417 protein-coding genes, 4 tRNA genes, 1 other RNA gene and 1 riboswitch (2 of these 423 cut by a window edge) are annotated in these 452207 nt (G+C 70.4%); of the genes, 274 read left to right on the top strand and 148 right to left on the bottom strand.

Going from position 1 to position 452207, the window contains the following annotated elements:
- On the bottom strand, positions 1–127 hold the 5' end (the start) of the coding sequence (locus tag BLW09_RS13925) for an ABC transporter substrate-binding protein (RefSeq protein WP_089913873.1). The gene continues 1157 nt to the left of window position 1, outside the view; only the first 127 of its 1284 coding nucleotides appear in the window; it begins with the start codon at positions 125–127; its stop codon lies beyond the left edge, outside the window.
- A 153-nt stretch (positions 128–280) separates the two neighbouring features.
- Here BLW09_RS13925 and BLW09_RS13920 point away from each other — a divergent pair, with 153 nt between their 5' ends.
- From BLW09_RS13920 to BLW09_RS13900, 5 genes are all read left to right on the top strand, one after another.
- On the top strand, positions 281–2167 hold the full coding sequence (locus tag BLW09_RS13920; RefSeq protein ID WP_231946861.1) for an ABC transporter ATP-binding protein: 1887 nt from the start codon (positions 281–283) through the stop codon (positions 2165–2167).
- Between the two features lie 32 nt (positions 2168–2199).
- Positions 2200–2550 carry a nuclear transport factor 2 family protein gene (locus tag BLW09_RS13915; protein ID WP_089913870.1) on the top strand — a complete coding sequence of 117 codons (351 nt, stop codon included), beginning with the start codon at positions 2200–2202 and terminating at the stop codon, positions 2548–2550.
- Between the two features lie 140 nt (positions 2551–2690).
- Positions 2691–3935: an Nramp family divalent metal transporter gene (locus tag BLW09_RS13910; RefSeq protein WP_089913867.1), complete on the top strand. Its 1245-nt coding sequence runs from the start codon at positions 2691–2693 to the stop codon at positions 3933–3935.
- 314 nt (positions 3936–4249) lie between these two features.
- On the top strand, positions 4250–5146 hold the full coding sequence (locus tag BLW09_RS13905; RefSeq protein ID WP_231946860.1) for an ABC transporter ATP-binding protein: 897 nt from the start codon (positions 4250–4252) through the stop codon (positions 5144–5146).
- Positions 5143–6342: an ABC transporter permease gene (locus tag BLW09_RS13900; RefSeq protein ID WP_089913865.1), complete on the top strand. Its 1200-nt coding sequence runs from the start codon at positions 5143–5145 to the stop codon at positions 6340–6342. The genes BLW09_RS13905 and BLW09_RS13900 overlap by 4 nt, the downstream gene beginning before the upstream one ends.
- Positions 6343–6628: 286 nt before the next feature.
- Here BLW09_RS13900 and BLW09_RS13895 read toward each other — a convergent pair whose 3' ends face one another.
- Positions 6629–7300: a metal-dependent transcriptional regulator gene (locus BLW09_RS13895; protein ID WP_089913863.1), complete on the bottom strand. Its 672-nt coding sequence runs from the start codon at positions 7298–7300 to the stop codon at positions 6629–6631.
- Positions 7301–7364: 64 nt separating this feature from the next.
- Here BLW09_RS13895 and BLW09_RS13890 point away from each other — a divergent pair, with 64 nt between their 5' ends.
- The 3 genes from BLW09_RS13890 (at position 7365) to BLW09_RS13880 (ending at position 10423) form a co-directional block, all read left to right on the top strand.
- A complete protein-coding gene (locus BLW09_RS13890) occupies positions 7365–8729 on the top strand; it encodes a cystathionine beta-synthase (protein WP_089913861.1) in 1365 nt (454 codons plus the stop codon).
- A gap of 36 nt (positions 8730–8765) precedes the next feature.
- On the top strand, positions 8766–9911 hold the full coding sequence (locus BLW09_RS13885) for a cystathionine gamma-synthase (RefSeq protein ID WP_089913859.1): 1146 nt from the start codon (positions 8766–8768) through the stop codon (positions 9909–9911).
- Positions 9912–10003: 92 nt separating this feature from the next.
- Positions 10004–10423, top strand: a complete 420-nt coding sequence (locus BLW09_RS13880; protein ID WP_089913856.1) for a VOC family protein — start codon at positions 10004–10006, stop codon at positions 10421–10423.
- Here BLW09_RS13880 and BLW09_RS13875 read toward each other — a convergent pair.
- Entirely contained in the window at positions 10410–11228 is an 819-nt protein-coding gene (locus BLW09_RS13875) for a hypothetical protein (RefSeq protein WP_089913853.1), read from the bottom strand. The two genes, BLW09_RS13880 and BLW09_RS13875, sit on opposite strands and share 14 nt — an antisense overlap.
- Positions 11229–11252: 24 nt before the next feature.
- Positions 11253–11534 carry a hypothetical protein gene (locus tag BLW09_RS13870; RefSeq protein WP_089913850.1) on the bottom strand — a complete coding sequence of 94 codons (282 nt, stop codon included), beginning with the start codon at positions 11532–11534 and terminating at the stop codon, positions 11253–11255.
- A gap of 250 nt (positions 11535–11784) precedes the next feature.
- Between BLW09_RS13870 and BLW09_RS13865 the strand changes: the two genes are divergently transcribed.
- Both BLW09_RS13865 and BLW09_RS13860 read left to right on the top strand, forming a co-directional pair.
- Positions 11785–12897: a glutamate--cysteine ligase gene (locus BLW09_RS13865; protein ID WP_231946857.1), complete on the top strand. Its 1113-nt coding sequence runs from the start codon at positions 11785–11787 to the stop codon at positions 12895–12897.
- 77 nt (positions 12898–12974) lie between these two features.
- Positions 12975–13244 carry a hypothetical protein gene (locus BLW09_RS13860; protein ID WP_089913842.1) on the top strand — a complete coding sequence of 90 codons (270 nt, stop codon included), beginning with the start codon at positions 12975–12977 and terminating at the stop codon, positions 13242–13244.
- A 36-nt stretch (positions 13245–13280) separates the two neighbouring features.
- On the opposite strand, the gene BLW09_RS13855 is transcribed toward BLW09_RS13860, so the two are convergent.
- The 3 genes from BLW09_RS13855 to BLW09_RS13850 form a co-directional block, all read right to left on the bottom strand.
- The gene (locus BLW09_RS13855; RefSeq protein WP_018189822.1) at positions 13281–13487 is read right to left on the bottom strand and encodes a hypothetical protein; all 207 of its coding nucleotides are present in this window, start codon (positions 13485–13487) and stop codon (positions 13281–13283) included.
- A gap of 81 nt (positions 13488–13568) precedes the next feature.
- Positions 13569–13730, bottom strand: a complete 162-nt coding sequence (locus tag BLW09_RS19085; protein WP_172824212.1) for a hypothetical protein — start codon at positions 13728–13730, stop codon at positions 13569–13571.
- An 82-nt stretch (positions 13731–13812) separates the two neighbouring features.
- Complete coding sequence (locus tag BLW09_RS13850; protein WP_089913839.1) at positions 13813–15399, bottom strand: Na+/H+ antiporter; 1587 nt, start codon at positions 15397–15399, stop codon at positions 13813–13815.
- Between the two features lie 154 nt (positions 15400–15553).
- On the opposite strand from BLW09_RS13850, the gene BLW09_RS13845 reads away from it, so the two are divergent.
- The 10 genes from BLW09_RS13845 (at position 15554) to BLW09_RS13800 (ending at position 28243) form a co-directional block, all read left to right on the top strand.
- A complete protein-coding gene (locus BLW09_RS13845) occupies positions 15554–16825 on the top strand; it encodes a bifunctional glycosyltransferase family 2/GtrA family protein (protein ID WP_089913836.1) in 1272 nt (423 codons plus the stop codon).
- 5 nt (positions 16826–16830) lie between these two features.
- Complete coding sequence (locus BLW09_RS13840) at positions 16831–18972, top strand: glycosyltransferase family 39 protein (protein WP_442911277.1); 2142 nt, start codon at positions 16831–16833, stop codon at positions 18970–18972.
- A 44-nt stretch (positions 18973–19016) separates the two neighbouring features.
- Positions 19017–20339: an APC family permease gene (locus tag BLW09_RS13835; protein ID WP_089913830.1), complete on the top strand. Its 1323-nt coding sequence runs from the start codon at positions 19017–19019 to the stop codon at positions 20337–20339.
- A gap of 218 nt (positions 20340–20557) precedes the next feature.
- On the top strand, positions 20558–21163 hold the full coding sequence (locus BLW09_RS13830; RefSeq protein WP_089913827.1) for a hypothetical protein: 606 nt from the start codon (positions 20558–20560) through the stop codon (positions 21161–21163).
- 269 nt (positions 21164–21432) lie between these two features.
- A complete protein-coding gene (locus BLW09_RS13825) occupies positions 21433–22203 on the top strand; it encodes a peptidoglycan-binding domain-containing protein (protein WP_157696944.1) in 771 nt (256 codons plus the stop codon).
- The gene (locus BLW09_RS13820; RefSeq protein ID WP_089913821.1) at positions 22194–22790 is read left to right on the top strand and encodes an ABC transporter ATP-binding protein; all 597 of its coding nucleotides are present in this window, start codon (positions 22194–22196) and stop codon (positions 22788–22790) included. Before BLW09_RS13825 ends, BLW09_RS13820 begins: the two co-directional genes overlap by 10 nt.
- A gap of 5 nt (positions 22791–22795) precedes the next feature.
- On the top strand, positions 22796–23863 hold the full coding sequence (locus BLW09_RS13815) for a hypothetical protein (protein ID WP_157696943.1): 1068 nt from the start codon (positions 22796–22798) through the stop codon (positions 23861–23863).
- A 64-nt stretch (positions 23864–23927) separates the two neighbouring features.
- On the top strand, positions 23928–24965 hold the full coding sequence (locus tag BLW09_RS13810) for a LacI family DNA-binding transcriptional regulator (RefSeq protein WP_089913815.1): 1038 nt from the start codon (positions 23928–23930) through the stop codon (positions 24963–24965).
- A gap of 61 nt (positions 24966–25026) precedes the next feature.
- The gene (locus tag BLW09_RS13805; protein WP_089913812.1) at positions 25027–26418 is read left to right on the top strand and encodes an MFS transporter; all 1392 of its coding nucleotides are present in this window, start codon (positions 25027–25029) and stop codon (positions 26416–26418) included.
- Between the two features lie 85 nt (positions 26419–26503).
- Complete coding sequence (locus BLW09_RS13800) at positions 26504–28243, top strand: cellulase N-terminal Ig-like domain-containing protein (protein WP_089913807.1); 1740 nt, start codon at positions 26504–26506, stop codon at positions 28241–28243.
- 48 nt (positions 28244–28291) lie between these two features.
- Here BLW09_RS13800 and BLW09_RS13795 read toward each other — a convergent pair whose 3' ends face one another.
- Together BLW09_RS13795 and BLW09_RS13790 are read right to left on the bottom strand one after the other, a co-directional pair.
- On the bottom strand, positions 28292–29683 hold the full coding sequence (locus BLW09_RS13795; RefSeq protein WP_089913804.1) for an APC family permease: 1392 nt from the start codon (positions 29681–29683) through the stop codon (positions 28292–28294).
- A gap of 95 nt (positions 29684–29778) precedes the next feature.
- A complete protein-coding gene (locus BLW09_RS13790; protein WP_089913801.1) occupies positions 29779–30750 on the bottom strand; it encodes a zinc-binding dehydrogenase in 972 nt (323 codons plus the stop codon).
- 221 nt (positions 30751–30971) lie between these two features.
- Between BLW09_RS13790 and BLW09_RS13785 the strand changes: the two genes are divergently transcribed.
- The 10 genes from BLW09_RS13785 (at position 30972) to BLW09_RS13740 (ending at position 42012) form a co-directional block, all read left to right on the top strand.
- Positions 30972–32051, top strand: a complete 1080-nt coding sequence (locus BLW09_RS13785) for a Gfo/Idh/MocA family protein (RefSeq protein ID WP_231946855.1) — start codon at positions 30972–30974, stop codon at positions 32049–32051.
- A gap of 5 nt (positions 32052–32056) precedes the next feature.
- Positions 32057–32755 carry a ThuA domain-containing protein gene (locus BLW09_RS13780; protein ID WP_218857130.1) on the top strand — a complete coding sequence of 233 codons (699 nt, stop codon included), beginning with the start codon at positions 32057–32059 and terminating at the stop codon, positions 32753–32755.
- Positions 32752–33726, top strand: coding sequence for an ABC transporter permease (locus tag BLW09_RS13775; protein WP_089913794.1), 975 nt, complete (start codon positions 32752–32754; stop codon positions 33724–33726). Before BLW09_RS13780 ends, BLW09_RS13775 begins: the two co-directional genes overlap by 4 nt.
- A 6-nt stretch (positions 33727–33732) precedes the next feature.
- Positions 33733–35802 (top strand): dipeptide/oligopeptide/nickel ABC transporter permease/ATP-binding protein, encoded by a 2070-nt coding sequence (locus tag BLW09_RS13770; protein WP_089913791.1) that lies wholly within the window; start codon positions 33733–33735, stop codon positions 35800–35802.
- On the top strand, positions 35799–37004 hold the full coding sequence (locus BLW09_RS13765) for an ABC transporter ATP-binding protein (RefSeq protein WP_089913788.1): 1206 nt from the start codon (positions 35799–35801) through the stop codon (positions 37002–37004). Before BLW09_RS13770 ends, BLW09_RS13765 begins: the two co-directional genes overlap by 4 nt.
- The gene (locus BLW09_RS13760) at positions 37001–38659 is read left to right on the top strand and encodes an ABC transporter substrate-binding protein (RefSeq protein ID WP_231946853.1); all 1659 of its coding nucleotides are present in this window, start codon (positions 37001–37003) and stop codon (positions 38657–38659) included. The genes BLW09_RS13765 and BLW09_RS13760 overlap by 4 nt, the downstream gene beginning before the upstream one ends.
- A gap of 70 nt (positions 38660–38729) precedes the next feature.
- Positions 38730–39398, top strand: a complete 669-nt coding sequence (locus BLW09_RS13755; protein ID WP_089913782.1) for a ThuA domain-containing protein — start codon at positions 38730–38732, stop codon at positions 39396–39398.
- On the top strand, positions 39395–40216 hold the full coding sequence (locus BLW09_RS13750) for a sugar phosphate isomerase/epimerase family protein (RefSeq protein ID WP_231946852.1): 822 nt from the start codon (positions 39395–39397) through the stop codon (positions 40214–40216). Before BLW09_RS13755 ends, BLW09_RS13750 begins: the two co-directional genes overlap by 4 nt.
- Entirely contained in the window at positions 40213–41190 is a 978-nt protein-coding gene (locus BLW09_RS13745) for an NAD-dependent epimerase/dehydratase family protein (RefSeq protein ID WP_089913780.1), read from the top strand. Before BLW09_RS13750 ends, BLW09_RS13745 begins: the two co-directional genes overlap by 4 nt.
- Positions 41191–41238: 48 nt before the next feature.
- Entirely contained in the window at positions 41239–42012 is a 774-nt protein-coding gene (locus tag BLW09_RS13740; RefSeq protein WP_089913777.1) for a GntR family transcriptional regulator, read from the top strand.
- A 239-nt stretch (positions 42013–42251) separates the two neighbouring features.
- Here BLW09_RS13740 and BLW09_RS13735 read toward each other — a convergent pair whose 3' ends face one another.
- The 5 genes from BLW09_RS13735 to BLW09_RS13715 form a co-directional block, all read right to left on the bottom strand.
- Positions 42252–43184, bottom strand: a complete 933-nt coding sequence (locus BLW09_RS13735; RefSeq protein WP_089913774.1) for an ABC transporter ATP-binding protein — start codon at positions 43182–43184, stop codon at positions 42252–42254.
- The gene (locus BLW09_RS13730; protein ID WP_089913771.1) at positions 43181–44044 is read right to left on the bottom strand and encodes an ABC transporter ATP-binding protein; all 864 of its coding nucleotides are present in this window, start codon (positions 44042–44044) and stop codon (positions 43181–43183) included. The genes BLW09_RS13735 and BLW09_RS13730 overlap by 4 nt, the downstream gene beginning before the upstream one ends.
- Positions 44041–45045, bottom strand: coding sequence for an ABC transporter permease (locus tag BLW09_RS13725; RefSeq protein WP_089913768.1), 1005 nt, complete (start codon positions 45043–45045; stop codon positions 44041–44043). The genes BLW09_RS13730 and BLW09_RS13725 overlap by 4 nt, the downstream gene beginning before the upstream one ends.
- Before the next feature lie 9 nt (positions 45046–45054).
- Positions 45055–46038 (bottom strand): ABC transporter permease, encoded by a 984-nt coding sequence (locus tag BLW09_RS13720; RefSeq protein ID WP_089913765.1) that lies wholly within the window; start codon positions 46036–46038, stop codon positions 45055–45057.
- A gap of 64 nt (positions 46039–46102) precedes the next feature.
- Positions 46103–47779, bottom strand: a complete 1677-nt coding sequence (locus BLW09_RS13715) for an ABC transporter substrate-binding protein (RefSeq protein ID WP_231946851.1) — start codon at positions 47777–47779, stop codon at positions 46103–46105.
- Between the two features lie 166 nt (positions 47780–47945).
- Between BLW09_RS13715 and BLW09_RS13710 the strand changes: the two genes are divergently transcribed.
- The 11 genes from BLW09_RS13710 (at position 47946) to BLW09_RS13660 (ending at position 59631) form a co-directional block, all read left to right on the top strand.
- Positions 47946–48986 carry a Gfo/Idh/MocA family protein gene (locus tag BLW09_RS13710; protein ID WP_089913759.1) on the top strand — a complete coding sequence of 347 codons (1041 nt, stop codon included), beginning with the start codon at positions 47946–47948 and terminating at the stop codon, positions 48984–48986.
- Complete coding sequence (locus tag BLW09_RS13705) at positions 48983–49756, top strand: GntR family transcriptional regulator (RefSeq protein WP_018189849.1); 774 nt, start codon at positions 48983–48985, stop codon at positions 49754–49756. The genes BLW09_RS13710 and BLW09_RS13705 overlap by 4 nt, the downstream gene beginning before the upstream one ends.
- A 1-nt stretch (position 49757) precedes the next feature.
- On the top strand, positions 49758–51776 hold the full coding sequence (locus BLW09_RS13700; RefSeq protein ID WP_089913756.1) for a primary-amine oxidase: 2019 nt from the start codon (positions 49758–49760) through the stop codon (positions 51774–51776).
- Positions 51773–52486 (top strand): sugar phosphate isomerase/epimerase family protein, encoded by a 714-nt coding sequence (locus BLW09_RS13695; RefSeq protein ID WP_089913753.1) that lies wholly within the window; start codon positions 51773–51775, stop codon positions 52484–52486. Before BLW09_RS13700 ends, BLW09_RS13695 begins: the two co-directional genes overlap by 4 nt.
- On the top strand, positions 52483–53613 hold the full coding sequence (locus tag BLW09_RS13690; RefSeq protein WP_089913750.1) for a Gfo/Idh/MocA family protein: 1131 nt from the start codon (positions 52483–52485) through the stop codon (positions 53611–53613). Before BLW09_RS13695 ends, BLW09_RS13690 begins: the two co-directional genes overlap by 4 nt.
- A complete protein-coding gene (locus tag BLW09_RS13685; RefSeq protein ID WP_089913747.1) occupies positions 53610–54629 on the top strand; it encodes an SIS domain-containing protein in 1020 nt (339 codons plus the stop codon). The genes BLW09_RS13690 and BLW09_RS13685 overlap by 4 nt, the downstream gene beginning before the upstream one ends.
- A complete protein-coding gene (locus BLW09_RS13680) occupies positions 54626–55528 on the top strand; it encodes a BadF/BadG/BcrA/BcrD ATPase family protein (protein WP_231946850.1) in 903 nt (300 codons plus the stop codon). The genes BLW09_RS13685 and BLW09_RS13680 overlap by 4 nt, the downstream gene beginning before the upstream one ends.
- A gap of 44 nt (positions 55529–55572) precedes the next feature.
- Positions 55573–56949 carry an aldehyde dehydrogenase AldH gene (gene aldh, locus BLW09_RS13675; RefSeq protein ID WP_089913744.1) on the top strand — a complete coding sequence of 459 codons (1377 nt, stop codon included), beginning with the start codon at positions 55573–55575 and terminating at the stop codon, positions 56947–56949.
- Positions 56946–57479 (top strand): hypothetical protein, encoded by a 534-nt coding sequence (locus tag BLW09_RS13670; protein ID WP_089913740.1) that lies wholly within the window; start codon positions 56946–56948, stop codon positions 57477–57479. Before aldh ends, BLW09_RS13670 begins: the two co-directional genes overlap by 4 nt.
- Positions 57480–57554: 75 nt before the next feature.
- Positions 57555–58583, top strand: coding sequence for a LacI family DNA-binding transcriptional regulator (locus tag BLW09_RS13665; RefSeq protein ID WP_089913737.1), 1029 nt, complete (start codon positions 57555–57557; stop codon positions 58581–58583).
- A gap of 31 nt (positions 58584–58614) precedes the next feature.
- Positions 58615–59631 carry a LacI family DNA-binding transcriptional regulator gene (locus BLW09_RS13660; RefSeq protein WP_089913734.1) on the top strand — a complete coding sequence of 339 codons (1017 nt, stop codon included), beginning with the start codon at positions 58615–58617 and terminating at the stop codon, positions 59629–59631.
- 12 nt (positions 59632–59643) lie between these two features.
- Here the strand turns inward: BLW09_RS13660 and BLW09_RS13655 are convergent, their stop codons facing one another.
- From BLW09_RS13655 to BLW09_RS13630, 6 genes are all read right to left on the bottom strand, one after another.
- The gene (locus tag BLW09_RS13655; RefSeq protein WP_089913732.1) at positions 59644–60567 is read right to left on the bottom strand and encodes a carbohydrate ABC transporter permease; all 924 of its coding nucleotides are present in this window, start codon (positions 60565–60567) and stop codon (positions 59644–59646) included.
- Positions 60564–61478 carry a carbohydrate ABC transporter permease gene (locus BLW09_RS13650; protein ID WP_089913729.1) on the bottom strand — a complete coding sequence of 305 codons (915 nt, stop codon included), beginning with the start codon at positions 61476–61478 and terminating at the stop codon, positions 60564–60566. The genes BLW09_RS13655 and BLW09_RS13650 overlap by 4 nt, the downstream gene beginning before the upstream one ends.
- Before the next feature lie 80 nt (positions 61479–61558).
- Positions 61559–62875, bottom strand: a complete 1317-nt coding sequence (locus BLW09_RS13645; protein ID WP_231946848.1) for an extracellular solute-binding protein — start codon at positions 62873–62875, stop codon at positions 61559–61561.
- Between the two features lie 55 nt (positions 62876–62930).
- Positions 62931–64352: an aldehyde dehydrogenase family protein gene (locus BLW09_RS13640; RefSeq protein ID WP_089913725.1), complete on the bottom strand. Its 1422-nt coding sequence runs from the start codon at positions 64350–64352 to the stop codon at positions 62931–62933.
- Between the two features lie 46 nt (positions 64353–64398).
- Positions 64399–65409 (bottom strand): hydroxyacid dehydrogenase, encoded by a 1011-nt coding sequence (locus BLW09_RS13635; RefSeq protein ID WP_089913722.1) that lies wholly within the window; start codon positions 65407–65409, stop codon positions 64399–64401.
- A 118-nt stretch (positions 65410–65527) separates the two neighbouring features.
- Positions 65528–66190 (bottom strand): ThuA domain-containing protein, encoded by a 663-nt coding sequence (locus tag BLW09_RS13630; RefSeq protein ID WP_089913718.1) that lies wholly within the window; start codon positions 66188–66190, stop codon positions 65528–65530.
- Between the two features lie 109 nt (positions 66191–66299).
- Between BLW09_RS13630 and BLW09_RS13625 the strand changes: the two genes are divergently transcribed.
- The 5 genes from BLW09_RS13625 (at position 66300) to BLW09_RS13605 (ending at position 72189) form a co-directional block, all read left to right on the top strand.
- Entirely contained in the window at positions 66300–67586 is a 1287-nt protein-coding gene (locus tag BLW09_RS13625) for an MFS transporter (RefSeq protein ID WP_089913714.1), read from the top strand.
- Between the two features lie 200 nt (positions 67587–67786).
- Complete coding sequence (locus BLW09_RS13620; RefSeq protein WP_089913710.1) at positions 67787–68980, top strand: Gfo/Idh/MocA family protein; 1194 nt, start codon at positions 67787–67789, stop codon at positions 68978–68980.
- The gene (locus BLW09_RS13615) at positions 68977–70164 is read left to right on the top strand and encodes a DUF993 family protein (protein WP_089913708.1); all 1188 of its coding nucleotides are present in this window, start codon (positions 68977–68979) and stop codon (positions 70162–70164) included. The genes BLW09_RS13620 and BLW09_RS13615 overlap by 4 nt, the downstream gene beginning before the upstream one ends.
- Positions 70161–71033, top strand: a complete 873-nt coding sequence (locus tag BLW09_RS13610; RefSeq protein WP_089913705.1) for a sugar phosphate isomerase/epimerase family protein — start codon at positions 70161–70163, stop codon at positions 71031–71033. Before BLW09_RS13615 ends, BLW09_RS13610 begins: the two co-directional genes overlap by 4 nt.
- Positions 71034–71085: 52 nt before the next feature.
- Positions 71086–72189: a glycerate kinase gene (locus BLW09_RS13605; RefSeq protein WP_089913702.1), complete on the top strand. Its 1104-nt coding sequence runs from the start codon at positions 71086–71088 to the stop codon at positions 72187–72189.
- 107 nt (positions 72190–72296) lie between these two features.
- On the opposite strand, the gene BLW09_RS13600 is transcribed toward BLW09_RS13605, so the two are convergent.
- Positions 72297–72986 (bottom strand): FadR/GntR family transcriptional regulator, encoded by a 690-nt coding sequence (locus BLW09_RS13600; protein WP_089913699.1) that lies wholly within the window; start codon positions 72984–72986, stop codon positions 72297–72299.
- Positions 72987–73129: 143 nt separating this feature from the next.
- Here BLW09_RS13600 and BLW09_RS13595 point away from each other — a divergent pair, with 143 nt between their 5' ends.
- Together BLW09_RS13595 and BLW09_RS13590 are read left to right on the top strand one after the other, a co-directional pair.
- Positions 73130–74569 carry a GntP family permease gene (locus BLW09_RS13595; RefSeq protein WP_089913696.1) on the top strand — a complete coding sequence of 480 codons (1440 nt, stop codon included), beginning with the start codon at positions 73130–73132 and terminating at the stop codon, positions 74567–74569.
- A complete protein-coding gene (locus tag BLW09_RS13590) occupies positions 74566–75060 on the top strand; it encodes a gluconokinase (RefSeq protein WP_089913694.1) in 495 nt (164 codons plus the stop codon). The genes BLW09_RS13595 and BLW09_RS13590 overlap by 4 nt, the downstream gene beginning before the upstream one ends.
- A gap of 80 nt (positions 75061–75140) precedes the next feature.
- Here BLW09_RS13590 and BLW09_RS13585 read toward each other — a convergent pair whose 3' ends face one another.
- The 6 genes from BLW09_RS13585 to BLW09_RS13560 all read right to left on the bottom strand — a co-directional run bounded on the left by BLW09_RS13585 (position 75141) and on the right by BLW09_RS13560 (position 83576).
- Positions 75141–76574, bottom strand: coding sequence for a xylulokinase (locus BLW09_RS13585; RefSeq protein ID WP_089913691.1), 1434 nt, complete (start codon positions 76572–76574; stop codon positions 75141–75143).
- A gap of 120 nt (positions 76575–76694) precedes the next feature.
- Positions 76695–77885, bottom strand: coding sequence for a xylose isomerase (gene xylA, locus BLW09_RS13580; RefSeq protein ID WP_089913688.1), 1191 nt, complete (start codon positions 77883–77885; stop codon positions 76695–76697).
- A gap of 107 nt (positions 77886–77992) precedes the next feature.
- Positions 77993–80317, bottom strand: coding sequence for a beta-glucosidase family protein (locus BLW09_RS13575; RefSeq protein ID WP_089913685.1), 2325 nt, complete (start codon positions 80315–80317; stop codon positions 77993–77995).
- A gap of 30 nt (positions 80318–80347) precedes the next feature.
- A complete protein-coding gene (locus BLW09_RS13570) occupies positions 80348–81244 on the bottom strand; it encodes a carbohydrate ABC transporter permease (protein WP_089913681.1) in 897 nt (298 codons plus the stop codon).
- Positions 81241–82278 carry a carbohydrate ABC transporter permease gene (locus BLW09_RS13565; RefSeq protein WP_089913678.1) on the bottom strand — a complete coding sequence of 346 codons (1038 nt, stop codon included), beginning with the start codon at positions 82276–82278 and terminating at the stop codon, positions 81241–81243. The genes BLW09_RS13570 and BLW09_RS13565 overlap by 4 nt, the downstream gene beginning before the upstream one ends.
- A gap of 11 nt (positions 82279–82289) precedes the next feature.
- Entirely contained in the window at positions 82290–83576 is a 1287-nt protein-coding gene (locus tag BLW09_RS13560; protein ID WP_089913674.1) for an ABC transporter substrate-binding protein, read from the bottom strand.
- 110 nt (positions 83577–83686) lie between these two features.
- Between BLW09_RS13560 and BLW09_RS13555 the strand changes: the two genes are divergently transcribed.
- Positions 83687–84688, top strand: coding sequence for a LacI family DNA-binding transcriptional regulator (locus tag BLW09_RS13555; RefSeq protein ID WP_089913671.1), 1002 nt, complete (start codon positions 83687–83689; stop codon positions 84686–84688).
- Between the two features lie 24 nt (positions 84689–84712).
- Here BLW09_RS13555 and BLW09_RS13550 read toward each other — a convergent pair whose 3' ends face one another.
- A complete protein-coding gene (locus tag BLW09_RS13550; RefSeq protein WP_089913668.1) occupies positions 84713–85684 on the bottom strand; it encodes an acetylxylan esterase in 972 nt (323 codons plus the stop codon).
- Positions 85685–85829: 145 nt separating this feature from the next.
- Between BLW09_RS13550 and BLW09_RS13545 the strand changes: the two genes are divergently transcribed.
- The 13 genes from BLW09_RS13545 to BLW09_RS13485 all read left to right on the top strand — a co-directional run bounded on the left by BLW09_RS13545 (position 85830) and on the right by BLW09_RS13485 (position 102493).
- Positions 85830–86834, top strand: a complete 1005-nt coding sequence (locus tag BLW09_RS13545; RefSeq protein ID WP_089913666.1) for a LacI family DNA-binding transcriptional regulator — start codon at positions 85830–85832, stop codon at positions 86832–86834.
- An 88-nt stretch (positions 86835–86922) separates the two neighbouring features.
- Entirely contained in the window at positions 86923–88110 is a 1188-nt protein-coding gene (locus BLW09_RS13540) for a Gfo/Idh/MocA family protein (RefSeq protein ID WP_089913663.1), read from the top strand.
- Between the two features lie 89 nt (positions 88111–88199).
- Positions 88200–88892 (top strand): ThuA domain-containing protein, encoded by a 693-nt coding sequence (locus tag BLW09_RS13535; RefSeq protein WP_089913660.1) that lies wholly within the window; start codon positions 88200–88202, stop codon positions 88890–88892.
- Positions 88877–89974 (top strand): Gfo/Idh/MocA family protein, encoded by a 1098-nt coding sequence (locus tag BLW09_RS13530; protein WP_089913657.1) that lies wholly within the window; start codon positions 88877–88879, stop codon positions 89972–89974. The genes BLW09_RS13535 and BLW09_RS13530 overlap by 16 nt, the downstream gene beginning before the upstream one ends.
- A gap of 52 nt (positions 89975–90026) precedes the next feature.
- Positions 90027–91229 (top strand): ROK family transcriptional regulator, encoded by a 1203-nt coding sequence (locus BLW09_RS13525; RefSeq protein ID WP_089913655.1) that lies wholly within the window; start codon positions 90027–90029, stop codon positions 91227–91229.
- 218 nt (positions 91230–91447) lie between these two features.
- On the top strand, positions 91448–92758 hold the full coding sequence (locus BLW09_RS13520; RefSeq protein WP_089913653.1) for an ABC transporter substrate-binding protein: 1311 nt from the start codon (positions 91448–91450) through the stop codon (positions 92756–92758).
- 112 nt (positions 92759–92870) lie between these two features.
- Entirely contained in the window at positions 92871–93836 is a 966-nt protein-coding gene (locus BLW09_RS13515; protein WP_089913649.1) for a carbohydrate ABC transporter permease, read from the top strand.
- Positions 93836–94732, top strand: coding sequence for a carbohydrate ABC transporter permease (locus BLW09_RS13510; protein ID WP_089913646.1), 897 nt, complete (start codon positions 93836–93838; stop codon positions 94730–94732). Before BLW09_RS13515 ends, BLW09_RS13510 begins: the two co-directional genes overlap by 1 nt.
- 16 nt (positions 94733–94748) lie before the next feature.
- On the top strand, positions 94749–96995 hold the full coding sequence (yicI, locus tag BLW09_RS13505; RefSeq protein ID WP_089913644.1) for an alpha-xylosidase: 2247 nt from the start codon (positions 94749–94751) through the stop codon (positions 96993–96995).
- 94 nt (positions 96996–97089) lie between these two features.
- Positions 97090–98268 (top strand): ROK family transcriptional regulator, encoded by a 1179-nt coding sequence (locus tag BLW09_RS13500; RefSeq protein WP_089913641.1) that lies wholly within the window; start codon positions 97090–97092, stop codon positions 98266–98268.
- A gap of 285 nt (positions 98269–98553) precedes the next feature.
- Complete coding sequence (locus BLW09_RS13495) at positions 98554–99783, top strand: multidrug effflux MFS transporter (RefSeq protein ID WP_089913639.1); 1230 nt, start codon at positions 98554–98556, stop codon at positions 99781–99783.
- 65 nt (positions 99784–99848) lie between these two features.
- Positions 99849–100571 carry a phosphatase PAP2 family protein gene (locus BLW09_RS13490; protein ID WP_231946846.1) on the top strand — a complete coding sequence of 241 codons (723 nt, stop codon included), beginning with the start codon at positions 99849–99851 and terminating at the stop codon, positions 100569–100571.
- Positions 100572–100576: 5 nt separating this feature from the next.
- On the top strand, positions 100577–102493 hold the full coding sequence (locus BLW09_RS13485; protein WP_089913636.1) for a helicase HerA-like domain-containing protein: 1917 nt from the start codon (positions 100577–100579) through the stop codon (positions 102491–102493).
- Positions 102494–102530: 37 nt separating this feature from the next.
- Here BLW09_RS13485 and BLW09_RS13480 read toward each other — a convergent pair whose 3' ends face one another.
- The 4 genes from BLW09_RS13480 to BLW09_RS13465 all read right to left on the bottom strand — a co-directional run bounded on the left by BLW09_RS13480 (position 102531) and on the right by BLW09_RS13465 (position 105356).
- Positions 102531–103361 (bottom strand): aminoglycoside phosphotransferase family protein, encoded by an 831-nt coding sequence (locus BLW09_RS13480; protein ID WP_089913633.1) that lies wholly within the window; start codon positions 103359–103361, stop codon positions 102531–102533.
- Positions 103358–104194 (bottom strand): helix-turn-helix domain-containing protein, encoded by an 837-nt coding sequence (locus BLW09_RS13475; protein WP_089913630.1) that lies wholly within the window; start codon positions 104192–104194, stop codon positions 103358–103360. The genes BLW09_RS13480 and BLW09_RS13475 overlap by 4 nt, the downstream gene beginning before the upstream one ends.
- Positions 104195–104253: 59 nt before the next feature.
- Complete coding sequence (locus BLW09_RS13470) at positions 104254–104820, bottom strand: hypothetical protein (RefSeq protein ID WP_231946845.1); 567 nt, start codon at positions 104818–104820, stop codon at positions 104254–104256.
- A gap of 86 nt (positions 104821–104906) precedes the next feature.
- Positions 104907–105356 (bottom strand): iron chaperone, encoded by a 450-nt coding sequence (locus BLW09_RS13465; RefSeq protein ID WP_089913628.1) that lies wholly within the window; start codon positions 105354–105356, stop codon positions 104907–104909.
- A gap of 180 nt (positions 105357–105536) precedes the next feature.
- On the opposite strand from BLW09_RS13465, the gene BLW09_RS13460 reads away from it, so the two are divergent.
- From BLW09_RS13460 to BLW09_RS13450, 3 genes are all read left to right on the top strand, one after another.
- Complete coding sequence (locus BLW09_RS13460; RefSeq protein WP_089913626.1) at positions 105537–106847, top strand: DUF445 domain-containing protein; 1311 nt, start codon at positions 105537–105539, stop codon at positions 106845–106847.
- Between the two features lie 94 nt (positions 106848–106941).
- Entirely contained in the window at positions 106942–107535 is a 594-nt protein-coding gene (locus tag BLW09_RS13455) for an RNA polymerase sigma factor (protein ID WP_089913624.1), read from the top strand.
- The gene (locus BLW09_RS13450) at positions 107532–109145 is read left to right on the top strand and encodes an outer membrane protein assembly factor BamB family protein (RefSeq protein WP_089913621.1); all 1614 of its coding nucleotides are present in this window, start codon (positions 107532–107534) and stop codon (positions 109143–109145) included. Before BLW09_RS13455 ends, BLW09_RS13450 begins: the two co-directional genes overlap by 4 nt.
- A 194-nt stretch (positions 109146–109339) precedes the next feature.
- Here BLW09_RS13450 and BLW09_RS13445 read toward each other — a convergent pair.
- Positions 109340–109427 (bottom strand) — tRNA-Ser (locus BLW09_RS13445).
- A gap of 103 nt (positions 109428–109530) precedes the next feature.
- Between BLW09_RS13445 and ffs the strand changes: the two genes are divergently transcribed.
- From ffs to msuE, 23 genes are all read left to right on the top strand, one after another.
- Positions 109531–109627: signal recognition particle sRNA small type (gene ffs, locus BLW09_RS13440), an RNA gene on the top strand.
- A gap of 114 nt (positions 109628–109741) precedes the next feature.
- Positions 109742–111076, top strand: coding sequence for a DUF1254 domain-containing protein (locus BLW09_RS13435; protein WP_089913618.1), 1335 nt, complete (start codon positions 109742–109744; stop codon positions 111074–111076).
- 1 nt (position 111077) lies between these two features.
- On the top strand, positions 111078–113213 hold the full coding sequence (gene pta / locus BLW09_RS13430; protein ID WP_089913615.1) for a phosphate acetyltransferase: 2136 nt from the start codon (positions 111078–111080) through the stop codon (positions 113211–113213).
- A complete protein-coding gene (locus BLW09_RS13425; RefSeq protein WP_089913612.1) occupies positions 113210–114412 on the top strand; it encodes an acetate/propionate family kinase in 1203 nt (400 codons plus the stop codon). The genes pta and BLW09_RS13425 overlap by 4 nt, the downstream gene beginning before the upstream one ends.
- 14 nt (positions 114413–114426) lie before the next feature.
- Complete coding sequence (locus BLW09_RS13420) at positions 114427–115788, top strand: acyl-CoA thioesterase/bile acid-CoA:amino acid N-acyltransferase family protein (RefSeq protein ID WP_089913609.1); 1362 nt, start codon at positions 114427–114429, stop codon at positions 115786–115788.
- Positions 115785–117086 (top strand): acyl-CoA thioesterase/bile acid-CoA:amino acid N-acyltransferase family protein, encoded by a 1302-nt coding sequence (locus tag BLW09_RS13415; protein ID WP_089913606.1) that lies wholly within the window; start codon positions 115785–115787, stop codon positions 117084–117086. The genes BLW09_RS13420 and BLW09_RS13415 overlap by 4 nt, the downstream gene beginning before the upstream one ends.
- A complete protein-coding gene (locus BLW09_RS13410; RefSeq protein WP_089913601.1) occupies positions 117083–118321 on the top strand; it encodes an acyl-CoA thioesterase/BAAT N-terminal domain-containing protein in 1239 nt (412 codons plus the stop codon). The genes BLW09_RS13415 and BLW09_RS13410 overlap by 4 nt, the downstream gene beginning before the upstream one ends.
- Before the next feature lie 48 nt (positions 118322–118369).
- A complete protein-coding gene (locus BLW09_RS13405; RefSeq protein ID WP_089913598.1) occupies positions 118370–120940 on the top strand; it encodes a DNA polymerase III subunit gamma and tau in 2571 nt (856 codons plus the stop codon).
- Positions 120941–120943: 3 nt separating this feature from the next.
- On the top strand, positions 120944–121540 hold the full coding sequence (gene recR / locus BLW09_RS13400) for a recombination mediator RecR (RefSeq protein WP_089913595.1): 597 nt from the start codon (positions 120944–120946) through the stop codon (positions 121538–121540).
- A 178-nt stretch (positions 121541–121718) separates the two neighbouring features.
- Positions 121719–123005 carry an aspartate kinase gene (locus BLW09_RS13395; protein WP_089913591.1) on the top strand — a complete coding sequence of 429 codons (1287 nt, stop codon included), beginning with the start codon at positions 121719–121721 and terminating at the stop codon, positions 123003–123005.
- A gap of 70 nt (positions 123006–123075) precedes the next feature.
- Positions 123076–124161 (top strand): aspartate-semialdehyde dehydrogenase, encoded by a 1086-nt coding sequence (locus BLW09_RS13390; RefSeq protein WP_089913589.1) that lies wholly within the window; start codon positions 123076–123078, stop codon positions 124159–124161.
- 124 nt (positions 124162–124285) lie between these two features.
- Complete coding sequence (locus BLW09_RS13385; protein ID WP_089913586.1) at positions 124286–125761, top strand: malate:quinone oxidoreductase; 1476 nt, start codon at positions 124286–124288, stop codon at positions 125759–125761.
- Positions 125762–125977: 216 nt separating this feature from the next.
- Positions 125978–127591: an ABC-F family ATP-binding cassette domain-containing protein gene (locus BLW09_RS13380; protein WP_089913585.1), complete on the top strand. Its 1614-nt coding sequence runs from the start codon at positions 125978–125980 to the stop codon at positions 127589–127591.
- Between the two features lie 27 nt (positions 127592–127618).
- Complete coding sequence (locus tag BLW09_RS13375) at positions 127619–128767, top strand: Rv2578c family radical SAM protein (RefSeq protein WP_089913582.1); 1149 nt, start codon at positions 127619–127621, stop codon at positions 128765–128767.
- A gap of 138 nt (positions 128768–128905) precedes the next feature.
- Entirely contained in the window at positions 128906–130123 is a 1218-nt protein-coding gene (locus BLW09_RS13370; protein ID WP_231946844.1) for a sensor histidine kinase, read from the top strand.
- Positions 130120–131364, top strand: a complete 1245-nt coding sequence (locus BLW09_RS13365) for a hypothetical protein (RefSeq protein WP_089913577.1) — start codon at positions 130120–130122, stop codon at positions 131362–131364. Before BLW09_RS13370 ends, BLW09_RS13365 begins: the two co-directional genes overlap by 4 nt.
- On the top strand, positions 131361–132068 hold the full coding sequence (locus BLW09_RS13360; RefSeq protein WP_231946843.1) for a response regulator transcription factor: 708 nt from the start codon (positions 131361–131363) through the stop codon (positions 132066–132068). Before BLW09_RS13365 ends, BLW09_RS13360 begins: the two co-directional genes overlap by 4 nt.
- A 44-nt stretch (positions 132069–132112) precedes the next feature.
- Positions 132113–132787 carry a thymidine kinase gene (locus tag BLW09_RS13355; protein WP_089913574.1) on the top strand — a complete coding sequence of 225 codons (675 nt, stop codon included), beginning with the start codon at positions 132113–132115 and terminating at the stop codon, positions 132785–132787.
- 45 nt (positions 132788–132832) lie between these two features.
- Positions 132833–134140 (top strand): UDP-glucose dehydrogenase family protein, encoded by a 1308-nt coding sequence (locus BLW09_RS13350; protein WP_089913572.1) that lies wholly within the window; start codon positions 132833–132835, stop codon positions 134138–134140.
- 67 nt (positions 134141–134207) lie between these two features.
- Positions 134208–136085, top strand: a complete 1878-nt coding sequence (locus tag BLW09_RS13345) for a DUF4012 domain-containing protein (RefSeq protein WP_089913568.1) — start codon at positions 134208–134210, stop codon at positions 136083–136085.
- A 53-nt stretch (positions 136086–136138) separates the two neighbouring features.
- The gene (locus BLW09_RS13340) at positions 136139–136702 is read left to right on the top strand and encodes a hypothetical protein (RefSeq protein ID WP_089913564.1); all 564 of its coding nucleotides are present in this window, start codon (positions 136139–136141) and stop codon (positions 136700–136702) included.
- A gap of 80 nt (positions 136703–136782) precedes the next feature.
- Positions 136783–137793: an LLM class flavin-dependent oxidoreductase gene (locus BLW09_RS13335; RefSeq protein ID WP_089916890.1), complete on the top strand. Its 1011-nt coding sequence runs from the start codon at positions 136783–136785 to the stop codon at positions 137791–137793.
- Between the two features lie 88 nt (positions 137794–137881).
- Entirely contained in the window at positions 137882–138472 is a 591-nt protein-coding gene (gene msuE, locus BLW09_RS13330; protein WP_089913561.1) for an FMN reductase, read from the top strand.
- Positions 138473–138676: 204 nt separating this feature from the next.
- Here the strand turns inward: msuE and BLW09_RS13325 are convergent.
- The 3 genes from BLW09_RS13325 to BLW09_RS13315 form a co-directional block, all read right to left on the bottom strand.
- A tRNA-Pro gene (locus tag BLW09_RS13325) sits at positions 138677–138750 on the bottom strand.
- A 101-nt stretch (positions 138751–138851) separates the two neighbouring features.
- Positions 138852–139832, bottom strand: a complete 981-nt coding sequence (locus BLW09_RS13320; RefSeq protein WP_089913557.1) for a metallophosphoesterase — start codon at positions 139830–139832, stop codon at positions 138852–138854.
- Positions 139832–142369 (bottom strand): transglycosylase domain-containing protein, encoded by a 2538-nt coding sequence (locus BLW09_RS13315; protein WP_089913554.1) that lies wholly within the window; start codon positions 142367–142369, stop codon positions 139832–139834. Before BLW09_RS13315 ends, BLW09_RS13320 begins: the two co-directional genes overlap by 1 nt.
- Positions 142370–142450: 81 nt before the next feature.
- On the opposite strand from BLW09_RS13315, the gene BLW09_RS18940 reads away from it, so the two are divergent.
- Positions 142451–142618, top strand: coding sequence for a DUF4177 domain-containing protein (locus BLW09_RS18940; RefSeq protein WP_157696942.1), 168 nt, complete (start codon positions 142451–142453; stop codon positions 142616–142618).
- On the top strand, positions 142618–143088 hold the full coding sequence (locus tag BLW09_RS13310) for a RidA family protein (protein WP_089913551.1): 471 nt from the start codon (positions 142618–142620) through the stop codon (positions 143086–143088). Before BLW09_RS18940 ends, BLW09_RS13310 begins: the two co-directional genes overlap by 1 nt.
- 55 nt (positions 143089–143143) lie before the next feature.
- Here the strand turns inward: BLW09_RS13310 and acs are convergent, their stop codons facing one another.
- Positions 143144–145093, bottom strand: a complete 1950-nt coding sequence (acs, locus tag BLW09_RS13305; RefSeq protein WP_089913548.1) for an acetate--CoA ligase — start codon at positions 145091–145093, stop codon at positions 143144–143146.
- A gap of 344 nt (positions 145094–145437) precedes the next feature.
- Here acs and BLW09_RS13300 point away from each other — a divergent pair, with 344 nt between their 5' ends.
- Genes BLW09_RS13300 through BLW09_RS13280 form a run of 5 tightly spaced genes read left to right on the top strand, consistent with a single transcriptional unit; the run spans position 145438 to position 148448 of the window.
- The gene (locus BLW09_RS13300; RefSeq protein ID WP_089913545.1) at positions 145438–146445 is read left to right on the top strand and encodes a TadA family conjugal transfer-associated ATPase; all 1008 of its coding nucleotides are present in this window, start codon (positions 145438–145440) and stop codon (positions 146443–146445) included.
- Between the two features lie 5 nt (positions 146446–146450).
- Positions 146451–147353, top strand: a complete 903-nt coding sequence (locus BLW09_RS13295; protein ID WP_089916887.1) for a type II secretion system F family protein — start codon at positions 146451–146453, stop codon at positions 147351–147353.
- 59 nt (positions 147354–147412) lie between these two features.
- Positions 147413–147685, top strand: coding sequence for a DUF4244 domain-containing protein (locus BLW09_RS19305; protein WP_089913542.1), 273 nt, complete (start codon positions 147413–147415; stop codon positions 147683–147685).
- A gap of 44 nt (positions 147686–147729) precedes the next feature.
- Complete coding sequence (locus tag BLW09_RS13285; protein ID WP_089916883.1) at positions 147730–148059, top strand: hypothetical protein; 330 nt, start codon at positions 147730–147732, stop codon at positions 148057–148059.
- A complete protein-coding gene (locus tag BLW09_RS13280; RefSeq protein WP_442911276.1) occupies positions 148056–148448 on the top strand; it encodes an Rv3654c family TadE-like protein in 393 nt (130 codons plus the stop codon). The genes BLW09_RS13285 and BLW09_RS13280 overlap by 4 nt, the downstream gene beginning before the upstream one ends.
- 55 nt (positions 148449–148503) lie before the next feature.
- Here the strand turns inward: BLW09_RS13280 and BLW09_RS13275 are convergent, their stop codons facing one another.
- On the bottom strand, positions 148504–148749 hold the full coding sequence (locus tag BLW09_RS13275) for a hypothetical protein (RefSeq protein WP_089913539.1): 246 nt from the start codon (positions 148747–148749) through the stop codon (positions 148504–148506).
- Between the two features lie 304 nt (positions 148750–149053).
- Between BLW09_RS13275 and topA the strand changes: the two genes are divergently transcribed.
- From topA to BLW09_RS13185, 18 genes are all read left to right on the top strand, one after another.
- Positions 149054–151816: a type I DNA topoisomerase gene (gene topA, locus BLW09_RS13270; protein WP_089913536.1), complete on the top strand. Its 2763-nt coding sequence runs from the start codon at positions 149054–149056 to the stop codon at positions 151814–151816.
- A complete protein-coding gene (gene tmk / locus BLW09_RS13265; protein WP_089913534.1) occupies positions 151813–152433 on the top strand; it encodes a dTMP kinase in 621 nt (206 codons plus the stop codon). Before topA ends, tmk begins: the two co-directional genes overlap by 4 nt.
- Positions 152434–152491: 58 nt before the next feature.
- Positions 152492–153682 carry a DNA polymerase III subunit delta' gene (locus BLW09_RS13260; RefSeq protein ID WP_089913531.1) on the top strand — a complete coding sequence of 397 codons (1191 nt, stop codon included), beginning with the start codon at positions 152492–152494 and terminating at the stop codon, positions 153680–153682.
- Positions 153679–155253 carry an alpha/beta hydrolase gene (locus BLW09_RS13255; RefSeq protein ID WP_089913528.1) on the top strand — a complete coding sequence of 525 codons (1575 nt, stop codon included), beginning with the start codon at positions 153679–153681 and terminating at the stop codon, positions 155251–155253. The genes BLW09_RS13260 and BLW09_RS13255 overlap by 4 nt, the downstream gene beginning before the upstream one ends.
- Positions 155254–155322: 69 nt before the next feature.
- Positions 155323–156009 (top strand): TetR family transcriptional regulator, encoded by a 687-nt coding sequence (locus tag BLW09_RS13250; protein ID WP_089913525.1) that lies wholly within the window; start codon positions 155323–155325, stop codon positions 156007–156009.
- An 80-nt stretch (positions 156010–156089) separates the two neighbouring features.
- Positions 156090–156165 (top strand) — tRNA-Thr (locus BLW09_RS13245).
- A gap of 105 nt (positions 156166–156270) precedes the next feature.
- Positions 156271–158823 (top strand): PKD domain-containing protein, encoded by a 2553-nt coding sequence (locus BLW09_RS13240; protein WP_089913522.1) that lies wholly within the window; start codon positions 156271–156273, stop codon positions 158821–158823.
- Positions 158824–158869: 46 nt separating this feature from the next.
- Positions 158870–160471 carry a D-alanyl-D-alanine carboxypeptidase/D-alanyl-D-alanine-endopeptidase gene (locus tag BLW09_RS13235; RefSeq protein WP_089913517.1) on the top strand — a complete coding sequence of 534 codons (1602 nt, stop codon included), beginning with the start codon at positions 158870–158872 and terminating at the stop codon, positions 160469–160471.
- A 39-nt stretch (positions 160472–160510) separates the two neighbouring features.
- On the top strand, positions 160511–161086 hold the full coding sequence (locus BLW09_RS13230) for an isochorismatase family protein (RefSeq protein WP_089913513.1): 576 nt from the start codon (positions 160511–160513) through the stop codon (positions 161084–161086).
- Between the two features lie 80 nt (positions 161087–161166).
- Positions 161167–163368: an MMPL family transporter gene (locus tag BLW09_RS13225; RefSeq protein ID WP_089913510.1), complete on the top strand. Its 2202-nt coding sequence runs from the start codon at positions 161167–161169 to the stop codon at positions 163366–163368.
- A gap of 67 nt (positions 163369–163435) precedes the next feature.
- Positions 163436–164467 (top strand): thiamine pyrophosphate-dependent enzyme, encoded by a 1032-nt coding sequence (locus BLW09_RS13220; RefSeq protein WP_089913507.1) that lies wholly within the window; start codon positions 163436–163438, stop codon positions 164465–164467.
- Positions 164468–164477: 10 nt separating this feature from the next.
- Positions 164478–165452, top strand: a complete 975-nt coding sequence (locus tag BLW09_RS13215) for an alpha-ketoacid dehydrogenase subunit beta (protein WP_089916877.1) — start codon at positions 164478–164480, stop codon at positions 165450–165452.
- Positions 165445–165768, top strand: coding sequence for a biotin/lipoyl-containing protein (locus tag BLW09_RS13210; protein ID WP_018189959.1), 324 nt, complete (start codon positions 165445–165447; stop codon positions 165766–165768). The genes BLW09_RS13215 and BLW09_RS13210 overlap by 8 nt, the downstream gene beginning before the upstream one ends.
- 6 nt (positions 165769–165774) lie before the next feature.
- The gene (locus tag BLW09_RS13205) at positions 165775–166503 is read left to right on the top strand and encodes an alpha/beta fold hydrolase (protein WP_089913501.1); all 729 of its coding nucleotides are present in this window, start codon (positions 165775–165777) and stop codon (positions 166501–166503) included.
- A 46-nt stretch (positions 166504–166549) separates the two neighbouring features.
- Positions 166550–167083: an Lrp/AsnC family transcriptional regulator gene (locus BLW09_RS13200; RefSeq protein ID WP_089913498.1), complete on the top strand. Its 534-nt coding sequence runs from the start codon at positions 166550–166552 to the stop codon at positions 167081–167083.
- Entirely contained in the window at positions 167083–168546 is a 1464-nt protein-coding gene (locus tag BLW09_RS13195; RefSeq protein WP_089913495.1) for an NAD-dependent succinate-semialdehyde dehydrogenase, read from the top strand. The genes BLW09_RS13200 and BLW09_RS13195 overlap by 1 nt, the downstream gene beginning before the upstream one ends.
- Position 168547: 1 nt before the next feature.
- Positions 168548–169738 (top strand): thiolase family protein, encoded by a 1191-nt coding sequence (locus tag BLW09_RS13190; protein WP_089913492.1) that lies wholly within the window; start codon positions 168548–168550, stop codon positions 169736–169738.
- A gap of 32 nt (positions 169739–169770) precedes the next feature.
- Positions 169771–170532 (top strand): 3-hydroxyacyl-CoA dehydrogenase, encoded by a 762-nt coding sequence (locus BLW09_RS13185; RefSeq protein ID WP_089913489.1) that lies wholly within the window; start codon positions 169771–169773, stop codon positions 170530–170532.
- A gap of 109 nt (positions 170533–170641) precedes the next feature.
- On the opposite strand, the gene BLW09_RS13180 is transcribed toward BLW09_RS13185, so the two are convergent.
- A complete protein-coding gene (locus BLW09_RS13180; protein WP_089913485.1) occupies positions 170642–172096 on the bottom strand; it encodes an XRE family transcriptional regulator in 1455 nt (484 codons plus the stop codon).
- A gap of 115 nt (positions 172097–172211) precedes the next feature.
- Here BLW09_RS13180 and BLW09_RS13175 point away from each other — a divergent pair, with 115 nt between their 5' ends.
- The gene (locus tag BLW09_RS13175) at positions 172212–174044 is read left to right on the top strand and encodes a phosphoenolpyruvate carboxykinase (GTP) (protein ID WP_089913481.1); all 1833 of its coding nucleotides are present in this window, start codon (positions 172212–172214) and stop codon (positions 174042–174044) included.
- 81 nt (positions 174045–174125) lie between these two features.
- On the opposite strand, the gene BLW09_RS13170 is transcribed toward BLW09_RS13175, so the two are convergent.
- Positions 174126–176108 (bottom strand): ABC transporter ATP-binding protein, encoded by a 1983-nt coding sequence (locus tag BLW09_RS13170; RefSeq protein WP_089913478.1) that lies wholly within the window; start codon positions 176106–176108, stop codon positions 174126–174128.
- Positions 176109–176258: 150 nt separating this feature from the next.
- Between BLW09_RS13170 and BLW09_RS13165 the strand changes: the two genes are divergently transcribed.
- The 3 genes from BLW09_RS13165 to BLW09_RS13155 are packed head-to-tail and all read left to right on the top strand — an operon-like array spanning position 176259 to position 178890.
- On the top strand, positions 176259–177185 hold the full coding sequence (locus BLW09_RS13165; RefSeq protein WP_089913475.1) for an ABC transporter ATP-binding protein: 927 nt from the start codon (positions 176259–176261) through the stop codon (positions 177183–177185).
- Positions 177182–178063: an ABC transporter permease gene (locus tag BLW09_RS13160; protein WP_089913472.1), complete on the top strand. Its 882-nt coding sequence runs from the start codon at positions 177182–177184 to the stop codon at positions 178061–178063. The genes BLW09_RS13165 and BLW09_RS13160 overlap by 4 nt, the downstream gene beginning before the upstream one ends.
- Positions 178060–178890: an ABC transporter permease gene (locus tag BLW09_RS13155; RefSeq protein WP_089913469.1), complete on the top strand. Its 831-nt coding sequence runs from the start codon at positions 178060–178062 to the stop codon at positions 178888–178890. Before BLW09_RS13160 ends, BLW09_RS13155 begins: the two co-directional genes overlap by 4 nt.
- Positions 178891–179000: 110 nt before the next feature.
- On the opposite strand, the gene BLW09_RS13150 is transcribed toward BLW09_RS13155, so the two are convergent.
- Entirely contained in the window at positions 179001–180395 is a 1395-nt protein-coding gene (locus BLW09_RS13150; protein WP_089913467.1) for an MFS transporter, read from the bottom strand.
- Positions 180396–180562: 167 nt separating this feature from the next.
- Here BLW09_RS13150 and BLW09_RS13145 point away from each other — a divergent pair, with 167 nt between their 5' ends.
- The 5 genes from BLW09_RS13145 to BLW09_RS13125 all read left to right on the top strand — a co-directional run bounded on the left by BLW09_RS13145 (position 180563) and on the right by BLW09_RS13125 (position 183003).
- Positions 180563–180991: a DUF2269 family protein gene (locus tag BLW09_RS13145; RefSeq protein ID WP_089913464.1), complete on the top strand. Its 429-nt coding sequence runs from the start codon at positions 180563–180565 to the stop codon at positions 180989–180991.
- A gap of 96 nt (positions 180992–181087) precedes the next feature.
- A complete protein-coding gene (locus BLW09_RS13140; protein WP_089913461.1) occupies positions 181088–181444 on the top strand; it encodes an ArsR/SmtB family transcription factor in 357 nt (118 codons plus the stop codon).
- On the top strand, positions 181441–181923 hold the full coding sequence (locus BLW09_RS13135) for an SRPBCC family protein (RefSeq protein ID WP_089913459.1): 483 nt from the start codon (positions 181441–181443) through the stop codon (positions 181921–181923). The genes BLW09_RS13140 and BLW09_RS13135 overlap by 4 nt, the downstream gene beginning before the upstream one ends.
- Before the next feature lie 37 nt (positions 181924–181960).
- A complete protein-coding gene (locus tag BLW09_RS13130) occupies positions 181961–182599 on the top strand; it encodes a dihydrofolate reductase family protein (RefSeq protein WP_089913456.1) in 639 nt (212 codons plus the stop codon).
- Positions 182596–183003, top strand: a complete 408-nt coding sequence (locus BLW09_RS13125; protein WP_089913453.1) for a VOC family protein — start codon at positions 182596–182598, stop codon at positions 183001–183003. Before BLW09_RS13130 ends, BLW09_RS13125 begins: the two co-directional genes overlap by 4 nt.
- A 37-nt stretch (positions 183004–183040) precedes the next feature.
- Here BLW09_RS13125 and ribH read toward each other — a convergent pair whose 3' ends face one another.
- From ribH to BLW09_RS13100, 5 genes are all read right to left on the bottom strand, one after another.
- A complete protein-coding gene (ribH, locus tag BLW09_RS13120) occupies positions 183041–183517 on the bottom strand; it encodes a 6,7-dimethyl-8-ribityllumazine synthase (protein ID WP_089913450.1) in 477 nt (158 codons plus the stop codon).
- Positions 183514–184815: a GTP cyclohydrolase II gene (ribA, locus tag BLW09_RS13115; protein ID WP_089913448.1), complete on the bottom strand. Its 1302-nt coding sequence runs from the start codon at positions 184813–184815 to the stop codon at positions 183514–183516. Before ribA ends, ribH begins: the two co-directional genes overlap by 4 nt.
- Positions 184812–185441, bottom strand: a complete 630-nt coding sequence (locus BLW09_RS13110; protein ID WP_089913445.1) for a riboflavin synthase — start codon at positions 185439–185441, stop codon at positions 184812–184814. Before BLW09_RS13110 ends, ribA begins: the two co-directional genes overlap by 4 nt.
- Before the next feature lie 5 nt (positions 185442–185446).
- Entirely contained in the window at positions 185447–186553 is a 1107-nt protein-coding gene (gene ribD, locus BLW09_RS13105) for a bifunctional diaminohydroxyphosphoribosylaminopyrimidine deaminase/5-amino-6-(5-phosphoribosylamino)uracil reductase RibD (protein WP_089913442.1), read from the bottom strand.
- A gap of 72 nt (positions 186554–186625) precedes the next feature.
- Positions 186626–186779: riboswitch (FMN riboswitch) on the bottom strand.
- 67 nt (positions 186780–186846) lie between these two features.
- Positions 186847–187872 carry a sugar-binding transcriptional regulator gene (locus tag BLW09_RS13100; RefSeq protein ID WP_089913439.1) on the bottom strand — a complete coding sequence of 342 codons (1026 nt, stop codon included), beginning with the start codon at positions 187870–187872 and terminating at the stop codon, positions 186847–186849.
- A gap of 144 nt (positions 187873–188016) precedes the next feature.
- Between BLW09_RS13100 and BLW09_RS13095 the strand changes: the two genes are divergently transcribed.
- The 3 genes from BLW09_RS13095 (at position 188017) to glpK (ending at position 192258) form a co-directional block, all read left to right on the top strand.
- Positions 188017–189756, top strand: a complete 1740-nt coding sequence (locus tag BLW09_RS13095) for a glycerol-3-phosphate dehydrogenase/oxidase (RefSeq protein ID WP_089913436.1) — start codon at positions 188017–188019, stop codon at positions 189754–189756.
- Positions 189757–189888: 132 nt separating this feature from the next.
- Entirely contained in the window at positions 189889–190665 is a 777-nt protein-coding gene (locus BLW09_RS13090) for an MIP/aquaporin family protein (RefSeq protein ID WP_089913434.1), read from the top strand.
- 72 nt (positions 190666–190737) lie between these two features.
- Positions 190738–192258, top strand: coding sequence for a glycerol kinase GlpK (glpK, locus tag BLW09_RS13085; protein ID WP_089913431.1), 1521 nt, complete (start codon positions 190738–190740; stop codon positions 192256–192258).
- Positions 192259–192371: 113 nt separating this feature from the next.
- Here glpK and BLW09_RS13080 read toward each other — a convergent pair whose 3' ends face one another.
- The 9 genes from BLW09_RS13080 to sdhC form a co-directional block, all read right to left on the bottom strand.
- On the bottom strand, positions 192372–193127 hold the full coding sequence (locus BLW09_RS13080; RefSeq protein ID WP_089913427.1) for an HAD family hydrolase: 756 nt from the start codon (positions 193125–193127) through the stop codon (positions 192372–192374).
- On the bottom strand, positions 193124–193717 hold the full coding sequence (locus tag BLW09_RS13075) for a GNAT family N-acetyltransferase (RefSeq protein ID WP_089913423.1): 594 nt from the start codon (positions 193715–193717) through the stop codon (positions 193124–193126). Before BLW09_RS13075 ends, BLW09_RS13080 begins: the two co-directional genes overlap by 4 nt.
- The gene (trpS, locus tag BLW09_RS13070) at positions 193717–194727 is read right to left on the bottom strand and encodes a tryptophan--tRNA ligase (RefSeq protein ID WP_089913421.1); all 1011 of its coding nucleotides are present in this window, start codon (positions 194725–194727) and stop codon (positions 193717–193719) included. The genes BLW09_RS13075 and trpS overlap by 1 nt, the downstream gene beginning before the upstream one ends.
- 44 nt (positions 194728–194771) lie before the next feature.
- Entirely contained in the window at positions 194772–195608 is an 837-nt protein-coding gene (locus BLW09_RS13065) for an exodeoxyribonuclease III (RefSeq protein WP_089913419.1), read from the bottom strand.
- 9 nt (positions 195609–195617) lie between these two features.
- The gene (locus BLW09_RS13060; protein ID WP_089913417.1) at positions 195618–196871 is read right to left on the bottom strand and encodes a YihY/virulence factor BrkB family protein; all 1254 of its coding nucleotides are present in this window, start codon (positions 196869–196871) and stop codon (positions 195618–195620) included.
- A 93-nt stretch (positions 196872–196964) separates the two neighbouring features.
- A complete protein-coding gene (locus BLW09_RS13055) occupies positions 196965–197726 on the bottom strand; it encodes a succinate dehydrogenase iron-sulfur subunit (protein ID WP_089913414.1) in 762 nt (253 codons plus the stop codon).
- Positions 197726–199528 carry a succinate dehydrogenase flavoprotein subunit gene (gene sdhA / locus BLW09_RS13050; RefSeq protein ID WP_089913411.1) on the bottom strand — a complete coding sequence of 601 codons (1803 nt, stop codon included), beginning with the start codon at positions 199526–199528 and terminating at the stop codon, positions 197726–197728. Before sdhA ends, BLW09_RS13055 begins: the two co-directional genes overlap by 1 nt.
- 21 nt (positions 199529–199549) lie before the next feature.
- Positions 199550–199993, bottom strand: a complete 444-nt coding sequence (locus BLW09_RS13045; protein ID WP_089913409.1) for a succinate dehydrogenase hydrophobic membrane anchor subunit — start codon at positions 199991–199993, stop codon at positions 199550–199552.
- A gap of 1 nt (position 199994) precedes the next feature.
- A complete protein-coding gene (gene sdhC / locus BLW09_RS13040; RefSeq protein ID WP_089913406.1) occupies positions 199995–200411 on the bottom strand; it encodes a succinate dehydrogenase, cytochrome b556 subunit in 417 nt (138 codons plus the stop codon).
- 161 nt (positions 200412–200572) lie between these two features.
- Here sdhC and BLW09_RS13035 point away from each other — a divergent pair, with 161 nt between their 5' ends.
- Positions 200573–200797: a hypothetical protein gene (locus tag BLW09_RS13035; protein WP_089913403.1), complete on the top strand. Its 225-nt coding sequence runs from the start codon at positions 200573–200575 to the stop codon at positions 200795–200797.
- Between the two features lie 24 nt (positions 200798–200821).
- On the opposite strand, the gene BLW09_RS13030 is transcribed toward BLW09_RS13035, so the two are convergent.
- Positions 200822–201961, bottom strand: a complete 1140-nt coding sequence (locus tag BLW09_RS13030; protein ID WP_089913400.1) for a mannose-1-phosphate guanylyltransferase — start codon at positions 201959–201961, stop codon at positions 200822–200824.
- Positions 201962–202035: 74 nt separating this feature from the next.
- Between BLW09_RS13030 and BLW09_RS13025 the strand changes: the two genes are divergently transcribed.
- From BLW09_RS13025 to BLW09_RS12975, 11 genes are all read left to right on the top strand, one after another.
- Positions 202036–203169 carry a glycosyltransferase family 4 protein gene (locus tag BLW09_RS13025; RefSeq protein ID WP_089913397.1) on the top strand — a complete coding sequence of 378 codons (1134 nt, stop codon included), beginning with the start codon at positions 202036–202038 and terminating at the stop codon, positions 203167–203169.
- Positions 203170–203284: 115 nt separating this feature from the next.
- A complete protein-coding gene (locus BLW09_RS13020) occupies positions 203285–204418 on the top strand; it encodes a magnesium and cobalt transport protein CorA (RefSeq protein WP_089913395.1) in 1134 nt (377 codons plus the stop codon).
- A 177-nt stretch (positions 204419–204595) separates the two neighbouring features.
- Entirely contained in the window at positions 204596–205678 is a 1083-nt protein-coding gene (locus BLW09_RS13015; protein WP_089913392.1) for a BMP family lipoprotein, read from the top strand.
- Between the two features lie 214 nt (positions 205679–205892).
- Positions 205893–207413, top strand: coding sequence for an ABC transporter ATP-binding protein (locus tag BLW09_RS13010; protein WP_089913388.1), 1521 nt, complete (start codon positions 205893–205895; stop codon positions 207411–207413).
- A complete protein-coding gene (locus BLW09_RS13005) occupies positions 207410–208708 on the top strand; it encodes an ABC transporter permease (protein ID WP_089913385.1) in 1299 nt (432 codons plus the stop codon). The genes BLW09_RS13010 and BLW09_RS13005 overlap by 4 nt, the downstream gene beginning before the upstream one ends.
- Complete coding sequence (locus BLW09_RS13000; RefSeq protein ID WP_089913383.1) at positions 208705–209997, top strand: ABC transporter permease; 1293 nt, start codon at positions 208705–208707, stop codon at positions 209995–209997. The genes BLW09_RS13005 and BLW09_RS13000 overlap by 4 nt, the downstream gene beginning before the upstream one ends.
- Positions 209994–210431 (top strand): cytidine deaminase, encoded by a 438-nt coding sequence (locus BLW09_RS12995; RefSeq protein WP_089913380.1) that lies wholly within the window; start codon positions 209994–209996, stop codon positions 210429–210431. The genes BLW09_RS13000 and BLW09_RS12995 overlap by 4 nt, the downstream gene beginning before the upstream one ends.
- A gap of 15 nt (positions 210432–210446) precedes the next feature.
- Entirely contained in the window at positions 210447–211754 is a 1308-nt protein-coding gene (locus tag BLW09_RS12990; RefSeq protein ID WP_089916874.1) for a thymidine phosphorylase, read from the top strand.
- Positions 211755–211764: 10 nt separating this feature from the next.
- Positions 211765–212883, top strand: coding sequence for an adenosine deaminase (locus tag BLW09_RS12985; RefSeq protein ID WP_089913378.1), 1119 nt, complete (start codon positions 211765–211767; stop codon positions 212881–212883).
- A 24-nt stretch (positions 212884–212907) separates the two neighbouring features.
- Positions 212908–213366, top strand: a complete 459-nt coding sequence (locus BLW09_RS12980; protein ID WP_089913375.1) for a PTS sugar transporter subunit IIA — start codon at positions 212908–212910, stop codon at positions 213364–213366.
- A complete protein-coding gene (locus BLW09_RS12975; protein WP_089913372.1) occupies positions 213363–213635 on the top strand; it encodes a PTS sugar transporter subunit IIB in 273 nt (90 codons plus the stop codon). The genes BLW09_RS12980 and BLW09_RS12975 overlap by 4 nt, the downstream gene beginning before the upstream one ends.
- 1 nt (position 213636) lies before the next feature.
- Here the strand turns inward: BLW09_RS12975 and BLW09_RS12970 are convergent, their stop codons facing one another.
- Positions 213637–213939, bottom strand: coding sequence for an ArsR/SmtB family transcription factor (locus tag BLW09_RS12970; RefSeq protein ID WP_089913369.1), 303 nt, complete (start codon positions 213937–213939; stop codon positions 213637–213639).
- A 50-nt stretch (positions 213940–213989) separates the two neighbouring features.
- Here BLW09_RS12970 and BLW09_RS12965 point away from each other — a divergent pair, with 50 nt between their 5' ends.
- Complete coding sequence (locus BLW09_RS12965; RefSeq protein WP_089913367.1) at positions 213990–215177, top strand: MFS transporter; 1188 nt, start codon at positions 213990–213992, stop codon at positions 215175–215177.
- Between the two features lie 98 nt (positions 215178–215275).
- On the opposite strand, the gene BLW09_RS12960 is transcribed toward BLW09_RS12965, so the two are convergent.
- Together BLW09_RS12960 and BLW09_RS12955 are read right to left on the bottom strand one after the other, a co-directional pair.
- Positions 215276–216994: a phospho-sugar mutase gene (locus BLW09_RS12960; protein ID WP_089913364.1), complete on the bottom strand. Its 1719-nt coding sequence runs from the start codon at positions 216992–216994 to the stop codon at positions 215276–215278.
- Complete coding sequence (locus BLW09_RS12955) at positions 216991–217824, bottom strand: purine-nucleoside phosphorylase (protein ID WP_089913361.1); 834 nt, start codon at positions 217822–217824, stop codon at positions 216991–216993. Before BLW09_RS12955 ends, BLW09_RS12960 begins: the two co-directional genes overlap by 4 nt.
- A gap of 84 nt (positions 217825–217908) precedes the next feature.
- Between BLW09_RS12955 and BLW09_RS12950 the strand changes: the two genes are divergently transcribed.
- From BLW09_RS12950 to BLW09_RS12940, 3 genes are all read left to right on the top strand, one after another.
- Complete coding sequence (locus BLW09_RS12950) at positions 217909–219342, top strand: NAD(P)H-quinone dehydrogenase (protein ID WP_089913358.1); 1434 nt, start codon at positions 217909–217911, stop codon at positions 219340–219342.
- A 14-nt stretch (positions 219343–219356) separates the two neighbouring features.
- On the top strand, positions 219357–221336 hold the full coding sequence (locus BLW09_RS12945) for a cation:proton antiporter (protein ID WP_089913355.1): 1980 nt from the start codon (positions 219357–219359) through the stop codon (positions 221334–221336).
- Positions 221337–221598: 262 nt separating this feature from the next.
- Positions 221599–222456, top strand: coding sequence for a type IV toxin-antitoxin system AbiEi family antitoxin domain-containing protein (locus tag BLW09_RS12940; RefSeq protein WP_089913352.1), 858 nt, complete (start codon positions 221599–221601; stop codon positions 222454–222456).
- 79 nt (positions 222457–222535) lie between these two features.
- Here the strand turns inward: BLW09_RS12940 and BLW09_RS12935 are convergent, their stop codons facing one another.
- Positions 222536–224299 (bottom strand): acetyl/propionyl/methylcrotonyl-CoA carboxylase subunit alpha, encoded by a 1764-nt coding sequence (locus tag BLW09_RS12935; RefSeq protein WP_089913350.1) that lies wholly within the window; start codon positions 224297–224299, stop codon positions 222536–222538.
- Between the two features lie 94 nt (positions 224300–224393).
- Positions 224394–225032 carry a Maf family protein gene (locus BLW09_RS12930; protein ID WP_172824350.1) on the bottom strand — a complete coding sequence of 213 codons (639 nt, stop codon included), beginning with the start codon at positions 225030–225032 and terminating at the stop codon, positions 224394–224396.
- Positions 225033–225056: 24 nt separating this feature from the next.
- Here BLW09_RS12930 and BLW09_RS12925 point away from each other — a divergent pair, with 24 nt between their 5' ends.
- From BLW09_RS12925 to BLW09_RS12910, 4 genes are read left to right on the top strand one after another with little or no spacing between them, the layout of a single operon-like run.
- Positions 225057–226349 (top strand): class I SAM-dependent RNA methyltransferase, encoded by a 1293-nt coding sequence (locus BLW09_RS12925; protein ID WP_089913344.1) that lies wholly within the window; start codon positions 225057–225059, stop codon positions 226347–226349.
- 46 nt (positions 226350–226395) lie between these two features.
- Positions 226396–227055 (top strand): response regulator transcription factor, encoded by a 660-nt coding sequence (locus BLW09_RS12920; RefSeq protein WP_018190023.1) that lies wholly within the window; start codon positions 226396–226398, stop codon positions 227053–227055.
- Positions 227042–228364, top strand: a complete 1323-nt coding sequence (locus tag BLW09_RS12915; protein WP_089913341.1) for a sensor histidine kinase — start codon at positions 227042–227044, stop codon at positions 228362–228364. Before BLW09_RS12920 ends, BLW09_RS12915 begins: the two co-directional genes overlap by 14 nt.
- Positions 228361–229383: a hypothetical protein gene (locus tag BLW09_RS12910; RefSeq protein WP_089913339.1), complete on the top strand. Its 1023-nt coding sequence runs from the start codon at positions 228361–228363 to the stop codon at positions 229381–229383. Before BLW09_RS12915 ends, BLW09_RS12910 begins: the two co-directional genes overlap by 4 nt.
- A gap of 334 nt (positions 229384–229717) precedes the next feature.
- Here the strand turns inward: BLW09_RS12910 and BLW09_RS12905 are convergent, their stop codons facing one another.
- Together BLW09_RS12905 and BLW09_RS12900 are read right to left on the bottom strand one after the other, a co-directional pair.
- Entirely contained in the window at positions 229718–229966 is a 249-nt protein-coding gene (locus BLW09_RS12905; protein ID WP_089913336.1) for an acyl-CoA carboxylase epsilon subunit, read from the bottom strand.
- Positions 229963–231585 carry an acyl-CoA carboxylase subunit beta gene (locus BLW09_RS12900; RefSeq protein ID WP_089913333.1) on the bottom strand — a complete coding sequence of 541 codons (1623 nt, stop codon included), beginning with the start codon at positions 231583–231585 and terminating at the stop codon, positions 229963–229965. Before BLW09_RS12900 ends, BLW09_RS12905 begins: the two co-directional genes overlap by 4 nt.
- Before the next feature lie 94 nt (positions 231586–231679).
- Between BLW09_RS12900 and BLW09_RS12895 the strand changes: the two genes are divergently transcribed.
- Both BLW09_RS12895 and BLW09_RS12890 read left to right on the top strand, forming a co-directional pair.
- Positions 231680–232441, top strand: a complete 762-nt coding sequence (locus tag BLW09_RS12895) for a biotin--[acetyl-CoA-carboxylase] ligase (RefSeq protein ID WP_089913331.1) — start codon at positions 231680–231682, stop codon at positions 232439–232441.
- Positions 232442–232447: 6 nt separating this feature from the next.
- Positions 232448–232996: a PH domain-containing protein gene (locus tag BLW09_RS12890; RefSeq protein WP_231946840.1), complete on the top strand. Its 549-nt coding sequence runs from the start codon at positions 232448–232450 to the stop codon at positions 232994–232996.
- Here the strand turns inward: BLW09_RS12890 and BLW09_RS12885 are convergent.
- Positions 232958–233536, bottom strand: a complete 579-nt coding sequence (locus tag BLW09_RS12885) for a GtrA family protein (protein ID WP_089913328.1) — start codon at positions 233534–233536, stop codon at positions 232958–232960. The genes BLW09_RS12890 and BLW09_RS12885 overlap by 39 nt on opposite strands.
- A 12-nt stretch (positions 233537–233548) precedes the next feature.
- On the opposite strand from BLW09_RS12885, the gene BLW09_RS12880 reads away from it, so the two are divergent.
- A complete protein-coding gene (locus tag BLW09_RS12880) occupies positions 233549–234796 on the top strand; it encodes a 5-(carboxyamino)imidazole ribonucleotide synthase (protein WP_269457891.1) in 1248 nt (415 codons plus the stop codon).
- Between the two features lie 47 nt (positions 234797–234843).
- Here BLW09_RS12880 and BLW09_RS12875 read toward each other — a convergent pair whose 3' ends face one another.
- Both BLW09_RS12875 and purE read right to left on the bottom strand, forming a co-directional pair.
- Positions 234844–236202 carry an LCP family protein gene (locus tag BLW09_RS12875; protein ID WP_089913322.1) on the bottom strand — a complete coding sequence of 453 codons (1359 nt, stop codon included), beginning with the start codon at positions 236200–236202 and terminating at the stop codon, positions 234844–234846.
- A 10-nt stretch (positions 236203–236212) separates the two neighbouring features.
- The gene (purE, locus tag BLW09_RS12870; RefSeq protein ID WP_089913319.1) at positions 236213–236716 is read right to left on the bottom strand and encodes a 5-(carboxyamino)imidazole ribonucleotide mutase; all 504 of its coding nucleotides are present in this window, start codon (positions 236714–236716) and stop codon (positions 236213–236215) included.
- Positions 236717–236875: 159 nt separating this feature from the next.
- Between purE and BLW09_RS12865 the strand changes: the two genes are divergently transcribed.
- The gene (locus BLW09_RS12865) at positions 236876–238135 is read left to right on the top strand and encodes an acyltransferase family protein (protein WP_231946839.1); all 1260 of its coding nucleotides are present in this window, start codon (positions 236876–236878) and stop codon (positions 238133–238135) included.
- On the opposite strand, the gene BLW09_RS12860 is transcribed toward BLW09_RS12865, so the two are convergent.
- The 4 genes from BLW09_RS12860 to rfbB are packed head-to-tail and all read right to left on the bottom strand — an operon-like array spanning position 238112 to position 242354.
- Positions 238112–239329, bottom strand: a complete 1218-nt coding sequence (locus BLW09_RS12860) for an acyltransferase family protein (protein ID WP_089913316.1) — start codon at positions 239327–239329, stop codon at positions 238112–238114. The genes BLW09_RS12865 and BLW09_RS12860 overlap by 24 nt on opposite strands.
- A 42-nt stretch (positions 239330–239371) precedes the next feature.
- A complete protein-coding gene (locus BLW09_RS12855; RefSeq protein ID WP_089913312.1) occupies positions 239372–240520 on the bottom strand; it encodes a glycosyltransferase family 4 protein in 1149 nt (382 codons plus the stop codon).
- The gene (rfbD, locus tag BLW09_RS12850) at positions 240517–241365 is read right to left on the bottom strand and encodes a dTDP-4-dehydrorhamnose reductase (RefSeq protein WP_089913309.1); all 849 of its coding nucleotides are present in this window, start codon (positions 241363–241365) and stop codon (positions 240517–240519) included. The genes BLW09_RS12855 and rfbD overlap by 4 nt, the downstream gene beginning before the upstream one ends.
- Positions 241365–242354 carry a dTDP-glucose 4,6-dehydratase gene (gene rfbB, locus BLW09_RS12845; protein ID WP_089913306.1) on the bottom strand — a complete coding sequence of 330 codons (990 nt, stop codon included), beginning with the start codon at positions 242352–242354 and terminating at the stop codon, positions 241365–241367. Before rfbB ends, rfbD begins: the two co-directional genes overlap by 1 nt.
- 72 nt (positions 242355–242426) lie before the next feature.
- Here rfbB and BLW09_RS12840 point away from each other — a divergent pair, with 72 nt between their 5' ends.
- Positions 242427–243032 carry a dTDP-4-dehydrorhamnose 3,5-epimerase family protein gene (locus BLW09_RS12840; RefSeq protein WP_089916869.1) on the top strand — a complete coding sequence of 202 codons (606 nt, stop codon included), beginning with the start codon at positions 242427–242429 and terminating at the stop codon, positions 243030–243032.
- A 15-nt stretch (positions 243033–243047) separates the two neighbouring features.
- Entirely contained in the window at positions 243048–243911 is an 864-nt protein-coding gene (gene rfbA / locus BLW09_RS12835; protein ID WP_089913303.1) for a glucose-1-phosphate thymidylyltransferase RfbA, read from the top strand.
- A 10-nt stretch (positions 243912–243921) separates the two neighbouring features.
- On the opposite strand, the gene BLW09_RS12830 is transcribed toward rfbA, so the two are convergent.
- The gene (locus BLW09_RS12830; protein WP_231946837.1) at positions 243922–244794 is read right to left on the bottom strand and encodes a glycosyltransferase family 2 protein; all 873 of its coding nucleotides are present in this window, start codon (positions 244792–244794) and stop codon (positions 243922–243924) included.
- A gap of 184 nt (positions 244795–244978) precedes the next feature.
- Here BLW09_RS12830 and BLW09_RS12825 point away from each other — a divergent pair, with 184 nt between their 5' ends.
- The 3 genes from BLW09_RS12825 to BLW09_RS12815 are packed head-to-tail and all read left to right on the top strand — an operon-like array spanning position 244979 to position 248101.
- Positions 244979–246178, top strand: coding sequence for a rhamnosyltransferase WsaF family glycosyltransferase (locus tag BLW09_RS12825; protein WP_089913297.1), 1200 nt, complete (start codon positions 244979–244981; stop codon positions 246176–246178).
- Positions 246171–247094, top strand: coding sequence for an NAD-dependent epimerase/dehydratase family protein (locus tag BLW09_RS12820; RefSeq protein WP_089913294.1), 924 nt, complete (start codon positions 246171–246173; stop codon positions 247092–247094). Before BLW09_RS12825 ends, BLW09_RS12820 begins: the two co-directional genes overlap by 8 nt.
- Positions 247091–248101, top strand: a complete 1011-nt coding sequence (locus BLW09_RS12815; protein WP_089913291.1) for a glycosyltransferase family A protein — start codon at positions 247091–247093, stop codon at positions 248099–248101. The genes BLW09_RS12820 and BLW09_RS12815 overlap by 4 nt, the downstream gene beginning before the upstream one ends.
- Before the next feature lie 15 nt (positions 248102–248116).
- On the opposite strand, the gene BLW09_RS12810 is transcribed toward BLW09_RS12815, so the two are convergent.
- The 3 genes from BLW09_RS12810 to BLW09_RS12800 are packed head-to-tail and all read right to left on the bottom strand — an operon-like array spanning position 248117 to position 251356.
- Positions 248117–249208, bottom strand: a complete 1092-nt coding sequence (locus tag BLW09_RS12810; protein WP_089913288.1) for a glycosyltransferase family 4 protein — start codon at positions 249206–249208, stop codon at positions 248117–248119.
- Positions 249208–250413, bottom strand: coding sequence for an ABC transporter ATP-binding protein (locus BLW09_RS12805; RefSeq protein ID WP_089913285.1), 1206 nt, complete (start codon positions 250411–250413; stop codon positions 249208–249210). Before BLW09_RS12805 ends, BLW09_RS12810 begins: the two co-directional genes overlap by 1 nt.
- Before the next feature lie 10 nt (positions 250414–250423).
- Positions 250424–251356, bottom strand: coding sequence for an ABC transporter permease (locus BLW09_RS12800; protein WP_089913283.1), 933 nt, complete (start codon positions 251354–251356; stop codon positions 250424–250426).
- Positions 251357–251521: 165 nt separating this feature from the next.
- Here BLW09_RS12800 and BLW09_RS12795 point away from each other — a divergent pair, with 165 nt between their 5' ends.
- From BLW09_RS12795 to BLW09_RS12780, 4 genes are all read left to right on the top strand, one after another.
- Positions 251522–251992, top strand: a complete 471-nt coding sequence (locus BLW09_RS12795; protein WP_157696940.1) for a hypothetical protein — start codon at positions 251522–251524, stop codon at positions 251990–251992.
- Positions 251989–254286, top strand: coding sequence for a hypothetical protein (locus tag BLW09_RS12790; RefSeq protein ID WP_157696939.1), 2298 nt, complete (start codon positions 251989–251991; stop codon positions 254284–254286). The genes BLW09_RS12795 and BLW09_RS12790 overlap by 4 nt, the downstream gene beginning before the upstream one ends.
- A gap of 87 nt (positions 254287–254373) precedes the next feature.
- Positions 254374–256902 carry a lysozyme gene (locus BLW09_RS12785; RefSeq protein WP_231946835.1) on the top strand — a complete coding sequence of 843 codons (2529 nt, stop codon included), beginning with the start codon at positions 254374–254376 and terminating at the stop codon, positions 256900–256902.
- A 73-nt stretch (positions 256903–256975) separates the two neighbouring features.
- Positions 256976–258271 (top strand): nucleotide sugar dehydrogenase, encoded by a 1296-nt coding sequence (locus BLW09_RS12780; protein WP_089913271.1) that lies wholly within the window; start codon positions 256976–256978, stop codon positions 258269–258271.
- On the opposite strand, the gene BLW09_RS12775 is transcribed toward BLW09_RS12780, so the two are convergent.
- Positions 258244–259773, bottom strand: coding sequence for a DUF2142 domain-containing protein (locus tag BLW09_RS12775; RefSeq protein ID WP_089913268.1), 1530 nt, complete (start codon positions 259771–259773; stop codon positions 258244–258246). The two genes, BLW09_RS12780 and BLW09_RS12775, sit on opposite strands and share 28 nt — an antisense overlap.
- 73 nt (positions 259774–259846) lie before the next feature.
- On the opposite strand from BLW09_RS12775, the gene wecB reads away from it, so the two are divergent.
- Complete coding sequence (wecB, locus tag BLW09_RS12770) at positions 259847–260902, top strand: non-hydrolyzing UDP-N-acetylglucosamine 2-epimerase (protein WP_089913265.1); 1056 nt, start codon at positions 259847–259849, stop codon at positions 260900–260902.
- Here the strand turns inward: wecB and BLW09_RS12765 are convergent.
- The 5 genes from BLW09_RS12765 to BLW09_RS12745 form a co-directional block, all read right to left on the bottom strand.
- Complete coding sequence (locus BLW09_RS12765) at positions 260886–262046, bottom strand: glycosyltransferase family 4 protein (RefSeq protein WP_269457911.1); 1161 nt, start codon at positions 262044–262046, stop codon at positions 260886–260888. The two genes, wecB and BLW09_RS12765, sit on opposite strands and share 17 nt — an antisense overlap.
- Before the next feature lie 14 nt (positions 262047–262060).
- Positions 262061–263056, bottom strand: coding sequence for a Gfo/Idh/MocA family protein (locus BLW09_RS12760; RefSeq protein ID WP_089913262.1), 996 nt, complete (start codon positions 263054–263056; stop codon positions 262061–262063).
- The gene (locus BLW09_RS12755) at positions 263053–264147 is read right to left on the bottom strand and encodes a DegT/DnrJ/EryC1/StrS family aminotransferase (RefSeq protein ID WP_089913259.1); all 1095 of its coding nucleotides are present in this window, start codon (positions 264145–264147) and stop codon (positions 263053–263055) included. Before BLW09_RS12755 ends, BLW09_RS12760 begins: the two co-directional genes overlap by 4 nt.
- The gene (locus tag BLW09_RS12750) at positions 264144–264707 is read right to left on the bottom strand and encodes an acyltransferase (protein ID WP_442911275.1); all 564 of its coding nucleotides are present in this window, start codon (positions 264705–264707) and stop codon (positions 264144–264146) included. Before BLW09_RS12750 ends, BLW09_RS12755 begins: the two co-directional genes overlap by 4 nt.
- Before the next feature lie 121 nt (positions 264708–264828).
- Complete coding sequence (locus BLW09_RS12745) at positions 264829–266268, bottom strand: lipopolysaccharide biosynthesis protein (RefSeq protein WP_157696938.1); 1440 nt, start codon at positions 266266–266268, stop codon at positions 264829–264831.
- An 82-nt stretch (positions 266269–266350) separates the two neighbouring features.
- Here BLW09_RS12745 and BLW09_RS12740 point away from each other — a divergent pair, with 82 nt between their 5' ends.
- Complete coding sequence (locus BLW09_RS12740; protein WP_197682057.1) at positions 266351–267031, top strand: glycosyltransferase family 2 protein; 681 nt, start codon at positions 266351–266353, stop codon at positions 267029–267031.
- An 11-nt stretch (positions 267032–267042) separates the two neighbouring features.
- Entirely contained in the window at positions 267043–267450 is a 408-nt protein-coding gene (locus BLW09_RS12735) for a DUF2304 domain-containing protein (RefSeq protein WP_089913246.1), read from the top strand.
- Here the strand turns inward: BLW09_RS12735 and BLW09_RS12730 are convergent.
- On the bottom strand, positions 267436–268833 hold the full coding sequence (locus tag BLW09_RS12730) for a glycosyltransferase family 39 protein (protein ID WP_089913243.1): 1398 nt from the start codon (positions 268831–268833) through the stop codon (positions 267436–267438). The genes BLW09_RS12735 and BLW09_RS12730 overlap by 15 nt on opposite strands.
- An 84-nt stretch (positions 268834–268917) precedes the next feature.
- Here BLW09_RS12730 and galE (BLW09_RS12725) point away from each other — a divergent pair, with 84 nt between their 5' ends.
- Positions 268918–269898 carry a UDP-glucose 4-epimerase GalE gene (gene galE, locus BLW09_RS12725; RefSeq protein WP_089913239.1) on the top strand — a complete coding sequence of 327 codons (981 nt, stop codon included), beginning with the start codon at positions 268918–268920 and terminating at the stop codon, positions 269896–269898.
- Positions 269891–270859, top strand: coding sequence for a glycosyltransferase family 2 protein (locus BLW09_RS12720; RefSeq protein ID WP_089916862.1), 969 nt, complete (start codon positions 269891–269893; stop codon positions 270857–270859). Before galE (BLW09_RS12725) ends, BLW09_RS12720 begins: the two co-directional genes overlap by 8 nt.
- 20 nt (positions 270860–270879) lie before the next feature.
- On the opposite strand, the gene BLW09_RS12715 is transcribed toward BLW09_RS12720, so the two are convergent.
- The gene (locus tag BLW09_RS12715; RefSeq protein WP_089913236.1) at positions 270880–271764 is read right to left on the bottom strand and encodes a glycosyltransferase family 2 protein; all 885 of its coding nucleotides are present in this window, start codon (positions 271762–271764) and stop codon (positions 270880–270882) included.
- A 209-nt stretch (positions 271765–271973) separates the two neighbouring features.
- Here BLW09_RS12715 and BLW09_RS12710 point away from each other — a divergent pair, with 209 nt between their 5' ends.
- The gene (locus BLW09_RS12710) at positions 271974–273158 is read left to right on the top strand and encodes a lipopolysaccharide biosynthesis protein (RefSeq protein ID WP_089916859.1); all 1185 of its coding nucleotides are present in this window, start codon (positions 271974–271976) and stop codon (positions 273156–273158) included.
- Between the two features lie 93 nt (positions 273159–273251).
- On the opposite strand, the gene BLW09_RS12705 is transcribed toward BLW09_RS12710, so the two are convergent.
- The 3 genes from BLW09_RS12705 to manA form a co-directional block, all read right to left on the bottom strand.
- Complete coding sequence (locus BLW09_RS12705; RefSeq protein WP_089913232.1) at positions 273252–274541, bottom strand: O-antigen ligase family protein; 1290 nt, start codon at positions 274539–274541, stop codon at positions 273252–273254.
- A 9-nt stretch (positions 274542–274550) separates the two neighbouring features.
- Complete coding sequence (locus BLW09_RS19340; RefSeq protein ID WP_442911293.1) at positions 274551–275300, bottom strand: O-antigen ligase family protein; 750 nt, start codon at positions 275298–275300, stop codon at positions 274551–274553.
- A 637-nt stretch (positions 275301–275937) separates the two neighbouring features.
- Positions 275938–277098, bottom strand: a complete 1161-nt coding sequence (gene manA / locus BLW09_RS12695) for a mannose-6-phosphate isomerase, class I (protein WP_089913226.1) — start codon at positions 277096–277098, stop codon at positions 275938–275940.
- A 115-nt stretch (positions 277099–277213) separates the two neighbouring features.
- Here manA and BLW09_RS12690 point away from each other — a divergent pair, with 115 nt between their 5' ends.
- The 5 genes from BLW09_RS12690 (at position 277214) to BLW09_RS12670 (ending at position 284969) form a co-directional block, all read left to right on the top strand.
- A complete protein-coding gene (locus BLW09_RS12690) occupies positions 277214–278392 on the top strand; it encodes an acyl-CoA dehydrogenase family protein (protein ID WP_089913223.1) in 1179 nt (392 codons plus the stop codon).
- A gap of 290 nt (positions 278393–278682) precedes the next feature.
- Positions 278683–279645, top strand: a complete 963-nt coding sequence (gene galE / locus BLW09_RS12685) for a UDP-glucose 4-epimerase GalE (protein ID WP_089913220.1) — start codon at positions 278683–278685, stop codon at positions 279643–279645.
- A gap of 186 nt (positions 279646–279831) precedes the next feature.
- Positions 279832–280155, top strand: a complete 324-nt coding sequence (locus tag BLW09_RS12680; RefSeq protein WP_089913217.1) for a WhiB family transcriptional regulator — start codon at positions 279832–279834, stop codon at positions 280153–280155.
- A 73-nt stretch (positions 280156–280228) separates the two neighbouring features.
- On the top strand, positions 280229–283540 hold the full coding sequence (locus BLW09_RS12675; protein ID WP_089913214.1) for a glycosyltransferase: 3312 nt from the start codon (positions 280229–280231) through the stop codon (positions 283538–283540).
- On the top strand, positions 283533–284969 hold the full coding sequence (locus BLW09_RS12670) for a DUF5719 family protein (protein WP_089913211.1): 1437 nt from the start codon (positions 283533–283535) through the stop codon (positions 284967–284969). Before BLW09_RS12675 ends, BLW09_RS12670 begins: the two co-directional genes overlap by 8 nt.
- Before the next feature lie 25 nt (positions 284970–284994).
- Here the strand turns inward: BLW09_RS12670 and BLW09_RS12665 are convergent, their stop codons facing one another.
- Positions 284995–285438, bottom strand: a complete 444-nt coding sequence (locus BLW09_RS12665) for a metallopeptidase family protein (RefSeq protein ID WP_089913207.1) — start codon at positions 285436–285438, stop codon at positions 284995–284997.
- Positions 285439–285480: 42 nt separating this feature from the next.
- Here BLW09_RS12665 and BLW09_RS12660 point away from each other — a divergent pair, with 42 nt between their 5' ends.
- The 4 genes from BLW09_RS12660 to BLW09_RS12645 are packed head-to-tail and all read left to right on the top strand — an operon-like array spanning position 285481 to position 289216.
- Entirely contained in the window at positions 285481–285690 is a 210-nt protein-coding gene (locus BLW09_RS12660) for a DUF3499 family protein (protein ID WP_089913204.1), read from the top strand.
- A gap of 27 nt (positions 285691–285717) precedes the next feature.
- A complete protein-coding gene (locus BLW09_RS12655) occupies positions 285718–287139 on the top strand; it encodes a phosphomannomutase/phosphoglucomutase (protein ID WP_089913201.1) in 1422 nt (473 codons plus the stop codon).
- Positions 287140–287186: 47 nt separating this feature from the next.
- On the top strand, positions 287187–288665 hold the full coding sequence (gene ahcY, locus BLW09_RS12650) for an adenosylhomocysteinase (protein WP_089913198.1): 1479 nt from the start codon (positions 287187–287189) through the stop codon (positions 288663–288665).
- Positions 288665–289216 carry a GNAT family N-acetyltransferase gene (locus BLW09_RS12645; RefSeq protein ID WP_089913195.1) on the top strand — a complete coding sequence of 184 codons (552 nt, stop codon included), beginning with the start codon at positions 288665–288667 and terminating at the stop codon, positions 289214–289216. The genes ahcY and BLW09_RS12645 overlap by 1 nt, the downstream gene beginning before the upstream one ends.
- Before the next feature lie 23 nt (positions 289217–289239).
- Here the strand turns inward: BLW09_RS12645 and BLW09_RS12640 are convergent, their stop codons facing one another.
- Complete coding sequence (locus tag BLW09_RS12640) at positions 289240–289920, bottom strand: cyclase family protein (protein WP_089913192.1); 681 nt, start codon at positions 289918–289920, stop codon at positions 289240–289242.
- Positions 289921–289973: 53 nt separating this feature from the next.
- Entirely contained in the window at positions 289974–290813 is an 840-nt protein-coding gene (locus tag BLW09_RS12635) for an RDD family protein (RefSeq protein WP_089913189.1), read from the bottom strand.
- Positions 290814–290830: 17 nt separating this feature from the next.
- Between BLW09_RS12635 and BLW09_RS12630 the strand changes: the two genes are divergently transcribed.
- On the top strand, positions 290831–291826 hold the full coding sequence (locus BLW09_RS12630) for a stage II sporulation protein M (protein WP_089913186.1): 996 nt from the start codon (positions 290831–290833) through the stop codon (positions 291824–291826).
- Positions 291827–291846: 20 nt separating this feature from the next.
- Here the strand turns inward: BLW09_RS12630 and BLW09_RS12625 are convergent, their stop codons facing one another.
- The 5 genes from BLW09_RS12625 to BLW09_RS12605 are packed head-to-tail and all read right to left on the bottom strand — an operon-like array spanning position 291847 to position 297393.
- Entirely contained in the window at positions 291847–293178 is a 1332-nt protein-coding gene (locus BLW09_RS12625; RefSeq protein ID WP_089913183.1) for a DUF58 domain-containing protein, read from the bottom strand.
- Between the two features lie 8 nt (positions 293179–293186).
- Positions 293187–294194, bottom strand: coding sequence for an AAA family ATPase (locus tag BLW09_RS12620; protein ID WP_089913179.1), 1008 nt, complete (start codon positions 294192–294194; stop codon positions 293187–293189).
- Positions 294195–295469 (bottom strand): DUF4350 domain-containing protein, encoded by a 1275-nt coding sequence (locus BLW09_RS12615; RefSeq protein WP_231946833.1) that lies wholly within the window; start codon positions 295467–295469, stop codon positions 294195–294197.
- Positions 295466–296125, bottom strand: a complete 660-nt coding sequence (locus BLW09_RS12610; RefSeq protein ID WP_089913174.1) for a DUF4129 domain-containing protein — start codon at positions 296123–296125, stop codon at positions 295466–295468. Before BLW09_RS12610 ends, BLW09_RS12615 begins: the two co-directional genes overlap by 4 nt.
- On the bottom strand, positions 296110–297393 hold the full coding sequence (locus BLW09_RS12605) for a hypothetical protein (protein ID WP_089913171.1): 1284 nt from the start codon (positions 297391–297393) through the stop codon (positions 296110–296112). The genes BLW09_RS12610 and BLW09_RS12605 overlap by 16 nt, the downstream gene beginning before the upstream one ends.
- A gap of 179 nt (positions 297394–297572) precedes the next feature.
- Here BLW09_RS12605 and mtrA point away from each other — a divergent pair, with 179 nt between their 5' ends.
- The 6 genes from mtrA to secA all read left to right on the top strand — a co-directional run bounded on the left by mtrA (position 297573) and on the right by secA (position 306298).
- A complete protein-coding gene (gene mtrA / locus BLW09_RS12600; RefSeq protein WP_089913168.1) occupies positions 297573–298256 on the top strand; it encodes an MtrAB system response regulator MtrA in 684 nt (227 codons plus the stop codon).
- 15 nt (positions 298257–298271) lie between these two features.
- Positions 298272–299906: an MtrAB system histidine kinase MtrB gene (gene mtrB / locus BLW09_RS12595; protein ID WP_089913165.1), complete on the top strand. Its 1635-nt coding sequence runs from the start codon at positions 298272–298274 to the stop codon at positions 299904–299906.
- Positions 299903–301612 carry an LpqB family beta-propeller domain-containing protein gene (locus BLW09_RS12590; protein WP_231946832.1) on the top strand — a complete coding sequence of 570 codons (1710 nt, stop codon included), beginning with the start codon at positions 299903–299905 and terminating at the stop codon, positions 301610–301612. The genes mtrB and BLW09_RS12590 overlap by 4 nt, the downstream gene beginning before the upstream one ends.
- A gap of 100 nt (positions 301613–301712) precedes the next feature.
- Positions 301713–302462, top strand: coding sequence for a ComF family protein (locus BLW09_RS12585; RefSeq protein WP_089913161.1), 750 nt, complete (start codon positions 301713–301715; stop codon positions 302460–302462).
- Between the two features lie 88 nt (positions 302463–302550).
- Positions 302551–303252 (top strand): ribosome hibernation-promoting factor, HPF/YfiA family, encoded by a 702-nt coding sequence (gene hpf / locus BLW09_RS12580; RefSeq protein WP_089913158.1) that lies wholly within the window; start codon positions 302551–302553, stop codon positions 303250–303252.
- Positions 303253–303493: 241 nt separating this feature from the next.
- Positions 303494–306298, top strand: a complete 2805-nt coding sequence (gene secA / locus BLW09_RS12575) for a preprotein translocase subunit SecA (RefSeq protein ID WP_089913156.1) — start codon at positions 303494–303496, stop codon at positions 306296–306298.
- Between the two features lie 59 nt (positions 306299–306357).
- Here secA and BLW09_RS12570 read toward each other — a convergent pair whose 3' ends face one another.
- On the bottom strand, positions 306358–306909 hold the full coding sequence (locus tag BLW09_RS12570) for an Rv3235 family protein (protein WP_231946831.1): 552 nt from the start codon (positions 306907–306909) through the stop codon (positions 306358–306360).
- Positions 306910–307067: 158 nt separating this feature from the next.
- Here BLW09_RS12570 and BLW09_RS12565 point away from each other — a divergent pair, with 158 nt between their 5' ends.
- The gene (locus BLW09_RS12565) at positions 307068–308561 is read left to right on the top strand and encodes a sensor histidine kinase (RefSeq protein ID WP_089913153.1); all 1494 of its coding nucleotides are present in this window, start codon (positions 307068–307070) and stop codon (positions 308559–308561) included.
- 130 nt (positions 308562–308691) lie between these two features.
- Here BLW09_RS12565 and BLW09_RS12560 read toward each other — a convergent pair whose 3' ends face one another.
- Complete coding sequence (locus BLW09_RS12560; protein ID WP_018190103.1) at positions 308692–308940, bottom strand: WhiB family transcriptional regulator; 249 nt, start codon at positions 308938–308940, stop codon at positions 308692–308694.
- A 225-nt stretch (positions 308941–309165) separates the two neighbouring features.
- Here BLW09_RS12560 and BLW09_RS12555 point away from each other — a divergent pair, with 225 nt between their 5' ends.
- From BLW09_RS12555 to BLW09_RS12525, 7 genes are all read left to right on the top strand, one after another.
- Positions 309166–309606: a hypothetical protein gene (locus BLW09_RS12555; protein ID WP_089913151.1), complete on the top strand. Its 441-nt coding sequence runs from the start codon at positions 309166–309168 to the stop codon at positions 309604–309606.
- Positions 309607–309641: 35 nt separating this feature from the next.
- Positions 309642–310415: a DUF1684 domain-containing protein gene (locus BLW09_RS12550; protein WP_089913149.1), complete on the top strand. Its 774-nt coding sequence runs from the start codon at positions 309642–309644 to the stop codon at positions 310413–310415.
- Positions 310416–310471: 56 nt separating this feature from the next.
- Positions 310472–311968: an ABC transporter substrate-binding protein gene (locus BLW09_RS12545; protein WP_231946829.1), complete on the top strand. Its 1497-nt coding sequence runs from the start codon at positions 310472–310474 to the stop codon at positions 311966–311968.
- Positions 311969–312051: 83 nt separating this feature from the next.
- On the top strand, positions 312052–313014 hold the full coding sequence (locus tag BLW09_RS12540) for an ABC transporter permease (protein ID WP_089913144.1): 963 nt from the start codon (positions 312052–312054) through the stop codon (positions 313012–313014).
- The gene (locus BLW09_RS12535) at positions 313011–313886 is read left to right on the top strand and encodes an ABC transporter permease (RefSeq protein ID WP_089913141.1); all 876 of its coding nucleotides are present in this window, start codon (positions 313011–313013) and stop codon (positions 313884–313886) included. The genes BLW09_RS12540 and BLW09_RS12535 overlap by 4 nt, the downstream gene beginning before the upstream one ends.
- Positions 313883–314713 (top strand): ATP-binding cassette domain-containing protein, encoded by an 831-nt coding sequence (locus BLW09_RS12530; protein WP_231946828.1) that lies wholly within the window; start codon positions 313883–313885, stop codon positions 314711–314713. The genes BLW09_RS12535 and BLW09_RS12530 overlap by 4 nt, the downstream gene beginning before the upstream one ends.
- On the top strand, positions 314710–315474 hold the full coding sequence (locus BLW09_RS12525) for an ABC transporter ATP-binding protein (protein ID WP_089913138.1): 765 nt from the start codon (positions 314710–314712) through the stop codon (positions 315472–315474). Before BLW09_RS12530 ends, BLW09_RS12525 begins: the two co-directional genes overlap by 4 nt.
- Here the strand turns inward: BLW09_RS12525 and bcp are convergent.
- The 3 genes from bcp to aroA are packed head-to-tail and all read right to left on the bottom strand — an operon-like array spanning position 315471 to position 318401.
- On the bottom strand, positions 315471–315947 hold the full coding sequence (gene bcp / locus BLW09_RS12520; protein WP_089913135.1) for a thioredoxin-dependent thiol peroxidase: 477 nt from the start codon (positions 315945–315947) through the stop codon (positions 315471–315473). The two genes, BLW09_RS12525 and bcp, sit on opposite strands and share 4 nt — an antisense overlap.
- 28 nt (positions 315948–315975) lie before the next feature.
- Complete coding sequence (gene rsgA, locus BLW09_RS12515) at positions 315976–317037, bottom strand: ribosome small subunit-dependent GTPase A (RefSeq protein ID WP_089913133.1); 1062 nt, start codon at positions 317035–317037, stop codon at positions 315976–315978.
- A complete protein-coding gene (gene aroA, locus BLW09_RS12510; protein ID WP_089913130.1) occupies positions 317034–318401 on the bottom strand; it encodes a 3-phosphoshikimate 1-carboxyvinyltransferase in 1368 nt (455 codons plus the stop codon). The genes rsgA and aroA overlap by 4 nt, the downstream gene beginning before the upstream one ends.
- A 154-nt stretch (positions 318402–318555) precedes the next feature.
- Between aroA and BLW09_RS12505 the strand changes: the two genes are divergently transcribed.
- Together BLW09_RS12505 and BLW09_RS12500 are read left to right on the top strand one after the other, a co-directional pair.
- A complete protein-coding gene (locus BLW09_RS12505; protein WP_172824349.1) occupies positions 318556–319167 on the top strand; it encodes a sigma-70 family RNA polymerase sigma factor in 612 nt (203 codons plus the stop codon).
- Complete coding sequence (locus BLW09_RS12500) at positions 319164–319409, top strand: zf-HC2 domain-containing protein (RefSeq protein WP_018190122.1); 246 nt, start codon at positions 319164–319166, stop codon at positions 319407–319409. The genes BLW09_RS12505 and BLW09_RS12500 overlap by 4 nt, the downstream gene beginning before the upstream one ends.
- Positions 319410–319679: 270 nt before the next feature.
- On the opposite strand, the gene BLW09_RS12495 is transcribed toward BLW09_RS12500, so the two are convergent.
- On the bottom strand, positions 319680–320462 hold the full coding sequence (locus tag BLW09_RS12495) for a VOC family protein (protein ID WP_089913126.1): 783 nt from the start codon (positions 320460–320462) through the stop codon (positions 319680–319682).
- An 87-nt stretch (positions 320463–320549) separates the two neighbouring features.
- Here BLW09_RS12495 and BLW09_RS12490 point away from each other — a divergent pair, with 87 nt between their 5' ends.
- On the top strand, positions 320550–321455 hold the full coding sequence (locus tag BLW09_RS12490; RefSeq protein ID WP_089913123.1) for a formylglycine-generating enzyme family protein: 906 nt from the start codon (positions 320550–320552) through the stop codon (positions 321453–321455).
- Positions 321456–321521: 66 nt separating this feature from the next.
- Here BLW09_RS12490 and BLW09_RS12485 read toward each other — a convergent pair whose 3' ends face one another.
- Entirely contained in the window at positions 321522–325388 is a 3867-nt protein-coding gene (locus tag BLW09_RS12485; protein ID WP_172824210.1) for a multifunctional oxoglutarate decarboxylase/oxoglutarate dehydrogenase thiamine pyrophosphate-binding subunit/dihydrolipoyllysine-residue succinyltransferase subunit, read from the bottom strand.
- 136 nt (positions 325389–325524) lie between these two features.
- On the opposite strand from BLW09_RS12485, the gene BLW09_RS12480 reads away from it, so the two are divergent.
- Complete coding sequence (locus BLW09_RS12480; protein ID WP_089913117.1) at positions 325525–326964, top strand: GuaB1 family IMP dehydrogenase-related protein; 1440 nt, start codon at positions 325525–325527, stop codon at positions 326962–326964.
- A 96-nt stretch (positions 326965–327060) separates the two neighbouring features.
- Here BLW09_RS12480 and BLW09_RS12475 read toward each other — a convergent pair whose 3' ends face one another.
- The 4 genes from BLW09_RS12475 to BLW09_RS12460 form a co-directional block, all read right to left on the bottom strand.
- Entirely contained in the window at positions 327061–328494 is a 1434-nt protein-coding gene (locus BLW09_RS12475; RefSeq protein WP_089913114.1) for a DHA2 family efflux MFS transporter permease subunit, read from the bottom strand.
- Positions 328495–328570: 76 nt separating this feature from the next.
- Positions 328571–329122, bottom strand: coding sequence for a TetR/AcrR family transcriptional regulator (locus tag BLW09_RS12470; protein ID WP_089913111.1), 552 nt, complete (start codon positions 329120–329122; stop codon positions 328571–328573).
- 60 nt (positions 329123–329182) lie between these two features.
- Entirely contained in the window at positions 329183–330220 is a 1038-nt protein-coding gene (locus BLW09_RS12465) for a hemolysin family protein (RefSeq protein ID WP_089913108.1), read from the bottom strand.
- Positions 330213–331535 carry a hemolysin family protein gene (locus BLW09_RS12460; protein WP_172824348.1) on the bottom strand — a complete coding sequence of 441 codons (1323 nt, stop codon included), beginning with the start codon at positions 331533–331535 and terminating at the stop codon, positions 330213–330215. The genes BLW09_RS12465 and BLW09_RS12460 overlap by 8 nt, the downstream gene beginning before the upstream one ends.
- Positions 331536–331764: 229 nt before the next feature.
- On the opposite strand from BLW09_RS12460, the gene BLW09_RS12455 reads away from it, so the two are divergent.
- Positions 331765–332142 carry a VOC family protein gene (locus tag BLW09_RS12455; RefSeq protein WP_089913102.1) on the top strand — a complete coding sequence of 126 codons (378 nt, stop codon included), beginning with the start codon at positions 331765–331767 and terminating at the stop codon, positions 332140–332142.
- A gap of 13 nt (positions 332143–332155) precedes the next feature.
- Here the strand turns inward: BLW09_RS12455 and BLW09_RS12450 are convergent, their stop codons facing one another.
- Both BLW09_RS12450 and BLW09_RS12445 read right to left on the bottom strand, forming a co-directional pair.
- Positions 332156–333235, bottom strand: coding sequence for an NADH:flavin oxidoreductase/NADH oxidase (locus BLW09_RS12450; protein ID WP_089913099.1), 1080 nt, complete (start codon positions 333233–333235; stop codon positions 332156–332158).
- A gap of 8 nt (positions 333236–333243) precedes the next feature.
- On the bottom strand, positions 333244–333861 hold the full coding sequence (locus BLW09_RS12445; protein WP_089916849.1) for an HAD family hydrolase: 618 nt from the start codon (positions 333859–333861) through the stop codon (positions 333244–333246).
- A gap of 86 nt (positions 333862–333947) precedes the next feature.
- On the opposite strand from BLW09_RS12445, the gene BLW09_RS12440 reads away from it, so the two are divergent.
- The 5 genes from BLW09_RS12440 to BLW09_RS12420 all read left to right on the top strand — a co-directional run bounded on the left by BLW09_RS12440 (position 333948) and on the right by BLW09_RS12420 (position 338178).
- Complete coding sequence (locus BLW09_RS12440) at positions 333948–334805, top strand: ADP-dependent NAD(P)H-hydrate dehydratase (RefSeq protein ID WP_089913095.1); 858 nt, start codon at positions 333948–333950, stop codon at positions 334803–334805.
- 44 nt (positions 334806–334849) lie between these two features.
- Positions 334850–336190, top strand: a complete 1341-nt coding sequence (locus BLW09_RS12435; RefSeq protein ID WP_089913092.1) for a glycosyltransferase 87 family protein — start codon at positions 334850–334852, stop codon at positions 336188–336190.
- 15 nt (positions 336191–336205) lie between these two features.
- Positions 336206–336514 carry a thiamine-binding protein gene (locus BLW09_RS12430; protein WP_089913090.1) on the top strand — a complete coding sequence of 103 codons (309 nt, stop codon included), beginning with the start codon at positions 336206–336208 and terminating at the stop codon, positions 336512–336514.
- 1 nt (position 336515) lies between these two features.
- Positions 336516–336755, top strand: coding sequence for a hypothetical protein (locus tag BLW09_RS12425; RefSeq protein WP_089913087.1), 240 nt, complete (start codon positions 336516–336518; stop codon positions 336753–336755).
- A 127-nt stretch (positions 336756–336882) separates the two neighbouring features.
- Positions 336883–338178 (top strand): MFS transporter, encoded by a 1296-nt coding sequence (locus BLW09_RS12420; protein ID WP_089913085.1) that lies wholly within the window; start codon positions 336883–336885, stop codon positions 338176–338178.
- A gap of 16 nt (positions 338179–338194) precedes the next feature.
- Here BLW09_RS12420 and BLW09_RS12415 read toward each other — a convergent pair whose 3' ends face one another.
- The 5 genes from BLW09_RS12415 to BLW09_RS12395 form a co-directional block, all read right to left on the bottom strand.
- On the bottom strand, positions 338195–338848 hold the full coding sequence (locus BLW09_RS12415; RefSeq protein WP_089913082.1) for a response regulator transcription factor: 654 nt from the start codon (positions 338846–338848) through the stop codon (positions 338195–338197).
- A 32-nt stretch (positions 338849–338880) separates the two neighbouring features.
- Positions 338881–340098 (bottom strand): hypothetical protein, encoded by a 1218-nt coding sequence (locus tag BLW09_RS12410; protein ID WP_089913079.1) that lies wholly within the window; start codon positions 340096–340098, stop codon positions 338881–338883.
- The gene (locus BLW09_RS12405) at positions 340095–341261 is read right to left on the bottom strand and encodes a sensor histidine kinase (RefSeq protein WP_089913076.1); all 1167 of its coding nucleotides are present in this window, start codon (positions 341259–341261) and stop codon (positions 340095–340097) included. Before BLW09_RS12405 ends, BLW09_RS12410 begins: the two co-directional genes overlap by 4 nt.
- Before the next feature lie 16 nt (positions 341262–341277).
- A complete protein-coding gene (metX, locus tag BLW09_RS12400) occupies positions 341278–342483 on the bottom strand; it encodes a homoserine O-acetyltransferase MetX (RefSeq protein WP_089913073.1) in 1206 nt (401 codons plus the stop codon).
- Positions 342484–342633: 150 nt separating this feature from the next.
- Positions 342634–343956 carry a bifunctional o-acetylhomoserine/o-acetylserine sulfhydrylase gene (locus tag BLW09_RS12395; RefSeq protein ID WP_089913070.1) on the bottom strand — a complete coding sequence of 441 codons (1323 nt, stop codon included), beginning with the start codon at positions 343954–343956 and terminating at the stop codon, positions 342634–342636.
- Positions 343957–344096: 140 nt separating this feature from the next.
- On the opposite strand from BLW09_RS12395, the gene BLW09_RS12390 reads away from it, so the two are divergent.
- Together BLW09_RS12390 and BLW09_RS12385 are read left to right on the top strand one after the other, a co-directional pair.
- A complete protein-coding gene (locus tag BLW09_RS12390) occupies positions 344097–344870 on the top strand; it encodes an SDR family oxidoreductase (RefSeq protein WP_172824209.1) in 774 nt (257 codons plus the stop codon).
- Position 344871: 1 nt separating this feature from the next.
- Positions 344872–345570, top strand: a complete 699-nt coding sequence (locus BLW09_RS12385) for a potassium channel family protein (RefSeq protein ID WP_089913064.1) — start codon at positions 344872–344874, stop codon at positions 345568–345570.
- 21 nt (positions 345571–345591) lie between these two features.
- Here BLW09_RS12385 and BLW09_RS12380 read toward each other — a convergent pair whose 3' ends face one another.
- Both BLW09_RS12380 and BLW09_RS12375 read right to left on the bottom strand, forming a co-directional pair.
- Positions 345592–346386: a nucleotidyltransferase domain-containing protein gene (locus BLW09_RS12380; RefSeq protein WP_089913061.1), complete on the bottom strand. Its 795-nt coding sequence runs from the start codon at positions 346384–346386 to the stop codon at positions 345592–345594.
- A gap of 2 nt (positions 346387–346388) precedes the next feature.
- A complete protein-coding gene (locus BLW09_RS12375) occupies positions 346389–347849 on the bottom strand; it encodes an MFS transporter (RefSeq protein WP_089913058.1) in 1461 nt (486 codons plus the stop codon).
- Positions 347850–347891: 42 nt separating this feature from the next.
- Here BLW09_RS12375 and BLW09_RS12370 point away from each other — a divergent pair, with 42 nt between their 5' ends.
- From BLW09_RS12370 to BLW09_RS12345, 6 genes are all read left to right on the top strand, one after another.
- Positions 347892–348413, top strand: a complete 522-nt coding sequence (locus BLW09_RS12370) for a phosphoribosyltransferase (protein WP_018190148.1) — start codon at positions 347892–347894, stop codon at positions 348411–348413.
- Between the two features lie 8 nt (positions 348414–348421).
- A complete protein-coding gene (locus tag BLW09_RS12365; RefSeq protein ID WP_172824208.1) occupies positions 348422–349114 on the top strand; it encodes a uracil-DNA glycosylase in 693 nt (230 codons plus the stop codon).
- Between the two features lie 34 nt (positions 349115–349148).
- Positions 349149–349727, top strand: a complete 579-nt coding sequence (locus tag BLW09_RS12360; protein WP_172824207.1) for a GNAT family N-acetyltransferase — start codon at positions 349149–349151, stop codon at positions 349725–349727.
- Positions 349728–349844: 117 nt separating this feature from the next.
- Complete coding sequence (locus BLW09_RS12355; RefSeq protein WP_231946827.1) at positions 349845–350867, top strand: hypothetical protein; 1023 nt, start codon at positions 349845–349847, stop codon at positions 350865–350867.
- Positions 350868–350886: 19 nt separating this feature from the next.
- Entirely contained in the window at positions 350887–351438 is a 552-nt protein-coding gene (locus BLW09_RS12350; RefSeq protein WP_089913046.1) for a DUF2781 domain-containing protein, read from the top strand.
- Positions 351438–351668, top strand: coding sequence for a hypothetical protein (locus BLW09_RS12345; protein ID WP_089913041.1), 231 nt, complete (start codon positions 351438–351440; stop codon positions 351666–351668). Before BLW09_RS12350 ends, BLW09_RS12345 begins: the two co-directional genes overlap by 1 nt.
- 7 nt (positions 351669–351675) lie before the next feature.
- On the opposite strand, the gene BLW09_RS12340 is transcribed toward BLW09_RS12345, so the two are convergent.
- The 4 genes from BLW09_RS12340 to BLW09_RS12325 form a co-directional block, all read right to left on the bottom strand.
- Positions 351676–352050: a DMT family transporter gene (locus BLW09_RS12340; protein WP_157696937.1), complete on the bottom strand. Its 375-nt coding sequence runs from the start codon at positions 352048–352050 to the stop codon at positions 351676–351678.
- Positions 352051–352277: 227 nt separating this feature from the next.
- Positions 352278–353051 carry a hypothetical protein gene (locus BLW09_RS12335; RefSeq protein ID WP_089913038.1) on the bottom strand — a complete coding sequence of 258 codons (774 nt, stop codon included), beginning with the start codon at positions 353049–353051 and terminating at the stop codon, positions 352278–352280.
- Positions 353048–353965, bottom strand: coding sequence for an ABC transporter ATP-binding protein (locus BLW09_RS12330; RefSeq protein WP_089913036.1), 918 nt, complete (start codon positions 353963–353965; stop codon positions 353048–353050). The genes BLW09_RS12335 and BLW09_RS12330 overlap by 4 nt, the downstream gene beginning before the upstream one ends.
- Positions 353962–354387, bottom strand: coding sequence for a GntR family transcriptional regulator (locus BLW09_RS12325; protein WP_089913034.1), 426 nt, complete (start codon positions 354385–354387; stop codon positions 353962–353964). The genes BLW09_RS12330 and BLW09_RS12325 overlap by 4 nt, the downstream gene beginning before the upstream one ends.
- 124 nt (positions 354388–354511) lie before the next feature.
- Between BLW09_RS12325 and BLW09_RS12320 the strand changes: the two genes are divergently transcribed.
- From BLW09_RS12320 to BLW09_RS12310, 3 genes are all read left to right on the top strand, one after another.
- Positions 354512–355645, top strand: a complete 1134-nt coding sequence (locus tag BLW09_RS12320; protein WP_231946826.1) for an alpha/beta hydrolase family protein — start codon at positions 354512–354514, stop codon at positions 355643–355645.
- 9 nt (positions 355646–355654) lie between these two features.
- Complete coding sequence (locus BLW09_RS12315; protein WP_089913028.1) at positions 355655–357082, top strand: amidase; 1428 nt, start codon at positions 355655–355657, stop codon at positions 357080–357082.
- Between the two features lie 78 nt (positions 357083–357160).
- Complete coding sequence (locus tag BLW09_RS12310) at positions 357161–358537, top strand: pyridoxal phosphate-dependent decarboxylase family protein (protein WP_089913024.1); 1377 nt, start codon at positions 357161–357163, stop codon at positions 358535–358537.
- 71 nt (positions 358538–358608) lie between these two features.
- On the opposite strand, the gene BLW09_RS12305 is transcribed toward BLW09_RS12310, so the two are convergent.
- The gene (locus tag BLW09_RS12305) at positions 358609–360405 is read right to left on the bottom strand and encodes a gamma-glutamyltransferase family protein (RefSeq protein ID WP_089913021.1); all 1797 of its coding nucleotides are present in this window, start codon (positions 360403–360405) and stop codon (positions 358609–358611) included.
- 2 nt (positions 360406–360407) lie between these two features.
- Positions 360408–360782 carry a DUF1844 domain-containing protein gene (locus BLW09_RS12300; protein WP_089913019.1) on the bottom strand — a complete coding sequence of 125 codons (375 nt, stop codon included), beginning with the start codon at positions 360780–360782 and terminating at the stop codon, positions 360408–360410.
- Between the two features lie 268 nt (positions 360783–361050).
- Here BLW09_RS12300 and infC point away from each other — a divergent pair, with 268 nt between their 5' ends.
- From infC to rplT, 3 genes are read left to right on the top strand one after another with little or no spacing between them, the layout of a single operon-like run.
- Positions 361051–361707 (top strand): translation initiation factor IF-3, encoded by a 657-nt coding sequence (infC, locus tag BLW09_RS12295; RefSeq protein WP_089913016.1) that lies wholly within the window; start codon positions 361051–361053, stop codon positions 361705–361707.
- Positions 361707–361901 carry a 50S ribosomal protein L35 gene (gene rpmI, locus BLW09_RS12290; protein WP_018190164.1) on the top strand — a complete coding sequence of 65 codons (195 nt, stop codon included), beginning with the start codon at positions 361707–361709 and terminating at the stop codon, positions 361899–361901. Before infC ends, rpmI begins: the two co-directional genes overlap by 1 nt.
- Before the next feature lie 43 nt (positions 361902–361944).
- On the top strand, positions 361945–362337 hold the full coding sequence (gene rplT, locus BLW09_RS12285) for a 50S ribosomal protein L20 (RefSeq protein WP_089913014.1): 393 nt from the start codon (positions 361945–361947) through the stop codon (positions 362335–362337).
- 65 nt (positions 362338–362402) lie between these two features.
- Here the strand turns inward: rplT and BLW09_RS12280 are convergent, their stop codons facing one another.
- Positions 362403–363290, bottom strand: a complete 888-nt coding sequence (locus tag BLW09_RS12280; RefSeq protein WP_089913011.1) for an aldo/keto reductase — start codon at positions 363288–363290, stop codon at positions 362403–362405.
- A gap of 78 nt (positions 363291–363368) precedes the next feature.
- On the opposite strand from BLW09_RS12280, the gene BLW09_RS12275 reads away from it, so the two are divergent.
- Positions 363369–363947, top strand: a complete 579-nt coding sequence (locus BLW09_RS12275; protein ID WP_089913008.1) for a TetR/AcrR family transcriptional regulator — start codon at positions 363369–363371, stop codon at positions 363945–363947.
- Between the two features lie 21 nt (positions 363948–363968).
- Here BLW09_RS12275 and BLW09_RS12270 read toward each other — a convergent pair whose 3' ends face one another.
- Positions 363969–364364, bottom strand: coding sequence for a hypothetical protein (locus BLW09_RS12270; protein ID WP_157696936.1), 396 nt, complete (start codon positions 364362–364364; stop codon positions 363969–363971).
- A gap of 75 nt (positions 364365–364439) precedes the next feature.
- On the opposite strand from BLW09_RS12270, the gene BLW09_RS12265 reads away from it, so the two are divergent.
- From BLW09_RS12265 to BLW09_RS12220, 11 genes are all read left to right on the top strand, one after another.
- Positions 364440–365240 carry a TrmH family RNA methyltransferase gene (locus BLW09_RS12265; protein ID WP_089913002.1) on the top strand — a complete coding sequence of 267 codons (801 nt, stop codon included), beginning with the start codon at positions 364440–364442 and terminating at the stop codon, positions 365238–365240.
- Positions 365241–365325: 85 nt separating this feature from the next.
- Positions 365326–366366: a phenylalanine--tRNA ligase subunit alpha gene (gene pheS, locus BLW09_RS12260; RefSeq protein ID WP_089916846.1), complete on the top strand. Its 1041-nt coding sequence runs from the start codon at positions 365326–365328 to the stop codon at positions 366364–366366.
- On the top strand, positions 366366–368909 hold the full coding sequence (gene pheT / locus BLW09_RS12255) for a phenylalanine--tRNA ligase subunit beta (RefSeq protein WP_089912999.1): 2544 nt from the start codon (positions 366366–366368) through the stop codon (positions 368907–368909). The genes pheS and pheT overlap by 1 nt, the downstream gene beginning before the upstream one ends.
- Positions 368910–369249: 340 nt before the next feature.
- Positions 369250–370302, top strand: a complete 1053-nt coding sequence (argC, locus tag BLW09_RS12250) for an N-acetyl-gamma-glutamyl-phosphate reductase (protein WP_089912997.1) — start codon at positions 369250–369252, stop codon at positions 370300–370302.
- A gap of 43 nt (positions 370303–370345) precedes the next feature.
- Positions 370346–371500 carry a bifunctional glutamate N-acetyltransferase/amino-acid acetyltransferase ArgJ gene (gene argJ / locus BLW09_RS12245; RefSeq protein WP_089912995.1) on the top strand — a complete coding sequence of 385 codons (1155 nt, stop codon included), beginning with the start codon at positions 370346–370348 and terminating at the stop codon, positions 371498–371500.
- 17 nt (positions 371501–371517) lie between these two features.
- Complete coding sequence (gene argB, locus BLW09_RS12240; RefSeq protein ID WP_172824347.1) at positions 371518–372447, top strand: acetylglutamate kinase; 930 nt, start codon at positions 371518–371520, stop codon at positions 372445–372447.
- 26 nt (positions 372448–372473) lie between these two features.
- The gene (locus BLW09_RS12235; RefSeq protein ID WP_172824206.1) at positions 372474–373700 is read left to right on the top strand and encodes an acetylornithine transaminase; all 1227 of its coding nucleotides are present in this window, start codon (positions 372474–372476) and stop codon (positions 373698–373700) included.
- Positions 373701–373749: 49 nt separating this feature from the next.
- Entirely contained in the window at positions 373750–374688 is a 939-nt protein-coding gene (gene argF, locus BLW09_RS12230) for an ornithine carbamoyltransferase (protein WP_089912990.1), read from the top strand.
- Positions 374685–376145 carry an argininosuccinate lyase gene (gene argH / locus BLW09_RS12225; RefSeq protein ID WP_089912988.1) on the top strand — a complete coding sequence of 487 codons (1461 nt, stop codon included), beginning with the start codon at positions 374685–374687 and terminating at the stop codon, positions 376143–376145. Before argF ends, argH begins: the two co-directional genes overlap by 4 nt.
- Positions 376145–376267, top strand: coding sequence for a hypothetical protein (locus BLW09_RS19280; RefSeq protein WP_018190175.1), 123 nt, complete (start codon positions 376145–376147; stop codon positions 376265–376267). Before argH ends, BLW09_RS19280 begins: the two co-directional genes overlap by 1 nt.
- A 1-nt stretch (position 376268) precedes the next feature.
- Entirely contained in the window at positions 376269–376898 is a 630-nt protein-coding gene (locus BLW09_RS12220) for a DNA-3-methyladenine glycosylase (protein ID WP_089912986.1), read from the top strand.
- Positions 376899–376920: 22 nt separating this feature from the next.
- Here the strand turns inward: BLW09_RS12220 and BLW09_RS12215 are convergent, their stop codons facing one another.
- Both BLW09_RS12215 and BLW09_RS12210 read right to left on the bottom strand, forming a co-directional pair.
- Complete coding sequence (locus BLW09_RS12215) at positions 376921–377523, bottom strand: hypothetical protein (protein WP_089912983.1); 603 nt, start codon at positions 377521–377523, stop codon at positions 376921–376923.
- Complete coding sequence (locus tag BLW09_RS12210) at positions 377520–378149, bottom strand: DNA-binding protein (protein ID WP_089912980.1); 630 nt, start codon at positions 378147–378149, stop codon at positions 377520–377522. The genes BLW09_RS12215 and BLW09_RS12210 overlap by 4 nt, the downstream gene beginning before the upstream one ends.
- A 155-nt stretch (positions 378150–378304) precedes the next feature.
- Here BLW09_RS12210 and tyrS point away from each other — a divergent pair, with 155 nt between their 5' ends.
- The 8 genes from tyrS to xerD all read left to right on the top strand — a co-directional run bounded on the left by tyrS (position 378305) and on the right by xerD (position 386701).
- Positions 378305–379654 (top strand): tyrosine--tRNA ligase, encoded by a 1350-nt coding sequence (tyrS, locus tag BLW09_RS12205; RefSeq protein WP_089912977.1) that lies wholly within the window; start codon positions 378305–378307, stop codon positions 379652–379654.
- A gap of 22 nt (positions 379655–379676) precedes the next feature.
- Positions 379677–379838, top strand: a complete 162-nt coding sequence (locus tag BLW09_RS19080) for a hypothetical protein (RefSeq protein WP_172824205.1) — start codon at positions 379677–379679, stop codon at positions 379836–379838.
- Positions 379825–380625, top strand: coding sequence for a TlyA family RNA methyltransferase (locus BLW09_RS12200; protein ID WP_089912974.1), 801 nt, complete (start codon positions 379825–379827; stop codon positions 380623–380625). The genes BLW09_RS19080 and BLW09_RS12200 overlap by 14 nt, the downstream gene beginning before the upstream one ends.
- Before the next feature lie 98 nt (positions 380626–380723).
- A complete protein-coding gene (locus BLW09_RS12195; protein WP_089912972.1) occupies positions 380724–381641 on the top strand; it encodes an NAD kinase in 918 nt (305 codons plus the stop codon).
- The gene (gene recN, locus BLW09_RS12190) at positions 381634–383376 is read left to right on the top strand and encodes a DNA repair protein RecN (protein ID WP_089912970.1); all 1743 of its coding nucleotides are present in this window, start codon (positions 381634–381636) and stop codon (positions 383374–383376) included. The genes BLW09_RS12195 and recN overlap by 8 nt, the downstream gene beginning before the upstream one ends.
- Positions 383377–383415: 39 nt before the next feature.
- Entirely contained in the window at positions 383416–385143 is a 1728-nt protein-coding gene (locus tag BLW09_RS12185; protein ID WP_269457890.1) for a CTP synthase, read from the top strand.
- Positions 385143–385799 (top strand): NUDIX domain-containing protein, encoded by a 657-nt coding sequence (locus tag BLW09_RS12180; protein ID WP_089912967.1) that lies wholly within the window; start codon positions 385143–385145, stop codon positions 385797–385799. The genes BLW09_RS12185 and BLW09_RS12180 overlap by 1 nt, the downstream gene beginning before the upstream one ends.
- Complete coding sequence (gene xerD, locus BLW09_RS12175; protein ID WP_089912964.1) at positions 385796–386701, top strand: site-specific tyrosine recombinase XerD; 906 nt, start codon at positions 385796–385798, stop codon at positions 386699–386701. The genes BLW09_RS12180 and xerD overlap by 4 nt, the downstream gene beginning before the upstream one ends.
- A gap of 204 nt (positions 386702–386905) precedes the next feature.
- Here the strand turns inward: xerD and BLW09_RS12170 are convergent, their stop codons facing one another.
- Positions 386906–387427 carry a GNAT family N-acetyltransferase gene (locus BLW09_RS12170; protein ID WP_218857180.1) on the bottom strand — a complete coding sequence of 174 codons (522 nt, stop codon included), beginning with the start codon at positions 387425–387427 and terminating at the stop codon, positions 386906–386908.
- Positions 387428–387542: 115 nt separating this feature from the next.
- On the opposite strand from BLW09_RS12170, the gene BLW09_RS12165 reads away from it, so the two are divergent.
- The 7 genes from BLW09_RS12165 (at position 387543) to der (ending at position 394159) form a co-directional block, all read left to right on the top strand.
- A complete protein-coding gene (locus BLW09_RS12165) occupies positions 387543–388442 on the top strand; it encodes a ParA family protein (RefSeq protein ID WP_089912958.1) in 900 nt (299 codons plus the stop codon).
- Positions 388426–389259: a segregation and condensation protein A gene (locus tag BLW09_RS12160; protein ID WP_089912955.1), complete on the top strand. Its 834-nt coding sequence runs from the start codon at positions 388426–388428 to the stop codon at positions 389257–389259. The genes BLW09_RS12165 and BLW09_RS12160 overlap by 17 nt, the downstream gene beginning before the upstream one ends.
- Positions 389249–389890 carry an SMC-Scp complex subunit ScpB gene (scpB, locus tag BLW09_RS12155; RefSeq protein WP_089912952.1) on the top strand — a complete coding sequence of 214 codons (642 nt, stop codon included), beginning with the start codon at positions 389249–389251 and terminating at the stop codon, positions 389888–389890. Before BLW09_RS12160 ends, scpB begins: the two co-directional genes overlap by 11 nt.
- On the top strand, positions 389880–390644 hold the full coding sequence (locus BLW09_RS12150; protein ID WP_089912950.1) for a pseudouridine synthase: 765 nt from the start codon (positions 389880–389882) through the stop codon (positions 390642–390644). Before scpB ends, BLW09_RS12150 begins: the two co-directional genes overlap by 11 nt.
- A 260-nt stretch (positions 390645–390904) precedes the next feature.
- Positions 390905–391993: a prephenate dehydrogenase gene (locus BLW09_RS12145; protein ID WP_089912947.1), complete on the top strand. Its 1089-nt coding sequence runs from the start codon at positions 390905–390907 to the stop codon at positions 391991–391993.
- Complete coding sequence (gene cmk / locus BLW09_RS12140; protein ID WP_089912945.1) at positions 391990–392661, top strand: (d)CMP kinase; 672 nt, start codon at positions 391990–391992, stop codon at positions 392659–392661. The genes BLW09_RS12145 and cmk overlap by 4 nt, the downstream gene beginning before the upstream one ends.
- Positions 392654–394159: a ribosome biogenesis GTPase Der gene (gene der / locus BLW09_RS12135; RefSeq protein ID WP_089912942.1), complete on the top strand. Its 1506-nt coding sequence runs from the start codon at positions 392654–392656 to the stop codon at positions 394157–394159. The genes cmk and der overlap by 8 nt, the downstream gene beginning before the upstream one ends.
- 96 nt (positions 394160–394255) lie before the next feature.
- On the opposite strand, the gene BLW09_RS12130 is transcribed toward der, so the two are convergent.
- Positions 394256–396181, bottom strand: a complete 1926-nt coding sequence (locus BLW09_RS12130) for a hypothetical protein (RefSeq protein ID WP_089912939.1) — start codon at positions 396179–396181, stop codon at positions 394256–394258.
- A 263-nt stretch (positions 396182–396444) separates the two neighbouring features.
- Between BLW09_RS12130 and BLW09_RS12125 the strand changes: the two genes are divergently transcribed.
- The 4 genes from BLW09_RS12125 to BLW09_RS12110 all read left to right on the top strand — a co-directional run bounded on the left by BLW09_RS12125 (position 396445) and on the right by BLW09_RS12110 (position 401380).
- Positions 396445–398910 (top strand): glycosyltransferase family 2 protein, encoded by a 2466-nt coding sequence (locus BLW09_RS12125; protein ID WP_089912936.1) that lies wholly within the window; start codon positions 396445–396447, stop codon positions 398908–398910.
- Positions 398910–400517, top strand: a complete 1608-nt coding sequence (locus BLW09_RS12120) for a chitinase (RefSeq protein WP_089912933.1) — start codon at positions 398910–398912, stop codon at positions 400515–400517. Before BLW09_RS12125 ends, BLW09_RS12120 begins: the two co-directional genes overlap by 1 nt.
- Before the next feature lie 283 nt (positions 400518–400800).
- Positions 400801–401223 (top strand): hypothetical protein, encoded by a 423-nt coding sequence (locus BLW09_RS12115; protein ID WP_157696935.1) that lies wholly within the window; start codon positions 400801–400803, stop codon positions 401221–401223.
- An 83-nt stretch (positions 401224–401306) separates the two neighbouring features.
- Positions 401307–401380, top strand: a tRNA-Pro gene (locus tag BLW09_RS12110).
- A 281-nt stretch (positions 401381–401661) separates the two neighbouring features.
- Here BLW09_RS12110 and BLW09_RS12105 read toward each other — a convergent pair.
- On the bottom strand, positions 401662–402558 hold the full coding sequence (locus BLW09_RS12105) for an AraC family transcriptional regulator (RefSeq protein WP_089912927.1): 897 nt from the start codon (positions 402556–402558) through the stop codon (positions 401662–401664).
- A gap of 122 nt (positions 402559–402680) precedes the next feature.
- Here BLW09_RS12105 and BLW09_RS12100 point away from each other — a divergent pair, with 122 nt between their 5' ends.
- The 3 genes from BLW09_RS12100 to BLW09_RS12090 are packed head-to-tail and all read left to right on the top strand — an operon-like array spanning position 402681 to position 405501.
- Positions 402681–403460, top strand: coding sequence for an SDR family NAD(P)-dependent oxidoreductase (locus BLW09_RS12100; protein WP_089912923.1), 780 nt, complete (start codon positions 402681–402683; stop codon positions 403458–403460).
- Positions 403457–404290 (top strand): SDR family NAD(P)-dependent oxidoreductase, encoded by an 834-nt coding sequence (locus tag BLW09_RS12095; protein WP_089912920.1) that lies wholly within the window; start codon positions 403457–403459, stop codon positions 404288–404290. Before BLW09_RS12100 ends, BLW09_RS12095 begins: the two co-directional genes overlap by 4 nt.
- The gene (locus BLW09_RS12090) at positions 404287–405501 is read left to right on the top strand and encodes a low temperature requirement protein A (RefSeq protein ID WP_089912919.1); all 1215 of its coding nucleotides are present in this window, start codon (positions 404287–404289) and stop codon (positions 405499–405501) included. The genes BLW09_RS12095 and BLW09_RS12090 overlap by 4 nt, the downstream gene beginning before the upstream one ends.
- Positions 405502–405556: 55 nt before the next feature.
- On the opposite strand, the gene BLW09_RS12085 is transcribed toward BLW09_RS12090, so the two are convergent.
- Positions 405557–407089, bottom strand: a complete 1533-nt coding sequence (locus tag BLW09_RS12085; RefSeq protein WP_089916839.1) for an MFS transporter — start codon at positions 407087–407089, stop codon at positions 405557–405559.
- A 71-nt stretch (positions 407090–407160) separates the two neighbouring features.
- Here BLW09_RS12085 and BLW09_RS12080 point away from each other — a divergent pair, with 71 nt between their 5' ends.
- Together BLW09_RS12080 and BLW09_RS12075 are read left to right on the top strand one after the other, a co-directional pair.
- Positions 407161–407790: a TetR/AcrR family transcriptional regulator gene (locus BLW09_RS12080; protein ID WP_089912916.1), complete on the top strand. Its 630-nt coding sequence runs from the start codon at positions 407161–407163 to the stop codon at positions 407788–407790.
- Between the two features lie 131 nt (positions 407791–407921).
- A complete protein-coding gene (locus tag BLW09_RS12075) occupies positions 407922–408146 on the top strand; it encodes a hypothetical protein (protein ID WP_089912912.1) in 225 nt (74 codons plus the stop codon).
- A gap of 23 nt (positions 408147–408169) precedes the next feature.
- Here BLW09_RS12075 and BLW09_RS12070 read toward each other — a convergent pair whose 3' ends face one another.
- Positions 408170–408388, bottom strand: coding sequence for a hypothetical protein (locus tag BLW09_RS12070; protein WP_089912909.1), 219 nt, complete (start codon positions 408386–408388; stop codon positions 408170–408172).
- 148 nt (positions 408389–408536) lie between these two features.
- On the opposite strand from BLW09_RS12070, the gene BLW09_RS12065 reads away from it, so the two are divergent.
- The 3 genes from BLW09_RS12065 to trxA are packed head-to-tail and all read left to right on the top strand — an operon-like array spanning position 408537 to position 411231.
- Positions 408537–409094: a PadR family transcriptional regulator gene (locus BLW09_RS12065; protein WP_089912906.1), complete on the top strand. Its 558-nt coding sequence runs from the start codon at positions 408537–408539 to the stop codon at positions 409092–409094.
- A gap of 5 nt (positions 409095–409099) precedes the next feature.
- The gene (locus tag BLW09_RS12060; protein WP_089912903.1) at positions 409100–410818 is read left to right on the top strand and encodes an ABC1 kinase family protein; all 1719 of its coding nucleotides are present in this window, start codon (positions 409100–409102) and stop codon (positions 410816–410818) included.
- A gap of 38 nt (positions 410819–410856) precedes the next feature.
- Positions 410857–411231: a thioredoxin gene (trxA, locus tag BLW09_RS12055; RefSeq protein WP_018190217.1), complete on the top strand. Its 375-nt coding sequence runs from the start codon at positions 410857–410859 to the stop codon at positions 411229–411231.
- A gap of 397 nt (positions 411232–411628) precedes the next feature.
- Here the strand turns inward: trxA and BLW09_RS19075 are convergent, their stop codons facing one another.
- From BLW09_RS19075 to BLW09_RS12045, 3 genes are all read right to left on the bottom strand, one after another.
- A complete protein-coding gene (locus BLW09_RS19075) occupies positions 411629–411784 on the bottom strand; it encodes a hypothetical protein (RefSeq protein ID WP_172824204.1) in 156 nt (51 codons plus the stop codon).
- Between the two features lies 1 nt (position 411785).
- Positions 411786–412094: a hypothetical protein gene (locus tag BLW09_RS12050; RefSeq protein WP_089912900.1), complete on the bottom strand. Its 309-nt coding sequence runs from the start codon at positions 412092–412094 to the stop codon at positions 411786–411788.
- Positions 412095–412173: 79 nt separating this feature from the next.
- Positions 412174–413193, bottom strand: a complete 1020-nt coding sequence (locus BLW09_RS12045; protein WP_089912897.1) for a LacI family DNA-binding transcriptional regulator — start codon at positions 413191–413193, stop codon at positions 412174–412176.
- A gap of 198 nt (positions 413194–413391) precedes the next feature.
- On the opposite strand from BLW09_RS12045, the gene BLW09_RS12040 reads away from it, so the two are divergent.
- The 8 genes from BLW09_RS12040 to BLW09_RS12005 all read left to right on the top strand — a co-directional run bounded on the left by BLW09_RS12040 (position 413392) and on the right by BLW09_RS12005 (position 424881).
- Entirely contained in the window at positions 413392–414705 is a 1314-nt protein-coding gene (locus tag BLW09_RS12040; RefSeq protein ID WP_089912894.1) for an ABC transporter substrate-binding protein, read from the top strand.
- A gap of 85 nt (positions 414706–414790) precedes the next feature.
- A complete protein-coding gene (locus BLW09_RS12035) occupies positions 414791–415750 on the top strand; it encodes a carbohydrate ABC transporter permease (RefSeq protein WP_089912890.1) in 960 nt (319 codons plus the stop codon).
- Positions 415747–416580, top strand: a complete 834-nt coding sequence (locus tag BLW09_RS12030; protein ID WP_089912888.1) for a carbohydrate ABC transporter permease — start codon at positions 415747–415749, stop codon at positions 416578–416580. Before BLW09_RS12035 ends, BLW09_RS12030 begins: the two co-directional genes overlap by 4 nt.
- A gap of 5 nt (positions 416581–416585) precedes the next feature.
- Positions 416586–418907 carry an alpha-L-rhamnosidase gene (locus BLW09_RS12025; RefSeq protein WP_231946825.1) on the top strand — a complete coding sequence of 774 codons (2322 nt, stop codon included), beginning with the start codon at positions 416586–416588 and terminating at the stop codon, positions 418905–418907.
- 67 nt (positions 418908–418974) lie between these two features.
- Entirely contained in the window at positions 418975–420138 is a 1164-nt protein-coding gene (rhaI, locus tag BLW09_RS12020; protein WP_089912885.1) for an L-rhamnose isomerase, read from the top strand.
- A gap of 2 nt (positions 420139–420140) precedes the next feature.
- Positions 420141–422177, top strand: coding sequence for a bifunctional aldolase/short-chain dehydrogenase (locus BLW09_RS12015; protein ID WP_172824203.1), 2037 nt, complete (start codon positions 420141–420143; stop codon positions 422175–422177).
- 11 nt (positions 422178–422188) lie between these two features.
- On the top strand, positions 422189–423625 hold the full coding sequence (locus BLW09_RS12010) for a rhamnulokinase (RefSeq protein WP_442911273.1): 1437 nt from the start codon (positions 422189–422191) through the stop codon (positions 423623–423625).
- An 8-nt stretch (positions 423626–423633) separates the two neighbouring features.
- Positions 423634–424881, top strand: a complete 1248-nt coding sequence (locus BLW09_RS12005) for an alpha-hydroxy acid oxidase (protein WP_089912876.1) — start codon at positions 423634–423636, stop codon at positions 424879–424881.
- Positions 424882–424943: 62 nt separating this feature from the next.
- Here BLW09_RS12005 and BLW09_RS12000 read toward each other — a convergent pair whose 3' ends face one another.
- Genes BLW09_RS12000 through BLW09_RS11990 form a run of 3 tightly spaced genes read right to left on the bottom strand, consistent with a single transcriptional unit; the run spans position 424944 to position 425891 of the window.
- Positions 424944–425138 carry a helix-turn-helix transcriptional regulator gene (locus tag BLW09_RS12000; RefSeq protein WP_089912873.1) on the bottom strand — a complete coding sequence of 65 codons (195 nt, stop codon included), beginning with the start codon at positions 425136–425138 and terminating at the stop codon, positions 424944–424946.
- A complete protein-coding gene (locus BLW09_RS11995; RefSeq protein WP_157696934.1) occupies positions 425135–425548 on the bottom strand; it encodes a hypothetical protein in 414 nt (137 codons plus the stop codon). Before BLW09_RS11995 ends, BLW09_RS12000 begins: the two co-directional genes overlap by 4 nt.
- A gap of 49 nt (positions 425549–425597) precedes the next feature.
- Positions 425598–425891, bottom strand: coding sequence for a hypothetical protein (locus BLW09_RS11990; RefSeq protein WP_089912865.1), 294 nt, complete (start codon positions 425889–425891; stop codon positions 425598–425600).
- Positions 425892–425996: 105 nt separating this feature from the next.
- Between BLW09_RS11990 and BLW09_RS11985 the strand changes: the two genes are divergently transcribed.
- The 4 genes from BLW09_RS11985 (at position 425997) to BLW09_RS11970 (ending at position 429093) form a co-directional block, all read left to right on the top strand.
- The gene (locus BLW09_RS11985; RefSeq protein ID WP_089912862.1) at positions 425997–426497 is read left to right on the top strand and encodes a MarR family winged helix-turn-helix transcriptional regulator; all 501 of its coding nucleotides are present in this window, start codon (positions 425997–425999) and stop codon (positions 426495–426497) included.
- Positions 426494–427180, top strand: a complete 687-nt coding sequence (locus tag BLW09_RS11980) for an NADPH-dependent F420 reductase (protein WP_089912860.1) — start codon at positions 426494–426496, stop codon at positions 427178–427180. The genes BLW09_RS11985 and BLW09_RS11980 overlap by 4 nt, the downstream gene beginning before the upstream one ends.
- A 72-nt stretch (positions 427181–427252) precedes the next feature.
- Positions 427253–428311 (top strand): LLM class flavin-dependent oxidoreductase, encoded by a 1059-nt coding sequence (locus BLW09_RS11975; RefSeq protein ID WP_089912857.1) that lies wholly within the window; start codon positions 427253–427255, stop codon positions 428309–428311.
- Between the two features lie 122 nt (positions 428312–428433).
- Entirely contained in the window at positions 428434–429093 is a 660-nt protein-coding gene (locus BLW09_RS11970) for a hypothetical protein (protein WP_089912854.1), read from the top strand.
- Positions 429094–429205: 112 nt separating this feature from the next.
- Here BLW09_RS11970 and treS read toward each other — a convergent pair whose 3' ends face one another.
- Positions 429206–431488: a maltose alpha-D-glucosyltransferase gene (gene treS / locus BLW09_RS11965; protein ID WP_089912851.1), complete on the bottom strand. Its 2283-nt coding sequence runs from the start codon at positions 431486–431488 to the stop codon at positions 429206–429208.
- Positions 431489–431593: 105 nt separating this feature from the next.
- On the opposite strand from treS, the gene nhaA reads away from it, so the two are divergent.
- From nhaA to BLW09_RS11950, 3 genes are all read left to right on the top strand, one after another.
- Positions 431594–433486 (top strand): Na+/H+ antiporter NhaA, encoded by a 1893-nt coding sequence (gene nhaA / locus BLW09_RS11960; protein ID WP_089912848.1) that lies wholly within the window; start codon positions 431594–431596, stop codon positions 433484–433486.
- Positions 433487–433588: 102 nt separating this feature from the next.
- Entirely contained in the window at positions 433589–434185 is a 597-nt protein-coding gene (locus tag BLW09_RS11955; protein WP_089912846.1) for a YdeI/OmpD-associated family protein, read from the top strand.
- A gap of 118 nt (positions 434186–434303) precedes the next feature.
- A complete protein-coding gene (locus BLW09_RS11950) occupies positions 434304–435347 on the top strand; it encodes a cupin domain-containing protein (protein WP_089912843.1) in 1044 nt (347 codons plus the stop codon).
- 40 nt (positions 435348–435387) lie between these two features.
- Here BLW09_RS11950 and BLW09_RS11945 read toward each other — a convergent pair whose 3' ends face one another.
- Positions 435388–436053 (bottom strand): TetR/AcrR family transcriptional regulator, encoded by a 666-nt coding sequence (locus BLW09_RS11945; protein ID WP_089912840.1) that lies wholly within the window; start codon positions 436051–436053, stop codon positions 435388–435390.
- Between the two features lie 59 nt (positions 436054–436112).
- Between BLW09_RS11945 and BLW09_RS11940 the strand changes: the two genes are divergently transcribed.
- The 4 genes from BLW09_RS11940 to BLW09_RS11925 all read left to right on the top strand — a co-directional run bounded on the left by BLW09_RS11940 (position 436113) and on the right by BLW09_RS11925 (position 439575).
- Positions 436113–436973, top strand: a complete 861-nt coding sequence (locus tag BLW09_RS11940; protein WP_089912837.1) for an SDR family NAD(P)-dependent oxidoreductase — start codon at positions 436113–436115, stop codon at positions 436971–436973.
- A gap of 121 nt (positions 436974–437094) precedes the next feature.
- Complete coding sequence (locus BLW09_RS11935) at positions 437095–438438, top strand: MFS transporter (protein ID WP_089912834.1); 1344 nt, start codon at positions 437095–437097, stop codon at positions 438436–438438.
- 88 nt (positions 438439–438526) lie between these two features.
- Positions 438527–438730 carry a hypothetical protein gene (locus tag BLW09_RS11930; RefSeq protein WP_089912832.1) on the top strand — a complete coding sequence of 68 codons (204 nt, stop codon included), beginning with the start codon at positions 438527–438529 and terminating at the stop codon, positions 438728–438730.
- Positions 438731–438813: 83 nt separating this feature from the next.
- The gene (locus tag BLW09_RS11925) at positions 438814–439575 is read left to right on the top strand and encodes an EAL domain-containing protein (protein WP_231946824.1); all 762 of its coding nucleotides are present in this window, start codon (positions 438814–438816) and stop codon (positions 439573–439575) included.
- A gap of 59 nt (positions 439576–439634) precedes the next feature.
- Here the strand turns inward: BLW09_RS11925 and BLW09_RS11920 are convergent, their stop codons facing one another.
- Positions 439635–439892, bottom strand: a complete 258-nt coding sequence (locus BLW09_RS11920) for a hypothetical protein (RefSeq protein ID WP_018190251.1) — start codon at positions 439890–439892, stop codon at positions 439635–439637.
- Between the two features lie 125 nt (positions 439893–440017).
- Here BLW09_RS11920 and BLW09_RS11915 point away from each other — a divergent pair, with 125 nt between their 5' ends.
- Both BLW09_RS11915 and BLW09_RS11910 read left to right on the top strand, forming a co-directional pair.
- A complete protein-coding gene (locus BLW09_RS11915; protein ID WP_089912826.1) occupies positions 440018–440332 on the top strand; it encodes a DUF7882 family protein in 315 nt (104 codons plus the stop codon).
- Positions 440333–440470: 138 nt separating this feature from the next.
- Positions 440471–440728 carry a hypothetical protein gene (locus BLW09_RS11910; protein ID WP_089912823.1) on the top strand — a complete coding sequence of 86 codons (258 nt, stop codon included), beginning with the start codon at positions 440471–440473 and terminating at the stop codon, positions 440726–440728.
- A 108-nt stretch (positions 440729–440836) separates the two neighbouring features.
- Here the strand turns inward: BLW09_RS11910 and BLW09_RS11905 are convergent, their stop codons facing one another.
- Positions 440837–443398 carry a DUF4062 domain-containing protein gene (locus BLW09_RS11905; RefSeq protein ID WP_089912821.1) on the bottom strand — a complete coding sequence of 854 codons (2562 nt, stop codon included), beginning with the start codon at positions 443396–443398 and terminating at the stop codon, positions 440837–440839.
- Positions 443399–443525: 127 nt separating this feature from the next.
- On the opposite strand from BLW09_RS11905, the gene BLW09_RS11900 reads away from it, so the two are divergent.
- Positions 443526–443801: a hypothetical protein gene (locus BLW09_RS11900; protein ID WP_089912819.1), complete on the top strand. Its 276-nt coding sequence runs from the start codon at positions 443526–443528 to the stop codon at positions 443799–443801.
- A gap of 64 nt (positions 443802–443865) precedes the next feature.
- Here the strand turns inward: BLW09_RS11900 and BLW09_RS11895 are convergent, their stop codons facing one another.
- From BLW09_RS11895 to BLW09_RS11860, 8 genes are all read right to left on the bottom strand, one after another.
- On the bottom strand, positions 443866–444501 hold the full coding sequence (locus tag BLW09_RS11895) for an NADPH-dependent F420 reductase (RefSeq protein WP_089912817.1): 636 nt from the start codon (positions 444499–444501) through the stop codon (positions 443866–443868).
- Between the two features lie 51 nt (positions 444502–444552).
- Positions 444553–445719 (bottom strand): OmpA family protein, encoded by a 1167-nt coding sequence (locus BLW09_RS11890; RefSeq protein WP_231946823.1) that lies wholly within the window; start codon positions 445717–445719, stop codon positions 444553–444555.
- 101 nt (positions 445720–445820) lie between these two features.
- Complete coding sequence (locus BLW09_RS11885; RefSeq protein ID WP_231946821.1) at positions 445821–446669, bottom strand: hypothetical protein; 849 nt, start codon at positions 446667–446669, stop codon at positions 445821–445823.
- 10 nt (positions 446670–446679) lie between these two features.
- On the bottom strand, positions 446680–447033 hold the full coding sequence (locus BLW09_RS11880; protein ID WP_089912815.1) for a hypothetical protein: 354 nt from the start codon (positions 447031–447033) through the stop codon (positions 446680–446682).
- Complete coding sequence (locus BLW09_RS11875) at positions 447020–447691, bottom strand: hypothetical protein (protein WP_089912812.1); 672 nt, start codon at positions 447689–447691, stop codon at positions 447020–447022. Before BLW09_RS11875 ends, BLW09_RS11880 begins: the two co-directional genes overlap by 14 nt.
- Before the next feature lie 35 nt (positions 447692–447726).
- Positions 447727–448461, bottom strand: a complete 735-nt coding sequence (locus BLW09_RS11870) for a glycosyltransferase (protein WP_089912809.1) — start codon at positions 448459–448461, stop codon at positions 447727–447729.
- Entirely contained in the window at positions 448458–449750 is a 1293-nt protein-coding gene (locus tag BLW09_RS11865; RefSeq protein WP_231946820.1) for a bifunctional PIG-L family deacetylase/class I SAM-dependent methyltransferase, read from the bottom strand. The genes BLW09_RS11870 and BLW09_RS11865 overlap by 4 nt, the downstream gene beginning before the upstream one ends.
- Positions 449747–450757 carry an acyl-CoA dehydrogenase family protein gene (locus BLW09_RS11860; RefSeq protein WP_231946818.1) on the bottom strand — a complete coding sequence of 337 codons (1011 nt, stop codon included), beginning with the start codon at positions 450755–450757 and terminating at the stop codon, positions 449747–449749. The genes BLW09_RS11865 and BLW09_RS11860 overlap by 4 nt, the downstream gene beginning before the upstream one ends.
- A gap of 98 nt (positions 450758–450855) precedes the next feature.
- Here BLW09_RS11860 and BLW09_RS11855 point away from each other — a divergent pair, with 98 nt between their 5' ends.
- Positions 450856–451680, top strand: a complete 825-nt coding sequence (locus tag BLW09_RS11855) for an ABC transporter ATP-binding protein (protein WP_089912800.1) — start codon at positions 450856–450858, stop codon at positions 451678–451680.
- On the opposite strand, the gene BLW09_RS11850 is transcribed toward BLW09_RS11855, so the two are convergent.
- Complete coding sequence (locus tag BLW09_RS11850; protein WP_089912799.1) at positions 451677–451880, bottom strand: hypothetical protein; 204 nt, start codon at positions 451878–451880, stop codon at positions 451677–451679. The genes BLW09_RS11855 and BLW09_RS11850 overlap by 4 nt on opposite strands.
- Before the next feature lie 120 nt (positions 451881–452000).
- Positions 452001–452207 carry the 3' end of a DUF2252 domain-containing protein gene (locus tag BLW09_RS11845; protein WP_089912796.1) on the bottom strand. The gene runs 1188 nt beyond the window's last position, so only the last 207 of its 1395 coding nucleotides appear in the window; the start codon falls outside the window, past its right edge; the stop codon is at positions 452001–452003.

Here is a 452207-nt window from a genome sequence, read left to right as displayed (position 1 = left end):
CCTTGCTGTCGAGATTCGAGTTGGCGTCGCCGCCACCGCTTCCCGACCCGCCGCCACCGGTGCATCCCGCCAGCGCGAGGCCTGCGAGGGCCACCCCGGCGATCACGGAGAGACGTGCTGCTTTCATTTCACTCCTCGTTGAGCTCTTGGTGCGGGCACAGGTGTGCGCCCGGCCATCACCGTACCCCCACGCTCTCGCGTGATGCAAGCGTTTACGTCAAGCGCTTGCATCACGGTTGCGTCACGCCGTGGGGTCCCCGGCGGGCGTTACGCTGAGACCATGAGCGGGATGCGCGGCATGGCTGCAGCCGGAGGCGGCGGCGGTCGTGGGCGCGTCAGCGGCGGGGACGCCGAGGCGCAGCGGGCGATCAACGCCGAGGCTCCGAAGATCCCGCACCTGTTCCGCCGGATCGTCTCGCTCTTCTCGGCGCACCGCATGGCGATCGTCTTCACGATGGTGCTCGTCCTGATCGGAGCCGCTCTCTCGGTCGTGCCCCCTCTGCTCACCGAGCGGGCCTTCGACGACGGCCTGTTCCCGCCGGGCGGCCCGAACATCCCCGTGCTCGTCGAGATCGTCGTCTTCATGCTGATCGTGTACATCGCGTCGGCGCTGCTGGGCGTCTGGCAGACCTACCTGACGGCGTCGGTCGGCAACAAGGTGATGGGGGCGCTGCGCGTCCGGCTGTTCTCGCACCTGCAGTCGATGGAGCTCAGCTTCTTCACACACACCAAGACCGGCATCATCCAGTCGCGGCTGCAGAACGACGTCGGCGGGGTCGCCAGCGTCCTGACCAACACGATCTCGAGCATCCTCGGCAACACCGTGACGGTGATCGCCGCCCTCGTCGCGATGCTGCTGCTGAACTGGCAGCTGACCATCGTCGCCGTCGTGCTCATGCCGATCCTGGTGATCGCCCAGCGCCGGGTCGGGCAGGTGCGTGCCCGCATCGCGACCAAGACGCAGGAGTCGCTGTCGGACATGACGGCGATCACGCAGGAGACGCTGAGCGTCAGCGGCATCCTGCTGTCGAAGAGCTTCAATCGCCAGACCACCGAGGTCGGCCGCTACTCCGCCGAGAACGAGAACCAGATCCGCCTCCAGGTGTCGCAGGCGATGAGCGGCCAATGGTTCTTCGCGATGGTCAACATCTTCCTGTCGTCGATCCCGGCGATCGTCTACCTGGTGTCCGGGTGGCTGATCGTCGGAGGGGCGACCGACATCTCGGCGGGCACGATCGTGGCGTTCACCACTGTGCAGGCGCGGCTGCTGTTCCCGCTGCTCGCGCTGATGCGGGTGGCGCTCGACCTGCAGACCTCCGGCGCGCTGTTCGCCCGCATCTTCGAGTACCTCGACCTCAAACCGGCGATCGCCGACCGCCCGGACGCCGTGCCGGTCGACCCGGCGGACGACCTGGGCAGGATCGAGTTCGACCACGTGGTGTTCCGCTACCCGGATGCCCGCGACGGCGAGCGCAACACCCTCGACGACGTGTCGTTCGTCATCGAGCCCGGCGAGTTCGCGGCGTTCGTCGGCCCGAGCGGGGCGGGGAAGACCACGGTGTCGTACCTGATCCCGCGGTTCTACGACGCGACGAGCGGCACGATCCGGTTCGGCGAGACGGACGTCCGTGCGCTGCAGCAGGACTCGCTGGTGTCGCACATCGGCGTGGTCAGCCAGGAGACGTACCTCTTCCACGCGACCATCGCGGAGAACCTGCGTTACGCGCGGCCGGACGCGACGCAGGAGGAACTGGAGGACGCGGCGAGGCGCGCGAACATCCACGACACGATCGCCGGATTCCCGGACGGCTATGCGACGATCGTGGGGGAGCGCGGCTACCGGCTCTCCGGCGGGGAGAAGCAGCGGATCGCGATCGCCCGCGTCCTGCTGAAGGACCCGGAGGTGCTCATCCTCGACGAGGCGACCAGCGCCCTCGACACCATCTCGGAGCGGGTCGTGCAGCAGGCGCTGGACACCGCATCCAGCGGCCGGACCACGATCGCCATCGCGCACCGCCTGTCGACGATCGTCGCGGCGGACGTGATCTTCGTGATCGACCACGGGCAGGTCGTCGAGCGCGGAACGCACCGCGAGCTGCTGGAGCTCGGCGGCGTGTACTCGCGGCTCTACCGCGAGCAGACCGAGAGCGCCGTGCTCGAGGAGTGACCTCCCCCATCCGACCGACGAAAGGGCGTCCCGTGCCGACGATCACCGAACTGCTGTCCGCCAACCTGCTCGAGGTCTTCGGCAACCGCGACCCCGCGTCCCGTCGTGCCGCCATCGAGCGCACGTACACGGAGGACGTCGTGTTCGCCGACCCCGAGGGCGAGGTGACGGGATGGGATGCGCTCGAGGCGAAGGCCGCCGGCCTCGTCGACGACGCCCCCGCGTCGTTCGTCTTCGCCGACGCCGGTCCGGTCTACCTGGGGCGGGACACCGGCGCGCTCGCCTGGACGTTCGGCCCGGAGGGCGCGCCCGTCGCCCGCGGCGTCGACGTGATCGAGGCGCGCGACGGCCGCATCGCCGTCCTCCGCACCCTCCTCGCCTGACGCCTCGGCCCTTTCGCCCCACCGTCGAGTCCGCGATCTTTGCACGTTTCGATGCCGCTAGGCGTGCAAGAATCGCGGACTCGACGGGGCGGAGAGCGCAGAGTTAGACTGGGCTAACTTTTGCGATAGGCGAGGTGAGGATGAGCGTTCGGCTCGAGGAGCGGGTGCCGCGGGCCGCACCCGCCCGCCTCCTGCTGCTGCTCGGACCGGCCTTCGTCGCGGCCATCGCATACGTCGATCCCGGCAACGTCGCGGCCAACCTGACCGCCGGCGCACGGTACGGCTACCTGCTCGTCTGGGTCCTCGTCGCCGCCAACGCCATCGCCGTCTTTGTGCAGTACCAGTCGGCGAAACTCGGCATCGTCACCGGCCGCAGCCTCCCGGAACTGCTGGGGGAGCGACTCGGCACCGGCACACGCCGCGCCTACTGGGTGCAGGCGGAGCTGGTCGCGGCGGCGACCGACATCGCCGAGGTGATCGGCGGCGCCATCGCCCTGAACCTGCTGTTCGGGCTGCCGCTCCCGCTCGGCGGGCTGATCGTCGGCATCGTTGCGATCGGCATCCTGGGCATCCAGTCGCGGCGCGGCCAGCGGCCGTTCGAGGCCGTCATCCTGGGGCTGCTCGCCGTGATCGCCGTCGGCTTCCTCGCCGGACTGTTCGTGAGCCCGGTCGACTGGGGTCAGGCCGTCGGCGGCCTGGTGCCGCGGTTCGACGGCGCTCAGACCGTGCTGCTGGCGGCGAGCATGCTCGGGGCGACGGTCATGCCGCATGCGATCTACCTGCACTCCGCCCTGGCCCGCGACCGGCACGGCAGCTCCGCCGACCCCGGCCGCATCCGCCGGCTGCTGCACGCGACCCGGGTGGATGTGGTGCTCGCGCTGGTGCTCGCCGGCGCCGTGAACATCGCCATGCTGCTCGTCGCGGCCTCCGCCCTCCGCGGCGTCGACGGGACGGACACCATCGAGGGAGCTCACCGCGCGATCACCTCCGCCCTCGGTCCGGCCGTCGGTGTCGTCTTCGCGATCGGCCTGCTCGCCTCGGGCCTCGCCTCCACCTCGGTCGGCAGCTACGCGGGGGCGACCATCATGGGCGGGCTGCTGAAGCTGCGCGTTCCTCTGCTCGTCCGCCGGATCGTCACGTTGATCCCCGCGCTGATCATCCTCGCCGTCGGCGTCGACCCCACGTGGGCGCTGGTGCTGTCGCAGGTCTTCCTCAGCCTGGGCATCCCGTTCGCCATGATCCCCCTGCTGCGGCTGACCGGCTCGCGGGCCGTGATGGGGGAGTCCGCCGACCGGCTGTGGGTGCGCATCCTGGGCGGCGTCGTCGCAGGGCTCGTCGTGCTCCTGAACCTCGCGCTGGTCGCCCTCACCGTCGCGGGCGCCTAGGCGCGATCCGCCGCTGGACTGGATCGAGCAGCGGGGATTCGTTCCACGTGCGTTGATGGTGTCGGGGTACGAGCGGGGCAGACCCGCGGCGGGTACGAAATCGGACTATCGAAGACCCTTGCCACGATGCCCGCTCCAGAACCAATCCGATCGGTGAATCGAGGCTGAGCGCGCCCGCATCGAGGGCAAAGAACTCTGCCTTCATCCGGGACTTCGTTGCACGGAATGCATGCGTAGTGGGGCCAGGGGCTGGCTCTCGCAATAAAGGGTGAGCTATTTTGGACGAAAGATTTGAGTTGTTGATGGGGATATTCATGCGCGTAGAGGTGAGCAATTTCCGGATGTGCTTCGGGGCGCGCACCGTCGTCGAGGACCTCAGTTTCACCGTCGAATCGGGGGAGACGTTCGGATTCTTGGGCAGCAACGGGTCAGGAAAGACAACGACCCTTCGAGTGCTGCTGGGCATGCTCCCGGCGACCGGTGGTCGACTCCTGGTAGATGGGCGGCCGTTCGTGGCTGGCGAGGGGGCCCTGGTGGGTTATCTCCCCGAGGAGCGCGGTCTCTATCGCAAGGATGTCGTGCTGGACGTCATGATCTACTTCGCAGAAATCAAGGGGATCAAGCGCAAGCTGGCGCGGACCTGGTCGACGGACTACCTCGAGCGTGTTGGTCTGGCGGATAAGGCCAACCACACGCTGGAGAAGCTCTCCGGAGGCCAGTTGCAGAAGATCCAACTCGGAATCGCAATGATGGGAGAGCCCGGTCTGCTCATTCTCGACGAACCGGCGAAAGGTCTCGATCCGGTCAATCGCCTGCTGCTCATGGAGTTGATCGCGGAACGACAGAGCGACGGTGCCACGGTCATCTTGGTCACGCACAACATGGACGAAGTGGAGCGTCTCTGTCACAGAGCATTGCTGCTCCGCAACGGCCGGGCCGCGGCCTACGGGACGATCGCGGCGATTCAAGCGCAGTATGGGTCCAGAACCGTCCTGGTCCGAACCGAGCATGCCGTTCCAGAGTCCGATCTCTACACGCTAGGGACCGTCATCGATGGTGAGCAGCAGCTGTATCCCATCGGAGGCGTCCTCGATGACACGATTCTCGCGCTGCTGGTGCACTCCGGCGTAGGGCTGAGCGGCTTTCGCTCCCGCCCGGTCTCCATGGATGAAGTCTTTGTCCGTGTTTACGACGAGAAGGTCCCGACGTGAGACGTACGCCTCTACATGTCGTCACAAGGTTCGAACTGGCTCGTACCCTGCGTAAGCCGCTGTTCTGGGTCTCTGCCCTTCTGCTCCCGGGCATCATGGCGGCGATGGTGATTGTTGTGGCATGGGCCGGCAATTCGCAGCCGGATAAGACCAAGCCGATCACCTTCGAGTATTCCGATCAGTCTGGCCTGATCTCCGAGACGGCGGCGTCACATCTTGGCGGAACTCCGGCCCGAGCTGATGCCGTTGAGCGGGTCAAGAGCGGCCAGCTCACGGCGTTCTTCGATTTCCCAGCCGACCCCATACGTCAACCCGTCACGATCGTGGCGGCGGACCGCGGAATCATGTCCAATCCCGAGTACAGCAAGCGCGCCATTGACTTGTTCGCTGCCAGCGTGGATGAGTCCCTGGGCTCAACTGAGGTCGTCCAGCTCGTTCGAACGATCCCCCTTACAGAAGTTCAGACCTATAGCGACGGCGAACCTGCAGCCGGTCTTGGTGCGATGATCCCACCGGGCTTGCTCGCCGTGCTGCTGTTGCTGATCGTGTCCTTGCTGGGGAACCAGATGCTCAACTCGACCGTCGAGGAGAAAGAGAACCGCGTCAGCGAGATGCTGCTGGTCTCCATGCCTGCTCGCGTCTTGATCAACGGTAAGGTCCTCGCGCTCGCGCTGGTCGGACTCATTCAGTTAGGCATCGTCGCGGTCGCCAGCATAATCCTCTACGCCATAGCGTCCTCATGGGCTGACCTCGACGCACTCGGAATCGGCGACCTCACCGTGGACCCGATCCGTATTGCCGTCGGCCTTCTGCTGCTCACCGGTGGAGCGCTCACGATGACGGCTCTGCTTGTGCTGATCGGGGCCGCCATGCCCACCGCCAAGGACGCGGCCCCGTACTACACCGGCGTTGTGATCCTCACGATGGCGCCGCTGTACTTGATCAGCACTATCTTGATCAACCCGTCGAGTCCGGTCGTACAGATGCTGACCTATTTCCCGTTTACCTCACCCATGACGTCGCTCCTGCTCAACGCAACAGGCGCCCTTCACCCCATGATCGGGGCCGTGATCGGCATCGGGCTTCTGTTGCTGGGGATTCTGATTCTCAAACTCGCAATCGCGGTCTTCCAGCGCGGAGTCATCCAGTACGACCAGCCACTACGACTCACAGACCTCAAGTCCACCCGCGCGTAGCGCACACAAACACTCGACACAACGCCTCGATGATCGGTCTATTCGGCATCGGTTTCGCGGTTGGGCAGGCGGCCAGGAGGTGACGAGCTCCACCCCCGAAGGGTGTCTTCGCGCCGATCAATGTCGATCGTCCTCACCGAACACGGCGCAGGCTGCCATGCGCAGGCTTGGGCCTCTTCCCATAAGCGCAGCACTGCTTGCTCGATCGCGGCACCGGGCTCATGGCTTGCGCAGCACGGGCCATCATCGCGGAACTCGGCGGTCGGAGTGTAGCCACCACGGCGGCTCAGCTCTGCTCGGCCACCCACACGGCCGATGCCGCCGTCGCGCCGAGGACGACGTGCTCCGACCCCACGGTCACCGTCACATCGCCCGCGAACGCGCGGTGCTCCTGGACGCTCAGCGCGGTGTCGAGCCCGATGCCCCGCTCAGCCAGGTAGCGGAGGACGGCCGGGTCGGCATCCGAGATGCGCACGACACTCAGGCGTGCACCGGACGGCGCATCCAGCAACGGCACGGCGTCGGGGCGCCGCGGCGTTCCGTCCGCGGTCGGGATGGGGTCGCCGTGCGGGTCGCGCGCGGGGGAGCCGAGACGCCGGTCCAGCCGCTCGACCAGCTCGTCCGAGACGGCGTGCTCCAGCACTTCGGCCTCGTCGTGCACCTCGTCCCAGCCGTAGCCGAGCTCCTCCACGAGGAACGTCTCGATCAGCCGGTGCCGCCGCACCATCGCGACGGCATGCCGTCGTCCTTCCTCGGTCAGCTCGACGCCGCCGTAGCGTTCGTGCGCGACCAGGCCCTGCTCCGCGAGTCGCCGCAGCCCGTCCGACACGGTCGCGGCGCGCACCCCCATGCGCTCGGACAACTGCTTCACGGTCACCGGGTCATCCGACCATTCGGTCGCCGACCAGATGATCTTCAGGTAGTCCTGCGCGACGGGCGACAGGTCGGACACGGGCATGAGCAGATTCTAGGGCGGCGTCACACTCTGCCGGCTGTGCACCCGCGCTGTTAAGGTGGGTCGGGTGAAGTACGCAGAGACCATCATCGACTTGGTCGGCGACACCCCGCTCGTGAAGCTCAACAGGCTGACCGAGGGGATCGCGGCGACGGTGCTCGTCAAACTCGAGTACCTGAACCCCGGAGGTTCGTCGAAGGACCGCATCGCCTCCCGCATCATCGACGCTGCGGAGCGCGACGGGCTTCTGAAGCCCGGCGGCACCATCGTGGAACCGACGAGCGGCAACACCGGAGTCGGGCTCGCCCTGGTCGCGCAGCAGCGCGGCTACCGGTGCGTGTTCGTGCTCCCCGACAAGGTGGGAGAGGACAAGATCAACGTCCTCACCGCCTACGGAGCGGAGGTGGTGGTGACGCCGACGTCCGTGCCTCCGGAGCATCCCGACTCCTACTACTCGGTGTCCGACCGCCTCGCGGCCGAGATCCCCGGCGCGTTCAAGCCCAACCAGTACTTCAACCCCAACGGGCCGCGCAGCCACTACGAGACCACCGGTCCCGAGATCTGGCGCGACACCGACGGCCGGATCACGCACCTCGTCGCCGGGGTGGGCACCGGCGGCACGATCACCGGCACCGGACGGTACCTCAAGGAGGTCTCCGAGGGGCGCGTCCGCATCGTCGGCGCCGACCCCGAGGGGTCCGTCTACTCCGGCGGCACCGGGCGCCCGTACCTCGTCGAGGGTGTCGGCGAGGACTTCTGGCCGGGCGCCTACGACCCCGGCGTCGTCGGCGAGGTGATCGCGGTGAGCGACGCCGACGCCTTCCGGATGACCCGGCGGCTGGCCCGCGAGGAGGGCATCCTCGTCGGCGGGTCGAGCGGCATGGCCGTCGAAGCGGCTCTTCGTGCCGCGAAGGACCTCGGCCCCGAGGACATCGTGGTCGTGATCCTGCCCGACGGCGGGCGCGGCTATCTGGCGAAGATCTTCAACGACCGGTGGATGCAGTCCTACGGCTTCAGCGAGGTGCCCGACGAGTCGACCGTCCACGACATCATCAAGACGAAGAGCGGCACGCTGCCCGACCTGGTGCACACGCACCCGACCGAGACGGTGCGCGACGCCATCCAGACGATGAACACCTACGGCGTCTCGCAGCTCGTGGTCCTGACAGCGGAGCCGCCGGTCGTCATGGGAGAGGTCGCCGGCGCGCTCGACGAGCGGTCGCTGGTGGATGCGGTCTTCAGCGGGCATGCAGAGATGACCGACTCGGTGGGACAACACCTGGGCGAACCGCTCGAGCTGATCGGCGTCAACGAGCCGGTGACGGCGGCCCGCGCCGCGCTCGCCACGACGAACGCTCTGCTGGTGACCGACGGCGGCAAGCCGGTCGCGGTGCTCACCCGCCAGGACCTCCTCAACTACTTCAGCGACTGACCCGCACCGGGCCGACCCACACAGGAAACAGGAACAATGACACACGGTTTCGCCACGCGCGCCATCCACGAGGGTCAGGAGTTCGACCCGACCACCGGCGCGATCATCCCGCCGATCTACCAGACCTCGACGTTCGTGCAGGACGGCATCGGCGGCCTCCGCAACGGCTACGAGTACGGGCGGGCGGGCAACCCGACGCGGAGCTCGCTCGAGACGCTCCTCGCGTCGCTGGAAGGCGGCGTCCGCGCGCTGTCGTTCGCGTCGGGCCTGGCGGCGGAGGACGCGCTCCTCCGCGCGGCGCTCCGCCCGGGCGATCACATCGTGCTCGGCAACGACGCCTACGGCGGTACCCATCGGCTGATCGATCGCATCCACCGTGCGTGGGGCATCCGCAACACCACCGTGGACCTCACCGACCTGGACGCGGTGCGCACCGCGCTCGGGACCGACGGCACGCGCATGCTGTGGATCGAGACGCCGAGCAACCCGCTGATGAAGATCAGCGACATCGCGGCGCTCGTGGAGCTCGGCCACGCGGTGGGGGCGGTCGTCGTCGTCGACAACACGTTCGCGTCACCGGCGCTGCAGCAGCCGCTGTCGTTCGGCGCCGACGTCGTCGTGCACTCGACCACCAAGTACCTGGGCGGCCACTCGGACGTCATCGGTGGCGCCCTGATCTTCGCCGACGAGGAGCTCGCCGAGAAGGCGAAGTTCATCCAGTTCGCCGCCGGTGCCGTCTCGTCGCCGATGGACGCGTGGCTCACCACACGCGGAATCAAGACGCTGCAGGTGCGCGTCCGCCAGCACAGCGCGAACGCGCAGGCGATCGCGGAGGCGCTGGTCGGCCGCGACGGCATCGAGACGGTCTACTACCCGGGCCTGCCGACGCACCCCGGCCACGAGCTGGCCGCACGGCAGATGAGCGGTTTCGGCGGGATGCTGTCCGTCGCCCTGTCCGACGGGGCCGCGGCCGCCCGCCGGTTCGCGGAGTCGACGCAGGTGTTCCAGCTGGCGGAGTCGCTCGGCGGCGTCGAGTCGCTGATCGGCTATCCGTCCGAGATGACGCATGCGTCGGTCCGCGGGACCGCGCTCGAGGTGCCGGACAACATCGTGCGCCTGTCCGTCGGCATCGAGGACGTGGACGACCTGCTGGCTGACGTGGAGCAGGCGCTCGGCCGCTAGCCCGCATCCGGTCGTCGGCCGGCGCGACAGGCCTCGGGACCCGGGCCCCGGCCCGGGGTTCGGGAGTCGGCGGTCGGGGCTAGCCTCGGGGCATGGACCAACGCATCAGTCTCGTGACGCTCGGGGTGGCCGACCTGGCGAGGAGCCGGGCCTTCTACGAGGAAGGACTCGGCTGGACGCCCGCCGACGCGCAGGACGGGGTGGTCTTCTATCAGCTGCCCGGGATGGCGTTCGCGTTGTTCGGGCGAGACGAGCTGGCGGAGGATGCGCGTCACCCGGTCGACGGGACGTTCAGCGGCATCACCCTGGCGTGCAACCAGCGGTCGGAGGAGGACGTCGACCGTGTGTTCGCCCAGGCGGAGGCCGCGGGCGCGAGCATCCTGAAGCCCGCCGAGCGCGTGTTCTGGGGCGGCTACTCCGGGTACTTCGCCGACCCCGACGGGCACGTGTGGGAGGTCGCGTTCAACCCGGGGTGGACGCTCGCGGAGGACGGCAACCTCACGGTCGGCTGAGGGCGTCGCGGGCGACGACGAGCCGGTCGGCGAGCGGCCGCAGCCGCGCCTTCGTGAGGTTCTCGCGGGCCACCCAGCGCGCATCCGCGTCGGTCGAGGTGGCGAGCCGTTCCAGGAGGGGTACTCCGGAATCGGGGTCGGCCGCCGCGATGACGCTGACCGCGTAGCCGAGCGCCTGGCGGAGCACCCGGACGTCCGGATCGCGGCGCGAGGCGGCCGGGACGGCGAGCAGGACATCGACCGCGCGCTCGACGACGGAGGCCGCTTCCGCGGCGTGGCGCGGGTCGCGCAGCAGGGCGGGCTCGGCGACGGCGGCCACGGCGGCACGAGTGGGAAGGGGGCCGGCGAGCAGCCACGCGTGCGCCTGGCGCAGGCCCCGATCCCACTCCACGGCGAGCACCCGCTGCAGGCCGGTCGCTGCGAGCTCGCGCACCCGCCAGCGCGGGTCGGCGGTCGCCTCATCGAGGAGCGCCGCCGCATCCGGGTCCGGCTCGGCGGCGATGATCGCTCCCACCGACAGCGCCGCCACCGCTGCGAGGTACTCACGGTGCGGCTCGGGAAGGTCCGGTTCGCCGGTCAGCCAGCGACGGAGGAGCTGGAGGGCATCGGCTCGCCGCTCGGGCGGTGTCCGCTGCGCGAGATCGGCCACGCGGTGGGCGAGCTCGAGGTTGGCGCGGGGACCGGGGAGCCGGCTGTCCGCCGCCAGCCGCCGCTCCCATCCGTCCGCGTCGCCGTCGAGCGCGCGCCGCCAGGAGCGCTCGAACTCGTCATCGGTCGCGGTGGTCTCGTCCACTGATTCGGCCATGCCCCGGAGTCTAGGGCGGCGCCGTCAGGACGGCGCACTCCCGTCGCCGGTCCCGTCGCACACCGGGAACACGCGGGTGTCGCGCTCGAAGAAGCGCGGCGGCGTGGTCGAGGTCCGGATGAGGCCGGCACGGTGGAAGGACCGCAGGTCGGCGAACAGGCCGGGCAGGTGCATCCCGTGCAGTTCATCCATGGTGATGCCCGGCTGCCGGACGAGCAGTGCCATCAGGCGGACCCGTGCCGCAGTGTCGCTGCGCTCGGTCAGCAGGGCCGGATCGAAGGGGATCCGTGTCGCCGTGTCCCACATGGAGGCTCCTCGATCTCGCATCACCGCGGCGGCGATTCGTTGCGTTGTTGGGTCAGTTATAGAGGCAGCGTGGCCGCGCTCGCAATGCAGGTACGCGATGATCGGCCGGATCGGGCACAGACACCGCAACGGATGTGCGAATGGGCGATGCTCCGCCGGCCCGACCGCCCGCCCGGCCCGAACGGATGCACGGCACATTCACGGCGGATCGGGTATTGTCCGTCCGCACGCGCTCGCCGATAGTGGTCTCGTGAGGACTTTCGGGGTGGAGGAGGAGCTCCTCCTGGTCGACGCGCGCGGGATGGCAACGCCGGTTGCCCCGTCCGTCCTCGCGGACGCGCCGCCGGTCGTCGACGGGCCGTCCGTGAGCGCGGAGTTCCAGCAGGAGATGATCGAGACGCAGACGCGTCCGCAGCTGCTGACCAGCGAGCTGCTGCTCGACATCGTCGGCGGCCGCGAGCTCGCCGACGGACTCGCCCAGCGGCATGGCGCCCGCGCGATCGCCGTCGCCATGTCCCCGATGCGGCTGCGCCCGCACGTGACCGACGACCCGCGGTACGCGAAGATGATCGAACGCTACGGGCTGACAGCGCGGGGCACCCTCGTCTGCGGCTTCCACGTGCACGTGGGGATCGGGTCGCGCGAAGAGGGCGTCGCGGTGCTCGACCGCATCCGCACCTGGCTGCCGACGCTGCTCGCCCTGAGTGCGAACTCGCCGTTCTTCGGCGGAGCGGACACCGGGCACGCCAGTTACCGGTTCGCCGCCTGGCACCAGTGGCAGAGCGCCGGACCGACCGACGTGTTCGGATCGGTGGAGGCGTACGACCGGTTCGAGAGCTTCCTGGTCGACACCGGCGTCATCCTCGACACGGGGATGCTGTACCTCGATGCGCGCGTCTCGCACAAGCAGCCGACGGTGGAGGTGCGCGTGGCGGACGTCTGCCTCGACGCGAGGGACGCCGCGGTCATCGCGGCCCTGGTCCGCGCTCTCGTCGACACCGCGGCGGCGGACTGGCAGGCCGGCGTCCCGCCCGCGGCGGTGCCGTCGGCGGCGCTCCGGCTCGCCGAGTGGCAGGCGGCGCTCACCGGCGTCCGCGGCCCGCTTCCGCATCCCGTCACCTGGCGGGAGGTGCCTGCGGTGGACGCCATCGATGCGCTGCTGTCGCACACCTCGGCCGCACTCGAGGCGAGCGGCGACCTGGTGCTCGTGCGGCGGGGACTCGCGCGCATCCTCGCGACCGGCGGAGGCGCCGGCCGTCAGCGTGTGGCCTTCGAGCGGCGAGGGCGGATGCGCGACGTCGTCGCGCTGGCCGTCTCGGCCACCCATGAGCAGTCGGAGGACGACGACCTGGTCGTGGCCTGAACGGTCCTGCGGGCACGTGCGTTCACGCACGGTCATGCGCCCTTCCGCCCGCGAGGGATCGCGCCTATCCTGCGGTCATGACGGAGAAGGAGCTCGCCCACCAGCACGCCGTCTACACGTACGGCTCGCTGCCGCTGACCCTCATGTACAGCCCGACGGCGACAGCGGCCTGGGAGGTCTACTACGGCGGCGAGTACCTGGGCCTGATCGAGGAGGTGCACGACACCGGCGAGCTGTGGCCGGCGTTCGTCGCGCGGCTCCCCGGCGAGGAGGAGGCCGGCGAGGGCATCCCCGCAGCGGACTGGCGGGTGGCCGTCGAGGTGCTGGCCGGGCAGGCCGGTCTCTAGACGCCGGTCAGGCGCAACCGACCCCGCGGTGATGCGTCAGAACGCGAACTGCGACCACTCGTCGCGGGCCAGCGACACCTGCTCGCCGCGCGAGTCGACGATCCAGGAGTCGGAGGTGCAGCCCAGATAGGTGCAGAGCAGGGTCTCGCTCGACCACCCGTCCGCCGAGCGCACCCACCGCACCAGATGCACATCCTGACCGGGCTTCGGAACGTTCCCGATCGGTGATTCGAAAGTCGTCACGCTGCACCCCTCCCCTCGGGCGGCCTGTCTGATGACGACCCTAGCGGGGTACACGACCGGGGGACAAGTGGCCCGGGTGGATCAGTTGCCGCTGTCGTCCTCGAGCGGGTCGAACTCGTCGTGCTCCGGCTCGAAGATGCCGTCGGCGTCGTACGGCCCCTCCCCGCCCCCTTCGGCGATGGCGTCGGTGTCGATCGGCTCGCCCGACGGGGTCTCCGGCCAGTTCTCCTTGGCGTCGCTCATGGCGTCCCTCCCGGCTCGCTATCGCATGGATGCTCTGAGCGCGATGGTAGACGGCTCCCCGCGTACGCGGTAGGGCCGCCCGTCACTCGCCGGGCTCACGCCCGGTGAGCCGCACCTCCTCGACGTCGAGCTTGCGCTGGATGTCCCGCAGCACGATGTCGTCGATCTCACCCTCGTCGCGCAGCCGGACCACCTCTTCCCGTTTGCAGTGCAGCAGGGCCAGCCGCAGCTCGGTGTCCTGCCTGCTCCGCTCGTTCGCCTCTTCGCCGTCGCGCGACTCGTCCTCCACCTCGAGCAGCTCGAGGTGCTCCTCGAACTCGCCCTGGATCCGCTCGCTCACCTCGGGGTCGACCCCGAGTCGCCGGGCGATCTCGGGGAGCTCGTCGAGCGCGGCCCGGGTGGCGCTCGTCTCGGCGAGCCGCAGTTCGTGGCCGACCGACTCGTCGGAGGGCAGACGCGCCCAGCGCACGACGGCCGGGAGGACGAGCCCCTGCCCGACGAGCGTCACGACGATCACGCCGGTGGTGACGAAGACGATGAAGTCGCGGCCGGGGAAGGGGTCGCCGTTCTCCAGCGTGGCCGGGACGGCGAGGGCGGCGGCGAGGGAGACGGCGCCGCGGAATCCGGCGAGCCCGCTCACGACGCGCGCCCGGTCGCTCATTCGCCGCTTCCTCTGTTGCGGCCGCCGGTCGATGAGCCGGATCAGGTACACGGTGCCGAACAGGTAGGCGAAACGGACGGCGACGATGACCGCCGTGACGGCGGCGATCGCGACCAGGCCCATCCCGACGTCCACCGCAGCCAGCTCCATCGTCGACCGCGGCAGTTCGATGCCGACGAGGACGAACAGGCTCGCGTTGAGGAGGAAGGTCGTGAAGGTCCAGAAGGCGTCGGACTGCCTCCTCCCCTCGGCGATGCCGATGCGCGGACCGGCCTGGCTGATGATCAGCCCGGCGACCACGACGGCGAGCACCCCGGACGCGTGGACGAGCTCGGCCAGCAGGTACGCCACGAACGGGGTCAGCAGCATGGCGATGTTCTGGGTGATCGCATCCCGCAGCCTTCGCCGGGCGAGGATGGCGACCCAGGCGACCAGTGCGCCGATGACGCCGGCTCCGACGTAGGCGATGAGTAGGGTCAGCGAGATCGCCCCGACGCTCACGTCGGTGTCGCCGACGGTGAACCCGACCGCGAGGGACCACAGCACCAGCGCCGTCCCGTCGTTCACCAGGCTCTCGGCGCGGAGGATGGTGACGTTGCGGCGGGGGAGGGACCGCGTGAACGAGGTCATCGCCGTCGCGTCCGTCGGCGCGATGGCGGCGCCGAGCGTCCAGGCCGCCCCCCAGGGCAGCCCCATCGCGTGCGCCAGCACGGCGACGGCGGCCGCGGTCACGACGACCAGCCCCGTGCTCATCAGGACGATGCCGCGCAGGTTGGAACGGATCTCCCGCAGCGACGTTGTCAGGCTCTCCCAGTAGAGAATCGCGGGGAGGAACAGGAACAGCACCACCTCGGGCGCCAGCTCGATGTCGCGGAACAGCGGGATGAACCCGATCAGCACCCCGATGCCCACGAGGAGGAGCGGCTGGGCGATCCCGGTCTTCCGAGCGAGCACCTTCGTCAGCAGGGTGGTGAAGCCGATGACGACGACCAGTTCGAGTCCGAGCACAGGACCTCCTCTGCCGCACATCCTCCCGCAGCACCGGGTGGACCGTAACCCTCGGGGAGCGGATGTGCAGCGCATAGCAGGTGCGCAGCAAAGACATTCACGACCCACAGGCATGCGAAAGGTCACAGGAATGTAACGACGGGAGGGTGTCGGCATGACGCACGAAACCCTCCCTCACCCGCCGGCCCCGCCGGCGCTCGACGTCGTCGTGCCCGTCTACAACGAGCAGGCGACGCTCGACACATCCATCCGCCGGCTGCACGCCTACCTGAGCGCGGATGTGCGCTACACCTGGCGCATCACCATCGCCGACAACGCGAGCACCGACGCGACGCCCGCGATCGCCGACGCTCTCGCGGCCGACCTGCCGCACGTCGTCGCCGTGCACCTGCCGCTGAAGGGGCGCGGTCGCGCCCTCAAAGCGGTGTGGGGCGCCTCTCCGGCCGAGGTGCTCGTCTACCTGGACGAGGACCTCTCGACCGACCTCGCCGCCCTTCCTCCGCTGGTCGCCCCGCTGCTCTCCGGCCACTCGGACCTCGCCATCGGCACCCGCCTCGGGCGCTCCGCGCGCGTGGCGCGCGGCGGCAAGCGCGAGTTCATCTCGCGCAGCTACAACCTCTTGCTGCGGCGCGCCATGTCCGTCGGGTTCAGCGACGCGCAGTGCGGGTTCAAGGCGATCCGCCGGGATGTCGCCCAGAGGCTGCTGCCGCTGGTGGAGGACGACGGGTGGTTCTTCGACACCGAGCTGCTCATCCTCGCCGAACGGGCCGGGCTGCGCATCCACGAGATCCCGGTGGACTGGGTCGACGACCCGGACAGCTCGGTCGACATCGTGCGGACCGCGACCGACGACCTCAAGGGGATGCTGCGCGTCGGCACGAATCTGGCCCGCGGCCGCATCCCGCTGGAGGCGGTCTATGCCGAACTCGGCCGCCGGCCCTTCGCGCCGCCGCGCCCGCCCGGGTTCTTCGGGCAGGTGCTGCGATTCGGGATCGTGGGCGTGCTGTCGACCGCTGCATACGCGGTGCTGTACCTGCTCCTGCAGAGCGTGCTGAGCGCGCAGGTCGCGAACCTGGCGGCGCTGCTCCTCACGGCGATCGCGAACACCTGGGCCAACCGGCGCTTCACGTTCGGCGTCGCCGGGCCCGGGATGGTGAAGCACCAGTTCCAAGGGCTCGTGGTGTTCGGCATCGCCTGGGCCCTCACCAGCGGATCGCTCGCCGTGCTCCACGCCGCCGCTCCGCACGCGTCCGCTCAGCTGCAGTTGCTCGTGCTCACCGCGGCCAACCTCGTCGCGACGCTGCTGCGGTTCGTGCTGCTGCGGTTGTGGGTGTTCCGGCGGCCCCGGGCCGTCCCCGCGGTCTCTGCGCCCGATCCTGCTGTGCCCGCCGCCCCCCTGACCCTCACCTCGACCGAAAGCGAGTGATCGCCATGTCCGTCACCGTCACCACCCCTCCGGCGTCAGTGTCCCCGACCACGGGAGCGGCGTCCGCGCCACGGCCCGGCGCGCGCATCCGTTCCGCTCTGCGGCGGGTCGTCCGCGGCCGGGAGGACGCCGCCCGCTGGGAGCGCCCCGCCCTGCTCGGCCTCCTCGCCCTCACCGCCCTGCTCTACCTGTGGGACCTCGCCGCGAGCGGGTACGCGAACTCCTTCTACTCCGCGGCCGTGCAGGCCGGGAGCGTGAACTGGGAGGCGTTCTTCTACGGCTCCAGCGACGCCGCCAACTCGATCACGGTCGACAAACCGCCCGCGAGCCTGTGGATCATGGCGCTGTCGGTCCGGCTGTTCGGGCTCAGCTCGTGGAGCATCCTCGTGCCGGAGGCGCTGATGGGCGTCGCGACGGTGGCCATCGTCTACGCGACCGTGCGCCGCCGCTTCAGCGCGCAGACCGCGCTCCTCGCCGGCGGCGTGCTGGCCATCACGCCCGTCGCCGCCCTCATATTCCGGTTCAACAATCCGGACGCGCTGCTGGTGCTGCTGCTCACCCTCTCCGCATGTCTTACTCTGCGCGGCATCGAGAGCGGCCGGTTGCGCTGGGTCGTGTGGGCGGGCGTCGCCGTGGGGTTCGCGTTCCTCACCAAACAGCTGCAGGCGTTCCTCATCCTCCCCGTGCTGGCCGGGGTCTATCTGGCGGCCGCGCCGCTGTCGTGGCGCAAGCGCTTCCTGCACCTGTTCGCCGCGCTCGGCGCCGTGATCGTCTCGGCGGGCTGGTGGGTCGCGATCGTCGAGCTCGTCCCCGCCTCGCTGCGGCCCTACATCGGCGGGTCGCAGAGCAACAGCTTCCTGGAGCTCACGTTCGGCTACAACGGCCTCGGCCGCCTCACCGGCGACGAGACAGGCTCGGTCACCGGCGGTGGCGGCGGACGAGCCGGAGGCGGGATGTGGGGGCAGACCGGCATTCTGCGCCTGTTCGAGAACGAGATCGGCGGCCAGATCGCCTGGCTGCTGCCCGCCGCGCTCGTGGTGTTCGTCATCGCGCTCGTGCTCGGCCGGCGGATGGCGCGGACCGACGGCCGCCGCGCGACCCTGCTCGTCTTCGGCGGCTGGCTCATCGTGACCGCGCTGGCGTTCAGCTTCATGGCGGGCATCTTCCACGCCTATTACACGGTCGCGCTCGCTCCGGCGCTCGCCGTCACCGTCGCCGTCGGTTCCTCGGCGCTCTGGCAGGCGCGCGAGCGGCTCTGGGTGCGCATCGTGTCGGCGGTCGTCGTGCTCGGGACAGGGGTCTGGGCCTGGGTGCTCCTCGACCGCGCGACCGACTGGCTGCCGTGGCTCAAGGTCGTCGTGCTGGCGGCGGCCATCGTCGCGGCGGTGCTGCTGACGCTGCCTCCGCGCCGCGCGCTCGCGGCGGCGACCATCGCCACGACCCTGGTGGCCGGGCTGCTGGCTCCGCTCGCGTACACGATCCAGACGGTGACGACGGCCCACACCGGGTCCATCGTCACCGCGGGGCCGACGGTCGCCGGCGGGATGGGCGGCCCGGGCGGTGCTCGCGGTACTCGCGGCTTCGGCGCTCCGGGCGGAGCGAACGGCGCGGCCGGCGGCTTCGGCGGTCAGGGGATGCCTCCCGGCGGTGCGGGGACGGCTCCCGGTGGGACGGGGACTGCGCCCGGCGCGACCGGCACGGTTCCTGGCGGCACGGGCACGGTTCCCGGCGGCACGGGCACGGTTCCCGGCGGCACCGGCACTGTTCCTGGCGGCACCGGCGGGATGGGCTCCCTCCTCGGCGCAGGCACCGTCGGCTCGCAGCTCGCCGCGCTCCTGAAGGCCGACGCCTCGTCGTACACCTGGGTGGCGGCGGCCGTCGGCTCCAATGCGGCCGCCGGATACCAGCTGGCCACTCAGCAGCCGGTCATGCCCATCGGCGGCTTCAACGGCTCCGACCCGTCGCCGACGCTCGCGCAGTTCAAGCGGTACGTGTCCGAAGGGCGCATCCACTACTTCATCGCAGGCGGCGTCGGCGGACAGGCCACCGGCGGGAGCAGCTCGTCGAGCGAGATCGCGGCGTGGGTGGCCGACACGTTCACCGCGCAGACGGTCGACGGGGTGACGGTGTACGACCTGACCCAGTGAGCCCCGCCTGGTCGCCTGTCGGGGGTCCGCGCCATCATGGACACATGACGGAACGCGGGCCCTCGACCACGCGCGCCCGCGGTCCGGAGCCCGAGCTCCCCGACCCGCGCGTGCCGGAACCGCCGCGCGGGCGGCTGGGGGTGGCGGGCGGCACCGCGCTGTACATCGCCGCGGTGCTCGGGACGGGCATCCTCGTGCTCCCGGCGCTCGCCGCGGCGGCCGCCGGCCCCGGCGCGATCCTGGCCGTCGCGGCGCTGGCACTCATCTCCATCCCTCTCGCGAGCACCTTCGCGGCGCTCGCGCGCCGGCACCCCGACGCCGGCGGTGTCGCCACCTTCGCGCGCAGAGCATTCGGTCCCGGCGCCGCCCGGGTGATCGGGTACTGGTTCTTCTTCGGCACCCCCATCGGTGCGCCGATCGCAGCGCTGATGACGGCCAGATACGTCGTCGCGGTGATCGGCGGCGACGCCGTCAGCACGACCCTCATCGCCATCGGGCTGATGGTGATCCCCGTCGTCGTCACCGCCTTCGGCGTCCGGTTCGCCGCGTCCGTGCAGCTCGTGCTCTCCGGCGCGCTCGTCGCCGTGCTGATCTTCGTGCTGGCGGCGGCCGCACCGCACGCCCGGCCCGAGAACCTCGATCCGCTGCTCCCGCACGGCTGGGCGGGCGTCGGGCTCGCGATGAGCCTCTACATCTGGGCGTTCGCCGGCTGGGAGGCCGTCGCCGGGATCGGCGGCGAGTTCCGCCACCCGCGGCGCGACATTCCGCGGGCGACCGCGCTGGCGCTCATCATCGTGTCCGTCGCCTATCTGGCCATCCAGGCCGTCACGGTCGTGGTGCTGGGCGAGAAGGCGGCCACGAGCGACGTGCCGCTGCTCGACCTGGTCCGGGTCGCGACCGGCGCCGGAGGCGGCGTCGTGGTGGCCGTGATCGCCGCGATCGTCGTGACCGGTGTCTTCAACGCCTACCTCGCGGCATTCAGCAAGCTCGGCGCGGCCATGGGCCGCGACGGCGACCTCCCGGCCTGGTTCGGCCGGGGCGTCGAGAACGGTGCCGTCGCTCGGCGCGGCCTGCTGCTCTCCGCCGTCGTCATGGCCGTGTACTCCGTCGTCGTGCTGGCGAGCGGCGACCTCCCGCCGTTCATCCTCGTCCACACCAGCATCGCGGCCGCGGTCTACGGCCTCGGTGTTGCGTCGGCGCTGCGGCTGCTCCCCGCGCGCTCCCTGGGCTGGTGGATGGCGCTCCTCTCCTGCGTGCTCGCGGCCGGGCTGCTCGTGCTCGCCGGGTGGCACCTCGTCTTCCCCGCCGGGGTGGCGCTCGTGGCGCTCGCCGTCGGTGCGGTGCAGCGACGGCGTCGGGCGCATTAGGCAGAATTTGCATTTATATTTTTGCAACCGTCATGGATGATCCCTAGAGTCGGCTCCGGAGAGATTCTCCGCGAACGGAGCGAATGGGAATGCGAAAGATCCTGGTCGGCGCGCCAGCAGTGGCGCTGGCGATGGTGGAAGTGGTGGCCGGGCAGTGGTCCCGGCAGGCGGCGTGCTGGCCCAATGTCGTCTCCTACGGTTACTCCCTCAGGTCGTAAATGCGTCCGAGGGTCACCGGCGCGATCGCCGTCGTCCTGGCTGGCATGGCGGTGCTTGGAGCCCTGGCCGGCTGTTCGTCGTCGACTCCGAAGACGGCGCAAACGATCTCTCTCGATGGTCCGTGGGCCAGCGAGTTTCAGAAGGGGTTCGCCGATGCGAAGAGCGAGTGGGAACGCGATGTTCTCCGCGACGGCGTCGTCACCGCGACGGAGTACGAGCAGAGCAGAGCACATGTGCGGTCCTGCCTCGGGGACGCCGGTCTGACGATCACCTGGAACGAATCGGGGGGATTCTCCCTCGGCTCGAAGTCGGGCTCGTATCCCGACGACTTCTTCGACCGCGCTGACCCGATCCTCCAGCAGTGCGAATCGCAGTGGGCCGGCTGGATCCCGGTCCTCTTCGAGCAGGTGCGCCGCAACCCCGAGAAGAAGGACGAAGGAACGATCCAGGTGGCGTGTCTCAAGGCCGCAGGTCTGGTGGACAGGACCTACAGCAAGCAGCGCTGGTCGCGCGACAACGAGAAGGGCGACTTCCCGTTCGATGCGATGTCCGGGAGCGCGCGCCGATGCGCCCTCGATCCGCTGTCGCTCTGGCTGACCGAATGACCCGCACGCGTGGGCCCTGGCGGCCTCTCGTCGGCATCGGCAGCATCGTCGCGGCGAGCGCCGCGGCTGCAGCCGCCGCTCTGCTGGCACACCCACCGGAGCCGGCGACGTTGGCGGAACCACGGCGGAATACGACCGTGGCCGTGACGGAGCGCGCCTTCGACGATCGGCATCAGACCGAGCTCATCATGGCGCCCGGTCCGCCTCGCGCTGTGACCTCACCCCGAAGCGGCCGGCTGACCGCATTCGACTGCGCGGTAGGTGCGCCGGTGAGATCCGGCTCGGCGCCGCTGGCGATCGACGGGCGGCGCCTGATCGCGTTGGCGACCGGCGCGCCCCTGTGGCGGTCGCTGGCGTCGGGTGACCGCGGGGACGACGTCCTCGCGGTGCAATCGGAACTCACCCGGCTGGGCTATCCGACCGAGCAGGACGGCGTCATGGGTCGTGCCACGTTCCGCGCTCTCGCGGCACTCCGAAGCGACCTGAAGCTGCCCGCTGCGGCCGATCCGATCTTGGACCTCTCCGACGTGGTCTGGCTGCCGCAGGCCGAGGTCGCGGTCGATCAGTGCGCCGGGGTGCTGGGGACGAATGTCGGCTCCGGCGACGAGCTCATCCGGCTTCCGGTCAGGGCCGTCTCCGCACGTCTTTCGACGGTCCCGGTCCCGCGGGTTCCCGGTCCGCGGAGCATCACGGTCGGGTCCGTGACCGTGCCGGTCGGTGACGATGGGGCCGTCACCAGTGAGGCGTCGCTCGACGGCCTCTCGTCCCTTCCCGAGTTCGCCGCGGCCGCCCAGAAGGGAGGAGCCGCATCGGTGCCGGCGAGCTGGGCACTATCGACGCCGGTCACCGTGCAGGTCGTGCCTCCGGTCGCCCTGTGGGATATGAAGGACGGCGCGGCCTGCATCCAGCCCGCGCGGGGAAGACCGGTACTCGTGCGAGTTCTGGGATCCGATCTGGGACAGTCGTTCGTCTCCGTCGGTGAGGGCGGCGAGCTCGGTGACGTGGTCGTCTCTCCCCGAAAGACGCGCACGTGCCGGTGACCCTGGTGGAGGTCAGCCACTCGTTCGGACGCCCGCTGTTCGATCCGATCTCGCACACGTTCGCACCGGGCCGCCTCACGGGGATCGTCGGACCCAGCGGATGCGGGAAGTCCACTCTGCTCGGCATCGTCGCCGGCATGATCAGGCCGACGACCGGGCGGGTCGAACGGACATCTGCCCGGTGCACCTGGGTCTTCCAGAACCCGCATGGAGTCGCCCAGCGACGTGTGCTCGATCACCTGAGCCTGCCCTCCCTCGCTCGCGGAGCGCCGCGCTGCGAGGCGGACGCCGAGGCGCGGGAGCTGTTGACCACGTTCGGCCTCGGGGACAGAGCCGACGTGACCTTCGGAGCGCTCTCGGGCGGGGAGGCGCAGCGGCTCATGCTCGCGCGCGCCGTCGCCTCCCGGCCGGACCTCCTCCTCGTGGACGAGCCGACAGCCCAACTCGACCGTGCGATGGCCGCCCACGTGAACGGCGTCATGGGGCATCTGGCCGGCAGCGGCGCGGCGGTCGTGATCGCGACGCACGACCCGGCGACGCGCGACGCGTGCGACGAGATCATCGACCTCGCCTCCTCGGGCCGGTGATCGGCATGCGGTGGACGGAAGCGCTGCGCGAGGCGGGTCGCGATATCGCGTCCGGGGCGGGGCGGACAGCCACCTTCGCCGTGCTGTTCCTCGTCCTGGTCGGAGGGGTCGCTCTGGCTGCGGAGCTGACGACTCTCCAGGCCATCACGGCGGCTCGCGCGTACGTGGAGTCCGGTTCGGCGACGTATGTGATGAAAACGCAGAAGCGCATCGACGGGCGGTCGTGCGATGCGCTCGAATCGCTGCCCAATGTCACCGCTGCCGGGGCGATCCGCGAGGACGCCGAGCTTCTTGTGCCGTCGACGCTCCCGCAGACTCCGATCGCGTCCTTCTCGATTTCACCCGGGTTCCGGGACCTCCTGGCCGCACGAGGCGACGCCACTCGGGCGGGCGTCGCGCTGTCGGAAGATGTGGCCGGGACTCTCGGCGCAGACGTCGGGGACGACGTGGCGACCGCTCACGGTTCGACGCCGGTGAATTCGGTCTTCGCGTACCCGGATGACGGCAGAGACTCGGTGCTGGCCTTCTCGGCTCTCGCCGTCATCCCTCTCGGAGAAGACCCCTTCGACGCGTGCTGGGCCACGATCTGGCCCCACGACGAATCGGCCGTCGCCGCCCTGGGACGGACCGTGCTCCCGAGAGCCGGGTCCAGTGCTGATCGGCCCGTCCTGTCGCAACTCAATCAGGCGCACGGCCTCGAGTTCACGTCTCCGCGCGCCTTCGGCAGCGACTCCGCGACCCTCCTCGCGGTGTTCGCCGGTGCGGTCCTGGGTGCGGCACACGTGTTCCGGCGACGGCTCGCGCTCGCCTCCGATCGTCATATCGGGGTCGGCCGTCTGCCGCAGGTCATCACCCAGACGGGGCAGTGCGTCATCTGGGCGTCGCTCGGCGCCGCCGGGGCGTTGAGCGCCGTGCTCGTCTCCCTTCCTCCGCAGGATGCGGACCGCGGACCTCTCCTGACGGCCTCTGTCCTGGTCCTCGCCGGAGGTGCAGGATCGGCGGTGACCGCCTGTGGCGTGACGACCTGCCTGATCCGGGAGTCATCTCTGTTCCGTTATTTCAAGAACCGGTGATCATCCGCCATCGCGCATAATGGGGGCACCCGCGCCCTGATCGCGGGCGCAGGGGAGGGGTGCGGTGACCGAACACCAGCGGGCCGCGAGCATGCGCGACGTCGCCGCCCTGGCGGGGGTCTCGCACCAGACGGTGTCGCGGGTGATCAACGGCCATCCGAGCATCCGGGAGTCGACGCGCCAGCGCGTGCTGGCCGCCATGGACCAGCTGCACTACCGGCCCAACCGGGCCGCCCGCGCACTCGTCACCGCCCGGTCGCGCACGATCGGCATCCTGTCGACCTCGGCGGCTGCACTGTACGGTCCGGTGTCGAGCATCAACGCCATCCAGGATGCGGGCAGAGCGGCGGGCTACTTCATCGCGGTCGCCCAGCTCTCCGACCTCCGGCCCGAGTCGATCGCCGCGGGTCTCGACCACCTGCTCGCGCAGTCCGTCGAGGGGCTCATCGTGATCGCCCCGCAGGAGGTCGTGCTGCAGCAGCTGGAGACGGCGCGCCTCGACGTCCCCTACGTGACCCTGCTCGGCGGTCCGGCGTCGGTGCGGCGCGAGCTGACCGTCGACCAGGTGGCCGGCGCCCGGGCGGCGACGCGCCATCTCCTCGACCTGGGGCACCGGCGGATCGTCCACCTGTCGGGTCCGCTGGAGTGGTTCGAGGCGCAGGCGCGGGTGCACGGCTACCGGTCGGAGCTCGCCGCCGCCGGTCTCGCGGCGCCGCCGTCTCCGGAGGGCGACTGGACCGCGGAGTCCGGCTACCGGCTCGGCCGGGAGGTGCTCGCCGATCCGGAGGTGACCGCCGTCTTCACCTCCAACGACCAAATGGCGCTCGGCGTCTACCACGCGGCGCACGAGCTGGGGCGCAGCATCCCCGGCGACGTGAGCGTCGTCGGCTTCGACGACATCGCCGAGGCGGCGCACTACTGGCCGCCGCTGACCACCGTCCTGCAGGACTTCACCCAGCTCGGTCGGCGCAGCGTCGAGAGCCTCGTGACGGAGATCGAGGGAGGCACGGAGCCGTCGCCGGTGACCCTGCGCCCCGACCTCGTAGTCCGCGCCTCGACGGCTCCTCCGGCACAGGTGCGTCCTCCCGCCACCGTGGCCTGAGGTCGGACCCCGCGCCCGCGCACCACCCCGGGCGTCGGCGGGTCGGCCTAGGCTGGAGCGCATGAGCTCGCGCGATCTGGACTCGGAGACCGCGGCCCCCGCCATTCCCGATGTCGCGCCGGCCGGAGGTGTGCTGAGCGCGCCGTTCCGCTGGACCAGTATCGGGATGTGCCTCCTGATCACCCTGGCGGCGTTCGAGGCTCTCGCGGTGACGACGATCATGCCGACGGTGAGCCGCGAGCTCGACGGCGCCTCCCTCTACGCCTTCGCGTTCGCCGGACCGCTCGCCGTCGGCGTCGTCGGCATGGTGGCCGCCGGCGCGTGGACCGACCGCGGCAACCCGCGCTCCGCCCTGATCGCCTCCGTCATGCTCTTCGCCGCCGGCCTGCTCACCGCGGGCCTAGCGCAGACGATGGGCGTGTTCGTCACCGGCCGGCTCGTGCACGGCCTCGGCGGCGGCGCTCTCACCGTGGTGCTCTACGTCATCGTGGCGCGTGTGTACCCGCCCCGGCTGCATCCCCGGATCTTCGCCGGCTTCGCCGCGGCGTGGGTCATCCCGTCGCTGATCGGGCCGTTCATCGCCGGAGTGCTGAGCGAGACGGTCGGCTGGCGGTGGGTGTTCCTCGGCGTCGTCGCCCTGACCGCTCTGGCCATGCTGATGGTGGTCCCGGTGATGCGTGGTGTGCTCCGCGCACCCGGAGAACCCGGCCCCTTCCCGGTCGGCCGGATCCTGTGGGCCCTGCTGCTCGCCGCGGCCGTGCTCGCCCTCACCCTCGCCGCCGAGGCCTCCGGCCCGGTGCAGTGGATCGTGCCGGTGGTCGCCGCCGCGGTCGCGGCCGTCGCGATCCGTCCCCTGGTGCCTCGTGGCACGCTGATCGCGCGCCGCGGGCTGCCGAGCGTCATCCTGATGCGCGCCATCGTCGCCGCGACCTTCTTCGCCTCCGAGGTCTACGTGCCGCTCCTCATGGCGACGCAGTACGGGCTCTCCGCCGCGATTGCGGGTCTCGCCCTGACGGCGGCCGGTCTCAGCTGGTCGGCGGCCTCGTGGATGCAGGGGCGCTTCTCCGGCATCGGCAACCGTCTCGCAGCACGTCTCGGCGCGACCGGACTCACGATCGCCCTCGCGTCGCTCATCGCCACGGCGGTCTGGCATCTGGACCCGTGGATCGTGGTGGTCGGCTGGGCATTCGCCGGCGCGGGGATGGGATTCGTGTACCCGCGCCTCGGTGTGCTCACGCTGCACTACTCGACGGCGACCGACCAGGGGTTCAACAGCTCCGCGCTCACGATCGCCGACTCCACCGGCTCGGCGGTCGCCCTGGCCGCCACTGCCGTCGTCTTCGCGGCCCTCCGAGGAGCAGGGGGCGGTGTGCCGTTCGTCGGGGCGTTCGCGGTGACCGCAGTGCTGTGCGTTCTGGCCTGGGCGGTCGGGTCGCGACTGGTGCGCCGCTGACCACTGCCCGCAGCACGGTGCGCTCGCGTGCCCTTGGCGGCTGGTATCGTGTGGTACGGCTTGGTATGCATTTCTGGGAGGCGATGTGGAGACGGTCGACGCGCCGGCGGTTCTCGTGAGCCACCTCGGCTACGACACGGGGGCTCGCAAGTCCGCTGTGCTGGTCGGGTTCGACGACGCTCCCGAGCTGCGCGTGGAACGACTCGACGCAAAGGCCGCGGGAGGCGGCGAGACGGCGGTCGCGGTCGGCGCACCGCAACATGTCGCCCGCTGGTCGTCACGGACCTACGCGCGCGCCGACTTCTCATCGCTCACGACCCCGGGACGCTACCGGCTCGTCGCCGGCGCGGGGGACGCGACGGTCGCCTCCGCCCCGTTCGTGATCGCGGCAGACCGGATCCCGAGCCTCGTCGTCTCCGACATCACGGCGATGTTCCGGGCGCAGCGCTCGAGCGGCGAGATCGACCGCGCGGATGCTGCCGCCCGGTTCTACGACGACGACTCCGGTCGCACCGTCGACGCGCGCGGCGGGTGGCTGGATGCGTCCGGCGACTACAGCAAATTCCTGAGCCACCTCACGTACACCCGCATGATGAGCCCGCAGCAGATCCCGCTCTGCGCCTGGGCGCTGCTCACGGCGGGGCGGGAACTCCGCGCCGCGCATCCTGGACTCGAGACCAGCCAGTACCCGCGTCTCCGCGACGAGGGCCTCTTCGGGGCGGACTTCCTCATCCGGTTCCAGGATCCGGCCGGTTTCTTCTACACGGCCATCTTCGACGCGCTTACGAAGCGGCTGGAGGAGCGCGTGATCACGGCGCCGCTGCAGGACAGCGTGCGCACGCAGCGGTGGCAGGCGGCGTACCGCCACGGCGGTGGTCTCGCCATCGCGTCGCTCGCGCTCGCCTCGCGCGCCGACGATGCGGGCGAGTTCACCCGCGAGCAGTACTTCTCCGCCGCCGTGCGCGGGTTCGACCACCTCGAAGCGCACAATCGCGAGTACCTCTTCGACGGCGAGGAGTCCGTCATCGACGACTACTGCGCGCTTCTCGCGGCCGCCGAGCTGCTGGGAGCGGCCGCCGAGAACGGAGCGGACGCGAGGGCCTTCGTCGAAGCGGGGACGCGGCGCGCAGATTCTCTCGCCGGACGGCTGCGCGATGGCGCGACGGGCGCGTGGCTCCTCGGCGACGTGGACGGGCGACCGTACTTCCACGCTGCCGAGCCGGGGCTGCCGGTCGTGGCTCTCCTGCGATGGGCCGAGGTGCTGAGGGCCGCTTCGCCGGCCGACCCTGGCGCCGATGCGGCCGAGCGCACGGCGCTCGCCATCCTCACGGGAGTGCTGCGGCGCACGGATGCCGTTGCCAACCCGTTCGGGTACCCGCGGCAGCGCATCCAGCCCGCCGGAGCTGCGCCCCGCGACGCCTTCTTCTTCCCGCACGAGAACGAGACCGGCTACTGGTGGCAGGGGGAGAACGCCGGGCTCGCGTCGCTCGCCTACGCTGCGGCCGTCGCGTCCCGGCTTCCCGGGGTCGATGAGGGGCTGCGCGCGCGGCTTCGTACGCTGCACGCCGATGTGGTCGCCTGGGTCGGGGGTCTCAATCCGTTCGATTCGTGCATGCTGCAGGGCCGGGGGAGGAACGGGGTGGAGTACTCCGCCGTGTACCAGAACACCCCGGGCGGCATCGTCAACGGGATCACCTCCGGCTGGGCGGATGAGGACGGCATCGCGTTCCTCCCTGCCGATGCGCCGGACGGCGAGGAGTGGCGCTGGGCCGAGCAGTGGATCCCGCACTCCGGCTGGTTCCTGCTCGCGGTCTGCGCCGGCTGAGCCCGCGCAGACCGGCTGTCCGGCCGGCCGTCAGGCACCCGGCCGCCGTCAGGACTCCAGCAGCGGAGCCGGGTCGTCCTCCGAGAAGTCCATCGCCGGCGGCTTCCGGCGGAACCCGCCGGTGAGGATCGCCAGCAGGACCACGCCGATCGCGACCCAGATCCCACCGGCGATGAAGGTCGTCGGAGAAAGGCTGGTCCACAGCCAGACGGTCAGGGCGAAGCCGATCAGCGGTGCGATCAGGTGGGTCAGCACGGCGCGTGCGCCGCGCTCGCGCTGGTCGATCAGGTAGTGCTTGATCACGGCCAGGTTCACGAAGCTGAAGGCGACGAGCGCGCCGAAGGAGATCACCGAGGCGGCGACGTCCAGCGGGAGCAGCAGGGCCCCGACGAGGCCGACGACGCCGACGATGAGGACCGCGAGCCACGGCGTCTTGAAGCGCGGGTGGATGGCGGCGAACACGCGCCGGGGCAGCTGGCCGTCCCGGCCCATGGCGAACAGGATGCGCGCGACGCTGGCCTGCGAGGTCATCGCCGAGGCGAAGCTGCCCGCGATGTAGGCGGCCGTGAAGAAGGTGAACAGCGCACCGCCTCCGATGCGCGTCATCACATCGAGCGGCGCCGAGTCGGTGTCGGTGAAGTTCGTGAAGTCGGGGAAGACGAGCCCGGCGACGTACGCCGTGACGATGAACAGGAGGCCGCCGACCAGCGTGCACAGGATGATCGCGCGCGGGATGCTCTTCCTGGCGTCCTTCGCCTCCTCGCTCAGTGTCGAGACGGCGTCGAATCCGAGGAAGGCGAGCGCCAGGATCGCAGCGCCGGCGGCGATCCCGCCCAGGGTCGCGTCGCCCGAGAAGAAGGGGTCGAGCAGGTTCGGCACGGTCGCTCCGCCCGAGAGGTAGGCGATCCCCGTGGCGACGAAGACGACGATGAAGACGATCTGGACTCCGACCAGCGCCAGGTTGGCGCTCGACACGAGCGTGATGCCGATCACGTTGAGCAGCGTGACCACGACCACCGACCCGACCACCCATACCCACGCGGGGACGGCGGGGAAGGCGGCGTTGAGGTAGATGCCGATCACGAGGTAGTTGAGGAGCGGGAGCGCGAGGTAGTCGAGGAGCAGGGTCCAGCCGGTCAGGAAGCCGAGGTGGCGCCCGAACGTCCGCTGCGTGTAGGTGTAGGCCGATCCCGCGACTGGATACGCCCGCACCATGCTGGCGTAGCTGCCGGCGGTGAACAGCATCGCGATGGTCGTCACGAAGTAGGCGCCGGCCAGGTGGCCGCCGGTCGTCTCGGTGACGAGTCCGTAGGTGGTGAAGACGGCAAGAGGGAGCATGTAGGCCAGGCCGAACAGCAGGAGGGACGGTGTCCCGAGGCTGCGCTTGAGTCGCGGACCGGCGGGAGCGGCGGTGCTCGAGGGTCGGGAGGTGGTGGTCACGGGGTGCCCTTCGTCAAAGCCGGAAAGCGGTTACCCGGGAATGTATAGCTTTGGTGCTCGATTGGTAAAGAGAAATTTTCCGACCGTGCCGGCGCTCAGGGCTCGACGACCGCTTTGACGAAGCCCGCTGCCCGCTGGGCCATGAGCTCGTACGCCTCATCGACTCCGTCGAGCGGGAAGCGGTGGGTGACCAGGGGCGCGAAGGTGAAGGCGCGGGAGGCGACCTGTCCGAGCGCATCGCTCATCGCCCGCATGACGCGCGGGTGGTCCGGGCAGAACCCGTTGACCACCGTCGCGCCTTTGTACCAGAGGTCCATGTCGAACGGCGCTGTGCCGGCGTGGTGGTACCCGACGACGCAGAGGGTGCCGAACGGGCGGACGAGCAGGGATGCGGTGGCCAGTCCCGGCGTCACTCCGGTGGCCTCCAGCACGACGTCGGCGCGGGGGTCCGCGCCGGCTGCCCCGGCGCCACCCGCACCGGCACCGCCCGCGCTGTCCGCGAAGCCGGCCACCTCGTCCGGGTGGAGCGCGACCGTGGCGCCGAGCGCGATGGCGCGTTCGCGCGCCTCCGGGTTCGGGTCGACGGCGATGATCGTGCGCGGCGCCCGGGCACGGGCGAGCTGCAGCAGCCCGAGCCCCATGAACCCCAGACCGACGATCGCCACCCGGGACCCCGGGGCGAGCGGTGTCCGTGAGATGGCCTCCTCGAGCGTCGCGATCGGCTCCCCGATCGCGTGCGCCGGTTCGATGCCCGCCGGGACCGGCAGCAGCAGATCGTCCTCCAGCAGCGCGTGCGTCGCGAAGCCGGGTCCGCCGAGCCCGGTGACGAGCTCCCCCTCCCGCCACCGGGAGGATGCCGACCCGGCGGCGATGACGCGGCCCGTGATTTCGTGGCCGAGCTCGATCGGGTCGTCGCCCTCGCCCGGTCCGCGGAGCCACGGCGAGAGGTCCGACGTGCAGACCCCGCTCGCGACGATCTCGACCAGCACCTGGCCGGGGCGCGGTTCGGGGGTGGGGGCCTCCTCGATGCGGGAGGTGCGGGCGGCGACGACTCGGCTGATCAGCATGCGAGCAGTGTAGCGCTGTGGTCCGTTGTGGTCTTACGTGGACGCGTTCTCACAGCGCTCCCATTTGGTCACGGATTGTTTCAAACGCGTAAACGACGAAACCATCTCTTGTTACCGCTCACATTCTGTCTTACTCTGGCATTGGGTGGTATCGATCTGGGATACAGTCCGGTCCAACCCCTCAGCCGTCTCGGCACCCGAGCAGTTCAATGGAGAAGCACATGCAGACATACTCTGCGGTCGTCGTCGCCGCCGGTGGGCAAGGCCGGGTCCATGCCGCCGCCTACCGCGCCGACGAGCGTGTGCGGCTCACGGCCGTCGCCGATGTCGACGCGTCCGCGGCGAACCTGTTGGCGGCCGAGCTCGACATCCCGCGGAGCTACGCGGACGTGACGGCGATGGTGCGCGAGGAGCGCCCCGAGATCGTCAGCGTCTGCACCCCTCCCGCGTTCCGCCGGCCCGTGGTCGAGGCGGCCATCGACGCCGGCGTCCGCGCCATCCATTGCGAGAAGCCCTTCGCCCTCAGCTACGGAGACGCGCTCGCCATGACCGAGCGGGCCGCCGAGGCAGGCGTCCAGCTGACCGTCAACCTGCAGCGCCGCTTCGAGCCGGTGCATCGGTTCGCGCGGGCGCAGCTCGACGAGGGCGTCATCGGAGAGCTGGTCACCATCGAGGGATACTGCCCGAACCTCTTCGACTGGGGAAGCCACATCATCGACCTGGCGCTCTTCTACCGGCACGACGCCCCCGCCGAGTGGGTGCTCGGGCAGATCGACGTCAGCACCAACCGCTATGTCTACGGTGCCTTCGTTGAGACCTCCTCCGTGACGCAGGTCTCCTGGAGCGACGGCGTCCGCGCGACGATCTCCACCGGCCGAGAGCCGGCCACGCCGCTCCTCAACCGCGAGAACAACCTGGGGCTGATCCTGCAGGGCACCCGGGGGCGGATCGTGGTGAACGGTCAGGAGTGCGTCGTCCAGCGCTTCGGAGCGGAGGGGATGCGCTTCGCCTCCCCGTACGCGAGCGATCCGTCGACGTGGGACCACGGGATCGACCCGGCCATCTTCGCCTGCACGCGCGCGGCCGTCGCGGATCTGGTGGACGGTCTGCAGACGGGGGAGGAGCCGGTGCTCGCCGCGCGTCACGCGCTCGCCGGCGCGGCCATCGTCTTCGCGACCTACGAGAGCAGCCGGTCGCGCGGCCGCGTCGCCCTCCCGCTCCAGGTGTACGACAACGCCCTGCTCAGCGGGCTCGACGAGGGACTGTGGTCGCCGGCCGGCGAACTGCGGTCGACGTGGTGACGCGGATGGCGACCGCGACGGTCATGCTCGTGGGCGACGACGTGTACGAGGACCTCTTCGCCGCGGGCGTCGAGCTCCAGGCACTGCTGGCCGACGACGGGCTCGCCACGCGCGTGCGGATCGGCGCCGGGTCGCTGCGCGAACAGGCGACCGCGTCGGACGAAGCGACCCCCGGTGACGACGTCATCGCGCTGTACCGCGCCGCGGGCGAACTCGACGACGACGCCCGCCGCGGGCTGGAACGCGCGGTGGCCGCGGGCGCCGGCCTCCTCGCCGTCCACTCCACCGCCTACCTGGAGGACGACGCGCTGGTTCCGGTGATCGGCGCCCGCTACCTCGACCATGGCCCGCTGCCGCACGAGTCCCGGTTCGCCGTCGCGCTCGCGCCGCACCCGGTGACCGCCGGCGTCGAGCCGTTCGAGCTGGAGCACGAGCACTACCGCCTCGCCGTCCAGCCCGGTGTGGAGGTGCTGGCCTGGCGCGACGCCCCGTACGGGCGCGAACCCCTGGTCACCGTGCACGCCTATGGTCGCGGGCGCGTCTGCTACCTGCAGTTCGGCCACGACCTCCGGGCCTGGGGCTCGACGGAGGTCCGCCGGCTCGTCACGAACGCGGCGCGCTGGCTCGCCCGGCCCGCCCGCACGGCCGAGGAGGCCGCGCTACCCACCCGCCCGATCGACGCGGAGGACACCGACCGCCCATGAGAGTGCTCCTGAGACGAGCCGTCTTCTATCTGATCACCGCCTGGGCGGCGATCAGCCTCAACTTCCTGCTCCCGCGCATCATGCCCGGCAGCCCGGCCGACGCGCTGATCGCCAAGTTCCACGGCAAGCTGTCGCCGGATGCCATCCAGGCACTGCGGGTGCTGTTCGGCCAGAGCGATGCGAGCCTCTGGCAGCAGTACCTGGACTACTGGAAGAACCTGTTCACGGGCAACTTCGGCACGTCGTACGCCTACTACCCGACGCCGGTGGCGGACGTGCTGGCGAGCAGCATCGGCTGGACCCTCGTCCTGATCACCGTGTGCACCGTTCTCGGCTTCCTGATCGGCACCGGCCTCGGGATGAGCGTCGGCTGGAAGCGGGGGTCGTGGCTGGACGGCCTCATCCCGTTCACGACGCTGCTGTCGAGCATCCCGTACTTCTGGTTCGCCATCTGCGTCGTGCTGATCTTCTCGATCGTGCTGCACTGGTTCCCGCTCTCCGGCGGCTACTCCGTGACCGAGACCATCGGCTGGAACCTCGGCTTCATCGGCAGCGCCACGTACTACGCCGTGCTCCCGGCCCTCACGATCGTCGTCGCCTCGATCGGCGGTTGGCTGATCGGGATGCGCAACATGATGGTGACGACGCTCAGCGAGGACTACGTCCGGCTGGCGGAGGCGAAAGGCCTCCCGAAGCGAAGGGTGATGTTCAGCTACGCGGCGCGCAACGCCATCCTCCCGTCGTTCTCGAGCTTCGCGATGTCGCTCGGCTTCGTGGTGGGCGGCTCCATCGTCACCGAGGTCGTCTTCAACTACCCCGGGATCGGCACCGTGCTGTTCAAGGCGGCGCAGGCCCAGGACTACCCGCTCATGCAGGGCATCTTCCTGGTGATCACGATCACCGTCCTGGTCGCGAACCTCCTCGCGGACCTCATGTACGTCTTCCTCGACCCCCGCACACGAGAGAGCTGAGCTGACATGGCCATCGCCGCCGCCACCGCCGTCGAAGCGGAGAACGCCGAGACGGACACCCCGACATCCCGGTTCGCGTGGATGCGCGCCTTCCGCCGTCCCTGGACCCTCACCGGCATCGTCATCACCGCCGTCTTCTGCATCTTCGGGATCATCGGACCCTGGGTGGCGCCGTACGACCCGTCCGCGGTCAGCAAAGCGACGCTGCAGCCGCCGAGCCCGGAGCACTGGCTCGGCACGACGCAGACCGGGCAGGACGTGCTGTCGCAGATGCTGTACGGCACGCAGATCTCGCTGCTCGTCGGGGTCGGCGCGGCGATCGTCGCGACCGTGCTGTCGGTGCTCGTCGGCCTCGCCGCCGGCTACCTGGGCGGCCTCTCGGACGAACTGCTGTCGCTGCTCGCCAACGTGTTCCTGGTCATTCCCGCCCTGCCCCTGACGGTCATCCTCGCCTCCTACCTGCCGAAGTCGGGATCGCTCGGCATCATCCTGGTCATCTCGATCACGGGATGGGCGTGGGGCGCCCGCGTGCTGCGCGCGCAGACCCTGTCGTTGCGCAAGCGCGACTTCGTCGAGGCGGCGCGGGCGACCGGCGAGCGCACGTCGAGCATCATCTTCCGCGACATCTTCCCCAACCAGATCGCCGTGATCGCCGCCAGCTTCCTCGGGACCGTGACCGGCGCGATCCTCACCCAGGCGAGCCTGGCGTTCCTCGGGCTGACGAACGTGACGGAATGGTCCTGGGGGACCATCCTCTACTGGGCGCAGGTGTCGAGCGCGATGCTGACCGGCTCGTGGTGGTGGTTCGTGCCCGCCGGTCTCGCCATCGCCCTGCTGGGCACCGGGCTCTCGCTGGTCAACTTCGGCATCGACGAGTTCATCAACCCGCGCCTGCGTCAGGCCGGCATCGGCACCAGGAAGGCGCAGAGGGCGCAGGTCCGCGCCCAGCGTGCGAAGGTCGTGCGCGGACCGGCCCGCGTGCGCGGGCAGCGCCCTCCCCACCAGCCGTACGACCCGGTCACCAGCGATGTGATCCTCCGGATCGAGAACCTGCACGTGGACTACGTCGGCGAGAACTCGGTGACGCCCGCGGTCAACGACGTGTCGCTGACGCTGCGCCGCGGCGAGGTGCTGGGCATCGCGGGGGAGTCCGGGTCGGGCAAATCGACCCTGGCCTACGCCATCACGCGGCTGCACAAGCCGCCCGCGCAGATCACAGGCGGCGGCATCTTCTACACGAACACCGACGGGTCGACCACCGACATCCTGCGGATGAGCGACAACGAGCTCCGCGACTTCCGGTGGGACGAGCTCTCGATCGTGTTCCAGTCGGCCATGCACGCGCTCAACCCGGTGCTGACGGTCGGCGCGCAGCTGGACGACGTGCTGCGGGCGCACCGGCCCGAGCTGTCCTCGGCCGATCGCGCGGCCCGCGTCGTCGAACTGCTGGGGCTCGTCGGCATCCAGACCGACCGCGTGAATGCCTACCCGCACGAGCTCTCGGGTGGGATGCGGCAGCGCGCCATGATCGCGGTCGGGCTCGCGCTCGACCCCGAGATCATCGTGATGGACGAGCCGACCACGGCGCTCGACGTCGTCATCCAGCGCCAGATCATCGAGAAGATCATCGAGCTGAAGGACCGCCTGGGGTTCGCGGTCGTCTTCATCACCCACGACCTGTCCCTGCTCATCGAGCTCTCGGACACCATCGCGGTGATGTACGCCGGCCGGGTCGTCGAGCTCGCCGACGCCGACGAGTTCTACCGCAACCCGCGGCACCCGTACAGCCAGGGACTGCTGGCGTCGTTCCCGACGCTGTCCGGGCCGAAGCGCGAGCTCGCCGGCATCCCGGGGTCGCCGCCCGACCTGCGGCAGCTGCCGACGGGATGCGCGTTCGCGCCACGCTGCCCGCTCGCCTTCGACCACTGCGTCGAGGTCGTGCCTCCGCTCATCCCTCTGGCCGGACCCGCCGAGTGGCGGCAGGCCGAGGCCGCCTGCCTCCTCTACGAAGGCGACGGATCGGCGGCCGCCCGGGTGCCGGATGGGATCGCAGAACGGATGGAGGACGCCCGATGACGACGATCGAGACTGCACCCCAGGCGGCATCGCCTTCCGGCGACGACGTGCCGGTGCTCGAGGCACGCCACGTCACCAAGCACTTCACCGTGCACAGCTCGCCGTTCCGTCGCGGTCCGCGCCGCGTCGTCCATGCCGCCGACGACGTGTCGCTCGCCCTCTACGCCGGGCGGATCATGGCGCTCGTCGGCGAGTCCGGATCGGGCAAGTCGACCTTCGCCCGGCTGCTCGCGCAGCTGCACCCGGTGACCTCCGGCGAGATCCTCTACCGCGGCACGCCGGTCCGGGTGAAGGGCGGGGCGTCGTTCCGGGCGCACGTCAGCAAGGTGCAGCTGATCCTGCAGGATCCGTTCGGGTCGTTCAATCCGGTGGCGACGATCGCGCGAACGCTGACCCGCGCGGTCCGCATCCACCATCCGAAAGCCGACGGACCCGCCCAGCGGCGCATCATCGACGACCTGCTGGCCCAGGTGAGCCTGCGGCCCGCACGCCAGTTCACCGAGAAGTACCCGCACGAGCTCTCCGGCGGTCAGCTGCAGCGCATCTCGATCGCGCGGGCGCTCGCCGCCGATCCCGACGTCTTCCTGGCCGACGAGCCGGTGTCGAGCCTGGATGTGTCCATCCGTCTCGGCGTGCTCAACCTGCTCCGCCGGCTGGTGGAGGAACGTGGGGTCGCCCTGCTGTACGTCACGCACGACATCGCCTCGGCCCGCTACTTCGCCGAGGACACCAGCGTGATGTACGCCGGGCAGCTCGTCGAGGCGGGCCCGAGCGAGACCGTGACGCAGAAGGCGGCGCACCCCTACACGCAGCTGCTCATCGCCTCCGCGCCCGACCCCTCCCGGCCCGACGAGGCGCGGCCGCGCGACATCGGTCAGCCGCCCAGCCTAATCGACCCGCCCTCCGGCTGCCGGTTCCACCCGCGCTGCCCGTTCGCGATGGAGCGCTGCCGCACCGACGCGCCGCCCGCCTTCGCCCTCGAGGACGGCCAGTGGGCGAAGTGCTGGCTGTACGCGGACGACGCGGAGGCGGCCGAGCGGAGGGCAGAGAACGCCGTCGCCTACGGGCTGGGCGCCGTGCGCCCGGCCGGCCGCCGCATCCCCACCGGGCCGGACGCCCCCACAGACCCTCGGAAGAGCACAGACGCTCGGACGAACCCAGACGCTCCAGAAACAACCGACACCAAGGGAGACCAGCAATGAATCGCAGAAGGTCCATACGTCGCGCCGCCATCGGCGCGGCTTTGGCCGCCTCGCTCGTCGTGCCGCTCGCCGCCTGCTCGTCGAACGGTTCGGGCTCGGGCGACGGACTGATCCTCAACGTGGCGAGTCAGTCCGACAGCCTCACGCAGTCCTTCAACCCGTACCTGCCGAACACCGCGCAGGGCGCCACCTACACCAACCAGGGTGCCGGCGGCTTCATCTACGAGCCGCTCGTGCAGATCAACAACGTCGACATCGGCCACGACATCCCGTGGCTGGCGAAGTCGTGGGAGTGGAGCGACGAGAACAAGACGCTCACCCTGCACCTGCAGTCGGGCGTGAAGTGGACGGACGGCAAGAAGTTCTCGGCCGACGACGTCGTGTTCACCTACGACCTGCTGAAGAAGTACCCGGCCCTCAACGTGGGCGGCGTCGACTTCGACACCATCACAGCCAAGGACCCCGACACCGTCGTGATGACCTTCGCAGCGCCGTCCGAGACGAAGTTCACCTCCCTGGTCTCGGCCGCGATCGTCTCCAAGCACATCTGGTCGAAGGTGGGCGACCCCACCAAGTACGTCGACAAGAACCCGGTCGGCACGGGGCCGTTCATCCTCGACACCTTCTCGCCGCAGAGCTTCGTGCTCAAGACGAACAAGGACTACTGGCAGACGCCGGCCACGATCGGCGGCATCCGGTTCATCCCCTACAAGGACAACCAGGGCCAGACGAACGCGCTCGTGCAGGGCCAGGCCGACTGGTCGGGCACCTACATCGCCGACGCCGAGAAGACGTACCTGTCGAAGAGCAAGGACAACCACTACTGGGCTCCGGTCGTCGGCTCGGACGGTCTCATCCCCAACCTGGAGAAGTGGCCGCTGAGCGACATCGCCGTGCGCCGCGCGATCAGCCTGGGCGTCGACCGGGCGCAGATCGGTGCGGCGACCGACTCGCCGCCCGCGACGAGCCAGACCGGACTCCCGATGCCCGCCTTCGAGAGCGAGGTCGCAGCCAAGTACAAGAACCTCGACTTCAAGCAGGACAAGCCGGCCGCCGAGAAGCAGCTGACCGACGCCGGCTACACGAAGGGATCGGACGGCTACTACGAGAAGGACGGCAAGAAGGTCGAGTTCTCGGTGAGCTTCCCGGCGTCGTACACCGACATCGCGGCACGCGCCCAGGTTCTCGTGTCGCAGCTGAAGGACCTCGGGATCAAGCTCGACATCGACACCACCTCGGTGAACGACATCAACAAGATCACCGCCGACGGAACCTTCCAGTCGACCATCGGCTACCCGGTCGGTCCTGCGCCCCGCGCGTTCAACATCTACGACTCGATGATGAACCCGAACAAGTACTACCCGCTGGGGCAGGCGACGCCGACGTTCGAGAACATCGAGCGTTTCAACGACCCGGTCGCGAAGGAGCTGTTCACCAAGTACCCGCTGGCGACCACGGACGCGGAGCGGGCACAGATCCTCGAGCAGCTCGAAGGCATCTGGATCGACCAGCTGCCGATGATCGTGATGTTCTACTGGGGCAACTACGGCGACTGGAGCAGCGCGAAGGTCACCGGCTGGCCGAGCGAGGACAACCCCTACTTCGCGCCGTACCCCAACCCGGTGGTGGCGCTGAAGCTGAAGCCGGTCTCCTGACCGGACGTGCACCGTCCGCGGGCGGGCCGGTCACCCGGTCCGCCCGCGGTCTCGCAAGAGAACGAGAGAGATGACGCACAACAAGAACGCACTGGTCGTCGTGAACGGCGACGACATCCACCACGACCTGCTGACGGCCTCCCTGGTGTACCAGCAGCTCGGCATCGAGGCGGGCCTCGTGACGCGACGCGGGATGGGCATGAACCGCTTCGTCGACGCCCGGCCGGAGACGGCCGACGCCGACACCTACCTGCTCTACACGTCCGGCGGCCTCTTCCCGACGGCGCAGCAGCAGGCGCTGTCCGATGCGGTGCGGGCCGGGAAGGGGCTCGTCGGCATCCACGGGGCGAACATCTTGGGCTGGGAGGGGGACGGGCTCGACCCGGCCGACCGGCCCATGTTCGAGCTGCTCGGCAATGGCTACCTCTCCCACGGGCCCGGCCACCACGAGGGCCGGCACACGATCGAGATCGTGGGAGAGCATCCCATCACCGAGGGTATCGCCGACTTCGAGCTGTTCGACGAGTACTACGAGTTCGAGCTCGCGGACGACGACGTGCAGGTGCTCGCGCGCAGGCACCGCGCGGACGGCGTCGAGATCCCTGTGATGTACGCGCGGGAGGCCGGCGCGGGCCGCGTGGTGTATCTGGCACTCGGTCACGACCTGCGCTCGTGGGGCGAACCGCCCGTGCGCGAACTCGTGCGGCGGGCTCTGCTGTGGACGGCGGGGGCGCTGTGAGCGCGCCGGAGACCATCGGCGACCCCGGCATCGGTGCCGCAGGCGCAGGCGCTCGGCCGCTCGCCGTCATGGGCTACACGATCCTGGAGCACGCGCTCGCCGATCTGGAGGGCGCCTTCGACCGGGTGGCCGCCATCGGCTATCTCGGCGTCGAGACCTACGGTCTCGTCGAAGCGTACGGCCCAGAGCGCGTGCGCGTCGCCGCCGCGGCGTCCGGCCTCGCCATCACGAGCGCGCACACGCCGTTCCCGGCGGGCGAGGCCGCAGAGCGGCTGCTGGATGCCGCGCAGGCCCTCGGCGCGCCGACCCTGGTGTGGTCGATGGAGCGCGAGGAGTTCGACTCGCCCGACCGCATCCGCGCGGGCGTGGAGCGGGTCAACGAAGCGGCGGAGAACGCCGCTGCCCGGGGTCTCACCATCGGCTACCACAACCACTTCGCCGAGTTCTCGCAGGTGTTCGACGGACGCCAGGCCTACGACCTCCTCCTCGACCTGCTCGATCCCCGGGTCGTTGTGGAGCTCGACGCCTACTGGGCACGGATGGGCGGCGCCGACCCCGCCGAGGTGCTGACCCGCCTGGGCGACCGCGCACGGCTGGTCCACATCAAGGACGGCCCGGCGGTGAGCTACGAGGACGACGTGATGGTTCCGATCGGCGACGGCGCGATGGACTGGGGACGCATCCTGAGCGCCCCGTCCGGCCTGCGCTGGCACATCGTCGAGCTCGAGCGGCTGAGCGTCGACACCTTCGACGCGCTGGAGCAGTCCTACCGCCACCTCGTCGGTCTCGGCGTCTCGCGCGGGAGCGTCGCCGCATGAGTGCGCGCGTGCTGTTCCTCGGAGGCAACGGGATGATCGGCTCGGCCGCTGCCCGCGAAGCCGTCGCCCGGGGTATCGACCTCACCATCGTCACCCGCTCGGAGCCGCGGCGCACGGTGCCGGAGGGCGTCCGCATCCTGACCGGCGATGTCCGGGACCCCGCCGCGCTGCCGGCGCTGCTCGGGGACGAGCGGTGGGACGCCGTCGTCAACTGGGTGGCCTTCACGCCGAAGGACCTGGACGGGCACGTGGAGTACTTCGGCGAGCGCACCGGCCAGTACGTCTTCATCTCCACGTGCTCCGTGTTCGCGCGTCCGGTGCCGTTGCTGCCGATCACCGAATCCTCCCCGCGGCGGCAGCCCGTCTTCGGGTACGCCAGGGACAAGATCGCATGCGAACTCCTGCTGGAGGACGCCTATCGTGAGCGGGGCTTCCCGCTCACGATCGTCCGCCCGTTCCACACGTACGACGAGACGACCGTGCCGGTGCTCGCCGGCTGGACGGCGATCGAGCGGATGCGCGCGGGCGAACCGGTCGTCGTCCACGGTGACGGCACGTCGCTCTGGACGCTGATGCACTCCAGCGACTTCGCCCGCGCGTTCGTGCCGCTGCTCGGCGAGGGGCACGCGATCGGCGAGAGCGTGAACGTCGTCAGCGGCGACATCCTCACCTGGGACCAGATCCACCTGGAGCTGGCCCGTGCCGCCGGTGTGCGCTCGCCGCTGCTGGTGCACCGCTCGAGTGAGACGATCGGCGAGGAGATCCCCGGGTGGGACGAGGTGCTCGAGCACGACTTCCGGCACACGATGCTGTTCGACACGACGAAGCTGCAGCGGCTGGTTCCCGGCTTCGCGCCGGCGGTGCCGTTCGCCGAGGGGGCACGCCGAGTGGTGCGCCACCACGACGAGCATGCGGGCGCACGCAGCGTCAACGCGGAACTCGCCGCGGCATTCGATCGTCTCGCGGCGCGGTAACGAGTGGTATGAATGAGGCGTGCTATCGGCAGGGAGAGGGTATCGACGTTGACGCAGCCGGAGACTCTCGGTCGGGATGCGGTCGCCGCCATCCGGCCTGACTACCCCGAGCCCCTGTGGATCCAGGTGATCAACCTGATCAACCACGAGATCGCGACCGGCGTGCTGAAGCCGGGCTCGCGCCTCCCTCCGGAGCGGGAGCTGTGCCAGCAGCTGTCGATCTCGCGGGTGACCCTGCGCAAGGCGCTCAGCCAGCTGGTCGAGGACGGCGTGCTCAGCGCCTCCCACGGTCGCGGCTGGTATGTCGCCCAGGCTCCCGCGCCGGGCAAGGACTTCCCGAACAACCTCGAGTCGTTCAGCGAGACCGCGCACCGGATGGGGCTCGCGGCGTCGTCCACCGTGCTGCGCGCTGAGACGAAGGCCGCGACCCTGGACGAGGCGGAGGAGCTGGGCGTCGCACCCGGCACGCCGCTGTTCCACCTGGAGCGGGTCCGCCTGCTGGACGATGTGCCGATCGCCGTCGACGTCACGCGGCTGCCCGCATCCATCGCGCCGTCGCTCGAGGCGGTCGACTTCGCCACCGCATCCTTCTACGAGGCGTTGGCGGATGCCGGCATCGAGCCCTTCCGCGCCGATGCGACGATCGAGGCGCGGGAGGCGACAGGGGCTGTCGCGGAGCACCTGGGCCTGGAGCTCGGCAAACCGGTCCTGGTCATGCGACAGGTTGCGGTCGACCAGTCCGAGCGCCCCCTCTTCGTGTCGACCATCACGTACGCCGGCGAGCGCTACCGCCTGCGCACGCACTTCGCGCGCACCCGCTAGCGCGCATCCCCTCCGCTCCTCTCCGCTGCGCAAACGGAGGAGATCCCGGACGATACGGCTCCGCGTGCCTCCGTTCGTGGCGAATCGCCGCGCCGTTCGCCGAGATCTCCTCCCTTTCGGACCGCGATGAAAACGGAGGAGTTCACCGGGCGGCACGCCGCAGGACGCGAGAAACGGAGGAGGTTCGAGGCCGGAAAGGTCCCGAGTACCTCCGTTTCCCGCATCGGGCGGGCGCGGAGTCAGGCGGTGGCGAGCAGCTCCGCGACGGCGGCGTCGTCCGTCCAGGCGCGCGCCCAGTGCCCCTGCTCGGCCGGGCCCGGGTCGTCGGGCGTCACGAGCACGTCGGGCGACCGCCGGTAGCGCTCGGGATCGAGCTCGAAGGCCTCCGAGTGCGGGTCGGGCGCCGCGCGCACCAGCAGCTGCGTGTACGGGTGGATCGGGTTGAGGATGACGTCGCCCGACGGCCCGCGCTCGACCACCCGGCCGTGGCGCATGACCACGATCTGCGTCGAGAAGTGCCGGGCGGTCGCCAGGTCGTGCGTGATATACAGCACCGCGAGATTCCGCTGCCTCTTGAGGTCGTCGAGCAGCTGCAGGATCTCCAGCCGGATGGAGACGTCCAGCATCGACACCGGCTCGTCTGCGATCAGCACCTCGGGCTGCGGGGCGAGCGCCCGCGCGATCGCGATGCGCTGACGCTGGCCGCCCGAGAGCTCGTGCGGGTACTTGGCCAGGATCTCGGCCGCCGGCCCCAGGTTGACCGAGTCGAGCAGCCGACGCAGCTCGCGCTCCTCCTCCGCGCGGGTGCGGACGATCCCGTGGATGCGCAGCGGCCGCACCAGCTGGTGGCGGATCGGCAGCGACGGATTGAGCGAGGAGAACGGGTCCTGGAACACCATCTGTACGCGCTTGCGGTACCGCTTGGTGGCGCGGTGGCCGGAGCCGATGCGCTCGCCGTCGAGTGTGATGTCGCCGGCGGTCGGGTCGACGAGCCGGATGAGCATCTTGGCGATGGTCGACTTGCCGCTGCCCGACTCGCCGACGAGCGCGACCGACTCCCCGGGACGCACGACGAGCGAGACGTCGTCGACCGCTTTCAGGATGTGCGGGCGCAGGCCGCTCCCGCGGATCTGGTAGTCCTTGGCCAGATGGAGCGCTTCGAGCGTCGTCATGCGAGCGCCTCCTCTCCTCGTTCGATGTCGACATAGCGCGTGCCCGTGAGCGGCACGTCGCCGCGGAGGCTGGGGAAGGACCGCAGCAGGTGCCGGGTGTACTCGTGGCCGGCGCCGTCGAGCAGAGCCTGCGGGGTGTTCTCCTCCACGAGCCGGCCGGACAGCATGACGCCGACCCGGTCGCTGATCTCGAGCAGGAGACCGAGGTCGTGGGTGATGAACAGCACGGCGAAGCCGAACTCGCTGCGCAGGCGGTCGATCTCCTCCAGGATGTTGCGCTGCACCACCACGTCGAGCGCGGTCGTAGGCTCGTCCATGATGATCAGCCGGGGCCGCAGGGCCAGCGCCATGGCGATCATGACGCGCTGACGCATCCCGCCGCTCAGCTCATGGGGGTAGCTCTTCAGCCGGTCGACCGGGATGCCGACGGTGCGGAGCAGCTCGGCGGCCCGCTCCCGGCGCTCCGAGCGGCTCAGCCCCGCGCGGTGGTCCACGAAGACGTCCTCGATCTGCGAGCCGATCCTGTGCACGGGGTTGAGCGCGTTCATGGCGCCCTGGAAGACCATCGAGATCTCCTGCCAGCGGAAGGCGCGCAGCTCGCGGCCGTCGAGGCCGAGGATGTCGGTCGTCCCGCCGTCCTCGCGGCGCCACTCGATGGAGCCGCCGCTGATCTGGGCGGGCGGTTGCAGCAGCCGCGTCACCGTGTAGGCGAGTGTCGACTTGCCGCAGCCCGATTCGCCTGCCAGGCCGACGATCTCGCCGGGGTGGATGTCGAGCGAGACGCCGTCGACGGCCCGCACCGGCCGGTCCGTGGCGTAGTCGACGGTCAGGTCGTGGATGCGCAGCAGCGGGTCGCTCATGCGGCGGCTCCCTTCGTTGCGGTGGAGCGGGAACGCGAGCGCTTGGCGATGGCCGCCGTCCGCAGGCGCGGGTTGATCCGCTCGTCGATCGAGAAGTTGATCAGGCCGAGGGCCGCGCCGAGGATGGCGATGCACAGCCCGGGCGGCACGAACCACCACCAGGCGCCGAGCGTGATCGCCTGGGCGTTCTGGGCGAAGAACAGGATGCTGCCCCAGCTCTTGCCGCCCGGCGCGCCGAGCCCGAGGAAGGAGAGCCCCGCTTCGGCGAGGATCGCGCCGAGGGCGCCGAAGACGAACTGGCTGGCGATGATCGGCATGAGGTTCGGGAGGATCTCGCGCAGCATGATGCGCCAGCTGGACTCGCTGGCGACGCGCGCAGCATCCACGTAGTCGCGGGAGCGCACCGAGAGCGTCTGCGCTCGGAGCACGCGGGCCGCGCCCGCCCACGACACCAGTGCGATCACGATGGCGATCACGACGATGTCGCGCGACTCCACGTAGTCGGTCACGATGATGAGGAGAGGCAGCCCGGGGATGACCAGGAAGACGTTGCTGATGAGCGACGACAGGTTGTCCCAGAACCCGCCGAGGAACGCGCCGCCGATGCCGAACAGCATCGAGAGCACGACCGTGATCGCTCCGGCGACGACGCCGATCACGACCGAGCCCGTCGTTCCCGCGTAGACCTGCGCGAAGACATCCTGGCCTATGTTGGTCGTGCCGAACCAGTGGTCCGCGCTGGGCGGCTGGAGCCCGACCGGGCTGGACTGATTGGGGTTCGGCACGAGGAACGGGGCGGTCAGGGCCACCAGCGCGAAGAAGGCGCAGATGGCGATCCCGACCCAGAACTTCCAGCCCCGCGAGGTGCGGCGGCGGTCGCCGCGGCGGGCGCGTCCCGCCGCGCGGAGGAAGCCGGTGCGCGCGGCGGCGGTGTCGTCGTCCGCGTCCGGCTCCGAGCCCGACAGCTCCGGGTCGGCGAGTTCTTGCTGTGTGAAGCTCATGGGGGACTCCTAGTTCGCCAGGCGGGTGCGCGGGTCGATGAAGCCGTAGACGAGGTCGACGACGAGGTTCGCGCCGAGCACGGCCAGGGTGATGATGAGGAACAGCGCCTGCATCAGCGGGTAGTCGTTGTTCTGCACGGCGGTCAGCAGGGTGAAGCCGACGCCCGGGTAGCCGAACACGCTCTCGGTGACCACGGAGCCGTTGACGATGAAGCCGAGCGACATGGCGAATCCGGCGACGCTGGGCAGCAGGGCGTTCCGCATCGCGTACGAGCCGAAGACCCGGCCGGGACGCAGGCCCTTGGCGCGTGCCGTGACCACGTAGTCCTCGGCCATGGTCGACACCATCATGTTGCGGGTGCCGAGCAGCTGGCCCGAGACGGACGCGAGGATGATCGTGATCGCGGGCAGGGCGCCGTAGACGATCACCGAGCCGATGAACTCCGGTGTGAACCCGGGCGCGATGTTCAGGTCGTAGCCGCCGCTCACCGGGAACCAGTGCAGGATCGAGCCGAACACGTAGACGAGCACGAGGGCGAGCCAGAAGTAGGGGATCGCCGAGAAGAACGTGGAGGCCGGCAGGATCGCGTCCGTCCAGGTCCCGCGTCGCCAGCCGAGCCACGAGCCGAAGACCACGCCGATCACGTAGCTGATGACGGTCGCGAGTCCGACCAGCGCGAGCGTCCACGGCAGAGCCTGCATGACGACGTCGATCGCGGGGGTGGGGTAGTAGCTGACGGAGAGGCCGAACTGGCCCGTGAAGATGTTGTGCAGGTACTGGCCGTACTGCACGATCAGCGGATCGTGCGAGACGCCGAACTGCAGTTCGAGGGCGTGCCGGGCTTCCGGCGGCATCGGGGCGACGCCCTGCGTCTTGGCGAGGATGACATCCACCGGGCTGCCCTTGACCAGCCGGGGGAGCAGGAAGTTGAGGGTGATCGCGATCCAGCCCGCGATCAGGTAGAAGCCGAGCTTGTTGAGGTAGTAGCGCATGAGGTGGTCCCGCCGGGTCGGGGCGCGGGGCGGCGGCCGGTCACCGCCGTCCCGCGCCGAGGGGTCACTTGACGGGCTTCAGCGACTTGGCGATGTAGCCGATGTTGCCGGAGAGCCAGTTGGACGGGGTCGCCCACAGGTTGTCCGGTGTGGGCATCCCGGTGAAGTACTGGTCGCGGTAGGTGGTCACCGCGCCGTTCTGGCTGAGGATGATGTACGGCTGGTTCTCGGCGAAGTAGGTGCCGAGCGCCTGGTAGGCGCTGGTCAGCTGCGCCGGGTCGTTGGTGCCGCCCGCCTCGGCGATCAGCTGGTCCACCTTCGGGTCCTGGAAGCGGACGAAGTTGGCGTTGGCCGGCTTGCCGACCGGCGCCGTCTTGGCCGAGTCCAGGCTGTCGCTGAACTGCTGGAAGGGATTCGGGCCGGTCGGGATGCGGTCGTCCAGCAGGTCGAACGAGCCGTTCTGGCGAGCGGTCGAGTAGGCGCCGAGCGACAGCTCCTCCGGGGTGGCCTGCACGCCGATCTTCTGGAAGTCCTGCACCAGCAGCTGGTTGGCGGTGATCGTGTCGGTGTAGCCGGTGACGGTCGTGATCTTCAACTTCACCGGCTGGCCGTCCTTGCCGATCAGGTTGCCGGAGCCGTCGTAGGAGTAGCCGGCGTCGGTGAGGATCTTCTTGGCCTTGTCCACATCCTGGTCGAGGGTCTTGCCCTTGTAGTCGGCCGGGATGTAGGCCTCGTCCCGCGGCTGCAGGAGGCTCGTCGGGTTGGCCGGGGTGTCGGTGCCGCCGAACGCCTGCTTGATGATGGCGTCGCGGTCGATGGACAGGCTCAGCGCCTGACGGAAGGCGAGGTCGTTGAACGGCGCCTTGCTGAGGTTCGGCATCAGCACCTTGATGTCGGCGGGGATCGACGTGTACTTGTTGTACTTCTTGTCCTTGTCGACGAACGACTTCTGGACGTCCTGCAGCGCGATGCCGGCCCAGTCGATCTGACCCGCGTTGAGCGAGTTGAGCGCTGCGGCGTTGCCGGTGGAGGTGACCAGCCGGATGCCGGGGATCGCCGGCTGCCCCTTCTGGTAGTAGTCCTTGTTGGCCGTGAGGGTCACCGACTGCGGCGTGAACTGGCCGAAGTCGAAGGCGCCGGTGCCGATCGGCTTCTGGTTGGTCGTCTTCGCCGGGTCGGAGATGGACGACCAGATGTGCTCCGGCACGATGAAGGTGAGGCCGAGCAGGCGGTACTCGTTGGGGTAGTCCGGCTGGCTGAGCGTGATGGTGACGTGGGTGTCGTCGACGGCCTTCGCCTCGGCGATCTTGAGGCCGTAGAGGTTGAGCTCCGGCTTCTCCTTGAGCAGGGTGTAGGTGTAGGCGACGTCGGCCGCGGTGAACGGCTTGCCGTCCTGCCACTTCACGCCGTCGCGCAGGGTCACGGTGTAGGTGAGGCCGTCGGGCGACACGGTGTACTCGGTGCCGAGCCAGGGCTGCGGCTTCTCGTTCTTGGCGGAGTTGAAGTAGAACAGCGGCTCGTAGACCGCGCCGAGGACGGCGCCGTTCGCACCGTAGGCGACGTCGGCGACGAACGGGTTGAAGTTGTTCGTCAGGTTGCCGGGGTTGCCGGAGTACACGTTCAGGAGGCGGGAGCTGCTGGAGACGCCGCTCCCGGCGCATCCCGTGATGATCAGCGTGGCGGCCGCCACCGTCGCGAGAGCCGCAGCCACTCGCATCTTCATCGACTTGCGTGGTCGCACTGCATTCTCCTCGGGTTCGGGGTGATGGATTGACCGCGAGCATACATAGCGGTCCATAGAGGTAGCAAGAGGTATTTTGTTTCTGGTCTATTACGGGTTTCGGTATAGACCAATGGCGTACCACATGGCTACTATGGCGATCACACCCGTTCCAGCAGGAGGAAATGTGATTCGAGTAGGACTCCTCGGTTCCGGCTTCATCGCCGACACGTACGCGGACGCCCTCCAAGACGTCCGCGGGGCCGAGCTCGTCGCCACCTACTCGCGCGACCTCGCCCGCGCTCAGGCCTTCGCCGAGAAGTGGGGCCCCATCCGGCGTCAGTACGACGACATGGCTGCCCTGTGCGCCGACCCGGAGATCGACCTCGTCGTCATCGCGCTCCCCAACGAGGTGCACGTCGAGGCGGTCCGCATCGCCGCGGCCGCGGGCAAGGGCATCGTGTGCACAAAGCCGCTCGCCCGCACCGGAGCAGAGGCTGCAGAGATCCTCCGCATCGTCCGCGACGCCGGTGTCTGGCACGGCTACGCCGAGAGCTCGGTCTTCTCGCCGAACATCGCGAAGGCCCACCAGATGGTCGTCGCCGGTGCGATCGGCGACCCCCTCACCATGCGGGCGCGGGAGGCGCACTCCGGTCCGCACGCCCCGCACTTCTGGGACGCCGAGACCGCCGGCGGGGGAGCCCTGCTCGATATGGGCTGCCACACGGTCGAGTCCGCACGCCACTTCTTCGGGAAGGACAACCCGGTCACCGAGGTCTTCGCGTGGGGCGCCACGATGGCTCACGCGGACAAGACCACCGGAGAGGACACGGCCATCGCCCTCCTCAAGTTCGCGGGCGGTCAGCTGGCGCAGATCGAGTCGTCGTGGATCGAGAAGGGCGGCATGCAGTTGCGGCACGAGCTCGTCGGCACCGCCGGCCGGCTCGTCACGGACACCTCTCACACGCCCGTCTGGGGATTCATCGAGAACCCCGCCGGCTACCTGGTCGAGAAGGCGGACGCCGAGACGGGATGGGTGTATCCGGTCCCGGAAGAGGCCAGGGCCTACGGCTTCAGCCAGGAGATGCGGCATTTCGTCGAGCGCTTCGCCGAGGGGCGGGAGCCGGATGAGACGTTCGACGACGGCTTCGTCGTCAACTGCATCCTCGACGCCTGCTACGCCTCGATGCGTTCGGGCGTCTGGGAGACGGTGAGCCTCGCGCGATGACGACGACACCGACCACGACGGGCGTCGTCCGGACCGACTACCCGGACCCGCTCTGGATGCAGGCGGCCGACTCGCTGCGCGAGCGGATCGCCTCCGGCTCGCTGCCCGCGGGCGCGCGCCTGCCACCCGAGCGCGAGCTCTGCCTGACGCTCGGGATCAGCCGGGTCACTCTCCGCAAGGCGCTGCAGGCTCTCGTCGAGGACGGCGCGCTCGCGCCGTCGCACGGCCGAGGCTGGTACGTGTCCGGCGAGAGCGATCAGCGCAACGAGTGGCCGAACAGCCTCGAGTCCTTCAGCGAAACGGCCGAGCGGATGGGGCTGGCGGCGAGCTCGCGCGTGCTGCAGGCGAGCGTCGCCCCGTCCACCATCGACGACGCCGAGCTGCTCGGCATCGCCCCGGGCCTCCCGATCTTCCGCCTGGGCCGCGTGCGGATGCTCGGCGGCGTGCCGATCGCCCTCGACTGGGCGCTCATCCCGGCAGCCCTGCTTCCGGACGCCGAGAGCTACGACTTCGAGACCTCCTCGCTGTACGAGGCGCTCACCGAGACCGGCAACGAGCTCGCCAACGCGGAGACGACCATCGAGGCCCGCGAGGCGAGCGCCGACGTCGCCGGCCAGCTCGGCGTCCAGCCCGGAACGCCGACCCTCGTGATGCACCAGGTGGTGCGCAACCGGTCGGAGCGGGCGGTGCTCGCCTCGACCGTGCAGTACGCGGGCGACCGCTATCGCCTGCGCACCTACTTCTCCCGCCACAACAGAACGGAGTCCTGACGTGACCGAAACCGCACCAGCGCCCACCTCGTCGCTCGCAGACGCGGAGACCGACGCCGCCATCGCCGCTGCTCTGGCGAGCCTCCGGCCGGAGGAGGTCGCCGCCTCCCGGGCGATCCTCGAGCGGGAGGGACTGCTCGGGCCCGACGGCCACGTGTCGTACTTCGGGCTGCTGGAGCAGGACAAGCGCACGCTGCTCGCTCCGGGATCGCGGCCCGACGCGCGCCGCTTCCGGGCCATGCTCGTCGACTTCGGCACCGGCGCCTCCCACGACGTCGTCGTCTGCCCGGCCGAGGACCGCCTGGTCTCGGCGGTCGAGCTCGACCCGGCCGACGGGCAGGTGCCCGTCGTGCTCGCCGAGTTCGGGCTGGTCGAGGAGATCGTGCACCAGGACGAGCGGTGGCTGGCGGCCATGGCCAAGCGCGGCCTCACCGACATCTCGACACTGCGCGTGAACCCGCTGTCGGCCGGCGCGCCGGCGACCGACGAGGCCGGCCGCCGCATCCAGCGCTGCTTCACCTTCGTGCAGAAGACGCCCGACGATCTCGGCTGGGCGCATCCCGTCGACGGCGTCACGGTCATGGTGGATGTCGTCACCCGTGAGGTGCTCGATGTCATCGACTACGTCGACCTGCCCGTTCCGCAGGAGGACGGCAACTTCCACCTCCGCGAGTGGGTCGGGAAGCCGGACCGGGCGGGCCTCAAGCCGATCGAGATCACCCAGCCGGAGGGGCCCAGCTTCACCATCGACGAGAACGGCGTGCTGTCCTGGCTCGGCTGGAAGCTGCAGGTGTCGTTCGACCAGCGCGAAGGGCTCGTCTTCCACAACGTCTCGATCGCGGACGACGGCGTTCAGCGCCCGGTGCTGTACCGCGCCTCCATCGCCGAGATGATGGTGCCGTACGGCGACCCGAGCCCCCAGCGCTGGTTCCAGAACTTCTTCGACTGCGGCGAGTACCTGCTCGGCGGCTTCGCGAACTCCCTGGAGCTGGGCTGCGACTGCGTCGGGGACATCACGTACCTGGACGCGACGCTCGCCGACAACGCGGGCAACGTCCGCGTCATCCCGCAGGCGATCTGCATCCACGAGGAGGACGCCGGGATCCTCTGGAAGCACTTCGACAACTGGAACGGTTCGAGCGACTCGCGCCGCAACCGCCGGCTGGTGGTCAGCTTCTTCGTGACCGTCGGCAACTACGACTACGGCTTCTACTGGTACTTCTCGCTCGACGGCAACATCGAGCTGGAGGTGAAGGCGACCGGCGTCGTGTTCACCTCGGCCTACCCCGGCCCCGGCTACGCGTACGCATCGGAGCTGGCACCCGGTCTGGGAGCGCCCTACCACCAGCACCTCTTCTCGGCCCGCCTCGACATGATGGTCGACGGCCTGGAGAACGCGGTCGACGAACTGGAGGCGGTGCTCGTGCCGCGCGGGCCGGAGAACCCCACCGGCACCGGGATCACCCAGACCGTCACGCGCCTGCGCACCGAGAAGGAGGCGCAGCGGATGGCCGACAACGCCAAGAACCGGGTGTGGCTCGTCTCGAACCCGGAAAGGCGGAACCGGCTCGGCGGGAACGTCGGCTACGTGCTGTACCCGGAGGGGAAGCCCGCGCTGCTCGCTGACGAGCTCTCCGACATCCACCAGCGCGCGACCTACTCGGCCAAGCACCTGTGGGTCACTCCCTACGAGCCCGGCGAGCTGTACCCGGCGGGCGACTTCGTCAACATGCACCCGGGAGGTGCCGGCCTGCCGAAGTGGACGGCCGCGGACCGGGACGTCGACGGGGCCGACATCGTGCTCTGGCACACCTTCGGGCTCACGCACTTCCCCCGCATCGAGGACTGGCCGGTGATGCCGGTCGACTCGGCCGGGTTCGCGCTCAAGCCGCACGGCTTCTTCGGCGCCAACCCGACTCTCGACATCCCCGAGTCGGTCGGCGACCACTGCGCGCCCGGCCATCACGGACACGGGGATGCGCACCAGCACGGGCACGAGCACGGAGGTCACGGCGCGTGAGTCTCGGCATCCAGCTGTACAGCGTCCGCGACGACATCGGACAGGACGCGCTCGGCGGCACGCTCGCGCGCCTCGCCGGATACGGCTTCACGCACGTGGAGCCGTACGACATCCTCAGCGACACGGCGGGGCTCCGGGCCGGGCTCGACGCGACGGGACTCACCGCCGCGACCGCGCACGCGAAGATCACCGAGCTCGACCGCGACGCCGTCCTCGACGCCGCGGAGAGCCTCGGGATCGGCACGGTCATCGTCCCCTTCGTGCCGCCGGCGAGCATCGCCGACCACGACGGCGTGCTCGCGCTCGCCGACGCGATCAACGCCGTGGTGCCGCTGGCCGCCGAGCGCGGCATCCGCATCGGCTACCACAACCACGACTTCGAGTTCTCGCAGCGCGTGGACGGGCGGACGGCCTACGACGTGCTGGTCGACGCGCTCGACCCCGCGGTCGTGCTGGAGCTCGACACCTACTGGGCGGCCGTCGGCGGCGAGGACGTGCTCGGCCTCATCCCGAGGCTCGGGGACCGGCTGCGGTTCCTCCACGTCAAGGAGGACGGCACCAACCCGTTCGACGTCACCGCGGCGATCGCCGCCAGCCGGTCGCTCGAACTGCCGGTGGTCGAGGTCGTCGTGCACGAGGGGGATGTGTTCCCGCTCGTCGAGCGCAACGCCGCGTTCTTCTCCGAGCGCCTTCCGGCGGTGGACGCATGACCGCCACGGGCGTCGGGATCGTCGGCGCCGGCAACATCTCGGACGAGTACCTGCGCTCGCTCGCGACGTATCCGGATGTGCGGGTGGTCGCCGTCGCGGACCTCGACGCCGGCCGGGCAGCCGCTCAGGCCGAGCGGTACGGCATCGATGCCGCTCCCTCGGTGGCCGACCTGCTCGCCCGCGACGACGTCGAGATCGTGGTCAACCTCACGATCCCGGCCGCGCACGCCGAGGTGGCCCTCGCGGCCATCGCCGCGGGCAAGCACGTCTGGGGCGAGAAGCCGCTCACGCTCGATCTCGCGTCGGCGCGCGCCGTGCTCGATGCAGCGGAGGCCGCGGGAGTCGTCGTCGCCAATGCGCCGGACACCATCCTGGGCGAGGGCATCCAGAACGCGCAGCGACTGCTGCTCGACGGTGCGATCGGCGAGCCCCGGACGCTCCTCACGCTGATGCAGGGCCCCGGCCCGGATGCGTGGCACCCGCGTCCGCAGTTCCTCTTCGCCCGGGGCGCCGGTCCGCTGTTCGACATCGGCCCGTACTACGTCAGCACGATGATCCAGCTGCTCGGTCCCATCGCGTCCGTGGAGGCGATGGGCCAGCGACCCAGAGCCGAGCGCGTGGTCGGGTCCGGCCCGGACGCCGGCCTGCGTTTCCCCGTCGAGGTCGACACGCACCTGAGCGTGCTCACGCGGTTCGCGTCGGGCGTCGTCGGGACGTCGGTGTACAGCTTCGACTCGCCGCGGCGGCGGCAGGCCTTCGAGATCACCGGATCCGAGGGCGTGCTCGAGGTGCCCGTCAGCGGCTTCGACGGCCCGACGCGACTGCTCGCCGGAGACGACCGGGATCACACGTGGAGCGAGGTCCCGCCGCCCGGGGCGCACCGCGAACGCGGTGTCGGCGTGCTGGAGCTGGCGCGCGCCCTGCGCGACGGCCGGGCTCCTCGCGCCTCCGGCCGGCTCGCGTTCCATGCGCTCGAGGTGATGCTCGCCATCGAGGAGTCGGCCCGCTCGGGTGCTCCCGTGACCGTCGAGAGCACCGCACCGCCCGTCGAACCGCTCCCGCCCGGATGGGACCCGAGTGCGACGACCACACCAACCAGCCCAGCACAGTCAGGGGGATCCCGATGAAGGGGTACATCACGTACGCGTCCGCACGCGCGACGCAGGCGGAGGAGCTCGGCCGGGCGATCCCGCTGATCGCCGACCAGGTCGCTGCCCGCTCCGCGCTCGGTCAGCTGGCCGGGCCCGGGCCGATCTTCGTGGGGATCGGAGCCAGCCTCGCCGCCGCGTGCGCGCCGGTGTGGGAGCTGCGGTCGCGGGGCATCCACTCGCTGCGTCTGGGGGCGGGCGACTACCCGGTGCCCTTCCCGCCGAGCGTGCATCCGATCGTCGGCATCTCGCAGAGCGGCCGCAGCGCGGAGACCCTCGCGGTGCTGGAGTCGGTGCCGCAGGAGCTGCGCTTCGCCGTCGTGAACAGCGAGCCGTCGCCGATCGGGCGCATCGCCTCGACGCTCTCGCTCGGGAACCTGGCCGACAGCTACGCGTCGACGCTCGGCTACACGGCCACCGTCGCCGCGCTCGGGCTGCTGGCGGACTCCTGGGACGGCGGGACCCCGGACGCCGGATGGTGGCGGCTGGCCGAGACGTTCGCCGAGGTGGAGGACCGTCTGACGGCTCCGGTCTCGGCGCTCGCCGAGCTCTTCGCCACCGTGTCGTCGAGCGATTTCGTCGGCGCGGGCCCGGCGGTGGGATCGGCCGAGGCGGGCGCGCTGCTGTTCCGCGAGGTCGCGCGCATCCCGGCGACCGGGATGAGCACCCGGCAGTACCTGCACGGCTCGATGGAGTCGGCGGGCGACGGGGTGCACGTGGTCTTCGGCGACAGCCGGGAGCTCGACCTCGCGACGACGCTGGCGGACGCCGGGCATCACGTGGTGCTTGTCTCGGCGGAGGCCGTCGATGCGTCCCCGACGCTGCACCCGGTGCTGCTGCCCAAACTGCCCGCCGCGCAGCGCGCGGTGCTCGAGGCGCTCGTCATGCAGATCCTCGTCGGAGCGGTCGCCGATGTGCGCGGAGTCGAGATCGAGGAGTTCGTATTCCACAACGCGGACACCAAGGTGTCGGTGGATGCGGGAGGCGCCGCGTGACGGCGTCCCCGCTTCCTGTGATCGTGGGCTTGGATGCCGGAGGCACCAAGCTCGGCGTGCGCGCTGAGACCCTCGACGGCTCTCGCGTCGCCGACGTCGCCCTGCCGGCGGATGAATGGAGCGCATCCCCGGCAGGCGGCGCCGCACGGTGGCTGGACGTGCGCATCCGTCATGTGCTCCCCGAGGGGGCGACCGTCGCAGCCCTGGGCGTCGGCGCCCAGGGACTCGACACGGTCGAGCACGCCCGCGAGCTCCGTGCCGCCCTCGGTGAGCTGGGCTACCGCGCGGCCGTCGTGAACGACGCCGAACTGCTCGTCCCCGCTGCGGGACTCCACGACGGGATCGGCGTGATCGCCGGGACCGGCTCCATCGCGGTCGGTGCCGACGCCTCGGGCCGGACGCTGTTCGCCGGCGGCTGGGGCTGGGTCATCGGCGACGAGGGCGGTGCGCCCGCGATCGTGCGCGAGGCCACCGTCGCCGCGCTCCGCGCCGACGATGAGGGCCTTCCGGACGACGGCCTCCTCGCCGCTCTGGAGCGCGCCTTCGGTGTGTCGTCCGCCCCCGCGCTCGCCCGCGCCGTCAACGACGACCCCACCCCCGAGAGCTGGGGCCCGCGCGCCGTCGCCGTCTTCGCGGCGGCCGATGGCGGCTCCGGTCTGGCCGTGTCCGTGATCGACGGGGCGGGTTCCGCGCTCGCCGCGCTGATCGACCGGCTGGTCTCCCGCGGCGCCACCGGCTCGCACATCGTCGTGGGCGGCAGTGTCTTCGCCCATCAGCCGCGCCTGCTCGCGGCCTTCTCGGGGGCGGTCGCGGCGACGCATCCCGGGTTCACCGTCGTGCCGCTCACGGACGCACCGGTCGCCGGCGCCGTCGAGCTGGCCAGGCGCATCGTGGCGTGAGCCGCGCGCGCATCCCATCGGCCGTCACAACAAAGGAGTCAGCAATGGCCATCGCCACCATCAACCCCACCACGGGCGAGACGCTCGAGACGTTCGAGCCGCACACGCCCGAGCAGCTGGAGGAGATCCTCGCCGGCGCCGAGGCCGCCTACCGCGGACTGGCCGACACCACCTTCGAGCAGCGGGGCGCATGGATGCGCGCCGCCGCCGACATCCTCGACGCCGAGCTCGACGAGGTCGCCGCGCTCGTCACCACCGAGATGGGCAAGACCATCGGGACGGCGAAGTACGAGGTGTCCAAGTCGGCGCGCGGAATGCGGTGGTACGCCGATCACGCTGCGGAGTACCTCGCCGAGGAGCACCCGGTCGCAGCGGGCGACGTCGGCGCCTCCGCCGTGAGCGTCCGCTACCAGCCGATCGGGACGGTGCTGGCGGTCATGCCGTGGAACTACCCGTTCTGGCAGGTGATCCGCTTCGCGGCTCCCGCGCTGATGGCGGGCAACACCGGCATCCTGAAGCACGCGTCGAGTGTGCCGCAGAGCGCGCTCTATCTCGGCTCGCTGTTCGAGCGTGCCGGGTTCCCGGCGGGCGCCTTCCAGACGGTCCTCGTCGAGGGCGGCGCGGTCGCCCCGCTCATCGACGACCGCCGCATCCGGGCCGTCACCCTCACCGGGTCGGTCGGTGCCGGGTCCTCCGTCGCCGAAGCGGCCGGCCGCAACATCAAGAAGTCGGTGCTGGAGCTCGGCGGCACGGATGTGTTCGTCGTCATGCCGTCCGCGGACATCGCGGCAGCGGCCGCCGCCGGGGTGAACGCCCGCGTGCAGAACTCGGGCCAGAGCTGCATCGCCGCCAAGCGGTACTACGTGCACACGGACGTCTACGACGCGTTCGAGGAGGCCTTCGTCGCAGGGATGCGCGCGCAGGTCGTCGGCGATCCGTTCGACGAGGCGACGTCGTTCGGTCCGCTCGCGACGGAGCAGGTGCGCCGCGACACGCACGAGCTGGTCGAGGATGCGGTGGCCAAAGGAGCGACCCTGCTCGCCGGAGGCGAGCTGCCGGAGGGTCCCGGGTGGTTCTACCCGGCGACGGTGCTGCGCGATGTCACCCCCGAGATGCGCATCTTCCGTGAGGAGTGCTTCGGTCCGGTGGCCTGCCTCTACCGCGTCGCGTCGGCCGAGGAGGCGGTCGAGCGCTCGAACGACTCCGACTTCGGCCTGAGCTCGAGCGTGTGGACCCGGGACGATGAGGAGGCCGCGTTCTTCCAGGATCGCATCGAGGCGGGAGGCGTCTTCGTCAACGGGCTCACGGCGTCCTTCCCCCAGCTGCCGTTCGGCGGCATCAAGGACTCCGGCTACGGACGCGAGCTGTCGGCGTTCGGCATCCGCGAGTTCACCAACGTGAAGACGGTCTGGCGGGCGTGACCACCGGGGCGGCCGCCGTGCCGGTGGTCCGTGCGGGCGCATCCGCACGGACTACGTCTACACCGGCACGCCCGCGCGGCGCGACGCACCGCACCGTCGGCACGCTCGTCCACGAGCTGCCGCCGTCCGCGGTGATGGCGCTCGCCTGCCTCGCCGGGGATGCCGCGGCCCTGTGCGCCGCCGCGGTCGCCCTCGCCCTGCTCGCCTGCGGCTACGGCCGCATGGCACGCAGCTCGGCCTTAGCCCGTGAGCACGTGGTCGATCTGTGGGCGATGCTGCTCGTGCTGGTGGGCATGGCGTTCTCGGGCGGCGAGGTCGCGGGCGGACCGGCCGTCGCTCCCGCGGTGGCGTCGCCGCACCGCCATCTGGCGGCGTCGATCGCGGGTCCGGTCGGGCCGGCGCTCATCGTGGTCGCCGTCGCAGGCTGGGCGGTCGGCCGCCTGCTTCTCGCGCGGCGCGTTCGGCGGCTGCACACCGCCGTCTCCGCCGTCGTGTGCGGCGGGATGCTCGTCGCGATGATCGCGATGTGACCGGGCGGGCGACGGCATCGCGCCGCGCCCGGTATGCGCATTCCCAGCGAGGGACGGAGCCGGTACTGTTGCGGTGTGGGTGAGGCGAAGAGCGAGGCGGCGCCCCGACGTCCCGTCACGCTGACCGATGTCGCGCGGCGGGCGGGCGTGTCGCAGCCCACCGCATCGCGGGTGCTCAACGGGAGCGCGCGGACCGTCGCCGACAGCTACCGGCGGCGCGTGCTCGACGCGGCCCGCGAACTGGGCTACACGCCCAACCTCGCCGCCCAGGTCATCGCGCGCGGCACCTCCCGGACCATCGCCCTCGTGATCAGCGGCATCTCGGACCCCTACTTCTCGGCCATGGCCTCCGAGTTGATGAAGCAGGCGGCCGAGTACGGGATGCGCGTCTCGATCGCCGTCACGGACCGGCGCGTCGACCGCGAGCTGGAGCTGGTACGGGAGCTGCGCGGACAGCAGCCGCAGGCGATCGTGCTGGCGGGCACCGGGTACGTCGACCCGCCCAACGGCGACGAGCTCGTGGCCGAGCTGCGCCGGTTCGAGGAGACGGGCGGGCGGGTCGTGCTGATCAGCCGCACGGACCTCCCTTTCGAGACGGTGACCTTCGACAACCGCGAAGGCGCCAGGGAGCTGGCGGCGGAGCTGTCCACCCTCGGCTATCGTCACGCGCTCGTTCTGGGCAGCGCCACACCGCTGCTCTCCATGCAGCAGCGCGTGGACGGCTTCGTCGAAGGCTTCGGCGGCGATGCGACCGTCGCCTACCCCGAGTTCTCCTGGGAGGGCGCGCGTGAGCACATCCGCGCCCTTCCGGACGACGTGCTCGGCCGTGTCGAGCTGGTCTTCGCGATCACCGACGACATGGCCCTCGGCGCGATCGCCGGCCTGCGCGACCGGGGTCGTCGTATCCCGCAGGATGTCGCGGTCGCCGGCTTCGATGACATCACCACGTTGCGCGACGTCGTTCCCGCGCTGACGACCGTCCACGTGCCGCTCGACCAGGTCGCCGACGAGACGGTCCGCCGTGCGCTCGGCGGCGAGGCGGGAGGCCGAACGGTGCCGGCGCATCCCGTGATCCGCGCGTCCACCCCGCCGGTCCGTCGGTAGGGCGCGGATGCGCGGCCGGTAGGTTGGGGCTGTGAGCGAGAACGCCCCCACTCTGTCCGACGTCGCGGCGCACGCCGGCGTCTCCCTGGCGACCGCGTCCCGCGCGCTCAACGGCAGCACGCGGACGGTCAACCCCGCGCTGCAGGAGCGGGTGCTCGCGTCGGCCAGTGCGCTCGGGTACAGCCCCAACATCCAGGCGCAGGCCGTCGCACGGGGCACCAGCAATGTCGTCGCTCTCGTCGTCGGCGATATCGCCGATCCCTACTTCGCCTCCATCGCGTCCGGTGTCATCCGCGTGGCGGACGAGCGCGGGCTCATCGTCACGATCACGGCGACGGGGCCGTACGCAGGCGAGGCGTCCGTCGCCCGCGAGCAGGCGGCGCTGACCGCGCTCCGCGGACAGCGCCCGCGCGCGGTCGTTCTCGCCGGAAGCCGCGTGGTCCGCCGTGTCGCCGGCGACGACGCCGTCCCGGGCGCCGCCGATCCGCTCGGGGGCGCCGGCGCGAACGTCGCCGTCATCGGCGGGGGAGCCCCCGAGCACCGGTCGATCGCCGTCGACAATCACGGCGGGGCGGCCGCGCTCGCTCGCGAGCTCCTGGCGCTGGGCTATGGCGACTTCGCCGTGGTGGCCGGCCCCGAGGAGCTCGTGACGGTCCGCGACCGTGTCGACGGTTTCCGGTCGGTCGTGCCATCGGCCACGATCGCCCACGCCGAGTTCTCCCGTGCGGGCGGGCACCGCGCGATGGCCGAGCTGCTCCGGTCCGGTGCGCGGCCCGAGTGCGTGTTCGCGGTGAGCGACGTGATGGCGATCGGCGCCATGGCCGCCCTCCGGGAGGCGGGGATCGCGCCGGGCGAGCAGATCGCGGTGGCGGGATTCGACGACATCCCGCTCGTCGCCGACGTCACCCCTGCCCTCACGTCGGTGTCGCTGCCGCTCGCCGAGATCGGAGCCCGCGCGCTCGAACTCGCGCTCGCGGAGGAGCCGGCCGCGGACCTGCCGCCGGTCTCCGCCGAGGTGCGCGTGCGCGCATCCACTCCGCGGCGCTGACGTCGCGGCGGCTCAGAGCTTGACGCCGCCCGAGATGAGGTCGATCTTCCAGTACCGCTGGAGCGACAGGAAGAGGACGGCCAGCGGCACGATCGACACCAGGACGCCCGCGATCACGATCGAGTACTGCGCTGCCTGACCGCCGGTGATGATCATGAGGCCGTACAGGCCCAGCGTCAGCGGGTAGAGCTGGTCGTTGTTGATCATCACGAAGGGCAGCAGGAAGTTGTTCCAGATCCCGATGAACTGCAGGAGGAAGACCGTCACCAGCGCCGGCATCATCAGCCGCGACCCGACCGACCAGAAGATGCGCCACTCGCTCCCGCCGTCGATCCGGGCGGCCTCCATGATCTCGTCGGGGACGGACGCCTCCGCATAGATCTTGCACAGGTAGATCGCGAACGGCGAGACCAGCTGCGGGAGGATGACGGAGGCGTAGGTGTTGGTCATCCCGAACTTCGCCAGCAGCAGGAACTGCGGGATGGCGAGCATGATCTGGGGGAGCAGCACGGCGGCGACGATCAGCCGGAAGATCCACTTCGACCCGGTGAACGCGTACTTGCCGAGGGCGTAGCCGGCCGCGCCGGCGATGACGGTGGACAGCACGCCGCCGCCGACCGCGTAGATCACCGAGTTCAGCGCCCACCGGCCGAAGATGCCGTTGTTGTACGTGAACAGGGCCTGCATGTTGGTCCAGAACCCGCCGGTGAACGAGGGCACGAAGGACGGCGTCGAGAACAACTCGTCGTTGGTCTTGGTGGAGGCGATCACGATCCAGAGCACCGGGAGCACGCAGTACAGCGCCCCGACGATGAGGATGAGGGTCGGGACGATGTGGAGACCCGACCGCGTGCGCAGCGGAGTCCGGGCGACGGTCTGCCGGGGCGCCTCGCCGGTCGGCGGCCCGTCGGGCGTTCGTACGGTCGCGGTGGTCATCGGGTCTCCCTCCGGGCGAAGCGCCGGCCGATCAGGTTGACGATCACCGTGGCGGCGACGGTCATGACGATGAGGATGAACGAGGTGGCGGCGCCCTCGTAGATGCTGTTGTTCACGAACGCGTCGGTGTAGACGCGCATCAGGGGCACCCAGGTGGAGGAGATGGCGTTCGCGAGCGGCTTCAGGGTCGTCGGCTCGTTGAACAGCTGCAAAGCGCCGATGACCGAGAACAGCGCGACCATGGTGATGGCCGGGGCGATCAGCGGCAGCTTGATGCGCAGCGCGATCTGCAGCTCGCTCGCGCCGTCGAGCTCAGCCGCCTCGAACAGCTCCTTGGGGAGGCTGCGGAGCGCGGTGTAGATGATCACCATGTTGAAGCCGACGACCCCCCAGACCGCCACGTTCGCGACGGAGAAGAAGATCCCGGTGCTGCCGAAGTAGTCGATGAACCGGCCGCCGATCGGGCTGGTCGCCGGGAGGTACATGAAGCCCCACAGCAACGACGCGACGACGCCGGGCACCGCGTATGGCAGGAAGATCGCCAGTCGGGTCACGCCGACCAGGCGGGCGCGCTTGGCGTCGAGACAGAGGGCGAAGGTCGTGGCCAGCACGACGGTCAGCGGCACGCCGATCAGGGCGATCAGCAGCATCCTCCCGAGGCTCGCCCAGAACTCCGGGTCGGTGAGCGTCGTCACGTAGTTGGCGAAGCCGGCGAAGACCTCGGTCGGATCGCCGCCGCCGAGAAGCCCGCCGCCCACCTTCAGCTGCAGGAAGCTGAGGATCACCGCGTACACGCCAGGCGCGACCGTGAACAGCAGCAGCAGGATGACGGCGGGGGCGACGAGGAACACGGGCAGCAGGGTGCGCCTGCGGCGGGGTCGACGGGCGGTGCCGGCTCCGATGACGGCCATGGGCGTTTCTCCTGTTCGGTGGATGCGGTCGGGGTCCGGCGGGGGCGACGCGGGGGTCGCCCCCGCCGGGGTGAGAACGGTCAGCCCGTGACCTTGAACCCGATCTTCTTCATGTCGGACACCGTGCTCGACTGCATCGTCTCGAGGGCTGCCGCGAGCGACGTCTTGTTCTGCAGGGCGTCCCCGAAGGCGTTCGAGTAGGAGTCGAACGTCACATTGGCGTTCGGTCCCCAGATGTCGAACGTGCGCACGCCCTTGGCGAGGGTGCCCATCAGCGAGTAGTAGTCCGGCTGGTTCGACATGAACGGCGGCGGGGTCTTCAGCTCGGGAGCCGACTGGTTCGACAGACTCGCCGGGAAGACCTGGACGTTCTTGATCAGCGACGCGACGCCTTCCTTGGAGGAGTTCATCCACTTCACGAACTTCGCGGCCTCGGCGGGGTGCTTCGAGTTGGCCGTCACGGCCTCGGTCTCGCCGCCCCAGATGCCGACGGTGTCGTCTCCGGCGGTCCAGGCGGGCAGGGGAGCCGCGACCCATTTGCCCGCGGTGTCCTTGGCGATCGACGGCAGCTGGTTGGGCGCCCACTGCGCGCTGACCCAGCCGACGAGGGTGCCGTTGTTCATGTCGGTGTTCCACTGGGCCGACCAGTTCGGCTCCGGGCTGACGACGCCCTGGTTGACGAGCCCGCTCCAGTAGTCGGCCACCTTCTTGGAAGCGGCGTCGTTGATCGCGACCGTCCACTCGTCACCGGAGGCCTTCCACCAGTCGGCGCCCGCCTGCTGGGCGAGGCCGGCGAACCAGCCGGGGTCGGCGGCGGTGAAGTTGCCGATGAACTTCGACGGGTCGGCGGCGTGGATCTTCGCCGCATCCGCCGCGTACTCGTCCCAGGTCTTGGGCGCCGTCAGGCCGAGCGAGTCCCAGATGTCCTTTCGGTAGAAGAACACCATCGGGCAGACGTTCTGCGGCACGCCGTACGTCTTGCCCTCGAACTGCACCTGCGCCAGCGTCGACTTCGAGAAGTCGCCGGAGAGATCCCCGACGTACGTGTCGATCGGAATGACGACCTTGTTGGCGATCAGGGCAGGGAGCGCCTGATACTCCACCTCGGTGACGTCCGGGTTCGTGCCGGCCTTGTTGTTGGTGATGAGCTTGTTGTACAGGGTGTACCCGGTGCCGGACGGCTTGGTCAGCTTGACCTGGATGTCCGGGTTGGCCTTGTTCCACTCGTCGACGACGGCCTGCATGCCGCCGTCCCAGTTGACGTAGGACAGGGTGACCGTGCCGCCGGAGGACGACGAGGTCCCTCCTCCGGAGCTCGAGCAGCCGGTCAGGACCGTGGCCGCGGCGGCGGCCACGCCGACCACCGCGCCGATGGTCCTCAGCGTTGACTTCCTCACTGTGTGCATCTCCTTCGATGATTCGTGGTGCGTTCTCGTGGTGCGTCGGGTGGGTTCAGCCCTCGGCCCATGCGGGGTAGCGCACGGGGGTGGTCTGGATGCCGATCCACTGCCGATGGGTGAAGCCGGCGAGCTGTCCCTCGCCGCCGTGGCGGGCGTACCCGTCGTTGACATGGACCTCGTTGCTCTTCACCTGTTCCGCGAACGCGAGTCCGCGCATCGGGTCGCCGGTGAAGACGGAGTTCATGAGCGTGCGGTGCCTGTTGACGAGGGCGAGTGCCTCCGCCTCACTGTCGACGACGGTGATCGGCATCACCGGGCCGAAGATCTCCTCCGTGAACACCGGCATGTCGGGGGTGACGCCGGTGAGGACGGTGGGCTGGTAGAAGAGGCCGTCGTGATCGCCGCCGACCGCCACCGTGGCGCCGGCCGCGATGGAGGGACGGACCAGGCCGTCCGCGAACCGGCGCAGCTGGGTCTCGCTGATGATCGGCCCGAGGTCGACGTCGTCGCGCAGCGGGTCGCCGACCCGGAGCGCGCGCACGCGCTCGACGACGGCGTCGGTGAACGCGGCGGCGACATCCCGGTGCACGATGTGGCGCCCGGCGGTGATGCAGGTCTGGCCCTGGTACCAGAGCGACGACCACACGGCGCAGCTCGCCGCCTGGTCGATGTCGGCGTCGTCGAGCACCACGAAGGCGTTGTCCCCGCCCAGCTCGGTGGCGACCGCGCGGAAGGAGCGCGCCGCGAAGTTGGCGATCTGGTGGCCGACCTCGAACGAGCCGGTGAAGTGGATGAGGTCGAGGTCCGGGTGCTCGCTGAGCGTGCGGCCCGTGGTCGGCCCGTCGCCCGGGACGACCGCGAAGACGCCGGCCGGGACGCCGGCGGCCTGCGCGGCCTCTGCGAGGATCTGGCCGCCGGCGATCGGGGTCAGCTCGGCGGGCTTCAGCACGACGGCGTTGCCGTACGCCAGCCCCGGGGCGAGCGCGCGCATGGCGAGGCTCATGGGGTAGTTCCAGGGAACGATCAGTCCGATGACGCCGAGGGGGACGGCGCGCGAGAGCGACAGCTTGCCCGACTTGTAGGGCGGCAGGATGCTCCCCGCGTTCTCGGTGAGCTGGGTCGCGGAGTTCTCGAGCTGCGTGATCGACTGCCCGAGCTCCTCCTCCGCCTTCTCGAGGGTGCCGCCGGTCTCGCGGATGAGCAGGGTGAGCAGCTCGTCACGCCGGTTCTCCAGCTCGGCGGCGAACCGGCGGATGATCGCGGAGCGCGTGTTGGCATCCACCTGCGCCCAGCCGGGCTGGGCGCGCCGAGCCGCTCCGACGGCCCGGTCGACCTGCGCGGGGGAGGCGTTGCCGTACGTGCCGAATGGCACGCCGGCCGATTTGTCGAGCACGGGGATGCCGTCGCCGGCCTCCGGCCGTTCGAACCGGCCGTCGATGAACACCTGGACGTCGTAGTCGCGGAGCTCGCGCATGGGGGATGCCTCCTGGATGGAAGGGGTGGTGGGTACGGTGACAGTCTCAGGCAACGGCGATCAGAGCTTCCTTCGTGACGGGATGTTCGGCCGGCTCGCCGGCGACGAATCGTTCGATCTCGTGCCGGGCGCACTCGCCCAGGCGACGGACCTCGGTGCCCAGCGCACCCGCGACGTGCGGGGTGAGCACGACGCCCGGCAGCGACCGCAGCGGGTGCCCGGCGGGGAGCGGTTCCGGCTCGGTCACGTCGAGGACGGCCCGCAGACCGCGGTCGCGGACCGCATCCATGAGGGCGTCCTGGTCGACGATCGGGGCGCGGGCGGTGTTGATCAGGGTGGCGCCGTCCGGCAGCAGGGCGAGCTGCGCTGCTCCGACCATCCCGACCGTCTCGGGCAGCAGCGGCGCGTGCACGCTGACGATGCTCGATCCGGCGAACAGGTCGTCGAGGCTCACGGCCCGTGCTCGATCGAGCACGGGGTCGCCCTGGCGCACCTGCGGGTCGTACAGCAGCACGTCGATGTCGAACGGCTCGAGCAGCTCGATCACCCGGCGGCCGACGCGGGAGGCGCCGATGATGCCGACGGTCCGGCGGAAGTTGCCGATCGCCGGGTCCGCCTCCCGCTCGTAGAGGGCCGGGTCGGTCGCGTATCCGCGGATGTAGTCCGGAACGCCCTTCCCGGCCAGCAGGATCATCGCGAGCGTGTACTCGGCGACGGGATAGGCGTTGGCGTTGGCCGCGCTGGTGACGAGCACTCCGCGATCCCACGCGGCGTCGTCGATGTGGCCCTTCACCGTGCCCGCGGCGTGGACGATGGCGCGCAGCCGGGGCATGCGGTCGAGCTCCGCCGGCCCGATGTGCGGCGCGCCCCATCCCGTGACGAGGATCTCCACGCTGTCGAGCAGCCCGGCGGGCGCGGAGGCGAAGTCGGTGACGGTGACGGTGGGGTCCAGCGCGACGATCGCCCGGAGGGCGGCGAGGTCGTCGGACGAGAACAGCAGAGCCGGCAGGTCCGGTCGCATGGCGAAGGCGGCGACGGGCGTGCTCGCTGCGGTCATCGTCGACTCCTCGGGTGGGGCGGTGGTCCGGATTGCGCATTCCCAGAATGCGCATTCCCAATAATGCGCATCCCGGGTCGCCGCGTCAAGCAGGAATTTCGGAGAGCCCCCCGGCGGCTCAGGACACGAGTCGGCGCACCGCCCGGCGGAGGATCTCGCGGTGGGTCTCGGCGTCGTAGGAGGCGGCGTCGTGGCCGAGGGCGTCATAGAAGATCGTCGCCGGGCCGTACTCGCGCTCCCACATCAGCGGGTGCTCGGCGCCGTCGTGCTCGTGGGACGCGAGCGGGACCACATCCGGCTGCACTCGCAGGTCCGTATACCGCTCGTCCGTCACCGTGAAGTCGTCGAGCCCCGCCACGATGGGGCTGCGGTCGGCGTGAACGTGGATGCGCGCCGGCCCGTAGTCGGGGTGGAACGTCGTGCCGCGCACCCAGACGCCGCCGAGGATCCCCTCCCACTCGGGGATGCCGCGCAGCGACGTCGATGTGACGTGCGACGCGAGCAACGGGTTCCCGGCGGCGAGGTACGCGAGCAGGCCGTCGCGGCCCCGGCGTTCGCCCTCCGGGTCCGGTGTCCCGGTGAGCGCCGGGTCGCCGATGTTGAGCACGAGCAGGTCGGGCGCATCGGTCGTCAGCGCGGCCATGCGCGCATCCACCTCTCCGGAGATCTCGACGTCGAGCCCTTCGTCGCGGAGGATCCCGGCCAGCCTCTCGGATGTCTCGGCGAAGGGATGCCACGGATCGGCATACCGGCCGGCGCCGCTCAGGATCAGTGCTCGCATCACAACCTCCGTCGGTGCGGGTTGACACCCGCGAAGCGGGGTCTATCGTAACGCGATGGTAAGCGCTTTCTCGCGCGCGTGCCGATCACCGTCGATCGGAAGGGAACCTGTGTCCGACACTGCTATCGTCTCCACCCGCCTGAACCCCGACCAGCGCAACGCGTTCATCGCGTCGCTTCTCGGCTGGATGATGGACGCCTTCGACTACTTCATCATCGTGCTCGTGTACGCCGAGATCGGCGCCGAGTTCCACGTCCCGCTCGAGCAGATGGCGTACCTCACCACCGTCACCCTGATCATGCGTCCCGTCGGCGCCTACCTGTTCGGGCTCTGGGCCGACCGGGTCGGCCGTCGCATCCCGCTCATGGTCGACGTGTGCTTCTACTCGGTGGTCGGATTCCTGTGCGCGTTCGCCCCCAACTTCACCGTGCTGTTCATCCTGCGCCTGCTGTACGGCATCGGGATGGGCGGCGAGTGGGGCCTCGGCGCCGCCCTGACGATGGAGAAGGTGCCGCGCACCCGCCGCGGCTTCTACTCCGGCATCCTGCAGGCGGGGTACTCCGCCGGCTACCTGCTGGCGTCGCTGGCCTTCCTGCTGGTGCACTCGGTGTTCGGGCTGAACTGGCGCTGGATGTTCGCGCTCAGCATCCTGCCCGCCCTGATCACGCTCATCATCCGCTCGCGCGTGAAGGAGTCGGAGGTGTGGGAGAACACCCGCGAGAAGATGCGGAAGGCCGACACCTCCATCCGCCGGGTGTTCTTCGACGGGAAGGTGCTGCGCCGGTTCGTCTACCTCGTGCTGCTGATGGCGGCCTTCAACTGGATGAGCCACGGCACGCAGGACATCTACCCGACCTTCCTGAAGTCCACCGAGAACGGAGGAGCGGGACTGGATGCGGCGACGGCCGGCTGGATCGCCGTCGTCTACAACATCGGTGCGATCGTCGGCTGCATCGTGCTCGGCTCGCTGTCGGACCGCTGGGGACGCAAGGCGACGATCATCCTCGGGGCGGCGCTGACCATCCCGATCATCCCGATCTTCGCCTTCTCGCCGACGGCGGGGCTGCTGTGCCTCGGCTCCGCGCTCATCCAGTTCACGACGCAGGGCGCCTGGGGTGCCATCCCGGCGCACCTGAACGAGATGTCGCCGAATGCCATCCGCGGCTTCTACCCGGGCGTGACGTACCAGCTGGGCAACGTGATCGCGGCATTCAATCTGCCCATCCAGCAGGCGCTCGCCCCACAGCTCGGCTACGGCTGGGCGATGGCGTCGACGGTCGGCATCGCGGCGATCGCGGTCATCCTGCTGACCGCCTTCGGCAAGCAGGCCCACGCGATCGACTTCGTCGCGGCGGACGCCGCCACCCCGGCCGCCGAGCCGGCCCCCCGCGGCTGACGTCGGGTCCGGTCCCGGTCCCGTCCCGGTCCCGCGCTTTCATCGGAGATCCGCCCCGATCCGGCCCGAATCTCCATCCGCACCGCGGTCCGTCGGAGATGAAGGCGCTTTCCACCGACGTTGACATCCCGGCGCCGGCCGGGCTAACGTCGGGTAAGCGCTTTCCGCACCCCACCGAGCACCGCTACGAAGGAGTACACGTGTCGTCGATCGGCATCATCATGAACGGCGTCTCCGGGCGCATGGGATACCGCCAGCACCTGGTCCGGTCGATCCTCGCCATCCGGGATCAGGGCGGCGTCGAGCTGTCCGACGGACGCCGCGTCCAGGTCGTTCCCCTCCTGGTCGGCCGCAGCGAGGAGAAGCTGGCCGAGCTAGCGAAGCGGCACGATATCGCCGACTACACGACCGACCTCGACGCCGCCCTCGCCGACGACCGCTGGCAGATCTACGCCGACTTCCTCGTCACCAAAGCGCGCTCGGCGGCGATCCGCAGGGCCATCGCCGCGGGCAAGGCGATCTACACCGAGAAGCCCACCGCCGAGAGCTTCGAGGAGGCCCTCGAACTTGCGCGCCTCGCCGCCGACGCGGGCGTCAAGAACGGCGTCGTCCACGACAAGCTCTACCTGCCCGGGATGCGCAAGCTCAAGCGGCTGATCGACTCCGGCTTCTTCGGCCGCATCCTGTCCGTCCGCGGCGAGTTCGGCTACTGGGTGTTCGAGGGCGACTGGCAGGCGGCGCAGCGGCCGAGCTGGAACTACCGCGCGGAGGACGGCGGCGGCATCGTCGTCGACATGTTCCCGCACTGGAGCTACGTGCTCGAGAACCTCTTCGGCCGCGTCGAGTCGGTGTACGCGCAGGCGGTCACCGAGATCCCGCAGCGGGTGGACGAAGGCGGGCAGGCGTACGCGGCGACTGCGGATGACGCGGCCTACGCGGTCTTCCGGCTGGAGGGCGGCGTCACCGCCCAGCTCAACTCGAGCTGGACGACCCGTGTCAACCGCGACGAGCTGGTCGAGTTCCAGGTCGACGGCACCCTCGGAAGCGCGGTCGTCGGGCTCTTCGGCTGCAAGATCCAGCCCCGGAACGCGACGCCGAAGCCGGTGTGGAACCCGGACCTCGCGGACGAGCACGACTACGCATCCGACTGGATCGAGTCCCCGGCCAACGAGGTGTTCGAGAACGGCTTCAAGACGCAGTGGGAGGAGTTCCTGCGCCACGTGCTGGAGGACGGCCCCCACGGGTTCGACTTCCTCGCAGGCGCGCGCGGCGTGCAGCTGGCCGAGCTCGGCCTGCGGTCGTCGCGAGAGGGACGGCGGATCGAGCTCCCGGATGTGACGCTCGACACCACTCCGGCGCCGACCGCCTCCGACCTGGAGGCGGCGGCCCGATGACGGCGACCACCGCGACCGGCACCGGCACCGCCGTGACGCTGCTCGGCCTCGACGGCGTCACGTCCACCGCCGAGCTCCGCGATGCGCCGGCGTTCACGCGCCCGGCCGCACCGCTGCGGTCGCGGGTCGCCTACGCGGCGGCCCACGTCATCCCGAAGCCCTGGGCGGAGAACGTCCCTGGCGCCCCCGCCGACATCGACTGGGATGCCACGCTCGCGTTCCGCCGGCACGTGTACTCCTGGGGCCTCGGCGTGGCCGATGCGATGGACACGGCGCAGAGGAACATGGGGCTCGACGCGGCCGCGACGCGTGAACTGATCGCGCGCAGTGCGGCCGACGCCCGCGACGCCGGCGGATCGGTCGTCGCCGGTGTCAACACCGACCACGTCGACGATCCGGCGATTCCGCTGGACGCGGTGATCGACGCGTACACGGAGCAGCTGCACTTCACCGAGGACGCCGGGGCCGGGGTCGTGCTCATGGCGAGCCGCCACCTGGCCAGAGCGGCGGAGTCGCCGGCCGACTACGAGCGCGTCTACGGCCGGGTGCTCGCCGAGGCGTCGGCGCCGGTCGTGCTGCACTGGCTCGGGCCGGCATTCGACCCCGCGCTCGCCGGCTACTTCGGGTCCGGCGACGTCGCCGCGGCGAGCGAGACCGTGCTGCGCATCATCGAGGCGGCAGACGGCCGGGTCTCCGGCATCAAGATGAGCCTCCTCGACGCGGACGCGGAGCGCTCGCTGCGCGCGCGTCTGCCGGAGGGGGTCCGCATGTTCACCGGGGACGACTTCAACTACGTCGAGCTGATCGAGGACGACGGCTCCGCCCATTCGGACGCGCTGCTCGGCGCCTTCGCGGCGCTGGCTCCGGCGGCCTCCGCCGCGATCCAGGCGCTCGACAGGGACGACGCGGAGCAGTACCGGAGCATCCTCGAGCCCACGCAGGAGTTGTCGCGGCAGGTCTTCGCGGCGCCGACGTTCCACTACAAGACCGGCGTGGCCTTCCTCTCCTGGCTCAACGGCCACCAGCAGTCGTTCTCGGTGGTCGGCGGTCTGCACTCCGCCCGCAGCCTGCCCCACCTGTCGGAGATCGTGCGGCTCGCCGGGGACTGCGGCGCCCTGGAGCGGCCCGGCCTCGCCGCCGAGCGCTGGACGTCGCTGCTCCGCCTGAACGGGATCGACGCATGACCCCCGACCCGCGCCTGTCGATCAACCAGGCGACCATCAAGTACGCCTCGCTCGCCGACGCGCTCGGCGTGGTCGCCGCAGCCGAGGTAGAGGCGATCGGGCTGTGGCGAGAGCCCGTGGCCGAGGTGGGGCTGGATGCGGCGGTGCGGATGCTCGCCGACTCCGGTCTGCGCGTGTCGAGTCTGTGCCGGGGAGGCTTCTTCACCGCTCCGGAGGGCGCCCAGCGGCGAGCGGCCCTGGACGAGAACCGGCGCGCGATCGAGGAGACGGCAGCGCTCGCCGCGGCCGGCGCCCCCGGGTCCGCTGCTGTGCTGGTGCTGGTCGCCGGCGGCCTGCCGGACGGCTCCCGAGACCTCGTCGGCGCACGCCGCCGGGTGGCCGATGCGATCGCCGAGCTGGAACCGGACGCCCGCGCGGCCGGCGTCACGCTCGCGATCGAGGCGCTGCACCCGATGTACGCCGCCGACCGCGCCGTCGTGTCGACGCTCGGCCAGGCGCTCGACCTCGCCGAGCCCTTTCCGTCGGAGTCGGTCGGCGTGGTCGTGGACACCTTCCACCTGTGGTGGGACCCCGACCTGTCGGCGCAGATCGCCCGGGCCGGCCGCGGAGGCCGCATCGCGTCCTACCAGGTCTGCGACTGGGTGACGCCGCTGCCCGCGGACGTGCTGCTGGCCCGCGGGATGATGGGGGACGGCCACATCGACTTCGCGCCGATCAGCGCGGCCGTCGCCGAGGCCGGCTACACCGGCGACGTGGAGGTCGAGATCTTCAACGAGGCGATCTGGGCGGCAGACCCCGCGGCGGTCGTCGCCCGCACGGTGCAGGCCTTCGACCGCGCGGTCGGACTGCGGTCTGCCGGCCGGGCGTGAAGCGGCGGCCGATGCCGGGTCGCTGCCACCGCATCCATGCGAAGGTGGAGGCATGAGCGTCATCGTCGTCGCGCCCGACTCGTTCAAGGGGTCGGCGTCCGCCGCGGAGGTCGCCGCCGCGCTGGCCGGGGGCTGGGCCGCCGAGCGGCCGGGCGACCGCGTCGTCCGTGCGCCCATGGCGGACGGCGGAGAGGGCACCCTCGACGCGTTCGAGGCGGCGATCCCCGGCGCCGTCCGTCATCCTGTGCGCGTCCTCGGCCCGGACGACGCGGAGGTGGACGCCTCCTGGCTGATGCTCCCTGACGGCACGGCGGTCATCGAGCTCGCGGAGACCAGCGGGCTCGGCCGGATGCCGCGGCTGGCCCCGTCCGCCGCGCACACGGTGGGGTTCGGGCAGGCGATCGCGGACGCGCTGGACGCGGGGGCGCGTTCGCTGCTCCTCGCGATCGGCGGCAGCGCGTCCACCGACGGAGGGGCCGGAGCGCTGACGGCGCTCGGCGCGCGGTTCCTGGACGCCGACGGTCGCGACATCCCGCGCGGCAATCTCGGGCTGGCCTCCGTGGTCCGTGCCGATCTCGGCGGGCTGGCCGCGCTGCCGCCGGGCGGGGCGCGGATCCTCGGCGATGTCACCAGTCCGCTGCTCGGGCCGCTGGGTGCAGCCGCCGTGTTCGGACCGCAGAAGGGCGCGACCGAGCGGGATGTGCCGGTGCTGGAGGAGGGCCTTCGTCGCCTCGCCGAGGCCCTGCGTACGGCCGGCGCCGAGACGGATCCCGCCGAGCCCGGCGCGGGTGCAGCGGGAGGGACCGGCTTCGGCCTGCTGGTGTGGGGCGCGCGGATGGCGCCGGGCGCGGCAGCGGTCGGCGACGCCCTGGGGCTGCCGTCGACGATCGCCGAGGCGGATGCGGTCATCACGGGGGAGGGGCGCTTCGACAGCCAGTCCGCGTCGGGGAAGGTGCCGACGTACGTCGCGGGGCTCGCGCACACGGCGGGCGCGTCCGTCCTGCTCGCCGCCGGCAGCATCCAGGCGCCGACCACGGGCTTCGCCGACGCCGTCGCGCTGGCAGACCTCGCCGGCTCGGCCGACGCCGCCATCGCCGACCCGGACCGCTGGGCCCGCGCCGCCGGCGCCGCCCTCGCCCGCCGCTTCCGCCCCTGACCCCTCCCCACCGTCGAGTACGCAAAAACTGCACGCCACACGCCGTGCGAGCGTGCAATTTTTGCGTACTCGACGGAGGGGCGGAGGGGGCGGAGGGGCGGAGGGGGTCAGCGGGGCGCGGTGAGGGCGGCGCTGGCCTCCTCGACGATGGCGCGCGTCGCCGCCTCGGCGGCGGCCGCGTCGCCGCGGCGGACCGCAGCAGCGACGTCCTCGTGCAACCGGATCGCCTCGGGGTTCGCGGTGTCGGGCATCAGCGCATGCACGGTTCGCCCGTTCAACGCCTCGGCGACGGCGGCGCTGAGCGCCGCGAACACCGGGTTGCCGGACGCCTCCAGCAGCACCCGGTGGAAGTCGCGGTCGTGCGCCAGGTACTCCTCGCGGTCCGCGGACCGCTGGGTCGCCGCCATGCCGACGATCGCGGCGGTCAGCTCTCCGCACTGGGCGGGGGTGGCCCGGGCGCTGGCCAGTCGCGCGGCCACCGGTTCGACGGCGAGGCGCAGCTCGCCCAGCTCCGCGAGCGCGGTCAGGCGGTCGGGGCCGGCGAGCCGCCAGCTGAGGATGCGCGGATCGAGCGCCTGCCAGGAGGACGCGGGGAGGACGACCGTCCCCCGACGGCGCCTGGCCTGCACGAGCCCCAGCGACTCGAGCACACGGATGCACTCGCGCAGCACGGTCCGGGAGAGGCCGAGTCCCTCCGGCGTCAGGACCGTTCCGACCGGGATGTCGCCCGCGACGATCCTGGCCCCGAGGGAGGCGATGGCCTGCTCGTGCTGGGAGGCGTGCGCTGCCGGGGTCACGCTCCATTATCGGCGCATCCGAGAGATCGGGTCAAAGCGGTTCGCAATGCTGATAAATCGGTCATTATCCACACCGATTAGACACAAATCAGGTTTATTCCTAGAGTGTTCGTGCCCATCCGGAATCACGACCGAGGACGTTCATGACCCCCACCCTGTTCGCGCACGCGGCGCCCGCGGCACTCGCCGTCGCCGCGGCGGCCCCCGCCCCCGCGCCCCACCCCAGCGCACCCGAGGGACAGCTCATCGTCGCCGCGCTGGCCGGCATCGCCGTCATCGTGGTGCTGATCACCTGGCTCAAGCTGCACCCGTTCCTCTCGCTCCTGCTCGGCTCGCTCGTCGCGGGACTGGCGGCGGGCCTGGCCGCGGATGCGGCGATCGGCAGCTTCATCACCGGCTTCGGCAACACCATGGGCAGCGTCGGCGTGCTCATCGGCCTCGGCGCGATGTACGGCAAGCTCCTCGCCGATTCCGGCGGCGCCGACCGCATCGTCGACACGCTGGTCTCGCGCACCAGCGCCCGTCTCCTGCCGTGGACGATGGGAGCCGTCGGCGCCATCATCGGCCTCCCGATGTTCTTCGAGGTCGGCCTCGTGCTGCTGATGCCGGTGATCATCCTGGTCACCCGGCGCTCGGGACTCCCGCTGATGCGCATCGCCCTCCCCACCATCGCGGGCCTCTCCGCCATGCACGGCCTGGTGCCCCCGCATCCCGGACCGCTGGTCGCGATCGGCGCGCTCGGCGCCAACCTCGGTCTGACGCTGGCCTTCGGCGTGATCGTCGCCATCCCGACGATCGCGGTCGCCGGCCCGCTGTTCAGCCGGCTGGCCGCGCGATGGGTGCCGGTCGGGGTCCCCGACCTGTTCGTCCCGGAGGAGGGAGATGGGCCGGTTCGTCGTCGGCCGTCGTTCGGCGCTGCGCTGATCAGCATCCTGCTGCCCGTCATCCTGATGCTCGGCAAGGCCGTCGCCGACATCGCCGCGCCCGATGCGGCGCCCGTCTGGAAGGTCGTCCTGGACTTCCTGGGCACGCCCGTCATCGCGCTCACCATCGCGGTGCTCGCGGGTCTTCTGCTGCTCGGCCTCGGCGGCGGGATGAACCGTGCGGCCATGCAGACCAGCCTCGCCGCCTCGCTTCCGCCGATCGCGGGCATCCTGCTCATCGTCGGCGCCGGCGGCGGGTTCAAGCAGGTGCTCGTCGACACCGGCATCGGCCAGGTCATCGCGGGATGGGCGACCGGCGCGAGCGGGATCGTCGTCCTGCTGCTCGCCTGGACCGTCGCCGCGCTGATCCGCATCGCGACCGGCTCGGCGACGGTCGCGACCGTCACCGCCGCCGGCATCCTGCTCCCGCTCACCGAGCACCTGTCGACCCCGATGGTGTCGCTGATGGTGCTGGCGATCGGCGCGGGCTCGGTGTTCCTGTCGCACGTCAACGACGCCGGATTCTGGCTGGTGAAGGAGTACCTGGGCCTCAGCATCCCGCAGACGCTGAAGAGCTGGACCGTGCTGGAGTGCCTGGTCTCGCTCGTCGGGCTGGCCGGTGTCCTGATCCTGAGCCTGTTCGTCGGCGGCCTCGGGTGACGCCGGTGCGTGCGGTCGTCGTCATGGGCGTCGCCGGATGCGGCAAGTCGACCGTCGCCGAACTCCTCGCCGAGCGCCTCGGCTGGGAGCTGCTGGAGGGCGACGGCCTGCATCCCGCGACGAACGTCGAGCGGATGAGCGCGGGCATCCCGCTCACCGACGACGACCGCGCGCCCTGGCTGGCCGCGATCGCCGAGTGGATGCGCGAGCGGCTCGACGCCGGACGTCCCGTCGTCGTCGCATGCTCCGCGCTGGCGCGGCGGTACCGCGACGTGCTGCGCCGGGACGACGTGCTGTTCCTGCACCTGAGCGGCACCCCGGAGCTCCTCGCGGAGCGCCTCTCGTCGCGCGAGCACCATTTCATGAAGTCGGGGATGCTGCAGAGTCAGCTCGCGACGCTCGAGCCGCCTGCCGGCGACGAACGCCACCTCACGCTCGACATCGCGGAGCCGCCGCTCATCCTCGTCGCCCGAGCCGCGTCCGCCCTCTGACCCACGCCGACAGCTCCTGAGTTTTTCGCCCCACCGACCGGCGTGTCGGGCGAAAAACTCAGGAGCTGTCGGCGTGGGGGCTAAGCGCGGGCGGCGGCGTACTGGGCGCGGATGACGGGACGCGTGTCGACGGGGAGCGCGGCGGAGGTCTCCACAGTCCAGGACGGACGGGTTCCGGTCAGCGCCCAGGCGGCCTGGACGGCGCCGCCGTCAGCGACGTACTCGCCGGGGGCCGGCACCTCGACCGGGGCGTCGAAGACCTGCGCGGCCACCTGCGTGACGGCCGGATTCTGCGCCGCACCGCCGATCAGCAGGATGCGGCGCTCGCGCACGCCGGCCGCGCGGACGGCGTCGAGTCCGTCGGCCAGCCCGCACAGCATCCCCTCGATCGCGGCCCGCGCGAGGTTCGCCGGCGTGGTCGAGGCGAGCGTGAGTCCGTGGATGCTGGCCTTCGCGTCCGGGAGGTTGGGGGTGCGCTCGCCCTCGAAGTACGGCACCAGCACGACGCCGCCCGATCCCGGCTCCGCCGAGAGGGCGAGGGCGGACAGCCCGTCGTGGTCGACCGACAGCAGTCCGGCGATGGAGCCGAGCACGCGCGCGGCGTTGAGGGTCGCGATCAGGGGGAGGGACAGGCCGGAGGCGTCCGCGAAGCCCGCGACGGTTCCCGAGGCGTCCGCGATGGGCGCGTCGGTCACGGCGAAGACCGTGCCGGAGGTGCCGATCGAGACGACGACGTCGCCGTCCGCGGCGCCGAGGCCGAGGGCGGCGCCCGCGTTGTCGCCGGCGCCCGGTCCGACGAGCACGCCGGACGGCGTGCGGCCGGCCGACTCCGACGGGCCGAGGACGCGGGGCAGGATCACGGCGTCGCCGCCCGCTCGCGAGCCCGCCTCACGGCCGGAACGCCCGAGCGCACGCGCGAACAGGTCGAAGTCGTACGCGCCGGAGGCCGCGCCCCAGTAGGCGGTGCCGCTCGCGTCGGAGCGGTCCGTCGTGAGCGCCTCGAGGTCGGGCCCGAGCTCGCTCTCGCCCTCCGGTCCGTAGCCGCGGAGGCGCCAGGTGAGCCAGTCGTGGGGGAGCGCGACGGCGGCGACGCGTGCGGCGTTGCCGGGCTCCGCATCCCGCAGCCAGCGCAGCTTGGTCGCGGTGAAGGATGCGACGGGCACCACGCCGACACGGGCCGCGTACTCCTCGGCCCCGACCTCGTCGATCAGATCGCGGGCGGCCTGCGCGGAACGGGTGTCGTTCCAGAGCAGGGCGTCGCGGATGACCCGGCCCTGCGCATCCAGCACCACCATGCCGTGCTGCTGCCCGGCCACGGAGATCGCGGCGACGTCGTCGAGCCCGCCGGCGGCCGCGATGGCCTCCTGCAGCGCGCTCCACCAGGCCGCCGGATCGACCTCGGTTCCGTCGGGATGCGCGGCGCGGCCCGACCGGACCAGCTCGCCGGTCCCGAGGTCGCGCACGACCACCTTGCAGCTCTGCGTCGAGGAGTCGACGCCGGCGACGAGAGTCACGGCTGTCCTTTCAGAAGAGATCCCACCCGCCGTCGAGTCCGCGAACTTTGCACGTTTTCGGAGCGAGAACGTGCAAAAAGTGCGGACTCGACGGCGGGCGGGAGAGGGCGGGGAAGGGGATCAGCGCGCGCCGAGCAGGTGCTCGAGGGCGAGCTGCTGCAGGCGGACGAAGCCGAAGCCCTTTCCGCCGAAGTACGCCGAGGGGTCGAAGTCCTCGTACGCGCTGCGGTCGGCGAGCAGGTCGTCGTACGACTCGCCCTCGCCGAGCGTCGGATGCGTCAGCTCGATGACGCGGGACGCCTCCAGCTGCTCCTGCACCTCGGGGTCGGCGCGGAACGCCTGCGCCCGCTCCTTGAGGAGCAGGTAGGTGCGCATGTTGGCCGCGGCCGACTCCCAGACACCGGTGATGTCCTCGGTGCGGGACGGCTTGTAGTCGAAGTGGCGCGGGCCGTCGTAGGCCGGTCCGCCGTTCGGGCCGCCGTTCTCGAGCAGGTCGACGAGCGCGAAGGCGTTCTGCAGGTCGCCGTGACCGAAGACGAGGTCCTGGTCGTACTTGATGCCGCGCTGGCCGTTGAGGTCGATGTGGTAGAGCTTGCCGTGGTACAGCGCCTGGGCGATCCCCGCGGCGAAGTTCAGGCCCGCCATCTGCTCGTGGCCGACCTCGGGGTTGAGGCCGACGAGCTCCGGGCGCTCCAGCGACTCGATGAAGGCGAGGGCGTGACCGAGGGTCGGCAGCAGGATGTCGCCGCGCGGCTCGTTCGGCTTCGGCTCGATGGCGAAGCGGATGTCGTAGCCCTTGTCGGTGACGTAGTCGCCGAGCAGGTTGACGGCCTCGCGGTAGCGCTCGAGGGCGGCGCGGATGTCCTTGGCCGAGTCGTACTCGGCGCCCTCGCGGCCGCCCCACATCACGAACGTCTTGGCGCCGAGCTCGGCGGCCAGGTCGAGGTTGCGCAGCACCTTGCGGAGAGCGAAGCGGCGGACGGCGCGGTCGTTGGAGGTGAAGCCGCCGTCCTTGAAGACGGGGGCGCTGAACAGGTTGGTGGTCACCATCGGCACGATGATGCCGGTGTCGGCGAGGGCCTGCTTCAGCCGGTCGATCTGCTTCTGGCGCTCGGCGTCGGTCGAGCCGAACGCGAACAGGTCGTCGTCGTGGAAGGTGAGGCCGTAGGCGCCGAGCTCGTCGAGCTTGTGCACCGCCTCCACCACGTCGAGCTGCGGGCGGGTCGGGCCGCCGAACGGGTCGGTGCCGTTGTAGCCGATGGTCCACAGTCCGAACGAGAACTTGTCGGCACGGGTGGGGGTGAGGCTCATGATGTTCCTTCAGCGTCGTCGGTGATTTGTTGTTTCAATAAACTTATACAGCACTGCGGCGACGAGCGCGAGTCCGCCAGGCGAACCCGCAGCCCGTCACGCGCCGGTCAGCGCGCGTCCGTGAAGACGGCACCCACGGTAGCCGTCTCGACGTCCGCCGTCACCAGGCGGGCGTCCGCGGGGGTGACCTCGTGCACCGGGCCGGTGATCGTCACGTCCGCCGTCGTCTCGCGGAGGTCGCACGACGGGCCGACCCAGAGCTCCACGGCGCCGGGCTCGACGATGCGTGTCAGCGAGCGGTCCGAGAAGGCGAGGCGGGTCGTCGGCACGGCGAACCGCACGACGGCCTCCTCGCCCGGCTGCAGCTCCACCCGCCGGTAGCCGAGCAGCTGCGCCACCGGCCGCGTGACGCTCGCCTGCACATCCCGGGCATACAGCTGCACCAGGTCCGTACCGGCGCGCTCGCCCGTGTTGCGGATGCGGACGGTCGCGGTGAACGTCCCTCCGGCGGCCACCTCTCCGTCGGCCACCAGGTCGCTGCGCTCGAACGTCGTGTACGAGAGTCCGTGACCGAACGGGAGCACCGGCGTGCTGTCGGCGCTCGTGATCTCGGTGGGGCCGCCCAGGACCGGGTGGAGGTACGAGTACGGCTGCGCGCCCGCCGAGCGGGGGAGCGAGACCGGGAGGTGGCCGGACGGCGAGATCCGCCCGGAGAGCACGGCGGCCAGGGCGCGGCCGCCCTCTTCGCCGGGGAAGAACGCCTGCAGCACGGCCGCGGGAGCCGTGACGCCCTCCACGGCCCAGGAGATCGCGTAGGGACGGCCGGAGAGCACGACGAGCACCACCGGGGTCCCGGTCGCGACGACCCGCTCGACCAGCTCGCGCTGGATGCCGGGGAGCTCCAGGCTCTCCACATCGTTGCCCTCGCCGACGGTCCCGCGGCCGAACAGCCCGGCGCGGTCGCCGACCACGACGACCGCGACGTCGGCCGCGCTCGCCGCGGCGACGGCGGCGGGGATGCCGGAGCGGTCGTCGCCCTCCACGTCGCAGCCGCGCTCGTACGCGACGGAGGTGGACGGGAACTCCGCCCGCACCGCGTCCAGAACGGAGGGCAGCTCGAACCCGAGCGGAACCTCGGGGTGGTGGGCGAGCACGTGGTTCGCGAACGAATAGCAGCCCATCAGCGCTTCGGGGGCGTCGGAGTTCGGGCCGAGCACCGCGATGCTCGCCGGGGCCGACGCGAGCGGCAGCGTGCCGTCGTTGGTCAGCAGCACGAGCGACTCCTCGGCCAGCCGCAGCGCAACATCCCGATGGGCGGGTGTGTCCAGGTCGATGGATGCGGGCGGCGCGTCGAAGGTCTCGTCCAGCAGACCCAGGTCCTCCTTCTGCGCGAGCACGCGCAGCACGGCCCGGTCGACCAGGGCCTCGTCGACCTCTCCCGAGCGGATGCGCGAGACCAGCGGCTCCAGGAACGCGTCGCCGGTCGGCAGCTCGACATCGATGCCGGCCGCGAGCGCGATCGCCGCGGCCTCGCCGAGATCGGAGGCGACCCCGTGCATGGTGTGTAGGAAGGCGACGGAGAAGTAGTCGGAGACCACGGTCCCGTCGAAGCCCCACTCGTCCCGGAGCACTCCGGTGAGGTACTCGGCGCTCGCCGCGACGGGGACGCCGTCGATCTCGGCGTACGAGTTCATGACCGACCGCACCCCGCCATCCCGCAGCGCCATCTCGAACGGGGGCAGCAGGGTGTCGCGCACCTCGCGGGGTCCCGCGTGCACCGGCGCGTGGTTGCGCCCGGCCTGCGAGGCGGAGTAGCCGACGAAGTGCTTCAGCGTCGCGTGGACGCCGGCGCCCTGCAGACCGCGGACGTAGGCGGTGCCGAGGGTCCCGACGACGTACGGGTCCTCGGCGATGCACTCGTCGACGCGGCCCCAGCGCGGGTCGCGGATGACATCCAGCACCGGAGCGAGCCCCTGGTGGATGCCCAGCTCGCGCATCGACATCCCGATCAGGCCGGCCATCTCCTCCACCAGCTCCGGGTCGAACGACGCCCCCCACGCCAGCGGCGTCGGGAACGTGGCCGCCTTCCAGGCCGCCAGACCCGTGAGGCACTCCTCGTGCACCAGCGCGGGGATGCCCAGGCGGGTCTCCTCCTTCAGCCGGCGCTGCTCCGCCCACAGCCAGGCCGCGCGCTCGACCGGATCGACCGGCCGCGTGCCGTAGACGCGGGTGAGCTGTCCGAGTCCGTGCACGGTGGCGTCCGCGTACGCACCCGGGTTGCCCATCTCGCCGGCCATCGGCGCCACGAGCTCGTCGCCCTTGTCGACCCAGAAGCCGACCAGCTGGGCGAGCTTCTCCTCCAGCGTCATGGAGGCGAGGAGGGTGCTCACGCGCTCGGAGGGCGCAGTCGAGCGCGGGAGGGATTCGGTCATGTCGATCTCACACTTCTTGACGGGCGGGCGTCAGCCCTTGACGGCGCCGGTCAGGCCGCCGACGATGCGGCGCTCGAACAGGCTGAAGAAGATCAGCGCCGGGATCATGGACAGCGACGTGAACGCCAGCACCTTGGCGGTGTCGACGGAGTACTGCGACGAGAACGCCTGCACTCCGAGGGGCAGCGTGAACGTCGCTTCGTTGTTGAGGAGGAAGAGGGGCAGCAGGTAGCTGTTCCAGCTCGCGATGAAGGCCAGGATGCCGACGGTGATGACCCCCGGCAGCGACAGGCGCAGCACCATCCGCCAGAAGAAGCCCAGTCGGCTGCAGCCGTCGATGAAGGCCGCCTCCTGGATCTCGTCCGGGATGGCGCGGAGGAACGGCACCAGGATGATGATCGTCGTCGGAAGGGCGAAGGCGATCTGCGGGAGGATGACGCCGCCGAGCGAGTTCATCAGGCCGAGATTGCGGACCACGATGTACAGCGGCGTGATCGCCACCGTGATCGGGAACATCAGGCCGGCGGCGAACAGCGCGTAGAGGGCGCCGCGGCCGCGGAACCGGTAGCGGGCGAGCACGTAGCTCGCCATCAGGCCGAGGATGATCACGCCGACCGTCGTCACGACGGCGACGATGGTCGAGTTGAGCACCTCCTGCCAGAAGACCCCGCCGGTGAGCACGCCGATGTAGTTCGCGGCGTTCCACGGGTTGGGGAATCCGGCCGGGTCGACCGTGATCTGCGAGTTCGTGCGGAACCCGCCGATGACGATGTAGGCGATCGGCGCCAGCATCAGCGCGATGACGACGAGGGCGACGAAGTAGACGGTCGGGGAGCCCCAGGGCAGCCCCTTGGCCTTCTTGCGGTCCGGCGCCTCCAGGACGCCCGGGGCGTCCGGGGCGTCGGGGATGACGGTGAAGGCGCTCATCGCTTCTTCCTTCCGGTGCGCCTGTCACCCGTGAGCGCGCCCTCGGTGTCGCGCCGCAGCACGAACCGCTGGTAGAAGAGGGCGACGATCAGGGAGATCAGGAAGATGACGACGGCGACGGCGTTTCCGTAGCCGAAGTTGCCGGCGTTGCGGCCGTTGGCGACCATGTAGGTCGCCATGGTCGACGTGCCGGCGGTCGAGGCGACGTACTGGCCCCAGATGATGTAGACGAGGTCGAACAGCTGGAGCGCTCCGATGATGGAGAGGAACGCCCAGATGCGCAGCGTCGGGCCGAGGAGGGGCAGGGAGATCCGTCGCTGGATCTGCCAGTACGACGCACCGTCGAGGGCGGCGGCCTCGTACAGCTCCTCGGGGATGCCCTGCAGGCCGGCCAGGAAGAGGATGACGGCGAAGCCGACGTACTTCCAGGTCAGGATGGCCAGCAGCGTCCAGATCGCCAGGCTCGGGTTCGACAGCCAGTCCTGCGCGAGGAAGCCGAGCCCGATGTTCTTCAGGAGCCCGTTGAGGGCGCCGTTGGTGGAGAGCATGAGGCTCCACCCGGTGCCGACGACGACCTCTGCGATGACGTACGGCACGAAGATCAGGACGCGGATCAGCGACTGTCCGCGCATCTTGCGGTTGAGCAGCAGCGCCAGCAGGATCGCCGCGGGACCCTGGAGCACCAGGGACCCGATCACGATGAGCCCGTTGTGCATGAGGGCCTGCTGGAACGCGGAGTCCTGGAGGATGGTGATGTAGTTCTGCAGGCCGACGAAGTCGGTGGCCGGCCCGTATCCCTGCCAGCGGAAGAAGCCGTAGTAGGCGGCGATCGCGACGGGGAAGATCACGAACGCCAGGAAGACGATGGCTGCGGGCCCGGCCAGCAGCGCGATCTCCAGGCGCATGGCCCAGCCGCTGCCCCTGCGGCGGCGCGGCTGCGGCGGGGACGACGCGGCTGCGCCGCCCCCGCCGTGCTGCGCGAGACCCGCTGTCGGCGTGACGCCGGGGGACGTGTTCTCGCGGATGTTCGTCACGAGGACCGTCCTCAGCCCTTCTTGGCGGCGTCGTTGGCCGCCTGGATGAGCTGCTTCGGGTCGCTCTTGCCCGCCAGCATGTCGACGACCGCCACGTTGAGCGCGTTGCCGACGTTCTGTCCGAGGACGGTGTCGAGCCACTGCGAGACGTACGGGGCCGCGTTGTAGGCCTTCAGCACATCCTTCAGGTACGGCTCGGTGACGACCTTCTGCGCCTCCGAGTTGACCGGCGGGGCGTTGAAGGCCTTGTAGTAGGCCTCCTGCTGCTCCGTCGACGCGACGAAATTGAGGAAGTCGGCGCACTCCTTCGGAGCCTTGACCGAGCACGAGTAGCCGTCGACGCCGCCCATGATCGAGCCGGGCTCGCCCTTACCGCCCGGAACCTCCGGGAAGGGGTAGAAGCCGAGGTCGGGGAGGGGCTTCTGGTCGGGGGTCAGGGACGCGATCACGCCCGGGTCCCACGCGCCCATCAGCTCCATCGCGGCCTTGTGATTGGCCACGAGGCCGGCCGAGCTGCCCGCGCCCTGCTGTGCGGAGGTCGTCAGGAAGCCGTCGTTGAACGGCTTGGTCTTGGCGAACGCGTCGAGGTCCTCCGCGGCCTTGAGCCAGCACGGGTCGTTGAACGACTTCGAGTCGGCGCTCTTCTCCATGGTCGACCCTGCGCACTCGCGCAGTGCGAACCAGTAGAACCAGTGCGCCGCCGGCCAGGCGTCCTTGGCGCCGAGGGCGATCGGGGCGACCCCGGTGGCCTTCAGCTTCGTGACGTCGGCGTTGAGGTCGTCGATCGTCTTGGGTGCCTCGGTGATGCCTGCTGCCGTGAACAGGTCCTGGCTGTAGAAGAGCCCGCCCGGCAGGACGGCGATGGGCATGGCCCACACCTTGTCCTGGTAGGTCTCGGCCTTGAACGAGCCTTCGGAGATGTTCTTCTTGGTCTCGGACGACACCTTGCCGGTGATGTCCATCAGCTGACCCGCGTTGACCATCGCCGCCATCTTGCCGCCGCCGCGCTGCAGGAAGATGTCGGGTGCGTCGCCGCTGTTGAGCGCGGTCTGCAGTTTTCCGTCGAGGTCCTCGTTCTGGATGGACTGGACCTTGATGGTGACCTTCGGGTTCGCCTTCTCGAATGCTGCGACGGCATTCTTCCAGAACGCCTGGCCGGGGCCGGTGGTGGAGTTCTGCCAGAGGGTCATGGAGACCTTGCCGTCGCTGGAGCTGTCGGAGCCGCCGCTGCACCCGGTGAGGGCGAGCGCGCCGGCCATCACGACGGCGGCCCCGGTGAGGAGCTTGGTGCCTTTCATGTGATTCCAACCTGTTCTCTTCGTTGAGGTGGGGACGACGGAAGTGTCGCAAGCGACGGGGGTGGTGTCAAACGTTTTCGAAAACCTTTTCTACGCTATGCTCTGACGCCATGGGACGGCGTCCGACGATCAGCGATGTGGCTGCTGCTGCCGGCGTCTCGGTCGCCACCGTGTCGAAGGCCGTGAACGGCCGGTACGGCGTGGCGACCTCGACGGTGGAGCGCGTGCTGCAGGTGGTGCAGGAGCTCGGCTACGAGTCGAGCCTGGTCGCCAGCAGCATGCGGTCGCGCCGCACCGGCGTGATCGGCGTGCTCGTCGCCGACTTCGAGCCGTTCTCCGCCGAGATCCTCAAAGGCGTCGGGACGGCCCTCCACGACTCCCGCTACGACCTGCTCGCGTACAGCGGATCGCGCCAGCCGTCGAGCGAGGGGTGGGAGCGGCGCTCTCTCAGCCGGCTCAGCGGCACGCTCATCGACGGCGTCATCATGGTCACGCCGACCGTCGTGAACGCGAACGTCGACGTCCCGATGGTGGCCATCGACCCGCACGCCGGCCGCGCCGACCTGCCGACCGTCGAATCGGACAGCTTCGGCGGCGCGCGCAACGCGACCGCGTTCCTGATCGGGCTGGGCCACCGCCGCATCGCCTTCGTGGCCGGACGTCCGGACCTCCGCTCGTCGAGCCTCCGCGACGCGGGATACCGCCGCGCGCTGGGCGAGGCGGGCATCCCCTTCGATCCGTCGCTGGTGGCAGTGGGCCGCTACGAGCACGACACCGTTCGCGAGGTGACCCTGCCGCTGCTGCGCAGGGCGGACCGGCCGACCGCGGTGTTCGCCGCGAACGACATCTCGGCGATCGCGGTCATCGAAGTCGCCGCCGAGCTCGGCCTCGACGTCCCGCGCGACCTCTCGGTGGTCGGCTTCGACGACATCCCCGAGGCGTCGCAGTTCAGCCCGCCGCTGACGACCGTGCGCCAGCCCATGCAGGGCCTGGGCGCGACGGCCGCCGACCTGCTGATCCGGCTGATGAACGGCGAGACGCCGGAGCGCATCCACGTGCGGCTCCCCACCCGCCTGGTCCGCCGAGCGACGACCGCCGCGCCCCCCTCCTGACCCTCCGTCCCTGCCGCGCCGCGGTCAGCGGAAGCGGGGGGCCAGCCACGCGGCCTGCGTGCGCCAGTGCGCGCCGCCTCCGCCCTCGTGGTCGTTGAACGGGTAGACCTCGATGGCGCGGTCGGCCGCCGCGAGGTGGTTGTACGCGGCGAAGGTGGTCGACGGCGGCACGATCGTGTCCATCAGCGCCACCGAGAACAACGACGGCGCGTGGATGCGGCGGGCGAAGTTGACCCCGTCGAAGTACGACAGGGTGCTGAACACGTCGGCCACCTCGTCGCGGTGCACAGACAGATAGGTCGCGAGCTCGATGAACGGTCCGCCGGCCGCGACCTCCGCGCCCCGGCGGAACGCGCAGAGGAACGCGACATCCGGCATCACCGCGGTGACGCCGCCCGCCAGCGCCCCGGCCGCGAGGGCGATCCCGCCGCCCTGGCTGCCGCCCGTCACGGCGATCCGGTCGGCGTCGACGAACGGCAGCGACCGGGCGGCATCGATGGCGCGCACCGCGTCGGTGAACACGCGCCGGTAGTAGTACGTCTCCGGCGAGTGGATGCCGCGGGTCATCACACCGGGAGTGGCCGGCCCCGAACCGTGCGGGTCGGGTGTGTCTCCGCCGCTGCCCCATCCGCTGCCCTGTCCGCGCGTGTCGACGAACACGTGCACGTACCCGGCCAGCGCCCACGCCACGTTCTCGCCGGGCAGCCCCCGCCCTCCTCCGTAGCCCTGGTACTGCGCGACCGCGGGCAGCGGCCCGTCGCCGTGGAGCGGTCGCGACACCCAGGCGCGCACGGGCTCCCCGCCGAAGCCCGGGAAGACCAGGTCGTCGATCCGCAGCTGCGTCACGGGCGAGTCGGCGGGCGTCAGCTCGGGGACGCCGCCCGCGGCGCGGGCCTCGGCGATCGTGCGCTCCCAGAAGGCGTCGAAGTCGGCGGGTTCCTCGACCTGCGGACGGAAGGCGAGCAGTTCGGAGTGGGTCAGGTCGGTGAGCGGCATCGGTCTCGCTTTCTGAACGGTTTTCGCAACGTGCGGCGGGAGGCTGGGCGTCATTGTGGCACAGCCCGCGGCCGAGCGTCGCAGCGGCCCGGTGTGCGACAGTCTGTGCGACAGTCTGTGCGACAGTCTGTGCGACAGTGGCTCCATGCCCGGTCAGACCCGCCCGACCCTGGAGGCCATCGCCCGTGAGGCGTCCGTGTCGCTGTCGACCGTGTCGAAGGTGCTCAACGGCCGCCCCGGCGTCTCCGCAGGCACCCGCCGCCGCGTCGAGGAGCTGCTGCACGACTCCGGTTACGCCCGCCGCGGTGTGGATGCCGAGCGCGGCGAGGCCGTCGAGCTGGTCATCGAGAACCTGGCGAGCGAGTGGTCCGTCGAGGTCATCCGCGGCGTGGAGCGCGTCACCCGAGAGAACGGCCTGGCGATGACCCTCTCCACCATCGGCGACTACCACGCCGTCGGAGACGAGCTGATCACCGGGGTGCTCCGCCGCAAGCCGATCGCCATCGTCCTGCAGTTCTCGAACCTGACGGCCGATCACCGGCGTCAGCTGCGCACCCGCAACATCCCCTTCGTCGTGGTCGACCCGGCGGGCGACCCTCCGCCGGACGTCCCGGCCATCGGCGCGACCAACTGGGCGGGAGGGGTCGCCGCGACCCGTCATCTGCTCGCGCTCGGCCACCGGCGCATCGCCGCCATCGCCGGTCCCGCCGACCTGATGTGCTCGCGCGCCCGCGTCGCCGGGTACCAGTCGGCGCTGCAGGAGGCGGGGCTCCCTGTGCCGTCGGAGATCGGCGGGGGCGGGTTCTCGCGTGCCGACGGCGAGCGGGAGGGCCGGCGGCTGCTCGCGTCGCCGGACCGGCCGACCGCGATCGTCTGCGGCAACGACATGCAGGCGCTCGGGGTCTACGACGCCGCTTTCGCGCTCGGACTGGATGTGCCGGGGGACGTGTCGGTCGTCGGCTTCGACGATGCGCCGTCCGCCGCGTGGGCGCGTCCGCCGTTGACGACCGTCCGGCAGCCGCTGCAGGAGATGGCGGAGGAGGCGACGCGGCTCGCGCTCCGCCTGAGGGCGGGTGAGGGCGAGAACAGCCGGCTGGAGCTCGCGACCGCCCTGGTCGAGCGCGCGTCGACGGCGCCGCCCGCGGACTGACGAAAGTTTTCCAACACTGGCGAGAAACTTGCTCCGCCCGGTGCGCCGAACTACCGTCGCACGGGTACCGCCAGACGAAGGGCCGACGATGACCGACGACAGACCGCAGCTCCGGGTCGCCATGATCGGGTACGGGTTCATGGGCGCAGCGCACTCGCAGGGGTGGCGCACCGCCCCGCGCTTCTTCGACCTCCCCGCCGAGCCGGTCATGTCCGTGATCGTCGGCCGGGATGCCGTCCGCGTCGAGGACGCCCGGCGCCGGTTCGGCTGGCAGCGGGCCGAGACGGACTGGCGCGCGGTGATCGACGACCCGGACATCGACGTCGTCGACATCTGCACGCCGGGCGACAGCCACGCGGAGATCGCGATCGCGGCCCTCGACGCCGGCAAGCACGTCCTGTGCGAGAAGCCGCTCGCCAACACCGTCGCCGAGGCCGAGGCGATGACCGCCGCCGCGGAGCGCGCCGCCGCCCGCGGCATCCGCTCGATGGTCGGCTTCAGCTACCGCCGCGTCCCCGCCATCGGTTTCGCCCGCCGGCTCGTGCAGGAGGGGCGCCTCGGCGCGATCCGCCAGGTGCGGGCCCTGTACCTGCAGGACTGGCTCCGCGACGAGGACGGCCCGATGACGTGGCGGCTCGACAAGACGCTCGCCGGCTCCGGCTCGCTCGGCGACATCGGGGCGCACGCCGTCGACCTCGTCGAGCACCTGACCGGCTCGCAGCTCGGCGCCGTCTCCGGCACGCTGACCACCTTCGTCGAGGAGCGCCCGCTGCTCGGCGAGGGCGTCGGTCTGTCGGGCACCGCATCCACCGAGCGCGGGACGGTCACCGTCGACGACGCCGCCTGGTTCACCGCCCGTCTCGCGGGCGGCGAGGCCGACGGCGCCATCGGCGCGTTCGAGGCGACGCGGTACGCGACCGGACGCAAGAACGCCCTGCGCATCGAGCTCAGCGGCTCCCGCGGCGCGATCGCGTTCGACCTCGAGGAGATGAACGAGCTCCAGTTCTACGACGCGACGGCCCCCGCCGGGGAGCAGGGGTTCACGCGGATCATCGTGACAGAGCCCGAGCATCCCTACATGGCCAACTGGTGGCCGACCGGACACGCCATCGGGTACGAGCACGCCTTCAGCCACGAGGTCGTCGACCTGGTCACGGCCATCGCGTCCGGAACCGACCCCGAGCCGTCGTTCGCCGACGGCCTCCACATCCAGCGCGTCCTGGACGCCGTCGAGCGCAGCGCCGCCGACGGCAGCGCCTGGACCCGGATCCCCTGACCAACGCCGACAACTCCTGAGTTTTTCGCCCGACACGCCGTGCTCGGGGCCGAAAAACTCAGGAGCAGGCGGCGACACCGGAAGGAAGCATGAGCAAGCAGGCACTGATCGTCCGCGGAGGATGGGATGGGCACATGCCCGTCGAGACCACGGAGCTGTTCCTCCCGTTCCTCCGCGAGAACGGCTTCGACACCCGGGTGGAGGAGGGCACGTCCGTCTACGCGGACGACGCCGTCATGGACACCGTCGACCTCGTCGTGCAGGTCAACACCATGAACACCATCGAGGACGCCGAGTTCCGCGGCCTCCAGCGCGCGATCCTCAACGGGACGGGGATGGCCGGCTGGCACGGCGGCATCGCCGACTCGTATCGCAACAACGCCGACTACCTGCACATGATCGGCGGGCAGTTCGCCCATCACGCGGGCAAGGACCCGGCCGAGCGGACCGGCGAGCAGTCGGACAACTACATCCCCTACACGGTGCACATCACCGAGTACGGCCGCACGCACCCCATCACGCAGGGCATCGAGGACTTCGACCTCGTCACCGAGCAGTACTGGGTGCTCAGCGACGAGTACAACGACGTCCTCGCCACCACGACGCAGAGCGTGCGCCCGTGGGACGCGTGGAACCGCCCGGTCACCGCGCCGGCCATCTGGACCCGGCAGTGGGGCGCCGGCCGCATCTTCGTCTCGGCGCCCGGCCACCGGCTGGAGATCGTGGAGAGCCAGCCCGTCCGCACCATCATCGAGAGGGGGATGCTGTGGGCGTCCCGTTGAATGTCGGCGTCGTCGGGGTCGGCGTCATCAGCCGCCAGTACTTCGAGCACTTCCCCCAGCTGCCGAACCTGCGCCTGACCGCCGTCGCAGACCTCGATGTCGCACGCGCCTCCGCCGTCGCCGCGGAGCAGGGCGTGCTCGGGCTCTCGGTCGACGAGCTGCTCGCGCATCCCGAGGTGGATGCGGTGCTCAACCTGACCATTCCGCAGGCCCACGCGGAGATCGCCCTGCGCGCTCTCGCCGCGGGGAAGCACGTCTACGGCGAGAAGCCGCTCGCCCTCTCGACCGCCGAGGCGGCGCCGGTGCTCGAACGGGCGGTTGCGCTGGGCCTGCGGATCGGCAGCGCGCCGGACACCGTGCTGGGGACCGGCATCCAGACCGCGCTCGCCCTGCTCGACGACGGACGGATCGGCGATCCGGTCGCCGCGGCCGTCGCGTGGAGCGCGCCGGGACACGAGCTCTGGCATCCCGCTCCCGCGTTCTACTACCAGCCGGGCGGCGGTCCGCTGTTCGACATGGGACCGTACTACCTGACCAGCCTGGTCAGCTTCTTCGGCCCGGTCGTGCGGGTGTCCGGCGCCACCGGACGCTCGACGCGCGAGCGCACGGTCGCGACCGGCCCGCTCGCCGGTTCGACCATCCCGGTGGATGTGGACACGCACGTCACCGCCGTCCTCGAGCACGCCTCCGGCGTCATCTCGACCGTGACCGTCTCCTTCGAGGTGTGGGCGACGCGCGCCCCGAAGTTCGAGGTCTACGGGACGGCCGGGACGATCGCCGTCCCCGACCCGAACATGTTCTCGGACCCGGTCGCCGTCGCGACCGCCGACGACCGCGAGTTCCGCGAGGTGCCGGTCGCCGCCGGCTACGCGGACGCCGGCCGCGGGTACGGCCTCGCCGACATGGCCAGGGCGATCGAGACGGGTCGCCCGCACCGGGCATCCGGCGAGCTCGCCTTCCACGTGCTGGAGATCATGGAGTCGGTGATCCGGGCGGGAGCGACGCACACGGTGGTGGAGCTCTCGTCCCGCGTCGAGCGCCCCGCTCCGGTGCCGCTCGGCGCGCGCCCCGAGAGCTGGTGAGCGAGCCGACCGGGTGAGCGGCGTCGCGCACGCCGCGCGTTATGGTCATTCCATGTCCGCATCCGAGCTGAGCACCGTCCGCCCGTCCTCGGGCGGCGCCACGGACGCGCTGCGCCGCAGCAACCTGGCGACCGTGCTCGGCCTGGTGCACCGCGACGGCGCCCTGTCGCGCAGCGACCTGACGCGCCTGACCGGGCTGAACCGCTCGACCGTCGGCGACCTGGTGGCCGAGCTGGCCGCCCTCGACCTGGTCGAGGTGGACGAGACGCCAGGAGGCGGGAGGGCCGGCCGGCCCAGCCCGGTCGTCCGGGTCTCGGGCAGCGTCGCCGCCGTCGCCGTGAACCCCGAGGTGGATGCGGTCATCGTCGGTCTCGTCGGCCTCGGCGGCCGGGTGCTCAAGCGCGTCCGCATCGAGACCGCGTCCGCGCGGTCGGCCGCGGAGACCGTCACGCTCGCCTCCGCCGGGATCGCCGGGATGCTGGCGGGGGAGTCGGGCATCCGCATCGCCGGGATCGGCGTCGCCGTCCCGGGCCAGGTGCGGCTGTCGGACGGCATGGTCCGGGAGGCGACGCACTTCGGCTGGGTGGACGAACCGCTCGCCGGGATGCTGTCCGCCGCGACCGGCCACCGGGTGTGGGCGGCGAACGCGGCCGTCCTGGGCCTGCGCGCGGAGAGCGCGTTCGGGGCCGGTCGCGGCATCGACGACCTCGTGTACATGATCGGCGGGGCGTCCGGCATCGGCGGAGGGGCCGTCGGCGGTGGCCGCCTGCTGACGGGCGCCGCCGGATACGCGGGGGAGTTCGGGCACACGTTCGTCCGGTCGGACGGCCGCTCCTGCTCGTGCGGCTCCCGCGGATGCCTGGAGGCCGAGGTGACGCAGGCGGAGCTGCTGGCGTCGGTGGGTCTCGCGTCGGCGGAGGCGGCATCCCTCGCCGATCGTCTGGTGGCCACGGAGGACCCAGTCGCGCTCGCCGTCATCGAACGGGATTACGCGTCGCTGTCGATCGCGGCCCGCAACGCCGTCAACGTCTTCAATCCCTCCCTGCTCGTCCTGGGCGGCTTCCTCGCCGCCCTCTACCGGGGCGCCCGTGCCCACGGCGCCCCCGACCTCCTCGACGACGTCGTGCACTCGGCGAGGGAGGGCGTCACGGTGGTCGAGGCGGAGCTGGGCACGGACCAGCTGCTCATCGGCGCGGCCGAGCTGGTGCTGGCGGATCTGATCGCGGACCCGGCGCGGGCGCTGGCCGCCGCGTAGCCCGAAACACCGCCCCGATCCAAGCATTCCCGGCAATCTGGGCCCGTATGTTGTTGCCGAGAACTAACCGGTCTGCCCTGTTTTCGCGCGGTTGAGAATCGAAACGTGAACTTGCTTTCCGAGCAGTCCGTCGCTTATGTTGTGTTCACCAACAAAATGCATCGGAGTGGCTGCGAGGCCTGCAGACGCGCGTCCACTCCACTACAAGGAGGTAACAGATGCGCAAGAGGCACCTCGCAATCGGCGCCGTTCTGGCCGCCGGCGCCCTGCTGCTCGCCGGCTGCTCCGGGACGTCCGGCTCGTCGTCCGACAGCACCGACGGGAAGGGCAAGACGCTCACCCTGTGGCACTTCGAGAGCGAAGACTCCGCCATGGGCAAGGCCTGGAACGAGGCCATCAAGGAGTTCGAGTCGGAGACCGGCGCCAAGGTCAAGTTCGAGGCGAAGGCCTTCGAGCAGATCCGCTCCACCGCGTCCCAGGTCCTGAACTCGGACCAGGCCCCCGACATCCTCGAGTACAACAAGGGCAACGCCACCGCCGGCCTCCTCGCCAGCCAGGGTCTGCTCAGCAACCTCGACGACGCCGTCAAGAAGTACGGCTGGGACAAGAAGCTCGCGCCGAGCCTGCAGACCACCGCTCGCTACGACGACAAGGGCATCATGGGCTCCGGCTCCTGGTACGGCGTCCCGAACTACGGCGAGTACGTCGAGGTCTACTACAACAAGGACATGTTCGCGAAGTACGGCATCGAGGTCCCGAAGACCCAGGACGAGTTCGTCGCCGCGCTGCAGAAGTTCAAGGACAACGGCGTCACCCCGCTCGCCGAGTCGGCCGCGGAGTACCCGCTCGGTCAGCTCTGGTACCAGCTCGCGCTGACCAAGGCCGACCGCTCCTTCGTCGACGACTACCAGCTCTACAAGGGCAAGGTGAACTGGCAGGGCAGCGAGCTCTCCTACGCCACCAAGACCGTCGACGACTGGGTGCAGAAGGGCTACATCTCCAAGGACGCCTCCGGCCTCAAGGCCGAGGACGCCGGCACGTCGTTCATCTCGGGCAAGTACCCGATCTTCTTCTCGGGCAGCTGGTGGTACGGCCGCTTCCAGACGGAGATCAAGGACTACCAGTGGGGCACGTTCCTCTTCCCCGGCACCAAGCTCTCGCCCGGATCCGCTGGCAACATGTGGGTGATCCCGGAGAAGGCGAAGAACAAGGGCCTCGCCGAGAAGTTCATCGACATCACGATGACGCCGAAGATCCAGGCGCTGATCGGCAACAACGGCGGTGTCCCCGTCGCCGCCAAGACGAGCGACATCACCGACGAGAAGTCGAAGGAGCTCATCGCGAACTTCAACACCCTCACCGGTGAGGACGGCATCGCGTACTACCCCGACTGGCCGACGCCGACGTTCTACGACCAGCTCAACGCCGGTCTGCAGGAGCTCATCAACGGCACGAAGGATCCGTCCGCGGTCAACAAGGAGCTCGGCTCCGAGTACCAGGACGGCGTCGACCAGATCGTCAACCAATAACACCCCCTCTCGCCCCCGCCGTCGAGTCCGCAGAGATTGCACGCGGAACACCGCTCCAGCGTGCAAAGTTCGCGGACTCGACGGTGGGGAGGGAACGCAAAGGAGAGAACGCATGGTCGACGTGACGGTGCGCGCGCCCGAGGGGCGCACGCAGAGAGCGCGCGGCGAATCCCTGGTGCCCGGCCACGGACACGGCCGGTTCTGGTGGTACCTGCTCCCGGGATTCGTCCTGCTGACGGTGATCGTCCTCGTGCCGCTGGTCTGGAACATCTACCTCAGCTTCACGAGCTACCGCGGCATCCGCCCGCCCAAGTTCATCGGACTGAACAACTGGGTCCGGCTGATGGGCGACGACAAGTTCTGGACGTCGTTCGGCAACTCCATCGCCATGATCGTCGCGATGGTCGTCATCCCGACCCTCGTCGGCCTCATCCTCGCCGCGATGCTGTTCGACCTGGTCGGCAAGAAGTTCGGCGGCAAGCTCGCCAGCTTCCTGCGGGCCACCTACTACCTCCCGCAGATCCTTCCGGTCGTCATCGCCGCGATCGTGATCGGCTGGATCCTCCGCCCGGACAACGGCGCGCTCAACACCATGCTGCAGGCCGTCGGCCTCGGCCAGTTCTCGCACAACTGGCTCGGCAGCCCGGACACGGCCCTCGCGTCGATCATGGCGGTGATGGTCTGGGTGCAGATCGGCTACCCGGTCGTCATCTTCATGGCCGCGCTGCAGCGCGTCGACCCCGAACTGTACGAGGCGGCGGAGCTCGACGGTGCGAACTGGTTCCAGCGGTTCCGCTCGATCACCGTGTCCATCATCCGGCCCGAGATCTTCGTCGTGACGCTGACCTGCACGATCGCGGCCCTCAAGGTCTTCGGCCCGGTCTACACCCTGACCCGCGGAGGCCCCGGCACCGCGACCATGGTGCCCAGCTACTACTCGTACAGCGAGTTCTTCCAGAGCCAGCAGGTGGGATACGGCGCAACGATCGCGACCGCGCTGACCGTGGTCATCATCGCCGTCTCCGTCCTCTTCATGCTCGCCCAGAACCGCGCGGAGCGCAGGGAGAACCAGATCTGATGTCGACCACCATCGAACGCCCCCGCACGGATGCGGCCCCCGCTGCTCCCCGGAAGCTGAAGCGCCAGAAGCCGCGCAAGACCGTGACCGACTGGGTCATCCTGGTCGTCGCGATCCTCATCGGGATCGGCATCGCGTTCCCGTTCCTGCTGATCCTGATCAACTCGTTCAAGAGCCCGGCCGACTACAACTCGGGCGGTCCGCTTCAGCTGCCGACGTCGTTCTACACCGACGGCATCGTGAACTTCTGGAACCGCGTCAACTTCCCCGAGAAGCTGTGGAACTCGATCTTCATCTCCGGGATGGTCGCCCTGCTCTCCGTCGTGCTGTCCGTGCTGAACGCGTACGCCCTCGGCATCGGCCGGGTGAAGGCCCGCACCTGGATCATCGTGCTCTTCCTGCTGGCCAACATGCTGCCGCAGGAGGCGCTGCTCTACCCGCTGTACTTCATGTTCAAGCAGGTCGGCCTGTACGACAATCCGTGGGCGGTCATCATCATCTTCACGGTGATCCAGAGCGCATTCGGCACGTACCTGCTGTCGAGCGTCTACGGCACCTTCCCGAAGGAGGTGCTGGAGGCCGCATCCCTCGACGGCGCCGGCCGCTGGCGCATCCTCTGGCGGGTCGTCGTCCCGATCTCGCGGCCCACGCTGAGCGTCCTGCTCATCTTCTTCTTCATCTGGACGTGGAACGAGTTCCTGATCCCGCTGACCTTCCTGGTGTCGAACGACAACCAGACGGTCCCGGTGGCGATCAGCGCCTTGCAGGGCGACCGGCTCATGGATGTGACGACCACGTCCGCCTCGGCGCTGCTCGGCCTCATCCCCACCCTCGTCTTCTTCCTCATCTTCCAGCGCACCCTGACCCGCGGCATCACCGCCGGCGCGGTCAAGTAACCGGAGCAGTCACCGCATGAAGTTCACCGATGGTTTCTGGATGCTGCGCGACGGCGTCACGCCCGTCTACGCCCAGGAGGCGTACGACGTGGTCGCCGGCGACGACAGCATCACGATCACCGCACCCGCCAAGGTCATCGAGCGCCGGGGCGACACCCTCAACCGTCCGACGCTGACCGTCACCCTCACCTCGCCGCTGCCGGGGGTGGTCGGCGTCCGCATCGACCACTGGCAGGGCACGCGACCGGAGCGGGGCTTCGACCTCCACGTCGAGGAGGGGCACGCGCAGGTGTCCGTCGACGACCAGGCGGGGGTGCTCACCACGGGCGGCCTCACGGCCACGGTGAAGCGGGGTGCTCCCTGGTCGCTGACCTTCTCGGCGGGCGACCGGGTTCTCACCTCGAGCGGCCACAAGTCGCTCGGCTACATGACCGTGGCCGGCGAGGGGACCTTCGTGCACGAGCAGCTGGCGCTCGGCGTCGGCGAACTCGTCTACGGCCTGGGCGAGCGCTTCGGGCCGCTGGTGAAGAACGGCCAGGTCGTCGACATCTGGAACGCCGACGGCGGCACCTCCAGTGAGCAGGCCTACAAGAACATTCCGTTCTATCTCACCAACCGCGGCTACGGCGTCCTCGTCAACCACCCCGGCCACGTCTCGTACGAGATCGGGTCGGAGTCGGTGGAGCGGGTCCAGTTCTCGGTGCCGGGGGAGAGCCTCGAGTACTACCTCGTGTACGGTCCCACCCCGAAGGAGATCCTGGAGCGCTACACCGCGCTGACCGGCCGGCCGGCAGCGGTGCCGGCGTGGTCGTACGGTCTGTGGCTGTCCACCAGCTTCACCACGGACTACGACGAGGCGACCGTCTCCTCCTTCATCGACGGCATGGCCGAGCGCGACCTCCCGCTGTCCGTGTTCCACTTCGACTGCTTCTGGATGCGCGAGTTCAACTGGTGCGACTTCGAGTGGGACCCGCGCACGTTCCCGGACCCGGAGGGGATGCTCGCGCGCCTGCACGACAAGGACCTCCGCGTCTGCGTGTGGATCAATCCGTACATCGGGCAGCGCTCCCCGCTGTTCGCCGAGGCCGCGGCGGCGGACTACCTCGTGAAGCGGCCGAACGGCGACGTCTGGCAGTGGGACCTGTGGCAGGCCGGGATGGGCCTCGTCGACTTCACGAACCCGGACGCGACCCGCTGGTTCCAGGACAAGCTGCGCGCGCTCGTCGCCCAGGGGGTCGACTGCTTCAAGACCGACTTCGGGGAGCGCATCCCGCTCGAGGTGGAGTACTTCGACGGCTCGTCGCCCGAGCGCATGCACAACCTCTACACGCAGCTCTACAACGAGGCCGTGTTCGAGGTGCTGCAGGAGGCGCGCGGCGAGGGCGACGCCGTGCTGTTCGCGCGATCGGCGACGGCCGGCGGTCAGCAGCTGCCCGTGCACTGGGGCGGGGACAACACCTCCAGCTACGAGTCGATGGCCGAGACGCTGCGCGGCGGGCTCTCGCTGGCCCTCAGCGGCTTCGGCTTCTGGAGCCACGATATCGGCGGCTTCGAGGGCACCCCGGACCCGGGCGTGTTCAAGCGCTGGACGGCGTTCGGCCTGCTGTCGAGCCACTCGCGGCTGCACGGCAGCGACTCGTACCGGGTGCCGTGGGCGTTCGACGAGGAGGCCGTGGAGGTCACCCGGCTGTTCACGAAGCTGAAGCTGCGGCTCATGCCGTACCTGTTCGCCGCAGGCCGGGAGGCGCACACCGCCGGGACGCCGGTCATGCGCCCGATGCAGCTGGAGTTCCCTGGCGACCCGGCGGTCGGCTACCTCGACCGGCAGTACATGCTCGGAGCCGACCTGCTGGTCGCACCCGTGTTCTCGCCGTCCGAGGTCGAGTTCTACCTGCCAGACGGGACGTGGACCGAGTACTTCTCCGGGCGACGGGTGGAGGGCGGACGCTGGCTGCGCGAGAGCCACGGGTTCGACAGCATCCCGCTGTTCGTGCGCGAGGGAGCGGTCCTGCCCCTCGGCGCCCGCGACGACCGCCCGGACTACGACTACCGCACCGGCCTCACCCTCGCCGTCTACCCGGGACCGGACGGAGTGCGCACCGTGACGGTGACGACGCCCGAGGGCGAGATCGCGGAGTACACGGTGACCCGCCGGGGCTCTGCGCTGACCGCGACCGGGCCAGGCGAGCATCCCTTCACGCTGCGGGACGCGGTCACCGGTCGCACTGCAGCCTCGGAGTCGGGGACGGCGACCCTCGACTGAGCCGGCGCATCCGGGCCGGCCGGCCGGTGACGTGGGCGCGCGCCTGGCGCCCACGTCACAGGACACCCGGCCCGACGGTACAGTTACGCGGAGTATGAACGGCAAGGCGACGGGGACGAACCTCGACACGGTGCGGCGGCACAATCTCGCGACCGTGCTCGGGCTCGTCCACCGCGAGGGTCCGCTGGCCCGGTCGGCGCTCACGCAGGCGACCGGGCTGAACCGGTCGACCGTCGGCGCCCTCGTCGCCGAACTGGCGGAGCTGGGGCTGGTGCAGGAGCGGGAGCCGGAGCTCAGCAACCGCGTCGGGCGGCCGTCTCCGGTCGTCGCTCCCGATGGCCGCGTGGTCGCCCTGGCGATCAATCCCGAGATCGACGCCGTCACCGTCGGCGTCGTCGGCCTCGACGGGACCGTGCGGCGGCGCGTGCGATACCCGACCGGACACATCCCCTCGGCGGCGGAGGCGGTGGCCATCGCCGCGGCGGTCGTCGACGGACTGCGTCCCGACCTCGCCGGGGCCTCGCGCGTCGTCGGGATCGGCGTTGCCGTGCCCGGACTCGTGCGGGAGGAGGACGGGGTCGTGCGGCTCGCTCCCCATCTGGAGTGGGCCGAGGAGCCGTTCGCCGCCGAACTCGCCGCGGCCACGGGGTACCCGGTGCTCGCCGCGAACGACGCGAGCCTCGGTGCCAACGCCGAGCGCCTGTTCGGCGCCGGCCGTGGCGCGAGCGACCTGGTGTACCTGAACGGCGGCGCCTCCGGCATCGGCGCCGGGGTCATCGTCAGCGGGTCGCCCCTGACCGGCATCAGCGGCTACGCGGGTGAGCTCGGGCACACCCTCGTCAACTCCGCGGGCGTCCGCTGTCACTGCGGAGCCATCGGCTGCCTGGAGACCGAGGTGAGCCAGAGCGCCCTGCTGCGCGTCCTCAGGATGGAAGCGGCCGACCCGGAGGAGCTCGACCGGGCGCTCTCGGCGGCCATCGACGCGGGCGACCCGGCCGTGGCGGCGGAGGTGGACCGGCAGGTGGGCTTCCTGGCGACGGCGCTCCGCAACGCCACCAACGTGTTCGACCCGCAGCTCATCGTGCTCGGCGGGTTCCTCGGCGCGCTGCACGCGCTCGACCCCGATCGGCTGCCGCGGCTGGTCGGCGAGCAGGCGCTCGCGGCGAGTGCGGAGCGGCTCTCGATCGTCCGTGCGGGGCTGGGCTCCGACATCCTGATGATCGGTGCGGCCGAGCTCGCCTTCGGCCCGCTGCTGGCCGCTCCCGCGTCCTGACCGCGTTCCGTCCGCATCCCGTCGCTCCCTGGGCGTCCGCCTGCTCGAGATTTGGCGCAAATGTGCGCCCTGGGAACGTCTGCAGGAGACTTGGCGCAAATCTCGGCGAGGAGAACGTGATGTGCACGTTCACATCGAGGGGCTGTACGGTATAGGATTTGTTGTAGTCGATCAATCGAATCGATTCGAACCACACTCCCGACAGCACCGCTTGCGCGCGGTGCTGTTCGTGCGTCCGACGGCGGGCGCGACCCGCATCCACCTCGACCTGCCAAGGACCCTTTCGTGACCACCGTCGTGCATCCCGGAGACTCGCTCTCCGGCCGCCAGCGCCTCGCCTACATCCTGATCCTCGGCGCGCTCACCGCACTGGGCCCGTTCACGATCGACACCTATCTGCCAGCGCTGCCGACCCTGCAGAACGACTTCGACGTCTCGACCGCGGCCATCCAGCTGACCCTCACGGCCACGACGATCGGCTTCGGCGTCGGGCAGCTGCTGGTCGGGCCGTGGTCGGACAAGATCGGCCGCCGCACGCCGCTCATGGCCGCGACCGCCGTGCACATCATCGCCTGCCTCGCGGCGGCCATCGCCCCGAACGTCGAGCTCCTCGGCGTCGCGCGGGCGCTGCAGGGCATCGGCGCCGCGGCGGGCGGCGTCGTCGCCATGGCCATGGTCCGCGACCTCTTCGGCGGCCGCCCCCTGGTCCGGATGCTGAGCCGCCTGGCGCTCGTCAACGGCCTCGCCCCGGTGCTCGCCCCCGTGCTCGGCTCCTGGCTGCTGCTGGTCATGCCGTGGCGCGGCATCTTCGTGGTGCTCGCCTGCTACGGCGCGTTCGTCATCATCTGCGTCGCCCTGTGGATCGTGGAGACGCTGCCCAAGGCGCGCCGCCAGGATGCGGGGCACTCGACCGTCGGCCAGCGCTACAAGGCGGTCCTCAGCGACCGCGTGTTCGTCGGCATCGCGATCGTCGGAGCCGCCAACTTCACCGGCCTGTTCTCCTACCTGTCGTCGAGCTCGTTCATCTTCCAGGAGATCTACCGGTTCAATGCGCAGGAGTACGGCCTGCTGTTCGCGATCAACTCCATCGGCATCATCATCGGCGTGCAGTCGGCGGCCCGCCTCACCAAGTACGTCGGGCCGCAGTGGATCCTGGCGTGCTCCACCATCGTGATGTTCCTGTCCTCGGTGACCATCGTTGTGCTCGACCAGTCGCACGTCGGACTGTGGGGAACGGTCATCCCGCTGTGGTTCTTCATCGCGGCGTGCGGGTTCGGCTTCCCGTGCGTCCAGGTTCTCGCGCTCAACGGCCACGGCCACGAGGCCGGGACCGCGGCCAGCCTGCTCGGCGCGCTGAACTTCGGCATCGCGGGAATCGTGTCGCCGGTCGTCGGCATCCTGGGCGTCGGCAGCGCCGCCCCGATGGGTGCGGTCATGGCCGTCTGCGCGCTGGTGTCGATCGCCTCGCTCTGGATCGTGGTGCGGCCGCGGTCGGTCCCGCAGCTGGCGCACTAGGTGCACTGACTCGGCGCCGGCCGAGCACCTAGGCGGCGCATGCCGCCGCGGGTACGTTTGACCGCATGACCGCACCGCACCCCGCCCCGCCGCCCGAGGACGCCGAAGGACACGACGTCGTCAAAGCGGCCCGCGTCGCGCGGAGGTGGCCCGTCATCGCCGGCTCGGTGGCCGTCGTCGTCGTGGTGGGCCTCGGGCTGATCATCGCCCTGCGGCCGCGCGAACCGTTCGCCATCGATGCCGAGTGGATGGGCGAGATCGTCGAGCACCGCTCCCCGCTCTGGCTGGGCCCGGCGCTGTTCTTCAACTACGCCGGGGGCAGCATCATCGGATCCGTCGTGATCCCGGTGCTGATCTTCCTGCTGCTGCTGGCGTTCCGCAGACCCTGGGGCGCCGCGTTCTTCGCGATCGCGAGCGTGCTGTCCGTCGTGTGCGTCCAGGTGCTCAAGCACACGGTCGACCGGGCGCGGCCGACGGAGATCCTCGTGCACGCCGACACGGGTTCATTCCCGTCCGGGCATACGGCGAACGCCGCCACGATGGTGGTCGTGCTCGGGATCCTGTTCCCGCGGGTCTGGGTGTGGTGCGCGGGCGTCGTGTGGGCCGTCCTCATGGCCGTCAGCCGCACGTACCTCGGCGCCCACTGGATCAGCGACACGATCGGCGGACTCCTGCTCGGCGCCGGCGTCGCCGTCATCGTCTGGGCGCCACTCGCTCATCGCCTCGCGATCGAGGCGACGCAGCCGCATCCGTTCTGGCTCGCCCGGCGGCACGCGCCAGTAGAGTGAGCCGCATGAGCGACGCGGACGCGCTGGCGAAGGCGCAGGCGGAAGCACGGGCGGCGGCGGACGAGGCCGAACGGCTGCAGGCGGAGGCCGCCGAGGCGGTGCGCCGGGCACAGGAAGCATCCGCCGCGGCGGAGGCTCAGGCCGCGTCGCTGCGCGAGGCGGCTGCGGCGGCGCAGGCGGCTGCCTCAGCGGCTGCAGCATCAGCAGCCGCAGCGGCACCCACTCCGACGGCCTCGGCGGACGCCACACCCGCGGCAGCGACCCCGGCATCCGGGCCGCTGGACACCGCATCCATCGAGGCCGTCCGCGCCGGCTACGCGTTCGACGGCGACGTGCTCGAGTTCGGCGCACTCGTCAACGGGGATCCACTTCCGGACGTGCCCATCCGCATCCCGATCGCCATGACCAACCGCCACGGGCTCATCGCCGGAGCGACAGGCACCGGCAAGACCAAGACGCTCCAGGTGCTCGCCGAGCAGCTCTCGGCCGCGGGCGTCCCGGTGTTCGCGGCCGACATCAAGGGCGACCTCTCCGGGGTCGCGACCCCGGGCGAACCGAACGAGAAGCTGCTCGAGCGCACGAGGGGGATCGGGCAGGACTGGACCCCGCACGCGGCGACGACCGAGTTCTTCTCGCTCGGCGGCGTCGGGCGCGGTGTCCCGATCCGCGCGACGGTCGCCGGATTCGGGCCGCTGCTGCTGTCGAAGGTGCTCGGCCTCAACGAGACGCAGGAGTCGAGTCTCGGCCTGGTGTTCCACTACGCCGAGCAGGCGGGCCTGCCGCTCCTCGACCTCGCCGACCTGCGCGCCGTCCTGACCTACCTGGCGAGCGACGACGGCAAGCAGGAGCTGTCGGGGCTGGGCGGTCTGTCCGGATCGACCGTCGGTGTCATCCTGCGCGAGCTGATCGCCTTCGCGGATCAGGGCGCGGACGCCTTCTTCGGCGAGCCGGAGATCGACACGGCCGAGTTCCTCCGCGTCGCGCCGGACGGCACCGGCGTGGTGAGCCTGCTGGAGGTGCCGGGCGTGCAGGACAAACCGGCGGTGTTCTCCACGTTCCTGATGTGGCTGCTCGCGGACCTGTTCAACGACCTGCCCGAGGTCGGCGACCTCGACAAGCCGAAGCTGGTGTTCTTCTTCGACGAGGCGCACCTGCTGTTCCGCGATGCGTCGAAGGACTTCCTCGCGGCGATCACGCAGACCGTCCGCCTGATCCGCTCGAAGGGCGTCGGCATCTTCTTCGTCACCCAGACGCCGAAGGACGTGCCGTCCGACGTGCTGGCTCAGCTGGGCTCGCGCGTCCAGCATCAGCTCCGCGCGTTCACGCCCGACGACGCGAAGGCGCTGAAGGCGACCGTGTCGACCTACCCGACCTCCGGCTACGACCTCGCCCAGGTGCTGCAGTCGCTGGGGACCGGCGAGGCCGTCATCACCGTGATGAACGAGAAGGGAGCGCCGACGCCCGTCGCGTGGACGCGCCTGCGCGCCCCGCGAGGCTCGATGTCTCCGGCGCCCGAGCAGCAGGTGGATGCGACGATCGCCGCATCGCCGCTGCAGGCGGCCTACGGAACTCCGCTCGACCGCGACTCCGCCCGCGAGATGCTCGGACGCAAGCTGGACGCCGCCGCGGCCGCCGCGGCCAAGGCGGACGCCGACGCCGCCGCCGCGAAGGCCGCCGCAGAAGCACAGAAGGCGGCGGAGGCGCAGGCGAAGGCCGACGCCAAGGCGCGGGAGGCGGCGGAGCGGGCCGCGCAGAAGGAGTACGACCGCATCCTGCGCCAGACCTCCCCGCGGTCCACGACCCGTCGCACGTCGTCCGGCTCGTCGAGGACGGTGCTGGAGCAGGTGCTCGGCTCGAAGGCGACCCGAGACATCCTGGGCGGTGTCGTCGAGGGCATCTTCGGCACGCGCCGTCGGCGCTGACGCGGGGGTCTGACACCCGTGGGCCGGATCGCCCGGGTCAGAGCCCGAGGAGCGCCCGCGCGCGCAGCGCCACACCGGCAGCAGCGGTCGCCTCCCCGCCGTCCTGCTCCGACCACACCGCCGAGAGCGCGCCCCAGGCCAGCGCCCAGCGCAGCACCCTGTCCTCCGTCAGCTGCGCCTCCGCGGCGATGACCGCGACCGTCCGCTCCAGGCGGCCCGGCGCGAGCGCGGTCGCGGCATCCGGATTGCAGAGGATGTTGGCGACGTCGAAACCGGGATCGCCGTGCAGCGGCTTGGGGTCGATCGCGAGCCATCCGCGCGGCCCGAAGTCCAGCACGTTGCCGTGGTGGAGGTCGCCGTGCAGCACGACGTCTCCGGCGGGATGCCGCAGCAGCTCGTCCGCGACCCGCGCGGCGACGGCGTCCAGCTCGTCGCCTGCGCCGGGTGCCTCCTCGCGGCGCAGCAGCTCCCGGAACCAGCGCCGGAGGTCGAACAGACCGTCCGGGCGCGTGCCCTTCCCCGCTGCGTGCAGACGACGACCGGCCCGGCAGAGGATGCGCGTCGCCTCGTCGTCGCCCTCCGGACCCGACCGCGACAGCTCCGCGAGGTCGCCCGGACCGGTCGCGCGCTCGAGGAGCACCGCGTCCGCATCCGCCTCGATGACGGCGGCGGCACCGTCTCCGCTCCACCAGGCGACCACCGCGCCGCCCGCCCGCTCTTCGCCGGACGCGGCCAGCTTGAGGAAGAGCGGGTCCGCATCGCGACGCACCGGCTGCACGACGCTCGACGGGGTGGCGAACGCCGCGCCGTCGGGTTCGAGGCGCCAGCGTTCGCGCCACGGCGCCAGCGCGGCGTCGGGCCCGGTCACCCGCGCCCCTCTGCGGCGGCGTACGCCCCCGGCGTCGACCCGACGACCGACGTGAAGTCGCGGCTGAAGTGCGCCTGGTCGGCATAGCCCAGCTCGGCGGCGAGGTCGGCGAGCGCAGGAGGTTCGCTCGATCGGAGTGCCGCGGCCGCCTCCTGCAATCGGTACCGCTGGATGAGCCACTTCGGGCCGAAGCCGATGTGCCCGGCGACCAGCCGCTGCAGGTGGCGGACGCCGAGCCCGAAGCGGTCGGCGAGCTGCTCGACCCGCAGCAGTTCACGGTCCTCCTCGACCGCCGCCACGATGCGGTCGACCAGGCGGGCGTCGTCATCCGGTTCGGGGAGGCGGTCCAGCCAGGCCTCGAACGCCGCGATCGCGCCGGAGTCGTCGTCGTCCGCCATGCGGTCGCGGACGGAGGCGACCATCCCGGCCGCTCCCTCCCGGACCGTCAGCCGGTCGAGCGGCAGGACCGGCGGCACGCTGCGCATCGACGCTCCGGCCCATGCCCGCGAGACGCCGGGCCGGAGCAGGACGCCGAGCGCCCATCCCGAGCCCTCCAGCGTGCGGGACCCCCGCCCCCGGCCGGCGCGGTACAGGGCGGCGGACCGCTCCTCGACGACGAAATTCGCCGTCGGGTACTCGAGCACGTCCTGCCGCACGGTCGCGCCGTCCGCGAGCTGCCAGCGGGGGAGCCAGTAGTGCCGGACGAACAGGGCCGAGCGGCCGTCCGCAGCGCGCCGTGCGATCGCCACCGGCGGCGCGGTCGCCGCCGGGGCGACGCGGCTCGGCGTGAGCAGGCCCTTGCTGCGCGGCTCGACCTCGGTGCGCGGCGTCACCCTGCCATCCTGGCATGCGCCCGCGGGCGTGGGGCTTCGGCCGGGCGCCGCCGACGGGTTCAGCGCCCGAGCGGGATGCGTTCGAACCAGTACAGCAGGCGCGGCCAGGCGCGGCGGAGCTGGCCGTGCGTCATCGGCTCCTCCGGCCGCGTGACGGGAACGTCGAGCTCTTCCGCGACGCGCTCCATGTCGTCCGCCGACCAGAACTGGCCGCGCATCCGGATGAGCAGCCGCCCCTCCTTCGACGCCACGAACAGCTGGGGCAGGACGTCGAGGGTGCTGCGTTCGTAGACCTGCACCATGATCACCGCGCCCGCCTCGCCGTGGCCCACCCGGACGGTCCGCCCGAAGAATCCGCGCTCGCGCACGCCGTCCGGCCCGTAGCCGATCGTCGTGTTGAGGAACGACGCGACCCCCACCACCGTCGCCGCGATGACGACGAGATGAGCGATGAGCACGAAGACCCAGGCGCCGGACGGGATGGTCAGCCAGTACAGGACGGCGAACACCGGAGTGGTGAGCGCCAGCACCGCGACGATGCCCCGGGTGAACAGGTGCCGGTGCGGGCGGAGGACGGTCTCACGGGTCGCTGCCACATCCGTCCCCACCTCGGCCTGCTCACTCACCAGACGAGCCTTTCTCAATCCGGGAGGCTCCGGTAGCGGCATTTTGGGGGACACCCGTTCGCGGGGCGGTCGGGTGTCCCGCGGGGTCACCCGGCTGCGGTGCGCACCAGGTCGCGGATGCGCTGTTCGTCCTCCGGGCCGAGGTCGAGGATGGCGAAGGCCGTCGCCCACATCGTGCCGTCGTCGAGCTTGGCCGGATCGTTGAACCCGAGCGTCGAGTAGCGGGTCTTGAACTTCGACGACGGCTGGAAGAAGCAGAACGTCTTGCCGCCGATGGCGTAGGCGGGCTGCCCGTACCAGAGCTTCGGCCAGACGTCCGGGACCGTCTCGGTGACGATCGCGTGGATGCGCTCGGCCAGCGCTCGGTCGTGGTCGGGCAGCTCGGCGATCTTGGCGAGCAGGTCGCGGGTGTCGTCCTCGCGCGTCGTCTTGCCCTTGCGCGCGGTCTTCACCTCTTTCGACCGCTCCTTCATGGCGGCGCGCTCCTCCTCGGTGAAAGCGGCGGAGCTGGATGAGGACTCGGTTGTGTTCGTCATGCCTCGACCGTAGAGCGGGACGGGTGCACAGCGCTTCTCCGAAACTGCTCACCTGGCGCTCCTGGCACTCGCCGTACCGTCGGAGATATCGCCCCACGCCGACCGTGAGTACGGTGGACACCGTCCGCAACATTGGCCGGGGAGGTACGAGGTGCGCATCCAGGACGCCATGGCCGCCGAATGCAGCGGCGGGCACAGGCGGAACACCGACCGCCCGCTGTGCAGCGCCGCGTGAGCGCTCTGCCCACCGACGCCGAACGCCGTCTGGCCCTGCGGCGGATGAAGGTGCTCGCGACGAGCTTGCTGGCCGTCGCCGCCGTGGTGTTCGCGGTCGCGTTCGCGCTCCAGGACCGCTATCCCTGGCTCGGGTACGTGCGCGCCGCCGCCGAGGGTGCGATGGTCGGAGCGCTCGCGGACTGGTTCGCCGTGACCGCGCTTTTCCGGCATCCGCTCGGCCTGCGCATCCCGCACACGGCGATCATCCCGACCCGCAAGGACGAGATCGGGGCCAGCCTCGGCGAGTTCGTCGAGACCAACTTCCTCTCCGACGCGGTCGTCGCCGGCAAGCTGGGCACCATCGACCTGGCCGGAGCGGTGGCCGACTGGCTCACCGAGCCGCAGAACTCGCGTCGCGTGGTGGCGGAGTCCTTCCGCGGCCTGACCGGGCTGGTCGCCCTGCTCGACGACGACCGGATGCGCGAGGCGCTGGAGGCGGTCGTGCGCACGCACGTCGTCGCACCGGTCTGGGGCCCGCCGCTCGGCCGGCTCGGCGCGCGGGTGCTCGACTCGGGCGGTCACCACGAGGCCGTGGATCTGCTGCTGGACCGGCTGGACGAGTGGCTCGCGGCGAACCCCGAGGCGTTCGGGCCGGTGGTGTCGCGTCGGCTCCCGTCATGGTTGCCGTCGTTCGTCGACCGCATGATCGACGAACGCCTCCACGCTGAGGCGCTCCGGTTCGTCCGCGAGATGCGCGACGACCCCGACCACCGCCTCCGGCGCTCGCTCGACGAGTACCTCGCCCAGCTCGCCGATCGGTTGCAGCACGACGAGGCGACCATCGACCGGCTCGAGCTGGCGAAGGGTCGCGCCTTCGACGATCCGCGCATCCGCGAGCTGGCGGCCTCCACGTGGACGGCGGCACGGTCCGCGGCGATGGATGCGCTCTCGGACGAGGACGGCGAGCTGCGGCGCCGCGCGGAGGCCGTCGTCGCCGATGTCGCCCGGCGCGTCCTCGCCGACGACGACCTGCGGGCATCCCTCAATCGGCGGCTGACGGACGCAGCGCTGCACCTGGTGACGAGCTACCGCAGCGACATCTCGCACGTCATCACCGAGACGGTGCAGTCGTGGGATGCGGCCGAGACCACCGAGAAGATCGAGACCCAGGTGGGACGCGACCTGCAGTTCATCCGCATCAACGGGACGGTCGTCGGCGCGCTCGCCGGTCTCGCGATCTACGCCGTGGCGACGGGGGTCTCGGCGCTGCTCTGATGCACTAGCCGGAGCGCTGGGGGGACTGGCGGAAACGGTGGGGACGGGACTGATACGTGATGGAACCTTTCCGGCCGATCGGACACTAGGGGATATGAGCAACGTTGGATCGGACGAGGCGGACGCCTGGTCCCGGGCGCGAGACGGGGATCCTGACGCGTTCACGTCCCTGTTCGACAAGCATCGCGACCGCGTCTTCGGTCACGCGCTGCGGCTGGTCCGTCGGCCGCACGACGCAGAGGACGTCACTGCCATGGTCTTCCTGGAGGCCTGGCGTCGCCGAGACGCCGTCCGCGTTGTCGACGGCTCGATCATCGCCTGGCTGCTGGTCGCCACGAATAACACCGTGCACAACCTCGAACGCGGTCGACGCCGTCACCGCGCGGCGCTCGCCCGCATGTCCGAACCGGGTCACGAGCCTGACCATGCTGACGGCGTCGCCGACAACCTCGACAACGAGGAACGGGACCGACGCGTCCGGGACGCGTTCGCCAGCCTGTCGACCGCCGATCAGAACGTGATCACGCTCTGCGTGCTGGAGGAGCTTCCGCTCGCCGAAGCGGCACGCACCCTCGGTGTCCCCGTCGGGACCATCAAATCCCGGCTCTCCCGCGCCAAGCGCCGCCTCGGCGACCTCACTCTCGCCTCCGAATCCATCCAGCCCGCCCTCGAAGGAGGTGCAGAATGACCGCCACCGGCCCCGTCTTCGATCCGGCGCGCAGCGCCATCCTCCGCGAAATCCTCCACGAGACCGTCGCCACAGCGCCGGCGCGACCATCGCGTGCCCGTTTCGCTCTCGTCGGCGGTCTCGTCGCAGCGGGCGTCGTCCTCGCGGGGGGAACCGCAGCGCTGGCACTCAGCGGCGCGCTGCACTTCGGACCGTCGGAGCCCGCGCCGGCCCCGACACCGAGCATCACCTCCACGCCGACCCCGACGCCGACGCCGACGGCCACGTCGACACCCTCTGGTCGGCCCCTCGCCGTTCAGACGACGCCGATCCAGCGGCACGACGTCAACCGATTGGGAGCTACTCCGTGGTCGCTGGACCTCCCCGGTACGGGACGGTCCTGCGAGCAGCACCACGTCTACGACATCGCCGACGGTCTCGCTCTTGTTCAGGTCGGGGCGCATGTCGTCGGCGACGACGCTCTGGATTGCAACGATGACCTGCAGCACGTCTCCCTGTCTTTGGTGGACACGCGACAGGGCACGGCCATCTGGACGCGCGAATGGTCCTGGCACGCTGCGCCTCTGTACGACGTCGACGTCCTGGTTCTGGGCACGTCGGGACGGATCCTCGTCTTCGAGGAGGCGTTGGGAGGCGGACCGCATGACGTCATCGACCTTGCCACCGGTCGGACTCTGGCGGACTTCGCCGGCGAGAAGACCGACATCCTGCTCAACGCGCAGGCCGTCCCGGGTGATTCGGGCGACATCGTCATGAGTACTCCCACGTCGATCATCCGGGTCGACCCCCGCGACGCGCAGAGTCCTCGGTGGTCGACGGACGTCCCAGGCAAGTCGGCGTGGGTCCACCCGATGGTGGGCGACACCGACTTCCTCCCCGTCGACATCCTGTTGGACGCTCCCGGTGCCGACGGGAGGCCCTACGAGTCCGCGCTCATCGACCTGCAGACCGGACGGCTCGACCCCGGGCCGAACGTCGGTGCGCTCATCCAGACCGACTCTCACCCAGCGGCGATCTCTCAATACGACAGCACGGGACAGCCCACCGAACTGACCGGTCTCGATCGGTCGGGTCAGCCGACATGGACTCGGCAGCTCCCACCGGGTTCCGACATCCAGGCCGTCAGCACATCGACCGGTGTCGCCGGTGCCGTGGCGGGCTATCCGGGCGCGTCCGATCTCATCGCCGTTGTATCCACCTCCGAGCTGACCATTCTGGATTCCGCCTCCGGAACGGAACGCTGGTCCGCGTCCGCGGCGCGATGCGGGTTGACGAACCGTGTCGCCGGGTTCTCGCCTTTCGTCGACGTCTTCCTCGATCCCGAGCATGACACCCTGACGGTCGTCCACGACGGCACCGGCACCTGTACCTTCACAGCGTCGACGGGAGCACCTCGCCCGCTGCCGGATCTGCCGAATGGGTCGGCGCTTTTCTTTGGCCCCGACAACGCCTACGTGTTCACGAACGAACCGAGTGGCGACCTCGCCGCATTCGACCGGCAGACGGGGACGAAGCTGTGGAGCTCGACCGCCGCGAACCCGGGCTCATGGTCTTTCGCGGGCGGCTACCTGGTGCGCCTGAAGGGCGACCAGCTGTCAGCGGTGGGCTGAGACGCTGGATCGGCGACGGCCTCCCGGGAACGTCAGCCCGCGAGCGAACGTCACGCCGTCCAACGGGTGCTCGGGCACAAGCCCGCAGCGATGGCGCCGGATACCTCCGGGCGCAGCGACCGGACGCGGGTGTGGCGTTGTGCGCGCACCCGGTGTGGTGCTATGCGCGCACCCGGCGGCGCATCCTGAACAGTTGGCGGAGAATGGGGGATTCGAACCCCCGAGGGCTTGCACCCAACACGCTTTCCAAGCGTGCGCCATAGGCCACTAGGCGAATTCTCCTGGTCGTCGCCTTCCGCTGTCGCGGCCGGCGGCTCCCAGTATCTTACCCGAACGCCGGAGGGCCTCGCGCACACGGCTCCCACCCGCACCCGCTACACTGGTTCCCGGCTCCCCACGTGGCGCCATCCAGGCCAACTCCCCCAGGGCGGAAACGCAGCAAGGGTAACCGGGCTCTGGCGGGTGCGTGGGGAGTCTTTCCGTGTCCAGCCGCGTGTCACCGCCGCCGCGTATATTGTGGCCAGCAATGCCGGAGCTTCTACGCCCTGTAGAATGATCCGTGTCTTCCGTGGAGCGCTGGATGGACGGGGTGCCGCATGACCGAGCAGCTGACCGAGCTGGCGACCGAGGCATACGTCGTGGGCTTCCCTCTCGTGTTCGACCTGGAGCAGGTCGCACGGTTCACCGAGGCGGGCATCGGGTCGGTCGGTCCCACTCCCTACAACTCCTTCGGGCACGCGCGCGAGCTGGCCGGGCCGGGCGACACGTTCGTCTCGATCAACAACGACACCGTGTATTCGATCGCCCAGGTCGATCTGGGCGTCGGGCCCGTGAAGCTCACCGTCCCCGCCACCGGTGACCGCTACTTCGTGCTGCAGTTCGTCGACGCCTGGACCGACAACTTCGCGTACATCGGCACGCGCTCGACCGGGGGAGGGGGCGGCGAGTTCCTGCTCCTGCCGCCCGATGCCGACGAGGGGGCCGACGACGCCGCAGGTCTCCCGACCGTCCGCTTCCCCACGCGCGTCGCCACGATCGTCGGGCGGTGGGCCGTCGACGGCGCCGACGACCTGCCCGCGGTGCACGCGCTGCAGGATGCGCTCACACTCACCCCGCTGCACGAGACCCTCGTCCCGCCGGAGGGAGTCCCGGCCGTGGACGGCGGCCAGGGCGAGGCGCTCGACTTCTTCGAGAAGCTGCGCGTCTGGTCGCAGGCCTTCCCGCCCGCGCCGCGCGACCGCGCCGCGCTCGACTCGTACGCGCCTCTCGGACTGGTGAGCCCGTATCCGATCGCCGAGCAGCCGGAGGGCGTCCGCCAGGCCCTCGTCGACGGGTACGCCCTGGGCAAGGAGGCTCTGGAGTCGGCGTTGCGCACCTCCGGCACGCTGATCGACCACTGGATGGTCAACCTCCACGTCTTCGACTACAACCTCGACTACTTCGAAGTGGGCGCGATCGACTCCCCGGAATGGAAGCTGACCGACCCGCGGACGCGATACGCGACCCGGGCCGGCGCGGCTCTGGGTGGCCTGTGGGGCAACCACGCCTACGAAGCGGCCTACATCATGACCTACGAGGACGCCGACGGCGAGCCGCTCAGCGGCGAGCACGTCTACCGGCTGCGGCTCAGCCCGACACCGCCGGTCGGCGCCTTCTGGTCACTGACCATGTACGACCTCCCGCACTACTACCTCGTCGCCAACCCGATCGACCGCTACTCGGTCGGCGACAGGACCCGCGGGCTCGTGTACGACGACGACGGAGGACTGACCATCACGATGAGCGCCACCCGACCGACCGACGAGAAGGCGGCGGCCAACTGGCTGCCTGCGCCTGCCGGACGCTTCCGGCCCATCCTCCGCCTGTACCTGCCGGGCGACGAGGTGCTGGACGGGCACTACCGGATCCCGGCGATCGAGCGGATCGGCTGACGTGGCGCGCTCCATCTACATCACCTCCGCCGAGGGGCACACCGGCAAGTCGACCGTCGCCCTCGGCGTTCTCGAGTCGCTGCGCCACTCCGTCGAGCGCGTCGGCGTGTTCCGGCCGATCGCCCGCTCCACCGACGAGCGCGACTACGTGCTGGAACTGCTGCTCCAGCGGATCACCGCGGACATCTCGTACGAGGACGCCCTGGGCGTGACGTACGAGGACGTCCACGCCGACGCCGATGCGGCGCTCGCCGAGATCGTCCAGCGCTTCCGCGCGGTGGAGGCGCTGTGCGACACGGTCGTCATCCTCGGCTCCGACTACACGGACGTCGGCAGCCCGACCGAGCTCGGCTACAACGCCCGGATCGCCGCGAACCTGGGCGCGCCCGTGCTGCTGGTGCTCGGCGGACGGATCGGACAGGGCTTTGGCGAGCGTCTCGGCCAGGCCGACCCGCGCTCGCCGGAGGAGCTCCGCCAGCTGGCGGAGATCGCCGTCGCCGAGCTGCGGGCCGAGCACGCCGGGCTTCTCGCCGTCATCGCGAACCGTGCGGACGCCGGGATGCTGGAGCCGATCGTCGCCGCCGTCGGCTCTGTGGTCGGCGCCGCGGCGGCCGCGGCGGGCAGCGCGGACCGGCCGCCGGTGTGGGCCATCCCGGAGGACCCGTTCCTGGTGGCGCCGAGCATCCGCTCCATCATGGAGGAGACCGGCGCGACGCTGATCGCCGGGGAGGAGGGCCTGCTCACCCGCGAGGCGCTCGGGGTCGTCGTCGCCGGCATGTCGATGAACAACGTGCTCCCGCGGCTGGTGGACGGCGCGGTCGTCGTCGTCCCCGGCGACCGCACGGAGGTGCTGCTGGCGGTGCTCATGGCGAACGCCTCCGGCACCTTCCCGTCCGTCGCCGGCATCGTCCTCAACGGCGGGTTCGACCTGCCGGAGCCGATCGAGCGGCTGCTGGCCGGCCTGCGCTCGCCGTTGCCGATCGTGCGGACGGGGCTCGACACCTACGACACCGTCGTGCGGATCACGCACGCGCGAGGGAGGCTCGCCGCGGACTCGCAGCGCAAGTACGACACGGCGCTCGCCCTGTTCGAGCGGCACGTCGACGCGAGCGCCCTGCTGGCCCGTCTCAACGTCTCCCGCCACGATGTCGTCACCCCGCTCATGTTCGAGTACGACCTGATCGAGCGCGCGCGGGCGGCGAAGAAGCACATCGTCCTGCCGGAGGGGGAGGACGACCGCATCCTGCGCGCCGCCCACACCCTGCTGGCGCGTGGAGTGGCCCGGCTGACCATCCTGGGCGAGCCGTTCGAGGTGAAGTCGCGCGCGATCGAGCTGGGACTCGACCTCTCCGGCGCCGAGGTGCTCAGCCCCTTCGACGACGTGCTGCGTCTGCGCTTCGCGACGGAGTACGCCCGGCTGCGCGCGCACAAGGGCATCACGGTCGAGCAGGCGTCGGACACGATCACGGACACGTCCTACTTCGGCACGATGATGGTGCACCTCGGACTCGCCGACGGGATGGTGTCCGGCGCCGCGCACACGACGGCGCACACCATCCGGCCGGCCTTCGAGATCATCAAGACGACGCCGGGGGTGTCGGTCGTCTCCAGCGTGTTCCTGATGGCCCTCGCCGACCGCGTTCTCGTCTACGGCGACTGCGCCGTCATCCCGGACCCGACCTCGGAGCAGCTCGCCGACATCGCCATCTCGTCCGCCCGCACGGCCGAGCAGTTCGGGATCGAGCCGCGCGTCGCGATGCTGTCGTACTCCACCGGGGACTCGGGCGCCGGGGCGGACGTGGAGAAGGTGCGGACCGCGACCGAGCTGGTGCGCGAGCGTGCGCCGCAGCTCGCGGTGGCCGGTCCCATCCAGTACGACGCCGCGGCGGATGCGGCCGTCGGGGCCGCGAAGATGCCCGGATCGGAGGTGGCCGGACGGGCGACCGTGTTCATCTTCCCCGACCTCAACACCGGCAACAACACGTACAAGGCGGTGCAGCGCAGCGCGGGCGCCGTCGCGATCGGCCCCGTGCTGCAGGGCCTGCGGAAGCCCATCAACGACCTGTCCCGTGGGGCGACGGTCGACGACATCGTCAACACCGTGGCGATCACCGCGATCCAGGCGGCGCTGTCATGAGCGCCGTCCTGGTCGTCAACAGCGGCTCGTCGTCGTTCAAGTACCAGCTGATCGACAGCGAGACCGAGGAGTCGCTGGCCTCCGGCCTGGTGGAGCGCATCGGCGAGTCGAGCGGGCATACGACGCACCGCGGCCCGAACGGCACGAGCGAGCGGTCGCTCGAGATCCCGGACCACACCGCGGGGTTCCGCGCGATGCTCGACGCTTTCGCGGCGGAGGGCCCGAGCCTCGACGAGAACCCGCTGGACGCGGTGGGCCATCGCGTCGTCCACGGCGGCAAGCGCTTCTTCGAGCCGACGATCGTGACGCCGCTCGTCGAGATCAACATCGAGGACCTCTCCGACCTCGCCCCGCTGCACAACCCGGCGAACCTGGAGGGCATCCGCGCCGCGAAGAAGGCGTTCCCCGACGTCCCGCACGTCGCCGTGTTCGACACCGCGTTCCACCAGACACTGGCGCCGGAGGCCTACACGTACGCGATCGACGCCGAGCTGGCGGACCGTCACCGCGTGAGGCGGTACGGCTTCCACGGCACGTCGCACAAGTACGTGTCCGAGACCGCTGCCGCATACCTCGGCCGCCCGCTCGGCGAGCTGCGCCAGATCGTCCTGCACCTGGGCAACGGGGCGTCCGCGTGCGCGGTCGACGGCGGGCGCTCGGTGGAGACCTCCATGGGGATGACGCCGCTGGAGGGCCTGGTCATGGGCACCCGGTCCGGCGACCTCGACCCTGCGGTGCTCATCCACCTCGCACGGCGCGCGCAGCTGTCGACGGACGACCTGGACGAGCTGCTGAACCGCCGGAGCGGGCTGCTCGGCCTCTCGGGGCGCGGCGACATGCGCGACGTGCGCCGAGCCGCCGGTCGCGGGGATGAGGCAGCCGCGCTGGCGCTGCAGGTGACGGTGCACCGCCTGAAGCACTACATCGGCGCATACACCGCCCTGCTCGGGCGACTCGACGTGCTCACCTTCACGGCCGGCGTCGGCGAGAACGACGCTGTGCTCCGCGCCGAGGTGCTGTCGGGGCTGGAGGTGCTCGGCATCCGGCTCGACCCCGAACGCAACGCGAGCACATCGCGGGAGGCCCGGGTCATCTCCGCGGACGACTCCGCCGTGACGGTGCTGGTCGTGCCGACGAACGAGGAGCTCGAGATCTCCCGGCAGTCACTCGAGGCGGTCCGGGGAGCGACCGGGGGCTGACGGGAGCGGAGGCCATGCGGCGACGGCGCGGCGAGGGCGAACGGCACGGGATGCCGCGACGCGTCTCCGCCGCGCGCCGCACGAGCCGGCCGGCCCGGATCGCGGCCGTGCTGGCCTCCGCCCTCCTCGCGGTGACCGTGCTCGCCGGATGCGGCGCCGCGGACCCGGGAGCGGGCGCGCGCTTCGTGACCTCTCCGCTCGTCCGCTACAGCGCCGTGCTGTGGCCGTTCCCGCTGCAGCTGGTCGGTGCCGAGCCGGGCGCGCGGCTGCGGCTGACCGCGCATCTCGCCACGGTGCACGGGACCTGGACGTCCGCCGCGACCTACACGGTCCCGGCCTCGGGAACCCTCGACCTGGCGGCGGCGCGGCCGCAGCTCGCCCCCTTCACCGAGCCGGACTCGGCCGGGCTGTTCTGGTCGCTCCGCGGTCCGCGGCTGTCGGGCGAGGAGGCGGCACGGCAGTGGATGCTCGACACCATCCACGTCACGGTCGCCGCTTCCGACGCAGGCAGGGTCATCGCCACCCGGGCGTTCGAGCTGGACGGACTGGCGTCGACCCTCCCAGTGCGGACGATCTACACGCGCGACCTGCGACCGGCCATCGATCCGCGCCTGCCGCGGCAGACGCACGAGGACGTCGCGCTCGCCACCTTCTACAGCGCGGCGAGCCTGGAGCACCCGCAGACCCCGGTCGTCCTGATGTTCGACGACGCGCGGCCGGGGGCGTCCGGGGACTACGTGGCACCGGTGATCGCGCAATTCGGCGCCTCGGTGCTGCTGGTGCCGGTCGCGGCCGCGGCGGACGGCGTCCGCTCGACCGGCATCATCGCGGACACCACGGTGCAGGCCGTGTTCGACTGGCTCGCGGATCGGCCCGACATCGAGCAGGACCGCGTCTATCTCTATGGCACCGGCGCGGCCGAGCAGGTGGCCGTCTGGGCGGCCACCCGGTTCCCGTCGCGCATCCACGGGCTGTTCGCCGCCGGGGGGACACCGGCGCTGCTGTGCCTGCCGGCCGCACGCGTCGCGCCGGTCTTCGAAGGCGAGTCCGGCTTGCCCTGTCTCTCCGACGCCGGCACGGTCGTCCCCTCCGCCGTCCCGTCCATCGACGTCGTCGACGGCCCGGTCGTCCTCGCGTGCGGTGTGCAGGATGCCACGCTCCCGTCGGCGTGCGGGTGGCAGCGCGCGCTCGCCGCCACCCGGGTGCCGCGCCCCGGCGACCGGATCATCTACGCGGACGGTGCGACGCATCCCGTCAGCGTGCCGCCCGGCCTGCCCATCGCGCTGCCGGCGACCGGTGGCCAGCCGACTGAGAAAGCCCGCATCGCGTTCTGGAACGCCGTCGGCCGCGATCTGCTTCGGGCGGTGCTGGGATGACGCGGCGCGGGAGGGTGGGGCGGCTGCTGCGCATCGCGGCCGCCGGAGCGGTGGCGGCCGTCGTCCTCTCCGGATGCGCGCCGGGCACGGGCGGCGGAGCCCGGTTCGTCTTCAGCCGGTTCGGGGACGGCATCACCCAGCCGGTCGGCATCCAGGTCAGCGGACTCGAACCGGGAGAACCCGTCGTGCTCACCGCGCGGGCGTACTCCTCCTCCGGCTCGTGGTCGTCGCGGGCGGTCTACGCGGTGCCGCCCAGCGGGAGCGTCCGGCTGTGGTCGCAGGAACCGGCGGCGGCGCCCTACCCGCGCCCCGACGGGTCCGGTCTGCTGTGGAGTCTGACCGGACCCTCGCTCAGCCAGCAGCAGCTGGAGGCGCAGTGGGCGTTCAGCCCGCTCGACATCCGGTTCTCTGCGGAGCAGGGAGGCCACCAGGTGGCGTTCGGCGAGCTCCACCGCGCCGCGCTCTCGGCGGGGACGATCAGCCGGGACGTGCTGGGGAGCGACCTGATCGACACGGGCGATCCGGAGGCGTCCGGTCTCGCGCCGACGGCCAGCATCGGGACGCTGGTCGACTCCGTGCCGACGCCGGTGAGTCTGCGGCCCGGCGTCATCATCATCGACGGCGACGACGGGGGAGCGTCCGGGGCGTTCGCCTCCCGCGTGATCGCGTCGGCGGGCTTCCCGGTCGTCATCCTCCCGGCCTTCGTCCCGGCCGGCCGCATCCCCGGCTCCGCCGCCCTGTCGGTGGAGACCTTCGACGCGGTGCTGACGTGGTTCTCCTCCCTCCCGGTCGTGGATGAGGGACGCGTCTTCGTGTACGGAACCGGCCGGGCGTCGTCGCTGGCCCTGTGGTTCGCCGCGAACGATCCGGAGCGGGTGCACGGCGCGTTCGCCGCCGCCGGCGCGACGGCGCTGCAGTGCACGTCGTCCGCGGGCAGCCCTCTGCTGATCGAGCACGGGAGGGCTCTGCCGTGCGCCAACCCCGAGCGCACGATCGCCGGAACCGACATCCTGCCGCTGCAGCGCATCAGCGGGCCGCTCGTGCTCGCGTGCGGCACCGCCGACCGGCTGCTCCCCACGGCCTGCGACTGGACGCGAGCGGGGGAGCAGGCACGCGGGGACGAGCCGGGGGACGCCTTCCTCTACTCCGAGGGCGCCGGGCACGACATCACCACCCCGCCCCTGCTGCCGATCGGGCTGAGCGATCTCTCCCCGGCGACGGCACAGGCGACCGAGGATGCGCGCACGGCGTTCTGGCAGGTCGTCATCGCGAAGCTGGCGGGGGCGATGCGGCCGTGAGGCGCGTACGGGCGGGGGTCGTGCTGTCGCTGCTGGTCGCGTCGCTCGCCGGATGCGTCGCCGCGCCGGGCGCTGCGGGGCCGCGCGTCGAGGTCAGCGAGGAGCCGAGCGGTGTCTGGGAGCCGGTGCACGTCCGTCTCGTCTCTCTGCCGCCCGGCGGCCGGGTGACGGTGCGCGCGACGGCGCGGTCCGGTGCGGCGGCGGGTGAACGGTGGAGCTCGCAGGCCGTCTACGGCGTTCCGTCCTCCGGGGTCGTCGACCTCGATCACGATGTTCCGGTGGAGGCGCCGTTCCGCGGCGCGGACGGGATGGGGCTGTTCTGGTCCCTGCAGAGCGATTCCGGCAGGGAGGCGACGTCTCCCCAGCTGTGGGGCGGGACGACCATGACGGTCGACCTGGAGGCCGTCGTCGACGGGCGCCGCGTCGCGCTCCGCCGGCTGCATCGCGTCGGCCTGTCGTCCGTCGCACCGTCGCGGGCGGTGTTCGACGACGGCATCACGGGCGACTACTTCGAGCCGGCCTCGGCCTCCGCAGCTCCCCGGCCCGCGGTGCTGGTCTTCGACGGCACGGAGCCCGACGTGCGGACCGGTGTGCTCTCGGCGGCCACCCTCTCGGCGATGGGATACCCGGCCCTCGCGTTCTCGACCTACGGCTCGGCGGGCCAGCTCGGGCCGGTCCGGACGCTGCCCGCCGAACGCGTCGTCGCCGCGCTGAACTGGCTGCGGTCTCAGCCCGGGGTGGATGCGCGGCGCGTGTTCGTGTTCGGGGCCTCGCGCGGTGCGCAGCTCGCGCTGTGGACGGCTGTCGCGCATCCCGAGCTGGTCTACGGCGCCATCGCCCCGGCCGGCACGACCGGATTGGTCTGCCCGTCCCCCGTTCCCGGCCCGGCGATCACGGTAGGCGGGTCGTGGGTGCCGTGCCTCAGCGGCACCCATGAGGTCACGGCGGCGGCGGTGCTCGACCTCGGTCGCATCCCCGGTCCGGTGGTCCTGGGATGCGCCGGGCAGGACGAGCAGCTCGACAACGGCTGCCGGTGGCTCGACGCGGCGGCCGATGTGCGGCCGGCGCGCGGGGGAGACGCGTACGTCCGCGCGCCGCGGGCGACGCACAGCTTCTCGCTGCCTCCGTACACGCCGCTCGACCTGCCCCCGGCACCGCAGGCGCAGCCCACGGAGGACGCCAGGGTCGCCCTGTGGTCGGCGATCGGGCGCGCGCTCGATGTCCGCGGGCCGTGATCTCCGCGGACCCAGCCGAATGTCGGCGGCGATGAGTAGCATGTGTGAGTGGTAACCGCCCTGTATCGCCGCTATCGGCCCGACACCTTCGCCGAGATGATCGGCCAGTCTCAGGTGACGGAGCCGCTGATGACGGCGCTGCGCACCAATCGGGTGAATCACGCCTATCTGTTCTCCGGTCCCCGCGGCTGCGGCAAGACCACGTCGGCCCGCATCCTCGCCCGCTGCCTGAACTGCGCGGAAGGTCCCACCGACACCCCGTGCGGGAAGTGCGCGAGCTGCATCGAGCTGAGCCGCGACGGCGGCGGCTCCCTCGACGTGGTCGAGATCGACGCGGCCAGCCACAACGGCGTCGACGACGCGCGCGACATCCGCGAGCGGGCCATCTTCGCCCCCGCCCGCGACCGCTACAAGATCTTCATCCTCGACGAGGCGCACATGGTCACCCCGCAGGGCTTCAACGCCCTGCTCAAGATCGTGGAGGAGCCGCCGGAGCACGTGAAGTTCATCTTCGCGACGACGGAGCCCGAGAAGGTGATCGGGACGATCCGCTCCCGCACCCACCACTATCCGTTCCGGCTCGTCCCTCCCGCGCAGATGCTGGAATACGTGCAGAGCCTGTGCGACAGCGAGGGCATGACGGTCGCACCGGGCGTCCTCCCGCTGGTGGTGCGCGCGGGCGGCGGTTCGCCGCGCGACACCCTCTCCCTGCTCGACCAGTTGATGGCCGGCTCCGAGGGCAGCGCCATCGACTACGAGCGGGCGGTCGCGCTCCTCGGCTACACGCACGCGGCGCTCCTGGACGACGTGATCGACGCGATCTCGGCGCGGGATGCCGCCGGCGCCTTCGCCGCGGTCGACCGCGTCATCCAGACCGGACAGGACCCGCGGCGGTTCGTCGAAGACCTTCTGGAGCGTCTGCGCGACCTGATCGTCGTCGCCGCGACGAGTGTCGAAGGGGCATCGGCGGTGCTGCGCGGCGTCCCGCAGGACGAGCTCGACCGGATGGGCGTGCAGGCGATGAAGTTCGGCGCGGCCGAGCTGAGCCGCGCCGCCGACATCGTGAACGCGGCGCTCACCGAGATGACCGGCGCGACCTCGCCGCGACTCCACCTGGAGCTCATGATCGCGCGCGTGCTCGTGCCGTCGAGCGACGAGAGCGAGCGGGGGGCGCTCGCCCGCGTCGAGCGTCTCGAGCGCCGCGTGGGCGTGAGCGACGCCATCGGATCCGAGCCCGGTCGTGCCGAGCCGCCTCGTGCCGAGCCGCCTCGTGCCGAGCCTGCTCGTGCCGAGCGGGCGGCGCCTCCCGCTGCGCCGAGCGCACCGGTCGCGCCGCAGGAGCCGGCCCGTGCCGCAGCCCCGCCGGCCCCGCCCCCTGCGCCGACGCCGACGGCTGCGTCGTCCGCCGACGCTCCCACGGCGGAGACGACGGCAGCCGGAGCGGCCCCGTCGCAGACCGCCGCGGCCGCGCGCGCCGTCGGCGAGCAGACAGCTGCGGAGCAGACTCCTGCCGCGGATGTCCCGGCCCCCGAGCAGACCCCCGCACCGGCGGCGGAGAAGCCGGCTCCGGCCGCGGCCCCGGTCGGCCCCGTCAGCACGCAGCAGGTGAAGGACGCCTGGCCGCAGATCCTCGACGCCGTCCAGCGTGCGAAGCGCAGCGCGTGGATGGTCGTCTTCACCGCACAGGTGCGCTCCCTGAACGGCGACGTCCTGTCGCTGTCGTTCCCGAGCGACAACGATGTGCAGAGCTTCCGGCAGCCCGACGCCGCCGGCGCCCCGGGCGTCAGCGAGTACCTCCGCCAGGCGATCGTCGACGTCCTCGGCATCCGCGTGAAGTTCATCGCGAAAGCCGACTCGGCTCCCGGTTCCGGCGGATCGCCCCGCCCCTCCGGCGGTGCGCCCGCCGCCCCGGCGGCCGAGACCTGGCCGGGTGCTGAGCCCGCCGCGGCGAGCACGGCGGCGCCGTCCGCCCGCCCAGCACCCACGCCGGCATCCGTCCCGACCGCTGCACCAGAGACGCGCGAAACCGCGCCCGCGCGGTCGGCCGCGACGGCCCCCTCTGATGCCGCGGCTCCCGCGTCGGTGGTCACCGAGTGGGCGACGGTCACCATCCCCTCGTCGAGCGAGACCGCCGAGGCTGCCGCAGCGGTGACGTCAGCGGTCGTGACCATGGAGCGTCCGGCCACGCCCGCCGCTGCCCCGCAGGCGGCGGCTGCACCGGCCGCGCCCGCTGCCCCGCCGAGCGATCCCGCTGCCCCGCCGAGCGCCCCCGCTGCCCCGCCGAGCGCCCCGGAGGAGCCGCCGTACGACGACGTCCCCCCGCCCGAGATCGAGCCGCCGTTCGAGCCGCCCGTGCCCGAGGAGCCCGCGGGCGACTGGGCCGCCGGCCCCTCTGCGACGGCGGTCACTGCGCCGTCCCCGGCGGCGTCCGCGCCGACCGGGGAGTCCGCGCCGTCCGCTGCCGGACGCCCCGCGCGCTCGTCCTCCGCCCCGGCGGCGGGCTCCCGCACCCCGACCTTCCAGCAGCCGCAGCGCTACGGCGAGGCGGTGGTGCGCGAGATCCTCGGAGCCACCTTTATCGAGGAGCAGCCAGCGCCTCCGACCCCGGGGATGAGGTAGCCGGTGTACGAAGGCATCGTCCAGGAGCTGATCGACGAGCTCGGGCGGCTGCCGGGCATCGGCCCGAAGTCCGCTCAGCGCATCGCGTTCCACATCCTGCAGACCGAGACGTTCGACGTCACGCGCCTCGCCGAGGTGCTGCTCGAGGTGCGCGACAAGGTGCGCTTCTGCGAGATCTGCGGCAACGTGTCGGAGGAGGTCACCTGCTCCATCTGCCGCGACCCCCGGCGCACGCCCACCCTGATCTGCGTGGTCGAGGAGGCGAAGGACGTCGTCGCGATCGAGCGCACGCGGGAGTTCCGCGGCCTGTACCACGTGCTCGGCGGCGCGATCAGCCCGATCGACGGCGTCGGCCCCGACGACCTGCGCATCCGTCAGCTGATGCAGCGGCTCGCGGACGGCACGGTCCAGGAGGTCATCATCGCCACCGACCCGAACCTCGAGGGCGAGGCGACCGCCACCTACCTCAGCCGGCTGCTCACCACCCTCGAGATCCGCGTCACGCGGCTCGCGTCCGGCCTGCCGGTCGGCGGCGACCTCGAGTACGCCGACGAGGTCACGCTCGGTCGCGCGTTCGAGGGCCGCCGCCAGGTCTCCTGACCCCCCGGCCCGCCGCACCGCGCGCCAGGCTCGCCGAGTCGTGAGTCGTGGCCGGAATTCCGCGCGAGTGGTGAGCAGATGCCGCAACTCGTGGAGGCCTGTCCACCGGTGTCGTCACATGAAGGAACGGTCATATCCCACTCGGTAGGATGGGAAGCCCGTGAGTTCAGGAGAGTCCGTGGCCCTCATCGTCCAGAAGTTCGGCGGTTCGTCCGTCGCGACAGCTGAGAGCATCAAGCGCGTCGCGAAGCGCATCGTCGAGACGCGCAAGGCGGGCAACGAGGTCGTCGTCGCCGTCTCCGCCATGGGCGACACGACGGACGAGCTCATCGATCTGGCGCACGAGGTCACCCCCATCCCCGCGCCACGGGAGCTCGACATGCTGCTCACGGCCGGCGAGCGCATCTCCATGGCGCTCCTCGCCATGGCGATCAAGAGCATGGGATACGACGCGCGGTCGTTCACCGGCAGCCAGGCCGGAATGATCACCGACGCGCAGCACGGGTCGGCCCGCATCGTCGACGTCACGCCCGGGCGCATCCAGGACGCCCTGACCGAGGGCGCCATCGCGATCGTCGCCGGCTTCCAGGGGTTCAGCCGCGAGTCGCGCGACATCACGACGCTCGGCCGCGGCGGCTCCGACACGACCGCCGTCGCCCTCGCCGCCGCCCTGGGCGCCGAGGTGTGCGAGATCTACACCGACGTCGACGGGGTCTTCACCTCCGACCCGCGGCAGGTGCCGCTCGCGCGCAAGATCGACCGCATCACCAGCGAGGAGATGCTGGAGCTCGCGGCCGCCGGGGCGAAGGTGCTGCACATCCGCGCCGTCGAGTACGCCCGGCGTCACAACGTGACGCTGCACGTGCGGTCGTCGTTCTCCAACAAGGAGGGCACCTATGTCCTCAACGAAGCAGCGGCCGCCGAGGCCGCCAAGAAGGATGGAACCGTGGAAGAGCCCATCATCTCCGGCGTGGCCACCGACCTGAGCGAGGCGAAGATCACCGTCGTCGGCGTGCCCGACGTGCCCGGAAAGGCCGCGCAGATCTTCAAGATCGTCGCGAAGGCCAATGCGAACGTCGACATGATCGTCCAGAACGTGTCCGCTGCGGCGACCAGCCTCACCGACATCTCCTTCACCCTTCCCAAGTCGGAGGGGCAGCGGGTGCTGACCGCCCTCACCGCCGAGCACGACGAGGTCGGCTTCCAGTCCCTGCAGTACGACGACCAGATCGGCAAGCTGGCGCTCGTCGGCGCGGGGATGCGCACCAACTCCGGCGTCTCCGCGAAGCTGTTCGAGGCGCTCTACGACGCGGGAATCAACATCGAGATGATCTCCACGAGCGAGATCCGCATCTCCGTCGTCACCCGCGCCGACACGGTCGCCGAGGCGGCCCGCGTCGTGCACACCGCCTTCGGCCTCGACGGCGACGAGAAGGCCGTCGTCTACGCCGGCACCGGCCGGTAGACCACACGGCCAACGGGAATGGCCGCGCGACCGGCGCGGTTGACCACACGAAACGACCCAAGGGGCTGACATGACCGAGTTCACCGATTTCGACAGCAACGGCGTCCGTCTGGCCGTCGTCGGCGCGACCGGCCAGGTGGGCGGCGTGATGCGCCGGCTGCTCGAGGAGCGCGCGTTCCCGGTGAAGAGCATCCGCTTCTTCGCCTCCTCCCGTTCGGCCGGCACGACGCTGCCGTTCAAGGGGCAGGAGATCGTGGTCGAGGATGTGGCGACCGCGGACGTCTCCGGCATCGACATCGCGCTGTTCTCCGCCGGCGCCACCGGGTCGAAGGCGCACGCCCCCCGGTTCGCCGAGGCGGGCGCCATCGTGATCGACAACTCGAGCGGCTGGCGCATGGACCCGGATGTGCCGCTCGTCGTCTCGGAGGTCAACCCCGACGCCATCGCCGGGGCGCGCAAGGGCATCATCGCCAACCCGAACTGCACGACCATGGCGGCCATGCCCGTCCTCAAGCCCCTGCACGACGAGGCCGGTCTCTCGCGTCTCGTGGTCAGCACCTACCAGGCCGTCTCGGGCTCCGGTCTGGCCGGCGCCGAGGAGCTCGCCGAGCAGGCGCGGGCCGCGGTCGCCGACGAGCACCTGCTCGACCTCGTGCACGACGGCTCGGCGGTGACCCTTCCCGAGCCGGTCAAGTACGTCCGCCCGATCGCCTTCGACGTCATCCCGCTGGCCGGTTCGATCGTCGACGACGGGCTGAACGAGACCGACGAGGAGAAGAAGCTGCGCAACGAGTCGCGCAAGATCCTCGACCTGCCCGGCCTCCTCGTCAGCGGCACCTGCGTCCGCGTCCCGGTCTTCACCGGCCACTCGCTCTCCATCAACGCGGAGTTCGAGAAGCCGATCAGCCCGGAGCGTGTCGCCGAGCTGCTGGCCGATGCGCCGGGCGTGCAGCTGACCGACGTCCCGACCCCGCTGCAGGCGGCCGGAAGCGACCCGAGCTTCGTCGGCCGGATCCGTGCCGACGAGGGCGCGCCGGAGGGCCGGGGAATCGCGCTGTTCATCAGCAACGACAACCTGCGGAAGGGCGCCGCGCTCAACGCGGTCCAGATCGCCGAGCTGGTCGCCGAGCGTCTGTCGAACCCCGTCACCGCCTGAGCGGCTCGCCGTCCCGTCGTTTCCGCGGGGAGGGAGTTGTCTCGACATCGAGACAACTCCTCGCCAGCGGGCGGTGTACGCGCTGTCGGGCGGTGTCGCGTCCGCCGCATCATAGGATTGACGGGTGAGCAATTCTCCCATCGACGTCGTCCTGATCGGCGGCGGCATCATGAGTGCCACGCTGGGGGCCATGATCCAGCGTGTCCAGCCCGACTGGAGCATCCGTATCTACGAGCGCCTGGGCGAAGTGGCCCAGGAGTCGTCGAACCCCTGGAACAACGCGGGCACCGGCCACGCGGCCCTGTGCGAGCTCAACTACATGCCCGAGGCGTCCGACGGCACCGTCGACCCGGCCAAGGCGATCAGCATCAACGAGCAGTTCCAGCTCAGCCGCCAGTTCTGGGCGAGCCTCGTCGCCGCCGGGGACCTGCCGGAGCCCAACACGTTCATCAACTCCACCCCGCACATGACCTTCGTGCGCGGCCGTGACAACGTGCGCTACCTCCGCAAGCGCTACGAGGCGCTGAAGGACCAGCCGCTGTTCGCCGGCATGGAGTACTCGGAAGACCCCGCGGTCATCGGCGAGTGGACGCCGCTCCTCACCAAGAAGCGCAACGCGCGCCAGCGCATCGCCGCCACCCGTCAGACCTCCGGCACCGACGTCGACTTCGGCGCTCTGACGCGTGCGCTCATCGACAACCTCATCGAGAACGGCGCCGAGCTCGCGCTCAACCACACCGTCCGCAGCATCAAGCGCACCAAGGACGGCCTCTGGCGGCTCTCCGTCCGTCACGAAGTGGGCAACACGCCGCACGTCGCGACGGCGCGCTTCGTCTTCGTCGGCGCGGGCGGCGGCGCGCTGCACCTGCTGCAGAAGTCCGGCATCCCCGAGATCAGGGGCTTCGGCGGTTTCCCGATCTCCGGCCAGTTCCTGCGCACCACCAACCCGAAGCTGGTCGCCCAGCATCAGGCGAAGGTCTACGGCAAAGCGGCCGTCGGCGCCCCGCCGATGTCGGTGCCGCACCTCGACACCCGCGTCGTCGACGGCCAGGCGTCGCTGCTGTTCGGTCCGTACGCCGGCTTCAGCCCGAAGTTCCTCAAGACCGGCTCCTGGTTCGACCTGCCCGGCTCCGTGCGGCCCGGCAACATCGGCCCGATGCTCGCGGTCGCCCGCGACAATTTCGACCTCATCAAGTACCTCGTCGGCGAGCTCCTCGCCAACCGCGCCAAGAAGCTGAAGGCGCTGCAGGAGTTCATGCCGACCGCCAAGATGGAGGACTGGGAGCTCATCACCGCGGGCCAGCGTGTGCAGGTGATGAAGAAGGATGCCAAGAAGGGCGGCGTCCTGCAGTTCGGCACCGAGGTGGTCGCCGCGGAGGACGGTTCGATCGCCGGTCTCCTCGGAGCGTCGCCGGGCGCATCCACCGCGGTCCCCATCATGGTCGACCTGCTGAAGCACTGCTTCCCCGACCGGTTCGGCGAGTGGCTTCCGACGCTGAAGGAGCTCATCCCGACCGTCGGCACGACGCTGAACGACCGGCCCGCCGAGGCCAAGCGCGTGCTCGAGACGACAGCGGAGACCCTGCAGCTGCAGCACTGATCGCTGGACAGCGGCGAGGACGACCTGTTATGGTCGTCCTCGCTATGAAGTGAGAACCTCCTGACGTCCCGCGCCTGAGGCGCCGTCGATGTGAGTGAGGACCCTTCGGTCGCTGCGCTGCCCGGTCAGGCACCTGGGCGCTCCGGCGCCCGCTCACGACGGAGATCGCCCGGCGGGAACCCGCTCCTCGTGGAGCGCCCGGAAAGGCGGTTCCCCATGTCAACGATCACGTTCACCCCGCTGCGCGCCGACGGCGTCTCGGTCAGCTACGGCGAGCGTCGCGTCCTCACCGACGTCTCCCTCACCGTCGGCCCCGGCGCCCGGGTCGGGCTCATCGGCGAGAACGGTGCCGGCAAGTCCACGCTGTTGCGTGTGCTCGCCGGCGCCGAGACGCCGGACTCCGGCGCGCTCACGCGACCGGAACACACCGGCTTCCTCTGGCAGGAGGTGCGGTTCGAGCCGGGAGACACGCTCGCGGCGCTCATCGAGCACGCCCTCACCGACGTGCGCGCGATCGAGCGGGAGCTCGAGGCGGCCGCCGCGGCGCTCGGCTCCGGAGACGCAGCGTCCGACGCGCGCTACGACGCCGCCCTCGCGGCGGCGGAACGCGCCGAGATCTGGAGCATCGAGGCGCGCAGGGACGAGGTGCTCGACGGACTCGGTGTCGGCGGCATCCCGCTCACCCGTCGGTTGAGCGAGGTGTCGGGGGGTCAGCGGAGCCGGTTCGCCCTGGCCGCGCTGCTCCTCGGCCGGCCGGACGCCCTGCTGCTCGACGAGCCGACGAATCACCTGGACGATGAGGCGGCCGCCTTCCTGGAGCGACAGCTGCGGGGATGGGCCGGCCCTGTCGTGTTCGCCAGCCACGACCGGGCGTTCCTCGACGCCGTCGCCACCGGGCTGCTCGATCTCGACCCTGCGCGGTCGGGCACCACGGCCTTCGGCGGGGGATACAGCGCGTATCTCGCCGAGAAGGAGGCGGAGAGGGCGCGGTGGGAGAAGCAGTACGCCGATGAGCAGCAGGAGCTCAGAGAGCTCACGCACTCCGTCGATGTCACCGCGCGGTCCATCGCCTGGTCGGGGAAGGTGCGCGACAACGACAAGTTCGTGAAGTCCGTGAAGGGCAACGCCCTCGATCGCCAGATCAGCCGACGCATCCGCAATGCGGAGGGGCGGCTGGAGGATCTGCGCGCCGCCCAGGTGGGCAAGCCTCCCGCGCGTCTCGGCTTCGCGGGCATCCCCTCGGGGTTCCAGAGCCTCGACGACGGGTCTGGGCTGCTGGTGCATGCGCGGCAGGTGCGCGTTCCCGGCCGTCTGCAGGTCGACGAGTTCGCCGTCGCGCCGACCAGCCGCATCCTGGTCACGGGTGCGAACGGTGCGGGCAAGTCGACCCTGCTGTCCGTGCTGGCCGGCCGCCTCGAACCCGGGAGCGGGGCGCTGCAGCGACGGCGCGGCCTCCGGGTCGGGCTGCTGGAGCAGGACGTGCGGTTCGCGGACCCGAGGCTATCGCCGCGCAGGATCTACGAGGCGGCGGTGGGGGAGCGACGGGCGGAGGCGGTGCCCCTCACCTCCCTCGGGCTGATCGCGCAGCGCGATGCCGACCGGCCGGTCGGCGCGCTGTCGGTCGGTCAGCAGCGACGGCTCGCCCTCGCGCTGATCCTCGCCCGGCCGCCGCACCTGTTCCTGCTCGACGAGCCGACCAACCATCTCTCGCTCGCCCTGGCGACGGAGCTGGAGGATGCGCTGGGCGCCTATCCCGGGGCGGTCGTGGTCGCCAGTCACGACCGCTGGCTTCGTTCCGGATGGGCGGGGGAGACGGTGCACCTTGCTTAACCTTCGAACATATGTTCGAATGGTGGCATGCGCTGGAGTGGTCAGGAGTTGTCGGTCGACGAGCCGTCCGCTCTGCCCGGGCTTGCGCGGCTGAACAATCTGGTGCGCTCCGTGCGCACCCCCGACTTCGCCGGCATCACGTTCCACGAGGTGCTGGCGAAGTCGGCGCTCAACCGCATCCCGGGCGGTGGAGGGCCGATGCCGTTCGGGTGGACGATCAATCCGTACCGGGGGTGCTCCCACGCGTGCGTGTACTGCTTCGCGCGACCGACGCACACCTACCTCGATCTCGACTCGGGGAAAGACTTCGACAACGAGATCATCGTCAAGGTGAACGTGGCCGATGTGCTGCGCAAAGAACTCGCCAAGCCCAGCTGGGGCCATCATCCGGTCGCGCTCGGCACGAACACCGATCCCTATCAGCGTGCGGAGGGGCGGTACGGGCTGATGCCGGGCATCATCGACGCGCTGGCCGAGTCGGGCACGCCGTTCAGCATCCTCACGAAGGGGTCACTGCTGCGACGCGACCTCGACCGGCTGGTCGAGGCCAACAAGCGGGTCCCGGTCGACCTCGCCATGTCGATCGCCGTCTACGACGACGACCTGCAGCAGTCCGTCGAGCCGGGCACCCCGACGACCAAAGCGCGTCTCGCCACCGTCACCGCGGTGCGCGAGCACGGTCTCGACTGCTCCGTCTTCCTGATGCCGATCATCCCGTACCTGACCGACACCCGTGCGCATCTCGACGAAGCCCTCCGCCAGGCCAAAGAGGCCGGGGCCACCTCCGTGCTCTACTCGGCCCTGCACCTGAAGCCGGGCGTCAAAGAGTGGTTCTACCTGTGGCTCGGGAGAGAGCACCCGGAGCTGCTGCCGCAATATCGGCGCATGTACGGCCGTGGCACGTATGCGCCCCAGGAGTATCGCCGGTGGCTGGCCGGTCGCATCAAGCCTCTGATCCGGGCGCACGGGCTGGAGCGCGGCCGCGAAGATCCGCTGACCGGCGGTGTGCGATCGAGCGCGCTCGGGATGCTGCGCGATGACGAGGGGGAGCGGCAGCTGGTGGGGTCGGCGGTGCGTGCGGTGTCGTCTACTCCGCCGCACGGAGAGGCGCCGGACGCGGCGTCGATCGTGAGCGCATCGCTGACCGGATTGGGGGTGCAGCCCACCCTGTTCTGACAGCGGTCCTCTCCCCACCGACTCCATAGCGTCGTCGCGGCGATCGGGGTACGAGCGGCCGGGGTACACAGACGCCGTCTCGGATGCCATAATCCGGGAGGGGACCGAGGAGTGCTCGGGCTCGGAAGGGACGGCGACGTGTCGCTCGGTCTGCCCAGCCATCTGGCACGACCTGCGAACTCGCGCGCTCTCGCCACGGCCGCCCGCTGGGCCGGCCTTATCTGCCTCGGCGCCGCCGTCGTGAACGTCGGCAGCGCCAGCCTGGCCGACGGCAACGTCACGTCGTGGGTGACCCTGCTCGTGCTGGTGCCGATGGTCGCGCTCCTCCTCGCGCTCGCGCGGGGCCGCACCGCGGGGCTCACGGTCGCCTACCTGCTCGTCGGCACGGTCTGCACCTACTTCTACGTCGTCGCCCTGTTCACCAGCACACCGGCGTACCGCGACACCAACCTGTTCGTTGTCGCGCTGCCTGTGGTCGCCATGACGCTCGTCGGCGGGACGGGCACGGGGGCTCTCGCGGGCATCCTCTGGGCGACTCTCGGCTTCGCGCTCGCGGAGGCGGCCGTGATGCTCGGCGCAGCGACGACCGGCCGCGCCTACATCCCGGATGCGATCTCGCTGGGCGCCTACCTGCTGCTGGTCGGCGTCCTCACCTTCGATGGACTGACCCGGGGCACCCGGTCGCGCGCTCAGGCCGCGTTGCATCGCGCCGTGCGCGACGCCCGGCTGATCGATCTGCGGCGCGAACTGCTGGCCGCATCCACCGCCGACCTGCACGACACGGTGCTCAGCGAGCTGGTGGCCGTCGCCGCCGCGCAGCCCGGCCCGCTGGACGAGCGCCTCGCCCGCCGCATCGACTCCGATCTCCGCGGTCTCGCCGCCGGGGTTCCGAGCGCGGACGGGGACGGGGCCATCACGACCGCCGAGGCCGACCCCTGGTACGACAGCGAACTCCATCGCGCGATCGAAGCGGCCCGCGACGAGGGCCTCACGGTCGATATCTCGGGCGATCGCACGGCCTACACGACCCTGGGCGACGACGCCCGCCGCGCTCTCGGCCTGGCCGTCCGGCAGTGCCTGGTGAACGTCGTCCGGCACTCCGGAAGCCCGAGCGCCGAGGTCGCCCTGTCCGCCGGAGGGGGATCCCTCTCCGTGATGGTGGTGGACGGCGGCAGCGGCTTCCCCGCATCGGCTCCCGCCGCCGACCGTCTCGGGCTCCGCCAGTCCGTCGGCGACCGGATCGCCCGCGTCGGAGGAACGGTCGACATCTACTCGAGCGCCGATGTCGGCACGACCGTCATCCTCACCGTTCCGATCGCGCCTGGCGCCTCGGTCGCCGAGGGGTGCGGCGGATGACCGCCCTGAACCCGCGCACCATCGTCCGGGCGCGATCGGTGACGCTCGAGCGCACGCCCCAGCGATTGGACCCCCTCGGAGCCCAGTCGGCCTGGCCGCTCGTGCCGCTGCTCGGGGGCGTCGCTCTCGCCTACGCCGTCTACTCCACCATCATCCACGCCGGCCAGATCCGGGACGCGTCACTCGCCATCGTCGCGATCGGCGTCCTCCTCCTCGCCGTGGTGATCGCGACGATCCGCACGCACCCCGGCTTCGCACCGTTCGGGCGGTGGTCGCACTTCTCGGTCGTCGCCTTCAGCGTCACCGCCGCCGCGCTCTTCGATTCGTCCGTGTGGGGACGCAACGAGCGCATCCAAGACGACTGGGGGCAGATCGCCGTCGCCCTCCTGCTCATCGCGATGCCGCTCTATCGGCCGATCGGCGAGGTCGCCGGGTCCGCCGTCGTCGCGGCCATCGTGCTCGGCGGCCTGGCGGCGGCCCAGCACTCGCTCGTCATCGCGAACATCCCCCTGGTGTACGCGACCGTCGCGGCGACGCCCATCCTCGCCCTCGCTGCCGGCGGTGCCGGATACGCGTGGACGCTCACCGGCGAGACGCTGCGCTGGAGGGAAGTCGCGCGCGAGGGGCAGCTCCGGCTCGAGGCCGAGTTGCGTCAGGCGGCCGAGCGGATGGTCGCCCAGGAGCGCATGACCGCGCTGAACGCCGAGGCGGTGCCGTTCCTCACGTCCCTCGCCCATCGCGGCACGGTGACGGCGGAGGACATCGACAGCGCCCGTTCCATCGCCGAGCGGTTGCGCAGGATGTCGGTGCGTGCCGTCTCCCGCACGTGGTTGGAGGACACCCTCGAGCTCGCCCTCGCTCCCCGGCTCGTGGAGGCGCCGGCGGCGGCGACCGACGAGCGAGACGGTCCGCGCGTCGACGACCCCGACCGGCTCGAGCGCGTGCTGACGGCCGACCAGCGCGCCATCGTCGGTGCCATGATCGCGACGGTGGCGGGGCGCCCGGGGCTCGACCCGTGCTCCGTCCTCCTCACGGCGAGAGAACCAGAACGGCCGTCCTTCGCGCTGCACGCGGCGATCGCGGAGCCCCGCCGCGACCTGCGCCGCGAACTCCTCCCGTTCGTCAGCTCCCTCAACTCCGTCGCCATGCGCGCGACGATGCGGTTGCGCGCAGGCGACGTCACCATCCGGTTCGCCTACCCCCACGGCGGATTCCCCGACAGCGAAGGCAGAAGACGATGAGAACCATCAGCCCGGACGACCCCGGAGCGACGGCGACCTCGACCGGTGCGCGGTCCATCGAGCCCCCGATCCGCCTGGCCATCCTCGACGATCACGAGATCCTGCTCGACAGCCTGTCCTCCTGGATCGAGAAGAACGCCCCCGAGTTCGATCTCGTCGTCCGGGCCGGGAGCTGGCTGGAGCTCGTCCACAGCGACGCCTTCCCCACCGACCTCGTCATCATGGACCTGCAGCTGAAGGAGTCGGTGTCGATCGGCGCCCGGGTGCGCACCTGCCGCGCGGCGGGTGCGAAGGTCGTCGTCCTCAGCGCCGTGGACACGCCGGAGGACCGGGATGCGGCGCTCGCCGCCGGCGCGGTCGCCTACGTCACGAAGTCGCAGCCGATGACCGAGCTCGTCGCCGCCGCACTGGCGGCTTCCGGCCGCGGCGCCGGCCGTGCCGCCGCCGCGCCGCCCGCCTGGCGGCCGAAGCCGCTCATCCCGGAGTCCGCCCGGCCGCGGCTGAGCGACGGGGAGCGCCAGGCGCTCGTCCTCTACGCCGACGGACGCACGACGTCCGAAGTGGCACGCGCCATGAACGTGCAGTACGAGACGGCCAAGACCTACTTGCGCCGGGTGCGCGAGAAGTACGGGAAGGCGGGTCGTCCGACGAGCTCCCGCGCCGACCTGATCCGCCGCGCCGCCGAGGACGGCTACCTCACCTGACGCGCCGTCGGCCTTCCGCCGCCCCCGCCCCGTAGGATCGGTGCGTGGCAAAACTGTATTTCCGCTACGGAGCGATGAACAGCGGCAAGAGCACGGCCATGCTTCAGGCCGCGTACAACTACGAGGAGCGCGGCCACCGCGTCCTGCTCACGAAGCCGTCGATCGACACCAAGGGCGATCTGGGCATCCTCTCCCGCCTGGGCGTGACGAGGGAGGTCGACTTCCTCATCGCCCCGGAGACCGACGCATACGGCTCCTTCCAGCGGCACCGCGAGCGCACCCTCAAGCGATTCGGCACCGACGTCAGCGCGCTCCTCGTGGACGAGGCGCAGTTCCTGACCGAGGCGCAGGTCGACGATCTCCTGCGCATCGCTCTGCTCGACAATGTCCCGGTGCTCGCCTACGGCATCCGCACCGACTTCCAGACCGTCGCCTTCCCGGGGAGCCGCCGGCTGCTCGAGGTCGCGCACAGCCTGGAGGAGTTGAAGACGATCTGCCGCTGCGGGCGGAAGGCGATCTTCAACGCCCGCAAGATCGACGGCGTGTTCGTCTTCGACGGAGACCAGGTCGCCATCGACGGAGCGTCGGTGTCGTACGAGTCGCTCTGCGGAAACTGCTACCTTCAGGAAAGTCGAGGTATCCTCAACAACGGTCGGAGGCACTGGCCCGTCGAGGCGGCTCCCGCCTACGTGGACGAACCGGACCCCGACTTCACCTGACCCGTATCGCGCTCGACGGCGACCCCACCGAAGGAACGGAACACCATGAGAATCTCCGTGATCGGCTGCGGCTACCTCGGAGCCGTGCACGCCGCCTCGATGGCCCACCTGGGTCACGACGTCGTGGGCATCGACGTCGACGAGGCCAAGATCGCCCTGCTCTCCGCGGGTCGGCCGCCGTTCTTCGAACCCGGACTGCCGGAGGTGCTCGAGTCCGCGACGCCGTCGGGGCGCCTGCGCTTCACCACCGACTTCTCCGCCGTCTCCGAGGCCGACGTGCACTTCGTCGCCGTCGGGACACCGCAGGTCGCCGACGGGGACGCCGCCGACATGCGCTTCGTCGACGCCGCCTTCGCCTCGCTCCTGGAGCATGTGAAGCCCGGCGACCTCATCGTGGGGAAGAGCACGGTCCCGGTCGGGACGGCCGCGCGCCTGGCGGACCTCGTCGCTTCGGCGCAGCCGGAGGTCACGCTCGCCTGGAATCCCGAGTTCCTCCGCGAGGGATTCGCGGTCAGCGACACGGTGAACCCCGACCGGTTGGTCTACGGAGTGCCGGAGGGGGAGCCGGGGGAGCGCGCCGTCGGACTGCTCAACGAGGTGTACGAGTCCGCCGTCGCCGCCGGCACGCCGGTGATCGTGACGGACTACGCGACGTCGGAACTCGTGAAGGTGTCCGCGAACGCCTTCCTCGCCACGAAGATCTCGTTCATCAACGCGATGGCCGAGATCGCCGAGGTGACCGGGGCGGATGTGACGAAGCTCGCGGATGCGATCGGGCACGATGCGCGCATCGGGCGCCGCTTCCTCAATGCCGGCGTCGGCTTCGGCGGCGGCTGCCTCCCCAAGGACATCCGGGCGTTCAGTGCTCGCGCGCGGGAGCTGGGGAAGGGCGATGCGGTCCGGTTCCTCGGCGAGGTCGACAAGATCAACCTCCGCCGCCGGACCCGGGTCGTCGAGCTGGTCCGCGAGGAGGCAGGCGGTCTCGCCGGCGTTCGTGTCGGCGTGCTGGGACTCGCGTTCAAGCCCCACTCGGACGACCTTCGCGACTCGCCGGCACTGGACATCGCCATGCGGCTCGCCGACGCGGGGGCGATCGTGACCGCGTCCGATCCCCAGGCGATCGAGAACGCCCGGCACCGCGCGCCCCAGCTGCTCTTCGCCGAGACGGCGGAGGATGCCGTGCGTGACGCCGATGTCGTGGTCCTGATCACCGAGTGGCCGGAGTTCACGGGACTGGATCCGGTCGCCGTCGGCGACCTCGTCGCACATCGCACGATCATCGACGGTCGCAACGCGCTCGATCCGGCCGCGTGGCGCGCGGCCGGCTGGACGTACCGCGGTTTGGGCCGCTGAGCACCTCTCGCGCGAATCGCCCCGTTTGGGGGCCGCCAAAAAAGTGAGGATTTGTTAGATTTGTCGCATGGCGACAGGTCTCACGGAGCCGGACGCGCCGCCGCGTCCCGCGGTCGGGCCGTCGGCCGCGCCACGACGGCGGCTCCGGCTGCGACACCCCGTCGTCGTCGGCATCCTCGTGGGGCTGGGCATCATCCTGCTCTTCACCGTCGTGTGGATCGGCGTGCGCGGCTTTCTGGCGCAGCGCTCGCTGACCGATGCGATCCCCGCCGCCGAGCGGGTCAAGTCCGCCATCGGGTCGGGCGACCTCGTGGCCGCGGGCCGCGCTGCGGACGAGCTCAGCCGGCACACGCGCGACGCCGCGGCGCTCACGTCCGACCCGGTGTGGGTCACGGTCGAGGCCGTCCCCTGGCTGGGCCCGAACCTCACCGCCGTCCGGACCGCCGCCGCCGCGTCCGACGATGTGGCCTCGCGCGTCGTCCGCCCGCTGGTCGCCGCGGGAGCGGGGGTGGACCTCCGTGCCCTGGCCATCACAGGCGGCCGGATCGATCTCGCGCCGATCACGGCGGCTCAACCCGCGGTGGCGAAGGCGCGGAGCGCGTTCGCCGACGCCCGCGCGAGCGTCGCCACGATCGAGACCGGGGCTCTCGTCAGCCCGGTCGCGGAGGGAGTGGATCGGCTGCACGACGTGCTCGACAAGGCCGCGCCCGACATGGATGCCCTGGGCAACGCCGTCCGCCTGCTTCCGGCGATGCTCGGCGCCGATGGGCCGCGCGACTACCTCCTCGCCGCGCAGAACCCCGCAGAGCTCCGGGCGACGGGCGGCCTCATCGGCGCTGTCGCCCTCGTCCACGCCGACAACGGCGCCGTGACGCTGCAGCGTCAGGAGGCGGGCACATCCATCGGGCCGTGGAAGGCGCCGGTCGCCGACATCCCGCTCAACACCGAGGGGCTCTACGGCCCGCTCGTGGGGCGCTACCTCCAGGATGCGAACCTCACGCCGGACTTCCCGCTCGCCGCGGCGACGGCGTCGCGGATGTGGACGACGACCTACGGCGGAACGGTCGACGGCGTCGTCGCCGTCGACCCGGTCGTCCTCAGCGGGCTCCTGAAGGCGACCGGACCGGTCACGCTCCCGACCGGGGATCGACTCACCTCCGCCAACGCCGTGCAGCTGCTGCTGAGCGATGTCTACCAGCGATATGCGGATCCCGCGCAGCAGGATGCCTTCTTCGCCTCCGCCGCGAGCGCCGTGTTCGACCGGATGTCCTCCGGCGACGTGGATGCGAAGAAGCTGCTCACCGCGCTGGCCGACGCGGGAGAGTCGCGTCGCGTGCTGATCTGGACGAACCACGCCGACGATCAGAAGGTGCTCAACGGCACCACCCTCGCGGGCGGTCTTCCCGCATCCGACCTCTCGACCGCCGGCATCGGCGTCTACTTCAACGATGCCACCGGCGCCAAGATGGACTACTACCTCCGTACCTCCGTCGCCGCCGGCTCCGCCGTGTGCCGAGCAGACGGCAAACCCTCGACCGTCGTGACGGTGACTCTCACCAACCGGGCTCCTGCCGACGCGGCGACCGCGCTTCCCCGCTACGTGACCGGTGGGGGCACATACGGGGTGACTCCCGGGAACATCCGCACCCGGGTAGCGGTATACGGGCCGACGGGGGGCCTTCTGGCAGCGACGCTCAGCGGCGGCGAGAACTACACGACCGTGGCGGGGGTGGACCGATCCCGGCCGGTCAGCCTCTACACGGTCGAGCTCGCGCCGGGCGAGTCGAAGACGGTCACCGTGCAGTTCCTCAACGACCAGCAGACATCGTCGGATCTCAGCGTCGTGACGACTCCGACGCTGCCGGGGGACGGGACGACCCCCGATATGGGGGCACGCAACGCCGTCGCGCCCATTGTCGTGCAGTGCTCATCCGTCGTAAAGTGAGGATTACTCATCCAATCCCGACCGTGAGCCGGGCCCCAACAGAAAGGCGGCCGATGTTCAAGAAGATCCTGGCGGCTGTCGCCGTGACCGCGGGGCTGCTGCTTGCGGCTCCGGCCGCGGCGAACGCCGTCAACTACACCGACGGCGCCCAGTGCAAGTTCGACGTCAGCGTCGCAGAAGCGGGCGGAACAGCCACCCTCATCTGCATCCCGGGCACGTGGTCGCCGGGCGAGGCGATCAACTGGACCGTGAGCGGCCAGGACGGCGCGGGCTTCAAGCTCGCTTCGCTCCGCACCGCAGACACCAGCCTCACCTTCACGAAGCACGCGAACGCGGACGGCAGCGACGTCCTCACCGTGACGCTTCCCGCGAGCGCCTCTGGCACCTACAGCGTCGTCGGACTCGGACAGAGCAGCGGCCACGAGTGCCCCGCCTCTCTGACCGTCCTTCCGGCCGACCAGGCGAGCACCGTCCTCGACCCGGGCAGCAGCGACGGACTGGCCCACACGGGCTCCGTCGTCGCCAGCTGGGCGGCATGGATGGGCGGCTCGCTCGTCGTCCTCGGCCTGATCGCCCTGGCGATCGTCGGCTGGGTGCGCAAGGTCAAAGCGTCCTGACGATCCACCCTCGGTGATTCCCGGTCCGGCCGTCTGGCCGGGCCGGGAATCGCTGCGTCCGGGGCTGCGTTGCAGCAGTGGTGAGCAGCATCCCCCTCAACGTCCTCGATCTCGCCAGCCGCCCCGCCGGGGGCACCAACGCCGATGCCGTCGCCGGCACCATCGCACTCGCGCAAGCGGCGGAGCGCCTCGGCTACGAGCGGTTCTGGGTGGCTGAGCACCACGGAATGCCCGCCATCGCCTCCAGCGCCCCGGCCGTCCTGATCGCCGGCATCGCCGCGGCGACCGACCGCATCCGGGTCGGCAGCGGCGGTGTGATGCTGCCCAACCACGCGCCGCTGGTGGTGGCGGAGCAGTTCGGCACCCTGCGCGCCCTGTACGGCGACCGCATCGACCTCGGCATCGGCCGTGCGCCGGGCACGGACGGAGCGACGGCGATGGCCTTGCGGCGCAGCCCGGAGGGGCTGGGCGTCGAGGACTTCCCGCAGCAGCTCCTCGACCTGTTCGGCTTCTTCTACGGCGGCATGAGCGACGCGAACCCGCTGCACGGCATCACCGCCATCCCGGGCCTCGGCGATGCCCCGCAGGTCTGGCTGCTCGGGTCGAGCGGATACAGCGCCCAGGTGGCGGCGGCGCTCGGCATCCCGTTCGCCTTCGCCCACCACTTCGCCGGTGAGAACACGGAGGCCGCGCTGAACCTCTACCGGTCTCGATTCGAGCCCAGCGACACTCTCGCCGAGCCGCACACGATGATCGCCGTCAACGTCATCGCGGATGAGGACCCGCAGACCGTGCGCGCCCTGTCGCTGCCCGGTCAGCTGTCCTTCCTGCGGATGCGGCAAGGACTCAAGCCGGAGCCGGTCAGTGTCGAGGAGGCCCTCGCCCACGAGTTCACGCCGCTGGAAGAGGAGTTCATCGCCGCCCGCAACGCGCGGCAGGCCATCGGCACCCCCGACGAGGTGAGGGCCCGCCTCGAGTCGCTGCTGGCCTCGACCCAGGTGGACGAGCTGATGGTGTCGTCCGGAGCCGCAACGCTCGAGGGGCGCATCCGTTCGCTGGAGATCGTCCGGGAGCTGTACCCCGCAGCATGACGGACCGTGACGCCGCCCCGCGCGATGCGGGGCGGCTCCGGGTACCGTTGGGCGAAATCCCGGTCCCCAGCCAGAAGGCGGTTCCCACATGTCGCATCCACTCAGCGTGGTCGGAGTGAGCGGAAGCCCGACCCACCCCTCGCGCACCACTGTGCTCGTCGACGAGGTCACCCGCGCGTACGCCGAGGCGTCCGGGGGCGTCGCCCGCACCATCCGGCTGGCGCCCCTTCTGCCCGAGCTCGGTGCCGGACCCTTCCGCAGCAGCCTCAGCCCGACGGTCACGGAGGCCCTGGAGGCTGTCGAGAACGCGGACATCCTGGTGGTCGGGTCGCCCGCCTACCGCGCCACCTACACGGGCTTGTTCAAGCTCTTCTTCGACCACGTCGGCCAGTACGCCCTGGTCGACAAGCCGGTCATCCTGACGGCGACAGGGGGCAGCGACCGGCACGCGCTTCTGGTCGAGCACCAGATGCGTCCGCTGTTCGGCTTCTTCCAGTCGCTGACCCTGCCTCTCGGCATCTACGCGAGCGAGAGCGATTTCGCCGACTACGAGATCCGGTCGCAGGACCTCCGCGACCGCATCGACACCGCGGTCGCGCGCACGCTCCCGCTCGTCCGCTCGGACGACACGGCGTCGCGTCTGGCCGAGCCGGAGTTCGCCCGGCCCGACGCGTTCTGAGGTCGAGCCGGGGCCCGTCAGCGGCTTCTCCACGGGTGTCACGTGGTGCGCCCCACCCGCTACCCCGAACGCCGGTCCTCGCTGGCGCTCGGAGCGGCGCCCGGGGCCCCTCGCGGGCGGGGACCCCAGGAGACACCAGCGAGCAATGGAAAAGAGGAAGCCCCGGCTCGCATCGCGAGCCGGGGCTTCCTCTTTTCCATTGCGTCGGGGTGACAGGATTTGAACCTGCGGCCTCTTCGTCCCGAACGAAGCGCGCTACCAAGCTGCGCCACACCCCGAAGGCCTCATCCAGGATACACGAGCGGGGGAGTGGTCATGACCACAGCGCCTCCGTCCGGCACCCGTCGGCTCGGCACCCGTCGGCTCGGCACCCGTCGGCTCAGGGCGCTGCGGTCAGGGTGACCAGGGTCGCCTCGGGGCGGCAGGCGAAGCGCACCGGCGCGAAGATGGATGTTCCGAGCCCTGCCGACACGTTGAGGTAGGCGGAGCGGAAGGCGTGACGCCAGATGCTCAATCCCTTCACCTGCGCGCGCGGGATGTCGCAGTTGGTGACCAGTGCTCCGAACCCGGGAACGCAGACCTGACCGCCGTGGGTGTGGCCGGCGAAGATCATCGAGGCGCCGTAGGTGACGAACGCATCCAGGATGCGGCGGTACGGAGAGTGCGTGACGCCGATGGTGACGGCCTGCCGCTGCGCGCTCGGGCCCTCGTCCGGCCACGTGTTGTCGTCCGAAAAGGGGTCGTCCTCGCGCAGCTCGTCCAGCGCGCCGGGGATGGCCTCCACGCGGTCGAAGCGGATGTGCGGGTCGTCCACCCCGAAGAACTCGAGATGCGTTCCCCGGATCTCCAGGCCGGCCGCACGATTGTCCAGATCGGTCCAGCCCAGCTCGCGGAAGTACGCGGTCAACCCAGCGGTGTCGAGCCGCGGCGCGGTCGACGTGCGCTTCTTCGACGGGCCCAGGAAGTACTTCAGCGGGTTCTTGGCCTGCGGCCCGAAGTAGTCGTTGGATCCGTGGACGAACACGCCGGGGACGCCGCGGAAGCCGTCGTACGCTGCGCGGACGCCCTCGAGCCCGCGGGCATGGCCGAGCACGTCGCCGGTCTCGACGATCAGATCCGGCTTCAGCCGGGCGAGGGAGCGGATCCACTCCTGCTTGTCGCGCTGCCAGGGCGCCATGTGCAGGTCGGAGAGGTGGAGGACCCGGATCGGCTGCGCACCGGCCGGAAGGACCGGAGCACTCACCTCACGCAGCGTGTACGCGCGACGCTCGACCAGTGAACCGTACGCGAACGCGGCGGCACCCGCACCGGCGAGGACCGCCAGCGCGGAAGCCGCAGGTCGGAGGACTCCGCGAGCCACTATCCGCCGGTGCCCTGGGTCGGCGGGGCGGCGGGTGCCGCCAGCGTCAGAGTCACCTCGGTGCCGGGTTTCGCCGGAGCGTTGCCCGCCGGATCCTGCGCCTGTACGGTCGCGGTAGGACTGTTGCCGCCGTTGGTCTTCACCTTGAAGCCCGCAGCCGTCAAGGCGGCGAGGGCGTCGCCGTACTTCTGCCCCACGACGTTCGGGACGGCGACGAGAGATCCGTTGCTGGTGAACAGCGTGATCACCGTTCCCTTGCTGACCTGGGTGCCGGCGGCCGGATCAGTGGCGGAGATGGTGCCTGCGGGAGCGACCGAGTCCTGCTGACCGCCATCGGCCGTGTCGAGGCCGACCCCGGTCAGGATGGACTTCGCCTCGTCCGGAGTCTTGCCCGTCAGATCCGGGACGGCGACTTGAACGCCGCGCATCTGACTGTCCGAAACGCTCGGGAAGTCGTCGCCGCCGTATTTCTTGGCTGCGGCCGTCATCATCGCCTCTTGGACGTTGTTACGAGCGGTGGCCACCGTCTTGCCGTGCGCGGGGCGGATCTGTCGCATCGAGGTCTTGCCCTCGATGTTCCCCGCCCAGTACGCTCCGGCGACCTTGGTCGTCGCCGCGACGAGCCACACGTGCAGAGCATCGTCGGACGTTCCCGTCTTGCCCAGCATGTCGTACGGAGTGTTGTTGATGCCCGCAGCGGTGCCGTTGGTCACCACCCGCTTCAGCGCGTACGCCATGGCGGCTGCGACGTTCGGATCGACGGCTTGTGAGCACTTCGACGCCGGTGCGGGGATCTCTTTGCCCTGACCGTCGACGATCTTGTCGATCGCGATGGGCGTGCAGACGGACCCCTTGTTCGCGATTCCCGCGAACGCCGTGGCCATGGTCAGCGGGGCGATCTCGTTCGTGCCGAGGATGCTCGCCGCCGTGGAGCCGAGCTCCTTGCCGGGTACCGCCGAATGGACCCCGAACGCCTCGGCATCCTTCTTGATGTTGCACAGATCCAGCTGCTTGGCCATACCGACGAAGGCGGTGTTCACAGAGCCCTGCGTCGCCGCGATCGCGTTCATCGTTCCCGGATTGCTGAAATCATCGTTGGTCGGCTTCCACGGTCCGGTCCCCGAGTCGCCGCACGAGTTCTTGAACGGCCAGTTGGAGCCGCCGTACGTCTGCACGCGGGCGTTCACGGTCTCGTTGAGCGAGTGGCCCTGCTTCAACCATTCGGCGAGGGTGAAGACCTTGTAGGTCGAACCGGGCTGGAAGCCGCTCGAGCCGCCGTAGTCGTAGTCGGTGCTGAAGTTGACGCTCGTATAACGCGTCGGGTCGCTGGCGACCACATCCGGGTCCTGCGAGTAGTCCTTGTTCTGCGCCATGTAGAGCACCCGGCCGGTTCCCGGCTGAACCCCGACCAGGGCGCCGCCGACGGTCTGGGAGAAGCCCTTGGGCATCCAGTCGTTCAGCGTCGACTCGGCGACCTGTTGGAGCTGGAGGTCGAGGCTGGTGTAGATCTTGTAGCCGCCGCGGTTGAAGTTGGAGGCTCGGGTGTCCTCGTCGGCGCCGAAGGTGGGGTCGTTGAGGATGATGCGCTGGACGTAGTCGCAGAAGTACGCGGACCCGCCGGCGGTCTGGCAGCCGCGTTCGGAGGGGGTGATCACCGGCTGGATCGGGGTCTTGACCGATTCGTCGTACTGCGCCTTGGTGATCCGCTTGTACTGGTACATCTTCTGCAGGATGTAGTCGCGGCGTTCTTTGTTCTTCGCGTACCCGTTCGCGGCGCCGTTGGTCTCCGAGTCCGGGTTGTCGATCTTCAGACTGGTCGGCTCGTTCACGATCGCGATCAGGCTCGCCGCTTGCGCCGGGGTGAGCGCGGCCGCGGTGGTGTTGTAGTAGTAATGCGCAGCAGCCTCGATGCCGTACACGGTCCCACCGAACCCGGCGATGTTCAGATACCCGACCAGGATCTGGTCCTTGGTGTACTTCTTCTCGATCCCGATCGCGTACTTCATCTCCTTGACCTTCCGGTCAGGAGAGACCCCGGTGGAATCATCCACACACTGCTGGTAGGTGGCCTTCTGCTCCTTGGTCTTCACCGGAAGCGCCTCGCACTTCTGCAGCAGCACGTTCTTCACATACTGCTGGGTGATCGAGGAACCACCCTGCACCCCACCACCGGCGACCGTGGAGAGCACACCACGCACCGTGCCCTGAATATCGACACCGCCGTGCGTATAGAACCGGGGATCCTCACCCGCGATCGCCGCATCCTTCGCCGCCTGCGAGATCTGATCGAACGCGACCGGGAGCCGGTTCTGGGAATAGAACGTCGCCAGAGGCACATCCTGGTCACCGTTCTTGGCATAGATGGTGGTCGGCTGAGCCAGCTGATCGACGTTCAGATACTCGGGAAGACCCTCGAACACGCCGATGCTGTTATTCGCCGCCATCCCCGTCACCGCGATCGCGGGCGTGACAGCAGCAGTGACCAGAAGACCGGCCACGACACTCATGCCGATGAACGCACCGGCGGCGCCGAGCACACCTCTAGCCTGTGGTTTTTGCGCAGACATAGGATCAGAGTAGGTGATGAACCTGCAAAATCCCCCGATCCGAGGAGCACGATGCCGCGCTGGGAATACCTGACCACCCCGCTGATGATCCACAACACCGCAGCGATCCTGAACAACTGGGGGTCGGAGGGCTGGGAGCTCGTGCAGATCGTCACCGGTCCGGAGGGCGGGCTGGTCGCGTATCTGAAGCGCCCCGTGACGGACGAGGAGCAGGCCTGATGGCGGATGTTGAGGCGCGTCTCGCGCAGCTCGGGATCACCCTGCCCGACGTCGTCCCGCCGGTCGCGGCCTATACGCCGGCGGTGCTCGACGGCAACCACGTCTACACCTCGGGCCAGCTGCCCATGGTGGCGGGCGCGCTCCCGGCGACAGGCAAGGTCGGCGAGGGTCCCGGGCTCGTCCCGCCCGCCGACGCCAAAGGCTACGCGCGGAACTGCGCCCTGAACGCGCTGGCCGCCGCGAAGAGCGTGCTCGGCTCCCTCGACCGCGTCTCCCGCGTCGTCAAGGTCGTCGGCTTCGTCTCGTCCGACCCCGCGTTCACCGGCCAGCCCGCGGTCATCAACGGCGCGTCGGAAGTGCTCGGCGAGATCTTCGGCGATACCGGCGTCCACGCCCGCTCCGCGGTCGGAGTCGCCGTGCTGCCGCTCGACGCGCCCGTCGAGGTGGAGCTCATCCTCGCGGTCGACTGACCCGATCCACGACGAAGGGGCGGCGCCGGTCGGCGCCGCCCCTTCGTCGTGAAGGTCAGGAGAGCTTGGCCTGGATGGAGCTCATCACGGCGGTGTCCGCCAGGGTGGTGGTGTCGCCGACCTCGCGGCCTTCCGCCACATCCCGCAGCAGACGCCGCATGATCTTGCCGGAGCGGGTCTTCGGCAGCTCCGTGACGATGAAGATGTCACGCGGACGCGCGATCGCACCGATCTGCTCGGAGACGTGCTTGCGCAGCTCGGCCGCCACATCCATCGCGCCGGCCTGCTCCAGCTGGTTCTGCTTGATGATCACGAACGCGACGACGGCCTGCCCGGTCGTCTCGTCGTTCGCGCCGACCACCGCCGCCTCCGCCGTGAAAGGATGCGCGACCAGGGCCGACTCGATCTCCGCCGTCGACAGGCGGTGACCTGACACGTTCATCACGTCGTCGACGCGGCCGAGCAGCCAGATGTCGCCGTCCATGTCGTACCGTGCGCCGTCGCCCGCGAAGTACTTGTCGCCGAACTTCGACCAGTACGTCTCCGTGAAGCGCTCCGGGTCGCCCCAGATGCCGCGCAGCATGCTCGGCCACGGCTCGGTGACGACGAGCAGACCGCCCTGATCCTTGCCGACGGGAGTTCCCGTCTCGTCGAGGATGTCGATCGAGATCCCCGGAAGAGGCACTTGGGCGCTACCCGGTTTCAGCGTCGTGACGCCGGGGAGTGCCGAGACCATGATGGCGCCGGTCTCGGTCTGCCACCAGGTGTCGACGATCGGGGTCGTGTCGCCTCCGATGACCTCGCGGTACCACATCCATGCCTCGGGGTTGATCGGCTCACCGACCGAGCCGAGGACACGCAGGCTCGACAGGTCGAACCGCTGCGGGTGCTGGCGGCCGAGCTTCATGAACGAGCGGATGGCCGTCGGCGCCGTGTAGAAGATCGAGACCTTGTACTTCTCGATGATCTCCCACCAGCGGCCGGGATGCGGCGTCTCGGGGGTGCCCTCGTACATCACCTGGGTGGCGCCGTTCGCGAGCGGGCCATACACGACGTACGTGTGGCCGGTGATCCATCCCACGTCGGCGCTGCACCAGTAGACGTCGGACTCGGGGTGCAGGTCGAAGACGAACTTGTGCGTGAACGAGGCCTGCGTGAGGTACCCGCCCGTCGTGTGCAGGATGCCCTTCGGCTTCCCGGTCGTTCCGGACGTGTAGAGGATGAAGAGCGGCTGCTCGGCGGGGAACGCCTTGGCGACGTGATCGGCGTCGACGAGCGCGAGCTCGTCGTGCCACCACAGGTCGCGACCCTCGGTCCAGGCCACCTCGTTCTCGCCGCGCTTCACGACGAGCACGTGCTCGACCGTGGTGGCGTCGCCGGTGAGTGCGGCATCGACCGCATCCTTCAACGGGAAGACCCGCCCCTTGCGCCAGCCGCCGTCCGCGGTGATGACGAGCTTCGCCTCGGCGTCGTCGATGCGCGAGCGCAGGCTCTCGGCGCTGAACCCGCCGAACACGACCGAGTGGACGGCGCCGATGCGCGCAACGGCGAGCATGGCGATGACGGCCTCCGGGATCATCGGGAGGTAGATCGCGACGCGGTCGCCAGCGCGGATGCCCAGGCTCGTGAGCAGGTTGGCCGCCTTCTTGACCTCTGCCGTCAGCTCGGCGTAGGTGATCGTGCGGGTGTCGCCCGGCTCGCCCTCCCAGTGGATCGCGACCCGATCGCCGTTGCCGGCGAGCACGTGGCGGTCGAGGCAGTTGTAGGCGACGTTCAGCTCGCCGTCGTCGAACCACTTCGCGAAGGGAGGCTCACTCCAGTCGAGGGTGCGCGTGAACGGCGTGTGCCAGTGCAGCAGCTCACGCGCCTGGTCCGCCCAGAAACCGAGCCGGTCGGCGGCAGCGCGCTCGTACAGCTCCGCGTCGGCGATCGCGTTCGCAGCGAACTCGTCGCTCGGCGGGAACCGGCGGGCTTCATGCAGCAGGTTGTCGATTGTGTTGCTCATGGGGAGTCTTTTCGCTCCTTTGCGATGCGGTCGATACGGGTCGTGGCGCGACAATGCCTGACTCTACAACCTGGTCGAGCGACCGCCCCAGGAGACTTGCGTTTGCATCGATTCTGCGTAAACTGGACCCCGGCCGAATGTAAATTCGTGCGTGCGGCGCAATCGATTCCCCCCAATCCTGCGCCGCAGTGGCCGCACCTGTTCCCCCCAATAGGTGCGGCCCCCCTTTTTTTAACCGGCCGGCCCGGCCTGCGGCCGTTGTGCACAGGCCGGCCGAGCTGCATTTCTCCACAGATCCGGTGGCGAGACCCCGGCTGGCCGGCCGGCATCCGTAGCGTCATCGCATGACGAATCCACAGCGCGGCGACGACCCACCCGGACTCTGGCGCACCTTCGGACCACTCGCTCCCTACCTCCTGCGTGCCGGGGTCACAGACCTCTTCGTCACGGCATCGGGGGAACTGTGGAGCGACGGACCTCCCGATGGACTGCGTCGGGAGGACGGCTGGCGCGCCGACCGGCAGACGGCACGAGAACTCGCGGTCCGGCTGATCGCCGCGGGCGGGCGTCACATCGACGAGGCGACTCCGTTCGTCGATGTGCGATTGACCGGGGGCGTGCGCGTCCACGCCGTCCTCCCACCGGTCTCCACCGGGGGTGCACTGCTGTCGATCCGGGTGCCTGCGCGCGACCAGCCCACGCTCGACGACCTCGTCGCGCACGATGGACTGGGTCCGTCCGAGCGCGATCGGCTGCTGGAGGCGGTCGAGGCGCGGACGAACCTGCTGATCACCGGCGCGGGCGGCGCCGGCAAGACGACGCTCCTCGCCGCTCTGCTGGGGAACGCCCCGCCGGACGAGCGGATCGTCGTGATCGAAGACGTCGCCGAGCTCCGCATCGACCATCCCCACGTCGTCGGACTCGAGGCCCGGCAGCCGAATCTCGAAGGCGCGGGAGGCATCGGCCTCCGTCGTCTGGTTCGAGAGGCCTTGCGGATGCGCCCGGACCGGCTGGTGCTCGGGGAGTGCCGGGGCGAAGAGGTGCGCGACCTCCTCGCGGCTCTCAACACCGGCCACGACGGCGGCGCAGGCACTCTGCACGCGAACTCGCTGGAGGACGTGCCCGCGCGGCTCGAGGCGCTCGGCGCCCTGGCGGGACTGGACGACCGAGCACTGGCGAGGCAGGCGGTCAGCGCCATCGGACTGGTGGTGCACCTGTCCCGGTTCGGCAGGACGAGAAGGGTCACGGGCTTCGGGCGGCTGCGGCGGGATGAAGCGGGACGACTGATGATCGCCCGGCTGGGGGACCGTGGAGACGGCGAGCGCGCCTCCGGCGTCGGCGGCGGGCCGTGAAGCGGATGCGCCGGGCGGCGGGGGCGGAGGCGGACGCCGCCGCAGCACTCGCCGAGTCGCTGGCCGTTCTGCTCGACGCGGGCCTGTCGCCGAGATCCACGTGGGAGGTCGTCGCCACCGATGGCGTCCACCCGCTGGCGGAACGTGTCGTGAGCGCGTTGCGGCAGCAACCGTCGTGTGCTGCTGCGCTCGTGAGGTCGGCGGATTCCGACGACCTCCGGATGATCGCGGTCGTGTGGCGGGTGGCGGAGCGGACGGGCGCTCCGCTGGGTCACACGTTGCGAGCGGCCGCGGAGATCCTGCGCGACGCGGCGGAGACGGAGCGCGAGGCGGAGGTCGCGTTGAGCGGGCCCCGCGCGACGGCGCGGCTGGTGTCGTGGCTGCCGGTCGTCGGCGCGCTGATGGCCGTCGCCCTCGGAGCGGATCTTCTCGGCGTGGTGGGGTCGGTCGCCGGTGCGACGGCCGTGGCTGTGGGCGGTGCGCTCCTGCTGGCGGGGCGGTGGTGGATGAGCACGCTGGTCAAGCATGCGACCGTCCGGGCGCCCCATGCCGGGCTCGCGGAGGAGCTCATCGCGGTCGGCCTCGCCGGTGGGGCGTCAGCCGACGCGGCTCGGGAGATCGCGAGAGGGGCCATCGCGGAATCGGGGCTCGCCCCGCTCGACGAGCGGCAGGCGTCCCGTGTGCTCCGGCTGGCATCGGCGGCGGGGGCGCCCGTGAACGAGCTGCTGACCGCCGCGGCTCGTCAGCAGCGGCGTGTGGCGCGCGCCGACGGGCGACGGCGGGCGACAACGCTCGGCGTCCGGTTGATGCTGCCCCTCGGCGTCTGCGTCCTCCCCAGCTTCCTGTCGCTGGCCGTTGCGCCGCTCGTGCTGTCGCTGTTGTCGTCCACAACGGCCGGGCTGCGCTGAGTCTCCACAGATCCGGCGCCCGTCTCCCGACCGCGAGCCGCAGAACGAAGGATGGAGTCATGAACAACACGACGAGCGAAGTGCGAGCGACGGAGGGGATGCGCCATCCTCTCGGCACCGAGAGGTGGCCGCGGTGGCAGTGGCGGTGGCGCAAGCTGGGCCGGCGATATCGCCGACGAGTGACCGACGACCGCGGCGCGGCGACCGCCGAGTACGCGATCACCATTCTGGCCGCGGTCGGGTTCGCCGGCCTGCTGGTCGCGCTGTTGAAGGGCGATGAAGTGAAGGCCATCCTCTCCGACCTGGTGCACCGTGCGCTGTCGGGCGGATGAGAGTCCCCGCGGGGTCCTGTGTCGCCGCCGGCGTGCCGGCTCGCATGACGGTGCACGACGACCGGGGCAGCGTGACGGCCGAGTTCGCGGTCGCGCTGCCTGCAGTGCTCGCCTGTCTTGCGCTCTGTCTCGGTGCTCTCCAGGGAGCGGCCCAGTACGGAGCCCTTGCGGCGGGCGCAGCCGCGGCAGCGCGCCTGGAAGGGCGCGGCGACGATCCTGCCGGGGTGGTGCCGTCGGGAGCGGTGGCGGAGATCGAGCGGGAGGGGAGAACGGTATGCGTTCGGCTGACGGCAGCGGGCGACACCGTCCTCGGCCGGATCGGCATCCGGCTCAGCGCCCGGGCGTGTGCGCTGGACGAGACGGCGGTCGGATGAACCGGGTGGTCCGCACGATGTCCGAGTCGCGAGCGCAACTCGCAGCAGCTCTTGCGTCCGACGATCGGGGGAGCGGCTCCGTGCTCGCTCTCGCGGTCGTGTGCGGGATGCTCACGGTCGCGGCGGGCGGGGCGGTGGTGGTCGGTGCCGCAGCGGCGCATGCGCGCGCAGCCGTTGCGGCCGACCTCGCGGCGCTGGCCGGTGCCGATGTCGCCGGCGGTCGCGTGGGTGGGGTGCCGTGCGACGTGGCTCGCGAGGTCGCCCTCGTCAACGGAGTGGAGCTGGCGGCCTGCGATCAGCTCGGAATGGTCGTGACCGTGACCGCATGCGAACGGTACCTGGGCCTCGACGCCGCAGCCTCAGCGCGCGCGGGACCGCCCGACGGGTGAAGTCGACGCCGGTGATGTCGACGTCGGGTGGCCAGCGGATGCCGAGCGGATCCGGTCAGTCGAAGACCGTCTCGAGGTAGCGGTACGAGACGGCGGTGGGGCGCTGCCCGCTGCCGTCGTCGGACGCGTACTCGAGCTCCGCTCCGGAGGCTCTCACATACAGGTAGTGTTTGGAGCCTGCGGGCGCCGAGATCTCCAAGCGGGGGCGGGCGTCTCCGGAGTCGAGGAAGCCGGTCGAGATCGTCTTGCCCTCCAAGGGTCCGTCGATCAATTTGGCGGTGTACATCATCGTCGTTGCCATACCGGCATTGTCCTCCAGAGGGCAACATCGGCATAGGGTCCTCGACAGTCCTGCGGCGGCCCTCCGGCCGCTCCCTCGGCCGCTCGGCCTTCGAAAGCGCGCTCTGCCGCTCCTGCGCCCAGGGCGAACGTCGAACATCCGATTAGGCGGACAAGCGGCGAAGGTGTGTATGGTTTGCCTGTCGGCCGCACGGACCATGCCAGGCGTGGACCGGCGTCTGCGGGGGGAGCGCGCCACGCCGGTCCGGTCGTGACGACACCGTGAGCTGTGGCGACACAGTGTGTGCATATATAAGAGGAGTCAGGTGCCTGACACGAAGAAGCTCGTCATCGTCGAGTCTCCGAACAAGGTGAAGTCGATCGCCCAGTATCTCGGCGACGGCTACGAGGTCATGGCCTCGGTCGGGCACATCCGCGACCTCATCGAGCCGAAGAACCTGCCCCCCGAGCTCAAGAAGGGGTCGCTCGGCAAGTTCTCCGTCGACGTCGAGAACGAGTTCGAGCCCTACTACGTGGTGTCGGACCAGAAGAAGAAGACGGTCGCCGACCTCAAGCGCGCGCTCAAGAACGCCGACGAGCTCCTGCTCGCGACGGATGAGGACCGCGAAGGAGAGGCCATCGCGTGGCACCTCGTCGAGGTGCTGAAGCCCAAGGTGCCCGTGAAGCGGATGGTCTTCCACGAGATCACCCGGGAAGCGATCGAGAAGGCCCGCGACAACACCCGCGAGATCGACACGGCGCTGGTCGATGCGCAGGAGACCCGCCGCATCCTCGACCGCCTCTACGGCTACGAGGTTTCCCCTGTCCTCTGGCGCAAGGTCGGACCGGGCCTGTCCGCCGGCCGAGTGCAGTCCGCCGCGACGCGGCTCGTTGTCGACCGCGAGCGCGAGCGGCTCGCGTTCGTGCCCGCCTCCTACTGGGGGCTCACCGCCCAGCTGGCGCCGGAGGACGCCAACGCCTTCGACGCACGTCTCGCCCGCGTTAACGGCGACCGCGTCGCCACCGGCCGCGACTTCGACGACCACGGTCGCCTCACCACCAACGCACGGATCCTCGACGAGGCGTCAGCGACGACCCTCGCGGCGGCCATCCGGCAGCCGAGCACGACGGTCGCCGTCTCGAAGGTCGACTCCAAGCCGTACTCGCGGCGACCGGCCGCCCCGTTCACGACCTCCACTCTCCAGCAGGAAGCAGCGCGCAAGCTCCGCTTCTCCGCGCGGCAGACGATGAGCGTCGCCCAGACCCTGTACGAGAACGGGTACATCACCTATATGCGCACCGACTCCGCGTCGCTGTCGCAGCAGGCGACCAACGCGGCGCGGACGCAGGCCGCAACGCTCTACGGCCCGGAGACGGTTCCCGACAAGCCGCGGACCTACGCATCCAAGAGCAAGAACGCGCAGGAGGCGCACGAGGCCATCCGTCCGTCGGGCGAGACGTTCCGCACGCCGGCCGAGCTGGAGCGCTCGCTGCGCGGACCGGAGCTGCGCCTCTACGAGCTCATCTGGAAGCGGACCGTCGCCTCCCAGATGGCCGACGCGAAGGGGCAGACCGCCTCCGTCACGGTCGAAGCGCGGATCTCGGAGGGACCGCTCGACGGAACCGTGGCCGAGTTCACGGCCAGCGGAACCGTCATCACCTTCCGCGGGTTCCTGAACGCCTACGAGGAGAGCCGCGACGAGGAGCGCAACGCGACCGACGCGGCCGAGGCCAAGCTCCCGCCGCTCACCGAGAAGCAGACGCTGAGCGTCCGCGACATCGCCGCGGACGGCCACGAGACCACCCCGCCGCCGCGCTACACGGAGGCGAGCCTCGTCAAGACGCTCGAAGAGCTCGGGATCGGTCGTCCCTCCACCTTCGCGAGCATCATCTCCACCATCATCGACCGCGGTTACGTGACCCAGCGCGGTCAGGCACTCGTCCCCAGCTGGGTCGCCTTCTCGGTCGTCCGCCTGCTCGAGGACTACTTCGGCGACCTGGTGCAGTACGACTTCACCGCCGAGATGGAGGACGACCTCGACCGCATCGCCGACGGCGAGGCGGAGCGCGTCGACTGGCTGAACAGCTTCTACTTCGGCAGCGACAAGCACAAAGGCCTCCGTCGTGTCATCGACAACCTCGGCGACATCGACGCGCGCAGCATCAACTCGATCGCCATCGACGACGGCGTCACTCTCCGCATCGGCAAGTACGGCCCCTACCTCGAGGTCGCAGACCCCGATGCCGGACCGGACGCTCCGCCCCGCCGGGTCAACATCCCGCCGGAGCTCGCTCCCGACGAGCTCACGCCCGCCAAGGCGCACGAACTCATCGAGGCGCCCGTCCAGACCGACCGCGTCCTCGGGACGAACCCCGAGAGCGGCAAGCTCGTCCTCGCCAAGGACGGCCGCTTCGGGCCCTACGTGACCGAGGCCGACCCCGAGGACGAAGCCGCCGTCGACCAGAAGACGGGCGAGGTGAAGGAGCCGGCGAAGACCACGAAGAAGGCCGCCGCCGCCAAGCCGCGCACCGCATCCCTCTTCAAGTCCATGGACCTCGCAACCCTCGACCTCGGCACCGCTCTGAAGCTGCTCGACCTGCCGCGCGTCGTCGGCGCCGACCCCGAGAGCGGCGAAGAGATCCAGGCGCAGAACGGCCGGTACGGCCCGTACCTGAAGAAGGGCGCCGAGACGCGTTCGCTGCCGAGCGAGGACGACATCTTCGACATCGACCTTCCCGGGGCCCTCGAACTCTTCGCCCAGCCGAAGTACGGCAATCGCCGGGCGTCCAGCGCGCTCAAGGAGTTCGACGCCGACCCGGTCAGCGGCAAGCCCATCCGTGTGAAAGACGGCCGCTTCGGCCCGTACGTCACGGACGGCGAGACCAACGCCACGATCCCGCGCGGGGAGACGGTGGACGAGGTCGACTTCGACCGCGCGGTCCAGCTGCTCGCCGACAAGCGGGCGAAGGGCCCGGCCAAGAAGCCGGCGCGGAAGGCTCCCGCGGCCAAGGCGACGGCCAAGAAGCCCGCCGCCAAGAAGACTCCGGCGAAGTCCACGACCGCCGCTGCGAAGAAGTCCGCCGAGTGAGCGAGGGCCTCTTCATCACGCTCGAGGGCGGGGACGGGGTCGGCAAGTCCACGCAGGCCGCGCTCCTGGAGGAGTGGCTCACCGGGCGCGGGCGCACCGTGGTGCGCACCCGCGAGCCCGGTGGGACGGACGCCGGCGTCGAGATCCGCGAGATCGTGCTCCACCACCGCGGAGACATCGCGCCGCGTGCCGAGGCGCTGCTCTACGCCGCCGACCGAGCGCACCACGTCGCCACCGTCGTCCGTCCGGCTCTCGCCCGAGGGGACGTGGTGGTTCAAGACCGCTACATCGACTCCTCGGTCGCCTACCAGGGAGCCGGCCGGATCCTCGACGCACAGCAGATCCGCGACCTCTCGCTCTGGGCGGCGGAGGGCCTGCTGCCGGACCTCACCATCCTGCTCGACCTCGACGAGGACACCGCCCGCACCCGGCTCGACTCCGCGCGCACCAGGTACGACCGGCTGGAGGCGGAGCGCTCCGACTTCCACGCCCGCGTCCGAGCCGCGTACCTCGCACTGGCCGCGGAGGAGCCCGAGCGCTTCCTCGTCGTGGATGCGGGCCGGCCGGTCGACGACATCGCCGCAGAGATCCGCGACCGGCTCGCCGCTCGCGTCTGAGGCCCGTCCGTGCAGAGAGCGGGCGGGGGTGTCCGTCGTGCCAGCTAGCCTGGAGACCATGACGGTGTGGGACGAACTGACGGGGCAGGACGAGGCGATCGAGATCGTCCGTGCCGCGGCGGTCGGCTCCGCCGCGGGCACGGGAGCCGGTGCGCCGGGCCGGGGCATGACGCACTCCTGGCTCATCACCGGCCCGCCCGGCTCCGGCCGCTCGAACCTCGCGTACGCGTTCGCGACCGCCCTGCTCAGCCCCGGCACTCCGGAGGGCGACCTCGCCACCCGCCGCCAGGTCGACGCCCGCACCCACCCAGACCTCGCCGTCCTCAGCACAGAGCGCGTGATCATCTCCATCGACGAGGTGCGCTCCCTGGTCGCCAGCTCCCAGTTCGCGCCGTCGGTCGGGCGCTACCGCGTGATGGTGATCGAAGACGCCGACCGCATGACGGAGCGCACGTCCAACGTGCTGCTGAAAGCACTCGAGGAGCCGCCGGAGCGCACGGTCTGGATCCTCTGCGCCCCGAGCGACGCCGACCTGCTTCCGACCATCCGCTCCCGCGTCCGCACCGTACGGTTGCGGGTGCCCGGCGTCGACGATGTCGCCCGCCTCATCCAGCGACGGGACGGCGTGGATGCGGAAACCGCCGAGCGCGCCGCCCGCCACGCCCAGAGCCACATCGGCATGGCGCACCGCCTCGCAACGCACGAGGAGGCCAGGCGCCGGCGCGAGCAGACGCTCCAGCTGGCCCTCGGCATCCGCTCCGTCTCCGATGCCGTCCTCGCGGCGGCGAAGCTGCTCGAGATCGCCGGAGCGGACGCGAAGGCGATCACCGAGGAGCGGGACGCCGAAGAGCGCGAGCACGCCCTGCGCTCGCTCGGCATCGAGCCGGGCGGCACCATCCCGCCCGCGCTGCGCGGCCAGTTGCGGCAGCTCGAAGAGGACCAGAAGCGCAGGGCGACGCGCAGCCTCCGCGACGGCATCGACCGCATCCTGGTCGACCTGCTCTCGCTGTATCGCGACGTGATGATGATCCAGCTCGGCAGCGCCAGCGAGCTGGTCAACCGTGAGCTGCGCGCCGAGCTGGATGCTCTCAGCGCCCACACGACTCCGGCCGCTACGCTCGCCGCGATGGACGCCGTCGCGACAGCACGCGAACGCATCGACGGCAACGTCGCTCCGGCCCTCGCGCTCGAGGCCATGCTGACCACAATCCTGCGCGGCACGACCGCTCGAAAGGGGACCGACCTGTGACCACCCGACCCGGCCGTGCCCCGGAACGCGACCAGGCCGCTTGGCGGCGCACCGCACGCACCGCGCTCGTCGCCGTCGCGGCCGTCGTCGCGCTGACCCTGAGCGGGTGCGTGACCTGGTTCCTGCCCGCCAAGACGGTGACCACCTCCACCCCGGCACCCGACGCGGTCTCCGCCGAGCTGCAGCCCTACTACAGTCAGGTGCTGCACTGGACGAACTGCAGCGGCGGAAAGCAGTGCGCGACCGCCAAGGCACCCCTCGACTGGGACCACCCCGGAAAGGGCGATGTCGAGCTCGCGCTGATCCGGCAGCAGGCGAAGGGCACCAAGCAGGGCTCGCTGCTGACGAACCCCGGCGGCCCGGGCGCATCCGGCTTCGACTTCGTCAAGGACTCTGTCGACTTCGTCGCCGACCGCACGCTGCAGGAGCATTTCGACATCGTCGGCTTCGACCCGCGAGGAGTCGGCCGTTCGACTGCGGTGAAGTGCTACGACGCCGAACAGATGGACCAGTACCTGTACGGGATCACTCCCGGCGAGCGGGGCTCCGATCAGTGGATCGCCGAGAACACCACCATCGCGAAGGACTTCGGCGAGGCCTGCAAGAAGAACACCGGCGCACCGCTCCCGAAGGTCGACACCGTCAGCGCCGCCCGCGACCTCGACCTGCTCCGGGCGACCCTCGGCGACACGAAGCTCAACTACCTCGGCTACTCATACGGCACCTACCTGGGCGCCGTCTACGCGGGGCTCTACCCGGGCAAGACCGGTCGGCTGGTGCTCGACGGCGCCCTCGATCCCGCCGCGACGAACTTCGACGTGACCGAGGTGCAGGCGAAGGGCTTCGAGAGCGCGCTGCGCGCCTACCTGACGGACTGCCTGACCCGGAAGGACTGCCCCTTCAGCGGCACGGTCGACGAGGCGATGGGCACGGTCGGGCAGCTGCTCGCGGCCGTGGAGAAGAGCCCGATCCGCAACTCCGACGGCCGGGAGCTCGGCGCCAACACCCTCGTCACCGCGATCATCACGCCGCTGTACGACGCCACCGCGTGGTCGTACCTCGACAAGCTGTTCGAGTCGGTCATGAAGGGCAGCGCGTCCGTGGCCTTCTCCTTGGCGGACACCTACAACAACCGTCAGGCCGACGGAACGTACTCCGACAACTCCACCGAGGCGTTCGTCGCCATCAACTGCCTCGACTACACGTACGACGCCGACCCGGCGCTGATGCGCCAGCAGGCGGCGGAACTCGCCAAGGCGGCCCCGGTCATCGGCCCGTACATGGCCTACGGCGACATCGGCTGCGCCAACTGGCCCTATAAGGCGACCGGTCAGCGGGGCCCGATCTCGGCGGACGGCTCCGCGCCCATCCTCGTCGTCGGCACCACGAACGACCCCGCGACCCCGTACGTCTGGGCGAAGAACCTCGCCTCCGAGCTGCAGAACGGGCACCTGCTCACCTACAAGGGCGAGGGGCACACCGCGTACAACAAGTCCAACTCGTGCGTGAACGACACGGTGGACGAATACCTCGTCAAGGGGACCGTGCCGGCGGAGGGGAAGACCTGCTGATCCGACAGGGTCCGATGTCCGGGTGAGTGGTGCAATTTTGCAGGGAATGAAATAATCGTAGGCGTGTCAGTGGCCCCCGATTCCACGGTGAACGAGCTCGGACTCCGCGAGCGGAAACGCATAGCGACCCGCCGCGCGATCCAGCTCGCCGCCGTCGAGCTCGCCAGCGAGCGCGGGTTCGACCGAGTCACCATCGACGAGATCAGTCACGTCGCCAACGTCTCACCGCGGACCTTCTTCAACTACTTCCCGTCGAAGGAGTCCGCGATCATCGGAGAGCTTCCGGAGCTCCCCGACGAGCAGACCGTCGAGGAGTTCGTCTCAGCCGGCCCGAGCCAGCCGATCCTCGACGGGATCAGCACCCTCCTCATCGCCGCGATCGACGTGGGCGAGCCCGTCGACGGCGAGGACGACGACGCTCAGCAGGCGCCGGAGAGCGTCCACCGGCTCCACACCCTGCGCCGTGCCCTGCTCAAGGACAACCCGGAGCTGTTCGCGCTGCGGATGGCCAGCATGCACAAGTTCGAGGATGCGCTGAGCGGTGTCGTGCAGCGCCGTCTCGCTCACGACGACCCGGCGCTCGCGGCCGATGAGGAGGCGCTGCACCAGCGCGCCCGGCTGGTGACGTACGTCGCGTTCGCCGGCATGCGGCACGCGTGGTCGTGCTGGGCCGACCGCGGAGGAGTCGAACCTCTCTCCGACCGCCTGCGCAGCTCGTTCGAGCAGCTCTCGGCGCTGGGCACGCAGGTCCGCTGACCCCGAGCCGGCATGGTCCGCAGCATGCCGCGCGATCGGGTAAGCTATCTTCCTGTGCGCCGGGCGGTAGTCCGGCCCACGCCGCCCTAGCTCAGTCGGCAGAGCATCTCACTCGTAATGAGAAGGTCAAGGGTTCGATTCCCTTGGGCGGCTCCATCGCATCCCTCTCCCGCATTCGAGGATTCTCTCGTGCGCCCGCGCCGTGCGCGGAGTAGCCTGAAGGCACAAACTGAGGATCGATCAAGTCTGCCCGAGGCTGTCATGGATGCAACATCGAAGTCCCGCCGGGCGCGTGCGCTCGGATTGCTCACCGCGGTGCTGAGCGCACTGCTGCTGGTCGGGGGAGGCGTCGCGGGCCCGGCCTCCGCGGACACGATGCCGCCCGATCCGAACAATCCCGCCTCGCCGCCCACGGTCGGGGCGACCGCGCTCCCGACCGTGCAGATCGACGGTGTGGCCTGGGCGCAGACGGTGGTCGGAGACACGGTCTACGTCGCGGGCAAATTCGGCACCGCGCGTCCGGCCGGTTCGCCCGCCGGCTCGAACACCACCCCGCGGAGCAACTTCCTCGCCTACAACATCACGACCGGCGCGCTCATCACGAGCATCAACGTGCCCCTCAACGGGCAGGCCCTCGCGATCGCCGCATCGCCGGACGGCTCCCGGGTCTACATCGGAGGGGACTTCACGAGCGCGGGCGGCGCCACCTACTACCGCATCGTGGCGATCAGCACCGCGACCGGCCAGCCCATCGGTTCCTTCCGGCCCGTCATGGAGAGCCAGGTCCGGGCCATCGCCGCGACGAACACGGCCGTCTACGCGGGCGGGACGTTCTCGAGCGTCAACGGCGTCTCCCGCGGGTACATCGCGAAGATCGACGCATCCAACGGATCGCTCGTCACCTCGTGGAGCGCGTCGGCCGACAACGTTGTCGATGCCATCGCGGTGAGCCCCGACGACAACCGCGTCTACGCGGGAGGCCGCTTCAAGAACGTCAACGGGGCGGCGCACTACGGGCTCGCGATGCTCAGCGGCTCGACCGGCTCGGCTCTGCCGTTCCCGGCGAACAGCGTCGTCAGAGACGCCGGGGCGAACGCCAGCATCACCTCCCTCCAGGCGACGAGCGACCGCGTCTACGGGTCCGGCTACGTGTTCGGCAGCGGCGGCAACCTCGAAGGCAGCTTCGCGGCGGACGGCGTGACCGGCGCCCTGATCTGGCTCGAGGACTGCCACGGCGACACGTACTCGATCGTCCCGCTCGGCAACGCGTTGTACGCGGCCGGTCACCCTCACGACTGCCGCAATGTCGGCGGCTTCCCCGAGACCAATCCGCGCACCTTCCACCACACGATCGCCTTCTCGAAGGCCCGCACCGGGACGCTGACCAACGACGGCAACGGCTCGTACGCGAACTTCCGGGGCCAGCCGTCGCCGACCCTCCTCAACTGGTTCCCCGACTATGTCACCGGTTCGTACACCGGGCAGGGTCAGGCCGCCTGGAGCGTCGCGGGGGACAGCCGCTACCTGGTCGTCGGCGGGGAGTTCCCGGCCGTCAACGGCACAGCTCAATACGGGCTCACCCGGTTCGCGGCCGACTCGGTCGTCCGCAGTACGACCGGCCCGAACAACAACACGGCGCTGACGCCGAACGCCACCTCGCCCGCCGCCGGACAGGCCAGGATCAGCTGGACGGCGACCTACGATCAGGACAACGTCGCGCTCACGTACGCGCTCGCTCGGGACGGCGACACCGCGCATCCCGTGTCGCAGGTGACGCGGACCTCCACCTTCTGGAACCGGCCGGCGATGTCGTTTACCGACACGGGCCTCGCCGGCGGCAGCGCGCACACGTACACGCTCACGGTGACGGACCCGGACGGCAACCGGATCGCCCGCACCGGCAACCGTGTCGTGATCGCCGGCGGGGGAGCGAACCAGCCGCCGACGGCGAGCTTCACGGCCGGGGCCAACGGCCTCGCGGTCGCCGTCGACGGCAGCGCGTCGAGCGACCCGGATGGAGCGATCGCGTCGTGGAGCTGGAACTTCGGGGACGGCGGAACGGCCGGCGGGTCCACCGCCGGACACACCTACGCGAACGCGGGCACCTACACGATCACCCTGACCGTGACGGACAACGTCGGCGCGACGGCGTCGACCACGCGCCAGGTGACCGTCGCCGCGACGAGCGGCAGCACCATCGCGAAGGACGGCTTCGAACGGACGGTCGCCAGCGGCTGGGGATCGGCGGAGACCGGGGGCGCCTGGACGGCGGCCGGCACCGCATCCTTCTACACCGTCGCCTCGGGCACGGGCCGCATGAACGTCCCGGCCGGCTCGACCCGGACGGAGACGCTGGGCGGCGTGTCGTCCAGCCGCACGGACACCACGGTCACCGTCACGACCGACCTCGGCCCCTCCGGCGGCGGGATCTTCATCTCGGCGATCGGCCGCCAGGTCGGCTCGGCGGCGTACGAGGGGCGCGCGTGGCTGAGTGCCAGCGGAAGCGTGCAGGTGCAGCTGCTCGCCAACGGCACGACCCTGCAGGCGGTTCCGGTGAGCGGGCTGACGTACAGCGCCGGACAGCAGCTGTCGCTTCGCGTGCAGGCGGTCGGCTCGTCCCCGACGACTCTGCGTGCCAAGCTCTGGCCGTCGACGCAGGCCGAGCCGGCCGCCTGGCAGGTCACCGCGACCGACTCCACGGCGGGTCTGCAGTCGGCGGGCGGCGTCGGCCTCCGCGCCTACCTGTCCGCCTCGGCGACGGCCACCCCGGTCACCGCGCGCTTCGACAACTTCCTCGTCACCGCGGTGCCCTGATCCCGGGCGCGTAGCAGCATTCAGAATCCCCAGGTAACATACCCGGATGCACGAATCGGATGAGCCGGTCACCGGACCCGACCCGTCGACACCCCCGACCTCTCCCACTCCGTCCGCCGACTCCGCAGCCGGCTCGGAGCCGCCCGCGACCACGGGCTCCGGACGTCGCGCCGCGGTGCGCCCGGCGAAGGCGTCCGGTTTCTCGGGCGTCGCCGCGGGCGTCCTCTCGGCGATCCGGAAGCACCCGAAGACGTGGATGGCCGCAGCGGCCGCCGTCGTCTTCCTGCTGCTCGGAACCGGCAGCGTCGCTCTCGGTGCCACGATCGGCTCGCCGGCCGCAGCGGCCGGGCGGACTTCCACGGCGACCCCGACGCCGACGCGCACCTCCACGCCGACCCCGACGCCGACCGTCGACCCCGCGCGTCCCGTTCCCGCGAACCAGGCGGCGGCGACGCGCATCCGCACCTGCTCGGTCGCCGGGCTCGCGGGCGACCGCCGGCTCGGCAACCTCGAGGCGCAGGTCGTCAACGCGAAGACGGGCCAGGCGTTGTTCGACCGCAACGGGACGAAGGCCGGACCGACGGCATCCGTGCTCAAGACGCTCACCTCGGCGGCCGCCCTGGCCACCCTCGGACCGGACTATCGGGTCTCCACCACCGTCGTGGCCGGCAGCACGCCCGGACAGGTCGTCATCGTCGGCGGCGGGGATGTGACGCTCTCGCGGCTTCCCGACGGCCAGGCGTCCTTCTACACCGGCGCGCCCAAGATCCAGGACCTCGCCAACCAGGTCAAGCAGGCGATGGGCGGCCAGCAGATCACCTCGATCGTGGTCGACGCCTCGCTCTTCGGCGCGCCGTTCTGGCAGCCGAGCTGGGACGAGCGCGAGGAGCGCGTCGTCGAGGGGTCGACTCCGTACATGACCGCCCTCATGGTCGACGGCGACCGCGACGACCCGACCGCGGTCGAGTCGCCGCGCAGCACCGATCCGGTGGGCCGGGCGGTGCAGTACTTCCAGCAGTACCTGGGCACCAACGTCGGCGTCAGTCAGGGCGTCGCGCCGGCCGGCGCCCGCCAGCTGGGCGTCGTCCAGTCGCAGCCGGTCACCACGCTGATCGACCAGGCGATGCGCGTCTCCGACAACACGATCATGGAGGAGCTCGCCCGGCTCGTGGCCATCAAGAACGGCGCGGGCAACACCTTCGACGCCCTCAACGCCGGTGTGCTCGCCGGGCTCAAGGGCTACGGGATCGACACCGCGGGCATCCACATCGCCGACGGCTCCGGACTCAGCGGGGACAACGCGGTTCCCCCGTCGTACCTGACGCAGCTGTTCATCAAGGTCCTGAACCGTCAGAACGGACTCGGCGTCGTCTACGACAGCCTGCCGGTGGCCGGTAAGTCGGGAACGCTCGGGCCGGGTTACAACCGGTTCACCGGCGCCAACTCGGCTGCCCGCGGCGCCGTCCTGGCGAAGACCGGCTGGATCGACAACGGGTACACGCTGTCCGGCATCATCAACGCGGCCGACGGCACGCCGTTGACGTTCGCCGTCTTCGCGCTCGGACCGGTCAGCGACAACGCGAAGCAGGCGATCGACACGCTCGTCACCGGGTTCTACAAGTGCGGTGACAACCTCTCCAACGGCTGAGCCGGCCGGCGCAGCGACCACGACCACCGGGAGGACGGGATGGGCAAGGCGCTCTTCATCGTCGACGTGCAGAACGACTTCACAGAGGGCGGGGCGCTCGGCGTCGCGGGAGGGGCGGCGGTCGCGGAAGGCGTGACGGCGTTCCTCCGCGAGCACGCCGACGACTACGCGGTGATCGTCGCCAGCCGCGACTGGCACGACGCCGACAACGACAACGGCGGCCACTTCGCGACGGACGACGAGCCGGACTTCGTGGAGAGCTGGCCGCCGCACTGCGTCGCGGGCACGCCCGGGGCCGACTACCACCCGGCGTTCGACACGTCGCGGGTCACGTTCCACGTCCACAAGGGGCAGGGCGTACCGGCGTACTCGCTGTTCGAGGGCAGGACGGAATCGGGCGCGACGGTGCACGAGATCCTGGACGAGCGGGGCATCCACACCATCGACGTGGCGGGGATCGCGACCGACTACTGCGTCCGGGCGTCCGCCCTCGACGCGCTGGCGCACGGCCAGCATGTCCGCGTGCTGACGTCCCTGGTGGCCGGGGTCGCCGAGGCGAGCTCACAGGCGGCGCTCGCCGAACTCGCGCACGCCGGTGCCGAACTGGTGGACTGACCGGACGACGCCTGCCCGTGGACGCCCGGCGGCATCCACGGTACTGTAATTGCTAGCTCATCTAGTAATCAGGAGGCGTAGTGTCGAAGGAAGCTCCCGACCGGACGGCCGCTCCCCGCGTTCCCGCCCGCTGGCTGCGGATCGTCGTGCCGACGGTCCTGGTGCTGATCTGGCTGGTGCTCGCCGGAATCGGCGGCCCCACCTTCGGCAAGCTCTCCGGGGTCTCCAGCAACGACCAGGCCGCGTTCCTCCCGGCCAGCGCCGAATCGACCGAGGTGCAGGACTGGCAGAAGCGGTTCACCGACTCCGGGTCCATCCCGGCGATCGTCGTCGTGGAAGCCGATGAGAGCATCCCGAAGAGCGAGCTGGGCACGACCTACGCCGACCTCGGTGCGAAGCTCGGAGCGGTCGACGGCGTCGAGGCGCCGCCCGTGGGGCAGACCACCAGCGTCGCGGGGCCCATCCCGTCGGAGGACGGGCGCGCGGTGGAGTACATCGTGCCGATCTCCGACTCCGACGAGCTCAAGACCGTCGTCGCGGATCTCCGCGCTGCGGCCGACGACGCCGTGCCCGACGGCGCCCGGGTGTGGGTGACGGGCCCGGCCGGGCTCACCGCGGACCTGGTCAACGCGTTCGGAGGCATCGACGGCATCCTGCTGCTCGTCGCCGTCGCGGCCGTGTTCGTGATCCTGCTGCTGGTCTACCGGGCCCTGCTGCTGCCGTTCCTGGTGCTGCTGACCTCGGTGTTCGCCCTGTGCGCGGCGATCCTCATCGTCTACCTGTTCGCGCTCTGGGGATGGATCAAGCTCTCCGGGCAGAGCCAGGGGATCCTGTCGATCCTGGTGATCGGTGCCGCGACCGACTACTCGCTGCTGCTCGTCTCGCGCTACCGGGAGGCGCTCGAGGTCGAGGAGTCGCGCTGGGTGGCGATCCTGCGGGCCTGGAAGGCCTCGTTCGAGCCGATCGTCGCCTCCGGCGCCACCGTCATCCTGGCCCTGCTGTGCCTGCTGTTCTCGGACCTGAACTCGAACAAGAGCCTGGGCCCGATCGCGGCGATCGGCATCGTGTTCTCGCTGTTCTCGGCGCTGACCCTGCTTCCCGCTCTCCTCGCCGTGTTCGGCCGGTCGGCATTCTGGCCGTTCCGTCCGGTCGTCGGGGCGCACGCGCACAAGCATGCCGACGGCGTGACCCTCACCGGGCTCGAGGGGGTGCGGGGCGTCTGGCGACGCGTCGGGGGTCTGATCGCCCGCCGGCCCCGGGTCACCTGGATCGTGTCGTTCGTCCTGCTCGTCGCGTGCGCTCTGGGGCTGACCCAGCTCAAGGCGAACGGCGTGCAGCAGACCGACGTGATCCTGTCGCAGTCCGACGCCGTCGACGGGCAGGCGGTGGTCGCAAAGCACTTCGACGCAGGCTCGGGATCGCCGGTGCTCATCGTGGCGCCCGAGAGCCAGGGGGAGGCGGTGCTCACGGCGACCGAGAAGACGGACGGCATCGCTTCCGCCGCCTTCTTCACCGGCGGCGGACGCCCCCAGCCCGGCGCGACCGCGGAGCCGGTGGTCAAGGACGGCCATGTGCTGATCCAGGCGACCCTCGCCTCCGAGCCCGACTCGGCCGAGGCGGAGAAGGTGGTCAAGGGGCTGCGCGAATCGCTCTCCACCGACGGCTCCGTGCTGGTCGGCGGCGTGACGGCCATCGCGCTCGACACGAACGAGACCGCGCAGAGCGACCTGATCAAGATCATCCCGATCGTGCTTGCCGTGATCCTCCTCATCCTGATGCTGCTGCTCCGGTCGATCGTCGCGCCGGTGATCCTGATCGGCAGCGTCGTGCTGTCGTACGCGGCGGCGCTCGGCGTCTCGGCCCTCGTCTTCAACCACATCTTCGGGTTCCCCGGGGCGGATGCGGCGGTGCCGTTGTTCGGGTTCGTCTTCCTCGTCGCGCTCGGCGTCGACTACAACATCTTCCTGATGACCCGCGTGCGGGAGGAATCGCTGCGCATCGGCACCCGGCCCGGCATCCTGCGCGGTCTGGGACTGACCGGAAGCGTGATCACCTCGGCCGGGATCGTGCTGGCGGCGACCTTCGCGGCGCTCGCCGTCATCCCGATCCTGTTCCTGGTGCAGATCGCCTTCATCGTCGCGTTCGGGGTGCTCCTCGACACCGTCGTCGTGCGGTCGCTGCTGGTGCCGGCGGTGTCGTACGACATCGGCCGCACCATCTGGTGGCCGTCGAAGCTGGCGCGTAGCAAGATGCATAGCGAAAGGGCCGAAGTCTCGTCCTGATCGGACAGTCTGACCAGCTCAGACTGTGCGTGTTGCTCGATCATGAGCGGTGCGCGAAAGTGGCGTCATGACCATGACCACGACCGAGCGCGCCGCCGCGGCGCGCCCCGACGACGCGGCGCTGCTCCGGCGGCTGTACCGGACGATGGCGACCGTCCGGCGCCTCGACCTCGACGGGGTCGCGATGCAGCGCCAGGGCATCATCCCCGGCTACGCGCCGATGCGCGGTCAGGAGGCCGCCCAGGTCGGCAGCGCCGCCGCGCTCGACCTCACCCGCGACTTCGCCTTCCCGACCTACCGCGAACTCGGCGTCGCGGTGGCCATGGGCGTCGACCCCGTCGCCTACCTGGCCTCCCACCAGGGCGCCTGGCACGGCGGGCTCTGGGATGCGGCGGCCGCACGCCTCGCTCCGATCAACGCCGTCGTCGGCGGCGCCGTCACCCACGCCGTCGGCTGGGCACTCGGCGCGAAGCTCGACCGCACCGGGGGAGTGGCCATCGCCTACTTCGGCGACGGCGCCAGCTCGCAGGGCGACATCCACGAGGCCATGAACACCGCGGGCGTCTCGCAGCTCCCCGTCGTGTTCTTCTGCCAGAACAACGGCTGGGCCATCTCCGTGCCGACCGAGCAGCAGGTCGCGGGCGGATCCGTCGCGGCGCGCGGCGCCGGGTACGGCATGCCGGGCGTGCGCGTCGACGGCAACGACGTCCTCGCCGTCTACGACGCGACCGCCGAGGCTCTGGAGCGCGCGCGCACCGGCGGGGGTCCGACCGTCATCGAGGCGATGACGTACCGCATGGGCCCGCACTCCACCTCCGACGACCCTGGCCGCTACCGCACCCTCGACGAGGAGCAGAGCTGGCTCGCCCGCGACCCGCTCGCCCTGTGCGAGCAGCAGCTCCGCCAGACCGGGACGATCGGAGACGAGTTCTTCGCCGAGGTCGCCGACACGGCCGGCGCCCTGGCCGATCGCGTGCGCGACGACGTCGCCGCCCTGGGCGGACGCCCGGCGGAGGAGATGTTCGACTTCGTCTTCTCGGACCCGCCTGCGGCCCTGCTCGGGCAGCGGCGCGCGTGGGAGGAGTCACGCCTTGGCTGAGCTCACCACCATGCAGCGGGCGCTCAACCGCGCCCTCGACGACGCGCTCGCCGCAGACGACCGCACCCTCGTGTTCGGCGAGGATGTCGGGACGCTCGGCGGCGTCTTCCGGGTGACGGACGGCCTGAAGGCCAAGTACGGCGGCGACCGCGTCTTCGACACCACGCTCGCCGAGTCCGGGATCATGGGCATGGCGGTCGGGCTCGCCATGGCCGGGTGGCGCCCGGTGCCGGAGATCCAGTTCGACGGCTTCTCGTATCCCGCCGTCGATCAGATCGTCAACCAGGTGGCGCGCATGCACTACCGCAGCCGCGGCGCCTTCGGGATGCCGATCACGCTGCGCCTGCCCAGCTTCGGCGGCATCCGTGCACCGGAGCACCACGGCGAGAGCCTGGAGGCGCTGTTCGCGCACGTGCCCGGCCTGAAGGTGGCGGCGCCGTCGACGCCCGCCGAGGCGTACACGCTGCTGCGGCAGTCGATCGACGACCCGGACCCCGTCATCTTCCTCGAGCCGAAGTCGCGCTACTGGCACAAGGACACCGTCTCGCTCGACGAGCCGGAGGAGCGCCTCCCGGTCGGGACCTCGCGCGTGGTCCGCCCCGGCACGCACGTCACCCTGGTCGCCTGGGGCGCCATGGTCGCGCGCTGCCTGCAGGCGGCCGAGCTCGGCGCGGAGGACGGCGTGGAGATCGAGGTCGTCGACCTCCGCTGGCTGAAGCCCATCGACGCCGACGGGCTCGCCGCATCCGTCGCACGGACCCGCCGAGCCGTCGTGGTGCACGAGGCGCCGCTGACCGCCGGCCTCGGCGCCGAGGTGAGCGCCCTCATCACCGAGCGCTGCTTCGACGACCTGAAGGCGCCCGTCCAGCGCGTCACCGGATGGGACGTGCCGTACCCGTCGCCGGTGCTGGAGGATGAGTACCTGCCGTCCATCGACCGCATCCTGGACGCCGTCCAGAAGACCCTGGAGTACCGCCGTGGCTGAACGAACCTTCGACCTCCCCGACCTGGGCGAGGGCCTGCAGGAGGCGACCGTGCTGGAGTGGCTGGTCGCCGAGGGCGACCACGTCGAGCGCAATGCGCCGCTCGTCGAGGTCGAGACGACGAAGTCGGCCGTCGAGCTGCCCTCCCCGCAGTCCGGCGTCGTCGCGCGCTTCCACGTCGCCGAGGGCGAGGCTCTCGAGGTGGGCGCGCCGCTCGTGACCTTCACCGTCGAGGACGACCAGGCGGGCATCGTCGGAACCGTCCCGACGGAGGAGGCGCCGCGCCGCCGCGTTCGACTGTCGCTGCCGGAGGACTGAGCCCGGATGCGCATCCACGTCGAGAGGCACCCCGGCGACGACCCCGTCCTGCTGGTGCACGGCTTCGCCTCCACCGGCTCGCTCACCTGGGAGGCGACGGGCTGGGTCCGCGCGCTCGCCGAGGCGGGCCGCGGCGCGATCGTCCCGGACCTCCGCGGTCACGGCGCCAGCGAGGCGCCGCACGACGCCGACGCGTACTCGCCCGACATCCTCGCCGGCGATCTGCTGGCCGTTCTCGACGAGCAGGATGTGGACCGCGTGGATGTGATGGGCTACTCGATGGGCAGCTGGGTGTCCCTGGCGCTCACCGCCCTCGCCCCCGACCGCGTGCGGCGGCTCGTGATCGGCGGAGTCGGCACGGTCGAGCAGTTCGGCCACTGGGGTGTCTCGGCGGTGCAGGCCGCCCTCCACGACGACGCCTCCGCGCTCGACCCGGCCAGCCCGCTCGCGCCGCTCCTCGCATCCCTCCGCCAGGCGCCGGGCATCGACCGTGAGGCGCTCGCCGCCTGCGCCGCCGGCATGGCCGCGCATCCGCTCCCGCTGGCGAGCTCCGTCCCGACCATGCTCGTCGTGGGCGACGCGGACCCGGTCACCGAGGGCGCCGACGAAGCGGCCCGGCTGCTGGGAGCCGAGCTGGTCGTGCTCCCGCGACGCAACCACGTCACCACCCTGAGCGCCCGCGCCTTCAAACAGGCTGCCCTTCCGTTCCTGGGAGCTTCGGTCAGCGTGCCGTAGGCGCGTACCCTGCGTCGTACGATGTGCGAGGACCGAAGGAGGCCGCATGATCGACAAGCTCGACGCCGATCTGATCGCGCTGCTGACCGAGGAGCCGCGCCTCGGGGTGTTCGAGGCGTCCCGGCGTCTCGGGGTGGCGCGCGGGACGGTGCAGGCCCGTCTGGACCGCCTGCAGCGGTCGGGGGTCGTCCGCGACTTCGCTCCGACGATCGACACCGACCGGCTCGGTTACCCGGTGACGGCCTTCGTGACCGCCGAGATCGCCCAGGGCGACCGCGATGTCACCGTGGTGGAGCATCTGCGGGCCATCCCCGAGGTGCTCGAGGTGCACACCATCACGGGCGCGGGCGATCTGATGATCCGTGCGGTGGCGCGGTCGAACACCGACCTGCAGCGGGTGATCGACCGCATCGTCAGCGACCCGGGCATCATGCGGACGTCGACGGTCATCGCGCTCGCCACCAAGATCGACCACCGAGCGGTGCCGCTGGTGCAGGCCGCGGTCGCCGCCGATAACGCGGACGACGACACCGACGAGAACGCGCACGACGACGCGAAGAACGAGGAGGAACGCGGCTGATGGATGAGAAGGCTCTGCTGGATCGTGTGCCCGACGGGCTCTACATCGGAGGGGAGTGGACCACCGGGTCGGCCGGCACGTTCCCGGTGTACGACCCGGCGACGGGCGACACCCTCAAGCGGATCGCCGATGCCTCGCCGGAGGACGGCATCCGTGCGCTCGACGCCGCCGTCGCCGCCGCAGACGACTGGGCCGCGACGCCGCCACGGGCCCGCGGCGAGATCCTGCGCCGCGCCTTCGACCTGCTGCAGGAGCGGCGCGACGATTTCGCCCTCCTGATGACGCTGGAGATGGGCAAGCCGCTCGCCGAGGCGAGCGGCGAGGTCACCTACGGAGGCGAGTTCCTCCGCTGGTTCTCCGAGGAGGCCGTCCGCATCACCGGACGCTACGGGAGCAACCCGGAGGGCACCGGGCGGATGATCGTCTCCCAGCATCCCGTCGGCCCGTGCTTCCTGATCACACCGTGGAACTTCCCGCTCGCGATGGCGACCAGGAAGATCGCGCCGGCGCTCGCCGCGGGATGCACCGTCGTCATCAAGCCGGCGGAGCTGACGCCGCTGACGACGCTGTACTTCGCACGGCTGCTCGAGGATGCCGGACTGCCCGCCGGAGTCCTCAACGTCATCACGACGACCACCTCCGGGAAGGTCTCCGCCCCCATCATCGCCGACCCGCGGCTGCGCAAGCTGTCGTTCACGGGCTCGACGGAGGTCGGCAGGACGCTGCTGAAGCAGGCGTCCCAGAACGTGCTCCGCACCTCCATGGAGCTCGGGGGCAACGCCCCGTTCGTCGTGTTCGACGACGCCGACCTCGACCGGGCGGTCGACGGCGCGATGCTGGCCAAGTTCCGCAACATCGGCGAGGCCTGCACCGCGGCCAACCGGTTCATCGTCCATGAGGCCGTCGCCGACGAGTTCGCCCGGCGGGTGACAGAGCGCGTGAACGGCCTGAAGGTCGGGCGGGGGACCGACGACGGCGTCACCATCGGCCCGCTCATCAACGAGGACGCGGTCAGGAAGGCGTCGGAGCTGGTCGAGGATGCCGTCCGTCGCGGGGCCGCGGTGCTGACCGGCGGCTCCCGCGTCGGCGGAACCGGCACCTTCTTCGCGCCGACGGTCGTGGCCGACGTCGCGGCGGGCAGCGAGATCCTGCGCCAGGAGATCTTCGGTCCGGTGCTGTCCATCGTCCGCTTCTCGGACGAGGACGAGGCGGTGCGGATCGCGAACGACACCGAGTACGGGCTCGTCTCGTACGTCTTCACCAGGGACCTGGCCCGCGGACAACGGATGATCGAGCGCCTGGAGACGGGGATGATGGGCCTCAACGTGGGAGTCGTCTCCAACGCGGCCGCGCCGTTCGGCGGCGTCAAGCAGTCCGGACTGGGACGCGAGGGCGGATTCGAGGGCATCCGCGAGTACCTGAACACCAAGTACACGCTCACCCCGAACCCGTTCGGAGCCTGACGTGTCGCGATCAGAAGCGGTCATCGTCGACGTCGTCCGCACCCCCTCCGGGCGCGGCAAGCCGGACGGCGAACTGTCCGACATCCATCCCGCCGACCTCCTGGCGGGCGTGCTCCTCGAGCTGGTGGGGCGCACCGGCATCGACCCGGCGATCGTGGACGACGTCATCGGCGGATGCGTCACCCAGTCGGGAGAGCAGGCGGGCAACATCACGCGCACGGCGGTGCTGAGCGCCGGCTTCCCGGAGAGCGTTCCGGCGGTGACCATCGACCGGCAGTGCGGCTCGAGTCAGCAGGCGGCGGCGTTCGCCGCCCAGGGCGTGCTGTCCGGCGCGTACGACGTGGTCATCGCGTGCGGTGTGGAGTCGATGAGCCGTGCGCCGATGGGATCGAACGTGCAGGGCGCATCCCTCGGCGGCGAGCTGCTGAAGGCGCGGTATCCGGAGGGGCTGGTCAACCAGGGCGTCGCGGCCGAGCTGATCGCCGACCGCTGGGGGTTCAGCCGGGCGCAGCTCGACGACTACGCCGCCGACTCGCACGGCCGGGCGGCCTGGGCCGCGGCGAACGGCGCGTTCGAGGGCGAGCTGGTCGCCGTGCCGACACCGGACTCCGGCAGCGTCAACGCGGATGAGACCATCCGGCCGGGCACGACCGCGGAGAAGCTGGCGCAGCTGCAGCCCGTGTTCCGCACCGACCGGTTGGCGGAGCGCTTCCCGCAGCTGGAGTGGCGCATCACCGCGGGCAACTCCTCACCGCTCACCGACGGCGCCTCCGCCGCCCTCATCATGAGTGCCGACGCCGCGAAGCGGCTGGGCCTGCGCCCACGCGCCCGGTTCCACTCGTTCGCGGTCGCCGGCAGCGACCCCCTGCTGATGCTCACCGGCATCCTGCCCGCCACGCGCAAGCTGCTCGAGCGCAGCGGTGTGCGGCTGGATGAGATCGACGCGTACGAGGTCAACGAGGCGTTCGCGCCCGTCCCGCTGCTGTGGCGGGAGGAGTTCGGCGCGGACCCGTCGCGGCTCAATCCGCGCGGCGGCGCGATCGCGCTCGGGCACGCGCTCGGCTCGTCGGGCACGCGCCTGCTGGCGACGCTGCTCAACGAGGTCGAGTCCCGCGGCGGCCGCTACGGCCTGCAGACGATGTGCGAGGGCGGCGGCACCGCCAACGCGACCCTGATCGAAGTGCTGCGCTGACGGCGCGGCACCGGATGATACGAAGGAGAACCATGCAGCTCGACGGATGCTCGGCCATCGTCACCGGCGGAGCCAGCGGACTCGGCAACGCCACCGCGCACGCGCTCGCCGAGGCGGGCGCCCGCGTCGTCATCGTCGACCTCCCCCGCTCGGAGGGCGAGAAAGCCGCTGTCGCGCTGGGTCCGCACGCGCGGTTCGTGCCGGCGGACGTGACCGACGAAGCGGAGGTGCAGGCGGCGGTGGACACCGCGTCCGGACTCGCCCCGCTGCGCGTCGTCGTGAACTGCGCCGGGATCGCCACCGCCGAGAAGGTGCTGGGGCGTGACGGCGTCATCCCGCTCGAGCACTTCGAGCGCGTCATCCGGGTGAACCTGATCGGAACGTTCAACGTGGTGCGACTCGCGGCGGCCGCGATCGCCCAGACCGAGCCGGTCGGTGAGGAGCGCGGCGTGATCGTCAACACGGCATCGGTCGCGGCGTTCGACGGCCAGATCGGCCAGCCGGCGTATTCGGCGTCGAAGGGCGGGGTGGCCGCCATGACGCTGCCGTTGGCGCGGGAGTTCGCGCGCAGCCTCATCCGCGTCATGACGATCGCGCCCGGCATCTTCGAGACGCCGATGATGGCGGGGCTGCCGCAGGCGGCGCAGGACTCACTGGCCGCCCAGGTGCCGCATCCCTCGCGGCTCGGCCGGCCGGCGGAGTACGCGGCCCTGGTGCGCGCGATCGTCGAGAACCCGATGCTGAACGGCGAGACGATCCGCCTCGACGGCGCGATCCGGATGCAGCCCAAGTAGCCCGAGCGCCCGACCCTCAGCTGACAGCTCCTGAGTTTTTCGGCCGCACGGCGGGGTGTCGCGCGGAAAAACTCAGGAGCTGTTGGCGTTGGGTCGGGGGCTACACAGGTCAGGCGCCCGAGTGCGCCTCCAGGAACGCGTAGACGTCGGAGTCGTCGACGCCGGGGAACGACCCGGACGGCAGCGGCGACAGGATGTGCGCGTGCAGCCGGGCGCTCGGCCACGCCTTGCCCGCCCAGCGGCCCGAGAGCGTGGCGGGCGGACGCTTGCAGCACGACTCGTCGGGGCAGCGCGACTCGGCCCGCACCGTCGTCTCGCGGCCGCGGAACCACTTCGCCTCGTCGAACGGCACGCCGACGGTGATCGAGAACCCGCCCTCCGCGGTCGTCCCGGTCTGGGTTGCGCACCAATAGGTTCCCGCCGGGGTGTCGGTGTACTGGTACAGCTCCGTCGTGCGGTTGGTGTGCGTGAACGCCGTACGCGCTCCCCACGCGCGACAGACGACCTGGCCCTCGATGGATCCGGTCACATCCGTCGGGAGCGGCAGACCGTCGTTCTCGTAGCCCTTGTAGAGTGCTCCGTCGTCGCCGACGCGGAGGAAGTGTATCGTCATGTCCAGATGGCTCGTCGCCAGGTTCGTCAGCCGCAGCGCCGCCGCCTCGTGGGTCACGCCGAAGGCGTCGCGGAAGTCCTCGACAGCGAGGTCCCTCTCTTTCTTCGCCTGCTGCAGGAAGGCGACCGCCGCCTCGCGGGGCATGAGGCAGCAGGCCGCGAAGTAGTTGATCTCCAGCCGCTGCCGGAGGAAGTCCGCGTACGACTCGGGACGGGTGTGGCCGAGCAGCCGGTGCGCCATCGCCTGCAGGGCCATCGAGCGGAGGCCGTGGCCGCCCGGGATGGACGCGGGCGGCAGGTAGATCCGCCCGTTCTCGAGGTCGGTGATCGAGCGGGCCGACCGGGGGAGGTCGTTCACGTAGATGAGCTCGAAGCCCAGCTGCTCCGCCATCACGCTGACCTCGCGGTGCGTGAGTGCGCCGCGGGTGTGGCCGGACGCGCGGACGCGCTGCTCGGCGAGCTCCTCGATCTCGGGCATGTAGTTGTGCTGGGCGCGCATCCGTTCGCGCAGCTCGGTGTTCGCGCGCCGCGCCTCCTCGGGGGTCGCGATCGCCTCGCTCGCCCGGCGGCTCAGCTCGCGGTGCAGGCCGACGATGGCACGCAGGGTCTCGGTCGGGGTGCCCTTCGTCGGCTTGACCGCCGGCAGCCCGAGGGACGCGTACAGCGGTCCGCGCTGCGCCCGGGCGAGCTCGATCTCGAGGGCGGCGCGCTCGTCCGGCGGCTCGGCGGACAGCAGATCGGCCGGCTGGACGCCGAGCGCAGCGGCGAGGGAGCTCAGCAGCGAGATCCGGGGCTCGCGCTTGCCGTTCTCGATCAGCGACAGCTGGCTCGCTGCGACGCCTGTTGCGGCGCCCAGGTCGTCGAGGGTCATGCCGCGGCTGGTGCGGAAGTGCCGGATGCGGTGGCCGAGCGTCGCGACATCGATGTCGCCCGCCTCCACGGGAGTGCTCATAGCTTCACAATAGCGAAAGATTTGCGATTCTTACAGAAAATTTCTCGGGTCGAACCGTCGGAAACTCTCACATGCTGGAGGAGACACCACTTCTTACGACGAAAAGGACTCCGTCATGAGCATCGCCGAGCTGACCATCGCCGACACGGCCCCGTCCGACGGGATGGACGCCGTGCGTGCCTGGGTCGACGACATCGCCGCCCTCACCCGGCCCGACGAGATCGTCTGGTGCGACGGCTCCCTCGGCGAGGCCGACCGCCTGACCAAGCAGCTCGTCGCGGAGGGCAAGCTCATCCGGCTGAACCCCGAGTGGCGGCCGAACAGCTTCCTCGCGCGCACCGACCCGGGCGACGTCGCCCGGGTCGAGGACCGCACCTTCATCTGCTCGGAGGACGAGGCGGACGCCGGCCCCACCAACAACTGGCGCGAGCCGGCCGCGATGCGCGCCGAGCTCCGCGAGGTCTTCGCGGGCAGCATGCGCGGCCGGACCATGTACGTCGTCCCGTTCTCGATGGGGCCGGTCGGCGGTCCGATCTCGCAGGTCGGCATCCAGCTCACCGACTCCGCGTACGTCGCCGTCAGCCTCGGGATGATGACCCGGGTCACCGAGACGGTGCTCGACCTGATCGCGGCCGGGCAGGAGTGGGTTCCGACCGTGCACAGCGTCGGCTTCCCGCTCGTCGACGCGGACGGGACCCGCCGCGACGACGTGGCCTGGCCGTGCAGCACGACCAAGTACATCGTGCAGTTCCCGGAGACCCGGGAGGTGTGGTCGTACGGCTCGGGATACGGCGGCAACGCCATCCTCGCCAAGAAGTGCTTCGCCCTGCGGATCGCCTCGGTGATGGCCCGCGACGAGGGCTGGCTCGCCGAGCACATGCTCATCGTCAAGGTGACATCGCCGGAGGGCCGCGTGTTCCACTTCGCCGCGGCGTTCCCGTCGGCGTGCGGCAAGACCAACCTCGCGATGCTGCAGCCGAGCATCCCGGGCTGGACGGTCGAGACGATCGGCGATGACATCGCCTGGCTGCGCCAGGGACCGGACGGCCGGCTGCGCGCGATCAACCCGGAGGCGGGCTTCTTCGGCGTCGCGCCGGGCACCGGCGAGACCACCAACCGCACCGCAGTGGAGACGCTGTGGGGCAACACGATCTTCACCAACGTGGCGCTGCGCGACGACGGCGACGTCTGGTGGGAGGGGCTGACCGACGAGCCGCCTGCCCACCTGATCGACTGGGAGGGGAAGGACTGGACGCCCGGCAGCGGACGCCCGGCCGCGCATCCGAACTCCCGCTTCACCGTGAGCGCCGCGCAGTGCCCGTCCATCGCCGACGACTGGGACGCCTTCGACGGGGTGCCGATCGACGCGATCCTGTTCGGGGGACGGCGGGCGACGAACGTCCCGCTCGTCGCCCAGGCCCGCGACTGGCGGCACGGGGTGTTCATCGGGGCGACGATCTCCTCCGAGCGCACCGCCGCGGCGGAGGGCACGGTCGGCGAGCTGCGCCGCGACCCGTTCGCGATGCTGCCGTTCTGCGGTTACAACATGGCCGACCACTGGGCGCACTGGCTGGAGATGGGGGAGCGGCTCGGCGAGCACGCACCGGCGGTGTTCCAGGTGAACTGGTTCCGCACGGGCGACGACGGCCGGTTCCTGTGGCCCGGGTTCAGCGAGAACGCCCGGGTGATCGAGTGGATCGCGCGTCGCGTCGAGGGCAGCGCCGGGAGCGTGTCGACGCCGATCGGGCAGCTGCCGGTGGTCGAGGAGCTCGACCTGGACGGCCTCGACCTCCCGCAGGAGGACGTGGCTGCCCTCTTCGAGGTCGACCCGCAGAGCTGGCTAGCCGAGTGCGACCTGACCGACGAGTTCTTCGCCCGCTTCGGCACCCGCGTCCCGGCCGCCCTGCGCGCCGAGCTCGCCTCGCTCCGCTACCACCTCCGCGCCTGAGACCCCCCCCGTCGAGTACGCAAAAACTGCACGCCATCCGAGCGGATGGCGTGCAGTTTTTGCGTACTCGACGGGGGCGGGTCAGACGAGGAGCTGGTGCTTGGCGAGGTCGCGGTAGAGCGGGGTGGTCTCGACGAGTTCGGAGTGCGTTCCCGTTCCGATGACGCGGCCGTGGTCGAGCACCACGATCTGGTCGGAGTCGACGACGGTCGACAGCCGGTGGGCGATCACGAGCAGTGTGCGGTCCTCCGCCACGGCGTCGATCGCCTCGCGCATCAACTGCTCGTTGCGGCCGTCGAGGCTGGAGGTGGATTCGTCGAGAAGCAGGACGGGCGGAGCGGCCAGCAGCGCGCGCGCGATCGCGAGGCGCTGGCGCTCGCCGCCGGAGAGCATGATGCCGTCCTCGCCGACCGGGGCGCCGAGGCCGAGCTCGCTCCGCTCCAGCACCTCCGTCAGGTTGACGGCGTGCAGGACGTCGATGCACTCGGCGTCGGTCGCGTCCGGCGCCGCCAGCGTCAGGTTGTCGCGCAGCGATCCGGCGAGCACGGGCGCATCCTGCTCCACATAGCCGATCTGCGAGCGGAGCGAGACGCGGTCGAGGGTGCGCACATCCATCCCGCCGAAGCGCACCTCGCCCGCCTGCGGGTCGTAGAACCGCTCGACGAGGGCGAGGATGGTCGACTTGCCCGCGCCGGACGGTCCGACGAGCGCGGTGCGCTTGCCGCGCGGGACGCGGAAGCTGACACCCTGGAGCACCCCGCCGTGCCGGTGGGCGCCCTCGTCGGAGCCCGCTCCGGCAGCGGCCTCCGCCTCGGCCACGACGTCCGCCCCGGTCAGCGCCTCGAACGCGAGCCGCTCCGGCGTCGGCTGCTCGACGGCGGACGGCCCGGCGCCCGCGCCGGCGGCCCCCTCCGCGCTGTCGGCCACGGTGGACTCCGGGTACGCGAACCGCACATCCACGAACTCGATCGCCGGCGCCTCCGGAGCAAGCGCTTCGTTCGCGGCTCCGACGGTGAGGGCCAGCGGCGCGATGTCGCGGTCGTGCTGGTCCTCGGTCGGCAGGTCGAGGATCTCCTGGATGCGCCCGAGCGCCCCGAGCGCCGAGTTGACCGCCGCGATGGCTCCGAACGCCTGTCCGAGCGGCAGGATCATCATGAACAGGAACAGGATGAAGGCGACCAGGTTCGCGACCGTGATCGCCCCGCTGGCGACGCGGAAGCCGCCGACGCCGAGCACGACCAGGAACGACACCTGCATCGCGATGCCGGCGACGGGGACGACGAGCGCCGAGATCTTGGCGACCCGGATGCCCATCCGCCACGCTCCGGTCGCATCCTTGTCGACGGCCGCGATCTCGCGCTCCGTGGCGTTGGAGGCGCGGATGGTCCGCACGGAGCTGATCGCGCGCTCGACCGCCGCGGCCAGGTCGCCCACCTTGTTCTGCGCCTTCTGGCTCGCGACGCGGATGCGGCCGGACAGCAGCACGACGACCACGATGGAGACGGCCACGACGAGAACGGTCAGCCCGAGCAGCACGGGGTCGATGATGAGCATCGCGATGAGCGCGCCGATGAAGGTGAGCGCCCCGCCGATCGCCTCGACGAGCCCCTGCGTGAGCACGGCCCGCAGCAGCGTGGTGTCCGACCCGACCCGCGACACCAGGTCGCCCGTGCGGCGGGTGTCGAACTCGCTGATCGGCAGCCGCAGCATCCGCCCGACCAGCTTGCGCCGGGACGACAGCACGACGCCCTCGCCGGTGCGCTGCAGCAGGTAGTGCTGGTATCCCGAGATGAGACCGGAGATGACGACCAGCGCGATGAGGCCCCACACCAGGCCGCCGAGCGGCTGCTGCTTTCCGACCACCTCGATGACCTGGCTGACCAGGAGCGGTTGCGCCAAGCTCGCCGCGGCGCCCAGGATGCTGAGCACGATGACGAACGCGAGGACGCGCTTGTGCTCCAGCAGGTAGGGGAGCAGCTGCGAGAACCGCGCGCGGGGGCCGGCGTCGTCGGTGGGCCGCCCGAAGCCGCGACGGCGGCGGGCGGGGGCTGACGTGGTGGACATGACGGTGTCTCCGTTCGGGGGAGGAGGAGGGGCGTCGGGGCGGGTGTTTTCCGCTCACTCCGAAGGTACTTCGTGTGAACTGCCTGTTTGCTGACATCGCGTGCCGTTGCCCCCTCCGAATGTCCGTGGTCGCGGCTACAGTGCTGAACTATGCCGACGCCCGTCATCGCCGCCCGTGATCTGGTCAAGAAGTACAAGGACTTCCCGGCCGTCGACGGCATCAGCTTCGAGGTGGAGCCGGGGGAGTCGTTCGGGCTGCTCGGGCCGAACGGCGCGGGCAAGTCCACGACGATGCGGATGATCGGCGCGGTCTCCACGCGCACGGCCGGCTCGCTGAGCATCCTCGGTCTCGACCCGGACACCTACGGTCCCGAGATCCGGTCGCAGCTCGGCGTCGTGCCGCAGGCCGACAACCTCGACACCGAGCTGCGCGTGCGCGACAACCTCATCGTGTACGGGCGGTACTTCGGCCTGCCGTCCTCCCGCGTGCGCGCGCGGGCGGACGAACTCCTGGCCTTCGCGCAGCTCGAGGACAAGGCGAAGGCGAAGGTCGACGACCTCTCGGGCGGGATGAAGCGGAGGCTGACCATCGCCCGCGCGCTGATCAACGACCCGCGCATCCTGCTTCTCGACGAGCCGACGACCGGGCTCGATCCGCAGGCGCGCCACATCCTCTGGGACCGCCTGTTCCGCCTGAAGGAGCAGGGCACCACTCTGGTGCTGACCACGCACTACATGGATGAGGCCGAGCAGCTCTGCGACCGCCTGGTCGTCGTCGACAAGGGCACGATCATGGCGGAGGGCTCGCCCGCGGCCCTGATCCGCGCGTACTCGACCCGGGAGGTGCTCGAGGTCCGGTTCGGCTCCGAGCGCAACGCCGAGGTCGCGGAGCGGCTCGACGGCATCGGCGACCGCATCGAAGTGCTGCCCGATCGCATCCTCGTCTACAGCGACGACGGCGAGGCCGAGCTCGTGCGGATCGTCGAGCGCGGGCTGCACCCGCTGACCAGCCTGGTGCGCCGGTCGAGCCTCGAGGACGTCTTCCTCCGCCTCACCGGACGGAGCCTGATCGAATGAGCGTCGCCGTCGGCTCCGCCGGGGGAGCGGCAGGCGACCCCGGCCCAGAGGCCCGCGCCGAGGCGCGGCAGGCGCTCGCCGCCGCCGTCCGCCCACGCCGCTTCGGCGCCTGGTACGTGGCGGAGCACCGCTTCCGGGTGATGCGCTCCTACCTGCAGACCGTGCTGGTCACGGGGTTCGGCAACCCGCTGCTCTACCTGCTCGCGATGGGCCTCGGTCTCGGCTCGCTGGTCAGCGCCAATCTGGGACCGAACGCGGTCGACGGCGTCAGCTACCTCGCGTTCGTCGCGCCCGCGCTGCTCTGCACGGCGGCCGTCACCGTCGCGAGCGAGGAGTTCACCTACCCGATCATGCTCGGCTTCAAGTGGAATCCGACGTTCTTCGGCATCAACGCGTCGCCGATCGCGCCCGGCCAGATCATCGACGGCGTCGTGATCGCGGTCGTCGCGCGCATACTGGGAACCAGCGCCATCTACTTCGCCTTCATGGTGATCTTCGGGGCGGTGCCGAGCCCGTGGGGCTGGGTCAGCATCCTGGTCGGAACGCTCGGCGGTCTCGCGTTCGGCGCGCCCGTCATGGCGTACGTGGCGACGCTGGAGCAGGACACCGGCCAGATCGCCATGCTGATGCGGTTCGTGCTGCTGCCGATGAGCCTGTTCTCCGGCACGTTCTTCCCCCTGTCGTCCATGCCGCTCTCCCTGCAGTGGATCGGGTGGATCTCGCCGCTCTGGCACTCGACCGAGCTCAGCCGGGTCTTCACGTACGGGATGAGCGAACCGCTCTGGCTGTCCGCCGTCCACGTCGTGTACCTGGTCGCGCTCTTCGTCGCGTTCTGGCTGTGGAGCCGGCGCATCGCCGCGAGGAGGCTGAACAAGTGACCGCGACGGATCAGCGGCTGGCCGCATCCACTCCGCGTCCGCGGGCGTTCCGTGCGCTCTACGCCGGCAACGCGCGCTCGGTGATGCAGCGCGGCTGGTCCGCGACGCGCAGCACCAACTGGCTGGTGATCGTCTCGGGCTTCTTCGAGCCGATCTTCTACCTGCTCTCCCTCGGCATCGGCTTCGGCGCCCTCGTGGGCGTTGTGCAGACCTCGTCCGGGCAGACCGTGCCATACGCGGCGTTCATCGCTCCCGCGCTGCTGGCGACGGCGGCGATGAACGGCGCCGTGTACGACTCCACCTGGAACGTGTTCTTCAAGATGCACTTCGCCAAGCTGTACGAGGGGATGCTGGCCACCTCGCTGGGGCCGCTCGACGTGGCGCTCGGCGAGATCCTGCTGGCCCTCCTCCGCGGGGCGCTGTACGCGCTCGGCTTCATGCTGGTGATGCAGGCGCTCGGTCTGAACCTGTCGTGGTGGGCGCTGCTCGCCCTCCCCGCCGTCCTGCTCATCGCCTTCGGCTTCGCGAGCTTCGGGATGGGCATCACCAGCTACATGAAGACGTTCCAGCAGATGGACTGGATCAACTTCATCCTGCTGCCGATGTTCCTGCTCTCGGCCACGTTCTACCCGATCACCGTGTACCCGGAGCCGGTGCAGGTGATCATCAAGGCCCTGCCGCTGTGGCACGGCGTTGAGCTGGTCCGCGGCCTGACCACGGGCATGGTCGACCCGGGGATGCTGTGGCACGTGCTGTACTTCCTGGTCATGATCGTGCTCGGCCTCATCCTGACCACCCGCCGCCTGCGCGCCCTCTTCCTCGACTGAACGGCGAGAGCCGCCGAGCGGCGACTCGTTGCGCGAATCCGTGACGGATTGCGACGAGATGTCACCACTCGACGGCTCGAGCGAGAGGGGAGAAGGAGAGGGCGGAGGGGTCAGCTCACGTTCTCGGTGAAGTCGACGTCGCGCGTCTCCTTCGACAGCAGGAGGGCGATGAGCGTCAGCACGCCGGCGAGCGACAGGTAGACGCCGACCCAGACCGTGCTGCCGTCCGCGAGGGTCCACAGCCACACCGCGATCGTCGGCGCGACGGCCGCGCCGAGCACGCTGGACAGGTTGTAGGCGATCGCCGAGCCCGTGTAGCGGACGTTCGTCGGGAACAGCTCGGGCAGTTCCGCGCCCATCGGCCCGAAGGTGAGTCCCATCAGCGTGAAGCCGATGATGAGCAACGCCATCGTGCCGACCGTGCCGCCCGCGAACAGCGGGACGAACAGCAGCCCGAACACGATGATGCCGAGCGTGACCCAGATCAGCGTCTTCCGGCGGCCGAAGCGCTCGGCGAGCGGCCCGGCGACCAGCGTGAAGATGCCGAAGAACACCACGCCGATGATGAGCATGACGAGGAAGTCGTTGCGGCTGTACCCGAGGCCGGGCACGAAGCTCGCCGCGGCGAACGGCTTGCCGGCCTTCTCGGCTGCGGCCTGCGCCTGCGCAGCGGTCGAGGCGGTGGTGCCGTAGGTCAGCGTGAACGCGGTCATCAGGTAGAACAGCACGTAGGTGGCCAGCATGATGAAGGTGCCGAGCACGATCTGCCACCAGCTGGTGCGGAAGACGCGCGCGAGCGGGAGTTTGGCGACCTCGCCGCTGTCGACGACCTCCTGGAACGCCGGGGTCTCGACCAGCTTCAGCCGGACGTAGAGCCCGACGATGACGAGCACGGCGCTCAGCAGGAACGGGATGCGCCAGCCCCAGGCGGCGAACGCGTCGGCGGAGATCGTCAGGCTCAGGATGAGGAACAGCACGTTAGCGACGATGAACCCGATCGGGGCGCCCAGCTGCGGGAAGGTCCCGTAGATGGCGCGCTTGCCTGCAGGGGCGTTCTCGGTGGCGAGCAGCGCGGCGCCGCTCCACTCACCGCCGAGCCCGAGGCCCTGGCAGAACCGCATCACGACGAGCAGGAAGGGCGCCCAGAACTCCCAGCCCGGCACCTGCGCGGTCGGCAGGCAGCCGATGAGCACGGTGGCGACGCCCATGGTGAGCAGCGAGCCGACGAGGGTCCCCTTGCGGCCGATCCTGTCGCCGAAGTGGCCGAACAGGATGGAGCCGACGGGACGCGCGATGAAGGCGACGCCGAATACGGCGAACGACGCCAGCAGGGCGGTCGTCGGGTTCTCGTTCGTGAAGAAGAGTGCCGGGAACACCAGCACGGCGGCGGTCGCGTAGACGTAGAAGTCGTAGAACTCGATCGACGTGCCGATGAGGCTGGCCAGGATGACGCGCCCGCGAGTGTTCGCGGGCGCCGGGGTGGTGACGGGTGCCGTCGTAGACATGCGTGTGAAGAGCTTCCGGTGGAGACGAGAGAGGCCACATGGCGTGCGCGGCGTCGGTCGGGCGGAAGGCGCGCGTGGGCGGGGGTGGAAAGCGCTTGTGGCGCACCTTCTACCCTATGCGGCCTCCGCGTGGCCCGCCGAATCGGCCCGGTCGCTACGCTGAGGGCATGGAAACACTCTTCGCCGTGCTGCACGTCGTCACCGCCGTCTTCATCGTCGGGCCGATGGCCATCCTTCCCATGACGGCGATGCGCGCCGTCCGTGCGGGCGACGCCCGTCAGGTCGAGACGCTCGCGAAGTCGACCAACCTGCTGTCGCTGCTCTCCCTGCTGGTGGTGCTGTTCGGGTTCGGCGTCGTGGGCCTGGCCGATAAGAAGTACGACCTCAGCGTCACGACGCCGTGGATCCTCTGGTCGCTCATCCTCTATGTCGTCGCGCTGGCCCTGACCCTGTTCGTCGTGGTCCCGGCGATGCGCCGGGCCGCCGAGGCGCTGCGCGACGGCACGGCGTCCCGGTACCCGCAGATCGCCGCGGGGTCGGGGGTTGCGAGCCTGCTGCTGCTCGCCGTCGTCGTGCTCATGGTCTGGAAGCCGTAGAGGCATCCCCGCGCTGCGCGCTCGGCTCTTGACGCCGGGCGCGCATTCTTCTACTGTTGTATTCAACAAAGCGGTTGATAAAGAAAGTGGTTGAGTATGCAGGCTGAGGACGGTCTCGACGCGGCGTTCGCGGCGCTGGCGGATCCGGTGCGACGGGCGATCATCGCCCGCCTCAGCCGGGGCCCGGCGACGGTGAACGAGCTGGCGGAACCGTTCGACATCACCCTGCAGGCGGTGTCGCGGCACATCGGCGTGCTCGAGGCGGCCGGCCTGGTCTCGCGAACGCGCGAGGCCCAGCGCCGCCCGGTGCACCTCGACGCGGCCGCGCTCGAACGCCTCACCTCCTGGATCGACCGCTACCGCCTCGAGGCGGAGTCGCGCTACCGCCGCCTCGACGCCGTCCTCACCACACATCAGACCAGCGACGCCCCGAACAGGGAGAAGAGATCATGAGCAACCCCGTCGTCATCGAAGCCGTCCCGGGCACCTCGTACGCCGACCTCACGCGAGAGTTCGACGCGCCCGTCGCGGCCGTCTTCCGCGCACACACGGACCGCACGTCGTTCGCCGAGTGGATCGGTCCCCGCAGCCTCACCACCACCATCACGCAGTGGGACGTCCGCACCGGCGGCGGCTACGCCTACGAGCAGCGCGACACCGACGGAGCCGTCTATGCGTTCCGCGGCGTGTTCCACAGCGTCGTCGAGAACGAGCTGATCATCCAGACCTTCGAGTACGTCGGGATGCCGGACGAGGTGGCCCTCGAACTCATGCGCTTCGAGGAGCTGCCGGACGGCCGCTCCCGGCTCTCCTCCCGGTCGGTGATGAGCTCGCGCGAAGCGCTCGAGAGCATGATCGAGAACGGGATGGAGTACGGCGTCCGCGAGGGATACGAGAAGCTCGACGAGCTGCTGCTCCGCCAGGGCGCGTGAGGCAGCCGGGTGCCCTGACGACGGAGGAGACGAAGACATGGCACTGACCTACCTGCACGCGGTGGCATCGCTCGACGGGTTCATCGCCGCCGACGACGATGACGTCGGGCCGCTGCACGACTGGTATTTCGACGGCGACCATCCGCTCGAGGTCGAGGACCACCCCGAGGTGCACAGCGGCCCGTTCCGGGTCTCCGCCGCCTCCGTGGACTACGTCAGCGGGATGTGGTCGCGACAGCGCGCGCTCGTCATCGGCCGCAGGCTCTTCGACCTCACCAACGGGTGGGAGGGGCACCCGCCCGCGAGCGAGCACGTCGTCGTGGTCTCGCACCGGCCGAAGCCCGACGGCTGGCACCCGGAGGCGTCGTATCACTTCGTCGACTCGGTGGAGCGGGCGGTCGCGCTCGCCCAGGAGCTCGCCGGCGACGGCGAGGTCGGCGTGACCGCTGGCGACATCGGCGGTCAGGCCCTGGCGCTCGGGCTCATCGACTATGTGGCCATGGATCTGGTGCCCGCGGTCTTCGGCAGCGGGAAGCGCTACTTCGGCTCGTTCACGGGTGGACCGCTCGTGCTCGACGACCCGGACATCGTGATCCCGGGCGAGCGGGTGCTGCACCTGCGCTACCCCGTGCGCCGCGGGCCCGCCGCGCAGAGCACCGACCAGGAGGAATCATGACGAACCCTACACCGCCCGTCCCCGCCGGGGCGATGATGCTCGAACTGGTGATGCTGCCGGTCGCCGACATCGACCGCTCGCTCGCGTTCTACCGCGATCGGGTGGGCTTCACGCTGGACGTGGATGTGGGGCCGGCGGAGGGCGTCCGCGTCGTTCAGCTGACGCCTCCCGGCTCCTACTGCTCGGTCACGATGACCACCGGGATCGGGCAGGCGCCGCTCGAGCCCGGCTCCGTGCGGGGACTGCACCTCGTGGTCGCCGACATCGAGGCGGCGAGGGCCGCACTGGTCGAGCGAGGCGTCGACGTCTCGCCCGTCCAGGACATGGGCGGAGTGTTCTACGCCTGGTTCGCCGACCCCGACGGGAACACCTGGGCGCTCCAGCACATGCCCTGGCGGGCATAGACCGGAGCGCCCGGGCGCCGCGGCGCGTCGAGGTGCGTCAGCCGCGCAGCGAACGGAGGGTGAGCGCAGTCGCGAGTGCCGCGTGCGCGGCCTCAGCGCCCTTGTCCTCCTGCGAGTCCGCGAAGCCCGCGCGGGCGAGGCCTTGCGCCTCATCGTCCAGCGTGAGGACGCCGAACCCGACCGGCTTGCCGGTGTCGATCGCGACGCGGGTGAGGCCGTCGGTCGCGGCGGCCGACACGTACTCGAAGTGCGGTGTGCCGCCGCGGATGATCACGCCGAGCGCGACGACGGCATCCGCTCCCGCCTCCAGCGCCGCCTTGCTGACGACGGGCAGCTCGAAGCTGCCGGGCACGCGGACGAGCGTGTGGGTCGCGCCCGCCGCATCCAGCGTCCGCTTCGCGCCGGCGATGAGGCCGTCGCTGATCGTCTCGTGCCAGGTTCCGGCGACGATGACGACGTTCAGGCCGCTCCCGTCGATCCGCTCCTCCGCGTTCGGGGCTCCGGCTCCGCTCATCGTGCAGTCCTCTCCGCCGCGAGTCCCGCGGCCGTCTCGGTGGCCGGGGACACCGTGTCGATGTCCCCGATCGCGTGACCCATGCGGTCGCGCTTGGTCTCCAGGTAGCCCTCGTTGAAGGCGCCGACGCCGACGACGAGCGGCACGCGCTCCTCGACCTCGATGCCGTGCTCCTCGAGCTGGCGCACCTTCTCCGGGTTGTTGGTCAGCAGGCGCACGGACTCGATTCCGAGGTCCTGCAGGATGGCGGTGGCCGCGCCGTAGTCGCGGGCGTCGATCGGCAGGCCGAGGGCCAGGTTGGCGTCGAGCGTGTCGAGCCCCTCCTCCTGCAGCTTGTACGCGCGCAGCTTGTTGATGAGCCCGATGCCGCGGCCCTCGTGCCCGCGGAGGTAGACGACGACGCCGCCCTCCCGCTGGATGGTGTCGAGCGCGGCGTCGAGCTGCGGGCCGCACTCGCACTTGAGCGAGCCGAACGCCTCGCCGGTCAGACACTCGGAGTGGACGCGGATGAGCGTGCCGTCGCGCTGCGGGGTGCCCGCGACGATCGCGACGTGGTCGGCGCCCGTCATGCGGTCGCGGTAGGCGCGCATCCGGAACGGCCCGTGCGTGGTCGGAACCGTCGTCTCGACCTCGAAGATCACGCGGGAGGTCTCCGGGATGGGCGCCACCGTCTCCAGCGGCTGGTCGCAGTGGAACTCCTGCAGGTACGCGATGAGCGCCTCGATGGTGACGACGAGCACGCCCTCGCGCTGCCCGAGCTCGATCAGGCCGGGGAGGCGCATCATCTCGCCGTCGTCGGCGACGATCTCCGCGATCGCCCCGACCGGGGTCATCCCGGCAAGCTTGAGCAGGTCGACCGCGGCCTCGGTGTGCCCGTCGCGCTCGCGGACGCCGCCCTCCACCGCGCGCAGGGGCAGGATGTGCCCCGGCCGGTGCAGGCTCGACGGCGTCGAGTCGAGGTTCGCCAGCACGCGGAGGGTGTGGGCGCGGTCGGCGGCGCTGATCCCGGTGGAGAGGCGGTCCGCCGCATCCACGCTGACCGTGTAGTTGGTGCCGCGGGAGTCCTCGTTGTTGGCGACCATCACCGGCAGTTCCAGGCGGTCGGCGATCTCATTCGTCATCGGCGCGCAGATGAAGCCGGACGAGTTCTTCACCGTCCAGGCGATCCACTCCTGGCTCGCGAGCTCGGCGGCGAGGACGACGTCGCCCTCGTTCTCGCGGCTCTCGTTGTCCACGACGATGACCGGCCGGCCGGCGCGCAGCTCCTGGAGGGCCTCGGGGATGGTGGCCAGGCTCATGATCCGCTCCGTTCGCTCAGTGCCGGTTCGAGCGCGAGCATGCGCTCCACGTGGCGGGCCAGGATGTCCGTCTCGATGTTGACCCGGTCGCCGACGACCCGGTCGCCCAGGGTCGTCGCGGCCAGTGTCTCGGGGATGAGGGAGACCTCGAACCAGCCGTCCTCGCGCCCGCCGCCCACGGCGCTGACCGTGAGGGAGACGCCGTCGATCGCGATCGATCCCTTGCGTGCGACGAGCGGCGCGTGCTCGGGGTCGAGGCTCAGCCGCACGACGCGCCAGGCGCTTCCGTCGGTGATCGCCAGCACGGTGGCCGTGCCGTCGATGTGGCCCTGGACGATGTGGCCGCCCAGGCGGTCGCCGACCTGCGCGGCGCGCTCCAGGTTGACGCGGCGGCCCGGCTGGACGCCGTCGAGGGTGCTGATCGCGAGGGTCTCGGCCATCACATCCGCCGTGAACGTCTCCGCGTCCTTGCCGATCACCGTCAGGCACACGCCGCTGACCGAGATCGAGTCGCCGTGCTTGGCGTCGCTGACGGCGAGCGGACCGCGCACCGTGACGCGGGCGGCGTCCTCGCCGTGCTCGACGGCGATGATCTCGCCCAGCTCTTCGATGATTCCGGTGAACATGGTGGTCAGCCCTCCTGGCCTGTGGAAATCGGGGATGTGGGGACGATGTCGGCACCGTCCGCGTCGACGCCCTCATCGGCGGGGCGGGATGTGCGGCGCGCGCCGTCAGCGATGGGGACCGCGCGGATGAGGAGGTCGCCGCCGAGGCGCTCGACGTCGATCACGCGCAGGCGGCGCTGGTCGGCGATGGTCTCGACCCCGATGTCGCCGAGGGCGACCCGCGGGCCGCCCAGCAGCGTCGGGGCGAGGTAGATCGCGTACTCGTCGACGAGGCCGGCGGCGACGAAGGCGCTCGCCAGCGTCGGGCCGCCCTCGACGTAGACGCGGCGGAAGCCGCGCTGGTGCAGGTCGGCGACCGCCTCCTCCAGGTCGTGCGTTCCCTCGAAGATCACAGGGTTGGGGTGGCGGAACACCACGGCGTCCTTCGGGATGGCGCGGGTGCCCACCACGACGGGCGTCGGCTGGGTGCCCAGGAGCTCGCCCGCGTCGCCCCGCGCCGTGAGGCTCGGGTCGTCGGCGAGCACGGTCCCGGTGCCGACGACGATCGCGTCGGACGCCTCCCTCTGCTCATGCACACGCTGCCGGGCCGCGGCTCCGGTGATCCACTTGCTGGTGCCGTCGGCGGCGGCGGCCCGCCCGTCGAGGCTGCTCGCCCACTTGACGACGATGTAGGGCCGGCCCAGCCGGGCGGCAGTGAGCCAGTCGCCCAGGAACGCCTCGATCTCGTCGCGCAGCACGCCGCCGATCACCTCGACGCCGGCCTCGCGGAGCCGCTCGGCCCCGCCGCTGGAGTGGTGGCCCGGGTCGTCGGTCCCGTAGACGACGCGCGCGACGCCGGCCTCGATGAGCGCGACCGAGCACGGACCGGTGTGGCCCCAGTGGTTGCACGGCTCGAGCGTCACGACGGCGGTGGCCCCGCGGGCTCCGCCCTCGGGGAGCCGGCTCAGCGCATCCACTTCGGCGTGCGCCGTGCCGACGCCGCGATGCCAGCCCTCTGCGAGGACACGGCCGTCGGCGTCGAGGATCACGCAGCCGACCCTCGGGTTCACGCCGGTCGCGGGACCGTTCGCGGCGAGCTCGAGCGCCGTGCGCATGGGGGCTTCCCACGTCATCCCGTTGCCATCCTGTCTCTCGTCGAGACGTGTCGCCGGGGTCGCGTGGGCGCCAGCCCATACGGGCTGCCCACCGTGCTTCCTCCCATCCGGACTGAGCGGGCCGGCTCTCGCCTGCACGCATTACCGTCGGTGCCGGAATTCCACCGGCTCAGCAGGGCGCCTGGGCGTCCCGCTCGCGGACTGTCACCGCCGGTTCGGACTTTCACCGACCCCGGAGCACGTATTTCGTTGTCGAGTCTAGATCAACGCGCCCTGACGCGGTCTATTCCCGGAGGGGGCGCGACGCCGCGTTACGCGGCGGCAGCGGACCGCGGCTCGCCGGCAGGCTCGACGGGCATGGGCTGCGTGAGCTGCACGAGCGCCCGCGCCGTGCCCTCGTCGACGATGAGGTCGGTGATCAGGCCCGCGGCGAGAGCGCCGCGGAGGCTGTGCACCTTCGAGGGACCGGACACGATGCAGACCCGGCGCGGGACCCGCTTGATCAGGTCGATGTCCGGACCGCTCGCGCGCTCGTTCAGCGGGATGCCGTGATGGCTGCCGTCCTCGCGGAAGAACACGGTCGCGACGTCGCCGACGACGCCGGAATCGTCGAGCGATGCGTAGTCCGCCTGGTCGAGGTAGCCGCCCGCGTAGACGTGCGACCGGACCTCCGAGAACGGGGAGCCGAGGCCAAAGATCGCCACATCCATCCGCTCCTGGATGTCGAGGATGCGCCGGGTGCTGCGCTCGCGCCACATCGCGATCTTGGTCTGCGGGTCGTCGAACAGCGCGGGGACCGGGAACTCCTGGATCGTGCCGGAGTAGGTGTCGCCGAAGCGGCGGAGGATCTCGGACGCGTAGAGCACGCCGGTCGTGTAGGTGTTGCCGGCGCCGTTGAGCTGGACGAACTCGACGTTGTGCAGCTCCTTCGGGATGAGGTGCCTGCTCAATGCGCTCATGGTCGAGCCCCACGCGATCCCGACGGTCTGGTTGGAGTCGATGAACCGGTCGAGAATTCGTGCAGCGGAGATCGCGACGCGCTCCAGCCGGTCGACGTCGCTGATCGCGCTCGGCATGGGCACGATGTGCGCCGCGATGCCGAAGCGCTCGTGGATCGTCTGCTGGATGCGGCTCGCGCCTTCGTGCGGCTCGGCGATCTGGATGGTGACCAGACCGGACGACCGCGCATAGCTCAGCAGCCGGGAGACGCTGGAGCGCGAGGTGTGCATCTCGTGCGCGATGGCCTCCATCGTGAGGTCCTGCATGTAGTACAGGTGGCCCGCCTTGAGGGCGTCGCGGACCTTGTCGGGCAGATGCTCGGTCTCGGGCTGGGGCATTCGGGGCCTCTTTCTCCTCCGGCACGTTCGCTTCACGCGGATCGGGGGGTGTGCACGTATGTGCATCGAGCTTGATCGAAGTTGTGCCGACACGAAAACTATAGCTGCAGCACCACCCGACACCAGCAGAAAGCAGGAAAGACCGTGACGACGAAGTCGACCACCCGCACCGAGGTCCAGCGCCTCCGCGAACGCCCGCGAGCACAGGTGCTCGTCGTCGGCGGCGGTATCAACGGACTCGGCACGTTCCGCGACCTCGCCCTGCAGGGCGTCGACGTCGTCCTCGTCGAGCGCAACGACTTCGTCTCCGGTGCGTCCGCGGCCTCCAGCCACATGATCCACGGCGGCATCCGCTACCTCGAGAACGGCGAGTTCCGCCTCGTCAAGGAGTCGGTGACGGAGCGCAACGGCCTGCTGAAGATCGCGCCGCACTACGTCAAGCCGCTCGAGACCACGATCCCGATCTTCTCCACCTTCTCGGGTATCCTCGCGGCCCCGCTCCGCTTCCTCACCCACAAGCAGGGCAAGCCGAAGGAGCGCGGTGCGTTCCTCATCAAGACCGGCCTGACCATCTACGACTCCTTCTCGCGCGACGGCGGCTCGGTGCCGCGGCACACCTTCCACGGCCGGAAGAAGTCGCTCGAGATCCTGCCGGCGCTGAACCCGGACCTCAAGTACACGGCGACCTACTTCGACGCCTCCGTGCACGACCCGGAGCGCCTCGCCCTCGACGTCCTCTCCGACGGTCTCGCCGCCGGCCCGCACGCCCGTGCGGTCAACTACGTCGAGGCCATCGGCGCCCGCGACGGCGGCGTGCTGGTGCGCGACCGCGAGACCGGCGAGGAGTTCACGATCACGGCGGACGTCGTCGTCAACGCCTCCGGTCCGTGGACCGACCTGACCAACGAGGCGCTCGGCCAGGAGACGCGCTACATGGGCGGCACCAAGGGCTCGCACATCGTGCTCGACAACCCGGAGCTGCTGGAGGCCTGCCAGGGCCGCGAGATGTTCTTCGAGAACAACGACGGCCGCATCGTCCTCATCTACCCGCTCAAGGGCCGCGTCATGGTCGGCACGACCGACATCGACGCGGACATGTCGGAGCGCGCGGTCATCACCGAGGACGAGATCGACTACTTCATCGAACTGGTCTCGCACGTTTTCCCAGGCATCCCGGTCACCCGCGAGCAGATCGTCTACACCTTCTCCGGCGTCCGTCCGCTGCCGCACCACGACGACACGGCCCCCGGGTTCGTGTCGCGCGACTACCGGATCGTCCCCGGCACGGTCGCCGGCCTCGGCGACACCACGGTGCTCAGCCTGGTCGGCGGCAAGTGGACGACGTTCCGAGCACTCAGCGAGCACCTCGCCAACGAGACGCTGAAGGCGCTCGGCGCGACCCGCACCGTCGAGACCCTCGGGCTGCCGATCGGCGGCGGGGCCGGCTTCCCGACCACGCCGCAGGCGGAGCGCGACTGGATCGCCCGGTACGGCGCGGATGTCGGCGACGAGCGCGCCGCCACGCTGCTGCACCGCTACGGCACGAAGGCCACGTACGTCATCGACGCGATCGCCGGCTGGGACGGGGACGACGTCCCGCTCGCCGCCGCTCCGACCTACTCCCGTGCGGAGATCGACCACGTCGTCCGGAGCGAGCACGTCGTGCACCTCGACGACGTGTTCCTGCGGCGCACGAGCCTGGCGTTCACCGGCGCGGTCAGCCTGCCTCTGGTGCACGAGATCGCCGAAATAACGGCAAACGCGCTCGGATGGTCGCCAAACCGCCGTGCGGAGGAGGAAGATTCGTTCGTAGCGGACCTCGCCGACGCCCACCGGGTGCAGTTGAAGTCGGGGGACGGGAGCGAAGCCGCGGCGCTTCGATAATGCACGAACGTGCATGACACGGTTCTTGTCAAGGTGAGCGTGCCCGCAATAGCGTTCACATGCCCACCCTGACAAGAGCCACACCAGAACGCACGACAGGGTGCGGGTCAACTGAACAACTGGAAGGTCAACGTGGACAATATCGGTGTAGATTTCCTGTCCGAGCTGGTAGGCACAGCGATGCTGGTCCTGCTCGGTACCGGTGTCGTGGCGAACGTCGCCCTCATCAAGAACAAGGGCTTCAACGGCGGGTTCCTGATGGTCAACTTCGGTTGGGGCATCGCGGTGTTCTCGGGCGTCGTGGTCGCCTACAACTCCGGAGCGCACCTCAACCCGGCAGTCACCCTCGGCCTCGTGGCCAACGGCGCGAAGACGTTCGGCTCGGCGGCAGCGCACACGCTGGTGCCGGTCAACTTCATCACCGTGCTGCTGTACATCCTGGCTCAGCTGATCGGTGCCATCATCGGTGCGATCCTGACCTTCCTGGCGTACAAGAAGCACTTCGACGAGGAGCCGGACCCGGCCAACAAGCTCGGTGTCTTCTCGACCGGCCCGGCCATCCGCAGCTACGGCTGGAACCTGGTCACCGAGATCATCGGCACCTTCGTCCTGGTGTTCGTCGTGATCGCGTTCGGCCACCAGCCCGGCCAGGCCGCCGGCCTCGCCGCGCTCGGCGCTCTGCCCGTCGCCCTCCTCGTGATCGGCATCGGCGCCAGCCTCGGTGGTCCGACGGGGTACGCCATCAACCCTGCCCGTGACCTCGGTCCGCGCATCGCTCACGCCATCCTGCCCATCAAGGGCAAAGGCTCGAGCGACTGGTCGTACTCGTGGGTCCCGATCGTCGGCCCGATCATCGGCGGTCTGATCGCCGGCTGGCTGGCGCTGCTGCTCCTCCCGCTCATCAAGTGACATCGGGGGCCGGCCGGGAGCCATCCCGCCGGCCCCTCCCCGTTCCACCCCCAAAGAACAAAGGAGTTACCTATGGCCGACTACGTCGTCGCCATCGATCAGGGCACGACCAGCACCCGGGCGATCATCTTCGACAAGTCCGGGTCGATCGTCTCGACCGGACAGCTCGAGCACGAGCAGATCTTCCCGAAGGCCGGCTGGGTCGAGCACAACCCGGTCGAGATCTGGAACAACACCCGCGAGGTCATCGGCCAGGCGCTCTCCAAGGCGGACCTGACCCGCCACGACATCGCGGCGGTCGGCATCACCAACCAGCGCGAGACCGCGGTGGTCTGGGACAAGAACACCGGCGAGCCGGTCTACAACGCGATCGTCTGGCAGGACACCCGCACCCAGCCGATCGTCGACCGCCTGGCGGCCGACGGCGGCACGGAGCGCTTCAAGGACATCGTCGGCCTGCCGCTGGCGACCTACTTCTCCGGCACGAAGATCGTGTGGATCCTGGAGAACGTCGAGGGCGCCCGCGAGCGCGCCGAGGCGGGCGACCTGCTGTTCGGAACGACCGACACCTGGGTGCTCTGGAACCTCACCGGCGGCCCGGACGGCGGCGTCCACGCGACGGACGTGACCAACGCGTCCCGCACGCTGTTCATGGACCTCGAGACGCTGAGCTGGCGCGACGACATCCTCGAGGTGTTCGGGGTGCCGAAGTCGATGCTCCCTGCCATCAAGAGCTCGTCCGAGGTCTACGGCCAGGTCGAGGCGTCCAGCCTCCTCCGCGAGGTGCCCGTCGCGGGCATCCTGGGCGACCAGCAGGCCGCGACCTTCGGCCAGGCCGCGTTCGACACCGGCGAGTCCAAGAACACGTACGGCACGGGCAACTTCCTCATCTTCAACACGGGCGAGGAGATCGTCCACTCGAAGAACGGTCTGCTGACGACCCTCGGCTACAAGCTCGGGGATGCGGCGCCGCACTACGCGCTGGAGGGCTCGATCGCGGTCACCGGCTCGCTGGTGCAGTGGCTGCGCGACAACCTCGGGATCATCTCCAGCGCACCGGAGATCGAGGAGCTGGCCAAGACGGTCGACGACAATGGCGGCGCCTACTTCGTGCCGGCGTTCTCCGGACTGTTCGCGCCGTACTGGCGGGCGGACGCGCGAGGCGCGCTCGTCGGCCTCACCCGGTACGTGAACAAGGGCCACATCGCCCGCGCGGTGCTCGAGGCCACGGCCTTCCAGACCCGCGAGGTGCTGGATGCCGTCAACGCCGACTCCGGCGTCGACCTCACGGAGCTCAAGGTCGACGGCGGCATGATCGCCAACAACCTGCTCATGCAGTTCCAGGCCGACATCCTGGGCGTCCCGGTGATCCGTCCGGTGGTCGCGGAGACGACGGCCCTCGGCGCCGCGTACGCCGCCGGCCTCGCGGTCGGGTTCTGGTCGGACCTCGACGACCTGCGCAAGAACTGGCAGGAGGACAGCCGCTGGACGCCGAACATGGCGCCGGAGGAGCGCGACCGTCAGATCCGTCTCTGGAAGAAGGCCGTCACCAAGACCTTCGACTGGGTCGACGACGACGTGCGCAACGCCTGAGCCGTTCCCCTCGAAGCGCCGTCCGGCATCCGCCGGACGGCGCTTCGCCGTTCGCCCGCCGACCTGGTTGCCACGACGCGCCGTCCCGGCGCTCTCGCCGACGGCGTGTCGCGTCAGCTCGATGCCGGCGGTGCGATGCGCGTCAGCAGCGGGGCCAGGTCGGCCAGGGTCGGGATGATGTGCACAGCGGCGGCGACGGCGTCGCGCTCGTCGTCGGGGGACGGCACGGCGTTGCGCCGGTTGAGCCACACCCCGGTGAGCCCGGCCCGGGCGGCGCCGATCGCGTCCGTCCTCAGCCGGTCGCCGACGTAGGCGGCCTGGTCGGGGCGGACCCCGAAGGCATCGCACGCGAAGCGGAAGATCGCGGCGTCGGGCTTGGCGACCCCGACCTCCCCGGACGCGATCAGGTGGTCCATGCGGGCGTCGAGGCCGACCGCCTCCACCTTCCGGCCCTGGAAGGCCAGGTCGCCGTTCGTGATCAGGCCGAAGCGGACCCCCGGGAGGGCCGCCTGGAGTGCATCGAGCGCCGGCACCGCGTCGTCGTGCAGCGACCACGCGGCGACGTAGTGCTCGAAGTAGTCGGCGAACCAGGCGCTTGCCTGCGCGTCGTCGAGCTCGACGCCGTGCCGGGCGGCGAAGTCGCGGGCGCGCGCCCGGCGCTGCCCCTCGAAGTCGAGGTCGCCCGCGAGGTAGGAGTGGTAGTGCTCCTCTTCGAGGTCGTGCCAGAGGGTGACCACCTCGTCCGCCTCGGCCGTCCCGTAGGGCGGGCCGAGGGTCTCGGCGTAGCGCAGGATGCCGGCCTCGACGGCGGCGCGATGCGCGAACAGCGTGTCGTCGAGGTCGAACAGCACGACCCGGAGGTCGCTCACGCGGGTGCCTGCACGTACGAGACGTCCGGCCAGTCGCCCGCCGCGCGTCCGGCGTCCGCCGGCAGAAGGGTGCCGCGCCACTCGTCGAACCGCTCGCCGCGCTGCTCGGCCCCGCCCGGGACGATGCCGTCCCAGCGGAAGCCGGCGCGGCGGGCCACGGCGGCGCTGGCGGCGTTGCCCGCCAGCGCGCGCCACACCAGCCTCCGCAGCGCGAGGCCGTCCGGTGCCGGTGCGAAACCGTAGCCGATCACCAGCGCGGCCGCCTCGGACATGATGCCGTGCCCGCGTGCCTCCGGCGCCATCCAGTAGCCGATCTCGCCCTGGTGCTCGTGGATGTCGCCGATGCTGATCATGCCGACGAGTGCGCCCTCCGCCCGGACCGCCCACGTGCAGACCCGGCCGCTCGCCCAGCCGTCCGGGACGACGCTGGTCACGAATCCCACCGCGTTGTCGCGCGTGTACGGCGACGGCACGGTCGTCCAGCGGGCGATGGCCGGGTCGGCGCACACCTCGGCGATCCGGTCGACATCCGCGTGGCCGGGCGTCGAGAGCGTCACCCGCGCCCCCGTCAGGACGACCGGCGCCGGCATCAGCGGGCCCGTCTCAGCAGACCGATGCGGTCGTACGCCTTCTCGAGCGTGCCCTCCGCCACCTCGCTCGCGCGCTGCGCGTTGGTCGCGAGGATGCGGTCGAGCTCGCCGGGGTCGGCGAGCAGGTCGAGCGCGCGCTTGCGGACCGGGGCGAACTCCTCGACCACCACCTCCACGAGACCCTTCTTGAAGTCGCCGTAGCCTTTGCCCTCGTACTCGACCTCGATCGACTCGATCGTGCGGCCGCTCAGCGCGGAGTAGATGGAGAGCAGGTTGGAGATGCCCGGCTTGCCCGCGCGGTCGAACGACACGACGCCGTCCGTGTCGGTGACGGCGCGCATGATCTTCTTGCGGGTCACCTCCGGCTCGTCCAGCATCCAGATGATGCCCGCGCCCGACTCCGCCGACTTCGACATCTTCGACTCCGGGTTCTGGAGGTCGTAGATGCGCGCGCTGTCCTTCAGGATCATCGCCTGCGGAACGACGAACGTCGGGCCGAAGCGGCCGTTGAAGCGCTCGGCGAGGTCGCGCGTGAGCTCGACGTGCTGGCGCTGGTCGTCGCCGACGGGCACGACCTCCGCGTCGAAGAGCAGGATGTCCGCCGCCATCAGCACCGGGTAGGCGAACAGCCCGACCGAGGTCGCCTCGGCGCCCTGCTTGGCCGACTTGTCCTTGAACTGCGTCATGCGCGACGCTTCGCCGAAGCCCGTGATGGTGTTGAGGATCCAGGCCAGCTGGGCATGGGCGGGCACGTGCGACTGCACGTAGAGGGTGGATGCGGACGGGTCGATCCCGGCCGCGATGTACTGCGCCGCGGTGCGGCGGGTCTTCTCGCGCAGCTCGGCCGGGTCCTGCGCCACCGTGATGGCGTGGAGGTCGACCACCGAGAAGAACGCGTCGTGCGTGCTCTGGAGCTCCTTCCACTGCAGGAGCGCTCCGATGTAGTTGCCGAGGTGCAGCGAGTCGGCCGACGGCTGCATGCCGGAGTAGAGGCGGGGGAGTGTCGTCATGGTTCTGCTTTCGAAATCTGGAGGGATGCGGATGCTTCGGGCCGTCAGAGCGCGTAGTCGACGACCACAGGCGTGTGGTCCGACCATCGCTCGTCGTAGGCGGCCGCGCGATCGACCGACCAGCCCGTGACCCGCTCCGCGAGTGCGGGGGTCGCCAGCTGGTAGTCGATGCGCCATCCGGTGTCGTTGTCGAACGCCTTCCCGCGCCACGACCACCACGTGTACGGCCCGTCGACCTCGCCCGCGTGCTTGCGGACGATGTCGACCCAGCCGAGTCCGGCTCCGTCGTTGTACGCCGGGTCGCCCTCGGCGCCGAGGATGCGGTCGAAGTACTCGCGCTCCTCTGGCAGGAAGCCGGCGCGCTTGACGTTGCCCTTCCAGTTGCGGATGTCGAGCGTGCGGTGGCCGACGTTGAGGTCGCCCATCACCACCGCGAGCTCATTGTGCTTCTGCAGCTCGGGAAGCCGCGCCTCCATCGCGTCGAGGAAGCGGTACTTCTCGGTCTGCTTCTCCGTGCCCGCCTCGCCGGAGTGGACGTACGCGCTGACGACGGTGATCACCGTTCCGGCGACCTCGTAGTCGGCCTCCAGCCAGCGGCCCGCGCTGTCGAACTCGCTCGGGCCGAGCTCCACCCGGTGGATGGACGCGCGGTGCCTGCTCGCGATCGCGACGCCGGCGCGACCCTTCGCGGTGGCCGGGTCGTGGACGATGTCCCACTCGTCGCCGAGCAGCCCCTGGAGGTCTTCGGACGAGGCCCGCACCTCCTGGATGGCGAGGATGTCGACGTCGCGCCCGTCGAGCCAGGCGCCCATGCCCTTGCGGAAGGCGGCGCGGATGCCGTTGGCGTTGATCGTGGCGATGCGCAAGCGACTCGAGGGCATGCTTCCAGCCTACCGGGGGCGGCCGACACCCAGCGGGCCCGCCGGTTCTCCGTCGAGCAGGTCATTCAGCCCCTGCTCGGCCCGCGCGACCCGGCGCTGTGCGGCGAGGCGGGAGAACCATCGCGCCGCCGCCAGCTCGTCCTGCGCCCGGGCCAGCTCCGACCGCGCGACGAGCACGCGCGCCTCGTGCTCGGCGGCGGCGCGCTCCGCGGCCTCCTCCTCGGGGGTGACGGCGCGCGGCGAGAGGCCGCTGTCGAACATCCCGATCGCGATCCACGACGCCGAGAGCAGGATGACGCGCGAGATGAGGTTGAACCAGAGCAGGAGGCCGATGAACACGGCGAAGGTCGCCAGCAGCGGGTTCTTGTAGGTTCCGCCGAGGAGCAGCCCGCCGAGCGCGCTCAGTCCGGCGAGCACCAGGGCGCCGAGCAGCGCACCGAAGAACAGGTTCCGCCACGGGATGGCGACGCGCGACATGATCCGGAACATCGCCCCCAGCGTCACGATGTTGAGGGCGACGGAGACCACGAGACCTGAGAAGCGGGCGGCCGCGTTCGTCCAGAACGAGTCGGACGAGAGCCCGGCCAGGTCCAGGATGAGCGTCAGCGCCTGCGTGCTCAGGATGCTGAGCAGTGCGGAGAACACGAACAGCACGCCGAAGACCAGTGCGAGCCCGAGGTCGCGCACCTTCTGCAGTACGTAGCTGGTGGTGTCGCGGCTGAGACGGAACACCGCGCGCACCGCCTGCCGCGTGTAGTACAGCCAGCCGATGGCCGTCCAGATCAGGCCGACGGCGGCGATGATGCCCGTCCAGCCGAAGGAGCTCGCGTTCCTGAGCTCGTCCTGCGGGATCGCGCCGACCGTCGTCGGGGTCTGGATGAGTCCGGGGACCGCTCGGTTGATCAGGGCGACGAGCGCGTCGAAGACGGCCTCGTTGCCCGCGAGCCAGAAGCTCGCGACCGAGAATCCCACCCAGACCGCGGCGAACACGGCGAACAGCGACTGGTACCCCATCCCGGCGGCGCGCAGATTGCCGTCCGAGTACGAGTAGTTGATGTAGACGCGGTAGGGCCGCAGATCCTTGACCCACTTCGCCCAGCCCGTGACGCGGGCGACCGGGCGCTGGAACCGCCGCACCAGGGGGTCGGCGCGCTCCACCAGGCGCTCCTTCAGCGACTCCTCCGCCTCCGGCTCCAGACTCCCCGCGGCGCGCTGGAGACCCGGGTCCGGCGGGGAGGGCTCGCCTCGGGACTTCTTGGCCACGCCGTCAGGATACCGAGGCCCTGGCCGGCCCGGAGATGCACGACGGCCCGCTCCGGTGCGGAGCGGGCCGTCGTCGACGTCGTCGGGGGTGGATCAGGGCTTCCCGCGCATGATCGCCTGCTTCACCTCGGCGATCGCCTGCGTGACCTGGATGCCGCGCGGGCAGGCGTCGGTGCAGTTGAAGGTCGTGCGGCAGCGCCACACGCCCTCCTTGTCGTTGAGGATGTCGAGGCGCACCTGAGCGTTGTCGTCGCGCGAGTCGAAGATGAAGCGGTGCGCGTTCACGATCGCCGCAGGGCCGAAGTACTGGCCGTCGGTCCAGAACACCGGGCAGGACGACGTGCACGCGGCGCAGAGGATGCACTTGGTGGTGTCGTCGAAGCGGGCGCGGTCGGCGACCGACTGGATGCGCTCCTTGCCCTTCTCCGGCTTCGAGTTGGCGACGAGGAACGGCTGCACCTCGCGGTACGACTCGAAGAAGGGCTCCATGTCGACGATGAGGTCCTTCTCGAGCGGCAGGCCCTTGATCGCCTCGACGTAGATCGGCTTCGAGATGTCGAGGTCCTTGATCAGCGTCTTGCAGGCGAGGCGGTTGCGGCCGTTGATGCGCATGGCGTCCGACCCGCAGATGCCGTGCGCGCAGGAGCGGCGGAAGGTCAGCGAGCCGTCCTGCTCCCACTTGATCTTGTGCAGGGCGTCCAGGATGCGGTCGGTCGGGTACAGCTCGACGTCGAAGTCCTGCCAGCGCGGTTCCGTGTCCACATCCGGGTCGAAGCGGCGGATGATGAGGGTGACGGTGAACGACTGGACCGGGGCCTCGGGGGCCGGGGGAGTCTCGAGCACGGCGTTCGACATCAGTACTTCCTCTCCATCGGCTGGTAGCGGGTCACGACGACGGGCTTCCAGTCGAGCGTGATGTGGTCTGCCGCGTCCGACGAGTGCGGGTCGCCGGTGAGGTAGGCCATGGTGTGCTTCATGTAGTTCTCGTCGTCGCGCTTCGGGAAGTCGTCGCGCATGTGGCCGCCGCGCGACTCCTTGCGGTTGCGCGCGGAGTAGACGACGACCTCGGCGAGATCGAGCAGGAAGCCGAGCTCGACGGCCTCCAGCAGGTCGGTGTTGTAGCGCTTGCCCTTGTCCTGCACCTGCACCTTGCGGTAACGGTCGCGCAGCTCATGGATGGTCTGGGTGACCTGGGCGAGCGACTCGTCGGTGCGGAACACCTGGGCGTTCCGGTCCATCTCGTCCTGCAGCTCCTTGCGGATGGCGGCGATGCGCTCGGTGCCGGTGGAGGTGCGGAGCTCGTCGATCATGCCGCGGACGGCACCGGCCGGATCCTCGGGCAGCGGCACGAAGTCGGCGGTCTTGACGTACTCCACCGCGTTGTTGCCCGCGCGCTTGCCGAAGACGTTGATGTCGAGCAGCGAGTTGGTGCCGAGCCGGTTCGAGCCGTGCACCGAGACGCAGGCGCACTCGCCCGCGGCGTAGAGGCCGGGAACGACGGTGGTGTTGTCGCGCAGCACTTCGGCGGCGGTGTTGGTCGGGATGCCGCCCATGGCGTAGTGCGCGGTCGGCATCACCGGGACGGGCTCGACCACCGGGTCGACGCCGAGGTAGGTGCGGGCGAACTCGGTGATGTCCGGGAGCTTGGTCTCCAGCACTTCGGCGCCGAGGTGCGTGCAGTCGAGCAGCACGTAGTCCTTGTGCGGGCCGGCGCCTCGCCCTTCCGCGACCTCCTGCACCATGCAGCGGGCGACAATGTCGCGCGGCGCGAGGTCTTTGATGGTCGGCGCGTAGCGCTCCATGAACCGCTCGCCCGAGGCGTTGCGGAGGATGGCGCCCTCGCCGCGGGCGCCCTCGGTGAGGAGGATGCCGAGCCCGGCGAGACCGGTCGGGTGGAACTGGAAGAACTCCATGTCCTCGAGCGGGAGGCCCTTGCGCCAGATGATGCCGACGCCGTCGCCGGTCAGCGTGTGCGCGTTGGAGGTGGTCTTGAAGATCTTGCCGAAGCCGCCGGTGGCGAAGATGATCGCCTTCGAGTGGAAGACGTGCAGCTCGCCGGTCGACAGCTCGTAGGCGACGACGCCGGCCGGCTGGGGGACGCCGTCGACGTCCGTCATGATCACGTCGAGCACGTAGAACTCGTTGAAGAAGTTGATGCCGAGCTTGACGCAGTTCTGGAACAGCGTCTGCAGGATCATGTGGCCGGTGCGGTCGGCCGCGTAACAGGCGCGGCGCACCGGCGCCTTGCCGTGGTCGCGGGTGTGGCCGCCGAACCGGCGCTGGTCGATCTTGCCCTCGGGGGTCCGGTTGAACGGGAGGCCCATGTTCTCGAGGTCGATGACCGCGTCGATGGCCTCCTTGGCGAGGATCTCCGCGGCGTCCTGGTCGACGAGGTAGTCGCCGCCCTTGACGGTGTCGAAGGTGTGCCACTCCCAGCTGTCCTCCTCGACGTTCGCGAGCGCGGCGGCCATGCCGCCCTGCGCCGCGCCCGTGTGGGAGCGCGTCGGGTAGAGCTTCGAGATCACGGCGGTGCGGGCGTGCGGGCCCGCCTCGATCGCCGCGCGCATCCCGGCGCCGCCGGCGCCGACGATGACGATGTCGAACTCGTGGTAGTGGACGCCGTCGATGACGGTGGATTCAGTAGCTTCTGTTGTCACAAGTCTTCCGTTGTCGAAGGATCAGCGTGCCGGGCAGAAGGACGGCAGGTCGGCGGCGGCGGCACCGGCCGGGCACGGGTCGAACGTGAAGATCACGAGCGTGCCGAGCACGATCAGCACGACGACCGCGGCGAGGACGGCCCACTTCAGGACGCGGTTCACGACCCGGTTGTAGGCGTAGTCGTTGATGAGCGTGCGCATCCCGTTGCCGCCGTGGATCAGGGCGAGCCACAGCATCAGGAGGTCCCAGACCTGCCAGAACGGCGTGGCGTACTTGCCGGCGACGAAGGCGAAGTCGATCTGCTTGACGCCGTCGCCGAGGACGAGGTTGATCAGCAGGTGGCCGAAGATGAGGATCACGAGCACCAGGCCGGATGCCCGCATGTAGATCCAGCCCCACTTCTCCCAGTTCTTGCCGCGGGAGGACCGGGCTGCGGGGGTGCGCGGCGCCTCGATGGTCGTCACGTCAGTTCACCTCCGAGAAGATGTGCACGAGCTGGACGGGCACGAAGCCGGCCATCAGGATCACCCAGAGCGCGATGACGATCCAGAACATGGCCCTCTGGTACTTGACGCCCTTGCTCCAGAGGTCGATCAGGATGATGCGGATGCCGTTGAAGGCGTGGAACACGATGGCCGCGACGAGGGCGATCTCGCCGAGTCCCATGATCGGGTTCTTGTAGGTGCCGATCACCGCGTTGTAGGCCTCGGGGCTCACGCGGATAAGCGACGTGTCCAGGATGTGGACGAGAAGGAAGAAGAAGATGGCGACGCCGGTGATGCGGTGGAGGACCCACGACCACATCCCCTCACGGCCACGGTACAGAGTTCCGCCGGGCCGGGTCTTGGCCGGCTGCAGGGTCCCTGTCGCTTGGTCTGACACGGACAACCCTCCCTGGTTGCTGATCGCTGATGCGGCGCGGTGAGCGCAGCGCCAGTCTATGCCGGGAGGGGTCCAGCCGCCTCTTAGGGTGACCTCAGTTATCTCGACGTCGAGATAACCCGCCCTGTACGGCGGGATCGGCCCGGCGTACCGTCCAGCGCATGACACAGGACGAACCGATCATGCACGGAAGCACCGATGCGAGCGACGACGCCAAGGTCGCCGGCATCGTCGAGCAGGTCCGCGCGGACATGCAGCTGCGCAGCCAGGAGGACAGCGAGAAGATGCTGAAGCAGCGTCTCGACGAGACCGGCATCCAGCTCCCGCCCGAGGAGGTCTCGCGGCTGGTGCAGCAGATCCAGAACGGTCCGTCGGTCGTCGACTGACCGGCCCGCCGGCAGGCCGCCGGGCTAGAGCACGTCCGTCGAGCCGGTGATCTTCAGCGCGTCCACGACGGCCTTCACCCGCTGCGCGTTCTCGCTGGTGGTCACCAGCAGCGCATCCGGCGTGTCCACGACGACGATGTCCTTGACGCCGATCAGGCTGATCACGCGATTGCTCTGGCTCACCACGATGCCGCTGGACGAGTCGGACAGCACCCGGGCGTTCTCGCCGAGGATGGCGAGGTCCGACTTGCGGCCTCCCGAGTTGAGCTTCGCGAGCGACGCGAAGTCGCCGACGTCATCCCAGTCGAAGTAGCCGGGGATGACCGCCAGCCGTCCGGCCGCGGCCGCCGGCTCCGCGACGGTGTAGTCGATGGCGATCTTCTCGAGCGCCGGCCAGATCCGGTCGACCGCTGGCCCTCTCTTCGCAGGGTCGTCCCACGCCTCCGCGAGCTCCAGCAGTCCGGAGAGCAGCTTCGGCTTGTTGCGGCCGATCTCCTCGAGCAGCTTGTCGGCCCGGGAGATGAACATGCTCGCGTTCCACAGGTAGGACCCGTTCGCGAGGTAGCCCTCCGCCGTCGCCAGGTCCGGCTTCTCCTTGAAGGAGTCGACGGCCAGCGCGCTCGGCGCTCCCGCGATCTCCAGGCGCTCGCCGTAGTGGATGTAGCCGAAGCCGACCGCCGGCTCCGTCGGCTGGATGCCGATCGTCGTGATGTACCCGGCGCGCGCGGCGGCCGCCGCCTCCCGCACCGCCGACTGGAAGAGCGGGAGGTTGTTGATGACGTGGTCCGCGGCGAACGATCCGATGATCACGCCGGGCTCGCGGTGCTCCAGGATGGCGGCGGCGAGACCGATCGCCGCGGTGGAGTCGCGCGGCTCCGACTCGAGCACCACGTTCGGGTCCGTGAGCGACGGCAGCTGCGACTCGACGGCGGCGCGGTGGGCGCGGCCGGTGACGACCATGATGCGCTGCTCGCCGGAGAGCGGGACCAGCCGGTCCCAGGTGTCGCGCAGCAGCGTCTGGCCCGATCCGGTCAGGTCGTGCAGGAACTTGGGGGCGTCTGCGCGCGACAGCGGCCACAGCCGCGAACCGATGCCGCCGGCCGGGATGACGCTGTAGAAGCGCTCGATGGGCGGGCCCTGCGTGATCCTGCGCTTCTGAGTCATGCCGAAAGGATAGCGAGCGTCCCCGGACACCGGCTGTTCACGGCGACGACACCGGCGCCGCCTAGCGTGCGGGTATGCGGGTCGCAGTGGTCAGCGAGAGCTTCCTCCCCACGGTCAACGGGGTCACGACGAGCGTGCTGCGGGTTCTCGACCATCTGGCGGCGGAAGGACACGAGGCGATCGTCATCTGCCCGGACGCGGGGGCGCCGGCGGAGTACGCCGGTTTCCGCATCCATCAGGTGCCGTCCGTCGCCTACCGGCAGTTCCCGGTGGGGCTGCCGAGCCCGCAGGTGCAGCGCATCCTCGCGGGGTTCGGTCCCGACGTCCTGCACGCGGCCTCCCCGTTCTTCCTGGGCGCGCAGGCGATCGCCGCGGCCAACCGGATGGGCGTCCCCTCCGTCGCGATCTACCAGACGGACGTGGCCGGGTTCGCCCGGAGGAACGGCCTCGGCGTCACCTCGGCCATCGCCTGGAAGTACGTCCGCTGGGTGCACGAGGGCGCCGACCTCACTCTGGCTCCGTCGGCGGCGAGCGAGTACGACCTGCGCACGGCGGGCGTCTCGCGCATCGCCCGCTGGGGCCGCGGCGTCGACCTCGTGCGCTACCACCCCAATAAGAGGAGGACGTCCGCGGCGGTCGCGCTGCGGGAGCGTCTGTCGCCGGACGGCGAGACCGTCGTCGGCTACGTCGGGCGCATCGCGCCGGAGAAGCAGGTGGAGCGCCTGCGCGCCCTGCGCGGGATCGGGGGAGTGTCGCTCGCGATCGTCGGCGACGGCCCCTCGCGCGACGCCGTCGCCCGCGAGCTCTGCGGCATCCCGGTCACCTGGCTCGGCCGCCTCGGCGGCGAGGACCTCGCCGCCGCCTACGCCGCCTTCGACGTGTTCGCCCACACGGGTTCGGAGGAGACGTTCGGCCAGACCGTGCAGGAGGCCCACGCCTCCGGTCTCCCGGTCGTCGCTCCCCGGGCCGGCGGGCCGATCGACCTGGTCGAGCACGGGGTGGACGGCCTGCTGTTCCGCCCGTCGGACGACCGGGCGCTGCGCGCCGCCGTCGCCATGCTCGTCCGCGACGGCGCCCTCCGGAGGCGCATGGGGGAGGCGGGCCGACGGGCCGTGCTCGGGCGCAGCTGGGGCGTGGTGTGCGGCGAGCTGACGCGGCACTACGAGCGCGTCATCCTGGGCGCTGTGGCCGCGACGGCGGTTCGGTGATCTGACTGCCGCCGCATCCAGCCGCCGGAGGGTTTGCGAGCGTACAGTGAGGTGGCCCCTCGGGCCGTCCAGCTCTCGAGTCGACACGACGTCGTCCGGACCACGGAGGTGACTTATGGCCAACCAGAATCGTCGCGGCATCCCGATGCCCTTCGTGACGCGCACCCGCCGGGTCGAGCCTCCCTCTCCGGCCGTCGCGACGTCGCCGGTCGAAGCGTCCACCGGCCGGCGGAGCATGGTCGACAGTGCGATCTACGCCGACGGCGTCCGCGTCGCCTCCCCGACCTCCCTCGCCGAGACCTATGCGGCGCTCGACCGCACCCCGGGCGGTGTCGCCTGGATCGGCCTCTACCGGCCGAGCGAGCAGGAGCTGCTGTCGCTGTCGGAGGAGTTCAACCTCCACCCGCTGGCGATCGAGGACGCCATCGTCGCCCACCAGCGTCCAAAGCTCGAGCGGTACGACACGGTGCTCTTCGTCGTCCTCAAGGCGGCGAACTACCTGGACGTCCCTGAGGAGGTCGACTTCGGCGAGCTCCACCTCTTCGTCGGGCGCAACTTCGTCATCACGGTCCGCCACAGCGAGTCGCCGGACCTCTCGCACGTCCGCCAGAGGATGGAGAGCGAGCCGGAGCTGCTCGCGCTCGGACCGCAGGCGATCCTGTACGCCATCATCGACGCGGTGGTGGACGCGTACAGCCCGGTCGTCGCCGGTCTCGCCAACGACATCGACGAGATCGAGACCCAGGTGTTCGGCGGGGACGCCCTGGTCTCCCGCCGCATCTACGAGCTGTCGCGCGAGGTGATCGACTTCCAGCGGGCGACGCATCCGCTCTCGGCCGTGATGCTCGCGCTGGAACGCGGCTCGGTGAAGTACGGGGTGACCCAGGAGCTCGAACGCCGCCTGCGCGACGTCGCCGACCACCTCACCCAGGTGAATGAGCGCGTCGACGGGTTCCGCTATCTGCTTCGCGACATCCTGACGGTGAACTCGACGCTCGTCTCCGAACGGCAGAACGAGGAGATGACCCGGCTGGCGCACTCGAGCAACCGGCAGGGCGAAGAGGTCAAGAAGATCTCGTCGTGGGCGGCCATCCTGTTCGCGCCGTCGCTCATCGCCGGCATCTACGGCATGAACTTCACGCACATGCCGGAACTGGCGTGGCCGCTCGGGTACCCGCTCGCCCTCCTGGCGATGCTCGGGCTGAGCGGTCTGCTGTACTCCATCTTCAAGAGGCGCGGCTGGCTCTGATCCCCCTCCCCGAACGGGGGACGGGCTGCTCGAATGAGCACGTGCCAACCGCGTGAGCGTTTGTAACGCTTGCATGAAGAACCCGGATTTTCGAACGGAGTGGTTCGTCACATTCGGTAACGTGAACCGCAGAAGCCTGCGATTACCCGCGCGGCTACGCATCTTGGAGGAACAACCTTGACAATCACAGCCCGTAAGGCCGGCCTCGTCGGCCTGGCGGCGATCGGCGTCGTCTCGCTGCTCGCCGCGTGCTCGGCTGCCCCATCGGACAGCTCGTCCGGTGGCGCCGCGAAGAGCGACTTCCTGCCCTGCATGGTCTCCGACTCCGGTGGATTCGACGACCACTCGTTCAACCAGCTCGGCTACGAGGGCCTGCAGCAGGCCGCCAAGTCGCTGGACGTGAAGTACAAGCAGGCCGAGTCGAAGAGCGAGAACGACTTCGCTCCGAACATCCAGAGCATGGTCGACGCCAACTGCAACCTCGTCGTGACGGTCGGCTTCCTTCTCAAGGACGCGACGGAGAAGGCCGCGAAGGCGAACCCCGACGTCGACTTCGCGATCATCGACGACAACGAGATCCAGGCGAAGAACGTCAAGCCGATCATCTTCGACACCGCCCAGGCCGCGTTCCTGGCCGGCTACGCCGCCGCCAGCTACTCGAAGACCGGCATCGTCGGCACCTTCGGCGGCATGCAGATCCCGACGGTCACCATCTTCATGGACGGCTTCGCCGACGGCGTGAAGTACTTCAACGACCAGAAGGGCAAGTCGGTCAAGGTCGTCGGCTGGGATGTCGACAGCCAGAACGGTCTCTTCACCGGTGGCTTCGACGCCAACGAGACCGCGAAGAACACCGCGCAGGGCATCATCGACCAGAACGCCGATGTGATCATGCCGGTCGGCGGTCCGATCTACCAGTCGGCCGCTCAGGCGATCAAGGACTCCGGCAAGTCGATCGCGATGATCGGCGTCGACGCCGACGTCTACGAGTCCGACCCGACCGTGAAGGACCTGCTCCTCACCTCGGTCATGAAGGGCATGAAGCCGGCGACCAACGATGTCGTCACCCAGGCCGCCAAGGGCAAGTTCGACGCGACCCCGTACGTGGGAACGCTGAAGAACGACGGCGTCGGCATCGCCCCGTTCCACGACTTCGAGTCGAAGGTGGACTCGGGTCTGCAGGGTGAGCTCGACAAGATCAAGGCCGGCATCATCGACGGCTCGATCAAGGTCACCTCGCCCTCGTCGCCCAAGCAGTAACAGCGACGAGAAACGCTCGACGGGGAGGTCAGCCACGGCTGGCCTCCCCGTTCCGTTCCATCCCTTGCCTTTCCTGCTCATCTGAGCACACACTGACATCTGCGCAGGAAGGTAGGGTGAGGATGCGCGACGAGGCCACCAGCCGTTCCGCGTGCCCCCTCCTCACACAGGCTCTTCGCTCCGCCCGGGCGAGTAGAGAAGGAAACCCACCCGAATGAAGCTCGAACTCCGCGGGATCACCAAACGGTTCGGTCCCCTGGTCGCGAACAACCACATCGATCTCACGGTCGAACCCGGCGAGATCCACTGCCTGCTCGGCGAGAACGGCGCAGGCAAGTCCACCCTCATGAACGTGCTCTACGGGTTCTATCAGCCCGACGAGGGCGAGATCCTGCTGGACGACGTGGTCCAGCACTTCGCCGGTCCCGGCGACGCCATGAAGGCCGGCATCGGCATGGTGCACCAGCACTTCATGCTCATCCCCGTCTTCACGGTCGCCGAGAACGTCATGCTCGGCCACGAGCAGACGAAGTTCGGCGGTCGCCTCGACCTCAACGCCGCGCGGGCCAAGGTCCGCGAGATCTCCGCCCGGTTCGGCTTCGACGTCGACCCGGACGCGCTGGTCGAGGACCTCCCGGTCGGCGTCCAGCAGCGTGTCGAGATCATCAAGGCGCTGTCGCAGGACGCCAAGGTGCTCGTCTTCGACGAGCCGACGGCCGTGCTGACGCCCCAGGAGACCGACGAGCTCATGGCGATCATGCGCCAGCTCAAGGATCAGGGCACCGCGATCGTCTTCATCACCCACAAGCTGCGCGAGGTGCGCGAGGTCGCCGACCGCATCACCGTCATCCGGCTCGGCACGGTCATCGGCGAAGCGCTCCCGACCGCGACCAACGTCGAGCTCGCGTCGATGATGGTCGGCAGGGCGGTGTCGCTCACCGTGGAGAAGAAGCCGGCGACCCCCGGCGCTCCGGCGCTCGTCGTGAAGGGCCTGTCCGTGATCGATCCGCTCGGTCAGATCGTCGTGAACAACGTCAGCTTCGAAGTGGCCGCAGGCGAGATCCTCGCGATCGCCGGCGTTCAGGGCAACGGCCAGACCGAGCTGACGGAGGCGATCATCGGCCTCCAGCCGCGGGTGCAGGGCGAGATCGTGCTCGATGGGAAGCCGATCCAGGGCCAGAGCGTCCGCACGGTGCTCGACGAAGGCGTCGGCTTCGTGCCGGAGGACCGCAACGAGGACGGCCTGGTGGGGGAGTTCACCATCCAGGAGAACCTCATGCTCGACCGTTCGACGGGTGAGCCGTTCGTCAAGGGCGGCAACATCCAGTTCTCGTACCTCAAGCAGTTCGCCGAGGACAAGGTGCACGAGTTCGACGTGCGCACCCAGTCCATCGACGAGAAGGTGGGACGGCTCTCCGGCGGCAACGCGCAGAAGGTCGTCCTCGCGCGCGAGCTCAGCCGCGACCTGCGCCTGTTCGTGGCGGCGCAGCCGACGCGCGGCCTCGACGTCGGCTCGATCGAGTTCGTGCACAAGCGCATCGTCGCGACCCGGGATGCCGGCGTCCCGGTGATCGTCGTGTCGACCGAGCTCGACGAGGTCGCCGCCCTCGCCGACCGCATCGCCGTGATGTACCGCGGAGGAATAGTAGGAATCGTGCCGGGCAACACGTCTCGCGACGTGCTCGGCCTCATGATGGCCGGCGAATCGCCGGAGCAGGCAGGAGCAGCAGCATGACGGGGACCCCCACGCCCGGCCAGCCCGTGGCGCCGGCCCAGCCCGGGGAGCCCGGCACGCCGGCTCCCGCGGCGCAGGGCGATGAGCCGTCGCGCTGGAACCAGGCGGTCCGCGAGATCATGGGCGGCCCGGTGGTCATCTCGATCCTCGCGGTCGTGCTCGCCCTGATCGTGGGCGCCATCCTCATCGCGGTGACCGACCCCGAGGTGCAGCGCGCCGCCGGCTACTTCTTCGCACGGCCCGGTGACACGTTCTCCGCCATCTGGACGTCGGTCTCCGACGCGTACGTCTCGATGTTCCAGGGGGCGATCTACAACTTCCGGCGGCCGTCCTTCAGTGCGGGGATCCGCCCGCTGACCGAGACGCTCACCTTCGCGACCCCGCTGATCGTCAGCGGTCTCGGCGTCGCCCTGGCGTTCCGCGTCGGCCTGTTCAACATCGGTGGTCAGGGGCAGATCCTCATCGCCGCCGCCGCATCGGCGTGGGTCGGATTCTCGTTCGACCTCCCGCCCGTCGTGCACCTGGTGCTCGCCGTCGCCGCCGGCATCGCCGGCGGCGCGATCTGGGCCGGCATCGTCGGCCTGCTCAAGGCCAGGACGGGCGCCCACGAGGTGATCGTCACGATCATGCTCAACTACATCGCGTTCTATCTGATCTCCTACATGCTGCGCACGCAGGGGCTCCTGCAGGCGCCGGGGTCGAACAACCCGAAGGCGCCGGCGGTGCACCCCAACGCGGTCTTCCCGCCGCTGTTCGGCTCGCAGTACAACCTCACCTGGGCCTTCGTGCTGGTGATCGGCGCCACCGTGTTCGTCTGGTGGCTGATCAACCGGTCGAGCCTCGGCTTCCGCTTCCGCGCGGTGGGCGAGAACCCGAACGCGGCGCGGGTCGCCGGCATCAACGTCAAGAACGTCTACGTGTACGCGATGCTCATCGCCGGTGGTCTCATCGGCATCACGGGCGCCAGCCAGGCGCTCGGCGTGTTCCCCGCCGGCATCAGCTCCGGTGTGGATGCGGGCATCGGCTTCGACGCGATCACCGTCGCGCTGCTCGGCCGGTCGCGACCGTGGGGCGTCTTCGTCGCCGGTCTGCTGTTCGGAGCGCTCAAGGCCGGTGGCTACACCATCCAGGCGGCCAACGACATCCCGATCGACATCGTGCTGATCCTGCAGTCCCTCATCGTCCTGTTCGTCGCCGCGCCGCCGCTGGTGCGCGCGATCTTCCGCCTGCCCACCCCGGGGAGCACTCCCCGGAGACAGCGTCCCATCGTCACGAAGGAGGTGGCGGCCAAGTGAGCACCACCGCCCCCGCCGTGCCCGACTCCTCGCCGATCGTCCTCGAGAAGGCGCAGATCCGCTCCTGGAAGGCGCCGATCGCGTTCGGCATCTTCGTGCTGATCAGCATCATCCTGTTCTTCGGGTTCTCCCGCCACGGGGAGAGCACGTTCCGGTTCTCGGAGAAGTCGGACGCCGTCCGCCTGCCCACCCTGACGGTCGACAGCTTCGTGACCACGACGGTGGTGACCGTCCTCCTGCTGGCGCTGACCCTGTGGAGCGCGTACCTCTCCTACCGGGCGCGGAGGACGCCGATCTGGGTCGTCATCGTCTTCTCGCTGCTGTTCATGTTCGCGTTCCTGACCTGGGCCGACTCGGGCAGCCCGTACCCGGTGCCGGTGACCGGCCTCCTCCTCGGCACGATCAGCCTCGCCGTCCCTCTGGTCTTCGGCGCCCTCGGCGGCGTCGTGTCGGAGCGCGGCGGCGTGGTGAACGTCGCTATCGAGGGTCAGCTGCTCGCCGGTGCGTTCGTCTCGGCGATGACGGCGACGCTCACCGGGAGCTGGGCGGTCGGCCTCATCGCCGCGATGGTCGCCGGCGTCCTGGTGTCGTTCCTCCTCGGCGCGTTCGGGATCAAGTACCTCGTCGACCAGGTGATCGTCGGCGTCGTGCTCAACGTCCTCGTCATCGGCCTCACGAGCTTCCTGTACTCGAAGGTGCTCGCGGGCAACCCGCAGCTCCTCAACCACCCGCCGCGCCTGCCGAACTGGCCGATCCCGGTGCTCAGCGAGATCCCCATCATCGGCAAGGTGCTCTTCGACCAGTCGATCATCGAGTACCTCATGTATCTCGCCGTCTTCCTGGTCTGGTTCGGTCTGTTCAAGACGCGCTGGGGCCTGCGCCTGCGCTCGGTCGGCGAGCACCCGGAGGCCGCGGACACGGTCGGCATCAAGGTCAACAGCACGCGGTTCTGGAACGTCGCTCTCGCCGGAGCCATCGCCGGCCTCGGCGGCGCGTACTACACGCTCGGCTCGGTCGGAGCGTTCTCCAAGGAGATGACCGCGGGCCAGGGCTTCATCGCCCTCGCCGCCGTGATCTTCGGCCGCTGGGACCCGATCCGGGCCACCCTCGCGGCCCTGCTGTTCGGCTTCGCCACCAACCTGCAGAACGTGCTGAGCACTATCGGCTCGCCGGTGCCGAGCGAGTTCATGCTGATGCTGCCCTACGTCGTGACGATCCTCGCCGTCGCCGGGCTCGTCGGGCTCTCCCGGGCTCCGGCGGCGGACGGAAAGCCGTACATCAAGTCATGAGCGCCGTCGACCAGAACCCCGGGCCGATCGACTGGGACGCCCTGCGCTCCGCCGCGATCGAGGCCAAGTCGCACGCCTACGTGCCGTACTCGAAGTTCCCGGTCGGCGCGGCGGCGCTCGTCGACGATGGCCGGATCGTCAGCGGCTGCAACGTCGAGAACGCCAGCTACGGTGTGACGCTGTGCGCCGAGTGCGGGCTCGTCTCGTCGCTCGCCATGACCGGCGGCGGCCACCTCGTCGCGTTCACCTGCGTGAACGGCGACGGCGACATCCTGATGCCCTGCGGACGCTGCCGCCAGCTGCTCTACGAGCACTCGGCGGAGGGGATGCTGCTCGAGACGGTCTCGGGCATCCGCACCATCGATGAGGTGCTGCCCGACGCCTTCGGGCCGCGCCAGCTCGCCGCCTACGCGGCCGAGCACGACAACGACTGAATGAGGAACACCTTCGTGACCGACCGTGCAGCAGAGGTCGAGGCGTTCGACGCCGTCGACCTGATCAGGACGAAGCGCGACCGCGGCGAGCTCAGCACCGCGGAGATCGACTGGCTGGTCGACGCCTACACGCGCGGCTACGTCGGCGACGAGCAGATGTCCGCGATGACCATGGCGATCTTCCTCAACGGGATGACGCGGCGCGAGATCAAGGACCTCACCCTCGCGATGATCGCGTCGGGCGAGCGGATGGACTTCGCAGGGTTAGGCAAGCCGACCGCCGACAAGCACTCCACCGGAGGCGTCGGCGACAAGATCACCCTGCCGCTCATGCCGCTGGTCGCGACCTTCGGCGTCGCCGTCCCGCAGCTGTCCGGCCGCGGCCTCGGCCACACCGGCGGCACCCTGGACAAGCTGGAGAGCATCCCCGGCTGGCGGGCGAACCTCAGCAACGAGGAGATGTTCGCCCAGCTGCGCAACGAGGGCGGCGTGATCTGCGCCGCCGGGTCGGGCCTCGCTCCGGCCGACGGAAAGCTGTACGCGCTGCGCGACATCACCGGGACGGTCGAGGCCATCCCGCTGATCGCCTCCTCGATCATGTCGAAGAAGATCGCGGAGGGGACCGGCGCGCTGGTGCTCGACGTGAAGTTCGGCTCCGGCGCGTTCCTGAAGGACATCGAGCGCTCGCGCGAACTGGCCCGCACCATGGTGGAGCTCGGCCGGGATGCCGGCGTCGCGACCTCGGCGCTGCTGACCGACATGAACGTCCCCCTCGGGCTCGCGATCGGCAATGCGAACGAGGTGCGCGAGTCCGTCGAGGTGCTCGCGGGCGGCGGCCCCGCCGACATCGTCGAGCTGACCGTCGCGCTCGCCCGCGAGATGCTGACCCTCGCCGGTCGCCCGGACGAGGACGTCGAGGCGGCCCTGAAGGACGGCCGCGCCATGGACAAGTGGCGCGAGGTCATCCGTGCCCAGGGCGGCGATCCGGATGCGGCGCTCCCGGTCGCGAAGGAGACGCACACCGTCGTCGCCGACCAGGACGGCGTCCTCGTGGAGCAGCAGGCGCTGCCCTTCGGCATCGCCGCCTGGCGCCTGGGCGCCGGGCGCGCCCGCAAGCAGGACCCGGTGCAGCACGCGGCCGGGATCGACCTGCACGCGAAGCCCGGCGACGTGGTTCGGGCCGGGCAGCCGCTGTTCACGCTGTCGGCCGACGAGCCCGCCCGGTTCGAGCGCGCGCTGGAGGCGCTGGAGGGCGCCTACCGGATCGCGGCGCCCGGCACCGCGTACGAGCGCGGCCCGCTGATCGCCGACCGCATCGCCTAGGGTTGGACTCATGAGCGACGCCTGGAACGAGTACACGCTGGCCGACGGCACGGAGATCCGCCCGCTGCCGAAGGTCTCCCTCCACGACCACCTCGACGGCGGCCTCCGGCCCGCGACGGTGCTCGAGCTGGGGCAGGAGATCGGGCTCGAGCTGCCGGCGCAGGATGCGACCGAGCTGGGCCGCTGGTTCGCCGAGAAGTCGAACTCGGGCTCGCTCGTGGAGTACCTGAAGACCTTCGACCTGACCACGGCCGTGATGCAGACGCGCGAGGGCCTCGTGCGCGTGGCACGGGAGTCGGTCCAGGACCTCGGGGCGGACGGCGTCGTGTACGGCGAACTCCGCTGGGCCCCCGAGCAGCACCTCTCCGGCGGCCTCAGCCTCGACGAGACCGTCGAAGCCGTTCAGGAGGGCATCGAGCAGGGCATCGCCGACGTCCGCGGCGCCGGGGGACGCATCCGCATCGGTCAGCTCGTCACCGCCATGCGCCACAACGACCGCGGTCTCGAGATCGCCGAGCTCGCCGTCCGCCACCGCGACCGCGGCGTCGTCGGCTTCGACATCGCCGGCGCGGAGGCGGGCTTCCCCGCCTCCAACCACCGCGCCGCCTTCGACTACCTGGCGTCGGAGTTCTTCCCGGCCACCGTCCACGCGGGCGAGGCCGACGGCCTCGAGAGCATCCGCAGCGCGCTCCTCGACGGCCGCGCCCTGCGCCTCGGCCACGGCGTGCGCCTCGCTGAGGACATCACCGTGGAGCGTCAGGACGACGAGAACACCTACGTGACCCTCGGCACGCTCTCGCAGTGGGTGAAGGACCGCGAGATCGCCCTCGAGACGAGCCCGACGTCGAACCTGCAGACCGGCGCCATCGCCGCGTGGGGCGACGACATCCTCGACCACCCGTTCGACCTCCTCTACCAGCTGGGCTTCCGCGTCACCGTCAACACCGACAACCGGCTGATGAGCGGGACGACGCTGACCCGCGAGCTGAGCATCCTCGCCGACGCGTTCGCCTACGACCGCACCGACCTGGAGATCTTCCAGCTCAACGCTGCGGCGGCGTCCTTCCTGCCGCTGGAGGAGCGCGAAGAGCTCTCGGAGATCATCACAGCGGGTTTCGAGGGTTCGTAACCCCTCGGGCGTTACGCTGAAGATATGCCACTGCCACCGTTGCCTGATTCCGCCATCACCGTCGGCGCGCATGCTGCCGACTGGCGTGAGGCGGTCGAACTGGCAGGGGAGGCGCTGGCCCGTTCCGGCGCGACCGAGCAGGGCTATGCGCAGCGGATGATCCAGGTCATCGAGGAGTTCGGCGCGTACATCGTGATCGCGCCGGGGCTCGCACTGGCCCACGCCCGTCCCGGGCCCGACGTGAACGCGGACGGCCTCTCGGTCGTCACCCTCGACGAGCCCGTCGTGTTCGGGCACCCGCACAACGACCCGGTCTCGGTGGTGCTCGGGCTCGCCGTCTCCACGCCGGAGGCGCACGTGACGAGCGTGGCCGAGCTGGCGAACGTGTTCAACGACCCGGAGGCCATCCCGGCCCTGGCCGCCGCCACCGACGTGGCCGATGTGCAGCGCATCCTCACCCTCAGCGAGGAGGCATCGCGGTGAAGATCGTCGCGATCTGCGGTGTCGGCGTCGGCACCTCCGGCATCCTCAAGGTCAATGCCGAGCGCGTGCTCGACCGGCTAGGGATCGACGCCGACGTCACGGCGTCCGATGCCGCGCACATCGACGAGGCCGCCGCGGACGCCCAGGTCGTGCTGACCTCGCCCGAGCTGGTCGACCGCATCGGCCGGACCAACGCCGACGTCATCGTGGTGGAGAACTACTTCGACCTGGACGAGCTGGAGCGCAAGCTCGACGAAGCGCTCGGCTGACTCAGCCCTGCAGCAGGGCCTCGATCAGTCCGGGGAACCGCTCGTCCAGCTCGTCGCGGCGCAGCTGGATCGCGTGGGTGCGGCCCGAGACGATGGTGCGAGTGACGCCGGCCTCGCGCAGGGTCTTGAAGTGGTGCGCCATCGTCGACTTCTGGATGTCGAAGCCCCACTCGGTCATCGATTTGGGATGCGGCCGGCCGTCCGCGAGGACCCGGACGATCTGCAGCCGGATGGGGTCGGCCAGGGCGCGCAGCACCTCGACGAGCTGCACATCCGCCATGTCGGGGGTGGGGTAGTCGGTCATCTCACCACAACTGTTTGACAATCATCGAACAATAGCCGTACCTTGACGGTATGACGTTCATCGAACAATCGTACCGCAGATCCCTCCCGGCCCTGCTGGTGCTCGCCCTCGCCCTGTTCGTCGTCGGCACCAACGCGTTCGTGATCGCGGGACTCCTGCCGCGCGTGGGCGAGGGGATCGGCGCGACGGCCACCCAGGTCAGCTGGTCGATCACCACCTACTCTCTGGTCGTGGCGGTCGCCGCGCCCGCAGTGTCCGTCCTCCTGCCGCGCGTGCCCCGAGCCACCCTGATGGCAGCCGGACTCGCGGTCTTCGCCGTCGGAACGGCCGCCTCGGCCCTCGCCCCGAACCTCCCGCTGTTCATCGCCGGTCGCACGTTCTCCGGCCTGGGCGGCGCCGCACTCGTGCCCACGGCAACCGCCGCAGCCGCCTCCCTGGCCCGGCCGGGCAAGCGCGGCCAGGCCCTCGCCATCGTGGGCGCCGGGTTCACGCTCGCCACGGCAGTCGGCTCGCCGCTCGGCACCGCCCTCGGAGGCGTCGCGGGGTGGCGCTTCGCGCTCTGGTGCATCGTCGGCATCGCCGTGGTTCTCGTCGTGGCCATCCCCCTCGTCGTCCGCGGGGTGCCGGTGCCCCCGGCCGTCAGCCTGCGCCGACGGCTCGCCCCGCTGGCGGACCTCCGTATCGTTGCGCCGCTCGCGACAACACTGCTCATGGTCGCCGGCTTCAACATCGTCTACATCTTCTCGGCAGCGGTGACCCACGCGTCCACCGGCGGCTCGGGGTCGCTGCTGGCCATCCTGCTGCTCGCCTACGGCGTCGCCGGCGTGGCGGGCAACTCCGTCGCCGGTCCGCTCACCGATCGCTTCGGAAGCAGGATCGTCGCGGTCGTCGCCCTCGCGGGCCAGGCGCTCACGCTGGTGGTCCTGGCGTTCACCGAGGCGTCCTTCGTCGCGTCCGTCGTCGTGTTCGCGCTGTGGGGCGTCGCGGCGTTCGCGATCGCCATCCCGGTGCAGCACCGCCTCGTCCACGTCGATCCGGAGAGCTCGGCGCTCGCGCTGTCCTGGTACTCCACGGCGATGTACGTCGGGATCGCGATCGCGCCCCCGATCGGGACGCTCGCTCTGGCTGCGGGCGGCGCCGTCGCCGTTCCCCTCGCGGGCTCCGCGGTCACCGTCGGAGCGCTCGCCGTGTTCGTCGTCGGCTACCTCGCGCGGGCTCCGCGCCCGCTGACGGCCTGACGCGCCGCCACCCGCCGCGCCGGACGCACCGACGCTCCGGACGCACCGGACGCTCCGACGCGGACCCGCCGATACGGGTCCGCGTCGGAGCGCCGGGATCAGGCGACGAGGGTGCGCATCGCCTCGGACAGCGCAGCGACCCGGCCGGTCGCCGTTCGCCGGCGCTCCTCGACGGTTCCCTCGTCGCTCGAGGCGTCGATGTAGATCTTGAGCTTCGGCTCGGTGCCGCTGGGGCGGACCATGACGCGGGAGCCGTCCTCCAGCAGGATGCGCAGCACATCGCTCGGGGGCAGGCCGCCGAAGCCGTCGCGCAGGTCGTCGATCTGCGTCACCCGCACATCGCCGAGGTGGCTGGGCGGGGTGGACCGCAGCGCTGCCATGATCTCGCCGATCCGCGAGAGGTCGGTCACCCGCAGCGAGATCTGGTCGCTGGCGAAGAAGCCGAACCGCTCGGCGAACTGCTCCAGACGCTCAGCGATGGTGACGCCGTCGGCGGCCAGCCCGTTCGCCAGGTCGAGGAGCGCGACGGCCGCAGAGATGCCGTCCTTGTCCCGGACGGTGTCGGGGTTCACCAGATAGCCCAGCGCCTCCTCGTAGCCGTAGACGAGTCCGGGCGCGCGGGAGACCCACTTGAAGCCGGTGAGCGTGTCCGCGAAGTCGAGCGTGTAGGCGCGCGCAACCGCGGCGAGGGCGGGCGACGAGACGACCGAGCACGCCAGCGTCCCGACGGGTCCGCGCTCATCCGCCCGCTCGGCCGCGATCTCGGCGGCGCGCCAGCCCAGCAGCGCGCCGACCTCGTTGCCCGACAGGCGCCGGTAGCCGTCGGGGCTCGACGGGTCCGGCACGGCGACGGCGAGGCGATCGGCGTCGGGGTCGTTCGCGATCACGAGGTCCGCTCCGGCCTCGCGGGCGGTGCGGAACGACAGGTCCATCGCTCCCGGCTCCTCCGGATTGGGGAACGCGACGGTCGGGAAGGCCGGATCGGGATCGATCTGCTCCGTGACCGGCGTGGGGGAGGCGAACCCGGCGCGCGCGAACACCTCGCGCGCGGTGCGCCACCCGACGCCGTGCATCGCGGTGTAGACGAACGAGACCGTATCCCGCGGCGTCTCGGTGACGGCCACGGCGACGGTCGCTTCGATGTAGGCCCGCTCGACGTCGTCCGGCACGATCTCGTACCGGTCGGAGCGCGGAAGCTCGGCGACGCTGCCCCGGGCGACGTCGAGGATGTGCGCGGCGATCTCGGCGTCGACGGGCGAGACGATCTGCGAACCGTGATCCTCGCCGCCCAGGTAGACCTTGTACCCGTTGTCGTTCGGCGGGTTGTGGCTGGCGGTCACCATGACGCCGGCGCTGACATTCAGGTGCCGGACGGCGAACGCGAGCACCGGCGTCGGCAGGAGGCGGGGGAGCAGGATGGCGCGCACGCCCGCTCCGGCCATCAGCTCGGCGGTGTCGCGGGCGAACACGTCGGAGTTCTTGCGGCCGTCGTAACCGATCACGACCGACGGCGTTCCGCCCTCGGCGTGCTCCAGCAGCCAGCGGGCGAATCCGGCGGCGGCTTGGGCGACGAGGACCCGGTTCATCCGGTTGGGACCGGCGGCGATGGCGCCGCGCAAGCCCGCCGTTCCGAACGCGAGCCGCTCGTCGAACCGCGAGTGCAGGTCGGCGACCGCCTCGGCCGAACCGGCCTCCGCGGCGACGATGAGCGCCTCCAGCTCGTCACGGGTCTCCGGGTCCGGGTCCTGAGCCAGCCAGGACCGCGCCTCGGCGAGCAGCTCCGGGGTGTCCTTCGTCGGGGATGTCGGGTCGGTCACAGCGCCTCCACGATCTGGGCGAGAAGGGCACTGATCACCGGCTCGGCGGCACGACCGGCGTCGATGACCTCCTGATGGCTCAGCGGCGTCTTCTGGATGCCCGCCGCCAGGTTGGTGATGAGCGACATGCCGAGGATCTCCATGCCCGCCTGACGGGCGGCGATCGCCTCGAGCGCCGTGGACATCCCGACGATGTGGCCGCCGATGGTCTTGGCCATCTGCACCTCGGCCGGCGTCTCATAGTGCGGGCCGCGGAACTGCGTGTACACGCCCTCGTCGAGCGACGGGTCGATGGTCCGGGCGATGGCGCGGAGGCGAGGGGAGTAGAGGTCGGTGAGGTCGATGAACGTCGCGCCCTCGAGCGGGGAGTCCGCCGTCAGGTTGATGTGGTCGGAGATGAGGACGGGCGTGCCCGGCTTCCAGTGCTCCTTGATGCCGCCCGCACCGTTGGTGAGCACCATCGTCGTCGCTCCCGCGGCCGCGGCGGTGCGGACGCTGTGGACGACGCGGCGCACGCCGTGCCCTTCGTAGTAGTGGGTTCGGGCGCCGATGACCAGCGCGTGCTTGCCGTTCGGCAGGCGGACGGAGCGCAGCGTCCCGACGTGGCCCTCGAGCGCCGGCTTGCTGAAGCCGACGATCTCGGTGGCGGGAAGGGTGGCGACGGTCTCGCCGATCAGGTCGGCGGCACGGCCCCAGCCGCTGCCCAGCGTGAGCGCGATGTCGTGGCGCTCGACGCCCGTCTTCTCGGCGAGCTGACCGGCGGCCTCCCGCGCGATCTCGAACGGGTCGGCAGCGGGGTCGTCGAGCGGGTTCGTGATGGATTCCAGCATGAGCCAACTCTACTGAGCAGGCGGCTTTCCACAGGCCCGGCCCCGAATGCGCATCGGTGCACCCCATACGGAAGAATGGGGCGCATGGCGTACGAATTCGAGCGGAAACAGCGCATCGCGGTCCTCGGCGGGGGCCCCGGCGGTTACGAGGCGGCGCTGGCGGGTGCGCAACTCGGCGCCGACGTGACGCTGGTGGAGCGCTCGGGGGTCGGCGGTTCGGCCGTCATCACCGACGTCGTGCCCTCGAAGAGCCTGATCGCCACCGCTGAGGCGACCAACGCGCTCGCCGAGGCGGCCGACCTCGGCGTCCAGTTCTTCTCCCGCGGCGAGACCGGCAAGCCCGTCCGCCCCGAGATCGCGGTCAACCTCGCCGCCGTCAACAAGCGGCTGATGGGCCTGGCCCGCCAGCAGTCGGAGGACATGCGGGCGGAGCTGGTGCGCGCCGGGGTCCGCATCGTCACGGGGGAGGGGCGGCTCGACGGGTCCAGTGCGATCATCGTCTCCACCTCGAAGGACTCCGGCACCGACTTCGACCGGGTCGAGGCCGACACCATCGTGGTCGCGGTGGGCGCACGCCCTCGCGTCCTGGCCTCCGCGGTGCCGGACGGGGAGCGCATCCTCACCTGGACCCAGCTGTACGACCTGCAGACGGTGCCGTCGCACCTCATCGTGGTGGGATCGGGTGTCACCGGTGCCGAGTTCGCCTCGGCGTACACGGCGCTCGGATCGAAGGTGACCCTGATCTCGTCGCGCGACCAGGTGCTCCCCGGCGAGGACGCCGACGCCGCCCGCGTCATCGAGAACGTCTTCAAGCGGAACGGCATGCAGGTGCTGTCGAAGTCACGCGCAGAGTCCGTGGTGCGCACCGACGACGGCGTCGTCGCCACCCTCACCGACGGTCGGACGATCGAGGGCTCGCACTGTCTGATGGCGGTCGGCTCCGTTCCCAACACGGCCGGCATCGGCCTGGAGGAGGCGGGCGTGCAGGTGACGAACTCCGGCAACATCCGGGTCAACCGCGTCGCGCGCACCTCCATCCCGAACATCTACGCGGCCGGCGACTGCTCCGACTCCCTGCCGCTCGCCTCCGTGGCGTCGATGCAGGGCCGCACCGCCGTCTTCCACGCCATGGGCGACGCGGTCAACCCGATCGAGCTGCGCAACGTCAGCTCCAACATCTTCACCCAGCCCGAGATCGCGACGGTCGGCTGGAGCCAGAAGCAGATCGAGGAGGGCATCGCGCAGGGCGACATCTACAAGCTGCCCCTCAAATCCAACCCGCGGGCCAAGATGCTCGGCATCCGAGACGGCTTCGTGAAGCTCTTCGCCCGCACCGGTTCCGGAACGGTCATCGGGGGTGTCATCGTCGCCCCGCGCGCGTCGGAGCTGATCTTCCCGCTCGCGCTCGCGGTCGAGCAGCGCCTGACCGTCGACCAGGTGGCCAGGGCGTTCACCGTGTACCCGTCCCTCTCCGGCTCCATCACCGACGCAGCGCGCGCGATGCACATCGTGCTCTGACGGGAGGCCGGGGGATGGAGGTCGGGCTCGTCATCGGGGTGCTCGCGGTGCTCACCATCGCCGCGGCCACGACCTTCGGGCCGCGCTTCGGGGTCGCGTCGCCGCTCATCCTGGTGGTCGTCGGCATCCTGGTGAGCCTGCTGCCCTTCGTGCCGGCGATCGAGCTGGAACCGGAGTGGATCCTCGCCGGAGTGCTCCCGCCCCTGCTCTATTCGGCGTCCGTGTCGATGCCCGCCATGAACTTCCGGCGCGAGTTCGGAGCGATCGGCGGGCTCTCCGTCCTGCTGGTGATCGTGAGCTCCGTCTTGCTCGGGCTGTTCTTCGCGTGGGTCATCCCCGGGCTGGGTCTCGGGTGGGGGATCGCGCTCGGAGCGATCGTCAGCCCGACCGACGCCGTCGCGACCGGAATCGTGAAACGGGCGGGCGTCTCACCGCGCGTCGTCGCGATCCTGGAGGGCGAGAGCCTGCTCAACGACGCGACCGCCCTGGTGCTGCTTCGCGCGGCCGTTGCGGCGGCCGGTGCATCGTTCACCCTCGGCGCCGTCACGCTGTCCTTCGTGTACTCGGTGCTCGTCGCCGTCGTCTTCGGCGGGGTGGTGGGCTGGCTGAACCTGGTGGTCCGCGCCCGGGTGAAAGACGCGACCGTCAACACCGTCATCTCGTTCACCGTGCCGTTCCTCGCCTCGATCCCGGCCGAGGCGCTCGGCGCATCCGGCCTGGTCGCCGCCGTGGTCGCCGGCCTCGTGACCGGAAGCAGGGCGCCGCGCGTTCTCTCTCCGGAGCACCGGCTGTCGGATGCCCAGAACTGGCGGACGGTCGAGCTCATCCTCGAGGGCCTCATCTTCCTCACGATGGGTCTTGAGCTGTTCGGCATCCTGCAGAAGGTGCAGAGCGATCATTCCGGCGTCGCCCCGGCCGTCGGCATCGCCGCGGGAGCGCTCCTGCTGACGATCCTGGTCCGCGCGGCGTTCGTCGCTCCGCTGCTGGCTCTGCTGGCCCGGCGCAGCAAGCGCGGGCAACGCATCCGGCCCCGGCTGGAACAGCTGCAGGAGCACCTGAGCGATCCGGAGGCCGTGCAGCGGGGGATCGCCCAGCGCATCGCGCAGCCGGGCGAGCAGCGGGCGCTGGGCGCCGGATCGTCGGGGGAGGGCGAGGCCGGGGGTGATGCCGAGGTCGTCGACGAGTCCGGCGCAGGATCGGGAGCCGACGTGCCGGCAGAGCCGGAGCAGCAGCAGCCGGCCGCTGCTGCTGCCGTGGGTTCCGCCGCGAGCGTGGTCCCCGATCCGGCGTTCCCGGACCCGGCGTTCCCCGATCCGTCCTTCGGGGACCCGTCCTTCGGCGACCCGTCCTCGGGTGACCCGGGGAACCGCCGTCCGATCTCGGCCAAGCAGGCCGAACGCCGGCGTCGCCGGCTCGCACGCCGCGGAGTCCCCACCGTCGAGAACCTGACCAGGTTCGGCACACGACTCCGCCGCCTGATCGCCGACATCGAGTACTTCACAGGCGCTCCGTTGGGCTGGCGCGAGGGGACCATCGTGGTCTGGGCCGGGATGCGCGGCGCCGTGACCGTCGCGGCAGCGCAGTCGCTGCCGGGCTCCACCCCCGGCCGGTCGGTCCTCGTGCTCATCGCCTTCCTCGTGGCCGCCGGCTCGCTGCTCCTCCAGGGAGGCACGCTCGGCCTCGTGCTGAAAGCCGTGAAGCCCGCGGCATCCGACCCCGAGGCGGAGCGTCAGGAACGCCGCAGGCTGATGGAGCTTCTCTACGACGCGGCGAAGACGATCCCGTTGCCGACTACGACGGAGCGGACGCCCGAGGCGTTCGCCGAGCACAAGAGGGCGCGCCTCGCCCGGCTCCGCGCCCAGCGCAACGCCCTCCTCGACGCCCGCGACGACGGCACGTTCAGCGCCGACGTCCTCGCCGGGGCGCTGAGCAACCTCGACGCCGACGAGATCAGCATCGACCTCAAGGGCGATCCGACGGAGGCCACCGGCTGACGCGCGTCGCCGCCGACGTGTGCCGCCGCAAACGGAGGTCTTTCCGCGCTCTCGCGTTCCGATCTCCTCCGTTCCCGGCATTCCGTCGGCGCGTCGACCCTCGACTCCTCCGTTTCCGTCAGGCCATTCCGCCGGTGGATGCGCGCTTCGGGCTGCGCTCCCGGCCTAGGCGGATGTGTCCACACCCGCAGGCTGCCCCGGGCTGTCCACAGATCGCCGCCGTCGACCCCGTCGGTCATCCCCGCTCCGCAGGATGGAGGACATGGAATGGATGACGGAACTCGTGCGGCTCGGCGGTGCGGCGTCGATCGGCCAGCTGAGGGAGGCCGGGGTGCGGGAACGCGCTCTGTCCGCCGCCGTGCGCGACGGGCGTCTGGTGCGGCCGAGGAATGGCCGTTACGCCCTGCCCGGGGTCGGCGATCCCACCCTCACGGCGCTGCGGGCGGGCGGCCGCCTCTCCTGCGTCAGCGCTGCACGCACGTACGGACTCTGGGGAGGCCACGACGAACGGACACATCTGCTGGTTCCGTCGCATGCGGGGCGAGCCGGAGCCGCCGACGGCCGGACGGTCCGTCACTGGGGTCGCGCAGAACGGCACGGCGAGGTGTGGCGCGTCTCGCTGGCCGACTGTCTGCGCAGCAGCGTCCGGTGCGCGGATGACGAGACCGCCGTCGCCGTGCTCGACACCGCGATCTCGAGTCGCCAGGCGACCCGGACCGGGCTGCGCCGGATGTTCGCCGACGAGCCGAAGCGCTCACGGCGTCTGGTCGAGCTCGCACGCCCCGGCTCGGACTCCGGCGTCGAGTCCCTCGTGCGGCAGCGCCTCACGGCTCGCGGGCACATCGTCGAGCAGCAGCTGGCCGTCGCCGGAGTGGGGCGCGTCGACGCTCGAGTGGATGGCGTGCTCTACCTGGAGATCGACGGCTTCGAGTTCCACGCGGACCGCGCGTCGTTCGAGCGCGACCGCCGGCGTGACGTCGCCATGGCGCTGAGGGGGCTCCCGAGGGTGCGGCTGTCCGCGCGGCAGGTCCTGCGGAGTCCGGATGCGATGGTCGCGACCATCGAGGAACTGCTGGGGTCGCTGGAAACGGAGGGGTTCCGCCGTGCATCGGCGGCATGACGCACGAAAGGGAGGAGCGGCCGGCCGGATGGGGCCGGTGCTCCTCCCTTTCGGAAGGCTCGTGACGCGAGCGGGGAGGTCAGACGATGTTGAGCAGCAGGTGACCCGACGAGACCGTCTCGCCGACGCTCGCGTTGATGCCGGAGATCGTGCCGTCCTTGTGGGCGGTCAGCGGCTGCTCCATCTTCATCGCCTCGAGCACCAGCACCAGGTCGCCCTTGACGACCGGGTCGCCGTCGGCCACCGCGACCTTCACGACGGTCGCCTGCATGGGCGCGGTGACGGAGTCGCCGGTCGCGGTGTCGACCGCGTGCGCTGCGCCGCGGCGACGCGGAGCGGGCGTCGCCGCCGGCTCACCGGCGCCGCCGGTGAGGAGTCGTGCGGGGAGCGAGACCTCGATGCGCTTGCCCTCGACCTCGACCACGACGTTGCTGCGGCGCTCCGCGGGCGACTGATCGCCGAGTTCGCCCGACCACGGCTCGATCTCGTTGACCCACTCGGTCTCGATCCAGCGCGTGTAGACGGAGAACGGCTCGCCGTCCTGTGGCGCGAATGCCGGGTCGCGCACGATCGCGCGGTGGAACGGGAGGACCGTCGGGAGGCCGGCGACCTCGAACTCGTCGAGTGCACGACGGGAGCGCTCGAGGGCCTCCTCGCGGTTGGCCCCGGTCACGATGAGCTTCGCCAGCATGGAGTCGAAGGCGCCGCTGATCACGTCGCCCGCCTGGATGCCGCTGTCGACACGGACGCCGGGACCTCCGGCGGCCTTGAAGACGTGGACCGGGCCGGGGGACGGGATGAAGCCGCGACCGGCGTCCTCGCCGTTGATCCGGAACTCGAACGAGTGTCCGCGCGGGGCCGGGTCGTCGTAGTCGAGCTCGCCGCCCTCGGCGAGGCGGAACTGCTCGCGGACGAGGTCGATCCCGGTGACCTCCTCGGAGACGGGGTGCTCCACCTGGAGACGGGTGTTCACCTCGAGGAAGGACACAGTGCCGTCCTTGCCGATCAGGAACTCGCACGTTCCCGCGCCCTGGTAGCCGACCTCCTTGAGGATGGCCTTGGACGACGAGTACAGCTTCTCCGTCTGCTCGGGGGTCAGGAACGGCGCCGGCGCCTCCTCCACGAGCTTCTGGTGACGGCGCTGCAGCGAGCAGTCGCGGGTGGAGACCACGACCACGTTGCCGTACGCGTCGGCGAGGCACTGGGTCTCGACGTGGCGCGGCTGGTCGAGGTACTTCTCGACGAAGCACTCGCCCCGGCCGAAGGCGGCGATCGCCTCGCGCGTGGCCGAGTCGAAGAGCTCGGCGACCTCTTCGCGGGCACGGGCGACCTTCAGGCCGCGGCCGCCCCCGCCGAACGCCGCCTTGATGGCGACGGGAAGGCCGTAGACGTCGACGAAGTCGAGCACCTCGGCGGCATCCTTCACGGGATTCAGGGTGCCCGGCGCGAGCGGCGCGCCCACCTTCTCGGCGACGTGGCGGGCGGAGACCTTGTCGCCGAGGCGCTCGATGGCCTCCGGCGACGGGCCGATCCAGGTCAGGCCGGCGTCGATGACGGCGCGGGCGAAGTCCGCGTTCTCGGCCAGGAAGCCGTAACCCGGGTGAACGGCATCGGCGCCCGACCGGCGGGCGACCGACAGGAGCTTGTCGATGACCAGGTACGTCTCGGCACTCGTCGTCCCGTCCAGCGCGTACGCCTCGTCGGCGAGGCGGACGTGGAGGGCGTCCCTGTCCTGGTCCGCGTACACGGCGACGGAGGCGATCCCGCTGTCCTTCGCCGCACGGATGACGCGGACGGCGATCTCGCCGCGGTTGGCGATCAAAACCTTGGTGATACGTGGCACAGTTCCCTAGCCTATTGCTCGAAATGGGAGTGGATTTGGGCGATCCCCACAAAAATGGGCGTCCGAAGACTCCGGCAGCCTACAACGACGCGCGTCAGCGGTCGCGGTTCCAGAGCGAAGTCCACTCGACGCCGAGCTCGCGCACCAGCTCGCGCAGGGTCGAGAGCGAGAGGCCCACCACCGTGCTCGGATCGCCGTCCACCCGCGTGATGAACGGGCCGCCGAGGCTGTCGATCGTGAAGGAGCCCGCGACTTCGAGGGGTTCGCCGCTCGCCACGTAGGCGTCGATCTCGTCGTCCGTGACATCGGCGAAGGTGACGGACGCGACCGCGGTCGCGCCGGCTGCACCGTTCTCGCGGCCGCCGCGGTGGTCGATCAGCCAGTGACCGGAGTGGAGGGTGCCGGTGCGCCCCCGCTGCTGCAGCCAGCGCTCGCGGGCGACCTCCGGAAGGTGCGGCTTTCCGTGGATCGCGCCGTCGATCGCGAAAGCCGAATCGCCGCCCAGGATCAACCCGTCGATGGGCGCGCCGTCGAGCGTGCCGCGCACCGCCTCCGCCTTGAGCCGGGCGAGCAGCTGCACCATGGCGTCGGCGCTCAGCGGGCCGTGCTCCGCCTCCGCCGCAGCGACGGCGGCCGGTTCGTCGACGTGCGAGGGCACGACCACCGGCTCGACGCCCGCGGCGCGCAGCAGCGCGAGGCGGGCAGGAGACGTGGAGGCGAGGTAGAGGCGCATGGTCACCTGTGGGATGCTCGAAGGATGCCCCAGAAGGACGAGGTCGAGCTCGACATTACCAACGTGGCCCACGGCGGGGTGTTCGTCGCACGCCACGAAGGCCGAGTCGTCTTCGTGCCGGACACGATGCCGGGCGAGCGCGTGCGCGTCCGGATCGCGGACACCAGCCACGACCGCTTCTGGCGCGGAGAGGTCGTCGAGGTGGTGCAGGCTGCTCCGGAACGGCAGCCGCACGTCTGGGGAGCCGCCGCCATCGAGCGGCAGCCCGCCGACCGCGCGGGAGGGGCCGAGTTCGGGCACATCCGGCTCGAGCACCAGCGCGAGCTGAAGCGGCGCGTGATCGAGGACGCCCTCCAGCGCACCGCGAAGCTGTCGGCCGACGCCATCGCGGTGGCGGGCGTCGACGGTACCCCTGTCCGCGTCGAGCCGGTCGACGGCGAAACCACCGACGGAACGGGATGGCGCACCCGCGTCCGCCTGCAGGTCGACGCCGCCGGCCGCATCGGCCCGTACGCGCAGCGCTCGCACACCGTCATCCCTGTCACCGATCTCCCGCTCGCGACCGCCGCCGTGCAGGAGGCCACTCCGTTCGGTCAGCTGTTCCCCGGCGCGGAGTCGATCGATGTCGTGGCCACCGGTCTCGGAGCATCCCACGTGCTCGTCAACGACCCGCCGGAGCGACGCGGCCGGCGCACGATCCGCCCCAGGCGGCGTCCGGTGCCGATCCGCGAGCGTGTGGGCGATCGCGAGTTCCGGCTGGACGCCCGCGGCTTCTGGCAGGTGCACCGCGGCGCGGCGCAGACCCTCACGCAGGCGGTGCAGTCCGCCGTCGACGAGGCGCTCTTCGACCCCCGCGCGGCGAACCTCGACCTGTACGGCGGCGTCGGCCTCCTCGCCGCGGCGCTCGGCGACCGTTTCGGCTCGACCCTCCGCATCACCTCCGTCGAGAGCGACGAGGCCGCGACGGACGACGCGGCCGAGAACCTCGCCGACTGGGTGGGCGCCTCGGCGATCACCGATCGCGTCGAGCGCTACGTCACCCGGCTCGCCGGCGAAGCGTCAGCCGCCGAGCGCGCGCGGCTGCGCGCCGCGACGGTCGTCCTCGACCCGCCGCGGTCCGGGGCCGGCCGCGAGGTCGTCGATGCGATCGCCTCCCTGGCCCCCGCGCAGGTCATCTATGTGGCCTGCGACCCCGTCGCCCTCGCCCGCGACCTCGCCTTCTTCGCCGGGCACGGCTACGAGCTGCGCGGGATGCGCGCCTTCGACCTGTTCCCGAACACCCACCACGTCGAAGCCGTCGCCGCGCTGACGCGCTGACGCAGGCACGACCCTCCGCAGGCGATCACCCCCTACGATGGTCAACATGGTGCGGGTGGCAATCGTCGACGATCACGAGTCCGTGCGTCTCGGGCTGAAGGCGGCCTGCCAGGACGCCGGCTACGACGTGGTCCTGACCGCGCCGACGGTCGACGACTTCGTCGCCCAGCTCGGCTCGCAGGAGTGCGACGTCGTCGTCCTCGACCTGTCGCTCGGCGACGGCTCCAAGGTGACCGACAACGTCAAGCGCGCCCAGGCGACCGGGGCCGCCGTTCTCGTGCACAGCATCGCCGACCGCGTCGCCAGCGTCCGCGAGGCGCTCGCCGCCGGAGCCGCCGGCGTCATCCCGAAGTCGTCGCCCACCACGACGGTCATCAGCGCCATCGCGACGGTGGCGCGCGGCGACGTCCTCAACAACCTCGAGTGGGCGACCGCGATCGACGCGGACAGCGACTTCGCCAAGGCCCAGCTCGGCCGGCGCGAGCGCGACGTGCTGCACCTCTACGCCTCCGGCCTCCCGCTGAAGGCGGTCGCCGCGCAGCTGGGGATCGCGAACTCCACCGCCCGCGAGTATCTCGACCGCATCCGCGTCAAGTACGTGGAGGTCGGGCGTCCTGCGCCGACGAAGGTGGACCTCCTCCGGCGCGCCGTCGAAGACGGCATCCTTCCCGGGCTCGACCCCGAGACGGGCAATGAGCGCTCCTAGCGGGGTTCGCGCGGGGGCACCGCTCGAGCCGGCCAAACCCCGCAACCCCCTCAGCCGCGCGCGGATCGAGCGCATCGCCGACCGCACGGTGTCGGCCTTCGGGCTCGTCTTCGGCCTGCAGACGCTGCCGACGGCGCTCGGCCAGCTCAGCGCGCTCCGGGAGCCGTGGGGCGCCGTGTGGATGATCGCAATCTTCGGCGGCCTCGCCCTCACGGTGATCCTCGCGGTGGTGCAGCGCGGCGTGAAGATCGCGATGGGCGTGCTGTCGATCCTGTACCTCGCCGCGATCGCGACCTGGCCGTTGCTGGTCCGCGACCCGAGCGCGTTCAGCTCGGAGAAGCCGTGGGTGTGGTTCCTCTGCTCGGTGTTCACAGCGTTCGCGGCCGTCGCCTACCCGCTCTGGCTCGCGATCGCGTACACGTTCGTCGCCCCCATCGCCTACGGCATCGTCCGGGCTCTGCCCGCGGGCGGCGGAGTCGGGGTCGAGCTGGCGGCCCTCGACACCATCTACGCCGTCATCCTGGGCGGGGTCATCCTCGCGATCATCGCCATGATGCGCCAGGCGTCCAGCGCCGTGGATGCGGCACAGAGCCAGGCCCTCGCCCGCTACGCGACAGCGGTACGCCAGCACGCCACCGAGGTCGAGCGCGTCCAGGTCGACGCCATCGTCCATGACAGCGTGCTGACGACGCTCCTGTCGGCCGCATCCGCCCGCACGCCGGAGCAGAAGGAACTCGCCGCAGCGATGGCGGCCGACGCCATCGGGCACCTGCATGCGGCAGAAGCGGCGACTCCGGAGGACCAGTCCCTGGTCGGCCTCGGCCAGCTCGCGGAGCGCCTGGTGACCTCCGCCAACGCGTTCTCCTCCCCGTTGGAGGTGGAGGTGCGCGACGTCGAGGTGCACATGCTGCCGGTGAACGTCGCCGAGGCGGTCTACTCGGCGGCCGTGCAGGCGATGGTGAACAGCATGCAGCACGCCGGCGGTCCGGAGGTGCATCGCAGCCTGTCGATCCGGGGAGGCGGCCCGGCGGCCACGGTCGAGATCATCGTGGGCGACGACGGACGTGGATTCACCGAGGCGGAGGTCCCCGCGGAGCGGCTCGGCCTGCGCATCAGCATCCGCGACCGCCTCGCGAAGGTGGGCGGTCGCGCCGACATCCGGTCTCAGCCGGGAGAAGGCACGACCGTCACCATCCTGTGGCCCTCCGCCGAACCGCAGCCCGTCGGCGCTCAAGCACCCGGGTCGTCCCGCTTCGAGCAGGGGACACTCACGCCCGCCGACTCGCGCGAAGCGGAGGCGGCCGAGTGATCACCCTCAACCGCGTCCTCTTCCTCATCCTCGGCGCGCTCTTCTCGGCCTATCACCTCTTCCTCGCCCTGTCGTCGCTCTGGATGCCGCGCGACGCCGGCCCGATCGTGGTCGCGATGGCCCTCTACGCCGCCGCGACGGTGATGAGCCTGTGGCCGACCAGCCCGACCAGGATGCCGCTCTGGCTCGCCGCCTTCGACCTGGCCGTCTGCGTCGTCATCCCGATCCTCGTCACGAGCCAGCTCGATCCGTCGAAGGACAACGGGTACGCCACTTGGTACGTCGCGGCCGTCGGCACACTGATGACGATCTGCGCGGTCCGGCGGCAGCAGGTCGTCGCGTGGGCCGGTGTCGTGTTCCTGGCCGTGCAGACGGTCGTCTGGGCCGGGCTCGGCGCCCTGGCAGGCCTCGGCGTCATCGGCTCGGTGGTGTGGGTCGGCGTCGCGGTCGTGATCTCGGGTTCGCTCGCCAAAGCGGGCAGGGATGCGCTCCAGTTCGCCCGCGCGGAGCGCGAAGCGACCGAGTGGCAGGCCGCCCAGGAGGCGCACGTCATGGAACGTCAGCTGCGGCTTCGTCAGACCTACCGCGTCGCCGCTCCGATGCTCGCCGAGATCGTCCGTCGCGGAGGCGACCTCACCGAGGCCGAGCGCCGCGAGTGCCGGTACCTCGAGGGCGCGATCCGTGATGAGATCCGCGGGCGGCGGCTCCTGAACGACGATGTCCGGCGCGAGGTGATGGATGCGCGCCGCCGCGGCGTCGTGGTCAGTCTGCTCGACGAGGGCGGCATCGACGACCTCGATCAGCGCGGCCTCGAGACGGTTCTCCGGCGACTGGCCGACGCCATCCGCGGGACGACGACGGACAAGCTGATCATCCGCACGGTTCCCCGGTCGTCGAAGACCGCCGTGACGGTGGTGGGCCTGCGCATGTCGGACGACGGCGCCGCCAACGCGCTGGGCGCCGAGTCGGAGGACGACGAGGTCGACCTCTGGCTGGAGATCCCGCGGCCGGTCGCCTGACGTCCGCTGATTCACGGACACGTCCCCGGACAAGGGGAAAGGGGCCGACACCCGAATTGTCGGCCCCTTTTCAAACCCCGAGTCAGGGCGACAACCCGAATATCGCCCTGACTCGCCCCCAAAGCACTCGCCTGCTTACCCTAGTCGGCGAGTGTTTGGCGGTGTGACTCACGAGGAGAGACACCTAGCAATATCTATATTGACTGCGCTCCCAGTAAATACATAGTCGTCATTTTGGAGGACACCTGGGGGACATTTCGGGACCCCCGTTCGGGGCGCACGCCGAAGAATCCGCATGTGCCCACCTTGGGGGACGCCAGAGTCGGGGTACAGATCAGCCCGAGAACGACCGCCATGCCCCCGCGCCCGGCCGGAGCTCTCCGCGCAGGCCCCGCTGCGTCCGAGCCCAGGCGTCCGGTCCGGCCTCGGCCCTGAGCGCCTTGCCGGCCGCCGCCTGCTCGGCTGCCGCGGCGGTGAGGACGGCGGTGACCGCCGCGATCTCCTGCGCGGTCACGCCGCGCGTGTGGAACCGGAGCTGAGACGGGTCCAGCGGCGCGCCTCCCGCTGCCTCTGTGTCACTCACAGCGGGATGTTCCCGTGCTTCTTCGGGGGAAGCGTTGCGCGCTTGGTGCGGAGAGCCCGCAGCGCCTTGATGACCGAGACGCGCGTGGCCGCCGGCTCGATGACCCCGTCCAGCTCTCCGCGCTCGGCGGCGAGGAACGGGCTCGCGACGTTGTACGTGTATTCGTTGGCGAGCTTCGTGCGGACGGCCGCCACATCCTCACCGGCCTCCTCCGCACGCTTGATCTCGTTGCGGTAGAGGATGTTCACCGCGCCCTGACCGCCCATGACCGCGATCTCGGCGGTGGGCCACGCGAGGTTCATGTCCGCGCCGAGCTGCTTGGAGCCCATCACGATGTACGCGCCGCCGTAGGCCTTGCGGGTGATGATCGTCACGAGAGGAACGGTCGCCTCGGCGTAGGCGTACAGCAGCTTCGCGCCGCGCCGGATGACGCCGGTCCACTCCTGGTCGGTGCCCGGCAGGTAACCGGGCACGTCCACCAGCGTCAGGATCGGGATGCTGAAGGCGTCGCAGAACCGGACGAACCGGGAGGCCTTCTCGCCCGCGTCGATGTTGAGCGTCCCCGCCATCGCGCTCGGCTGGTTCGCGACGATGCCGACCGACCGTCCCTCGACGCGGGCGAACCCGATGATGATGTTGGGGGCGAACAGCGGCTGGATCTCGAGGAACTCGCCGTCGTCGACCACGCCCTCGATGATCGTCTTCACGTCGTACGGCTGGTTGGGCGAATCGGGGATGATCGTGTTCAGCCGGCGGTCGGCGTCGGTGATCTCCAGCTCCGGCTCCGCCTGGAAGGTGGGGAGCTCGGCCAGGTTGTTCTGCGGCAGGTAGCTGAGCAGGGTCCGCGCGTAGTCGAGGGCGTCCTCCTCGTCGCTGGCGAGGTAGTGCGCGACGCCGGAGACCTTGTTGTGGGTCAGAGCGCCGCCCAGCTCCTCGAAGCCGACGTCCTCTCCTGTCACCGTCTTGATGACGTCCGGGCCGGTGACGAACATGTGGCTCGACTTGTCGACCATGATGACGAAGTCGGTGAGGGCGGGGGAGTACACGGCGCCGCCGGCGGCCGGGCCCATCACGATGGAGATCTGCGGGATGACGCCGGAGGCCGCGGTGTTGCGGCGGAAGATCTCGCCGTACTTGCCGAGGGCGACGACGCCCTCCTGGATGCGCGCCCCGCCCGAGTCGAGGATGCCGATCATCGGTACGCCCGTCTTGAGCGCGTGGTCCATGACCTTGATGATCTTCTCGCCGGCCACCTCGCCGAGGGAGCCGCCGAAGATCGTGAAGTCCTGGCTGAACACCGCGACGTTGCGGCCGTGGATGGTTCCGACGCCGGTTACCACCGCGTCGCCGTATGGGCGCTTGGCCTCCATGCCGAAGGCGTGGGTGCGGTGGCGGACGAACTCGTCGAATTCGACGAAGGAGCCCGGATCGAGCAGGAGGTCGATGCGCTCGCGGGCGGTGAGCTTGCCCTTGGCGTGCTGCTTCTCGATCGCCGCCTCACCGCTTGCGGTGACGGCCTCGTGGAACCGTTCCTTCAGGTCGGCGAGCTTGCCGGCGGTGGTGGTCAGGTCGGGGTTCTGATCGGTCTGACGAGGTTCGGTGTCGGTCACGTCGTTCACTCTACCGGCCAGCCGAATGGCCGTGCCGTTGACGAAACCCTACAAATCCGCCGGCCTGCCCTGGCAGACTGGCCCAGTGCGAGAGACTGACTCCGTGGACTTCCGACGCAGCCGAACCATCGTCCCCGTGCTCGAGGTGCTCCCTGAGGCGGGATCCACCAACGACGTCCTGAGCGCGAGGGCCGGCGACCTCCCGGATCTCGCGGTGGTCGTCACCGCCAACCAGACCGGCGGTCGCGGACGCCTCGGCCGGGCGTGGGTGACGCCTCCGGACACTGCCCTGGCGATCTCGGTGCTGCTGAAGCCCGTCGGGCTGCCGCCGGAGTCGTTCGGCTGGTTCCCGCTGCTGGGCGGGCTGGCGATGAGCCGCGCGCTCGGCCGGTTCGTGCCGGGGGGAGTGCAGGTGAAGTGGCCGAACGACGTCCTGATCGACGGCCAGAAGGTCTGCGGCATCCTGACCGAGCTGCTCCCGGGGATGTCGGGGCTCGTGATCGGCGCAGGGGTCAATCTCTCGCAGACGCGCGAGGAGCTTCCGACCGACACCTCGACCTCCCTGGCGATCGCCGGGGCCGACGCGGTGGAGGCGGACGCCGTCCTCGCCGCCTATCTGATCCAGCTGACGACGCTGTACCGCGAGTTCCAGGCCGCAGGCGGCGATCCGCTCCGCAGCGCGCTGCGCGACGAGGTCGCCGAGGCGTGCCACACCATCGGCCGGGCGGTCCGCGTCCAGCTGCCGTCGGGCGACGACCTCCTCGGCACGGCGGTCGGCATCGACGAGAGCGGCCGGCTGATCGTGGAGTCGGATGCGGGCCGCACCGCAGTGGCGGCGGGCGACGTGACGCACCTGCGGTATTAATGGAGGATGAGCAGCAGCCCGGACGGGATCCCCGCCCAGCCGCCCGAGCGGGTGATCGCCCGGCTGCGGTCGAACGCCCGCCGGCTGTTCTTCCCGAGCCTCGTGCTGATCGCGACCGCCGGGGCTGTGGGATTCCTCGCGGGACGGGTCGGTGAGGTCTGGGAGATCGTCCTGCTGTGGTCGTCCGCGGCCGCCGTGGTGCTCCTGCTGTTCCTCCTGCCGCTCGCGGCCTGGTTGAGCCGTCGCTACACGATCACCAACCGCCGTCTCATCCTCCGGCACGGCTTCTTCGTGCGGGTCCGCCAGGAGCTCCTGCACAGCCGCGGCTACGACGTGAGTGTGCGGCGGACGTGGCTGCAGAGCCTCTTCCGCTCTGGCGACATCCTCATCAACTCGGGTCTCGATCATCCTGTCGTTCTGAAGGATGTGCCGAAAGCCGATCAGGTGCAGCGCGCGCTGTCGGAGCTGATGGACCACTCGCAGACGGTCGTCGCGGTGCGGCGTCAGCAGTCGGAGTCAGTCTCCGACGAGACCACGGTCTGGGGTGCTCGCTAGCGTCGAGCCCGTGATCGGCGCCAGCTCGCGGCCGCGGGCGGGGACATGCTGCGTACCCGAGGCAGTGACCCGGTGCCCGGCGCGAGCGGCCGCACGCTCCGGCGAGAACACCCACCAGCGGTAGAAGGCGAACCGGAAGACCGTGCCGAGCGCGAGGCCGACCACGTTGTTGGAGATGTTGTCCGCGAGCAGGCTCTGGTAGCCGAGCAGGTAGTGCGACACCCAGACGCAGAGCAGCGGAATGGCCATGCCCGCGAGGCTGACGATGAAGAACTCGATGCCCTCACGCGTCGCGTTCTCGTTGCGGTTGCCGGAGAACGCCCAGTACCGGTTGCCGACCCAGTTCGTGCCGATGGCGACCAGCGTCGCGATCGCCGTGGAGAACAGGGTCTTGTGCGGCACGTTCACCAGCACGAAGAGCATGAGCAGGTTGAATACGAGCAGGTTGACCGCGAAACCGACGGCTCCGACCGCGCCGAACTTGATCAGCTGCGGGAAGAGGCGCGCGCGGCGCGGTGCGGTGCTGGTGTCTGTCGTCATGCCCTGCCTGAGATGCGGGAAGATGGTCAATGCGTTCGTCACACTACGCGGACCAGGTTTCGCGTTCCTGTGAATATTCCCGGCCAGCATGATAAGTATCAGAGGAGCAGATGGTCCATGGCTAGTCACATCGTCGGAGTGATCGGCGGAGGTCAGCTGGCACGGATGATGATCCCCCCGGCCATCGAGCTCGGGGTCGACATCCGGGTGCTCGAGGAAGCCGAGGGGATGAGCGCCGACATCGCGGCCTCGGGCGTGGGCGACTACCGCGACCTCGACACCGTGCTGGCGTTCGCCGAGACGGTGGATGTGATCACCTTCGACCACGAGCACGTCCCGCAGGCGATCCTCCGGGAGCTGGTGTCGCGCGGCATCCCCGTGCACCCTGGTCCCGACGCCCTCCTCTACGCCCAGGACAAGCTGCAGATGCGGACGAAGCTGAGCGAGCTGGGGCTCCCTGTGCCGGACTGGGCCGCTGTGGAGTCCGCCGACGAGCTCGGCGCCTTCCTCGCGGACCACGGCGGACGGGCGGTCGTGAAGACCGCGCGCGGCGGATACGACGGCAAGGGCGTACGGGTGGTCTCGGACGCGAGCGGGGCCGACGACTGGTTCCTCGCGCTCGCCGAGGACGGCCGAGGAGGAGCACTGCTCGTGGAGGAGCTCGTCCCCTTCCGGAGGGAGCTCGCCCAGCTCGTCGCCCGCCGGCCCTCGGGTGAGATGGCGGTCTGGCCGGTGGTCGAGACCGTGCAGCGCGACGGCGTCTGCGCCGAGGTGCTCGCGCCGGCGCCCGGTGCGGCCGGCCGGGTGGCCGAGGCCGCGGCGGACATCGCCCGGCACGTGGCCGACGGGCTCGGAGTCACCGGAGTGCTCGCCGTCGAGCTGTTCGAGACGACGGATGGGCGCGTCCTGATCAACGAGCTGGCCATGCGCCCCCACAACAGCGGCCACTGGTCGATCGAGGGAGCCGTCACCAGCCAGTTCGAGCAGCACCTGCGGGCCGTGCTCGACCTCCCGCTGGGGTCGACCGAGCCGCGCGCCGACTGGTCGGTCATGGTGAACATCCTCGGCGGGCCGTCGGAGGGCAGCCTCCAGGACCGCTACCCGGCCGCGCTCGCCGCGCATCCGGAGGCCAAGTTCCACGGCTATGGCAAGGAGCCGCGGCCCGGCCGCAAGGTCGGGCACGTGACCGTGGTGGGCGGGGAGGATCTCGAGGACGTCGTGTACCGCGCCCGGGCGGCGGCGGCCTTCTTCGAGGACTGAACCGCAGGGCTGAACCGCAGGGCTGAGGCGCAGGAGGGCGCGCCCGGTCAGCTCCCCTTCGGCTTCGCCGTCGCCGGGTGCACGGCCTGGCGGACGAGCTCCTGGATCTGCGCGTAGTCCGGCTCGGTCGGGTCGATCGTCGGGGGGACGAGCTCCAGCTGCTGCACGGGCAGCTTCCTGGTCTTCATGCCCAGGTCGACGAAGTAGCCCAGCATCGACTGCGGGATGTCGGTCTTCATCACCTGCGCGCCCGCGGTGGCGATGTCCTGGAACTTGGACACCACGTTGACCGGGTTGACCTGCTTCAGGATGGCGTCCTGCAGTTCGCGCTGGCGGGCCATGCGGTCGTAGTCGCTGGAGCCGTGACGGGCGCGGGCGTACCACTGGGCGTGATAGCCGTCGAGGTGGCGCTTGCCCGGCTCGATCCACTCGATCACCCCGTTGAGGTTCTCGTCGCCGCCGATCGGGATCCGGTCCTTCACGGTGATGTCCACGCCGCCGAGGGCATCCACCAGATCGGCGAACCCCTGCATGTCGATGAGCACGTAGTACTGGATCGTCAGGCCGGTGGCGCCTTCGAGGGCGTCGCGCATGGCCTCGATGCCCGGCTCGCTCTTGTTCTTCTTGGCGTTCGGGTACAGGTCCGGCTTGTACAGCTCCACCTCGGTGTAGATGGAGTTGAGCTGGCAGACGTCGACGTCGCAGCGGTCGTTGTAGCCGTAGCCGTCCGGGTACTCCGTGTGAAGCGGGGACGAGGCGGGGAACGGCACAGGGTCGAGGTCGCGTGGGAGGCCGATCGTGACCGCCTGCCCGGTGTTCGCGTCGATGCTGACGATGGACATGCTGTCCGGCCGGAGACCGTCGCGGTCCGGCCCGGCGTCCCCGCCGAGCAGCATGATGTTGTACCGGCCGTCGACGGGAGGCTGCGACGGTCCGGCCGAGAAGATGTCCCCGAGGGCGCCGCGCGCCGATCCGGCGACGACGGAAGCGTACCCGGCGGTGCCGGTGAGTCCGACCAGCACGAGCACGGAGAACGCGGCGATCCAGCCGCGCGCGTTCGGTGCGGTGCGGATGAGGCGCACGAGCCGCAGGGTGTCGAGCGTGAGCACCACCCACAGCACCGTGTAGGCGATCAGCAGCGTCTGGACGAGCGTCAGGCTGCCCGCCTGCGTGAACAGCGTGTAGATCGACGACGGGGACACGAGATAGACGACCAGCGTCACCACCGCGAGCAGCCAGAGAAGCAGCGTGGCCAGCACGCCGACGCGCCCGAGGACGCGGTTGCCCGCGACCACCTGGGCGGAGCCGGGCAGCAGGACGTTCATCGTGACCAGCCACCAGCCGCGCTTCGTCATCGTGTGGGATGAGGAGGCGTCGGGATGGCGCAGCGGCGTGGCGATCGTCATGGCGCGGTTCTCACAGCCGGGCTTGGAGGGCCCGGTTCTTCTGCTCGACGCTCGCCTCGAGGTCGGCGGCGAAGCGCGCGAGGGCCCCGGCGAGGGTGTCGTCGGAGGTGGCGAGGATCTTGACGGCGAGGAGGCCGGCGTTGCGCGCGCCGCCGATGGAGACGGTGGCGACCGGCACCCCGGCGGGCATCTGGACGATCGAGAGCAGGGAGTCGAGGCCGTCGAGCCGGGCCAGGGGCACCGGGACGCCGACGACGGGGAGAGTGGTGACCGCCGCCAGCATGCCGGGCAGGTGGGCCGCCCCGCCGGCGCCGGCGATGATGACCCGGACGCCGCGGCCGGCGGCCTCCTTGCCGAACGCGATCATCTTCTCGGGCGTGCGGTGCGCGGAGACGACCTCGACCTCGTGGGCGACGTCGAACTCTGTGAGCAGGCGGGACGCCTCCTCCATGACCGTCCAGTCGGAGTCCGATCCCATGACGACGGAGACCAGCGGTGATGTGGATGCGGGCATAGCGAACATGCTAGGTGCCGCCTCCTGCGCGGCCGGGTAGCCACGCGGGCGGTGCGCCGGACAGGGGTGCGCGCATCCAGGTGACCCCTGAACAGGTCACAGGAACCGCCCAGGCCGGATGGGTACCGTCGCCCGCCTATGACGGGTACAGGTGTAACGGTGGCAGAGAAGACGAAACAGACGACGGGCGGCCGTTTGGCGGCGCTGGACGGTCTGCGCGGCATCGCCGCTGTGGTCGTCCTGCTCCATCACGCCATGTACACGAACCCGGATTTCCCGGGCGCACCCGGCACGGGGTCGGCTCCGACGGGCTCCGCGATGTGGTGGATCAGCTACACCCCGCTGAAGCTCGCGACGGCCGGGGTGGAGTCGGTCGTCGTCTTCTTCGTGCTCTCCGGACTCGTCGTCACGCTCCCGGTGATCCGCAAGCGCGGCTTCGACTGGGTCGCCTACTTCCCCCGGCGCGCCGTGCGGCTCCTGGTGCCGGTGATGGCATCCGTCGTGCTGGCCGCGGTCTGGGTGATGGCCATCCCGCAGGTGTCGACGCAGCCGAAGGGCACCTGGCTGAGCAACTCCTCCACGCCGAGCTTCAGCTGGGAGTACATCGTCAAGGCCTGGGACCTCCTCGGCGGAGACGGGCAGATCAACAATCCGCTGTGGTCGCTCCGCTGGGAGCTGCTGTTCTCGCTCGCCCTGCCGATCTTCGCGGTGGCGGCGCTCGCCGTGCGGAAGTGGTGGATGGGCGGCCTCGCCGCTGCGTGCGCACTCACCTACCTCGGTGTGCACGCCGACTCCGGTGCGCTGCAATACCTCCCGGCGTTCTTCGTCGGCGCCGTTCTGGCCGTCCGTCTCGACGCCGTGCGCAACCTCGCTGACCGCATCAACTCGCACTGGTACCGCCACCCGACGTGGGCGGCGCTCACGATCGCCAGCCTTCTTCTCCTGATCGCCCCGTGGCTCGTCGGGCCGAATGTCGGCGACCTCACGGAGGTGGAGCCGATCCTGAAGGGGATGGTGCCGCTGGCCGCCGCTGGCCTCGTGGTTGTCGTCCTCGGCTGGAAGCCGCTGCACGCGCTGTTCGAGACCCGCCCTGTGCAGTTCTCCGGCACGATCTCATTCAGCCTGTACCTGGTGCACGTGCCGATCCTCATCTTCAGCACCTACCTCTTCGCCGACCAGCCATGGTTCGTCGGCCCGTTCCTCTTCGGCATCCCGGTGGCTGTGCTGGTCGCGGTGGGCTTCACCTGGCTCGTCGAGAAGCGCAGCCATCTGTGGTCGAAGTCGGTCGGGGCCTGGGCGTCGGAGCGCTACCGCACGTGGTTCGGGCGCGAGGACGAACAGACTGCGCAGAGTCAGGGCGAGAACGACGCAGAACGGGCGAACAGTCCGCACGCGTCAGCGGCGAGGGTCGGCGGCTGAACGGATGGCCTCGTCGGTGATCTCTGCCGGGGCGAGTCCCGGTACCCGGCGGTGGACCGAAGCGGCGACCCGCGCGCCGAAGAGCTTCGACAGGGCGTGCGAACGCTTCTCGACCAACTCGTAGAACAGCGCGGCGACAATCAGCACAGCGGGGACGGAGAGCGCCGCGACAAGGCTCGGGCCTGCGGCCCCGAGCGCGTAGCTCACGGTGACGATGATCGGGACGTGCACCAGGTACAGGCTGAATGAGACTTTGCCCGTCCAGCGGAACGGCTGGTGCGACAGCAATCGGGCCACGGGGCGCCATTCAAGGCAGACGACCAGCAGGCCGAGAGACGCGAGTGGCTGCAGGGCCACGAGCACGGTGGCGGTGAAGACGTCGGTCACCATCCAGTGCGCGACCAGGAGGAGAGCGGAACCGACCAGCAGTGCAAGCCAAGCCAGCCACCCCAGGCGCCGCGCGGAGATGGCGGACCCGATGCGACGGATGCCGGGGAGCAGGACAGCGCCGACGACTCCGAAGAAGAACGCCGGAAGATAGTGGAATCCGCCGGCCCCGCCGTCCACCCCGAAGAAGATCGACGTGGCCGCCGCGAGAAGAGCGAGAGGCCATACGCGGCGCATCCAGATCGCCAAGCCCACGAAGATCGGAAGCATCAGCGAGAAGGCGACCTCCCAGTAGATCGACCACAGGGGATTGTTGAGCGAGTAAGAGGCGGTCGTGGGGTCGAGCTGGCGGATGAACGCCTCTACGGTTATGTCGGGCATCGATGTTCCCGCGATCCACGACGTCATCGCGCGGTCGGGGTGTTGGGGAATCAGGAGAGCCAGTGCAGCTGCGAAAAGCAGGGAGCACAGCACGGGCAGCCCGATCCGTAGGACACGTCGAGGGTAGTACTCCATCCAGTCGAACGGTCGAGGCCTCAGCAAGGGGAGTGTCAGTACGAAACCCGAGAGCACGAAGAACACGATGACCGCTTCCGGCCCGGCGGTGAGCAGCTTGAGCGGTGTGAAGGTGAACCACCACACCAGACTGCCCGCGACGGGGGAGGGGACGCCTTCCTCGGGGAGGTAGACGGCGGACACGCCGGGGACGAGCAGCGACAGGTGGTGGGCCAGGACGATGAGCGCGGCCACGCCGCGGAGACCGTCCAAAGGCGCGATACGTCCCGGTGCGAGGGAAGGTGAAGTCATGTGTATGGCGAGGAGGGGGATCGGAACGGTGCGAACCAGAACTCAGAGGTCGGCGTGAAGTTGCCAGACTCGCTCGGCGGAGTCCCTCCAACTGAACGCCCGAGCGCGGTCCGATGCTAGCACGCTGAGCCGGGACCGCAGGTCCCCGTCCGAGAGGACGCGGCCGATCGCCTCGGCGAACCGCTCCGTGTAGCCGGCGTCATCTTCGGTGGGCGAAGGGCGCTCCACGACCAGGCCCGCGCCGGCGGCGACCTCGACCAGCGCCGGATCGTCGGAGTGGATGACCGGGAGGCCGAACTTGAAGGCCTCCACGATCGGCAGCCCGAAGCCCTCTACCAAGCTCGGGTAGACGAAGAGAGTCGCGCGGTCGAGCGCCACCGCGAGGTCGGCGTCCTCCAAACGGCCGAGCGGGCGGACCCGGTCCTCGGGAAGGCCTGCGGCAGCGGCCACCCCCCTGGCCGAGCGATCGCCGACGCGATCGGGCCCGGCGACGAGCAGAGGGATCTCGTGCGCCTCAGGTCGCGCCATCGCGCGGATCAGCGGAGCGAGCCCCTTGCGCGGCTCGACCGTGCCGAGTGTGAACGCGTAGCTGTCGGGCAGGCCGAGACGCTCCGCGCGCTCGTCGGCGTCCGCCGGGAGTCGCAATGTGGTCGCGGGCGCGCCGCCGATGACGCGGACGCGGTCGCCGAAGTCGACGAACTCCGTGAGCCGGTCGGCCACGGCGTGCGTTGGCACGACGACGGCGTCGGCGTGTTTCCGAGCTCGCTTCGCCATCGTCTTGGCCCAGACGGTTGCACCCGTCCCGAGGGCCTCGGGATGCGTCCAGGCCAGGGTGTCGTGGATCGTCACCGCGATCTGCTGCGGGGTGTCGAGCTGCCCGTGCTTGCGCAGCGGCGCGAGGAGGGTGGGGGCGTGCAGCATGCCCGGGTGCCCGCCGACCGCGAGCCCCGACTGCCAGGCCAGGGCGAGCTCCCGCCGTGCGAGGGGCAGGCGGGTGACCGCCGCGACGCCCGGCAGGCGGTCCCGGACCGCCTGCAGCTGCTCGTCGCCGATGTTCGACACGACGGCCTCGACGTCGCAGTCCCGCGGCGCCGTGGCGATGAGCTGACGGGTGAGCTCCTCCGTGTAGCGGCGCGCGCCACCGGGCTCGTCCCCGACGAGCTCGTCGACGATCACCCGGAGTGTGGTCATCCGGCGAAGAGTCCGTCCGCCGTCGCCGCCGCGAGGGCGTCCTGCCACGGCCGCATGGGGGAGAGACCTGCTCGCGCCCAGCCGTCATGGCCGAGCACGGAGTACGACGGGCGCGGTGCCGGCCGAACGAAGGTCGAGCTGTCGGTGGGCTTCACCCGCTCGGGATCGAGGCCGGCCTGCGCGAAGATCGCGCGGGCGAACCCGTACCAGCTGGTCTGGCCGGAGTTGGTGCCGTGGTACACCCCCGCCGGGGCGTCGCTGTCGAGCAGGGCGACGATCTGTGCGGCCAGGTCGCCCGTCCAGGTGGGCTGGCCGAACTGGTCGTCCACGACGCTCACGGTCTCGTGGCTGCCCGCGAGCTTCACCATGGTCTTCGCGAAGTTCGCCCCGCCTGCGCCGTAGAGCCACGCGGTCCGGACGACGAAAGTGCCATCGGGGTGCGCGGCCAGCGCCAGCTCCTCACCGGCGGCCTTGGTGCGGCCGTAGGCGTTGATCGGGTCGCGGGGGGTGTCCTCCGCGTACGGCGCCGTCGCGTGCCCGTCGAAGACGTAGTCCGTCGAGACGGTGACGAATCGCGCTCCGCCGCGCGCAGCCGCGATCGCCAGGTTCTCGGTGCCCAGCGCGTTGATGGCGTAGGCGTCGTCCTCGTGCGTCTCCGCGTCGTCCACCTTCGTGTAGGCCGAGGCGTTGACGATCACGTCGTGACCGGCGGCCGCGGCGAGCACGGCGTCCCGGTCGGTGACGTCGAGGTCGGCACGCGAGAGCGCCGTGACCTCGCGGCCGGCCAGCGCCTTCTGCAGGTCCTGGCCCAGCATCCCGGCCGCACCGGCGATGAGGATGGACATCAGTTGTCGAGTGCCGCGCGGGCCTTCAGGGGCTCCCACCAGGCCCGGTTGTCGCGGTACCACTGGACGACATCGGCGAGGCCCTGCTGGAACGGCACCAGAGGCTCGTAGCCGAGCTCGGAGCGGATCTTGGAGATGTCGACCGAGTAGCGCAGGTCGTGGCCGAGGCGGTCGGCGACGCGGTCGACGTACGACCAGTCCTTGCCGGTCGCGTCGAGCAGCAGCTGGGTCAGCTCCTTGTTGGTGAGCTCCGTTCCGCCGCCGATGTTGTAGATCTCGCCGGCGCGGCCGTTCACGAGCACCATCGCGATGCCGCGGGTGTGGTCGTCGACGTGCAGCCAGTCGCGGATGTTGTTGCCCTCGCCGTAGAGCGGGACGTGCTTGTCGTCGATCAAGTTCGTCACGAACAGCGGGATGACCTTCTCAGGGAAGTGGTACGGCCCGTAGTTGTTCGAGCAGCGCGTGATCGACAGGTTGAGCCCGTGCGTGCGGAAGTAGCTGCGCGCGAGAAGGTCGCTGCCGGCCTTCGACGCCGAGTACGGCGAGTTCGGCTCGAGCGGGCGGTCCTCCGCCCAGGAGCCCTCGGCGATCGAACCGTAGACCTCGTCGGTCGAGACGTGCACGAAGCGCTTCAGGTTGTTCCGCAGCGCCGCGTCGAGCAGCTGCTGGGTGCCGAGCACGTTGGTCTCGACGAAGATCGAGGCGTCGCGCACCGAACGGTCGACGTGCGACTCGGCCGCGAAGTGGACGACGGCATCCACCGTGGGGAAGAGCTCGTCGAGCAGCCCGCCGTCGCGGATGTCGCCCTTAACGAACGTGTAGCGCGGAGAGTCGGCGACCGGCGCCAGGTTGGCCAGGTTGCCGGAATAGGTCAGCGCGTCGAGCACGACGACCTCGGCGCCCTCGAGGCCGGGGTACGCGTCCTGCAGGGTGCGGCGGACGAAGTTGGAGCCGATGAAACCGGCCCCGCCAGTGACGAGAATCTTCATAGGGAGTCCAGGCTCTTTTCTGTCGGGAAACCGCCTGAGAGTCTACAGGTCACAGATTGGTAGACTCCCGTGGTGCAGATCCGCGAGCTCTCGATCCCCGACACCTATGAGATCACCCCTCGGCAACACCAGGACGACCGGGGCCTGTTCTTCGAGTTCTACCGGTTCGACCGGCTCGAGGAGGCCGTCGGCCACTCGCTCGACCTCAAGCAGGCCAACACCTCGGTGTCGCGCAGGGGCTCCGTTCGCGGCATCCACTTCGCCGACATCCCGCCGAGCCAGGCCAAGTACGTGACGGCTCCGCACGGCGCCGTCCTCGACTTCGTGATCGACATCCGCGTCGGCTCGCCGACGTTCGGGCAGTGGGACTCGGTCCTCCTCGACGACACGGACCGCCGGGCGATCTACGTCGCCGAGGGCGTCGGCCATTGCTTCGTGGCCTTGACCGACGGCGCGACCGTCAGCTATCTCGTGACCGACGTGTACAACCCGACGCGGGAGCACGGGATCAATCCCCTCGACGAGCAGATCGCCCTCGAGTTCCCCGTCCCGGCCGACGAGCTCCTGCTCTCGCCGAAGGATACGGATGCGCCGGGCCTCGCCGAGGCCGCCGAGAGCGGTCTGCTCCCCAGCTGGGACGCGGCGCGAGCCTTCTACGCGTCCCTCGACAACAAGTAAGGAATCGTTCCACACATGCGCGGAATCATCCTGGCCGGCGGATCCGGCACCCGGCTGTGGCCCATCACAAAGGGCATCTCGAAGCAGCTGATGCCGATCTACGACAAGCCGATGGTCTACTACCCGCTGTCCACGCTCATGATGGCCGGGATCAACGAGATCCTGATCATCACGACGCCGGAGTACAACGAGCAGTTCCGCGCCCTCTTCGGCGACGGCTCGCAGCTCGGCATCCGGATCGAGTACGCGGTGCAGCCCTCGCCCGACGGTCTCGCGCAGGCCTTCATCATCGGCGAGGAGTTCATCGGCGACGAGTCCGTGGCCCTCGTGCTCGGCGACAACATCTTCCACGGCACCGGCCTCGGCTCGGCGCTGCACAACCACACAGAGGTCGACGGAGCGGTGATCTTCGCGTACCAGGTGAGCGACCCGAAGGCGTACGGAGTCGTGGAGTTCGACGACGACTTCAAAGCGATCTCCATCGAGGAGAAGCCGGCGCAGCCGAAGAGCACGTATGCCGTTCCCGGCCTCTACTTCTACGACAACTCGGTCGTGGAGATCGCCAAGACGATCGAGCCAAGCGCGCGCGGCGAGCTGGAGATCTCGACTGTGAACGAGCGCTATCTGCAGGCGGGCAAGCTGCAGGTGCAGGTACTCGACCGCGGCACCGCGTGGCTCGACACCGGCACATTCGAGTCGATGATGCAGGCCTCGGAGTACGTGCGCGTGATCGAGGACCGCCAGGGTTTCAAGGTCGGCTGCATCGAGGAGATCGCCTGGCGTGCCGGTTGGATCGATGACGCCGCGCTCGCCGAGCTGGCGGCTCCGCTCGTCAAGAGCGGCTACGGCCGGTACCTGATGCGCCTCGTCGAGGGGTGAGCGCGCGGGGCTAAGGTCGCCGGGTCAGCAGCCAGGCGCGCGCCGCGAGGGCGGCGCGAAGCACGGCGCGCACCGGCGCGAGCAGCGGCCCGCGGTACTTGTTCGCGAGGAAGCGGTACGCGCTCGCGTGGTGCACGCGCACCATCCGGCGCGACTCCGCTTGCGTCGACAGGCCGCCAACGTGCACGACCGACGCGGCAGGCTCGTAGCGGTTGCGGAACCCGGCGCGGCCGACCCGGTAGCCGAGGTCGACATCCTCGAAGTACATGAAGTACCCCTCGTCGAACCCGCCGAGCTCCTCGAAGACCGACCGGCGCACGAGCAGGCACGCGCCGGACAGCCAGCCGACATCGCGAGCGCTCACCTGGTTCTCGGAGCGGTAGGCCTTCGTCCAGGGGTTGGCCGGCCAGACGCGGACGAACAGGGCGTGCCCGATGCCGGTGCGCAGCGACGGGATGCGGCGGGCGGACGGGTAGAGCGTCCCGTCCTCGTTCAGGATGCGCGGTCCGACCGCGCCGATGGTGGGATCGGCGTCGAGCCGTTCGCGGAGTGTGTCGAGAGCGTCCTCGCCGACCAGGACGTCCGGATTGCAGATCAGCACCGCGTCGACCGAGGCAGGGAGAGAGGCCACGGCACGATTCACGGCACCGCCGTAGCCGAGGTTGTCAGAGAGCGGCAGCACCTGCGCTCCGTGTGCATCGGCTATTCGCTCGGTCTCGGCCGTGTCGCCCGACGCGTTGTCCGCGATCACGACCCGGACGCCGGCGCGGATCTCATTGTCGAGCGAGGACAGGAAGGAGTCGAGCTGCCCGCTGGAGTTGTAGCTGACGGTCACGACGGCCGTCGCCTCAACTGATCGGAGCACCATGACAGCGTACTTCATGACCCCTGAGCGATGCTCCCAAGCGGGTATGGCAAGATTGCGGACGGCAGGCGACCGGGACAGGCGAATCAGAGCGAGACCGAGGAAGACGAAGAACGACGTGGCATCTCTAGGCAAACTGCTCTCCCGAGCCGTGCAACGCGGACCCCGCGTCATCGCCCGCAAGCTCCGGACAGGCTTTCTTATGCTCAAGAACCACGGCTGGCGCGCCACCGTCGGGTACTTCCGCTCGAAGGTGGGCCAGGTCGCGGGCAAGCAGAAGCCGCGCCTCCTCGTCGACCTGGGTGATGCGGCGGCCGTCGATTGGACCGTCCTCCCCGAGCGCATCACGAGCCCGCTGACCGTCGCCGACCGACCGTCGCGGATCGCGTGGATCATGTCCCCGCCCGGCAAAGAGAGCGGCGGCCACCAGAACCTCTTCCGCTTCATCAAGTTCGCCGAGGACGCCGGGCACCGCTGCGACGTGTACCTGTACCACGCAGGCGAAGTCGCGGTCGACTTGCGGGTCGTCCGCGACATGCTGTCCGCTTCGGAGGCGTACCCCGACCTCGCCGGCGACCTGCGCGTGTGGGACCGCACCGCGGGGGTCGCCGACGGCACCGACGCGATCTTCGCGACGGGTTGGGAGACGGCCTACCCGGCCTTTCTGGACAGGAGCCGGGCACGGCGGTTCTACTTCGTCCAGGACTACGAGCCGCTGTTCTACCCGTTGGGCTCGGAGGCCCTCCTCGCCGAGAACACCTATCGTTTCGGCTTCCACGGCATCACCGCGGGAGGCTGGCTGAAGGCCAAGCTGCACGACGAGTTCGGTATGAGGACCGACTCCTTCGACTTCTCGGTCGACCGGTCCCTCTACCGGCTCGAGAACACCGGTCGCCGCAACGAGGTCTTCTTCTATGCGCGTCCCGTCACGCCGCGGCGCGCTTTCGAGTTCGGCCTCGTCGCGCTGGAAGACTTCGCGCGGGAGCGGCCCGACGTGACCATCAATCTCGCGGGCTGGGATGTCTCGAATTGGGAGATCCCCTTCGAGTTCAACAATCTCTCCAGCCTGCAGCTGAGCGAGCTGAACGCCGTCTACAACCGCTGCGCGGCCGGCCTGGTGCTGTCGCTCTCGAACATGTCGCTGCTGCCCCTCGAACTGCTTGCGAGCGGCGTCGTCCCCGTCGTCAACGACGGACCCAACAACCGGATGGTCTCCGACAACCCCTACATCGAGTACGTCCCCGCGTCTCCTGTCGCGATCGCCCGCAAGCTCATCGAAGTCGTGGACCGGCCGGACGCCCCGGAGCACGCGCGCGTCATCGCCGACTCCGTCGCCAGCACGACGTGGGCCGACTCCGGCGCCGCGTTCGTGACCGCCTTCGAGAGGGCGATGCGTGGCTGAGGCGGTTGTGATCGGCGCGAACGGATTCATCGGCTCGCACCTGGTGGACGGACTGGCCGCGGCGGGGCACAGTGTCCGGGCCTTCGATCGGTTCAGCTCCCGCAGGCCGACGTTCGACGCGCCCGCCGAGGTGATGGTGGGGGAGTTCCTCAGCAGGGGCGACATCGAGTCCGCCGTGAGCGGCCAGGACTACGTCTTCCATTTCCTGTCGACAACGACTCCCGCGACGGCCGAGACCGACCCCACGCTCGACATCCGCACGAATCTCGCGCAGACGGTCGAGCTGCTGGAGGCCAGCGTCCAGGCCGGAGTGCGGAGGGTCTACTTCGCCTCCACCGGCGGCGCCATCTACGGCGATCAGGGCAAGACCGTCTACTCCGAGAAGGACCCCACCGAGCCGGCGTCCCCCTATGCGATCGGCAAACTCGCCATCGAGCAGTATCTCCGCTTCTTCCGGGTCAAGCACGGGCTGGCATCCACCGCGCTGAGGATCTCGAATCCGTACGGGACGCGGCAGCACCCCAGCAAGAAGCAGGGGCTGATCCCGATCGCACTTCGCCAGATCCTCACGGGCAAGCCCGTTGTTCAGTTCGGTGACGGCTCGATGGTGCGCGACTACCTCTATGTCGAGGACCTCGTGCGCATGATCGTCCCGATGGTGGAGCACGAGCCCGCGCACGACGTCTACAACATCGGCAGCGGCTCCGGGCACTCGGTGAACGAGGTCCTGGACGCCCTCCGACGCGTGACTAACATCGACTTCGACATCGAGCGCCGGGAGAAGCCGGCGACCTTCGTGGAACACGTCGTCCTCGACGGGTCGCGCTACAGAACAGAGTTCGGCGAGGTCGAACTGACACCACTGGACGAGGGCATCCGCCGAACGTTCGCCGAGATGAAAGGGGAGAACCTGTGAGCGAAGCTCCCGTCGTCACGGTCGCCATCCTCACCTACAACGGTGAGAAGTACATCGAGCGCATCCTGAAGAAGCTGCGGAAGCAGGATTTCGCCGAGCCATTCGAGGTGCTCGTCATCGACTCGGGATCGACCGACCGCACCCTCGACATCGTCCGGGCGTTCCCGGAGGTCCGGTTGCACGTGATCCCGAACGAGGAGTTCGGCCACGGCCGCACCCGCAACCTGGCCGCGGAGCTGGCGCACGGCGAGTTCGTGGCCTACCTGACCCACGACGCCGTCCCGAGCAACAGGCACTGGCTGACCGAGCTGATCGACCCCTTCCGGCGATTCCCGCAGGTGATGGCGGTCCTCGGCAAGCAGGTGGCCCGTCCGCGCGCCTTCCCGCTGCAGAAGTACGAGATCCACGGCATGTTCCGGCACCTCGGGCCCGACTTCGGGACCACGCTCTTCTACGCGACACCGGAGTTGCTCAAGGACAAGGCCAGTATCTCTGTCATGTCCTACTACTCCGATGTCAACTCGGCCGTCCGCCGGAGCTTCATCCGCGATGTCATCCCGTACCGCGATGTCCGCTACGCCGAGGATCAGATGTTCGGTCACGACCTCATCATGGGCGGGTACACCAAGGCGTATGCGGCGCGGGCGATGGTCGAGCACTCCAACGACCTCACTCTCACCGAGTACAAGGACCGCATCTTCGACGAGACCGTCGGGCTCCGGCAGATCGGCACGGGCGAGCTTCCCGTCATCAGTCGTGCCGCGGTCGTCAAGTACGCCGTCAAGGGCACCGTCGGCGACAGTGTGCGCATCGTCCGAGACCGCGCGTATTCGTGGAAGCGCAAGGCGTACTGGTTGACGATCAACCCGGCGTTCCACTTCCTCAAGTGGCACAGCTACCGCCAGTCGGCGCTCGTCGACCTGGACGACCACGGCGCGATCAGTGCCGGCTCACTCGAGCACAAGCGCAAGCTGAAGCACGAGCGCAAGGCGGCAGAGAAGGCCTGACCGACCGTATCGCGCTTAGTACTGCGAATAGATGCGGTCGAACTGCGCAGACAGGGCCTCGAAGCCGAAGCGGCGACGGATCGGTAGGGCGATCGTCTCGGGGGCGACGTCCGCGAATGTCTCGTACGCCTTCTCGATCGCGGCGACGAACGCGTCGACGGTCATCCGGTCGCGGGGGACGATCACCGAGTTTGCGGCATCCGCGAACTCGGTGAACCCGCCAACTGCACCGGCAACCACGGGGACCCCCGTCGACAGTGCTTCCGCAGCGGACGTGAAGAAGTTCTCCTGCAGCGACGGGAGGAAGTAGACCGAAGCGTGCTCATACTCGGCGAAACGCTCCGTCGGCTCGACGTTGCCGACCAGCGTGAACGCGTCCTCCAGGCCCCGTTCTGCGATCCGTCGTTCCACCTCGGCGCGTAGCGGGCCGTCTCCGACCCAGCGCATCGTCACTCCGGGATGCGTCGCCCGAAGAGCGGAGACGACGTCGACCGCGAGCAGCGGGTTCTTGCGTGGTACCAGCGCTCCCATCGCGACCAGGTGGATGCCTTCCGGCCGGGATTCAGGCACCGGACGTGGGTTCTCCACGACGCAGGGGATGACCTCGGTGGGGGTCCGCCCGGCGAACCGCCGCATCACCTCGGTGAGCTCCGATGTGTCGCCCCCGAGGTGATCCGTGAACCGCAGGGCGTGGCGGAGCCAGCTGAACGCCGTCCACAGCGCGCCGACGGAGCGTGGCCGGGAGACGCCGTTCCAGTGCTCGGCGTGCACCCACGGACGCCGGGTCCACGGGCGGACGAGTATCAGGGCGAGGACGGTCGAGAAGGCCATCGACTGCACGACATCGGCGTCCGTCGCATTGCGCTGCAGGGCACGCAGGCCCCGGATGGCGCGCAGCGGGTGCCGCGGCGACAGCGGGATCCGCGTGACCGGGAAGCCCCCGTACTCCTCGGAGCGGATGGGGCCGCTTGCGCCCAGCTGCAGGTGCGTCACCGCCACCACGGAGGTGTCCGCGATGGCCTGCGCGTGCTCCAGGTTGAACGGCGCCTGAGTGGGTGTGGCGGCGGACGGGAACCAGGTGCTGACGACGGCGACCCTCCGCCGCATCAGTTGAGCTCGAGCTTCGCGTTCCGGACCGGGACGGCTCCATCTGCGCTGACCGAGGTGCGCAGGGCGAGCACCCCGTGGCCGAAGTCGTCGCCCGGCACCTCGAATGTTCCGGCCGGGGTGGCGAGATCGAAGTTGCGGCCGGTCTTGTCGCCGAGGCCGACGTTGATCATGTACTGACCCGGGCCGACCTGGATGTCGGGGATCGAGAACACGAGCTCATGCCGACCGGTCGAGGTGGGCAGGACCAGTTCGTCGAAGGTCGTCATGTTGTACAGGCGCATGCCGAGGGTGGTCTCGATCGAGAAGCCGACACCCCAGTCCGGGATGGGCTCGTTCACGTCCACGCCCAGTCGTGCGGTGAGCGTCGTGGTGCCGCCGTCGGAGGTCGCTTCGACGTCGAACGAGCCGACTTCCAGTGCGAGCCGCCGGCGGGTGCCGTCGGCGTTGCGCAGGATCGCCTTGCGCTCGTCCTCGTACCCTTCGCGCAGGATGCGGATGCCCTCCCCTGGGTTCCCGTCGTGCTGGATGCGGCCACCGTCGAGGACCACCACGCGATCGCACAGCGAGCCGACCTGCTCCGCGGAGTGGCTGACCAGCACGATCGTGCGCCCTTCGTGCTGGAACTGTGCGATCTTCTCCATGCACTTGCGCTGGAACGGCTCATCGCCCACGGCGAGGACCTCGTCGACGAGGAGGAGGTCGGGATCGACGTGGACGGCGACGGCGAACGCCAGCCGCACGTACATCCCGGAACTGTAGAACTTGACCTGGGTGTCGATGAAGTCGCCGATGCCGGAGAAGTCGACGATCTCGTCGAAGTGCTGATCGGTCTCGGCCTTGGTGAGCCCGAGGATCGCCGCGTTCAGATAGACGTTCTCCCTGCCGGTCAGGTCGGGGTGGAACCCGGCGCCGAGTTCGAGCAGCGCCGCCATGCGCCCGCGCCGGCGCACCGTGCCGGAGGTTGGCTGGATGATGCCGCCGATGACCTTCAGCAGGGTGCTCTTGCCGGAGCCGTTGTGGCCGACGAGCCCTACCGTGCTGCCGGTTCCGATGTCGAGCGAGATGTCGCGCAGTGCCCAGAAATCGTCGCGGTGGTGACGCGACTGGCGGAAGTTGACGATCCGCTCCTTGAGGGATTTCTCCTTGTGCATGACGAAGCGCTTCGAGACATCGTGGACGGAGGCGATGGTCGGGGATGACATGGGCGGTGTCTCAGAGCTCCTGGGCGAAGTTCCCCTGGAGCCGCGCGAAGACGCGCTGCGCGAGCCAGAGGAGGACGAGGCTGACGAGGAAGACGATCAGCAGGCGCAGCCCCAGCTGGGGCGGCCACACCTGGGCCATCGGCCCGGTGGCGGTGTCTCCGGCGGACCAGAGGGCGCGCTGCATGCCGAGGATGGCGATCGTCACCGGGTTCGCCAGGTAGAGCTGTTCGAGCCAGTTGCCCTGAAGCAGCTTGTGTACGAACGTGTACGAGTACACGATAGGCGACGCCCAGAACAGGATGATGAGGGCGATCTCGACGATGTGCTGGGCATCGCGGAGGTAGACGTTGACCGCAGAGAGGAAGAGGCCGATCGCGGTCGAGAAGACGACCAGGGTGATGACGGCGGCGGGGGCGAGCAACACGTCGGCATCCCAGTCGAACGGTACCGACGCCAGGAACACGACGGCGAGGACGAGCACCACCGCCTGCACCAGGAAGTTGAAGATCGCGCCGCCGACCGAGCTGAGCGGGAAGATCTCGCGTGGCAGGTAGACCTTCTTCACCAGGCCGGCATTGGCCAGGATCGATGTGGTCGAGCTCTGCACGATCTCCGAAAAGAGGCCCCACATCGTCAGGCCGATGAAGACGAAGATGGCGAAGTCGGGGGTTGCCCGGGCGGCGCCGAGCACCTGGCCGATCGCCAGGTAATAGATCAGCAGCTGGGCGATGGGCCGGAAGAGGCTCCAGACGACGCCGAGCGAGCTGTCCTTGTAACGCGACTTGATCTCCCGGCGGGAGAGCAGGCCGAGGAGCTCGCGGTGATCCCAGATGTCTCTCAGGGATGCGCCCGCGCCGCGAAAGAGGCCGGAGGTCTGACCGACGGAGACCAGGGGCTCCTCGGCGATCAGCGCAGCTCGGGCCTGCGCCTGGGTGGAAGTCATGGCGTTCATCTTAACTCAGGCGACCTGGGTGGCCGTTGGGGAGTGGCCCCCGTTATAGGGGACTCCCGGTGCCCCGCGGCGGCCGCTCTGCCGATATGTTTAACGGGCGACCCGAAGCGCACTTCGAACGACAACCGTCGTCCTTCCCCGAACCGGAGCCAGTGAATGAACAGGATCGCACGACCCGCGACGTCAGCGGCGGCCGTGGCCCTTGCGCTCGCTGCGCTGCTCATGGGGTGCACGACCGCCGTCCCCGACGGGGGATCCGGCGCGAGTGGAACCGCTCCGGCTGCCCCCACGGGATCCAAGACGCCGGAGGCCGGCGAGGCGACGGCCGCTCCGGTCGAGGCGGTGCTGGTCGTGGCGAGCGTCGACGTCGACGGCAAGAACGTGACGGCGTCCGGCTACGTACAGGGGATCGTGACCGAGAACGGCACGTGCGTCTTCACGTTCTCACGCAACGGAGCGGGGTTCACCGTGGAGCATGAGGCAACGCCCGACCGGTCGACCACGTCATGCGGGACAGTGCAGGCACCGATCGAGAGGTTCCAGCGGGGTGACTACGCCGTCACCGTCGGGATCGACGTCGCCGGAACGCGCCACACCTCGCCCGCGTCGACGGTGGTGATCCCATGAGCCGCCGAGGGCTGGTCGCGGCGTTGGGAGCCCTCGCTCTGGCGGTCGGGCTGCTCGTTCCCATTGCACCGATCGGTCCGCAGGCGGCGACCCCGGCTGCGGCCGCCGACGCCCGGCAGTTCGATGCCGGGGACATCATCAGCGACGCTCTCTTCTTCGACGGCGGCTCGATGAGCGCCGACGAAGTGCAGGCGTTCCTCTCGGGGAAGGTGCGCAGCTGCCTCTCGGGATACACCTGCCTCAAGGACTACCGCCAGACCACGTCGACCAAGGCGGCGGTGGACTACCGCTGCAACGCGTACAACGGCGCCTCCAACGAGTCCGCGGCCACGATCATCGCCCGCGTCGGTGCCGCGTGCGGGATCAGTCAGAAGGTGCTGCTCGTGCTGCTCGAGAAGGAGCAGAGCCTCGTCTCCGACAACTGGCCAACGAGCGATCAGTACCAGAAGGCGACCGGGTACGCCTGCCCCGATACCGCGGCGTGCGACACCCAGTATCTCGGCTTCTTCAATCAGGTTTACAACGCGGCCCTGCAGTTCAAGCGCTATGCCGCGAGCCCGACGAGCTGGAACCACGTGGCGGGCCGGGTCAACGCGATCCGCTACAGCCCCAGCGCCGCATGCGGTTCCTCGAACGTCTACATCCAGAACCAGGCGACGGCCGGCCTCTACAACTACACCCCGTACCAGCCGAATCCGGCCGCACTGAACAACCTCTATGGCACGGGGGACGGCTGCAGCGCCTACGGCAATCGCAACTTCTGGCGCATCTACACCGACTGGTTCGGCTCGACGACGGCGGGCTCATCGCTCGTGCGCACCCTGTCGAACCCCAACGTCTATATCCTCTCCGGTACGGTCAAGTACCCGGTGACGACGCAGGCCATACTCGACGCCTACGCACCGCTCGGCCCAGTCGGCTTCGTGTCGCAGAGCTATCTCGACTCCTTCACCACGCAGCAGGTCGCCGGAAGGGTCATGCGCTCACCGGGCGGGACGATCTACTTCACGGACGCCAGCATCAAGCTGCCGTTCAACTCCTGCGGGCTCGTGGCCGATTACGGTGGGCAGTGCTCGACCAATGGCTTCGTCCAACTGACCGACGACCAGCTGTCGGGCTTCGCCACAGGACCAGCGATGGGCCCCGTGCTCGGAACCACCGCGGGTTCGCGCTACTACATCACGCAGGGCACGAAGCGCGAGATCCTGGACTCGGCCTCGCAAGCCGCTGCAGGGCTGCCCTCCGGCTACAACGTGCTCACCGAGAACGCCGTGGCGACGCTCGGCCTCGGCCAGCCGATCGTGAGGGACGGCGTCTTCGCGTCCCAGCGCGGGAGCTCGTCGTTCGTCTATCTGGGCAACGGGCAGAGGTACGCGGTCGATGCGGGCGCCGTCTCGGCCGCTCAGGTGGCGACGCGGTCGACGGGCTCGCTGTCGGGCGCCAGCCTGGCGAAGATCGCTGCGGCCTCCAGTCCGTTCGCGGGGATCGTCTCAGTGACCGGGTCGCCGGACGTGTCGGTCCTCGCTGACGGCGGACGCTACACCTGGAAGACCGGAGGGGCGACGCTCAGTACTGTGCCCGTCCCGCAGGCGTTCCTCGACACGTACGCGCCGAAGGGACAGATCGCTGCCGGCTCGAACGTCAAGACCGCGGGCTCCGCGACCGTCTACCTCGTGATGGCGGACAAGCTCCTGCCGGTCGGAGCGTGGGAGTCGCTGGTGGCGCTCTCCGCCAACGGCACACCAGTCATCAGCATCGTGCCCGACGCCGTCGTGAACGCGATGCCGAAGGGGCCGGTGGCGTTGACCACCAACACGCTGGTCCGGTCGGACAGCGACGCCACGGTCTACCTGATCAACGGGGTCACGAGCAAGATCGCGATGTCGAACTTCGCCTACGCGACCGAGGCTGGGATCTCGACCTTCAGCTTCACGACGCAGGACCGCATCGACGCCTACGCGCGGTCCTCGACCCTGCTCGGCTTCGGACTCACGTGCGGCACCACGAACTACGTGAGCGCGGGCGGCAGCGTGCATCCGATCACAGACGAGCAGAAGGCGCTGTACCCGTTCACGTTCGTCGCCCTCGACGGCTATACCTGCAAGCTGCTGACTGTCGGCTCGCCGGCGACCTCGTTCATCCGCACCGCCAACGGGATGATCTACCAGCTGGTGGGCGGACAGAAGCGACCCATCACCACCATGGCCCGGTTCGCCGAGCTGAGTCAGGGGCAGAGCTTCCTCAACGTGCACGACCTGTTCGCCGCGGCCATCCCGACGGGACCGACCGCCTGACTTGCGCGATCGCAGCGGGTCGGCTCCCTCGATCGTTGCAGACGTATTAGTCTGCCCTCGAAACTGCGACGCAAAGGGGATCGACCCATGCCAACTCTGACCCGACTGGGGATCGCCGGCGCAGGGAGCCTGCTCCTCATCGGCAGTCTGCTGACGAGCGCACCTTCGGCGCTGGCCGAAACGGGCGTCGTCGATCCGTCGCCGTCGGCGACATCCTCGACATCGCCCGTGCCGGCTCCGACGACCGCTGCACCCTCTCCCGCTCCGCAGCAGCCTGCGGCATCGCCGATTCCGAGCGGTCAACCCCCGGTCGTGACCCAGCCCGCGCCTTCGCCGACCGACGGGCTCACCGAGGATCCGACTCTCACTGAGCAGAACCGCGCGCGGAATCACAGTATGGGGTCCACGATCGCGGCGAACGAGCCCGCGGCCGCGCCGAAGTCGTCGAGCCGGCTGTTCAGCATGATGGCGGTGTCGCAGCCGCCGGGCGTTCAAGGGCTCGACGTGAGCGGGTGGCAGCAGATGAACGCCTCCACCTGGGCGCAGGTGTGGGCCAACGGCGGTCGCTTCGCCTACGTCAAGGCCACGGAGGCCACGGACTACGTCAGCAGCCAGTTCACCGAGCAGTACAACGATTCCTATAACGCAGGCCTCGCCCACGGCGCCTACCACTTCGCCACCCCGAACACCTCCAGCGGCGCCGCGCAGGCCACCTGGTTCCTGAACCACGGGGGGCAGGGCACGTCCGACGGTCGCACCATGCCGCCGTTGCTCGACATCGAATACAACCCGTACGGCGCCACCTGCTACGGGCTGAGCGCGGCGGCGATGGTCTCGTGGATCCGCGACTTCTCCAACACAGTCCAGGCCCGCACCGGGAGGCTGCCGGCGATCTATTCGACGACCAACTGGTGGATCCAGTGCACCGGGAACTCGTCCGCCTTTTCCGCCAACCCGTTGTTCATCGCCCGGTACCCCGACAACATCTCGTCGGGTGCGGGCACCCTCCCTGCCGGCTGGTCGTCGTACACGATCTGGCAGTATGCGAACTCCGGCATCTTCCCGGGGGACCAGGATGTCTTCAACGGCAGCATGACCGACCTGCAGACGTACGCGCTGGGATCGAGCCTCGCCCGCACCGTGAACAACCCGACGGTCTACCTGATCTCCGATTCCGGCAAGTATCCGATCAGCAGCGAGGTGCTGCTGGGCGCGCTGTCACCGCTCGGTCAGGTCGCATACGTCAGCCAGGGGTACCTCGACAGCTTCTCGACCGGGCAGGTCGCCGGCAGGATCATCCGGGGGCCGGATGGGGCCATCTACTTCTACGACGCCGGGATCAAGCTGCCCATCGCCACCTGCGATCTCGTCGAGGCGTACGGCGGGGCGTGCAATCCGGCCGGCTATGTGCAGCTGTCGGCCGGTCAGGTCGCCCGGTTCTCCACCGGTCCCGCGCTGACCTCCCTGATGAATTCCCGCGGCGGTCCGCTGTACTACATGCAGGGAGGTCAGCGGCACGAGGTCCTCGACGCCGCAAGTCAGACGGCCGCGGGCATCAGCGTGCCGTACAACACCCTCTCAGCGACGGCGCTCGTCACTTATCCCTTCGGGACGCCGATTGTGCGGGACGGCGTCTACGCCACGCAGGCGGGCACGGGGGGCGGCGTCGTGCTCAGCGGTGGCAAGGCGATGCCTGTGGATCCGGACACCGCGGCCGCGACCGGACTGACGGCCATGGCGGTCGGCTCGCTGCAGGCCGGGAGCATCGCAGCGCTGCCGGCCGGATCGGCGTTCTCCGGAGTAATGCAGACCAGTGGCGGCACGACGATCTCGGTGGCTGCTTCCGACGGTGCGCACCCGTGGGCCGCCGGTGTCGGCGGGGCGGCATTCCGACCGGTCACCGTCCCGTCCGCGTTCCTGTCGTCGTGGCCATCGAAGCCTGCCGTCCAGGTCGGATCGGCGGTGAAGTCCAATACCAGCGCAACCGTCTACCTGGTCATGCAGAACGACATCCGGCCCATCGCCTCGTGGGACGCCTTCCTCGCGCTCAACGGCGGGGCGGCCCCGGCGATCTCTGTGGTATCGCCCGCGGTCATCGCCGCACTGCCGAAGGGACCCGTCGCACTCACGTCCGGAACACTGGTTCGCAACGAGACCAGCGCGACGGTCTACCTCGTGAACGGCGTGACGAACAAGATCCCGTTCGGCAGCTTCGATCCGCCGAACGCAGCCGGATTCACGCAATTCACCTACACCACGGACGACCGGCTCGCCGGCTACCCCACGTCGGGCACCCTGCTCAACTACGGGGTGCTGTGCGGAACCCAGAAGTACGTCAGTGCAGGTGGGTCCATCCATGCCGTCGGCACCTCGCTCGCCGCGCAGTACCCGTTCACGTACGTCCAGCTCGACAGCTTCCTCTGCCGGCTTGTCACGAAGGGCATCGACGCAACGCCCTTCATCAGGACACCGGACGGGACGATCTACTACCTCGACGGCGGCAAGAAGCACGCCATCAGCTCGATGGCACGGTTCAACGAGCTGTCAGCGGGGCAGCCGTTCCTGAACGTGACCCCGGGATTCGCGTCAGGGATCCCGTCGGGTGCCGCAACGTAGCGGGGCCTGAGGGGCCGTGGGGCGCCGGTCCCGATCCGTCATCGAGGAGGCCGGCGCATAGAATCGGAGGATCATGAGAATCTCCGTCGTCGCCCTCGGAAAGATCGGACTGCCTCTCGCGGTCCAATACGCCTCGAAAGGCCACGATGTGATCGGCGTCGACGTCAACCCCGCCGTCGTCGCCGCGGTCAACGACGCGGTCGAGCCGTTCCCGGGGGAGGCCGAGCTCGATGTCCGGCTGCGCGATGCGGTCGGGTCTGGTCGGCTTCGCGCCACGACCGACTACGCCGAGGCGATTCCCGGCTCCGATGTCGTCGTGATCGTCGTTCCCCTGTTCGTCGACGAGGAGGCCCGCCCCGACTGGGCGTGGATGGATTCGGCCACCGAGTCGGTCGGCCGCCTGCTGGAGCCCGGTACGCTGGTGTCGTACGAGACGACGCTGCCGGTGGGCACCACACGCACGCGGTGGGCGCCGCAGCTGGCGGCGCTGTCCGGTCTCCGCGAGGGCGACGACTTCCACGTCGTGTTCTCACCGGAGCGCGTGCTGTCCGGCCGCGTCTTCGCCGATCTCCGCCGCTACCCGAAGCTGGTCGGTGGCCTGAGCGAGGCCGGCGCGGCCCGCGCGGTCGCGTTCTACGAGGCCGTGCTCGATTTCGACGACCGCGGCGACCTCGACCGCCCGAACGGAGTCTGGGACCTCGGCTCGGCCGAGGCTTCCGAGTTCGCCAAGCTCGCGGAGACCACCTACCGTGACGTCAACATCGCGCTCGCGAACCAGTTCGCACGGTTTGCCGAGCGCTCGGGCATTGACGTGTACCAGGTCATCGAGGCGTCGAATTCACAGCCGTACAGCCATATCCACCGGCCCGGGATCGCGGTCGGCGGCCATTGCATCCCCGTCTACCCGAGGCTGTACCTGTGGAACGATCCCGAGGCGACGGTGGTCCGGACAGCCCGTGAGGCGAATGCCTCCATGCCCTCGCATGCCGTCGACCTCCTCGAGGGGGAGCTCGGCGGTTCTCTTGCGGGCGTACGCGTTGCCGTGATGGGAGCCGCCTACCGCGGCGGGGTGAAGGAGACCGCCTTCTCCGGGGTCTTCCCGACCGTGGAGGAGCTTGCGCACCGGGGCGCCGTGCCGGTGGTGCACGACCCGCTCTACAGCGACGAGGAGCTCCAGAGTCTCGGCTTCGCGCCGTATCGCACCGGCGAGGATGTGGACGCGGTGATCTTCCAGACGGACCATGCGGAGTACCGGACGATCGGCGCGGCCGATGTGCCCGGCGTGCGCGCCGTCGTGGACGGGCGACGGATCAGCTCGCGGGCCGCATGGCCGGACGCTGCCTACCGCGTGATCGGCACCGGCGTCTGATCCACGGTCCGGGCGGCCTCGGCGTCGTCCCTCGTGACCGTCGACCAGAGCGCCAGGCCGACAGCCCCGGCGAAGGCGATCGCCCCGACGACCCATACCATCATCGGAGAGACCGCGCCGAGCCACCACTGGTTGACGTCGTGGTTGAGGTTCGGATCCACGATCGGCTCCCAGGTGATGTAGCGACGCAGGTTGACGTGTAGCGCCACGGTGTTCGCGACGGCCAGGGCGGCCGCCACAGCGACGACCTGGAAACGGGTGAACCGCAGTGCGCGCGGCGACTCCTGCAGCAGAGCGAACCCGGCGAACATGATGAGCAGCGGAAGAATGTATCGGGGCTGCACCTCGTCGCCCACCGTGGCGCGTCCGGCGTAGAGCACATAGCTGGGCACCACGACAAGAGCGGCTCCGGAGACGAGCATCGCGAGCAGCTTCCTCACACTGAACGACGCTGCGCCGGCGAAGAGCCCCGCGCCGAACGCGGCGATGGCGAACGAGGGGACGGCGCCAGGCATGGCGGTGTCGAGCCAGCCGAGCTTCCACGTGCCGAGTGCGCCGAGCCACAGGCCCGGGAGCTCGATGAGATTGTTCCATAGCAGCTGGACGGTGCCCATGGTCTCCGTTTCGTGGCTCCCTGTGAGGCCGCCGCTGGAGCCGGACTGGCCGGACCCGAAGTAGAACAGCACCGCCAGCACGACGAGCGCGACCGGAAGCAGGCACTTCAGCGCGTACACCCGCGAGCGCCGCGCCTCGTACACCGCGACCGCGACCGCGGCGACACCGACGTACATCGCCGAATCGGCCCGGGAGCCGGCCCCGAGGAGCGCCGCGAAGACGGAGAGGGCTCCCAGGCCCCACATCCGCGGGCCCGCCGTCTCGAAGAACCCGACCAGCGAGATCCACACCGATCCGCCGGCGATCACGGCCCAAGAGCTCGGGTTGTTCGACGCGATCAGGAACATCCCGAGGGGGACCACCGTAATCGACCACATCCACAGGAGGGTGGCCCGGCGGACCGCGGGAAGCAGTAGATAGAGGAGCACCCCGACGGCGACGAACAGCAGCACGTTGAACACACGCATCACCATGACCGACGCCAGGACGTCACCGGACGCGAAGACGCTGCTCACGGCGTAGTAGACCGGTGGGTACTGCCCCGTGTGGTTCCAGCGATCCGTCGCAACCATGACGGGGTGCGGTTTGCTCACCTCGGTGAGGGAGCAGCGAGCGTCCTGCAGGCTGGAGGTGCGGTTGCAGAGCGTCTCTGCGACGGCGTACGGCACCGATCGCTCATCGGGATGCCCCGCGACGGGGTCGCAGAGTCCGGCCCGTTCGCCCAGTCCGCACCACGTGCTGGCGAGATGGAAGTCGTCGTCGGGACTGCTTCCGATGGGTGACGACACGGCCCACGCCGACATGGCGAGGAACGCCAGGATCGGGACGAGCAGGATGAGTCGGAAGCGGAATTGTCGCTCGCGGACTGCAGGGTCGGCTGTGGACACCACGAAAGTCTATCGGCGGCCGCCTCCGGAGCCCGCGCGAAGGAGGCGAGCACCTCTCGTCTAGGCTGGGGGCATGCGTGTTCTGAGTGTCGTCGGAGCCCGGCCGCAGTTCGTCAAGCTCGCCCCGATCGCCCGCGCCTTCGCAGGCGAGGTCGACCACGTGGTCGTCCACACCGGTCAGCACTATGACGAGCTCTTGTCCGACGTGTTCTTCCGCGACCTCGGCATCCCCGCACCTCAGGTGAACCTGGCGATCGGTTCCGGGAGTCACGGCGCCCAGACCGGTGCGATGCTGACGGAGCTCGAGCCCGTTCTCGAGCGGTTCAGGCCCGACTGGGTGCTCGTGTACGGCGATACCAACTCGACGCTCGCGGCGGCGGTCGCCTCCGTCAAGCTGGGGCTGCCTCTGGCGCACCTGGAGGCGGGTCTCCGCTCCTTCAATCGCGCGATGCCCGAGGAGCACAACCGCGTGCTCACCGACCACGCTGCGGACCTCCTGCTCGCGCCCACCGAGGTGGCCGTCGGCCACCTGCGCGATGAGGGCCTCGCCGACAGGACGCTGCTGGTCGGCGATGTGATGACGGACGTGCTTCTGCAGGTCCGCGATCAGCAGCGTGACGCCGCCCCGGTCTTCCCCGAGTACGGCGAAGGGGAGTACTACGTCGCGACGCTCCACCGCCCTGCCAACACCGATGACCCGGCACGGCTTGCATCCATCCTCACGCAGTTGTCGCTTCTCGCCAGGCCGGTCATCCTGCTCGCGCACCCGCGGCTCCGTGCTGCTGCAGACGTAGCCGGTGTGCGTCTCGATCAGGGCGCGATCGACGTCCGCGACCCGCTGGCCTATCCCGACCTGGTCTCGGTCGTCGCCCGCAGCGCAGGCGTCATAACCGACTCCGGCGGACTGCAGAAGGAGGCGTTCCTGCTGCGAGTCCCGTGTACGACGGTGCGCAGTGAGACGGAGTGGGTGGAGACCATCGACCTTGGCTGGAACGTCCTGGCCGATGGCGATCTCTCCACGCTGCGTGGCATCGTCGAGCGCGATCGTCCCGCACCGACGGACGCAGCCCCCTATGGCGACGGCCATGCGGCCGAGCGCGTTCTGGAGGCGCTCAGCTCCCGCGCTTGAGTGTTCGGAGGGCCGTCCGGGCGCCGAACAGTCCGATGGCGAGCAACGAGGCGTTCTCGCTGACCCAGCGGCTTCGCTCCGCGGCCCGCTCGGCGCGCACGCCGGAGGCTTCGTCCCGGGCTGCGGCGATCATTGCCTGGGCGACCGCCTCGCTGTCGTAGTCGGCGCGCCAGCCGAGGCCGTTCTCGTCCACGAGCGATGCCCCGGCTCCGACGCCTGCGAAGATCACGGGTGTGCCACACGCGGCGGCGGCGTAGATCTTGGTCGGCTTCGCGAAGTCGTAGCCGACGCCCGGCGTGATGCTCGCGAGCGCGGCTGTGGCTCCCCGCAGCTGCTGCGCGGCCTCACGTGGTGGGATCACCCCGCCGAAGTGGACGGCGTCGCCCACCAGACGCTCGGCGAGCTGACGCGTCGACTCCTCCTCCACCCCCTGCCCGAAGAACAAGATCCGCGCCTCCGGGAACTCTTCGTGGACGCGGGGGAGGGCCTCGACGAAGATCGCAGGCGTCTGCCATTCGGACATCGAGCCGGTGTAGACGAACGTGGGCCGAACGCCTTCGGCGGCCGCGCCGTCCAGGCGGAAGATCTCGGTGTCGACGCCGTTGCCGACGGTCACGATGCGGTCGAGCGGGATTCCGAACTCCGTCGCCCGCTCGGCGACGCCGTCCGACACCGCGAGAACCATAGCGGCGCGGCGGAGGGAGAACGACTCGAGCGCACGCATGAGTGCGATCACGAAGCGGGGCGCGCCGAGGGCGATCACGCCGTCCGTCCAGATGTCCGCCGCGTAGTGCACGAACGGACGGCGGCGGAGCCAGGACGTGAGCGCGACGACGACCCCCGTTGTCGGCGGCGGCTCTGAGATCACCAGATCCGCGCGCGCGAAGAGGAGCCGGAAGAACAGGGGGACGTCGAAGCTCAGGTACTGCAGATAGCCGCGGACGTTGCCGCCTGCATCGCGCAGCACGGGGAAACGGGACACCCGGACGCCGGGATCGGAACTGGCGCGTGGGGCCGACTTCGGGGGCCGCGTGGTCAGTACGCGGACCTGTGCGCCGACTTGTACCATGCCGCGGGCGAGAGCACGCAACCGGAACGCGGCGGCGGCTACCTCCGGGGCGTAGAGACGGGTCGCGAGGATCACGCGGGGCGGGCGCGTCACCGTTCGACCTTCACCGATTCGGACGATGCGGCGGAACGCAGCATGGCCTCCGCCACCCGTACGTTCTCCAAGCCCTCCGTCATCGTCACGATGTCCGAGCTCTCGCCCAGGATCGCGTCCCGGAAGGCCTCGTGCTCGAGCCGCAGGGGCTCGCGCTTGTTGAGGGCGAAGCGCGTCACCGACCCCTCGGAGACACCGCGGAACGCCATCACGGACTCCCATTCGAGCGCGAGCGTGCCGTTCTCGAAGAACGTGAGGTCGCCGCTCACGGTGTCGGCGACGAACGCTCCACGCTCGCCTGTGACCACGGTCGTGCGCTCTTTCATCGGGGAGAGCCAGTTGACGAGGTGATTGGTGATGACGCCGCTGTCCAGACGCGCCGTGGCTGTGACCATGTCCTCGTGGGCGCGCCCGCTGCGGGAGGCCGTCAGCGCGGCGACGGTCTCGAAGCGGCTGTGCGCCAGCCACGCGGTCGCGTCGATGTCATGCGTCGCGAGATCCTTCACCACCCCGACATCGGCGATCCGCGCCGGGAACGGACCCTGTCGTCGCGTCGCGATCTGGTACACGTCGCCGAGATCGCCGGCGTCGATCCGCTCGCGCAGGCTCTGCAGCGCCGGGTTATAGCGCTCGATGTGGCCGACGGCCCCCACCAAACCCGCGTCGTCGAACGCGCGCGCCACCCGGGTGCCCGACGGGCTGTCGGCGGTGAGCGGCTTCTCGACCAGGGTGTGGATGCCGGCCTCTGCGAGCTCCAGAGCGATCGCCTCGTGCGCCTGCGTGGGAACGGAGACGACTGCGGCGTCGATGCCGGATTCGATGAGGGCAGCGACCGAGGCGCGCAACGGGGCATTCCCGGCGACCCCGCGCGGGTCGCCGGCCTCGTCGACGACGCCGGCGAGCGTGATGCCGTGGGTCTCCGCGATCACTCTGGCGTGGTGGCGGCCCATCATGCCGAGGCCGATGAGTCCGTAGCGCAGCTCGTCCGTCATCCGCCCGCCCCCGCGAGCGCGTTGACCGCCGCCACGATGCGGTCGAGTTCCGAATCCGTCAGGGACGGGTGGACCGGAAGCGAGAGCACGTCCGCCGCGGCACGCTCGGTCTCGGGGAGGTGCTCCGTCCGGTCGAACGACGGAAGACGGTGGTTGGGCACCGGGTAGTACACGCCCGATCCGATCCCGTACTCATCGCGGAGCGCCCGGGCGAACCCGTCGCGGTCGTCGGTGACCCGGATCGTGTACTGGTGGTAGACATGCGTGGCGCCCGGGCGCACCGGCGGGATCGCGACTCCTCGAAGCTCCGCGTCGAACCGTGCGGCGTTGCGGCGACGCAGGCCGGTCCACTCGGCCACCTTGGTGAGCTGGACCCGGCCGATCGCCGCGTGCAGATCGGTCATCCGTGCGTTGAACCCGACGATCTCGTTGTGGTACTGGCGCTCCATGCCCTGATTGCGCAGCAGCCGGAGGGTCCGGTGCAGGTCGCCGTCGGTGGACACCATGCCGCCCTCTCCCGACGTCATGTTCTTGGTCGGGTAGAGGCTGAAGACGCCGAAGAGGCCGAAGCTGCCGACAGGCCGTCCGTCGAGCGTCGCGCCGTGGGCCTGGGCGGCGTCCTCGAACAGAGCCAGGCCGTGCCGGCTCGCGAGTTCGCCGAGGCCGTGCATGTCTGCGGGCTGCCCGTAGAGGTGGACAGGCATGATTCCCGCCGTGCGCTCCGTGAGGACCGACGCCACGGCGGCCGGATCGAGGGTGAACGTATCGGACTCGATGTCGGCGAAGACAGGGGTCGCTCCGGTGAGGGCGACCGAGTTGGCGGTCGCGGCGAACGTGAACGAGGGCACGACCACCTCGTCGCCCGGCCCGATGCCGGCGGCGAGGAGCCCGAGATGGAGCCCGGAAGTGCCCGAGTTCACGGCGACAGTCGGCCGCCCGGCGACCAGCGAATCTGCGAACTCGCTCTCGAAGGCCGCCACCTCGGCGCCCTGCGCGAGCATGCCCGAGGCGAGCACGGCGTCGACCGCCGCTCGCTCCTCCGCGCCGATGATCGGGCGCGCTGCGGGGATGAAGTCGTCAGGCGCGCTCACTCCGCGACCTCCACGAGGGTTCCGCCGCTCTCCCGGTAACGGTCGCCGGTCTGCGGACACAACCACCCGTCTCCATCCTGTCTCAGTCGCACCCCGGCGCGGCCCACCCAGCCGATGCGTCGTGCCGGAACGCCCGCCACGAGAGCGAAGTCGGGCACGTCGTCAACCACGACCGCCCCGGCCGCCACGAGCGCCCAGCGCCCCACGGTCACAGGCGCGACGCAGACCGACCTGGCGCCGATCGAGGCGCCCTCACGCACGGTGACGCCCACTGCATCCCAGTCGGCGGTCGTCTTCGCCGCGCCGTCCGGTGTGACTGCGCGCGGGTGGGTATCGTTCGTGAAGACCACCGCGGGGCCGACGAAGACACCGTCCTCGAGCACGGCGGGCTCGTAGACCAGCGCGTAGTTCTGGATCTTGCACCGATTGCCGATTCGTACGCCCGCGCCGATGTAGGCGCCGCGCCCCACGATGCACTCGCGGCCGAGGACGGCCGATTCGCGGATCTGAGCGAGATGCCAGATCTTCGTATCACTGCCGAGCGATGCATCCGGCGACACGTCAGCTCCGGTCGCGACGAATACCAAGGGGGGTCCTCTCCCGGGGGTCAGGCTGAGAGTTCCTATTGAAACTATCACGCCGGTCCCCCTGGGAAGACCGGAGAAACCTATGGATCGACCCTCAACCGCTCAGCTGTTTTCGCAGCAGCAACCACTCCGGAAGCATGAGAACGAGCCACACCAGGACGAAGCAAAGCGCCGCCAGGACGTCCACGAGGAGACCCTGTCCGAAGGCGCGGGTCACCGCGACGAGCACGCCGACAGATATCGCGCCGGCGACGAGACGCAGGGCCAGGCCCAGCCACCGCATCCTGAAGCTCTTCCACACGACCACGATCGGCCCCAGCCCCGAGATGAGGGACGACACCAGGAAGCCGATCGCCACCCCGATGACCGACAGGTCGGGGATCAGGAGCGCCATGACCACCAGGCCGACGATCGCCCCGGCCACGCTCATCAGAGAAGGCACGCGCACCGTCGACCGCCGCCAGGTGAGGAGGACGGTGACCGCGGCGACGTTGAGACTCTGCACGAAGCTCGCGGCCATCAGGATCGGCAGGATCGTGCCCGCTCCGCTGAACGACTGCCCGAAGAGGATCTCCACGAGGGGGCGGGAGAGCACGACGAGGCCGCCGAAGGCGAGGCCGAGCACGGCGGTGAGACCGCGCATGGCCATGTCGGTCTGCCTGCGGAGGCTGTCGTGGTCCCTCCGCCCGACCGCGTGGGCCATCGTCGGAAGGATCGTGAGGCTCAGGATGGAGGAGATCATCGAGGCCGGTGTCGCGAGGCTGACGGCGGCCGCGTATTCGCCGGACTGCTCCGCAGTGCCGACCGACCGGGCGATCACCATACTGAGCTGGAGCAGGCCGCCGGTACTCAGCGCGCTGATGGAGCTCCACGCGATGAACGACACGATCTCGTTGCGCAGCTCGCGCCCGACGGGCGCGACGGCGGGACCGCTCCGCGGCCACCCGACGATGGCGTAGAGCGCGTAGGCGAACGTCAGCGGTAGGAGCAGCAGCGCGTTCCAGTGCAGGACGATGACCGCGATCAGCGACCCGAGGCCGAGGACCGTTGTGGCGATGTCCCAGAACAGCGAGCGGGAGATCCGTGCGGTCGCGAAGTACACACCCCGCACGTAGGTGTAGGTCGCGAGCGAGAACGCCAGGGCCGCGACCAGGACGGGCTCCGTCCACGATCCCGTGCCGAACAGCACGGCGGACGCGACGCCCGCGATCACCGCGAGCACCGCGGAGGTCACGAGCGTGAGCCGCGAGAGCAGGCGGGTGACCGACAGGGCGAGTTCCGGAGTGCCGGCGCCGTGGGAGCGGGCGATGAACGTCGAAGCCGCGGCGCCGGCGCCTGCGGGGAAGGCGAGCGCGAGGAACTGCGCGAGTGAGATCCCGCTGCTCGCAGCACCCAGCGCGGCCGGGCCGAGCGAGCGTCCGATGATCAGGCTGTAGAGGAAGCGGAAGACGCCCTGGACGGCCACACTTCCGGTCGAGAGGACCCCCCGGCGTGCGGCGGAGGGCTGCTTCCCTCCAGAGGCGGCTCCAGACACCGGATAAGGCTAGCAGCGCCCCTGCGGCTAAAATGGTGCTGCCGTTCACGGCGCCCACGCACATCTTCTCGAGGAGCCGACCATTTCCATCCCGATCGAGCAACGGACGTGGCTTGTCGTCCCGCTGTACAACGAAGCAACCGTCGTCCGCTCGGTCGTCGCCGAAGCGCGCTCGGTGTTCCCGAAGATCGTGTGCGTCGACGACGGCAGTTCCGACGCATCGGCGGCGGAGGCCCGCGCGGGCGGCGCGGTGGTCGTGCAGCATCCGATCAACCTCGGGCAGGGGGCGGCGATCCGCACGGGTCTCGATTACGCGCTCCAGGACCCGGGCGCCGACTACTTCGTGACCTTCGACTCCGACGGTCAGCACCGGGTGGAGGACGCCCTCACGATGGTGCGCATGCTCGATGAGGGCGACCTCGACGTCGTCGTCGGCTCGCGGTTCCTCGACGACCGCACCAAGGTGTCTGCCCTCAAACGCATCGTGCTCCGGATGGGGGTGGTGTTCGAGCGCATGAGCAGCGGGGTGCAGTTGACCGATGCCCACAACGGTCTCCGCGCGCTCAACAGGCACGCCGCCGAGGCGATCGTCATCGAGCAGAACCGCATGGCGCACGCCTCCGAGATCGTGGCCGAGATCGGCCGCAACGACCTGCGCTTCGCAGAGGCGCCCGTCCACGTGCTCTACACGGACTACTCGAAGTCCAAGGGGCAGTCCGTGTGGAACTCCGTCAACATCCTTTCCGATCTCTTCCTGAAGTAAAGCGGGACCCCATGGACACCGGCCAACTCGCCATCAAGATCCTCCTCATCGTCATCTTCGCCGCGTTCGCGGTGTTCCTCATGCTCCCGGGACGGGGGGCCCGCCACCTGGCCATCCGCCGTCTCACCATGCTCGCGCTGCTCGTGCTGCTGGTGCTCGCCGTCATCTTCCCGTCGACGGTGACCTCCGTAGCCCAGCTCCTGGGCGTCGGGCGCGGCACCGACCTGCTGCTCTATGCGCTCTTCGTGGTCTTCATCGGAAACTCGCTGCTCCAGCAGCGCCGTCACCGCAAGACTGAGCAGGAGATCACGCAGCTGGCCCGGCAGCTCGCCATCATGCGCGCACCGGACCCGGCGACGGTTGAACCTGTCTCGAGCGCTGCGGCTCCCGAGACCGACGGCGGTTCAGACGCGCGATAGCATCGCGGTCAGGATCAACATGGCGATGCCGAGCAGAACGGCGTAGCCCGTGATCACCCACGTCGCCCATCGGTTCCGGATCAGCAGGGCCGGCATGAGCAGGAACGCAGCCAGCAGGGGCGCCCCGTAGCGGGGCGGCAGCTGGAAATAGCTTCCGGTGGTGATCGTCAGCACGACCGCCAGCATCGGCGCGAACGCCACCGACGCGATGGCGGTCGCGAGCACGACCGGGCCGGTGCGACGGCGGCGGGCGAGTGCGGACCAGAAGGCGCCGAGCACACCGCCGATGCAGAGCCAGGACAGCGGCTCGACCGCCCAGTTGTAGATCGGCAGGGCGTACCCGCTGCCCCCGGTGATCCAGACGTTGGATGTCAGCGTCCCCGGCAAGAAGTTGATCAGCTGATTTGCGAGCTCCTTGAGGGCGAGGGGTCCGCCGAGGCCCTGATTGGCGGACGGACCCACCGCGATGGCCTTGTGGATCTGCAGCCAGACCAGCTGTGCGGCGACACCAGCCGCTACTGCGAGAACCGCGATCAGCGGCACGCCGAGCGATCGTCGCTCGACGAGGCCGGGGCGGTGCGTGCGCCACCCCTCGGTCCACCGGGTGCGGCGGAGCTCCCACAGCCACACGAACACCAGGTAGAGGGCGATCAGGCAGACGGCCAGGATGTTCGTCACCTTGAAGACGACCGCCGCCGCCGACATGCCCACGACCCACCAACCGCTTCCCTCGCCTCGCGCGAATCGGGTCGCGAGGAGCAGCAGCAGAGCCGCGAAGAAGACGGAGGGCGCATCCGTGCTGACGTAGGTGTACGTCCACCAGGCGAAGGGGGACACCATGAACGCGAGCCCGAGGGCGACGGTCACCGGTGCGGGGACGGAGAACTTCCGGAACAGCAGGAACAGCAGGACCATCGTGGCGGCCAGCCACAGGGCGCCGGTGAGACGCCACCCCGCCAGCTGGTCGACGCCGGGCACCAGATGGAGCGCGCCCCCGACGACCCACGTGACGACGAAGTAGGCCGGCGTGTAGGCATCGGCGGAGGTCTTGCCTGCGAAAGGGAACTTCGTGACGTCGCTGTAGCTCGACCCGCAGCGCGCCCCCATCGGGCCGTAGGGGTAGACGCCATGGCAGGCCATCCGGTCCAGGGCCTCGTGCCCGACGGTCTCGCCCTGATGCACCAGCAGCTCCGTGGGGACCTTGTCGAGGTAGTCGCTGTAGACCCACTCATCGATCGGCGAGAGGGAGTCGGAATGCATCAGCGTCGACGCGCCGCTGTACCCGAGCGCGACGACCACGAGCAGGACCGGGACCCAGAACCTCCGCAGCCACAGGGCGAACCGATTGCTTCGCGTGGACGGTTCCACGAGGGTCGACGTCATCTCCGGCGGTATCCTCTCCTGGTGCTGGGCCTCAGCAAGTGTAGCGGCCGCATATCGCGAGAACGGGTCTTCTAGACTGTCGGCATGAGAGTCCTGGTCACCGGCGGGGCCGGGTACATCGGCAGTCACGTCGTCCGGCAGCTGCTCGCACGCGAGAGCGAGGTGGTCGTCGTCGACGACCTGGTGACGGGCGACGAGCGCCGCATCCCCGGGGTGCCGGTGGTGCGAGCGGACCTCGCTGACACGGCCGAGATGCCGCGTCTGGTCCGTGCGCTCGACGGCGTCGACGCGGTGATCCACTTCGCCGCGCGAAAGCGCGTCGATGAGTCCGTGCTGCGGCCGGAGTGGTACTACCGGCAGAACGTCGGCGGCATGGCCAACCTGCTTTCGGCCATGGAGTCGGCGGGGGTCGATGCGATGGTCTTCTCGTCCTCCGCCGCCGTCTATGGCACCTCCGAGGGTGCGAGCATCCCGGAGTCCGCGCCCACGGAGCCCATCAGCCCGTACGGCCAGACGAAGCTCATCGGCGAGCGGATGCTGACCGACGTCGCGGCCGCCCGCGCCTTCCGGTCGGCGAGCCTGCGCTACTTCAATGTCGCGGGTGCCGGATCCCCCGAGCTCGGTGATACGGCCGTCCTCAACCTGGTACCGATGGTCTTCGAGAAGCTCGATGCCGGGAAGTCTCCCGTGATCTTCGGCGACGACTACCCGACCCCGGACGGCACCTGCATCCGCGATTACATCCACGTGAGCGACCTCGCCGCCGCCCACGTGGCGGCGCTCGACGCGATCGTGGAGGGCCGTATCGAGGGCAACCGCGCCTACAACATCGGAACGGGCGCGGGAAGCTCGGTCCGCGAGATGATGAGCGCGATCGCCGAAGCCTCCGGCATCCGGATCGAGCCGCGGATCGCGCCGCGGCGCGACGGCGACGCCGCCGTCGTCGTGGCCGACCCGTCACGCGCCCGCGATGAGCTCGGTTGGTCCGCGACGCGAGGGCTGCGCGACATCGTCATGTCGGCCTGGCGATCGCATGAGCTCCTCGTCGCCGGCGCACATGGCTGATCGGATCTCGGTCGCGCTCTGCACGCACAACGGCGCGGACTTCCTGCCCGCGCAACTCGCCTCCATCACGGCCCAGACGCGGCACGTGGACGAGATCGTCGTGTCCGACGACGCGTCGACGGACGCGACCAGGGCTATCCTCGACGAGTTCCGTGCCGCCGCGCCCGAGACGCTCGACGTCGTCCTGCTCGTCAACGAGGAGCCGCTCGGGGTCACGCGCAACTTCGAAACCGCCATCCAGGCGACCACCGGTGACCTCATCCTCCTCTGCGACCAAGACGACGTCTGGTCGCCGGGCAAGGTGGCGGAGCTCGAGCGTCTCCTCGCCGCGGAGGGCGCGCTCCTCGCCCACAGCGACGCCAGGATCGTGGACGGCACGGGCCGTCCGTCCGGGGCCACCCTCTTCGAGACGCTGGGGGTCGGGCGCGCAGAGCTCGAGGCGGAGGAGAGCGGCCGGGGGGATGAGGTGCTGCTGCGCAGGAACATCGTCACCGGTGCGACCTGCGCCCTGCGCCGTGAGCTCGCGGCGGAGGCGATGCCCTTCCCTGCATCATGGGTGCATGACGAGTGGCTTGCCATCTGGGCGGCGCTCGACGGCGGTCTGAGGGTGAGCAGGCAGACACTGACGGACTACCGTGTACACGGACGCAACCAGATCGGGGCGAGCAAGCTCACGGCGGAGTCGGCGGTCTCCCGGCTGCGTATGCCGCGTTCCGGGCGCAACGCCCGCCTGGCTGCCCGCGCGGAGGACCTGTTGGGGCGTTTCGCCGAGGCTCGGCCCGGCGACCCCAGGATCGCCGTCCTGCGCGACAAAGCCGAGCACGAGCGGGTCCGCTCCTCTTACCCTGCCCGTCGGGTCCGCCGAGTGGGCCCGGTGCTCCGGGAGCTCAGGACGGGGCGGTATTCCCGATTCGGGGGTGGCGCGCGCGATGTGCTGCGTGACCTCGTCCAGCCGGTCTGAGCAGCATCGCGCCGGCGGCGTCAGCTGCCGAAGACGTGGCGGAGCAGTGAGCGGACGTCCGCCCACTTCCGGTTGGTCATCGCGCCGAGCACCTTGGTGGCTGCGTTGAGTCTCGACGACATGTGGAACCGCGCGACCCGTGCCGCGTGGCGCCAGCCCGCGTCCGCCATGAGAGTGCGGGCGGAGGTGAAGAACGCGCGTTCCTCCGCGAACCGGGAGCCGTCCTTCGATGACCACGACGACACGCTCCCTGCGTGGCGGCGATAACGGAAGAGCAGGTCGGGCAGGACGACGAGGGAGCCGCCTCCGCGGATGATCTCGAGTTGGAGGGCCAGATCGAGGACGACCTCGAAGTCCGCCTCGAAGCCGTGCTGGCGGACGACGGACGTCTTCCAGCAGATGGAGGGGAAATAGGTCCAGTTGCCGCGGAGCAGGCTGCTCGCCAAGTCCTCGCCCGAGAGGACCGCCACCCCGCGCACCCGGGGCCGCGCGAGCCGCTTCACGCGGTCGGGGAGCGGCCGAGAGGGCGATCCGGTCCGATCGATGACCGTGACCCCTGGTTGGAAGTACGACACGGTCGGGTATTCCTCGACCGACTCCGACATCGACGCGACGTAGCCGGGCTCCAGCTCGTCGTCGCATCCCATGAGGACGAAGTACTCCGCCTCGACCAGGTCGAGACACTTGGTGAAGTTGCCTGCGACGCCCAGGTTGGTCTCGTTGCGGACGTATCGGATGCGGTCGTCGCCGAGCGAGCGCAGCCATTGCCCGGGTTCGGTGTCCGGGTAGACGTCGTCGACGACCACAAGGCGCCAGCGGGGATCGGTCTGGGCGACGACACTCTCGACTGCCGTACGGAAGAGCGCGGGGTCTCCGTAGAACGGCATCATGATGTCGATCGTCACTACTTCCAGGCTTTCGTCATAGGGTTGGCCCTGCCGCGAGCAGCGGCCGCCGTCCATCTTGTCATGTGACTAGGAGCTCCCCCATAACCGCATTCGAACAGTACAACGAGCCTCTCCCCGAGACCGACGATAGCGCAACGCGCGGCGGCTCCCGCTCCGTCCTTCTCATTCTCTCAGCGACCGTCGTGGCCGGGGTCGCAGGATACGTGGTGACCTGGCGGGTTTTCGTGGAGATCGGGGCGGCGGGGTACGGTCTTTTCTCAGTTTTCTGGTCCGCGCTGTTCCTCGTGGTCGGCATCCTCTTCGGTCTGCAGCAGGAGGCGACCCGCGTCGTGGCGCACCAGCGCGCGGCGCCCCTGGACCCTGGCAGCACCCGTTCGATCTGGCGCTTCGCCGCCGTCGTGTCCCTGGTGGTCGGTGCGGTGATCATGCTGCTCGCGCCGCTGTGGGCGGTGCCGAGCCTAGGGCAGGACCACAGTCAGCTCGCCTGGTTCGTCGCCGTGGGTGCAGCGATGAACGGTCTCGTGGCCGCTACGTCCGGCGTGCTGGCCGGTGCCGCCATGTGGCCACATCTGGCCGCAATCGTCGCACTCGACGGAGTCCTGCGCTTGACCTTCGTGCTCACCGTGTTGAGCTTCACGTCCGATGTCACTGCGCTGGCGGTCGCCGTCATCCTGCCGTTCCCGGTCTCGCTGCTCGTCGTCGGACTGGCGGGCGGCCGCCGGCTCATCGTCAGCGGTCAGGTCTCGGTGGCATACCGGCGGCTCGCTTCGAACAGCGCCAGAACGATGCTCGCTGCGGGTGCCACGGCCGTCCTCATCAACGGCTTCCCGTTGTTCCTCTCGTTCTTCGCTGGGCCGCAGAGCCACGCGCTCCTCGGCTCGCTCGTGCTCGCGGTCACCCTCACCAGGGCGCCGGTCCTCGTCCCCCTGATGGCGCTCTCCAGTTACCTGGTGAGTCGCTTCTCCCATCAGCCCGAGCGGGCGGGTCGGCTCGCCGCCGTACTTCTGGCCGGCCTCGCCGGACTCGTGGGCGTGCTCTGCCTCGGCACCTGGCTGTGGGGCGAGCCGGTCCTCCGCTGGATATTCGGTCCCACCTTCATCATCACGTCTGGCGTCCTGACGGCGCTCGTCGCGTCCTCCGGGATGATCGGTGCTCTCTTCGTCTCGGGATCCCTCGTCCTCTCGCGGGACCGCCACGGGCTCTACGCCGCAGGCTGGGTGGTCGCCTCCCTTGTCTCTCTGGGTGTGCTGTTCTTCCCGCTTCCCCTGCCAGAACGGACGGCGCTGTCGCTTGCGGCCGGGCCGTTGATCGGGCTGGCCATCCATCTCGTGGGCACGGCCGTACTACGTTCGGGCCGGGCACGCACCGGCCTCGAGGTCGGAGCGGGCTGACCGTCTGCGTCACGACCTGGCGGTGGACGTCCCGTCCTGTGCGTTGACGATGGGAGCCTCGCCTGCGGCCAACCCGCCGCCCCGGCGACGGCGTCACCTCGCGTCGCGGTGCGGCAGCCGCAGCCGCCAGCTCATCCCCTGGGACGCCTTGATCGTGCAGATGATCAGCAGCATCCAGCCGGACTCCACCAGGATCGAGCTCTCGAACACACTCGTGACGAGCAGGGCGACCAGTACGAGCGGGGCCCAGGCGTAGACGACGCTCCGACGATTGGATGCGAGGAGCCAGGAGCGGCTGAACGCCAGCGCGATCAGGACGATGAACAGCAGCAGACCGATGATGCCGACCTGGAGGTACACGTCCAGATAGGCGTTCAGGCCGTCGGAGTGGTAGACCCCGGTGTTCGCCTGGATCGCCGTGAACGGGTACAGGTCCGTCGGCCAGGCGCCGACCCAGCCCCATCCCACCGTCTGCTGCACCGGGATGAGCTCCCAGATCTGGATCCAGAGCTGGTAGCGCACCTGGAAGTCGGAGCGCGCGTTCAGGATGTCGATGACGCGTGTGCGGTAGATGTATGCGACGACGAGCACCGCGACCGTGAGGATGGCGAGCCCCCATTGGTAGTACGGCCGCTGCTGCGCCCGCGCCTTGCGCATCAGATACAGCGCAAGCGTGGCGAGCCCGACGACGACCGACACGGCGGCGATCACGGGGGAATGGGCGAGCAGGATGCACACGCCGGCGAGTGTGATGGAGTATGCGGCGACGGGCGGACGCACCGATCGGGTCCTCAGTTCGACGAGGAACGTCACGAACGCGATGAGGGCGACGATGCTGAGCTGGTTGCGGGTGCCGAACAGTCCCTGGATGGGACCGCCCAGCCCGATGTTGCCCTGGATGCCGAGGAAGCGGATGGGCACGTCGAGCAGCAGTCCGCTCAGCACCTCGAGCGAGAGCGAGAGGGTGAGCAGGAACCGCAGGGCATCGCCGACGACGCGGACGATCTGGATCGCGTCGCGCACGAGCGCGATGTAGACGGCGAGGAACGCGAAGATCAGCTGGTAGATCACCCCGGTGAGCGTCGCCCACTGATACTGGCTCCACAGGATCGAGGCGGCGCACCATCCGACGAACACCAGGGCCGAGATCGGGAGCAGGCCGTGCCACTCGATGAGCCGCCACTGCGCCGCGAACGACAGGGCGGCGAGCACCACAAGCACCGCGAGGGCGCCGATCAGTCCTGGCCAGCCGATGAGACCGCGGATGGCGTGGGTGGAGAAGCCGGTGATCACCGCGAGCAACGCCAGGGTGGAGGTGAAACGGGCGGAGCCGAGGAACTCGATGGCCGCGGGCGGCACCAGGGTTCGACGGGGCGTTGCCATGCTCACAGACTACGGGGCGGGGGCGTTCGCCGCCCGCTTGGTGGCGACCGAGAGCGCCACCAGGAGCGCCCAGCCGCCCTCGATGAGGATGCGGCTCTCGGCGAAGCTCTGAGCGATCAGAGCGCCGAGCACCAGCAGGGGCAGCAGGGCGACCGCACGGTACGGCTGGTCGTCGGCGATCGTGGAGCGCGGGCGGTCGATCGCGAGGAACCAGGCCCGGCCGAACGTGGTGAGCACCAGCAGGATGAACACCACGAGTCCGACGATGCCGACCTGCAGCCACACGTCGAGCCAGGCGTTGTGCGCCTGCAGGTACTCGACGCCGTTCCGGGTGGCGAGCCCGTCGAAGGGCTTCACCCACGGAGCCCAGTAGCTGACCCATCCCCAGCCGAACGCCGGGCGCTCCTGCGCCAGACGGGTGACCGCCGCCCAGATGTCCAGGCGGCCGGTCAGGTCCTCGCTCTTCCCGAACAGCGCGGGGATGCGCGAGGAGAACAGCGAGACGCCGACGATCGCAGCGGCGACCACGACGATCGCCACCAGGTAGACGGGCCCGCGCCGATCGGGGCCCGCCCGGCGCGCCCACAGCGCGAAACCGAGCACGACCGCGGTGACGAGGGCGGCGGCGATGACCGTCGCGGACCGGGTCAGTGCCAGGGCGAGGACGGCGACGACGAGCCATCCCAACGCCGAGCCGTGGCGCGTCGTCCGGTCGGCGACCTGGATGCCGAACACGACGATCGCCAGGAGCGCGATCATGGCGAGCAGGTTGCTGTTGCCCACGATGCCCTGGATCGGGCCGCCGTGGAAGAGCAGGTCACGGCTCCAGTAGAAGGCCTGGGGCAGCTTCCCCTGCGGCACCGCGTAGACCGGAGTGAGGGGGAGGACCGGCTGCCGCACGAAGATCGCGACGACGAGCTCGAAGACCAGCGACAGCCCCAGGATCCAGCGGAACGCGTTGCCGAGCGCGCTGAGCAGTCCCGGCCATCCCAGCCGCAGCCCGAGGAAGACGCCGGCGATCGTCGTCACCAGCGTCGAGAGGACGCCGAGGGCGCTGGCGCCCGGGTACGCCGACCAGGCGATCGAGACGACGGCCAGCGCCAGGAAGAGCACGAGGGTCTTCGGGGTGGTGCGCCAGCGGAACCGCGGACGCGACCGGATGATGAGCGCCGCGCTGACGACGGCGAGCACCGCGGCCAGGAGGAAGTAGCCGGGCCAGCTGATCGTGTTGCGCCAGAAGTCTCCGGCGAACAGGGTGAAGAGCGCCAGTGCGGCGAACGCGTTCTCCGCCGTGCCCGTCGCGGTGCGCGCGAAGGCGATGCGGGCGGGGAGCGTGGCGCGGGGCGTTGTCACCTGGGAAGGATAGCCGACAGCCGCCCGCGATCCCCTCGGAGGCTCAGGAGTTCGGGTGCGCGACGAACACCGTGCCCCGGCCGGTGACGGTGAGCTCCGTCTCGTCGGTGATGACCGCGGCCTCTCCGCGCGCCAGGGTCACGGAGCCGGCGCGTCCGCGGAGTTCGACATCGCCGTCGGTGACCAGCGCGATCGCGGTGCCCGGGAGTGCCACGGTGGCGGACGCGGTCGCGGCCGTCAGCGCGATGTGCTCGAGGGCGAAGTCGGGCACGTCCGGACGGAAGGTCTCCACCCCGGCCGCCGGGTGCTCCGGCGCGAGCGGTGTCGCCCGGATCGGCGTGAAGTCGAGCACGCTCACCAGTTCGGGCACATCGATGCGCTTGCGGGTCAGTCCGCCGCGCAGCACGTTGTCGGAGGCGGCCATGAGCTCGATGCCGAGGCCGCGGAGGTACGCGTGGATGTTCCCGGCCGGCAGGTAGAGCACCTGCCCGGGGCGCAGGGTGGCGCGGTTGAGCAGCAGTGCGAGCACGATCCCCGGGTCGCCGGGGAACGCGTCGTCGAGCATGCGTACCGTGTCCGCGTCGCGGTCGTCGGGGAGCGCACGTGCCGCGCGGACCACCTCGGCGACGAGGAGGTCGACCTCCGGGTCCTCGCCGAGGAGCCACTCGGTCGCCAGCCGCAGCACGGCGCCCGGCTCGCCGACGAGGGTGCGGGCGAATCCGGCGAGGACGGCGCCCCCGGTCGTGGCCGCGGCGAGACGCTCGAAGGCGGCGCGGCTCTCCTCCGGATCGCGGAAGCCGCACAGCGCCTCGAAGGGGTCGCTCAGGGCGAAGATGAGCTCCGGCTTGTGGAACGGGTCCTTGTAGTTGCGCTCCGCCGAGTCGGCCGGAAGCCCCGCCGCGTTCTCCCGATCGAAGCCGGCGCGGGCCTGCTCGGGGGAGGGATGCGCCTGCAGCGACAGCGGTCCTGCGGCGGCCAGCACCTTCAGCAGGTACGGGAGGTTCTTCGTCCGCTCCCAGGAGGCCAGGTCGGCCGCCCCGTCTGCGATGGCGGGATCGAGCACCCGCGCGGGAGAGCCGGGATGCGCGCCCAGCCACAGCTCCGCCTCCGGTCCGCCGCTCGGCCGCGTGCCGAGCAGGCCCGCGATCGCGGTCGTGGAGCCCCACGCGTAGTCGCGCGGGGTGTTGCCGATGCGCACAAACATCCGTCGCCGTCCCTTTCGTTCCGTTGGACCAAACTACCAATCGCTTTGTCCGCGCCGTGCCGGGTCCTTAGGCTGGCGGCGGCCCGACCATCCCTGTGGACGCACTGGAGCACACATGCCCTTCGAGACCATCGCCGGCGACTTCTACGGCTTCGAGACCCTCCTCTCCGACCGGGAGAAGGACTTCATCACCACCCTGCGCGCGCAGTTGGAGTCCGAGGTGAAGCCGATCGTCAACGAGTACTGGGAGAAGGCGGAGTTCCCGCACCAGATCATCGACGTGCTGCACCGCAACGGCGCGATCGGCCTCGGTTTCCCGGAGACCGCCCCGTTCGAGAACTCGGCGGTGTTCCGCGGCTGGGTCGCGCTGGAGCTGGCCAGGGTCGACGCGTCGGTGAGCACTTATGTCGGCGTGCAGAACGGCCTCGCGCTCGGTGCGGTCGGCGTCTGCGGCTCCGACGAGCAGCGGGCGGAGTGGCTGCCCAAGCTGGCGAGCGGCGAGGTGCTCGGAGCGTTCGGGCTGACGGAGCCCACGTCCGGCTCCGACTCTGCGCAGGGGCTCAAGACCGTGGCGACGCGCGACGGCGACACCTGGATCCTGAACGGCTCGAAGCGCTGGATCGGCAACGCCACCTTCAGCGACATCACCGTGATCTGGGCGAAGAGCGCGGAAGACGGTCAGGTGAAGGGCTTCATCGTCCCCACCTCGACCCCGGGCTACACGGCGACGAAGATCGAGGGGAAGCAGTCCCTCCGCATCGTGCAGAACGCCGACATCACGCTCGAGAACGTCGTCGTGCCCGAGTCGCTCCGGCTGCAGAACGCGAACAGCTTCAAGGACACGGCCCGCGTCCTCCGCCTCACCCGCGCCGAGGTCGCCTGGGCCGCGGTCGGCGTCGCGGTCGGCGCGTACGAGGCCGCGCTGCGCTACACGAAGGAGCGCGTCCAGTTCGGCAAGCCGATCGCCTCCCACCAGCTGATCCAGGACCTCCTGGTGAAGTCGCTCGGGAACATCACCGCGTCGATCGGCCTGTGCACCCGCGTCTCGCAGATGCTCGACGACGGCGAGCAGCGTGACGAGCACTCCGCCCTGGCGAAGGCCTTCGCGACGGCACGCATGCGCGAGACGGTCGCCTGGTGCCGCGAGGCCCTCGGCGGCAACGGCATCGTGCTCGACTACGACGTCGCGCGGTTCTTCGCCGACGCCGAGGCGCTCTACTCCTACGAGGGCACGCGCGAGATGAACACGCTCATCGTCGGCCGGGCGATCACCGGGGAGGCCGCGTTCGTCTGAGCCCCTCCACGTCCTCCGTCGGAAACGGAGGAGGTCCCTCCCACACGCGCGCCGGACTCCTCCGTTCCTGAACATTGAGGCGGTTATCGTCCCTCTTCACCTCCCTTTTTTCCGCGAGTCGGCACGAGCGAACTCGCATCTCCCGCTGCGCTGAAAGGGAGGATGTCGCGCTCGACACGCCGGGGATGGTCGGGCAAGGGAGGACAGCGGCGGGAGGCGGGCCGGGAAAGCCTCCGTTTCTCCGGCCGATAGGGTGGGCAGAGGCCGGATGAGGAACGAGGAGGACCCCCGTGGCGTGGTTGGTGACCGGAGGCGCAGGCTACATCGGAGCGCACGTCGTGCGGGCGTTCCGCGACGAGGGGATCGACGTCATCGTCGTCGACGACCTGTCGAGCGGTCATGAGGAGTTCGTCCCGGAGGATGTTCCGTTCTACCGGGGCACCATCCTCGACGCCGAGCTGCTCGCGCGCATCTTCGCCGAGAACACCGTCAGCGGTGTCGTGCACGTCGCCGGCTTCAAGTACGCGGGCGTCTCCGTCCAGCGTCCGCTGCACACCTACGAGCAGAACGTGACGGCGACCGCGGTGCTGCTGGGGGCGATGCAGGACGCGGGCGTCGACGCCATCGTGTTCAGCTCCTCCGCGGCCGTCTACGGGACGCCGGATGTCGACATCGTCACCGAGACCACGCCGAAGAACCCCGAGTCGCCCTACGGGGAGTCGAAGCTGATCGGGGAGTGGCTGCTCCGCGACCAGGGCGTCGCAGCCGATCTGCGGCACACCTCTCTGCGCTACTTCAACGTGGTCGGATCGGGCGATCCGAGCCTGCGCGACACCAGCCCGCACAACCTGTTCCCGCTGGTGTTCGACGCGCTGGTCGCCGGGCGGACGCCGCGCATCAACGGGGACGACTATCCGACGCCGGACGGCACCTGCGTTCGCGACTACATCCACGTCGCCGACCTCGCCGTCTCCCATGTCGCCGCCGCGAAGCGCCTCGACGCGCACGACACGATCGAGCCGGTCTACAACCTCGGCAGTGGCGACGGCGTCTCCGTCGGTCAGATCATGGCGACCGTCGCCGAGGTGGCGGGAATCGCCTTCACCCCAGAAGTGGGGCCTCGACGGGCGGGGGATCCCGCGAGGATCGTGGCATCCGGAGAGCTCGCATCCCGCGATCTCGACTGGAAGATGCGCCACTCGCTCGAGGACATGGTGCGCAGCGCCTGGGAAGCACGCCAGGCGGCGTCCTGACACCGCTCCCCGGCACACCCGTCAACCGGGCGTGTCGGGATTGTTGTCGTTCTCCGGCGCGTCGCGAACTCTCGACCAGCGGTCAAGGCTTTACGATTCGCGACTTGACGTGAGCGAATGACAACGGTGTAATTAGGGCAACGCGGGAATCTCGTGTTTCAGCAGTTCATGGGTGGGGAGACCGATATGCCAGTTCCTGAATATCGTTCTGGGGTACCCGACGACTGGTTCATCGACCCGGTCCGGCTCGGGGTCCCGGGCGTCCGTCCGGCGGAGGTCGAAGACGACAATCCGCTCGCGTGGCAGACCGACGCTCTGTGCGCCCAGACGGATCCGGAGGCGTTCTTCCCAGAGAAGGGCGGCTCCACCCGCGACGCGAAGCGCATCTGCACCTCCTGCGAGGTGCGCTCGCAGTGCCTCGAGTACGCCCTCGCCAACGACGAGCGCTTCGGGATCTGGGGCGGCCTCTCCGAGCGCGAGCGCCGCAAGCTCCGCAAGCGCGCCGTCTGACCCGGCCGCCGAAACCACGCCGCGCCCGACCCAAAGACGGGATCGGCGCGAGGCCGACCTAGGCTGACTGGCGATGTATCCGAGAGTCACCGCCATCGTCGTCGCCCACAGCGGCGGCCCGCGCCTGCAGCGCACTCTCGACGCCCTCGCGGAGCAGACCCGTCGACCGGACGCCGTGATCGCCGTCGACTGTGCGACGTCGGACGACGCTGCGCGCCTGCTCGCCGAGTCCCGGCCCACCCAGCTGCTCAGCGTGCCGGAGAAGCTGCCGTTCGGGGCGGCCGTCGCCACCGCCGTCCGCGTCCTTCCCCCCGCATCCGACGCCGGGCAGCTCCTCTGGCTCCTGGCGCAGGACACCGCTCCGGAGCCGCAGGCGCTGGAAGCGCTGCTCGCCGCTCTCGAGGTGTCGCCCTCTGTCGCCGTGGTCGGACCCAAGCTGGTGGACTGGGACGACCCGGCGCTCATCCGCGAGTTCGGCGAGGCGATGACGCCGTTCGGCGCCTCGGTTCCTCTCGTCGAGAACGAGCTCGACCAGGCGCAGCACGACGGCCTCAGCGATGTTCTGGCCGTCTCGAGCGCCGGGATGCTCGTCCGGCAGGCGCTCTGGGAGCGGCTCGACGGCTTCGACCCGGCCCTCCCGACCGTGGACGACGGCCTCGACTTCTGCACGCGGGCCCGCCTCGCCGGGTTCCGCGTCACCCTCGTCGCCCAGGCGCGCGTCGCCATCGCGGGCGACGGTGTCGCCGGCCCGAACCTGTCGTCCAAGTGGACCGTGCGCCGCCGTCTCTCGGGGGAGCGCCGCAGAGCCCAGCTGCACCGCCGGATGGCCTACGCTCCCGGCTGGGCCGTCCCGCTGCACTGGCTGACCTTGGTGCCCCTCGGCATCCTGCGCGGGCTCGTACGTCTGCTGCGCAAGGAGCCCGGCTCCGTCGGCGGAGAACTCGGCGCCGCCTTCCGGGTCGCGTTCTCCGGCCTCGCGGTGGGCAGCGCCCGCCGCAGGCTCGCATCCGCACGCGAAGTGGGCTGGGCGGCGGTGGCTCCGCTACGCATCCCCTTCCCCGAAGTTCGCCGCGCCCGTGCCCTCAAACGGGAAGCCGCGATGGTGCGCCAGCAGGGCGAGAAGCAGGACCTCGACTTCTTCGGGACGGGCGGTGGATGGGCGGTGCTCGCCGCGCTCCTCGTCGGCGTCGCCCTGTTCTTCCCGCTGATCGGCTCTGGCGCACTCGCGGGAGGCGGACTCCTCCCGCTCGACACCTCGGTCGGCCAGCTGTGGGCGAACCTCGGGTACGGGTGGCGCGACACCGGCCTCGGCTTCGTCGGCGCCGCAGACCCGTTCTCTGCAGTGCTCGCCGTTCTCGGAACGCTCATCTTCTGGCAGCCGTCGCAGTCGCTCGTCCTGCTCTGGGTCCTCGCCGTCCCGCTCGCGGCGCTCGGAGCCTGGCTGGCGGCAGCGCGGCTGACGACGCGCGCCACCCTGCGCGCCTTCGCCGCCCTGGCCTACGCCCTCGCGCCGACCCTCCTGGTGGCGCTGCAGGGCGGGCGTCCATCGGCCGTGCTCGCGCACATCCTGCTGCCCTGGCTGTTCTTCGCAGGCCTGGCCGCTCGCCGTTCGTGGGCGGCCAGCGCCACGACGGCCCTGCTCGCAGCGGCGACCGCCGCGTGCGCGCCCGTCCTCATCCCCGCCCTCGTGATCGCCTGGATCGCCGCGATCGTCTTCGCCGGCCGTCGCGCCGCACGGATCGCGTTCATCCCGCTGCCCGCCGTCGTGCTGTTCGCGCCGCTCGTCTGGCAGCAGGGAGCACGGGGAGCGTGGCTGTCGATCTTCGCGGATCCCGGCGTTCCGCTGGATGCGCGCCAGACGCCGGCCTGGCAGCTCGCGCTCGGCTTCCCGGACGGCACCCTCGGCGGCTGGCACGCGCTCGCCACGTCGCTGCACCTTCCTTCCGCATCGGCCACCCTGATCGTCCCGATCCTGCTGGCGCCCCTCGGCGTGCTGGCCATCCTCGCGCTGTTCCTGCGGGGGACGGTCCGCGCGATCGTCGCCCTGCTCGTCGCCCTCGTCGGCTTCCTGACGGCCGTCGCCGCCCTCCATGTGCAGATCGCCGTCTCGGGTGCGACCGTCGTGCCGATCTGGCCGGGCAGCGCGGTGAGCCTGTACTGGCTGGGGCTGATCGGCGCGGCCGTGCTCGCCCTGTCCGCTGTCGGACGTGCCGCCGTCTACCCGGCGTGGGTCGCGATCGTCACACTGACCATCGCGATCGTTCCGGTCGGAATCGCGACCCTCACCGGCCATTCCGAGGTCCAGGAGAGCGACGGCCGCACCATGCCCGCCGTGGTCACGGCGAAGGCGGCCACGCAGCCGCGCACCGGGACGCTGCGCATCGTCCCGCAAGGACAGGGCGGCATCCGCGCGGAGATCGTGCGGGGGAGCGGTCAGACGCTCGACGACCAGTCGACGCTCGCCGACACCCAGCGCTCGATGACAGCCGACCAGCGGGCGCTCGCGCAGCTGGCCGGCAATCTCGCCTCGCGCAGCGGGTACGACGCCTCCGCACAGCTGAAACGTCTCGGAATCGACTTCGTCCTGCTGACTCCCACCGAGACGGCCCTCCCTGGTCAGGACGACGCCGCCGGCGTCGCCACACGATCGCGCGCAGCCGTCGCGATGGATGCGAACCCCCTGCTCGCGCCCGTGGGCATCACCTCCTCCGGCCGGCTCTGGGCGTTCGACCGCGGGACCTCCGATCTCCCGGCCGCCGCGCAGATCCCGGCCGACGCCGGCGGCATCTGGCGCGTGCTCGTGCTGCTCGTCCAGGGCATCGTCATCGGTGTCACCGTGCTGATGGCCATCCCCACCACCCGGTCCGCCGACCGGGTGTCGGAGCTGTCCGCCCGCCGACCGGAGCGGCGACGCGACGACGAGACCGCGGTCGAGCCCGACGACGAGCCGGAGGAGCCGGCCGTCGCCGACGGCGTGGCGGCCGAGAGCCTCGACGAGTACGAGGCGGAGCCCGACGACGAGGCGGTCGTGGAATCGGCGGACGTCGACGACATCCCCGAGACCGAGCCGGTCGCGGAGGCCGAGCCGGTGGCCGAGTCCGAGCCGGTGGCCGACGTCGAGCCGGCGGCCGACGTCGAGCCGGTGGTCGATGTCGAGGCGGCCGCCGAGCGGGAACCCGAGCCGGAGTCGCCGGTGGAGCGCGCGGACGAGGCTCCGGAGTCCGCTGAGGACCAGCACGCCGAGCTCGATCGCCCCGGGTTCCACGACGCCGATCGCCCCGCCGAGCGCGTCATGACGCCTCCCGCGCCGACGACGCTCGAAGACGGACTGGAGGAGACCATCATCCGACCTCGACGAACCTCCGACGGAGGCGACCGTGGCTGACCGCAGAGGCCTCGCCCGGATCGGTGCCCGCGCCGTCGGCGGCGTGATCGGCGTCGGCATCGCCGTCGCGGCGGTCGCGGGGGCGACACTGCTCCCCCTCCCGGACTTCGCCATCGGGGCGCCGGCCCAGACCGTCACCCCCGTGCCCGCCGATCAGCAGCGCGTCTGCCCCGGCCCTCTCCTCCAGCTGGCGGCCGACGCCGGAGAGGCCACTCGCCCGAGCGCCGTCGGCACTCCCACCTTCGCGTCCGCCGCCGAGGGCGCGGACGTGGACATCACCTCCCTGAAACCCGATGCGGACACGGCGTCGCGGGAGCAGGCTCCGCAGGTCGCCTCCGTCGCGACTCCGCGGAACGCGACGAAGCCACCCCTCTTCGCGGCCGCACAGATGCAGAGCGCGGACGCCGACGATCTGGCCGGCCTGGCGGCCGCCGCCTGCGCGGAACCCGCAGCCGACACGTGGCTGGTCGCCGGCTCCACGGCCCTCGGGCAGACGAGTCTCGTGCTGCTGAGCAACCCGAGCGAGGTCGACGCGACCGTCGACCTGACGGTCTTCACCGAGAGCGGGACCGTCGACGCCCCCGGTGCGGCGGGGATCCTCGTCCCGGCCCGGTCCCAGAAGGTCGTGCCGCTCGCCGGCCTCGTCCCGTCCGCGGCGGCGACCGTCGTGCGTGTCCAGACCACCGGCGGCGAGGTCGCCGCCACGCTCCAGCAGAGCTTCGAACAGGGCATCCAGCCCCGAGGGGCCGAGCTCGCCGGCCCGACCGGCGGTCCCGCGCGGCAGCAGATCGTTCCCGGCGTGACGATCACCTCCACCGATGCCATCCAGGGCGAGCAGTCCGCCGAAGGCGTGGGGTTCGCCTTCCCGGTCGTGCGGTTGCTCGTCCCGGGGAAGACCGATGCCCAGGTCACCGTCGGGGCCGTCGGAGAGACGGGGACGGCCGTCGGCAACTCGTACGCGACCACGGTCAAGGCCGGACAGGTCGCCGAGATCCCGCTCGATCACCTCAAGGACGGCAGTTACACGGTGACGGTGAACTCCAACGTTCCCGTGGTCGCCGCCGTCCGCACCTCCGTGATCGGTACGAAGGCGCGCGATTTCACCTGGTTCGCGTCGGCGCAGGAGCTGCAGGACGACCTGCTGGCGTCCATCCCCTCCGGGGCCGATGCGACCATCCACTTCGCCAACGCCGGCGAAGCGGACACGACGGTCACGGTGTCCCGCACACGTCCGGGAGGCACGCCGACGAAGATCGTGGTTCCCGCTGAGGGGGGATCGCTCGCCCGTCTCGGCCCCGGCGCCTACCGCATCACGGGTGCCGACGGGCTGCGGGGGAGCGTCAGCTTCGCGGCGGACGGTCGCGCGAGCAGTTTCGCGCTCAGCCCGCCCGGACCGCTCGCCGCGCCGATCACGGTCTACCCGAACTGACGTAGGCGCGGACGGCCGCCGCCGGTCAGAAGTGCCGGTACCGGTCCGGCGCGAGGTCCCACGGGTCCTTGCCGAGAAGCTCGGCGACGGCGCGGAAGACGCATCCCTCGATGTACATGCGCCGGTGCAGCTCGTCGTCGTGGTGCAGCTTGGTCAGACGCTGGATGGGCACCCGGTACAGCACGATCCGCTTCCGGGCCGCATCCACGCGCCACCGGTCGACGCCGTCGGCGCCCGAGTTGCCGATGGGGGTCGCCGCGACCTCGAAGTGGACGTTCGCCAGCTCCTCCGGCCAGACGCCCTTGAGGTAGTCGGCGGTGGACGCGACCGTCATGTCGAAGAAGTCGATCCGGTTCTGCAGCATCGGGAGGTGCGGGCCGGTCACCGGACCCCGCGCGCCCCGGCCGTGCCTGCTCCGCCAGCGGCTGGTCGCCGGGGTCTGACTGCTGGTGCGGCGGTTGCGGGGCATGTCGCCATCCTACGTCGGACGCTGTCGGGTAGTCTGAGCCCGATGTTGAGCCGCCCGTGTTCCCGTGTCGCGTGTCCGCGCGACGCCGTGCAGACTCTCACCTACGTCTATGCCGACTCGATGGCCGTGCTCGGACCCCTCAGCCTGAAGCACGAACCGCACTCCTACGACCTGTGCGCGATCCACGCCGAGCGGCTCTCCGCGCCCCAGGGTTGGCAGATCGTCCGTCACGTCAGCGTCACCGACGCGTGAGGCGGTCGTCGCGGTAGGTTAGGGGCCATGAGCATCACCGACCCGCGCCTGCAGTCCGTCGTCAAGACCTACGACATCCGTGGACTGGTCGGGAAGGACCTCACGGAGGAGGTCGTCGAGGCCATCGCCGCGGGGTTCGTCGACGAGGTGCAGGCCGCGGGGACCGACGTCATCGTCGGCCACGACATGCGCGACTCCTCTCCGGCTTTCGCTGCGGCGTTCGCGCGCGGCGCGCAGACCCGCGGGGCCGACGTCGTCTCGATCGGGCTGTGCTCCACCGACGAGTCCTACTTCGCCTCCGGTTACCTGCAGGCGCCCGCCGCGATGTTCACCGCGAGCCACAACCCGGCGACCTACAACGGAATCAAGCTGTCCCGGGCCGGTGCGCAGGGCCTGAGCATGGACACGGGCCTCGGCGCCGTCCGCGACCGGGCCGCCGAGTACCTGCGCGACGGCATCCCCGCCGTGGAGCGTCCGGGGACCTTCCGCGAAGAGGATGTGCTGGAGCGCTACGCGGCGTACCTCCGCTCGCTCGTCGACCTCAGCGGCATCCGGCCGATCACGGTCGTCGTCGACGCGGGCAACGGGATGGGCGGGCTGACCGTCCCCGCGGTCCTCGGAGAAGCAGCCGGGCTCCCCGCGCTGCCCATCACGGTCATCCCGCTCTACTTCGAGCTCGACGGGACCTTCCCCAACCACGAGGCCAACCCGCTCGAGCCGAAGAACATCGTCGACCTGCAGCGCGCTGTCGTCGAGCACGGGGCCGACCTGGGACTCGCCTTCGACGGCGACGCCGACCGCTGCTTCGTCGTGGACGAGCGCGGGTCCGCCGTCACCCCGTCGGCCGTCGCCGCGATCGTCGCCGTGCGCGAGATCGCGCGTGCCCGCGCGGAGGACCCGGACGCGGAGATCACGGTCATCCACAACCTCATCACCTCGAACATCGTGCCGGAGACCATCGAGGCGGCGGGCGCCGTTCCGCTGCGGACGCGCGTCGGCCACACCCTGATCAAGGATGCGATGCGCCGCTCCGGGGCCGTGTTCGGCGGCGAGCACTCGGCGCACTACTACTTCCGCGACTTCTGGAGCGCCGACAACGGGATGCTCGCGGCGATGCACCTGCTCGCCGAGTTCGGCGCGCAGGACCGCCCGCTGTCCGAGCTCTCCGCCCGCTACACCCCGTACGCGATGTCGGGTGAGATCAACTCGACCGTGGACGACGTCCCTGCCGCGTTCACGCGGATCGTCGAGGCCTTCACGCCGCGCGCCGACTTCGACGAGCTGGACGGCCTCACCGTCACCGGCCGCGTGGCGCAGGACGAGCCGTTCTGGTGGTTCTCGGTGCGTCCGTCCAACACGGAGCCGCTGCTGCGGCTCAACGTCGAGGCGGCCGACCAGGCAACCATGGCGCGCATCCGCGACGAGGTGCTCGCGCTCATCCGCGGCTGAGCGACATGCCCGGCTCAGAACGGGGAGGGCATGCCACAATAGAGCCCATGCCAGCTAGCGCCACAACCGCCCTGCCGTTCAAGGTCGCCGACCTCTCCCTCGCCGCCGCGGGACGACACCAGATCCGCCTCGCCGAGAACGAGATGCCCGGCCTGATGGCCCTCCGTGCCGAGTTCGGCGACGCGAAGCCGCTCGCCGGAGCGCGCATCGCCGGCTCGCTGCACATGACCGTGCAGACAGCTGTGCTGATCGAGACCCTGGTGGCCCTCGGCGCCCGCGTGCGCTGGGCGAGCTGCAACATCTTCTCCACGCAGGACGAGGCCGCTGCCGCGATCGCGGTCGGCCCGACCGGCACCCCCGACGCGCCCGCCGGCGTTCCCGTGTTCGCCTGGAAGGGCGAGACGCTGGAGGAGTACTGGTGGTGCACCCAGCAGATCTTCGACTGGTCGGCCGAGGCCGCCGCCGACGGAGCCGACTACCTCGGCCCGAACCTCATCCTCGACGACGGCGGCGACGCGACCCTGCTCGTCCACAAGGGGCGCGAGTTCGAGCTCGCGGGAGCCGTGCCCGACGACGCTGCCTCCGACAGCCACGAGTACCGCGTCATCCTGGCCGCCCTGCGCGAGTCGCTCGCCGCATCGACGGACCGCTGGACCCGCATCGCCTCCGACATCCTCGGTGTCACCGAGGAGACCACCACGGGCGTCCACCGGCTGTACGAGCTGGCCAAGGAGGGCGGGCTGCTGTTCCCGGCGATCAACGTCAACGACTCGGTCACCAAGAGCAAGTTCGACAACAAGTACGGCATCCGCCACTCCCTGCCGGACGGGCTGAACCGCGCGACGGACGTGCTCATCGGCGGCAAGGTCGCCTTCGTCGCCGGCTACGGAGACGTGGGCAAGGGCGCCGCTGAGGCGCTGCGCGGACAGGGCGCGCGCGTCATCGTCAGCGAGGTGGACCCGATCAACGCGCTCCAGGCCGCCATGGACGGCTACCAGGTCGCCCGGCTGGAGTCGGTGATCGACCAGGTCGACATCCTCGTCACCGGCACGGGCAACGTGAACGTCGTCACGCTCGACCACCTGCTCGGCCTCAAGCACCTCGCCGTCGTCGCCAATGTCGGCCACTTCGACAACGAGATCGACATGGCGTCGCTCGAGGCGCTCCCCGGTGCGGAGAAGGTCGAGATCAAGCCCCAGGTGCACGAGTGGCGCCTCCCCACCGGCCGCAGCATCCTCGTCCTCTCCGAAGGGCGCCTGATGAACCTCGGGAACGCGACCGGCCACCCCAGCTTCGTGATGAGCAACTCCTTCACCAACCAGGTGCTCGCCCAGCTCGAGCTCTACGTGTCGCCGGAGAACTACCCGGTCGGCGTCTACGTGCTCCCCAAGCACCTCGACGAGAAGGTCGCGCGTCTGCACCTCGACGCGCTCGGGGTCGAGCTGACGACGCTCACCGACGAGCAGGCCGCCTACATCGGCGTCCCGGTCGACGGACCCTACAAGGTCGACCACTACCGCTACTGATGGCCCTCGACTTCGCCGACCGGGAGCTCCCCGGCGGCCTGATCCTCCGGGTGCGGAGAGAGCAGGACGCCGGTGCGCTCGCCGCCGCCTACCAGCGCAACCGCGGCCACCTGGCCCCGTGGGACCCGACCCGCACCGAGGACTTCTTCACCGAGGCGGGACAGCTCGCCCAGACCCGCGAGCTGCTGGCGCTGCGCGAGATGGATGCGGCCCTCCCGCTGGTGATCGCGGAGGGCGACCAGATCGCCGGCGGGTTCACGCTCAGCCAGCTGGTCCGCGGCGCGTTCCAATCGGCGAACGTGGGGTACTGGCTCGACCGCGACCACGTGGGTCGGGGCCTCGCCTCCGCTGCGCTCAGCACCCTGGTCGACGCCGCGCGCGACGACTACGGCCTCCACCGCCTGCAGGCGGCGACGCTGCTCGCCAACCATGCGTCGCAGTCGGTGCTGACCCGTGCCGGATTCGAGCGCATCGGGGTCGCTCCGAACTACCTCAACATCGCCGGCCGCTGGCAGGACCACGTGCTGTTCCAGCGCATCCTGCACGACTGACCGCCGGGGCGTCAGCGCCGCCGTCAGCCTGCGGCCGGCAGCTCCGCGTAGGCGCGCACCGGGAAGGTCCCGAATCCCTCGATCGCCGGAGGGGCCGCAGTGAACAGCGCTCCGTGCTCCGGCACCCCGGCGAGCCCCGTGAGGTGCTCGACGACGTGGACGCCCGCGGCCAGCAGAATGCTGTGCGCCGGCCGGCTGCCGCCCGACTCGGTGTCGTCGATGTTGAGCGCGTCGATTCCGACCAGCGCGACACCGGCGTCGGCCAGCATCCGGGCGCCCTCCTCGGCGAGGTAGGGCGAGCCGGTGGCGTAGGCGGGCGTCCCGAAGTGCTCGTCCCAGCCGGTGTGCAGCAGGACGGCGCCGCCCGGTTCCGTGCGTCCTTCCAGAGCCGACGCCGGGATGCCGCGCTCCCCGCGCCCGGTCAGACGGATGACCTCTGCGGGCAGACCGACCAGAGTCTCGAGGTCGAGACCGGCGAGGTCCGGTCCGTCCGCGTAACGGTGGAAGGGGCTGTCGAGGTACGTGCCGGTGTTCCCGATCAGGGTGATGACGTCCATCGCGAACTCGGTCCCCGGGGCGTACAGCTGCCGGGACGCCTCGCGCGTGAGGTGCGGCTCGATCGTGGGCGCCGGGAGGCCGGGATAGGTCACGAGGCCGGCGCGGATGCGGTGGCTGAGGTCGACGATGCGGCGGTGGTGCGGCATGCGCTCTCCGATCGGAGTGGGCGGTGGGCAGAGAGGATCGCGTGGTTCGCTGGTCAGCGGTAGGGGAAGCCGTGCGGCAGGGCGCCGAGCACCGGCTCCAGCCGGTCCAGCCGCTGCTTCTCGAGCGCCAGGCCGCGGGCGTCGCGGTCGCGACGCAGCACGGCCACGGCGACGAGGAAGGTCTCGGCATCGACCGGGGGCAGCGGCGAGACGTACGGGGCCGCCTCGCGGGCGAGCTCGGTGCTCAAGCCGTGCCGGGCCGCCGGGGTGAGGTCGGGCGCCTGGCGCACGAACTGGGCGATGCGGCGCGAGAGCCGGTCGGGCAGGCGTGCCACATCCGCTGTGGCCGCCCAGGCGGTCAGGTGCGGCGCCAAATAAAGGGGGAGCGGCTGCGGCCGTGGCACCCGAACGAGCTGGCTGTAGGTGCCCGCGAGCAGGTCGCCGAGGCGCTTCGACCGGCTGTTGAGGAGCCCGGTCAGCGCGGCGATCGATCCGAACGTCAGGAAGATCTCGAGCACGCCGACCAGGGCGCGGATGAACGCGTGGCGGAACCCGGTCGCGCCGCCGTCGTCGCGGACGATCCGTGCCCCGACTGCCAGCTTGCCGAGGGACCGGCCGCGCGACAGCAGTTCGACCGTCGTGGGCAGGACGACCATCCCGAACACCAGGATGAGGATGACGAGGGCCCGGGCGATGGCCTCGTCGAGCCCGGCGCCCGTGGAGACGAGCAGCATGATGCACCCGAACATGACGAGCAGGTAGGTGAGCCAGTCGATGATGGTGCCTGCGGCCCGGAGGATGTAGCTGGCGGGCTTCACGTCGAGCGCGACGGCCTCGCCGGTGATCAGCTCCCGGTCGTCCTGAGACCCGTTCCCCGCCCCGGCCTGCATCATAGATATCATCTAAGCAGATGGACCTCGACGCTTACACCGCCGCACGCAGCGCCGACTGGGAGGAGCTCTCCCGGCTGGCGTCGAAGCGACGCCTCGACGGCCCGGAGACCGACCGCCTGATCGACCTCTACCAATCCGGAGCGGCCGACCTCTCGGCCATCCAGACGAGCGCAGGCTCGACCGCGGCGGGCGACCGGCTCTCGCTCGCGCTGTCGTCCGCCCGGTTGCGGTTCACCGGCGCCGGAGCGAACCTGTTCGCCCAGCTGCCGCGCTTCTTCGTGCTGCAGCTGCCCGCAGCGCTCTACCGGCTGCGGTGGATCGTGCTCGGTGTGGCGGTCGCCACGATCGTGATCGCCACCCTGTACGCGCTGTGGATCACCGGCAACCCGGATGTCCTGCGCAACCTGGGTGACGACGCGAACCTCCGGAAGTACGTCGAACACGACTTCATCGACTACTACTCCAACAACCCCGCGGCGTCGTTCGCCGGACAGGTGTGGACCAACAACGCGTGGATCGCGGCGCAGTGCATCGCCTTCGGGATCACCGGCCTGTACGTGCCGTACGTGCTCATCCAGAACGCCGTCGGCGTCGGCACCGCGGCGGGCGTGATGTTCGCCTACGGGCGCGGCGACGTGATGTTCTCGTACATCCTCCCGCACGGGCTGCTCGAGCTCACGAGCGTCTTCGTAGCCGCCGCGGCGGGCCTGCGCATCTTCTGGGCCTGGATCGCCCCGGGTGCACGCACCCGCGGACAGGCGCTGGCGGAGGACGGCCGCGCTCTCTTCACGGTCGCCGTCGGGTGCGCGATCTCGCTCTTCGTCTCGGGACTCATCGAGGGCTTCGTGACACCGTCCGGGCTGCCGGTCTGGGCGAAGATCGGCATCGGCGCTCTCGCGCTCGCCGCCTTCCTCGCCTACATGCTGGTGCTGGGCCGGCGCGCGGTGCGTGCGGGCGAGACCGGCGACCTTGAGGAGTTCGAGGCGGGCGCGCGCCGCATCGTCGCCGCCTGAGGGCGGGTCACACGTGCGGCTCAGAGCCGTCCCGCCGCCTTCAGGGCCAGGTAGCGATCGGCCAGCGCAGGCGGGAGATCGGCAGGGGAGCCGGTGACGACGTCTCCGCCGAGGCGCCTGACCGCCGCGGCGACGCGGCTGACATCGAGCAGTGACCGTTCCGCCGCCGCAGCGCGGTACACCTCGGTGCGGTCGCGCCGCTGAGCCGTGGCCGCGAGCGTGTCCGGATCCGTCACGCTCGCCACGACCACCAGGTGCTTCGCCGTGAGCTGCGGGAGCACGGAGAGCAGACCGCGGGAGCCGCCGGGGGACTCGATGGAGGTCAGCAGGACGACGAGCGAACGCTGCGACGTCAGGGAGGACACGTTGGCGGGGATGGCGGACCAGTCCATCTCGATCAGGGCAGGCTCGATCACGGCCATCGCATCCACCATCCGCGACAGCAGCTCCGGACCGGTCGCCCCGTGCACGCGCCCGCGCACCATGCGGTCGTAGGCGAGCAGATCGACGCGGTCGCCCGCGCGCGAGGCGAGCGCCGCGAGGAGGAGGGCCGATTCGAAGGCGGTGTCGATGCGCGGCTCGTCGGCCACCCGGGCGGCGGAGGTGCGGCCGGAGTCGATGACGACGATCACCCGGCGGTCCCGCTCCGGACGCCAGGTGCGCACCATCACACGGGCGCCGCGCCCACCGGACGGATCGTGGCGCCGGGCCGTCGCACGCCAGTCGATGGATCGCACGTCGTCGCCGCGCACGTACTCGCGCAGCGAATCGAACTCGGTACCCTGGCCGCGGAGCAGGACGCTCGTCGTGCCCTCCAGCTCCTGAAGCCGTGCCAGCCGCGACGGCAGGTGCTTCCGGGCGGTGAACGGCGGGAGGACGCGGATGCGCCCAGGAGCGTCGAGGGTCGCCTGTCGTGCCCAGAGGTGCAGCGGACCCCACGATCGGACCGTCACGTTCGTCACCCGGCGCTCGCCGCGGCGCCACGGGCGGAGCGACGCGACGAGACGGCGTCGCTCGCCGGGCGGGATGTCCACCCCGGTCCGCGTCGGCTCGGCGGCGGCCGATGGCTCCCACGCGTCGCGGACCGTCCCGCGCAGCGTCCGCCGGCCGGTGTTCGTCACGAAGAGCTCCGTGGGGGCCTCGGCGCCGAGCCGCACGCGGGCGGGCACGGTGCGCTCGAGCGCGACAGCGCGCGGGGAGGCGGCCAGCAGGAGATCGAGCAGCCCGAGCAGGACGCACAGCACCAGCCATCCGCCGAGCACCGCGTACGCCGTCCCCGTCGCGGCGCCGAGGAGCACGACGGGGAGCACGCCGAGCGCGAGCAGGGCGACGAAACGTCCGGATACGGTCATGTCGGGACTTAGATCGGAACCTGGACCTGCTGCACGATCGACCGCAGGATCGCGTCAGCGCCGACGCCTTCGAGCTCGGCCTCGGGCCGGAGCTGGATGCGGTGCCGCCACACGGGCACCAGCATCGCCTGCACGTGGTCGGGGGTGATCGAGTCGTAGCCCGAAAGCCAGGCCCACGCCTTGGCGGCGGCCAGAAGAGCGGTGGTGCCGCGCGGGCTCACGCCGAGGCGCACGGACGGGCTGCGCCGGGTGGCGCGCGCGAGGTCGACGATGTAGGCCAGCACATCGGCGTTCGCGCCGACGCGGGCCGCCGACTCACGAGCGGCCTGCAGCTCCGCGGCGCCGAGGACCGGCGCCACCCCGGCCGCGGCGAGGTCGCGCGGGTTGAACCCGGCGGCGTGACGGCGGAGCACCTCCACCTCGGTGTCCCGTTCCGGGACATCGAGCGTGAGCTTGAGCAGGAACCGGTCGAGCTGCGCCTCCGGGAGCGAGTACGTGCCCTCGTACTCGATCGGGTTCTGCGTCGCGGCCACGATGAACGGGTCCGGCAGGCGGCGGCTGACGCCGTCGACGCTCACCTGGCGCTCCTCCATCGCCTCGAGCAGCGCGGACTGGGTCTTCGGCGGCGTCCGGTTGATCTCGTCCGCGAGCAGGATGTTCGTGAACACCGGTCCCTCGCGGAACACGAAGCCGCCGGTCTGGCCGTCGTAGACCAGCGAACCGGTGACGTCGCCCGGCATCAGGTCGGGGGTGAACTGGACGCGCTTGGTGTCGAGGCTGAGCGCCTGGCTGAGCGATCGGACCAGCAGGGTCTTCGCCACGCCGGGCACGCCCTCGAGCAGAACGTGGCCGCGCGCCAGCAGGGCGATCATGAGGCCGGTGACCGCGCCGTCCTGGCCGACGACCGCCTTTCCGACCTCCGTCCGCACGGCGGCGAGAGCGGAGCGGAGGCGCGCCGCGTCAGCGGGTGCGCCGGGGGAGGAGGGGGACGCCGTCCCCGTCGTGACGTCTGTCATTCATCCATTCTTCCGGTCGGGCCCTGCAGAGGGCGAAACGGCGGAGGCGGTGGCTCTCTCGAGCTCCGCGAGATCGTCGGAGAGCGCGACCAGGTCGCGGTCGGTCTGGGGGATGCGCTCCACCAGCACCTCGCGGACGGCCAGCCGGTCGCGGCGCGTGAGTGCGGCGACCGCGTCGCCGACCTCGGCGACGGTGGCGGTCGTCGGCAGGCCGGCCAGGGCGGAGAGCCGGCCGATGGTGCCGACGCGCAGCGCGTCGGCCGCTCGGAGCCGCGCCGACGACCGCTGGTAGAGCCGCGCCCGGCCCTCCCGCGTCTCGCCGGCGCGGACGATCACCGGCAGGTTCTCGACGACGAGCGGGCCGAAGCGGCGTCCGCGCCAGATCGCCGCCGCCACGAACACGGCGACGAGGAGCAGCATCACCGGGGTCACCCAGCCGGGCGTCAGCTGGGCGATGTCCGGCGGCCCGCTCACCGGGCGGTCGTCGAGCGACGGCAGGTACCACACCAGGGTGCGGTGGCCGCCGAGCAGGTTGAGCGCGAGAGCCGCATTGCCGAGGCGGTCGACGCCGTCGTTGGTCAGCACGGCCGCCGACCCGAGCAGATAGACGGGGGAGGCGTTGAAGGAGGTGCGCACGAGCGAGGCGCGTCCACCCGCGTCGGCGAAGCAGGTCGCCGCGTCATCGGACACCCGGAAGGTGCCGGGCACCGCGACGTCCTCGGTCGCGGGCGTCGCTCGGGGGTCGATCCGCTCGGCGCGTTCGGCCGCAGGAACGGTGCAGCCGGCGCTCGCCGTTCCGCGCGGGGCGCCCGCGGCCGTCACGTCACGGTCGAGGGTCTGCAGCGTCTCGAAGTCGGGCTCGACCACCACCAGGGTCCGTCCGTCCCCGGTGAGGGCGCGATAGCCGTCCGAGGTCAGGTTGCCCAGCGGGTCGTAGACCAGCACGGTCGCGCCGTCGGCGGCCGCCGCGGTGGCGCGGTCGATAGTGGACACCGTCCGTACGTCGACCCCCTGGCCGCGCAGGACCTGGGCGACCGCCTTGGCTCCCGTGGGGGCCGCGTTGGTCGCATCGAGGGTGGTTCCCGGCCCGACACGGCCGCCGGTGAGCAGCGAGCCGCCGAGCGCGATCACCACGGCGATCAGCGCGAGCACGATCCAGGGGACGGCCCGCCGCGCGGTCTGCCGGACGGTCGGGGTCTGCGCCGTCGGAACCGCGGGACCGGGGCGCGCTTCGCTCCGCGTGTCCGATCCGCGGACGGGGGCCGGGGCGCTCACGCGGTCACCGCCGGCACGGAGACGCGCACCCGCTGCAGTCGCTGATCCAGCGCGACCAGATGCTGATACGCGCTCTCGCTGCCGGGCCGGTCGAGGTAGCGCACCTCGTCGAACGCGCGTGCTGCCCGACGCAGCGCCTCGCTCTCGTCGGTCGCGATCCGGGCGGTCTGCAGCGCGAACTCGTTCGCCGTCGTGCCGGGTGTCACGTGGACGAGCGTTCGCTCGTCGAGCGAGACGGCGATCGCACGGAACCGCTCCTCGACGGCGGTCACCCAGTCGCCCTGCCGTGCCGCCTGCTCGGCCGACGCCCGGAGGTCGGCGGCGCTGCGTGCCTCGTCGGCGCCGAACAGTGCGCGGCGGTCCAGAGCGGACCGCCGATTGATCCGGGGCCGGCCGAAGAGGAAGAACGCGGCGACGATGAGGCCGGCGATCACCACGACGACGACCAGCAGGAGAACGGGGGCGGCATCGCCGCCCGGGCCCTGGAACAGCGAGCCGATCCAGTCCTGAACCGCCTTGGAAGCGAGATCGAACCAGGTGGGCTTCGCCGACTGGTACTCCGGGCGCGACAATTCTCCGCGCAGCCAGTCCTGCGCTTCCGGCGAGCTGGGGTCGACCGGGACGTCGAAGCGGATCACGGTCAGGCGGTCGGCCATCCCGCGGGTGGCTGCGGGGGCTGGTACGTCTGCTGCGGCTGCTGAGTCGGCGGAAGGTACGGGTCGGGGAGGTCCTGACCGGTCTGCCGGCCTTCGACGAAGCGCACGAGCTGGAGGTCGAGGCCCTCCTTGCGCATCCGGAGGTCGATGTAGAGCAGCGCCACGGCGGCCGTCTGGATGACGCTGCCGATCGCCCCGATGATCGACGTGACGATGCTCGAGAGCACGTTGACGCTGAGCTGGGTGACGAGCACCTCCTGCATCGGATCGGCCGAGGTCGCCGAGGTCGGGGCGAACACGCCGCCCGCCAGGCCGCCGATGATGCCGAACGGGATGGCGACCGTCTGCGTGATGGCATAGACGATGACGCCGACCAGCAGGATGATGCCCAGCGTCCGCCAGAAATAGCCGGTGGTGAGCCGCCACGACCGCGCGACCGCCTGCGTCAGGGGCAGTCGCTCCAGCACGATCACGCTCGGCACCATCGCGAGCTTGGTGTTGATCCAGAAGGCAAGGGGGATCAGGGCGAGTCCGCCGATCACTCCCACCAGCACCGCTCCGATCGCTCCGGCGGTCCCTCCGATCGCGGCGAGGGCGACGATGACGGCGACGACCAGGGCGATGGCGACGATCCAGGCGAGGGCGTACAGCAGCGTCCAGCCGATGAGCGCGCCGATCCGCCCGCGGACGAGCTGCCACAGCGCGCGGAAGGTCAGCTTCTCTCCGAGGGATTCGCGAGCGATATCGCCGACGATGACGCCCTGCAGCAGGGCGCTGAACACGGTGGAGATGACGATCGAGAGCACGCCGAGCAGAATCGTGCCGCCGATGAATCCGGCCTGGAGCGTCGGCTGGTCCTGGGCCTCGCCCGAGAAGACACGGCCGGCCAGCAGACCGATACCCCCGGCGATCACCACGCTGACCACGATGGACGGGATGCCCTGCAGCAGAAGAGCCGCGCCGACGGTGATCCGCGGATTGCGTCGGAGTGCCTGGAACGGTGCGGCGAGCAGCGGACCGAGCGTCAACGGCCGCAGCGGGATCAGACCGGGCTTCGGCGGGGGAGTCCACGCCGGCTGCGTGCCGCCCTGCGGGGAGGCCTGCTGCCAGCCCGGCTGCTGGCCGTACTGCCCGTACTGCCCGTACTGCGGAGGCTGCTGCTGCCCGTACTGCGGAGGCTGCTGCTGCCCGTACTGCTGCGGGGAGGGCGCGCCCTCCGGCGCGGGCCCGCTCGAGCCGGGCGCCTGCCAGTTCTGTTCGTCGCTCACGCCGTCCCTCTCGTCCCCCGTGCGTTGCTCCCATGCTGGCACAGTCGTTCCCGAGCCCGCTGTCCCATCCACAGGGCACGTCGTGCTTTCATTCAAGCTGGTAGCAGACTGCTCCATTACGCTGTTGATGTCACTTCACGGCCTGAGGCCGCTCGAGAGGGGTTCGGGGAACTTCGCACATGACTAGTCGCATCCTGGTTGTCGACGACGACACCGCGCTTGCGGAGATGATCGGCATCGTTCTCCGGACCGAGGGATTCGACCCTGTCTTCTGCGAGGACGGAGCACTCGCAGTGGACATCTTCCGGTCGTCCAAGCCCGACCTCGTCCTGCTCGACCTGATGCTCCCGGGCCTCGACGGCATCGAGGTGTGCGGTCGCATCCGCTCGGAGTCCGGTACGCCGATCATCATGCTCACCGCCAAATCCGACACCGCCGATGTGGTCAAGGGACTCGAGTCCGGTGCAGACGACTACATGGTGAAGCCCTTCAACCCGAAGGAGCTCGTGGCCCGCATCCGCACCCGGCTGCGTCCGGCCCCGGCCGCCCCGCCGACCGATGAGCTGTCCGTGGGCGACCTAGTCGTCGACGTCGCCGGGCACGAGGTGCGGCGGGGAGAGACCCGCATCGCCCTCACTCCTCTGGAGTTCGACCTCCTGCTCGCGCTCGCCTCCAAGCCGCAGCAGGTCTTCACACGCGAGATGCTGCTCGAGCAGGTCTGGGGCTACCACTACAAAGCCGATACCCGGCTCGTGAACGTGCACGTCCAGCGGCTGCGCGCCAAGGTGGAGCAGGACCCGGACAACCCGAAGATCGTCATGACCGTGCGCGGCGTCGGCTACCGCGCCGGCGCGGCGGCCTAGCGACCGGAGGGCCGGATGGGCGCGCGGTGGCCGACGCGGGACTGGTGGCGCCAGACGCCCGCCCGTCTCGCCCGGCTGTGGCGGAGTTCGCTGCAGCTGCGGACCGTCGCCATCACGCTGCTCCTGACCGGCGTCGCCATCCTCGTCACCGGCATCTACATGTCTCTGAGCATCAGCAACGACCTGTACCAGTCGCGGCTCGACCAGGCGCTCCGCGACTCCAGCCGCGCGACCACAACGGCCCAGTCGACGCTGAACGCCTCCGACGTCTCGTCCGGGGATGCGGGCAAGAACCTGTTGAACACCGTCCTGCAGAGCGTCCAGGCGTCGACCTCGAGCCGTCTGGTCGCGGCCTACCGGGTGCCGGGACAGGACACGGGCATCCTCGCGCCCCCCGACCGCGGCAGCCCCGCCATGAACTCGGTCATCTCTCCCGAGCTGCGCGAGAAGGTGCAGAACGGCGGCTCGAAGCAGTACTACCAGTCGGTGGCGCTGCCCGCCGGGAGCGACAGCGATCCCGGCATCGTTGTCGGGTCGCAGCTGACCCTTCCGTCCTACGGCGAGTACGAGCTCTACATCGGATACAACCTGCGCGACTCGGAGAACACCCTGCTCTTCGTGCAGAACACCCTGCTGCTGGCCGGCCTTGCGCTCATCCTGCTCATCGGCGCCATCACCTGGGTGATCGTGCGGTTCGTGGTGGAGCCGATCCGGGTGGCCGCGCGCACCAGCGAGCGGCTCGCCGCGGGCGATCTGGCCGTGCGCATCCCGGAGCGCGGGGAGGACGTGTTCGCGTCTCTCGCCCGCTCGTTCAACGGCATGGCCGACAGCCTCCAGAGCCAGATCAACCAGCTCGCGACGCTGTCGCAGCTGCAGCAGCGCTTCGTGTCCGATGTGTCCCACGAGCTGCGCACCCCGCTGACCACCATCCGCCTGGCGGGTGACGTGATCTACGACCAGCGCGAGGGCTTCGCGCCGGCGACGGCCCGCACGGCCGAGCTGCTGCACACGCAGATCGAGCGGTTCGACCGCCTGCTCTCCGACCTGCTCGAGATCAGCCGCTACGACGCGGGCTCCGTCGTGCTCGACGCAGAACCCACCAACCTGGTCCGGCTCGCCGAGGACTGCGTCGACGAACTCAGGACGCTCTCCGAGCAGAACGGCTCGGAACTGACGCTGGACGCCCCCGGCGGCTACTTCGACGTGCCGATGGACCCGCGGCGCATCCGCCGTGTGGTGCGCAACCTCATCGGCAACGCCATCGAGCACGGCGAGGGACGCCCGGTCGTCGTGACGGTCGACAGCAACGAGAGCGCGGTCGCCCTCACCGTCCGCGACTACGGCATCGGGATGAGCCCGCAGGACACCGGTCACGTCTTCGACCGGTTCTGGCGGGCGGACCCGTCGCGCAAGCGCACCCTCGGCGGCACGGGCCTCGGGCTCGCGATCTCGCTCGAGGACGCGACCCTGCACTCCGGCTGGCTGCAGGTGTGGTCGGCGCCGGGCGCCGGCTCGTGCTTCCGGCTCACCCTCCCGCGGGTGGTCGGTCGGGAGATCACCTCGTCGCCGCTGCCCCTTCCGCCGGCCGACGCGGGCGCGACGATGCCCCAGGAGAGCGGGACCCCGACCGGGAGCGAGGCCCACGCATGAGCGAACGCACGCGATCCTGGGGCCTGCGCGCCGCGGTGGCATCGGTGACCGCCCTGGTGCTGGTCGCTCTCGCCGCCTGCGCCAGCATCCCGGACTCGGGGCCGGTGCGTCAGGGAGCACCGGTCGCCCAGGTGAACGACCCCCTCGACCTCGATTTCAACCCGTCGAAGCCCGAGAAGGGCGCGAGCCAGCAGCGGATCGTTCAGGGGTTCATCGACGCGGCCTCCAGCCCGAAGAACAACTTCGCCATCGCGCGCGAGTACCTGACGCGGTCGATGGCCGCGAACTGGAACCCGGACGAGTCGGTCACCGTCGACGACGGGCGCAACCGGAGTTACGACGATCAGGGCACTCTCTGGCGCGTGGAGGTCACCCCGGTCGCCAACATCGACTCCATCGGCACGTACCACCCGGTGAGGAGCACAGCTCCCGTCGGTCTCAACTACCAGCTGGTCAAAGAGGACGGGGAGTGGCGCATCTCGGTGGCACCGGACGGCGTGGTCATCGACGATCCGACGTTCCGCGCCGTGTACACGCAGCAGACCTTGTACTTCTTCAGCCCCGGCTATTCCTACCTCGTGCCGGATGCGCGCTGGTTCCCGGCCCGGGTGGCGTCGGCGGCGACGCGCGTGGCGAGCTCACTGCTCGCCGGGCCGGCGCCGTGGCTGACCGGGGCGGTGACGACGGCGTTCCCCAAGGGCACCCAGCTCGCCGTCCCCTCGGTGACGACCGCCGGCGGTGTCGCCCGGGTGGACCTCAGCTCGGAAGCGGGTCAGGCCGACCCGACGCAACTGCAGCGGATGCAGTACCAGCTGGAGCAGTCCCTGGGCAGCCTCGCGCAGAGCGTCCAGTTGTCCATCGAGGGCAACGCCCAGCAGGTCCCGTCGCTCAGCACCGCCGCTCTGCCCATCCGGAACCCGTCCGTCGACGCGCATCCATTCGTGGACCGCAGCGACGTGTTCGGCCCGCTCAACGGGGACACGGTGGCAGCGCTCAGCGGCCTGAGCGACAAGGTCGTGTCCCTGCACCCGTCGGCCGTCACCCTCAGCGCGTCGCGCGACCAGGCCGCTGTCCTGTCGCAGGCGGGCGTGTACTCGGTCCGCAAGAGCGGCGATCCGGTCCGGGTGGATGCGCGCCCCGGTCTCATCGGTCCGTCGCTGGACGCCGACGGCTGGGTCTGGTCGGTGCCGGCGGCGGCCCCGAACGCGATCCAGGTCGCGTCCGCCACCGGAGGAGAGCCCCACGCCGTCACCGTCAACTGGCCGAACGCGACCGCCATCCTCTCGCTCTCCGTCTCGCGGGACGGCACCCGGGTTGCGGCCCTCGTTCAGACCGCGACCGGCTATTCGCTCATGGCAGCGGGGATCGTCCGCGGCGGAAACGCATCGCCCGTCTCGCTGACGGAGCCGGTCGAGCTCGCTGTGCCGACGTCGGTGCCGCGCTCGGCCGCCTGGACGAGTGATCTCACCATCGCGGTGCTCAGCTCGACCAACGGGGAAGCGACCAGCATCGCGCAGCAGACCGTCGGCGGCGAGCAGACCACGACCTCCGGTCCTGCGGGCGGTCGCGTGATCGTCGGGGCGTCCGGACTGGCGCCCTACGTGGTGCTCGGTGCGGATGGCACGCTGCTCGCGCCGACGGGCACCGGCTGGCAGGCGCAGATCGACAAGGTCGGGGCCGTGGCCGTGCAGCAGGGTCAGCCGTAATCCGCTCTCCCTGCGTGTCCACAGCCGCCGCCACCAGCCGGTTCTCCACAGATTCCGCCTCGACGGCCCGCCCGGAACCGCGCCCCGGGATGCTCGAACCATGACAGCCAACACCCTGGTCCGCGAATCCCTGCTCGACGCCGCCGCGATCGTCCTCCCTGTGCGATGCGCCGGGTGCCGTCGTCCCGACCGCTCTCTCTGCGACGACTGCGACGCGGCGCTGCGCCCGGTCGCCCGCCTCGATGCGATAGGCGACATCCCGGTCTGGTCCGCGCTCAGCTACGAGGGCGTCGCGCGGCGCGTGCTGCTGGCCTACAAAGACGGCGGCCGGGTGGATGTGGTGCGAGCGCTCGCGCGCGCCCTGCGCTGTGCGGTGGCGGAGGCGCAGCGGCAGACCGCCCGCGCGCCCGGCGGAGCCGACGCCGGCGACGCGGCCCTGCTGCCCGTTCTCATCCCGTCCACCCGGTCCGCCTGGCGGCGGAGGGGCTACCACCCGAGCCGCTCGGTTCTCGCCCGGGCGCACATCCTGGTCCCTCCACTCTGGCGAGCGCTGCGACTGTCGCGCCAAACGGCGGACCAGGCCGGGCTCACGGCCATGCAGCGTTCCGGGAACCGGCGGGGCAGCTTCGTCGCCTCGAGGCGGCTGGCCGGCCGCACCTGCCTGATCGTGGACGACATCGTGACCTCTGGGGCGACCATCGCCGAAGCGGCCAGAGCGATCCGAGCCGTCGGCGGCCGGGTAGCGGGCGCGGCCGCGATCGCCCGGACGCCGCTCCGCGGTGGAGGGCGTGTCCAGCAACCACACAGCGGACCCTGGGGAGATGCCGCCTGTTTTCCGGTTTCTAAATGAGGTCGGCGGCACTACGGTAGTCGAAAAGGTGTGGTCGATCCGCCCTTCGTGATCCGGGCGGTCGTCACGCCGGAACAGGGAGGTCTCCATGGACATCAACATCATCGGACGCAACCTGGGTATCACTGATCGCTTCCGGGAGTACGCCACCGAGAAGTCCGAGAAAGTGGCGCATCTGGCCGAGAGGGCGATCTCGTTCGAGATCAAGGTCAGCAGGCACAACGAGAAGCTGGGCAGCCAGAACGGCGACGATCGGGTCGAATTGACCCTCGTCGGTCCGAAGGCCGTCGTGCGGTCCGAGGCGACAGGGCAGGACAAGTACGCCGCCTTCGATATCGCCCTCGGCAAGCTCCTCGAGCGCGTGAGGCGAGCGAAGGACCGACGCAAGGTCCATCGCGGGCAGCACCGACCGACCTCGTTGCGTGAGGCGAGCACGGACGGTTTCAGTGCGGTCGGACTCGCGGCGGCTCCCGTCGCAGTGCTCGACCAGGTGAGAACCGGCGCGATGCCCGCCGTGTCCGATGAAACGGAGGAGAAGGCGGAGGCGGAGGAGGAGTACTCTCCCGTCGTCATCCGCAAGAAGGTGTTCGCCTCCGTACCGATGACCGTGGACGACGCTCTGTACTACATGGAGCTCGTCGGACACGATTTCTATCTGTTCGTCGACCAGGAGACCATGCGTCCGAGCGTCGTCTACCGCCGCAAGGGCTGGGACTACGGCGTGATCGCGCTCGACGACGAGGCCGAAGAGCTGCAGGAGGTCGCGACCGCGGCCCGCAAGCTGGGCTGACCGCGGCACACGCCGTGGAAGCGTCGATGGCGGCCGCCCGGGCGGCGGCCGCCATCGACTCGCCCGATCAGCATTCCCGAGGCTGCGCCGAGCGGGCGTCCAGACTCCTCTCAGGCCGGGCAGGTCGAACGTCAGGGCGGAACAAGTAGCATGTCTCTAGCGTCGGCGGAGTATGCCGTCCGGCGTGCGTCCGCCGGGGCGCCGGGCTGTCCGCCCGACCGAGCGTAAGTGGAGTGCATCAGTGGCCTCAGTTCTTGAAAAGGTCCTCCGTGTTGGCGAGGGCCGAACCCTCCGTCGGCTGGAGGCGTACGCGAAGGCGGTCAACGCCCTCGAAGACGACTTCAGCGAACTCACCGATGAGGAACTCGCGCACGAGACCGTCGAGCTGCGCGAGCGCTATGGCAACGGCGAACCGCTCGACGACCTGCTCCCCGAGGCGTTCGCGGCCGTCCGCGAGGCGGCGAAGCGCACCCTCGGGATGCGTCACTTCGACGTGCAGATCATGGGCGGCGCCGCGCTGCACCTCGGCAACATCGCCGAGATGAAGACGGGTGAGGGCAAGACCCTCGTCGCCACGACGGCGGCCTACCTGAACGCGATCGCCAGCCGCGGCGTCCACATCGTCACGGTCAACGACTACCTGGCGAGCTACCAGTCCGAGCTGATGGGCCGCGTGTTCCGCGCCCTCGGAATGACCACCGGCGTGATCCTCGCCGGCCAGACCCCGGAGGAACGCCGCGAGCAGTACGCGGCTGACATCACCTACGGCACCAACAACGAGTTCGGCTTCGACTACCTGCGCGACAACATGGCGTGGCAGGCGAGCGACATGGTGCAGCGCGGCCACTTCTTCGCGATCGTCGACGAGGTCGACTCGATCCTGATCGACGAGGCCCGCACGCCGCTCATCATCTCCGGTCCCTCCTCCGGCGAGGCGAACCGCTGGTTCAACGAGTTCGCGAACCTGGCGAAGCGCCTCACCCCGGACGTCGACTACGAGGTCGACGAGAAGAAGCGCACCGTCGGCGTACTGGAGCCGGGCATCGAGAAGGTCGAGGACTATCTCGGCATCGACAACCTGTACGAGTCGGCCAACACCCCGCTCATCTCGTTCCTCAACAACGCCATCAAGGCGAACGCGCTGTTCAAGCGCGACAAGGACTACGTGGTGATGAACGGCGAGGTGCTCATCGTCGACGAGCACACCGGCCGCATCCTGGTCGGCCGCCGCTACAACGAGGGCATCCACCAGGCGATCGAGGCGAAGGAGGGGGTGGAGGTCAAGGCCGAGAACCAGACCCTCGCGACCGTCACCCTGCAGAACTACTTCCGTCTCTACAAGAAGCTCTCCGGCATGACCGGTACGGCCGAGACCGAGGCCGCCGAGTTCATGAGCACCTACAAGCTCGGCGTCGTCCCCATCCCGACCAACAAGCCGATGCAGCGCATCGACCAGTCCGACCTCGTCTACAAGAACGAGAAGGCGAAGTTCGACCAGGTGGTCGAGGACATCGTGAAGCGGCACGAGAAGGGCCAGCCCGTCCTGGTCGGCACCACCTCGGTCGAGAAGAGCGAGTACCTCTCGCGCCTGCTCGCCAAGCGCGGCGTGCGGCACGAGGTGCTGAACGCGAAGAACCACGCGCGCGAGGCCGCGATCGTCGCACAGGCCGGGCGCCTGGGCGCGGTGACGGTCGCCACCAACATGGCCGGCCGTGGTACGGACATCATGCTCGGCGGCAACTCCGAGTTCCTCGCCGTCGCCGAGATGAACGCGCGCGGCCTGTCGCCGGTCGAGACGCCGGACGAGTACGAGGCCGCCTGGGAGGGCGTGTTCGAGAACGTCAAGGCGCAGGTCGCCGAGGAGGCCGAGAAGGTCATCGCGGCGGGCGGGCTCTACGTGCTCGGCACCGAGCGCCACGAGTCGCGGCGCATCGACAACCAGCTCCGCGGTCGTTCGGGTCGTCAGGGCGACCCGGGCGAGAGCCGGTTCTACCTGTCGCTCACCGACGACCTGATGCGCCTGTTCAACGCGGGAGCCGCCGAGAGCCTGATGGGCCGCAGCAGCGTCCCGGACGACATGGCCATCGAGTCGAAGGTCGTCAGCCGCGCCATCCGCAGCGCGCAGTCGCAGGTGGAGGCCCGGAACGCCGAGATCCGCAAGAACGTCCTCAAGTACGACGACGTCCTCAACCGCCAGCGTGAGGCGATCTACAGCGACCGCCGCCACATCCTCGAGGGCGACGACCTGCACGAGCGTGTGCAGCAGTTCCTCACCGACGTGATCGACGACATCCTCGATCAGCACACCGGCGAGGGCAGCGGCGACGACTGGGACTTCGACGCCCTCTGGGCCGAGCTCAAGACGCTCTACCCGGTCGGTGTGAGCATCGACGAGGTGATCGCCGAGGCCGGAAACAAGGGCAAGATCAACCGCGAGTTCATGCGCCGCGAGATCATGTCGGACGCCCGCATCGCCTACCAGCGTCGCGAAGAGTCCCTCGGCGCCCCGGCGATGCGCGAACTGGAGCGCCGCGTCGTGCTCTCGGTGATCGACCGCCGCTGGCGCGACCACCTCTACGAGATGGACTACCTGAAGGACGGCATCGGCCTGCGGGCGATGGCGCAGCGCGACCCGCTGGTCGAGTACCAGCGCGAGGGCTACGCGATGTTCCAGCAGATGATGGGCGCCATCCGCGAGGAGACCATCGGCTTCCTGTTCAACCTGGAGGTCGAGGTCAACCAGGCCCCTGGAGAGGTCGAGGCGCCCGCGGTCGCCGCCAAGGGCCTGGCCCGCGGCGAGAGCGACACCGCGCTCAGCTACTCCGCTCCTGCCGAGCAGGGCGGTGTCGAGGTGCGCAACCAGCGCGGCCAGCTGGAGCAGGCTGCGACGGCCCGTGCGCAGCGGGCGCAGCAGCAGGCCGCCCCGGCGGCTCCGCCGGCGCAGGCGGGCAACCAGCGCGGTGCGTTCGGCCAGCGCGTCGAGAACGCCGACGACGCGGCTCCCGTCAACCGCGCGGAGCGCCGCGCCCAGGCGAAGAAGCGCTGATCAGGAACTGATCGCACGACGATGGCGGCCCCGCGGGGCCGCCATCGTCGTCTTCGCTGCTACAGGACGTTGATGGCCGTGGCGCGCCACCGGGTGCGGTGACGCTCCAGCCGGATGGCAACGGCCCGTGACCGACCGGGCTGGTGCACCATCACGACCGCTTCGACGACGCCGTCGACCGGGAACGCCAGCAGAGGATCGCCGATGGTCATGCGCGGTCGCAGCGGATTGTCGGCCGCGGTCGTCCGCGCCTGGACGGTCAGCATGGTGCGACGCAGAAGGTGGACGTAGACCGAGTCGCTCACCCAGCGGCCGATCTGATCGAGCGGGCGGGCTCCCGCGAGGATCTCCACCACCGACCGCGCGAGGTTCGAGCACAGGGTCGCCGGACTCGGCTCCCCGTTCGTCGGAAACTCGACGAGGTCGCCGGGGCGCCCCTCCCGTCGTGCGATGACCCTGTCCGCAAGCCCCGCGTCGGCCAGCGGCCGGGCCGGCGGCCGGTCCGATGACGGATCTCCGAGGAGAGTGCCCGGACGGCCGGCGGCTGCCGGCCGTCCGCCGGGCAGTGCCGAGGTGGACGGGGTCGCGGGGGCGAGGGCGAGGTGGTGCATGTGATCTCCCGGAGGGGTGTGTCGGTGGTCTGTGCTGAAATAGAGTCGTGATATGTGCGATTCCTCACTCAAACAGGTCGACGGGCGTCGGACCAGGGCACAAACGCGTTGTGGATAACTCTCGTCATCCCTGTCGGAGCGCCGTTTAGGATGGGGAGGTGTCGACCCTCAGCGATCTCGTCCATGCCCATGGCCGCTCCTCGGAAGAGGACGTCGAGTGGCTGCACGGCCTCGTCGGCGACTGGCAGCTCCTGGCCGATCTCGCCTTCGCGGACATCGTGCTGTGGGTGCCGACCGCCGACGATGACTTCGTCGCGGTGGCGCACGCCCGCCCCTCCTCGGCGGCGACGCTCTTCTACCGGGATTTCGTCGGCCAGCGCATCAAGCCGGAGTGGCGCCAGCAGGTGACCGACGCGTACCGGTCGAAGCAGATCATCGACACGTCGGCCCCCGACTGGTACGAAGAGACGCCGACGCGCGTGCGCGCGGTGCCCGTGATCCGCCGGCTCACCGTCCACTCGCCGGACACCGCTCCGGAGCCCGTTGCGGTGATCACGCGCCACACCAATCTGAGCGAGGCGCGCACCCCGAGCCGCCAGGAGCTCACCTTCAACGAATGCGCCAACGATCTCTTCAACATGATCGCGACGGGCGACTTCCCCGACCTCGGAGCCCCGGCCGCCCCTCGACGCGGCGCCCCGCGCGCTGCCGACGGCCTGATCCGGCTCGACGTCGACGGCATCACCACCTTCGCCAGCCCCAACGCGCTGAGCGCCTTCAACCGCATGGGCTTCACCGGCGAGCTGGAGGGCGAGTCGCTCGCCACGGTGACGACCGGCCTCCTGGCGGGCACCATCACCGTCGACGAGTCCCTGCCGCTGGTCGTGACCGGCCGGGCGCCCTGGCGCACCGACATCGAGGCTCGGGGCGTGACGGTGTCGCTGCGCGCCATCCCCATCCGCAACCGCGGCGAGCGGGTCGGCGCCATCGTGCTCTGCCGTGACGTCTCAGAGCAGCGGCACCAGGAGCGGGAGCTCATCACCAAGGATGCGACGATCCGCGAGATCCACCACCGCGTGAAGAACAACCTGCAGACCGTGGCATCCCTGCTGCGCATCCAGGCGCGCCGCACCCACTCGGAGGAGGCGCGCGAAGCCCTCAGCCAGGCCATGCGCCGCGTGGCGGCCATCGCCGTGGTGCACGACACCCTGTCGACGGGCCTGGCGCAGATCGTGGACTTCGACGACGTGTTCGATCGCGTGCTGCTGCTCGTCGCCGAGGTCGCGGCGAGCCACACGACGACCGTGCATCCGAAGAAGTCCGGGACCTTCGGCAAGCTGCCGTCGGAGTACGCGACACCGCTGGCGCTGGCGCTCACCGAGCTCGTGACCAACGCCGTGGAGCACGGCCTCGCCGGCCGCGAGGGCGAGGTCGAGATCGTCGCCCACCGGTCGGAGGAGTCGCTGACCGTCAAGGTGGTCGACAACGGGTCCGGCCTCCCGGAGGGCAAGGTCGGGACGGGTCTCGGAACCCAGATCGTCCGGACGCTCATCCAGGGGGAGCTCGGCGGAGCGATCGACTGGCACACGATGATGGGGCAGGGCACCGAGGTGACCATCGAGGTCCCGCTGCGGTACCTGACCAAGATCTGACCGGCGGACGCTCCCGCAGAAAGAAAAATGCCGAGGGGCGCTCGGTGCTAGGTGTGTGAGCGCCGCCTCGGCTGTGTCGGACGCGCGGGTGGGTAGGGCCCGCGCCGACGATGGGGGATGGGGTGGAGCGTCAGGATGCGCGACGTGCGCGTGCGGCGCGGCGCTTGAGAGCGCGGCGCTCATCCTCGGAGAGACCGCCCCAGACGCCCGAGTCCTGTCCGGTCTCGAGGGCGTACTGCAGGCAGATCTCGGTCACGGTGCAGCGTGCGCAGACCGCCTTGGCCTTGTCGATCTGGTCGACCGCCGGGCCGGTGTTGCCCACCGGGAAGAAAAGCTCAGGGTCCGCGGTGAGGCAGGCGGCTTTGTCGCGCCAATCCATGAAGATGTGCTCCTTGTTTACTGGGGTTCCTGACCCGAGAGGGCCATAGAATGCAGATAAGCAGTCGGGTTGCAGGGTGCTTAGATCCGTGGGGAATCAGACCTGCCCACGACCCTGTGAGCGTTAACTCGACCGTTGAATATGCTCCCATAGCCCTTATTGCGAATCAATAGTTTTGTATGGGATAACGCTGAGAACACGAGCCGGAAACGTCAGGATGCTATAGTGCCCGACCCCCAGAACGCCCCGGAGGCGGCCGCTCAGGACCGCCCGGCGCGCCCGCCCCTCCTCACGGTGCTGACCGTCATCCTCGCGCTCGAGACGGCCCTCGTGGCCGGTGTGGCGTGCTGGCTGGTCTACGAACTGCTCACGCAGACGCCCGAGTCGTACGCGTCCGCCGTCGCCATCGTGGTCCTCGTCCTCCTCGCCGCGGCCTGGCTGATCGCGACCCTCGTCGGCCTGGTGCGCCGCCGGGGCTGGGCGCGTGCGTCCGCCCTCACCATCCAGATCCTCCAGCTCGCGGTCGCCGTCGGCTGCTTCCAGGGCTTCTACGCCCGGCCGGACGTCGGCTGGGCCCTCCTGGTGCCCGCAGTCGTCGCCGGCGTCCTGGCCGTCTCCCCGGCCGTGGTCCGCGCCACGGCGCGCAACACGGAGCAACACGAATAGCGTCCCGCGGGAACAAGCCGGAGACTCGAATGGTTATGTCCGGCATCGTGACTGATATCTCCACACAGACCTCGGCGTCCACCGCGACCATCGAGCGAGCCCGCGCAGGCTGGGACGCCTGGCGTGCGGGCCGGCTGAGCAGCGTGACCGCGCCCACCGGCAACCTCGCCCTCATCGAGACGCGGTGGCTGCCCGCCGGCGACACCACGACGCCGGACCAGGCGCTGGCCGGGCAGCCGGAGTCGGTCATCGCGACGGAGCTCACCCGTCGCAGTCTCGAGACCGGCGAGGTCGAGCGCGGCATCCGGCTCTGGGATGCTGCATCTCCCGCCATCCGCGACTTCGAGACCATCGACGTCTTCCCGTTCGACCCCAGCTGGGTCGTCGAGGCCACCTTCACGCCGGTCAGCGACGACCGCACCATCCCCTTCGAGCACATCCGCGACAACGGGCTCACCCGCGACCTCGTCGTCCCCGGCGACATCGCCTTCCAGCGCGATGGCGTCGAGTACACGCTGAGCGCCTTCGACGACGACGGCACGCTGCTTCTGGTGTTCGGCGACCCGACCAACGGCGCCGACGGGGAGGACGGGACCTACGCGTCCGGCCGGTTCCTCTTCGTCGAGCACGTGGACGACCACGTCGTCCTGGACTTCAACCGCTCCTTCGTGCCGCCCTGCGGGTTCTCGGACCAGTACAACTGTCCGCTGCCGCCGCGCAACAACCGCTTCCCCGTCGCGGTCACCGCTGGGGAGAAGCGCGTGGCGTTCCGCGGCGGCGCACACCACGAGGCGGCGCACACCCCCTGACGGGCCGAGCGCCCGGACACCCTTCGCATTCATCCCCACAGCACTGGAGAACCACCGTGAGAAAGACCCCCTTGTTCGCTGCGCTCGCGATCGGCCTGGCGACGGCCCTGACGCTCGCCGGATGCGCGGGCGGCTCGTCGTCCGCCGGCGGAAGTGATGCGACCATCGCGATCGGCTCGCTCTACGAGCCGGTCAACCTCGACAACACCGCGGGCGGCGGTCAGGGCGTCACCGAGGCGCTCAACGGCAACGTCTACGAGGGCCTGTTCAAGCTGACCGACCAGGGCAAGGTCGAGCCGCTGCTCGCGACGAAGTACACCACGAGCGCCGACGGCCTGACTTACACGTTCACGCTGCGCGACGGGGTGAAGTTCCACTCCGGCAAGCCGCTCACGAGCGCCGACGTCAAGCGGAGCATCGAGCGCGTGACCTCCGACGACTCGCAGTCGGCGCGCAAGTCCCAGCTCGAGGTCATCAAGAGCATCGACACCCCGGATGACAAGACGGTGACCATCACCCTGTCGTCCCGCTCCATCTCGCTGCCCTACAACCTCAGCTACATCTGGATCTACGGTCCGGGCACGTCGAACTACAAGACCGCCGAGGACGGCACGGGCCCATACACCCTGGGCACCTGGAAGCGCGGGAGCTCGCTCAGCCTCGAGCGCTGGAGCGGATACTGGGGCGACAAGGCCAAGAACAAGGAGGTGGAGTTCGACTACTTCACCGACGCCTCCGCCCTGTCGAACGCGCTGCAGACCAAGCAGGTCGACATCGTGACGAGCATCCAGAGCCCGGACGCCCTCAGCACGTTCACGGGCAACAAGGACTACACGATCTCCGACGGGAAGTCGACGACGAAGGAGCTGCTGGCGTTCAACGACAAGGTCGCCCCCTTCGACAACGTCGAGGTCCGCAAGGCGGTCTACTCGGCCATCGACACCAAGAAGCTGCTCAACTCCATCTGGGGCGACTACGGCACGCTCATCGGGTCGATGGTTCCGCCGAGCGACCCCTGGTACGAGGACCTCACCAAGGTGAACCCGTACGACGTGAACCTGGCGAAGAAGGAGCTGGCCGAGGCCGGGTTCGCGAACGGCTTCACGTTCACGCTGGACACGCCGACGTACGACCCGCACCCTGCGGTCGCCGAGTTCCTGAAGAGCGAGCTGGCGAAGGTCGGCATCACGGTGAACATCAACTCCATCTCGGCCGACGAGTGGTACACGAAGGTGTTCAAGAACCACGACTTCACCGCGACGCTGCAGGAGCACGTCAACGACCGCGATGTGGTCTGGTACGGAAACCCGGACTTCTACTGGGGCTACGACAACCCCCAGGTGACCGCCTGGGTGAACGAGGCCGAGCAGGCCACGACCACGGCCGAGCAGACCGCCAAGCTGAAGCAGGTCAACGAGCAGATCGCGAAGGATGCGGCCAGCGCCTGGCTGTACCTGTACCCGCAGATCGTCGTGGCGGACAGCGACGTGAGCGGATACCCCGTCAACGGCCTGAACTCGCAGTTCTTCGCCTACGACATCGTCAAGAAGTAGCCGGTTCTCCACAGGAACCGTCTTCCACCACCCGAGTGCTCGGGGAGCCGCCCGGCTCCCCGAGCACCTACGCTTAAAGGACCATGGCCCTCTATCTCGTGCGTCGCACCGCGTTCCTCGTGGTGTCGCTGCTGCTGGCCATGGTCGTGCTGTTCTTCCTCCTCCGGGTGCTGCCGGGCGACCCGTCGAACGCGCTGCTCTCCGTCGGAGCGACGAAGGAGCAGATCGCGGCGGCTCAACGCCAGGTGGGCAGCGATCAGCCGCTGCTGCAGCAGTTCTTCTCGTGGTTCGGCAGCCTGCTGTCGCTGAACCTCGGCGAGTCGTTCATCAGCTCGCTGCCCGTCGGCCCCGAGATCGCTGCCCGTCTGTCGGTGACCATTCCGCTGACGCTGCTCTCGTTCGTGCTCGCCCTCGTTCTCGCCCTGCCCATCGGGTTCGTCGCGGCGTGGAAGGCCGACCGCTGGTACGGCATCCTGCTGTCCGCATTCTCGCAGCTGGGCATCGCCGTCCCCGTGTTCTGGGTGGGCATCCTGCTCGTCGATGTGTTCGCCATCACGCTGGGCTGGTTCCCGTCGGGCGGCTTCCCGCGCGACGACTGGTCCGATCCCGCCGAGGCCCTCACCTCCCTCGCCCTCCCGGTCGTCACCATCGCCCTCGTGATGAGCGCGTCCATCTCCCGCTACGTGCGGAGTGCGACGCTGGATGTGATCGGCAGCGACTACCTGCGCAACGCCCGCGCGCTGGGGTCCGGATTCGCCGGCGCGATGTGGCGTCACGGTCTGCGCAACGGAGCGGTTCCGGTGATCTCCGTCCTGGGCATCGAGCTGGCCACGACGTTCCTCGGCGCCGTCGTCGTCGAGAGCGTCTTCACGCTCCCGGGTCTCGGCAGCATGCTGCTGAAGGCCATCGAGCAGCACGACTACCCGAACATCCAGGGCATCCTGTTCGTCTCGACGCTGCTGGTCCTGATCGTGGGCTTCCTGGCCGACGTCGCCCAGCGCCTCGTCGATCCGCGACTCCGTCGCAGTATCTCGGGGAACGCATGAGCGCGATCGTGGAGCAGGCGGCGGAGGCCGCCGCGCCGGACGCCACGCACCGGCGGCGACGTCGCCGGTCGCTGACCCTCGGCATCGGCCTCGTGCTGGTCGGTCTCGTCGTCATCGTGGCCGTCGTCTCGTTCTTCTGGCTGCCCTACGCGCAGTCCGACACGTCCGGGACACGGCTCGAGCAGCCCAGCGCATCCCACTGGCTCGGCACGGACCGGTTCGGCCGCGACCTGGCGACCCAGCTGATGATCGGCGCGCGGATCGCCCTGGCCGTCGGCCTCGGATCCGTTGCGATCGGTGCGGTGGTCGGCGGTACGCTCGGCCTGCTCTCCGCGTTCGCCACGAAGTGGCTCGACGACACGCTCTCGGCCGTTCTCGACATCCTGATCGCGTTCCCGACGCTGCTGCTGGCCATGCTGATCGTGGCGGCGCAGGGCGCCTCGCTCGGCACCGCCATCGTCGCGATCGGGCTCGCCATGTCCGCGGTCGTCGCCCGACTGACGCGTGTGCTCGCCAAGCGGGTGCTCGCACAGCAGTTCGTGACGGCGGCGCGCACCTCGGGCACTTCGTGGTCCGGGATCATCGCGCGGCACATCCTGCCGAACATCTGGCCGACCCTCAGCGTGAACCTGGCCCTGCAGTTCGGGGTGGCCGTGCTCGCCGAGGCGAGCCTGTCGTACCTCGGGCTGGGCGCCCCGCCTCCGAACGCGTCGTGGGGGCGGCTGCTGCAGGAGGCGCAGGGCACGGTGTCCACCGCTCCCGCCGGCGCGATCGCACCCGGGGTGGCCCTGGTGGTGCTGGTGATCGGCGTCAACCTGGTCGCCGACGGCCTGCGGGATGTGGCCGATCCGACGCGGAGGAGGTCGCGGTGAGCGCGAACACGGTGGGCGCGCAGAGGCAGGCGACTCCGCGGCTCCTCGAGGTCGACCACCTGACGGTCACGACGCGCGGCGGTGACGTCCTCGTGCGGGACGTGTCGTTCCGTCTGGACGCGGGGGAGCGGCTCAGCCTGATCGGCGAGTCCGGCTCGGGGAAGTCTCTGACATCGTTCGCCCTCACCGGTCTGCTTCCGGACGGACTGCAGGCGACGGGCAGCGTGCTCCTCGACGGCGTCCCGGTGCTCGGGGCGCGGGAGCGCGACCTGGTCGCGCTGCGCGGCCGGGTGGCGTCGACGGTCTTCCAAGAGCCGATGACCGCCCTCGACCCGCTCATGCGCCTCGGCCGGCAGGTCGGCGAGCCTCTCCGCCGCCACCTCGGGCTGCGCGGGGACGCGCTGCGGCGGGCGGTGCACGACGCGCTCGCCGAGGTGGGCCTCCCGGAACCGGAGCGCATCGCGCGCGCCTACTCGTGGGAGATCTCCGGCGGCCAGCGGCAGCGCGTCGCGATCGCGGCGGCCCTCGCCTGTCGTCCGCGGCTGCTGATCGCCGACGAGCCCACGACCGCGCTCGACGTCACCGTCCAGGCCGACGTGCTCGCCCTGCTCGAGCGCCTGGTCGCGGAGCGGGGGATGGCGCTCCTGTTCGTGAGCCACGACCTGGCCGTGGTATCGCGCATGGCGCAACGCGCCATCGTGCTGCGTCAGGGCCGCGTAGTCGAGGAGGGCGCCATCGGCGGGCTGTTGTCCGAACCGCGCGATCCGTACACCGCGGAACTCGTACGGAGCGCCCGCGAGCTCGATGCCGCACTGGAGCTGCCATGACCCCGATCCTCGAACTCCGCAGCGCGGGCTTCCGCTACCGACGGGCCGCCACCGCTGCCCTCGACGACGTCTCGTTCGCCGTCGAGCCGGGTCGCAGCCTCGGCCTGGTCGGTGAGTCGGGAGCGGGCAAGACGACGGCGCTCTCGCTCCTGCTGGGGCTGACGACGCCGACGAGCGGCTCCGTGCTCTTCGACGGCGAGCCCCTGAACCCGCGCGACCGGGCGCAACTGCGCGCCTTCCGCCGCAGCGTCCAGCCGGTGTTCCAGGACCCGTACTCCTCGCTCGACCCGCGGCAGAGCGTCGGCCGCATTGTCGGGGAGCCCCTCGCGTCCCTCGGGCTCGCGAGCGGCGAGGAGGCGCGCGAGCGCATCGCTCACGCCTTGGACTCCGTCGCCCTGCCCGCCGACGCGGCGCGCCGCTACCCGCACGAGTTCTCGGGAGGCCAGCGGCAGCGCATCGCCATCGCCCGTGCGATCGTGTCCCGCCCCCGGGTGCTGCTGGCCGATGAGCCGGTGAGCGCGCTGGATGTGACGACGCGCATCCAGATCATCGACCTGCTGGGAGAGCTCGCCGCGAACGAAGGGATGACCGTCGTCATGGTGTCGCACGACCTCAGCGTCGTCGCTGCGCTCTGCGCACACACCGTCGTGCTGCGCGGCGGGCGCATCGTGGAGCAGGGCGCGACCGCCGAGGTCCTCAGGACGCCGAGTGACGACTACACGCGCCGTCTGCTGGCGTCGGTGCCGCGCCTCCCCGCTTAGGCGTCGATGCCGAGCTTCTTGCGCAGCGATGCGACATGCCCGGTGGCCTTCACGTTGTACAGCGGCAGCCGCACCGTGCCGTCCGGGTCGACGACGAAGGTCGACCGGATGACACCCTCCACCGTCTTGCCGTAGAGCTTCTTCTCGCCGTAGGCGCCGTATGCCCGGTGCACGGCCAGGTCCTCATCGGACAGCAGCGGGAAGTTGAGGCCGTCCTGCTCCTGGAACTGCTTGTTCTTCGCCGGCGCGTCCTTCGAGATGCCGATGACCTGGTAACCCGCCGACTTCAGCGAGTTCAGGTTGTCGCGGAAGTCGCAGGCCTCCGTCGTGCATCCCGGCGTCATCGCGGCCGGGTAGAAGTACACGATCACGTTCTCGCCGGCAAAATCGGAGAGCGAGACGGCGGCGCCGTCCTGGTCGGTGAGCGTGAAGGAGGGAGCCGGCGATCCGGCCTCGAGTCGAGCGTCAGTCATGGCTCCATTCTCCCAGCCGGAGGACGGTTCAGCGCGCGAAAGTGGCGAGCAGGCGCTGCAGCGAGTCGAGGCGCGCCCGGCCGGCCTCGCCGAGCTTCCCCGCCTCGACGGCCTCGATGATCGCGCAGTCCGGAGCGTCGGGCAGGTGCGTGCACCCCCGAGGGCAGTCCTCGGCGAGCTCGGCGAGGTCGGTGAACGCCTTCAGGATGCTGTCGGTGTTCACGTGCCCGAGCCCGAACGAGCGGACGCCCGGGGTGTCGATGACCCAGCCGTGGCGGCCCTCGTCGTCTTCGACGCGGAGGGAGACGGTCGACGAGGAGGTGTGCCTGCCGCGCCCGGTGACCACGTTGACGTGACCGGTGGCGCGGTGCGCGCTGGGGACGATCGCGTTCACCAGGGTCGACTTGCCCACCCCGGAATGGCCGACGACGACCGTGTCGTGGCCGATCAGCGCCGTCGTGATGTCGTGCAGGGGGATGTCGTCCTGACGGCTCGTGAAAACCGGGAGGTCGAGGCCGGCGAAGTTCGACAGGAAGGGCTCGGGGTCGGCGAGATCGGTCTTCGTGACGCACAGCATCGGCTCGATGCCGGCGTCGTAGGCGGCGACGAGATAGCGGTCGACCAGCCGTGTCCGCGGCTCCGGGTTCGCGGCCGCGACGACGATGAGCATCTGGTCGGCGTTCGCGACCACGATCCGCTCCACCTCGTCCGTGTCGTCCGCGCTCCGCCGAAGCAGCGTTGTGCGCGGCTCGACCCGGACGATGCGGGCGAGGGTGCCCTCTTCGCCCGTCGTGTCGCCGACGACCGCGACGCGGTCACCGGTGACGATCGGATTCCGCCGCAGCTCGCTGGCCCTGGCCGCTGTGACCTGCCGCTCCTCGGGGGTGTCCTCGTCGAGCAGGACCGTGTACCGGCCGCGATCGACGCCGAGCACCCGGGCGATCTGCGCGTCGGCGTGCTCGGGGCGCGTCTTCGTCCGGGGGCGGTTGCCCTTCGGATTCGGGCGGCTGCGGATGCTGGACTCGTCGTAGAGGTCGAGCTCGTCGTCGTCCTCGTCGTCCGCCCACCAGGAGCCGCTGTTGTCCGTCACGCGATGCCGGCGCCCTTCTGCAGCATCCGGGTCCAGAGCTGCGTGAACTGCGGGAGCGTCTTCGCCGTGGTGGCCACGTTCTCGATCTCGACCCCCGGCACGACGAGCCCGACGATCGCCCCGGCCGTCGCCATGCGATGGTCCTCGTAGCTGCGCCACACGCCGCCGTGGAGCGGGCGCGGGTCGATCCGCAGGCCGTCCTCCAGCTCCGTGACCGCGCCGCCGAGGCCGTTGATCTCGGCGGCCAGGGCGGCGAGGCGGTCCGTCTCGTGATGACGGATGTGCCCGATGCCGGTGATTTCGCTCGGGTCGTCCGCGAGGGCGGCGATCGCCACGAGCGCAGGAGCGAGCTCGCCGCCCGTCGTCAGGTCGAGGGTGACGCCGCTCGGGCGCTCCGGGCCCGTCACGGTGAGCCGGTCGCCGTCACGCGTGACCGTCGCCCCGAACAGCGGAAGCAGGTCGGCCAGGTCTGCGCCGACCTGCGTCGTCGACGCGGGCCAGCCGGTGATCGTCACCGTGCCTCCGGTCACGACGGCCGCGGCGAGGAAGGGGGCGGCGTTGGAGAGGTCCGGCTCGATGTCGACGTCGCGGGCGGCGATCGTGCCGGGGGAGACGATCCAGCGTCCGACCTCGGGCGACTCGACGGTCACCCCACGGGCGGCGAGGGCCGCGATCGTCATCTCGATGTGCGGCAGGCTCGGCAGCCGCTCGCCCTTGTGCGTCAGGTCGAGGCCGTCGTCGAAGCGGCTGGCCGAGAGCAGGAGGGCGCTCACGAACTGGCTCGAGCTGGACGCATCCACCCCGATCGCGCCGCCCGCGACCCGACCGGTGCCGTGCACGGTGAACGGGAGGGAGCCGCGGCCGTCGTCGTTCACGTCGACCCCGAGCGCGCGGAGTGCCGCGATGATGGCGCCCATCGGGCGGCCGCGCGCGGAGTCGTCCGCGTCGAACATCGTCGGGCCGAGGGCCAGCCCGGCGATCGGCGGGACGAACCGCATCACGGTGCCCGCCTGTCCGCAGTCGATCGTCGTGCTGCCGAGCAGCTCCTCGGCCGGGGTCACCAGCAGGTCGACGCCGAACTCGCCGTCGCCCGCGCGCTCCTCGATCGTGACGCCCAGAGCGCGGAGGGCCTCCACCATGTTGGCGCTGTCGCGTGAGTGCAGGGGAGCATGGAGCAGCGACGGCCCGTCGGCGAGGGCGGCGAGCACCAGCTCGCGCGCGGTCAGCGACTTCGAGCCGGGGAGGGACACCGTCGCGACGACCGGACCGTCGGCCACGGGGGCGGGCCACAGCGTGTTCGGCTCCTCGACGCGGTTGTCGCCGTACGGGTCGAAGTCAGGGGCGGAATATTTCGAGATCAGCATTGTTGTCCAGATTATCCGTGTTCCCGGTATCAGGAAGGATCCGCCCGTGGCCGCCACCGCCGTGCTCGACGCTCCCAGCGTCACCCCGCACGGCCTCGTCGACCCCGAGGGCCTTCTCAGCACGTCGCTGGCGTCGCAACTAGACTGGCCGGTGATGAGCACCGAGACCGAGGATCTGGGCCACCTCTTCGAGGATCAGGCCCTGCCTTTCATGGACCAGCTGTACGCGGCTGCCCTGCGCATGACACGCAACCCGTCCGACGCGCAGGACCTTGTACAGGAGACGTTCGTGAAGGCCTACGCGGCGTTCGGCCAGTTCCAGCAGGGCACGAACCTGAAGGCGTGGCTGTACCGCATCCTCACCAACACGTTCATCAACACGTATCGCAAGAAGCAGCGCGAGCCCTACCAGGGGACGATCGACGAGCTCGAGGACTGGCAGCTCGGCGGCGCGGAGTCCATGTCCTCGTCGTCCAGCCGCTCGGCCGAAGCCGAGGCGATCGACCATCTGCCGGACAGCGCCGTCAAGGACGCGCTGCAGGCCATCCCGGAGGACTTCCGGCTGGCCGTGTACCTCGCCGATGTCGAGGGATTCTCCTACCAGGAGATCGCCGACATCATGAAGACCCCGATCGGCACTGTGATGAGCCGCCTGCACCGCGGCCGCCGGATGCTCCGGGAGCTTCTGACCGACTACGCGCACGAGCGCGGCCTCTCCGCCGTTCAGGGAGACCGGGCCGTGCAGACACCCAGGAGCAAGAAATGACCGACTGCGGCTGTGAGAAGGCGAAGGCCGAACTCGAAGAGTACCTGCGCAACGAACTGTGCAGCGAGGATGCTGCCGACGTGCGCGAGCACCTGGCGAACTGCACCGGATGCTCCGACGAGGCCCATCTGAACGTCGTGCTCACCGAGGTGGTGCAGCGGGCGTGCAAGGAGACGGCGCCCGAGACGCTGCGCACCGAGGTGCTGCTCCGCATCCGCTCGTTCCAGGCGAGCGTCCACTGAGCTGAGCGCCCATTCGTGACGAATGCGCGCGATTCGTGGCGATTCGGCGCGATTCGCGACGAATCGCACCGAGGTGCTGCTGCGCATCCGCTCGTTCCAGGCGAGCGTCCACTGAGCTGAGCGCCCATTCATGACGAATGCGCGCGATTCGTGCCGAATGGGCGCGATTCGTGACGAATGCGCGAGCGTGACGAATGTGTGAGCCTGACGAACGGGCGCGATTCGTGACGAATGGGCGCGATTGGTGACGAATGCGCGATGGTGACGGCGCTAGGCCGCGCCGCCCGTTCCGACCTCGTGGAGGAAGAACAGGCCGCCCAGCGGGTCGGTGACCTGCGCGAAGCGGCCGAACTCGCTGTCCCAGGGATCGCGGATGACGGTTCCGCCCAGGTCGATCACACGCTGTGACGCCGCTGCGGCGTCGGCGACCCCGAAGTAGACGACCCAGTGCGACGGGACGCCATCCGGCAGCATGCCGTTCGCGTCGTACACGCCGCCCGCCGGCGCATCCGGGTCGCCGAAGGTGACGTACCGGAAGTCGGCGGTGTCGCCCAGGACCTGGGTCCTCCAGCCGAACACGCGGGTGTAGAAGTCGACCTGCACCGCGTAGTTGCGCGCGTACAGCTCGTGCCAGGCCAGCCCACCCACCTCGGCGACCAGTTCGTAGCCGCGGTGCTGCTCCGGCTCCCAGAGACCGACGACGGCCCCGCCCGGATCGGCGATCACGGCGAGCCGGCCCTGGTCGCCGACCGTCATCGTCGGCGCGATCACCTGGGCGCCGTTGTCCAGCGCGGCCTTCTCGGCCGCGTCCGCATCCTCGACGAGCAGATGGGTGAGCCAGGTGTTCGCCTGGGCGTCGCCCATCCTCGGGCCGAGGCCGGCCACCCTCCGGCCGTCGCGGCGGAAGGTCACGTAGCCGCCGTACTCCTCACCGGCGGTCTCGGCCGTCCAGCCGAACAGGGCCGTGTAGAACTCGGTCGCGCGCGGGACATCGGAGGAGGTGTAGTCGACCCAGCAGGGCTCGCCGAGGCGGTGGGTGGTGACGACGGTCATGGGCTCACCATACGCCGCGGTCCGCCGGGCGTGCCAGCCGCACCAGGGGTCTGTCCGGGAGCGGCATCGGGTCGCTAGCGTGAGGCCATGGACGACATGGTGGCCCTTCCGGGCGGACGGTTCCGGATGGGCTCCGCCGAGTTCTTCCCGGACGAGCAGCCCGTGCACGAACGCACGGTGGCCGCCTTCCGCATCGACCGGTTCGAGGTGACGAACGCCGACTTCGCGGCGTTCGTGGCGGACACCGGCCACGTGACCGTCGCCGAGCGTCCGCTCGACCCGGCCGAGTTCCCGGAACTGGCCGATGACGACCTCCTTCCCGGAGCCCTCGTGTTCACGGCCACGGACGGTCCGGTCGACCTCACCGACTGGCGGCAGTGGTGGCGGTGGCAGCCCGGAGCCGACTGGCGGCATCCCGAGGGCCCGGCATCGGACATCGACGACCGGATGGACCGGCCCGTCGTCCAGGTCGCGTACGCGGACGCCACGGCGTATGCGGAATGGGTTGGAAAGCGCCTCCCGACCGAAGCCGAGCACGAGTACGCGGCACGCGGCGGAGTGGACGGTGCGCGTTTCGCCTGGGGCGACGAGGCCTATCCCGGCGGAGAGCCGCAGGCGAACTCGTGGATCGGGCACTTCCCGTACGAGAACCGGGGTCGCTTCGGCGCGACGCCCGCGCCCGTCGGTTCGTACCCGGCGAACGGGTACGGATTGTACGACCTGATCGGAAATGTGTGGGAGTGGACGAGCGACTACTACGCACCGCGCCACATCGTGCCGGGCCAGCGGGCGCCGGAGGCCGGCGGGCGGGTGAACCTGCTGGGAGCGAGCAGCGCGGAACCCGGCTCTGACATCCCGCGCCGGGTTTTGAAGGGCGGCTCGTACCTGTGCAGCCCCGACTATTGCCTGCGCTTCCGCCCAGCGGCGCGCTCACCGCAGGCGGAGGACAGCGCGACGACGCACATCGGTTTCCGCTGCGCCGCCGACGCCTGAGCCGCGGGCGGAATGACGGGAGCCCCGATCCTGTTCGGACCGGGGCTCCCGTGATTCTGTCGCGGACTACAGCGTGAGCGCCCGCTGGATCAGCACCTGCTGCTCCTGCGCGTGACGCTTCGCGGAACCCGCGGCGGGCGACGCCGACGGCGGGCGCGACACCACACCGAGCGGGCGCGGGCCCAGCTTCGACGTCTCGAGGATCATGAACGGCCACGCGCCCTGGTTCTCCGGCTCGTCCTGCACCCACACCAGCTCGGCGTTGGGATAGGAGTCCACGACCGCCTTCAGCTCGGCGGCAGGGAGCGGGTAGTACTGCTCGACCCGCACGAGCGCGATCTCGGGGTTGGGGTTCTTCTCGAGCTCGTTGAGGAGGTCGTAGTAGAGCTTGCCGGCCATCAGCAGCACCCGCTTCACGGAACCCTTGTCGGCGATGCGCGCATCGTCGATCACCGGCTCGAAGCGGCCGTTCGTGAAGTCCTCGACGTTGCTCGCGGCTCCGCGCAGTCGCAGCATCGCCTTCGGGGTGAAGACGATGAGCGGGCGGCGCGGGCGGGCGTAGGCCTGGCGGCGCAGCAGGTGGAAGTACGACGCCGGGGTGGACGGGCGTGCGACGGTCATGTTGTTCTCGGCACACATCTGCAGGTACCGCTCGATGCGGGCACTGGAGTGGTCCGGCCCCTGACCTTCGTAGCCGTGGGGGAGGAGCAGCACCAGCGACGACCGCTGGCCCCACTTCTGCTCTGCGGACGAGATGAACTCGTCGATGATCGTCTGGGCGCCGTTGGCGAAGTCGCCGAACTGCGCCTCCCACAGCACCAGCGCGTCCGCGCGCTCGACGGAGTAGCCGTACTCGAAGCCCATGGCGGCGTACTCGCTGAGGAGCGAGTCGTAGATCCAGAACTTCGCCTGGTTGTCGCTGAGGTTCGCGAGCGGCAGCCACTCCTGGCCGTTGACCCGGTCGTGCAGCACCGCGTGGCGCTGCACGAAGGTGCCGCGGCGCGCATCCTGGCCGGCGAGGCGCACCGGTGTGCCCTCCACCAGGAGCGAGCCGAGCGCGAGCAGCTCGCCGAAGCCCCAGTCGATGCCGCCGTTGCGGCTCATCTCGCTGCGCTTGTTGAGCAGCTGCTGCAGCTTCGGGTGGACGGTGAAGCCGGCGGGCGGGTTGTTGAACGCGTCGCCGATCATTCCGATGACCTGTGCGCTGACCGCGGTCGTCTCGGGCTCGCCCACGTTGTCGTCCTCGGTGGCCGTCTGCGCGAGGTCGCCGGAGCCGTCGGCGTCCAGAACGGGCGTCGAGTTGGTCTGAGCCGCGTGCGTCTCCATGAACGCGCGTTCCAGGCGGTCCTGGAAGTCGCGGTGCGCCTGCTCGTACTCCTCCTCGGTGATGTCGCCGCGGCCGACGAGCGCCTCGGTGTAGAGGCGTCGCACCGAGCGCTTCGCCTCGATGAGGCTGTACATCAGCGGCTGGGTCATCGAGGGGTCGTCGCCCTCGTTGTGCCCGCGGCGGCGGTAGCAGACGAGGTCGATGACGACGTCGCGCTTGAACTCCTGCCGGTAGGCGAAGGCGAGCTCCGCGACGCGGACGACGGCCTCGGGGTCGTCGCCGTTCACGTGGAAGATCGGCGCCTGGATGGTCTTGGCCACGTCGGTGGAGTACACCGAGCTGCGGGCCTCGCCGGGAGGGGTGGTGAAGCCGACCTGGTTGTTGATGTTGACGTGGATCGTGCCGCCGGTCTTGTAGGCGCGCAGCTGCGACATCTGCATCGTCTCGACCACGACGCCCTGACCGGCCATGGCCGCGTCGCCGTGGATCAGGATCGGCAGGGTGAGGAACGTTCCGGCCGGGCGGCGGTCCTGCTTGGCGCGGACGATGCCCTCCAGGACGCCGTCGACGGCCTCCAGGTGGGAGGGGTTCGCGGCCAGGTAGACCGGGATCTCCTCGCCGCCCGCTCCCTTGAAGGTGCCCTCGGTGCCGAGGTGGTACTTGACGTCGCCGGAGCCCTGCACCGTGCGCGGGTCCTGCGTCCCCTCGAACTCGCGGAAGATCTGGCCGTACGTCTTGCCCGCGATGTTGGTCAGGACGTTGAGGCGGCCGCGGTGCGCCATGCCGATGGCGACCTCGTCCATGCCGGCCTCCGCCGCGCCCTGCAGGATGGAGTCGAGCAGCGCGATCGTGGACTCTCCGCCCTCCAGGCTGAAGCGCTTCTGGCCGACGTACTTCGTCTGCAGGAAGGTCTCGAACGCCTCGGCCTCGTTGAGCTTGCCGAGGATGCGGAGCTGCTCGTCGTGGGTCGGCTTCTCGTAGGGCCGCTCCAGCTTGTCCTGGAACCACTTGCGCTGGGCCGGGTCCTGGATGTGCATGTACTCGATGCCGACGGTGCGGCAGTACGAGTCGCGCAGAACGCCGAGGATGTCGCGCAGCTTCATCTTCCGCTTGTCCCCGCCGAACTGGCCGGTGACGAACTCGCGGTCGAGGTCCCAGAAGGTGAGGCCGTGACTCTCGATCTCGAGGTCCGGGTGCGACCGCTGCTTGTACTCCAGCGGGTCGATGTCGGCCATGAGGTGGCCGCGCACGCGGAACGAGTTGATCAGCTCCTGCACGCGGGCGGTCTTGTCGACGGCGCTGGCCAGATCGACGCTGATGTCCGGGTTCCAGTGGATCGGCACGTAGGGGATGCGCAGCTCGGCGAAGATGTCCTCGTAGAAGCTGCGCTTGCCGATCAGCATCTCGTGCACGATCTTGAGGAACTCGCCAGAACCGGCGCCCTGGATGACGCGGTGGTCGTAGGTGCTCGTCAGCGTGATCGTCTTGCCGATCGCGAGTCCGGCGAGGGTCTTCTCGCTGGAGCCCTGGAACTCGGCCGGGTACTCGAGGGCGCCGGCGCCGATGATGCAGCCCTGGCCCTTCATCAGGCGCGGGACCGAGTGGACGGTGCCGATGCCGCCCGGGTTGGTGAGCGAGATCGTCGTCCCGGCGAAGTCGCCGGCGGCGAGCTTGTTGTTACGGGCCTTGGCGACGAGCTCCTCGTAGGCGGCGAGGTACTCGCCGAAGCGCATGGTGTCGGCGCGCTTGATGCTGGGGACGAGCAGAGCGCGGGTGCCGTCGGGCTTCGGGATGTCGATCGCGATGCCGAGGTTGATGTGGGCCGGGGCCACCACCGAGGGCTTGCCGTCGACCTCTTCGTAGTAGACGTTCTGGCTCGGGAACTCCTTGAGCGCCTGGATGAGCGCCCAGCCGATGAGGTGCGTGAACGAGACCTTGCCGCCGCGCGCGCGCTTCAGGTGGTTGTTGATGACGATGCGGTTGTCGATCATCAGCTTGGCCGGGATGGTGCGGACGCTGGTCGCGGTCGGGACGGTGAGCGACGCGTCCATGTTGGTGGCGAGTGTCTTGGACATGCCGCGGAGCGGCGTGACCTTGTCCTCTTCCGCCGCCTCCAGCGTCGCGTTGGGGGCGGTCACCGGCGCGTCGGCCGGAACCGGCTGCGGCTTGGCCGCCACCGAAGTGGTGCGGGCGACGGGCTGCTGGCCGATCACCGGGATGGGAGTCGTGACGGGCTTCGGCTCGTTCGGGTGCGGGGCGGGCGCTCCGCCCGCCGGGGGAGCCGGTGTCGACGGCTCGGACGGGCTGGGCGCCGTCGGCTCCGCCGGGCTCGGGACGGAGGGTTCCGCCGGGCTGGGGACCGTCGGCTCCGACGGGGCCGGCACTCCGGGCTCCGCCGGGGTCTCGGTGGGGGTCTCACCCGGCGACGGGATCGACTCGTCCTTCACCGCCGGATGGTAGTTCTCGAGGATGGGCCACCACGACCTGTCGACCGAGTTCTTGTCGTGCACGAACTGCTCGTACAGCTCGTCCACCAGCCATTCGTTGGCTCCGAATTCGCCCGCGGCGCCGTCTTCGGTCCCTACTCCGGTCAATTGGCTCGACACAGCCGATCGCCCACTCTCTCCATCGATTTCGTCGTGACCGGGCGGCCTGTCACCGCCCGCTTCCATCCGATCCTCAAGCCTAATCCCATCGGTGCTCGCGTGCGGGCGCTCAGCCGAGCGGGATAGCGTTATTCCCATGCAGTTCTATGGAACATCGCCGCGCCACGATCTCACCTACTCCGATGTGTTCCTCGTGCCGTCGCGGTCGAACGTCACGAGCCGTCTCGACGTGTCCCTCGCCCCCAACGACGGCACCGGTGCGACCATCCCGATCGTGTCCGCGAACATGAACTCGGTGACAGGCAAGCGGCTCGCCGCGACGCTGGCCCGCCGCGGCGGTCTCGGCGTCCTCCCGCAGGACATGCACCTGCAGGATCTCGACGACGCGATCCGCTGGGTCAAGGCCCAGCCGGTGATGTTCGACACCCCGTATGAGGCGCACCCCGACGAGAGCGTCGCCGACGTGCTCCGCCGCATCCCGGCGGTCGAAGGACACGGGATTGTGGTCACGAATGCGGACGGCGCGTACCTCGGCTGCCTCGCGGCCGTCCAGCTCGGCTCTGCGCTCGCAGACGCGCGGGTCGGCGACCTGCTGCACGGCGCGCTGACCTCGCTCGACGCCGAGGACCTCTCGGACGGGCGTCAGGCCTTCCAGGTGATGGATGCTGCCGGCATCGACTTCGCGCCGGTGCTCGACCACGGTCGCGTCGTCGGCACCCTGTCGAAGCGCAGTGCCCTCCGCTCCACGATCTACACGCCCGCACTGGATGCGCACGGTCGGCTCCGCGTCGCCGCGGCCGTCGGGATCAACGGCGATGTCGCGGGCAAGGCGAAAGCGCTCGCGGCTGCGGGCGTCGACGTGCTCGTCATCGACACCGCGCACGGCGACCAGGACGGCATGGTCCGCGCTATCCGCACGGTCAAGGAGCTGGGCCTCGGGCTGCCCATCGTGGCGGGCAACGTCGTCACCGAGCAGGCCGTCCGCGACCTGGTCGCGGCGGGCGCAGACATCCTCAAGGTCGGCGTCGGCCCCGGCGCCATGTGCACGACGCGCATGATGACCGCGGTCGGCCGCCCGCAGTTCTCCGCAGTGCTCGAGACCAGCGCGGCCGCACGGGAGCTCGGGGCGCACGTCTGGGCGGACGGCGGTGTGCGCTATCCCCGCGACGTCGCGCTCGCGCTCGCCGCGGGCGGTGCGTCCGTCATGATCGGCTCCTGGTTCGCCGGCACGATCGAGGCGCCCGGCACCCTGGACCGGGACGCGAACGGCGGCCTCTACAAGGAGAGCTGGGGCATGGCGTCCACCAAGGCGGTGAAGGGACGCTTCGAGCGGCTCGACGCCTACGAGCTCGCCCGCAAGGAGCTCTTCGCCGAGGGCATCTCCAGCTCTCGCATCTACCTGGACCCGCTGCGGCCGTCGGTCGAGGATCTGCTCGACATGATCACGACCGGGGTGCGCAGCTCGTTCACCTACGCCGGCGCGCGCACCCTCGCCCAGTTCCACGAGCGAGCGCTCGTCGGCATCCAGTCCGCCGCCGGCTACGAGGAGGGCAAGGCGCTCCCCGTCAGCTGGTAGCCCCCCGTCGCCCCCGTCGCCCCCCACGTCGAGTACGCACAAACTGCACGCCGAACGGGTGTCTGGCGTGCAGTTTGTGCGTACTCGACGGAGGGGTCAGTTGGAGCGGGGGCGGACCAGTGCCGTGATCGCCGCTCCGAGGACCGCGAGCACCGCGACGCCCAGGAACAGCAGGAGGAATCCGCCGGCGGCGGCGTCGGCCGCGCCGCTTCCCGCGTCCAGCAGTGCGGAGGTGCGGGCCGAAGCGATGCCGCCGAGGACGGCGAGGCCGAGCGCGCCGCCGATCTGCTGAGCGGTGTTGACCAGGCCGCTGGCAAGGCCGGACTCCGACTCCGGCACGCCGCGGACGGCGAGCTGGGTGACCGTGACGAAGGAGGCGCCCAGACCGAGACCGATCACGATGCTCGGCAGGATGAACCCGGCGACGAATCCGGTGCTCCCGGCGAGGGTGAACCAGACGACCCCGGCGGCGAGCACGACGAGCGCACCGGCCAGCGTCGTGCGCAGCCCCGCCCGGGCGACCACGGCCGGGATCACGCCGGCGATCGCCACGAGTGCGACGGCGAGCGGCAGCTGGCTGAGTCCGGCCGCCAGAGCGTCCAGGTGCAGCACCTCCTGCAGGTAGACCGAGAGCGCGAAGAACAGCGCGACCGTGGCGCCGCCGACCAGCAGCATCACGATGTCGCCGGCCAGGGCGTCGCGATTGCGGAAGAAGGAGAACGGCAGCAGGGGGTGCGCGGCGCGGCGTTCGATCAACACGAACGCGGTGAGAAGGACGACCGCAGCGCCAGCGAGCCCCAGGACGATCGGGTTCGTCCAGCCGAGGGCGCCGCCCTCGCTGAGGGCGGCGACGGCCGCCGCGAGTCCGAGGGTCGCGGTCGCGGCTCCCGCCGCATCCATCCGCTCTGCTCGTGCAGCCGGGTCGCGGCCGATGAGGAACGGGATGACCGCGAGCACGAGGATGCCGACGGGCACGTTCACGAAGAAGACGGCGGACCAGCCGAATGCCGCGGTGAGCACCCCGCCGAGCAGGACGCCCGCCGCGCTGCCCATTCCGGCCACAGCACCCCACAGGCCCAGGGCCTTCCCGCGCGCTTCGGCGTCGGGGAAGAGCTGCGTGAGGAGTGCCAGGGATGCGGGCGCCAGCAGGGCGGCGAATGCCCCCTGAACGGCTCGTGCACCCAGAAGCATGGTGCCGTTCGCTGCGAGACCGGCCGCGAGCGACGCCAGTGCGAAGCCGGCGACGCCGATGAGGAACACCCGGCGATGCCCGAACCGGTCCGCGAGACGTCCGCCCAGCAGGAGGAGGCCGCCGAAGGGCAGGACGTAGGCCGTCACGACCCAGGCGAGCGCCGCGGTGTCGAGTCCGAGCGCGGTCCCGACGGTCGGGAGGGCGATGTTGACGATGGATGCGTCCAGCACCACGAGGAACTGTGCGAGGGCGAGAACGCTGAGCGCCCACCAGCGGTGCGTGCTGCGGGGGGTGGGAGCGGCGAGAGGTGCCGCTGCGGTGGCGAGAGGCGTTTCCATGAGAATGTCCTTTCATTGTGAGTGATCGATCAATCACTCTCGGGCGCCGGGTGATGGCGAGGGGAGGGAAGGGGGATCAGGGGTGCTGGATGCCGTTCGTGAGCAGGCGCGCCCACTCCTCGGGCACATCCTCGAGGCCGGCCGTGACCACCAGGTGGCACAGCTGCCCGTACGCGATGAAGCGCTGGACCTCGTCGGGCGATGCGCCGGAGCGGATCGCCGCGAACCGGGTGATGCGGGCGAGCCCGCGCCGCAGGGCCTCGCGGATCTCCGGGACGTCGGAGGCGGACTGGGCGTGAACCTGGAGCATGAGCAGCGAGCGGTCGCCGATGAGCTCCGCGTACGCGTCGCCCATGCGGTCGAGGATCACCGTCGGCGTCTCGCCGTCGGCCCTGCGTGCACCAGCCTCCAGCGCCCGCTCGATCCGCTCGAAACAGCGCTCGAGAGCCGCCACGAACAGCCCCTCCTTGCTGGGGAAGAGCTTGAAGACGTACGCGGGCGAGATGTCCGCGTCCTTGGCGACCGCGGCGATCGGTGTGCCGAGGTACCCGCCGACGGCGAAGACGGCGATGGCGCTGCCGAGCACCGCTTCGCGGCGGTCGTCGGCGGTGGAAAGGGTTCGTGGCATGTGAGTGACTGTACACTCACTCTTCCTTCGATGTCAACGACGAGGTCCGGATCGCGACTCTCAGCTGCGCCGGGTCGCGTCCTGGACCTCGCCGACCAGCTCCTCGATGATGTCCTCCAGGAACAGCACGCCGGCCGTGGCGCCCTCCGCATCCACGACGCGGGCCAGGTGGCTGCCCGAGCGGCGCATGGTCGCCAGGGCGTCCTCGAGGTCGCTTCCGGCGAAGACGGTCACCAGCCGGCGGATGCGCTTGGCCGGGACGGGGAGCTCGAAGCCGGTCTCCTCCAGGTCGAGAACGTCCTTCAGGTGCAGGTAGCCGGTGGGCTCTCCGTCGGCGTCCGGGACGACGTAGCGCGAGAAGCCGTGCTTGGCGACGGCCTTCTCGACATCTGCGGGAGTGGGGGCGGCCGGAAGGGTCACCAGCGCGTCGAGCGCGACCGCCACATCCCGCACCTTCTTCTCGGTGAACTCGAACGCCGCCGTCAGCGCGCCGGTGCGGTCCGTGAGCACGCCCTCGCGCGTCGACTGCGACACGATGGTCGCGACCTCGTCGAGCGTGAAGGTGCTGGCCGCTTCGTCCTTCGGCTCCACCCGGAAGAGGCGGAGCACCGCGTTCGCGGTCGCGTTCAGGGCGACGATGATCGGGCGGACGGCACGGCCGATCCCGACCAGCGGGGGCGCCAGCAGCAGCGCGGCCTTGTCCGGCATCGAGAACGAGATGTTCTTCGGGACCATCTCGCCGAACACGACGTGCAGGAACGACACGACGACCAGCGCGACGATGAACGCGATGGTGCCGATGACCTCCTCGGACCACCCGGTCGCGTGCAGCGGCACCTCCAGCAGGTGGTGGATGGCCGGCTCCGACACGTTCAGGATCAGCAGTGAGCACACGGTGATGCCGAGCTGCGTCGTGGCGAGCATCAGCGTCGCGTGCTCCATGGCGTACAGAGCGGTCTTGGCGCTTCGCTTCCCGCGCTCCGCCAGCGGCTCGATCTGCGAGCGGCGCGCGGAGATGACGGCGAACTCCGCGCCGACGAAGAAGGCGTTGACCGCGAGCAGCACGACCAGCCAGGCGATTCCGGCCCAGTCACTCATGGGCGGCCCCCTCTCCGTTCGCGCTCTCGGCGACAGGCACCGGATCGGGTGTGTAGCGGATGCGGTCGACCCGGCGGCCGTCCAGGCGCTCGACGCGCAACGTGCCGCCGTCGATCACGACCTCGTCTCCGACCTTCGGCAACCGGCCGAGCTCGTTCATGACGAAGCCGGCGACCGTCTCGTACGGCCCCTCCTCCGGGACGGTGACGCCGGCGCGCTCCTCGAGCTCGTCCGGGCGCAGGATGCCGGGGAAGGTGATCGAGTCGCGTCCGCGGATCACACCGGCTCGGGTCCGGTCGTGCTCGTCCGCGACCTCCCCGACGATCTCCTCGACCAGGTCCTCCAGCGTGGCGATGCCCGAGGTCCCGCCGTACTCGTCGACGACGACCGCGAGCTGGTATCCGCGGGCCCTCAGCTCGCCGAGCAGGGTGTCGAGGCCCATGGTCTCCGGTACGCGCAGCGGGTCGGTCATCAGGGCGGACGCGGGGACCCGGGAGCGCCGCTGCCGGGGAACGGCGACGGCCTGCTTCACGTGGACCACGCCGAGCACGTCGTCGATGTCGTCGCCGATCACCGGGAACCGGGAGTAGCCGGTCTTCCTGGCGAGCTCGCTGACCGCCTGGGCCGGGTCCGTGCGCTGGACGGCTTCGATGCGGGGCCGGGGCGTCATCACGTCGGACGCGGTGCGGCTGGAGAAGGCGAGCGTCCGGCTGAGCAGGGTGGCCGTGTCCTCCTCCAGCACCCCCGCGCTCGCCGAGCGGCGCACCAGCGACGACAGCTCGTCCGCGGTGCGGGCTCCGGACAGCTCCTCCTTCGGCTCGATGCCGAGCAGGCGGAGGAACCCGTTGGCCGTGCCGTTCAGCAGCGCGACGAACGGACGGAACACCGCCGTGAACACGGTCTGGAACGGGATCACCAGCTTGGCCGTCGCGAGCGGGAGGGCCAGGGCGAAGTTCTTGGGCACCAGCTCGCCGAGGATCATCGACAGCAGGGTCGCCACCACGATCGCGACGATCGACGCGATGGGCGTTACGGCGCCCTCCGGGAGGCCGGTGGAGGTGAGAGGACCGCGCAGCAGCGAGCTGATGGCCGGCTCCATCGTGTAACCGGTGAGCAGCGTGGTCAGCGTGATGCCGAGCTGGGCGCTCGACAGATGCGTCGAGGTGATCTTCAGCGCCGCGATGGTCATGGCGAGGCGGGACTCGCCACGCTCACGACGCGCCTCCAGATCGCCGCGATCCAGATTGACGAGGGCGAACTCGCTGGCGACGAAAAGCCCCGTCCCGACGGTCAGCAGCAGACCGACGCCGAGCATGATCCACTCAGAGAGCACGGCCGTCACCTCGCTCGCATCCCAACGGGCTCGATCCGGGCAACGGGCTGGCAGAGGGAGGGTCGTCCATTTGCCCGCAAGTATATCGAGGGGGGATGCGGGAGGACCGTGGATTCCGGGGCGGATTCCCAGGCGGCGTAGACGCGGGATTCCAGTGGCCCCGATACCGGTGCATGCGCGTATGGTGCCGCCTGGATGAAGGAGGATCACCATGTTGGAGTCGTATGTGACGTACTCCGTCCTTCCTGCCTCCGACCTGCAGCGGGCCGTCGAGTGGTACCGCGACAAGCTGGAGCTCGAACCGGAGCGGACGACCGAGGGCGGGGTGCTGTACGGCACCGGGTCCGAAGCGAAGATCTACGTGTACGAGACCGGGAACGCCGGGACGGCGCAGAACACCGCGATGTGCTGGCTCACGCCCGACATCGAGGCCACGATGGCCCATCTGAGGGAGCGGGGTGTCGTGTTCGCGGACTACGACTTCCCCGGTCTGCACACCGAGAACGGGATCGCGACGGACGACATGGGCCGGTCGGCGTGGTTCCAGGACAGCGAGGGCAACTACCTCTGCCTCACGCAACCGGCCTGACCGGCCCCGTCGCTCAGCGCCAGCGGGCGCGGAGGTACTGCGGCGGCCAATAGCCGATCTCGACGCCGAGCTCGTGGGCGGCCCGCAGCGGGAAGTGCGGGTCGCGCAGGAGCTCGCGCGCCAGCATCACGGCGTCCGCCTGGCCGCTCTCGACGATCTCGGCCGCCTGCTGCGGCGAGGTGATGAGACCGACCGCGCTCACATCCACGTCGGAGGTGCTGCGCACGTGGTGCGCGAACGGCACCTGGTAGCCCGGGCTGAGCGGGATGCGGATGCCCGCCTGGATGCCACCGCTGGAGATGTCGAAGAAGTCCGCTCCGGCCTCCTGCGCCCAGGTGGCCACCGTCGCGGTCTGGTCCTCGTCCCAGCCGCCCTCCGTCCAGTCGCTCGCCGAGAAGCGCACGAAGAGGGGCGCGTCCGGCGCCTCCTCGCGGACGGCCGCGATCACGCGCAGCAGGAGTCGCGCGCGATTCTCCAGCGAGCCGCCGTACTCGTCGGTCCGCCGGTTGGATATCGGGGAGAGGAACTGGTGCAGCAGGTAGCCGTGCGCCGCGTGCAGCTCGATCACCCGGAATCCCGCCTCGATCGACCGGCGCGCCGCCGAGCGGAAGTCGTCGACGACCGTGTCGATCCCGGCAGCATCCAGCTCGTCCGGGACATCGAGCCCGTCGAACGCGATGGGCGACGGAGCGACCGTGCGCCAGCCACCCTCCGCCTCCGGGACGGAGCCGGTGCGGCCGTCGAAGCCCCACGCCGGCCACGACGACGCCTTGCGGCCGGCATGGCCGAGCTGGATGCCGGGAACGGCGCCCTGGCACTCGATGAACGCGGTGATCGGCTTCCACGCGTCGCGCTGCTCGTCCGTCCAGATGCCGGTGTCGCGCGGGCTGATCCGTCCCTCCGGGTCGACCGCCGTGGCTTCGGTGAAGACGATTCCGCTGCCGCCGGTCGCGAACGACCCCAGGTGGATCAGGTGCCAGGTGCCGGGGACGCCGGACTCGTCGAGCACCGAGTACTGGCACATCGGGGAGGTCCAGATGCGGTTGCGCGCGGTGACGCCGCGGAGGGTCAGGGGATCGAAAAGAGAGGGCATATGACCATCTAAGCCGCCAGACCGTCCAGATATGCCCGGAGGTCGCTCGGCGACGTGAAGACGTGCCCGGCGATGCCGAGGGCTTCTGCCCCGCGCACGTTCGCCTCCTTGTTGTCGATGAACACCGTCTGCTCCGCCGTCACGCCGAGCTCGGAGAGCACGTGCTCGAAGATCTCCGCGCTGGGCTTGATCGTGCCGAGCTCGCCGCTGACGAACACCTTTTCGAAGAGGTCGCCGAGGGTGCCGTGGCGGAAGTAGGAGCCGAAGTCGCGGCCGGCGTTGGAGAGCAGCGCCATCCGCGTTCCGCCCTCCTTGAGGTCGAGGAGCACCTGGAGCGTGTCGTGGTCGATGGTCAGCCAGCTCCGGAAGTCGGCGAGCCACAGGCGGTGGATCTTCGCATCGCCCCAGTTCTCGCCGAGCTCGCGCTCGATGCCGCGCCAGTACGACTGGATGCTCAGCGTGCCCTGGTCGAGCGCGTCCCTGTGCCGCCAGTAGGCCGGCCAGAACACCTTCGGGTCGCCGCCGGCGAGCTCGGTCAGGGCGGTGCGGTCCTCGTCGGACGGGGTCACCGAGATGACCTCGCCGTAGTCGAACACGATCACCTTTCCGGGGATGCTGATCGCCATGTTCACAACCTATCGTGAGGTCGGTAGGGGTTCGATGGGCCCGGGTCGCGGTGCGCGGCCGACGGGAGCGACGACGGGAGGCGCCGGTGAGCGACTGGCAGAGCTGGGACGAACGGGATGCCGCGGCGTGGATCGCCGTTCCGCAGGAGTCGAGCGACAAGTACTCGCGCGGCGTGCTCGGGGTGGTGACCGGATCCGACCGCTATCCGGGCGCTGCCGTGCTCGGGGTGGAGGGCGCCTCCCGGACCGGGGTGGGGATGATCCGCTACCTGGGCGCCGACCGTCCGGCCGAGCAGGTGATGCGCCGCCGCCCGGAGGTGGTGACGGCTCCCGGGCGCGTCCAGGGCTGGCTGATCGGCTCGGGGATGGATGCGGCGAGCCGCCCGGTCGACGACGCACAGCGCCTGCGCTCGGCGCTGCGTGATGGCACGCCGCTCGTCATCGATGCGGGAGCCCTCGACCTCGTCGGCCGCGCTTCGGCCCCGGTCGTCGTCACGCCGCACTTCCGCGAGCTCGCGACGATGCTCGCGGCCGGAGCGGACGACGACTCCGACGCGGTGACGGCCGACGACATCGCCGCCGACCCAGCCGCGTGGGCGGTCCGCGCGGCCGAGAGCCTCGGTGTGACCGTCCTGCTCAAGGGCCACACGACGTACGTCGTCGCGCCCGGCGGACCGCGCTACGCCGTGACCGCAGGACCCGCCTGGCTGGCGACGGCCGGGAGCGGGGATGTGCTCGGCGGCGTCCTCGGCGCCCTGGTCGCGACGCACGCCCGCGAGATCGACGAGGACGGCCACGCCGCGCTCGCAGCCCTGGCGGCGACAGCGGCCTGGATCCACGGGCGTGCGGGGGAGCGGGCGTCGGACGGCGGTCCGATCGTCGCTCTCGACATCGTCGGGGAACTCCCTGGCGTGGTGCGCGAGCTGGTGCGCGCGGCCGGCTGATCGGTTCAGGGACGCGTCGGGCGCATCCCCTAGGATGTGGCGCTATGGGGATGGATGCGGTGCCGCTGAGCGCCGCGCCGACCCCTCGGGCCGAGGCCGGGCTGCTGCGCCGCGTCGCCTTCAGCCCGCTGTCGCTCTGGATCGCGTTCCTCGCCGTCCACCTGATCATCAGCGGCCTCGCGCTCGACCAGGGCAAGGGCCTCGGCGACGTCTTCCTCGTCTACAAGCCGTGGGCGCAGCTCGCCGCCCAGGGCACCCAGATCGTCGGCGTCGACTCCGACTGGGTGTACCCGTTCGGCGCGATCGTCCCGGTCATGCTCCCTCTGCTGTTCGGCGCGGACGGCTATGTCTGGGCGTGGCTCAACATGGTGCTGCTGCTCAACGCGGCCGCCTTCGCGGTGCTGATCGTCGGCCGGGAGCCGCGCCGGCTGATCGCGGCCTGGTGGTGGCTGGGCTTCCTGCTCCTGCTCGGGCCGATCGCGGTCGGGCGGCTGGACTCGGTCTCGGCCTCCCTCGCGATCGTCGGGCTGCTCTGGCTGACGCTCCACGAGCGGGCGGCGGTCGTCGTGCTGACGGCGGCGACCTGGATCAAGGTGTGGCCGGCGGCGATCCTGCTGGCCGCCGTCGTCGCGCTGCGCTCGCGCTGGCACATCGTCCTCGTCGCCGTGACGACCTCGGCGGTGATCGCGGCCGTGCCGCTGATCTTCGGCGCCGGGTGGCACATCCTGAGCTTCATCACCATGCAGACCGACCGCGGCCTGCAGATCGAGGCGCCGGTGAGCACGTTCTGGATGTGGCAGGCCGCGTTCCACGTGCCGGGCGCCGAGGTCTACTACGACCGGCAGCTGCTCACCTTCCAGGTCAGCGGTCAGGGGACGGCCACGGCCGGAGCCCTGATGAACCCGCTGTTCGCCCTGACGGCGATCGTCGTGCTGCTGATCGGCGTGCGGGCGTACCGGAGGGGAACGCCGTACACGCGCATCCTGCCGGAGCTCTCGCTGGCGCTGGTGACGGCCTTCATCGCGTTCAACAAGGTCGGCTCCCCGCAGTACGTCGTGTGGCTGGCCGCTCCCGTCGTGGTCGGGCTCGTCTACCAGGGCCGCGGTTTCCGCACGCCGGCGGTGCTGGTGCTGATCACCGCTGCGCTCACGCAGGTCTTCTACCCGTTCCTGTACGACTGGCTTCTGGTGCCGGATGCGGGCATGGTGGCCGTCCTGACCGTGCGGAACCTCATGTACTTCGTGATACTGGGCTGGACCGTCGTGGCGCTCTGGCGCCGGCGCCACCGCCAGGAGGCGGCCGGCGACCTGGTCCCGGCCCACGCGTGGCCGTTCCGCTCGACCCCCGGGGCTCACCCCGAACCGGTCGGCGGAAGCGCACGCTGAGAGAAGGAGGAACACATGCTGGTGGCGTTCTCTGTCGCGCCGAGCGGTGGCGAAGGGGCCGACGCGTCCGTCCATGACGCGGTCGCTGCGGCCGTGCGCGTCGTGCGCGAGTCGGGCCTCCCGAACCGGACGGACGCGATGTTCACGACCATCGAGGGGGAGTGGGACGAGGTCTTCGATGTCGTCCGCCGCGCCACGGAGGCGGTCGGCCGCTACGGGACGCGGGTCTCCCTGGTGCTGAAGGCGGACATCCGGCCCGGGTACTCCGGCGAGCTCGACGGCAAGGTCGAGCGGCTCGAGGCCGCCCTGGAGCGGGGCGACTGACGTGGATGTCGACACCCTCCTGCTTCTGCTCTTCGGCGTGTTCGTGCAGTTCGGGCCGTTCCTGATCATCGTCGCGGTGCTGGTGGGCGGCGTTCTGCTCGGCTGCGTCGTCGTCGCCATCGCGGGCGCCGTGCGCGCCGGCGTCTCGGAACCGGAGGAGACCCGCGACGTGGACGTCGCCCAGTTCTTCGAGGAGCAGGCCGCCGAGGCCGCGGCCGCCCCCTCGGCCCCCCGCCCCTAGACGCCACCGGCCGAGATGTCCGCCACATCGCGGTTCTGAGGCGCCCATTCGCGAGATGTGCGCCAAATCTCACTCTGCGGGCGGGGGTGCGGCGGCGGGTCGAAACGATTCGATATAGGCTGAGCGGGTGACCCCGCTTATCGACGGGCCGACGAAGCTGTCGTCGGCCCGTATCCGTCTTGCGCTGCTGGCGCTCGCCCTCGGTGGATTCGGCATCGGATCGACCGAGTTCGTCGCGATGGGCCTTCTGCCCAACATCGCGCACGACCTGCTGCCGCAGCTGTACGCCGCCTCGCCGACCGACGCCAACGCGCAGGCCGGCTGGATCATCTCGGCGTACGCGCTCGGCGTCGTCGTCGGCGCCCCGACGATCGCGGCCGTCGCCGCCCGCTGGCCGCGCAAGAAGCTGCTGCTCTGGCTGCTCGTCGCGTTCACCGTCGGCACCCTGGCGTCGGCGGTCGCCCCGACGTTCCAGCTGGTGATGGTCGCCCGCTTCGTCTCCGCGCTGCCGCACGGCGCCTACTTCGGCATCGCTTCGCTCGTCGCCGCATCCCTGATGGGGCCGGGCAAGCGCGGGCGCGGGGTCGCCTTCGTGCTGTCGGGGCTCACGATCGCGAACGTGATCGGCGTTCCGACCATCACCTGGATCGGCCAGCACAGCGGGTGGCGCATCGCCTACCTGGTCGTCGCGGCCATCTTCGCCCTGACCTTCGTGGCCGTCGCCCTGCTGGTGCCGTGGCAGGCGGGCGATGCGAAGGCGACCATGCGGAACGAGCTGCGGGCGTTCACCCGGCTGCAGGTGTGGCTGGCGCTGCTCATCGGGGCCGTCGGCTTCGGCGGCTTCTTCGCCGTCTACACGTACATCGCCCCGATCGTCACGACCATCACCGGGATGCCGGAGTCGACCGTTCCCCTCGTGCTCGTCCTCGCCGGGCTCGGGATGACGATCGGCAACATCCTCGGCGGCCGCGCGGCCGACCACAGCGTCCGGCGCAGCATGCTGCTGTTCTTCGTGATCCTGCTGGTGGGCCTCGCGGCGCTCTGGCTGACCGCATCCACCGTCGTCGGCCTCCTCATCTCGGTGTTCGTCGTGTCGGGCGCGTGCTCGGCGCTCTCGCCGACCATCCAGACCCGGCTGATGGATGTTGCACGTGACAGCCAGTCGATCGCCGCCGCGCTCAACCACTCGGCGCTCAACATCGCCAACGCCGCCGGTGCCTTCTTCGGCGGCCTCACGATCGCCGCGGGGCTCGGCTATCTGTCGCCGGTCGTCGTCGGCGGGCTCCTCGCGCTCGGCGGCATCGCGCTGGCGCTGATCTCGTTCGGCATCGACCGCTCGCGCATCCGCCGCGGCGTCGCCACCGGCTCGGTCGCGGCTCAGCGGCCGGCGGAGCGGACCCCGGTCTCCGCGCCCATCGACTGACGGACGCGGACGGCCGTCAGTCGTTCTGGAGCAGAATGCCGTCCTGGATGGCGCGCTTGCGCAGGGCGACCTTGGTGCCGACGTCGTAGCCGGCCACACGGTACTTCTCGCGGATGCGCTTGAGGTAGCTCTTGGCGGTCTCGTCCGAGATCCCCAGCTGGAAGGCGACGGCCTTGACCGGCTCGCCTGCGCCGTAGAGCGCCATCACGCGCCGCTCCTGCGCGCTCAGCTTCGGGGCCCCGCCGACCTCGCCGGCGTTGAGCGCCAGGTCGAGCTCGGCCGAGATGAACGACTCGCCCATGCGCGCCGCGCGGATCGCCTCGACGATCATCTCGGCGTCCTCGCTCTTCACCAGGTAGCCCATCGCCCCGGCCGCCAGGGCCTCGCGGACGACCGCAGGCTCCGAGTACGTGCTCATGAGAACGGTGGCGACCCCGGTCGTCTTCAGCGTCGAGAGCTTCAACGAGATCGGGATGTTGTCCTTCAGGTCGAGGTCGAGGAGGACGACATCCACCGGGAACTCGGGATGCGTCAGCAGCTCCGGCCAGCTGGCGACGGCCGCGACCATGCGGATGTCGTCCGCCGCACTGCGGATCCACTCGGTCAGTGCTCCCAGCAGCATCTTGTGGTCGTCGACGATCGCGATCCTGATCGGGGGTTCCTCGCCCATGGGGTGCCTCTCTCTGTATCGAACCGGCTGGATCAGACCAGCTCGGCTGATGTGTCGCTCACCGTGGTGATCTCGATGCGCAGGGTCGAACCCGAGAACGACTCGACGTAGCGGCCCACCTTACGGATAGCTTGCCATGCCGCAGGGTCTACCCCGTTTCGCGGCACACCGCTGGTCGAGATCACGATAGCCATTGTGGCCCCCGGATTGGCGGTACGCGGGTAGGTGCCGACCGGCCGTGTCAGATCCAGGGTGAGCGTGCGCGGCTGGCCGGCTCCGCTCCGGACGGGGTCGCTGATCAGCAGCCAGACGGCGGTGAGCAGTCCGTCGCGCTGATCGCGGCTCAGCCCGGCGGCGAGCCCGTCCGGATCGGTCAGGGTCACCGACGGGCCGAGGAGCGCCGATTCGGTGACGGCGTGGTAGAGCCAGGTCTCGCGGCGGCCCTGGATGAGGTGGAGGCGCAACTCCGTCGCGATGGAGGCCGCGGCGTCCGCGGTGTCCTCGTCGAGCGGCAGCGCCGTGCGGCCGGTGGCGACGCCGTCCAGCAGGCGCTCAGCGGCGAGGTCGAGGCGGGCGAGCTCCTCCGAGGCCAGCATCCCGATGGCGTAGCCGGGCGAGACGACGGTGCTCTGCACCTGGACGAGGTCGAGCTCCAGCTGCACCAGGGTGCGCAGCGACCGCACGATCTGCACTCCGACGAGCGGCGGCGCCACCGCGATGGCCACCGTGACCAGCCCGGGGCCGAGGAGCTGCATGTCCGGCAGCGACCTCCAGACCTCGACGACCGCGAGGACGACGCCCAGCACCGCGGTGGCGAGGACGATGTCGCGCGCCGGGCGGACGGGAACGCACAGCAGAAGGGCCGGCCCGACGGCAGCGGCGGCGGTCAGGGGCACGATGGCGCCGCCGACCGGCCAGGTCCCCGCGATGTCCAGCGCGACCGCGGCCGCCCAGACGCCCAGGGCGCCGAGGAAGAGCCAGGTGGGCAGCTCGTCGGGGAGCCGGAAGCGGAGCACGAGCGCGGCCACCAGCGTCACGGCCATGAGCACCCACGCGGTGACGGTGAAGCCCAGCAGCGGGTACTCGGCGATGTTCAAGCCGAACAGGGTGACCAGGAACGCGATCAGGGCGACCGTGGCCACGTTGAAGCCGAGGTCGAGGCGTGCGCGACCGAGCGCATCCCGCTCGTCCCCGGCGGCGCCGCGTGCCAGCGGGCTGCGCGGAACCGTCCGCTCGTCGACCCCGGTCACTTCGGCACCTCCAGCACGACGGTCGTCCCGCTGCCGGGCGACGAGAAGAGGCGCGCGTTGCCGCCGACATCGCGCAGCCGCGCCACGATCGACTCGGTGAAGCCCAGCCGGCCGGTGTCGATGGATGCGACGTCGAAGCCCTTGCCTGCGTCCGTCACCATCGCCCGCACGTTCGTCTCGTCGTCGGTGATCGTGACGTGCGCCTCGTTGACGCCGGAATGCCTGCGCACGTTCTCCAGGCACTCGCCGAGGGCGAGCAGGAACGCGTCGAGCACGTCGCTCGGGAGCAGCACCTGGCCGGCGCCGTGCCAGTTCACCTCGAGTCCCATGCGGCGGAAGCGCTGTTTCACCGACTCGAGGGTGTTGCCGAGCGTCGACTCCTCCACCGGCTTGAGCTTGTAGTCGCCCGACCGCGCCGGGTCGGGGGTGAAGCCGAGGCGCAGCTGGCGGAGCAGCGCGGCGTCCTCGGCGGCCTGCTCGCGCAGCGCTCCGTGGCTGACGCCGACGCCCGAGTGCGCGAGCAGGGTGAGGGTGGCGAGCACCGTGTCGTGCAGCAGCCGGGCGCTCTGCCGGCGACGCGCCTCGGTCTCGCTCGCCTGGCGCTCCACCCGATAGGCCCGGCTCATCGTCGAGATGCGCTTCAGGGTGCGCGGGACCGTGCGGGCCAGCCAGACGCCCGTCGCGGTCAGGGCGATCCAGCCCGTCACGGTGAAGACGAGGGTCTCGACCATCCGGGAGTGCGTCATCCCGAGCGTCACGCCCTGCGCTGTGACCGTCGCGGCCGCGGCCGCCACCAGCAGCACCAGACGACTGCGCGAGCTCACGCCGACCACGCACACGCAGGCGACGGAGGCGGCGCCGATCACGCTGACCGCACTGATCGCCGACGGCCCGAGTGCGGTCCCCGGCAGCAGGTGGATGAGGATGAGCGCGACGCCCGCGACGACGATGACCCACATCCACAGGGTCAGCCGCAGCAGGCCGGCAAGCTGCCACTGCGCGTAGCCGAGGCACACGATGAGGACCAGGGACGCCAGGTACAGGGGGAGGGGGAGCGAGCCGGGGATGCTCAGGCAGAAGAGCGCCGTGACCGTGGCCGTCAGCCCGACGGTGCGGGCCGTCGCAGCGAGGAGACGATCACGCTCCTTCTGGATGCGCGACATGCCCCTCCGTCCTCCATCACACGTCGAGCAGTCGCCTCAGCTGGGCGCTGACGACGTCGTCCTCGATCAGGAACCCGTCGTGGCCGAAGTCCGACCGGATCACCACTGGAACTCTACCGTCCAGCGTGTCCGGAACATGGTAGGCGATCTGCTCCTGTCCTTCGACGGGGAACAGCCGGTCGCTGTCGATGCCGACCACCAGGGTGCGTGCGGTGACGCGGGAGAGCGCTGCAGCGATTCCGCCGCGCCCGCGGCCGACATCGTGCGAGTTCATCGCCTCCACCAGCGTGATGTAGCTGTTCGCGTCGAAGCGGCGGGTGAACTTGTTGCCGTGGAAGTCGAGGTACGACTCGACGGCGAACCGTCCGCCGCCGCCGAGCGGGCTGATCTCGCTCTGCCAGGCCCGCTGGAAGCGCTCGTTCAGCTCGGACGGGCTGCGGTAGTTGAGCAGGGCCATGCGCCGGGCGAGCGCGAGCCCACGGTGCGGTCCGTCGCCGTCCTCGGCGTCGTAGTACTGGCCGCCGCGGAACAGCGGGTCGGTGCGCACCGCCTCGATCTGCACCGAGTTGAGGGCGATCTGGTCGGCGGTCGAGTACGGGGGCGCGGCGATGACCGCCAGCCGTTCGACCCGCTCCGGGAACATGACGGCCCACTCCAGCGCCTGCATCCCGCCCATCGAGCCGCCGACGACCGCGGCCCAGCGGTCCAGGCCGATGGCGTCGGCGAGGGCGGCCTGCGCGGCGACCTGGTCGCGGATGGTCGTGAACGGGAACCGGGCACCCCACTCGGCGCCGTCGGGCGCGAGCGACGCAGGACCGGTCGTTCCCTGGCAGCCGCCCAGCATGTTCGGGGCGACAACGAACCAGCGGTCGGTGTCGATCGCCTTTCCTGGTCCGATGATGCCCTGCCACCAGCCGGGGGTCCGGTGGCCGCGACCGGCGGGACCGGCCGCGTGCGAGTCGCCCGTCAGCGCGTGCAGCACCAGTACGGCGTTGTCGCGCTCCGGCGACAGAGCCCCCCACGTCTCATACGCGACACGGACGAACGGCAGGGTCTCGCCGCTCTCGAACGAGAAGGCGCCGATGCCCGCGAACTGCCGATCGCCCGCCGGGTCGGACTCCTTCCAGGCGCCGCTCGCCGGAGGCTTCCCGAGCAGCGTTCTCGCCTGCGCCTCCGTGATGAAACTCGACGGCGCCGTGTCGGCGGATGTCTGCCACTCCATAGCGACCATTCTCCCGGACCCCGCGCCGACCGCCCGCTCTGTTACGCCGCGCACCGCGCCCCCCGTCGAGTACACGAAAACTGCACGCGAAACCGGAGTTTCGCGTGCAGTTTTCGTGTACTCGACGGGGGGCGCCGGGCAGCAGGAGCGTCAGGCGCGGGCGGCCTCGGCGACGGAGCGGGCGGCGGCCAGGCCGGCGCTGAGGTCGGCCTTCAGGTCGTCGACGTTCTCGAGGCCCACCGACAGGCGGACCAGGCCCGGCGTGACGCCGGCGGTCAGCTGCTGCTCGGGGGTGAGCTGCGAGTGCGTGGTCGACGCCGGGTGGATGACGAGGCTGCGGACATCGCCGATGTTGGCCAGGTGGCTGAACAACGAGAGGTTGTCGACGAGAGCGGCTCCCGCATCCACCCCGCCCTTGAGCTCGAACGAGAGAACGGCGCCGACGCCCTTCGGGGCGTACTTGTTGGCGGCCGCGTACCAGGGGCTGGTCGGCAGGCCCGAGTAGTTGACGGACGCGACGTCCGGGTGCGACTCGAGGAACTCGGCGATCTCCTGCGCGTTCTGCGTGTGACGCTCGACGCGGAGCGACAGCGTCTCGATGCCCTGGATGAGCTGCCAGGCGCTCGCCGGGGCGATCGCCGCTCCGAGGTCGCGGAGCAGCTGCACGCGCGCCTTGATGATGTAGGCGAGGGCGTCGCCGACCGCGGCGGTGTAGCTCGCGCCGTGGTACGACGGGTCCGGCTCGGTGAGGCCAGGGAACTTCTCGACGTTCTTCGACCACTCGAACGAGCCGCCGTCGACGATGATTCCGCCGATGACCGTGCCGTGGCCGCCGAGGAACTTGGTCGCCGAGTGGACGACGATGTCGGCGCCGTGCTCGAACGGACGGATCAGGTACGGCGTGGCGATCGTGTTGTCGACGATCAGGGGGACGCCGGCCTCGTGCGCGACCTCCGCGACGAGGGCGATGTCGAGGATGTTGATCTTCGGGTTGCCGATGGTCTCGGCGAAGAACAGCTTGGTGTTCGGCCGGACGGCGCGGCGCCACTCCTCGGCGTCGTCCTGGTTCTCGACGAAGGTGGTCTCGATGCCGAGCTTCGCGAGCGTGTACTTGAAGAGGTTGTAGGTGCCGCCGTAGATCGAGCTGGAGGACACGATGTGGTCGCCCGCCTGCGCGATGTTGAGGACGGCGAAGGTCTCAGCGGCCTGACCGGAGGCGACGAGGAGGGCGCCGGTGCCCCCTTCGAGCGCGGCGACGCGCTCCTCGACGACCGCCTGGGTCGGGTTCTGGATGCGGGTGTAGATGTTCCCGAACTCGGCGAGGGCGAAGAGGTTCTTCGCGTGCTCCGCGTTGTTGAACACGTACGAGGTGGTCTGGTAGATCGGGGTGGCGCGGGCGTTGGTCACCGGGTCGGGAGCAGCGCCGGAGTGGATCTGCTTGGTTTCGAACTGCCAGTCGGCGGCGTCGGTCATGGCGTCTCTCCTTCGGGTCTGTGAGCGCGCGATGCGCACGGTATGCGAGCGGTCGGCCACCGCCGTTGTCAGCAGGCTAGACGCGCCGCCGCACCCGGGCAACGTATCCGAAACACGCCGTAACCCGCGACAATGAGGGCATGAGCAGACGTGTGGTCGTGACGGGAGCGAGTTCGGGCATCGGGGCGGCGACGGTCCGCGCTTTCCGGAGCGATGGCTGGGACGTGGTCGCCGTCGCCCGCCGGGAGGACCGCCTGCGCGCGCTGGCCGACGAGACCGGCGCCGAGTTCGTCGTCGCCGATCTGACCAGGCAGGACGACGTGGATGCGCTCCGCGACCACCTGGCGGCGACCGGCGGCATCCACGCCCTCGTGAACAACGCGGGCGGTGCGCACGGGCTCGACTCCGTCGAGTCGTCCAGCGTCGACGACTGGGTGTGGATGTACGAGATCAACGTCATCGGCACCAAGCGGGTCATCTCCGCCCTCCTGCCGCTGCTGCGGGCGGGCGCGGCCGAGACCGGCCACGCCGACATCGCCGTCGTGACCTCCATCGCCGGCCTCACCGCCTACGTGGGAGGCGGCGGGTACAACGCCGCGAAGTTCGCCGAGCACGCCCTCACCGAGGTGCTGCGGCTGGAGCTGAACGGCGAGCCGATCCGTGTCGTCGAGATCGCGCCGGGGATGGTCGCGACGGAGGAGTTCTCGCTCGTCCGGTTCGGCGGCGACCAGGCGCGCAGGGACGCCGTCTACGAGGACGTGCCCGAGCCGCTCTCGGCCGAGGACGTGGCCGAGACGATCGTCCACGCGCTCACCCGCCCCCGCCACGTCGACCTCGACCTGATCGTGGTCAAGCCGGTCGCCCAGGCGGCGCCGTACCGGCTGCACAAGGGCGAGCTCCGGGTGAAGGGGTGAGATGGACGACGACGACGAGAAGCGCGAACGCTGGGAGCGGGCCACCGCCTGGCCGGGCATCGCGGCCAGCGCCCTCTTCCTGGTGGCGTACTCCTGGAACATCCTGGATGAGACCAAGCCCCAGGCCCTGAAGGTCGCGCTGCTCGCCGTCCTCCTCGTCGTGTGGCTGTTCTTCCTCGTCGACTACGTCGTCCGCTTCTCGCTCGCGCGGCACAAGCTCCATTTCGTCCGGAAGTATCCGATCGACCTGCTCTCGGTGTTCCTCCCGATGACCCGGCCGTTCCGCCTCCTGACCACGCTGCGGCGCATCCCGGGTCTCCGCGGGAACACCTCGTCCCACCTGCGCCGGCGGGTGCTGATCATCGCGGCGAGCTTCGTGCTGATGTTCCTCTACGTGATCGCGCTCGCCGAACTGCAGGCGGAGCGCGACGCGCACGGCGCGAACATCCTCACCTTCGGCGACTCCCTGTGGTGGGCCTGCGTCACCCTGGCGACCGTCGGCTACGGCGACTACTACCCGGTGACCCTGCAGGGGCGTCTGCTCGCCGTGGTGCTGATGGCCGGCGGCATCGTCATCGTCGGAACCGCCAGCGCCACGATCGTGAGCTACCTGGCGGATCACACCCAGCACCTCCGTCGCACCGAGGCGCAGCAGGAGGACGCGGAGCACCCGCACGATGGCAGGAACGACCGGGGCTGAGCACCGTCTCCCGGTCGGCCGTCAGCCCTCGGCGACCGCCACGCACGAGCGCAGCAGTGCGAGGGCCTGCCGGGCGTCCCGCACCGTGAACTCCTGGCGCTCGCCCGCCCGGTCGCGCACCGTCCGCTCCAGCAGCTCGGCGTGCTCGGGCCAGCGTTCCGCGGCGAACGCGGCGGCTGCCGTCTTCGAGAGCACGTCGCCGGTCTCGATCGTGGCGACCAGCCGGATGGGGCCGAGCGCCACCCAGCGCACGGTCTCGGACCGCACCGGGCCGTCGTCGGGCCGGTCGGCGATCTCCGCCTCGAGGCCGTCGCCGATGCGCTGCCAGTAGTCGAGGAGGTTGTCGCGCGAGAACGACACGATCCCTTGCGCGGTGCGCGGGTGGCGGTCGGCGACCGGCGACCAGATCACATCGCCGCCGTCGACGATGCCCTGAACGCCCGACTCCAGCTCCCGCCAGGTGATCCAGCTGAGCTGCGCGCCGGCCAGAGCGGAGACGAGGACGCCCTCGACCACCTGCGGAGCGGTCTGGACCACGTCGGGGCCGCGGGCGATCTCGGACTCGGTCAGGTAGACGCCGTCGATGTGCGGCTGGGATGCGGCGTGCAGCTCGGCGAGGGCGGGGAGGTCGTCGACCGGGTCGCGGGTGACGATGAAGACCACGTCGATGTCGCTGACCCCGGGATGCCAGTCCCCGGCGACGGCGGACCCGGTGACGACCGCGCGGCTCACCAGCCCGGGCGCGATGCGCCTCTGCTCCAGCAGGAACGCGGTGAGGGCGTCGGCGACGGCGGGTGGAAGCTGCTGCTCGGTCATGGTCACTCCAGGGCGGGTTCCGGATCCGCGAACGCGAGCCGCGGCACGAAGAAGAGCAGCACAGCGGCGACGAGCGCGCCCAGACCGCAGATGGTCCAGACGAGCATGTAGCCGACGAGGCTGGCGGCCGTGGCCGTCACGGTGGCGGCGCCCGCGAGCAGCACGACGCCGAAGACGGCGGACGCGAACGACCCGCCGATGGTCTTGGTGGTGTTCGTCAGGGCGGTCGCGACGCCGGTCTGCCCCCGGGGCGCCGCCGCGGCGGCCGCGGCGGGGAGCGCGCCGACGAGGGCGCCGGAGCCGATGCCGGCGATCGCCATGTTCGTGAACACCTGCCACGTCTCGAGGTGGAACGGCAGGAACATCAGGTACCCGATCGCCACGAGGAAGGCGGCGCCGATCAGGGTCACCCGCGGCGTCAGCCACGACGACACGAGCGGGAACAGCAGTGCCCCGACGATCATCGAGATGAGGTACGCGCCGATCAGGATGCTGCGCTGGCCGGCCGAGAGCCCCAGACCGTAGCCGTTGGCCGGGTCGGTGCCTGCGTAGGTGCTGAGCGGCGCCTGCGCGCCGAGCAGGCTGATCCCGATCAGGCCGGCCGTGAGCTGCACCGGCCACATGGTGGGGCGGCGGAGCACACGGAGGTCGATGGCGGGATCGGCCTGGCGCAGCTCCCAGCGGCCGAACGGGACGAACGCGAGCACTCCGACCGCGATCAGCACCCACACCCACCACGTGCCGACCCCGTTGAGCCGGAGGAACGTCAGCCCCGAGGTGATGAGCAGCAGCCCGAGTGCCAGCAGCGTGAACCCGACGCCGTCGAGGCTGCGGCCGGGAACCGGTTCCGACTCGGGCACGCCGAACAGGATCGCGAAGAACACGAGCGTGACCGCGACGGCCGGCACCATCAGCGTGAGCGTGACACTCCCGCCGAGCGCCTCGAAGAGCAGTCCGGCGCCGATCGCGCCGACGATCGCCCCGGCCTCCAGGGCGACGACGAGCAGACCGGCGGCGCGCCGGGTGCCCGATGCGGCCGTCCCCGTGCGGCGTCCGCGATCGAAGATGAGCGCGACCTCCAGGGGAAGCCACACCACATAGAACCCCTGCAGTGCGAAGGCCAGCAGGTAGGTCGTGAAGTCGCCGGCGAAGGCGAGCCACCAGGTCGACAGCGCGGTGAGGGCGGTGGCGATGAGCAGGATGCGCTTGTGGCCGAACATGTCGCCGAGCTTCGCCAGCACGGGGACGACCAGGGCGGAGACGAGCAGCTGGGCGGCCTCGAACCAGTTGTAGTCGGCGTCGTGGATGCCGAGGTGCTTCACGATGTCGGAGATCAGCGGGACGTAGTAGCCCTGCAGGATGCCGCTGGTCAGCTCCACCAGGGCGAGCCAGCCGATCAGGGCCGCCGTGGTGCCGATGACGACCGCCGCCCGGCGCTGGGCGGACGTCTTCTCCGAAGTCATGCGCGGATGCTAACACCCGGGCGGCCCCGGTACGGTAGAGCAATGGCCAGCGAACTCGACGATTCCGGTGCAGACGTCCTCCAGGAGGCGGAACGGGAGGTTCTCGGCTGGTTGGAGTTCGGGGAGGCCTCGCGTCATCTGGCCGGCGAGGTCGTCGAGTCCGGGTTCGAGCCGGACATGGTGGTCGCGATCGCGCGAGGCGGACTGCTGCTCGCCGGGGCCATCTCCTACGCGCTCGGCATCAAGGCGTGCGGCGCGCTGAACGTCGAGTTCTACACGGGTGTCGACACGCGGCTCCCGGAGCCCGTCGTCCTCCCGCCGATGCTCGACTCGGCCGCGCTCCAGTCCAAGCGCGTCCTGCTCGTCGACGACGTGTCCGACTCGGGCCGGACCCTGGCGATGGTCGTCGACCTGATCGCCGCCTCCGGCGCCGACGTCCGCACGGTGTGCCTCTACTCCAAGCCGCGGACCGTGCTGGAGCCCGACTTCGTCTGGCGCCGCACCGATCGCTGGATCACGTTCCCGTGGTCGGCCCTTCCGCCCGTGACGGCCGCGACCCACTGAGCGGCACCGTGCCGAAGACGCTGACGGAGCTGGCCGCCGACGGTTCGATGGATCCGGGGTGGGCGACCGCCCTCGAGCCCGTCGCCGACCGGATCGCCGCGATGGGGGAGTTCCTGCGCGCCGAGGTCGCCGCGGGGCGGCACTATCTGCCCGCCGGCGACGCCGTCCTCCGGGCGTTCCGGGCTCCACTCGCCGATGTCCGCGTGCTGATCGTCGGCCAGGACCCGTACCCGACGCCCGGGCATCCGATCGGGCTCTCCTTCGCCGTCGAGCGGCACGTGCGGCCCCTCCCGCGCAGCCTGCAGAACATCTACCGGGAGCTGCGCGACGATCTGGGCATCACGCCGCCCCCGCACGGCGACCTGAGCGCGTGGTCCGATCACGGTGTCATGCTGCTCAACCGGGTTCTCACGGTCCGCCCGGGGGAGCCGGCGTCGCACCGCGGACAGGGCTGGGAGGCCGTCACCGAGCACGCCATCCGCTCGCTCGTCGCGCGCGGCCGCCCGTTCGTGTCCATCCTGTGGGGGAGGGATGCTGCGACCCTCCGGCCGCTCCTCGACGGCAACCCCGCGATCGAGTCGGCGCACCCGAGCCCGCTGTCGGCGTCACGCGGCTTCTTCGGGTCGAAGCCGTTCTCGCGAGCCAACGCGCTGCTCGCCGAGCGCGGCGGGAAACCGGTCGACTGGTCGCTCGAACCGTAACGCGCCCGCAATGCGGGCGACGTAGGCTGGACGGGTGCTGGAAGAGGAATACCAGGAGCGTCGGGTGCTGCCGCGGCACCTGCGCAAGCCGCCGCCCGCCGAGGCGCCGTTCGAGTACGCGATCCGCGAGGCGCGACCGGAGGACCTCCCGCACATCCGGGAGATCTACAACCACTACGTCGCCAACAGCACCGTCACCTTCGACGAGGATGCGATGACGCTGCGAGAGTGGAAGAGCAAATACGCGTACCTGACGAAGCTCGGGATGCCGTTCATCGTCGCGGAGTCGCCGACGGGGCAGATCCTCGGGTACGCGCTCGTGCAGCCGTGGAAGCAGAAGCGCGCGTACCGGTTCACAGTCGAGAATTCGATCTACCTGGGTGCCGCGTCCACCGGCAAGGGGCTTGGGCCGGTGCTGATGCAGGAGCTGATCGACCGGTCGAAGGCGGCCGGACTCAAGGAGATCATCGCCGTCATCGCCGACAAGGGCGCGGAGGCGTCGATCCGGATGCACGAGAACTTCGGCTTCACCGAGATCGGCCGCATGGGCCGCGTCGGCTACAAGTTCGACCGCTGGCTCGGCACCGTGCTGATGCAGAAGTCGCTGAAGTAACGCTTCGGCAACGCCCGGTATCGCGGGCCTGAGCATCCACTAGCGTTCACTTGAGCGCCCCTTCCGGGCGCATGCCGAGGGGGGAATATGAAAAGGCGGCTCGCTCTCAGTCTTGCGGTGTCACTCGGTGCCGCGCTCGTGCTGGCCGGATGCGCTCAGGGCGCTCCGGCCGGTCAGTCGACCTCGCACACCGCGATGCCGTCGCCGACGCCCACCCCGACGCCGGTCATAACGACCCAGCCGGTCCGCGTCCCCACCACGTGCGACCAGCTGATGCCGCCGGCAGCCTTGGCGCAGATCGGCACTGGTCTCGTTCCGGAGGAGGAGAAGCACAGGGCGAATCTCTCCTCGTGGATGAACGATCGGGTCGGCGCACTCACCTGCTCATGGTCGAACGGCGCCGCCGACGCGGACCTCCTGCAGTTCATCGTGAAGGTCGGCCCCGAGGTCACCCGCGAGGGTTTCGAGGGGTTCCTCAACGGCGAGCAGGGCGGAGGGATCCACTATCCGGGTGCCGAGCCGGACTCCTACACGCTGCGGGTGCAGGACAAGCCCATCGGCTTCCTCTTCCTGACCCCGCACTACGGAGTGGCCGGGTACCTGGTTGCCGGCCTGAACGCGCACTTCCCGGCCGACGCCGACGCCACTTCGCTCCGTCAGATCTACGGGGTGGTGTCGGCTCTCGGAGCACCGGGCCCGTTGTGGACGCCGTCTCCGACGCTGACCGGCGCGACAGGATGCGACGGACTGGCGACGGCGGACCAGCTCGGCTCGCTCGGCGGGCTGCCCTCCGCACGGGAGGTCAAGAGCGACGCCGGGGAGTACTCGCTGTCGGTGTTCGACATCGACCGCCAGGTCGGCGGGTACTGGTGCTGGTGGTTGTCGGAGGATTCTTCTGTCACCGCCTCGATCGCGGTCGGCGTCCTGCCCGGGGGTGGTGAGTATGCGAAGAAGGTGCGCCCCGCGGGATCGGTCGATGTGCCGGGGTTCGGGACATCCGCATACAGGAGCCCGGACGGCGTGCTGAATGTGATCGCGGCCGGCGGCTGGGTGCAGATGGGCGGCTACGACGGCGTCACGCCGGAGCAGCAGACGGCGTTCACGAAACAGGTGCTCCGCAACGTCGGCTACACCGGCTGACGGGCGCTAGGCTCGCCGCGTGAGCACCGTGACCCCTGGAACCGCGACGAGCGGAGTCGCCACCGCATCGGCGACGCCCGTGAATCTGCCCCTGCGCAAGCGGCCCTTCGACATCTTCTTCATCGTGATGTTCTCGCTGTTCATCGTGACGTGCATCATCAGCGATGCGATCCCCACGCTGGGGATCCCGCAGACGGCGACGACGACGAACATCCTGGCGCAGTGGAACTACACGTACTCGTCGCAGTACGACCCGCTCTACATGCAGGAGCCGCTGTGGCTGCGGTTCATCACCGGCACCAGCGCCTTCGTCTACCTGCCGTTCTACGTGCTGCTCGTGATCTGCCTGGTGAAGGGGTTCAACTGGATCCAGCTGTTCGCCGTGATCTACGCGACGATGATCATCAGCCTCACGGCGATCCCGATCTTCGGCGTCGAGTTCTTCGGTCCGGTGGGGCAGCGCACGCCCAACCCGGTCGTCTTCCTGCTCTACAACGGGCCGTACGTGCTGGTGCCGTTGCTGCTGCTCATCCGGATGCGCAAGCCGCTGCCGTTCACGAGGAGGTTCTGATGCCCCTGCTGGAAGACCTGACCGTCTACGAGGACGGCGACCGGTACGACGTCTACGACCACTCGTTCCCGGATGAGGACGCCGAGCTCGGCCGCGGCCGGCTGCTCGGCGCGGTGACCGTCACGCCGGAGGGGGAGTACGTGCCGACCGGCGAAGGCGCGCGCTACGAGTACATCGCCCCGGCCCGGACCCTGGACGAGGCGCTCGGGGCGTTCGTCGGCTCCGCCTGACGCGCCGTCAGGCCGGGTGCTTCGCGCCCAGCTCCAGCAGGCCGACGCCGCCGATCACGAGCACGAGCCCGGCGATCTGCACCCAGGTGAGCGACTCCTTGAAGAACACCCAGGAGATGATCGCGATCGCCGCGACGCCGACGGCCGACCAGATCGCGTAGGCGATCCCCAGCGGCACGCCGCGGCCGAGCGCCAGCGAGAGCGCGAAGAACGACGCGACGTACCCGACGACCACGATGACGAACGCCCACCACTTGGGGTTGTCGCCGGAGGTGAACTTCAGGAAGGTCGTCGCGACGACCTCGGTCGCGATGGCGACGGCGAGAAACAGGTAGCCCAGCACGGAACACACGCTAGCGAACGACAAAGCGCTCTCTGGCATCCCGCTATGAGTTCACCGCACGTTCTGTCGCGCGTCGCCGCGGCGGCTTAGCCTGACGGCGACGACATCGTCGGACGGCGTGGAGACCGCGCCGGCCGAGTGAGGCCGATGGCATGAAACCGTGGCCGGGAGCGCGAGACTCCCGGCCACGTCCATGTCCGGCGCCGGGCCCCTCAGCTGCGCCGGAACCCTCAGCTGCGCCGGACCCCTCAGCTGCGCCGGACCCCTCAGCTGCGCGGGGTCGCCCGGCCCAGCACCGCGTACCCGGCGACGGCGGCGAGGGCGGTCGGCAGCAGCAGCCACGCCGTCACGCCGATCGGCCCGTTCGCGGCGAACCAGTCGCCGACCGCCGGCCAGCTCTGCGTGAATGTGATCAGCGCGATCGCGCCGACGACCAGGAGGGCGAACGCCGCTCCGGCCGCGAGGATGCCGTTCATCCGCCACCGCATGAAGAGCGCGGCGGAGAACGCGCCGACGGCGAAGAAGAACAGCATGGCGGCGAACACGGTGAACAGGCGTCCGCCCAGACTCTCCCCGGAGAAGTACACCGACGTGAACAGATGGCCGCCGAGGCCCCAGCCGTTCGTCCACTCCTCGATGGCCGAGAGCAGCGTGAAGCCGACGGCGTACCCGGCAGCGAGGAGCAGGAAGGTCAGCCCGGAGCCGAGCGCGAAGTCGCGTCGGGTGCTGCTGTAACCGAGCGCGAAGGGGAACGTCGCCGAGATCACCTGGATGCCCACCACCAGCATGTAGACGAAGATGTAGAACGCGCCGCCGCTCCACTGCGTGCCGTCCATGGCGTCGGCGCGGTCGGCGGGGGCGGTGGCGGCCCAGATGATCCACCAGATCAGCCAGTTCACCACCCCGATGAAGAACATGATCATGGCCGGGATCCAGATCACCGTCCACGTGTTGACGAGGTTGAGGCGGACGACGCGCCAGATGCGGCGCCCCGCCGGGGGCGCGGCGATCAGCGCGGGGGCCGGGGTCGCGGTGGTCATGCGGTCTGCTCGATTCCTGTGTCACGGACGTCCGTCCTGCGGACGATCAACTGCTGGAGCGACACCGGCGCGAGCTCGAGGCCCGCCGCCGCTGCCTGGGAACGCTCGGAGGCGCTGAGGCCGGCGACCGTCACGGAGGCGAGGCCTCCGATGCCGTCGCGGTGCAGCACGTCCCGTGCGCGGACGAACTCGTCGACGGCGGGACGCGGGCCGACGACCGTGGTGGCGGAGGTGCGCAGGGTCTCGGCGTCCTCGTCCATCAGGATGCGGCCCTGGTCGATGACGATGACGTGCTCGAGGAGGTTCGCCACCTCGTCGATCAGGTGCGTCGACAGCACGACCGTGCGCGGGTGCTCGGAGAAGTCTTCGAGCAGCCGGTCGTAGAACAGCTGGCGGGCCACCGCATCGAGGCCGAGGTACGGCTCGTCGAAGAAGGTCAGCGGAGCGCGCGACGCGAGCCCCACGATGACCCCGATGGAGGAGAGCTGGCCGCGGGAGAGCTTCTTGATGCGCCGGGTGAGTGGCAGCCGGAACTCGTCGACGAGCTGCTCCGCGTACTCGGCGTCCCAGTTCTCGAAGAACCAGGGCGCGCTGCGCAGCACGTGCTTCGGCTGGAAGTCCTCCGGGTAGCGCTGGCTCTCCTTGATGAAGCAGAGGTTCTGCAGCACCCGCGCGTTCTCGGTGGGCTTCTCGCCGAACACGTGGATGTCGCCCTGCGTGGCGAAGTCCTGCCCGGTGATGAGCTGCATCAGGGTGGTCTTCCCTGCGCCGTTGCGGCCGAGGAGGCCGTGGATGCGGCCGGGCGTGATGGTGAGGGACACGTCGTCGATCGCGGTGAACGATCCGAACCGTTTGGTCAGGCCCGACACCTGCACCGCCGGGGCGATGGAGGTCGGGGCGGGGGCGGCGCTCATGCGCGCACTCCTTTCGACGGGGACGCCGCCGACGGCGTCGTCCGGGGTTCCGGGGTGGCCGGCCGCTGGTCCGCGGCCGCCTGGATCATGTGGGTGAGCTGCTCCGCGCCGATGCCGAGCTTCGCGGCCTCCGCGAGGAGCGGGCGGAGGTACTCGACGCTGAACGCGTCGCGTCGCTTGGTGACGAGCCGCTCACGTGCGCCGTCGGAGACGAACATGCCGATGCCTCGTTTCTTGTAGAGGATTCCGTCGTCGACCAGGAGGTTCACGCCTTTGCCCGCGGTCGCCGGGTTGATCCGGTAGAAGGCGGCGAACTCGTTCGTGGACGGCACCTGCGTCTCGGCGGGGTAGACCCCGTCGATGATGTCGTCTTCGATCTGCTCGGCGATCTGGACGAAGATTGGCTTGCCTTCGTCGATCACGCGAGCTTCACCGGTTCATTACTCATGTAACTAACCAACCAGGCGACCTCGCGTTTGTCAAGAGCCGACTTCCGCGTCACGAAGCGGGTCCTCGGTGCGTCCCCCGGGTATGGGCTGGATTCTCGTGACTCTCGCAGCGCTCGGCCTCGCGTGGGCCGGTGTGCTGTGGGGCGTGCGCAGTGCCGGACTGCGTCTGGCGCGCGCGGTGGTCCGGCCGCGCGAGCGGCGGGCGACCCGCATCCACCGGATCTCCGACACCAGCGTGACGCTCGACGCCGACCGCCGGACCCTGCACCGCGGCCAGTTCGGGCTGTGGTTCGGAGACGGCGGTCACGCGGTGATCGGCCACCTGCGATCGCACGACGTCCGCGCGCGGACGGTGACGCGTGAGGTGCTGACGGTGACCGGCGACCTGGCGTCGGCCGCCGCCGGCTACTGGACGGGGCACCTGCATGCGGGCCCGGCCGCCCTCGGGCGCGACTTCCAGGAGGTGCTGCTGGCGGTGCCCGCCGGCACGGCGCCGGCGTGGCTGATCGAGCCGGCGCGGCCGGCGCTTCCGGCGACCTGGGCAGTGCACATCCACGGACGCGGGACCAGCCGGGTCACCAGCCTGCGCTCCGTTCCGGCGATCGACGCGCTGGGCATGGTCTCGCTCGTCGTCAGCTACCGCGGAGACGGAGAGGCGTCCCCGTCGCCAGGAGGAGCCTCCACGCTCGGACTGCGGGAGTGGGAGGACGTGGATGTCGCGATCGGCTACGCCGTCGCCCACGGAGCCCGGCGCGTGGTGCTCGTCGGGTGGTCGCTCGGCGGCGCGATCGCCCTGCAGCTCGTCGAGCGCAGCGCCTTCCGCGCGCTCATCCACCGACTGGTGCTCGTCGGGCCCGTGACGGACTGGCGGGCCGCGATCCACTCCGGCGCGGCCGAGCGCGGGCTGCCACGATGGGCCGGGACCGCGGCCATCAGAGCACTCTCGGACCCGCGCAGGAGCACACGGCTCGGCCTCCCCGAGCCGATCGACTTCGAGCGGCTGGACTGGTCGCGTCCTGGCCGGCTCCCGGTCCCGACGCTGGTGATCCACTCCGAAGGCGATCGACAGGTCCCCCTCGCCTCGTCCGTCCTGCTGGCCATGGCGAACCCGCGGACGGTCCGGCTGGTCGAGCTCTCGCCGGCCGACCACTGCTGGGAGTACAACGTCGACCCTGCGGCGTTCAACCGGGCGGTGATCGACTTCCTCCGGGCCGACCACGACCTCGGCTAGCCTGGCCCCATGGCCGACCTCCACGAGCTGACCGCGCTCGCACTCTGGCAGGAACTCCAGTCCGGGCGCGTGTCGCCCCGTGAGCTGGCCTCGCACTACCTGGACCGCATCGAACGACTGAACCCCGAGCTGGGAGCGTTCGTCACGGTCACCCGGGAGCGCGCGCTCGAACGGGCCGACGAGGTGGCCGAGCGGGTGCCGAAGACCGCGCCGCTGTGGGGGCTGCCGTCGGGCGACAAGGACCTGTGGATGCGCGCCGGCGTGCCCACCGGGTTCGGCTCCCGTGCGATGGCCGGCTTCGTGCCGGACACCAGCGACGAGATCGTCGAGACGCTCGACGCGGCGGGGGCGGTGAGCCTCGGCAAGACCAATGCGCCGGAGTTCGGACTCCCCGCGTACACGGAGTCGCTGGCCGCGCCGCCCGCGCGCAACCCGTGGAATCCGCAGCTCGGCGCGGGCGGATCGAGCGGGGGAGCGGCGGTCGCGGTGGCGGCGGGGATGCTGCCGTTCGCCCCGGGGTCCGACGGCGGCGGCAGCATCCGCATCCCCGCCGCCGCCTGCGGGCTGGTCGGACTCAAGCCGTCGCGCGGGCTGGTGCCCGCCGGCAGCGGGATCGATTCGCTGGCGGGGCTCGTCGTGGATGGCCCGATTGCCCGGACGACAGCGGATGCGGCCCTGCTGCTGGACGGGATCATCGCGAAGCGCAACGGTCGCATCGATCACCACTACACGCTGCGCGCGCCGTACGACGACGACGGCCCCTTCCTCGGAACGGCCGTGCGTGGCGAGGGCCGGTTCCAGCTCGGGGTGATGACCACCTCCGCCTGGGACGGCGCGTACGACATCCGGATCGCTCCGGAGGCGCAGGAGGCGCTCGCCGTGGCCGTCGACGCCGTCAGCTCCTTGGGCCACGGGGTCGAGGAGACCGCGCTCGAACCCGACGACACCTACGCTCCGGCGTTCCGCACGATCTGGCAGGCCGGTGCGGCGCGCATCCCGGCCGAGGGGGACGCGCTCGCGCTGCTCGAGCCGTTGACCGCGTGGCTGGTGGAGCGCGGTCGCTCCCTCAGCGCACGGGAGCTGAGCGAGGCGCTCTCGGCCCTCACCGCGTACGAGCGGAGCTTCATCCGCCAGTTGTCGTCGTTCGACGCCGTCCTGACGCCCGCGATGGCCCTCACCCCGCGTCCGGTCGGCTGGTACGACCAGGAGGACGGGGAGCGGAACTTCGAGCAGCAGGTGCAGTACACGCCCTTCACCTCCATGCTGAACGTCACCGGCCTGCCGGCGATCGTCCTCCCGGTGTCGCAGACCGCCGACGGCCTGCCGATGGGGGTGCAGCTGATCGGCCGCCCCGGCGGCGAGCGGACGCTGCTCTCGCTGGCCGCCCAGCTGGAGCGCCGCCTCCGCTGGGCGGACCGACGCCCGCCCGTCTGGTGACGAGATGCTCGCAGGTGCTGCCTTCCGCCCCGAAAAGGCAGCAACAACGAGCACCTCGGCGGCCACTAGCATGCGCGTGTGAGTGATCCGGAGGGATTTCGGGAGCCGCTCGACGAGGCGGTGCGGTCGGCGGAGCGGTGGCTTGAGGGCGTCCGTGGCGGACGCATCCCGCCCGAGGCGGACGTGGAGCAGGTAAAGGATGCGCTGGGCCGCGCGCTGCCCGACCGCGGGCCGGCCCCGGTCGAGGTGATCCGCAGGATGTCCGCGGCGATCGAGCCGGGCCTGATGCGCATCCACTCGCCGCGCTTCCACGGCTGGGTGATGGGAGGGGCTCAGCCGGTCGCGCTCGCGGCCGACTGGCTGACCTCGGCCTGGGACCAGAACAACGGCCTCCGCTCCGTCACGCCCGGGGTCGCCGGCGCAGAGGAGCTCGCGGCGGAGTGGCTTCTCGACCTGCTCGGGCTGCCCGAGACGGCGGAAGTGGGGTTCGTCACGGGCGCCACCGTCGCGAACGTTGTCGGGCTGACCTGCGGCCGCGACGAACTGCTGCGACGGGGCGGATGGGACCCTGGCGACGGGTTGGCGGGGTCGCCGCGCATCCGCGTGCTGGTCGGCGCCGAGCGACATGGCTCGGTGGACAGCGCCGCGCATCTCGCCGGGCTCGGACACGCGCGAGTGATCGCGGCCGACGCCCAGGGGCGGATGCTGCCCGACGCCCTGCGCGAGGCGCTGGCGGACGGCGATGGGCCGGCCCTCGTCGTGCTGCAGGCGGGCAACATCCACTCGGGAGCGTTCGACCGGTTCCCCGAGCTGATCCGGATCGCGCACGGCGCCGGCACCTGGGTGCACGTGGACGGCGCGTTCGGGCTCTGGGCGGCCGCCGCCCCCGGGCTGCGCGCGCTGACCGACGGGATCGACGGCGCGGACTCCTGGGCGACGGATGCGCACAAGACGCTCAGCGTCCCCTACGACTGCGGTATCGCCGTCGTCGCCGATCCGGCCGCACTGCACGGCGCGATGGCGCAGCACGCCGCCTACCTCGCCTCCTCCGCCGACGTGGCCGACCCGAGCGACCGCGTCCCGGAGCTGTCCCGGCGCGCCCGCGGGCTGACCACGTACGCGACGCTCGCTCAGCTCGGACGCCTCGGGGTCGCCGACCTGGTCCAGCAGCTGGCGGACGCGGCGGCGGTGATCGCCGAGGGCATCCGCGGCATCCCCGGTGCGGAGGTGCTCAACCAGGTCGTCTACACGCAGGTGTGCGCGTCCTTCGGCAGCGACGACCGCACCCGTGCGGTCGGGGCGGCGCTCCTGGCCGACGGGGCGGCGCTGGCATCCCCGTCGACGTGGCAGGGCAGGGCGGTGCTGCGCTTCTCGGTCAGCAACTGGCTCACCGACACGGAGGAGGCCGGCCGCACCGTGGCCGCCGTCCGCCGCGCGGTGGACGCGGTGGGCTGACCGGCGGGTGGGCTGACCGGCGGGTGGGCTGACCGGCAGGCGGGCTGCGGCGCGCGGGTCGACCGGGGTTCTCAGCGTCCCGCGGCGTACCCCTGCTGGCCGCGGGGGTTGGCTGCGGCCGTGAGCACGTCGGTCTGCGGGTCGCGGCCGACCGACGACAGACGGCCGAGCGTCCAGTCGCCCGCGCGAGTGACGCGGTGGCCGCGCGCCCCCAGGCCCGCGATGACGTCGTCGCCGAGGCGATCCTCGACGACCGCGCCGGCCGGCTCCCAGGTGCGCGGCCAGAACGACTCCGCGATGGCGGTCGTGTGCAGCGCCGGCGCATCGATCGCCTGCTGCGGGGAGTAGCCGCCCACGATCGTGCGCAGCAGGTACAGCAGCTGCCACTGATCCTGCTGGTCGCCGCCGGGGGAGCCCAGCGCGGTCACGGGGACGCCGTCGCGCAGCACCAGCGTCGGCGTGAGCGTGGTCCGCGGTCGACGGCCGGGCGTGAGCGTCGACGCCGATCCCTCCTCCAGCCAGGTCATCTGCAGGCGGGTGCCGAGGCAGAATCCCAGCTCCGGGATGGTCGGCGACGACTGCAGCCAGCCGCCGGACGGCGTCGCCGAGACGATGTTGCCCCAGCGGTCGACCACATCGATGTGGCAGGTGTCGCCGCGGGTCTCGCCGGTCCGCGAGACGGTCGGCTCTCCGACGCCTGCCGTCGTGACGCCGGACGGCGGGGTATACGTGGTGCGCAGCGGCGGCGCGAAGGGCTCGCGGCCGGGCAGCGCGCCCGGACGGAACCGGGTCGAGGCGCGATCGCCGATCAGGGCGCGGCGCTCGGCGGCGTAGGCGGGCGACAGCAGCGTGTCGAGCGGCACGTCGTCGTCGCCGAAGTACGCGTCCCGGTCGGCGTAGGCGAGCTTCTGCGCCTCCAGAATCGTGTGGGCGCCGAGCTCGGTGGACGGGTCGAGTCGGTCGTCGTCGAAGCCGTCCAGGATGGCGAGGGTCGCGAGCAGAGCGGGGCCCTGGCCCCAGGCGGCCGTCTTCGCGATCGTATGCCCGCGGAACTCCGAGGTGACCGCCGGTTCGTAGGACGCCCGGTACGCCGCGAAGTCGGACGCGGCGATGACACCCGCGTGGTCGCCGCCGTCGGAGTGGCGGTGCGGCGTTCGCACGAACGCATCGACGGCCTGCGCGACGATTCCCGTCGCCCACTCCGTGCGCGCCGCCTCGATGCGCTCCTCCCGCCGCGCCGCGCCGTCGCCCGCGGCGATGAGGCGGCGCAGCACCCGCGCGTACGCCGGGTCGGTGATCAGCTCGCCGGGCTGCGGGATGCGGCCGCCCGGCATCCACCGCTCCGCCGACGTCGGCCAGTGCTCGGCGAACAGCGGTGCGACGCGCTCGATCGTCGCGCACACGCGTTCCAGCACGGGATGGCCGCCCTCCGCATAGCCGATCGCGAACGCGAGCACGTCCGCGAGCTCCCAGGTGCCGTGATCCTTCAGCAGCAGGAGCCACGCGTCCACGGCGCCCGGGACCGCCGCGGCCAGCGCGCCGGAACCCGGGACCAGCTCCAGCCCCTCGGCGAGGTAGTGCTCGCGGGTCGCCCCCGCGGGCGCCGGCCCCTGGCCCGAGAGCACGACCGGGGCCGGGTCGTCCGCCGTCGCGACGAGGGCGACGAGGTCGCCGCCCGGTCCGTTCAGGTGCGGCTCGACGACGTGCAGCACGAAGGCGCCGGCCGCCGCGGCGTCGAAGGCGTTGCCGCCGCGCTCCAGCACGGCCTGCGCGGCGGCCGTGGCGAGCCAGTGCGTCGACGCGCTCATTCCGAACGTGCCCTGGAGGGTGGGGCGCGTGGTGAACGCGGGAGGCGGCGTGAACGCCATGGTCAGCTGACCGGGCCGGTGTACTTCTCGCCCGGCCCCTTGCCGATCTCGTCCGGGATCGCCGATGCCTCGCGGAAGGCCAGCTGCAGGGAGCGGAGGCCGTCGCGGAGGCTCCTGGCGTGCTGGTCGCCGACGTGCGGCGCGCTCGCCGTGACCAGGCCGGCGAGGGCGTCGATGAGCTTGCGGGCCTCATCCAGATCGGTCTGGTGCTCCGGGTCGTCCGCCAGCCCGCACTTGACGGCGGCGGCGCTCATCAGGTGCACCGCGGTGGTGGTGATCACCTCGACGGCGGGCACCTCGGCGATGTCGCGGGTGGCCTCGGCCACGCCGTCCTCGCCGTGGCCGGAGTCGTCGAAAGTGAAGGATGTGTCGCTCACTGCATTCCTCTGTTAGAATCGTTCGGGCTCCGGGACTTCTGTCCCGGTACGAAAGTGGAGATTCCTCCCACCCGCGCTTGACCGTTTTCTAGGTTACCGGGTCGTTGCACTCCGCCACCGCGTGCGAACGCGGGGGTAGTCAGGGTGCTGTACCAGGCCTGTGATCCTCGGATCGCAGGCCGCGCTGGTGCGTGGAACCTCCTCTTTCGCCGGAACGTCACCGACGATCCGTGGCTCGCGAAGAATCGCTTGATCAGAGGAGACAGACATCAGCGAACCCCGTACGAATGACCGTATCCGCGTCCCCGAAGTACGACTCGTCGGCCCCAGCGGAGAGCAGGTCGGTGTCGTCAAGATCGAGGTCGCACTGCGACTCGCGCAGGAGGCCGACCTCGACCTGGTCGAAGTCGCGCCCAACTCCAAGCCGCCGGTCGCCAAGATCATGGACTACGGCAAGTTCAAGTACGAGGCTGCGCAGAAGGCCAAGGAGGCCCGGCGCAACCAGGCGAACACCATCCTCAAAGAGGTGCGGTTCCGCCTCAAGATCGACAAGCACGACTACGAGACCAAGCGCAAGCGCGCAGAAGGCTTCCTGAAGGCCGGCGACAAGGTGAAGGCCATGATCCTCTTCCGAGGCCGTGAGCAGTCGCGTCCGGAGCAGGGCGTCCGTCTGCTGCAGCGCTTCGCGGAGGACGTCGCCGAGCTCGGCACGGTGGAGTCCAACCCCACGATCGACGGGCGCAACATGGTGATGATCATCAGCCCCGTGAAGAACAAGTCCGAGGCCAAGGCCGAGGCCAACGCAGTACGTGCCGCATCCAAGGCGCGCGCCCAGGGGCGCGACCAGGACGCGGTTGCTGAGACAGCCGACGCTGCTCAGTCCGATGAGAGTTCGCCCGCCCAGGCGACGAACGAGGAGAAGTAATGCCCAAGCAGAAGACCCACTCCGGCGCCAAGAAGCGCTTCAAGATCACCGGCAGCGGCAAGGTCATGAAGCAGCAGTCCGGTATGCGCCACAACCTGGAGCTCAAGTCCAGCCGTCGCACGCGCCGGCTGAACCAGGAGCAGGTCGTCCCCGAGGTGGACGCCAAGGTCATCCGCCGGATGCTCGGCAAGTAACTCGCCCGCTCAGATCTTTTATCAGCACTAAGGAAATCGACTAATGGCAAGAGTGAAGAGGGCGGTCAACGCCCACAAGAAGCGTCGGGTCATCCTCGAGCGCGCCGAGGGCTACCGCGGTCAGCGGTCGCGCCTCTACCGCAAGGCCAAGGAGCAGGTCACCCACTCCCTCGTCTACGCGTACCGCGACCGTCGTCAGAAGAAGGGCGACTTCCGCCGTCTCTGGATCCAGCGGATCAACGCGGCGAGCCGCGCCAACGGCCTCACCTACAACCGCTTCATCCAGGGCCTGGGCCTGGCGGGCGTCGAGGTCGACCGTCGCATCCTCGCCGACCTGGCCGTGAACGAGCCCGCGACCTTCGCGGCTCTCGTCGAGACCGCCAAGAAGGCGCTGCCGGCCGACACGTCGGCCCCGAAGGCGGACGCCGCCGCGTAACACGCGCATCCACGAACGGCCCGGTCGACTCACGTCGGCCGGGCCGTTCTGCGTCTGTGCAGCGGTCAGTCGCCCGCGATCGCGTCGAGCCGCTCGACCTGGTCGTCGGTGAGGCGCACGGAGCCGGCGGCCACGTTCTCCTCCAGGTGCACGACGCTCCCGGTGCCGGGGATGAGCAGGATGTCCGGTGCGTGCGCGAGCAGCCAGGCGAGGCCCACCTGCGCCGGCGTCGCGCCGGCCTCGGCGGCGACACTCCGCACCACCGCGTGGTCGGCGACCTTCGGCAGCCCGGGGAAGCCGCTGCCGAGCGGGAAGTACGGCACCCAGGCGATTCCTTCCGCGCGGCACAGGGCCAGCATGTCCTCGAAGTCGCGGGTGAGCACGGAGTAGCCGTTCTGCACGCACGCGATGCCGGCGGGAAGCGCCCGGCGGACGGTGTCCACCCGGACGGCGCTCAGGCCGATCCCGCCGATGACGCCGGCGTCGCGAAGCGCCATGAGCTCGGCCAGCTGGTCGTCCAGATCGACGAGCGCGTCGTCGAGCACGGTGAGGCCCGGTCCGACCTCCGGGCGGCGCAGATTGACGACGTCGAGATGGTCGCGACCGAGCGTGCGCAGGTTGGCGTGCACCTGATCCCGCAGCTCGTCGGGCCGCTGGGCGAGGGCGAGCGGAACCGGCGCATCCACCCGCACGGCGCCGACCTTCGTGGCGACCGCGATCGCCGGGTCGTCGCCGAATGCCCGCCGGATGATGTCGTTCGAGACGCTGCGACCGTAGAAGTCGGCCGTGTCGAGGTGGTCGACGCCGAGCTCCGCCGCGCGACGGAGGAGCGCCGCTCCCGCCTCCGGCTCGTGCTCGAATCTCTCGAGGGCCATCGCGCCGTACCCGATGCGGGCGACCTCCCGGCCGCCCAACCGGTACACGCCGCCGGGTCGGATGCTGCTCGCGGTCATGGAACCTCCTACACTGGGATGAAAGCGGAGGAGCCTCCGCTATTCCGACCGTAACACTTAACCGGAGGGACCTCCACTTTGACGGAGACGCCGGCGCATCCCCGACGCCCGCGAGCGGATGCGGCGCGCAACCGCGCGGCCATCCTCGACGCGGCACGCGACGCACTGACGTCGTCGGGGGAGGACCCCGCGCTCGAAGCCATCGCACGCGCCGCGGGCGTGGGGATCGGGACGCTGTACCGAAACTTCCCGACCAGGGAAGAACTGGTGGCCGCGGTCTACGCGAGCGAGCTGGACGCCGTGCTCGGTACGGTGGGACCGCTGCTGGAGACGATGCCGGCGGACGCGGCGCTGCGGGAGTTCATGCGCCGGTACGCCGGGTTCATCGCCACGAAGCGCGGAATGGCCGAGTCGGTCCGTGCCGGAGCCCTCCGCTCGGCCGCGGCGTCGGCCGACACGCGGCGCCGGGTCAACGAGGCGATCGGGCTCTTCCTCGCCGAGGGAGCTCAGCAGGGCGTACTCCGTTCGGACGCCGTCGCCGACGACGTGACCGCCGCCATGATCGGGGTGTTCCTCTCGACGGCGCAGAGCTCCGACCCCGGTCAGGTGGACCGGCTGCTCGACCTGGTGGTGCGCGGCCTGCGGGTGGACGGGTGATCCGCCCGTAGCCGCGCGGGGTCAGTCGTCGGCGCCGTGGCCGCCCGAGCCGTGGTCGTCGCCCGCGTCGTGACCGGCGGGATCATCCGCGCCGTGGCCGCCGGACCCGTGGTCGTCGCCGACGTCATGGGTGGCCGGATCGTCGGCGCCGTGGTCGTCGCCGAGGTCATGGGCGGCCGGATCGTCGGCGCCGTGGTCGTCGGGTGCCGGAACCGATACCGCCGTGGGCGGATCGCTCGGCGTCGGGCGTTGAATACGGTCATCGAGCACCGGCGACGGTGTCCCGCTCTGGTGGACACTGTGGAGACGATCGTCTCCGCCGGTACCACCGGTCGCGGCCACCGCCGCGGCCGTCCCGAGACCCAGGGCGACGACCGCCGCGCCGCCGATCCACGCCATCCTGATGCTGTTCCTCATCGTTCAGCCTCCATCCGTCCTCCCTTAACACGAGACGCGAGGCCGTTCGGATCACCGGCACCCTAAGCTGGTGCCATGCTGGACAACCCGCGCTCGCCGCGCGTCAGGGCCGTCGCCAAGCTCGCCAAACGTCCCGCCCGTGCCGAGACGGGGCTGTTCCTCCTCGAAGGGCCGCAGGCCGTGGAAGAGGCGCTCGCGTTCCGGCCGGAGCTCGTCGTCGACCTGTTCGCCACTCCGACGGCGCTCGAGCGGTATCCGGACATCGCCCGCGCGGCGTCCGACGCCGGCATCGAGGTGGAGTTCGTCTCAGAGCACGTGCTGGATGCGATGGCCGACACCGTGACGCCCCAAGGCTTCGTCGCCGTCGCGCGCCAGTTCCCGACCTCGATCCGCGACATCTTCGCCGGGTCCCCGCGGCTCGTCGCCGTGCTGGAGGAGGTGCGCGACCCGGGCAACGCCGGGACGATCATCCGCGCCGCCGACTCGGCCGGAGCGGATGCCGTGGTGCTGAGCGGCCGGACGGTCGACCTGTACAACCCCAAGGTGGTGCGGTCGACCACCGGCTCTCTGTTCCATCTGCCGGTCGCGGTGGGCGCCGACCTTGCCGACGTCGTCGGACGCGCGCACACCGCGGGCCTGCAGGTGCTCGCCGCCGACATCAAGGGGGAGGACCTCCTCTCCGCGCGGCGCGACGGCGAGCTCGCCCGGCCGACCGCGTGGGTGTTCGGGAACGAGGCGCACGGGCTCGACGACGAGCTGCTCGGGCTGGTGGACCGCGTGGTCACCGTCCCGATCTACGGGAAGGCCGAGTCGATGAACCTGGCGACGGCCGCCTCGGTGTGCCTCTACGAGTCGGCGTTCGCGCAGCGCTCCTGAGCGGTACTTCTCCACAGGCGGGCACCATCCACAGCCCGGCCTCCGCGCTGAGTCGACGCCGTCGCGCCGACTAGACTGGGTGACCGTGTCAGATTCCACGGAGATCACCGAATCCGCGGTCGAGTCGGCGGTCGGCGCGGCGCTCGCCGCGATCGACGCCGCGCACGACTCGACGGCGCTGAAGGCGGTGCGCCACGACCACACGGCCGAGGGTTCGCCGCTCGCCCGGCTGAACGCGAGCATCCGGTCGCTCCCCGGCGACCAGAAGGCGGCGGCCGGCAAGCTCGTCGGCGGCGCACGCGCACGCGTGAACCAGGCGTTCACCGCCAAGGAGGCCGAGATCGCCGCGGCGGAGGAGGCCGCGCAGCTCGCCGCCGAGACCGTCGACGTCACGGCGCTGCCCTCGCGCTGGACGCCGGGCGCCCGCCACCCGCTGAGCCTCCTCCAGGAGCGCATCGCCGACGTCTTCGTCGGGATGGGCTGGGAGGTCGCGGAGGGGCCGGAGCTCGAGAGCGAGTGGTACAACTTCGACGCCCTCAACTTCGACGCCGACCACCCGGCGCGCGCGATGCAGGACACCTTCTTCGTCGAGCCGACGGACGCGCACCTCGTGATGCGCACGCACACCTCGCCGGTCCAGCTGCGTGCGCTGCTCGGCGACGACCTGCCCGTCTACCGGATCGCTCCCGGCCGCGTCTTCCGCACCGACGAGTTCGACGCGACGCACCTCCCGGTGTTCCACCAGACGGAGGGCATCGCGGTCGACAAGGGCCTCACCATGGCGCACCTGCGCGGAACGCTCGACCACTTCGTGAAGACGCTGTTCGGCGACGAGGCGCGCGTGCGGCTGCGCCCCAACTACTTCCCGTTCACCGAGCCGAGCGCCGAGCTCGACCTGTGGCACCCCACCTTCACGGGCGGCGCCCGCTGGATCGAGTGGGGCGGCTGCGGCATGGTCAACCCCAACGTCCTTCGCTCCGCCGGGATCGACCCGGACGTCTACTCGGGCTTCGCGTTCGGGATGGGCGTCGAGCGCGCCCTGATGTTCCGCAACGACGTCAAGGACATGCGCGACATGGCCGAAGGCGATGTCCGGTTCTCCCAGCAGTTCGGAATGGTGGTCTGATGCGTGTCCCCCTGAGTTGGCTCGGCGAGTTCGTCGACCTGGAGCCCGGCACGACGCCGGAGGAGGTGCACGCCGCCCTCGTGTCCGTCGGGCTCGAGGAGGAGGACATCCACACCTTCGAGCTGAGCGGTCCGATCGTCGTCGGCCAGGTGCTCGAGTTCGTCGAGGAGCCGCAGAGCAACGGCAAGACCATCCGCTGGTGCCAGGTGCGCGTCGCCCCCGATGGTGAGAAGGCGGCCGACGGCGGCGCCGACGTGCGCGGCATCGTCTGCGGCGCCCGCAACTTCTTCGAGGGCGACAAGGTCGTCGTGACGCTGCCCGGCGCCGTGCTTCCCGGACCCTTCCCCATCGCGGCACGCAAGACGTACGGGCACGTGTCCGACGGCATGATCGCCTCGGCCCGCGAGCTCGGCCTCGGTGAGGACCACGACGGCATCCTCCGCCTGTCGACGCTCGGCCTCGACCCGGAGGTCGGCACGGACGCGGTGAGCCTGCTCGGGCTCGACGACGCGGCCGTCGAGGTCAACGTCACGCCCGACCGCGGCTACGCGTTCTCGATCCGCGGCATCGCGCGGGAGTACTCGCACGCGACGGGTGCGGCCTTCCGCGACCCCGCCGACGCGGTCCCGCTCGGCTCCGTCGCCGACCACCCGAGCGGCTTCAGCGTCACGGTGGACGACACCGCTCCCATCCGCGGTCGTGTCGGTGCGAGCGTCTTCGTCACCCGCGTCGTCCGCGACGTCGACGGTTCACGCCCCACCCCGCCGTGGATGATCGCGCGGCTCACGCTCGCCGGCATCCGGTCGATCTCGCTCATCGTCGACATCACGAACTACGTGATGCTCGAGCTGGGGCAGCCCATCCACGGCTACGACCTCGACAAGCTGTCCGGCGGCATCGTGGTCCGCCGCGCGACGCCGGGGGAGACGCTGGTCACCCTCGACGGCCAGACCAGGAAGCTCGATCCGGAAGACCTCGTGATCGCGGACGCCTCCGGGGCGATCGGCCTGGCCGGCGTCATGGGCGGAGCATCCACCGAGATCGGCGACGGCACCCGCACCGTGCTCGTCGAGGCGGCGAACTTCGACCCGGTGTCGATCGCGCGGACGGCCCGCCGCCACAAGCTGCCCAGCGAGGCGTCCAAGCGCTTCGAGCGCGGCGTCGACCCGCAGGTGGCCGTGGCCGCGGCCGCGCGCGTCGTGCAGCTGCTCGAGCAGCTCGCCGGCGGTCGTGCGGACGAGCTCGGCTCGCTGCTGGACGACTCCGAGGCCGCCGAGCCCATCCGCCTGCCGAAGGGGTACATCGCCTCGCTCGTCGGCGTCGACTTCTCCGACGACGAGGTGCGCGGAGCGCTCGCCGAGATCGGCGGCACGGTGACCGAGACGGCCGACGGCCTGCTGGTCGCCCCGCCGACCTGGCGCCCCGACCTCCGCGACAAGTCGGACCTGGCGGAGGAGGTCGCCCGCATCGTCGGCTACGACCGCATCCCGTCGGTGCTGCCGGTCGCGCCTCCCGGACGCGGGCTGACGCGCGAGCAGCGCCTCCGTCGCGCGGTCGCCCAGACGCTCGCCGACAACGGCGCCACCGAGGTGCTGTCGTTCCCGTTCGTGAGCGAGGCGCAGAACGACCTCTTCGGCTCGGCCGAGCCCGGCGGGGTCCTCGCGGTCCGCCTGGCCAACGCTCTCGACGCGACCGCGCCGTACCTGCGCACGTCGCTGCTCCCCGGCCTCGTGGACGCGGCGAAGCGGAATCTCGCGCGCGGGCTCGTCGACCTCCGCGTCTACGAGCTCGGCACCGTCTTCCGGCCGTCGGAGGGGTCGATCGGCAGCGAGACGCTCCCGCCCGGCGCCGCGCTGCCCGGCGCCGACATCCTCGCCGGACTGAATGCGGGCATCCCGGCGCAGCCGCGGCACCTCGCCGGCCTCGTCGTCGGCAACGCCGTCGAGAAGCAGCCGGGGCTGGCCGCCGTGCCGGCCGGCCTGGTCGACGCGCTCGACATGGTGCGCCAGACCGCTGCCGCCGTCGGCGTGACCGTCGACCTCGTGCAGTCGTCGCACCAGGCGCTGCACCCGGGTCGCACCGCACGGCTCGTCGCCCGCGGCGCCGACGGGTCCGAGACCCCGGTGGGATACGCGGGCGAGCTGCTCCCGGCGCTCGCCGACGACCTCGACCTGCCGCGCATCGTCGCGGTCTTCGAGCTCGACCTCGACGCCCTGATCGCCGTCGCCCCCGCCGACATCGTCGCGGGGGTCATCGCGGGCTTCCCGGCCGCGACGCAGGACCTGTCGCTCGTGGTGCGGGAAGACGCTCCGGCCGGCGAGGTGCTGCGCGCCTTGCGCGAGGGTGCAGGGGAGCTGCTGGAGGACATCCGGCTGGTCGACGACTACCGCGGACCCGGCCTGCCGGATGCGCACAAGAGCCTGACCTTCGCCCTGCGCTTCCGCGCGGCGGACCGCACCCTCACCGCCGCAGAGGCGAGCGAGGCGAAGCTGGCCGGCGCGGCCCGGGCGGGCGAGCTGTTCGGCGCGGCGATCCGCGAGTAACCGCCACGAGCCCGGTTACCGCCAACAGCCCGGTTGCCGCCACCAGCGCCCACGGCCGGTCCCTGACCGCAGCGATGCACCCGCATCCGCTGCGCGACGGGGCCGGCCGCGTGCGTCCCCGCCCGGATTTGGTGGCCGCCGGGGAAGGGGCGCTAGGGTTGTCCCATGCTTTCCGTCCGGCGCACCGCTTCGACGCGTGCGGCTCTCGCCGCTCGCGCGATGCGCCGACGCCTGCGCGACCGCCGAAGCTAGGCGGCGTTCCGGGCGGTCCTGACCAGTGGATCGACGTGGGCGCCGCCGTCGCCGAGACAACCGTCGTCCACTCGAACAAGGAACAAGCATGACTTTCTCGGTCGCCGTCGCAGGCGCTTCCGGATACGCGGGCGGTGAGCTGCTGCGCATCCTCGCCGGGCACCCGGAACTCGAGGTCCGCACCGTCACCGCGCACCAGAACGCGGGCCATCCGCTGATCGCGCACCAGCCGCACCTGCGCTCGCTCGCACACCTCACCCTGCAGGACACGAGCGCGGAGACCCTGAGCGGGCACGACGTCGTCTTCCTGGCGCTGCCGCACGGCACCTCGGGCGAGATCGCCTCTCAGCTCCCGGCCGACACGATCGTCGTCGACTGCGGCGCCGATCACCGGCTGGAGGACCCGGCCGACTGGGCGGCGTTCTACGGCGGCGAGCACTTCGGCGCCTGGGCCTACGGCGTTCCGGAGCTCCCCATCGCCGGGACCACCGGAGGGAAGCAGCGCGACCACCTCGTCGGGGCCCGGCGGATCGCCGCCCCCGGCTGCAACGCGAGCGCGGTGTCGCTCGCTCTCGCCCCGGGCATCCAGGCCGGGCTGATCGACGACGAGGACATCGTCGCGGTGCTCGCAGTCGGCCCGTCGGGTGCGGGCAAGTCCCTGAAGACGATGTACCTGGCGAGCGAGATCCTCGGGTCCGCGAACCCGTACGCGGTCGGCGGGACGCACCGGCACATCCCCGAGATCCAGCAGAACCTGCGGAAGGCGGGCGCGGGATCGCCGACCGTGTCGTTCACGCCGGTGCTCGTCCCGATGTCGCGCGGGATCCTCGCCACCTCGACCGCGCGGGTGAAGCCCGGCGTCACCGCCGAGCAGGTCCAGGCCGCCTGGGAGGACGCATACGCGGGGGAGCCGTTCGTGCACGTGCTGCCCGCCGGAGTCCTGCCGCGCACGTCCGATGTGCTCGGGGCCAACACCGTCCTGATCGGCGTCGCCCTCGACGCCGCCGCCGGCCGGGTCGTGACCGTGCTCGCGATCGACAATCTCTACAAGGGGACGGCCGGAGCGGCCATCCAGTCCGTCAACATCGCCCTCGGACTCGACGAGACCGCGGGCCTGACCGTGAACGGAGTCGCACCGTGACGCGTACGCCAGCCATCGCACCGACGGCGACGGGAGCACGGTCGTGAGCGTCACCGCCGCATCCGGGTTCGCCGCAGCGGGCGTCGTCGCCGGCCTCAAGGCGAGCGGCCGGCGCGATCTCGCCCTCGTCAGGAACCTCGGCCCGCTGAACGCCGCTGCCGCCGTCTTCACCACCAACCGCTGCAAGGCGAACCCGGTGCTGTGGAGCCAGCAGGTCATGCAGGACGGCGTGGTGTCCGCGATCGTCCTCAACTCCGGCGGCGCCAACTGCTACACCGGGTCGCAGGGCTTCCAGGTCACGCACGCCACCGCCGAGGCCGTCGCGACCGAGCTGGGCGTCTCCGCGGGTGACGTCCTCGTCTGCTCCACCGGCCTGATCGGCGAGCAGCTGCCGCTGGACAAGCTGGTCGCCGGAGTCACGACGGCCGCCAACGCGCTCGCCCGCGACGCGGGGCTCGGAGCGGCGGAGGCCATCATGACCACCGACACCCGCGCGAAGGAGGCGCAGTTCCGGTCGCCGAACGGCTGGACGGTCGGCGGCATGGCGAAGGGCGCCGGGATGCTCGCACCCGGGCTCGCCACGATGCTGGTCGTCGTCACGACCGACGCCGTGCTCACCTCCGAACGGCTGGATGCGGCCCTGCGCCGGGCGACGCGGGTCACCTTCGACCGCCTCGACTCGGACGGCTGCATGTCCACCAACGACACCGTCGCCCTCCTGGCCTCCGGCGCCAGCGGCGTGGAGCCGGGCGACGAGGAGTTCGCGCTGGCGCTCACGGCCGTCTGCCGCGACCTCGCCGAGCAGCTGCAGGCGGACGCCGAGGGCGCGTCGCACGACATCGCGATCGAGGTCGTGAACGCCGCGAGCGAGGACGACGCGGTCGTCATCGGCCGGGCCGTGTCGCGCAGCAACCTGTTCAAAGCCGCGATCTTCGGCAACGACCCCAACTGGGGCCGCGTGCTCGCCGCCGTCGGCACGACCGACGCGGAGTTCGACCCGTACGGCATCGACGTCGCCATCAACGGCGTCCAGGTGTGCACGGCGGGCGAGCCCGACCAGCCGCGCGACCTGGTCGATCTCACGCCGCGCGCCGTCCACGTCCTGATCGACCTGCACGCGGGCGACGAGACGGCGACCATCCTGACCAACGACCTCACGCACGACTACGTGCACGAGAACAGCGCGTACGCCAGCTGATGACGACGACGGACGACATGGACACGCCGGCGACACGCATCGACGAGGCAGCAGAAGCCGCCGAACGCGACCACGCGGATGCGGCGGCGAAGGCGGAGACGCTGATCGAGTCGCTGCCCTGGCTGAAGACCTTCCACGACCGCATCATCGTGGTGAAGTTCGGCGGCAACGCGATGGTGAACGAGGAGCTGCAGCGCACCTTCGCGGAGGACATGGTCTACCTGCGCTACGCCGGTCTCCGGCCGGTCGTGGTGCACGGAGGCGGCCCGCAGATCTCGGCCATGCTCGACCGGCTCGGGATCGACTCCGAGTTCCGCGGCGGCTACCGCGTCACGACCCCCGAGGCGATGGAGGTCGTCCGGATGGTGCTGACCGGGCAGATCAACCGCGACATCGTCGGCAACATCAACAAGCACGGTCCGCTCGCTGCCGGTCTCTCCGGCGAGGATGCGGGGCTCTTCCAGGGCAGACGGCGCGCAGCGGTTATCGACGGGGAAGAGGTCGACCTGGGGCTCGTCGGCGATGTCGTCGCGGTGGACCCGGAAGGCGTGCTCGCGCAGCTGGCGGCGGGGCGCATCCCCGTCGTGTCGTCGATCGCGCCGGACATCGACGACGCGGGCCAGGCACTGAACGTCAACGCGGATGCGGCCGCAGCAGCGCTCGCGGTCGCGCTCGGCGCGGCCAAGCTGGTCATCCTGACCGACGTGGCCGGGCTCTACAGCGACTGGCCGAACCGCGACTCGCTGCTGTCGAAGATCGGGGCGGACGAGCTGCGCGAGCTGCTGCCGTCGCTGGAGTCGGGCATGATCCCGAAGATGGCGGCCTGCCTGGACGCGGTCGACGGTGGAGTGGAGAAGGCGGCGATCATCGACGGGCGGGTGCCGCACTCGATCCTGCTCGAGGTGTTCACGCAGTCCGGCATCGGGACGGAGGTGGTGCCCGCGTGAGCGAGGACCAGGAACGGAACAGGACCATGACGGAAGAGCCCGAGAACCGGATGCCCGGTGCGCAGTGGCGTGACGGGGCCTGGCGCGCGCCGTTCGGCGACGCGATCATGCGCACGCTGGCGACGCCCAAGGTGATGCTCTCGCGCGGTGAGGGCTGCCGGGTGTGGGACGTCGACGGCAACGAGTACCTCGACTTCCTCGCCGGGATCGCCGTGAACTCGCTCGGACACGCGCATCCCGCCCTGGTGGATGCGGTGAGCCGGCAGGTCGCGACGCTCGCGCACGTCTCGAACTACTTCTCGACCGCTCCGCAGCTCGAGCTCGCCGGGCGCCTCCGGGCCATCACGGGTGCGGGCGACCGCGGCCGGGTGCTGTTCGGAAACTCCGGCGCAGAGGCCAACGAGGCGGCGTTCAAGCTGGCGCGGCTGAACCGCGGACCGCACGGGCGGAAGACCCGCGTCCTCGCCCTCCACAACGCGTTCCACGGCCGCACGATGGGGTCGCTCGCGCTCACCGGCAAGCCGCCGATGCGGGAGGCCTTCGAGCCCCTCCCCGGCGGCGTCGAGCACATCGACTCCACCATCGCCGCTCTCGAGGCGGCCATCGACGACCATGTCGCCGCGCTCTTCGTCGAGCCGATCAAGGGCGAAGCCGGCGTCCTCGACCTGCCCGCCGGCTTCCTGAAGCGGGCGCGGGAGCTCACAGAGCAGCACGGCGCCCTGCTGATCATCGACGAGATCCAGACCGGCGTCGGCCGCACCGGCGCGTGGTTCGCGTACCAGCACGACGGCATCCTGCCGGATGCGGTCACCGTCGCGAAGGGCATGGCCGGCGGCGTCCCCATCGGCGCCCTCGTGACCTTCGGCTGGGCCTCCGACCTGTTCACCCAGGGCCAGCACGGGTCGACGTTCGGCGGCAACCCGCTCGCGACCGCAGCCGGCAACGCCGTGCTCGCCGAGATCGAGCGCTCCGACCTCGTCGGCAACGCGGCGCGTCGTGGGGAGGAGCTGAAGGCGATCATCCGGTCGCTCGAGTCGCCTCTGATCGACGATGTCCGCGGCCACGGCCTGCTCATCGGCATCGGCCTGACGGACGGCGAGGCGCACCGCCTCTCGGACGCCGCGCTCGCCAACGGGCTGATCATCAACGCGCCCAACGAGTCGAGCATCCGGCTGGCGCCGCCGCTCATCGTCGGCGATGCCGAGCTGGCGGAGTTCCGCGACCGGTTCGCGCGGGCTCTCGCCGCCCTCTGACCCCGGGCCGACCAGCGGCCGACCACCCCATATCCACGAAAGGGCCAGCATGACCCGGCACTTCCTCCGTGACGACGACATCACGCCCGCCGAGCAGGCGGAGATCCTGGACCTCGCGGCCGAGCTGAAGCGCGACCGGTTCTCGGCGAAGCCGCTCGCCGGCCCGCAGACCGTCGCCGTGATCTTCGACAAGACCTCCACGCGCACCCGCGTCTCGTTCTCCGTCGGCATCGCAGACCTCGGCGGCAGCCCGCTGATCATCCAGAGCGGAGAGAGCCAGCTCGGCGGCAAGGAGTCGCTCGCCGACACCGCCCGGGTGCTGGAGCGCATGGTCGCGGCGATCGTCTGGCGCACCTACGCGCAGGCGGGGCTGGAGGAGATGGCCGAAGGGACGCGGGTTCCCGTGGTCAACGCGCTGTCGGACGACTTCCACCCGTGCCAGATCCTCGCCGACCTGCTGACCGTGCGCGAGCACAAGGGCCGCACGGAAGGCCTCGTCATGAGCTACTTCGGCGACGGCGCGAACAACATGGCGCACTCGTACCTGCTGGGCGGGGCGACGGCGGGCATGCACGTCCGCATCGCGGCTCCGGCCGGCTACGCGCCCGCCGCGGCCATCGTCGCCGACGCGCGTGCGATCGCCGAGCGCACCGGCGGCTCGGTCACGATGCTGACCGACCCGGCCGAAGCGGCGGCCGGCGCGGATGTCATGGTCACCGACACCTGGGTGTCGATGGGAAAGGAGGACGAGAAGGCCGAGCGCGTCGCCGTGTTCGGCGACTACACGGTCGACGCGCGCCTCATGGGGCTCGCCGCCCCGGACGCCGTGTTCCTGCACTGCCTGCCCGCCTACCGCGGCTACGAGGTGACCGCCGACGTGCTCGACGGTCCGCAGTCCGTGATCTGGGACGAGGCCGAGAACCGCCTGCACGCGCAGAAGGCGCTGCTCGCCTGGCTGCTCGCCAAGAACGAGGAGGCCGCGGCATGAGCGACACGGAGCAGACCGGCGGAGTCGGCCGGACCGGGGAGGGCTCGCTCTGGGGCGCGCGCTTCGCCGGCGGGCCGTCGCCAGAACTCGCCGCGCTGAGCAAGTCGACGCACTTCGACTGGGAGCTCGCGGCGTACGACATCGCCGGATCCCGCGCGCACGCCCGCGCGCTCGCCGCGGCGGGATACCTCACGCCGGAGGAGCTCGACGGCATGCTGGCCGCCCTCGACAAGCTCGACCGGGATGTCGCCTCCGGCGCGTTCGTGGCGGCCGAGACCGACGAGGACGTTCACGGCGCCCTCGAGCGCGGCCTGATCGAGCGGGCGGGGGCGGAGATCGGCGGAAAGCTGCGTGCCGGCCGCAGCCGCAACGACCAGATCGCCACGCTGGTGCGGATGTACCTCCGTGACCACGCGGGTGTCATCGCCGAGCAGCTCATCGCCCTGATCGACGCGATCGCCTCCCAGGCGGACGCGCATCCCGCCGCCGTGCTCCCGGGGCGCACGCACCTCCAGCACGCCCAGCCCGTCCTGCTCGCCCACCACCTGCTCGCGCACTGCTGGCCCCTGGTGCGCGACCTGGACCGCCTGGCCGACTGGGACCGCCGGGCGGACGTCTCGCCGTACGGATCGGGGGCGCTCGCCGGCTCGACGCTCGGGCTCGACCCGCTTCTCGTCGCCCGGGAGCTCGGGTTCGCCCGCAGCTCCGAGAACTCGATCGACGGCACCGCCGCCCGGGATGTGGTGGCCGAGTTCGCGTTCGTCGCCGCCCAGATCGGCGTCGACCTCTCGCGGTTCGCCGAGGAGATCATCCTCTGGAACACCCGGGAGTTCGGGTTCGTCACCCTCGACGACGCCTACTCGACGGGCTCGTCGATCATGCCCCAGAAGAAGAACCCGGACATCGCGGAGCTCGCGCGCGGCAAGGCCGGCCGGCTCATCGGCAACGCCACGGGCCTGCTGACCACGCTGAAGGGCCTGCCGCTCGCGTACAACCGCGACCTGCAGGAGGACAAGGAGCCGGTGTTCGACTCGGTGCGGACGCTCGAGACGGTGCTGCCCGCGTTCACCGGCATGGTCGCGACCCTGCGCTTCCACACCGACCGGATGGCGGAGCTCGCTCCCCAGGGCTTCTCGCTCGCGACCGACGTCGCGGAGTGGCTCGTGAAGCAGCACGTCCCGTTCCGGACCGCGCACGAGCTGAGCGGCAGCCTGGTGCGCTTCGCCGAGGAGAACGGACTGGAGCTGCACGAGGTCGACGACGAGCAGCTGGCGGCGATCTCGCCGCTGCTCACTCCCGAGGTGCGCACGGTGCTCTCGGTGGAGGGGTCCGTCGCCAGCCGCGACGGCGTCGGCGGGACGGCCCCTGACCGGGTCGCCGAGCAGCTCGCGGCGCTCACCGATCACGTGAGGAAGGCCGCGCTGGCCCTCCGCGCATCCAGAAGGGACCTGGTCTGATGGCGCGTTTCGAACCGGAGCGGAAGCGGCCGTGGATCATCCCGGCCGTCGTGGTGCTGGCCGTCGCGGTCATCGTGATCGGCCTGGTCGTCGCCGTCGCCGCGGGCGGCCGGATCTTCTGACGTGACGCTGTACCGCCCGGGGCGCGACGTCTTCCTGGCGTCGTCGCTCGAGGTCGCGCCCCGGCTCCTCGGCGCCGTGCTCCGGCACGAGACGCCCGAGGGCACGGTGGGGCTGCGGATCACGGAGGTCGAGGCGTACATCGGCGACGGCCTCGACCCCGGGTCGCACGCCTTCCGCGGCCGCACCCGGCGGAACGCGGTCATGTACGGGCCGCCCGGTCATCTCTACGCGTACTTCACCTACGGGATGCACGTGTGCGCGAACATCGTCTGTTCACCGGAGGGGGAGGCGTCCGCTGTGCTGCTGCGAGCGGCCGAGGTCGTCGAGGGGGAGGATCTCGCCGAACTGCGGCGCATCGGGACGAGCGGCCGCACCATCCCGCATCGCGACCTCGCGCGCGGGCCGGCGAGGCTGGTCGTCGCCGCGGGCATGAGCCTCGCCGACGACGGCGCGGATCTCTTCCTCCCGCCGTTCGAGCTGCTGCTGCCGACGGAGCAGGCGGAGTACTCCACCGGGCCGCGGACCGGGGTGTCGGGCGCGGGCGGCGGGGCGGCCTATCCCTGGCGCTACTGGCTGACCGGCGATCCGACCGTGTCGCCGTACAAGCGGCATCCCCGGTCGGACGACTGAGCGGATGGCGTCCGGGCCGGCGTCAGCCCGCGACGATCCGGAAGACGGCCGCGCAGGCGCACGCCCAGATGATGCTCGTCAGGGTGCCGATGATGAACCGCTCACGCGCCTCGGCCTCCTCGAGCTCCGTGAACCGGCCGACGCCCTTGATGGCGACCAGGACGGCCAGCCCCTCCGGGAAGCCGGCCATGATCGTGCCGGCGGCGGCCAGCCGCTCCAGCAGGCCGATGGTGGTCCCGCCGCGGAGCACCTCGCGGGTGGTCTCGCCTTCGGGCGTCATCGCCCGGACCAGGATGCCGCCGTGCGCGCTCGGCTCGGTCGTGCTCCGCGTCGCCAGGGCCAGAACGAGCTGGGAGACCGGCCAGCCGCCGAGGACGGCGAGGGCGAGGGCGGCGGCGCCGATCAGCAGGCGCAGCGCGAAGGGGGCGTGCTGCGCCGGGATGAGGACGACCACGAGAGAAGCGGCCAGCAATCCGGTCGCGCAATAGACCAGGGGGCGGCGCGGCGTCCGCAGGGTGGCGACGATGCAGCCGAGGGCGGCGAGCAGCAGGAGGAGCGCGAGCACCCAGAGCGCGTGCGGCGCCACCTGGTTCAGCAGCACGGGAACCGGCGGCCACGTCGTCATGCGTCCTCCTCGGGTGTCCGCCGATCGGCCTGGGCCGCGTCGGCACGTGCCAACAGCCTAGTCAGCGCGGGGATCGCCGCCAGCTCGGCGCGGATCGCCCCGGCCCGCGCGCGATCGCTGGCCGACTGCGGGGTGATGCCGAGGCGCGCGCCGGCCTCGGCCTGGGTCAGGCCGGACGAGACGAGGTCGTAGAGCTCCCAGCCGGCGGCCGTCCGGCCCTCGCGGATGGTCAGCAGCAGGACGAGCAGCGCCTCCGCGTCCGCCGCCGGCTCCTCGGCGGCGACGGCCTCGACGGCGAACCGCGCCGGGGAGCGCTTGGCACGCGTGACGGCGGTGCGCGCCGCGATGAAGGCGTCGCCGGTGGCCTCTCGGGTGCTCTCCGGGAGCGGCAGGCGAACGTCGCCGAGGCCGAGCCCCACGCTCCACGCGCCCTCGCGGGTGAGGTGGAGGACGAGGTCGAGGGCGGTGGCGGGATCGGCCGTCAGCGCCTGCAGTTCGTCCCCGGCGTTGCGGTCGGGCGGCAGGGCGAGGCGCTCGCCGTAGCGGTCGCGGATCGCCTCGAGTGCCGGGGCGACGATGTCGGCGCGGCGCCGGCTGTCGACCTGGTCGGCGGTGATCACGAACATGCGAGCTCCTCCATCAGGGCTGTGGGCCTGATGCCAACCGTATCAGGTCTCTGAGCCTGATGTCTAGGTGATCAGGCCTGTGGCCCTGATCCTGCTCCGGTTCCGCTCCGGCCCCGCGCCCCACCGGGCCGGAGACCCGCTGATAGCCTGAACGGGTGTCAGAAACCGCCCTCTCCCGCGACCCGAGCACCAGCGCACGCGACCTCCGTGCGCACGGCCTCGCCGCGCAGACCAACGACGCGTCCTTCGACGACGTCTGGGACGAGCTGAAGTGGCGCGGACTCATCCACGTGTCGACGGATGAGGCCGCCCTCAAGGAGCTCCTGGCCGGCGACCCGATCACCTACTACTGCGGCTTCGACCCGACCGCTCCGAGCCTTCACCTCGGCAACCTGGTGCAGCTGCTCACCATGCGCCGCCTCCAGCTCGCCGGCCACCGGCCGCTCGGACTGGTCGGCGGCTCCACCGGGCTGATCGGCGACCCCCGCCCGACCGCCGAGCGCACGCTCAACACCAAGGAGACCGTCGCCGAGTGGGTCGGCTACCTGCAGGCGCAGGTCACCCGCTTCCTCTCGGACGACGGCGAGAACGCCGTCCGGCTCGTGAACAACCTCGACTGGACCGCGCCGATGTCGGCGATCGACTTCCTGCGCGAGATCGGAAAGCACTTCCGGGTCGGCACCATGCTCAAGAAGGATGCGGTGGCCGCGCGCCTCAACTCCGACGAGGGCATCTCGTACACCGAGTTCAGCTACCAGATCCTGCAGGGGATGGACTTCCTCGAGCTCTACCGCCAGTACGGCTGCATCCTCCAGACCGGCGGCAGCGACCAGTGGGGCAACCTGACCAGCGGGACCGAGCTCATCCGCAAGGTCGAGGGCGCCCACGTCCACGCCATCGGGACGCCGCTGATCACCAACAGCGACGGCACGAAGTTCGGCAAGAGCGAGGGCAACGCGGTCTGGCTTGACCCGGCGCTGACGACGCCGTACGCCATGTACCAGTTCTGGCTGAACACCGACGACGACGACGTGATCGACCGGCTGAAGATCTTCACCTTCCTCACGCGGGCCGAGATCGAGGAGCTGGCTCAGAAGGTCGCCGACGAGCCGTTCAAGCGCGAGGCGCAGCGCCGGCTGGCCTTCGAGGTGACGGCGCTCGTCCACGGCGTCGCGGCGACCGAGGCGGCGATCGCGGCCTCCCAGGCCCTCTTCGGCCAGGGCGACCTCGCCGACCTCGACCCGGCGACGCTGGAGGCTGCGCTGCGCGAGCTCCCCAACACGACCACCACCGAGCCGTCGACGACGGTCGCGCAGGCGCTCGTCGACACCGGCTTGACGTCGAGCCTCGGCGAAGCCCGGCGTGCGGTCGCCCAGGGCGGCGTCTACGTCAACAACGGGAAGGTCGAGGATGCGGAGCAGCCGATTGGCTCCTCGGTGCTGCCCGGCGACATGGTCGTGCTGCGACGCGGGAAGAAGACGCTCGCCGGTGTCTTCGTCGCGTGAGCCTCTGACGTACGGTTGAGCCATGTCCGATGAACCGCAGGGATCGGCCGACCAGGACGGCCTCGTCGACCGGCTGGATGTGATCGAGGAGCAGCCGCTGGCCGTGCGGGCCGACGCCTACGCACAGCTCCACGAGCAGCTCCGACGCACCCTGGAGGGCGACGACGACCATGGCCGGGGCTGACCGCAGACTCGACGTCGCTCTGGCCGAACGCGGCCTCGCCCGCTCGCGATCGCACGCGGCCGCGCTGATCGCGGAGGGGCTGGTCACGGTCGACGGGCAGCCGGTGGTCCGTGCGGCCGCGAAGGTCGGCGACGGGCAGGAGCTCGTGGTCGCCGGCGCCGACCAGTACGTCAGCCGCGGCGCGCACAAGCTGATCGCCGCCCTGGACGGGTTCGGGGTGGACCCGTCCGGTCGGGTCGTGCTCGACGCCGGTGCGTCCACCGGCGGTTTCAGTCAGGTGCTCCTGGAGCGCGGGGCCGCCCGCGTGATCGCCGTCGATGTCGGACACGGCCAGCTCTCGCCCGCCCTGGCGCGGGAGGAACGGCTGGAGTCGTACGAGGGGGTCAACGTCCGGTCGCTCACCCCCGAGGTGCTCGCCGGCCTGACCGGGGACGATGCGCGCCCCGAGCTGGTCGTCGCCGACCTGTCCTTCATCTCGCTCACGCAGGTCCTTCCCGCGCTCGTGGCCACCGCCGTCCGCGGTGCGGACTTCGTGCTGCTCATCAAGCCGCAGTTCGAGGTCGGGCGTCAGGGTGTCCGCGAGGGCGTCGTCCGGGATGCCGGCTTGCGGGCCGACGCGGTGTCCGATGTGCTGTGGGCTGCGCACGACCTCGGCCTCGGGACGGCGGGCCTCATCCCGTCGCCGATCGCCGGAGGACACGGCAACCGCGAGTTCCTGGTCTGGTTCCGCGTGGGTGCTCCGGACCCCTCCGGCCTCCGCGACGAGGTCGTCCGGCTTTCGCGCTAGGTGAACGTTCTCCACAAACCTGGCCGCGTGGCCTCGCCCTCCGCGTGAAAACAGACAGAATGGGAGGACGGCTTTCGACAGGAGGGAACGTGACACTGATGGGTGCAGCGACGCGGTACATCCTCGTCGTCGCGCACACCGGTCGTCAGGACTCCCTCGAGGCGGGTGTCCGGGTGTCCCGGCAGCTGCTCGACGCGGGCGTCGTCCCGGTGCTGAGCGCCGATGAGCGACGAGATCTGCTGGAGGCCGATCCGTCGCTCGATGCGGTCGCCGTGCTCGGCGACGATGTCGCGCCGAGCGACCTCGAGCTCGTCATCGTCCTCGGAGGCGACGGCACGATCCTCCGTGCTGCCGAGCTGGTGCGCGGGTGCTCGGCCCCGCTGCTCGGCGTGAACCTGGGGCACGTCGGCTTCCTCGCCGAGAGCGAGCGCGACGACCTCGAGACCGCGGTCGCCCGCGGGCTCGAGAAGGACTACGAGGTCGAGGAGCGCATGACGCTGTCGGCGCGCGTCAAGGTCGGCCGCGAGGTCGTCTACGAGAGCTGGGCCCTCAACGAGGCCACGGTCGAGAAGGCCAGTCGCGAGCGGATGCTCGAGGTCGTGATCGAGGTCGACGGCCGTCCGATGTCGAGCTTCGGCTGCGACGGGGTCGTGATGTCGACGCCCACCGGTTCGACGGCGTACTCGTTCTCGGCGGGCGGGCCGGTCGTCTGGCCCGGGGTCGCCGCTCTGCTCCTCGTGCCGCTGAGCGCGCACGCCCTGTTCTCCCGGCCTCTCGTGGTGGATGCGGACTCCTCCCTCGCGGTCGAGCTGCTCGATCGCGCGGGCGGCGCCGGCATCCTGTGGTGCGACGGCCGTCGTCCCTTCGACCTCCCGCCGGGCGCGCGCGTCGTCGTCCGGCGCTCGCCCATCCCGGTGCGGCTGGCGCGCCTCCACCCGGGGCCGTTCACCGACCGCCTCGTGCACAAGTTCGACCTCCCCGTGACGGGTTGGAGGGGGCCGGTCGGTCGTGACTGACGCGCGCGGCGGCATCGAGGAGATCTCGATCAAAGACCTGGGCGTCATCGCGGACGCCTCCCTCCCGCTCGGTGCCGGCTTCACGGCGATCACCGGGGAGACCGGCGCGGGCAAGACCATGGTGGTGTCGGCGCTCGGCCTGCTGCTCGGCGAGCGCGCAGACACCGGGGCGGTCCGCCTCGGCAGTTCGCAGGCGTGGGTCGAGGGCCGCTGGCGCGTGCCATCGGCCGGCGACGTCGTCTCGCGCGTGCGCGACGCCGGCGGCGACGTCGACCCGATCGATGCGGAGGAGGCGGAGCTGGTGCTGAGCCGCTCCGTGTCCGCCGAGGGTCGTTCGCGCGCCGTGGTCGGCGGGCGGAGTGCGCCCGTCTCGGTGCTGACCGAGCTCGGCGAGCAGCTCGTCGTCGTCCACGGCCAGTCCGACCAGATCCGGCTGCGATCGGCGATCGCGCAGCGCGCCGCCCTCGACCGCTTCGCCGGCCCGCAATTCGCCGAGCAGCTCGGCACGTACGAGCAGGTCTTCCACCGGTGGCGCGACAACCGCGCCGAGCTCGACGAGCTGATCGCCGATCAGGACCGCCGCGCGCGCGAAGCGGAGGATCTGCGGGTCGCGATGGCCGAGATCGAGTCGGTCGCGCCGCAGCCGGGCGAGGACGACGAACTGGCCGAGCGCGCAGAGCGGCTCACCAACCTCGAAGACCTCCGGCTCGCCGCGGCCGCAGCGCGAGAACTCCTGAGCGCCGAGGAGTCGGAGGGCACGGACGCCCTGGGCCTGCTGGACAACGCCCGCCGTCAGCTCGAGCGGGTCGCGCCGCACGACAGCGCGCTCCAGCCCCTGTCCGAGTCGGTCGCAGAGGCCACGTACCTGATCTCCGACATCGCCGCCCAGCTGTCGACCTATCTCGCGACGCTCGACGCCGACGGCGCCCACGAGCTGGAGGTGGTGCAGGAGCGCCGCTCGGAGCTGGCGATCCTCATCCGCAAGTACGGTCCGACGCTCGACGACGTCATCCGCACGCTCGAGACGGGCAGCCTCCGCCTGCTGGAGCTCGACGGCGACGCCGACCGCATCGGCGAGCTGACGCAGGAGGTCGAGGCGGACGAGGCCCTGGTGGCCGAACTCGCCGCTGCACTGAGCGCCGAGCGGACCGAGGCCGCCGCCCGCCTGTCGGCGGCGGTCACCGACGAGCTCTCCGCGCTGGCGATGCCGGACGCCCGCATCGTCGTCGAGGTGACGCAGCGCGACGACGCCGACCCGCAGACCTACACCGCGAGCGGCCGCGACCAGGTCGCCATCCTGCTTCAGCCGCATCCCGGCGCCGAGCCCCGCCCGCTCGGAAAGGGCGCGTCCGGCGGCGAGCTGTCGCGCGTGATGCTGGCCATCGAGGTCGTCATCGCGGGCAGCGACCCCGTTCCCACCTTCATCTTCGACGAGGTCGACGCCGGCGTCGGGGGTGCTTCGGCCATCGAGATCGGGCGCCGGCTGGCGCGGCTGGCCGAGACAGCGCAGGTCATCGTCGTCACGCACCTGGCCCAGGTCGCCGCGTTCGCCGGCAACCACCTCACCGTGGTCAAAGGCAGCGATGGCGCCGTGACCGCGTCCTCCGTCCGCCGTCTCGACGGCGACGAGCGCATCGCAGAGATGGCGCGCCTGCTCTCCGGCCTCCCGGACTCCGAGAGCGGTCTCGCCCACGCCCGCGAGCTGGTCGACATGGCGTCGGCCGCGCGCCGCTGAGGTCAGCCGGGCCCCCAGCGGGTGATAGGCTATAAGCCCGTGGTGGATTATTCAGACGCGGGCACTCAGAACGGCACTACCAAGCACATCTTCGTGACAGGTGGTGTCGTTTCTTCGTTGGGCAAGGGCCTCACGGCCGCCTCTCTCGGCAACCTCCTGACGGCCCGCGGACTGCGCGTCGTCATGCAGAAGCTCGACCCCTACCTCAACGTCGACCCTGGCACGATGAACCCGTTCCAGCACGGCGAGGTGTTCGTGACCGACGACGGCGCAGAGACCGACCTCGACATCGGGCACTACGAGCGCTTCCTCGACATCAACCTCGGCCAGTCGGCCAACGTCACCACCGGGCAGATCTACTCCAACGTCATCGCGAAGGAGCGGCGAGGCGAGTACCTCGGCGACACCGTCCAGGTCATCCCGCACATCACCGACGAGATCAAGCGCCGGATGCGGCTGCAGGCGCAGCCCGGACCGGACGGCGAGCCCGCCCCCGACGTCATCATCACCGAGATCGGCGGCACCGTCGGCGACATCGAGTCGCAGCCGTTCATCGAGTCGGCCCGCCAGGTGCGCCACGAGCTCGGGCGCAAGAACTGCTTCTTCGTGCACGTCTCGCTGGTCCCGTTCATGAACGCGTCCGGCGAGCAGAAGACCAAGCCGACGCAGCACTCGGTCGCCGCGCTCCGCTCCATCGGCATCCAGCCGGACGCGCTCGTGCTCCGCAGCGACCGCCCGGTCTCCGACGGCAACAAGCGCAAGATCGCGCTGATGTGCGACGTGGACGAGCAGGCCGTCGTGAACGCCGTCGACGTCCCGAGCATCTACGACATCCCGACCATGCTCCACGAGCAGGGGCTCGACGCGTACATCATCGACCAGCTCGGCCTCGACAAGGCCGGCGACGTCGACTGGGACGGCTGGGCGCGCCTGCTGGAGTCGGTGCACGACCCGAAGCACGAGGTCACCATCGGCCTGGTCGGCAAGTACATCGATCTGCCGGACGCCTACCTCTCCGTCACCGAGGCCCTCCGCGCCGGCGGCTTCGCCCACCGCACCAAGGTGAAGCTGAAGTGGATCGCCTCCGACGAGTGCCAGACGCCGGAGGGCGCAGCAGCGCAGCTGTCGGATGTGGATGCGATCTGCGTGCCCGGCGGCTTCGGCGTGCGCGGCATCGAGGGCAAGGTCGGCGCGCTCCGCTTCGCCCGCGAGAACGGCATCCCCGCGCTCGGCCTCTGCCTCGGCCTGCAGTGCATGGTCATCGAGTACGCGCGGCACGAGGCCGGCCTCGGCGGCGCGTCCTCGTCCGAGTTCGACCCGGACACCGAGTTCCCGGTGATCGCGACGATGGCGGAGCAGGTCGACATCATCGCCGGGGGCGACCTCGGTGGCACGATGCGCCTCGGCCTCTACCCGGCGACGCTCGCCGATGGCTCCCTGGTCTCCGAGCTGTACGGCTCGAACGAGGCGTCGGAGCGTCACCGGCACCGCTACGAGGTGAACAACAACTACCGCGAGCAGATCGCCGACGCCGGCCTCTGGTTCTCCGGAACCTCGCCGGACGGCCACCTGGTGGAGTACGTCGAGCTGCCGCGCGACGTTCACCCGTTCTATGTCGGCACGCAGGCGCACCCCGAGCTCCGCTCGCGCCCGAACCGCGCGCACCCGCTCTTCGCCGGGCTCGTCGGAGCCGCCCTCGACCGCCAGAAGGCCAGCCTCCTGTTCGAGGTCGCTGAGGCGGACGCCGAGATGGTCGCCGAAGCCTGATGGCGGAGGACACCGGGACCGCGGAGATCACGGCCGCCGACCTGAACGACCAGCCGTTCCGTCCGGAGATCGTGTCGTCGGAGACGGTGTTCGACGGCGCGATCTGGAACGTCCGCCGCGACGTCTTCCTGTACAACGGCGACGAGATCACCCGGGAGTACGTGGACCACACCGGAGCCGTCGCCGTCCTCGCTCTGGACGACGACGGCCGCGTGCTGCTGATCCGGCAGTACCGGCACCCGGTGCGCCATCGCGACTGGGAGATCCCGGCCGGGCTGCTGGACATGACGGGGGAGAGCCCGCTGTCGGCCGCGCAGCGCGAGCTGGGCGAGGAGGCGGACCTCCGGGCGGACGAGTGGAACGTGCTCGCCGACGTGTTCACGAGCCCCGGCGGCAACGACGAGGCCATCCGCATCTACCTGGCGCGCGGCATCCACTCGACCGGGACCGCGTTCGCACGCGAGGCCGAGGAGGCCGACATCGAGGTGCGCTGGGTGCCCCTCGACGAGGCCGTCGATGCGGTGCTGCAGCGCCGGGTGCACAACGCCCCGCTGATCATCGCGCTGCTCACCGCCCGCACGGCGCGCGACGGCGGATGGACGACGCTCGGCTCGGCGGACGAACCCTGGCCGAGCCACCCCAAGCTGTCGAGATGACCGTCGCGGCCGATGTCGACGCCTTCCTGAGGCATGTCGCCATCGAGCGCGGCCTCTCGGCGAACACGGTCGCCGCCTACCGGCGCGACCTGGCCGTGTACGCGTCCTGGCTGGAGGAGCAGGGGATCGGGGATGTCGCGGTCGTCACCCCGGCCACCCTGTCGGCCTTCGCCGTGCACCTCGGCACGCGGGAGGAGTCGCCGCTGACGGCGTCATCCCTCGCCCGGATGCTGTCCACGGTCCGCGGATTCCACCGGTTCCTGCTCGAGGAGGGGCGCGTGCCGGCCGACGCCGCGCGCGACCTGCGGCCGCCCAAGCTCCCGAGCCGGCTCCCGAAGGCGATCACCGTCGACCAGGTGGCGGCGCTGCTCGCCGCCACGGACGGCGACGACGTCGCCGCGCTGCGAGACAAAGCGCTCCTCGAGCTGATGTACGCGACGGGCGCCCGGGTCAGCGAGGCCGTCGGACTCAACGTCGACGACGTCATCGACACCGACGTCGTGCGCCTGACCGGCAAGGGCAGCAAGCAGCGCATCGTGCCGCTGGGCGGCTACGCGCAAGCCGCCCTCTCCTCGTACCTGGTGCGCGCCCGGCCGGTGCTCTCGTCGAAGGGACGGGCGACGCCGGCGCTCTTCCTCGGCATGCGCGGCGCGCGGCTGTCGCGCCAGAACGTCTGGCTCATCATCCGGGCGGCCGCCGAGCGCGCGAAGCTCGACCAGGAGATCTCGCCGCACACCCTGCGGCACTCGTTCGCCACCCACCTGCTCGCCGGGGGAGCGGATGTGCGTGTCGTGCAGGAGCTGCTGGGCCACTCGTCCGTCGCGACGACGCAGATCTACACGCTGGTCACCGCGGACACCCTGCGCGACGTCTACACCGCCTCCCACCCGCGCGCCCGCTGACCCGCGACTGTGCGCACGCGGGCCCGCGATTCGCGCCGAACCGCATCCATTCGTGCCGAATCGCCGCGATTCGTCACGAATCGCCGGCCCCCCCTGATTCAGGAAAGGCCCGATTCGTCACGAATGGATGCGATTCGTGACGAATGGTCGCGATTCGTGACGAATGGTCGCGATTCGTGACGAATGGCGGCGCGCGGCCGAACGTCAGGCGGGCGAAACGCGGTGGCGGCGGCGGGGGGCGCGGCGGTGCAGCCAGACGTAGACGTTGCCGCCGTCGAGACCGGCGCGGCGCGTCCCGCCGAAGCCGAGCTTCGCGAGCACACCGAACGAGGGCGCGTTCCACGTCGCCACCGTCGCCCACAGGGCCGGGAACGCCGCGTCGAACGCCGCGTCCGCGACGGCAGCCGCGGCCTCGGTCGCGTAGCCGTGCCCGACATGGCCGCGCAGCAGCTCGTAGGCGATCTCCGGCTGGGATGCGCTGGCCCGTCCGACCACGAGCCCGCAGTACCCGACCGCTTCACCCGTCGAAGCGAGCTCGATCGCATACAGCCCGAACCCGAGTTCGTCGAACATCGCGCGCTGTGCGTCCAGCCGCTCCCGCTCGTCCTCCAGCGACCCCGCCGCCCGGCCGAGGGGATGCTCGGCGAGCAGCGCCAGGTTCCACTCGGCGTCGCGCCCGTCGCGCGGGCGCAGACGCAGGCGCGGAGTCTCGAGAGCGGACGGCATCGGCTGCACGCCGCCAGCGTACCGAACCGCCGGGCGCGCGCCCCGCAAGCGGGGCACGGCGCGGATAGACTGTCCCCTTGAAAGACCGGCAACGAGAGGGACGAGGAACACCCAGGTGACGCGCAACGACGAGGTCGAGACCGAGCTGCCGGGCATGGATGCCGCATCCATCGCCCCGAAGCCCGGACCCACCGGTCGGCCGCTCCGTGCGTTCCCGGTGCCCGCTCCGCTCAAGCAGCACGGCCCCGCGAAGATCATCGCCCTGTGCAATCAGAAGGGCGGGGTCGGCAAGACGACGACCAGCATCAACCTGGGCGCATCGCTCGCCGAGTACGGCCGCCGCGTCCTCGCGGTCGACTTCGACCCGCAGGGCGCGCTGTCCGCGGGTCTCGGAGCGCACACCCACGACGCGACGACCATCTACGACCTGCTGCTGAACCGCAACGCGGACGTGCACGGCGCGATCCAGACCACGTCGACGCCCGGGCTCGACATCATCCCGGCCAACATCGACCTGTCCGCGGCCGAGGTGCACCTCGTCAACGAGGTCGCCCGTGAGCAGATCCTCGCCGGCGTGCTGCGCAAGGTCGCGAACGACTACGACGTGATCCTGGTCGACTGCCAGCCGTCGCTCGGCATCCTCACCGTCAACGCCCTCACCGCCAGCCACGGCGTCCTCATCCCGCTCGAATGCGAGTACTTCGCCCTGCGCGGCGTCGCGCTGCTCATCGAGACCATCGACAAGGTGCGCGAGCGGCTGAACCCCGCGATCGAGCTGGACGGCATCCTCGCCACCATGTACGACTCTCGCACGCTGCACTCGCGCGAGGTGCTGGAGCGCGTCGTCGACGCGTTCGGCGACCGCGTCCTCGAGACGGTCATCTCGCGCACCGTGAAGTTCCCGGACGCCTCGGTCGCGGCCACCCCGATCACGCAGTTCGCGCCCGAGCACCAGGCGGCGGAGGCGTACCGCCAGCTGGCGCGGGAACTGGTGTTCCGTGGCGCCGTCGCCTGAGATCACCGAGCCCGAGAACGAGGCGCAGGCCGAGTCCGCAGGATTCCGCGTCTCCCTCGGCGACTTCGAGGGCCCGTTCGACCTGCTGCTCTCGCTCATCACCAAGCACGAGCTCGACATCACCGAGATCTCGCTCAGCCGGGTGACCGACGAGTTCATCGCGTACCTCCGCCAGCTCGACACCGACGAGAGCCTCGACGAGGCCAGCGAGTTCCTCCTCGTCGCCGCGACCCTGCTCGACCTGAAGGTGGCCGGGCTGCTGCCGCAGGGGGAGCTGGTGGATGCGGAGGACGTCGCCCTGCTCGAGGCGAGGGATCTCCTGTTCGCCCGGCTGCTGCAGTACCGCGCCTTCAAAGAGGCGTCCGCCTGGTTCGCCCAGCAGCTCGAGGCCGAGGGCGCCCGTCATGCCCGGCTGGTGCGCCTGGAGGACAAGTTCCGCCAGCGCACTCCGGAACTGGTGTGGACGCTGAGCCTCGACGACTTCGCTGCTCTCGCCACCCTCGCGATGACGCCGCGCGAGGTCCCCGTCGTCGGGCTCGACCACCTGCACGCTCCGCTCGTCAGCATCCGCGAGCAGGCCGCCGTCGTCGTCGGGATGCTGCGCCGCGGCGAGCCGATGAGCTTCCGGCAGCTGGTGGCCGGCGCCGAACAGAAGGGGGTCGTCGTCGCGCGGTTCCTGGCGGTGCTGGAGCTGTACCGGCGGGCGGCGATCGCCTTCGAGCAGCTGGAGCCGCTGGGCGAGCTGACACTGAGATGGACGGCCGAGCACTGGTCGGAAGAGAACCTGTCGAATCTGGGAGCCGACTATGACGGTTGAGAACACGGCCGAGGCCACGGAGGTCGGAGAGGCCACCGAGGTGACCGACACGACGGAGGTCCCCGCGCCGGTCGAGGACGCGCAGATCGAGCGGGCGCTCGAGGCGATCCTGATGGTGGCCGACGAGCCGATGAGCGTCGTCACGCTCGCGACGGCCGTCGGAGCACCGGTGAAGCGCGTCCGCGCTGCCCTGGCCGCCATCGTGGCCGACTTCGACGGAGAGGGCGGCGGCGTCCGCCGCGGCTTCGAGCTGCGCGAGGTGGGCGGGGGATGGCGCATCTACGTCCGCGAGGAGTTCGACCACGTCGTCGCCGACTACGTGCTGCAGCAGAACCCGACCAAGCTCTCCCAGGCGGCGCTCGAGACCCTGGCGGTGATCGCGTACAAGCAGCCGATCAGCCGCGGCGCCATCGCCTCCATCCGGGCCGTGAACGTGGACTCGGTGGTGCGCACGCTGCTCGGCCGCGGCCTCATCACCGAGCTGTTCACCGACAGCGAGACCGGCGCCATCAACTACGGCACCACCGACCTGCTGCTCAGCCAGCTGGGCATCAACTCCATCGACGAGCTGCCGAAGATCTCGCCGCTGCTCGCCGACGGTGCGGACGGGTTCGAGGGCGATGTCCGCTGATTCCGCGCAGGGCGAGCGCCTGCAGAAAGTGATGGCGGCCGCCGGCGTCGCGTCGCGCCGGGTATCGGAGGACATGATCGTGGCGGGCCGCGTGACGGTCAACGGGACGGTCGTCCGCGAGCTCGGGACGCGCGTCGACCCGCTGGTGGACCAGGTGGCGGTCGACGGCACGGCGGTCCAGCTGGACACCTCCCGCCGCTACGTGATGCTCAACAAGCCGGTCGGCGTCGTCAGCTCGATGCGCGACGAGCAGGGCAGGCCCGACCTGTCGCGTTTCACCGCGGACTATCCGGAGCGGCTGTTCAACGTCGGGCGGCTGGATGCGGAGACCTCCGGCCTGCTCATCCTCACCAACGACGGCGAGCTGGCGCACGTGCTCGCACATCCGTCGTTCGGTGTCACCAAGACGTACATCGCGCGCGTGCGCGGCGTCGTCACGCCCCAGACCATCGGCCGGCTGACGAAGGGGGTCGAGCTGGAGGACGGGCCGATCGCCGCGGACAAGGCCAAGCTGCTCCAGTCGAACCCCCGCGGCGACGACTCGCTGGTGGAGATCACCCTGCACTCCGGCCGCAACCGCATCGTGCGGCGGATGCTCGCCGAGGTCGGGCATCCCGTCATCGAACTGGTGCGCCGCCAGTTCGGCCCGCTGCACCTCGGGACGCTGAAGTCCGGACAGCTGCGCGACCTGACCGCGGCGGAGCTCGGCCGGTTGCTGACGATCTCGCGCGAGAACCGGCCGTCCGGCTCGTAGCGGACGGCCGCCGCGGAATCGGAGGACGTTCGGCGGGTGCGCGCTGCAGCGACCTCCGTTACTTGCACGTCGTTGGCGTGTCGCCGTGGGACTCCTCCTTTCGCGCGCATCCGTCTCGGCTGCGGCGAAGGGAGGAATCCTCCTGCGGCGCGCCGGGGGCACGCCGGAAACGGAGGGTATCCGCGACGGATATCGCCGGAGCCTCCTCCCAGACCGATCGAGTGCGAAAACGGGCGGCACGCGCTGGCTAAGGTGGACGGGTGACTGACATCTCCGCCCGCCTCTCCGGCCCCGTCCGCGTCGTCGGCGCGGGGCTGCTCGGCGCCTCCGTCGGACTCGGGCTGCGCGCCCGGGGCGTCGACGTGCTGCTCGCCGATGCGTCGCCCGCGCACCTGCGGCTGGCGGCGGACTATGGGGCGGGCCGGCTCGACGACGGGGGAGCGGAGCCGTCGCTCATCGTGGTCGCGGTGCCGCCGGACCTCACCGGGACCGTCGTCGCGGACGAGCTGGCCGCGCATCCCGACGCCATCGTCACCGACGTCGCGAGCGTGAAGGTCGCTCCACTCTCCGAGCTGCAGGCCGCCGGGGTGGACCTGGCGCGCTACGTCGGAGGCCACCCGCTGGCCGGGCGCGAGCGCGGCGGCCCATCGTCGGCGCGCGCCGACCTGTTCATCGGGCGGCCCTGGGTCGTGGCCGCTCGGCCCGAGAATCCGCGGGCGGCCGTCAGCCTCGTCGAAGCGCTCATCCTCGACCTCGGCGCCACGCCCGTCGAGATGGATGCGGCCGAGCACGACGCCGCCGTCGCACTCGTCTCGCACGCTCCGCAGCTCGTCTCGTCCCTCATGGCGAAGCGCCTGGCGGACTCGCCGGACACGGCGCTCGCCCTCGCGGGTCAGGGCGTCCGCGACGTCACCCGCATCGCCGCCAGCGAGCCGGAACTGTGGGTGCAGATCCTCGGCGCGAACGCGCCCGCCATCGTCGAGATCCTGCGCGCCTACCGCGACGACCTCGACCGCGTGCTGGTCGCCCTCGGCGACGTCGACGCCGCCGGAGCCCGCCGCACCATCGCGGAGGAGATCGCCGGCGGCAACATCGGGGTGTCCCGGCTCCCGGGCAAGCACGGCCAGGACCGGAAATATTCGCGCTTCGTGGTGATGGTGGAGGACCGCCCGGGCGAGCTCGCCCGCCTGCTGCACGAGCTCGGCGACCTCGGCGTCAACATGGAGGACCTGCGCCTGGAGCACTCGCCCGGCGCCGCCTTCGGCCTCGCCGACATCGCCGTGCTGCCCGAGGTGCTGCACCGCACCGTGGAAGACCTGACCGAACGTGGATGGAGGATCACCGGATGACCGAGACGATCGTGGTCGCGGTCGACGGACCGGCCGGCAGCGGCAAGTCGAGCGTGAGCAAGGCGGCCGCCCGGCGGCTCGGCTGGGCCTACCTCGACACCGGCGCCGCGTACCGTGCCCTCAGCTGGTACATCGTGGAGCGGCAGGTCGACCCGACCGATGCCGCGGCGGTGATCGACGCGCTCCCCGACTTCGACTACCGGATCGGCACCGACCCCGCCACCTCCCACGTGTACGTGGGCGACACCGACGTGACCGAGGCGATCCGGACCCCGGAGGTGACCGCCGTCGTCAGCGCGATCGCCCGCGTCCCGGAGGTGCGGGCGTTCCTCACCGGGCTGTTCCGCGACATCATCCGGAGGACCGACCGCGACGGCATCGTCGTCGAGGGGCGCGACATCACGACGGTGGTCTGCCCGGATGCGCCGGTGCGCATCCTGCTGACCGCCGACGAAGCCGTTAGAATGGCCAGGCGTTCCGCCGAGCTGGCCGGCCATTCCGCCGCCCACGTCGGCGAGGCACTCCGGAGACGCGACGAGGCCGACGCCCGTGTCGTCGACTTCATGAACGCCGCGGACGGTGTGACCACCGTCGACTCCACCGACCTCGACTTCGACCAGACCGTCGACGCGGTCATCCAGGTCGTACAGAAAGCAGCCCATGTCTGACATCGAAAACGAGCCGACCGGCGACGACGACCTCGTCACCCGGCTTTCCGCGCTCGACGAGGAACTCGCCGTCCAGCGCGCCAACGCGCTGCGCAGCGGTCTCGAGGAGTACGAGCTCGACGAGAGCGACCTCGACATCCTCGAGGTCGCCGGCGAGGACGTCGACGGCATCACCTACCTCCCGGCCCTTCCGGTGCTCGCGATCGTCGGGCGGCCGAACGTCGGCAAGTCCGCGCTCGTGAACCGCATCCTCGGCCGCCGCGAGGCCGTCGTCGAGGACACCCCCGGCGTGACCCGCGACCGTGTGTCGTACCAGGCCGAGTGGAACGGACGCCGGTTCACCCTGGTGGACACCGGTGGATGGGAGCCCGACGCCCGCGGGATCGACGCGTCCGTCGCCGCGCAGGCCGAGGTCGCCATCGACCTCGCCGACGCCGTTCTCTTCGTCGTGGATGCGACGGTCGGCGCCACCTCGACCGACGAGCACGTCGTGCGCCTGCTCCGCAAGACCAAGAAGCCCGTGTTCCTCGCTGCGAACAAGGTCGACGACGCGCGCCAGGAGCCGTACGCGACCGAGCTGTGGTCGCTGGGGCTCGGCGAGCCGCATCCCGTCTCCGCACTGCACGGCCGCGGTGTCGCCGACCTGCTGGACGAGCTCCTGAAGGCGCTGCCCGAGGTGTCTGCGGTCGCGAAGCAGGAGGTCGGCGGCCCGCGCCGAGTGGCCATCCTGGGCCGCCCGAACGTCGGCAAGTCGTCGCTGCTCAACAAGGCGGCCGGAGAAGAGCGCGTGGTCGTCAACGAGCTCGCGGGCACCACCCGCGACCCGGTGGACGAGCAGGTCGAGCTCGGCGGCCGCATCTGGCGGTTCGTCGACACGGCCGGCATCCGCCGCCGCGTCCACCTGCAGCAGGGCGCCGACTTCTACGCGTCGCTCCGCACCTCCACCGCGCTGGAGAAGGCGGAGGTCGCCGTGGTCGTCCTCGACGTCAGCGAGCCGATCAGTGAGCAGGACGTCCGGATCATCGACCTCGTGCTCGAGTCGGGCCGCGCGCTCGTGCTCGCGTTCAACAAGTGGGACCTCTTGGACGACGACCGGCGCCGCTACCTGGAGCGCGAGATCGAGCAGGACCTCGCGCACGTCTCCTGGGCGCCGCGCGTCAACATCTCCGCGCGCACCGGGCGTCACCTCGAGAAGCTCGTCCCCGCCCTGGAGCTCGCGCTCGACTCGTGGGACACGCGCATCCCGACCGGCAAGTTCAACGCGTTCCTCGCCGAGCTCACCGCCGCGCATCCGCACCCGGTCCGCGGCGGGAAGCAGCCGCGCATCCTGTTCGGCACGCAGGCGTCGAGCCGCCCGCCGACATTCGTGGTGTTCACGACCGGGTTCCTCGACCCGGGCTACCGGAGGTACATCATCCGTCGCCTCCGCGAGGTCTACGGCTTCGAGGGCACTCCGATCGTCCTCAACATGCGCGTCCGCGAGAAGCGCAAGCGCTAGCCCCGCCCCCGTCGAGTACGCAAAAACTGCACACAGAACTGCCCCGCAGCGTGCAATTTGTGCGGACTCGACGGTTGGACGGGAGCGGGGTCGACGTCAGCGCTGGCGGGCGACGTCGAGGATGGGGTCGAAGGCGTCGGGGTCGTGGACGACCGTGACCGGCGCGGTCCCGGCCGGGAACAGCCGGCGCACCGTGTCCGGGTCCGCGCGGTCGTCGAGTGTGATGTCGATGGACTCGCGCCAGCGGCCGTCCGAGAGCCGCTGCACCGTCGCCTCCCACGTGATCCCGGGCGTCGACCGCGCCTGCAGCCGCAGGTGGATGCCGACCGCCCTCCGCCGCGCCAGGAGCGACAGCAGCCCGCGATACACCGCGGTCCGTCCCGCGGCGACCAGCCACGGGTCGAGCTCCCTTGCCAGGATGTCCGCGTTCCACAGGATCGTCGTCGCGAACCCGCTGCGCGACTGGTAGACGTCGACCGCGATCACGCCAGGTAGCCGCCTGACCGTCTGCCGCAGCGTCCCGCGCGTGATCCCCTCGTCGACCGTGCTGTGCAGGTACAGCGGAACGGACGGACGCGGAGGCAGCCCGCCGGCCCGCACCGCCGCGCGGTCGTGGATGCGCTGACCCGGCGCGAAGAACGGCGCCAGCCCGGCGAGCAGGGCGGCGACCGAGGAATCCGGCGGGTCCGCCTCGATCATCGCCGCCGTGTCCGCGTAGGCGGTCGACTGATGCAGCGCTCCGATGCGGAACCCGAGCGAGAGCGGCGGCCGCGCCTTCACCGTCAGGAACGGGGCGCCGGATTCCGTGCGGAGCGGGTTCTCGCGCCCCTCGATCCGCGGGACCGGGTCGAGCACGTGCTCCAGCGCGAGCACGCTGACCGTCGGCGGCACGGCGATGCGTCCGAGCGGCGAGCCTGCGACCAGCAGGTGCGTGACATCGAGTCCCTCGGCGACGGCCGACGCGGCGACCTGGGCGGCCACCATCCCGCCCAGGCTGAACCCGGCGAGCAGCATCGGCTCACCCGGGCGGATGCCCGCCTCCCGCATCGCCGTCAGCGACGCCCGGGTGATCGTCGGCTCGTCCCCGGCTCCGATGAGCAGATCGGCGGTGAGGTCGTTGGGCGCTGCCCCGGCGCGCGGATGCCAGGACTTGGTGCTCGCGAACTGCACGATCCAGCGCCGGCCGGTGGATGCGGAGGGCGGCACCTCGACGATCCGCACCGTGGCGACGTCGGCGCGGTCGTCGAGGTCCGGGTCGCACAGGTCGTCGATCTCGCGCTGGCTGAGCAGCACATCCCGCAGCGAGCGGATGGACCGCCGGCGCATGGCGCCCGCCGCGATGCCGGGCTGCCCGAGCGGATCGGGGGAGGGGCCGAGCGGGAGGCCGAGCAGCCCGGCCGGCACGTCGGGAAGGCCCGGCGTCGGCACATAGTCGTCACCGGCGAGCGGGTCGTTCCACCAGTCCAGCACGTCACGGATGAGCGGGAAGGCCCGCCCGAGGAAGTCGTCGTAGCCGGTCAGGACGGCGTCGTGCCCGTCCCGCAGCAGCCCGCGCCTGCGGCCGAGGTTCACCACCTTGCGCAGCAGCGACGGCAGCGTGAACACCGCGAGGTAGGGCTTGGCCCGCCAGCGGGGCAGCGCCAGCCCGGCGAGCGAGACGAGCAGGGCGAGCGGCGAGAGCAGCCACCCCGCGACCCGCGCGATGCCACCGACGGTGCGGGGCACGAGCGACAGGTACAGTCCGCTGAGGGCCATCCGCCTGGCGCGGCGGGTCGTCGGCGGCGGAGCGCCGAACGGATACGGGATGCGCCGCCCGCGCTGCACCGCGTACCAGGCCCAGGCCGCCGCGACGGACAGCAGCCAGCCGATCGCGACGAGGACGCCGCCGACCAGGCCGAGCGCCGCCAGCAGGATCCCGAGCAGCAGGGCCACCGGGACGCCGGCCACCAGGCCCGCCAGGAGAAGGGCGGCGGCCGCCGGACTGCGCCCCCGCCACAGCTGCGGTGACGGCTGCGACGGCATGCGGCCAGCCTAGACCGCACCCTCCGACACCCCTGCGACACCCCGCCGAGGGTCGATGCATATGCATGGGAACGATGCCGCGCAAGCGCGACACGCCCTCCCGTTCTGAGAAAGACGACAGACGGGCCACCCCAAAGGAGGGGCGACCCTAAGGGGGGTATTTGTACCCCGGCTTGTCCTCACTAGTGTGGACAACCGGGAGCCACCCGACCGTGCCCACCCGAGGGCCGGGCTCCCGTCTTCTGAAGGACGCATACCCGATCATGAGTTCTGCTACCGCATACACCCCTGCCCGAAAGCGCCAGCTCGGCTCCGAGAAGCGCACAGAACCGCTCCCCACGGTCCACCCGAAACCGTCGGACCGGAAGATCACCTGGAGCCGCGTCGCCATCGTGCTGACCGTCCTCTTCTGGGCGATCTACGTGGTCACCACGATCATCCGCCAGTTCATCGACAGCGGCAGCCAGAACTTCCGCTTCACGATGGAGGCCATCGGCTACACGGTCGTCGTCACCTTCCTCACCTTCTCGGCGCTGATGTACCTGGTGGCCCGGCAGGGAGCGCTTCAGCGCTTCCAGAAGCACGTCCGCGTCCCGCGGGCCGAGCTCGACCGGCACTTCGCCGACAACCAGCCGTCGATCACCGTGCTCGTCCCGTCGTACGCGGAGGAGCCCGAGGTGGTGAGGATGACGCTGCTCTCCGCCGCGCTGCAGGAGTTCCCGTCCAAGCGCGTCGTGCTGCTGCTCGACGACAACCCCGATCCGAGCGACCCGGCCGTCCGGGAGCGCCTCGAGGCCACCCGCGACCTCGCGCACGACATCAGCGCGACGCTGGCGGAGCCGCGCTTCCGCTTCTCGGACGCGCTCATGCGGTACGAGCTCGGCGACACCGGCGTGTACGCGACCGACGAGGCCGCGCTGGAGCTCGCCGACCACTACCGGTGGGCCGCTCACTGGCTGTACGCCCAGGCCGACGCCCACACGATCGAGGACCACGTCGACGTCTTCTTCGCCGACCAGGTGCTCCGCGCCCTGGGCGACGACCTGGCCCTGACCGGCGAGGCCGTCTCCGCGGCGATCGCCGAGGGCGCATCCCTCACCAGCAAGCGCGTCGCCCAGCTCTACCGCCGTCTGTCGTGGACGTTCGACGCCGACCTCGCCGTGTTCGAGCGCAAGAAGTGGGCCTCCCTGTCGCACGAGGCCAACAAGGCCATGAACCTCAACGCGTACATCGGCCTGATGGGCGGCACCTACCGCGTCGAGGAGACGCCGGAGGGGCAGATCCTCACGCCGGTCGCCGCAGGCCAGCGCCGCGCCGGGGACATCGACATCCCGGACAGCGACTTCCTGCTGACCCTGGATGCCGACTCCATCCTGCTGCGCGAGTACTGCCTCCGGCTCACCTACTTCCTTCAGCAGCCCGACAACGCCCGCGTCGCCGTCACGCAGACGCCGTACTCGTCGTTCCGCGGCGCCGGCACCCGCATCGAGCGTCTCGCGGGCGCGACCACCGACATCCAGCACATCCTGCACCAGGGCAAGTCGTACTACGGCGCCACGTTCTGGGTCGGCGCGAACGCGGTGATCCGCAAGAGCGCCCTCGACGACATCGTCGAGACCGAGTTCGTCGGCGGATTCGAGGTGCGCCGGTACATCCAGGACCGCACCGTCATCGAGGACACCGAGTCGAGTATCGACCTCGGCACCCACGGCTGGACGCTGTCCAACTATCCCGAGCGCCTCAGCTACTCGGCGACCCCGCCGGACTTCGGTTCGCTGATCGTGCAGCGTCGCCGCTGGGCGAACGGCGGTCTGCTCATCCTCCCCAAGCTGTGGCGTCAGGTGAAGGAGCGGAAGCGCCGCGGCGAGACCGTCTCCCGCATCGAGCTCCTGCTGCGCGTCAACTACATGGCGTCGATCAGCTGGGCCAGCTTCGGCCTGATCTTCCTGCTGGCCTACCCGTACGACGGCCGGCTGCTCAGCCCGATGGTGCTGCTCGCCGCGCTGCCGTACTTCATCAGCCAGGCGGCCGACCTCCGCTACAGCGGGTACAAGGCCACCGACATCTTCCGGATCTACGGGTTCAACCTCATCCTGCTCCCGGTCAACCTGGCCGGAGTGCTGAAGTCGATCCAGCAGTCGCTGACCGGCAAGAAGATCCCGTTCGCCCGCACGCCGAAGGTCAAGAACCGCACGGCCTCGCCGCTGCTGTACGTGATCGCGCCGCTCGCGATCGTCGCCTTCTCGCTGTTCACGCTGTGGCGTGACGTCAACGCGCAGAACTGGGGCAACGCCGCGTTCGCCGCGTTCAACGCCACCCTCGCGATCTGGGCGATCGTCGCATACATCGGCATCTGGAACACGATCATGGACATCTGGATCGGGATGACGAAGCCGCTGTACGTGGACAAGTCGCGCCGCCGCTCGACCGAGCAGGCCGCGCCGCAGACCGCATCCATCGACTGGCGTTCCGTGCTCTACCACGGCCACGCGGGCGGCGAGGTTCCGCACCTCGCCCGCGTCGGCGCGGTCGTCGAGGTCCCGGCAGACGACACCGCGGTGTCCGTGCCCGGTTCTGAGGGTGCGGTCGCCGAGGGTACGGTCGCCGCCACCGCCTCCGCAGGATCCGCGCACGACGGCACGCTCGGGGCCGAGGGCTCCGAGGCTGCGGCCGCCGTGACCGCATCCGCTCCGGCCGAGTCCGTCTCGGGCGAGAGGCAGGCCGCCTGATGGCCCGCGCATCCAAGAAGGCCTCGGCGGACGCCGTCGAGCGCGCACAGGCTCCCGAGGCCGCGAGCGGCCGCCGCCTGTCGCCGTGGCGCGTGATCGGCGCCGCCCTGGTCGCCATCGTCGTGGTCTCCGCCGGCGCTGTCGGCCTGCAGTGGTGGAGCGCCCGCGCGGCGGTCGACGCGAAGCCGTGGTTCGCCTCGTATGTGGACGTGACGGCGACGCCCCGGTTCGCGTTCGAGAACCTGGGAGGGACGACGACGAAGGACGCCGTCCTCTCGTTCGTCGTCTCGTCCCCGTCCGACCCGTGCGCCCCGAGCTGGGGCGGTGCCTACTCGCTCGACCAGGCGCGCGGCTCGCTCGACCTCGACCGCCGCATCGCCCGCCTGCAGCAGCAGGGCGGCACGGTCGCCGTGTCGTTCGGCGGCCAGCGGAACGACGAGCTGGCCGTGCACTGCGTCGACCCCTCCGCGCTCAAGAACGCGTACGCGTCGGTCGTCGACCGCTACAAGATCGGCACGATCGACCTCGACCTCGAGGGCACCGGGCTCACCGACACGGACGCCGCCACTCGCCGGGCCGAGGCCATCGCGGCGCTGCAGCAGGAGCGCCGCGCTGCGGGCAAGAGCCTCGCCGTCTGGCTGACCCTGCCGGTGGCGCCGACGGGCATGACCTCGGACGGCACGGATGCGATCGCCGCCATGCTGAAGGCGAAGGTCGACATCGCCGGCGTCAACGTGATGACCATGGACTTCGGCGACGCCAAGGATGCGAAGACCTCGATGGCGAAGGCCGCCGAGTCGGCCGTCTCCGCCGCCCAGCGCCAGCTCGGCATTCTCTACGACCGCGCGAAGCTGCACCAGAGCGACCCGAGCCTGTGGGCGAAGCTCGGCGCCACCCCGATGATCGGCCAGAACGACACCGAGGGTGAGGTGTTCACCCTCGCCGATGCGGCATCCTTCAACGGCTGGGCGGTGTCCAACCGCCTGGGCCGCATGTCGATGTGGTCGGCGAACCGTGACAAGACCTGCGGATCGAACTACGTGGACGTGACCGTCGTGTCCGACGCCTGCAGTGGTGTGAACCAGGGCAAGAAGTCGTTCGCCGGCGTCCTCTCGAAGGGCTTCGACGGGCACATCGCGCTGGGGGAGGGCGCCGTCACGACGGCCGAGCCGACCTCCACGGCGACCGCCGACGACCCCGCCCACTCGCCGTACCCGGTGTGGGCGTCGAAGAACTCGTACCTCAAGGGCACCAAGGTGGTCTGGCACCACAACGTGTACCAGGCGAAGTGGTGGACCAAGGGCGATGTGCCGGACAACCCCGTGCTGAACGCGTGGGAGACGCCGTGGGAGCTCGTCGGCCCGGTGCTGCCGGGCGAGACGCCCATCCCGCAGCCGACCCTCCCGGCCGGGACGTACCCGACGTGGACGGGGACCGGCGCCTACGACAAGGGCCAGCGCGTCCTCTTCGACGGCGTGCCCTACGAGGCGAAGTGGTGGACGCAGGGCGACAGCCCGGAGGCCGCCAGCGCCAACCCCGACTCGTCGCCCTGGACTCCGCTGAGCCAGGACGAGGTCGACCAGATCATCGGCGGCTCCGGCCACTGACACCAGCTCGGCGGCGGGACGCTGACTCCCCCCACTCGCGTCCCGTCGCCGACTCAGACCTGGACACCCGCTGCGGGGCGGGGCGGTCCGGGCGCCCGTCCGCGCCGGCATTCGGCCGGCGCGACGGCGCAGTGCCGGCGGGGATGCGCGTGCCTTCGGGTGGCGTGCAGCATCCCTGCCGGCACGAAAGAACACCCGTGATCGGATCGTGACACCGAGGCGGGCGCACGATCCCTAGGCTTGCGTTGCTGCGCGTTGGAGCACGACAGACTCTGGGGGAACGATGAACCGATGGAAAGCGGTGACGCTGGCGGCCGGGGCTGCTGCGTCCCTTCTCGCGTTGGCCGGGTGTGCGGCGGGTGCGGGAGACGCGCCGACGCCGACAGTGACCGTCACGTCGACGGTGACGGCGACTCCCGCCCCTGCTACCGCGTCGCCGGACGATCCGCTCGACGCCCTGACCGCATGGACGGCGTGCGCGGTGCTTGCCCAGGAGGTGTACGGCACGCAGGCGCCGGACGCGGTGATGCGCCCGTACGATCCAGCGCATCCGCCGACGAAACGGGACGACGGCACCTGGGACGCGGTCGTGGCCTATCCGATCCAGCCACCGGTCGAGGGGGCGGGGAGCGTCATCGTGGACTGTCAGATCGGCGGGACTCTCGGCTCTCCGAAACTCATCCACTGGGTGGCCAAGGACATCTGACCGGGCCGTGCGCGAGCCGCCTCACAGACACGGTAGGATGGTCGAGTTGCCTCGCGAGGAGCCTCGGTTCAGCGCGATGACAGCGGGCTGTGGCGCAGCTTGGTAGCGCACTTGACTGGGGGTCAAGGGGTCGCAGGTTCAAATCCTGTCAGCCCGACGTAACGAAAGAGCCGGTGGGCATGAGGTCGCAAAGCGACCGTCATGCCCACCGGCTCTTTCGTTACTCGCTGCTGTCTATGGGGGTCCCCGCGCGCGAGGGGCCCGGGCGCCGTCCCGATCGCAGCGAGGGCCGGTGTTCGGGGGAGCGCGTGGGGCGCAGCCCGACGCGACAGGGGTCCTTCTGATGCTTACTGCAACCAGAGGGACACACTCGCCTTTTCTAGTGCGTCCGCTTTCACCCTCAGAAGACTCTACGTGACGAGGTTCTCCCCGAAGCGGCTACGACCTCGCCGAGGCGCGGAGCGCGACCGCGTCTTCGCTGGGCGAGGCCCCGAACTCACGTCGGTACTCCCGGCTGAACTGCGACGGGCTCTCGTATCCGACCGCGTAGGCCGTCGCGCCGATGTCGCCGGGTCTGGCGATGAGGCGTAGCCGCGCCTCCTGCAGCCGGATGCTCTTCTGGTACTGGATCGGACTCATCGAGGTGACCGCGTGGAACGCTCGGTGGAACGCTGAGGGGCTCATCCTCGCCCGTTCGGCGAGCTCGTCGACGCGGAGCGGCTCGGCGAAGTGCTCCCGTATCCATCGAACGACGTGGCGGACGCGGCTGAGGCTGCTGTCGGCGAGCCCCAGCTGTCGCACGGTCGCGCCCTGGTCGCCCGACATGATCAGCCAGAGGATCTCCCGCTCGATCATCGGGGCGAGCACCGGGATGTCCCGGGGGTGGTCGAGCAGTCGCAGCATGCGGAGGGTCGCATCCAGCAGCCGCGGCGAGGTCTCTCCCACGGCGATCGCCGGAGGGGATGACTCCCCCCGCGACGGCCGCGGGAACTCTGCCGCGGAGGCGGTCAGCATCAGTTCGGCGATCACCTCCGAGCGCAGCTCCAGACCGAACCCCAGCGCGGGATGCTCGGGGGCGGCGTCGGTGAAATGCCCGGAGACCGGAAGGTCCACGGAGGCGACCAGGTACTGGCCGGCCCCATAGTCGTGGACTGTTCCTCCCACCGAGAGTCGTTTGGTGCCCTGCGCGACGATGGCGAGCATCGTGCCCGTCGTGGATTCGTCCTGCGGACCCCCGTGGTCCATCCGCGACACGAGCACGCCGGGGATCGCCGTCGGGCTGACGCCTCCCGGGGCATGGTGCGCCACGAGGGCGCGAAACTCATCGAAGGACATGGGAAGAGTGAAACACCGATCCTCGGGGAAGGCATCCATTCCTGTCGAAGACGACAGTTTTGTGCAAGGAGTCGATGGGATTCCCCTAACTCGCCGCAGGGGTCTGACGGTTGTGTTGAAGCATGAGCGAACAGACATCCGACCAGAAGATCGTCGTCGTCACCGGAGCGAGCTCCGGGATCGGACGCGGCGCCGCCATCGAGATGGCGGCCCGCGGAATGGGCGTCGTCATCACCTACAACGCGCGCCCCGAGGGCGCCGAGAGGACCGTCGAGGAGATCCAGGAGAACGGAGGCGCGGCGGTCGCGCTGCCGCTCGACATCGGGCGCGCGGACACCTTCCCCGACTTCGCGGACGCGCTCACCCGCGTGGTGCGGTCGGAGTGGGGAGTGGATGGCATTCATGCGCTGGTGAACAACGCCGGTTTCGGTGGCGGCATGAGCTTCGAGGAGATGACGGAGGACGCGTTCGACGCCTACTACCGGGTGCTCCTGCGCGGCCCGTACTTCCTCACGCAAGCGCTCCTGCCTCTGATCGAGGACGGCGGCGCGATCGTGAACACCGCCAGCAGTTCCGTGTGGCCCGGAGACACCGAGCCCGGCTACTCCGGGTATGCGGCGATGAAGGGCGGCCTGGTCGTCGCCACCCGCTTCCTCGCGAAGGAGCTGGCCGGCCGATCGATCCGCGTGAACTCCATCAGCCCCGGCCCGACCCGGACGCGTCTCGGCGACAACGCCTTCGAGCGGTTCCCGGAGGTGATCGATGGGCTGGCAGCGAAGACCGCCTTCGGCCGCATCGGTGAGCCGGCCGATGTCGGGAAGGTCATCGCGTTCCTCGTCTCCGATGACTCGGCGTGGATCACCGGCCAGGACATCCAGGCGTCAGGAGGGTACGCGCTGTGAGCGCCGGGTTCGGGACCGTCGTCCTCACGGGGGCGACGAGCGGTATCGGCGAGGCGACCGCCCTCCGACTCGCCGGCCTGGCGACCACACTGATCGCGCTCGGCATCGAATCGGAGCGGGATGCGGCTCCAGCCCTCGAACGGATCCGCCGGGCGGGTAGCGCCGAGGTCCGCTACGTCCCGGCGGATTTCACCCGCCTGACCGACGTCGTCTCGGCAGCGGAGCGGGTCGGCGCGTTGGCACCATCGATCGATCTGCTCATCAACGATGCAGGTGTTCCCGGAGCTCCTGAGCGGATCGTCACCCCGGACGGATTCGAGCGCACGGTGCAGGTCAACGCACTCGCACCGGCGCTGTTCACCCGCCTCCTCATCCCTCGACTCGCCGAGGGCGCGCGGATCGTCAACGTCTGCTCCTCGGCCCACCGCGTCGAGCACTTCGACTTCGACGACTTCGACCTGGAACACGACTACACCCCGATCGCCGCCTACGCGCGGGCGAAACTGGCGATGGTGACGTGGTCGTCGCTCCTCGCCGAGGAGGAGGCCGCCTCGTCCCACGATGTCGTCGCGCTGTGCCCGGGGCTCAACGACACCCCGCTCAGCGCCGCGATGATGGGTCGGATCGGGGGGCCGGCATCGCGCGGTGCGGAGCTGGTGCTTGCGGCGAGCCGCGCAGCGGTTCCGTCGGGCGGCTACGTCGAGAACGGCCACGTCGTCTCTCCCAGCGCTGACAGCCTCGATCCCGGCAACCGTGCCCGGCTCGCCGCAGTGTTCCGGGAGCGGCTGTCGCATTTCGTCGTTCCCGGCGTTGTCCGGGTCACGCCATGAAAGGGCGCCAACGGGGTTCCGGTGACCCGCTGATCAGAGCCGTCGCCAGTCGCGAGGGCGACCGTGTCACCACGCTCGAACTCTTCTTCGACCTCGCGTTCGTGTTCGCCTTCACTCAGCTCAGCCGCCTGATGGCGCAGCAGCACGATGCCCTCGGTATCCTCCAGGCGCTGCTCATCCTCGCGCTGCTGTGGTGGGCCTGGACCGCCTACGGGTGGCTCTCGAACATCGCCCACGCCGACCAAGGCGTGGTCCGCGTGGCGATGATCATCGGCATGACGGCGATGTTCGTCGCGGGCATCGTCGTCCTGGAGGCCTATGACGACCTGCCCGACGGCTTGTTCGGCCCCCTCGTGTTCGTCGGCGCCTATCTCGTCGCTCGTATCACCCACGCGATCGTCTTCGTCTGGCTCGCCGCCCCCGAGCTCCGCCGACGCACGCTGATCACCGTCGTTCTCTCCGTCGTTCCGTCCGGAGCCCTGCTCACCGCCGGCGCCGTGCTCGGGGCCCCGTGGCAGATCTGGTGCACCATCGCCGCAGTCGTGATCGAGCCGATCGTCTCCTACCGCACCAGCGTCGGCATCGCCTGGCCGGTGCGCTCCATCGCGCACTTCACGGAGCGGCACGGACTGATCGTGATCCTCGCCCTCGGCGAGTCCGTTCTCGGCATCGGCACAGGAGCGTCGACCGAGCCGATCAGCGTCGCCATCCTCCTCGGTGTGGTCTTGTCGATGCTGATCTGCATCGCCCTGTGGTGGGCCTACTTCACCCGGCTCGCTGGCGACGCCGAGCGGGCTCTCACGGCCGTCTCCGCCGCCGACCGTGGGCGCGCTGCCACCGACGCGTACACCTATCTTCACCTGGCCCTGGTCGGTGGCATCGTTCTCGCGGCGCTCGGCCTCGAGGTCGCTATGGCACACGCCGAGTCGAACGAGGGCCTGGGACTGTTCGGCGCCGCCGCGCTCAGTGGGGGAGTCGCCTGTTATCTCGCGGGAACCGCAGCGTTCGCTCGCCGCCTTTTCGGCCGCTGGAATGTCGTCCGCCTGGTGATCGCCGCGGCCTTCGTCGCGCTGGCGCCTGTGCTCGGCATTCTCTCCCCTCTGATGGCGCTCGCGAGCGTGGTGGGCCTCCTCATCGTGCTCCTCATTGCAGAGCGGATCTGGACCTCCGCGGGGAGCGAGCCGTACACGTCCGCCCATTCGGTTTCGTAGCCCACCATGTCGACAAGTCCGTGCCTGCGGCGTGCCTCCCGGTCGCCTCCCGGTGTCAGTGCGCGACCACCGGCTCCGGCACGTCGGCCGAGTCGCTGCTGCCCGCGCCGCCCGCGGCCGGGGTCGCCGTAGCCGACCGCCGGCGGTACAGGAAGGCGGTCAGCACCGCGCCGAAGGCGAAGAACCCGGCGCCCCACCAGTACGCCGTCGCGTAACTGTGCACGGCGGCCTCCGCCATCACCTGCGGGGTCGGCGGCAGGTGCGAGGCAACGTAGTCGGTCGCTGCCGTCGCGGCGAGCGTGTTCAGCAGAGCTGTTCCGATGGAGCCGCCGACCTGCTGGCTGGTGTTCACCATCGCGGAGGCGACACCCGCGTAGTGGCGGTCGACGCCGAGCGTGGCGGTCTGGATCGCAGCCGGCATCGTCGAGCCCATTCCGAAGCCGAGGATCATCAGGGGCGGGAGAAGGTCGGCCGCGTAGTTCGCGGTGACGCCGAGGTGCGTGAGGTACACCATCCCGCTCGCGGCGATGGTCATGCCGATCGGCACCATGACCTTCGGGCCGAACCGCGGCACGAAGATGTTCGTCGACAGCTGGGCGGCGAGCACCAGCATCACGATCATGGGCAGGAAGCCGAGGCCGGTCTGGATGGGCGTGAACTTCAGGGTCGCCTGCAGGTAGTACGTGACGAACAGGAAGATGCCGAACATCCCGGCGCCGGCGATCAGGATGGCGCTGTACGAGGCGGCGCGGTTGCGGTGCAGCACGATGGGGAGCGGCAGGAGCGGGTGGGTCGCCCGGCGCTGCCAGAGGACGAACGCCACGAGCAGCACGGCCGCCGCGGCGAGGAAGCCCCACGACAGCGGCGAGTCCCAGCCGTCGGACTCGGCGTTGGAGAAGCCGTAGACGAGGGAGAACAGGGCGGCCGAGACGAGGATGGTGCCCGGCACGTCGAGCTTCGGACGCGGGCCGGTGCGCGGCGCCGTCGTGACGAAGACGACGGCTCCCGCAACGGCGACGAGCGCGATGACGACGTTGATGTAGAGGTTCCAGCGCCAGTCCAGCTGCTCGGTCAGCACGCCGCCGAGGAGCAGGCCGACGGCGCCGCCCGCTCCCGCGATCGCGCCGAAGATGCCGAACGCGCGGGCACGCTCCTTCGGCACGGTGAACGTGGTGGTGAGCACCGCCAGGGCGGTGGGGGCGAGCAGTGCTCCGAACGCTCCCTGCAGGGCTCTGGCGCCCACGAGCAGCCCGAAGGTGCCGGCCGCGCCTCCGAGCGCCGAGGCGCCCGCGAAGCCGATCAGGCCGATGATGAACGCGCGTTTGCGGCCGATGAGGTCGGAGATGCGCCCGCCGAACAGCAGGAGGCTGCCGAAGGCGAGCGAGTACGCGGTGACGACCCACTGGCGGTCCGCATTGGAGAACCCGAGGTCCGCCTGTGCGGAGGGGAGCGCGATGTTCACGACCGTCGAGTCGAGGACCACCATGAGCTGGGCGAGAGCGACCGTGACCAGCGTCCACCAGCGGCGGGTGGAGGGGGCCGGCGCCGCCGGAGAGGACGGCGAGAGGGAGGGGGAGGTCTGTGGCATGGAGGACAGCATATACGAAACCAACTAGTTCCGGATCTCTTTTGTTCAGAAATTCATCTACACTGTCATCGATGGAAACTTCAGCCCCCGCGACGAAGCTCGGGCGCAAGCGGGACCACTCGCGCGACCCGGAGATCCTCGACGCCGCCCTCGACGTGCTCGCCGAGGTCGGCTACGACCGGATGACGATGGACATGGTCGCCGCCCGCGCGAAGGCGGGTAAGGCCACCATGTACCGCCGCTGGTCGTCGAAGGCCGACCTGGTGATCGAGGCGGTCGCGTGCATGAAGAAGGTGGATGTCGACGCGGCGTCCCTGCCCGACACCGGCACGCTCCGCGGCGACCTGGTCGCCATGATGAAGCCGCACACGATCGTCGACGCGGAGAAGAAGCTCCAGGTGATGGCCGGCCTGGTGTCGATGCTCGCGCAGAGCCCGGAGTTCGCCGACGCCGTGAACGCGGCCATCGTCGAGCCGCGCGCCTCGATCAACCGCATCTTCCTGCAGCGCGCCGTCGACCGCGGCGAGATCCCCGCCGACGTGGACATCGAGCAGCTGGCCATCCTTGCCCCCTCGATGGCGGCCTATCGCGTGCTGGTGCTCCGCAAGCCCGTGGATCGGGCGTTCCTGCTCCGCGTGCTCGACGACATCCTGCTTCCGGCGGTCGGCATCCGGGCGGCGGCGGAGGCTGGCGGGCGCTGACGCTCCCGCGCTGACCCCCGCTCGGCGACAGGGCATGGCTCCCGAGGGCGCTGCCGCAATAGGCTGCGCACAAGGCGGGGCCCGGCCGGAGTCCGCCCGTCAGTCGTCGTGACGATCGAGAGGAAGACAGCATGTCCCTGGAACAGACCCTCAACGAGCTCGCCGAGTACGTCCGCACGGAGCTGCACATCGTGCGCAAGCGGGCGGACGAGAAGACGGCGCCCCGCGAGCACGGGAACGATTTCCACGAGATGCAGCAGGCCGCCGACAAGGTCGACCACCTGGCCCACACGCTCCGCAGACTTCACGACGAGGAGTTCAGCGGCAGCTGGCGCCGGGAGAGCGCCCAGGACTGAGGTCGTCGCTCCGCCAGCGCCGGCTACGACGCCTGCTGCCGCATCACCTGCCGAAGCGCCCGGCGCAACTCCGCCTCGATGACGCGCGCCTGCTGCGCGGTCACGCCCTCGTTCTGCGCGCGTCGCTCGGAGCCCGCGCAGCGGTCGCCCGACCCCGTGAAGTGGATCGCCGTCCGGCCGTCCGCGAGCACGGGATGCTGCTCGCCGCAGTGTGCGCATTCCCTGAACGTGAACGAGGTCATGAGACCAGGCTACGAAGGCGGTATTTCGACAGCGTTGCGCGTTGAAGAAGAGACGATGACACCGTGAAGGATCTAGCCTCCCTTCTCCATCTCATTCACAGCTCAACGATATATCGTTGAGTATCGCTACCCGATCAAGGAGGCTCTCATGTCTACCTCATTCCCCACCGGCGGGTTCGGCGCCCGCATGGACCCGGATGCCATGTGGCAGGCGTTCGAACAGCTGCGGTCGACGTTCGAGAAGAAGGTCGGCACCCGCATGGGCCGCGGCGACGTCCGCGCCGCCGTCCTCTCGCTGCTGAGCGAGAAGCCGATGCACGGCTACCAGATCATCCGCGAGATCGAGGAACGCAGCGGCGGCAGCTGGAAGCCGAGCGCCGGGTCCGTCTACCCGACCCTGCAGCTGCTCGCCGACGAAGGGCTCATCTCGGCCGAGGAGTCGAACGGGCGCAAGACCTATGCGCTGACCGAGGCCGGGCGCGAAGTCGCCGCGGCCGAAGCGTCCACCCCGTGGCAGACCGGCTCGAGCGACTCCGGAGCAACGACCGGAGAACGTCGCGGAGCCAACCTCCCGAAGGCCGGCGTCGAACTCGCGCAGGCGGCAGCGCAGGTGCACCGCAGTGGAACGCCCGAGCAGGTCCAGGAGGCCGCCGCCGTGCTCGACGAGGCACGGCGGAAGCTGTACGCGATCCTCGCCCAGGGCTGACGGGAGTGACGTCGGACGAGGCGCCCGCCGCGCCGTCGAAGGCTCCGGCGGGCACGCCGGCCACCCGCGCGCGCTATCGCCGCATCCTGCGGTTCGCCGGATGGAACCTCACCGTCACCTGGTGGTACGAACTGGTCCTCCCGCGCATCGGTCTCGCCGGCGTCGCCGCGCGCACCCGATCGAAGCGGATGCGGCGGTTCGCGCAGCGCTTCCACGGCCTCGCCGTCGAGCTGGGCGGCCTGATGATCAAGGTCGGCCAGTTCATGTCGTCCCGGCTGGACGTGCTGCCGCCCGAGATCACCAGCGAGCTGGAGGGGCTGCAGGACGAGGTGCCCGCCGTGCCGTTCCCGGCCATCCGGGCGCTGGCCGAGGCCGAGCTCGGGGTCACGCTGGAGAGCGCGTTCGCCGACATCGACGAGACACCGGTGGCGGCCGCATCCCTCGGGCAGGCGCACCGCGGCCGGCTCACCGCCGAGGTGGCGGCGGAGACGGGGCAGGACGCGGTCGTCCTCAAGGTGCAGCGTCCCGGCATCGACACGATCGTGGATGTCGACCTCGCCGCCCTGCGCCGGGTCGGCCGCTGGCTCAGCCACGTCCGGCTCGTCTCCGACCGTGTCGACGCCCCGGCTCTGGTGGAGGAGTTCGCGCGCACCAGCCTGCAGGAGATCGACTACCTGCACGAGGCGGCGAACTCCGAGCGCTTCGCGCACGAGTTCGACGGCGATGACCGCGTCGCCGTCCCCGCGGTGGTCTGGGAGCGGACCACCCGCCGCGTCCTCACCCTCCAGGACGTGACGGCGATCAAGATCACCGACGCCGATGCGCTGCGCGCCGCCGGCATCGATCCCGCCGACGTCGCCCCGGTGTTCGCCGAGGTCATGTTCGACCAGCTCTTCAGCAACGGCTTCTTCCACGCCGACCCGCACCCGGGCAACATCTTCGTGACACCGCGTCCCGCGGCCGCGGGGGAGCGCCCGTGGGTGCTCACGTTCGTCGACTTCGGCATGATGGGCGAGGTCCCCTCCGGTACGCGCAGCGGGCTCCGCAAGCTGCTCATCGCCGCGGCCTCCCGCGACGGCAAGGGCCTGGTGGATGCGATCCGCGACATCGGTGTCCTGCTCCCCACTGCCGACACGGCCGAGCTGGAACGCGCGATGACCCACCTGTTCGCCCGGTTCGGCGGCATGGGCTTCGCGGAGCTGCGCGAGGTCGATCCGCGCGAGTTCCGCGAGTTCGCGGTCGAGTTCGGCGACGTGGTCCGCTCGCTTCCGTTCCAGCTGCCCGAGAACTTCCTCCTCATCATCCGGGCCATGTCGTTGACGTCAGGGGTGTGCAGCGCCCTCGACCCGTCGTTCAACCTGTGGGACTCGGTCGAGCCGTACGCGGCCCAGCTGCTGCGCGACGAGCGCGGCAACCTGCTGCAGGACCTCGGCCAGCAGGCCATCGAGATCGCCGGGATCGCCTGGGGGCTGCCGAAGCGAGTGGATGCGCTGATCACCCGGGTGGAGGACGGCACGGTGGCGGTCACCTCGCCGCGGCTGGAACAGCGGGTCGGCCGCCTCGAACGCGCCGCCCGGCGCCTGGTCGCGGCGGTCGTGTTCGGCGGCGCGATCATCGCAGGCGCGATCGTGCACGCGACGGACGCGACGCTGGGGTCGGTGCTGATGATCGCGTCGGTCGTACCGCTCGCATTCACCGTCTTCACAGGTCGGCGGGGGAGCTGAGCCGGAATACTGCCTGGTGAGCTTGCGTTTCACCCTGCATGGCAACCACAGAGATCACGTCGACCAACCACGACCAGGCCGTCGCCGACGGCATCGTGCTGCTCGACTTCTGGGCCGACTGGTGCGGCCCATGTCACATGTTCGCCCCCATCTTCGAGAAGGCGTCCGAGCAGCACTCCGACATCACGTTCGGCAAGATCGACACCGAGGCCCAGCAGGCGCTCGCCGCGTCCTACGGCATCCAGTCCATCCCGACCCTCGTCGCGTACCGCGACGGCATCCCGCTGTTCTCCCAGGCCGGTGCCCTCCCGGGCGAGGCCGTCGAGAACCTCATCGAGCAGATCCGCGCCCTCGACATGACCGAGGTGCGCAAGCAGTACGACGAGCTGAAGGCGGCGCAGCAGCAGAGCTGAGCGCAGCGGTAGCACCAGGGCGCGGCCCCGTCCCCCGACGGGCGCCGCGCCTTCGTCGTATCGGCACCGTCCCTCGCCCGCCGGGGCGGAAACGGAGGCGATTCGCGCCGAACGGGACGGGATCGCCTCCGTCTCCGGCTCGGCGGCGGCGTGTCGGGCGGGAGGTCCTCCGTTTCGCACCCGGGCGGAACCGGAGGAGATACGGCATGACGCGCCGCGTGTCGACGGGAGACGGAGGCTCGAGCGACGTGGGATGGCCGGGTGCCCTCCGTCACGGGAGTCACCCCGCGGCGGACTCCCGCTCCCACTCCTCGATCTCACGCGACAGGAGGGCGAGCACACGCCAGCCGTCCGTGCGAACGTCGGCGGACGCCGATCTGGGGTGGGGTGTGGTCGCTCACCGCTGCGCCGTGTCGGCCGACGGCTCGTCCGTGGACGCGCCCCGCGCATCCCGGATGCCGTCCGCGACCGCGCGGCGGACCACCCAGTACAGAGCGTACAGAGCGGCGCCGGAGAGAACCACGGTCAGGGCGAGGGCGCTGACTGGATCCACGTCAGCTCTCCGGGACGCCGGTTTCGTCGGCTTCCACATCCGCGCGCATCCCGAGCAGGCCGGCGATGTACGCCATCACCACCGAGGCGGCGATCAGGGCGATCCCGAGCGGCAGCAGCGTCTGTCGGATGAGGTCGAGCACCACACTCAAGGCCGTGAGCATCCCCTGGTCGACACGGGTCGATGCATTCACCTGCACGGTGAGCGCGTAGCCGACCTGCGGCAGCAGCAGGTTCAACAGCAGGCCGGCCGCAGCGAGGCCGATGCCCCACCACAGCACCACCTTCGGTCGCAGCTTGGATTCGGTCACGAGCGTCCCCCTTCGTCGCGGTGTCCACGTCGAGACTAGCGGGCCACGCCGATCCGGGGAGAGCGCACGGACGGCCGGGCTAGTCCGTCGCGTCCGCCGAACTGCTCCCGCGGACGACGAGCTCCGGCTGGTACAGCACATGGCGCGGCTCGCGGTCCGGGTCCTGCGCCTCCTCGATGAGGATCTCGACCCCCGTCCGCCCGATCAGCGCGCTGGGCTGCCGGATCGAGGTGAGGGGAACGACGGACGCACTGGCGAACATGATGTCGTCGTAGCCGACGAGCGAGATGTCCTCGGGGATGCGGATCCGGCCGTTGATGAACAGTCCCTGCAGCAGGCCGACGGCGACGAGGTCGTTGGCGGCGAACACCGCGTCCGGGCGGCGGTTCGCGCTGCGCTGGACCAGCTCTTCGCCGGCCCGGCGTCCTTCGAGCACGGTCAGCGCGTCGACAGGGACGATCTCGAGGGAGACACCGGGGTGCTTCTCCACCTCCCGGCGCGCCCCGGCGAGACGATCGGCCACCTGCCGGATCTGCAGCGGGCCGCCGACGAAGGCGAGCCGTGTGCGTCCCGATCGGATCAGGTGGGCCGCCGCGAGAGCGCCACCGGCCACGTCGTCGACCGAGACCGAGCTGAACGAGTCGTCGCTGCTCACGCGGTCGACCAGGACGGCGGCGATGCCGCGATCCCGCAGTTGTCGCAGCCGGCGGGCCGGGTCTCCGACGGGGGAGAGCATCACGCCGCGTACCCGGAGCTCCTCGAACAGGTTCAGGTACCCGGTCTCGCGGTCCGTGCTCTCGTTGCTGTTGCCGACGATGACGCTGTAGCCGGCGTCGGCTGCCGCGTCCTCCGCCGCCGTGGCGAGGTCGGTGAAGAACGGGTTGCCGCCACTCAGCGTGACGAGCCCGAGCGCCTGGCTGTGGCCCAGCCGCAACTGCCGCGCGGCCTCGTTGCGCACGTACGAGAGCTTCTGCATGGCAGACATCACGCGCTCCACGGTTTCGGGCGCGACGATCTCGGGCCGGTTGAGCACGTTCGAGACGGTGCCGACCGAGACCTGAGCCAGTGCGGCCACGTCCTTCACGCTTGCGGAAGCCATGTGATTCCTCCCTGGGTGAGATCGTAGCGGATGGAGGCATTGAATCGATCAATCCTGCAGGATTCCATGGCGTGTCTTGAATCGTTATATTCGTTGCTTGACGGGACGCGACGGTTGCCTTTATGGTCAGTGAAGCGTTTCAAGCCGACCCGATAGTCCCCCGGTCGTCGACGCTCACTGAATACAAGGAGGTATTTGATGTTCTCTCGGAGAACGGCGACACGGGTCGCCGCCACGCTCGGCGGCGTCGCGCTCATCGGCGCTGCTCTGGCCGGCTGCAGCTCATCCGGCGGATCGGGCAGCACCACCATCTCCCTGCTCGCCGCGGGCAACGACCCGGCGAGCACCAGCTTCGCGAAAGACCTGTCCAAGGCCTTCCACAAGGCCAACCCATCCATCACCGTCAAGGTCGAGACCCGCCCCGGCGGCACCGACGGAGACAACCTCGTCAAGACGCGGCTCTCGACGGGAGACATGAACGACGTCTTCCTCTACAACTCCGGCTCGCTCTTCCAGGCGCTTCGTCCCGACAGCCAGCTCCAGCCACTCACCGACGAGCCCTGGGCGAAGAAGCTCACGACCGACTTCAAGAACTCCGTCAGCACCGACAAGGGCGTCTACGGCGCCCCGACGGGGACCACCTTCAACGGCGGCATCATGTACAACAAGAAGGTCTATGAGAAGCTCGGCCTGACGGTGCCCAAGACGTGGAGCGACTTCATCGCGAACAGCGAGAAGATCAAGGCCGCGGGAATCGCCCCCATCATCCAGTCCTACGGAGACACCTGGACCAGCCAGCTCTTCGTGCTCGCCGACTTCGCGAACGTGAGCGCGCAGGACCCGAACTGGGCGAAGGACTACACGGCCAACAAGGCCGACGCCAAGTACTCGAAGGAGCCGGCGTTCGCCGGTTTCGAGCACACGCAGGAGGTCTTCGACAAGGGCCTCCTCAACAAGGACTACGCCTCGCTCACCAATGTGAACGCCCTCAAGATGCTCGCCACGGGTGAAGGTGCGCAGTATCCGATGATCACCGCGGTCATCAGCAACGTGCTGCAGAGCAACCCGGACCAGATCAACGACATCGGCTACTTCGCGATTCCGAGCGACTCGGGCGAGCCGCACGCGACCGTCTGGGAGCCGACGTCGGCGTACATCCCGAAGTCGACGACCGGCGACAAGCTGACGGCCGCGAAGAAGCTGGTGGCCTTCATCAACTCCGACAAGGGATGCGACGTCCAGAACAGCGCGGGTACCCCCGCCGGGCCGTTCGCGATCAGCACCTGCACGATCCCGGACGACGCGCCCGCGCTCGTCAAGGACGAGCTGGCCTACCAGGACGCGAAGAAGACCGGGCTAGCGCTCGAGTTCCTCTCGCCGATCAAGGGCCCGAACCTGGAGAAGATCCTGATCCAGGTCGGCTCGGGCATCTCGACGGCCAAGGAGGGCGCGGCCCTCTACGACCAGGATGTCAAGGCTCAGGCCCAGCAGCTGGGTATCAAGGGCTGGTGACCCGCCCGGCCGGGCCGGCGGAGCGCGCCGGCCCGGCCGCAGGCGCATCCTTCACGCCACACACGACACTCGATGAGGAGCGGACATGTCGACGGCTACCCCTTCGACCGCGGCACAGGCGGCCGAGATCCTGACGGACGTGAGGAGTCCGGGAGGACGACGGAGCGGACGAAAGCTCGGGCGTAAGGCCATGCGGTCGCACTACCCGACCTGGTTCTTCATCCCAGCGCTCGTCCTCTATGCGGTCTTCTTCGCCATCCCGTCGCTGTCGTCGTTCTACTTCTCGCTCACGCGGTGGTCGCTGTTCGACGCCCAGTTCATCGGGTTCGCGAACTACGTCCAGTTCTTCCAGGACCCGCAGCTGTACACGAGCTTCATCCACACGCTGGTGTACGCGGTCCTCACCTCGGGCGCGAAGGTCATCATCGGCTTCTTCCTCGCCCTCCTGCTCACCTCCGCGGTCGTCGGACGCGGGTACCTCCGGGCGGTCGTGTTCTTCCCCGTCCTGCTCTCGACCATCGGGGTCGGCATCCTCTGGAAGGCACTGCTCGACCCGTTCCACGGCTTGGTCAACGGCGTTCTCGGATTCTTCGGCCTCCCGCAGCCCGGGTGGTTCACCGACCCCAACCTCGCCCTGTACACGATCGCGGGCGTCGACATCTGGAAGGGCGTCGGCATCGCGACGCTGATCTTCATGGCCGGCATCGTCGCCATCCCGGGCGAGTTCTTCGAGGCGGCCAGGATGGACGGCGCGAGCGGCTGGCGCATCCTCCGCGAGATCACCATCCCGCTGAGCCGCGGTGCGACCGCGACCGTCGTCATCCTCTCGCTCATCGGCGGTCTGCGATCGTTCGACATCATCTGGGCGACCACAGGAGGCGGCCCGGGCTTCACCAGCGACGTGCTCGCCTCGGTGATCTACAAGCAGTACCAGGCCGGCTTCTACGGTCTCTCGACCGCGGGCAACGTCGTGCTGTTCCTGGTCGTGACGATCATCATGGTGCCGCTGTCGTACTTCCTGAACAGAAAGCAGGTGGAGCTGTGAAGCGGCAGCGCATCCGGTCCTGGACGGTCGGGGTCATCGCGATCGCGGTCTCCGTCATCGTCTTCCTCGTCCCGCTCGCGTTCGTGCTCCTGCAGGCCTCGAAGACGCCGGACGACGCCTCCAGCCTGGCCTTCACGTGGCCGAAGGAGTGGAGCTTCTTCCCGAACCTCGTCGCGGTCCTGGAGAGCGGCGACGGGCTGATCTGGCGCGCGTTCTTCAACTCGGCCATCCTCACGGTCTTCTCGGTCACGCTCATGGTCATCATCGCCGCCATGGCCGGGTACGTGCTCGCCCGCAAGCGCAGCAAGTGGGGGCCGGTCGTCAACTTCTTCGTCCTGGCCGGGCTGATCGTGCCGCCGGCGGTCGTCCCCACGATCTGGGTGCTGCAGGGGCTCGGGCTGTTCAAGACGATGCCGGGCATGATCCTCATCGAGACCACGTTCGGGCTGTCGTTCTCGATCCTGATGTTCCGCGCCTTCTTCGGCACGGTGCCGCGCGAGGTCGACGAGGCCGCGGTGCTCGACGGCGCCGGACGCGTTCGGATGTTCTTCCAAGTGATCCTGCCGCTGCTCCGCCCGGTGATCGTCACGGTGATCGTGGTGCAGTCGGTCTTCGTCTTCAACGACTTCCAGAACCCGCTGTACTTCCTGCCCGGAGCCGACAACGCGACGGTCCAGACCACGCTGTACAGCTTCGCCGGGCAGAACCTCAGCTTCTACAACCTGCTCTTCATGGACTTCCTGCTCATCACCATCCCGCCCCTGGTCGCCTACATCTTCTTCAACCGGCAGATCATCGCCGGCATGACGAGCGGCGCGGTCAAAGGCTGACCGTCATGCTCACCGACAACGCGAACGACACGACACAGAACCGGAGAGACAACGCAATGAACTGGCACGCCCGCATGATCGCCGCTGGAGAGACCTTCGACAGGGCACCGCTGCTGCGTCGGGAGTTCGCTCTCGAGACCGGACACGGGACGGTGACGCGTGCGACGCTGCACCTCACCGCGCACGGCATCGTCGAGGCCTGGCTCAACGGCCGCCCGGTGTCGGAGGACCTCCTGACACCCGGGTGGAGCGCCTACGAGTGGCGACTCCGCTACGCGGACTACGACGTGACAGCACTGCTGGAGGACACGACCGTCCTCGGCCTGGCCCTCGGCAACGGCTGGTTCGGGGGCCGTCTCGGCTGGGCGGGCGGCGGCTCCTACTACGGCGACACCCTCGGCGCGTTCGCCCAGCTCGAGGTCGAGTTCGAAGACGGCGCCACCCAGCTCGTCGTGACCGATCGGGACTGGACCTCCGGCCCGAGCGCCGTGCTCGCCAACGACCTCTACGACGGCGAGACGATCGACGCGCGCCTGCGGGACGAGTCGTGGAAGCGCCCAGGGTTCTCCGGCGACGGCTGGACGGGGGTGCGTGAACTCGAGTTCGACACGGCGGAGCTGACGCCGTACATCGGGCCGCGGGTGACCCGCTGGGCCGCGCTGCCCGTGCAGGAGATCACCACATCCCCGTCCGGCAAGACCCTCGTCGACTTCGGCCAGAACCTCGTCGGCTGGATCACAGTCCGGGTGCAGGGCGAGGCCGGAACGGAGATCGTCGTCCGGCACGCCGAGGTGCTCGAGCACGGAGAGCTGGGCACGCGTCCGCTCCGGAGCGCGAAGGCGACAGACCGCTACATCCTGAGCGGAGACGTCGACGAGTTCGAGCCGACCTTCACCTTCCACGGGTTCCGCTACGCCGAGGTCGAGGGATGGCCGGGCGAGCTGAAGGCCGAGGATCTGACCGCGATCGCGATCGGCTCCGAGCTGACGCGCATCGGCGAGTTCCGCACCTCCGACCCGCTGCTCAACCAGTTCCACGAGAACGTGGTGTGGGGGATGCGCGGCAACTTCGTCGACGTGCCCACCGACTGCCCGCAGCGCGACGAGCGTCTCGGCTGGACGGGCGACATCGCCGCGTTCGCGCCGACGGCGGCGTTCCTCTACGACGTCGACGGGTTTCTCTCGGACTGGCTGGTCGACCTCGATCTGGAGCAGCAGCACCACGACGGCATCGTCGGCTTCGTCATCCCCGACATCCTGAAGATGATCGATCAGCCGACCGATTTCGGGGAGGTCGACTCGACCGCGATCTGGAGCGACGCGGCGGTCTGGGTGCCGTGGACGCTGTACCAGGCATACGGCGACGAGTCGGTGCTGCGGAGGCAGTTCGGCTCGATGGCCGCGCACGTCCGCCGGGTGGAGTCGCTGCTCTCGCCGGCCGGCGTCTGGGACGGCAGCTTCCAGTTCGGCGACTGGCTGGACCCGGACGCCCCGCCGGAGGACCCGGCGAAGGCGAAGGCCGACACCGGCGTCGTCGCGACGGCCTGCGCCTTCCGCTCCGCGACGATCGTCGCGGAGACGGCGGCGCTGCTCGGCCGGACGGAGGAGCAGGCCGAGTTCGAGGCGCTGGCCGCACGTCTGCGCCAGTCCTTCAACGCCGAGTACGTGCGCGACGGCGTCGTGAAGAGCGACTGCACGACCGTCTACGCACTCGCGATCGTGTTCGGTCTGCTCGACCCCGCGGACGAGGAGTTCGCCGGAACCCGCCTGTCGGAGCTGGTCGCCGAGGCGAGCTATCGCATCTCCACCGGGTTCGCCGGCACTCCGTTCATCACGGATGCGCTCACGCAGACCGGTCACCTCGACGACGCCTACCGGCTGCTGCTCGAGCGCGAGTGCCCGTCCTGGCTCTACCCGGTGACGATGGGCGCGACCACCGTCTGGGAGCGCTGGGACTCGATGCTGCCCGACGGCACCATCAACCCGGGCGAGATGACGAGCTTCAACCACTACGCCCTCGGGGCCGTCGCCGACTGGATGCACCGCGTGGTCGGGGGGCTCTCCGCCCTGGAGCCCGGGTACTCCCGCGTCCTCGTCGCTCCGCAGCCGGGCGGCGGCCTGACCGAGGCGGAGACGTCGCTGGTCACCCCGCACGGACCGGTGAGCGTGCGGTGGACGCTCGACGGCGACGAGCTCACCGTCGAGGCCGAACTCCCGGACGGCGTGGCCGGGGTGCTCCGGCTCCCCGGCCGCGACGACCAGCCCATCGGTGGCGGGCGAACGACCGCGACGACCGCACTGGCGACCGCAGCCGACGTGATCCGCTGACCGGCGAACGCCCCGACAACAACCCCGGCCGCGCATCCCACTGCGGCAGAGAGAAAGCGAAACTCCCATGACCCTCCCCGTCGAGATCCGGGATCAGCTGGCGCTGCAGGCGATCGAGCTGCCGAGCTGGGCGTTCGGCAACTCGGGCACGCGGTTCCGCGTGTTCGGGACGCCGGGCACCGCCCGCGACCCGTTCGAGAAGATCTCGGACGCCGCGCAGGTGCACAAGCACACCGGGCTCGCGCCGACGGTCGCCCTGCATATCCCGTGGGACCGGGTCGACTCGTACGCCGATCTGCGCAAACACGCCGAGGACAACGGGGTGGAGCTGGGGACGGTGAACTCGAACACGTTCCAGGACGACGACTTCAAGTTCGGTTCGGTCACCCACGCGGATGACCGGATCCGGCAGAAGGCGATCGACCACCACTTCGAGTGCATCGACGTGATGAACGAGACCGGGTCGCGCGACCTGAAGATCTGGCTGGCGGACGGCACGAACTATCCGGGTCAGGATTCGATGCGCGCCCGGCAGGACCGGCTGGCGGACAGTCTGCAGAAGATCTATGAGCGGATCGGCGATGGCCAGCGGCTGGTGCTGGAGTACAAGTTCTTCGAGCCGGCGTTCTATCACACGGATGTTCCGGACTGGGGGACGAGCTACGTCCAGACCGCGGCGCTGGGCGACCGGGCGGTAGTGTGCCTGGACACCGGGCATCACGCGCCCGGCACCAACATCGAGTTCATCGTGATGCAGTTGCTGCGGCTCGGGAAGCTGGGCTCGTTCGACTTCAACAGCCGCTTCTATGCCGACGACGACCTGATCGTGGGCGCTGCCGACCCGTTCCAGCTGTTCCGGATCATCCACGAGGTGATCCGGGGTGGCGGGTACGCGAATCCCGACGTCGCGTTCATGCTCGACCAGTGCCACAACCTGGAGGCGAAGATCCCCGGGCAGATCCGGTCGGTGCTGAACGTGCAGGAGGCCACGGCGAAGGCCCTCCTGGTGGACACGGATGCGCTGGCCGCGGCACAGGCCGCGAACGACGTGCTGGCCGCGAACACGGTGTTCATGGATGCGTTCAACACCGACGTGCGCGCCGATCTCGCCGACTGGCGGGAGTCGCGTGGGCTGCCGGCCGACCCGATGGCCTCCTACAAGGCGAGCGGGTACCAGGAGAGGATCGAGGCCGAGCGTGTCGGCGGGACCCAGGCCGGATGGGGGGCGTGAGCATGACCGACGAGACTGTCGCATCGTTGATCGCCCGCTCCAACCGTCTCGGTTCGGACCCGGCGAACACGAACTATGCGGGCGGGAACACGTCCGCGAAGGGGATCGAGACCGACCCGGTCACCGGTGAGCCGGTGGAGTTGCTGTGGGTGAAGGGCTCGGGAGGTGACCTGGGCACGCTGACCGAGTCGGGCCTCGCTGTGTTGCGCCTCGATCGCCTTCGGGCGCTGCAGAAGGTGTACCCGGGTGTCGAGCGCGAAGACGAGATGGTCGCCGCATTCGACTACACGCTCCACGGGAAGGGCGGCGCCGCGCCGTCGATCGACACGGCCATGCACGGACTGGTGGATGCGGCGCACGTCGACCACCTGCATCCGGACTCCGGGATCGCGATCGCGACGGCGGCCGACGGCGAGGAGCTGACGAAGGAGATCTTCGGCGGCCGAGTCGTCTGGGTGCCGTGGCGGCGTCCCGGATTCCAGCTCGGACTCGACATCGCCGACATCAAGCGGGCGAACCCGCAGGCGATCGGCACCATCCTGGGCGGCCACGGCATCACCGCGTGGGGCGAGACGAGCGAGGAGGCGGAGGCAAACTCGCTGTGGATCATCCGGACGGCGGCGGAGTACATCGCCGCACACGGTCGCCCGGAGCCCTTCGGGCCGGTGCTGCCCGGATACGAGCCGCTTCCGGAGCGGGAGCGGCGCGCCAAGGCGGCGGCGCTCGCTCCGCACCTGCGCGCCCTCGTGTCCACCGACCGCGTGCAGGTCGGGCACTTCACCGATGCAGAGGTGGTGCTGGACTTCCTGGCCTCGGCCGAGCACCCGCGGTTGGCCGCGCTCGGCACCTCGTGCCCCGACCACTTCCTGCGCACGAAGGTGAAGCCCCTGGTGCTCGATCTGCCCGCCGACGCCTCGATCGAGGACTCCGTGGCACGGCTCGAGGAGCTGCACGAGCTGTACCGGGCCGACTACCGCGCGTACTACGACCGGCACGCGACCGCGGACTCGCCGGCGATCCGCGGCGCCGACCCGGCGATCGTCCTGATCCCCGGCGTCGGCATGTTCTCGTACGGTGCGAACAAGCAGACGGCGCGGGTGGCGGGCGAGTTCTACGTCAACGCCATCAACGTGATGCGCGGGGCGGAGGCGCTGTCCTCGTACGCACCGATCGACGAGGCCGAGAAGTTCCGCATCGAGTACTGGGCGCTGGAGGAGGCGAAGCTGAAGCGGATGCCGAAGCCCAAGCCGCTCGCCGGACGGATCGCCCTGGTCACCGGCGCCGCATCCGGCATCGGCAAGGCCATCGCGACCCGGCTCGCCGCCGAGGGTGCATGCGTGGTCATCGCCGATCTCGACCTCGAGAAGGCGCAGGCCGCCGCAGCGGAGATCGGCACGACGGATCTCGCGATCGGGGTGGCCGCGGACGTGACCGACGAGAAGGCGGTCGACGCGTCCATCCGGGATGCGCTGCTCGCGTTCGGAGGGCTCGACCTGGTGGTCAACAACGCCGGACTGTCCATTTCGAAGCCGCTGCTGGAGACCACGAACGCCGACTGGGACCTCCAGCACAATGTGATGGCCAAGGGGTCGTTCCTGGTCTCGCGTGCCGCCGCTCGCGTGATGATCGACCAGAAGCTCGGGGGCGACATCGTCTACATCTCCTCCAAGAACTCGATCTTCGCGGGGCCGAACAACATCGCGTACTCGGCGACGAAGGCCGATCAGGCGCACCAGGTGCGCCTGCTGGCGGCGGAGCTCGGTGAGCACGGCATCCGGGTCAACGGCATCAACCCCGACGGGGTCGTACGCGGATCCGGCATCTTCGCCGGCGGCTGGGGCGCCAAGCGCGCGGCCGTCTACGGGGTGCCGGAGCAGGAGCTGGGCCAGTACTACGCGCAGCGCACGCTGCTCAAGCGCGAGGTGCTGCCGGAGCACGTCGCCAACGCTGTGTTCGTGCTGTGCACCAGCGACCTCGACCATACGACCGGCTTGCACATCCCGGTGGATGCGGGAGTCGCAGCCGCCTTCTTGCGATGAGTGCGGCTGCGATGAGCGCGGGGTTCGGCACGGTCGCCGCCGTCGACCTCGGTGCCACGAGCGGGCGGGTCATGCACGCCCGGGTGGGTGCGAACACGCTCGAGCTGACCGAGGCCGCCCGGTTCCCGAACACGCCCGTCCGGGTGTGGGAGGGCGACCGCGCGGCACTGCACTGGAACCTCACCGGCCTCTACGCGAACGTGCTCGACGGGCTCGGCTCGGTGGCGCGGACCGACCCGGCGCTGGCGAGCATCGGCGTCGACGCGTGGGCGGTCGACTACGGTCTGCTGCGCGACGGCCGGCTGCTGGGGGAGCCGTACCACTATCGCGACGAGCGGACCGCGGCGGGCGTCTCGGCCGTGCACGCCGTCGTCGAGCCGGCCGAGCTGTACCGCGCGGGCGGCCTGCAGTTCCTCCCGTTCAACTCGCTGTACCAGCTGGCGGTGGATGCGGCCGACGGCTCCCTGGGCGACGCGGACCGGTTCCTGCTCGTCCCCGATCTGCTCGCGTTCTGGCTCACCGGTATCGCGCAGGCGGAACGGACCAACGCGTCGACCACCGGGTTGCTCACCGCCGACGGCGTCTGGAACGACGCGTTCATCGGGCGGCTCGGTCTCCCGCGGTCGGTGTTCCCTCCGCTGGTGGACGCCGGGACTGCGGTCGGGCGCCTCCTGCCGCCCCTGGCCGCCGACCTGCCGTTCGCGGGGAGGGGCCCGGTCGTCACCGCGGTCGGCTCGCACGACACCGCGTCGGCGGTCGTCGCGGTGCCGATGGACGCATCCCGCGCTGCGTACATCTCGTGCGGAACCTGGGGCCTGGTCGGCGTCGAGCTGGAGCAGCGCGTGGTCTCGGAGGAGGGACGATCCGCCAACTTCACGAACGAGGGCGGTGTGGACGGCCGGGTCCGGTATCTCCACAACGTCATGGGGCTCTGGCTGCTCAGCGAGTCGGTGCGCGAGTGGCAGCGCCGTGGGCTGAGGGTGACGCTGGAGTCGCTGCTCGCGGAGGCCGCCGAGCTGCCCCGCCCGTCGGACCTCTTCGACCCCGACGACCCGCGCTTCCTCGCGCCGGGCGACCTCCCCTCTCGGATCGCGGGCTGGTTCGCCGAGCGCGGGCTGACCGCGCCGGCGTCGCCGGCCGGGATGGTCCGCGTCATCGTGGAGAGCCTCGCCGCCGCGTTCGCCGACTCCGTCCGCCGCGTCGTCTCGCTCACCGGCGTCGGCGTCGAGACCATCCACCTCGTCGGAGGCGGAGCCCGCAACGCCCTGCTCTGCCAGGCCACCGCCGACCGCAGCGGGCTGCCCGTGCTCGCCGGGCCGGTCGAGGCCACCGCCATCGGCAACGTCCTCGTGCAGGCCCGGGCCGCCGGGTTCCTGGGCGGCGACCTGGAGACGTTGCGTGCTCTCGTCGCCCGGACCTCCCCCCTCGTTCGTTACGACCCCAGATAGGCAGTCATATGGTTTCCCGTCAGTTCCCTCGTCCGGCCGAGTTGCTGGAGTTGATGCGGTTCAAGAAGCCGGAGTTGGATCTGAGGAAGCGCCGGTTGGAGTCGGCGTTGACGATCGAGGATCTGGCGCGGATCGCGCGCCGGCGCACGCCTCGTGCGGCGTTCGATTACACGGAGGGCGCGGCGGAGGGCGAGTTGTCGTTGGCCAGGGCGCGGCAGGCGTTCCAGGATGTGGAGTTCCATCCCGCGATCCTGCGGGATGTGTCCAGTGTGGACACGTCGTGTCAGATCTGGGGTGGGTCGTCGGCTCTGCCGTTCGGGATCGCACCGACCGGGTTCACCCGCCTGATGCAGACCGAGGGGGAGAGTGCCGGGGCGTCGGCGGCGGGGGCGGCGGGGATCCCGTTCACCCTCTCCACCCTGGGCACCACCTCGATCGAGGATGTGCAGGCGGCGAACCCGGGTGGGCGGAACTGGTTCCAGTTATATGTGATGCGGCAACGCGAGATCAGCTACGGGCTGGTGGAACGGGCCGCCGCGGCCGGGTTCGACACCCTGTTCTTCACCGTGGACACGCCGATTGCGGGGGCGCGGTTGCGGGATAAGCGGAACGGGTTCTCCATCCCGCCGCAGCTGACCCTGGGCACGATCCTGAACGCGATCCCGCGGCCGTGGTGGTGGTATGACTTCCTGACCACCCCGAAGCTGGAGTTCGCGTCCCTGTCCACCACCGGCGGCACGGTCGGAGACCTGCTGAACGCGGCCATGGACCCCTCGATCAACTACGAGGACCTGGCCATCATCCGCTCGATGTGGCCGGGGAAACTCGTCATCAAAGGCGTGCAGACCCTGGAGGATGCTCGCACTCTTGTCGATCATGGGGTGGATGGGATCGTGCTCTCCAACCACGGCGGCCGGCAACTGGACCGCGCCCCCATCCCCTTCCACCTGCTCCCGTCCGTCGCGCGCGAGGTCGGCCACCACACCGAGATCGGCATCGACACCGGCATCATGAACGGCGCCGACATCATCGCCGCCTACGCATTGGGGGCCAAGTTCACGTTGATCGGACGCGCGTACCTGTACGGGCTCATGGCCGGCGGACGGGCCGGGGTCGACCGCACCATCCACATCCTCACCGACCAGCTCATCCGCACCATGAAACTCCTCCAAGTCCGCTCCCTCGCCGAACTCGGCCCCCACCACGTCACCCAACTCACCCGCCTCCACCCCACCCACACCGACACCGACGCCTGACCACCCCGCACGCCACCACCCCGCGTGAGATTTGCGCCAAATCTCGCTTGGGCCGGGACGGCTCAGTCGTCCGGGGTGAAGATCGCCTCGATCGGGCGGTCGAAGAGGCGAGCGATGCGGAAGGCGAGGGGGAGGGACGGGTCGTACCTCCCAGTTTCGAGGGCGTTCACCGTCTGGCGCGAGACGCCGAGCCTCTCCGCGAGCGCGCCCTGCGAGAGGGCGTGCTCCTCGCGCAGGCTGCGCAGGGTGTTCTTCATCGCAGCTTGAGGACGATGGTCGCGATCAGCCAGGTCAGCATCCCTGCGCCGTAGAGCCACCATCCGGCTCCGGGGATGCTCAGCCCGGCGATGTCGAGGAACCCGGCGACCACCGCCAGCAGCATCGTCACGACGAAGCCGACAGCGAGTCCCTTGAGCGTCTGCACCGTCTCGTACTCGTCGGAGCGCACGACGTAGCGGATGAGCACCCCGGCCACCAGGACCACCGGAACAACGGGCGCCAGCGCCCAGGCGAACCGGATCGGGTCGTCGCCGTCGAGGCCGCCCCAGAGCAGGGAGGCGCAGAGGACGAGAACGTACGCGAGCATGCCGGCGCCGAACTGCACGGCGAAACGCTGCGTCCGCCGTCGTTCGCTCGGGCCGGTCCGGGTGTCAAGTTCACTTGTCATACCCACAGCCTGCCCGACGGCCGCCCCGGCTGTCAAGTGTGCTTTACAGTCAGCGCGGGGTGTACTCGTACACGACGGCGGACCAGTGGTCGCCGAGCTCGTCCCACGACTCGGGTCCGTGGAACGCCAATCGGTACTGCAGGTTGAGGAGCGGGCCGAGCACGTCGAGCACGTCCGGCTGGAACGGGGTGCCGGCCGGGAAACCGAGGCCGAAGCTGTGGATGATGCTGTCGTCCGCCGCGCGCAGCCACACGCCCCAGCCCTGCGCGACCGGCGTCGCGACCACACGGAAGACGTGTGCGGGGTCGTAGTCGTGGGGGAGGGCGTCGGGCAGCTCGCTCATGGTGCAACGGTACAAGGCGCGCGCGAGGTCGGGAACAAATCCGCCCGGGGTGCGGTTGATTGACATGTCAGCTATCCGGCTGGCGCGATCGAGAACGAGGACCGCATGAGCCCCACACAGACCCCGGAGCGACTCACCGACCGTGAACTCGCGGTGTGGCGGTCGCTGCTCGACACCACCGGCGAGCTGCGCCGGCTGCTGTCCTCCGAGCTGAACCGGGTGGAGCTCTCGACCGGCGACTACGCCGTCCTGCTGGCCCTCACCGAGGCGCCCGACCGCACACTGCGTTCGTCCGAGCTGGCCGACGCGATCGACTGGGAGCGCAGCCGGGTCTCGCACCACCTCGGGCGCATGGAGAAGCGCGGCCTCATCCGCCGCACCGAATGTCCCGGCGACAACCGTGGCGCGCTGGTCGTCCTGACCGAGGACGGCTACGAGGCGATCCGGCGGGCCTCCGGACCGCACCTGCGGGCCGTGAAGCGACTGTTCGCCGACGCGCTCCGCCCCGACCAGCTCGACGCCCTCGCCGGGGCGCTCGAGAGCATCCAGAACCATCTCGACCGCACAGCGGCCGACCCCGACTCGACGGAAGGACACCGCCCATGAGCACCGCCACCGCGCGACCCCGCGTCGCGATCCTCGGCGTCGGGCACGTCGGCTCGGCGCTCGCGCGCATCCTGCTCGACGCCGGCTACGAGGTGGATGTCGCGGCCTCCGGCGACCCGCAGCGCATCCAGCTCATCGCCTCGGTCGTCATGCCCGGCGCCCGCCCCGTGTGGGCGGCGGAGGCCGTCGCCGCCGCGGATGTCGTCATCCTCGCCATCCCGCTGCACCGGTTCGCCGGACTCGACCGCGGGATGCTCGACGGCAAGCTCGTCATCGACTCGATGAACTACTGGGCGCCCACGGACGGCGTCCAGCCGCTGTTCGAGGACACCGCCCTGACCAGCAGCGAGATCGTCCAGCGCGAACTCCCGCTCTCCACCGTGGTCAAGACGTTCAACCACATCGGCTACCACGAGATGGAGGAGGACCGCCGCCTTCCCGGCGACCCGGACCGCCGCGCACTCGGTGTCGCCTCCGACGAGCCCGAGGCCGCCGCGCTCGTCGCCTCGCTCATCGAGGACGTCGGCTACGACACCGTCCTCGTGGAGAGCCTGCGCGACGGTGTCGCGTTCGAGCCGGGCGGACCCGTCTTCGGTGCGCGCCTCGGCGCGGCCGACTTCCGCGCCGCCGTCTCTGGCGAGTCCGTCGAGACGGTGCTCGCCTCCGCCGAGGTCGCCGCCTGACCGGCAGCGACCCGCATCCCACACCCCCACCCCACCCCACCCCACCAGCACTCTCGCACCGAAAGCACACCCATGAGCACCGCACCCCAGAGCTTCCCGCTGACCTTCGGGCTGAACACCTTCGGCGACGTCACGAGCGACGCCGACGGCCGGCCCATCTCGCACGCCCAGACCATCCGCGACCTGGTCGGCCACGGTATCGCCGCCGAGCAGGCCGGTCTCGACTTCTTCGGCATTGGAGAGCACCACGTCGACGACATGCCGCTCTCCGCCGCCGACATCGTGCTGAGCGCGATCGCCGCACGCACCGAGCGCATCCACGTCGGGTCGGCCGTCACTGTGCTGAGCTCGGACGACCCCGTCCGCGTCTTCCAGCGCTACTCCACCCTCAACGCCGTCTCGGACGGCCGCGCCGAGATCATCCTCGGCCGCGGTTCGAGCATCGACTCGTTCCCGCTCTTCGGCTTCGACCTCTCCGACTACGAGCAGCTGTTCGAGGAGAAGACCAACCTGTTCGCCCACCTCCGCGAGGGCGGGCCGGTCACCTGGGAGGGGAGCACCCGCAGCGGGCTCCGCGACCAGGATGTGGTGCCGCATCTCGAATCGCCGCTGCCCACCTGGATCGGCGTCGGCGGCAGTCCCGAGTCCGTCATCCGCACGGCCCACTACGGCTTCTCGCTCATGCTCGCCGTGATCGGCGGACCGGCATCGCGGTTCGCCCCGTACAGCGAGCTGTTCCACAAGGCGCTCGAGCAGTTCGGCCGGGAACGCCAGCAGATCGGCCTGCACTCGCCCGGGCACGTCGCCGCAACCGACGAGCAGGCGCGGGAGGAGTTCTGGCCGCACTACCGCGACATGATCACCAAGGTCAGCGCGACGCGCGGGTTCGCCATCCCGACGGAGGCGTCGTTCCGGCGAGAGCTCGGACCGGACGGCAGCCTCTACGTCGGGTCGCCGGAGACCGTCGCCGCGAAGATCGCCGCCAACCTGCGGGTGGTCGGCGCCAACCGGTTCGACCTCAAGTACGGCATCCCCGGGATGACGGACGAGTCCCTCCTCACCGCCATCCGCCTGTACGGCGAGGAGGTCGTCCCCCGCGTCCGCGAACTCCTCGCCTGGCCGCCTCCCTGACGTATCCGCCCACCGTCGAGTCCGCACTTTTTGCACACTGCGACGGCGCGTCGCGTGCAAAGTTCGCGGACTCGACGGCTGGTAGCGTGCACCCAACCGACGCACCGACCTCAGGAGGACGCATGACGACGCACGCCGACAAGACCTACGCCCGCATCACCGGCTCCCCGGCTCCGCGCGACCTGGAGTGGACCGAGTTCATCAGCTTCTGGCAGGACCGCGCCGACCAGGTGGAGCAGGAGACCGGCGATCGCCTCGCGGTGAAGCTGAACGGACACCGCGAGGTCTTCCGCCGCCAGCACGACGGCCGCGTCTCGATCGAGGACATCGAGCGGGCCCGCCACCTGCTGGCGGCGACTCCGGAGCCGAAGGGCCACGGCGTGCTGCTCGCCGTCGCGATCGACGCCGAGCACGCCCGCATCTTCGACTTCGATCTGGATGCGCGCACAGTCAGCGACACGGAGCGCACGGTGACCGACGAGGACCGCCGCGCCCACCACCTCCGCACGGTCGAGCGGCACACCGGCCATGACGACGAGCGCGACCTGGACCACTTCTTCGACGCCGTCGCCGAGGCGCTGCGGTCGACCGCTCCCGACCGCTCGTTCGTCGTGATCGGGCACGGGTCCGGCAAGGCGGGTGTCGCCGCCGAGTTCGTCGAGCGCCTGCGCGCCGCGCACGCGGACGTCGCTGCGCGCGTGACCGCGCTCACCGAGCTCGACCTCAGTGCGGCGACCGACGCCGACATCGAGTCCGCCGCGCAGGCCGCCGTCCGCCTCTAGCCGCCGCTCGCGCCCTCCCGCCTCACACTCCCACCGTCGAGTCCGCAAACTTTGCACGAGACGCGCCGTCAGAGCGTGCAAAGTTTGCGGACTCGACGGTGGGGGGAGGGGGCTACTGCTCGAGGGGGGCGCGCTTCAGGATGAGGAAGCGGGCTCCGTAGGCGGGGACGCTGACCGGGAAGCTGGCCAGGTCGTCCACGGTCCCGACCTCGCTGCCGTCGGCGGCATCCGTCACCGTCGCGCGGTGGGGGAGCGCCTCCGAGCGCACGGTGCCGTCGACGGCGGTGTCGGTCATGTTCAGCACCGTCAGCTGCACCACGGGCAGCTCCTGCTCGTCCAGCGTCTCCAGCTCGTGCACCAGGACGAGCATGCCCGGGTGCGCGACGTCCGGGACGTCGACCTGGCGGGCGCTCGCGATGCCCCAGCGGTCGCGGATGCGGAGGAGCTCCCGCAGGCGGTTCGCGAACGAGTCGCGCTTCCGCAGCTGCTCGGGGAGCGGCCCGTACAGCGAGCGGGCCCGCGGCATCCCGTAGGCGGAGCGGTCCGCGTCCGGTGCGGATCCGAGCAGGTCGTGCGCTCCCCGCTCGACCCAGCGGGTGTCGCCCTCCGCGATGAGGTCGGCCACCTCGGCGCGGGGAACCGTGAGGGCGCCGAGCAGGTCCCATCCCGACAGGGCGAAGACGCCCGGCTGCCAGGCGTTGAACGCGGCGAGCAGCAGGTGGGCGTCGCGGATCGCCGGGATGTCGTCCTCGGTGATCGAGTCGAGCGTCGCGTGCCCCTGGGTCGCAGCGATGAGGGAGGCCGACGTGCAGGCGATGCCGTTCGTCGTGAACACGAGGTTGTAGTCGGCCGTCGGCTCGGTGATCGCCTCGACGAGGTCGGCGCGGATGCGCTGGGCCAGCTCGCCTCCGCTGATCTCCTCCCCGCGGAACGTGTAGACGTCGTTCTGGTGCAGCGTGGCCCAGTGCACGAGCTCGTAGGTGAGCTCGTCGTGGTTCTGCATCCCGTGCACCAGGCTCACGGGCTCGACCCCGAGTTCCAGCGAGGTGCGCAGGGTGAGGCGCAGGAACTCGGTGTCGCCGGTGGCGAGGGCGTGGTGGTATGCCGGACGGTTGATGAAGTCGTACGAGAGGTCGGCGCCGACAGCCCCGGTGTCGCGGATGTCCTCGACGGTCAGATTGAGCTCCTGGAAGGTGAAGCCGCCGACCTTGCGCACCATGCCGGCGATGATGTGGTTCGCCGCGTGCGACAGCGGGTGGCCCTCCGACCAGGCCGGCATCCCCTCCGCGCTCTTCTCGACGCCGAGGAAGCCGTTCGCATCCAGCCGCAGCGCGCTCGTGCCGAGGTCGCCGAGCGAGTGCAGGGCGTCGCCGATCACCAGGCGCATGCCCGAGAACGTCGGGTCGAGCCAGTTGACCGACGGCTGGCCCTCCTTGAAGTAGTGGAGGTAGACCCAGCGGCGGGTGACGCCGTCGACGCCGATCACCGGAGCCGTGGCGCTCCAGTTCGTCTCCTTGACTCCGGGCGCGTAGAAGATCACGCGCTGCAGCTCGCCGATGATGTAGCCGCGCTCGGCGAGCGCCGCCTCCGTCGACGGGTCGAGGTTGACGGAGTCGCGGCCTTCCGGCACCTCGGGCAGCAGGTGCCACTCGTCCGGCGGGATCTCGACCATGTGGTAGATCCCGGGGTAGTCCTTGTACGCCATCTCGGCGAGCCGGAAGTCGGCTCCCTTGCCGGTGTGACCCGGCACGATGTCGTCGATGACGCTGCCGCCGTGCTCCTCGGCGACGTCGGTCAGCCGGCGGAAGGTGTCCTCGTCGCCGAACGCCGGATCGATCTGGGTGCCGATGCGGTCGAAGTGGCCGTCGACGCTCGGGGTCTCCTGCCAGCCGCGGATGCCGCCGGCCCGTTTCACCGGACCGGTGTGGATGCCGTTGATACCGATCCGCTGGAACGCGCGCCACAGCTCCGGGTCGGCGAGCGCCGTGAGGAACGACTCGCCCGGTCGCGTGATCAGCGAGATCGGGTACGCGGTGAACCACACGTCGGACGTGGAGACCGCACGGCGGGCGTCCGGCCGGGCGTACGGGTTGCGCCACATGCTGGGCGAGCCGGACAGCTGCCGGCTGAGCACGTCCGCATCCTTCAGCATGGACTGCCGCACCAGCCATTCGACGTACGCGGGGTTCTGACCGTTGGCCGCCCGGGGGTCGGAGAACGTGCGGCGGATGCTGCCTCCGCGGAGGTTCGCACGCGGGCGCAGCCGGCGCGGTCTCGCGGGGTAGAGCTGTTCGTCGTAGGTGATCTCCTCCGGCGCCGCCTGCTCCTCCGCAGGGGTCTCGCCGGGTGCCGTCGCCGTGTCCTGCTCCGTCGCCTCGAGTGCCTCGTCGTCCACGTGGTCTCCTTCCGTGACTGCCAACGTAACCCCCGAAACGGCCGGCGTGTTCCGACGATCGTTCGCCACGCCCCGGGAGGCGCGCGACTCGCTAGAGTTTTTCCCGTGACCACTCCGCTCACGCTCATCCAACGTTCGCCCGATCCCGAGTCGGTCGGGCAGTCGCGCGACCGCCGGCCGAGCATCGCCGAGCGCTTCCGCTCGATGGGCCGCAGCCGCATCGGCGCGCTCCTGCTCGTCGCGGCGACGCTCATCGCGATCGTGTGGGCCAACATCTCGTTCACGGGCTACGAGCAGTTCTGGGACACCCACCTGATCGTGGGGGTCGGCGATCTGCACCTCGACTTCACCCTCCACGCACTCGTCAACGACGCCCTCATGGCGATCTTCTTCTTCACCGTCGGACTGGAGGTGCGGCGCGAGTTCGCGATCGGCGAGCTCACCAGCTGGTCGCGCGCCGTCGTCCCGGTCGTCGCCGCGGTCTTCGGGCTGGCGGTTCCCGCGCTCATCTTCGTGCTGTTCACCCTGGGGACGGGGATGGAGCACGCCTGGGGTGTCGTGATCTCCACCGACACGGCGTTCCTCGTCGGCGCGCTCGCCCTCGTCGGCCCGCACGCGACCGGGCGCCTCCGGGTGTTCCTCCTGGCGCTCGCCGTGGTGGACGACATCGGCGCCCTGAGCATCATCGCCCTGGTCTACACCGAGAACTTCAACCCGTATCCGCTGATCATCGCCGCGGTCGGACTGGTCGGCGTCTACTTCACGCGCTATCTGCGCGGAGGCCGGGGGCCGGTGTACGCGACGCTCGCGATCATCGTGTGGCTCGCGTTCCTCGCGTCGGGCGTGCACCCCACGCTGGCCGGCGTGGCGATCGCCCTGCTCGTGCCGGTGTACCGGCCCAACCGGCGGGATGTGGAGCACGCCCTCGATCTCGCCCGCACCTTCCGGCAGTCGCCGAACACGGAGTACGCACGAGCCGCGGCGAACAGCCTGCGCGAGTCCATCTCGATCAACGAACGCCTGCAGTCGGCGTGGGGCCCGTATGTGGCGTACGTCGTGCTGCCGCTGTTCGCCCTCGCCAACGCGGGCGTTCGGCTGGACGGCGACATCCTCGCCGGCGCGCTCGTCTCGCCGATCGCCTGGGGTGTGCTCGCCGGTCTCGTCGTCGGTAAATTCGTCGGCGTGTTCGGTTCCACCGCCGTGCTGCGCCTGCTCAAGATCGGCGACTTCGGGCCGGGCCTCACCCTCGACCGCCTGGCCGGCGGAGCGGCGCTGTGCGGGATCGGCTTCACCATCTCGCTGTTCATCGTCGACCTGGGAGTGCGTGACGAGGCGGCGCAGAACGCCGCCCGCGTCGGCGTGCTCGCGGCGACGATCGTGGCCTTCGTCGTCGCGACCATCGTGTTCCGCATCTCGGACGCCCGCCGTCCGAAGGACGAGGCCGGCCTGACCCTGGTCCGTCCGGTCGACCCGGCGCGCGACCACATCTTCGGGTCGCTGGATGCGCCGTACGAGATCGTCGAGTACGGCGACTTCCAGTGCGGCTTCTGCCTCAAGGCGACCGGGTCGGTGTTCGAGGTGCAGCGCGAGCTGGGCGACCGCCTCCGGTACGTCTGGCGGCACGCACCCCTCACGCGGTACCACCCCAACGCGCTCGCGGCGGCGGAGGCGTCGGAGGCCGCGGCGCGTCAGGGCAAATTCTTCGAGTTCGAGCGCGCTTTGTTCGCCGACCAGGAGCACCAGCTCCCGTCGGACATCCTGCGCCGTGCGGAGGAGCTCGACCTCGACCTCGAGCGCTTCGAGGCCGACCTCAGCTCCCCAGAGGTGGCCGCCCGTGTCCGCGACGACATGCTGGATGCGGAGGCGATGGACATCGCGGCCGTACCGACGTTCTTCATCAACGGCCGCCGCCACGTCGGCCCGTACGACGCCCAGTCGCTGATCCGCGCGATGCAGGCGTCCGAGGGGACGGACACCGCCGCGACCGCGCAACCGTAGCGCGCTCGCGCTCGGCGGTCGTCCTGCGGCCGACCGCCGGCCGGCAGCCGACTAACGGCCACGCCGCCGAACGACGTCGGTGGCCGGCCCTACGATCGGGTCATGGCCGACGACCCCCAGCGACCCGCGCCCGACCTCCTCGTGGTCGCCGACCAGGCCGCGTGGCGCGCCTGGCTGGACGAGAACGAGCGGAGCTCCGACGGCGTCTGGCTGGTGCTCGCCAAGAAGGGCGTCACCGACCCGACGTGCCTCACCTACCAGGAGGCCCTGATCGAGTCGCTCTGCAGCGGCTGGATCGACGGGCAGCGCCGGTCCCGCGATGCGACGACCTTCGTGCAGCGCTACACCCCGCGGCGCAGGACGTCGCTGTGGTCGGAGCGCAACATCCGGCTCGTCGAGGGCCTCATCGCCGAGGGCAGGATGCGAGCGGCCGGCCATGCGGAGATCGAGCGGGCGAAGGCCGACGGCCGCTGGGAGCGCGCATACGCGGGGCCCGCATCGATCCAGGTGCCGGACGACCTGGCGACCGCCCTCGCGGCCTCACCGACGGCTGCCGACACGTTCGCCGGACTGAACGGGCAGAACCGCTACTCCGTCCTGCACCGCATCATCACGGCGCCCAGCGAGACGAGTCGAGCGAACCGGCTGGCCAAGCTGGTGGGGATGCTGGAGCGCGGCGAGACGCCGTATCCGCAGTGACCCGATCCCACCATCCTCGATCCCACCATCCTCTCGGACCGGCCCAGCCGGAACAAGCGTTGATCGGCGGCTCCGCGGCCCCATAGGTTGGGGGTGACGCCCCGACGAAAGGACCCGCATGCCGTCCAGCCCCTCGCCCCATGTCGCCTCGCTCACCGATGCCGCGGACACCTACGAGAACGACTTCGGCCGCATCTCGCAGCTCACCGCCGCCGACTTCCCCATCCTGAAGCGGATGTCGCTGAAGCGCATCGTCCTCGAGCCGGGCGGTATCCGCGAGCCGCAGTGGAACGTGAACGCGAACCAGATCGCCTACGTGGTCCGCGGGACCGTGCTGGTGTCGATGCTGGCCAACGCGGACGAGTTCGCGTCCTTCGTCGTGCAGCCGGGTCAGATGTACCACGTCGCCTCCGGCGCGATCTACCACATCGAGAACGTCGGCGAGGAGACGGCGGAGATCATCGCGTCCCTCCGCACCGCGCGGCCCGCGCACTTCTCGCTGCAGAACAGCTTCAACGCGATGACGGACGCCGTGCTCGGCAACACCTACGACCTCCCGTCGTCCGCGTTCGCCGCGTTCGACCGGCACGACGCACAGCAGATCGTCCGCCGCGAGGGCCCCGCGCGCATCCCGGACACCGCAGGCCTTCCCAACGCGCACCTCTTCGACATCGCCGGGCAGAACCCGCCGCTGTCGTACGACTACGGCAGCGCGCGGCTGGGCCGCAAGCAGTTCTGGGCCGCCCTCGACGACCTCTCGATGTACTCGCTCGAGATCGGCCGCACCGGGATGCGCGAACCGCACTGGCACCCGGTGACGGCCGAGCTCGGCTACGTGCAGAGCGGGCACGCGCGGATGACGGTGCTCGACCCGGACGGCTCCCTCGACACGTACGAGCTGGAGCCGGGGAACGCCTACTTCATCCCGCGCGCCTACCCGCACCACATCGAGGCGCTGGGCGACGAGGGCATCCACTTCCTGATCTTCTTCGACCAGCCGACGCCCGGCGACATCGGCTACCGCGCCACCGCGTCCGCCTTCTCGCGCGAGGTGCTGTCGTCGGCGTTCGGCGTTCCCGAGGCGCAGCTCCCGCAGTTCCCGTTCACGCCGATCGACCCGCTGATCGTCGGGCGGACGAATCCGGTGGATCCGGTGGAGTAGGCCCGACGGCTTCGGCCACGTCGACACCGTACAGCCGGGGTCAGGCCGCGAGCGCGCCCGTCAGATACGTGCGCAGGATGCGGCGGAGCCGCGGCTCCAGGTCGATCAGCGCGTGGCCGAGCCGCGGATCGGAACGGTACAGTTCCGCGATCTCCGGGGGCGGGGTGGAGATCTGCCAGAAGGTGCCGGCCAGGGAGGTCGCGGCGGCGACCAGATCGCGTGCCGCCGGATCCGAGAGGCCGGGCAGCGCCTCCCGGACGGCGTCGGCGATCTCGGCGAGGCTCTCGCCGCTCGTCAGCTTGTAGCTGCGCACCGCCTCGATGGAGACGTTGCGCTCGAGGTTGAGCGGGGCCTGCGCGAGCAGGTCGCAGAACGCCCCGCGCGCGGCGAGCGTGGAGGCGAACGCGGCGGCGACCCCGTCGGCGGTGGATGCGTGGCGGACGCGCTCGCACAGCACGGGCGTCCACTCCCTCCAGGCCTCGGCGGTGAGGCGGAGGAAGATCTCCTCGCGGGTCTCGAAGTAGCGCAGCATGGCCGACTTGTGCATCCCGACCGCGTCGGCGATGTCGGTCAGGGTGACCGTGCGGATGCCGCGCTCCCGGCCGAGCGCGCGGGCGGCGTCGAGGATGGCGTGCTCGCGCGCCGCCTTGGCTTCGGGGGAGCGGGCTCGGCGGGGACCGCTCACCGACGTCTCCTGCTGGGTCATGTGTCCAGCTTAGCGCAACGGAGTTGCATTAGTTAAAGAAACGGTGTTTCATTAACGCCATGGAACAGACATGGTTCATCACAGGCTCCTCCCGCGGCTTCGGCCGCTCCCTCGTCGTCGCCGCGCTCCGGGCGGGTCATCGCGTCGCCGCCACCGCGCGCCGCCCCGACCAGCTCGACGACCTCGTCGCCGAGTACGGCGACCGCATCCTGCCCCTTCGACTCGACGTCACCGACGCCGCCCGCGCCGCCGAAGCGCTGCGCGAGGCGTACGAGCGCTTCGGCCGGCTCGACGTGATCGTGAACAACGCCGGCTACGCCAACGTCTCGCCGATCGAGACGACGGACGACGACGACTTCCGCACCCAGTTCGAGACGAACTTCTGGGGCGTTTACACCATCAGCAAGGCGGCCATCCCGCTGCTGCGCCGACAGGGCGGAGGGCTCGTCATCCAGTTCTCCTCCGTCGGCGGGCGGGTCGGAGGCTCTCCCGGCATCGCGTCGTACCAGGCGGCGAAGTTCGCGATCGACGGCTTCAGCCGGGTCCTGCGGGCCGAGACGGCTCCGTTCGGGGTGAAGGTCCTCGTCGTCGAGCCGAGCGGCTTCCGCACCGACTGGGCCGGTTCGTCGATGGAGGTGCGCGCGATCCCCGACGGGTACGAGAGCACCGTCGGCGCGATGAATCGCCGGGTGCGGCAGTCCGGCGACGGCCCGGCCGGCGACCCGGACCGCGCGGCCGAGATCCTGGTGCGCCTCGCGCAGACCGACGACATCCCGCAGAACCTCCCGCTGGGGGTGAATGCGACCGAGATGAGCGTCGCGCAGGATCGCCGCCTCCTGGCCTCCGACCTCGCCTGGGCGCCTGTCTCCCGCTCGGCCGACGCCGCCGAGCCCTACCCCGCCCCCTTCCCGTCCGCCTGACCCCTGCGCCGCTCCCGCCCCTCCCCACCGTCGAGTCCGCGATCTTTGCACGCGCGCACGGCGTGTCGCGTGCAATTCGTGCGTACTCGACGGTGGGGGGAGGGGCCGGTAGGGTTCGCGTATGACGACGGGGTCGAACGAGCAGGGGATGCGCACGTTCGCGCAGGTGCTCGTCAACACGGCCGTCGCCAACGTCACGACCAGCTACCTCTGGTTCGCCCTCACCTTCTGGGTCTACCTCGAGACCCGGTCGGTGCTGGCCACCGGGATCGTCGGAGGAGCGTACATGCTCCTCGTCGCCGTGTTCTCGATCCTGTTCGGCACGGTCGTCGACCGCCATCGCAAGCAGCACGTGATGCTGCTCGCCTCCCTGCTGACGCTGGCCGCCTTCTCGATCGCCGGCGTGCTCTACCTCGTCTTCCCGGAGGAGGCGCTGCTCGATCTGGGCGGTCCGATGTTCTGGATCTTCGCCGGCATCATCCTCTTCGGTGCGGTGGTCGAGAACCTCCGCAACATCGCGCTGTCGACCACGGTCACTCTGCTCGTACCGGTCGAGCGGCACGCCAATGCCAACGGCCTCGTCGGCACCGTCCAGGGGCTCGCGTTCATCGTCACCAGCGTCTTCAGCGGACTGTCCATCGGCCTGCTCGGGATGGGATGGACACTGGTCATCGCGATCGTGCTGACCGGGCTGGCCGCTTTCCACCTGCTCATGCTGCGCATCCCCGAGGAGCTCCCGGAGCGCGACGCGTCGGCCTCGGCCGTCGATCTGCGGGGGAGCATCGCGGCGATCCGCCAGGCGCCCGGACTGTTCGCCCTCATCGTCTTCTCGACCTTCAACAACCTCATCGGCGGGGTCTACCTTGCCCTGATGGACCCGTACGGACTGGAGCTCTTCGAGGTGGAGATGTGGGGCATCGTGCTCGGCGTCGCCTCCACCGGCTTCATCATCGGAGGCCTGGTGGTCGCGAGGTTCGGACTGGGCGCGAACCCCATCCGGACGATGCTGATCCTGGTCGCCGTCATGGGGCTGCTCGGCGCGACCTTCACCCTCCGGGAGTGGTGGCCGCTGTATGCCGCAGGCATCTGGGCGTACATGGCGCTCGTGCCCGCCGTCGAGGCCTCCGAGCAGACGGTGATCCAGAAGATCGTGCCGTTCGCACGGCAGGGCCGCGTCTTCGGGTTCGCACAGGCGCTGGAGTCGGCCGCCGCCCCGATCACGGCGTTCTTGATCGCCCCGGTGACGCAGTTCCTGATCATCCCGTACCTGGCGTCGGACGCGGGCGCAGCCACCTGGGGATGGCTCCTGGGCGACGGAAGCGCGCGGGGGATCGCGTTGGTGTTCGTCGTCTCGGGGCTCGTCATGGTGGGGCTCTCGCTCGGCGCCTTCCTCACCCGCTCCTACCGACGGCTGTCGGCCGAGTACCAGGGCAGCGCGAACGACACGGTGGTGACGGCTCGGTGAACAGGCCGAATGGGGGTCTGCCCCGTAAGCTGTGCACTGGCTATGCTTCGGATCGTTCGGGGGAAGGCCATTCGGAGGGGGAAAGGCCATGTACGGTCTGTCATCGGCGGGAGCATTCGCCGCGGCGGTCGCTGTCGCAGCGATCGTGTTGCTGCTCGCGCCCATCGGCGAGGTGGTGACGCCGGCGGTCCAGGCGGTGGATCTGGTGGTCGCCGGGGTCGCGGGGGCGGCTGCTGCGACGTTCTTGAGCATCGCGGGAGGCCAGCGGCACCGCCGACGGCGGGCGCGCTAGCGCCACACCCCCGTTTTCCGCAAGGGGGCCCTCAAAAGTTGACAACCTCTCCTCCGGTGGGAATCATCACGAAGGTGACGTTGGTGGACGGGACCCTCGAGGACTTCGCCCGCGATTTCGAGATCGCGCTGGCGCAGCGCCAGGTCACGGCCGCCTACCAGCCGCAGATCGACGTGGCGGACGGCGCTGTCGTCGGCGTCGAGGCGCTCGCGCGCTGGACCCATCCGGAGCACGGTGAAGTGGCGCCCGACGTCTTCGTCGACATCGCGCAGAAGACGGGTCTGCTCCCGCTGCTGACGGCGAGGATCATCTCCGATGTCACCTCCCAGTACATTCCGGGATGCACCATCGATGTCGCCGTCAACGTCTCGGCGACCCAGCTGGAGGATCCGTCCCTCTACGACATGTTCGAGGGCGCGTTCGCGACCGGCCGCTGCGACCCGGAGACGCTCACCGTCGAGGTGACGGAGAGCTACAGCATCGCGCACCCGGAACGGGTCGCCGCGCCGCTGGAGGCGCTCGCCGCGGCGGGAGTCACGATCTCGGTGGACGACTTCGGCACCGGGCATTCGTCGTTCGCGCGGGTCGAGTCCCTGCACGCCAGCGAGCTGAAGCTCGACAAGAGCCTGGTGCAGGCGGACGACCGTGTGCGCGAAGTCGCCGAGATCATCACCGAGGCGCACCGCCGGGGCATCCGCGTGGTCGGCGAGGGCGTCGAGAGCCGTGCGCAGCTGGATCGGCTGGCGTCCGCCGGCTGCGATCGCGCCCAGGGCTACTTGATCGCCCGGCCGCAGCCCGCTCCGGCGCTGCTGTCGTGGTACCGGATGCGCACGCGCGAGTCCTGACGCAGAACGCGCCCGGCCTGCGATGAGGCCGAGCGCGTGCGGGATGTCCGATCAGCGGATCAGAGGGCGTCGAACGAGTCGATGTCGACGCGCGACTCCTCCTGACGGGGAGCGGGCGGATCGACCTCGATCTGCGCCCAGGTCACGGGCATGCCCGGGGAGAACAGCACATCGACGCCGGGCCCGCCCCGGAGCGGCGGGATCGTGACGTAACCGCCGCCGGCGCGCACGGCCTCCAGGATCTTCCCGCGCAGGTCGTCCACCGGATCGGGGAGGAAGTAGTCCTTTCCGTCGACCGTGAGGCGGTGAACGATCATGCGGCGATCCTTTCCGAGGGGATGATGTAGAACACTATCGCGGCGTCACGATACACCCGTATTCCGGACGAGTATGCTCGCAGCAGCCTCTGACGGCGACACGAACGACCACACGAAAGGCATCCGTGGGCACACTCCGCTACGACGGCGAAAGCTACGAGCTCGACGACCGCCTCCTGTTCCACATGCAGATCGCGATCAGCACCAAGCTCCGCCGCGGGGAGAACTTCTTCCTCACCTGGCCGGTGCCGGCCGAGCTCGGCAGCGGGCGTCACACCGTCTGGGTCGACAACGGCGTCCCCCTGCACATCTTCTTCTCCGGCTCCAAGGTCCCGACGCTCAACAAGGACTGGATCGAGGCCATGATCCAGACCGCCAGCCGGGCCTCCGGGATGATCGTGATGGAGGAGTCCGAGATCCGCCCGAACCCCGGGCGTTGAGCGTGGCCCAGCGCTTATAGCGGAAGCGTTTCGCGAAAACAAGGCCCCCCGGATTTCTTGCTTCACCGAGCGGGTAGTTCGATCATCTAACTAGATCTTCGAATCGCCCCCGACGGATGAGGAAGTAAGGAAGAAGCCATGGCCGAGTCACTCGCAGACATCATCGACCTGCCCACCGAGTACGTCTCGTGGCACTCGCCCGCGGCCGCGCTGTGGGTCGCGTCGACGCCGACCGCGTACGTGGGCATGGTCGACCGCAACCACGACGGTTTCGTGGCCACCGACTGCACCGGCCGTGAGCTGGGCGTGTACGGGACGCTGGAGTCCGCACGCGTCGCCGTGTACGGAGCCTGGGTCGCACCGGCCACCGCCGAGGAGCAGGCGCTCATCGCCTGACCTCGCCAGACCATCCCGGCCGGCGTTTCGGGTGCGCCACCCGGGATTCGACGGAACCCCGGCACCTTTCCCGGTGCCGGGGTTCCCATCGTTTCGGGACCCGTCCGCTCAGTTCAGGCTCGGCTCCGAGAGCGCCTCGGCGACCGCCTGCTCGACGCTGAGCTCGCGGCCCTCCGCGACGGCCGCAGCCAGCCGGCCCGCCGGCGCGACGGCGGCGAGACGGTCCAGGTACCGCTGGTGGAAGGTGAACGTGGGGCCGTTGTGCGTGCCCGACCGCTCCCGCAGGGCGTGCGCGGCACCGGCGAGGCGCCCGGCTCGCTCGACATCCCCGGCGAGGGCCGCCACCGCGGCCAGGCCCTCCAGTCCGTACGCGATCCCCTCGATGTGGCCGAGTGAGGTGGAGAGCGTCACGCTGAGCGCGAAGTCCTTCCTGGCGTCCTCCGGCGACCCGAGCAGGAGGTGCGCCCAGCCCAGGTGGTAGGCGGCGATGCGGCCCCCCACGGCGTCCCCGGCCCGTCGGGTGAGCGCGAGGGACTCGTCGAACCGCTCGAACGCGGCGTGCAGCTTCTGCTCCAGCAGCGCCACCCGGCCGAGCAGGACGAGCGCCATCGCTTCGCCCCACACATCGCCGGTCTCCCGGAACAGCCGCAGGCTCCGCTCCATCACGTCGGTGGCCCGCGCTGTGTCCGGTCTCTCACCGGCGAGGAGGGCCAGTGCGAGGGAGATCTGCGCCATCGCCTCTCCGGAGCGGTCGGCGCAGCGGCGGAAGAGGTCGGCGCTCTCCGCGAGGTCGGCGGCGACGCGTCCGTCCGGGTCCTTCCAGAACCGGATGGTCCGCGTGAAGTACAGCGCGACGGCCCGCGTGCGGTCGTGGAGCGCCTCGCCGGATTCGAGCGGCTCGTCCATCCAGGTGCGCACCTCGCCGAGCAGGCCGATCACCCAGAAGTAGAGGAAGAGGTTGAAGGCGAGCTCGGCGGCGCGATCCCAGTCGCGGGCGTCCAGGAGGTAGCGCTCGGCGGCACGGAGGTTGTCGCGCTCGTCGCCGAGGCGCTGCATCCACTCGCGCTGCCCTCCGCCCTTCAGCGGAAGGCGCGCCCGAGCCCCGAGGTCGATGAAGTACCGGGCGTGGGCGTCGCGCGCGCGCTCGATCTCGCCGTCGCCCTGCAGCTGCTCCCTGGCGTATTCGCGGACGATCGCCTGCATGGTGAAGCGCGGCCGGTCGTCGCTGTCGTGCTGCGCGACGAGGCTCGAGTCGACCAGCACGGCGAGGTCCGACAGCACGTCGGCGGCGTCGTCGCCGTCCGCGCCGACGAACTCGGCCGCCTCCAGGGTGAAGCCGCCCTCGAAGACGCCGAGCCTGGCGAGAAGGCGGCGCTGTTCCGGCGCCAGCAGCTGCGTGCTCCACTCGATGGTGCGGCGGATCGTCTGCTGGCGCTCCGGGAGGTCGCGCGAACCGCCGACGAGCACCGACAGCCGGCGGTCGAGGCGGTCCAGCAGCTCGGCGGGGGAGAGCACGCGGATGCGCGCGGCCGCGAGCTCGATCGCGAGCGGGACGCCGTCGAGGGCCGTGCAGACCCGGGCGACGGCGTCGGCGTTCTCCGCGGTGATCTCGAAGTCGGGCTTCACGGCGTGCGCCCGCTCGACGAAGAGGTTGACGGAGGAGTCCTCGGCGAGGGGCCCGACGTCGTAGCTCTGCTCGGCGCTCACGCGCAGCAGCGTCCGGCTCGTCACCAGCAGCGACACCCCGGGTGCGGCCGCGAGCAGCCCGGTCAGGAGCGGAGCCGCATCCAGCACCTGCTCGAAGTTGTCGAGCACCAGCAGGATGCTGCGGTCGCGCAACGCGGTGGCCAGATTGTCGAGGATGGGCGCGTCTCCTGTGTCGCGCACACCCAGGGCTTGTGCGATGCGGTTGGGCACCCGTTGCGGATCGTGGACCGCCGAGAGATCGACGAAGACCGCGCCGTCCTCGAAGTGCTGGGCGGCGGCACGCGCCGCCGCGATGGCGAGCCGGCTCTTGCCGATCCCGCCGGGACCGACCAGTGTCACCAGGCGCGTGCCGTGCGCGAGCCGGTCGCCGATGGACGCGATGTCCGCATCCCGTCCGACCAGCCCGGTCAGCGGGACCGGCAGACGGACCGGCTCGACCACCCGGTCGGCGTCGCTCGCCACATCGGCGGTGATCGCTGCCCGGCTCTGGTCGAACCGCTCGGCCAGAAGCGTTGCGAGGTCGTTCTCGATCAGCTGCGCCAGCTCCTTGGGCGTCTCGAAGTACTTGTACGCGGCGCGGTCGTCGTCGCGGATGCGCGCGAGCAGCGTGGCGAGTCGCGGCTCGCGGTTGTCGGCGGGGCTCTTGACGTAGAGCAGGCGCGGCAGCTCGGGCGGGCACAGGTTGTACTCGTCTTCGAGCCCCGAGACATCCTCCTCCGGGGCGACCCAGCCGTAGCGCTCCCAGTACAGCCCGAGGAACACGTCGCTCTGCTCCAGGTAGGCGCGGTACAGCTCGCGGGGTGGATGCGGACGGGCGCCCAGTTCGAACATCACGGGGGCGAGGTGCAACCGCTCGATGGCGGTGCGCGCGGCGCGGCGCTCGGCGGCGAGCTCCTGCAGCGTCGAGGAGACGAAGATCCGCAGCCGCTGGTCCGGCGTGCGGATTACATGAGGGTGGCTCATGTCACGTCATTGTGTTGCGTTCCTGTGCAAATGTACAGAGGGCGTGCCGGGGGACGCCCGCTAGCACTCCTCGACGGGTCTGCGCAAGGCGGTTCAGACAGTTCGTGATCGGAGGTTAGCTAGGAAGGTGAAGGAATTGGCGTGGTACGTACTGGGCTTCGCGTCGGCGGTCACCGCCATCGCGGTGGGGCTGCTCCTGGCCCCCGACGCCGCTGACGCCACCGAGGATCCGGGTGGTCTGTTGCAGCATCTGAACTCGGCGGAGTGGGCGGACCTGGTGGTCGCGCTGGTGTTCGCGGCGATCGCGTTCGTCAGCGGGAGCTACCTGTCGTCGCGTGCCGCCGCTGCGGCCGACGACGCAGCGCCGGCCGTCGATCTGGTCACGGCGGAGAGCGCGGGCTAGAGCCGGCCGCGCCGGAGGAGCGCGCCAGGTCGACGCGCTCCGAGGCGGCGGATCGGCCGTCCCGCTACCGCTTCGCGGCGGCCAGCGCCTCGCGCAGACCGGCGACGTCGAAGCGGGGGCCGTAGGCGGGCATGTCGCGCTGCGCGCGCCATCCCTCGGCGAGCTCGCCGATGTCGACGGCGTCGAAGCCGAACTCGTCGATCAGCGCGGCGACCCGCTCGCGCGCGGCGGCGTCGTTCCCGGCCACGATCAGGGCGCGGCGGTCGGGGGTACCGGCGGGGAGGCTCTGGCCGGTCAGGTCGGCCGCGCCGATGTGGTTGAACGCCTTCACGACGTGCGAGGTCGGCAGCACCTTCTGCAGGCGCTCGGCCACCGTCGTGGACTCGTCGTCCAGCTCCGCGATGTGGCCGTCGCGCTGCGGGTAGTAGTTGTTCGTGTCGATGACGATCTTGCCGGCGAGCTCCTCGACGGGCAGCGTCGCCTCGGCGGCGAGCGGCGTCGTCACGACGACGATGCCACCGGCGGCGGCCGCCTCCGCCGGGGTGGCGGCGCTGGCGTGCTCGCCGAGCTCCTCCACCAGGCTGCGCAGCGTCTCCGGGCCGCGCGAATTGCTGAGCACCACGTCGTAGCCGCGGGCGACCGCGAGCCGGGCGAGCTGCGAGCCGATGTGTCCTGAACCGATGAATCCGATTGTCGTCATACTCGCGAGAACCGGGCCGGGCCCCGGATGATTCCCGCGTGCGGCATCCGCTCAGCCGCAGAGGCCGACTCCCGCCGAGGTGAGGATGACGGTGCGGTTCTGCTCGGCCACGGCGTCCGAGTATGCACCCGACGCGTCGGTCTCCTTCTTCCAGCCGCACCACTCGAACCCGACACCGGCCGTCTGGAGCAGGGAGGCCGGGACGCCGAGTCCGACGAGCGCGGCCTTCACCGCCTCCGCCCGTTTCAGGGAGAGGGCCGTGTCTGCGGTGTTGTCGGTGGCCTGATCCTTGGACGCGGTGCCGGTGATGGTCACCGGCTTGCCGTTCTGCTCGATGGCGGGCACCAGGGTGGCGAGCACCGTCTGGGCGGCGGCCGGATCGGAGAAGGACGCCGTGTCCTTGGTGAACAGCAGCTCGCTGTTGCGGATCACGACGGGCTTCGACCAGTCCGTCTTCGTCGCAACGGGCTCGACGGTCACCGCCGTCACGGCCGGGAGCCCGGCGGCGGCGCTCCCGGAGGCGGGTTCCGGCAGCAGCGACAGGGTGCCGCCTGCTGCGGTGATCACGGCCGACCAGATCGCCTCCAGATTGCTGCGCGCCGGGACGGTCAGCGGCTGCTGTGCGCCCGCGGTGTCGCCCATCCCCGACCAGTACACGGTCACGCCCTTCAGGTCGGCGGGAAGCAGCTTGCGGGCGGTCAGGTCGGCGACCACCTGCGCCGGGTCGGCGTAGAGCAGCCCCGTTCCCGCGAAGTTCAGCGGGTCGGTGGTCTGCAGCCCGCTCCCGACGACGATGACGCCCATCGGGTCACTGCCGAGGTTGCGCGCCGCCTGGTCGATGGCGCCCAGGAAGTCGACTTCTGGGGCGGACGCCTTCAGTCCGTCGATGTAGGACGTGATCTGCGTGAGCTTGGTGCGCTGGTCGTTCTGGCAGACGATCGCATCCTGGGCCGACGACCCGAGGGCGGTCGTTCCCATCACCTGCGGGGTGCCGGACGGCACGACGACCGTCACGCTGCCGTTGGTCTTGCCCGCCGCCTGCACCTGGGCGGATGCGGACGCGGGGAGGGCGACGGCCGGGGCGTTCGCCGTGCTCCCGGCGACGACGCCCAGATTGCGCTTGTGGGACTGATCGCACGCCTGCCCCGACGCGGTCGCCGGCGCGCACGCCGTGAGCCCCGCCGCGACCACAAGCACCACGCCCACCGCCGCGCCCACCCGCGTCCCCCACCGTCGAGTCCGCGAAGACTGACCGCTCTCGCGGCGCGTCGTGTGCAATTTGTGCGGACTCGACGGGGGGAGGGGCATGCTGAGCGCTTTCATGAGGGGGAGGAGGTGTCGGGAGCCTCGACGCTCCGGCGGGCGCGGAGCTCGCGGATGATCTGGCTGGTGCTCTCCGGGTTGCGCTCGCGCTGCGCCAGGCGCGTGGCGAGCTGGGCGCGCACCACATCCATCCGGGAGTGGAACGTCACCCGGGCGCCCGTGTAGCGGACCGCGTCGTGCGCGTCGAGCTGCAGGGCCAGCCGGGTGCGCTCCTCGGCGGCGACCGCCTCGCCGTGCAGGCGATCGCGGAGCAGCCGCAGGCGGGCGGCCTGGGCGTGCGCCTTCTCGGCCGCGGTGAGGAGCGGCTTCGTGGTGAGCCACGCCGTGATGAAGCTGAGCGCGCCCGACGTGGCCAGCACGCCGAGCATGAGGAACGCCATGATCGTGTCAGGAGCGGTCCACGAGAACCCGGCGGGCGCGGCGGTCTGGGCGCCGCCGACGAGGCCGGTGAGTCCGCCCGCGTTCTGCGCGTCGATGCCCGCTTTGATCCGGGCGATCGTGATCGCGGCGAGGATGGCCGCCCAGACGAGCCCCAGCACGACGGCGGTGGCGATCCACCTCCGCGACATGACGCCCGCCTGCACGCGGCGCAGCACGATGGCCACGACGTGCGGGAGCGTGACGACCGCCAGCGAGATCCCGAGCGTGATCACGTACATCTGCAGCCCGATGGAGCCGTACTGGCTGTCGTTCCGCAGCAGCAGCGTGAGCGCCTGGGCGAGCAGGATGTAGTCGACCGCGATCATGGCGACGAGCAGCACGTAGACCAGGACGTGGGCGAGCGGGGAGACGTGGCCGACGCGGGGGCGCAGGCGCGGAGGGCGGGTGACGATGTCGCGTGCCATGGGCGGCCTCTCAGGCGTAGGAGTGGAAGTCGGGATCGTGGCCGGCGAGCTTCGCGTCGAGCCGTGCGACGTCCTGGTCGGCCCGGCGGATGTCGTCCTCGGCGCGCTCGAGCGCCCGGCGGATCAGCTCCTGCCGCGCCTGGGCTTCCGCGACGAGGGCGGAAGCCGCAGCGACGTTGCGGGTGCGCTGCCGCTCGAGCTCCGCGACGCCCGCGCGCTCGAAGGCGGCGAGCTCGTGCTCGAACACCTCGAGGGTCTCGACGTCGACCGCGTGGCGCATGCGCCGCAGCCGCCGGAGCAGCCGACGGCGGAGGCCGCCGGTCGCGGGGACGCGGTAGTCGGTCAGTCGCTCACGCCGGGGCATCGGTCCTCCTGTGGGGGTCGTCGTGGCCGGCGGGGACGCCGGCCGTCTCCTCGCCCGCCGTGCGGGCGGCCGCGATGGGATGCAGCGCGTCGACGGCGGTGCCGCGCGAGGTCAGCCAGTCGGAACGGTGCAGCGCGGGTGGATGCGCGGAGACCCGTCCGGAGGTCGCCTGGCGCAGGGCGCCCCAGTACACGGCGGCCTTCTCGTCGGAGCGGTCGAACATCCGCGCCGCGCGCAGCTGAGCGACGGTGAACCGCGCGTTGATCGAGGCGCTGAGCTCGTTGCTCCGCCGATGGGCGGTCCGGATGCGCCGCTCCAGCCTGCGGAGTTCTTCGAACGCCGTTCCCCGGCCCTCCGCGATGCGGAGCCGGTCGCTCTCGGGCAGCCGGTCGATCCGCTCGTCGTAGGCGTCGAGGTCGGCGCGCAGGGAGCCGGTGAGGACGCGGTGCTCGGTCAGCTCGCGGCGCATGCTGCGGAAGAAGCGCTGCTCCTCGCGGCGCGCGAACGCGTCGGCCCTGGCCTGCAGGGCCGCGACGGTCGGCGACGACCGGTCGCCGGAGTCCACCCCGGAGTCGGGGACGGTGGCCGCGTCGCGGCGCGCCAGGAGCATCAGCCGGCGTCGCGCGAACGGCCCGAGTCTCAGCGGCTGCGTCGTCATAACGGGCGAGCGTAAGGACCTGGCCTGTGCGTCCCCTAGGTGAACGTCGAAGGAACCCCGAACGTGACCGAACCGTGACCGCGCTCGCGGTCGGCCGCCAGCGCCTCCAGGTAGCCCGCGTATCCCTCGGGCGCGCGTCCCCGCAGCCGGGCCGAGGTCACAACCGGCTCGTGCTCCGAGGAGAGCATGAGGACCCCGGCGTCCCGCAGCCGTGCCGCCAGGCGAACGTCCTCGGCGGTGGCGAGCGGAGGGAATCCGCCGGCCCGGAGGTAGGCGGACGCCCGCATCCCGAGGTTCGCCCCGTGCACGTGCCCGAGCGTCGCACCGGGTGGATGCCGGTCCTCCCAGACGCGTCGGCGCTCGGCGTCCAAGTCGTCGAGCACCGGGATGACCGCCCCGGTGTACGCGTCGGCGTGGCGGGCCGCACGCAGATGCTCGGCGAGCCAGCCGCGCGGGACGGTCCCGTCCCCGTCGGTGAACGCCAGCCAGACGCTCTGCGCGTCGTGCGGGCTGCCGGCGAGCGCGGTCTCGACACCGTGGGCGCGGCTGCGCCCGACGTTGCCGAACGCGACCGCGACCGTGCGGACGGCGGGATGCCGGGCAGCGATCGCGGCGGAGTCGTCCGTGCAGGCGTCGAGCACCAGCACGATGTCCGTCGGCACGTCGACGATCGCTCCGGCCGCCTCGACCGACGCGAGGCACGCGTCGAGGGTGGCCGCCTCGTCGCGTGCAGGGATCACCACGACCGCCCGCCGGATCGCCGGCCTCATCGCAGCACCTCCAGCACGAACTCCTCGTCGCGGTGCACGACCGCGGCGCGCAGCTCCGAGCGTTCGCGGAACCGGGCGTGCGCCGCCTCGCCCGGCTGGGCGAAGTCGTCGGAGTCGCCCGTCCAGTGGCAGAGCAGCACCTCGCCGCCCGGGTTCAGCGAACCGAGGATGCGGTCGATGACCGCATCCCAGTCGTCCTCGGCGAGGTAGTACGCGAGCTCGGACACGACGACGAGGTCGGCGCCGCCGGGGACCGCGGGCCACTCGTGCGGGATGCGCATCCGCTCCACGACGACGTTCGCGTGGTCCCGCAGCCGCGCGGCCGCGGCCTCGACGGCCGACGCAGAGCCGTCGACCGCCACGAGCTCGTCGCACCGATCGGCGAGAACGGCGGTCGTCTCGCCGATCGAGCAGCCCAGCTCGATGGCGCGGCCGTAGCGCTCCCGGGGGAGGGACGCGGCGAGCACCGCCCGTCTGCGGCGCTCGTACCAGCGGCTGCGGACGCTCCACGGATCGCCCAGCTCCCGGTGCATCCGCTCGAAGTGCTGCTCGGCGGGTTCGGGCGGATCGATCACCACCTCGCGACCGTCGGCCGCCCTCGCGACGAAGCCCGCCTCCAGCACGCCGTCCGGGGTGGCCGGGGTCCGCAGCTGCGAGGAGAACCGGGCGAGCGCCGCGCGCTTGCGGCTGCGTTCCTCCGGCGTGAGGACCACCTCGCGCACCCGTCGCCACGGCACGTCGGCGGGCGTGCCCCACTGCCAGAGCCAGACCGGGTACAGCAGGACGCGGAGCCCGCGTTCGCGCGCGGCCGCGACGACCTCGCGGCCCAGGGTGCGGTGGTCCCCGTGGCGGTCGCCGGTCCACGGTGCGAGCACGAGGCGGTCCCGCGCGCCGGATGGCGCGTCGAGGGCGTCGGCGATGGCGGCGCGGAGTTCGCTCGCATGGTGTTTCAGGGCGCCGTCCGGCAGCCCGAGCGCAACGACGGACGGCGCAGTGTCGGCACAGCTCGATGCCGGGTCCGGTAGGGGGAGCCCGAGGGCCGAGCGCGCTGCGTCCAGCTCGTCCAGCCGCTCGGGATCGCACGCGGCCGCCACCACCAGACGCACCGGGGTTCCGGCGGCGCCCGCACGCGCGAGCAGGCCGCCCACGCCGAGCGTCTCGTCGTCGGGGTGTGCGGAGAACACGATCAGCTCGTCCGGGAGGTCGTCGACGGCGGGGACGTCCGTCCATTCGTCCAGCGCCTCCCAGGCCGCCGGGTCGGTCACCGCCGTGCGCGGGTCGAAGCTCACCACCAGACCGACCGCGCATCCAGTCGGCCGAGGCGCTTCGCGAGCGATTCATCGTCGCGGCCGCGGTGGTACTGCGCGGCATACAGTTCGAGGTCGGCCACGCGGCGGGCGTGCCCCTCGTCGAAGGCGAGGGCGGCAGGGCCGAGCAGGTCGCGCACCGCCGCGAGCGTCTGCGCGACGGCATCCGCGACCGCTCCGCGGACGGTGTGGGAGAGCACGGCGGCGTCGTCGCCGTCCACTCCGGCATCGATCAGGCCGGCCGCGCGGTCCAGCTGGATGCGGGCGGACTCGAGCGCGCGGTACAGCTCTCCGACCCGGGCGGCCAGGAGCGGATTCCCCGGGGCGGCGGCTCGATCGGCCAGGGCGCGGAACAGGGGGACGCAGCCTCCCCACCAGCACGCGGCGACGCCGATGCCGCCCCAGCGGAAGCCGGGTCGTTCGAGATACCAGCCGGCCTCGCCGACGGGCTCGGCTGTCGCCCCCTCGAAGCGGAGCGGCCCGCTCTCCACCTCGGCGAGGCCCCGAGCGGCCCAGGCGGTGGGCTCGGCCGTCACGGCGTCCTGCCGCAGGTCGACCGCGAACATCCTGCGCTCCTCCCCGACGCGGGCGGTGACGAGAGCATGGGTCAGGCGACCGCCGAGCGAGCACCACGGTTTGACGCCATCGAGCGTCCATCCGTCATCCCGCTGGACCGCCTCCAGCGCCGTGCCCGGCGCCTCCGCGGCGAACACGCCCCAGGTCGTGCCGGCCTCGGGATGCGGGAGGCCGGCCTCGGCGAGGATCGCCAGCGCGTCCAGGTGCGGTTCGAGGACCCGGGCGGCCGTCAGGTCGATCGCGGCGATGTGCGAGAGCGTGCGGAATCGCTCCTCCGTCCGTCCGGCGCCGGGCAGCGGGACGGCGTCCGGTTCCGACCGGGACAGCGCGTCCAGAAGCGGCCCGACCCGGCCCGGTGACTCCGCCGCGGCCCGCTCGAACGCGGTGAGGGCGGTGGGCGTGGGGGTCGTCATGCTCACACCGTCGCACGATGCGGTCATTCGGACGAGTCCCTTGACGGAGGCGGTATGGGTGCGCAAGCTCCGGTTCCCGGCCCGGATAGGGTGAATCGGTGACCCCCATCGCCCCCGCCGAGACCGTCCTCGAACTCCGCGACGTGACGTTCCGCCGCGACGGCACGCAGATCCTCGATGGGATCGACCTCACGGTCCGGGCGGGCGAGCACTGGGCGCTGCTCGGCCCGAACGGCGCGGGCAAGTCGACCGTGCTCGGGTTCTGCGGCGCACTCACCTTCCCGACCTCCGGGACCGTGGATGTGCTGGGCCGCCGGCTGGGCCGCGTGGAGCTCCAGGAGCTGCGACGACACATCGGGCACGTCAACCCGCGCCATCCCGTGAGGTCGCCGCTGACCGTCACCGAGGTCGTGCTCACTGGCATCACCGGGACGCTGGAGCTGCCGATGCGGTGGGAGCCGACGGGGGAGGAGGTCCGTCGCGCTCACGACCTCATCCACGCGGTCGGCCTCGACGAGCGCAGGGAGGCCCGGTGGCCGACGCTGTCGCAGGGGGAGCGCGGCCGCTCGCTGATCGCGCGCGCCCTCATCGCGGAGCCGCGGCTGCTGCTCCTCGACGAACCGACCACCGGCCTCGACGTGGCGGCGCGGGAGCAGCTGCTGGAGACCATCGACGGGCTCTCGCACTCGGCGCCCGAGCTCGCCAGCGTCCTCGTCACGCATCACCTGGAGGAGCTCCCGGAGACCACGACGCACGCCCTCCTGATCGCGCACGGGCGCATCGTGGCCCGCGGCAGCATCGACGATGCGGTCACGACGGAGACGGTCACGCGGGCGTTCGAGCACCGCATCCGTGTCGAGAAGGCCGATGGCCGGTGGAGTGCGCGGGCAGTGCGCGAGCGCGCCGGCGCAGCACGCTCCTAGGAGCGCTTGCTCTCATCGTCTTCCTGTCGCTCCAGCCATCGGGCGAACATCCCGAGGGGAACCAGGAGGAGCAACGTGCACAGGTAGAGTCCGATCGCCAGGACGTTCGCCGGGTTCGTCACTCCACCGGGCAGGACGCCGATGAGCAGCCCGAGGATGAACGTCCACATCGGCGCGACCACGTTGATCCACCGAACCATCCCTCCTCTCCGATCGCCGGGAACGACGGGCCTCGGCCGAGCGCCCGTCCTCACCCCTAATAGACGTGAGAGAAGTGCGAACATGACGCGGCCACGACACCGCGCAGCCCCGGACGCCCGTCAGGTGACGGCGAAGCCTCCCGCCCTCGCCACCTCGACGAACTCGCGGTAGTCGGCCTCCGCCTGGTCGGCGTAGCGCTCCGCCCAGGCCGTCGCAGCACGCGAGAAGGCCGGCCCCGAGCCGAGGTAGCCCGAGATGAACGCCGCCTTCGGCGAGCGCGCGTGCGCCCGCGCCAGGGCGACGGCGCACACGCGGACGTAGTCCGA

Origin of the sequence: Leifsonia sp. 21MFCrub1.1, from assembly GCF_900107895.1 — a bacterium.
Taxonomy (GTDB): Bacteria; Actinomycetota; Actinomycetes; order Actinomycetales; family Microbacteriaceae; genus Leifsonia; species Leifsonia soli.
The sequence above is the reverse complement of the archived record's forward strand: the minus strand, read 5'-3'. Positions and strand labels throughout refer to the sequence as shown.

What these genes read in the sequence shown, in the direction of transcription:
- BLW09_RS12470 (WP_089913111.1), bottom strand. Translation starts at nt 329,122, where the DNA reads ATGCCACGAACCCTTTCCACCGCCGACGACCGCCGCGAAGCGGTGCTC.
- BLW09_RS12540 (WP_089913144.1), top strand. Translation starts at nt 312,052, where the DNA reads ATGGCCCTCTATCTCGTGCGTCGCACCGCGTTCCTCGTGGTGTCGCTG.
- BLW09_RS11850 (WP_089912799.1), bottom strand. Translation starts at nt 451,880, where the DNA reads ATGGTTCGGTGGATCAACGTGGTCGCGCCGATGTGGACGTTCATCCTC.
- BLW09_RS13845 (WP_089913836.1), top strand. Translation starts at nt 15,554, where the DNA reads ATGACGCACGAAACCCTCCCTCACCCGCCGGCCCCGCCGGCGCTCGAC.
- xylA (WP_089913688.1), bottom strand. Translation starts at nt 77,885, where the DNA reads ATGAGCCTCACCCCCACCCGTGCCGACAAGTTCTCGTTCGGACTGTGG.
- hpf (WP_089913158.1), top strand. Translation starts at nt 302,551, where the DNA reads ATGGACATCAACATCATCGGACGCAACCTGGGTATCACTGATCGCTTC.
- BLW09_RS11885 (WP_231946821.1), bottom strand. Translation starts at nt 446,669, where the DNA reads ATGGCACGCGACATCGTCACCCGCCCTCCGCGCCTGCGCCCCCGCGTC.
- BLW09_RS12005 (WP_089912876.1), top strand. Translation starts at nt 423,634, where the DNA reads ATGGTTTCCCGTCAGTTCCCTCGTCCGGCCGAGTTGCTGGAGTTGATG.
- BLW09_RS12150 (WP_089912950.1), top strand. Translation starts at nt 389,880, where the DNA reads ATGTCCGCTGATTCCGCGCAGGGCGAGCGCCTGCAGAAAGTGATGGCG.
- BLW09_RS12635 (WP_089913189.1), bottom strand. Translation starts at nt 290,813, where the DNA reads ATGATGCAGGCCGGGGCGGGGAACGGGTCTCAGGACGACCGGGAGCTG.
- BLW09_RS12495 (WP_089913126.1), bottom strand. Translation starts at nt 320,462, where the DNA reads ATGACCGTCGTCACCACCCACCGCCTCGGCGAGCCCTGCTGGGTCGAC.
- BLW09_RS12180 (WP_089912967.1), top strand. Translation starts at nt 385,143, where the DNA reads ATGGCGGAGGACACCGGGACCGCGGAGATCACGGCCGCCGACCTGAAC.
- BLW09_RS13555 (WP_089913671.1), top strand. Translation starts at nt 83,687, where the DNA reads ATGGGACGGCGTCCGACGATCAGCGATGTGGCTGCTGCTGCCGGCGTC.
- BLW09_RS13215 (WP_089916877.1), top strand. Translation starts at nt 164,478, where the DNA reads ATGCAGCGGGCGCTCAACCGCGCCCTCGACGACGCGCTCGCCGCAGAC.
- BLW09_RS12950 (WP_089913358.1), top strand. Translation starts at nt 217,909, where the DNA reads ATGGCGTACGAATTCGAGCGGAAACAGCGCATCGCGGTCCTCGGCGGG.
- BLW09_RS11945 (WP_089912840.1), bottom strand. Translation starts at nt 436,053, where the DNA reads ATGACCCAGCAGGAGACGTCGGTGAGCGGTCCCCGCCGAGCCCGCTCC.
- BLW09_RS12000 (WP_089912873.1), bottom strand. Translation starts at nt 425,138, where the DNA reads ATGAAGAACACCCTGCGCAGCCTGCGCGAGGAGCACGCCCTCTCGCAG.
- scpB (WP_089912952.1), top strand. Translation starts at nt 389,249, where the DNA reads ATGACGGTTGAGAACACGGCCGAGGCCACGGAGGTCGGAGAGGCCACC.
- BLW09_RS13895 (WP_089913863.1), bottom strand. Translation starts at nt 7,300, where the DNA reads ATGCCCGTGTCCGACCTGTCGCCCGTCGCGCAGGACTACCTGAAGATC.
- BLW09_RS12550 (WP_089913149.1), top strand. Translation starts at nt 309,642, where the DNA reads ATGTCCGGCATCGTGACTGATATCTCCACACAGACCTCGGCGTCCACC.
- BLW09_RS13630 (WP_089913718.1), bottom strand. Translation starts at nt 66,190, where the DNA reads ATGCGAGCACTGATCCTGAGCGGCGCCGGCCGGTATGCCGATCCGTGG.
- BLW09_RS13310 (WP_089913551.1), top strand. Translation starts at nt 142,618, where the DNA reads ATGGCGGATGTTGAGGCGCGTCTCGCGCAGCTCGGGATCACCCTGCCC.
- BLW09_RS13135 (WP_089913459.1), top strand. Translation starts at nt 181,441, where the DNA reads ATGAGCAACCCCGTCGTCATCGAAGCCGTCCCGGGCACCTCGTACGCC.
- BLW09_RS13875 (WP_089913853.1), bottom strand. Translation starts at nt 11,228, where the DNA reads ATGGCCGAATCAGTGGACGAGACCACCGCGACCGATGACGAGTTCGAG.
- BLW09_RS12660 (WP_089913204.1), top strand. Translation starts at nt 285,481, where the DNA reads ATGTTGAGCCGCCCGTGTTCCCGTGTCGCGTGTCCGCGCGACGCCGTG.
- BLW09_RS12560 (WP_018190103.1), bottom strand. Translation starts at nt 308,940, where the DNA reads ATGGATTGGCGCGACAAAGCCGCCTGCCTCACCGCGGACCCTGAGCTT.
- yicI (WP_089913644.1), top strand. Translation starts at nt 94,749, where the DNA reads ATGAAGTTCACCGATGGTTTCTGGATGCTGCGCGACGGCGTCACGCCC.
- BLW09_RS12370 (WP_018190148.1), top strand. Translation starts at nt 347,892, where the DNA reads ATGGCCAGCGAACTCGACGATTCCGGTGCAGACGTCCTCCAGGAGGCG.
- BLW09_RS19340 (WP_442911293.1), bottom strand. Translation starts at nt 275,300, where the DNA reads ATGATCGCGCTCCTGGCGATCGTCGTGTTCGGCATCCAGGTCGCCGAC.
- BLW09_RS12885 (WP_089913328.1), bottom strand. Translation starts at nt 233,536, where the DNA reads ATGACGACAGACACCAGCACCGCACCGCGCCGCGCGCGCCTCTTCCCG.
- BLW09_RS13830 (WP_089913827.1), top strand. Translation starts at nt 20,558, where the DNA reads ATGCGTCCGAGGGTCACCGGCGCGATCGCCGTCGTCCTGGCTGGCATG.
- BLW09_RS11895 (WP_089912817.1), bottom strand. Translation starts at nt 444,501, where the DNA reads ATGACGACAATCGGATTCATCGGTTCAGGACACATCGGCTCGCAGCTC.
- BLW09_RS12880 (WP_269457891.1), top strand. Translation starts at nt 233,549, where the DNA reads ATGCGGGAAGATGGTCAATGCGTTCGTCACACTACGCGGACCAGGTTT.
- BLW09_RS12790 (WP_157696939.1), top strand. Translation starts at nt 251,989, where the DNA reads ATGAGCCGCCGAGGGCTGGTCGCGGCGTTGGGAGCCCTCGCTCTGGCG.
- BLW09_RS11870 (WP_089912809.1), bottom strand. Translation starts at nt 448,461, where the DNA reads ATGAGGCCGGCGATCCGGCGGGCGGTCGTGGTGATCCCTGCACGCGAC.
- BLW09_RS12395 (WP_089913070.1), bottom strand. Translation starts at nt 343,956, where the DNA reads ATGACCGACGCCGCCGACTGGCAGTTCGAAACCAAGCAGATCCACTCC.
- BLW09_RS12980 (WP_089913375.1), top strand. Translation starts at nt 212,908, where the DNA reads ATGCCACTGCCACCGTTGCCTGATTCCGCCATCACCGTCGGCGCGCAT.
- BLW09_RS13640 (WP_089913725.1), bottom strand. Translation starts at nt 64,352, where the DNA reads ATGCGCGAGCTCCGCGACTACGACGTCCAGGTGTTCATCGACGGCCGG.
- BLW09_RS12920 (WP_018190023.1), top strand. Translation starts at nt 226,396, where the DNA reads ATGGTGCGGGTGGCAATCGTCGACGATCACGAGTCCGTGCGTCTCGGG.
- BLW09_RS12070 (WP_089912909.1), bottom strand. Translation starts at nt 408,388, where the DNA reads ATGACCTCGTTCACGTTCAGGGAATGCGCACACTGCGGCGAGCAGCAT.
- BLW09_RS13805 (WP_089913812.1), top strand. Translation starts at nt 25,027, where the DNA reads ATGAGCTCGCGCGATCTGGACTCGGAGACCGCGGCCCCCGCCATTCCC.
- cmk (WP_089912945.1), top strand. Translation starts at nt 391,990, where the DNA reads ATGACCGAGACGATCGTGGTCGCGGTCGACGGACCGGCCGGCAGCGGC.
- BLW09_RS13835 (WP_089913830.1), top strand. Translation starts at nt 19,017, where the DNA reads ATGACGGAACGCGGGCCCTCGACCACGCGCGCCCGCGGTCCGGAGCCC.
- BLW09_RS13055 (WP_089913414.1), bottom strand. Translation starts at nt 197,726, where the DNA reads ATGTCGAACGCCGTGCTCGAGACTCCCCCGGCCCCCGAGGCCCCGGTC.
- BLW09_RS12460 (WP_172824348.1), bottom strand. Translation starts at nt 331,535, where the DNA reads ATGCTCGGCGTCGGTCTGCTGCTGACCGTCGGGACGGGGCTTTTCGTC.
- BLW09_RS12130 (WP_089912939.1), bottom strand. Translation starts at nt 396,181, where the DNA reads ATGCCGTCGCAGCCGTCACCGCAGCTGTGGCGGGGGCGCAGTCCGGCG.
- BLW09_RS12100 (WP_089912923.1), top strand. Translation starts at nt 402,681, where the DNA reads ATGAGCGAACAGACATCCGACCAGAAGATCGTCGTCGTCACCGGAGCG.
- msuE (WP_089913561.1), top strand. Translation starts at nt 137,882, where the DNA reads ATGTCGCATCCACTCAGCGTGGTCGGAGTGAGCGGAAGCCCGACCCAC.
- BLW09_RS13550 (WP_089913668.1), bottom strand. Translation starts at nt 85,684, where the DNA reads ATGCCGCTCACCGACCTGACCCACTCCGAACTGCTCGCCTTCCGTCCG.
- BLW09_RS12720 (WP_089916862.1), top strand. Translation starts at nt 269,891, where the DNA reads ATGGCTGATCGGATCTCGGTCGCGCTCTGCACGCACAACGGCGCGGAC.
- BLW09_RS12195 (WP_089912972.1), top strand. Translation starts at nt 380,724, where the DNA reads ATGGGTGCAGCGACGCGGTACATCCTCGTCGTCGCGCACACCGGTCGT.
- BLW09_RS12535 (WP_089913141.1), top strand. Translation starts at nt 313,011, where the DNA reads ATGAGCGCGATCGTGGAGCAGGCGGCGGAGGCCGCCGCGCCGGACGCC.
- BLW09_RS12940 (WP_089913352.1), top strand. Translation starts at nt 221,599, where the DNA reads ATGGAATGGATGACGGAACTCGTGCGGCTCGGCGGTGCGGCGTCGATC.
- BLW09_RS11875 (WP_089912812.1), bottom strand. Translation starts at nt 447,691, where the DNA reads ATGACGACGCAGCCGCTGAGACTCGGGCCGTTCGCGCGACGCCGGCTG.
- BLW09_RS13075 (WP_089913423.1), bottom strand. Translation starts at nt 193,717, where the DNA reads ATGCCGGCGCCGGTCGTCCTGACGGGGGCGCGGGTGACGCTCTCGACG.
- BLW09_RS13150 (WP_089913467.1), bottom strand. Translation starts at nt 180,395, where the DNA reads ATGTCTACGACGGCACCCGTCACCACCCCGGCGCCCGCGAACACTCGC.
- BLW09_RS12630 (WP_089913186.1), top strand. Translation starts at nt 290,831, where the DNA reads ATGGACCTCGACGCTTACACCGCCGCACGCAGCGCCGACTGGGAGGAG.
- BLW09_RS13025 (WP_089913397.1), top strand. Translation starts at nt 202,036, where the DNA reads ATGCGGGTCGCAGTGGTCAGCGAGAGCTTCCTCCCCACGGTCAACGGG.
- BLW09_RS12280 (WP_089913011.1), bottom strand. Translation starts at nt 363,290, where the DNA reads ATGACCGCGAGCAGCATCCGACCCGGCGGCGTGTACCGGTTGGGCGGC.
- rpmI (WP_018190164.1), top strand. Translation starts at nt 361,707, where the DNA reads ATGCCCAAGCAGAAGACCCACTCCGGCGCCAAGAAGCGCTTCAAGATC.
- BLW09_RS13390 (WP_089913589.1), top strand. Translation starts at nt 123,076, where the DNA reads ATGACCGAGTTCACCGATTTCGACAGCAACGGCGTCCGTCTGGCCGTC.
- BLW09_RS13685 (WP_089913747.1), top strand. Translation starts at nt 53,610, where the DNA reads ATGAAGGGGTACATCACGTACGCGTCCGCACGCGCGACGCAGGCGGAG.
- BLW09_RS12955 (WP_089913361.1), bottom strand. Translation starts at nt 217,824, where the DNA reads ATGCTGGAATCCATCACGAACCCGCTCGACGACCCCGCTGCCGACCCG.
- wecB (WP_089913265.1), top strand. Translation starts at nt 259,847, where the DNA reads ATGCGTGTTCTGAGTGTCGTCGGAGCCCGGCCGCAGTTCGTCAAGCTC.
- BLW09_RS11940 (WP_089912837.1), top strand. Translation starts at nt 436,113, where the DNA reads ATGGAACAGACATGGTTCATCACAGGCTCCTCCCGCGGCTTCGGCCGC.
- BLW09_RS12090 (WP_089912919.1), top strand. Translation starts at nt 404,287, where the DNA reads ATGAAAGGGCGCCAACGGGGTTCCGGTGACCCGCTGATCAGAGCCGTC.
- BLW09_RS12170 (WP_218857180.1), bottom strand. Translation starts at nt 387,427, where the DNA reads ATGCCGTCCGCTCTCGAGACTCCGCGCCTGCGTCTGCGCCCGCGCGAC.
- acs (WP_089913548.1), bottom strand. Translation starts at nt 145,093, where the DNA reads ATGAGCAACACAATCGACAACCTGCTGCATGAAGCCCGCCGGTTCCCG.
- BLW09_RS12080 (WP_089912916.1), top strand. Translation starts at nt 407,161, where the DNA reads ATGGAAACTTCAGCCCCCGCGACGAAGCTCGGGCGCAAGCGGGACCAC.
- argH (WP_089912988.1), top strand. Translation starts at nt 374,685, where the DNA reads ATGAGCGACACGGAGCAGACCGGCGGAGTCGGCCGGACCGGGGAGGGC.
- BLW09_RS13860 (WP_089913842.1), top strand. Translation starts at nt 12,975, where the DNA reads ATGACGGAGAAGGAGCTCGCCCACCAGCACGCCGTCTACACGTACGGC.
- BLW09_RS12945 (WP_089913355.1), top strand. Translation starts at nt 219,357, where the DNA reads ATGGAGGTCGGGCTCGTCATCGGGGTGCTCGCGGTGCTCACCATCGCC.
- BLW09_RS12800 (WP_089913283.1), bottom strand. Translation starts at nt 251,356, where the DNA reads ATGACTTCCACCCAGGCGCAGGCCCGAGCTGCGCTGATCGCCGAGGAG.
- BLW09_RS12445 (WP_089916849.1), bottom strand. Translation starts at nt 333,861, where the DNA reads ATGGCGATCAGCATCCCCGGAAAGGTGATCGTGTTCGACTACGGCGAG.
- BLW09_RS12235 (WP_172824206.1), top strand. Translation starts at nt 372,474, where the DNA reads ATGACGGAAGAGCCCGAGAACCGGATGCCCGGTGCGCAGTGGCGTGAC.
- BLW09_RS12585 (WP_089913161.1), top strand. Translation starts at nt 301,713, where the DNA reads ATGACAGCCAACACCCTGGTCCGCGAATCCCTGCTCGACGCCGCCGCG.
- BLW09_RS12405 (WP_089913076.1), bottom strand. Translation starts at nt 341,261, where the DNA reads ATGTCGCGCATCCAGAAGGAGCGTGATCGTCTCCTCGCTGCGACGGCC.
- BLW09_RS12200 (WP_089912974.1), top strand. Translation starts at nt 379,825, where the DNA reads ATGGCCGGGGCTGACCGCAGACTCGACGTCGCTCTGGCCGAACGCGGC.
- BLW09_RS12890 (WP_231946840.1), top strand. Translation starts at nt 232,448, where the DNA reads ATGAGCAGCAGCCCGGACGGGATCCCCGCCCAGCCGCCCGAGCGGGTG.
- BLW09_RS13575 (WP_089913685.1), bottom strand. Translation starts at nt 80,317, where the DNA reads ATGACCGAATCCCTCCCGCGCTCGACTGCGCCCTCCGAGCGCGTGAGC.
- BLW09_RS13360 (WP_231946843.1), top strand. Translation starts at nt 131,361, where the DNA reads ATGAGAACCATCAGCCCGGACGACCCCGGAGCGACGGCGACCTCGACC.
- BLW09_RS12010 (WP_442911273.1), top strand. Translation starts at nt 422,189, where the DNA reads ATGAGCGCGGGGTTCGGCACGGTCGCCGCCGTCGACCTCGGTGCCACG.
- rhaI (WP_089912885.1), top strand. Translation starts at nt 418,975, where the DNA reads ATGACCCTCCCCGTCGAGATCCGGGATCAGCTGGCGCTGCAGGCGATC.
- BLW09_RS13010 (WP_089913388.1), top strand. Translation starts at nt 205,893, where the DNA reads ATGAAGCTCGAACTCCGCGGGATCACCAAACGGTTCGGTCCCCTGGTC.
- BLW09_RS12860 (WP_089913316.1), bottom strand. Translation starts at nt 239,329, where the DNA reads ATGACTTCACCTTCCCTCGCACCGGGACGTATCGCGCCTTTGGACGGT.
- BLW09_RS13775 (WP_089913794.1), top strand. Translation starts at nt 32,752, where the DNA reads ATGAGAGTGCTCCTGAGACGAGCCGTCTTCTATCTGATCACCGCCTGG.
- BLW09_RS13545 (WP_089913666.1), top strand. Translation starts at nt 85,830, where the DNA reads ATGCCCGGTCAGACCCGCCCGACCCTGGAGGCCATCGCCCGTGAGGCG.
- BLW09_RS13780 (WP_218857130.1), top strand. Translation starts at nt 32,057, where the DNA reads ATGGCGACCGCGACGGTCATGCTCGTGGGCGACGACGTGTACGAGGAC.
- BLW09_RS13275 (WP_089913539.1), bottom strand. Translation starts at nt 148,749, where the DNA reads ATGGCAACGACGATGATGTACACCGCCAAATTGATCGACGGACCCTTG.
- BLW09_RS12930 (WP_172824350.1), bottom strand. Translation starts at nt 225,032, where the DNA reads ATGCGCCTCTACCTCGCCTCCACGTCTCCTGCCCGCCTCGCGCTGCTG.
- BLW09_RS12810 (WP_089913288.1), bottom strand. Translation starts at nt 249,208, where the DNA reads ATGCGGCGGAGGGTCGCCGTCGTCAGCACCTGGTTCCCGTCCGCCGCC.
- BLW09_RS13220 (WP_089913507.1), top strand. Translation starts at nt 163,436, where the DNA reads ATGACCATGACCACGACCGAGCGCGCCGCCGCGGCGCGCCCCGACGAC.
- BLW09_RS13165 (WP_089913475.1), top strand. Translation starts at nt 176,259, where the DNA reads ATGCCGACGCCCGTCATCGCCGCCCGTGATCTGGTCAAGAAGTACAAG.
- purE (WP_089913319.1), bottom strand. Translation starts at nt 236,716, where the DNA reads ATGCCCGCATCCACATCACCGCTGGTCTCCGTCGTCATGGGATCGGAC.
- BLW09_RS13840 (WP_442911277.1), top strand. Translation starts at nt 16,831, where the DNA reads ATGTCCGTCACCGTCACCACCCCTCCGGCGTCAGTGTCCCCGACCACG.
- BLW09_RS13145 (WP_089913464.1), top strand. Translation starts at nt 180,563, where the DNA reads ATGGAAACACTCTTCGCCGTGCTGCACGTCGTCACCGCCGTCTTCATC.
- BLW09_RS12305 (WP_089913021.1), bottom strand. Translation starts at nt 360,405, where the DNA reads ATGGCGTTCACGCCGCCTCCCGCGTTCACCACGCGCCCCACCCTCCAG.
- BLW09_RS12625 (WP_089913183.1), bottom strand. Translation starts at nt 293,178, where the DNA reads ATGACCGTATCCGGACGTTTCGTCGCCCTGCTCGCGCTCGGCGTGCTC.
- BLW09_RS13170 (WP_089913478.1), bottom strand. Translation starts at nt 176,108, where the DNA reads ATGTCCACCACGTCAGCCCCCGCCCGCCGCCGTCGCGGCTTCGGGCGG.
- der (WP_089912942.1), top strand. Translation starts at nt 392,654, where the DNA reads ATGTCTGACATCGAAAACGAGCCGACCGGCGACGACGACCTCGTCACC.
- BLW09_RS13130 (WP_089913456.1), top strand. Translation starts at nt 181,961, where the DNA reads ATGGCACTGACCTACCTGCACGCGGTGGCATCGCTCGACGGGTTCATC.
- BLW09_RS12390 (WP_172824209.1), top strand. Translation starts at nt 344,097, where the DNA reads ATGAGCAGACGTGTGGTCGTGACGGGAGCGAGTTCGGGCATCGGGGCG.
- BLW09_RS12040 (WP_089912894.1), top strand. Translation starts at nt 413,392, where the DNA reads ATGTTCTCTCGGAGAACGGCGACACGGGTCGCCGCCACGCTCGGCGGC.
- BLW09_RS13455 (WP_089913624.1), top strand. Translation starts at nt 106,942, where the DNA reads ATGAGCAACGTTGGATCGGACGAGGCGGACGCCTGGTCCCGGGCGCGA.
- BLW09_RS13635 (WP_089913722.1), bottom strand. Translation starts at nt 65,409, where the DNA reads ATGACCGCAGCGAGCACGCCCGTCGCCGCCTTCGCCATGCGACCGGAC.
- BLW09_RS12475 (WP_089913114.1), bottom strand. Translation starts at nt 328,494, where the DNA reads ATGGAAACGCCTCTCGCCACCGCAGCGGCACCTCTCGCCGCTCCCACC.
- BLW09_RS12315 (WP_089913028.1), top strand. Translation starts at nt 355,655, where the DNA reads ATGGCCGACCTCCACGAGCTGACCGCGCTCGCACTCTGGCAGGAACTC.
- BLW09_RS12680 (WP_089913217.1), top strand. Translation starts at nt 279,832, where the DNA reads ATGCCAGTTCCTGAATATCGTTCTGGGGTACCCGACGACTGGTTCATC.
- BLW09_RS12085 (WP_089916839.1), bottom strand. Translation starts at nt 407,089, where the DNA reads ATGCCACAGACCTCCCCCTCCCTCTCGCCGTCCTCTCCGGCGGCGCCG.
- metX (WP_089913073.1), bottom strand. Translation starts at nt 342,483, where the DNA reads ATGGAGTGGCAGACATCCGCCGACACGGCGCCGTCGAGTTTCATCACG.
- rfbA (WP_089913303.1), top strand. Translation starts at nt 243,048, where the DNA reads ATGCGCGGAATCATCCTGGCCGGCGGATCCGGCACCCGGCTGTGGCCC.
- BLW09_RS19280 (WP_018190175.1), top strand. Translation starts at nt 376,145, where the DNA reads ATGGCGCGTTTCGAACCGGAGCGGAAGCGGCCGTGGATCATCCCGGCC.
- galE (WP_089913239.1), top strand. Translation starts at nt 268,918, where the DNA reads ATGAGAGTCCTGGTCACCGGCGGGGCCGGGTACATCGGCAGTCACGTC.
- BLW09_RS13605 (WP_089913702.1), top strand. Translation starts at nt 71,086, where the DNA reads ATGAGCGTCATCGTCGTCGCGCCCGACTCGTTCAAGGGGTCGGCGTCC.
- BLW09_RS13280 (WP_442911276.1), top strand. Translation starts at nt 148,056, where the DNA reads ATGAACCGGGTGGTCCGCACGATGTCCGAGTCGCGAGCGCAACTCGCA.
- BLW09_RS13815 (WP_157696943.1), top strand. Translation starts at nt 22,796, where the DNA reads ATGCGGTGGACGGAAGCGCTGCGCGAGGCGGGTCGCGATATCGCGTCC.
- BLW09_RS19305 (WP_089913542.1), top strand. Translation starts at nt 147,413, where the DNA reads ATGAACAACACGACGAGCGAAGTGCGAGCGACGGAGGGGATGCGCCAT.
- BLW09_RS13885 (WP_089913859.1), top strand. Translation starts at nt 8,766, where the DNA reads ATGACACACGGTTTCGCCACGCGCGCCATCCACGAGGGTCAGGAGTTC.
- BLW09_RS18940 (WP_157696942.1), top strand. Translation starts at nt 142,451, where the DNA reads ATGCCGCGCTGGGAATACCTGACCACCCCGCTGATGATCCACAACACC.
- BLW09_RS13870 (WP_089913850.1), bottom strand. Translation starts at nt 11,534, where the DNA reads ATGTGGGACACGGCGACACGGATCCCCTTCGATCCGGCCCTGCTGACC.
- BLW09_RS12465 (WP_089913108.1), bottom strand. Translation starts at nt 330,220, where the DNA reads ATGAGTGACTGGGCCGGAATCGCCTGGCTGGTCGTGCTGCTCGCGGTC.
- BLW09_RS13005 (WP_089913385.1), top strand. Translation starts at nt 207,410, where the DNA reads ATGACGGGGACCCCCACGCCCGGCCAGCCCGTGGCGCCGGCCCAGCCC.
- ribD (WP_089913442.1), bottom strand. Translation starts at nt 186,553, where the DNA reads ATGACGTGGGAAGCCCCCATGCGCACGGCGCTCGAGCTCGCCGCGAAC.
- BLW09_RS13515 (WP_089913649.1), top strand. Translation starts at nt 92,871, where the DNA reads ATGGTCGACGTGACGGTGCGCGCGCCCGAGGGGCGCACGCAGAGAGCG.
- BLW09_RS13525 (WP_089913655.1), top strand. Translation starts at nt 90,027, where the DNA reads ATGTCCGCATCCGAGCTGAGCACCGTCCGCCCGTCCTCGGGCGGCGCC.
- BLW09_RS12120 (WP_089912933.1), top strand. Translation starts at nt 398,910, where the DNA reads ATGGCCCGCGCATCCAAGAAGGCCTCGGCGGACGCCGTCGAGCGCGCA.
- BLW09_RS12655 (WP_089913201.1), top strand. Translation starts at nt 285,718, where the DNA reads ATGAGCATCACCGACCCGCGCCTGCAGTCCGTCGTCAAGACCTACGAC.
- BLW09_RS11955 (WP_089912846.1), top strand. Translation starts at nt 433,589, where the DNA reads ATGGCCGACGACCCCCAGCGACCCGCGCCCGACCTCCTCGTGGTCGCC.
- BLW09_RS13425 (WP_089913612.1), top strand. Translation starts at nt 113,210, where the DNA reads ATGAGCGCCGTCCTGGTCGTCAACAGCGGCTCGTCGTCGTTCAAGTAC.
- BLW09_RS12215 (WP_089912983.1), bottom strand. Translation starts at nt 377,523, where the DNA reads ATGACGACGTGGCCGCCGGTTCCCGTGCTGCTGAACCAGGTGGCGCCG.
- BLW09_RS12690 (WP_089913223.1), top strand. Translation starts at nt 277,214, where the DNA reads ATGCCCTTCGAGACCATCGCCGGCGACTTCTACGGCTTCGAGACCCTC.
- BLW09_RS13230 (WP_089913513.1), top strand. Translation starts at nt 160,511, where the DNA reads ATGGGCAAGGCGCTCTTCATCGTCGACGTGCAGAACGACTTCACAGAG.
- BLW09_RS13020 (WP_089913395.1), top strand. Translation starts at nt 203,285, where the DNA reads ATGGCCAACCAGAATCGTCGCGGCATCCCGATGCCCTTCGTGACGCGC.
- BLW09_RS12480 (WP_089913117.1), top strand. Translation starts at nt 325,525, where the DNA reads ATGCAGTTCTATGGAACATCGCCGCGCCACGATCTCACCTACTCCGAT.
- xerD (WP_089912964.1), top strand. Translation starts at nt 385,796, where the DNA reads ATGACCGTCGCGGCCGATGTCGACGCCTTCCTGAGGCATGTCGCCATC.
- BLW09_RS13235 (WP_089913517.1), top strand. Translation starts at nt 158,870, where the DNA reads ATGCACGAATCGGATGAGCCGGTCACCGGACCCGACCCGTCGACACCC.
- BLW09_RS13880 (WP_089913856.1), top strand. Translation starts at nt 10,004, where the DNA reads ATGGACCAACGCATCAGTCTCGTGACGCTCGGGGTGGCCGACCTGGCG.
- BLW09_RS12335 (WP_089913038.1), bottom strand. Translation starts at nt 353,051, where the DNA reads ATGACCACCGCGACCCCGGCCCCCGCGCTGATCGCCGCGCCCCCGGCG.
- BLW09_RS13160 (WP_089913472.1), top strand. Translation starts at nt 177,182, where the DNA reads ATGAGCGTCGCCGTCGGCTCCGCCGGGGGAGCGGCAGGCGACCCCGGC.
- BLW09_RS13610 (WP_089913705.1), top strand. Translation starts at nt 70,161, where the DNA reads ATGACCCCCGACCCGCGCCTGTCGATCAACCAGGCGACCATCAAGTAC.
- BLW09_RS13905 (WP_231946860.1), top strand. Translation starts at nt 4,250, where the DNA reads ATGCGCGTAGAGGTGAGCAATTTCCGGATGTGCTTCGGGGCGCGCACC.
- BLW09_RS12015 (WP_172824203.1), top strand. Translation starts at nt 420,141, where the DNA reads ATGACCGACGAGACTGTCGCATCGTTGATCGCCCGCTCCAACCGTCTC.
- BLW09_RS12525 (WP_089913138.1), top strand. Translation starts at nt 314,710, where the DNA reads ATGACCCCGATCCTCGAACTCCGCAGCGCGGGCTTCCGCTACCGACGG.
- BLW09_RS13920 (WP_231946861.1), top strand. Translation starts at nt 281, where the DNA reads ATGAGCGGGATGCGCGGCATGGCTGCAGCCGGAGGCGGCGGCGGTCGT.
- BLW09_RS12780 (WP_089913271.1), top strand. Translation starts at nt 256,976, where the DNA reads ATGAGAATCTCCGTCGTCGCCCTCGGAAAGATCGGACTGCCTCTCGCG.
- BLW09_RS12415 (WP_089913082.1), bottom strand. Translation starts at nt 338,848, where the DNA reads ATGGGCGAGGAACCCCCGATCAGGATCGCGATCGTCGACGACCACAAG.
- BLW09_RS13185 (WP_089913489.1), top strand. Translation starts at nt 169,771, where the DNA reads ATGCAGCTCGACGGATGCTCGGCCATCGTCACCGGCGGAGCCAGCGGA.
- BLW09_RS13415 (WP_089913606.1), top strand. Translation starts at nt 115,785, where the DNA reads ATGACGCGGCGCGGGAGGGTGGGGCGGCTGCTGCGCATCGCGGCCGCC.
- BLW09_RS13125 (WP_089913453.1), top strand. Translation starts at nt 182,596, where the DNA reads ATGACGAACCCTACACCGCCCGTCCCCGCCGGGGCGATGATGCTCGAA.
- BLW09_RS13240 (WP_089913522.1), top strand. Translation starts at nt 156,271, where the DNA reads ATGGATGCAACATCGAAGTCCCGCCGGGCGCGTGCGCTCGGATTGCTC.
- BLW09_RS12675 (WP_089913214.1), top strand. Translation starts at nt 280,229, where the DNA reads ATGTATCCGAGAGTCACCGCCATCGTCGTCGCCCACAGCGGCGGCCCG.
- BLW09_RS13340 (WP_089913564.1), top strand. Translation starts at nt 136,139, where the DNA reads ATGTTCAAGAAGATCCTGGCGGCTGTCGCCGTGACCGCGGGGCTGCTG.
- BLW09_RS12985 (WP_089913378.1), top strand. Translation starts at nt 211,765, where the DNA reads ATGAGCGACGCCTGGAACGAGTACACGCTGGCCGACGGCACGGAGATC.
- argC (WP_089912997.1), top strand. Translation starts at nt 369,250, where the DNA reads ATGACTTTCTCGGTCGCCGTCGCAGGCGCTTCCGGATACGCGGGCGGT.
- BLW09_RS12995 (WP_089913380.1), top strand. Translation starts at nt 209,994, where the DNA reads ATGAGCGCCGTCGACCAGAACCCCGGGCCGATCGACTGGGACGCCCTG.
- BLW09_RS13485 (WP_089913636.1), top strand. Translation starts at nt 100,577, where the DNA reads ATGAGCGACGCGGACGCGCTGGCGAAGGCGCAGGCGGAAGCACGGGCG.
- BLW09_RS13745 (WP_089913780.1), top strand. Translation starts at nt 40,213, where the DNA reads ATGAGTGCGCGCGTGCTGTTCCTCGGAGGCAACGGGATGATCGGCTCG.
- BLW09_RS13140 (WP_089913461.1), top strand. Translation starts at nt 181,088, where the DNA reads ATGCAGGCTGAGGACGGTCTCGACGCGGCGTTCGCGGCGCTGGCGGAT.
- BLW09_RS13380 (WP_089913585.1), top strand. Translation starts at nt 125,978, where the DNA reads ATGTCAACGATCACGTTCACCCCGCTGCGCGCCGACGGCGTCTCGGTC.
- BLW09_RS13375 (WP_089913582.1), top strand. Translation starts at nt 127,619, where the DNA reads ATGCGCTGGAGTGGTCAGGAGTTGTCGGTCGACGAGCCGTCCGCTCTG.
- BLW09_RS13535 (WP_089913660.1), top strand. Translation starts at nt 88,200, where the DNA reads ATGAGCAAGCAGGCACTGATCGTCCGCGGAGGATGGGATGGGCACATG.
- BLW09_RS13200 (WP_089913498.1), top strand. Translation starts at nt 166,550, where the DNA reads ATGATCGACAAGCTCGACGCCGATCTGATCGCGCTGCTGACCGAGGAG.
- BLW09_RS12925 (WP_089913344.1), top strand. Translation starts at nt 225,057, where the DNA reads ATGCCCCAGAAGGACGAGGTCGAGCTCGACATTACCAACGTGGCCCAC.
- argF (WP_089912990.1), top strand. Translation starts at nt 373,750, where the DNA reads ATGACCCGGCACTTCCTCCGTGACGACGACATCACGCCCGCCGAGCAG.
- BLW09_RS13650 (WP_089913729.1), bottom strand. Translation starts at nt 61,478, where the DNA reads ATGGCCGTCATCGGAGCCGGCACCGCCCGTCGACCCCGCCGCAGGCGC.
- BLW09_RS12570 (WP_231946831.1), bottom strand. Translation starts at nt 306,909, where the DNA reads ATGCACCACCTCGCCCTCGCCCCCGCGACCCCGTCCACCTCGGCACTG.
- BLW09_RS12270 (WP_157696936.1), bottom strand. Translation starts at nt 364,364, where the DNA reads ATGAGGAACAGCATCAGGATGGCGTGGATCGGCGGCGCGGCGGTCGTC.
- BLW09_RS13520 (WP_089913653.1), top strand. Translation starts at nt 91,448, where the DNA reads ATGCGCAAGAGGCACCTCGCAATCGGCGCCGTTCTGGCCGCCGGCGCC.
- BLW09_RS13065 (WP_089913419.1), bottom strand. Translation starts at nt 195,608, where the DNA reads ATGCCCTCGAGTCGCTTGCGCATCGCCACGATCAACGCCAACGGCATC.
- ahcY (WP_089913198.1), top strand. Translation starts at nt 287,187, where the DNA reads ATGCCAGCTAGCGCCACAACCGCCCTGCCGTTCAAGGTCGCCGACCTC.
- trpS (WP_089913421.1), bottom strand. Translation starts at nt 194,727, where the DNA reads ATGACGACACTCCCCCGCCTCTACTCCGGCATGCAGCCGTCGGCCGAC.
- BLW09_RS12855 (WP_089913312.1), bottom strand. Translation starts at nt 240,520, where the DNA reads ATGACCACACTCCGGGTGATCGTCGACGAGCTCGTCGGGGACGAGCCC.
- BLW09_RS12065 (WP_089912906.1), top strand. Translation starts at nt 408,537, where the DNA reads ATGTCTACCTCATTCCCCACCGGCGGGTTCGGCGCCCGCATGGACCCG.
- BLW09_RS13295 (WP_089916887.1), top strand. Translation starts at nt 146,451, where the DNA reads ATGCGCCGGGCGGCGGGGGCGGAGGCGGACGCCGCCGCAGCACTCGCC.
- BLW09_RS13500 (WP_089913641.1), top strand. Translation starts at nt 97,090, where the DNA reads ATGAACGGCAAGGCGACGGGGACGAACCTCGACACGGTGCGGCGGCAC.
- BLW09_RS13180 (WP_089913485.1), bottom strand. Translation starts at nt 172,096, where the DNA reads ATGAGCACTCCCGTGGAGGCGGGCGACATCGATGTCGCGACGCTCGGC.
- trxA (WP_018190217.1), top strand. Translation starts at nt 410,857, where the DNA reads ATGGCAACCACAGAGATCACGTCGACCAACCACGACCAGGCCGTCGCC.
- BLW09_RS11935 (WP_089912834.1), top strand. Translation starts at nt 437,095, where the DNA reads ATGACGACGGGGTCGAACGAGCAGGGGATGCGCACGTTCGCGCAGGTG.
- BLW09_RS13790 (WP_089913801.1), bottom strand. Translation starts at nt 30,750, where the DNA reads ATGCTGATCAGCCGAGTCGTCGCCGCCCGCACCTCCCGCATCGAGGAG.
- BLW09_RS11990 (WP_089912865.1), bottom strand. Translation starts at nt 425,891, where the DNA reads ATGAGCGAGCTGCCCGACGCCCTCCCCCACGACTACGACCCCGCACAC.
- BLW09_RS13450 (WP_089913621.1), top strand. Translation starts at nt 107,532, where the DNA reads ATGACCGCCACCGGCCCCGTCTTCGATCCGGCGCGCAGCGCCATCCTC.
- BLW09_RS13765 (WP_089913788.1), top strand. Translation starts at nt 35,799, where the DNA reads ATGACGACGATCGAGACTGCACCCCAGGCGGCATCGCCTTCCGGCGAC.
- manA (WP_089913226.1), bottom strand. Translation starts at nt 277,098, where the DNA reads ATGTTTGTGCGCATCGGCAACACCCCGCGCGACTACGCGTGGGGCTCC.
- BLW09_RS11975 (WP_089912857.1), top strand. Translation starts at nt 427,253, where the DNA reads ATGAGCACCGCACCCCAGAGCTTCCCGCTGACCTTCGGGCTGAACACC.
- BLW09_RS12265 (WP_089913002.1), top strand. Translation starts at nt 364,440, where the DNA reads ATGCTGGACAACCCGCGCTCGCCGCGCGTCAGGGCCGTCGCCAAGCTC.
- BLW09_RS12590 (WP_231946832.1), top strand. Translation starts at nt 299,903, where the DNA reads ATGAGCGAACGCACGCGATCCTGGGGCCTGCGCGCCGCGGTGGCATCG.
- bcp (WP_089913135.1), bottom strand. Translation starts at nt 315,947, where the DNA reads ATGACTGACGCTCGACTCGAGGCCGGATCGCCGGCTCCCTCCTTCACG.
- BLW09_RS12665 (WP_089913207.1), bottom strand. Translation starts at nt 285,438, where the DNA reads ATGCCCCGCAACCGCCGCACCAGCAGTCAGACCCCGGCGACCAGCCGC.
- rplT (WP_089913014.1), top strand. Translation starts at nt 361,945, where the DNA reads ATGGCAAGAGTGAAGAGGGCGGTCAACGCCCACAAGAAGCGTCGGGTC.
- BLW09_RS12620 (WP_089913179.1), bottom strand. Translation starts at nt 294,194, where the DNA reads ATGACAGACGTCACGACGGGGACGGCGTCCCCCTCCTCCCCCGGCGCA.
- BLW09_RS13300 (WP_089913545.1), top strand. Translation starts at nt 145,438, where the DNA reads ATGACGAATCCACAGCGCGGCGACGACCCACCCGGACTCTGGCGCACC.
- BLW09_RS13435 (WP_089913618.1), top strand. Translation starts at nt 109,742, where the DNA reads ATGACCGAGCAGCTGACCGAGCTGGCGACCGAGGCATACGTCGTGGGC.
- BLW09_RS19085 (WP_172824212.1), bottom strand. Translation starts at nt 13,730, where the DNA reads ATGAGCGACGCCAAGGAGAACTGGCCGGAGACCCCGTCGGGCGAGCCG.
- BLW09_RS13100 (WP_089913439.1), bottom strand. Translation starts at nt 187,872, where the DNA reads ATGCCCCAGCCCGAGACCGAGCATCTGCCCGACAAGGTCCGCGACGCC.
- BLW09_RS12970 (WP_089913369.1), bottom strand. Translation starts at nt 213,939, where the DNA reads ATGACCGACTACCCCACCCCCGACATGGCGGATGTGCAGCTCGTCGAG.
- aroA (WP_089913130.1), bottom strand. Translation starts at nt 318,401, where the DNA reads ATGCTGATCTCGAAATATTCCGCCCCTGACTTCGACCCGTACGGCGAC.
- BLW09_RS13510 (WP_089913646.1), top strand. Translation starts at nt 93,836, where the DNA reads ATGTCGACCACCATCGAACGCCCCCGCACGGATGCGGCCCCCGCTGCT.
- BLW09_RS13910 (WP_089913867.1), top strand. Translation starts at nt 2,691, where the DNA reads ATGAGCGTTCGGCTCGAGGAGCGGGTGCCGCGGGCCGCACCCGCCCGC.
- BLW09_RS12505 (WP_172824349.1), top strand. Translation starts at nt 318,556, where the DNA reads ATGAGCACCGAGACCGAGGATCTGGGCCACCTCTTCGAGGATCAGGCC.
- BLW09_RS12705 (WP_089913232.1), bottom strand. Translation starts at nt 274,541, where the DNA reads ATGGCAACGCCCCGTCGAACCCTGGTGCCGCCCGCGGCCATCGAGTTC.
- BLW09_RS12450 (WP_089913099.1), bottom strand. Translation starts at nt 333,235, where the DNA reads ATGCCCTCTCTTTTCGATCCCCTGACCCTCCGCGGCGTCACCGCGCGC.
- BLW09_RS12640 (WP_089913192.1), bottom strand. Translation starts at nt 289,920, where the DNA reads ATGCCGCACCACCGCCGCATCGTCGACCTCAGCCACCGCATCCGCGCC.
- BLW09_RS13345 (WP_089913568.1), top strand. Translation starts at nt 134,208, where the DNA reads ATGGCGACAGGTCTCACGGAGCCGGACGCGCCGCCGCGTCCCGCGGTC.
- BLW09_RS12075 (WP_089912912.1), top strand. Translation starts at nt 407,922, where the DNA reads ATGTCCCTGGAACAGACCCTCAACGAGCTCGCCGAGTACGTCCGCACG.
- BLW09_RS11980 (WP_089912860.1), top strand. Translation starts at nt 426,494, where the DNA reads ATGAGCACCGCCACCGCGCGACCCCGCGTCGCGATCCTCGGCGTCGGG.
- aldh (WP_089913744.1), top strand. Translation starts at nt 55,573, where the DNA reads ATGGCCATCGCCACCATCAACCCCACCACGGGCGAGACGCTCGAGACG.
- BLW09_RS11995 (WP_157696934.1), bottom strand. Translation starts at nt 425,548, where the DNA reads ATGACAAGTGAACTTGACACCCGGACCGGCCCGAGCGAACGACGGCGG.
- BLW09_RS12500 (WP_018190122.1), top strand. Translation starts at nt 319,164, where the DNA reads ATGACCGACTGCGGCTGTGAGAAGGCGAAGGCCGAACTCGAAGAGTAC.
- BLW09_RS12035 (WP_089912890.1), top strand. Translation starts at nt 414,791, where the DNA reads ATGTCGACGGCTACCCCTTCGACCGCGGCACAGGCGGCCGAGATCCTG.
- BLW09_RS13655 (WP_089913732.1), bottom strand. Translation starts at nt 60,567, where the DNA reads ATGACCACCGCGACCGTACGAACGCCCGACGGGCCGCCGACCGGCGAG.
- BLW09_RS13730 (WP_089913771.1), bottom strand. Translation starts at nt 44,044, where the DNA reads ATGAGCGACCCGCTGCTGCGCATCCACGACCTGACCGTCGACTACGCC.
- BLW09_RS13465 (WP_089913628.1), bottom strand. Translation starts at nt 105,356, where the DNA reads ATGACGAACACAACCGAGTCCTCATCCAGCTCCGCCGCTTTCACCGAG.
- BLW09_RS12025 (WP_231946825.1), top strand. Translation starts at nt 416,586, where the DNA reads ATGCTCACCGACAACGCGAACGACACGACACAGAACCGGAGAGACAAC.
- BLW09_RS13560 (WP_089913674.1), bottom strand. Translation starts at nt 83,576, where the DNA reads ATGAAAGGCACCAAGCTCCTCACCGGGGCCGCCGTCGTGATGGCCGGC.
- BLW09_RS12965 (WP_089913367.1), top strand. Translation starts at nt 213,990, where the DNA reads ATGACGTTCATCGAACAATCGTACCGCAGATCCCTCCCGGCCCTGCTG.
- BLW09_RS12875 (WP_089913322.1), bottom strand. Translation starts at nt 236,202, where the DNA reads ATGACGATCGCCACGCCGCTGCGCCATCCCGACGCCTCCTCATCCCAC.
- BLW09_RS13350 (WP_089913572.1), top strand. Translation starts at nt 132,833, where the DNA reads ATGAGAATCTCCGTGATCGGCTGCGGCTACCTCGGAGCCGTGCACGCC.
- BLW09_RS13725 (WP_089913768.1), bottom strand. Translation starts at nt 45,045, where the DNA reads ATGAGCTTCACACAGCAAGAACTCGCCGACCCGGAGCTGTCGGGCTCG.
- BLW09_RS13570 (WP_089913681.1), bottom strand. Translation starts at nt 81,244, where the DNA reads ATGAGCGCCTTCACCGTCATCCCCGACGCCCCGGACGCCCCGGGCGTC.
- BLW09_RS12825 (WP_089913297.1), top strand. Translation starts at nt 244,979, where the DNA reads ATGCTCAAGAACCACGGCTGGCGCGCCACCGTCGGGTACTTCCGCTCG.
- BLW09_RS13205 (WP_089913501.1), top strand. Translation starts at nt 165,775, where the DNA reads ATGCGCATCCACGTCGAGAGGCACCCCGGCGACGACCCCGTCCTGCTG.
- BLW09_RS12760 (WP_089913262.1), bottom strand. Translation starts at nt 263,056, where the DNA reads ATGACGGACGAGCTGCGCTACGGACTCATCGGCCTCGGCATGATGGGC.
- BLW09_RS13285 (WP_089916883.1), top strand. Translation starts at nt 147,730, where the DNA reads ATGACGGTGCACGACGACCGGGGCAGCGTGACGGCCGAGTTCGCGGTC.
- BLW09_RS13110 (WP_089913445.1), bottom strand. Translation starts at nt 185,441, where the DNA reads ATGTTCACCGGAATCATCGAAGAGCTGGGCGAGATCATCGCCGTCGAG.
- BLW09_RS11920 (WP_018190251.1), bottom strand. Translation starts at nt 439,892, where the DNA reads ATGATCGTTCACCGCCTCACGGTCGACGGAAAGGACTACTTCCTCCCC.
- BLW09_RS12730 (WP_089913243.1), bottom strand. Translation starts at nt 268,833, where the DNA reads ATGACGTCGACCCTCGTGGAACCGTCCACGCGAAGCAATCGGTTCGCC.
- BLW09_RS12375 (WP_089913058.1), bottom strand. Translation starts at nt 347,849, where the DNA reads ATGACTTCGGAGAAGACGTCCGCCCAGCGCCGGGCGGCGGTCGTCATC.
- BLW09_RS12210 (WP_089912980.1), bottom strand. Translation starts at nt 378,149, where the DNA reads ATGTTCGTGATCACCGCCGACCAGGTCGACAGCCGGCGCCGCGCCGAC.
- BLW09_RS13460 (WP_089913626.1), top strand. Translation starts at nt 105,537, where the DNA reads ATGCAGCGGCGGGCACAGGCGGAACACCGACCGCCCGCTGTGCAGCGC.
- BLW09_RS12490 (WP_089913123.1), top strand. Translation starts at nt 320,550, where the DNA reads ATGGACGACATGGTGGCCCTTCCGGGCGGACGGTTCCGGATGGGCTCC.
- BLW09_RS13760 (WP_231946853.1), top strand. Translation starts at nt 37,001, where the DNA reads ATGAATCGCAGAAGGTCCATACGTCGCGCCGCCATCGGCGCGGCTTTG.
- ribA (WP_089913448.1), bottom strand. Translation starts at nt 184,815, where the DNA reads ATGAGCCTGGCCACCATCCCCGAGGCCCTCCAGGAGCTGCGCGCCGGC.
- BLW09_RS12125 (WP_089912936.1), top strand. Translation starts at nt 396,445, where the DNA reads ATGAGTTCTGCTACCGCATACACCCCTGCCCGAAAGCGCCAGCTCGGC.
- BLW09_RS11950 (WP_089912843.1), top strand. Translation starts at nt 434,304, where the DNA reads ATGCCGTCCAGCCCCTCGCCCCATGTCGCCTCGCTCACCGATGCCGCG.
- BLW09_RS11930 (WP_089912832.1), top strand. Translation starts at nt 438,527, where the DNA reads ATGTACGGTCTGTCATCGGCGGGAGCATTCGCCGCGGCGGTCGCTGTC.
- BLW09_RS12340 (WP_157696937.1), bottom strand. Translation starts at nt 352,050, where the DNA reads ATGCCAGAGAGCGCTTTGTCGTTCGCTAGCGTGTGTTCCGTGCTGGGC.
- BLW09_RS12830 (WP_231946837.1), bottom strand. Translation starts at nt 244,794, where the DNA reads ATGAAGTACGCTGTCATGGTGCTCCGATCAGTTGAGGCGACGGCCGTC.
- BLW09_RS11970 (WP_089912854.1), top strand. Translation starts at nt 428,434, where the DNA reads ATGACGACGCACGCCGACAAGACCTACGCCCGCATCACCGGCTCCCCG.
- BLW09_RS13195 (WP_089913495.1), top strand. Translation starts at nt 167,083, where the DNA reads ATGGATGAGAAGGCTCTGCTGGATCGTGTGCCCGACGGGCTCTACATC.
- BLW09_RS13490 (WP_231946846.1), top strand. Translation starts at nt 99,849, where the DNA reads ATGACCGCACCGCACCCCGCCCCGCCGCCCGAGGACGCCGAAGGACAC.
- ribH (WP_089913450.1), bottom strand. Translation starts at nt 183,517, where the DNA reads ATGAGCGGAGCCGGAGCCCCGAACGCGGAGGAGCGGATCGACGGGAGC.
- BLW09_RS13365 (WP_089913577.1), top strand. Translation starts at nt 130,120, where the DNA reads ATGACCGCCCTGAACCCGCGCACCATCGTCCGGGCGCGATCGGTGACG.
- BLW09_RS11910 (WP_089912823.1), top strand. Translation starts at nt 440,471, where the DNA reads ATGGCCGAGTCACTCGCAGACATCATCGACCTGCCCACCGAGTACGTC.
- mtrA (WP_089913168.1), top strand. Translation starts at nt 297,573, where the DNA reads ATGACTAGTCGCATCCTGGTTGTCGACGACGACACCGCGCTTGCGGAG.
- BLW09_RS12795 (WP_157696940.1), top strand. Translation starts at nt 251,522, where the DNA reads ATGAACAGGATCGCACGACCCGCGACGTCAGCGGCGGCCGTGGCCCTT.
- BLW09_RS13030 (WP_089913400.1), bottom strand. Translation starts at nt 201,961, where the DNA reads ATGACTCAGAAGCGCAGGATCACGCAGGGCCCGCCCATCGAGCGCTTC.
- BLW09_RS13720 (WP_089913765.1), bottom strand. Translation starts at nt 46,038, where the DNA reads ATGCGCTACTACCTCAACAAGCTCGGCTTCTACCTGATCGCGGGCTGG.
- BLW09_RS13420 (WP_089913609.1), top strand. Translation starts at nt 114,427, where the DNA reads ATGCGGCGACGGCGCGGCGAGGGCGAACGGCACGGGATGCCGCGACGC.
- BLW09_RS19080 (WP_172824205.1), top strand. Translation starts at nt 379,677, where the DNA reads ATGTCCGATGAACCGCAGGGATCGGCCGACCAGGACGGCCTCGTCGAC.
- BLW09_RS11860 (WP_231946818.1), bottom strand. Translation starts at nt 450,757, where the DNA reads ATGACGACCCCCACGCCCACCGCCCTCACCGCGTTCGAGCGGGCCGCG.
- BLW09_RS13785 (WP_231946855.1), top strand. Translation starts at nt 30,972, where the DNA reads ATGCAGACATACTCTGCGGTCGTCGTCGCCGCCGGTGGGCAAGGCCGG.
- BLW09_RS13260 (WP_089913531.1), top strand. Translation starts at nt 152,492, where the DNA reads ATGACGGTGTGGGACGAACTGACGGGGCAGGACGAGGCGATCGAGATC.
- BLW09_RS12435 (WP_089913092.1), top strand. Translation starts at nt 334,850, where the DNA reads ATGGGGATGGATGCGGTGCCGCTGAGCGCCGCGCCGACCCCTCGGGCC.
- BLW09_RS13770 (WP_089913791.1), top strand. Translation starts at nt 33,733, where the DNA reads ATGGCCATCGCCGCCGCCACCGCCGTCGAAGCGGAGAACGCCGAGACG.
- BLW09_RS13705 (WP_018189849.1), top strand. Translation starts at nt 48,983, where the DNA reads ATGACGACGACACCGACCACGACGGGCGTCGTCCGGACCGACTACCCG.
- BLW09_RS12045 (WP_089912897.1), bottom strand. Translation starts at nt 413,193, where the DNA reads ATGGCTTCCGCAAGCGTGAAGGACGTGGCCGCACTGGCTCAGGTCTCG.
- BLW09_RS11905 (WP_089912821.1), bottom strand. Translation starts at nt 443,398, where the DNA reads ATGAGCCACCCTCATGTAATCCGCACGCCGGACCAGCGGCTGCGGATC.
- BLW09_RS12105 (WP_089912927.1), bottom strand. Translation starts at nt 402,558, where the DNA reads ATGTCCTTCGATGAGTTTCGCGCCCTCGTGGCGCACCATGCCCCGGGA.
- rfbD (WP_089913309.1), bottom strand. Translation starts at nt 241,365, where the DNA reads ATGTCCATCCTCATCGCCGGTGCGGCCGGGATGCTGGGCCAGGACCTG.
- BLW09_RS12805 (WP_089913285.1), bottom strand. Translation starts at nt 250,413, where the DNA reads ATGTCATCCCCGACCATCGCCTCCGTCCACGATGTCTCGAAGCGCTTC.
- BLW09_RS13540 (WP_089913663.1), top strand. Translation starts at nt 86,923, where the DNA reads ATGACCGACGACAGACCGCAGCTCCGGGTCGCCATGATCGGGTACGGG.
- rfbB (WP_089913306.1), bottom strand. Translation starts at nt 242,354, where the DNA reads ATGAAGATTCTCGTCACTGGCGGGGCCGGTTTCATCGGCTCCAACTTC.
- BLW09_RS12115 (WP_157696935.1), top strand. Translation starts at nt 400,801, where the DNA reads ATGAACCGATGGAAAGCGGTGACGCTGGCGGCCGGGGCTGCTGCGTCC.
- mtrB (WP_089913165.1), top strand. Translation starts at nt 298,272, where the DNA reads ATGGGCGCGCGGTGGCCGACGCGGGACTGGTGGCGCCAGACGCCCGCC.
- BLW09_RS12610 (WP_089913174.1), bottom strand. Translation starts at nt 296,125, where the DNA reads ATGGCCGACCGCCTGACCGTGATCCGCTTCGACGTCCCGGTCGACCCC.
- BLW09_RS12380 (WP_089913061.1), bottom strand. Translation starts at nt 346,386, where the DNA reads ATGACCGAGCAGCAGCTTCCACCCGCCGTCGCCGACGCCCTCACCGCG.
- BLW09_RS12345 (WP_089913041.1), top strand. Translation starts at nt 351,438, where the DNA reads ATGCCCCTGCTGGAAGACCTGACCGTCTACGAGGACGGCGACCGGTAC.
- BLW09_RS13755 (WP_089913782.1), top strand. Translation starts at nt 38,730, where the DNA reads ATGACGCACAACAAGAACGCACTGGTCGTCGTGAACGGCGACGACATC.
- BLW09_RS13175 (WP_089913481.1), top strand. Translation starts at nt 172,212, where the DNA reads ATGAGCATCGCCGAGCTGACCATCGCCGACACGGCCCCGTCCGACGGG.
- BLW09_RS13615 (WP_089913708.1), top strand. Translation starts at nt 68,977, where the DNA reads ATGACGGCGACCACCGCGACCGGCACCGGCACCGCCGTGACGCTGCTC.
- BLW09_RS12385 (WP_089913064.1), top strand. Translation starts at nt 344,872, where the DNA reads ATGGACGACGACGACGAGAAGCGCGAACGCTGGGAGCGGGCCACCGCC.
- BLW09_RS11985 (WP_089912862.1), top strand. Translation starts at nt 425,997, where the DNA reads ATGAGCCCCACACAGACCCCGGAGCGACTCACCGACCGTGAACTCGCG.
- BLW09_RS12735 (WP_089913246.1), top strand. Translation starts at nt 267,043, where the DNA reads ATGGACACCGGCCAACTCGCCATCAAGATCCTCCTCATCGTCATCTTC.
- BLW09_RS12645 (WP_089913195.1), top strand. Translation starts at nt 288,665, where the DNA reads ATGGCCCTCGACTTCGCCGACCGGGAGCTCCCCGGCGGCCTGATCCTC.
- pheT (WP_089912999.1), top strand. Translation starts at nt 366,366, where the DNA reads ATGCGTGTCCCCCTGAGTTGGCTCGGCGAGTTCGTCGACCTGGAGCCC.
- BLW09_RS12430 (WP_089913090.1), top strand. Translation starts at nt 336,206, where the DNA reads ATGCTGGTGGCGTTCTCTGTCGCGCCGAGCGGTGGCGAAGGGGCCGAC.
- argB (WP_172824347.1), top strand. Translation starts at nt 371,518, where the DNA reads ATGGACACGCCGGCGACACGCATCGACGAGGCAGCAGAAGCCGCCGAA.
- BLW09_RS12915 (WP_089913341.1), top strand. Translation starts at nt 227,042, where the DNA reads ATGAGCGCTCCTAGCGGGGTTCGCGCGGGGGCACCGCTCGAGCCGGCC.
- BLW09_RS11880 (WP_089912815.1), bottom strand. Translation starts at nt 447,033, where the DNA reads ATGCCCCGGCGTGAGCGACTGACCGACTACCGCGTCCCCGCGACCGGC.
- BLW09_RS12330 (WP_089913036.1), bottom strand. Translation starts at nt 353,965, where the DNA reads ATGAGCGCCGCCCCCGCCCCGACCTCCATCGCCCCGGCGGTGCAGGTG.
- BLW09_RS12785 (WP_231946835.1), top strand. Translation starts at nt 254,374, where the DNA reads ATGCCAACTCTGACCCGACTGGGGATCGCCGGCGCAGGGAGCCTGCTC.
- BLW09_RS13735 (WP_089913774.1), bottom strand. Translation starts at nt 43,184, where the DNA reads ATGACGACGCTCGAAGCGCTCCATCTGGCCAAGGACTACCAGATCCGC.
- BLW09_RS12455 (WP_089913102.1), top strand. Translation starts at nt 331,765, where the DNA reads ATGTTGGAGTCGTATGTGACGTACTCCGTCCTTCCTGCCTCCGACCTG.
- glpK (WP_089913431.1), top strand. Translation starts at nt 190,738, where the DNA reads ATGGCCGACTACGTCGTCGCCATCGATCAGGGCACGACCAGCACCCGG.
- BLW09_RS13690 (WP_089913750.1), top strand. Translation starts at nt 52,483, where the DNA reads ATGACCGCCACGGGCGTCGGGATCGTCGGCGCCGGCAACATCTCGGAC.
- BLW09_RS13035 (WP_089913403.1), top strand. Translation starts at nt 200,573, where the DNA reads ATGACACAGGACGAACCGATCATGCACGGAAGCACCGATGCGAGCGAC.
- BLW09_RS13595 (WP_089913696.1), top strand. Translation starts at nt 73,130, where the DNA reads ATGACCCCCACCCTGTTCGCGCACGCGGCGCCCGCGGCACTCGCCGTC.